The organism is Paenibacillus sp. BR1-192 (assembly GCF_029542445.1).
Classification (GTDB): Bacteria; Bacillota; Bacilli; order Paenibacillales; family Paenibacillaceae; genus Paenibacillus_AQ; species Paenibacillus_AQ lautus_A.
The window spans coordinates 2,248,357-2,709,729 of sequence record NZ_CP120718.1; the positions used below are offsets into that span (position 1 = coordinate 2,248,357).

At 51.9% G+C, this 461,373-nt stretch carries 452 protein-coding genes, 6 tRNA genes, 18 pseudogenes, 1 riboswitch and 1 other annotated feature (2 of these 478 cut by a window edge); of the genes and pseudogenes, 398 read left to right on the forward strand and 78 right to left on the reverse strand.

The features are described 5' to 3' along the window. The 33 genes and pseudogenes from P0X86_RS09665 to P0X86_RS09830 all read left to right on the forward strand — a co-directional run. On the forward strand, positions 1–460 hold the 3' end of the coding sequence (locus P0X86_RS09665) for an ABC transporter permease (protein ID WP_277748378.1). It extends 491 nt beyond the left edge of the window; 460 of the gene's 951 nt are visible here — the last part of the coding sequence; the start codon falls outside the window, past its left edge; it ends in the stop codon at positions 458–460. A gap of 13 nt (positions 461–473) precedes the next feature. After that, positions 474–1,469: an ABC transporter ATP-binding protein gene (locus P0X86_RS09670; protein ID WP_009590828.1), complete on the forward strand. Its 996-nt coding sequence runs from the start codon at positions 474–476 to the stop codon at positions 1,467–1,469. Further along, on the forward strand, positions 1,466–2,404 hold the full coding sequence (locus tag P0X86_RS09675) for an ABC transporter ATP-binding protein (protein WP_009590843.1): 939 nt from the start codon (positions 1,466–1,468) through the stop codon (positions 2,402–2,404). The genes P0X86_RS09670 and P0X86_RS09675 overlap by 4 nt, the downstream gene beginning before the upstream one ends. 188 nt (positions 2,405–2,592) lie before the next feature. Further along, the gene (bshC, locus tag P0X86_RS09680; RefSeq protein ID WP_277748379.1) at positions 2,593–4,224 is read left to right on the forward strand and encodes a bacillithiol biosynthesis cysteine-adding enzyme BshC; all 1,632 of its coding nucleotides are present in this window, start codon (positions 2,593–2,595) and stop codon (positions 4,222–4,224) included. Positions 4,225–4,264: 40 nt separating this feature from the next. Next, the gene (locus P0X86_RS09685) at positions 4,265–5,533 is read left to right on the forward strand and encodes an adenosylhomocysteinase (RefSeq protein WP_096773067.1); all 1,269 of its coding nucleotides are present in this window, start codon (positions 4,265–4,267) and stop codon (positions 5,531–5,533) included. A gap of 207 nt (positions 5,534–5,740) precedes the next feature. After that, positions 5,741–6,178 (forward strand): division/cell wall cluster transcriptional repressor MraZ, encoded by a 438-nt coding sequence (gene mraZ, locus P0X86_RS09690; protein WP_009590832.1) that lies wholly within the window; start codon positions 5,741–5,743, stop codon positions 6,176–6,178. Between the two features lie 79 nt (positions 6,179–6,257). After that, a pseudogene (gene rsmH / locus P0X86_RS09695) lies at positions 6,258–7,210 on the forward strand (16S rRNA (cytosine(1402)-N(4))-methyltransferase RsmH). A 33-nt stretch (positions 7,211–7,243) separates the two neighbouring features. Beyond that, positions 7,244–7,657 carry a cell division protein FtsL gene (locus P0X86_RS09700; protein WP_192569216.1) on the forward strand — a complete coding sequence of 138 codons (414 nt, stop codon included), beginning with the start codon at positions 7,244–7,246 and terminating at the stop codon, positions 7,655–7,657. 18 nt (positions 7,658–7,675) lie between these two features. Further along, positions 7,676–9,981, forward strand: a pseudogene (locus tag P0X86_RS33290) (penicillin-binding transpeptidase domain-containing protein). An 86-nt stretch (positions 9,982–10,067) separates the two neighbouring features. Further along, positions 10,068–12,011, forward strand: coding sequence for a stage V sporulation protein D (locus tag P0X86_RS09715; RefSeq protein WP_015734232.1), 1,944 nt, complete (start codon positions 10,068–10,070; stop codon positions 12,009–12,011). 61 nt (positions 12,012–12,072) lie between these two features. Continuing rightward, entirely contained in the window at positions 12,073–13,557 is a 1,485-nt protein-coding gene (locus P0X86_RS09720; protein WP_096773070.1) for a UDP-N-acetylmuramoyl-L-alanyl-D-glutamate--2,6-diaminopimelate ligase, read from the forward strand. Further along, the gene (locus P0X86_RS09725) at positions 13,557–14,978 is read left to right on the forward strand and encodes a UDP-N-acetylmuramoyl-tripeptide--D-alanyl-D-alanine ligase (RefSeq protein ID WP_277748380.1); all 1,422 of its coding nucleotides are present in this window, start codon (positions 13,557–13,559) and stop codon (positions 14,976–14,978) included. Before P0X86_RS09720 ends, P0X86_RS09725 begins: the two co-directional genes overlap by 1 nt. A 4-nt stretch (positions 14,979–14,982) precedes the next feature. Further along, positions 14,983–15,948 (forward strand): phospho-N-acetylmuramoyl-pentapeptide-transferase, encoded by a 966-nt coding sequence (gene mraY / locus P0X86_RS09730; RefSeq protein ID WP_009590845.1) that lies wholly within the window; start codon positions 14,983–14,985, stop codon positions 15,946–15,948. 3 nt (positions 15,949–15,951) lie between these two features. Beyond that, positions 15,952–17,384: pseudogene (gene murD, locus P0X86_RS09735) on the forward strand (UDP-N-acetylmuramoyl-L-alanine--D-glutamate ligase). A 49-nt stretch (positions 17,385–17,433) separates the two neighbouring features. Next, a pseudogene (spoVE, locus tag P0X86_RS09740) lies at positions 17,434–18,530 on the forward strand (stage V sporulation protein E). Between the two features lie 5 nt (positions 18,531–18,535). Continuing rightward, a complete protein-coding gene (gene murG / locus P0X86_RS09745; protein WP_009589637.1) occupies positions 18,536–19,645 on the forward strand; it encodes an undecaprenyldiphospho-muramoylpentapeptide beta-N-acetylglucosaminyltransferase in 1,110 nt (369 codons plus the stop codon). Between the two features lie 157 nt (positions 19,646–19,802). Then, complete coding sequence (murB, locus tag P0X86_RS09750) at positions 19,803–20,708, forward strand: UDP-N-acetylmuramate dehydrogenase (RefSeq protein ID WP_015734237.1); 906 nt, start codon at positions 19,803–19,805, stop codon at positions 20,706–20,708. A gap of 16 nt (positions 20,709–20,724) precedes the next feature. Further along, a complete protein-coding gene (murA, locus tag P0X86_RS09755) occupies positions 20,725–22,008 on the forward strand; it encodes a UDP-N-acetylglucosamine 1-carboxyvinyltransferase (protein WP_009589613.1) in 1,284 nt (427 codons plus the stop codon). A 58-nt stretch (positions 22,009–22,066) separates the two neighbouring features. Further along, positions 22,067–22,822, forward strand: a complete 756-nt coding sequence (locus tag P0X86_RS09760; protein WP_277748381.1) for a cell division protein FtsQ/DivIB — start codon at positions 22,067–22,069, stop codon at positions 22,820–22,822. Between the two features lie 215 nt (positions 22,823–23,037). Continuing rightward, positions 23,038–24,321 carry a cell division protein FtsA gene (ftsA, locus tag P0X86_RS09765; protein WP_009589690.1) on the forward strand — a complete coding sequence of 428 codons (1,284 nt, stop codon included), beginning with the start codon at positions 23,038–23,040 and terminating at the stop codon, positions 24,319–24,321. A 57-nt stretch (positions 24,322–24,378) separates the two neighbouring features. After that, positions 24,379–25,506, forward strand: a complete 1,128-nt coding sequence (ftsZ, locus tag P0X86_RS09770) for a cell division protein FtsZ (RefSeq protein WP_009589569.1) — start codon at positions 24,379–24,381, stop codon at positions 25,504–25,506. A gap of 388 nt (positions 25,507–25,894) precedes the next feature. Then, a complete protein-coding gene (gene spoIIGA, locus P0X86_RS09775) occupies positions 25,895–26,908 on the forward strand; it encodes a sigma-E processing peptidase SpoIIGA (RefSeq protein WP_228469002.1) in 1,014 nt (337 codons plus the stop codon). 169 nt (positions 26,909–27,077) lie between these two features. Then, positions 27,078–27,800: an RNA polymerase sporulation sigma factor SigE gene (gene sigE / locus P0X86_RS09780; protein WP_009589674.1), complete on the forward strand. Its 723-nt coding sequence runs from the start codon at positions 27,078–27,080 to the stop codon at positions 27,798–27,800. Between the two features lie 77 nt (positions 27,801–27,877). Continuing rightward, entirely contained in the window at positions 27,878–28,660 is a 783-nt protein-coding gene (gene sigG, locus P0X86_RS09785) for an RNA polymerase sporulation sigma factor SigG (RefSeq protein WP_006209087.1), read from the forward strand. A gap of 163 nt (positions 28,661–28,823) precedes the next feature. Beyond that, positions 28,824–29,156: a YlmC/YmxH family sporulation protein gene (locus P0X86_RS09790; RefSeq protein ID WP_009589579.1), complete on the forward strand. Its 333-nt coding sequence runs from the start codon at positions 28,824–28,826 to the stop codon at positions 29,154–29,156. A gap of 67 nt (positions 29,157–29,223) precedes the next feature. Next, positions 29,224–30,078, forward strand: coding sequence for a peptidoglycan editing factor PgeF (gene pgeF / locus P0X86_RS09795; RefSeq protein WP_277748382.1), 855 nt, complete (start codon positions 29,224–29,226; stop codon positions 30,076–30,078). A gap of 8 nt (positions 30,079–30,086) precedes the next feature. Then, a complete protein-coding gene (locus P0X86_RS09800) occupies positions 30,087–30,776 on the forward strand; it encodes a YggS family pyridoxal phosphate-dependent enzyme (protein ID WP_041621955.1) in 690 nt (229 codons plus the stop codon). Positions 30,777–30,778: 2 nt separating this feature from the next. Further along, complete coding sequence (locus P0X86_RS09805; protein WP_009589651.1) at positions 30,779–31,225, forward strand: cell division protein SepF; 447 nt, start codon at positions 30,779–30,781, stop codon at positions 31,223–31,225. 8 nt (positions 31,226–31,233) lie between these two features. Then, positions 31,234–31,503, forward strand: a complete 270-nt coding sequence (locus P0X86_RS09810; protein ID WP_009589590.1) for a YggT family protein — start codon at positions 31,234–31,236, stop codon at positions 31,501–31,503. A gap of 11 nt (positions 31,504–31,514) precedes the next feature. Then, a complete protein-coding gene (locus P0X86_RS09815; RefSeq protein ID WP_096773077.1) occupies positions 31,515–32,300 on the forward strand; it encodes a YlmH family RNA-binding protein in 786 nt (261 codons plus the stop codon). Positions 32,301–32,471: 171 nt separating this feature from the next. Further along, positions 32,472–32,966 (forward strand): DivIVA domain-containing protein, encoded by a 495-nt coding sequence (locus tag P0X86_RS09820; RefSeq protein WP_090913079.1) that lies wholly within the window; start codon positions 32,472–32,474, stop codon positions 32,964–32,966. Between the two features lie 778 nt (positions 32,967–33,744). Next, positions 33,745–36,834 (forward strand): isoleucine--tRNA ligase, encoded by a 3,090-nt coding sequence (gene ileS, locus P0X86_RS09825; RefSeq protein ID WP_277748383.1) that lies wholly within the window; start codon positions 33,745–33,747, stop codon positions 36,832–36,834. Positions 36,835–37,064: 230 nt separating this feature from the next. After that, positions 37,065–37,415, forward strand: coding sequence for a DUF5665 domain-containing protein (locus tag P0X86_RS09830; RefSeq protein WP_015734246.1), 351 nt, complete (start codon positions 37,065–37,067; stop codon positions 37,413–37,415). A 59-nt stretch (positions 37,416–37,474) separates the two neighbouring features. Here the strand turns inward: P0X86_RS09830 and P0X86_RS09835 are convergent, their stop codons facing one another. Further along, complete coding sequence (locus tag P0X86_RS09835; protein ID WP_277748384.1) at positions 37,475–38,215, reverse strand: TraR/DksA C4-type zinc finger protein; 741 nt, start codon at positions 38,213–38,215, stop codon at positions 37,475–37,477. 212 nt (positions 38,216–38,427) lie between these two features. On the opposite strand from P0X86_RS09835, the gene lspA reads away from it, so the two are divergent. The 24 genes and pseudogenes from lspA to P0X86_RS09950 all read left to right on the forward strand — a co-directional run bounded on the left by lspA (position 38,428) and on the right by P0X86_RS09950 (position 59,853). Continuing rightward, on the forward strand, positions 38,428–38,928 hold the full coding sequence (gene lspA / locus P0X86_RS09840) for a signal peptidase II (protein ID WP_277748385.1): 501 nt from the start codon (positions 38,428–38,430) through the stop codon (positions 38,926–38,928). Beyond that, the gene (locus P0X86_RS09845) at positions 38,928–39,899 is read left to right on the forward strand and encodes an RluA family pseudouridine synthase (protein WP_277749022.1); all 972 of its coding nucleotides are present in this window, start codon (positions 38,928–38,930) and stop codon (positions 39,897–39,899) included. The genes lspA and P0X86_RS09845 overlap by 1 nt, the downstream gene beginning before the upstream one ends. Before the next feature lie 150 nt (positions 39,900–40,049). Next, on the forward strand, positions 40,050–40,205 hold the full coding sequence (locus P0X86_RS09850; RefSeq protein WP_192569208.1) for a hypothetical protein: 156 nt from the start codon (positions 40,050–40,052) through the stop codon (positions 40,203–40,205). Positions 40,206–40,348: 143 nt separating this feature from the next. Next, positions 40,349–42,310, forward strand: coding sequence for a ribosomal protection-like ABC-F family protein (gene abc-f / locus P0X86_RS09855; RefSeq protein ID WP_277748386.1), 1,962 nt, complete (start codon positions 40,349–40,351; stop codon positions 42,308–42,310). 151 nt (positions 42,311–42,461) lie between these two features. Beyond that, on the forward strand, positions 42,462–43,715 hold the full coding sequence (locus P0X86_RS09860; protein ID WP_277748387.1) for an LL-diaminopimelate aminotransferase: 1,254 nt from the start codon (positions 42,462–42,464) through the stop codon (positions 43,713–43,715). A 318-nt stretch (positions 43,716–44,033) separates the two neighbouring features. Beyond that, positions 44,034–44,594, forward strand: coding sequence for a bifunctional pyr operon transcriptional regulator/uracil phosphoribosyltransferase PyrR (gene pyrR / locus P0X86_RS09865; protein WP_096773084.1), 561 nt, complete (start codon positions 44,034–44,036; stop codon positions 44,592–44,594). Further along, a complete protein-coding gene (locus P0X86_RS09870; protein WP_277749023.1) occupies positions 44,594–45,505 on the forward strand; it encodes an aspartate carbamoyltransferase catalytic subunit in 912 nt (303 codons plus the stop codon). Before pyrR ends, P0X86_RS09870 begins: the two co-directional genes overlap by 1 nt. A gap of 122 nt (positions 45,506–45,627) precedes the next feature. Beyond that, complete coding sequence (locus tag P0X86_RS09875) at positions 45,628–46,929, forward strand: dihydroorotase (protein ID WP_277748388.1); 1,302 nt, start codon at positions 45,628–45,630, stop codon at positions 46,927–46,929. Positions 46,930–46,989: 60 nt separating this feature from the next. Beyond that, the gene (gene carA / locus P0X86_RS09880) at positions 46,990–48,126 is read left to right on the forward strand and encodes a glutamine-hydrolyzing carbamoyl-phosphate synthase small subunit (RefSeq protein ID WP_009589632.1); all 1,137 of its coding nucleotides are present in this window, start codon (positions 46,990–46,992) and stop codon (positions 48,124–48,126) included. A gap of 1 nt (position 48,127) precedes the next feature. Next, positions 48,128–51,334 (forward strand): carbamoyl-phosphate synthase large subunit, encoded by a 3,207-nt coding sequence (gene carB, locus P0X86_RS09885; RefSeq protein WP_096773087.1) that lies wholly within the window; start codon positions 48,128–48,130, stop codon positions 51,332–51,334. A gap of 21 nt (positions 51,335–51,355) precedes the next feature. Then, a complete protein-coding gene (gene pyrF / locus P0X86_RS09890) occupies positions 51,356–52,093 on the forward strand; it encodes an orotidine-5'-phosphate decarboxylase (RefSeq protein WP_277748389.1) in 738 nt (245 codons plus the stop codon). After that, positions 52,090–52,731, forward strand: a complete 642-nt coding sequence (pyrE, locus tag P0X86_RS09895; RefSeq protein WP_192569205.1) for an orotate phosphoribosyltransferase — start codon at positions 52,090–52,092, stop codon at positions 52,729–52,731. Before pyrF ends, pyrE begins: the two co-directional genes overlap by 4 nt. A gap of 190 nt (positions 52,732–52,921) precedes the next feature. After that, positions 52,922–53,506, forward strand: a complete 585-nt coding sequence (locus P0X86_RS09900) for a TetR/AcrR family transcriptional regulator (RefSeq protein WP_213577486.1) — start codon at positions 52,922–52,924, stop codon at positions 53,504–53,506. Between the two features lie 217 nt (positions 53,507–53,723). Continuing rightward, positions 53,724–54,509 (forward strand): hypothetical protein, encoded by a 786-nt coding sequence (locus tag P0X86_RS09905; RefSeq protein WP_277748390.1) that lies wholly within the window; start codon positions 53,724–53,726, stop codon positions 54,507–54,509. 72 nt (positions 54,510–54,581) lie between these two features. Beyond that, complete coding sequence (locus P0X86_RS09910) at positions 54,582–55,655, forward strand: WXG100 family type VII secretion target (RefSeq protein WP_277748391.1); 1,074 nt, start codon at positions 54,582–54,584, stop codon at positions 55,653–55,655. A gap of 14 nt (positions 55,656–55,669) precedes the next feature. Then, the gene (locus tag P0X86_RS09915; protein ID WP_277748392.1) at positions 55,670–56,437 is read left to right on the forward strand and encodes a hypothetical protein; all 768 of its coding nucleotides are present in this window, start codon (positions 55,670–55,672) and stop codon (positions 56,435–56,437) included. Beyond that, complete coding sequence (locus tag P0X86_RS09920; protein WP_009589601.1) at positions 56,437–56,712, forward strand: DUF4176 domain-containing protein; 276 nt, start codon at positions 56,437–56,439, stop codon at positions 56,710–56,712. Before P0X86_RS09915 ends, P0X86_RS09920 begins: the two co-directional genes overlap by 1 nt. 37 nt (positions 56,713–56,749) lie before the next feature. Then, positions 56,750–57,022, forward strand: coding sequence for a WXG100 family type VII secretion target (locus tag P0X86_RS09925; protein ID WP_277748393.1), 273 nt, complete (start codon positions 56,750–56,752; stop codon positions 57,020–57,022). A 182-nt stretch (positions 57,023–57,204) separates the two neighbouring features. Continuing rightward, a complete protein-coding gene (locus P0X86_RS09930) occupies positions 57,205–57,369 on the forward strand; it encodes a hypothetical protein (RefSeq protein ID WP_009589607.1) in 165 nt (54 codons plus the stop codon). Between the two features lie 82 nt (positions 57,370–57,451). Continuing rightward, positions 57,452–57,528: transfer RNA gene (locus P0X86_RS09935), tRNA-Met, on the forward strand. A 55-nt stretch (positions 57,529–57,583) separates the two neighbouring features. Continuing rightward, positions 57,584–57,657, forward strand: a tRNA-Ile gene (locus P0X86_RS09940). Between the two features lie 180 nt (positions 57,658–57,837). Beyond that, positions 57,838–58,547: pseudogene (locus P0X86_RS09945) on the forward strand (DUF421 domain-containing protein). Between the two features lie 229 nt (positions 58,548–58,776). After that, on the forward strand, positions 58,777–58,881 hold the full coding sequence (locus P0X86_RS33295; protein WP_374705851.1) for a YjcZ family sporulation protein: 105 nt from the start codon (positions 58,777–58,779) through the stop codon (positions 58,879–58,881). Positions 58,882–59,265: 384 nt separating this feature from the next. Continuing rightward, entirely contained in the window at positions 59,266–59,853 is a 588-nt protein-coding gene (locus P0X86_RS09950; RefSeq protein ID WP_192569200.1) for a hypothetical protein, read from the forward strand. Between the two features lie 110 nt (positions 59,854–59,963). Here the strand turns inward: P0X86_RS09950 and P0X86_RS09955 are convergent, their stop codons facing one another. Then, a complete protein-coding gene (locus P0X86_RS09955) occupies positions 59,964–61,574 on the reverse strand; it encodes a GMC family oxidoreductase (protein WP_277748394.1) in 1,611 nt (536 codons plus the stop codon). A 261-nt stretch (positions 61,575–61,835) separates the two neighbouring features. On the opposite strand from P0X86_RS09955, the gene P0X86_RS09960 reads away from it, so the two are divergent. Further along, positions 61,836–62,024, forward strand: coding sequence for a hypothetical protein (locus P0X86_RS09960; protein ID WP_228468767.1), 189 nt, complete (start codon positions 61,836–61,838; stop codon positions 62,022–62,024). Between the two features lie 98 nt (positions 62,025–62,122). Here P0X86_RS09960 and P0X86_RS09965 read toward each other — a convergent pair whose 3' ends face one another. The 3 genes from P0X86_RS09965 to P0X86_RS09975 all read right to left on the reverse strand — a co-directional run bounded on the left by P0X86_RS09965 (position 62,123) and on the right by P0X86_RS09975 (position 64,991). Then, complete coding sequence (locus tag P0X86_RS09965; protein ID WP_192569198.1) at positions 62,123–63,328, reverse strand: MFS transporter; 1,206 nt, start codon at positions 63,326–63,328, stop codon at positions 62,123–62,125. Positions 63,329–63,429: 101 nt separating this feature from the next. Then, on the reverse strand, positions 63,430–64,029 hold the full coding sequence (locus P0X86_RS09970; protein ID WP_277748396.1) for a TetR/AcrR family transcriptional regulator: 600 nt from the start codon (positions 64,027–64,029) through the stop codon (positions 63,430–63,432). A 191-nt stretch (positions 64,030–64,220) separates the two neighbouring features. Then, on the reverse strand, positions 64,221–64,991 hold the full coding sequence (locus P0X86_RS09975; RefSeq protein WP_015734267.1) for a polysaccharide deacetylase family protein: 771 nt from the start codon (positions 64,989–64,991) through the stop codon (positions 64,221–64,223). A 404-nt stretch (positions 64,992–65,395) separates the two neighbouring features. Between P0X86_RS09975 and P0X86_RS09980 the strand changes: the two genes are divergently transcribed. From P0X86_RS09980 to P0X86_RS09990, 3 genes are all read left to right on the forward strand, one after another. Beyond that, positions 65,396–65,481: transfer RNA gene (locus tag P0X86_RS09980), tRNA-Leu, on the forward strand. A gap of 200 nt (positions 65,482–65,681) precedes the next feature. Then, positions 65,682–66,368: a uracil-DNA glycosylase gene (locus P0X86_RS09985; RefSeq protein ID WP_277748397.1), complete on the forward strand. Its 687-nt coding sequence runs from the start codon at positions 65,682–65,684 to the stop codon at positions 66,366–66,368. Between the two features lie 19 nt (positions 66,369–66,387). Then, on the forward strand, positions 66,388–66,783 hold the full coding sequence (locus P0X86_RS09990) for a hypothetical protein (RefSeq protein ID WP_096773096.1): 396 nt from the start codon (positions 66,388–66,390) through the stop codon (positions 66,781–66,783). A gap of 75 nt (positions 66,784–66,858) precedes the next feature. On the opposite strand, the gene P0X86_RS09995 is transcribed toward P0X86_RS09990, so the two are convergent. Next, the gene (locus P0X86_RS09995) at positions 66,859–67,935 is read right to left on the reverse strand and encodes an AI-2E family transporter (protein ID WP_277748398.1); all 1,077 of its coding nucleotides are present in this window, start codon (positions 67,933–67,935) and stop codon (positions 66,859–66,861) included. A gap of 101 nt (positions 67,936–68,036) precedes the next feature. After that, positions 68,037–68,375 carry a L,D-transpeptidase gene (locus tag P0X86_RS10000; protein WP_036671045.1) on the reverse strand — a complete coding sequence of 113 codons (339 nt, stop codon included), beginning with the start codon at positions 68,373–68,375 and terminating at the stop codon, positions 68,037–68,039. Between the two features lie 183 nt (positions 68,376–68,558). Between P0X86_RS10000 and P0X86_RS10005 the strand changes: the two genes are divergently transcribed. The 11 genes from P0X86_RS10005 to P0X86_RS10055 all read left to right on the forward strand — a co-directional run bounded on the left by P0X86_RS10005 (position 68,559) and on the right by P0X86_RS10055 (position 90,239). Next, positions 68,559–70,382 (forward strand): sensor histidine kinase, encoded by a 1,824-nt coding sequence (locus P0X86_RS10005; protein ID WP_277748399.1) that lies wholly within the window; start codon positions 68,559–68,561, stop codon positions 70,380–70,382. Then, positions 70,375–71,886, forward strand: a complete 1,512-nt coding sequence (locus tag P0X86_RS10010; RefSeq protein WP_277748400.1) for a response regulator transcription factor — start codon at positions 70,375–70,377, stop codon at positions 71,884–71,886. Before P0X86_RS10005 ends, P0X86_RS10010 begins: the two co-directional genes overlap by 8 nt. A 127-nt stretch (positions 71,887–72,013) precedes the next feature. After that, positions 72,014–73,492, forward strand: coding sequence for an ABC transporter substrate-binding protein (locus P0X86_RS10015; protein ID WP_015734274.1), 1,479 nt, complete (start codon positions 72,014–72,016; stop codon positions 73,490–73,492). Positions 73,493–73,632: 140 nt separating this feature from the next. Further along, on the forward strand, positions 73,633–74,562 hold the full coding sequence (locus P0X86_RS10020; RefSeq protein WP_175320733.1) for an ABC transporter permease: 930 nt from the start codon (positions 73,633–73,635) through the stop codon (positions 74,560–74,562). 52 nt (positions 74,563–74,614) lie between these two features. Then, a complete protein-coding gene (locus P0X86_RS10025) occupies positions 74,615–75,511 on the forward strand; it encodes a carbohydrate ABC transporter permease (protein ID WP_036666173.1) in 897 nt (298 codons plus the stop codon). Positions 75,512–75,537: 26 nt separating this feature from the next. After that, positions 75,538–77,835: a glycoside hydrolase family 3 N-terminal domain-containing protein gene (locus tag P0X86_RS10030; protein WP_277748401.1), complete on the forward strand. Its 2,298-nt coding sequence runs from the start codon at positions 75,538–75,540 to the stop codon at positions 77,833–77,835. Between the two features lie 3 nt (positions 77,836–77,838). Beyond that, entirely contained in the window at positions 77,839–80,952 is a 3,114-nt protein-coding gene (locus tag P0X86_RS10035; RefSeq protein WP_277748402.1) for an alpha-mannosidase, read from the forward strand. Between the two features lie 21 nt (positions 80,953–80,973). Beyond that, a complete protein-coding gene (locus tag P0X86_RS10040) occupies positions 80,974–82,293 on the forward strand; it encodes a glycoside hydrolase family 125 protein (RefSeq protein ID WP_015734277.1) in 1,320 nt (439 codons plus the stop codon). After that, complete coding sequence (locus P0X86_RS10045; protein WP_277748403.1) at positions 82,290–85,430, forward strand: alpha-amylase family protein; 3,141 nt, start codon at positions 82,290–82,292, stop codon at positions 85,428–85,430. Before P0X86_RS10040 ends, P0X86_RS10045 begins: the two co-directional genes overlap by 4 nt. A gap of 21 nt (positions 85,431–85,451) precedes the next feature. Beyond that, positions 85,452–88,187 carry an alpha-mannosidase gene (locus P0X86_RS10050; RefSeq protein WP_277748404.1) on the forward strand — a complete coding sequence of 912 codons (2,736 nt, stop codon included), beginning with the start codon at positions 85,452–85,454 and terminating at the stop codon, positions 88,185–88,187. Between the two features lie 135 nt (positions 88,188–88,322). After that, the gene (locus P0X86_RS10055) at positions 88,323–90,239 is read left to right on the forward strand and encodes a beta-N-acetylhexosaminidase (protein ID WP_277748405.1); all 1,917 of its coding nucleotides are present in this window, start codon (positions 88,323–88,325) and stop codon (positions 90,237–90,239) included. A gap of 68 nt (positions 90,240–90,307) precedes the next feature. On the opposite strand, the gene P0X86_RS10060 is transcribed toward P0X86_RS10055, so the two are convergent. Then, the gene (locus P0X86_RS10060; protein ID WP_015734281.1) at positions 90,308–90,469 is read right to left on the reverse strand and encodes a hypothetical protein; all 162 of its coding nucleotides are present in this window, start codon (positions 90,467–90,469) and stop codon (positions 90,308–90,310) included. Positions 90,470–90,557: 88 nt separating this feature from the next. Between P0X86_RS10060 and P0X86_RS10065 the strand changes: the two genes are divergently transcribed. Then, positions 90,558–90,941, forward strand: a complete 384-nt coding sequence (locus P0X86_RS10065) for a VOC family protein (RefSeq protein ID WP_277748406.1) — start codon at positions 90,558–90,560, stop codon at positions 90,939–90,941. Between the two features lie 59 nt (positions 90,942–91,000). Here P0X86_RS10065 and P0X86_RS10070 read toward each other — a convergent pair whose 3' ends face one another. Further along, entirely contained in the window at positions 91,001–91,507 is a 507-nt protein-coding gene (locus P0X86_RS10070; RefSeq protein ID WP_347177552.1) for a L,D-transpeptidase, read from the reverse strand. A 304-nt stretch (positions 91,508–91,811) separates the two neighbouring features. Here P0X86_RS10070 and P0X86_RS10075 point away from each other — a divergent pair, with 304 nt between their 5' ends. The 10 genes from P0X86_RS10075 to P0X86_RS10120 all read left to right on the forward strand — a co-directional run bounded on the left by P0X86_RS10075 (position 91,812) and on the right by P0X86_RS10120 (position 98,728). Beyond that, positions 91,812–92,438 (forward strand): TetR/AcrR family transcriptional regulator, encoded by a 627-nt coding sequence (locus P0X86_RS10075; RefSeq protein WP_277748407.1) that lies wholly within the window; start codon positions 91,812–91,814, stop codon positions 92,436–92,438. A gap of 22 nt (positions 92,439–92,460) precedes the next feature. Continuing rightward, on the forward strand, positions 92,461–93,000 hold the full coding sequence (locus P0X86_RS10080; RefSeq protein WP_277748408.1) for a GNAT family N-acetyltransferase: 540 nt from the start codon (positions 92,461–92,463) through the stop codon (positions 92,998–93,000). A gap of 64 nt (positions 93,001–93,064) precedes the next feature. Continuing rightward, on the forward strand, positions 93,065–93,850 hold the full coding sequence (locus P0X86_RS10085; protein WP_277748409.1) for an ABC transporter ATP-binding protein: 786 nt from the start codon (positions 93,065–93,067) through the stop codon (positions 93,848–93,850). Between the two features lies 1 nt (position 93,851). Continuing rightward, complete coding sequence (locus tag P0X86_RS10090; RefSeq protein WP_277748410.1) at positions 93,852–95,483, forward strand: hypothetical protein; 1,632 nt, start codon at positions 93,852–93,854, stop codon at positions 95,481–95,483. Positions 95,484–96,264: 781 nt separating this feature from the next. After that, positions 96,265–96,942, forward strand: coding sequence for a hypothetical protein (locus P0X86_RS10095; RefSeq protein ID WP_119849230.1), 678 nt, complete (start codon positions 96,265–96,267; stop codon positions 96,940–96,942). Next, entirely contained in the window at positions 96,884–97,426 is a 543-nt protein-coding gene (locus P0X86_RS10100) for an accessory gene regulator ArgB-like protein (RefSeq protein WP_051425425.1), read from the forward strand. Before P0X86_RS10095 ends, P0X86_RS10100 begins: the two co-directional genes overlap by 59 nt. Next, positions 97,410–97,550: a cyclic lactone autoinducer peptide gene (locus tag P0X86_RS10105; protein WP_009589655.1), complete on the forward strand. Its 141-nt coding sequence runs from the start codon at positions 97,410–97,412 to the stop codon at positions 97,548–97,550. The genes P0X86_RS10100 and P0X86_RS10105 overlap by 17 nt, the downstream gene beginning before the upstream one ends. Before the next feature lie 285 nt (positions 97,551–97,835). Further along, complete coding sequence (locus tag P0X86_RS10110; RefSeq protein ID WP_277748411.1) at positions 97,836–98,042, forward strand: hypothetical protein; 207 nt, start codon at positions 97,836–97,838, stop codon at positions 98,040–98,042. Next, a complete protein-coding gene (locus tag P0X86_RS10115; RefSeq protein WP_015734291.1) occupies positions 98,032–98,295 on the forward strand; it encodes a helix-turn-helix domain-containing protein in 264 nt (87 codons plus the stop codon). Before P0X86_RS10110 ends, P0X86_RS10115 begins: the two co-directional genes overlap by 11 nt. A 19-nt stretch (positions 98,296–98,314) precedes the next feature. Next, positions 98,315–98,728, forward strand: a complete 414-nt coding sequence (locus P0X86_RS10120) for a hypothetical protein (RefSeq protein ID WP_251493733.1) — start codon at positions 98,315–98,317, stop codon at positions 98,726–98,728. Positions 98,729–98,884: 156 nt separating this feature from the next. On the opposite strand, the gene P0X86_RS10125 is transcribed toward P0X86_RS10120, so the two are convergent. Then, positions 98,885–98,986 carry a YjcZ family sporulation protein gene (locus tag P0X86_RS10125; protein WP_096773114.1) on the reverse strand — a complete coding sequence of 34 codons (102 nt, stop codon included), beginning with the start codon at positions 98,984–98,986 and terminating at the stop codon, positions 98,885–98,887. A 535-nt stretch (positions 98,987–99,521) separates the two neighbouring features. Here P0X86_RS10125 and P0X86_RS10130 point away from each other — a divergent pair. Next, positions 99,522–99,629, forward strand: a complete 108-nt coding sequence (locus tag P0X86_RS10130; RefSeq protein ID WP_192569185.1) for a sporulation protein YjcZ — start codon at positions 99,522–99,524, stop codon at positions 99,627–99,629. A 62-nt stretch (positions 99,630–99,691) separates the two neighbouring features. On the opposite strand, the gene P0X86_RS10135 is transcribed toward P0X86_RS10130, so the two are convergent. Next, positions 99,692–99,994 carry an ATP-dependent DNA ligase gene (locus P0X86_RS10135; protein WP_347177553.1) on the reverse strand — a complete coding sequence of 101 codons (303 nt, stop codon included), beginning with the start codon at positions 99,992–99,994 and terminating at the stop codon, positions 99,692–99,694. Between the two features lie 300 nt (positions 99,995–100,294). Here P0X86_RS10135 and P0X86_RS10140 point away from each other — a divergent pair, with 300 nt between their 5' ends. Then, on the forward strand, positions 100,295–100,591 hold the full coding sequence (locus tag P0X86_RS10140; protein WP_041621959.1) for a hypothetical protein: 297 nt from the start codon (positions 100,295–100,297) through the stop codon (positions 100,589–100,591). A gap of 122 nt (positions 100,592–100,713) precedes the next feature. Further along, positions 100,714–100,841, forward strand: a pseudogene (locus tag P0X86_RS10145) (YolD-like family protein); the annotation flags it as partial. A gap of 348 nt (positions 100,842–101,189) precedes the next feature. On the opposite strand, the gene P0X86_RS10150 reads toward P0X86_RS10145, so the two are convergent. Genes P0X86_RS10150 through P0X86_RS10160 form a run of 3 tightly spaced genes read right to left on the reverse strand, consistent with a single transcriptional unit; the run spans position 101,190 to position 103,311 of the window. Further along, positions 101,190–102,485 carry a tyrosine-type recombinase/integrase gene (locus P0X86_RS10150; protein ID WP_277748412.1) on the reverse strand — a complete coding sequence of 432 codons (1,296 nt, stop codon included), beginning with the start codon at positions 102,483–102,485 and terminating at the stop codon, positions 101,190–101,192. Continuing rightward, positions 102,404–102,907, reverse strand: coding sequence for an ImmA/IrrE family metallo-endopeptidase (locus P0X86_RS10155; RefSeq protein WP_277748413.1), 504 nt, complete (start codon positions 102,905–102,907; stop codon positions 102,404–102,406). The genes P0X86_RS10150 and P0X86_RS10155 overlap by 82 nt, the downstream gene beginning before the upstream one ends. A gap of 23 nt (positions 102,908–102,930) precedes the next feature. Then, positions 102,931–103,311, reverse strand: a complete 381-nt coding sequence (locus P0X86_RS10160; protein ID WP_277748414.1) for a helix-turn-helix domain-containing protein — start codon at positions 103,309–103,311, stop codon at positions 102,931–102,933. A gap of 101 nt (positions 103,312–103,412) precedes the next feature. On the opposite strand from P0X86_RS10160, the gene P0X86_RS10165 reads away from it, so the two are divergent. The 3 genes from P0X86_RS10165 (at position 103,413) to P0X86_RS10175 (ending at position 104,442) form a co-directional block, all read left to right on the forward strand. Further along, a complete protein-coding gene (locus P0X86_RS10165) occupies positions 103,413–103,634 on the forward strand; it encodes a helix-turn-helix transcriptional regulator (RefSeq protein ID WP_277748415.1) in 222 nt (73 codons plus the stop codon). Between the two features lie 139 nt (positions 103,635–103,773). Continuing rightward, positions 103,774–104,100 carry a helix-turn-helix domain-containing protein gene (locus P0X86_RS10170; RefSeq protein ID WP_277748416.1) on the forward strand — a complete coding sequence of 109 codons (327 nt, stop codon included), beginning with the start codon at positions 103,774–103,776 and terminating at the stop codon, positions 104,098–104,100. A gap of 180 nt (positions 104,101–104,280) precedes the next feature. Then, positions 104,281–104,442, forward strand: coding sequence for a hypothetical protein (locus P0X86_RS10175; protein ID WP_277748417.1), 162 nt, complete (start codon positions 104,281–104,283; stop codon positions 104,440–104,442). Here the strand turns inward: P0X86_RS10175 and P0X86_RS10180 are convergent. Then, positions 104,439–104,696 carry an MJ0042-type zinc finger domain-containing protein gene (locus tag P0X86_RS10180; protein ID WP_277748418.1) on the reverse strand — a complete coding sequence of 86 codons (258 nt, stop codon included), beginning with the start codon at positions 104,694–104,696 and terminating at the stop codon, positions 104,439–104,441. The two genes, P0X86_RS10175 and P0X86_RS10180, sit on opposite strands and share 4 nt — an antisense overlap. Positions 104,697–104,805: 109 nt before the next feature. On the opposite strand from P0X86_RS10180, the gene P0X86_RS10185 reads away from it, so the two are divergent. The 23 genes from P0X86_RS10185 to P0X86_RS10295 all read left to right on the forward strand — a co-directional run bounded on the left by P0X86_RS10185 (position 104,806) and on the right by P0X86_RS10295 (position 120,700). Next, positions 104,806–104,943: a hypothetical protein gene (locus P0X86_RS10185; protein WP_277748419.1), complete on the forward strand. Its 138-nt coding sequence runs from the start codon at positions 104,806–104,808 to the stop codon at positions 104,941–104,943. Positions 104,944–105,027: 84 nt separating this feature from the next. Then, positions 105,028–105,738 (forward strand): hypothetical protein, encoded by a 711-nt coding sequence (locus P0X86_RS10190; protein ID WP_277748420.1) that lies wholly within the window; start codon positions 105,028–105,030, stop codon positions 105,736–105,738. 42 nt (positions 105,739–105,780) lie between these two features. Next, positions 105,781–106,152: a replication terminator protein gene (locus tag P0X86_RS10195; protein ID WP_277748421.1), complete on the forward strand. Its 372-nt coding sequence runs from the start codon at positions 105,781–105,783 to the stop codon at positions 106,150–106,152. A 32-nt stretch (positions 106,153–106,184) separates the two neighbouring features. Continuing rightward, positions 106,185–106,895, forward strand: a complete 711-nt coding sequence (locus P0X86_RS10200) for a hypothetical protein (RefSeq protein WP_277748422.1) — start codon at positions 106,185–106,187, stop codon at positions 106,893–106,895. 71 nt (positions 106,896–106,966) lie between these two features. Further along, positions 106,967–108,274, forward strand: coding sequence for an AAA family ATPase (locus P0X86_RS10205; protein WP_277748423.1), 1,308 nt, complete (start codon positions 106,967–106,969; stop codon positions 108,272–108,274). Continuing rightward, a complete protein-coding gene (locus P0X86_RS10210) occupies positions 108,274–109,398 on the forward strand; it encodes an AAA family ATPase (RefSeq protein ID WP_277748424.1) in 1,125 nt (374 codons plus the stop codon). Before P0X86_RS10205 ends, P0X86_RS10210 begins: the two co-directional genes overlap by 1 nt. A 20-nt stretch (positions 109,399–109,418) precedes the next feature. Further along, on the forward strand, positions 109,419–110,006 hold the full coding sequence (locus P0X86_RS10215; RefSeq protein WP_277748425.1) for a hypothetical protein: 588 nt from the start codon (positions 109,419–109,421) through the stop codon (positions 110,004–110,006). A 15-nt stretch (positions 110,007–110,021) separates the two neighbouring features. Continuing rightward, entirely contained in the window at positions 110,022–111,602 is a 1,581-nt protein-coding gene (locus P0X86_RS10220; RefSeq protein WP_277748426.1) for a DEAD/DEAH box helicase, read from the forward strand. A 299-nt stretch (positions 111,603–111,901) separates the two neighbouring features. Further along, the gene (locus tag P0X86_RS10225; RefSeq protein ID WP_277748427.1) at positions 111,902–112,426 is read left to right on the forward strand and encodes a hypothetical protein; all 525 of its coding nucleotides are present in this window, start codon (positions 111,902–111,904) and stop codon (positions 112,424–112,426) included. 13 nt (positions 112,427–112,439) lie between these two features. Then, entirely contained in the window at positions 112,440–113,081 is a 642-nt protein-coding gene (locus P0X86_RS10230; protein WP_277748428.1) for a hypothetical protein, read from the forward strand. Positions 113,082–113,085: 4 nt separating this feature from the next. After that, positions 113,086–115,014 (forward strand): DNA cytosine methyltransferase, encoded by a 1,929-nt coding sequence (locus tag P0X86_RS10235; protein WP_277748429.1) that lies wholly within the window; start codon positions 113,086–113,088, stop codon positions 115,012–115,014. Between the two features lie 11 nt (positions 115,015–115,025). Beyond that, positions 115,026–117,287 (forward strand): AAA family ATPase, encoded by a 2,262-nt coding sequence (locus P0X86_RS10240; RefSeq protein ID WP_277748430.1) that lies wholly within the window; start codon positions 115,026–115,028, stop codon positions 117,285–117,287. A gap of 330 nt (positions 117,288–117,617) precedes the next feature. Then, positions 117,618–117,884, forward strand: a complete 267-nt coding sequence (locus tag P0X86_RS10245; RefSeq protein WP_277748431.1) for a hypothetical protein — start codon at positions 117,618–117,620, stop codon at positions 117,882–117,884. Next, positions 117,874–118,275, forward strand: a complete 402-nt coding sequence (locus P0X86_RS10250) for a RusA family crossover junction endodeoxyribonuclease (RefSeq protein WP_277748432.1) — start codon at positions 117,874–117,876, stop codon at positions 118,273–118,275. The genes P0X86_RS10245 and P0X86_RS10250 overlap by 11 nt, the downstream gene beginning before the upstream one ends. 3 nt (positions 118,276–118,278) lie before the next feature. Beyond that, complete coding sequence (locus tag P0X86_RS10255; RefSeq protein ID WP_277748433.1) at positions 118,279–118,530, forward strand: hypothetical protein; 252 nt, start codon at positions 118,279–118,281, stop codon at positions 118,528–118,530. Then, entirely contained in the window at positions 118,505–118,789 is a 285-nt protein-coding gene (locus P0X86_RS10260) for a DNA-entry nuclease (protein ID WP_277748434.1), read from the forward strand. Before P0X86_RS10255 ends, P0X86_RS10260 begins: the two co-directional genes overlap by 26 nt. Continuing rightward, positions 118,782–118,910: a hypothetical protein gene (locus P0X86_RS10265; protein WP_277748435.1), complete on the forward strand. Its 129-nt coding sequence runs from the start codon at positions 118,782–118,784 to the stop codon at positions 118,908–118,910. The genes P0X86_RS10260 and P0X86_RS10265 overlap by 8 nt, the downstream gene beginning before the upstream one ends. A 5-nt stretch (positions 118,911–118,915) precedes the next feature. Continuing rightward, positions 118,916–119,281 (forward strand): hypothetical protein, encoded by a 366-nt coding sequence (locus tag P0X86_RS10270; RefSeq protein ID WP_277748436.1) that lies wholly within the window; start codon positions 118,916–118,918, stop codon positions 119,279–119,281. A gap of 19 nt (positions 119,282–119,300) precedes the next feature. Then, positions 119,301–119,486: a DUF6877 family protein gene (locus tag P0X86_RS10275; RefSeq protein WP_277748437.1), complete on the forward strand. Its 186-nt coding sequence runs from the start codon at positions 119,301–119,303 to the stop codon at positions 119,484–119,486. Next, the gene (locus tag P0X86_RS10280) at positions 119,483–120,094 is read left to right on the forward strand and encodes a DUF1492 domain-containing protein (RefSeq protein WP_277748438.1); all 612 of its coding nucleotides are present in this window, start codon (positions 119,483–119,485) and stop codon (positions 120,092–120,094) included. Before P0X86_RS10275 ends, P0X86_RS10280 begins: the two co-directional genes overlap by 4 nt. Positions 120,095–120,239: 145 nt before the next feature. Beyond that, positions 120,240–120,328: transfer RNA gene (locus tag P0X86_RS10285), tRNA-OTHER, on the forward strand. Between the two features lie 6 nt (positions 120,329–120,334). Continuing rightward, positions 120,335–120,407: transfer RNA gene (locus tag P0X86_RS10290), tRNA-Pro, on the forward strand. Beyond that, on the forward strand, positions 120,383–120,700 hold the full coding sequence (locus P0X86_RS10295) for an Acb2/Tad1 domain-containing protein (protein WP_277748439.1): 318 nt from the start codon (positions 120,383–120,385) through the stop codon (positions 120,698–120,700). The genes P0X86_RS10290 and P0X86_RS10295 overlap by 25 nt, the downstream gene beginning before the upstream one ends. 24 nt (positions 120,701–120,724) lie before the next feature. On the opposite strand, the gene P0X86_RS10300 is transcribed toward P0X86_RS10295, so the two are convergent. Continuing rightward, positions 120,725–120,949 carry a DNA-binding protein gene (locus P0X86_RS10300; protein ID WP_277748440.1) on the reverse strand — a complete coding sequence of 75 codons (225 nt, stop codon included), beginning with the start codon at positions 120,947–120,949 and terminating at the stop codon, positions 120,725–120,727. Positions 120,950–121,417: 468 nt separating this feature from the next. Here P0X86_RS10300 and P0X86_RS10305 point away from each other — a divergent pair, with 468 nt between their 5' ends. From P0X86_RS10305 to P0X86_RS10480, 36 genes are all read left to right on the forward strand, one after another. Further along, positions 121,418–121,579, forward strand: coding sequence for a hypothetical protein (locus P0X86_RS10305; RefSeq protein ID WP_277748441.1), 162 nt, complete (start codon positions 121,418–121,420; stop codon positions 121,577–121,579). A gap of 275 nt (positions 121,580–121,854) precedes the next feature. Continuing rightward, the gene (gene terS, locus P0X86_RS10310; RefSeq protein WP_277748442.1) at positions 121,855–122,565 is read left to right on the forward strand and encodes a phage terminase small subunit; all 711 of its coding nucleotides are present in this window, start codon (positions 121,855–121,857) and stop codon (positions 122,563–122,565) included. 5 nt (positions 122,566–122,570) lie between these two features. After that, entirely contained in the window at positions 122,571–123,842 is a 1,272-nt protein-coding gene (locus P0X86_RS10315; RefSeq protein WP_277749025.1) for a PBSX family phage terminase large subunit, read from the forward strand. A 17-nt stretch (positions 123,843–123,859) separates the two neighbouring features. Continuing rightward, positions 123,860–125,362, forward strand: coding sequence for a phage portal protein (locus P0X86_RS10320; protein ID WP_277748443.1), 1,503 nt, complete (start codon positions 123,860–123,862; stop codon positions 125,360–125,362). Further along, complete coding sequence (locus P0X86_RS10325) at positions 125,328–125,546, forward strand: hypothetical protein (protein ID WP_277748444.1); 219 nt, start codon at positions 125,328–125,330, stop codon at positions 125,544–125,546. The genes P0X86_RS10320 and P0X86_RS10325 overlap by 35 nt, the downstream gene beginning before the upstream one ends. Positions 125,547–125,663: 117 nt before the next feature. Further along, positions 125,664–126,599 (forward strand): minor capsid protein, encoded by a 936-nt coding sequence (locus P0X86_RS10330; protein WP_277748445.1) that lies wholly within the window; start codon positions 125,664–125,666, stop codon positions 126,597–126,599. Continuing rightward, positions 126,596–126,796: a hypothetical protein gene (locus P0X86_RS10335; protein ID WP_277748446.1), complete on the forward strand. Its 201-nt coding sequence runs from the start codon at positions 126,596–126,598 to the stop codon at positions 126,794–126,796. Before P0X86_RS10330 ends, P0X86_RS10335 begins: the two co-directional genes overlap by 4 nt. A gap of 110 nt (positions 126,797–126,906) precedes the next feature. Beyond that, positions 126,907–127,533 (forward strand): phage scaffolding protein, encoded by a 627-nt coding sequence (locus tag P0X86_RS10340; RefSeq protein ID WP_277748447.1) that lies wholly within the window; start codon positions 126,907–126,909, stop codon positions 127,531–127,533. Between the two features lie 30 nt (positions 127,534–127,563). Then, the gene (locus P0X86_RS10345; protein WP_277748448.1) at positions 127,564–127,896 is read left to right on the forward strand and encodes a hypothetical protein; all 333 of its coding nucleotides are present in this window, start codon (positions 127,564–127,566) and stop codon (positions 127,894–127,896) included. Between the two features lie 22 nt (positions 127,897–127,918). Next, positions 127,919–128,938 carry a major capsid protein gene (locus tag P0X86_RS10350; protein ID WP_277748449.1) on the forward strand — a complete coding sequence of 340 codons (1,020 nt, stop codon included), beginning with the start codon at positions 127,919–127,921 and terminating at the stop codon, positions 128,936–128,938. 46 nt (positions 128,939–128,984) lie between these two features. Next, positions 128,985–129,293, forward strand: coding sequence for a Rho termination factor N-terminal domain-containing protein (locus P0X86_RS10355; protein ID WP_277748450.1), 309 nt, complete (start codon positions 128,985–128,987; stop codon positions 129,291–129,293). Positions 129,294–129,296: 3 nt separating this feature from the next. Beyond that, complete coding sequence (locus tag P0X86_RS10360) at positions 129,297–129,788, forward strand: hypothetical protein (protein ID WP_277748451.1); 492 nt, start codon at positions 129,297–129,299, stop codon at positions 129,786–129,788. A gap of 12 nt (positions 129,789–129,800) precedes the next feature. Then, positions 129,801–130,181 (forward strand): DNA-packaging protein, encoded by a 381-nt coding sequence (locus tag P0X86_RS10365; RefSeq protein WP_277748452.1) that lies wholly within the window; start codon positions 129,801–129,803, stop codon positions 130,179–130,181. 1 nt (position 130,182) lies between these two features. Then, the gene (locus P0X86_RS10370; protein ID WP_277748453.1) at positions 130,183–130,575 is read left to right on the forward strand and encodes an ABC transporter ATP-binding protein; all 393 of its coding nucleotides are present in this window, start codon (positions 130,183–130,185) and stop codon (positions 130,573–130,575) included. Continuing rightward, entirely contained in the window at positions 130,575–131,018 is a 444-nt protein-coding gene (locus P0X86_RS10375; protein ID WP_277748454.1) for an HK97 gp10 family phage protein, read from the forward strand. Before P0X86_RS10370 ends, P0X86_RS10375 begins: the two co-directional genes overlap by 1 nt. 3 nt (positions 131,019–131,021) lie before the next feature. After that, the gene (locus P0X86_RS10380) at positions 131,022–131,450 is read left to right on the forward strand and encodes a phage tail terminator family protein (protein WP_277748455.1); all 429 of its coding nucleotides are present in this window, start codon (positions 131,022–131,024) and stop codon (positions 131,448–131,450) included. After that, complete coding sequence (locus P0X86_RS10385) at positions 131,447–131,635, forward strand: hypothetical protein (protein ID WP_277748456.1); 189 nt, start codon at positions 131,447–131,449, stop codon at positions 131,633–131,635. Before P0X86_RS10380 ends, P0X86_RS10385 begins: the two co-directional genes overlap by 4 nt. A gap of 26 nt (positions 131,636–131,661) precedes the next feature. After that, positions 131,662–132,960 carry a phage tail sheath family protein gene (locus tag P0X86_RS10390; protein WP_277748457.1) on the forward strand — a complete coding sequence of 433 codons (1,299 nt, stop codon included), beginning with the start codon at positions 131,662–131,664 and terminating at the stop codon, positions 132,958–132,960. Positions 132,961–132,973: 13 nt separating this feature from the next. Beyond that, positions 132,974–133,435, forward strand: coding sequence for a phage tail tube protein (locus P0X86_RS10395; RefSeq protein ID WP_277748458.1), 462 nt, complete (start codon positions 132,974–132,976; stop codon positions 133,433–133,435). 47 nt (positions 133,436–133,482) lie between these two features. Then, on the forward strand, positions 133,483–133,905 hold the full coding sequence (locus tag P0X86_RS10400) for a phage tail assembly chaperone (protein ID WP_277748459.1): 423 nt from the start codon (positions 133,483–133,485) through the stop codon (positions 133,903–133,905). Positions 133,906–134,147: 242 nt separating this feature from the next. Continuing rightward, positions 134,148–134,510, forward strand: a complete 363-nt coding sequence (locus tag P0X86_RS10405; protein ID WP_277748460.1) for a hypothetical protein — start codon at positions 134,148–134,150, stop codon at positions 134,508–134,510. 59 nt (positions 134,511–134,569) lie between these two features. Then, positions 134,570–136,615, forward strand: a complete 2,046-nt coding sequence (locus P0X86_RS10410) for a phage tail tape measure protein (protein ID WP_277748461.1) — start codon at positions 134,570–134,572, stop codon at positions 136,613–136,615. After that, entirely contained in the window at positions 136,615–137,295 is a 681-nt protein-coding gene (locus tag P0X86_RS10415) for a LysM peptidoglycan-binding domain-containing protein (RefSeq protein ID WP_277748462.1), read from the forward strand. The genes P0X86_RS10410 and P0X86_RS10415 overlap by 1 nt, the downstream gene beginning before the upstream one ends. A 4-nt stretch (positions 137,296–137,299) precedes the next feature. Further along, a complete protein-coding gene (locus tag P0X86_RS10420; RefSeq protein WP_277748463.1) occupies positions 137,300–138,265 on the forward strand; it encodes an XkdQ/YqbQ family protein in 966 nt (321 codons plus the stop codon). Positions 138,266–138,267: 2 nt separating this feature from the next. After that, positions 138,268–138,606 carry a DUF2577 domain-containing protein gene (locus P0X86_RS10425; RefSeq protein ID WP_277748464.1) on the forward strand — a complete coding sequence of 113 codons (339 nt, stop codon included), beginning with the start codon at positions 138,268–138,270 and terminating at the stop codon, positions 138,604–138,606. Then, the gene (locus P0X86_RS10430; RefSeq protein WP_277748465.1) at positions 138,603–139,004 is read left to right on the forward strand and encodes a DUF2634 domain-containing protein; all 402 of its coding nucleotides are present in this window, start codon (positions 138,603–138,605) and stop codon (positions 139,002–139,004) included. The genes P0X86_RS10425 and P0X86_RS10430 overlap by 4 nt, the downstream gene beginning before the upstream one ends. A 2-nt stretch (positions 139,005–139,006) precedes the next feature. Continuing rightward, a complete protein-coding gene (locus P0X86_RS10435) occupies positions 139,007–140,065 on the forward strand; it encodes a baseplate J/gp47 family protein (protein ID WP_277748466.1) in 1,059 nt (352 codons plus the stop codon). Next, positions 140,062–140,610, forward strand: a complete 549-nt coding sequence (locus P0X86_RS10440) for a putative phage tail protein (protein ID WP_277748467.1) — start codon at positions 140,062–140,064, stop codon at positions 140,608–140,610. Before P0X86_RS10435 ends, P0X86_RS10440 begins: the two co-directional genes overlap by 4 nt. A gap of 9 nt (positions 140,611–140,619) precedes the next feature. Then, a complete protein-coding gene (locus P0X86_RS10445; protein WP_277748468.1) occupies positions 140,620–141,831 on the forward strand; it encodes a hypothetical protein in 1,212 nt (403 codons plus the stop codon). Positions 141,832–141,842: 11 nt separating this feature from the next. Next, a complete protein-coding gene (locus P0X86_RS10450) occupies positions 141,843–142,286 on the forward strand; it encodes a hypothetical protein (RefSeq protein WP_277748469.1) in 444 nt (147 codons plus the stop codon). Continuing rightward, positions 142,287–142,427: an XkdX family protein gene (locus tag P0X86_RS10455; protein ID WP_277748470.1), complete on the forward strand. Its 141-nt coding sequence runs from the start codon at positions 142,287–142,289 to the stop codon at positions 142,425–142,427. Positions 142,428–142,507: 80 nt separating this feature from the next. Beyond that, positions 142,508–142,798: a hypothetical protein gene (locus tag P0X86_RS10460; protein WP_277748471.1), complete on the forward strand. Its 291-nt coding sequence runs from the start codon at positions 142,508–142,510 to the stop codon at positions 142,796–142,798. Positions 142,799–142,815: 17 nt separating this feature from the next. Then, positions 142,816–143,091: a phage holin family protein gene (locus P0X86_RS10465; RefSeq protein WP_277748472.1), complete on the forward strand. Its 276-nt coding sequence runs from the start codon at positions 142,816–142,818 to the stop codon at positions 143,089–143,091. After that, entirely contained in the window at positions 143,084–143,806 is a 723-nt protein-coding gene (locus P0X86_RS10470; protein WP_277748473.1) for a glycoside hydrolase family 73 protein, read from the forward strand. Before P0X86_RS10465 ends, P0X86_RS10470 begins: the two co-directional genes overlap by 8 nt. Before the next feature lie 281 nt (positions 143,807–144,087). Then, positions 144,088–144,783, forward strand: a complete 696-nt coding sequence (locus tag P0X86_RS10475) for a Panacea domain-containing protein (RefSeq protein ID WP_277748474.1) — start codon at positions 144,088–144,090, stop codon at positions 144,781–144,783. Between the two features lie 29 nt (positions 144,784–144,812). Then, a complete protein-coding gene (locus P0X86_RS10480; RefSeq protein WP_277748475.1) occupies positions 144,813–145,187 on the forward strand; it encodes a hypothetical protein in 375 nt (124 codons plus the stop codon). A 62-nt stretch (positions 145,188–145,249) separates the two neighbouring features. Here the strand turns inward: P0X86_RS10480 and P0X86_RS10485 are convergent, their stop codons facing one another. Both P0X86_RS10485 and P0X86_RS10490 read right to left on the reverse strand, forming a co-directional pair. Continuing rightward, the gene (locus tag P0X86_RS10485) at positions 145,250–145,651 is read right to left on the reverse strand and encodes a hypothetical protein (RefSeq protein ID WP_277748476.1); all 402 of its coding nucleotides are present in this window, start codon (positions 145,649–145,651) and stop codon (positions 145,250–145,252) included. A gap of 82 nt (positions 145,652–145,733) precedes the next feature. Continuing rightward, positions 145,734–146,141, reverse strand: a complete 408-nt coding sequence (locus P0X86_RS10490) for a YhjD family protein (RefSeq protein WP_277748477.1) — start codon at positions 146,139–146,141, stop codon at positions 145,734–145,736. A gap of 767 nt (positions 146,142–146,908) precedes the next feature. Here P0X86_RS10490 and P0X86_RS10495 point away from each other — a divergent pair. Then, positions 146,909–147,163: a hypothetical protein gene (locus tag P0X86_RS10495; RefSeq protein WP_277748478.1), complete on the forward strand. Its 255-nt coding sequence runs from the start codon at positions 146,909–146,911 to the stop codon at positions 147,161–147,163. A gap of 164 nt (positions 147,164–147,327) precedes the next feature. Here P0X86_RS10495 and P0X86_RS10500 read toward each other — a convergent pair. Then, positions 147,328–147,400, reverse strand: a tRNA-Val gene (locus tag P0X86_RS10500). 135 nt (positions 147,401–147,535) lie between these two features. Here P0X86_RS10500 and P0X86_RS10505 point away from each other — a divergent pair. Then, positions 147,536–147,799: a hypothetical protein gene (locus P0X86_RS10505; RefSeq protein ID WP_192569184.1), complete on the forward strand. Its 264-nt coding sequence runs from the start codon at positions 147,536–147,538 to the stop codon at positions 147,797–147,799. A 354-nt stretch (positions 147,800–148,153) separates the two neighbouring features. Beyond that, a complete protein-coding gene (locus P0X86_RS10510; protein ID WP_015734297.1) occupies positions 148,154–148,597 on the forward strand; it encodes a GNAT family N-acetyltransferase in 444 nt (147 codons plus the stop codon). Positions 148,598–148,693: 96 nt separating this feature from the next. Here P0X86_RS10510 and P0X86_RS10515 read toward each other — a convergent pair whose 3' ends face one another. Beyond that, positions 148,694–148,924 carry a DUF3892 domain-containing protein gene (locus tag P0X86_RS10515; RefSeq protein ID WP_015734298.1) on the reverse strand — a complete coding sequence of 77 codons (231 nt, stop codon included), beginning with the start codon at positions 148,922–148,924 and terminating at the stop codon, positions 148,694–148,696. A gap of 66 nt (positions 148,925–148,990) precedes the next feature. Next, positions 148,991–149,728, reverse strand: coding sequence for an MBL fold metallo-hydrolase (locus P0X86_RS10520; RefSeq protein ID WP_277748479.1), 738 nt, complete (start codon positions 149,726–149,728; stop codon positions 148,991–148,993). 251 nt (positions 149,729–149,979) lie between these two features. Here P0X86_RS10520 and P0X86_RS10525 point away from each other — a divergent pair, with 251 nt between their 5' ends. After that, positions 149,980–150,534, forward strand: a complete 555-nt coding sequence (locus P0X86_RS10525) for a copper amine oxidase (protein ID WP_015734300.1) — start codon at positions 149,980–149,982, stop codon at positions 150,532–150,534. Between the two features lie 94 nt (positions 150,535–150,628). Then, entirely contained in the window at positions 150,629–150,952 is a 324-nt protein-coding gene (locus P0X86_RS10530) for a DUF1292 domain-containing protein (RefSeq protein WP_009589641.1), read from the forward strand. A gap of 60 nt (positions 150,953–151,012) precedes the next feature. On the opposite strand, the gene P0X86_RS10535 is transcribed toward P0X86_RS10530, so the two are convergent. Then, positions 151,013–152,488, reverse strand: a complete 1,476-nt coding sequence (locus P0X86_RS10535; RefSeq protein WP_096773119.1) for an aminotransferase class I/II-fold pyridoxal phosphate-dependent enzyme — start codon at positions 152,486–152,488, stop codon at positions 151,013–151,015. Positions 152,489–152,863: 375 nt separating this feature from the next. After that, on the reverse strand, positions 152,864–153,487 hold the full coding sequence (locus tag P0X86_RS10540; RefSeq protein WP_096773120.1) for a DUF1054 domain-containing protein: 624 nt from the start codon (positions 153,485–153,487) through the stop codon (positions 152,864–152,866). 267 nt (positions 153,488–153,754) lie between these two features. Between P0X86_RS10540 and P0X86_RS10545 the strand changes: the two genes are divergently transcribed. Further along, positions 153,755–154,351 (forward strand): hypothetical protein, encoded by a 597-nt coding sequence (locus tag P0X86_RS10545; protein WP_015734302.1) that lies wholly within the window; start codon positions 153,755–153,757, stop codon positions 154,349–154,351. 192 nt (positions 154,352–154,543) lie between these two features. Then, positions 154,544–155,953, forward strand: a complete 1,410-nt coding sequence (gene gndA / locus P0X86_RS10550; RefSeq protein ID WP_277748480.1) for an NADP-dependent phosphogluconate dehydrogenase — start codon at positions 154,544–154,546, stop codon at positions 155,951–155,953. Between the two features lie 46 nt (positions 155,954–155,999). Here the strand turns inward: gndA and P0X86_RS10555 are convergent, their stop codons facing one another. Continuing rightward, a complete protein-coding gene (locus P0X86_RS10555) occupies positions 156,000–156,392 on the reverse strand; it encodes a hypothetical protein (protein WP_192569182.1) in 393 nt (130 codons plus the stop codon). 190 nt (positions 156,393–156,582) lie between these two features. On the opposite strand from P0X86_RS10555, the gene P0X86_RS10560 reads away from it, so the two are divergent. Beyond that, positions 156,583–157,101, forward strand: coding sequence for a shikimate kinase (locus P0X86_RS10560; protein WP_015734304.1), 519 nt, complete (start codon positions 156,583–156,585; stop codon positions 157,099–157,101). Positions 157,102–157,237: 136 nt separating this feature from the next. On the opposite strand, the gene P0X86_RS10565 is transcribed toward P0X86_RS10560, so the two are convergent. Beyond that, positions 157,238–157,546, reverse strand: a complete 309-nt coding sequence (locus tag P0X86_RS10565; RefSeq protein WP_175320732.1) for a rhodanese-like domain-containing protein — start codon at positions 157,544–157,546, stop codon at positions 157,238–157,240. 165 nt (positions 157,547–157,711) lie between these two features. On the opposite strand from P0X86_RS10565, the gene aroA reads away from it, so the two are divergent. From aroA to ptsP, 4 genes are all read left to right on the forward strand, one after another. Beyond that, positions 157,712–159,004 (forward strand): 3-phosphoshikimate 1-carboxyvinyltransferase, encoded by a 1,293-nt coding sequence (gene aroA / locus P0X86_RS10570; protein ID WP_096773122.1) that lies wholly within the window; start codon positions 157,712–157,714, stop codon positions 159,002–159,004. A gap of 52 nt (positions 159,005–159,056) precedes the next feature. Next, on the forward strand, positions 159,057–159,479 hold the full coding sequence (locus P0X86_RS10575) for a CoA-binding protein (RefSeq protein ID WP_096773123.1): 423 nt from the start codon (positions 159,057–159,059) through the stop codon (positions 159,477–159,479). Between the two features lie 189 nt (positions 159,480–159,668). Beyond that, a complete protein-coding gene (locus tag P0X86_RS10580) occupies positions 159,669–161,552 on the forward strand; it encodes a glucose PTS transporter subunit IIA (RefSeq protein ID WP_036665939.1) in 1,884 nt (627 codons plus the stop codon). Then, positions 161,549–163,312: a phosphoenolpyruvate--protein phosphotransferase gene (gene ptsP / locus P0X86_RS10585; protein ID WP_192569181.1), complete on the forward strand. Its 1,764-nt coding sequence runs from the start codon at positions 161,549–161,551 to the stop codon at positions 163,310–163,312. The genes P0X86_RS10580 and ptsP overlap by 4 nt, the downstream gene beginning before the upstream one ends. A gap of 143 nt (positions 163,313–163,455) precedes the next feature. Here the strand turns inward: ptsP and P0X86_RS10590 are convergent, their stop codons facing one another. Continuing rightward, complete coding sequence (locus P0X86_RS10590) at positions 163,456–163,989, reverse strand: type 1 glutamine amidotransferase domain-containing protein (protein ID WP_036665937.1); 534 nt, start codon at positions 163,987–163,989, stop codon at positions 163,456–163,458. A 221-nt stretch (positions 163,990–164,210) separates the two neighbouring features. Between P0X86_RS10590 and P0X86_RS10595 the strand changes: the two genes are divergently transcribed. The 4 genes from P0X86_RS10595 to P0X86_RS10610 all read left to right on the forward strand — a co-directional run bounded on the left by P0X86_RS10595 (position 164,211) and on the right by P0X86_RS10610 (position 167,078). After that, a complete protein-coding gene (locus P0X86_RS10595; RefSeq protein ID WP_277748481.1) occupies positions 164,211–164,711 on the forward strand; it encodes a hypothetical protein in 501 nt (166 codons plus the stop codon). Positions 164,712–164,806: 95 nt separating this feature from the next. Then, positions 164,807–165,154: a bacillithiol system redox-active protein YtxJ gene (ytxJ, locus tag P0X86_RS10600; protein ID WP_277748482.1), complete on the forward strand. Its 348-nt coding sequence runs from the start codon at positions 164,807–164,809 to the stop codon at positions 165,152–165,154. 93 nt (positions 165,155–165,247) lie between these two features. Beyond that, the gene (ccpA, locus tag P0X86_RS10605; RefSeq protein WP_015734310.1) at positions 165,248–166,258 is read left to right on the forward strand and encodes a catabolite control protein A; all 1,011 of its coding nucleotides are present in this window, start codon (positions 165,248–165,250) and stop codon (positions 166,256–166,258) included. A 118-nt stretch (positions 166,259–166,376) separates the two neighbouring features. Beyond that, positions 166,377–167,078, forward strand: coding sequence for a 5'-methylthioadenosine/adenosylhomocysteine nucleosidase (locus tag P0X86_RS10610; RefSeq protein WP_277748483.1), 702 nt, complete (start codon positions 166,377–166,379; stop codon positions 167,076–167,078). Positions 167,079–167,183: 105 nt separating this feature from the next. On the opposite strand, the gene P0X86_RS10615 is transcribed toward P0X86_RS10610, so the two are convergent. Beyond that, the gene (locus P0X86_RS10615) at positions 167,184–167,816 is read right to left on the reverse strand and encodes a GNAT family N-acetyltransferase (protein WP_009589652.1); all 633 of its coding nucleotides are present in this window, start codon (positions 167,814–167,816) and stop codon (positions 167,184–167,186) included. Positions 167,817–168,102: 286 nt separating this feature from the next. Here P0X86_RS10615 and acsA point away from each other — a divergent pair, with 286 nt between their 5' ends. After that, positions 168,103–169,827, forward strand: a complete 1,725-nt coding sequence (gene acsA, locus P0X86_RS10620; protein WP_096773127.1) for an acetate--CoA ligase — start codon at positions 168,103–168,105, stop codon at positions 169,825–169,827. 154 nt (positions 169,828–169,981) lie between these two features. Here the strand turns inward: acsA and P0X86_RS10625 are convergent, their stop codons facing one another. Together P0X86_RS10625 and rpsD are read right to left on the reverse strand one after the other, a co-directional pair. After that, entirely contained in the window at positions 169,982–173,089 is a 3,108-nt protein-coding gene (locus tag P0X86_RS10625) for a transglycosylase domain-containing protein (protein ID WP_277748484.1), read from the reverse strand. A gap of 264 nt (positions 173,090–173,353) precedes the next feature. Beyond that, complete coding sequence (gene rpsD, locus P0X86_RS10630; protein ID WP_009589567.1) at positions 173,354–173,956, reverse strand: 30S ribosomal protein S4; 603 nt, start codon at positions 173,954–173,956, stop codon at positions 173,354–173,356. A gap of 525 nt (positions 173,957–174,481) precedes the next feature. Between rpsD and P0X86_RS10635 the strand changes: the two genes are divergently transcribed. The 5 genes from P0X86_RS10635 (at position 174,482) to P0X86_RS10655 (ending at position 179,421) form a co-directional block, all read left to right on the forward strand. Beyond that, positions 174,482–176,473: a sensor domain-containing diguanylate cyclase gene (locus tag P0X86_RS10635; protein ID WP_213577526.1), complete on the forward strand. Its 1,992-nt coding sequence runs from the start codon at positions 174,482–174,484 to the stop codon at positions 176,471–176,473. A 102-nt stretch (positions 176,474–176,575) separates the two neighbouring features. Further along, on the forward strand, positions 176,576–177,403 hold the full coding sequence (locus P0X86_RS10640) for a hypothetical protein (RefSeq protein ID WP_096773130.1): 828 nt from the start codon (positions 176,576–176,578) through the stop codon (positions 177,401–177,403). 123 nt (positions 177,404–177,526) lie between these two features. Next, complete coding sequence (locus tag P0X86_RS10645; protein ID WP_192569172.1) at positions 177,527–178,642, forward strand: aminopeptidase; 1,116 nt, start codon at positions 177,527–177,529, stop codon at positions 178,640–178,642. Positions 178,643–178,737: 95 nt separating this feature from the next. Then, a complete protein-coding gene (locus P0X86_RS10650) occupies positions 178,738–178,983 on the forward strand; it encodes an HPr family phosphocarrier protein (protein WP_009589671.1) in 246 nt (81 codons plus the stop codon). A gap of 150 nt (positions 178,984–179,133) precedes the next feature. After that, positions 179,134–179,421, forward strand: coding sequence for an Fpa/YlaN family protein (locus tag P0X86_RS10655; protein WP_009589686.1), 288 nt, complete (start codon positions 179,134–179,136; stop codon positions 179,419–179,421). Between the two features lie 114 nt (positions 179,422–179,535). Here P0X86_RS10655 and cax read toward each other — a convergent pair whose 3' ends face one another. Then, positions 179,536–180,609, reverse strand: a complete 1,074-nt coding sequence (gene cax / locus P0X86_RS10660; protein ID WP_015734317.1) for a calcium/proton exchanger — start codon at positions 180,607–180,609, stop codon at positions 179,536–179,538. A 187-nt stretch (positions 180,610–180,796) separates the two neighbouring features. Between cax and P0X86_RS10665 the strand changes: the two genes are divergently transcribed. After that, complete coding sequence (locus P0X86_RS10665; RefSeq protein WP_009589611.1) at positions 180,797–181,183, forward strand: Asp23/Gls24 family envelope stress response protein; 387 nt, start codon at positions 180,797–180,799, stop codon at positions 181,181–181,183. Positions 181,184–181,238: 55 nt separating this feature from the next. Here P0X86_RS10665 and ftsW read toward each other — a convergent pair whose 3' ends face one another. After that, positions 181,239–182,456 (reverse strand): putative lipid II flippase FtsW, encoded by a 1,218-nt coding sequence (gene ftsW / locus P0X86_RS10670; RefSeq protein ID WP_009589615.1) that lies wholly within the window; start codon positions 182,454–182,456, stop codon positions 181,239–181,241. An 11-nt stretch (positions 182,457–182,467) separates the two neighbouring features. Beyond that, the gene (locus tag P0X86_RS10675; RefSeq protein ID WP_009589628.1) at positions 182,468–182,815 is read right to left on the reverse strand and encodes a YugN family protein; all 348 of its coding nucleotides are present in this window, start codon (positions 182,813–182,815) and stop codon (positions 182,468–182,470) included. A 252-nt stretch (positions 182,816–183,067) separates the two neighbouring features. Between P0X86_RS10675 and P0X86_RS10680 the strand changes: the two genes are divergently transcribed. The 9 genes from P0X86_RS10680 (at position 183,068) to P0X86_RS10720 (ending at position 192,044) form a co-directional block, all read left to right on the forward strand. Beyond that, positions 183,068–183,577 carry an NUDIX hydrolase gene (locus P0X86_RS10680; RefSeq protein ID WP_036665923.1) on the forward strand — a complete coding sequence of 170 codons (510 nt, stop codon included), beginning with the start codon at positions 183,068–183,070 and terminating at the stop codon, positions 183,575–183,577. Between the two features lie 24 nt (positions 183,578–183,601). Continuing rightward, positions 183,602–184,780: a M20 family metallopeptidase gene (locus P0X86_RS10685; protein WP_213579784.1), complete on the forward strand. Its 1,179-nt coding sequence runs from the start codon at positions 183,602–183,604 to the stop codon at positions 184,778–184,780. Between the two features lie 88 nt (positions 184,781–184,868). Beyond that, positions 184,869–186,698: a DNA repair helicase XPB gene (locus tag P0X86_RS10690; protein WP_277748485.1), complete on the forward strand. Its 1,830-nt coding sequence runs from the start codon at positions 184,869–184,871 to the stop codon at positions 186,696–186,698. Continuing rightward, positions 186,695–188,413, forward strand: coding sequence for a helicase-associated domain-containing protein (locus P0X86_RS10695; protein ID WP_277748486.1), 1,719 nt, complete (start codon positions 186,695–186,697; stop codon positions 188,411–188,413). The genes P0X86_RS10690 and P0X86_RS10695 overlap by 4 nt, the downstream gene beginning before the upstream one ends. A 103-nt stretch (positions 188,414–188,516) precedes the next feature. Next, positions 188,517–188,954, forward strand: coding sequence for a YlbF/YmcA family competence regulator (locus tag P0X86_RS10700; protein ID WP_015734322.1), 438 nt, complete (start codon positions 188,517–188,519; stop codon positions 188,952–188,954). A 47-nt stretch (positions 188,955–189,001) separates the two neighbouring features. Next, a complete protein-coding gene (locus tag P0X86_RS10705) occupies positions 189,002–189,265 on the forward strand; it encodes a YlbG family protein (protein ID WP_006209210.1) in 264 nt (87 codons plus the stop codon). 419 nt (positions 189,266–189,684) lie between these two features. Next, on the forward strand, positions 189,685–190,122 hold the full coding sequence (locus tag P0X86_RS10710; RefSeq protein ID WP_009589660.1) for a hypothetical protein: 438 nt from the start codon (positions 189,685–189,687) through the stop codon (positions 190,120–190,122). A gap of 116 nt (positions 190,123–190,238) precedes the next feature. Continuing rightward, entirely contained in the window at positions 190,239–191,135 is an 897-nt protein-coding gene (locus P0X86_RS10715; protein ID WP_015734323.1) for a selenium metabolism-associated LysR family transcriptional regulator, read from the forward strand. 42 nt (positions 191,136–191,177) lie between these two features. Next, the gene (locus P0X86_RS10720) at positions 191,178–192,044 is read left to right on the forward strand and encodes a PHP domain-containing protein (protein WP_096773134.1); all 867 of its coding nucleotides are present in this window, start codon (positions 191,178–191,180) and stop codon (positions 192,042–192,044) included. 106 nt (positions 192,045–192,150) lie between these two features. Here P0X86_RS10720 and P0X86_RS10725 read toward each other — a convergent pair. After that, positions 192,151–193,916 (reverse strand): annotated as a pseudogene (locus P0X86_RS10725) (Rqc2 family fibronectin-binding protein). Between the two features lie 184 nt (positions 193,917–194,100). On the opposite strand from P0X86_RS10725, the gene P0X86_RS10730 reads away from it, so the two are divergent. From P0X86_RS10730 to spoVM, 18 genes and pseudogenes are all read left to right on the forward strand, one after another. Continuing rightward, on the forward strand, positions 194,101–196,896 hold the full coding sequence (locus P0X86_RS10730) for a calcium-translocating P-type ATPase, SERCA-type (protein ID WP_277748487.1): 2,796 nt from the start codon (positions 194,101–194,103) through the stop codon (positions 196,894–196,896). Positions 196,897–196,972: 76 nt separating this feature from the next. Continuing rightward, positions 196,973–197,809 carry a diaminopimelate epimerase gene (gene dapF / locus P0X86_RS10735; protein ID WP_036666168.1) on the forward strand — a complete coding sequence of 279 codons (837 nt, stop codon included), beginning with the start codon at positions 196,973–196,975 and terminating at the stop codon, positions 197,807–197,809. A gap of 182 nt (positions 197,810–197,991) precedes the next feature. After that, positions 197,992–199,863, forward strand: coding sequence for a bifunctional homocysteine S-methyltransferase/methylenetetrahydrofolate reductase (locus tag P0X86_RS10740; RefSeq protein ID WP_277748488.1), 1,872 nt, complete (start codon positions 197,992–197,994; stop codon positions 199,861–199,863). A gap of 38 nt (positions 199,864–199,901) precedes the next feature. Beyond that, positions 199,902–200,789, forward strand: a complete 888-nt coding sequence (locus P0X86_RS10745; RefSeq protein ID WP_096773136.1) for a YicC/YloC family endoribonuclease — start codon at positions 199,902–199,904, stop codon at positions 200,787–200,789. 53 nt (positions 200,790–200,842) lie between these two features. Next, the gene (gene remA, locus P0X86_RS10750) at positions 200,843–201,103 is read left to right on the forward strand and encodes an extracellular matrix/biofilm regulator RemA (protein ID WP_006209218.1); all 261 of its coding nucleotides are present in this window, start codon (positions 200,843–200,845) and stop codon (positions 201,101–201,103) included. Positions 201,104–201,116: 13 nt separating this feature from the next. Continuing rightward, complete coding sequence (gene gmk / locus P0X86_RS10755) at positions 201,117–201,689, forward strand: guanylate kinase (protein ID WP_009592584.1); 573 nt, start codon at positions 201,117–201,119, stop codon at positions 201,687–201,689. 57 nt (positions 201,690–201,746) lie between these two features. After that, positions 201,747–201,947 carry a DNA-directed RNA polymerase subunit omega gene (rpoZ, locus tag P0X86_RS10760; RefSeq protein WP_009592612.1) on the forward strand — a complete coding sequence of 67 codons (201 nt, stop codon included), beginning with the start codon at positions 201,747–201,749 and terminating at the stop codon, positions 201,945–201,947. Between the two features lie 124 nt (positions 201,948–202,071). Continuing rightward, complete coding sequence (coaBC, locus tag P0X86_RS10765) at positions 202,072–203,325, forward strand: bifunctional phosphopantothenoylcysteine decarboxylase/phosphopantothenate--cysteine ligase CoaBC (protein WP_277748489.1); 1,254 nt, start codon at positions 202,072–202,074, stop codon at positions 203,323–203,325. Continuing rightward, on the forward strand, positions 203,325–205,853 hold the full coding sequence (gene priA, locus P0X86_RS10770; protein ID WP_119849190.1) for a primosomal protein N': 2,529 nt from the start codon (positions 203,325–203,327) through the stop codon (positions 205,851–205,853). Before coaBC ends, priA begins: the two co-directional genes overlap by 1 nt. 43 nt (positions 205,854–205,896) lie before the next feature. Beyond that, positions 205,897–206,391, forward strand: a complete 495-nt coding sequence (def, locus tag P0X86_RS10775) for a peptide deformylase (RefSeq protein ID WP_015734332.1) — start codon at positions 205,897–205,899, stop codon at positions 206,389–206,391. After that, entirely contained in the window at positions 206,388–207,329 is a 942-nt protein-coding gene (gene fmt, locus P0X86_RS10780) for a methionyl-tRNA formyltransferase (protein ID WP_119849189.1), read from the forward strand. Before def ends, fmt begins: the two co-directional genes overlap by 4 nt. Next, positions 207,326–208,708 (forward strand): 16S rRNA (cytosine(967)-C(5))-methyltransferase RsmB, encoded by a 1,383-nt coding sequence (gene rsmB / locus P0X86_RS10785; protein ID WP_277748490.1) that lies wholly within the window; start codon positions 207,326–207,328, stop codon positions 208,706–208,708. The genes fmt and rsmB overlap by 4 nt, the downstream gene beginning before the upstream one ends. Positions 208,709–208,888: 180 nt before the next feature. Next, positions 208,889–209,929, forward strand: coding sequence for a dual-specificity RNA methyltransferase RlmN (gene rlmN, locus P0X86_RS10790; RefSeq protein WP_009592630.1), 1,041 nt, complete (start codon positions 208,889–208,891; stop codon positions 209,927–209,929). A gap of 6 nt (positions 209,930–209,935) precedes the next feature. Then, positions 209,936–210,712, forward strand: coding sequence for a Stp1/IreP family PP2C-type Ser/Thr phosphatase (locus P0X86_RS10795; RefSeq protein ID WP_119849187.1), 777 nt, complete (start codon positions 209,936–209,938; stop codon positions 210,710–210,712). Beyond that, positions 210,709–212,848, forward strand: a pseudogene (pknB, locus tag P0X86_RS10800) (Stk1 family PASTA domain-containing Ser/Thr kinase). The gene P0X86_RS10795 and the pseudogene pknB overlap by 4 nt, the downstream one beginning before the upstream one ends. Positions 212,849–212,899: 51 nt before the next feature. Beyond that, entirely contained in the window at positions 212,900–213,808 is a 909-nt protein-coding gene (rsgA, locus tag P0X86_RS10805; protein WP_277748491.1) for a ribosome small subunit-dependent GTPase A, read from the forward strand. A 3-nt stretch (positions 213,809–213,811) separates the two neighbouring features. Next, a complete protein-coding gene (gene rpe / locus P0X86_RS10810) occupies positions 213,812–214,471 on the forward strand; it encodes a ribulose-phosphate 3-epimerase (RefSeq protein WP_277748492.1) in 660 nt (219 codons plus the stop codon). A 161-nt stretch (positions 214,472–214,632) separates the two neighbouring features. Further along, positions 214,633–214,713 carry a stage V sporulation protein SpoVM gene (gene spoVM, locus P0X86_RS10815; RefSeq protein ID WP_034273235.1) on the forward strand — a complete coding sequence of 27 codons (81 nt, stop codon included), beginning with the start codon at positions 214,633–214,635 and terminating at the stop codon, positions 214,711–214,713. A 441-nt stretch (positions 214,714–215,154) separates the two neighbouring features. Here the strand turns inward: spoVM and rpmB are convergent, their stop codons facing one another. Continuing rightward, positions 215,155–215,343 (reverse strand): 50S ribosomal protein L28, encoded by a 189-nt coding sequence (rpmB, locus tag P0X86_RS10820; RefSeq protein ID WP_006209230.1) that lies wholly within the window; start codon positions 215,341–215,343, stop codon positions 215,155–215,157. A 366-nt stretch (positions 215,344–215,709) separates the two neighbouring features. Between rpmB and P0X86_RS10825 the strand changes: the two genes are divergently transcribed. The 4 genes from P0X86_RS10825 to P0X86_RS10840 all read left to right on the forward strand — a co-directional run bounded on the left by P0X86_RS10825 (position 215,710) and on the right by P0X86_RS10840 (position 220,942). Then, the gene (locus tag P0X86_RS10825) at positions 215,710–217,488 is read left to right on the forward strand and encodes a DAK2 domain-containing protein (protein WP_277748493.1); all 1,779 of its coding nucleotides are present in this window, start codon (positions 215,710–215,712) and stop codon (positions 217,486–217,488) included. 156 nt (positions 217,489–217,644) lie between these two features. Continuing rightward, entirely contained in the window at positions 217,645–218,502 is an 858-nt protein-coding gene (locus P0X86_RS10830; protein ID WP_119849182.1) for a DegV family protein, read from the forward strand. Between the two features lie 14 nt (positions 218,503–218,516). Continuing rightward, positions 218,517–220,568, forward strand: coding sequence for an ATP-dependent DNA helicase RecG (gene recG / locus P0X86_RS10835; protein ID WP_009592585.1), 2,052 nt, complete (start codon positions 218,517–218,519; stop codon positions 220,566–220,568). Positions 220,569–220,654: 86 nt separating this feature from the next. Further along, positions 220,655–220,942, forward strand: coding sequence for a stage VI sporulation protein F (locus P0X86_RS10840; protein WP_119849180.1), 288 nt, complete (start codon positions 220,655–220,657; stop codon positions 220,940–220,942). Between the two features lie 231 nt (positions 220,943–221,173). Here P0X86_RS10840 and P0X86_RS10845 read toward each other — a convergent pair. Continuing rightward, positions 221,174–221,882: pseudogene (locus tag P0X86_RS10845) on the reverse strand (SOS response-associated peptidase). A gap of 181 nt (positions 221,883–222,063) precedes the next feature. Here P0X86_RS10845 and P0X86_RS10850 point away from each other — a divergent pair. Then, positions 222,064–223,365 carry an NCS2 family permease gene (locus P0X86_RS10850; RefSeq protein ID WP_277748494.1) on the forward strand — a complete coding sequence of 434 codons (1,302 nt, stop codon included), beginning with the start codon at positions 222,064–222,066 and terminating at the stop codon, positions 223,363–223,365. Positions 223,366–223,545: 180 nt separating this feature from the next. On the opposite strand, the gene P0X86_RS10855 is transcribed toward P0X86_RS10850, so the two are convergent. From P0X86_RS10855 to P0X86_RS10870, 4 genes are all read right to left on the reverse strand, one after another. Beyond that, entirely contained in the window at positions 223,546–224,166 is a 621-nt protein-coding gene (locus P0X86_RS10855) for a putative glycolipid-binding domain-containing protein (RefSeq protein WP_277748495.1), read from the reverse strand. Positions 224,167–224,307: 141 nt separating this feature from the next. Beyond that, positions 224,308–224,640 carry a YolD-like family protein gene (locus tag P0X86_RS10860; RefSeq protein WP_096773147.1) on the reverse strand — a complete coding sequence of 111 codons (333 nt, stop codon included), beginning with the start codon at positions 224,638–224,640 and terminating at the stop codon, positions 224,308–224,310. Beyond that, positions 224,637–225,902, reverse strand: a complete 1,266-nt coding sequence (locus P0X86_RS10865) for a DNA polymerase IV (RefSeq protein ID WP_096773148.1) — start codon at positions 225,900–225,902, stop codon at positions 224,637–224,639. The genes P0X86_RS10860 and P0X86_RS10865 overlap by 4 nt, the downstream gene beginning before the upstream one ends. Before the next feature lie 11 nt (positions 225,903–225,913). Beyond that, complete coding sequence (locus tag P0X86_RS10870) at positions 225,914–226,276, reverse strand: YhjD family protein (protein ID WP_096773149.1); 363 nt, start codon at positions 226,274–226,276, stop codon at positions 225,914–225,916. 191 nt (positions 226,277–226,467) lie between these two features. Here P0X86_RS10870 and P0X86_RS10875 point away from each other — a divergent pair, with 191 nt between their 5' ends. From P0X86_RS10875 to P0X86_RS10895, 5 genes are all read left to right on the forward strand, one after another. Beyond that, on the forward strand, positions 226,468–228,057 hold the full coding sequence (locus P0X86_RS10875) for a sensor domain-containing diguanylate cyclase (protein ID WP_277748496.1): 1,590 nt from the start codon (positions 226,468–226,470) through the stop codon (positions 228,055–228,057). A 166-nt stretch (positions 228,058–228,223) separates the two neighbouring features. After that, positions 228,224–228,538, forward strand: a complete 315-nt coding sequence (locus tag P0X86_RS10880) for an ArsR/SmtB family transcription factor (protein ID WP_096773151.1) — start codon at positions 228,224–228,226, stop codon at positions 228,536–228,538. 58 nt (positions 228,539–228,596) lie between these two features. Then, complete coding sequence (locus P0X86_RS10885; RefSeq protein WP_277748497.1) at positions 228,597–230,000, forward strand: FAD-dependent oxidoreductase; 1,404 nt, start codon at positions 228,597–228,599, stop codon at positions 229,998–230,000. A 108-nt stretch (positions 230,001–230,108) separates the two neighbouring features. Next, entirely contained in the window at positions 230,109–230,432 is a 324-nt protein-coding gene (locus P0X86_RS10890; protein WP_192572551.1) for an ArsR/SmtB family transcription factor, read from the forward strand. 125 nt (positions 230,433–230,557) lie between these two features. Continuing rightward, entirely contained in the window at positions 230,558–231,853 is a 1,296-nt protein-coding gene (locus tag P0X86_RS10895) for an arsenic transporter (RefSeq protein WP_186326405.1), read from the forward strand. 109 nt (positions 231,854–231,962) lie between these two features. On the opposite strand, the gene pdxR is transcribed toward P0X86_RS10895, so the two are convergent. Beyond that, a complete protein-coding gene (pdxR, locus tag P0X86_RS10900; protein ID WP_277748498.1) occupies positions 231,963–233,399 on the reverse strand; it encodes a MocR-like pyridoxine biosynthesis transcription factor PdxR in 1,437 nt (478 codons plus the stop codon). A gap of 292 nt (positions 233,400–233,691) precedes the next feature. Between pdxR and rpmG the strand changes: the two genes are divergently transcribed. From rpmG to P0X86_RS10970, 14 genes and pseudogenes are all read left to right on the forward strand, one after another. Next, positions 233,692–233,841 (forward strand): 50S ribosomal protein L33, encoded by a 150-nt coding sequence (gene rpmG / locus P0X86_RS10905; protein ID WP_277748499.1) that lies wholly within the window; start codon positions 233,692–233,694, stop codon positions 233,839–233,841. Between the two features lie 112 nt (positions 233,842–233,953). Then, complete coding sequence (locus P0X86_RS10910) at positions 233,954–234,427, forward strand: hypothetical protein (RefSeq protein WP_277748500.1); 474 nt, start codon at positions 233,954–233,956, stop codon at positions 234,425–234,427. A 195-nt stretch (positions 234,428–234,622) separates the two neighbouring features. Beyond that, entirely contained in the window at positions 234,623–235,516 is an 894-nt protein-coding gene (locus tag P0X86_RS10915; protein ID WP_277748501.1) for an alpha/beta hydrolase fold domain-containing protein, read from the forward strand. A 555-nt stretch (positions 235,517–236,071) separates the two neighbouring features. Further along, the gene (locus P0X86_RS10920) at positions 236,072–237,046 is read left to right on the forward strand and encodes a Gfo/Idh/MocA family protein (RefSeq protein ID WP_277748502.1); all 975 of its coding nucleotides are present in this window, start codon (positions 236,072–236,074) and stop codon (positions 237,044–237,046) included. A 258-nt stretch (positions 237,047–237,304) separates the two neighbouring features. Further along, positions 237,305–240,759 (forward strand): annotated as a pseudogene (locus P0X86_RS10925) (molybdopterin-dependent oxidoreductase). After that, a complete protein-coding gene (gene narH / locus P0X86_RS10930; protein ID WP_096773160.1) occupies positions 240,749–242,284 on the forward strand; it encodes a nitrate reductase subunit beta in 1,536 nt (511 codons plus the stop codon). The pseudogene P0X86_RS10925 and the gene narH overlap by 11 nt, the downstream one beginning before the upstream one ends. Continuing rightward, positions 242,277–242,855 carry a nitrate reductase molybdenum cofactor assembly chaperone gene (gene narJ, locus P0X86_RS10935; RefSeq protein ID WP_096773161.1) on the forward strand — a complete coding sequence of 193 codons (579 nt, stop codon included), beginning with the start codon at positions 242,277–242,279 and terminating at the stop codon, positions 242,853–242,855. The genes narH and narJ overlap by 8 nt, the downstream gene beginning before the upstream one ends. Then, on the forward strand, positions 242,842–243,534 hold the full coding sequence (gene narI / locus P0X86_RS10940; protein ID WP_096773162.1) for a respiratory nitrate reductase subunit gamma: 693 nt from the start codon (positions 242,842–242,844) through the stop codon (positions 243,532–243,534). Before narJ ends, narI begins: the two co-directional genes overlap by 14 nt. A 52-nt stretch (positions 243,535–243,586) precedes the next feature. Then, positions 243,587–244,051 (forward strand): GAF domain-containing protein, encoded by a 465-nt coding sequence (locus tag P0X86_RS10945; RefSeq protein WP_015734361.1) that lies wholly within the window; start codon positions 243,587–243,589, stop codon positions 244,049–244,051. Next, the gene (locus P0X86_RS10950; RefSeq protein WP_277748503.1) at positions 244,048–245,127 is read left to right on the forward strand and encodes a sensor histidine kinase; all 1,080 of its coding nucleotides are present in this window, start codon (positions 244,048–244,050) and stop codon (positions 245,125–245,127) included. The genes P0X86_RS10945 and P0X86_RS10950 overlap by 4 nt, the downstream gene beginning before the upstream one ends. Then, the gene (locus tag P0X86_RS10955; protein ID WP_277748504.1) at positions 245,124–245,771 is read left to right on the forward strand and encodes a response regulator transcription factor; all 648 of its coding nucleotides are present in this window, start codon (positions 245,124–245,126) and stop codon (positions 245,769–245,771) included. Before P0X86_RS10950 ends, P0X86_RS10955 begins: the two co-directional genes overlap by 4 nt. A gap of 154 nt (positions 245,772–245,925) precedes the next feature. Beyond that, positions 245,926–247,440 (forward strand): nitrate/nitrite transporter, encoded by a 1,515-nt coding sequence (locus P0X86_RS10960; RefSeq protein ID WP_277748505.1) that lies wholly within the window; start codon positions 245,926–245,928, stop codon positions 247,438–247,440. 52 nt (positions 247,441–247,492) lie between these two features. Beyond that, positions 247,493–248,218, forward strand: coding sequence for a YwiC-like family protein (locus tag P0X86_RS10965; protein ID WP_277748506.1), 726 nt, complete (start codon positions 247,493–247,495; stop codon positions 248,216–248,218). Between the two features lie 122 nt (positions 248,219–248,340). Next, a complete protein-coding gene (locus P0X86_RS10970; protein ID WP_009592569.1) occupies positions 248,341–248,577 on the forward strand; it encodes a DUF6953 family protein in 237 nt (78 codons plus the stop codon). Positions 248,578–249,209: 632 nt separating this feature from the next. Here P0X86_RS10970 and P0X86_RS10975 read toward each other — a convergent pair. The 4 genes from P0X86_RS10975 to P0X86_RS10990 form a co-directional block, all read right to left on the reverse strand. Beyond that, positions 249,210–251,705, reverse strand: a complete 2,496-nt coding sequence (locus tag P0X86_RS10975) for a glycoside hydrolase family 38 N-terminal domain-containing protein (protein WP_277748507.1) — start codon at positions 251,703–251,705, stop codon at positions 249,210–249,212. A gap of 13 nt (positions 251,706–251,718) precedes the next feature. Further along, a complete protein-coding gene (locus P0X86_RS10980) occupies positions 251,719–252,732 on the reverse strand; it encodes an ROK family protein (protein WP_277748508.1) in 1,014 nt (337 codons plus the stop codon). After that, entirely contained in the window at positions 252,729–254,600 is a 1,872-nt protein-coding gene (locus tag P0X86_RS10985; RefSeq protein ID WP_277748509.1) for a class I mannose-6-phosphate isomerase, read from the reverse strand. Before P0X86_RS10985 ends, P0X86_RS10980 begins: the two co-directional genes overlap by 4 nt. Before the next feature lie 125 nt (positions 254,601–254,725). Next, complete coding sequence (locus P0X86_RS10990) at positions 254,726–255,535, reverse strand: AraC family transcriptional regulator (protein ID WP_277748510.1); 810 nt, start codon at positions 255,533–255,535, stop codon at positions 254,726–254,728. Between the two features lie 328 nt (positions 255,536–255,863). On the opposite strand from P0X86_RS10990, the gene P0X86_RS10995 reads away from it, so the two are divergent. Next, a complete protein-coding gene (locus tag P0X86_RS10995; protein WP_015734370.1) occupies positions 255,864–256,454 on the forward strand; it encodes a YdhK family protein in 591 nt (196 codons plus the stop codon). A 74-nt stretch (positions 256,455–256,528) separates the two neighbouring features. Here P0X86_RS10995 and P0X86_RS11000 read toward each other — a convergent pair whose 3' ends face one another. The 6 genes from P0X86_RS11000 to P0X86_RS11025 all read right to left on the reverse strand — a co-directional run bounded on the left by P0X86_RS11000 (position 256,529) and on the right by P0X86_RS11025 (position 263,480). Continuing rightward, positions 256,529–257,434 carry a TIGR01777 family oxidoreductase gene (locus tag P0X86_RS11000; protein ID WP_096773169.1) on the reverse strand — a complete coding sequence of 302 codons (906 nt, stop codon included), beginning with the start codon at positions 257,432–257,434 and terminating at the stop codon, positions 256,529–256,531. 313 nt (positions 257,435–257,747) lie between these two features. Beyond that, entirely contained in the window at positions 257,748–258,938 is a 1,191-nt protein-coding gene (locus P0X86_RS11005) for an ornithine--oxo-acid transaminase (protein WP_277748511.1), read from the reverse strand. Between the two features lie 104 nt (positions 258,939–259,042). Beyond that, positions 259,043–259,948: an arginase gene (gene rocF / locus P0X86_RS11010; RefSeq protein ID WP_096773171.1), complete on the reverse strand. Its 906-nt coding sequence runs from the start codon at positions 259,946–259,948 to the stop codon at positions 259,043–259,045. Positions 259,949–260,184: 236 nt separating this feature from the next. After that, positions 260,185–261,546, reverse strand: a complete 1,362-nt coding sequence (locus tag P0X86_RS11015; RefSeq protein WP_277748512.1) for an ABC transporter substrate-binding protein — start codon at positions 261,544–261,546, stop codon at positions 260,185–260,187. Between the two features lie 132 nt (positions 261,547–261,678). Beyond that, complete coding sequence (locus tag P0X86_RS11020; RefSeq protein WP_009592559.1) at positions 261,679–262,503, reverse strand: carbohydrate ABC transporter permease; 825 nt, start codon at positions 262,501–262,503, stop codon at positions 261,679–261,681. Next, positions 262,500–263,480: a carbohydrate ABC transporter permease gene (locus tag P0X86_RS11025; protein WP_096773173.1), complete on the reverse strand. Its 981-nt coding sequence runs from the start codon at positions 263,478–263,480 to the stop codon at positions 262,500–262,502. The genes P0X86_RS11020 and P0X86_RS11025 overlap by 4 nt, the downstream gene beginning before the upstream one ends. A gap of 234 nt (positions 263,481–263,714) precedes the next feature. On the opposite strand from P0X86_RS11025, the gene P0X86_RS11030 reads away from it, so the two are divergent. The 7 genes and pseudogenes from P0X86_RS11030 to P0X86_RS11060 all read left to right on the forward strand — a co-directional run bounded on the left by P0X86_RS11030 (position 263,715) and on the right by P0X86_RS11060 (position 270,670). Next, on the forward strand, positions 263,715–264,698 hold the full coding sequence (locus P0X86_RS11030; protein WP_192572536.1) for a LacI family DNA-binding transcriptional regulator: 984 nt from the start codon (positions 263,715–263,717) through the stop codon (positions 264,696–264,698). Then, positions 264,698–265,577: pseudogene (gene rbsK, locus P0X86_RS11035) on the forward strand (ribokinase). The gene P0X86_RS11030 and the pseudogene rbsK overlap by 1 nt, the downstream one beginning before the upstream one ends. A 2-nt stretch (positions 265,578–265,579) precedes the next feature. After that, the gene (gene rbsD / locus P0X86_RS11040) at positions 265,580–265,978 is read left to right on the forward strand and encodes a D-ribose pyranase (RefSeq protein WP_096773175.1); all 399 of its coding nucleotides are present in this window, start codon (positions 265,580–265,582) and stop codon (positions 265,976–265,978) included. Positions 265,979–265,993: 15 nt separating this feature from the next. Beyond that, positions 265,994–267,475, forward strand: coding sequence for a sugar ABC transporter ATP-binding protein (locus P0X86_RS11045; protein WP_192572534.1), 1,482 nt, complete (start codon positions 265,994–265,996; stop codon positions 267,473–267,475). Position 267,476: 1 nt separating this feature from the next. Then, entirely contained in the window at positions 267,477–268,445 is a 969-nt protein-coding gene (gene rbsC, locus P0X86_RS11050) for a ribose ABC transporter permease RbsC (protein WP_119849141.1), read from the forward strand. A 15-nt stretch (positions 268,446–268,460) separates the two neighbouring features. Beyond that, on the forward strand, positions 268,461–269,378 hold the full coding sequence (gene rbsB / locus P0X86_RS11055; RefSeq protein ID WP_096773177.1) for a ribose ABC transporter substrate-binding protein RbsB: 918 nt from the start codon (positions 268,461–268,463) through the stop codon (positions 269,376–269,378). A gap of 215 nt (positions 269,379–269,593) precedes the next feature. Beyond that, entirely contained in the window at positions 269,594–270,670 is a 1,077-nt protein-coding gene (locus tag P0X86_RS11060; protein WP_096773178.1) for a Gfo/Idh/MocA family protein, read from the forward strand. Positions 270,671–270,813: 143 nt separating this feature from the next. On the opposite strand, the gene P0X86_RS11065 is transcribed toward P0X86_RS11060, so the two are convergent. The 3 genes from P0X86_RS11065 to P0X86_RS11075 are packed head-to-tail and all read right to left on the reverse strand — an operon-like array spanning position 270,814 to position 274,171. Beyond that, positions 270,814–272,436 carry a response regulator gene (locus P0X86_RS11065; RefSeq protein ID WP_277748513.1) on the reverse strand — a complete coding sequence of 541 codons (1,623 nt, stop codon included), beginning with the start codon at positions 272,434–272,436 and terminating at the stop codon, positions 270,814–270,816. Then, positions 272,433–272,786: a sensor histidine kinase gene (locus P0X86_RS11070; protein ID WP_277748514.1), complete on the reverse strand. Its 354-nt coding sequence runs from the start codon at positions 272,784–272,786 to the stop codon at positions 272,433–272,435. Before P0X86_RS11070 ends, P0X86_RS11065 begins: the two co-directional genes overlap by 4 nt. Next, a complete protein-coding gene (locus tag P0X86_RS11075) occupies positions 272,756–274,171 on the reverse strand; it encodes a sensor histidine kinase (protein ID WP_277748515.1) in 1,416 nt (471 codons plus the stop codon). The genes P0X86_RS11070 and P0X86_RS11075 overlap by 31 nt, the downstream gene beginning before the upstream one ends. A gap of 315 nt (positions 274,172–274,486) precedes the next feature. Between P0X86_RS11075 and P0X86_RS11080 the strand changes: the two genes are divergently transcribed. The 5 genes and pseudogenes from P0X86_RS11080 (at position 274,487) to P0X86_RS11100 (ending at position 280,042) form a co-directional block, all read left to right on the forward strand. Then, entirely contained in the window at positions 274,487–275,416 is a 930-nt protein-coding gene (locus tag P0X86_RS11080; RefSeq protein WP_096773181.1) for an ABC transporter permease, read from the forward strand. 20 nt (positions 275,417–275,436) lie between these two features. Further along, on the forward strand, positions 275,437–276,357 hold the full coding sequence (locus P0X86_RS11085) for a carbohydrate ABC transporter permease (protein WP_277748516.1): 921 nt from the start codon (positions 275,437–275,439) through the stop codon (positions 276,355–276,357). 45 nt (positions 276,358–276,402) lie between these two features. Then, a pseudogene (locus P0X86_RS11090) lies at positions 276,403–278,023 on the forward strand (extracellular solute-binding protein). Between the two features lie 167 nt (positions 278,024–278,190). Then, on the forward strand, positions 278,191–278,925 hold the full coding sequence (locus P0X86_RS11095) for a ThuA domain-containing protein (RefSeq protein ID WP_096773184.1): 735 nt from the start codon (positions 278,191–278,193) through the stop codon (positions 278,923–278,925). A 31-nt stretch (positions 278,926–278,956) separates the two neighbouring features. Further along, the gene (locus tag P0X86_RS11100) at positions 278,957–280,042 is read left to right on the forward strand and encodes a Gfo/Idh/MocA family protein (protein ID WP_277748517.1); all 1,086 of its coding nucleotides are present in this window, start codon (positions 278,957–278,959) and stop codon (positions 280,040–280,042) included. On the opposite strand, the gene P0X86_RS11105 is transcribed toward P0X86_RS11100, so the two are convergent. From P0X86_RS11105 to P0X86_RS11115, 3 genes are all read right to left on the reverse strand, one after another. Next, on the reverse strand, positions 280,037–281,011 hold the full coding sequence (locus P0X86_RS11105) for a hypothetical protein (protein ID WP_192572529.1): 975 nt from the start codon (positions 281,009–281,011) through the stop codon (positions 280,037–280,039). The two genes, P0X86_RS11100 and P0X86_RS11105, sit on opposite strands and share 6 nt — an antisense overlap. Positions 281,012–281,260: 249 nt before the next feature. Further along, positions 281,261–281,827, reverse strand: a complete 567-nt coding sequence (locus P0X86_RS11110; RefSeq protein ID WP_277748518.1) for a redoxin domain-containing protein — start codon at positions 281,825–281,827, stop codon at positions 281,261–281,263. Between the two features lie 88 nt (positions 281,828–281,915). Then, positions 281,916–282,584, reverse strand: coding sequence for a Crp/Fnr family transcriptional regulator (locus P0X86_RS11115; RefSeq protein ID WP_277748519.1), 669 nt, complete (start codon positions 282,582–282,584; stop codon positions 281,916–281,918). 184 nt (positions 282,585–282,768) lie between these two features. Here P0X86_RS11115 and P0X86_RS11120 point away from each other — a divergent pair, with 184 nt between their 5' ends. The 3 genes from P0X86_RS11120 to P0X86_RS11130 all read left to right on the forward strand — a co-directional run bounded on the left by P0X86_RS11120 (position 282,769) and on the right by P0X86_RS11130 (position 285,756). After that, the gene (locus P0X86_RS11120; RefSeq protein WP_277749026.1) at positions 282,769–284,409 is read left to right on the forward strand and encodes a cobyric acid synthase; all 1,641 of its coding nucleotides are present in this window, start codon (positions 282,769–282,771) and stop codon (positions 284,407–284,409) included. Positions 284,410–284,614: 205 nt separating this feature from the next. After that, on the forward strand, positions 284,615–285,493 hold the full coding sequence (locus tag P0X86_RS11125; RefSeq protein ID WP_277748520.1) for a hypothetical protein: 879 nt from the start codon (positions 284,615–284,617) through the stop codon (positions 285,491–285,493). 23 nt (positions 285,494–285,516) lie between these two features. Next, positions 285,517–285,756: a glutaredoxin family protein gene (locus P0X86_RS11130; RefSeq protein WP_036665795.1), complete on the forward strand. Its 240-nt coding sequence runs from the start codon at positions 285,517–285,519 to the stop codon at positions 285,754–285,756. Between the two features lie 177 nt (positions 285,757–285,933). On the opposite strand, the gene P0X86_RS11135 is transcribed toward P0X86_RS11130, so the two are convergent. After that, positions 285,934–286,872, reverse strand: a complete 939-nt coding sequence (locus tag P0X86_RS11135; protein WP_277748521.1) for an NAD(P)-dependent oxidoreductase — start codon at positions 286,870–286,872, stop codon at positions 285,934–285,936. Positions 286,873–287,202: 330 nt separating this feature from the next. Here P0X86_RS11135 and P0X86_RS11140 point away from each other — a divergent pair, with 330 nt between their 5' ends. From P0X86_RS11140 to P0X86_RS11165, 6 genes are read left to right on the forward strand one after another with little or no spacing between them, the layout of a single operon-like run. Beyond that, the gene (locus tag P0X86_RS11140; RefSeq protein ID WP_015734394.1) at positions 287,203–287,418 is read left to right on the forward strand and encodes a hypothetical protein; all 216 of its coding nucleotides are present in this window, start codon (positions 287,203–287,205) and stop codon (positions 287,416–287,418) included. A 24-nt stretch (positions 287,419–287,442) separates the two neighbouring features. Then, positions 287,443–288,117, forward strand: coding sequence for a hypothetical protein (locus P0X86_RS11145; RefSeq protein WP_009592614.1), 675 nt, complete (start codon positions 287,443–287,445; stop codon positions 288,115–288,117). Then, a complete protein-coding gene (locus P0X86_RS11150) occupies positions 288,114–289,313 on the forward strand; it encodes a glutathionylspermidine synthase family protein (RefSeq protein ID WP_277748522.1) in 1,200 nt (399 codons plus the stop codon). Before P0X86_RS11145 ends, P0X86_RS11150 begins: the two co-directional genes overlap by 4 nt. After that, on the forward strand, positions 289,314–289,988 hold the full coding sequence (locus P0X86_RS11155) for a hypothetical protein (RefSeq protein WP_096773193.1): 675 nt from the start codon (positions 289,314–289,316) through the stop codon (positions 289,986–289,988). It abuts the gene before it with no gap. Continuing rightward, a complete protein-coding gene (locus P0X86_RS11160; RefSeq protein ID WP_009592598.1) occupies positions 289,985–290,377 on the forward strand; it encodes a DUF350 domain-containing protein in 393 nt (130 codons plus the stop codon). The genes P0X86_RS11155 and P0X86_RS11160 overlap by 4 nt, the downstream gene beginning before the upstream one ends. 34 nt (positions 290,378–290,411) lie before the next feature. Then, positions 290,412–291,434, forward strand: coding sequence for a potassium channel family protein (locus P0X86_RS11165; protein WP_277748523.1), 1,023 nt, complete (start codon positions 290,412–290,414; stop codon positions 291,432–291,434). A 331-nt stretch (positions 291,435–291,765) separates the two neighbouring features. Here the strand turns inward: P0X86_RS11165 and P0X86_RS11170 are convergent, their stop codons facing one another. Continuing rightward, positions 291,766–292,722: a GntR family transcriptional regulator gene (locus P0X86_RS11170; protein WP_277748524.1), complete on the reverse strand. Its 957-nt coding sequence runs from the start codon at positions 292,720–292,722 to the stop codon at positions 291,766–291,768. A 147-nt stretch (positions 292,723–292,869) separates the two neighbouring features. Here P0X86_RS11170 and P0X86_RS11175 point away from each other — a divergent pair. The 12 genes and pseudogenes from P0X86_RS11175 to P0X86_RS11230 all read left to right on the forward strand — a co-directional run bounded on the left by P0X86_RS11175 (position 292,870) and on the right by P0X86_RS11230 (position 310,401). Further along, positions 292,870–293,390 (forward strand): annotated as a pseudogene (locus P0X86_RS11175) (HPP family protein). A 771-nt stretch (positions 293,391–294,161) separates the two neighbouring features. Beyond that, positions 294,162–296,420, forward strand: coding sequence for a hypothetical protein (locus P0X86_RS11180; protein ID WP_277748526.1), 2,259 nt, complete (start codon positions 294,162–294,164; stop codon positions 296,418–296,420). An 18-nt stretch (positions 296,421–296,438) separates the two neighbouring features. Continuing rightward, the gene (locus P0X86_RS11185; RefSeq protein ID WP_015734402.1) at positions 296,439–297,632 is read left to right on the forward strand and encodes a HEAT repeat domain-containing protein; all 1,194 of its coding nucleotides are present in this window, start codon (positions 296,439–296,441) and stop codon (positions 297,630–297,632) included. Positions 297,633–297,675: 43 nt separating this feature from the next. Next, positions 297,676–299,043 (forward strand): glycosyltransferase family 2 protein, encoded by a 1,368-nt coding sequence (locus P0X86_RS11190; RefSeq protein WP_176502381.1) that lies wholly within the window; start codon positions 297,676–297,678, stop codon positions 299,041–299,043. A 58-nt stretch (positions 299,044–299,101) separates the two neighbouring features. Next, entirely contained in the window at positions 299,102–299,908 is an 807-nt protein-coding gene (locus P0X86_RS11195) for a response regulator transcription factor (RefSeq protein ID WP_096773198.1), read from the forward strand. Positions 299,909–300,082: 174 nt separating this feature from the next. Continuing rightward, on the forward strand, positions 300,083–301,444 hold the full coding sequence (locus P0X86_RS11200; RefSeq protein ID WP_015734405.1) for a nucleotide sugar dehydrogenase: 1,362 nt from the start codon (positions 300,083–300,085) through the stop codon (positions 301,442–301,444). Beyond that, positions 301,444–302,370, forward strand: a complete 927-nt coding sequence (locus tag P0X86_RS11205; RefSeq protein ID WP_096773199.1) for a hypothetical protein — start codon at positions 301,444–301,446, stop codon at positions 302,368–302,370. The genes P0X86_RS11200 and P0X86_RS11205 overlap by 1 nt, the downstream gene beginning before the upstream one ends. A 421-nt stretch (positions 302,371–302,791) precedes the next feature. Next, positions 302,792–304,279, forward strand: a complete 1,488-nt coding sequence (locus tag P0X86_RS11210) for a polysaccharide deacetylase family protein (protein ID WP_192572523.1) — start codon at positions 302,792–302,794, stop codon at positions 304,277–304,279. Between the two features lies 1 nt (position 304,280). Next, positions 304,281–305,594: a nucleotide sugar dehydrogenase gene (locus tag P0X86_RS11215; RefSeq protein WP_277748527.1), complete on the forward strand. Its 1,314-nt coding sequence runs from the start codon at positions 304,281–304,283 to the stop codon at positions 305,592–305,594. Positions 305,595–305,614: 20 nt separating this feature from the next. Then, positions 305,615–307,486: a glycosyltransferase family 2 protein gene (locus P0X86_RS11220; protein WP_277748528.1), complete on the forward strand. Its 1,872-nt coding sequence runs from the start codon at positions 305,615–305,617 to the stop codon at positions 307,484–307,486. Between the two features lie 44 nt (positions 307,487–307,530). Beyond that, positions 307,531–309,288 carry a polysaccharide deacetylase family protein gene (locus P0X86_RS11225; protein WP_277748529.1) on the forward strand — a complete coding sequence of 586 codons (1,758 nt, stop codon included), beginning with the start codon at positions 307,531–307,533 and terminating at the stop codon, positions 309,286–309,288. A 27-nt stretch (positions 309,289–309,315) separates the two neighbouring features. Then, positions 309,316–310,401 (forward strand): glycosyl hydrolase family 18 protein, encoded by a 1,086-nt coding sequence (locus P0X86_RS11230; protein ID WP_277748530.1) that lies wholly within the window; start codon positions 309,316–309,318, stop codon positions 310,399–310,401. A 125-nt stretch (positions 310,402–310,526) separates the two neighbouring features. On the opposite strand, the gene P0X86_RS11235 is transcribed toward P0X86_RS11230, so the two are convergent. From P0X86_RS11235 to P0X86_RS11240, 3 genes are read right to left on the reverse strand one after another with little or no spacing between them, the layout of a single operon-like run. Beyond that, positions 310,527–312,041, reverse strand: a complete 1,515-nt coding sequence (locus P0X86_RS11235) for a YhgE/Pip family protein (protein ID WP_481858281.1) — start codon at positions 312,039–312,041, stop codon at positions 310,527–310,529. Then, positions 312,038–312,673 carry a YhgE/Pip domain-containing protein gene (locus P0X86_RS33300; protein ID WP_481858282.1) on the reverse strand — a complete coding sequence of 212 codons (636 nt, stop codon included), beginning with the start codon at positions 312,671–312,673 and terminating at the stop codon, positions 312,038–312,040. The genes P0X86_RS11235 and P0X86_RS33300 overlap by 4 nt, the downstream gene beginning before the upstream one ends. A gap of 29 nt (positions 312,674–312,702) precedes the next feature. Further along, the gene (locus P0X86_RS11240; RefSeq protein ID WP_015734413.1) at positions 312,703–313,089 is read right to left on the reverse strand and encodes a YhjD family protein; all 387 of its coding nucleotides are present in this window, start codon (positions 313,087–313,089) and stop codon (positions 312,703–312,705) included. 181 nt (positions 313,090–313,270) lie between these two features. Here P0X86_RS11240 and P0X86_RS11245 point away from each other — a divergent pair, with 181 nt between their 5' ends. Beyond that, entirely contained in the window at positions 313,271–313,780 is a 510-nt protein-coding gene (locus P0X86_RS11245) for a Crp/Fnr family transcriptional regulator (protein ID WP_096773206.1), read from the forward strand. A gap of 199 nt (positions 313,781–313,979) precedes the next feature. Here P0X86_RS11245 and hmpA read toward each other — a convergent pair whose 3' ends face one another. Further along, a complete protein-coding gene (hmpA, locus tag P0X86_RS11250) occupies positions 313,980–315,185 on the reverse strand; it encodes an NO-inducible flavohemoprotein (RefSeq protein ID WP_277748531.1) in 1,206 nt (401 codons plus the stop codon). Between the two features lie 490 nt (positions 315,186–315,675). Here hmpA and P0X86_RS11255 point away from each other — a divergent pair, with 490 nt between their 5' ends. Beyond that, complete coding sequence (locus P0X86_RS11255) at positions 315,676–316,368, forward strand: YitT family protein (protein ID WP_009592920.1); 693 nt, start codon at positions 315,676–315,678, stop codon at positions 316,366–316,368. Between the two features lie 65 nt (positions 316,369–316,433). Here P0X86_RS11255 and P0X86_RS11260 read toward each other — a convergent pair whose 3' ends face one another. The 3 genes from P0X86_RS11260 to P0X86_RS11270 form a co-directional block, all read right to left on the reverse strand. Then, positions 316,434–316,616, reverse strand: coding sequence for a DUF2188 domain-containing protein (locus tag P0X86_RS11260; protein WP_015734417.1), 183 nt, complete (start codon positions 316,614–316,616; stop codon positions 316,434–316,436). A gap of 133 nt (positions 316,617–316,749) precedes the next feature. Next, positions 316,750–317,715, reverse strand: a complete 966-nt coding sequence (gene msrA, locus P0X86_RS11265) for a peptide-methionine (S)-S-oxide reductase MsrA (RefSeq protein WP_096773208.1) — start codon at positions 317,713–317,715, stop codon at positions 316,750–316,752. A gap of 93 nt (positions 317,716–317,808) precedes the next feature. Continuing rightward, entirely contained in the window at positions 317,809–318,420 is a 612-nt protein-coding gene (locus P0X86_RS11270) for a TVP38/TMEM64 family protein (RefSeq protein ID WP_015734419.1), read from the reverse strand. Between the two features lie 517 nt (positions 318,421–318,937). On the opposite strand from P0X86_RS11270, the gene P0X86_RS11275 reads away from it, so the two are divergent. Together P0X86_RS11275 and P0X86_RS11280 are read left to right on the forward strand one after the other, a co-directional pair. Then, complete coding sequence (locus tag P0X86_RS11275) at positions 318,938–319,639, forward strand: TerC family protein (RefSeq protein WP_096773507.1); 702 nt, start codon at positions 318,938–318,940, stop codon at positions 319,637–319,639. A gap of 94 nt (positions 319,640–319,733) precedes the next feature. Then, positions 319,734–320,048, forward strand: coding sequence for a hypothetical protein (locus tag P0X86_RS11280; protein WP_009592829.1), 315 nt, complete (start codon positions 319,734–319,736; stop codon positions 320,046–320,048). A 98-nt stretch (positions 320,049–320,146) separates the two neighbouring features. Here P0X86_RS11280 and P0X86_RS11285 read toward each other — a convergent pair whose 3' ends face one another. Then, positions 320,147–320,965, reverse strand: coding sequence for an AraC family transcriptional regulator (locus P0X86_RS11285; RefSeq protein ID WP_090911011.1), 819 nt, complete (start codon positions 320,963–320,965; stop codon positions 320,147–320,149). 140 nt (positions 320,966–321,105) lie between these two features. Here P0X86_RS11285 and P0X86_RS11290 point away from each other — a divergent pair, with 140 nt between their 5' ends. The 10 genes from P0X86_RS11290 (at position 321,106) to P0X86_RS11335 (ending at position 331,281) form a co-directional block, all read left to right on the forward strand. Further along, entirely contained in the window at positions 321,106–322,206 is a 1,101-nt protein-coding gene (locus P0X86_RS11290) for a Gfo/Idh/MocA family protein (RefSeq protein WP_009592824.1), read from the forward strand. 170 nt (positions 322,207–322,376) lie between these two features. Continuing rightward, positions 322,377–323,462 (forward strand): Gfo/Idh/MocA family protein, encoded by a 1,086-nt coding sequence (locus P0X86_RS11295; RefSeq protein ID WP_015734422.1) that lies wholly within the window; start codon positions 322,377–322,379, stop codon positions 323,460–323,462. Positions 323,463–323,508: 46 nt separating this feature from the next. Further along, positions 323,509–324,477 carry a sugar phosphate isomerase/epimerase family protein gene (locus P0X86_RS11300; protein WP_009592834.1) on the forward strand — a complete coding sequence of 323 codons (969 nt, stop codon included), beginning with the start codon at positions 323,509–323,511 and terminating at the stop codon, positions 324,475–324,477. A gap of 43 nt (positions 324,478–324,520) precedes the next feature. Then, positions 324,521–325,243 (forward strand): ThuA domain-containing protein, encoded by a 723-nt coding sequence (locus P0X86_RS11305; protein WP_277748532.1) that lies wholly within the window; start codon positions 324,521–324,523, stop codon positions 325,241–325,243. Between the two features lie 176 nt (positions 325,244–325,419). Then, a complete protein-coding gene (locus P0X86_RS11310; RefSeq protein WP_192572515.1) occupies positions 325,420–326,082 on the forward strand; it encodes a uracil-DNA glycosylase in 663 nt (220 codons plus the stop codon). Positions 326,083–326,236: 154 nt separating this feature from the next. After that, positions 326,237–326,557 (forward strand): winged helix-turn-helix transcriptional regulator, encoded by a 321-nt coding sequence (locus tag P0X86_RS11315; protein ID WP_009592832.1) that lies wholly within the window; start codon positions 326,237–326,239, stop codon positions 326,555–326,557. 182 nt (positions 326,558–326,739) lie between these two features. Next, complete coding sequence (locus P0X86_RS11320) at positions 326,740–327,417, forward strand: hypothetical protein (RefSeq protein WP_277748533.1); 678 nt, start codon at positions 326,740–326,742, stop codon at positions 327,415–327,417. Between the two features lie 178 nt (positions 327,418–327,595). Then, positions 327,596–330,034, forward strand: a complete 2,439-nt coding sequence (gene nirB / locus P0X86_RS11325; RefSeq protein WP_277748534.1) for a nitrite reductase large subunit NirB — start codon at positions 327,596–327,598, stop codon at positions 330,032–330,034. A 93-nt stretch (positions 330,035–330,127) separates the two neighbouring features. Then, complete coding sequence (gene nirD / locus P0X86_RS11330) at positions 330,128–330,445, forward strand: nitrite reductase small subunit NirD (RefSeq protein ID WP_009595012.1); 318 nt, start codon at positions 330,128–330,130, stop codon at positions 330,443–330,445. A 47-nt stretch (positions 330,446–330,492) separates the two neighbouring features. Further along, positions 330,493–331,281 (forward strand): formate/nitrite transporter family protein, encoded by a 789-nt coding sequence (locus P0X86_RS11335; RefSeq protein ID WP_096773213.1) that lies wholly within the window; start codon positions 330,493–330,495, stop codon positions 331,279–331,281. 382 nt (positions 331,282–331,663) lie between these two features. Here the strand turns inward: P0X86_RS11335 and P0X86_RS11340 are convergent, their stop codons facing one another. Beyond that, positions 331,664–331,822 (reverse strand): hypothetical protein, encoded by a 159-nt coding sequence (locus P0X86_RS11340; RefSeq protein WP_009595014.1) that lies wholly within the window; start codon positions 331,820–331,822, stop codon positions 331,664–331,666. Between the two features lie 90 nt (positions 331,823–331,912). Continuing rightward, positions 331,913–332,638 (reverse strand): Crp/Fnr family transcriptional regulator, encoded by a 726-nt coding sequence (locus tag P0X86_RS11345; RefSeq protein ID WP_277748535.1) that lies wholly within the window; start codon positions 332,636–332,638, stop codon positions 331,913–331,915. Positions 332,639–332,913: 275 nt separating this feature from the next. Here P0X86_RS11345 and adhE point away from each other — a divergent pair, with 275 nt between their 5' ends. The 20 genes from adhE (at position 332,914) to P0X86_RS11445 (ending at position 359,937) form a co-directional block, all read left to right on the forward strand. Then, positions 332,914–335,526 (forward strand): bifunctional acetaldehyde-CoA/alcohol dehydrogenase, encoded by a 2,613-nt coding sequence (gene adhE, locus P0X86_RS11350; RefSeq protein ID WP_192572511.1) that lies wholly within the window; start codon positions 332,914–332,916, stop codon positions 335,524–335,526. 319 nt (positions 335,527–335,845) lie between these two features. Beyond that, positions 335,846–338,092 (forward strand): formate C-acetyltransferase, encoded by a 2,247-nt coding sequence (pflB, locus tag P0X86_RS11355; RefSeq protein WP_192572510.1) that lies wholly within the window; start codon positions 335,846–335,848, stop codon positions 338,090–338,092. A gap of 43 nt (positions 338,093–338,135) precedes the next feature. Beyond that, positions 338,136–338,861 carry a pyruvate formate-lyase-activating protein gene (gene pflA, locus P0X86_RS11360; protein WP_277748536.1) on the forward strand — a complete coding sequence of 242 codons (726 nt, stop codon included), beginning with the start codon at positions 338,136–338,138 and terminating at the stop codon, positions 338,859–338,861. A gap of 223 nt (positions 338,862–339,084) precedes the next feature. Further along, the gene (locus P0X86_RS11365) at positions 339,085–340,443 is read left to right on the forward strand and encodes an ABC transporter substrate-binding protein (protein ID WP_277748537.1); all 1,359 of its coding nucleotides are present in this window, start codon (positions 339,085–339,087) and stop codon (positions 340,441–340,443) included. A gap of 92 nt (positions 340,444–340,535) precedes the next feature. After that, complete coding sequence (locus tag P0X86_RS11370; RefSeq protein ID WP_015734432.1) at positions 340,536–341,420, forward strand: carbohydrate ABC transporter permease; 885 nt, start codon at positions 340,536–340,538, stop codon at positions 341,418–341,420. Next, positions 341,420–342,247: a carbohydrate ABC transporter permease gene (locus P0X86_RS11375; protein WP_015734433.1), complete on the forward strand. Its 828-nt coding sequence runs from the start codon at positions 341,420–341,422 to the stop codon at positions 342,245–342,247. Before P0X86_RS11370 ends, P0X86_RS11375 begins: the two co-directional genes overlap by 1 nt. 22 nt (positions 342,248–342,269) lie before the next feature. Beyond that, positions 342,270–344,126, forward strand: coding sequence for a cache domain-containing sensor histidine kinase (locus P0X86_RS11380; RefSeq protein WP_090910995.1), 1,857 nt, complete (start codon positions 342,270–342,272; stop codon positions 344,124–344,126). Next, positions 344,104–344,889 (forward strand): response regulator transcription factor, encoded by a 786-nt coding sequence (locus tag P0X86_RS11385; protein ID WP_015734435.1) that lies wholly within the window; start codon positions 344,104–344,106, stop codon positions 344,887–344,889. The genes P0X86_RS11380 and P0X86_RS11385 overlap by 23 nt, the downstream gene beginning before the upstream one ends. A 96-nt stretch (positions 344,890–344,985) precedes the next feature. Then, positions 344,986–346,626 carry a glycoside hydrolase family 3 protein gene (locus tag P0X86_RS11390; protein WP_096773218.1) on the forward strand — a complete coding sequence of 547 codons (1,641 nt, stop codon included), beginning with the start codon at positions 344,986–344,988 and terminating at the stop codon, positions 346,624–346,626. Between the two features lie 155 nt (positions 346,627–346,781). Next, positions 346,782–349,514, forward strand: a complete 2,733-nt coding sequence (locus tag P0X86_RS11395) for a copper amine oxidase N-terminal domain-containing protein (RefSeq protein WP_277748538.1) — start codon at positions 346,782–346,784, stop codon at positions 349,512–349,514. A 233-nt stretch (positions 349,515–349,747) separates the two neighbouring features. Next, positions 349,748–350,218, forward strand: a complete 471-nt coding sequence (locus P0X86_RS11400; protein ID WP_009595022.1) for a Fur family transcriptional regulator — start codon at positions 349,748–349,750, stop codon at positions 350,216–350,218. Beyond that, the gene (yidD, locus tag P0X86_RS11405) at positions 350,215–350,472 is read left to right on the forward strand and encodes a membrane protein insertion efficiency factor YidD (protein ID WP_096773220.1); all 258 of its coding nucleotides are present in this window, start codon (positions 350,215–350,217) and stop codon (positions 350,470–350,472) included. The genes P0X86_RS11400 and yidD overlap by 4 nt, the downstream gene beginning before the upstream one ends. Positions 350,473–350,936: 464 nt before the next feature. Next, positions 350,937–352,925, forward strand: coding sequence for a methionine--tRNA ligase (gene metG / locus P0X86_RS11410; protein ID WP_096773221.1), 1,989 nt, complete (start codon positions 350,937–350,939; stop codon positions 352,923–352,925). A gap of 214 nt (positions 352,926–353,139) precedes the next feature. After that, on the forward strand, positions 353,140–354,231 hold the full coding sequence (locus P0X86_RS11415) for a metal ABC transporter solute-binding protein, Zn/Mn family (RefSeq protein ID WP_096773222.1): 1,092 nt from the start codon (positions 353,140–353,142) through the stop codon (positions 354,229–354,231). A gap of 101 nt (positions 354,232–354,332) precedes the next feature. Further along, on the forward strand, positions 354,333–355,082 hold the full coding sequence (locus P0X86_RS11420; RefSeq protein ID WP_036665754.1) for a metal ABC transporter ATP-binding protein: 750 nt from the start codon (positions 354,333–354,335) through the stop codon (positions 355,080–355,082). A 20-nt stretch (positions 355,083–355,102) separates the two neighbouring features. Next, positions 355,103–355,933, forward strand: coding sequence for a metal ABC transporter permease (locus P0X86_RS11425; RefSeq protein WP_175495141.1), 831 nt, complete (start codon positions 355,103–355,105; stop codon positions 355,931–355,933). Positions 355,934–355,950: 17 nt separating this feature from the next. Beyond that, a complete protein-coding gene (locus tag P0X86_RS11430; RefSeq protein WP_009591263.1) occupies positions 355,951–356,664 on the forward strand; it encodes a cytochrome c biogenesis CcdA family protein in 714 nt (237 codons plus the stop codon). Between the two features lie 171 nt (positions 356,665–356,835). After that, positions 356,836–357,261 carry a transcriptional regulator MntR gene (gene mntR, locus P0X86_RS11435; protein WP_009591262.1) on the forward strand — a complete coding sequence of 142 codons (426 nt, stop codon included), beginning with the start codon at positions 356,836–356,838 and terminating at the stop codon, positions 357,259–357,261. Positions 357,262–357,377: 116 nt separating this feature from the next. Next, positions 357,378–358,934 carry a family 10 glycosylhydrolase gene (locus P0X86_RS11440; protein WP_096773223.1) on the forward strand — a complete coding sequence of 519 codons (1,557 nt, stop codon included), beginning with the start codon at positions 357,378–357,380 and terminating at the stop codon, positions 358,932–358,934. 79 nt (positions 358,935–359,013) lie between these two features. Next, on the forward strand, positions 359,014–359,937 hold the full coding sequence (locus P0X86_RS11445; protein WP_015734444.1) for a patatin-like phospholipase family protein: 924 nt from the start codon (positions 359,014–359,016) through the stop codon (positions 359,935–359,937). Between the two features lie 49 nt (positions 359,938–359,986). Here the strand turns inward: P0X86_RS11445 and P0X86_RS11450 are convergent, their stop codons facing one another. Both P0X86_RS11450 and P0X86_RS11455 read right to left on the reverse strand, forming a co-directional pair. After that, the gene (locus tag P0X86_RS11450) at positions 359,987–360,322 is read right to left on the reverse strand and encodes a hypothetical protein (protein ID WP_009591231.1); all 336 of its coding nucleotides are present in this window, start codon (positions 360,320–360,322) and stop codon (positions 359,987–359,989) included. Between the two features lie 6 nt (positions 360,323–360,328). Next, positions 360,329–361,321, reverse strand: coding sequence for a DUF1385 domain-containing protein (locus P0X86_RS11455; RefSeq protein ID WP_009591233.1), 993 nt, complete (start codon positions 361,319–361,321; stop codon positions 360,329–360,331). A gap of 167 nt (positions 361,322–361,488) precedes the next feature. Between P0X86_RS11455 and P0X86_RS11460 the strand changes: the two genes are divergently transcribed. The 31 genes and pseudogenes from P0X86_RS11460 (at position 361,489) to spo0A (ending at position 387,728) form a co-directional block, all read left to right on the forward strand. After that, positions 361,489–361,986, forward strand: a complete 498-nt coding sequence (locus P0X86_RS11460; protein ID WP_096773508.1) for a YqhR family membrane protein — start codon at positions 361,489–361,491, stop codon at positions 361,984–361,986. Positions 361,987–362,063: 77 nt separating this feature from the next. After that, positions 362,064–362,510 (forward strand): type II 3-dehydroquinate dehydratase, encoded by a 447-nt coding sequence (gene aroQ, locus P0X86_RS11465; RefSeq protein WP_009591244.1) that lies wholly within the window; start codon positions 362,064–362,066, stop codon positions 362,508–362,510. 39 nt (positions 362,511–362,549) lie between these two features. Further along, the gene (locus P0X86_RS11470; protein WP_277748539.1) at positions 362,550–363,620 is read left to right on the forward strand and encodes a M24 family metallopeptidase; all 1,071 of its coding nucleotides are present in this window, start codon (positions 362,550–362,552) and stop codon (positions 363,618–363,620) included. Positions 363,621–363,710: 90 nt separating this feature from the next. After that, positions 363,711–364,268 (forward strand): elongation factor P, encoded by a 558-nt coding sequence (gene efp, locus P0X86_RS11475; RefSeq protein ID WP_009591242.1) that lies wholly within the window; start codon positions 363,711–363,713, stop codon positions 364,266–364,268. Positions 364,269–364,507: 239 nt separating this feature from the next. Further along, on the forward strand, positions 364,508–365,761 hold the full coding sequence (locus tag P0X86_RS11480) for an aspartate kinase (RefSeq protein WP_015734447.1): 1,254 nt from the start codon (positions 364,508–364,510) through the stop codon (positions 365,759–365,761). A 194-nt stretch (positions 365,762–365,955) separates the two neighbouring features. Next, positions 365,956–366,222, forward strand: coding sequence for a YqhV family protein (locus P0X86_RS11485; protein WP_015734448.1), 267 nt, complete (start codon positions 365,956–365,958; stop codon positions 366,220–366,222). Positions 366,223–366,320: 98 nt separating this feature from the next. Further along, positions 366,321–367,319 carry a stage III sporulation protein AA gene (gene spoIIIAA, locus P0X86_RS11490; protein WP_096773227.1) on the forward strand — a complete coding sequence of 333 codons (999 nt, stop codon included), beginning with the start codon at positions 366,321–366,323 and terminating at the stop codon, positions 367,317–367,319. Then, entirely contained in the window at positions 367,312–367,830 is a 519-nt protein-coding gene (gene spoIIIAB / locus P0X86_RS11495) for a stage III sporulation protein SpoIIIAB (protein WP_096773228.1), read from the forward strand. The genes spoIIIAA and spoIIIAB overlap by 8 nt, the downstream gene beginning before the upstream one ends. A 16-nt stretch (positions 367,831–367,846) precedes the next feature. After that, entirely contained in the window at positions 367,847–368,050 is a 204-nt protein-coding gene (gene spoIIIAC / locus P0X86_RS11500; RefSeq protein ID WP_007129715.1) for a stage III sporulation protein AC, read from the forward strand. A gap of 10 nt (positions 368,051–368,060) precedes the next feature. Next, positions 368,061–368,450 (forward strand): stage III sporulation protein AD, encoded by a 390-nt coding sequence (spoIIIAD, locus tag P0X86_RS11505; RefSeq protein WP_009591272.1) that lies wholly within the window; start codon positions 368,061–368,063, stop codon positions 368,448–368,450. Positions 368,451–368,465: 15 nt separating this feature from the next. Then, positions 368,466–369,674 carry a stage III sporulation protein AE gene (spoIIIAE, locus tag P0X86_RS11510; protein WP_277748540.1) on the forward strand — a complete coding sequence of 403 codons (1,209 nt, stop codon included), beginning with the start codon at positions 368,466–368,468 and terminating at the stop codon, positions 369,672–369,674. A 41-nt stretch (positions 369,675–369,715) separates the two neighbouring features. After that, entirely contained in the window at positions 369,716–370,435 is a 720-nt protein-coding gene (gene spoIIIAF / locus P0X86_RS11515; protein WP_277748541.1) for a stage III sporulation protein AF, read from the forward strand. Positions 370,436–370,449: 14 nt separating this feature from the next. Then, a pseudogene (spoIIIAG, locus tag P0X86_RS11520) lies at positions 370,450–371,090 on the forward strand (stage III sporulation protein AG). Between the two features lie 69 nt (positions 371,091–371,159). Further along, complete coding sequence (locus tag P0X86_RS11525) at positions 371,160–372,023, forward strand: SpoIIIAH-like family protein (protein ID WP_096773232.1); 864 nt, start codon at positions 371,160–371,162, stop codon at positions 372,021–372,023. 169 nt (positions 372,024–372,192) lie between these two features. Continuing rightward, positions 372,193–372,696, forward strand: a complete 504-nt coding sequence (accB, locus tag P0X86_RS11530; protein WP_009591273.1) for an acetyl-CoA carboxylase biotin carboxyl carrier protein — start codon at positions 372,193–372,195, stop codon at positions 372,694–372,696. Between the two features lie 54 nt (positions 372,697–372,750). Beyond that, positions 372,751–374,094, forward strand: coding sequence for an acetyl-CoA carboxylase biotin carboxylase subunit (gene accC / locus P0X86_RS11535; protein WP_015734455.1), 1,344 nt, complete (start codon positions 372,751–372,753; stop codon positions 374,092–374,094). A 118-nt stretch (positions 374,095–374,212) separates the two neighbouring features. After that, positions 374,213–374,626, forward strand: a complete 414-nt coding sequence (locus P0X86_RS11540) for an Asp23/Gls24 family envelope stress response protein (protein WP_009591235.1) — start codon at positions 374,213–374,215, stop codon at positions 374,624–374,626. 70 nt (positions 374,627–374,696) lie between these two features. Further along, positions 374,697–375,236 carry an alkaline shock response membrane anchor protein AmaP gene (gene amaP, locus P0X86_RS11545; protein WP_277748542.1) on the forward strand — a complete coding sequence of 180 codons (540 nt, stop codon included), beginning with the start codon at positions 374,697–374,699 and terminating at the stop codon, positions 375,234–375,236. A 15-nt stretch (positions 375,237–375,251) separates the two neighbouring features. Continuing rightward, positions 375,252–375,485: a DUF2273 domain-containing protein gene (locus tag P0X86_RS11550; protein WP_009591264.1), complete on the forward strand. Its 234-nt coding sequence runs from the start codon at positions 375,252–375,254 to the stop codon at positions 375,483–375,485. Between the two features lie 175 nt (positions 375,486–375,660). Beyond that, entirely contained in the window at positions 375,661–376,119 is a 459-nt protein-coding gene (gene nusB / locus P0X86_RS11555) for a transcription antitermination factor NusB (RefSeq protein WP_277748543.1), read from the forward strand. 66 nt (positions 376,120–376,185) lie between these two features. After that, the gene (gene folD, locus P0X86_RS11560; protein WP_277748544.1) at positions 376,186–377,046 is read left to right on the forward strand and encodes a bifunctional methylenetetrahydrofolate dehydrogenase/methenyltetrahydrofolate cyclohydrolase FolD; all 861 of its coding nucleotides are present in this window, start codon (positions 376,186–376,188) and stop codon (positions 377,044–377,046) included. 1 nt (position 377,047) lies between these two features. Then, positions 377,048–378,418 carry an exodeoxyribonuclease VII large subunit gene (xseA, locus tag P0X86_RS11565; RefSeq protein ID WP_277748545.1) on the forward strand — a complete coding sequence of 457 codons (1,371 nt, stop codon included), beginning with the start codon at positions 377,048–377,050 and terminating at the stop codon, positions 378,416–378,418. Continuing rightward, positions 378,408–378,668 (forward strand): exodeoxyribonuclease VII small subunit, encoded by a 261-nt coding sequence (gene xseB / locus P0X86_RS11570; protein ID WP_009591232.1) that lies wholly within the window; start codon positions 378,408–378,410, stop codon positions 378,666–378,668. Before xseA ends, xseB begins: the two co-directional genes overlap by 11 nt. Further along, positions 378,643–379,566 (forward strand): polyprenyl synthetase family protein, encoded by a 924-nt coding sequence (locus P0X86_RS11575; protein ID WP_277748546.1) that lies wholly within the window; start codon positions 378,643–378,645, stop codon positions 379,564–379,566. Before xseB ends, P0X86_RS11575 begins: the two co-directional genes overlap by 26 nt. 108 nt (positions 379,567–379,674) lie before the next feature. Then, on the forward strand, positions 379,675–381,582 hold the full coding sequence (dxs, locus tag P0X86_RS11580) for a 1-deoxy-D-xylulose-5-phosphate synthase (RefSeq protein ID WP_192572497.1): 1,908 nt from the start codon (positions 379,675–379,677) through the stop codon (positions 381,580–381,582). A gap of 19 nt (positions 381,583–381,601) precedes the next feature. Next, entirely contained in the window at positions 381,602–382,474 is an 873-nt protein-coding gene (locus P0X86_RS11585; protein WP_277748547.1) for a TlyA family RNA methyltransferase, read from the forward strand. A 68-nt stretch (positions 382,475–382,542) separates the two neighbouring features. Then, entirely contained in the window at positions 382,543–383,034 is a 492-nt protein-coding gene (locus tag P0X86_RS11590) for a hypothetical protein (protein ID WP_015734461.1), read from the forward strand. 17 nt (positions 383,035–383,051) lie between these two features. Next, entirely contained in the window at positions 383,052–383,501 is a 450-nt protein-coding gene (gene ahrC / locus P0X86_RS11595) for a transcriptional regulator AhrC/ArgR (protein WP_015734462.1), read from the forward strand. Positions 383,502–383,554: 53 nt separating this feature from the next. Next, positions 383,555–385,294, forward strand: a complete 1,740-nt coding sequence (gene recN, locus P0X86_RS11600) for a DNA repair protein RecN (protein ID WP_277748548.1) — start codon at positions 383,555–383,557, stop codon at positions 385,292–385,294. 100 nt (positions 385,295–385,394) lie between these two features. Beyond that, positions 385,395–386,729 (forward strand): SpoIVB peptidase, encoded by a 1,335-nt coding sequence (spoIVB, locus tag P0X86_RS11605; protein WP_015734464.1) that lies wholly within the window; start codon positions 385,395–385,397, stop codon positions 386,727–386,729. A 195-nt stretch (positions 386,730–386,924) separates the two neighbouring features. After that, entirely contained in the window at positions 386,925–387,728 is an 804-nt protein-coding gene (gene spo0A / locus P0X86_RS11610) for a sporulation transcription factor Spo0A (protein ID WP_009591253.1), read from the forward strand. A gap of 253 nt (positions 387,729–387,981) precedes the next feature. On the opposite strand, the gene P0X86_RS11615 is transcribed toward spo0A, so the two are convergent. After that, a complete protein-coding gene (locus tag P0X86_RS11615; RefSeq protein WP_015734465.1) occupies positions 387,982–388,884 on the reverse strand; it encodes an ArsR/SmtB family transcription factor in 903 nt (300 codons plus the stop codon). Between the two features lie 275 nt (positions 388,885–389,159). Between P0X86_RS11615 and P0X86_RS11620 the strand changes: the two genes are divergently transcribed. From P0X86_RS11620 to P0X86_RS11645, 6 genes are all read left to right on the forward strand, one after another. Further along, a complete protein-coding gene (locus P0X86_RS11620) occupies positions 389,160–390,401 on the forward strand; it encodes an extracellular solute-binding protein (RefSeq protein WP_277748549.1) in 1,242 nt (413 codons plus the stop codon). Positions 390,402–390,482: 81 nt separating this feature from the next. Continuing rightward, on the forward strand, positions 390,483–391,358 hold the full coding sequence (locus P0X86_RS11625; RefSeq protein WP_096773238.1) for a carbohydrate ABC transporter permease: 876 nt from the start codon (positions 390,483–390,485) through the stop codon (positions 391,356–391,358). 54 nt (positions 391,359–391,412) lie between these two features. Then, positions 391,413–392,324, forward strand: coding sequence for a carbohydrate ABC transporter permease (locus P0X86_RS11630; RefSeq protein ID WP_277748550.1), 912 nt, complete (start codon positions 391,413–391,415; stop codon positions 392,322–392,324). A 78-nt stretch (positions 392,325–392,402) separates the two neighbouring features. After that, on the forward strand, positions 392,403–393,377 hold the full coding sequence (locus P0X86_RS11635; RefSeq protein WP_277748551.1) for a glycoside hydrolase family 43 protein: 975 nt from the start codon (positions 392,403–392,405) through the stop codon (positions 393,375–393,377). A 204-nt stretch (positions 393,378–393,581) separates the two neighbouring features. Beyond that, positions 393,582–394,469 (forward strand): NAD-dependent epimerase/dehydratase family protein, encoded by an 888-nt coding sequence (locus P0X86_RS11640; protein ID WP_096773241.1) that lies wholly within the window; start codon positions 393,582–393,584, stop codon positions 394,467–394,469. 68 nt (positions 394,470–394,537) lie between these two features. After that, a complete protein-coding gene (locus P0X86_RS11645) occupies positions 394,538–394,750 on the forward strand; it encodes a hypothetical protein (protein ID WP_213577719.1) in 213 nt (70 codons plus the stop codon). Between the two features lie 64 nt (positions 394,751–394,814). Here P0X86_RS11645 and P0X86_RS11650 read toward each other — a convergent pair whose 3' ends face one another. Continuing rightward, positions 394,815–395,120 (reverse strand): DUF2627 domain-containing protein, encoded by a 306-nt coding sequence (locus P0X86_RS11650; protein ID WP_009595214.1) that lies wholly within the window; start codon positions 395,118–395,120, stop codon positions 394,815–394,817. Between the two features lie 157 nt (positions 395,121–395,277). Between P0X86_RS11650 and lpdA the strand changes: the two genes are divergently transcribed. The 5 genes from lpdA to lipB all read left to right on the forward strand — a co-directional run bounded on the left by lpdA (position 395,278) and on the right by lipB (position 401,123). Further along, complete coding sequence (gene lpdA / locus P0X86_RS11655) at positions 395,278–396,699, forward strand: dihydrolipoyl dehydrogenase (RefSeq protein WP_277748552.1); 1,422 nt, start codon at positions 395,278–395,280, stop codon at positions 396,697–396,699. 174 nt (positions 396,700–396,873) lie between these two features. Further along, on the forward strand, positions 396,874–397,902 hold the full coding sequence (locus P0X86_RS11660; RefSeq protein ID WP_096773244.1) for a thiamine pyrophosphate-dependent dehydrogenase E1 component subunit alpha: 1,029 nt from the start codon (positions 396,874–396,876) through the stop codon (positions 397,900–397,902). Positions 397,903–397,905: 3 nt separating this feature from the next. Continuing rightward, positions 397,906–398,892, forward strand: coding sequence for an alpha-ketoacid dehydrogenase subunit beta (locus P0X86_RS11665; protein WP_015734474.1), 987 nt, complete (start codon positions 397,906–397,908; stop codon positions 398,890–398,892). Positions 398,893–398,910: 18 nt separating this feature from the next. Further along, the gene (locus tag P0X86_RS11670; protein ID WP_096773245.1) at positions 398,911–400,317 is read left to right on the forward strand and encodes a dihydrolipoamide acetyltransferase family protein; all 1,407 of its coding nucleotides are present in this window, start codon (positions 398,911–398,913) and stop codon (positions 400,315–400,317) included. Between the two features lie 125 nt (positions 400,318–400,442). After that, positions 400,443–401,123: a lipoyl(octanoyl) transferase LipB gene (gene lipB / locus P0X86_RS11675; RefSeq protein WP_277748553.1), complete on the forward strand. Its 681-nt coding sequence runs from the start codon at positions 400,443–400,445 to the stop codon at positions 401,121–401,123. A gap of 31 nt (positions 401,124–401,154) precedes the next feature. Here lipB and prli42 read toward each other — a convergent pair whose 3' ends face one another. Beyond that, positions 401,155–401,256 carry a stressosome-associated protein Prli42 gene (gene prli42, locus P0X86_RS11680; protein WP_015734477.1) on the reverse strand — a complete coding sequence of 34 codons (102 nt, stop codon included), beginning with the start codon at positions 401,254–401,256 and terminating at the stop codon, positions 401,155–401,157. 113 nt (positions 401,257–401,369) lie between these two features. Here prli42 and P0X86_RS11685 point away from each other — a divergent pair, with 113 nt between their 5' ends. After that, a complete protein-coding gene (locus tag P0X86_RS11685; protein ID WP_090910956.1) occupies positions 401,370–402,500 on the forward strand; it encodes a tripeptidase T in 1,131 nt (376 codons plus the stop codon). Between the two features lie 67 nt (positions 402,501–402,567). Here the strand turns inward: P0X86_RS11685 and P0X86_RS11690 are convergent, their stop codons facing one another. Continuing rightward, entirely contained in the window at positions 402,568–403,779 is a 1,212-nt protein-coding gene (locus tag P0X86_RS11690) for a tetratricopeptide repeat protein (RefSeq protein WP_277748554.1), read from the reverse strand. Between the two features lie 99 nt (positions 403,780–403,878). Beyond that, complete coding sequence (mciZ, locus tag P0X86_RS11695; protein ID WP_096773248.1) at positions 403,879–404,043, reverse strand: Z-ring formation inhibitor MciZ; 165 nt, start codon at positions 404,041–404,043, stop codon at positions 403,879–403,881. 94 nt (positions 404,044–404,137) lie between these two features. Here mciZ and P0X86_RS11700 point away from each other — a divergent pair, with 94 nt between their 5' ends. The 16 genes from P0X86_RS11700 to P0X86_RS11775 all read left to right on the forward strand — a co-directional run bounded on the left by P0X86_RS11700 (position 404,138) and on the right by P0X86_RS11775 (position 417,762). After that, positions 404,138–404,719 (forward strand): NUDIX domain-containing protein, encoded by a 582-nt coding sequence (locus P0X86_RS11700; protein ID WP_009595101.1) that lies wholly within the window; start codon positions 404,138–404,140, stop codon positions 404,717–404,719. Position 404,720: 1 nt separating this feature from the next. Further along, positions 404,721–405,935, forward strand: a complete 1,215-nt coding sequence (locus P0X86_RS11705) for an endonuclease Q family protein (RefSeq protein WP_277748555.1) — start codon at positions 404,721–404,723, stop codon at positions 405,933–405,935. A gap of 89 nt (positions 405,936–406,024) precedes the next feature. Then, positions 406,025–406,648, forward strand: coding sequence for a stage II sporulation protein M (gene spoIIM / locus P0X86_RS11710; protein WP_096773250.1), 624 nt, complete (start codon positions 406,025–406,027; stop codon positions 406,646–406,648). A gap of 109 nt (positions 406,649–406,757) precedes the next feature. Then, positions 406,758–407,222, forward strand: coding sequence for a ferric iron uptake transcriptional regulator (gene fur, locus P0X86_RS11715; protein ID WP_006209405.1), 465 nt, complete (start codon positions 406,758–406,760; stop codon positions 407,220–407,222). A 340-nt stretch (positions 407,223–407,562) separates the two neighbouring features. Next, positions 407,563–407,796: a YqzK family protein gene (locus P0X86_RS11720; RefSeq protein ID WP_009595237.1), complete on the forward strand. Its 234-nt coding sequence runs from the start codon at positions 407,563–407,565 to the stop codon at positions 407,794–407,796. 40 nt (positions 407,797–407,836) lie between these two features. Further along, entirely contained in the window at positions 407,837–408,721 is an 885-nt protein-coding gene (locus P0X86_RS11725; RefSeq protein WP_145035528.1) for a site-specific tyrosine recombinase, read from the forward strand. Positions 408,722–408,779: 58 nt separating this feature from the next. Then, positions 408,780–409,604: a purine-nucleoside phosphorylase gene (locus P0X86_RS11730; RefSeq protein WP_192572488.1), complete on the forward strand. Its 825-nt coding sequence runs from the start codon at positions 408,780–408,782 to the stop codon at positions 409,602–409,604. 192 nt (positions 409,605–409,796) lie between these two features. Further along, complete coding sequence (locus tag P0X86_RS11735; RefSeq protein ID WP_096773253.1) at positions 409,797–410,987, forward strand: D-alanyl-D-alanine carboxypeptidase family protein; 1,191 nt, start codon at positions 409,797–409,799, stop codon at positions 410,985–410,987. Positions 410,988–411,078: 91 nt separating this feature from the next. Beyond that, positions 411,079–411,432: an anti-sigma F factor antagonist gene (gene spoIIAA, locus P0X86_RS11740; protein ID WP_009595152.1), complete on the forward strand. Its 354-nt coding sequence runs from the start codon at positions 411,079–411,081 to the stop codon at positions 411,430–411,432. Next, positions 411,429–411,887, forward strand: a complete 459-nt coding sequence (gene spoIIAB, locus P0X86_RS11745; protein ID WP_090910947.1) for an anti-sigma F factor — start codon at positions 411,429–411,431, stop codon at positions 411,885–411,887. The genes spoIIAA and spoIIAB overlap by 4 nt, the downstream gene beginning before the upstream one ends. Positions 411,888–411,898: 11 nt before the next feature. Then, positions 411,899–412,654, forward strand: a complete 756-nt coding sequence (sigF, locus tag P0X86_RS11750) for an RNA polymerase sporulation sigma factor SigF (RefSeq protein WP_009595135.1) — start codon at positions 411,899–411,901, stop codon at positions 412,652–412,654. Positions 412,655–412,948: 294 nt separating this feature from the next. Further along, a complete protein-coding gene (locus P0X86_RS11755) occupies positions 412,949–413,593 on the forward strand; it encodes a stage V sporulation protein AA (protein WP_015734486.1) in 645 nt (214 codons plus the stop codon). Further along, positions 413,590–414,018, forward strand: a complete 429-nt coding sequence (locus tag P0X86_RS11760; protein ID WP_192572487.1) for a stage V sporulation protein AB — start codon at positions 413,590–413,592, stop codon at positions 414,016–414,018. Before P0X86_RS11755 ends, P0X86_RS11760 begins: the two co-directional genes overlap by 4 nt. 23 nt (positions 414,019–414,041) lie before the next feature. Further along, on the forward strand, positions 414,042–415,676 hold the full coding sequence (locus tag P0X86_RS11765; RefSeq protein ID WP_192572486.1) for a spore germination protein: 1,635 nt from the start codon (positions 414,042–414,044) through the stop codon (positions 415,674–415,676). Positions 415,677–415,794: 118 nt separating this feature from the next. Further along, positions 415,795–417,126, forward strand: coding sequence for a diaminopimelate decarboxylase (gene lysA, locus P0X86_RS11770; protein WP_192572485.1), 1,332 nt, complete (start codon positions 415,795–415,797; stop codon positions 417,124–417,126). A 204-nt stretch (positions 417,127–417,330) separates the two neighbouring features. Beyond that, entirely contained in the window at positions 417,331–417,762 is a 432-nt protein-coding gene (locus P0X86_RS11775; RefSeq protein ID WP_009595227.1) for a peptidylprolyl isomerase, read from the forward strand. Between the two features lie 75 nt (positions 417,763–417,837). Here the strand turns inward: P0X86_RS11775 and P0X86_RS11780 are convergent, their stop codons facing one another. Beyond that, the gene (locus tag P0X86_RS11780) at positions 417,838–418,239 is read right to left on the reverse strand and encodes an acyl-CoA thioesterase (protein ID WP_192572484.1); all 402 of its coding nucleotides are present in this window, start codon (positions 418,237–418,239) and stop codon (positions 417,838–417,840) included. A gap of 200 nt (positions 418,240–418,439) precedes the next feature. Beyond that, positions 418,440–418,623: riboswitch (FMN riboswitch) on the forward strand. Between the two features lie 267 nt (positions 418,624–418,890). Between P0X86_RS11780 and ribD the strand changes: the two genes are divergently transcribed. The 18 genes and pseudogenes from ribD (at position 418,891) to P0X86_RS11870 (ending at position 435,072) form a co-directional block, all read left to right on the forward strand. Next, positions 418,891–419,991 carry a bifunctional diaminohydroxyphosphoribosylaminopyrimidine deaminase/5-amino-6-(5-phosphoribosylamino)uracil reductase RibD gene (gene ribD / locus P0X86_RS11785; RefSeq protein ID WP_096773257.1) on the forward strand — a complete coding sequence of 367 codons (1,101 nt, stop codon included), beginning with the start codon at positions 418,891–418,893 and terminating at the stop codon, positions 419,989–419,991. A 23-nt stretch (positions 419,992–420,014) separates the two neighbouring features. Further along, positions 420,015–420,684: pseudogene (gene ribE, locus P0X86_RS11790) on the forward strand (riboflavin synthase). A 50-nt stretch (positions 420,685–420,734) separates the two neighbouring features. Then, complete coding sequence (locus P0X86_RS11795) at positions 420,735–421,973, forward strand: bifunctional 3,4-dihydroxy-2-butanone-4-phosphate synthase/GTP cyclohydrolase II (protein ID WP_213577744.1); 1,239 nt, start codon at positions 420,735–420,737, stop codon at positions 421,971–421,973. Between the two features lie 258 nt (positions 421,974–422,231). Further along, complete coding sequence (gene ribH / locus P0X86_RS11800) at positions 422,232–422,699, forward strand: 6,7-dimethyl-8-ribityllumazine synthase (protein ID WP_009595158.1); 468 nt, start codon at positions 422,232–422,234, stop codon at positions 422,697–422,699. A 65-nt stretch (positions 422,700–422,764) separates the two neighbouring features. After that, positions 422,765–423,556 (forward strand): segregation and condensation protein A, encoded by a 792-nt coding sequence (locus P0X86_RS11805; RefSeq protein ID WP_096773259.1) that lies wholly within the window; start codon positions 422,765–422,767, stop codon positions 423,554–423,556. Then, positions 423,525–424,130 (forward strand): SMC-Scp complex subunit ScpB, encoded by a 606-nt coding sequence (gene scpB / locus P0X86_RS11810; protein ID WP_015734495.1) that lies wholly within the window; start codon positions 423,525–423,527, stop codon positions 424,128–424,130. The genes P0X86_RS11805 and scpB overlap by 32 nt, the downstream gene beginning before the upstream one ends. A 193-nt stretch (positions 424,131–424,323) precedes the next feature. Continuing rightward, positions 424,324–425,004, forward strand: a complete 681-nt coding sequence (locus P0X86_RS11815) for a DUF2953 domain-containing protein (protein WP_277748556.1) — start codon at positions 424,324–424,326, stop codon at positions 425,002–425,004. Further along, positions 424,977–425,426 (forward strand): GerW family sporulation protein, encoded by a 450-nt coding sequence (gene ytfJ / locus P0X86_RS11820; RefSeq protein ID WP_009595256.1) that lies wholly within the window; start codon positions 424,977–424,979, stop codon positions 425,424–425,426. Before P0X86_RS11815 ends, ytfJ begins: the two co-directional genes overlap by 28 nt. 119 nt (positions 425,427–425,545) lie before the next feature. Further along, positions 425,546–426,730, forward strand: a complete 1,185-nt coding sequence (locus P0X86_RS11825; protein ID WP_096773261.1) for a D-alanyl-D-alanine carboxypeptidase family protein — start codon at positions 425,546–425,548, stop codon at positions 426,728–426,730. Positions 426,731–426,789: 59 nt separating this feature from the next. Beyond that, positions 426,790–427,422 carry a nucleoside recognition domain-containing protein gene (locus tag P0X86_RS11830; protein ID WP_096773262.1) on the forward strand — a complete coding sequence of 211 codons (633 nt, stop codon included), beginning with the start codon at positions 426,790–426,792 and terminating at the stop codon, positions 427,420–427,422. A 6-nt stretch (positions 427,423–427,428) separates the two neighbouring features. Beyond that, a pseudogene (locus P0X86_RS11835) lies at positions 427,429–427,963 on the forward strand (spore maturation protein). A 148-nt stretch (positions 427,964–428,111) separates the two neighbouring features. After that, positions 428,112–428,450, forward strand: coding sequence for an N-acetylmuramoyl-L-alanine amidase (locus P0X86_RS11840; protein ID WP_192572480.1), 339 nt, complete (start codon positions 428,112–428,114; stop codon positions 428,448–428,450). 21 nt (positions 428,451–428,471) lie between these two features. Next, positions 428,472–429,227, forward strand: coding sequence for a pseudouridine synthase (locus P0X86_RS11845; RefSeq protein ID WP_277748557.1), 756 nt, complete (start codon positions 428,472–428,474; stop codon positions 429,225–429,227). A 125-nt stretch (positions 429,228–429,352) separates the two neighbouring features. Then, positions 429,353–429,880 carry a redoxin domain-containing protein gene (locus tag P0X86_RS11850; RefSeq protein ID WP_009595122.1) on the forward strand — a complete coding sequence of 176 codons (528 nt, stop codon included), beginning with the start codon at positions 429,353–429,355 and terminating at the stop codon, positions 429,878–429,880. Continuing rightward, positions 429,877–431,580 carry a cytochrome c biogenesis protein ResB gene (resB, locus tag P0X86_RS11855; RefSeq protein ID WP_192572479.1) on the forward strand — a complete coding sequence of 568 codons (1,704 nt, stop codon included), beginning with the start codon at positions 429,877–429,879 and terminating at the stop codon, positions 431,578–431,580. The genes P0X86_RS11850 and resB overlap by 4 nt, the downstream gene beginning before the upstream one ends. After that, a complete protein-coding gene (gene ccsB / locus P0X86_RS11860) occupies positions 431,567–432,820 on the forward strand; it encodes a c-type cytochrome biogenesis protein CcsB (protein ID WP_213577752.1) in 1,254 nt (417 codons plus the stop codon). The genes resB and ccsB overlap by 14 nt, the downstream gene beginning before the upstream one ends. Before the next feature lie 100 nt (positions 432,821–432,920). Next, positions 432,921–433,637, forward strand: coding sequence for a response regulator transcription factor (locus P0X86_RS11865; RefSeq protein WP_036665717.1), 717 nt, complete (start codon positions 432,921–432,923; stop codon positions 433,635–433,637). Position 433,638: 1 nt separating this feature from the next. Beyond that, positions 433,639–435,072 (forward strand): annotated as a pseudogene (locus P0X86_RS11870) (ATP-binding protein). A 112-nt stretch (positions 435,073–435,184) separates the two neighbouring features. Here P0X86_RS11870 and serA read toward each other — a convergent pair. Then, on the reverse strand, positions 435,185–436,777 hold the full coding sequence (gene serA, locus P0X86_RS11875; RefSeq protein ID WP_009595252.1) for a phosphoglycerate dehydrogenase: 1,593 nt from the start codon (positions 436,775–436,777) through the stop codon (positions 435,185–435,187). Between the two features lie 192 nt (positions 436,778–436,969). Next, positions 436,970–437,200: a binding site (T-box leader), on the reverse strand. 225 nt (positions 437,201–437,425) lie between these two features. On the opposite strand from serA, the gene P0X86_RS11880 reads away from it, so the two are divergent. Genes P0X86_RS11880 through P0X86_RS11890 form a run of 3 tightly spaced genes read left to right on the forward strand, consistent with a single transcriptional unit; the run spans position 437,426 to position 439,237 of the window. Then, entirely contained in the window at positions 437,426–438,025 is a 600-nt protein-coding gene (locus P0X86_RS11880) for a CPBP family intramembrane glutamic endopeptidase (RefSeq protein ID WP_015734505.1), read from the forward strand. Then, a complete protein-coding gene (locus tag P0X86_RS11885) occupies positions 438,012–438,422 on the forward strand; it encodes a hypothetical protein (RefSeq protein WP_096773267.1) in 411 nt (136 codons plus the stop codon). Before P0X86_RS11880 ends, P0X86_RS11885 begins: the two co-directional genes overlap by 14 nt. Next, positions 438,419–439,237 carry a metallophosphoesterase gene (locus P0X86_RS11890; protein ID WP_277748558.1) on the forward strand — a complete coding sequence of 273 codons (819 nt, stop codon included), beginning with the start codon at positions 438,419–438,421 and terminating at the stop codon, positions 439,235–439,237. The genes P0X86_RS11885 and P0X86_RS11890 overlap by 4 nt, the downstream gene beginning before the upstream one ends. Positions 439,238–439,289: 52 nt before the next feature. Here the strand turns inward: P0X86_RS11890 and P0X86_RS11895 are convergent, their stop codons facing one another. Beyond that, positions 439,290–440,216 carry a polysaccharide deacetylase family protein gene (locus P0X86_RS11895; RefSeq protein WP_277748559.1) on the reverse strand — a complete coding sequence of 309 codons (927 nt, stop codon included), beginning with the start codon at positions 440,214–440,216 and terminating at the stop codon, positions 439,290–439,292. A 93-nt stretch (positions 440,217–440,309) separates the two neighbouring features. Here P0X86_RS11895 and P0X86_RS11900 point away from each other — a divergent pair, with 93 nt between their 5' ends. The 28 genes and pseudogenes from P0X86_RS11900 to P0X86_RS12035 all read left to right on the forward strand — a co-directional run. Then, positions 440,310–440,681 carry a hypothetical protein gene (locus tag P0X86_RS11900; protein ID WP_213577763.1) on the forward strand — a complete coding sequence of 124 codons (372 nt, stop codon included), beginning with the start codon at positions 440,310–440,312 and terminating at the stop codon, positions 440,679–440,681. A 201-nt stretch (positions 440,682–440,882) separates the two neighbouring features. Next, complete coding sequence (locus P0X86_RS11905) at positions 440,883–441,494, forward strand: genetic competence negative regulator (RefSeq protein ID WP_009595249.1); 612 nt, start codon at positions 440,883–440,885, stop codon at positions 441,492–441,494. Positions 441,495–441,551: 57 nt separating this feature from the next. Further along, entirely contained in the window at positions 441,552–442,247 is a 696-nt protein-coding gene (gene prsW, locus P0X86_RS11910) for a glutamic-type intramembrane protease PrsW (RefSeq protein ID WP_090911039.1), read from the forward strand. A gap of 72 nt (positions 442,248–442,319) precedes the next feature. Beyond that, the gene (locus tag P0X86_RS11915) at positions 442,320–442,466 is read left to right on the forward strand and encodes a hypothetical protein (RefSeq protein WP_009595221.1); all 147 of its coding nucleotides are present in this window, start codon (positions 442,320–442,322) and stop codon (positions 442,464–442,466) included. A gap of 89 nt (positions 442,467–442,555) precedes the next feature. Then, positions 442,556–443,905 carry a germination protein YpeB gene (ypeB, locus tag P0X86_RS11920; RefSeq protein ID WP_096773271.1) on the forward strand — a complete coding sequence of 450 codons (1,350 nt, stop codon included), beginning with the start codon at positions 442,556–442,558 and terminating at the stop codon, positions 443,903–443,905. Positions 443,906–444,117: 212 nt separating this feature from the next. Beyond that, positions 444,118–444,780: a flagellar brake protein gene (locus tag P0X86_RS11925; protein ID WP_015734514.1), complete on the forward strand. Its 663-nt coding sequence runs from the start codon at positions 444,118–444,120 to the stop codon at positions 444,778–444,780. Between the two features lie 122 nt (positions 444,781–444,902). Continuing rightward, positions 444,903–445,133: a DUF5359 family protein gene (locus P0X86_RS11930; protein ID WP_255250448.1), complete on the forward strand. Its 231-nt coding sequence runs from the start codon at positions 444,903–444,905 to the stop codon at positions 445,131–445,133. Positions 445,134–445,309: 176 nt separating this feature from the next. Continuing rightward, entirely contained in the window at positions 445,310–445,990 is a 681-nt protein-coding gene (gene cmk / locus P0X86_RS11935; RefSeq protein ID WP_015734516.1) for a (d)CMP kinase, read from the forward strand. Between the two features lie 21 nt (positions 445,991–446,011). Then, the gene (locus P0X86_RS11940; protein ID WP_096773273.1) at positions 446,012–446,602 is read left to right on the forward strand and encodes a lysophospholipid acyltransferase family protein; all 591 of its coding nucleotides are present in this window, start codon (positions 446,012–446,014) and stop codon (positions 446,600–446,602) included. A 120-nt stretch (positions 446,603–446,722) separates the two neighbouring features. Then, positions 446,723–447,940, forward strand: a complete 1,218-nt coding sequence (rpsA, locus tag P0X86_RS11945) for a 30S ribosomal protein S1 (RefSeq protein WP_015734518.1) — start codon at positions 446,723–446,725, stop codon at positions 447,938–447,940. A 211-nt stretch (positions 447,941–448,151) separates the two neighbouring features. After that, positions 448,152–449,474: a ribosome biogenesis GTPase Der gene (gene der / locus P0X86_RS11950; protein WP_009595099.1), complete on the forward strand. Its 1,323-nt coding sequence runs from the start codon at positions 448,152–448,154 to the stop codon at positions 449,472–449,474. Positions 449,475–449,485: 11 nt separating this feature from the next. Beyond that, entirely contained in the window at positions 449,486–450,112 is a 627-nt protein-coding gene (plsY, locus tag P0X86_RS11955; RefSeq protein WP_009595194.1) for a glycerol-3-phosphate 1-O-acyltransferase PlsY, read from the forward strand. Next, the gene (locus P0X86_RS11960; RefSeq protein WP_015734520.1) at positions 450,105–451,145 is read left to right on the forward strand and encodes an NAD(P)H-dependent glycerol-3-phosphate dehydrogenase; all 1,041 of its coding nucleotides are present in this window, start codon (positions 450,105–450,107) and stop codon (positions 451,143–451,145) included. Before plsY ends, P0X86_RS11960 begins: the two co-directional genes overlap by 8 nt. A 63-nt stretch (positions 451,146–451,208) precedes the next feature. After that, entirely contained in the window at positions 451,209–451,484 is a 276-nt protein-coding gene (locus P0X86_RS11965) for a stage VI sporulation protein F (RefSeq protein WP_009595189.1), read from the forward strand. A gap of 145 nt (positions 451,485–451,629) precedes the next feature. Next, on the forward strand, positions 451,630–451,809 hold the full coding sequence (locus tag P0X86_RS11970; RefSeq protein ID WP_006209457.1) for a DUF2768 family protein: 180 nt from the start codon (positions 451,630–451,632) through the stop codon (positions 451,807–451,809). A gap of 43 nt (positions 451,810–451,852) precedes the next feature. Beyond that, positions 451,853–452,107 carry a hypothetical protein gene (locus P0X86_RS11975; protein WP_277748560.1) on the forward strand — a complete coding sequence of 85 codons (255 nt, stop codon included), beginning with the start codon at positions 451,853–451,855 and terminating at the stop codon, positions 452,105–452,107. 50 nt (positions 452,108–452,157) lie between these two features. Then, a complete protein-coding gene (locus tag P0X86_RS11980) occupies positions 452,158–452,442 on the forward strand; it encodes a hypothetical protein (protein ID WP_277748561.1) in 285 nt (94 codons plus the stop codon). Positions 452,443–452,502: 60 nt separating this feature from the next. Then, positions 452,503–452,862 carry a 2Fe-2S iron-sulfur cluster-binding protein gene (locus tag P0X86_RS11985; RefSeq protein ID WP_277748562.1) on the forward strand — a complete coding sequence of 120 codons (360 nt, stop codon included), beginning with the start codon at positions 452,503–452,505 and terminating at the stop codon, positions 452,860–452,862. A 24-nt stretch (positions 452,863–452,886) separates the two neighbouring features. Beyond that, on the forward strand, positions 452,887–453,639 hold the full coding sequence (locus P0X86_RS11990; protein ID WP_277749027.1) for a hypothetical protein: 753 nt from the start codon (positions 452,887–452,889) through the stop codon (positions 453,637–453,639). 605 nt (positions 453,640–454,244) lie between these two features. Further along, positions 454,245–455,722: pseudogene (gene spoIVA / locus P0X86_RS11995) on the forward strand (stage IV sporulation protein A). Between the two features lie 259 nt (positions 455,723–455,981). Further along, positions 455,982–456,254: an HU family DNA-binding protein gene (locus P0X86_RS12000; protein ID WP_006209463.1), complete on the forward strand. Its 273-nt coding sequence runs from the start codon at positions 455,982–455,984 to the stop codon at positions 456,252–456,254. An 86-nt stretch (positions 456,255–456,340) separates the two neighbouring features. Further along, entirely contained in the window at positions 456,341–456,565 is a 225-nt protein-coding gene (gene mtrB, locus P0X86_RS12005; RefSeq protein WP_009595134.1) for a trp RNA-binding attenuation protein MtrB, read from the forward strand. Positions 456,566–456,742: 177 nt separating this feature from the next. Continuing rightward, positions 456,743–457,321: a DoxX family membrane protein gene (locus P0X86_RS12010; RefSeq protein WP_277748563.1), complete on the forward strand. Its 579-nt coding sequence runs from the start codon at positions 456,743–456,745 to the stop codon at positions 457,319–457,321. Between the two features lie 121 nt (positions 457,322–457,442). Further along, complete coding sequence (locus tag P0X86_RS12015; protein ID WP_096773278.1) at positions 457,443–458,405, forward strand: prenyltransferase; 963 nt, start codon at positions 457,443–457,445, stop codon at positions 458,403–458,405. A gap of 112 nt (positions 458,406–458,517) precedes the next feature. Further along, entirely contained in the window at positions 458,518–459,069 is a 552-nt protein-coding gene (locus tag P0X86_RS12020) for a hypothetical protein (protein ID WP_277748564.1), read from the forward strand. Between the two features lie 103 nt (positions 459,070–459,172). Continuing rightward, a complete protein-coding gene (locus tag P0X86_RS12025) occupies positions 459,173–460,033 on the forward strand; it encodes a heptaprenyl diphosphate synthase component 1 (protein ID WP_015734527.1) in 861 nt (286 codons plus the stop codon). Between the two features lie 9 nt (positions 460,034–460,042). Further along, positions 460,043–460,801 (forward strand): demethylmenaquinone methyltransferase, encoded by a 759-nt coding sequence (locus P0X86_RS12030; RefSeq protein WP_096773280.1) that lies wholly within the window; start codon positions 460,043–460,045, stop codon positions 460,799–460,801. Continuing rightward, positions 460,794–461,373: the 5' portion of a UbiA-like polyprenyltransferase gene (locus tag P0X86_RS12035; RefSeq protein ID WP_009595147.1), read on the forward strand. The gene runs 293 nt beyond the window's last position; only the first 580 of its 873 coding nucleotides appear in the window; its start codon is at positions 460,794–460,796; its stop codon lies off the right edge, out of view. Before P0X86_RS12030 ends, P0X86_RS12035 begins: the two co-directional genes overlap by 8 nt.

Sequence of the window (461,373 nt, forward strand, 5' to 3'; positions counted from 1 at the left end):
CGTTACGATCTTGCTGTTGGTTGTATTCGAGCCAAGTTTAGGCACGATCATACTCGCCTTAACCATCACGGGGTGGATTAACATGTCCTGGATCGTGCGGGGCGAGATCATGCAGCTGAAGAGCAGAGAGTATGTGCTCGCTTCACGCTCGATGGGTGCGGGAACTGCCCGCCTGCTGTTCCGGCATTTGATTCCGAATGCGATGGGCCCGATCATCGTTACCTTGACCTTGTCGGTTCCAAGCGCAATCTTTGCCGAGGCTTTCCTGAGTTTCCTTGGTCTTGGCGTTCAAGCACCGGTTGCATCATGGGGCTCCATGATTAATGATGCCTTGTCCGGATGGATGTATTATCCATGGCGGATGTTGTTCCCTGCTCTATTTATCAGCTTGACGATGTTGGCATTTAACATTTTCGGTGATGGATTGCGTGACGCGCTGGATCCGAAATTGAAAAAATAGGAGGTGGGAAGGTATGGAACCGATCTTGCAGGTGAAGGACCTCAACGTATCGTTTCGTGTTCGCGGCGGTGAAGTAAAGGCAGTCCGCGGCATGAATTTTGAAGTCGGCAAGGGGGAGACGGTTGCCATCGTCGGTGAGTCCGGAAGCGGTAAAAGTGTTACCGCCCAGACCATTATGCGATTGATTCCGTCCCCGCCCTCAGAAATAAAAAAAGGAGAGGTCATTTTCCAAGGACAAGACCTTCTCAAAAAAACGAACAAACAGATGGAAGCGATTCGCGGCAAGGATATCGGGATGATCTTCCAGGATCCGATGACTTCGCTCAATCCAACCATTAAAATAGGAAAACAAATCACGGAAGTGCTGGTCAAGCACCAAGGGATGTCATTCTCGGAAGCCAAGAAACATGCCATCGAAATGCTGAAGCTGGTGGGCATCAAAAACGCGGAAGAGCGCTTCAACCAGTATCCGCATGAATTCTCCGGCGGTATGCGCCAGCGCGCGATGATCGCGATCGCCCTTGCATGTAAGCCGACCCTGCTGATCGCGGATGAACCGACGACTGCCCTTGACGTTACCATTCAGGCGCAGATTATGGACGTGATGAAGGAAATGCAGGAGCGCTTGGGCACATCCATCATTCTGATCACCCATGATCTCGGCGTTGTTGCCGGCATGTGCGACCGCGTGATCGTCATGTATGCGGGCGAAGTGGTGGAAACGGGGACGAAATGGGAGATTTTCAAAAATCCGCAGCATCCTTATACCAAAGGCTTGCTTCGTTCCATGCCGCGCCTGGATCAGAAGAAGGACGAGCCGCTGATTCCGATCATCGGTACGCCTCCCGATCTCATTAAGCCGCCGGTGGGCTGCCCGTTTGCCGCTCGCTGTGATGAGGCTATGCGAATTTGCGAACGGGTCGACCCGGGCGCAACGGAATTCAGCGACACGCACATCGCGCGCTGCTGGAATCTGCACCCGATGGCGAAGGAGGCGCAGGGCTCATGAAGGATAACCATTTGATTGAGGTAAAAGGCCTGAAGAAGTATTTCAACGTTGGCAAAGGTCAAGTGCTTAAGGCGGTTGACGACCTGAATTTCTTCATTCGCGAAGGCGAAACGCTTGGTATGGTGGGTGAGTCCGGCTGCGGCAAGTCAACCGCAGGACGGACGATTCTTCGCCTCTATGAACCTACGGCCGGGAGCGTTAATTTTAACGGAACGGACATTTACAAGCTGTCCCCTGGCAAGATGAAGGCGATGCGCCGCGATATGCAGATGATTTTCCAGGATCCGTATGCCTCGCTGAATCCAAGATTCACGGTGTCGGACATTATCGGCGAAGCCTTGGATATTCACGGAATGGCAGGCAGCCGCGCCGAACGCAAGAAGCGGATTGAGGAGCTGCTGGATATGGTCGGCTTGAACAGCGACCACGCGACGCGTTACCCTCACGAATTCTCGGGCGGTCAGCGTCAACGGATCGGGATTGCCCGCGCCCTTGCGGTAAACCCTAAATTCATCATTTGTGACGAGCCGATCTCGGCGCTTGACGTTTCGATTCAGGCGCAGGTTGTCAATTTGTTGAAAGATCTGCAGGATCGGCTTGGTTTGACTTATCTCTTCATTGCGCATGACCTGTCCATGGTTAAGCATATCAGCGACCGGGTAGCGGTGATGTATTTGGGCAAAATGGTGGAGCTGGCAGACAGCGAGGAACTGTATGCGAACCCGATCCATCCGTACACGAAAACCCTGCTGTCCGCGATTCCGATTCCGGATCCTGAAATTGAGGCAAACAAAAAGCGCCTCAAGCTGGAAGACGATTCGCAGGGGCCGATTTCGGCAGCCAAAGGCGAAGACGGAACGGTTCAGCTGGACGTGAAGGATTCGGAGCTGGTCGAAGTGTCCAAAGGACACTGGGTTGCCAAAGCCTACGCTTAAGTCATCCATACCTTCTAATAGAAAGCTGCTTCAAGAATAGCCGCTGGCATCGTGCCGGCGGCTATTCTTTTCCTTTGACGCACAATGCCAACATTCGGTACAATCAAGAAAGGCAAAAAATAAAGAAACAAATTTACCTGCATGCACAATCTAGATTTGGTTGCGACGTAGAATAGGAGGCATACCTCATGAATATCGTTCCGGAACCATTATCCCTCGCTTCGCGTCTCGCCCATGATTATATTCACCATTTCGACCGGGTAAGCGGGTTCTACGGTGAAGATCACCGCGGCGAGCACGGCTATGCCGAGCGGGTACAATGGCTGGATCTTTCGGAAGACAAACGAATTCAGCGCAAGTCGCTGGCAGCATGTCTTCGGACGTATAACCAGAAACACAATGATCACCCCGCCGTACATAAATCACTTCAACTGCTGGAACAGCCCGGAACTGTTACCATGGTTGGTGGACAGCAAAGCGGTTTGTTTACCGGCCCCCTGCTTGTCATATATAAAGCCATCACCGTGATTCAGGCTGCCCGCGAAGCGGAGGAACGCTTGAATCGTCCCGTTGTGCCTGTATTTTGGATCGCCGGAGAGGACCATGACTGGGATGAGGTCAATCACACGTATTTCCTGACTCCGGATCAGCAGCTGTCCAAAATCAAGCTGGATGCCAAGGACGGGCTCAGGACATCGGTGAGTTATACCGATGTTCCTGAAGAGGACTGGTCGATGATGCTGGCAGAGCTTCAGACGCAGCTGGCGGACAGCGAATACAAGGCAGACCTGCTGAAGCTTGCGTCTCAATCGTTTGACGGCTCGGCCGGATTAAGCGAGGCATTCGCTAAACTCATCGGCTGCATGTTCGGCAAATATGGACTGATCCTCCTGGATTCCGCAGACCCGGGACTTCGGGCGCTGGAAGTGCCCATATTCGAATCGCTGATTACCCGCAACGAAACACTGGGACTTTCGTACCAGCAGGCTGCAAGGGATATCGACGGACTGGGCTACGAGGTCCAGGCCGACGTATCCGAGAACGGGGCCAATCTGTTCTACTTGCATGAAGGCAGACGCCTGCTGCTGTACCGGGAAGGAGGCGTGTTCTCCGACCGCAAGGGCATCGTTTCTCTCACGGAGGAAGAATTGCTTCGGGATTTGCATCAGTTTCCTGAGCGCTTCAGCAATAACGTGCTGACCCGGCCGATCATGCAGGACTCGCTGCTCCCCGTGCTGGGGACGATACTCGGTCCCGGCGAAATCTCTTACTGGGCGATTACGCGCTATGCATTTGCCGATATGGGCTTGCAGATGCCGCTAATCATCCCGAGAATGTCTTTCTCCATTGTGGACGGCGCCGTCCACAAGCTGATGGAGAAATACGGATTGTCCTTCGAGGATGTTCAGCTTCGCTTGTCCGAGAAGCGCGAGGCTTGGCTGGCAAGCAAGGACGAACTGAATCTGGAGGAACGCTTCAGCGAAACCCGGAAACAATTCGAAACATTATACCAACCTTTAATAGAAGATCTTGGCAAAATGCAGAGCGGACTGTTAAAATTAGGTCTAACCAATAAGGATAAAATATTGGAGCAAATGGATTACCTGTTAAGTAAATCCCGGAATGCCCTGGAACAGCAGCATGAGGCCGCCTTGGCGCAGTGGAAGCGCATCGAGCAGACGCTGCTCCCGGAAGGGAAGCCTCAGGAGCGGGTATACAACATACTGGAATACATGAATCGTTACGGATTGAATCTGGTGGATCGCCTGATGGAAATCCCATACGATGCTTCGGGCATGCACCGCGTCGTTTACGTATAATGATCAGGAATTCAAACATCAGATCCTAGGAGGCTGTTAAATGAGCTCATCATCAATACAAACCAGCAATATTGCCGACCTGAAACTGGCGCCGGAAGGTCATCTCAAAATTGATTGGGTGCAGGCGCACATGCCGGTATTGAACCGGGTACGCGAACAATTCGAGAAAGAACAACCATTCAAAGGCTTGAAAGTGGCCATCTCGCTGCATCTGGAAGCGAAGACCGCGTATCTGGCGAAGGTCATCCAAGCCGGCGGAGCCGAAGTGACGATTACCGGCAGCAATCCGCTGTCTACGCAGGATGATGTATGCGCGGCTTTGGTGGAAGACGGAATCACGGTGTTTGCCAAGTACAACCCGGATCCGGAGGAATACAAGCAGCACCTCATCTCGACGCTGGAAACGAGACCGGATCTGATCATCGACGATGGCGGAGATCTCGTAACGATCCTTCACTCCGAGCGCACGGATCTGCTAGAAGGAGTGCGAGGCGGCGCCGAAGAGACAACGACGGGCATTCTGCGCCTGAAATCGCTGGAGAAAGAGGGCGCTCTGAAATTCCCGATGGTTGCAGTGAATGACGCGTACTGCAAATACTTATTCGATAACCGTTACGGTACGGGGCAATCGGTCTGGGACGGAATTAACCGAACGACCAACCTGGTGGTTGCAGGCAAAACGGTCGTTGTCGTCGGCTATGGCTGGTGCGGCAAAGGCGTGGCGATGCGCGCCAAGGGTCTCGGCGCCAACGTCATCGTGACCGAGATTGATCCGATCAAGGCGGTTGAGGCTTACATGGACGGCTTCCACGTTATGCCGATGCGCGAAGCGGCTAAACGGGGAGACTTTTTCGTAACCGTCACGGGCAACCGCGACGTCATTAGCGGAGAAGACTTTGATGTCATGAAGGATGGCGCCATTTTGTCCAATGCCGGGCACTTCGATGTGGAAGTCAACAAACCGGATCTGTCGGAGCGATCCCAATCGGTTCGGACGGTTCGCCGCAATATCGAAGAATACCATTTGAAGGACGGCCGTAAGATCTATTTGCTTGCAGAAGGCCGTTTGGTGAATCTGGCGGCAGGGGACGGACATCCGGCAGAAATCATGGATATGACGTTTGCGCTTCAGGCCTTGTCGCTCAAACACGTGAATGATCAGTACCAGAGCATCGGCAACCGCGTCGTGAATGTTCCGTACGAGCTGGATCAACAGGTTGCATTATATAAACTGGAAAGTCTAGGTATCCATATCGACAGCCTGAGCGCTGAGCAGAAATCCTACTTGGACAGCTGGGCCCAGCATTAAACCGCAGCAGCTTCAGATCATTTGCAGACCTCCTTTCCATCCCCCGACGGGATGAAAGGAGGTTTTTTGCGCGGTTGTTCTGAGAGAAAGTTCCAAAAAAACAAATGCAGCTCAGAAGGGATTTGATTCTTGACGCCGAATCTATTATCCTAAAGTGGTGGAAAGTGGTGCAAAGTGGGGAATCGGGGTTAAGGAGTGGAATGCCTGATGTTTATGGGGGAGTTTCAGCATAGCATCGACGATAAGGGGAGAATCATCATCCCCGCTAAATTTCGCGACCTCCTGGGCACCTCGTTTATCGTAACCCGCGGATTGGACAATTGCCTCTTTGTATACCCCAAAGATGAATGGGCCATCATGGAGCAGAAGCTCAAATCCCTACCGCTCATGAAGTCGGATGCACGCGCATTCACCCGGTTTTTTTTCTCCGGAGCGACGGAATGTGAATGGGATAAACAGGGAAGGGTAAATTTGCCGGGCAATTTGCGCGAGTTCGCCAAGCTCGAGAAGGAATGCGTCGTCATCGGCGTATCGAGCCGCGTGGAGATCTGGAGCAAGGAGCAATGGCAGAATTACTATCAGCAGTCGGAGGAAGCGTTCAACGACATTGCTGAGAAGCTGGTAGACTTTGATTTTGACTTATGACCAGCTAGGAAAATCCCGTAATCGAAATGGACAAGTTACACTAAAAATCATGTAAGAGACACAATGGAGGGCTGCAGCTTTGTTCCATCACATCACAGTGCTTAAGCAAGAAGCGACAGAAGGGCTGCGCATCAAACCAGACGGTATATATGTTGACTGTACGCTCGGGGGGCGGGGCACAGCTCGCTCATTGCTTCCCAACTAAGTTCGGAAGGCCGGTTGATCGCTTTGGATCAGGACGACTGGGCATTGAATAACGCCCGGGAGGCCATGAAGCCTTATGCGGACCGGATCACCCTCGTTAAGACCAATTTTCGCGATTTGGAGGAGGTGCTCCGACGCGAAGTGGGGGCTGGCGAGAACGGGCAGCCGCAAGTTGACGGTATACTGTTCGATTTGGGCGTATCTTCTCCGCAATTTGATGAAGGGGAGAGAGGGTTTAGCTACAATCATGATGCCCCGCTGGATATGCGGATGGATCAATCCGCCGAGCTAACAGCAGCCGAGATTGTAAACGAATGGCCGGAACAGGAAATCGCGCGGATATTGTACCAATACGGCGAAGAGAAGTTTTCAAGGCGGATTGCCAAGGTCATCGTTGAAAGAAGGGCACAGAGTCCTATTCAGACAACCGGAGAGCTTGTCGAAATGATTAAGGAAGGGATACCGGCCGCGGCTCGAAGAACGGGCGGCCACCCGGCGAAGCGAAGCTTTCAAGCATTTCGCATCGCGGTAAACGATGAGCTGGGCGCTTTCGAGGATGCGCTTCATCAAGCCGTAAGATGTCTAGCACCGGGAGGAAGGGTCTCTGTTATTACCTTCCACTCGCTCGAAGACCGGATATGCAAGCAGATTTTTAACAGTTACATTCCCAAGTGCACGTGCCCTCCAGACTTTCCGATGTGCGTATGCGGAGGCGGCCAAGGCGATCTGAAGCTGGTAAACCGTAAACCGCTTATCCCGTCGGCGGAAGAAATTGAGAGTAATCCAAGGGCGCGTTCGGCGAAGCTGCGGATTGCGGAGAAACTGTAGAAACATCAAATCCCTGAAGAAGGAGAATCAGCCATGGCTTACACGCGCGGCAATTTAGCCGTACAGGAGAGACAGAAGGAAACGCAGCAGTCCGCTTATCTCGAGAAGACCAAAGTCGTTAAACGTCGTTCCCAGCTTCCGCAAAAAGAAAAGCTGCTGTATTTGTTGTCCGTGGTGTTCGTGGTTGCCGTCATGGGCGTCATCGGCATGAGTCATGTTCATTCCTATGACTTGAACCGGCAGATCCAGGCGACGGAGAATGAGATACTTAAAGCTAAACGAAACATCAGTCAACTTCAGGTAGAGAAGCAGACGCTGGAGATGCAGGTATTGGACAAGGCGAAAGAGCTCGGTTATGTGCCGATTGAGGACGATAACATGATCCATCTATCACCTGTCTCGGGAGCAACCGGGACACAGGATTCAGACTCGGGACAAAATGATTGAAGTGTGAGGTTTTGACCGATGATAAAAAAAATCAAACTGCGTACCGTGCTAATAGGGGGATGTATAACCCTCTTTTTTGCTTTATTGATTGGTCGGGTATTTTGGCTGCAGGTGATCGATAACGACTTCTGGAAGGAACAAGCCTTAGCGAAATGGTCCAGAACCCAGGACTTGCCGGCATCCCGCGGTACGATCATGGACCGGGACGGCGACATCCTGGCCATGGACGCCCCCGCCTTCACGGTCATAGTAAACCCTGCGGTCATCCAGGCTAACGGCCTGGAGGATGAGGTCGTTAAAGGGCTGCACGAAACCCTCGGCAAGGATGAGGATAAGCTTCGCGAAATGGTTCAAGCCAAAGGCAAGGACGGGGAATACCTCAAGGGCGTGGAAGTCCGCAACGAAGGATGGAAGATCAGCCAAGAGAAGATGGAAGAGGTTAAAGCGTTCAGCCAAAGCTTGAATGATAAATTGAAGGCCGCAGGCAAAGTCCCCGATTCGGGCATCGGCTTTCAACGCGAGCAGAAACGCTTCTATCCCAAAGAGACATTGGCCGCGCATATGCTGGGTTACACCGATCGTCAAGGACAGGGGATCGGAGGCATTGAGCAGTTTTATGACGAGATGCTGAAGGGGACCGACGGATTCGCTTCTTACAAGAGCGACAAGAAGGGAGTCAAGCTGCCCAGCGAGGATGATTTATACCAGCCTGCAATAAATGGGAAAAATTTAGTACTGACGACCGACGATACAATCCAGTATTATATCGAGGAAGCGATGCGCGACACGTATAACCAATATAAACCAATCAGCATGACGGTGATCGCGGCGGATCCGAACACGATGGAAATACTGGGGATGGCCAACATGCCGACTTTTGATCCCAATACATATTCGAAGTGGAATCAAAAGAATTTTATCAACCATGCCGTGCGGTCCATCTATGAGCCGGGATCGACCTTCAAAATTGTAACCCTGGCCAGCGCAGTGCAGGAAAAGCTGTTTAACCCGGGTGATATCTATCAATCCGGATCCATCAGGGCGGGGGAAGAACCCACCGGGACATTAACAGCGTAGGGTGGGGCCCGATCACCTACCTGGACGGCGTGAAAAAGTCGAGTAACGTTGCTTTTGTTAAACTCGGATACGAGATGCTCGGCAAGGAGCGGTTTACCAATTATATTCGGGAATTCGGTTTTACCGAGAAAACGAATATTGACCTGCCGGGGGAAATTCTCGGTACCTTGAACATGACCTATGATTCCGATATTTCAACCATGACCTACGGTTACGCCGTATCCGTAACGCCTATACAACAGATTGCGGCCATTTCCGCCGTTGCCAACGGCGGCAAGCTCATGGAGCCGCATATGGTGAAGGAGATCGAGGACCCCAACACGGGCGAGGTTCAGAAAATCGAGCCGAAAGTCGTGCGCCAGGTCATATCTCCCGAAGCCGCAAGAGAAACAGGGACTTACCTTGAGCAGGTCGTAGCCGACCAATTAAACGGCACAGGCAAGCTTGCGTATATCGACGGATACCGCGTTGCGGGCAAAACCGGTACCGCCATTAAATCCGGCGGCGGATATAAAGACCGTTCGAAACAGGTGGTTTCGTTCATCGGGTACGCACCCGTCGAAAACCCGAAGATTGCCGTGCTGGTTATTATCGACGAACCGAACGTGGAGAAGGGCGGCGGAACGCTGGCGGCACCGATTTTCAAAGAAATCGTCTCCAAGACATTGAATTATTGGGGCGTTCCCAAATCGACTGAAACTCAGGACAAAGAAAAATCGAATACGGGAACGGCGCCGAAGGATTCCCTTAAAGCACCGGACTTTACGGGAATGAAGCTCAGCGAAGTAAAGGCCAAGCTGTTGAAGGACGGAGTTGCGTTTGAGACATTGGGCAATGGAAGCACCGTGAAGGAGCAGTATCCGCCCGCAAATGCGACCATCAGCGTTGGACAGCGCATCTATCTTCTTACAGAGGACAGCCCATCGATGAAAATCCCGAATTTAGAAGGAGAATCGCTTAGGGACGCCATGGAGGTGCTCACCTTGATGAAAGTAAAGGTGAACGTTCAGGGCGAGGGTTTCGTTTCATCGCAATTGGAAGCCAAAGAGAATGGCCAGCGGATCGTGCAATTAACGCTGAAATCGGCTCAAGAGCTGATAACGGGGAGCAGCAGTACCGATGAAACCTCCTCCGATAGCAACGAAAATGCGAACGGGGAAGAAACCGGCGACAAAGAGACGGAAGGAACCCCCGATAACGAAGCAGATGCAAACGACCCTGGACAAGGCGATACAGAAGGGGAATAGCTTGTTCTAACCCGGGTTTGTCCCGAATACTCATGTGAAGAACGCATATCATGAGCTTTCGGGTTCAAACAGGGAGGGAAGCTTAGGTGAAAGTATCCAAGGTATCGCAGCGGAGAAGGCTGCTCTGGAGCCTGCTGCTGCTGCTCCTGCTGTTCTCTGCGCTGATCATCAGACTGGCCTATGTGCAGATCGGGAAAGGCGCGGAGCTGTCGGCGAAGGCGGAGGACCTCTGGCGCCGCGACATTCCGTTCGCCGCACAGCGTGGCGAAATTCTGGACCGTAACGGAACCGCATTGGTTACGAATATAACGACACCGACCATTTGGGCGATTCCTGTACAAATCAAAGATCCGGACCATACAGCCGAGACGTTGGCCGGGCTGATCAGCATGGACAAGGCCGATATCAAGAAGATCATTACGAAACGTTCGAGGTTGGAACGGATAAATCCCGGTGGACGAAAAATTACGATGGAGCTGGCTCAGGAAATTCGTGATTTGAAGCTGCCGGGTATCGTTGTTGCTGAGGATAACAAACGGTATTATCCCTACGGCGATCTCGCGGCCCATATTTTGGGGTTTACGGGAGCCTACAGCCAGGGACTCACCGGCCTGGAAGCCATGCATGACGACAAGCTGAAGGGCTTCGAAGGCGGCATATCCTATTTGTCCGATGCCGGCGGAAGAATCATGCCGGGCTCCTCGGAGAAATACGTAGAGCCCCGCGACGGTCTGAATCTGGAGCTGACGATCGATAAATCGATCCAGTCCATCATGGAGCGGGAGCTTGACCAGGCCATGGTGAAGTACCAGGCGAATGGAGCATGGTCGATTGCCATGAATCCGAAGACGGGCGAGATTTTGGCGATGGCCAGCAGGCCGGGGTACTCCCCTGCCAACTATCAGGAATTTTCAGCGGAGACATACAATCGCAACTTGCCGATCTGGATGACCTATGAGCCGGGCTCGACGTTCAAGATTATTACGCTTGCCGCTGCCCTCGAAGAGGACAAGGTCGATCTGAAGAACGACCATTTCTTCGACAGCGGGGCGGTAGAGGTCGGCGGAGCCAGGCTGCGCTGCTGGAAGAAAGGCGGCCATGGCAGTCAAACCTTCATGGAGGTTGTGCAGAACTCCTGCAACCCGGGCTTTGTGGCATTGGGCCAGAAGCTGGGCAAGGAAAGCCTGTTCCAGTATATCCGGGATTTCGGCTTCGGAGCGAAGACGGGCATCGATTTGAACGGGGAAGAGAACGGCATTCTGTTCAAGCTCGATAACGTTGGCCCTGTGGAGCTGGCCACAACGGCGTTTGGCCAAGGCGTATCGGTTACGCCGATCCAGCAGGTTGCGGCCGTGTCCGCCGCCATTAACGGCGGTAAGCTGTTCAAGCCGCACGTCGCCAAGGCTTGGGTCAATCCGGAGACGGGCGAGACGGTTGAGGAGATCAAACCGGAGCTCGTCAGACAAGTAATTTCGGAGGAAACCTCCAAGCAAGTGCGCGAGGCACTCGAAAGCGTCGTCGCCAAAGGAACCGGACGTCCGGCCTTCATCGACGGTTATCGTGTGGGAGGGAAGACCGGTACCGCCCAGAAGGTGATTAACGGCCGCTACTCGTCAACCGAGCATATCGTCTCCTTCATCGGATTCGCGCCAGCCGATGATCCGGAAATCGTGGTGTACACGGCGGTGGATAACCCGAAAGGCATACAGTTCGGCGGCGTCGTGGCAGCCCCGATCGTGCAGAATATCCTGGAGGATGCGCTGCACTATATGAACGTTCCGCCGCGCAAAGACCAGCTTGCCCGCGAATACAAGTACGGCGAGACACCGACCGTGACCGTACCGAACCTGGTCGGTGCAACCGTTCAGGATCTGTATGAGGACTTGAATATGAACTTCATGCTGGCCAAGTCCGGAACCGGCAATACGGTGATTTCCCAGGCGCCGAAGCCGGGAAGCCGGGTGGAGCGAGGGTCCACCATTCGGATTTACATGGGTGAAGACCCGGGGGAATCCAAGCACGAACACTAAGGCATCATCCGGTCGGCAAGCGAAGGGCGGATGATGCAGATATATAGAGAGAGGGATAACAATGAACTTAAAGCAATTATCATCCGTATTGGCCGCTGCTGTTATCGAGGGATCCGGAGATGTTGAAATTACGGGGATAGAAACAGACTCCAGACAAGTAAAACCGGGGGATTTGTTCATTTGCCTGCCGGGCCATACGGTGGATGGACACCAGTTTGCAGCCCAGGCCGCCGACAAAGGCGCCGCGGCGCTGGTCGTTGAACGCAAGCTGGAGGTTGACCTCCCGCAGGTCATCGTGAAAGACAGCCGCTTCGCGATGGCGGGTTTGGCGAATGCCTTTTATCATCAGCCGAGCTCCCGCATGAAGATGATCGGCGTAACCGGTACGAACGGCAAGACAACGACAACGTATTTGATCGAGACGATCATGAACGATTTCGGGTTGAAAACCGGATTGATCGGCACGATTCAGATGAAATACGGCGGCCAGTCCTTCCCGATGCCGAGAACGACGCCCGAGGCGCTGGAGCTTCAGCGTTACTTGAACGATATGGCCAATGCAGGCACCGAGTGCTGCGTGATGGAGGTATCCTCGCATGCGCTCGAACAGGGGCGCGTGAAGGGAACGGATTTCCGGACGGCCATCTTCACGAACCTGACCCAGGACCATCTGGACTATCATCACACGATGGAAGAATACCGCGGCGCAAAAGGGTTATTTTTCTCCCGGCTGGGCAACGCTTTTGCCAAGGATGAATCCGCGCGCAAATATGCCGTCCTGAATGCGGATGACGATGCTTCGGCATATTTCGCCAAGCAGACCGCGGCGGAAGTGATTACCTACGGTTTGGGTGAAGATGCGGATGTGCGGGCGAGCAATATATCGATCACCGCACAAGGCACTTCGTTCCATGTGGATACGTTCCGCGGCAGTGCGGACATTTCGATTCGAATGGTAGGGAAATTCAACGTGTATAACGCCATGGCTGCGATCGCGGCAGCGCTCCTGGAAGGTGTGCCGCTCGAAGATATCAAGAACAGCCTGGAGTCCGTGCCCGGAGTCGATGGCCGCGTAGAGGTCGTGGATGAAGGCCAGCCGTATGCCGTGATCGTGGATTATGCCCATACGCCGGACGGACTTGAAAATGTGCTCCGCACCGTCAATGAATTCGCGGAAGGCCGGGTGCTCACCGTTTTCGGCTGCGGGGGCGACCGGGACCGGACCAAACGGCCGATCATGGGTAAAATCGCTGCGAAATACAGCGATGTTGTATTGGTAACTTCCGATAATCCCCGTACCGAGGATCCGGAGTTGATATTGAAGGATATCGAGGCCGGATTGGTTGAGGACGGTGTGGCAACCGAAAGCTACAAGCTCATCGTCGATCGCCGGAAAGCGATCGAAAAGGCTATTGAAATGGCAAGCCCGGGCGATGTAGTATTGATTGCGGGGAAAGGTCATGAGACCTATCAGCTGATTGCGGGCGAAGTGCTTGATTTTGACGACCGCATCGTAGCCAAAGACGCGATAAGGGGCAGACAATAGTGATCCATAAATCATTAAAGAGCATCGCCGACATGTGCGGCGGAACGCTCTCACGTAACCAAGATGACAACATCATCATTCAAGGAGTCGGTACCGACTCCCGAACCATACAGCCGGGCAACCTGTTTGTTCCGATTGTCGGCGAGAAGTTTGACGGGCATGAATTCGTGGAGAGCGTGCTCGCCGGCGGAGCCGGCGCGGCATTCTGGCAGAGGGATCATCAGCCGGTTCCCGCCGACCTTCCGCTCATTTTCGTGGAGGATACATTAAAGGCCCTCCAGTCGCTTGCGGCGGCCTATTTGTCCGAGAGCAGAGCCAAGGTGGTGGGCATAACCGGCAGCAACGGCAAAACCACCGTGAAGGACATGGTGTCGGCACTGCTTGAAACCACGTATAACGTTCACAAAACGCAAGGCAATTATAATAATCATATCGGGCTTCCGTTAACCGTACTGGCAATGAAGGAAGGCACCGACATTATCGTGCTTGAGATGGGTATGAGCGGACGACATGAGATCGAGCTGCTCTCGAATATAGCCCGCCCGGATTTAACCGTGATCACCAATGTCGGGGAAGCGCATTTGCTGCAGCTCGGTTCCCGGGAAGAAATCGCACGGGCCAAGCTTGAAATTATCAGCGGCATGAAGCCCGGCGGTTTGCTGATCTATCATGGGGACGAACCGCTGATCCGTCAGGTGCTTGCTGAAGAGGCAACGGTGAAGCCGGAGGGGCTGCGTACGTTTACGTTCGGAAATCAAGATACCAATGACGATTATCCGACGGGACTCATGTTCCATGCCAGAGGAATCATTTTTACTTCGAGCCGGCATGCAGGCGAAGGCTTCAGCCTGCCGCTCCTCGGCCGCCACAATGTGGTAAACGCCCTGGCAGCCATGGCCGTGGCGACCCATCTGGGCATCGGCGATGAAGCCATTCGCAGCGGGTTCGCCCATCTGAAGCTGTCGAGCATGCGGATCGAAGCCGTAGAGACCGCGTTCGGGGTAACCGTGCTGAACGATGCCTACAATTCCAGCCCGACGGCGGTGAAGGCGGCTGTAGACGTGCTTGGCGATATGAAGGGTTACCGCCGCCGGATCGCCGTGCTCGGGGACATGCTGGAACTTGGTCAGCGGGAAGAGTCATTCCATGCCGAAATCGGAGAGTATTTATCTCCGGACAATGCGGATCTGGTATTCACCTACGGTCCGTTGTCTCTTCATACGGCGAATAATGCGAAAGCCCGCTTCCCGGAAGGGGCCGTGCTTTCTTTTACGGATAAAGAAAAGCTGATCGAAGCCCTGCTGGAGCAGGTTACGGAGAAGGATATCGTATTGGTGAAAGCCTCGCGCGGCATGAGGCTGGAGCACGTGGTTGATGCCTTGAAGGCACTGCCGGGCAGCAACAACGGAGTGAGGGGGTGAGCTGATGGACTTTCAATTGCTGTTATTGACAATCGGTGTAGCGTTTGTGCTTGCGGTGATATCGGCTCCGCTGCTCATTCCGCTGCTGCGGCGTATGAAGTTCGGCCAGCAGGTCAGGAACGACGGTCCGCAGAGCCACTTGAAAAAAGCCGGGACGCCAACGATGGGCGGCGTCGTCATTCTTTTAGCTTTTACGCTGACTTATATTAAATTTTCGCCTGTCGATACCGATTTCTACGTGCTGATCGTAGCCACGCTCGGTTTCGGTTTGATCGGCTTTCTTGACGATTACATCAAGATCGTGTTTCGCAGATCATTAGGACTTACGGCCCGGCAGAAGCTGTTTGGACAGCTTCTGTTTTCCGGTATTATGTGCTGGCTGTTGATTTCCAACGGCCACAGCACGGCAATCAGCGTACCGGGCATGGATTGGTCCTTTGATTGGGGCCCATGGTTCTATTATCCGTTCATCGTGGTCATGATGCTTGCAATCAGCAACGCGGTCAATTTCACCGACGGATTGGACGGCCTGCTGTCCGGCGTCAGCGCGATTGCCTTTGGCGCCTATGCCATCGTCGCGATCCAGTCCACCTCGTTCGCGGCGGCGTTCTGCGCGGCTGCCATGATCGGCGCGGTGCTCGGGTTTCTGGTATTTAACGCTCATCCCGCGAAGGTGTTCATGGGTGATACGGGTTCTTTAGGCATCGGCGGTGCCATCGGCGCCATTGCCATCGTAACCAAGAGCGAGCTGCTGTTCCTGATCATTGGAGGGGTCTTCGTCATCGAGATGCTATCTGTTGTGCTTCAGGTGATCTCCTTCAAAACCCGGGGCAAACGAATATTCAAAATGAGCCCGATCCACCACCATTACGAATTGTCCGGGTGGTCGGAGTGGCGCGTTGTTTTTACATTTTGGGCCGTGGGACTGGTACTTGCGGGACTCGGACTCTATATCAACAAGGGGTTGTAACATATGAAGCAGCTAGATGTTTATCGGGATAAGCATATCGTCGTGTTGGGTCTTGCCAAAAGCGGAGTGCAGGTGGCCAAGGTGCTGCATCAAGCCGGCGCCTCCGTCATCGTGAATGATCGAAAGGAAAGAGAACAGTGTCCTGAAGCCTCGGAGCTCGAGGCTTTGGGTATTTCTGTTATTTGCGGCGGGCATCCCGATGACCTCATTCATCCCGGCGTGGCGCTCCTTGTCAAAAACCCGGGAATTCCGTATTCGGTCCCGCCTGTCCAAAAAGCGATCGAGCTTGAAATTCCGATCGTGACCGAAGTCGAAATCGCCTATCACCTCTGTGAAGCTCCCATAATCGGCATCACGGGCTCGAACGGCAAAACAACCACGACGACTTGGGTGGGCCAGCTGCTGGAAAACGCCGGCCTTTCTCCGATCGTTGCCGGCAATATCGGCACGCCCCTATCCGAGGCTGCAGCGACAGCCACCGAACATGACTGGATGGTCGTGGAGCTGAGCAGTTTTCAACTAAAAGGAACGGAGGCGTTCCGGCCGCGCATTGCCTGTCTCCTCAACGTGACGGAAACGCATCTGGATTATCATGGCGGAATGGATGATTATGTGGCATCCAAAGCCAAGCTGTTTGCCAACCAGACTTCGGAGGATACCGCTGTGCTCAATTGGGATGATCCCGTGTGCAGAAACCTTGTCCCGTATATCAAGGCGCACATCGTGCCTTTTTCGATGAGCGAGAGCCTTCGTGAAGGGGTTCACATCACGCCGCCATATGCTCCCGGTGCCCAGGATTCGGACGACGACGATCAGGGGCGCAGAATCATTTATACAGACGGCGAAGGGTTTACCCATGAGATCATCCGTGTGGAGAACATCGGACTGCCGGGAAGATTCAATGTGGGGAACGCAATGGCGGCCTGTGCCATCGCCATAGCGGCGGGCGTTGCCCCCGATAAGCTGGAGGAAGCTTTGTCCAGCTTCCGCGGCGTTGAGCACCGCCTGGAATTTGTGGCGGAGCTTCAAGGCGTATCCTATTACAACAATTCCAAGGCAACCAACTCCAAGGCGACGCACATGGCTTTGACCTCGTTCAAGGAACCTGTCGTTTTGATCGCGGGGGGCTTGACCGGGGATCGGATTACGAGGAGCTGATTCCATCCATGCAAGGGCGGGTGAAAGCGGTCGTGCTTCTTGGCGAAACCAGGGAGAAAATCGCGAACGCTGCCGCCAAGGCCGGATTAAAGGACATCATCCTCGTCGATAATGGGGAGGACGCCGCATCGACATTGACCTCGGCTGTCCGGAAGGCTGCCGGGCTGGCGGAGAGCGGAGACATCGTTCTCCTGTCCCCCGCGTGCGCGAGCTGGGACATGTTTCCTTCCTATGAGACGCGAGGACGCATTTTTAAAGAGGCGGTGCATAACCTTTAAGTAGGGGGGTGGAAAAGCCCCTACTAAGGATGTACGAGGTGGCCTTTCCATGAACAAGAACCGCCAGGCGCCCGATCTGTGGCTGCTTATCTGTATTTTGGCCCTGCTGGCCATCGGAATCGTCATGGTATACAGTGCAGGCTCCGTCCTCGCTTTTCATGACTATGGCGATAAGTTTTATTTTGTGAAGCGTCAGCTGTTTTTTGCCTGTCTGGGGCTTGCTGCCATGTACTTCACATCGAGGATCGATTTTCGGGTTTGGAAGAAATACAGCAAGATTGCGCTGCTGGTCTGCTTTTTTTTGCTGATTATCGTACTAATTCCAGGCATCGGCGTTGTTCGCGGCGGAGCCAGAAGCTGGCTCGGCATCAGCTCGTTCGGCATTCAGCCCTCCGAGTTCATGAAGCTGGGCATGATTCTGTTTCTATCGCGCTGGCTTAGCAAGCAAGACTATGATATTACATCATTTACCAGGGGCTGATGCCGCCGCTAGGTTTGATCGGACTGGCATTCGGGCTGATCATGCTCCAGCCTGATTTGGGTACGGGGGCCGTTATGCTCGGTGCTGCGATGATGATCGTATTTACGGCAGGAGCACGGATGAAGCATCTGGGCTTTCTCGCTTTAGGCGGGATAGCCGGATTCATAGGCTTGATTCTGACAGCGCCCTACCGGCTGAAGCGGATAACCGGCTTTCTCGATCCATGGTCCGATCCGCTCGGCGCAGGCTACCAGATCATCCAATCCCTCTATGCGATAGGGCCGGGCGGACTCGGCGGACTCGGACTAGGCATGAGCCGTCAGAAGTACGCTTATGTGCCCGAACCGCAGACTGATTTTATTTTTTCGATCCTGGCCGAAGAGCTGGGGTTCATCGGCGGCTTGATTGTACTGCTCTTGTTCGCCGCCTTGGTGTGGCGGGGCATGAGGGTGGCCATGACGGTCACCGACGGCTTTGGCAGTCTGCTGGCCGTAGGGATCGTAGGCATGGTCGCCATCCAGGTCGTCATCAATATCGGCGTCGTTATCGGTTTGATGCCGGTGACAGGGATTACGCTGCCGCTCATCAGTTACGGAGGCAGCTCGCTGACGCTGATGCTGACGGCGCTCGGCATTCTATTAAATATTTCCCGTTATGCGAGGTGAAGGGTATGCGTGTCGTTTTGACCGGCGGCGGAACGGGGGGGCATATTTACCCCGCCGTTGCCATAGCAAGACAATGTGAGAAGGAAGATCCGAAGACGGAGTTTTTATATATCGGAGGCGAACGAGGCCTCGAAAGCAAGCTGGTGCCCCAAGAGAAGCTGCCGTTCGAGAGCATCGATATCACGGGGTTCCGGCGCAAGCTGTCGATGGACAACGTGAAAACGATCATGCGTTTTTTCAAAGGCGTGAAGCGATCGAAGGCCCTTCTGAAGGAGTTTAAGCCCGACGTCGTGATCGGGACGGGCGGATATGTGTGCGGCCCTGTCGTTTACGCCGCCGCCAAGCTGGGAATACCGACCATGATTCATGAGCAGAACGCGATTCCGGGCCTGACCAACCAATTCCTCAGCCGATATGCGGATACGGTTGCGGTCAGTTTTGAAGGAACGGAGTCTTCTTTTCCTAAAGCCAAAAGAACGGTATATACAGGAAATCCACGTGCGACAACGGTTTTATCCGCCAATCGTGAACGTGGATTTGCTACGCTCGGCATTCCGGTGGACAGCCAGGTCGTTCTGATCGTCGGCGGAAGCCGGGGAGCCAAGGCGATCAATAACGCGATGATCGGGATGGCGCCGTTCATTCACAAGCTGCCGAACGTCCATTTTGTATTTGTTACGGGCGATACGTATTTCGAGAATACGCGGGAATCCATTCGGTCCCAGCTCGGCACCATGCCGAATCATCTTCATATTTTGCCCTATATTCATAATATGCCGGAAGTGCTTGCGGCTACTTCGCTGATCGTAAACCGTGCGGGAGCCTCATTCCTGGCGGAAATTACATCGCTTGGCATCCCATCCGTCCTTATACCATCACCGAACGTCACCAATAACCACCAGGAGGCGAATGCGAGGCAATTGGAGGAAGCGGGGGCATCCAGCATGATTTTGGAAAAGGACTTGACGGCTGAATCGCTGTTCCGAAAGCTTGAGGAGATCATGACCAACCGCTCTGCAAGAGAGTTGATGTCTGCGGCTTCGAAAGAGCTCGGCAAACCGGACTCGGCGGCCGTCATAACCCAAGAAATCCGCCGGTTAACCGGCAAACGCTAAAACGGCTGGGCGATTGTCACACACCTATGGAGCCTGACATAAGATACTCTATAATCGTGACACACCCATGAGGCCGGCATTACTGACAGCGGCCATCTCTTCATCCAGTTGAAGGAATGGCCTTTTGGTTTTGAAAGTCAAGGGAGGTTTATTTAAAATGCAGCAGTGGAAATCGCTACTATCAGAGGCCAATGTCGGAGCAGTGTTATGGAATGAACCGCTGGCAAAATATACGACATGGAAAATAGGCGGACCAGCCGATTGCCTGATTGTTCCTGAGAACAAGGAACAGCTCAAGGAACTGGTCACTCTTCTCCATGCCCATCACATACCTTGGACACAGCTGGGCCGCGGTTCAAACATGCTGGTTGCCGATAAAGGAATTCGGGGAGCGGTCATCAAGCTGGGCCAGGGTTTTGAGGAGCTTCGTTTTGACGGAGAGACGGTAACTGCAGGCGGCAGTCTGTCTTTTGTCAAACTTAGTGTTCTGGCCGGAAAACAAGGATTATCCGGGCTCGAATTTGCCGGAGGCATTCCTGGATCGGTCGGAGGGGCCGTCTACATGAATGCGGGTGCCCATGGGTCTGATGTGTCACGCATATTCAAGTCCGCTGACATTGTACTGGAAACAGGGGAATTGGTTACGTATGCTGCGAAAGATATGGCGTTTGATTACCGACACTCCATTCTGCATGAACGAAAAGGGATTGTGACTGAAGCGGTATTTGAGCTCCGTCAAGGAGACCGCAAGGAGATTACAGCCGTTATGGCCTCCTATAAGGACCGTCGCCGGCGTACGCAGCCACTCCAATCCGCAACGGCAGGCAGCGTATTTCGAAACCCGCCCGGCGACCATGCGGCGAGGTTGATCGAGGCTGCCGGTCTCAAGGGCCTGCGGATCGGAGGCGCGGAAGTTTCTTTACAGCATGCCAATTTCATCGAGAACACCGGTCAAGCGACAGCAGAGGACGTGCTCGCTTTGATGGAACGCATCAAGGAAACCATATCGGAGAAGAACGGAATTCAAATGGTGCCTGAGGTGTACGTTCTGGGCGAGCGGTAAACTCGGAGGTGATACATTGGACAAATTGGTGATTGAGGGCGGAAGGCCCCTATCAGGAACCATACGTATCCATGGAGCAAAAAATGCAGCTTTACCTATTCTAGCAGCAAGTCTTCTTGCAGAAGGGACTGTAAGATTAAGCAATGTCCCGCATCTGCTGGATATTGAAGTGATGCTCAGCATTCTCGGCCGTCTCGGCTCCAAATGCAAGCATGAGCTGGAGACGGTGACCGTGGATACCTCGTCGGCCAATTCGTTTCATGTCCCGGAAGATTTAATGAAGCAGATGCGATCCTCCATCTTTTTGATGGGACCTCTGCTGGCCCGTTTTGGCGAAGTGACGATCTACCAGCCCGGAGGCTGCGCGATCGGAGAACGCAAGATCGACCTCCATCTTAAAGGATTGCAGGCGCTTGGTGCGGAAATCGAGGAGAGCAACGATAAGATCCATTGCAGGGCCAGCCGTTTGATCGGAACCGATATTCATCTGGATTTTGCCAGCGTAGGGGCGACGGAGAATATCATGATGGCAGCTGCAACGGCGCTCGGCACGACGGTGCTCACCAATGCCGCGAGAGAGCCTGAAATTCAGGACCTTCAGCATTTCCTGAACAAAATGGGAGCGAACATTATCGGGGCAGGAACGGATACCATAACGATCCATGGCGTGGAGCGCCTGGAGCCTTGCGAGTATGAGATCATTCCGGACCGGATCGTAGCCGGAACTGTCATGATCGCAGCAGCGGTTACCCGCGGCAGCGTAACGCTTACAAAGACCAATCCGTCCCATTTAACTTCCCTTATACATGTGCTTAAGCGCGCCGGTGTTCAAACCAGTATATGCAATGATATAATAAATATAAGCTGCATGAGCCGTCCTAAAGCTGTGGAACGAATCGTGACTTCGCCGTATCCTTCTTTCCCGACTGATTTGCAATCCCAGGTCATGGTCTTGCTGTCCTTGGCGGACGGGTTTAGCGTGATGAAAGAGACGGTATTCGAAGGACGGTTCAAGCATGTGGAGGAACTCTCCCGCATGGGGGCGGACATTTCCACGGATCTGAACTATGCGTTCATACGCGGCGTTCAGAGAATTTACGGAGCCACCGTGGAAGCAACCGATCTTCGGGCTGGAGCGGCGCTCGTCATTGCCGGTTTGGCCGCGCAGGGAACGACCGTGGTGGAGCAAGTTCACCATATTGATCGCGGTTATGATCGTATTGAAAACATGTTCCAAGGTTTAGGCGCACGGATCTATCGTCAGTCCCCGGTGCCAAAGCCGCTTGATTTAGCCAATTGAGGTCCTGAGCATCCCCTCCAGGAGGAGGGGATAACAGGTCTTTATGGAGAGAGTGGATATGTCCAAGACACATATGCCTGTCCTGAAGCAGGACAAGCCCAAACCGAAAACGGCCAAAAAAATCATATGGATTCTTTTGCTGCTGTTTGCAGCTCTGCTGACGATCCTGTTTTTCCGGTCGTCGGTCAGCCAAGTTACCGAGATTCATTTTACAGGTAATACGTTTAATACAAATGAGCAGCTTACCAAGCAAAGCGGACTCCACATCGGAGACCAGTACTTTGGCGTCGACCCCGCACTCGTGCAGGAGCGCCTGATGAAGCTGGGCACGATTAAGACGGCCGAAGTGGTCAAGAGCTTCCCCGGCGAAGTCAGTATTGTGGTGACGGAACATCCTACGGTTGCCTATGAGCTGTCCGACAGCGGCGAGCTCCAAGCGATTCTGTCGAACGGTACCTCGGTTCCCGTCACGGCAAGCGGCATTGCCGTGGAGAAGCCGATTCTGACCAATTGGGATGCAAACGACCCCAACAAGGCCAAGCTCAGCAAAGTACTTGCCGAGATTCCGGGCAGCCTGACTTCGGACATTTCGGAGATCATGCCATCGCCAACGTTATCTTTTCCGGATCGGATCAAGATGTATACGCGTTCCAAATTCGAGGTCATTACTTCGGTTTCCTTGCTCCGTGACAAGGTAGAGTACTTGAATCAGGTTACCGAAATAGAGCGGCCGGGCGTGATTACGATGCTGGAAGCCGATTCTTACGTGCCGTTTGAAGAAGAAGTTGGAGAAGACGCCGAGGAAGGGCAATAAACCCCTACTCAGGCATAGGAATAAATGGTACAATTGAAAGTATTGACAACTTGTTTCGGCTCTTCTTTTTTGAATGACTTTTACGGCCTGTTATAGCAAATGTTGGCAGTAAAAAAAATGTTGAAAAAAGAGGGAAAGACCCGCGAGTGTTGAATAAGTAGAAATGTATTCTTTATAATCAAAATTAATTTGCTAAAAACAGGAGGTGCCAGGGCTTGAGCAACAATGACATCATTGTTAGTTTGGACATCGGTACATCCAAAGTTCGTGCTATTATTGGGGAAGTTAATAATGGAACCTTTAATATTATTGGAGTTGGATCTGCCGACTCGGAGGGAATTCGCAAAGGTGCAATTGTAGATATCGACCAGACCGTACAATCCATTCGCAGCGCTGTTGATCATGCGGAGCGTATGGTCGGTATTCAAATATCCGAAGTTTATGTCGGCATATCTGGAAATCATATCGGACTTCAATCCAGCCACGGCGTCGTGGCAGTATCGAACGAGGATCGCGAAATTGGTGAAGAGGACATTGACCGCGTGCTGAAGGCAGCGGAAGTCGTTGCGCTTCCTCCCGATCGTGAAATTATCGATGTGGTTGCTAAACAGTTTGTAGTTGACGGTTTGGAAGGAATCTCTGATCCGCGAGGAATGATCGGCGTAAGGCTGGAAGTGGAAGCGACGATTATAACTGGCGCCAAAACGGCAATACATAACCTGTTACGCTGCGTGGAGAAATCAGGTCTGAAAGTGAAGGATCTGGTGCTGATTCCGCTTGGTGCGGGACAGCTGGCCTTGTCCAAGGACGAGAAAACGATGGGGTCCGTGCTGGTCGACGTCGGAGCGGGCTCAACCACGTTGGCTGTGTTCGAGGGAGGCAGCATTGCCGCAACCTCCACGCTTCCGGTAGGCGGGGATTTCGTGACGAATGATATCGCATACGGCCTGCGAACGCTGACGGATCAAGCAGAGAAGGTTAAACTGAAGTACGGGTGCGCGCTGATCGAGAGTGCCGCACACGAAGTAACGTTCAAGGTAACGAGAATTGGAAGCAATGTGGACAAGGAGTTCACTCAAGAGGATCTGGCAGCTATCATAGAACCTCGCGTTCAGGAAATATTCCAATTAGTGCGCCAAGAAATCAAGCGCTTGGGTTACAGTGAGCTTCCTGGTGGTTATATACTTACTGGGGGCACTATGTCCATGCCTGGTGTGCTGCAGGTGGCACAAAATGAGCTGGCGACTTCCGTACGGATTGCGGTTCCCGATTTTATCGGTGTTCGTGATCCGGGATACTGCAGCGGAGTCGGCATCCTCCATAATGCAATCCGGAACGTACGCGTACGGAATACAGGAGGAAGCAACAACAGCAGCGGAAATAGCAAGAAACCGGTGAACCGCGCTAAGCAGCAAAATCCTGTCGCAGCAACTCAGGAGACCAGCCAGAAGCCGGGATTTATTGAACGCCTGAAAAAGATGTTCAGCGAGTTTATATAGCGGATTCATTCGACTGTGGACGTGCCATCCACGCACATTGAGGGGGAGATGGATTAGATGTTGGAATTTGATTTTGAAATGGAGAGCTTAGCTCAAATAAAAGTAATCGGAGTAGGCGGCGGCGGAAGCAACGCCGTTAACCGAATGATTGAAAATGGTGTGCAGGGCGTTGAATTCATTACGGTCAATACGGATGCTCAGGCACTCCACCTTGCAAAATCCGAACATAAACTGCAAATCGGGGACAAGCTCACTCGCGGTCTTGGTGCCGGCGCCAATCCTGACGTAGGCAAGAAGGCTGCGGAAGAATCCCGTGATTTGATCATGAACACCCTGAAGGGTGCCGATATGGTATTCGTTACAGCCGGTATGGGTGGCGGTACAGGTACTGGAGCTGCGCCTGTCATCGCTGAAATTGCTAAGGAGTGCGGGGCATTAACGGTTGGGGTTGTCACTCGTCCGTTTACGTTCGAAGGACGCAAGCGTGCTTCCCAAGCGGAGCTTGGCATCGAAGCATTGAAAGAGAAAGTGGATACACTCATCGTCATTCCGAATGATCGCTTGCTGGAGATCGTGGATAAGAAGACACCGATGCTGGAAGCGTTCCGAGAAGCAGATAACGTATTGCGTCAAGCCGTTCAGGGCATTTCTGATCTGATCCAAGTGCCGGGTCTGATCAACCTTGACTTTGCCGACGTGAAAACGATCATGACAGAACGCGGCTCGGCTTTGATGGGTATTGGACTGGCTACTGGTGAAAACCGTGCCTCCGAGGCTGCCCGCAAGGCGATCATGAGCCCGCTGCTTGAAACCTCAATCGAAGGTGCCCGCGGTGTGATCATGAATATTACGGGAGGAACCAATCTTTCCTTGTATGAAGTGAATGAAGCGGCCGAGATTGTAACATCTGCTTCCGATCCGGAAGTAAACATGATCTTCGGTGCGATCATTGAGGAAAGCATGAAGGATGAAATCAAGGTCACGGTTATCGCTACCGGCTTTGAGAGCAAGCCTTCTCCAATCCCGCCGGGACGTCGTCCTGCAATGCCGCAAGGGGAACAACAGCAACAACAGCAGCCGGAAACGGACAAGAGTAATGTGAATCTGAAGCCGTTTGGCAATCAGAGCAATGATCAGCTTGATATTCCTACTTTTCTTCGCAATCGTACCCGTAATAATGATTAATAACGGTAAGCCTGTGCTTCGTCATCATGATGAAGACAGGCTTATTTTTATATCCAAGCCTCGTCATCTTCCTTTTATTTCATTTACAAGGCCAACAGCTGATGCTGTCACACTTTCACGAATGAAAGCCCAATCAGCAATTACTGGGGAAATTACGGATATTCCCCGAGCCTTCCCGCCAAGATAGAGATCGCCGATAACGCTAAGAGGCTGCTCTTGGTACAGGTCTCTAAAAACTGCCCTTCATCGACAAAAAAAGTCCGAAATCCGCCCACAGGTTTAGACAGACTTTGAATTCTATTCTTCTTATACTAGTAACATCTCCCTTAGCCCAGAATTCAACAGAAGGATAACGGTAGAGGATTCTTCGACTAGGCAGGTGAACAACCTGGTTGTTTATATTGATCTCATATTTTTGGCAAACCTCGTCATTGACGCCGTTTTGCTGGCTTTGACCGCCTGGATGCGGAGAGTGAAGCCAACATGGTGGAGGCTTGCATTATCCTCTGTGATCGGCGCTCTGTATGTCGTCATGATGTTTGTCCCGCAATTGTCGTTTTTGTTTACCTTTCTCATCAAGTTTGGATTATCGTTGATCATGCTGTGGGTGGCTTTCGGTTTTGTGAGCTTGCAGAGTTATCTTCGGAATTTGGGAGCTTTTTACATGGTGAATTTTGCAGCTGCCGGAGGCATTATCGGTTTTCATTACTTGGTCCAAAATTCGGGAGAGTTGTTCAGCGGGATATGGTATACGACATCGGGCGGGCTATCCTTTGAATTGAAGGTGGGATTCTGGTTTGCGTGCATTACCTTTTTTGTAGTTGTATTCGCGTTTAAAGCCGTTCAGACCACGAAACGAAAAACCGAGAACCGGGAAGCCTTGTTGGGAGAAGTGTCCGTATGGATCGGCAGCGCCAAAATAGGCTGCGTGGGTCTGCTTGATACTGGTAACCAATTGAGCGATCCCTTGACGCGCACGCCGGTTATGGTGATGGAAGCAGAACTATGGGAAGCCTACCTGCCCCAGGGATGGAGCAAACAGCTGATGGAGGGGGAACCGGACAAATTAATCATGGGGCTGGCGGCAGAGGAATTCGAATGGCAGGACCGCCTGCGGCTTGTTCCGTATCGCGGCGTCAACCGGGGGGCTGCATTTATGCTTGCGCTGAAGCCTGACATGGTGCGAGTCGAGCTGGGGGGATTTGAATACGCGGCATCCAAGGTGCTGATTGGTCTTGACGGCGGGACGCTTTCGGGAGACAGGGCATACAGGGCCATCATCCATCCGGCGTTGACGGAAGGTGAGGGGACGCCGAAGAATGCACAACCTGCCATAACGGGCGATTCTCAGAATCATGAGGCGACCGGTCTGAAATCAGGCGAAGCCAAGACTGCAGGATAATGACAGGTGAAGCCATTTTCATAGTGTTCGAGTCTGTGACCCAACGTTCGAGCGATGGATAAGTCTTTGAAAATCTTCATGAAAATCCATCCTTTCCGGATTAGGAGCCTAAAGATGATCTTTATGAAGTCAGTTAAACCTTCGGGAAAACGCATTAGGAGGATAAGAGATGCCCGTTAAATGGAGATTAGCATTGCAGCTACAGTATTACCGCGTACTTTTTATGCTGGGTTTGAAGAGTCAGGAAATCTACTATATCGGAGGAAGCGAGGCGCTTCCGCCTCCGCTAACGAAAGAGGAAGAGGAGTTCTTGCTCAAAAAGCTGCCTACCGGCGATGCGGCCACCCGGGCCATGCTGATCGAACGTAATCTGCGTCTGGTCGTTTATATCGCCCGCAAATTCGAGAACACCGGCATTAACATCGAAGATTTGGTATCGATCGGTGCCATCGGTTTAATTAAGGCGGTGAATACGTTTGACCCCGAGAAAAAAATCAAGCTGGCCACGTATGCCTCGCGCTGCATTGAAAACGAAATTTTGATGTACCTGCGCCGGAATAACAAAACGCGAAGCGAGGTCTCGTTCGACGAGCCGCTGAATATCGATTGGGACGGCAATGAATTGCTCCTGTCCGACGTATTGGGCACCGAGAACGACACCATCTACCGCAACATCGAGGAGCAGGTCGACCGGAAGCTGCTGCAAAAAGCACTCGATAAATTGAGCGACCGGGAACGCATGATTATGGAGCTTCGTTTCGGCCTGCAGGACGGGGAAGAAAAGACGCAAAAAGACGTGGCAGACCTGCTTGGAATCTCGCAATCCTACATTTCCCGATTGGAGAAGAGAATCATTAAACGGCTCCGCAAAGAATTCAACAAGATGGTGTAACTGGAAATCGCAAGGAATAAAATAACCCCCCTCGGAGATAATGTACAGTAATGTTTCTCCTTGGGAGGTTAGTCATCATGACGCGAAACAAAGTTGAAATTTGTGGTGTGGATACGTCAAAACTGCCTGTTCTGACGAACGTGGAAATGAGGGAGCTGTTTCATAATCTGCAGCAGAACAATGAACGGTCGGCCCGAGAAAAATTGGTGAACGGCAACCTGAGACTGGTGCTCAGCGTCATCCAAAGGTTTAACAATCGGGGAGAGTTCGTTGATGATCTGTTTCAGGTAGGCTGCATCGGATTGATGAAGGCCATCGACAATTTTGATTTATCGCAAAATGTTAAATTTTCCACTTATGCCGTACCGATGATTATCGGAGAAATACGTCGATATTTAAGGGACAATAACCCGATTCGCGTCTCCCGATCACTGCGCGATATTGCCTACAAGGCACTTCAGGTCCGGGATCAGCTGACCAATGCGAATTCGCGCGAACCAACGATTTTTGAAATTTCCGAAGCGCTGAATGTGCCCAAGGAAGACGTTGTTTTTGCACTCGATGCCATTCAAGATCCCGTTTCGCTGTTTGAGCCGATTTATCATGACGGTGGCGATCCGATATATGTGATGGATCAAATCAGTGATGACAAGAACAAGGATGTGTCCTGGATTGAGGAAATCGCTCTCCGGGAAGCGATGCACAAGCTCGGGCAGCGCGAAAAAATGATTCTGTCCATGCGGTTTTACGAAGGCAAAACCCAGATGGAAGTTGCCGATGAAATCGGTATCTCCCAAGCCCAAGTGTCGCGCTTGGAGAAGTCGGCGATCAAGCAGATGCAAAAGCACGTCAAAACTTAAGAAGCCCAGCAATCAAACGAACAGACAACGATCCCGTTTATGGGGTCGTTTTTTTCGTTTTAAATAAGCTATTTTACCCAAGCGGATCATATATTGAACAGAGGGATGCGGATTGAACAGGGATGGACGGATAACCTTCAAATACATCTAAGGTGTGATGCTCATGATACCTGATAATCAAATGGTGGGGAAAAAGATGAAAATTTCCGATTTTCAAACAAAGGATGTTATTAATATCATCGACGGCAAGCGGCTTGGGCAAATCAGCGATTTGGAGCTGGATTTGCGGCAGGGCCGGATTGAAGCGATCGTGGTGCCGAGCTACGGCAAATTCATGGGGCTGTTCGGCGGCGGAAGCGATCTGATCATACCGTGGCGGAATATCGTCAAGATCGGCTCGGACGTGGTCCTTGTCAAAATGGAGGAACTGCGGAGAACGCCGGATGATCAGGAACCGGTGGAGTATCTGGATCGTCCTGACCGTCGATCCTTCTAACCAAACGGCGGGTTCATATGTCTCCGGCGTATGTTTTCTGTTACACTGGTCATAGAGGTGAATGTTCATGGAACCGTTTGTTAGTCAAGATCGGCAGACACCGAGTCTGTTTGTGCTCGAAAAATGGGAAGGGAAGTCAGCGGCCGCACTTACGGCCGGGTTCACGGGCCGGCATGGCGGCGTGAGCCGGATACCCTATGACAGTTTGAATTTGGCCTTTCATGTCGGAGACGAGCCGGGCGACATTGTCGAGAATCGGAAGCGGGTCGCCGCAGCGCTTGGCTTTTCTCTCGAAGACTGGACGTGCGGCGAGCAGGTGCACGGCATCCGGATTGGCGTCGTTCATGATAAGGACAGGGGCAGAGGGAGCTTGGACCGGGCCTCGGCCTATCAAGATACGGACGGGCTTGTAACCGATGTTCCCGGCGTGTTGCTGACTTCCTTCTACGCCGACTGCGTGCCGCTGTATTTCTGGGACCCGGTCACGGGCGCCGTCGGTCTGGCCCACGCGGGCTGGAAAGGAACCGTTGGCGGCATAGCCGAACAAATGGTGGTCAGGATGTCTGCGGAATACGGAAGCTTGCCTCGGAACCTCCATGCAGCCATCGGTCCGTCGATCGGCGAATGCTGTTACGAGGTGGACGATCGGGTCATGGAGCGTGTCCGCGAACTCGGAATCGAAGGATTCTCAGGCGATAAAGTTACAAATTCAGCTTTTTATATCGACAAGGGACACGGGAAATACATGCTGAACTTGAAAGAAATAAACAGACACATTATGATTAAAGCAGGAATATTGGCGGAACATATCGAATGTACATCATGGTGTACAAGCTGCAATCACGATCGGTTCTTCTCCTATCGCAAAGATGGAGGGACTACGGGTCGGATGGCGAGTTGGATCGGGATGAGAAAGAGGTGAGTCGTCCCTTGAGTTTGAAGGAACGTATCGATCAAGTGGAACAGCGAATAACGGAGGCTTGCGCAAGAAGCGGCAGGGACCGGAATGATGTGAATATGATTGCGGTCACGAAATATGTCTCCTTGGATATGACGGCTTCGGTACTGGATCACGGACTTTTGCATATCGGCGAGAACCGCTGGCAGGATGCCCAGGCGAAGTGGAATGCACTCGGCAACCGCGGCACATGGCATTTCATCGGCCATCTTCAGACCAATAAGGTCCGGGATGTCATTGATAAATTTCAATATATTCATTCGCTCGACCGCTTGTCTTTGGCCCATGAGCTGGAGAAGCGGGCGGCTGCGCTGAATCTGCAGGTATCCGCCTTGATGCAGGTCAATATCTCGGGTGAGGAATCCAAGTACGGCTTGCCTCCCGAGCAAGCAGCCGAGTTTTTGAAGGAAATCAACAGTCTTTCGCACGTAAAGGTAACCGGACTCATGACCATGGCTCCATACGAATCGTCGGCGGAGCAGACGCGTCCTGTATTTCGTGGTTTAAGACAACTAAGAGATGAGCTGAACGAGCAGGCGCTTACGGCGGAGCCATTGACCGAATTGTCCATGGGCATGTCCAATGACTTTGAAGTTGCCATAGAGGAAGGGGCGACCTGGGTGCGTCTCGGCTCAATTTTAGTAGGGAAAGAGGAGGATTGACGATGGGCGTGATGAACCGGTTTATGAATTTCTTGGGACTGCAAGAGGAAGAAGAAGTTGTGGAACGCGAGGTTCTGGCCTCGCAGGAAGAGCCGGTGGAGGCAACGCCGTTTGATCATCGGAAAAACCAAAAGAGCGGCAATATCGTTAGCATTCATTCGCAGAAGAACGTTAAGGTTGTATTAGTCGAGCCTCGTTCATATGATGAAGCACAGGAGATTGCAGATCATCTGCGGTCATTCCGAACGGTTGTGGTCAACCTTCAGCGCGTGAGGAATGATCAGGCGCTGCGCATTATCGATTTTCTTAGCGGAACCGTTTATGCGCTTAGCGGCGGAATCTCGAAGGTGGGCGGGAACATCTTCCTATGCACGCCGGATACCGTTGAGATCCAAGGTTCGATCTCGGAGATTCTAGCAGACGAGCATGAATATAACAGAATGAGGTGATTTAGGCTTTGACCTACGAAATTATTAGCGTTGTTAGCACGCTATTCCGTATTTACTTCTACATGATTTTGGTTTATGTCTTGATGTCCTGGCTTCCGAATGTGAGGGAAAGCTTTGTCGGGGAGCTGCTTGGCAAGCTGGTAGAGCCATATCTGGCGCCTTTCCGCCGGTTCATTCCGCCGATTATGGGCATGATCGATATTTCCCCGATTATCGCGCTGTTCGTGCTGCAGCTGGCAGAGCGCGGCGTATACGCCATTCTCGGATATATCCTGTAGCAGGTGAATGAATGATGAAACTGGACATCTACGATCATTTTCACAAGGACGAACGGGAATTTGTGGACCGGGCTTGGGAATGGGTGGTCAATGCCGGACAATATCATGAAACCAAGCTGACGGATTTCCTGGATCCCAGGCAGCGGTTCATTCTGGAATCGCTCGTGAATCGTCATCCGGACGTGCATGCCGTGTTTGATGGCGGACATGCTGATGCCGAACGCGTGCGGGCGATGATTGCTCCGGATTACCGGGCGCTTGAGGGCGAGGATCTGAAGATGAAGGTGCTCAGCATCTCTTCCGGAGATCAGAAGTTTCTGGAGCTGGAGCATGGCGATTATATGGGGTCGATACTGGGTCTGGGCATTAAGAGATCCAAGATCGGTGATATCCATGTACTTGCGGACGGCTGCCATGCGGTCGTTGCCGACGATATCAGCGCCTTCCTGCATCTGAATCTCAGCCAGGTCCACCGGGTGCATGTCATGACGGATCTGCTGCCGCTGGACAAGCTTCAGGTGGCCCGCACGAATTTCGAGGCGATGGACATTACGGTATCTTCCATGAGACTGGACGGAATCGCCAGCGATGCCTACCGAATCAGCCGCACAAAAATCGTCGTGCCGATCAAGGCCGGCCGGTGCCGCGTCAACTGGAAAGTGGAAGAGGATCCCTCCACGAATTTAAAAGAAGGCGATGTCGTCTCCATCCAAGGATTTGGACGTTTTAAAGTACTGGAGACGGGCGGCCTGACGAAAAAAGGGCGGTACCGTATCAAGGTTGGGAAATATGCTTGACCTTTGAAGGAATTGCCGTTTTTTTGTCGAAACCATACAGGGAACATTCAAAATGACAATGGATTTGCCGATAAATCGTAAATGACCGCTATTGTCTTCACGGACGGGTGGTTTGGCTAACACAGCGGACGGACCGTCCTGTAAGGCCCATATATTTAGGAGGTGCACACCATGCCATTGACACCGCTTGATATACATAACAAGGAATTCGCCCGTCGAATTCGCGGTTATGATGAGGACGAGGTCAACGAGTTTTTGGATCAGATTATTAAGGATTATGAAAGTGTGATCCGGGAGAATAAAGAATTAGGCAACCAGCTGATGGCGATGCAAGAAAGACTGGATCATTTCTCGAATATTGAGGAAACCTTATCGAAGACCATCATTGTCGCCCAGGAGGCGGCGGATGAGCTGAAGAACAACGCGAAGAAGGAAGCTCAGCTGATCATTAAGGAATCCGAGAAGAATGCGGACCGGATCATTAACGATGCGCTCGGGAAATCCCGCAAAATCGCGCTGGAGGTTGAAGAGCTGAAGAAGCAGGCCTCCATCTACCGCACCCGTTTCCGCTCCTTGGTAGAGGCTCAGCTGGAGCTTCTGAAGCAGGAAGGCTGGGAGACGCTGGAGAACCGCGAACCGAGTCTGGAGCCGAAAGAGGTATACTAGGCGGGTATCCGGTTGACTTTTTCCGCGAAGTCGTCTATAACTAATAACATATTGTTGATTCATACCGTAATTCGTTGATGGGAATAGTACGCGAAGGATCTGTCCCCCAGAGAGCCGGCAGTTGCTGAAAGCCCGGCGTTCAGGCCTAGCAGAAGATCATCCCGGAGAAGTGAAGCTGAAGCGCTGTGACCGCGTGCGTAAGCTAAGCCGTCTGCCGAACGTTATATCGGACCTTGCCTTACGAACAGGCATGGACATTGAGGTGTCGTTTGAGCAGGCTTCCATTAGAAGTCGGCCGGGCGAAATTAGGGTGGTAACGCGAGAACAGGTTCTCGTCCCTTGGGGGACGGGGCCTTTTTTATGTTCACAGAACATTTACGAAAAAGGGCGAGTTCAAAAAGATCGGTTTTCAGCACCGAAGCCTATGCTTCCGCTGTGCGTTTTTTCAAAACGCTTCAGTAGGATGAAGCTAGGGAGTGAGGAGCGGAGCGTACGTAGTTTGTACGTGAGCATCTGAAATGTTTCCGCAGGAAACATACTTCGAAAGCATCTGCTTAGGCCCGGCTGAATTCAAGATTCGATGCCGAATTGCTTCTTGATTCACTTCGTGTTAGATATAGAATTTATGAGTTATCAGTGGAACTGATGAAATTCTATATCGCAAGAAAACCTACCTATGCATCGCGGTCGCTCATCTTTGAAGTGGCCTCGATAGAGGTTTTCTTATCAAAATCGGACTTTTTGAACAACCTCGAAAAAGGGCGAAAGGAAGATCTGCATGAACAGAGTAGACGTCAAGGAGAAGGCGCGGGCAAGAGAGCTGCGCATCTTGAACAAATGGAACGAGGAGAACACGTTCAAGAAATCAATCGAGCTGCGGGCCGGCAAGCCGAATTATGTATTTTACGAAGGTCCGCCGACCGCGAACGGCGCGCCTCATATCGGTCACGTGCTCGGCCGCGTCATCAAGGATTTTGTAGGCCGCTACCAGACGATGAAGGGCTATCATGTCGTTCGTAAAGCGGGCTGGGATACGCACGGGCTTCCGGTTGAGCTGGGCGTAGAGAAGCAGCTGGGCATCTCCGGCAAGCAGGAAATCGAGAATTATGGCGTGGAGGCTTTTATCAAAAAGTGTAAAGCCAGCGTATTTGAATATGAGCATAAATGGCGCGAGCTGACCGAAGCGATTGCGTATTGGACCGATCTGGATCATCCGTACATCACGCTTGAGAACAACTACATCGAGAGCGTATGGAACATTTTGGCGACGATTCATGACAAGGGCCTTCTGTACCGCGGCCACCGCGTAAGCCCGTACTGCCCTTGCTGTCAGACGACACTGAGCTCCCACGAAGTGGCACAGGGGTATGAGGATGTTAAAGACCTGAGCGCAACGGCGAAGTTTAAGCTGCATGACAGCGGAGAGTATGTGCTGGCATGGACGACGACGCCTTGGACGCTGCCATCCCACGTGGCACTGGCTGTTAATCCGGATATGGATTACGCCCGCGTCGAGCAGGAGGACGGCATCTATATCGTGGCTAAAAATCTGGTAGAGGATGTCATGAAGGGCGACTTCACCGTTCTATCGACGCTGAAAGGCTCCGAGCTGGTCGGCAAGACTTACGACCCTCCGTTCCCGTATGTAAAAGCGGAAAAAGCGAACCTCATCGTCGGCGCATCCTTTGTTACCGATGCAAGCGGTACGGGGATTGTGCACATGGCTCCTGCGCACGGCGAAGACGACTACCGCGTATGCCGCGAGAATGGCATCAGCTTCGTGAGCGTCGTGAACGGCCACGGCCGTTATACCGATGAAGTGACGGATTTTGCCGGACGCTTCGTCAAGGATTGCGATCTGGACATCGTGAAGGCATTGTCCGAAAAAGGACTTCTGTACAGCAAGGAGAAATACGAGCACAGTTACCCATTCTGCTGGCGCTGTAAATCCCCGCTGCTCTATTATGCGATGGAGAGCTGGTTTATCGAAACGACGGCGGTTAAGGATCAGCTGATCGCCAACAACAACGAGGTGACCTGGTATCCGGGCCATGTACGCGAGGGACGCTTCGGCAAATTCCTTGAAGACCTGGTCGACTGGAATATCAGCCGGAACCGTTACTGGGGAACGCCGCTTAACGTATGGGTCTGCGATTCTTGCGAAGGGCAGTTCTCGCCGCACAGCATTGCGGAGCTTCGGACCAACGCCGTAGGCGAGGTAGCGGAGGATCTGGAGCTGCACAAGCCTTATGTGGATGAAGTGAAAGTGAAATGCCCGCATTGTGAAGGCGGCGTAATGGAGCGAACCTCGGAAGTTATCGACGTATGGTTTGACAGCGGATCGATGCCGTATGCGCAATACCATTATCCATTCGAGGACAAGGAGAAGTTCGAACAGCAGTATCCCGCCGATATGATCTGCGAAGGGATCGACCAGACGCGCGGATGGTTCTACAGCTTGCTCGCCGTATCGACCCTCTTCACCGGTAAAGCGCCTTATAAAGCGGTCATGGCCACGGGCCATATTCTCGATGAGAACGGACAGAAGATGTCCAAATCCAAGGGCAACGTCATCGATCCTTGGGAAATCATCGAGGAGTACGGCACGGATGCGTTCCGTTGGGCGCTGCTCGCCGACAGTGCGCCATGGAACAGCAAACGTTTCTCGAAAGGAATCGTCGGCGAAGCCAAATCCAAGGTTGTGGACACGCTGGTGAACACCCATGCGTTCCTGACATTGTATGCCGGCATCGACGGCTATGATCCGAAGGAGCATGACTTCAAGGGATCGGACCACAAGCTGGACCGCTGGATTCTCTCCCGCTTGAACAGCTTGATTCAAGTGGTTGACAAGGGATTGGCCGTCAATGATTTCCTTAACGCGGCCAAGGCGATCGAAGCTTATGTGGATGAGCTGAGCAACTGGTATATCCGTCGTTCGCGCGATCGTTTCTGGGGCAGCGGACTCGGTGAAGATAAGCTGGCCGCTTACGGGACGCTTACGCACGTGCTGTTGACGCTATCCAAGCTGATGGCACCATTCACGCCGATGCTGTCCGAAGATATCTTCGTCAACCTGGGCGGCGGCGAGAGCGTGCATCTGGCCGACTTCCCGCAAGCCGACGAAGCGTTGATCGACAAAGCGCTCGAGCAGGACATGGAGACGGCAAGACAGATCGTAGAGCTTGCGCGGAACGTCCGCAACGAGACAGGAATCAAGACGCGTCAGCCGCTGTCCAACCTCATCGTATCCATGGATCGCGAGTTCGATCTCGCGGGGTATGAAGACATCATCAAGGACGAGATCAACGTCAAAGCGATTGAGGTGGAGACCAGCGACAGCGGATTCGTTGATTTCACGCTGAAAATGAACCTGAAGGTCGCAGGCAAGAAATACGGTAAAAATATCGGCTTCCTGCAAGGTTTCCTAAAGGGAATGAGCAGTGACGAGACCCGCAAGGTGGTCCAATCGGGCGGCGTGAACGTAACTTCACCGGAAGGCGAAGAATTGCAGATCACGTCCGAAGAGCTTCTGGTAGAGAAGAAGGCGAAGGAAGGCTTTGCATCCGCTTCGGGTTACGGGTTAACCGTTGCGCTCAATACGGATATCACGCCGGAGCTGGAGCAGGAAGGCTGGGTTCGCGAAGTGGTGCGTGCCGTGCAGGATACGCGCAAGAAGCTGGACCTCCCGATCGAGAAGCGGGTGAACTTGACTCTCGATACGGATGATGAGCTTCAAGCTGCGATCACGGCATTTGAAGATGTGCTGCGAGAAAACGTACTGGTTAACGATTTGCAATACGGACAAAGCGAAGGCATGGAGCGGGTTGAGCTTGGCGGCAAAACCATTGGCATCCATATCGCCTGAGAATCGTTGATATTATTAAACCACCGCCATGAAATGGCGGTGGTTTTTTGCTGTCCCCAATAAGCACCGGCTTTGTTCGGAGGACTCCGTGCGAATGAGATGCTTCCAACAGATGCATAATAATCAGCGAATTCTCATGCATGTTATGTATGGTTTCAAGCAGGAAGAAAGCGGATCCTGATCTGTTTCTTCCAGAGTCTGCCTAGTATAGTGGCAAGGGGGCGGTGAATATGGCAGAGAAGCCGGAAAATGCGTTATCAACCGAAAAGAATAAATCGCTTGTGGAAGCAGAGCGGGACCAATTGGGCGCCATACACCGCATGACCACGGACATCGCGCAGCAGCTGGAGAAGGCCCGGATCGCGGAATACACCCAGTTGTTGAACCGCCCCTGGAAATTGATATGGACCAATCTGCTGGCCGGGTCGGCACGCGGCGTGGGAATCGCGATCGGGTTTACTTTTTTTGCGGCAACCATCATATATGCCCTTCAGGCCCTTGGCGCGCTGAATTTGCCTATTATCGGCGATTACATCGCGGATATTGTCCGGATTGTCCAGCGGCAGCTTGAACTGACGTAATGGATTATGTAATGCCCGGCAGCCGCTGCAAGTCATATGCTGCCGGGTAAGACGCTTAATCAGCTGAATGATTCATCATCCGGGTCGCCATTGGGGTCAAGGAGATAACTTCCTTCGCCCCGGTTTAGGTAATCGACATATTGGGGACTGCGTACGATAAACACTTCCGAGCCATCGATATTGGTGGCAACGAAGTTTTCGTACACCTCCACGAACCCGCCTTGATCGTCGCCATTCTCGATATCCATTTCGTTATAGCTGTCCATTTCGTTTCCTTCCGCCAAAGCCGGGGAATTGGAGTTCCCCCAGCTCTCAACGATCTGCCAGGCGTCCTCGCCGTCAAATGCAGCATATTCGTGCTCATCCATACTGGATTTTCCGAAAGCGGGAGCTAGAACGTCCTCCTCGACCGGACGGTCGCGGGACACGCGCTCCCGAGGCGTATGTTCTACGCAATATTGCGTATCCGGGATAATCTCCAATCGCTCGTACGGAATGGGCTGGCCGCAGGTAAGGCACACGCCGTAACGGCCATGATGAATGGCTTCCAGCGAAAAAATAACCCGCTGCAGCTCCTGATCCACCCTGTCCTGAAGCGCGAGGTCTTTTCCTCTTTCAAACACTTCGGTTCCCACATCGCCAGGGTGATTATCAATATGGGACAGTTCGCCGGTCATATCTCGCTCCGATTCTCCCAGCCCGTGTTGGTCGTTATTGACCATGCGCCGTTCAAGTTCAACCTTTCGATCCATCAGCTTTTGTTGCAAATTATGAAGTTGCTCCTGAGTGAGATGCGACATGTCAGGCTCCTTTCATGGTCCCGAAGTTGACCTTCTTGGTTCATAGGTATAGAGTGCACCCATCGATAAGGTTTTACTGACGGAAAATGTTCTCGCCGCTGGACAGGAATGGACGGTTTCTGAGCCGCTGTGCTACAATAAGACGAGTTACGGACCGATCAGCGAAGATGTTCGCCTGATTGGAGAAGACAAGAACGGAGTGACATAAACAAGTGGTATATTATTTGATTGCATTTGTTTTATTTCTTATCGATCAGGGAACCAAGTACTTGATTGCTACCAAGCTCGAGCTTTATGAACAGATACCGGTCATCGGGGATTTCTTCCTGATCACGTCCAGTCGGAACCGGGGAGCCGCGTTCGGCATACTCCAGGACCAGTTATGGTTCTTCATCATTGTGACACTAATCGTTGTGGGCGGAATCGTCTGGTACCTGCGGAAGGTATCAAAAGAAGGACGCAAGCTTCTGCCGACCGCGCTTGCGCTTGTACTTGGAGGGGCACTCGGAAACTTCATCGATCGATTGATAATGGGCGAGGTCGTCGATTTCCTGCAGTTTAATTTTGGCAGCTACACCTTCCCGATCTTCAATATTGCCGATTCTTGCATCGTGATCGGCGTGGGATTGATCATATTGGACACGCTTCTGGAAGGAAGACGCGAGAAGATGCAGACAACAAGTGAAGTTTCAGGCACAGAAGGGACTGAATGATGGTGCAAGACGGTAAGGATACAGATACGGATTGGACAGATGAGAACGGTCAGGAAACGGAAGCCATCGAATGGACGGTGGATGCCGACGCTGCCAAAACCCGTATCGATAAATACATAACGGAAAATCTTGGGGAAGATGTGTCGCGTTCCCAAGTGCAGTTATGGATTGCGGACGGACATGTGAGCGTGAACGATGGCCCAATCAAGTCGAATTACAAAGTGAGTCAGGGTGACCGCATCGTGCTGAAGGTTCCCGAGCCATCGGCCGTCGAGATCATTCCCGAGGACATCCCGCTTGAGATCGCGTTTGAAGACGGGGACGTGATTGTCGTAAACAAGCCGAGAGGAATGGTTGTCCATCCGGCTCCGGGACATTCGTCCGGCACGCTAGTGAATGCATTGATGTTTCACTGCAAGGATTTATCGGGAATCAATGGAGAGCTTCGCCCCGGCATCGTCCATCGGATCGATAAGGATACTACGGGCCTGATCATGGCCGCGAAGAATGATAAAGCCCATGCTTCGCTGGCCGCCCAGTTGAAGGAGCACAGCGTGAACCGCCGTTATTTGGCGTTGGTGCACGGCAATATCAGCCATGATCAGGGAACCATTGACGCACCGATCGGCCGGGACGCCCAGGATCGCAAACTGTATACCGTCACGGACCGGAACAGCAAACATGCGGTGACGCATTTTACCGTAGTGGAACGGTTCGGAGATTACAGTCTCCTCGAGCTGAAGCTGGAGACGGGTCGTACCCATCAAATTCGCGTGCACATGAAATATATCGGGCATCCTCTCGTAGGGGATCCCGTTTACGGCAAGAGCAAGGGGATCAAATTGAACGGACAAGCGCTTCATGCGGCCGTATTGGGTTTTGTCCATCCTTCGACCGGGGAATATAAGGAGTTTTCGGCACCGATGCCGAGCGATATGAATGAGCTGTTGACGATTTTAAGGGGCCGCTAGCGGTCCCTTTTCGCATGTATAAGCATGGGTCCCACAAAGGTTTAGAGTAAGCATCAAAGCATGGGCTCCACTTTGCTGGGCTATTTGTCTTGCCTTCCAAACCATGGATATGGTATAGTGACGATAACTTTGATGAAGGAGGTGAGCAGGATGAATATCGAGATGGTTAACAACCGTATTAGCCAGCTGCCTATCGCTATGGCTGGCATTGTTCATGCATTTCCCTACAACGGGAGAGGTCTGTCCAATTTTAATGATACGGTTTGTACCATCGCGAGAAGTCACCTGCCTGCCTGCACGGATTAAGCCGATTTAAGGCTTACGATTCTTAAGGGTCCGCGGAGCTTGCTCTGTGGACCCTTTTTGCGTTTGCAGTCCGGTTCTTCTCCCTAATTCATGCGCTCGAACAGAGTTTTGGTATTGTTCGCAGCATACAGGAGGAACCAAGAATGAATATGATCAATGTACAGAAACTGACGCAATACCACGGGGTCCAGCTGGTATTGGACGGGATATCGTTTGAAATACAGGAAGGCGAGAAGGTAGCGCTTATCGGCAGAAACGGAAGCGGCAAGTCCACGCTGATGCGCCTGCTTGCCGGATTGGATCAGCCGAACGAAGGGCAGCTTGCCATCAAGAAGGATACGGTAATCGGGTATGTGGAGCAGATACCGAGCCATATGGATTCCTGGACGGTGCTGGATGTACTGTCCCATGGGTTGATTCACTTGAAGGAATACCGCACGGAAATGACGGAACTGGAGAAGAGAATGAGTGATCCGGGCATCGCCGGGAATGCTGAGCTGCTTGATCGTGTGCTGCGTCGTTACTCGGCGCTCCAGGAACGGTTTGAAGCGGAAGGCGGTTATGAGCTGGAAGCCAGCATCGACAAAATCGCTACCGGGCTGCAAATACCCAAGAGCGAGTACGGACTGGCATTCGGCTCGTTGTCGGGAGGAGAGCAAACCCGCGTCGTGCTGGCATCGCAGCTGATCGTACAGCCGGATCTGCTCCTGCTTGATGAACCGACGAATCATCTGGATTTGGCTCGCACGGAATGGCTGGAGGAATTTTTGCGCGAATATCCGGGTACCTGCGTCATTATTTCTCACGACAGGTATTTTCTCGATCGGGTGGTGACCAAGACGATAGAGCTCGAGGACGGAGAGGCTTTCTCTGCCCAGGGTGGTTATACCGCATTCATGAAAGACAAGGAAGAACGGCTGCTGCAGCAGTTCGCCGATTACCAGGAGCAGCAGAAAGTGATCAAGAAGATGAAGGAATCCATCAAGCAGCTGGAGGAATTCGGCCGGATCGGCGGCAACGAGAAATTTTTTAGGCGGGCGGCTTCCATGCGGCGAGCGCTGGAACGGATGGAGAAGGTCAAGCGACCCGTGCTGGATCGAAGACAGGCCGATTTCGAGCTTCATCCTCAGGATCGTTCCGGCCGCCGCGTGGCATACTTTGAACAAGTTGAGGTTCGCTATGGGAATCAGGCGGTGCTGGGAGGGGCTTCCGGTCTTATCGAATTCGGCGAAAAAATTGCGCTGATGGGTCCGAACGGCAGCGGAAAAACGACGCTGTTCAAAGTGCTGGTGGGCGAGCTTATGCCCGACTCCGGATCCCTTGAATGGGGCGCGCGAGTCGACGTGGGATATCTGGCCCAGCAGGAGGAGCCGAAAAATCCGAAGGAAACGGTGCTCCAATATTTTCGGGAGAACGCCGGGGTTGAAGAGGGAGAGGCCCGGGGGATTTTGGCAAGATATCTGTTCTATGGCGCGGCCGTGTTCCGATCGGTGGGCCAACTGTCAGGCGGTGAATGGACACGATTGAGGCTGGCGCTCCTAATCCATCAAAAGCCGAACCTGCTGCTCCTGGATGAACCTACGAACCATCTGGATATTGCTTCCCGGGAGGCCTTGGAGGATGCGCTGCAGGGGTATCAGGGGACCGTTCTTGCCATTTCCCACGACCGTTATTTCGTAAACCAAGTGTCAGGCAAGGTGTGGGATTTGAACCAAGGGACGCTGACCGTCTTTCATGGAAATTATGATGATTTCCGGGCCAAGAAAGACCAGCTTGAAGCCGCATTGCAGTCAAGAGAACTCTCAGCTGGTACGAATGCCGTTTCTTTACCAAGGGGGACGCCGCCGTCCAAAGCCAACGAAAAGCCCGGCCAGAAATTCGAACGCAACCATCCTGATCGCTCTGCCGCGGAAAGATCCAAATGGCTGGAAGAGGAGATCGCCCGTTTGGAGACCCGCATCCGGCAGCTGGACGGTTGGCTTGAAACGGAAGGCTCGATAAGCGGCAATTCGGACATGTCGCTGCTCGAAGAGCGTTGGAACGAGCGGGAGTCGCTGGCAGCAAGCCGCGACGAGCTCCTAGCGGAATGGCTGGAGCTGTCTTAACCGACTTCGTGCAGGGAGGCCATGGTGTGTATCAGCTCCGACTCAACCTAAAAAGTACAAATCATCTGATATATAATGCATGGCTCCAGTCGTGATTTTCCTGCATATTTAGGATGTGTAACAAAGCTAGAGTAGGAGATGAATACAAATCATGAGCATGGATAAATATCAGGAAACGTACATTCAACAGAGCTTTGCCGATCGGATTGGCGGTGCTAATTACGGTAAAGATACGGCCATTTATAAATTCGAGAAGATCAAGAGAGCAAAGGCGGCTGCGAAGCAGGAGCATCCTGATACCGAATTGATCGATATGGGTGTTGGCGAGCCGGATGAGATGGCGGATGCAGGCATCGTGGCAAAGCTGGCGGAAGAGGCGGCGAAGCGGGAAAACCGCGGATATGCGGATAACGGGATTCCGGAGTTCAAGGAAGCGGCTGTTCGCTATTTGAGCAATGTATTCGGCGTCGAAGGCATCGATGCGTCCACGGAAGTGCTGCACTCCATCGGCTCCAAGCCGGCGCTGGCCATGCTGCCGTCCTGCTTCATCAACCCGGGCGACATCACGATCATGACGGTTCCCGGATATCCTGTGCTCGGAACGCATACCAAGTATTTAGGCGGCGAAGTCTACAATGTGGAGCTGAAAAAAGAGAATGTATTTCTGCCGGATCTCGGCTCGATCCCCGAGGACATTGCCCGCCGTGCCAAATTGCTCTACCTGAACTATCCGAACAACCCGACGGGGGCCAGCGCAACGGCCGAATTTTTCGCGGAGGTTGTCGAGTGGGCCCGCAAATATGGCGTGGTGGTTGTTCATGACGCACCTTATGCTGCGCTCACTTACGATGGTTTGAAGCCGCTGAGCTTCCTGTCCGTTCCTGGAGCGAAGGATGTCGGCGTGGAGCTTCACTCCCTGTCCAAATCCTACAACATGACGGGGTGGCGCATTGGCTTCATCGCCGGCAACCCGCTGGTGGTTAAAGCGTTTGGCGACGTGAAGGACAACAACGATTCCGGACAATTCATCGCCATCCAAAAGGCTGCCGCTTACGGTCTGGATCATCCGGAAATTACGGAGAAGATCGCCGAGAAGTATTCCCGCCGCCACAACATGCTGGTCGACGTGCTGAACGGACTCGGTTTTACGGCGGAGAAGCCCAAAGGCTCCTTCTTCCTGTATGTGGAGGCTCCGAAAGGCGTCAAAGGCGGACGCCGTTTTGAATCCGGGGAAGACTTCTCCCAGTACCTGATTCGCGAGAAATTGATCTCCACCGTTCCTTGGGATGATGCAGGACACTTCGTTCGTTTCTCCGTTACCTTCATTGCCGACGGCGAGGAGGAAGAGAAACGCGTCATTTCCGAAATTCGCAGAAGACTCAGCGATGTGGAATTCGAGTTTTAAATTCAAGGCTATGAACATGCTTGGAACGCGACAACGTTCGACATGATTGCTGTTGACATCTCTTGTAGGGTCTGTCATAATGGGATCAATCGAATAGCACCTTTAAATCAGTCCCGTGAGGCTGGCAAGGTAACGTGAACCGAGGTTCATTAACAGGAGGCATGGCTCTGTCTGCGGATAGATGCTGCGCTTTCCACACCATCTCTATGAGATCAACTCCTTGTCCAGCCGGGCAAGGAGTTTTTTTGTGTGGAATGAATCCACGGATCGTCAGGAACGATAAAGGGCTAATCAAACGTTTAGAAGGAGGACAAGAGGATGAGCAACGAACAGCATGTGATTATGGACGAGACGGCCATCCGCCGCGCGCTAACGAGAATTGCCCATGAAATATTGGAAAAAAATAAAGGGATCGAGGATTGCGTATTGGTCGGGATTCGCACGCGCGGGGTGTTTCTGGCCCAGAGAATCGCGGAGCGAATGAACGAGATCGAAGGTACTCCGATTCCTTGGGGAGAGATCGACGTGACCTCTTACCGCGATGACCGGGACAGCAATGGAGCCGCTGCGGAACGGGGTGAGGGAGCGAAGCACAGCCTAGCGCACCTGAACATCCATGACAAGAAGGTTATTTTGTTTGATGACGTGCTGTACACCGGCCGGACGATTCGGGCAGCAATGGACGCCCTGATGGACTGCGGACGGCCTAGAATGATACAGCTTGCGGTTTTGGCAGACCGGGGGCATCGCGAGCTGCCGATCCGGCCGGATTATATCGGAAAGAACGTTCCTACCTCCAAACAAGAGGAAATTACGGTGGCATTAACCGAAATCGACGGCAAGGACGAAGTGACCATTAGCCAAAGAGAGGAACGATAATCATGACAACAGCCATTTCATTGAAAGAACGCAGCCTCTTAGGTTTGAAGGATATTAGCAGAGACGAAATCGGATCCATCCTGAATCGGGCAGCATATTGGGAAGCGCAGTCCGAGAAAGTGGTGCCGGTACTTCAATCGAAATTTGCGGTTAATATGTTCTTCGAGAACAGCACCAGAACGAGATTCTCGTTTGAAATGGCTGAGAAAAGACTCGGTGCCGAGGTCATGAACTTTGCGGCGGCAGCATCCAGCGTCGAGAAGGGCGAGTCGATCTACGATACCGTCAGAACGCTGGAATCCATGGGAATCGACGCGGGCGTCATCCGGCTGAAGCCAGCCGGCGTGCTGCAGGAGCTGGCGGAGCGGATCTCGATTCCGCTGGTCAATGCGGGCGACGGCAACAATGAGCATCCCACGCAGGCGCTGCTTGATCTATACACGATGAAGAAAAGCTTCGGCGAGCTTAAGGGATTAACGGTGTCCATCATCGGGGACATCAAGCACAGCCGGGTTGCTCGTTCGGATCTGTGGGCCCTGCAGAAGTTCGGAGCCCATGTGCAGTTCTGCGCGCCGGAAACGATGCAGGCTCCGGAGCTGGCTCAGTATGCGCCTTACGTATCGATGGAAAAGGCGCTCAAGGCCGATGTGGTGATGATGCTGAGAGTACAGCTGGAACGCCATAACGAAGGGGTGTTCAAATCCAGCGCGGAGTACCGGGAGCAGTACGGCTTGACGGAAGAGCGGGCGGCCAAGCTGTCGGGGCACACCATGATTATGCATCCGGCACCGGTGAACCGCAACGTTGAAATCGACGACGCGGTCGTGGAAAGCCCGAGATCGATGATATTCAAGCAGATGGCGAACGGAGTGCCCATTCGCATGGCGGTCATGGAACGGGCGATGGTCTGATTCGAACATGCGGAATACGGTTTACAGAATGAATAAATATTAATAATTATACACAAACATGAATTTTTATTATACAATATACAAAGAAGCGAACGGTGCTTCTGCTGCGGAGGGGAACCAAGATGCAAATGCAAGTGATAAAGAATGCCAAAGTGATCAATGAACAAGGACAGCTCGAAGATAAACATATCGTCATTGCAGACGGATTGATTCAGTCGGTTGCGAGCGATATCGCAGCCTTGCCGGAACCGGGCGATCACGTTCAGATCATCGATGCCGAGGGCAAGCTGGTCACGCCGGGATTCATCGATATGCATGTGCACTTGAGAGAGCCGGGTTATGAGCACAAGGAAACCATCGAGAGCGGCAGCCGCTCGGCAGTCAAAGGCGGTTTCACCACCATCGCCTGCATGCCGAACACAAGACCGGTGACCGATACGCCAGAAACGGTGAAGCTCGTGCTGGATAAGGCCAGCGAGGCGAATCTTGCGAAGGTGCTGCCATATGCAGCCATTACGAAGAACGAGCTGGGCCGCGAACTGACGGACTTTGAGGCCTTGAAGGCCGCGGGTGCGATCGGATTTACGGACGACGGCGTCGGTGTGCAGAACGCACAGATGATGAAAGATGCCATGAATAAAGCGAAAGCGCTGGGCATGCCGGTCATTGCGCACTGCGAGGATGACTCGCTGGTAAAAGGAGCTTGCGTGACCGAGGGCAAATTCGCTCAGCAGCACGGCCTGAAAGGAATACCGAACGAGTCGGAAGCGATCCATGTCGGGCGCGACATTCTGCTGACCGAAGCCACCGGCGTGCATTACCATGTATGCCATGTGAGCACGGAGCAGTCCGTAAGATTGATCCGCCAGGCAAAAGCGATCGGCATCTCGGTAACGGCCGAGGTATGCCCGCATCATCTGGTTCTCTCCGACGAAGACATTCCCGGCCTTGATGCAAACTGGAAGATGAACCCGCCGCTGCGCACACCGCGTGATGTGGAGGCTTGTATAGAAGGTCTGCTGGATGGAACGCTTGATATGATCGTAACGGATCATGCACCGCATAGCGCGGAAGAGAAAGCAAAAGGCATGGAGCTGGCTCCCTTCGGCATCGTGGGATTCGAAACGGCGTTCCCGCTGCTCTACACCAAGTTTGTCGCCACGGGAAAATGGGATCTCGCCCTGCTCGTAAAACGGATGACAAGCGATCCGGCAAGAGTATTCGGTCTTGCAACGGGTGTGCTGGAAGCCGGTAAAGCAGCGGACCTGACCATGATCGATCTCAAAGCGGAGAAAGAAGTGAACCCGGAAGAGTTCGCAACAAAAGGCCGCAACACGCCATTTACAGGCTGGAAGCTGAAAGGCTGGCCCGTGATGACTTGGGTGGACGGCGAAGTGAAATGGTCCGAACAAAACGGATTCTAAGTAACAAATAGGCAAAAGACTTATAAAATAAATTACACATAGATGACAGGAGTGATCGGGATGCAGGCAAGATTGTTACTGGAGGACGGAACGCTGTTCAGCGGAAAATCCTTCGGCGCGGATGCTGAAATGACCGGAGAGGTTGTTTTCAATACAGGGATTACAGGATATCAAGAGGTGCTGAGCGACCCGTCCTACTGCGGACAGATCGTAACCATGACGTACCCTTTGATCGGCAACTACGGCATCACGCGGGATGACTTTGAATCCATTCGGCCGTTCGTTCACGGATTCGTCGTTCGTCGTCATGAGCCTGTTCCCAGCAACTGGCGTGCAGAATACAGCGTTGACAGCCTGTTGAAGGAATACGGAATTCCGGGGATCAGCGAGATCGATACGCGGATGTTAACCCGTATCATCCGTCATTACGGTACGATGAAGGGCATTCTGACCACTTCCAACAAACCGGTGGAAGAGCTTAAGGAGATGCTCGGGGATACGACGATCGCTGAACTCCGCAACCAGGTGGCAAAAACCTCAACGCCGCAAATGTTTACGAGTCCAGGTTCAAAGGAACGGATCGTTCTGGTCGACTTCGGTGCAAAAAGCGGGATTCTGCGCGAATTGACGTCCCGCGGGTGTGACGTCATGGTCGTTCCGCATGACACGACGGCCGATGAAATCCGCAGACTTCACCCGGACGGCATTCAGTTGTCCAACGGCCCTGGGGACCCGAAAGACGTGCCTTACGCCGTCAACATGGTCAAAGAACTGCTCGGCGAATATCCGATCTTCGGCATCTGCCTTGGCCACCAATTGTTTGCGCTGGCTGCGGGCGCGGACACCGAGAAGCTGAAATTCGGACACCGCGGCGGAAACCATCCGGTAAAAGAGCTTGCCAGCGGGCGCTGCTACATCACTTCCCAAAACCACGGATACACCGTAAACGAAGAATCCGTCAAAGGGACGGATCTGGAAGTTACGCATATCAACAACAACGATAAAACGATCGAAGGCTTGAAGCACTCGAAATTCCCGGCCTTCTCGGTGCAATACCATCCTGAAGCTGCCCCTGGTCCGCACGACAGCAGCTATCTGTTCGATCAATTCCTTGAAATGATAAGAGACCATAAACAGAATGAAATCCGGAAACCGCGCCAGGCGGTTCTGGCCGCAGCCGTGAAAGGAGCTCAATAATATGCCTAAACATGATACATTGAAAAAAATTCTCGTCATCGGCTCCGGTCCGATCGTCATCGGGCAAGCAGCGGAATTCGACTACGCTGGAACCCAAGCCTGCCAGGCACTGAAAGAAGAAGGCATGGAGGTCGTGCTGATCAACAGTAACCCGGCGACCATCATGACCGACACCAACATGGCGGATAAAGTATATATCGAGCCGATCACGCTGGACTTCGTTACCCAGATCATCCGTCAAGAGCGTCCGGACGGACTGCTCCCGACGCTTGGAGGACAAACGGGACTGAACATGGCGGTTGAGCTTGCCCGCGCCGGAATTCTGGAGCAGGAAAACGTCAAACTGCTCGGAACGCAGCTGGAATCGATCGAAAAAGCCGAAGACCGCGACTTGTTCCGCGAGCTGATGCGCGAATTGGATCAGCCCGTGCCGGAGAGCACGATCGTAACGACCCTGGAAGAGGCGCTAGAGTTCGCGAATGAGATCGGTTATCCGGTGATCGTGCGTCCGGCCTACACGCTTGGCGGCACCGGCGGCGGCATTTGCGCAACCGAAGAGGAGCTGCGCGAAACGGTCAGCTCCGGACTGCGCTACAGCCCGATCACGCAGTGCCTGATCGAGAAGAGCATTGCGGGAATGAAAGAAGTCGAGTACGAGGTTATGCGCGACGCCAACGATAACTGCATCGTGGTATGTAACATGGAGAACTTCGATCCGGTCGGCGTTCATACCGGCGACAGCATCGTCGTGGCGCCAAGCCAAACGCTGTCTGACCGCGAATATCAAATGCTCAGATCCGCATCGCTGAAAATCATCCGCGCCCTGAACATCGAAGGCGGATGCAACGTGCAGTTCGCGCTGGATCCGAACAGCTATCAATATTACGTCATCGAGGTAAACCCACGGGTCAGCCGCTCATCCGCGCTGGCTTCCAAAGCAACGGGCTACCCGATCGCGAAGATGGCAGCAAAAATCGCGATGGGTTACACCCTGGACGAGATCGTTAACCCGGTAACGGGCCAGACGTATGCTTGCTTCGAGCCTACGCTGGATTACATCGTCAGCAAAATTCCGCGCTGGCCGTTCGACAAGTTCATCCATGCCAACCGGAAGCTGGGCACCCAGATGAAGGCAACCGGCGAAGTGATGGCAATCGGCCGCACCTTCGAAGAATCGATCCATAAAGCGGTCCGCTCCCTGGAAATCGGCGTGCACCGTCTATACCTGAAAGGCGCAAACGAGCTGAGCGATGAAGTGCTCCAGCAGCGCCTGATCAAAGCGGACGATGAGCGGATGTTCCTGATCGCGGAAGCGTTCCGCCGGGGCTATGATCTGCAGCAGATTCAGGACCTGACGAAGATCGACTGGTGGTTCCTGGACAAAATCGAACGCCTGATCAAGTATGAAGACCATATTCGCAGCGAAGCGTCGCTGACTTACGAAACGCTGTACGAAGCGAAGCGTCTCGGCTTTACGGATCGTGCCATCGCCGAGCTCCGCGCAGAAGGCAAGGCCAGCACGCACACGACCGAGGAGTCGATCGGATTCCTCCGCCGCGAGCACGGATTGCGTCCGGTTTACAAAATGGTGGATACCTGCGCAGCGGAGTTTGAAGCAACGACGCCGTACTACTACTCCACCTACGAAACGGAGAATGAAGTCATCGAATCCGCGAAGGAGAAAGTCATCGTGCTCGGTTCCGGTCCGATCCGGATCGGTCAAGGGATCGAATTCGACTACTCCACGGTGCATGCCGTATGGGCCATCCAGAAGGCGGGATATGAAGCGGTTATCATCAACAACAACCCGGAGACCGTATCCACCGACTTTAATACGTCGGACCGTCTCTACTTCGAACCTCTGTTCTTCGAAGATGTCATGAATGTCATCGAGCAGGAGAAGCCGATCGGCGTCATCGTGCAGTTCGGCGGGCAGACGGCGATCAACCTCGCGGAGCCGCTCAGCAAAGCGGGCGTGAAGATTCTGGGCACAAGCCTGGAGAGCATTGACGAAGCCGAGGACCGCAAGAAATTCGAAGCGCTTCTGTCCCGATTGGAGATCGCCCAGCCGAAAGGTAAAACCGTAACGTCGGTCGATGATGCCGTAGAAACGGCACAATCGCTGGGCTACCCCGTGCTCGTAAGACCTTCGTATGTACTGGGTGGACGCGCCATGGAGATTGTATACTCCGACAGCGAGCTTCTGAGCTACATGAAAGAGGCGGTTAAGATCAACCCGGATCACCCGGTTCTGATCGACCGTTACATGCTGGGCAAAGAAGTGGAGGTAGACGCGATCTGCGATGGCGAGACCGTGCTGATTCCGGGCATTATGGAGCATGTAGAGCGCGCAGGGGTTCACTCCGGCGACTCGATTGCGGTATATCCGCCACAATACTTGTCCCAGGACCTGAAGGACAAGATTGTCGAAATTACGATCAAGATTGCCAAAGAGCTTAATACACGCGGACTTGTCAACATCCAGTTCGTCATCTATAAAAACGAAGTGTACGTAATCGAAGTGAATCCGCGTTCTTCCCGGACGGTGCCGTTCCTGAGCAAGGTGACGGGCATTCCGATGGCGAACCTGGCTACGCAGGCCATTATGGGCGGCAAGCTGAAGGATCTCGGATACGAGGAAGGCATGTGGCCGGAAAGCGAGCATGTATCGGTTAAAGTGCCGGTCTTCTCCTTCGCGAAGCTTCGCCGCGTGGAGCCGACCCTCGGACCTGAAATGAAATCGACCGGCGAGGTTATGGGCCGCGACGTGAAGTATGCCAAGGCACTGTACAAAGGCCTCATCGGTGCAGGCATGAAGATTCCTTCAACGGGCGCGATCATCGCCACCATAGCGGATAAAGACAAAGCCGAAGCGGCTGCGCTGCTGAAGGGCTTCCATAAGCTGGGGTATAAAATCATCGCAACCGGCGGTACGGCGGCAGCGCTCAAAGAAGCGGGTCTTGACGTGACGACCATCAACAAGCTGTCCGAAGGCACGCCGAACATTCTCGATATGATCCGCACAGGCGAAGCGAACTTTGTCTTCAACACATTGACCAAAGGCAAAACGCCGCAGCGCGACGGATTCCGAATCCGCCGTGAAGCGGTAGAGAATGGCGTTGTATGCATGACCTCGCTCGATACGGTTCGCGAGCTTCTGACGATGCTGGAGACCATCAACTTCTCCTCTGAAGCGATGCCGGTTTAAAATCGAGAAGGAGGGGTACAGATGAACGCCAGCTACAATGAAATGGCGGGCCGCCTGATGGTGGCCCTGGATTACCCGGATGCCGAGCTTGCACAAGCATTGGTACGTCAGCTGGAGGGCATCCCGTGTTATATGAAGGTCGGCATGCAGCTGTTCTATGCGGCCGGTCCTGACTTTGTGAAAGAATTGAAAGCGAAAGGCTATTCCGTGTTCCTGGATGTAAAGATGCATGATATTCCGAATACGGTCAAAGGCGGCTCGCACAGCGTAACGCGGCTGGGCGTGGACATGTTTAATGTCCATGCCTGCGGCGGCGCGCTCATGATGCAGGCGGCAAAAGCCGGGGCGGAAGCCGCAGTGGCGGACACCCCGGGTCTTGCCATGCCTACGATCATTGCGGTAACGCAGTTGACCAGCACGAATCAGGATGTCATGAATAACGAAATCGGCATTCCCGGCCAGGTGGAGGATACCGTCGTGCGTTATGCTGAGTTGGCCCGGCAGTCGGGACTTCACGGCGTCGTGGCATCCTCCCTGGAAGTGGAAGCCATTCGATCCGCCTGCGGCAAGGATTTCAAAACCGTCATTCCGGGTATCCGCCCTGCCGGTGCGGATATCGGTGACCAAGCGCGGGTGCTTACACCTGGGGAAGCGATCCGCAAGGGAAGTCATTACCTGGTTGTCGGCCGCCCGATCACCGAGTCCCATAACCCGAGACAAGCTGCAGAACAGATTATTGAGGAGATGATTCAAGCATGAGTAACATCGCGAATATTCCGCATCAGATCGCATCTTATTTGCTTAAGATCGAGGCCGTTTCCCTAAGACCTCATCAGCCGTTTACATGGACGTCGGGCATCAAGTCACCGATCTACTGCGACAATCGCCTGACCATGTCCTATCCCGACATTCGCGATTACATTGCTGAATCGTTCGCGGCCGTCATTCGGGAGCAGTATCCGGAAGCCGAGGCCATTGCCGGAACGGCCACCGCAGGGATCCCGCACGCGGCCTTCGTATCCCAGAAGATGAACCTGCCGATGTCCTATATTCGGGACAAAGCCAAAGGCCACGGCAAGGAAAACCTGATCGAAGGTTTGATCAAGCCCGGCCAGAAGGTCGTTGTCATCGAGGATCTGATCTCCACGGGTGGCAGCTCCCTGAAGGCGGCGCAAGCGGTCAAGGACGCAGGAGCAGAGCCGCTCGCGGTGCTCGCCATATTCAGCTATCAGTTGGATAAAGCGGTACAAGCCTTCGCCGAAGCGGGAATTCCGCTGCAGAGCCTGTCCAATTACGGTGCACTCATTGATGTAGCGTTATCGGAGAACCGGATTCAAGCAGAGGACGTGGAGCTCCTACAATCCTGGAGATCGAATCCAACCTCCTTTGGCGTATAGATATTCTTCATCCTCAGGCCGCCGTCTCTGTGAACTGACACAGAGGCGGCTTTTTTTGGTTCCCTGAAACAAGATAACGTAATATCGGCCGCGGGTTGACAGTCGAAGGACGGATCGTTACATTAGGACTGTAAGCGGCTGATTTAGCCATAGACATCCTGAAGCCGAATAGAAGGGATCTAATCTACCGATGAACGCAAAAAAAGAAGCGGTGCTTGAGGCCGGAAAGCGGTTGTTTCTGGAGCATGGGATTGTGAAAACCAGCATGGAGCAGATTGCCGAAGCTGTCCCCGTTTCCAAGATGACGATTTATAACTATTATCAGAGCAAAGAGGGCTTACTGGATCATGTGGTGGATCGCATGGTCGAGGAGATGATGGCGATCTATCGCGGGATCATGGAGCAGGCCAAAGATCCGCTGGAGGCCTTAACCGTGTTCTACAGGGATCAGGAGAAGTTTTCGGGGCTCGTCTCGCAGCAATTTGTGTCGGATCTGGCCAAGTTTCCGGAACAGATGGACAAGCTGCTTCAGTTCAATCAGAAATACGTTGTCCCGGAATTCGAAATGCTGATTTTTAAAGGTCAGCAGCTCGGACAGATCCGCAAAGACATTTCCCCGCAGGTACTGGTCGCGTTTTTGACTTTTATCAATGAATTTACGGCGCGAACGGAATGGTACCATGGTCTGGGCAGCCTGAATGCGGTCAGCGAACAACTGATGACGATTCTATATCACGGCATTATCCGGAAGGATGAGCCGCTTAATCCAACATAACCGCTCAAACATTCCAGAGGTGATTGCCAAAGCCCGGGAATGTTTTTTTATATTTTGCAGCTTGGTGGTTTGGGAGCCGTCTGATTTGGGTATATGTTCCTATAAATTTAGGGCCAGGATTTGGTAGAGGGGAAGGATACGTCTCACCTATAATAGTAATGATAACTTCGAAAACAAACACAAAATAGGCGGGACTGACCGTAAGGAGGAGAGATCTTTGGAAATTCCGTCCAGGATCCAACTGACCGGCAAGCAATTCTTTGTATTAACCGGCATTGTCGGTGCGCGGGCTGTCATCGGGTTGGAGGACCCTTTTCGCGGAACGCTCACGGAAGAGATGCCTGTTGAAGTAGCCAAGATTGAGCAGGAACTGCTGGAGAAGGGTTTGATTCAAACGGCCGATAACGAGCCGGTTCTTGTGCAGGAGCTCCTGGAATACATAGAAGTATGCAGCCGGACCTTGTTAACGATTCATATGAGGGTGGCCGGTTCGGAGGAAACGTCGAAGGAGTGCTTCATTTATTACAGTTCCGGCCTTGTCGTGAAGGCGGATATCGAAATCGATCCAGGCGGTGAAAGGCTTTATGTGCTGGAAGAGCTCGGAACCCCTTCGGAGGCTTGGCTGAAGATCATCGGTTACCTGCAGCTGGAGGACCGAAAAAATCGCGATACAGGCTCACTGGCCTTGCCTAAGGGCTGGTTCCAGCAATGGATGAACGCCGAGCAAGGGGAGCAGGAGCCTCGGAAGCACCTGCTTGCTCAAGGCTATCCGGAATCGGTCGTTAATGACTTGGCTGATTGCGTCAGCCATCCGGAGAGATATGCCACCTTCACGGCATATTATTGTCCGGATCTCAACTGCCGGATTCAGGGAATCGAGCTGTTACGGGGAGCGCAATCCAATTGGCTGATTCGCAACGAAGGCGAACAGGACCAAATATGGGGCGCTACGGTAACCGAGATCATCCGGGAACTCGGCGCGGTCATCGAGCGTATTAAGTGAGAGATGTTGCATCCTGATCCCGCATACTGTAATTTTTGCCTTCTCGATCAATGACATGGAGGATTGTTAGCTATGACCAAAATACGTGTGGTACCTGAAATGCTGAACCAGCAGGGCGCAGCGGTATCTGATATTGCACGGGAAGTCCAAGCGCTTCAGGAGCGGATGCAGCAGCGCATCCAGAGCATGTCCTGGGAATCGCGCCATCGCGCCCAGGTAGAGCAGCGCCTTGCGCAATGCCGGGCCGCGTGCCAGTCGGTCGTAGGCCGTCTGGAGCAGAATCGCGGCCAGCTCGTGAAGAAAGCGGGGGATTTTTCGCAGACCGACCAATCGCTCGGGAGCAATCTGAATTTCGGCAAACAATCGGTCGCCCAGGTGAGTCCGCATCTGCTGCTTCAGGCAAGTATGGCACAGAACGGAAATAAGAAGACGGATCCGCCCGTGACGGCGGCGGGCGTCGAATTCAATGCGCTCGCGCCATTCGGCGGCACGGCGGATCAATGGAAGGGCAATCCGCTTGCGGCCGCAGGGGTATTGTTCGGAACGGTAACCGCATCGGGCACGATGTACAAATACTGGGATATGTACCGGAACGGCTTCGGCGTATGGCTTGAAAAAGACAAGCGCGGCAACATGCGTGCCAATGTGACGAACGGCATGCTTGCCAATATCCGCAAGAAATCCTATGCCGAGTACAATTGGCGGAATCACCCCCGAATTCCGAAATACGTCCTGCCCGGCGCAGCCGTGAAGGACTCGCTCAGCTGGAAGGGCGGCAAGCTTGGTTATGCCGGCATCGCCATGCAAACGGTGGGAAATCTGGTCACGAATATCAATGAAAACAAGAGCGGGGCGAAAATAGCCGGAGACGCCGTCGTCGACGTGGGTGTCGGCGTGGGAACCGTGGTCGCTTCCGCGGCGGCTGGCGCTAAAGCCGGCGCGCTGATCGGGACGGCGGTGGGCGGTCCGATCGGCACCCTGGCGGGTGCGGCCATCGGCTTCGGCGTGTCGGTCGGCGCTTCCTACGTCATGGACGGCATCAAGTTCGCGGATTTTGACGGGGACGGGAAGAAAGATACCGTAACCGAAGGATTGAAAATGGGGGCGGAGAAGATAGGTTCTACGATAGCCGGATGGTTCAAATAAAGGGAGTGTCATAGATGAGCACGAAGATTTCAGAGGAAGAACAGTTTCATTTCCGGTTAATCCCCGCCGAGCAAATTCGGGGCGGCATCGTATGTTTTTTATTCATTATGCTCATCCCCGTGCTGGTCACGCTGGCGGCGCCGATGATGTCGGTAAATTTTTATGCGGCTGCGGCAGTGTGGGCGGCCATGCTGCTGTGGGGAATTGGCCTGAGCGTAAATCCGTACCGGTCTGAGGTCGGTTTTGTGCTGTACTTGGGGATTTACGGATTGGCGTTGGCGGTCACTTGCCAGCTGGCTATCTTGAAAATGATGTATGACATGGCCGGTGTCGAATCGATCGGATATGGACTTAGCTCGATCGCGGTGATGCTCCTGCTGCTCGTTGCGTTTTATGTTCTGCATGCAAGAGCGCTGCGGCAAGGGACGTACCAGTCCATGGAACGCAAAGGCGGCATCGGCAAAGCAGGCAAAGCGGCCTTGCTGTTGGCAGGCATCGGTTACACAGGGTATTACGTCGTGGTTGCCGTTACCGGGGACCTTGGCGGATTCGTCATGGGCATGGCGGCTTTTTCCGTCCTGTTGATTCTCGGCCTGTACCTGGCCGTTGTGTTCATCCCTCGATATCGGTTCATCCAGAACAATATGGAAAAGCTGAGGGCTCATTATCCCGTATTGGGATTGCCGAAGGAGCAGCGGAATGCCGCGTTTCTGAACAAAATGAATCAGGGCCGCACGCCGGCGGCACCGCATCGTCAGAGTAAGAAAAGGAGAGGATCGTAATGACGCAACAACAGCAGCTGCTGCCCAACGGATCGATCGTCATTTTGAAGGAAGGCGAGAAAAAGCTGGTGATCTATGGACGCAAGCAAATTTTGGCGCTTGAGCAGCCGCAATTGTTCGACTATCTGGCTTGTCCGTATCCGGAAGGGTATGTCAGCCCGGAGTTTGCTTACGTGTTTAACCATGAGGATATCCAAGAGATTATTTTTACGGGTTACCAGGACGAAGAGGAAGAACAATTTCAGGCCGTACTGGCTGAGACGAAGGCTACTTAGCTTGCCAGGGATTAAGGGAGGAGCGTGAGGCGGATCTATGTCAGGACGTATAGAGGTATCGCCCGAGGAGCTGCGCCGCGCGGCGGCAGACATTCGCAGCGGGAGTGACTACGGCGGGGAATTGATCGCGAGGTTGACCCAGGTCATTGAAACGCTGAATGCCGAATGGGAAGGCGTTTCCCAGCAGCGTTTTCGCACAGAGGCCGAGGAGACGAAGGCGCAGCTGATGAATTTCATCCAGATGATGCATTCGATGGAGCAGGAGCTGATGAGCATCGCTGCCCGGTTTGCAGAGGCCGACGGCCAATAAGCGAATGGGTTATAACCCAAGACAACAATCAGCATATACGTATCCCGGCACGGTATACGGCATGGCTGATTGTTTTTATTATGGGGAGGGACGGAGAACTTCGGGGGACGGCGTTTTTTTTGTGGAAGTTTGGACATAATATGACAGCATTACATTATCATTTCGGTAAGGAGCCGCATAGGATGAACTGGGTATATTACGGAAAGCTCTATACAACCAAATTTCAGGCTGGGTGCTTCGCTAAACGTCTGGAGCAGGATGGCTGGCTGTTCGGGTATCATGATCCGCGGATGGTAGAGGTTTATCGTTCCAAGAAGGGGCGTTATGGCGTGCGATTCCTGCCTTGAGGAAATTCCATTAAAACAGCACTTGACTTGATGCAGGGGAATGGTGTATATTTATTCTTGTCGCTGTTTGATACAGCATTGACGCGGGGTGGAGCAGTTCGGTAGCTCGTCGGGCTCATAACCCGAAGGCCGCAGGTTCAAATCCTGCCCCCGCAACCAATTTTTAAACGATGTATGTATGACGTCCTTATGTTTATGTGTACATGTATGTTCAGGGCCCTTAGCTCAGTTGGTTAGAGCGGTCGGCTCATAACCGACTGGTCGGGGGTTCGAGTCCCTCAGGGCCCACTTTATGAAAACCCTTGCGATGCAAGGGTTTTTTGCTGTTTATAGGACGGCTTAGACCGAACGATATGAGATTTTACGATAAGGTGAGATTGCTGCTGAAGGCATCTAAGCTTATCGGTTTATTTTTAGAAAAATTGCCCATACATAAGATATACGGTAGAAAGGAGTGTATGGGTCTTCATGCTAGAGCACATGATTATTTTACTTCGTAGTATATCAGCATTCGTTATTTTGTTGATTATTACGCGGTTTTTGGGCAAACAAACGTTGTCTAACATGAATTTTCATGAATTTGTTACGGCCGTGATATTAGGTGCAATTGCTGCGAACTTTGCTTTCAATGAAAAAATGGAAGTCATACACCTGCTAATCTCGCTTGCCGTATTTACATTTACATCATATTTTTTATCAAAGATCGTGGTGAAGAATCGTAAATTCCGCATGTGGGCTGAAGGGACGCCGAGCGTAGTTATAGAAGTGGCAAGATCCTGGAAGAGAATCTAAGGAAAAATAAGTTAACCTTAGATACGATCAATCAAATGTTGCGGCAAAAGGATATATTTGACATCTCGGAAGTGGAGTACGGCGTATTAGAGATCAATGGAAAGATATCTGTAATGAAGAAAAAGGAATACCAGAATGTAACTTTAAAAGATATGAAAAAGGGCTTGAAAGGGAATCAGCAGTTTCCGATTGAGCTTATCATGGATGGACAACTATTAGAAAATAATCTAAAAATCAATGATCTATCCCCAGAGTGGATTAAAGAAAAATTAAAAGTCCGGAACAAAGAAATTGCAGATGTTTTTTATGCAGTGAAAGGAACCGACGGTCAGCTGTACATCGATCTTTATCGGGATAAAATACAGCATCCCGTTGATGTAGAGTAACGACGCATCACATACAGCCGGAATCTATATAATAGGAGAAGCTAAAACCCTTGCGATGCAAGGGTTTTTTTGCTGTTTATAGGACGGTTTGGCAGACGCCTGAAGACACTGAAAGTATGGGGAATACCCTTAACATTAGCACAATCTGATCATGATTGCCGAAATGTCCAGACTAAGACCGTCTATGTACATAAACTGTACCATTCCACAAAGCAAGGAGGTTAAATCGGTGAGCTGCGAAAAAGGTGGTTACAACGGATACGGTAATCCAGTAGGAACTGTTCTGGTTTTATTTATTCTCTTGGTTATTATCTTGGGAACGTTTTGGATTTAATGAAGCTCCTTAATGAAGCATTCATTGATTTAATTTAATTCATGAAATTACGATACTGCACCCATGTGGTATCCCCAATTACGATAAACGGGGACGGCAACTTTCCGTCCCCGTTTTTAGCATTTTCATTGTACATAAACTGAACATTAAACAACGACACCGTAGAGATCAGTGTGGTCGTCTTAGGAACTGAAAAAAATGTGACAAAGGCCAACAGGTCATAAACGGTATAAGATTATGGTTCATACGCTGGGTGCTATAAGCCGGAGGATATTTTCATTTGAGAAAATTGAGTGATTTTGACTAATCTATTGTCCATATCCATTAATTCAATGGACTCATATATATGTTAAGGATTTCGTTGATAAAAAGGAGGAAGCACAAATGCACAGAAGCACAGTATCAGGAAAGGCAAAAAATACGGTCAAACAACTGCAAACGCCTAGAAGACATAGCGGAATATGGGCGGGTAGCGTTGCAAAGGCAATGAGAACGGTGATTGCCGCACAGAGATCATTGAGTGCACAAAATCCGGTTGTTATTAGTCAACGAACCAGAAGAATAAGTACGAATCGAAATTGGGTAAATGCACTTGAAATCGAGCGAAATCCGGCGTGGGTAGCGCCGCAAGCCGGTGAATCGTACGTTTGGGGAAGAAATGACCCTAACGGTCCTGCTGCTGTGGTCGCCAGAAGATTTACGATTAGAGACGATATTGAGAGAGCTAGCTTATTCCTGTCCGTGGATAACTTTGCCATCGTTTTAATCAATGGACGGTCGGTCGTTATCGACAACCCGCAGGGCAACGTTTCATTCTTTAACCCGGGAAGAACTTTTAATATCAGACGCTTCCTTCGGAGAGGTACAAACGATATCGTGATCGCCGCTTTTAACTTCCCGTCAAATGCAAACAGAAGCGGAGATAATCCAGCTGGTGTCCTTGCCCGTATCGAGATTGAACTAGAAGATTAGTCCGGTAGTAGCTCAAAGTATCCACCGGCTGAGTAGCGGCCCGTCGAGCGCGGCATTGAGCTGCTTTCGCGATATTAGCATTCCATCATAACGGAAGCGAGGGGAAGTTATCATTCTTCCCCCGATTCCGGATGTGGTCGTTGCTTTTTTTTGCGTTTACTTAATTGCTTTGCGATGGTGTAGCCGATAAGATATGCAGCAGAAGAGGTGTTTCCGTCGACTGTATATGGAACTAAGGACGCATCGGCAACGATCAAATCTTGAACCCCGTGTACCTTTCCTTTACGGTTAACGACTCCTCCTGCGGATAAAGGAGCCATCCGCAGAAATCCTTGCTGATGGTGATTGTGATCGAAATTTTCCTTAATAAATTCTTCAAGCCTGTCATCGTCATCGATAATATCAAATGTAGGGGATAAGAGACGATATGAAGAATCAATCTGTTCCAACTCTATGGCAATATCTTTGATATACGTTCTATAAATTCTTTTTATCGCCTCCATGTCGTCTGGATTTGAAAGAAATCCCTCATCTGCCAATACGATATTCAGCGGATCTTTGCTTTGTATGCGGATCGTCCCATTGCTCTTGGGTCGCAAGTACAGAATCGCTATGGTCAATTCTCCATCGGATCCAATGCCAACGAATTGAACAGCCCGCTCATCCGGATCGATGCCAGATGGATCTGGCAAGAAAGCTCCTCCCGTATACAGTGCGTTGGGGTCTAAGGGAGGGAGGGGACGATCTTGTGAATTGGTAGCAAATACTGCGAAATTTAACGTATGGTTTTTTAACCTTTGCCCTACGTTTGGATTGTCGAAGATGACAGGGATTCCAGCCTTTTTCAGCATTTTGGCGGGTCCGATTCCTGACAACATCAACAACTGAGGGCTGTTGATCCCCGCCGAAATAATAACCTTTTTGCGGGAATACGCATAGCAGCACTTGCCATCCTTCAAATATTCAACGCCAATGGCCCGCTTACCGGAGAAAAGAATACGGAGAACCGTTGTTCGAAACTTCACAGTTAGTTTTCTGTTATTCACTCCCCGACCAGTTCCCGTCATAATATCGCGAGACAGGAAGGCTGTGGAGGAGCTCTCCCTACGGCCATCAGGCTGTTGGTATAATTGCCAACGGGTGAACGGTCCCATGGGAGTATTCGGATCATTATAGTCAAGAATGGTCGGATAACCTGTTGCCCGCTCGATCGCAGTTGTCAGCTTGTGAGCCATCGGCGTTGGAGTTTCGGGTGCTTGCCGGATGTTAATTCTTCCTCGATACCCGTGTGCATTGATATCTGTGGTTTCTCCGTTATAATTCTCCAATGATTTGAAACGTCGAATCGCTTTCTCGGGTGACCAGAGAGGTCCAAGCAGCCGTTCCCACTTTCGGAGCACGGCGGATGTCGGTCTAACATATTGTTCTCCGTTGATTGAAGAACCGCCTCCCGAGAGTCGACCTGTTGTCCATTCGAATGCGCGTTCATCAAGTTCCTCTTGGGGGATGCCTTCTCCCTGCCAAAAGTAATTCGGAAAGAAACTTTCTTCCAATTCAAGGGCAAAGGCTGAATCCTTAATCGGTTTGTCTTTGTCATGGTTTCCGCCCGATTCTAAAACAAGCACGGAGGTTCGCATGTCGTCAGTAAGGGTCTTTGCAATCACGGCCCCAGCCGGACCTGTGCCTACAACGATGTAATCATAAGTTGATTTTTTCTCCATTAAAGCACTCCTTTTGGAAATGAACTAATTCAGAATATTAATTTGCTCTGACAACTGTGCTTAACTCTGCAATATGATCATGATTCAAGTAAGGCTCAAATCCAGAGAAGCCTAAAAGATCCATCAGAAGACCCGATCAGCGAGATTTGTAATCGGGAACAACTTACGGTACATTTTAATGGAGTCGTTAGGGACATGTACTTCCAAACGCCGAGGCTGGCGGGATGCAGCTCATTTTCGTACATAGGATGGGGGATCAAGGTGTCAGAGTGGGTATTGAATCAGTCCTGGGGATTGCCCGTGTTGCTTGCCTTCTTAGTGATCGTATTCGTATTCGAGTCAAGGAAGGCTTTTAAGGCATATCAGGAAAAAAGACGTTTTGAACTGGGATGGGCCCTATTGTTTGCGCTTGTGGCTTTATTGGCGATTATTGTCCTGGTGGCTTATTAATACATAACAACGAAACCTAAAGACCCTGCCGGAAGTTTCCGGCAGGGTCTTGTTCTGTCATTGTCTAAGACGAGAGAGTATGTTGTTTCAGCGTATGATTACCGCTCATTCGTGACAGCTTCCGTAGCAGCCCAGGCTCTGCCGGCACGCATGGCCAAGAAAAAGCAGAGGATGAGGACGATCGATGCAGAGATGTATGGGAAGTTGATGTCCAAATCAAACAGATAACCTGCGACAAGGGGCCCCGCAATGTTCCCCAGACTGGTATAAGCCGAGTTCAGGCCGGCGACGTAGCCTTGCTGATCCTTTGCCAGCTTGGACATTTGCGTGCCGATGGCAGGACGCAGGATGTCGATCGACAGGAAGACAAGGAACGTCACAAGGAAGATTAGCCAATATTTATGCACAAACAGCGTTAACAGAATGCAGATTCCCGCTGTGAGCAAGCTGAGCGTAATGACCCTTTTCTCGCCGAACCGGTTCAGGATCCAGCCGAATATCGTTGCCTGCACGACAGCGCCCGCAATGGAGCCAAACGTAATGATCATGGCGATATCTTTAGGGGTGAATCCGAATTTATGATCCACGAACAGGCCGAACACCGTTTCATAATTGGCAAGACCGAACGACAGAACAAATACGATGATCAGACTAAGGAAATACGGCTCCCTGAACGAACGGACCAGCTGGACTGCCAGGCTCTCCTGTTTCCGTCCCAGCACGGTAGGGGCTTCTTGCTTGGCGGATGATTCCGGAAGCAGCAGCAGCGTCACCAGAGCGGCAATGCCCCCGGCTACGGCTGCGGCGTAGAAAGGAACACGAATGCCAAACTCGGCAATGAAACCCCCGATGCCGGGTCCGATAATGAAGCCTGTCGTAATCGCTGCATTAATGAATCCCATCCCCCGGGCACGTTCCTCATTGGAAGTGACGTCTGCCGTATAGGCCATGACGGCGGGCATGATGAGGGCGGCGCCGATGCCGCCCAGCATTCTTGCCGCGAACAGCAGCGTCGGCGTGCTGGCAGCTCCGAATAACCATTCCGATATGGCGAATACAATCATGCCGGAGATGATGATTTTTTTGCGGCCCATGGTATCGGACAATCTCCCCGCAAGCGGCGAGAATAGCAGCTGCGTTAATGAAAAGGCGGCAACGAGCATGCCCACCGTGCTTCCGCTGATATGCAGCTCCGTCATATAGGTTGGCATAATGGGGATGACAAGCCCGATGCCGGTGAAAACTAAGAATATATTGAACATGAGGAGCAGAATGGCTCCATTGTTTCGCAATAGTAATGACATGATGATTCCTCCAAAGATAAACAACGATTTAATGATGGTGTACGGTTTTCTATACTGAACGTTCGGTTTATAATAGAGCATAAAAAAAGAGAACGGGGCGTTTACGATTTCTTTTCGATGCCGTGCAGGAATACTTGAATGGCCGTATGATAAAGGGCAAGCGGATTTTTTGCCTTCGTAATGCGGGACATCTGGCTTAAGCCCACGATGAGGCTTTCAAAAATGAGGGAGAGCTGCTCCACGTTATGATTCTCAAACTCCCCTTGATCAATCCCTTGCTGCAGCAACTTCTGATTGAATTCCAGGTGGCTTCGGATAATCCGGACGATTCGCTGCTCTACTTCCTCGGACACGTCTCCATTGTTGTTCATGAATTCGTCCAGAGCTTTGGAGAAAGGGTGGTTCAGATCATCAAACACCAGTTGGTCGGCAATTCCGTACAATTTATCAACGGTTGTGGTGTATTGCTGCTCCTTACTGCTCCATTTCTGTTCCCACTCGAGGTCCCATTCCTCGATCAAATACAGAAACAGCCCTTCCTTGCTTTTGAAGTGATAATAGATATTCCCTTTGCTGCTGCCGGTGGCTTCGACGATTTCCTCGATCGACGTTGATTTGTATCCCTTCTGCATAAATAGCGCCTTGGCGGCTTCGGCAATGCGTCGCTTGGTATCCTCGGTTTGCTGTTGTTTTTTGTTCACGCATGCACCCCCTTATCCCCTAGGCTATCGTCAAAATTGTATATACTGAACGTTCGTTCTGTATCTTAACAAATGGGTTTAAAATATTCAAGAGAAAATTCTATCCGGCGCTCCGGGATCGAAGCCTGTCCTAAAAAAATAACCGTTACCTCCAAAAGGCAGCGGTCATTGTCTTACATGCGAACGGCTTATTAATGGTTGACTTCGATGAACTTGCGTGATTTCTCATGGTAGGACATCAGCTCGGATACGGTAACAAATGAATAACCTCTTTTTTGCAGCTCCGGCAAAATCACCTTGAGGGCTTCAACCGTCTGCGTACTGCTGGGTACAAAATCGTGCATAAGAACGATGTCGCCGTTACGGGCGTTATCCAGAACCTTTCGGACGATGCGGTTGACCCCGGGCTTTCGCCAGTCGAGGGTATCCTGGTGCCATGACCACAATACGGTCAGCATGCCCAAATCCTTGCTCGTACTCACAATGGCTTCATTATAGCTGCCCCCTGGCGGGCGGAACAGTACGGTCTTCATGCCGGTGGCTTGATAGATCGCATCCTGCGTTTGATTCAGTTCACTTGATAACTTCGTGACGTTAATATTGTGAAAGGGCGGATGCGTATAGGAGTGGTTGCCGATTTCATGTCCTTCCTGCAGTTCCCGCGCGACGATGTCGGGGTGTTTCTCCACCCGGCTGCCTACAACGAAGAAGGTGGCTTTAGCGTCATACCGCTTTAACAGATCCAGAATTTGAACGGTATTATGCTCGTCCGGGCCGTCGTCAAAAGTGAGGGCGATCACCTTGTTCTGCGTGGGCACTTCCCACACGATCTCGCCGCGCTCCTCATAATAATCTCTGCCTTTGGAGGCGGAAGGCACGTGCTCCGCATGCACATGGCCGGGATAACCAAGAATCAGCGCAAGGGCAAGCAATGAGAAGGCTGAGCATGTTCGTTTTTTCATGTCGATGGGTTTCCTTTTCTTCTGTTGTTCTAGTCTCCGCATGTAAGCACGCGAGCTTCATTTAGGATGCACGGTAACCGAGAAATTATTCTATAGGAAGCTCCAGCGGGGAAAGCAAGCGCGCCGATTGCGAAGGAGGCCCTTGATTTGCTGTCGGTACTTACAAGCAGAGCGATGGCGCTAGTTCATCGAGATGAATGCTTGGCCCGGGGTGATGCGAAAAATTATGAGTTTCATATATTGACATCATATGGTTGTACATGGTATTATCGATTTTGTCGCTAAGACGAAATGTGCACACCTAGATTTCGGGATGATCTCGCAAAATATTGCGAATTCCACGCGTACCTTCGGGCTTTTCAAGTGAACGTGAACGACGCTAGGAACATGCGCGGATACAATATGCCGGGGTGGCGGAATTGGCAGACGCACAGGACTTAAAATCCTGCGGTAGGTGACTACCGTACGGGTTCGACCCCCGTCCTCGGCATTATAACAGCGTCTGGTATGATGCAAAATAAGTCGGCCCCCGTATGGGTGCCGGCTTATTTTTTAAATCGACGCAAATTCATCAGCGGGCGTTGTTCCTGCGGACCGAAGCGGAAGATGCCGCGTCCCGATTAAAGTGATCGCATTTCTTTTATGATTCCATGCTGACCTGCGTGAGGAGGAGGGAGAGGAGACATGCGGATGTTTAACAATGATTGGGACCTTATCCTGCAGGGAGAAGTGGATAAGCCTTATTTTCAAGCTTTGATGGAACGGGTGGATGAAGAGTACCGGCGCAGTACGGTGTATCCTCCCAAGGAAGATATATTTCGGGCTCTGCAGCAAACATCGTACCAATCGACGAAGGTCGTTATTTTGGGACAAGACCCTTATCACGGTCGCCGGCAGGCGCAGGGACTGAGTTTCTCCGTCTCGCCCGGGGTTGCGATTCCTCCGTCTTTACGCAATATACATAAGGAGCTTTCATCGGATCTGGGGATTTCCCCTCCGAATCATGGGTCTTTGCAATCATGGGCGGACCAGGGAGTTCTGCTGCTCAATGCCGTGCTGACGGTTCGCGAGGGCGAGCCGAACTCGCATAAAGGCATCGGGTGGGAGACCTTCACCGATAAGGTCATCGCGAAACTGAATGAACGTGAAAGGCCCATGGTGTTTATATTATGGGGCAGTTATGCACAGAAGAAAGGTTCCTTCATAGACCGAAGCCGTCACAAGGTGCTTGAGTCCAGTCATCCGAGCCCGTTTGCAGCGCACAAAGGATTCTTCGGCAGCCGTCCATTTTCAGCATCGAATGCTTTTTTAATGCAAGAGGGTATGGATCCGGTGAATTGGGACATCCCGAACACGCCGGACGATGGAGATGAATAATCCGCGAGAGGTGACCTTCATGAAGCATTGGATCGGTCGTCATGTTGTCATTCAGCGTCTAGACGGGGCGAAAAGCACGGTTGAAGGTGTGCTGAAAGGGTGGGATCCCGTTCAGGAGAAAGTGATTCTAGGCCCGGGCGAGCTTATCATTCCGTTTCGAGCCATTCATAGAATTATGCCGAGGAACTCCTACCCGGCCCTGAACTCCATCGGTTATGTCGTGAGTCATACCATTCAATTCGATAATGCCGTTTATTTTGGATCCTGCGTCATGGTATGGAGGGGCAACCAGCTGGTGTCTTCCCAGGCCATCCTGACATCTCACGATGAGGATACCGTCACACTGTCGAATGGCATGATATTGCGTAAGGACGAGCATGATTTCGTGGTTCGATCCCTGCGCGGCAATGCGTGATTCTTTTAAAATAAAGGATGTCCCACCAGCCAGCGCAAAGTTGGCGGGGACATCCTTTTTTGCTGTGAGGCGCCATCATGCGTCCTCTACTTTTTCGGCGAGGAACAGCTCGTAAATTCGCACCGCGATAATTTTGATGATCATGTAGGCCGGAATGGCCAGCAGGATGCCGAGCAGTCCGAAGAAGTCGCCGCCTACAAGAATAAGGACAACCGTAGTCAGCGGGTGAATATCCAGCTGTTTCCCGTAGATAACGGGCGTCAGGATATTATCTTGAATCTGCTGGGCGATGACAATGACCACGACGGACCATATCGCGATGGAGGGCGATTCGATAAATCCGATGATGACGACAGGAACGGTCGCCAGCAGCGCACCGATGTACGGGATGAAATTCAAGAAGAAGGAGATCACCGTCAAGAGCAGGGAATAGGGCAGTCCGATAATCAAAAATCCGATATAGATCATGACGCTAAGTATAAGATTCAGGATCACTTTGCCGATAATAAAATTGCTGAGTGCCGTATCGATCTCGCCCAGCACCTCCTGGCCGTCGCGGCGGTATCGTCTGGGCAGGACGCTGAGCAGTCTTGGCGGGAGCTTGCTGCCTTCCTTCAGCATGTAATACAAAATGATTGGAATCGTAGCGATAATGACAATGACGCCGGATACAACGGAAATCAGGTTATTGATGGAATTGCTGATCCAGGTGATGATCCGGTTCATGTATTCCGTTAGGGAGGTAGACAATTCGGATTCCGTTGGTACATAGCGGGACCAGAATTGATTCTGTTGAAGCTGGTCGATCTGCTCCTCCACGCCCTCAACCAGGAAGGGGGCGTTGCTGATGAAGTTTTCGATCTGTTCACGGAGCGTCGGCCATACGACGATGCCAAAGATCGCGCAGAGACCGGCAAACACGAAATACAGCATCAGGACGCCGATGGATCGTTTGATTTTGCGTCGCTCCAGGTAGTCCACGATCGGCCTAAGCAGATAATAGAAGAAGCCGGCCATGGCTACCGGAACGATCAGCATGTTGAACATGGAGACGATGGGGCGAAACAAAAAGCTGATTTCGGCTCCTAGGTAGATGATTAAGAGCAGTGCGATTATGCCAAAGCATGTCCTGAAATATTTGCTCTGCATCATGGGCAATCCCTCCATAACAACGAATAGGTAAAATACACGGGTACCATGTAACATTTGTATTTAACCACTTTGGAGGGAGTTGAAATCACCAGTTTATGTTATTAGTTTCGTATGGTGACCCTGGTATGGATGGGCACGAGGGAAGCAAGCTCCACCACGTCCTCGTTATACATCCGAATGCAGCCATGGGAAACGGAGCGGCCGATGGATGAAGGGTCATTCGTGCCATGGATGCCGTAGTGGGGTTTGGACAACCCTAACCAGTAAGCCCCGAAAGGACCGCCGGGATTCGGTTGTTTGTTGACGATGGTGTAATTGCCGGGCGGCGATTGCGTAGCCATTTTGCCGATGGCAACCGGGAACGTGCGTACCACGATGTTGCCGTCGAGCAGGTGCAGCTGAAAGTCGGACAAATCGACAATAATGCGGTATTGAGGCATGATCATCCATCTCCTTCAAGATTCATGCTATGAAACAGGGGGGAGATTGGCCCCAAAATGGTCTAAAATAGGCAAATTACACCTTCATAACTTGGTAGAAATTTCATCCGTTGAGGACGGTTGGCCGATGTTATATTTAATATGTTAAGCAGTTACAACGTTTACACCAGGAAGGGGAAGCCGATGTCTCCCGCAAGGCTATATCTAAAATATATTAAAAATAATATGTTTACCAAAATGCTGCTGTTAATCGCCCTGATTGCGGTAGTTACCATCGTCACCTTATCGTTTCTTATGTATTACTTCTTGTTTCAATCGGCCGTCCGCAGCGAGCTGGACATCCAGCGGAGCGCGGTGGAGCGGGTGGAACGACACCTGAATCAAAAATACGAGAATGCCCAGTCCTATGTGAACGACTTATACCGCAACAGTTCTTTGGGCATTGACACCTCCTATTTCCTCATGAACTCGTTCAACGAGTATATGGCCAAGCGAATGAATCGGATCGCGGGCGGGGGGCAGTCCAATTCGGACAGCGTAGTCGCTTATTTCAAGCAGAGGCTTGACGATGATCCGGATATAGAGAACATCATGCTGTACAGCGCGGAGAAGCAGTATGTCTACGTGTACAAGCAGGGCAGCATGACAAGGCTGTATCAGGCGAATGCCACGCATTCCTACATTCCCGACGTGATGGCGCTCGAAAGCCAGAGCGTCACATTGCCGAATCTATGGATACGCAAGCTGGCCGGAGACGTGACATTGCCGTTGTTCTCGATCCGAAGCCCGATTAATGATATGACCACTTACAAAAATCTGGGACAGCTGCTTATTTTGTATCGAACGGAAGCGCTGGATGCCGTGCTGAACAACAGCGACGATTCCCTGAAGGGCTCCGTTCTGGTGTTGTCGGGCGACGGCCGCGTGATGTTTGACTCCTCCGGCAAATATTACGGCGAGAAGTATCCGTATGCCGACCAGCTGCTGAATTCCAAGGAAACCGTGACCCTCGATGAGGAATCCTATATTACAACGGCAGCCCATAATCAGGCAGGCTATACGGTGGTGGGCATCACGCCCAAGCGCGAAATCGCGGAATCGTTCCATGGCTTGCAGAGCACCATTATCATTGCGGCCCTGCTATGCATCGTGATTGCGGTGTCCATCCCTTCCCTGATGATCGTCAATTACTCCAGAAGGACCGATAACATTATTCGTTTTATGCGCAAGGTCGAGAAGGGAGAGTTCGTGGCCCGGATGCAGGATACCAAGGACGATCAGCTGGGGCAAATCGCAGGCAGCTTCAATGAAATGCTGGATGAGCTTTCCCGTTACATCGATAAGGTGTATAAAGCGGAGATTAACCAGAAGAACGCGGAGCTGTCTGCGCTGCAGGCTAGAATCAACCCGCATTTTTTATACAACACGCTCGAAGTGATTCGAATGAGGGCTCTCTCGCAGGGGGCGCAGGACGTCGGCGATATGATCTACAGCTTGTCGATGCTCTTCAAGAATATCGTTCAGCATAAGTCCCACTACACGCTGAAGGATGAGCTGGAGGCGTGCAGGCTTTATCTGGAGCTGTTTCGCATTCGCTATAAGGACAAGTATATTTACAAAATGCACTGCGACGATCAAATCAAGCATGTGCCGATGATCAAAATGTCGCTGCAGCCGCTGATTGAGAATTATATCGTTCATGGCCTTCGCAGCGATCAGGACGATAACTGGCTGACCGTCAACGCGACGCAGGAGGATGACGAGGTCCATATCGAGATCAAGGACAACGGGAAAGGGATCCCGCCGCAGCGGCTCGAGGACATCAAATCCCGGCTGGATGTGGCCGAGTCGAGCGGAGAATCGTTTGGTCTGCGGAGCGTGAATGAGCGATTAAAGCTGACATATGGAAGTTCGTACGGAATGGACATCCAGAGCGAGCCGGCTAACGGAACGACGGTGACAGTGAAATTTCCGGTGACAGAGAGGAAGCTGAATAACGATGTATAAGGTATTTATCGTGGACGATGAGCCGTTCATTATAGAGGGATTGGTTGATGTCGTGGATTGGTCGAAGTATGGCATCGAGGTGGTCGGTCATGCGGAGAACGGCCGTCAGGCACTGGAGATGATGGCGGTCGTTCCGGTCGACATTCTTATAACGGATATATCGATGCCCGTGATGACGGGGCTTGAACTGATCGAGGGCGCACGCAAATTAAACCGTAATCTGAAGGTGATTATCCTGAGCGGTTTCGACGACTTTGCCTATTTGAAGGAAGGCATGCGGCTCGGGATCGAGAATTATCTGCTCAAGCCGATCAACCTCAAGGAACTGGAAGAAACGATTGCAAGCACAACGGATAAAATGAACAAATCCAGAAGGGAAATGAGACTGGACGAGTATGACATCAATATTTTGCGGAGCAACATCCTGTATCGCTGGATCACCGACCGGATCGAGCCGGAGGAGCTGGAGGAGCGGGCGACCCTTCTGGGGTTGAATCTCAATTTGCCCTATGTTATGGCATCTATCCTGAGAGCGGACTTCACGCCGCTGGAGAACTGCCTGTATCAATTAATGGACCAGGAGCCGGGCGTTCTGTATTTCCGGGACAACGACGGCGATCATGTGGTCATCTTCATGATGAAAGATCCGGATACGGAAAAAGCGAGGGCAATCCGCCTGCTGCAGCAGGTGCGGGAGCAGTGCTATGAAGAAGAGCTGAGCATTTCGCTCGGCAGCGTGGAGAGCCTCGGCGGGAATTACAAGGACAGTTATCTCCATGCCAAGGAAGCCCAGGAATACTATCTGGTTCTGGAGCAGCCCTCCTACGTGGATTATGTTGATGTTCAGGCCAAAAAGGGAGAAGCGGCGGAATCCTATTCGGTACAGTGGCCCGATTATGCCAAAGGCATCGCCGGAAGGGACAAGCAGGTGCTGTTCGATCTGATCGACAGCGATTTTGACCGGCTTCGCCACACCCAGGGAATGAACCCGACGACCTTGAAGAGCATCGCGGTCGAAATGGTCATTCGCCTGAAACTGGAGCTGAACGATATCCAGTATACGGCCGCCCCTGATTTCGTGAAAAACACCATTACCGATATTATGGATTCCGTATCGATCGACGATCTGATCAAAGCGGTGAAGGATGGGGTTGGCGGGCTGGTCGATTCGCTCAACAATGACGTGAAGAGCCCTGTCATCCAGCAGATTCTGAATCATATCCAGCACCATTACAACGAGGATTTGTCGCTGAAGGTGCTGGGAGCTAACTATCATATCCATCCGGTCTATCTGGGTCATCTGTTCCATAAAGAGACGGGAGAAAACTTCACGGAGTACATTAACCGGTACCGGATTGAGCGGGCCAAGGAGCTGCTTCGGAACTCTTCGACAAAAGTGCAGGATATCGCAAAAAATGTCGGTTATTGGGAAACCGGTTATTTCTATAAACAGTTCAAAAAATTCGTCGGCGTATCGCCGAGGGATTTTAGAGGAATGCTCTGATTGATAGAATCAGAGTTTTTTTCTTTATTTTCACCATAATACCTTTAATTTTTCGCCTATGTGAAACTGCTTTCATGGGATAACCTTATATGTGTAGAGACACAAGGATTCAAAAGGGAGGATAAACATGAGTAAATCGAAAAAGAAATGGCTCCTGCCGCTAACGCTTTTATTGTCCGCGTCCATGCTGTTGTCTGCATGCGGAGGCAATAAAGAAGAGAGTGCAGGAAACGGCGGGGGAACTGCCGAGAAACCGGTTGAGCTGATCTGGTACACCATCGGAACACCTCAAAAGGATGTTGACAAGGTTGAGGCAGAAATCAATAAATACACTGCTGAGAAGATTGGTGTAACCGTTGACATGAAAATGATCGACTTCGGGGATTACAACCAGAAGATGCAGGTTATGGCAGCTTCCGGCGAACCGATGGATATCCTGTTCACGAGCTCATGGGCGTTCGATTATGTGCAGAACGCACGTAAAGGCGCATTCATGGAATTGGACGAGCTGATCGAAAGCCATGGAAAAGGCATTAAAGAAGCAATCGATCCGGCGTTCCTGGAAGGTTCCAAGGTTGACGGACACAACTATGCGATTCCGGCCAACAAAGAACTTCCTGCTCAAGAAGCATGGCGCTTTAACAAAACATTGCTCGATAAATACAATCTCGATATTTCGAACGTAAAATCGATGGAAAGCTTGGAGCCGCTGCTTAAAACGATCAAGGAAAACGAACCGAACGTCGTTCCTTTGGCCATCAGCAAAGACTTCGGACCATTGCTTCCATTTGACTACATCATCGAAAAAATGCCAATGGCCGTATACCTGGACGACAAGGAAGAACTGAAAGTCGTGAACTTCCTCGAAATGCCGGAAACGATGGACATGCTTAAGTTGATGAACAAGTACTACAAAGCGGGATACATCTCCCCAGAAGCTGCAACAACAACTTCGACGCAAGATCTGATGACATCCGGCAACTGGTTCACGGACCGTGCGGCTACACAGCCATTCGCGGACAACCTGTGGAGCCAAAGCTACGGCTATCCTGTCGTATCTACTCCTGCCGGCGATGCAAACATCTTTAACTGGTCGGTTATGGGTTCGATGCAAGCGATTTCCGCAAACTCGAAATACCCTGAGAAAGCAATGGAGTTCCTGAACCTGCTGAACACCGACGTATATCTTCGTAACTTGGTTGACTCCGGTATCGAAGGCGTGCACTACAAGAAGCTTAGCGAGAACGTAATGGAAAACTTGCCAGAATCGAAAAACTACGACATGCCTACTTTTGCGCTCGGCAATGTCATGCTGACTTACTTGAATCCTGAAGATCCTGAGAACAAATGGGAAGAGTTCAAGAAGTTTAACGAGTCCGGCCAGCCTGCTCCGCTTCTCGGTTTCAACTTCGATCCAACCAAAGTATCCACAGAACTCGCTGCTGTCAACAACGTAAAAGAAGAGTTCTGGGCGCCGCTGATGACAGGTACCGTCAATCCTGAAGAGTTCCTGCCAAAAGCGAATGAAAAGCTGAAAGCTGCTGGTCTGGATAAGATCATCGCTGAAGCACAAAGCCAAATTGATGCTTGGAAAGCAAGCAAGTAATAACAATGCATGAAGCGGCCTGCCTGCCTTAAGGGGCAGCAGATGCCGCTGCAGCATGAACAAGGACGGGGCGGCGGATGTTCACCGCCCTTCTTTTGTTCATTTCATGCACATCACGAGGAGGGGTAAGCGTGAGAGCAATCGGACAGTTTTTCAAAAATATTATGACGAATAAGGCCATGCTGTTCATGGTTTTGCCGGGGACCCTGTGGTTTCTCTTATTCTCATATTTGCCCATGTTCGGGACCATTATTGCATTTAAGGAATACCGCTTTAGCCGAGACGGGTTCTGGGCAAGTATCGTTAATAGTGAATGGGTAGGATTCCAGAACTTTAAATTCCTGTTCAGTACCAACGATGCTTACATCATTACGCGCAACACCGTTCTTTATAATTTCGTGTTCATCATATTAGGTCTCATTCTATCCGTAGCGCTGGCTATCGTATTGTCTGAAATCGTGAACAAGAAATTGGCGAAAGTCTATCAAACCGGCATGTTTCTGCCGTACTTCCTGTCCTGGGTTATCGTAGGTTACTTCGCATTCAGTTTCCTGAGCATGGACAAAGGGATGCTGAATCAGATTCTGGGCTGGTTCGGCATGGAGCCGGTTCAGTGGTATTCCGAAGCCAAGTATTGGCCGATATTCCTGACGTTGATCAGTTTGTGGAAATCCGTAGGTTATAACAGCGTCGTCTACCTGGCGGCGATCATGGGGATCGACAAATCCTTGTACGAGGCGGCGATGATTGACGGAGCGAACAAATGGCAGCAGATTAAAGCCATCACGCTTCCGATGCTGAAACCGCTGATGACCATTTTGACTCTTCTTGCGATCGGTAAAATCTTCTACGCTGACTTTGGTCTCTTCTATCAAGTGCCAAGGGATTCGGGAACCTTGTATTCCGTAACGAACGTCATTGATACCTATGTATATCGCGGTCTGAAAACAACGGGCGAGATCGGCATGAGTACTGCTGCGGGTCTGTACCAGTCGGTTGTCGGATTTATCCTGGTTATGGTATCCAACTATATCGTTCGTAAATACGACAAGGATAACGCATTGTTCTAATCGATCAATCATCAAGAAGGGGGTATGTGATGTGTTCAAATCGAAAAGCAAGATGAAAGATTTCCATCAGCTTTCATCCGGGTGGAATGTCGTATTCAACCTGATTGCCGGTATTTTCTCGTTCCTGTGTGTATTTCCGTTCCTGTTCGTTATGATCATCTCATTTACAGACGAAGGCTCACTGGCCCGAAACGGATACCAAATCTGGCCGGAGAAATGGAGTCTTGAAGCTTACAAGTACGTATTCCAGACAGGCGACACGCTTCTTCGTTCTTACGGCGTAACGATCTTCGTCACGGTCGTAGGTACGCTGCTCAGTCTGTTTATCATTTCGCTTTATGCTTATGCCATCTCCCGCAAAGGGTTCAGATACCGGAACTTCTTCTCGTTCTTCGCATTTTTCACGATGCTGTTCAACGGGGGCCTGGTGCCGACTTATATCGTAGCAACGCAATTGCTAGGCCTGAAAGATTCCATCTGGGCTTTGATTCTGCCTTTGGCGCTCAATGCCTTCTATATCATGATTCTGCGTACGTTCTACAGCACCAGCGTGCCGGACGCCATCATCGAATCCGGTAAAATCGACGGTGCGAGCGAGTTTAAGATTTTCTACAAGCTGGTATTGCCGCTATCCCTGCCGGGTCTGGCTACCATCGGTTTATTCAGCACACTTGGGTATTGGAACGATTGGTTCAACGCATTGCTCTACATCGACGATCCGAACCTGGTTCCGCTGCAATCCATGCTCATGCGGATCGAAACCAGCATGCAGTTCATCCTGCAGAACTCGCAGAACTCATCCCTTAGCATGGCCGCTCTTCAGAGCATGCCGCAGGATACTTCGCGGATGGCGATGGTCGTTCTGGCAACCGGACCGATTATTCTGGCATATCCGTTCTTCCAGCGCTACTTCATTCAAGGTCTGACCATCGGCGCGGTTAAAGAATAAATTCTTCAAGTACCGGAGGGTATAAGATGACTTATAAAGATCCCCGTAAACCCATTGCGGAAAGAGTGGAACATCTGCTTGGCCTGATGAACCTGGAGGAAAAGGTGGGGCAGTTGATCCAGCCGTTCGGCTGGAAGACCTATGAGGTGAATGAAGGTCAGATTACATTAACGGATTCATTTAAAGAGCAAGTTAAAAATGGCGGCGTCGGATCCCTTTACGGGACCCTTCGCGCCGATCCATGGACCGGTGTAACACTTGAGACCGGTCTTTCTCCGCGTGAAGGAGCGGAAGCCGTCAATCACATCCAGCGGTACGCCGTTGAGCAGTCTCGACTTGGCATTCCGATCCTGATCGGGGAAGAATGCTCGCATGGTCACATGGCCATCGGCGGCACGGTCTTTCCGGTGCCGTTGTCCATCGGGAGCACGTGGAACGTGGATTTATACCGCGACATGTGCCGAGCCGTCGCGCTGGAAACACGCAGCCAGGGCGGCGCGGTCACCTATTCGCCGGTGCTCGACGTCGTGCGCGATCCAAGATGGGGGCGTACCGAGGAATGCTTCGGTGAAGACCCGTACCTGATCAGCGAATATGCGGTCGCATCGGTGGAAGGCCTTCAGGGCGAGTCTCTGGACAGCCCGAGCAGCGTTGCGGCGACCTTGAAGCATTTCGTTGGCTATGGCAGCTCGGAAGGCGGGAGAAATGCCGGACCCGTGCACATGGGCACGCGTGAGCTGATGGAAGTGGACATGCTGCCGTTCAAGAAGGCCGTGGAAGCGGGAGCGGCCTCCATTATGCCCGCCTATAACGAGATTGACGGCGTGCCATGCACCGTCAATACGGAGCTGCTTGACGGCATTCTCCGCAAGGAGTGGGGTTTTGACGGCATGGTAATCACCGACTGCGGCGCCATCGATATGCTGGCCAGCGGCCATGATACCGCCGAAGACGGAATGGATGCCGCTGTGCAGGCCATCCGCGCCGGCATCGATATGGAGATGTCTGGCGAGATGTTCGGCAAGCATCTGCAGAAGGCTGTCGAGTCGAACAAGCTGGAGGTCTCCGTATTGGACGAGGCCGTACGCCGTGTATTGACGTTGAAATTCAAGCTCGGATTGTTCGAGAATCCTTACGTGGATCCCCAGACAGCCGAGAACGTGATCGGCAGCGAGCAGCATGTCGGACTTGCCAGGCAGCTTGCGGCCGAAGGCATCGTTCTCCTTAAGAACGAAGCAAAGGCTCTGCCGTTATCCAAGGAAGGCGGCGTGATTGCCGTCATTGGACCTAATGCCGATCAGGGATACAATCAGCTTGGAGACTACACCTCTCCTCAGCCGCCGGCAGCCGTGACCACCGTGCTTGGCGGAATCCGCGCGAAACTGGGAGAAGATGCGCAGCGCGTATTGTACGCTCCGGGATGCCGCATTAAGGACGACTCCAGGGAGGGCTTTGAATTCGCATTGACTTGTGCGAAACAGGCCGATACCGTGGTTATGGTGCTTGGCGGTTCCAGCGCCCGCGATTTTGGCGAAGGCACGATTGATTTGCGCACAGGGGCCTCGAAGGTCACGGACGATGCTTTAAGCGACATGGATTGCGGCGAAGGCATTGACCGGATGACGCTGCAGCTATCCGGCGTTCAATTGGAATTGGCGCAGGAGATCCATAAGCTTGGCAAGCGGATGATCGTGGTGTACATCAACGGCCGTCCGATCGCGGAGCCGTGGATCGACGAGCATGCCGATGCGATTCTGGAAGCATGGTATCCTGGACAGGAAGGCGGACATGCGGTAGCGGACATTTTGTTCGGGGACGTGAATCCGTCCGGCAAGCTGACCATGTCGATACCGAAGCATGTCGGGCAGCTGCCGGTTTACTATAACGGCAAGCGGTCGCGCGGTAAGCGTTACCTTGAAGAGGATTCCCAGCCGCGTTATCCGTTCGGATACGGGCTTAGCTATACCGAATTCAGTTATTCGGATATTCAAATGACTCCGGAAGTGATCGGAACGGACGGTACGGCGGTTGTTTCCGTGAACGTTACAAATAGCGGTGACTGTGAAGGGTCCGAGGTTGTACAATTATACGTAAGCGATGCCGCCAGCAAATATACGAGACCCGCCCGTGAACTGAAGGGCTTCCAGAAAATTTCCCTGCAGCCCGGAGAGCGGCGCAAGGTGGAATTCACTATCGGTCCGGAACAGCTTCAATATATCGGTCAAGATTACCGGCAGGTGGTTGAACCCGGGCTGTTCCGTGTTATGCTAGGCAGGCATGTGAACGATACGCTTAGTGCAGATCTGACCGTACAGGAGGATTAATCAATGGAACGTATTCGACGCTTTATACGCGAACTGTCGGAGCGGCAGTGGCTCGAATCGACGGAGCTTCGAGATTGGGACATTACCCGGTCCGCTTACATGGTTCCGGGCGTGTACGAAGAGACGGCCCCTTATCCGGAGGGGCAGAACTTCAACAGGTTTCCGAGCACGCAGGGGACAACCTATTTCTTTCGGAGGAATCTTGAGTTACCCCCGCAATGGGCAGATGGAGCGATCGGGCTCGTGTTTCAATCCGGGGGCGAGGGGCTGCTGCGCATTAATGGCGCGTCTTATCAGGGATTGGACCGGAATCATACTTTCGTTACGCTGGATCCGAAGCGGATCGGAATGAACATGGAGTTGGAGATCGAATTGTTCGATCCGATTCCGGAGCCGGTCGACCCGCTGAATCAGCAGGCTGTCATTCAGCCACCGATTACCCGCGTACAAAGTTTGCTTGTCCTCGTAAACGTGCCTGTCCAGAGCCTGATGTACACCGCTACCGTGATCCGGGATTCGCTTATCCTGCTGCCGGATACGGATATGCGGCGCATCCGCATGATGGAGGCGCTGTATCAGGCCATGGATCGCTTCGTAGGCTTGAATGACGCTGCCATTCGGGATGGTGCCGAGGTAACCGCGATTGAGCATGATCTGAAACAGTCGGTCGCAGCCATAGGCGGCCATGCCGAAGGCACCGAGCATATGGTGGGCCAGTCCCATATCGACATCGCCTGGCTGTGGCCCGTTCGGGAAACCGTACGAAAAACAAGCCGCACCTTCTCCACGATGGATGCGCTGATGAACGAATATCCCGAATTCAAGTACGCGCAGAGTCAGCCGCTGCTGTACCAATTCCTGAAGGATCACGATCCCGAGCTGTACGAGAGAGTGAAAGCCAGAATCAAGGAAGGGCGCTGGGAGCTGGTCGGCGGGATGTGGGTCGAACCGGACCTGAACATTCCGAGCGGGGAATCCCTCATGCGTCAAATGCTGTACGGGCAGCGCTTCTATCAAGAAGAGTTCGGCCTGACATCGCAAATCGAATGGCTGCCGGATACGTTCGGATACTGTGCATCCCTGCCTCAAATCTTGAAGCATGGCGGCATTCGTTATTTCATGACAACCAAGCTTGGCTGGAACGATACGAATGTGTTCCCATACGATCTATTCCATTGGGTCGGGATCGATGGAACGCCGATGCTCTCCTATCTGAACCATGGCGTGAACGAGAACACGCTGCCGAAGGACGTTCACGAGCATTGGCAGTCGTACCGTCAAAAGGCCGTTCATCCGGAGCAGATGCTGCTGTATGGACACGGCGACGGCGGCGGAGGCGTAACTCGCGAGATGCTGGAATACATCAACCGGGCCGAGCTGATGGTCGGTCAGCCTGCCAGCAAGTACAGCACGGCTGCCGAGTTTTTTGACGGGATCGACGCGGCTCAGCCGAAACTGCCGAAATGGCGCGGGGATTTATACCTGGAGCTTCATCGCGGCACCTATACGACGCATGCACGAAACAAGCGCCATAACCGGAAAGCGGAAATCCTGTTCCGCGAGGCGGAGCTATGGAACTCGGTGGCTTTCCCGTCGATGGACAACGAGAAGAAGCAGGGCATCGTCAGCGAGCTGCATGACGGCTGGAAGCTGATTTTGCTGAATCAATTCCACGATATTATTCCGGGTTCTGCGATAACGGAATCTTACGTGACCTCCGAGAAGGAATACGCAGAGGTATTCCAAAAAGGAAATCGTAGCCTGGATCTCGGGCTTCAGGTATTGGCGGACCAGGCCGATACAGAAGGGGAAGGCGTTCCGTATGTTATCTTCAACGGACTTGGATGGAGAAGGGACGCCGTCATCCCGCTAGAAGCAGAGCATGGTCTTACACCGTACGATTCGGATGGCGCGCCGCTGCCATTCGATGCCTTATCCGGAGAGAACGGCGAAACCTCGCAGCGCTTGAACGTTCATGTTCAAGGCATCCCGGCTTTGGGATACACGACCATCTGGTTGAAGCCTTCGGTAGGAAACGGAAAGGCAGCGGAGAAGTCTACTACAGTGTTCGCAGATTCTTGGGAAACGGATTTCTATAAGGTCAGCTTTAACGAGCGCGGCGAAATCACGAGCCTGTGGGATAAAGAAGCACATCGGGAAGTAATCAAGCCGGGCGAAGCCGCGAATCGTTTCCACTTCTTCCATGACCGTCCGACGCTGTGGGATGCGTGGGATATCGATACCCGCTACGAGGAGCAACCCGCCGGCGATGCCGAGCTGATCGAGAAGAAGCTGGTGTCTGCGGGCGAAGTCCAGGATGTGCTGCGTTTCCGCTGGCGCATTCATCAGTCGGAGATCACGCAGGATATGATTTTTTATCATCATGACCGACGGATCGACTTCAAGACGTTTGTCAGCTGGAACGAATCGCATAAATTGTTGAAAGTCGGTTTCCCGATCGGCGTCGTTGCCGAGAAGGCCACCTACGAGATTCCGTTCGGAACCATTGAGAGACCGACCCATCGCAATACGAGCTGGGAGCAGGCGCAGTATGAAGTCTGCGGACACCGCTTCGCGGATGTGTCGGAGCATGGATACGGCGTCAGCCTGATCAACGACTGCAAATACGGATATGACGTTCAGGACAGCACGATCCGGCTGTCGCTGCTGCGCGCGCCGAAATGGCCGGATGTCACGGCGGATTTGGGAGAGCATGAGTTCACGTATTCCCTCTATCCGCATAACGGAGACTGGAGAAGCGCCGGAATCGTCCGCAAAGCAGCCGAGCTTAATCATGATCTGCCATGGGTGAGAACAGGTTCGAAGAAGGGTTCGCAGCCTGCCGTGCATTCGTTTATTCCGTTCGAGAGCGATCACGTTATCCTGGATACCGTTAAGCCGGCAGAAGACGGCACGGGGTACGTCCTTCGGATGTATGAGTCCGCGGGCGGCCGGGATGCGGCAACTGTGAGCTGGCCTTATCCTTGCGAAAGGGTCCATCTATCCAACGCCTTGGAAGAAGAACTCGAACAACTGGATATCGCGGAAGGAAGGTTAACCCTTCAATTCCTGCCGTACGAGATCAAAACCATCAAATTGACCACACAACATACTTAGTCAAAGGAGCCAGAACAAATCATGGAACAATTCAGACTCCCCAAAATACCAATGCCGGAGCTAGAGCTGCCGCAATCCATTCAGGCGGTTTTGCAAGAGGCCGAAGAAAAGCTGGCGCACCGTCCCAAGCTGCTTCAGCTGTTCAAGAACACGTTCCCGAACACGCTGGAAACGACCACCAAATTGATGGAGGATGGCACGACGTTTGTGATCACCGGCGATATTCCGGCCATGTGGCTGCGCGATTCGGTAGAGCAAGTGATCCATTACATTCCGTTTGCCAAGAACGATCCGCAGCTTCAGCGGATTTTAAGCGGATTGATCAAACGCCATTTTCAATATATTCATATCGATCCTTATGCCAATGCCTTCAATGAATCGGCCAACGACTGGCACTGGAACACGACCGACGAAACGGACATGTCGCCATGGGTATGGGAGCGCAAATTCGAAATCGATTCGCTGTGCTTCTCCGTTCGCCTGGCCTACCTGTACTGGAAGGAAACCGGCCTGACGGATGTGTTCGACGCCAACTTTAAGTCGGCTATGATCAAAATCATCGAGCTGTTTAAAACCGAACAGCACCATTTCGAGAAATCGCCTTACCGTTTCACGCGGGATAACGGAATTCCAACCGACTCCTTGCGCAACAACGGTCTCGGCATGCCTGTGAATTATACGGGCATGATCTGGTCGGGCTTCCGTTCAAGCGACGATGCCTGTGATTTCCACTACAACATTCCGGGGAACATGTTTGCCGTTGTGGCCCTTCGTCAAATGCAGGAATTCGCGGAATGGGTGTTCCGTGACATGAAACTGCTGGATGAACTGAAACGACTTGAAGCCGACGTGGATCACGGAATTCAGTTGTACGGCATCTATCGTCATCCGGAGTTCGGTCCGATCTACGCCTATGAAACGGACGGTTACGGAAATTACTGCCTGATGGATGATGCGGGCACTCCAGGATTGATGTCCATTCCTTATCTGGGATATTGCTCAGCAGACGATCCTATCTACCAGAACACCAGACGGTTCGCGCTCAGCAAAGAAAATCCTTTCTACTACGAGGGGACCGTTGCCAAAGGCATCGGCAGTCCGCACACGCCGCCGGATTATATCTGGCATATGGCCTTGTCGATGCAGGGGATTACGGCGCAGACGGCAGAAGAGAAGCTGGAGATGATTGCGCTGCTGGAAGCGACCGATGCCGATACCGGCTTCATGCATGAAGGGTTCCATGCCGACGATCCGAAAGTCTTCACCAGATCGTGGTTTGCCTGGTCCAACAGCCTGTTCTCGCAATTGGTGTATCAGGCGATGAAAGCAGGGATTCTATGAGCGGGCGCTTGATTGTATTCTATGATCCGTCCTTTCCGGCAGCAGAAGCTGCCGGTTTGCCGGCTAGCGCCGCGGCTCTGAATGCATTCGATGCGGTGTGCGGCGCCGAGGACCTCGCTGAAGCGCTGGCATCTTCAGGCGGACAAGGTGCAAGCTTTGTCAATTTGCATGCGCCTTATTTTCCGAAATCCGCCTGGAGAGCGATTCTGGACTTTCTGAGAAACGGCGGCGGCTTGGTCAGCGTTGGCGGCGCACCCTTCAAGCGTCCTGTCCGCAAAGAGGACGGCGCTTGGGTGGTGGAGCACGAACAGACGGCGTATCACCAGCAGCTTCATATTCATGAGGTGCTGCCTGTGGACAGCGGGCGTGTCGATCATTTGATTGCAAGCGACGTTATACCGCTGATGGAGGGCAGCCGGGAACGGTTAACCGTCAGCGATACGTGGAATTTGGTTCCGCATGTCACCAAGAGCAGTGATCTGCCTCATCAAATGGGATCGGCCGGGCCGATGGATACCCGGATTTACCCGCTCCTTAAGGGAAGCACGGCGAACGGGAGAGAGGTCGCCGCTCCGGTTGTTTTATGGGAAAATGTCGGCGGACCTTTCTTGGGCGGACGCTGGCTGTTTGTGAATCAGCCACTCACCGCTTCCTTCTGGGAACAGGATGGAGGAGCAGAGGTACACCGCTGGGCGGCATTCTGCGCGAAGGGGATTACCGAGCTGTGGATCAAGCCGAATTATGCGACCTACGAGTCCGGCGAGCGCGCGATTCTGACCCTGCAGGCCCAAAGGCTTGGCCGGAACCTGCCGGTTCATGAGCCGCAGAGCTGGACGTTCCGCATCTCTGTCAAGCGAGACGGGGATGAATCTTCCGAATGGAATCACACCGTTACCGTCGACGTGACCGGGCAATTTCATGTACAGCGCATCCCGGTTGCGCTCGATATCAAGCCGGGAGCTTATCGCGTGGTGTGCGAAGCCGAAGCGCCGGACGGAGAAATCCGCAGGCTGAGACAAGGCTTCTGGGGAGCCGATCCGCAGCTGCTGCAAGCAGGCTCGCCCGTAACCTGCAACCGGGATTACTTCATCAAGGACGGCCGTCCGCTGCCGGTTGTCGGCATGACGTACATGACGTCCGATGTCGCGCGTAAATTCCTGTTCCTTCCGAATACGGATGTATGGGATCGCGATATGGCGCAAATGCGGGGTGCCGGCATCAACTGGATCCGCACCGGCATTTGGACCGCTTATCGCAATATTATGCAGGTGGACGGGCATGCATCCGAGGAGGTTATGCGTTCGATTGACGCCTTCCTGTTAACGGCGAAGAAGCATGATCTGCAGGTAACGTTTACCTTCTTCTCCTTCACGCCGGAGACATGGGAAGGCCAGAATCCTTACCTCGATCCGCGAAGCGTGGAAGCGCAGAAGCGTTTCATACGTTCCATCGTGACAAGGCACAAAGACACGAAGAATGTGGACTGGGACCTGATCAACGAGCCTTCCATGTTCGATCCGCCGCAAATTTTCTCGGACGGTCCGCGTTCGGCGAAGGATCCGTTCGAGCGGCAGGCTTATGTCGATTGGCTGAAGAAGCGTCACGGCTCGATTGAGCGTTTACAGGAACGCTGGAACATGACAACCGATCAGCTGCCGGGTTTTGACTCCGTGGTACCTCCGGAGCCTCAAGCCATAAATTTTGACGTTCAAGACATGCACCAGGGGAAAAAGGGCGGGCAATGGCTCGATTATGTATTGTTCTCCATGGATATGCATAACCGCTGGGCCAAGGAATTATATGAAGATATCAAAGCGGTGTGCCCGGATCATATGGTGACCGTCGGACAAGACGAGGCGCTTGGCGCACAGCGTCCATCCCCGTTCTTTTATGCCGAAGCCGTGGACTATACGACGGTTCACTCCTGGTGGTTCAACGACTATTTGATCTGGGACGGCATCTTTGCCAAAACCCCGGATAAACCGAACCTGATTCAGGAAACGGGCATTATGTACGTGGAAACACCGGACGGCCGGGCGAAGCGGAGCGAAGCCGAGCTTCGGAACCTGCTGGAGCGCAAGTATGCTTACGCTTTCTCTACCGGTGGCGCAGGAGCCATTCATTGGATCTGGAACACGAACTTCTACATGGATAATGCCAATGAATCGCATATCGGAGCTGTCCGCGCCGATGGCACGGAGAAACCGGAAGCGGACGTATCCTATGATTTCGGCGCCTTCATGGAAGGCATCCGGGATTTGTTTGCAGGCCGGAAGCTTGAAGAGACCGCGGTCATCTTCCCTTATTCCAACGATTTCTCCAACCGGAAGCTTGCGTTTGAAGCGACGACGAAGGCGACGCGCGCGCTTGCTTACGAGCTGAACGTGCCGTTCCGTGCCGTTGGGGAATATGATTTAAGCTCGCTGCGCAGCAATCCGGCAAAATTCATCATTCTGCCGAGCGCCCACAATGTGGATGACCAGGCGTTTGCCGAATTGATAACGATCGTGGAGGAAACGGGAGCCACGCTGCTCCTGACCGGTCCGATCGGTCTGGATGCTTACTGGCATCCGGTTGATCGCATGACCGCAGAGCTGGGCGAGCGCAAGCTGGCAAATGTGCGCCGGGAAGAAAGCTTGCGCTTAGGGGACCGTGCATGGCCCGTTTCATATGGGCACCGCAAGATTGCCGAGCTGAGCAAAGAAATTCCGGCAGGCAGCGGGGCTAAACCGGCAGACGCAGCCGGCGACTCGATCGTGGACGTGAAGCTTGGGGCAGGACGTCTGCTCTGGAGCCCGCTTCCGGTAGAACTGAACGACCGGATCGACGCCATTTCGGCTTTGTACCGGCACGCATTGGAGCTGTCCGCAGCCGACACGGGGCTGATTTGGAATCAAGGCGGAGAACATTCGGGCGTATACGGACGCAAAGTAACGTTTGAAGAAGGAGCGCTCTTCGTCTTCGGCTCAGAGCAATCGTGGGATGCGAACGTCGAGGTGAAGGATCCTTCAACCGGCCTTACCTATTCATTCGTGCTTGAGGCGGATCGCTCGGTCTTGTTCGCAGTGGATGCGAGCGGCGACCTGTTATCGGTGTACCGTCCGGATGAAGTCGAAATCACCGTATCGAAAGGCTAACATAAGGGGGACTAAGTAGAGATGGACCAATCCAGAAAGGCACATATCATTTCTCATACTCACTGGGACCGCGAGTGGTATTTGCCGTACGAAAAGCACCATGTGCGGTTAATCGAGCTGATGGACAGCTTGCTTGAGACGATGGAAAAGGACTCGGAATACCGCAGCTTTTTCCTTGATGGCCAGACGATTATTATCGAAGATTATTTACAGGTAAGACCTGAGAAAAAAGAACAGCTGGAGAAGCTGATCACGGACGGCCGCATCATCATCGGTCCTTGGTACATCCTGCAGGATGCTTACCTGACGAGCAGCGAGGCCAACGTGAGAAATATGCAGATCGGGCACCAGGATGCGAAGCGGTACGGCACGGTTGCCAAAATCGGTTATTTCCCGGATACGTTTGGACTTACGGGCCAAATCCCGCAGCTGATGCTCCAGTCCGGCATCGATAACGCCTTCTTCGGGCGGGGCGTGAAGCCGACGGGCTTTAACAATACCGTCTCCGACAGCGGCTATGAATCTTCGTTCTCCGAGCTGATGTGGGAAGGTCCGGACGGCTCCAAGGTGCTGGGCATCCTGTTTGCCAACTGGTACAGCAACGGCAACGAAGTTCCCGTGGATGAAGCCGAGGCGAAGACGTTCTGGGACCGCAAGCTGGCGGATGCCGAGAAGTACGCTTCCACGCCTGAGCTGCTGTACATGAACGGTTGCGACCATCAGCCGATTCAGACTGATCTTCCGGAAGGCATTCGTACAGCGAAGAAGCTGTATCCGGATACGGAGTTTATCCACTCCAATTTCGACGATTACTTGAAAGCGGTCCGCGAGAAGCTGCCGCAGGATCTTTCCTCCGTCAAAGGAGAGCTCCGCAGCCAGCGCACCGATGGATGGGGAACGCTCGTGAACACCGCTTCTGCGCGCGTATACCTGAAGCAGATGAACCAGCGCGGCCAGACTCTGCTGGAAAAAGTGGCCGAGCCGCTGGCATCCTACGCCAGCCTGCTTGGCAAGGAGTATCCGCATCATCTGTTCACCTATGCGTGGAAGACGCTGATGCAGAATCATCCGCATGACAGCATCTGCGGCTGCAGCGTGGACGAAGTTCACCGCGAGATGGTCACCCGCTTCGAGAAAAGCGCCCACGTGGCGGAAAATATCGTGGACGACAGCGTGCGCGTCATCGCGGATGCGGTGGACACGACCGGATTCGAGCAATGGGGCACCGACCCGCTGCCGCTGGTCGTATTCAATACGACCGGATGGGAACGCAGCGGTACGGTCAGCATCGAGCTGGACGCGAAACGCCTCTATTTCCGGGAAGGCTATTCGCTTGAGGAAACCAGCCGCCGGATGAAGGAAGTCGACTTGTCCGGCCGCGTGCTGGTTAACGCTGAAGGTCAGACCGTGCCTTGCACCGTAGAGGACCTCGGACTTCAGTTCGGGTACGATCTGCCGGACGACCGTTTCCGCCAGCCGTACATGTGCCGCCGCGTGAGACTGACTTTCGAGGCAAGCGAAATTCCTGCCATGGGCTTGACTGCCTATGCTTGGGTGAAGAGCGAAGTGAAGCCTGCCGAGACGGGATCCCTGATCAGCCAGTCGAACGTGTTGGAAAACGACCTGATCAAGGTCGAAATCCAAGCGGACGGTTCCTTCTTCCTGACGGATAAAAAGAACGGACAAGTATACCGCGATCTTGGCGTTTATGAAAATACCGGAGACATCGGTAACGAATATATGTACAAACAGCCGGACGGCGAAATTCCATTGACAACCAAAGGATTGACCGCCGAAATTACGGTTCTGGAAGACACGCCTTACCGGGCATCCGTTGAAATCGTTCATAACTGGTCCATTCCGGCTATGGCGGACAGCAAGCTGGATGAAGAGCAGCATGAGCTTGTGTATTATCCGAACCGCAAAGCGCAAAGAGCAAGCGAGATGGTGCCGATGCGCATCCGTACCGTGGTCAGCTTGAACCGCAGCGGCAAAGGCGTGGAGATCGAAGCCACGTTGGATAATCAGGCGAAGGATCATCGGGTGCGTGCTTTGTTCCCGACCGATTTGGAGGCATCTTCCCATTACGTGGATTCCATGTTCGAAGTGGCGAAACGGGACAATGAACCGGCTGCCGAATGGGAGAACCCGAGCTACACGGCTCATCAACAGGCCTTCGTGGACGTTACGGCGGCTGCGGCAGGACTGACGGTGGCCAACCAGGGCTTAAACGAGTACGAAGTCCTGCGGGACGGTCGGAATACGATTGCCGTTACGCTGCTTCGCTCCGTAGGCGAGCTCGGCGATTGGGGTTACTTCCCGACGCCTGAAGCCCAGTGCATCGGCGTTCATACGGTACGTATGGAGGTCATTCCGCATCAAGGCAACGGCATCGCTTCCGGTGCTTATGCCGAGGCTTACCAGTTCCAGATTCCATGGACGGCTGCCCAGACCGGCGTTCATACCGGGCAGGTGGCTTCCACGTCTGCGCCGCTGGCATGGAGCCGCGAAGAGCTTGCATTCTCTTCCCTGAAAGTGAATCCGAACACAGGGGACTTGATGCTGCGCTGGTTCAATATGGCAGGCACAGATGCTGAGCTTGCGTTGACATCTTCCTTGCCGTCCCAGGGCGTGTATAAGAGCAATATTCTGGAGGAAGAGGGAGCGGTTCAAAGCTTTGACAATCACGGAAGCTTTACGCTGCCGGTGAAACCTTATGAGATCTTGACGCTGGGCGTTAAAGTTTCAGCCGAGTAAGTTTCGATCAAATATACGCCGGGCATGGTGATCCATCCCGGCTAGCAAAAGCCCGATTCCGAAATGACAGGGATCGGGCTTTGCTGTCTTGCAATGTGATAGGCATCATCTCAAAAACAGAATGGAGGTATGGAGATGAAGATTTATTTTGATAACCTGCCGGAGAAGCTGCTTGAAGGGGTTGGCGAGCTCTCGGACATATTGGATATCCGCATTACGGAGGGAGAGGGCCTAAAGATTCGGGTCATTCAGGCTCCAGGACCGATCCAGGCATCATTAAAGGATGGGCAGGGGACGATCCGATACCAGGAGAAGATTCATTTTTTTCGTGCCTTAGGGGTGTTTCTGGAGCAGGCGAGGGAGCGTGACCGGTTCGAGCTGACCGAGGAGCCCAGGTTTGACTTCAACGGCACGATGCTTGACGTTTCGCGCAATGGCGTGCTTAAGGTTCAGGTGATCAAGCAGTTTATCCGCTATATGGCTTTGATGGGGCTGAACGGGCTGATGATGTATACCGAGGATACGTACGAGATGAAAGAGCAGCCGTATTTCGGTTATATGCGCGGCCGGTACACGGCTTCGGAAATGAAGGAATGCGACGATTACGCGGACCTGTTCGGCATCGAGATGATCCCCTGCATCCAGACTTTGGGGCATCTGCAGCAAGCGCTGAAATGGGGCTATGCCGCGGATTTGAAGGATCATGCGGATATTTTGCTTGCAGGCGAGCCGAAGACGTATGCTTTCATCGAACAGATGATCGCCGCCGCATCCGGGATGTTCCGTTCCAAGCGGATTCACATCGGGATGGACGAGGCGTTTCAGGTCGGCCTTGGCAAGTATTTAAAATTGAACGGCGCTCAGGACCGGTTTCAGGTTATGAATGACCATGTCAGCCGGGTGCTTGCCATTACCGAGCGTCTCGGACTCCGGCCGATGATCTGGAGCGACATGTATTTTAATTTGCTGGCCAACGATTATCAAGGTTCGCTGTACAATCTGGATGCGGATTTTTCCGACGATAATATGAGCCGCATCCCCCAAGGCGTCCAATTCGTGTATTGGGATTACGGACGTAGGGATGAACAGGGGTATGAGCGGCTGTATGAGAAGCATATGAAGCTGGGCTCCAAGCCGATTTTTGCCGGCGGCATTCATATGTGGAACAGCATCAGCCCGAACAACGGCAAGACCTGGATGACCAGCCATCCTGCCCTGCGCGCCGCCAAAAGGAAAGGGATCCGCGAAGTCATCGCCACCGCCTGGGGGGATAACGGAAACGAAACCAATCACCTGGTCATCCTGGCGGGCCTCCAGCTGTTTGCCGAGCATGGGTACGGAGACGATATCAGCGACGAGCTTCTGGCAAGAAGGCTTGCGGCTTGCACGGGCATCGATTTGTTCGGATCGCTGAACGCGCTGAAATATATGGATGAGGTTCCCGGCGTGTCGGAGGGAAATCACTGGATGGCCAATCCTTCGAAGTATTTGTTGTGGCAGGATCCTTTGCTGGGGCTGCTGGACAAGCATGTGGAGGGGAAAGCGGATTCCGTGCTGCCTGGACATTACGCCGAGCTGGAGCAGAGATGGCGGGAATGCAAGGAACAGTACCCGGCACCGTTTAACCGCCTGTTTGATTTTTATGAAAAATTGGCCTCGGTCCTCGTTATCAAGAGCAACCTGGGCCTTACGTTGAAAAGGCTTTACGACACACGAAACAAAGACCGTCTTGCTGAGTTTGCTTCCGCAGCGGATTCCCCGTTAAACGACCTGAAGCGGCGCATCGAGGCATTGCGTTTATCGCACAGGGGACTGTGGATGAGCACGTATAAGCCATTTGGCTGGGAGGTGCTGGATCTCCGCTACGGCGGGCTGCTCGCGCGAATCTCCTCTACGCGGGACCGCCTTGCGGATTATGTGGAAGGCGTAGTCGACGAAATCGAGGAGTTGGAAGCCGACCGGATGCTTTTCGATCAGAATGGTCTAACCGACAGACCGCTGGAGGTTAATGTAACCTATCAGGCGGCCGTGACGGCGTCCTGCTTCATCTAATGAAAAAGCTGCTCTTCCAAGGTCACTGTAGACGCTTGGAGGGCAGCCTTTTTTCTAAGGGGCTTGGGTTATGGCTTCTCCCCTTGTGTTTGTTCTTTCTCGTAGGCAATCAGCGTAATCTCTTTGCCGGTCAGCTCGGCAATTTTGGTTTCGGCGTCTTCAATTGCCTTCAAAGTGCCTTCATTTCCGTTGAGCGCAGCGATTTTGTATTCATCCGAATGGATATCCATGGTGAACTCCCCCTTTGGCTGGTTAATTCATGTTATATAATGATAAGGTATCCTTTACAATACAGTTACATACCTGGGGGTGGGATTCATGATTCAATTTGAAGGACTGCACCATGTGAGCTTGGCGGTGCGCGACTTGGAGAAGGCGAAGTTTTTTTACTCGGACGTTCTCAAGTTTCGGGAGCTGCCGCGCCCGCCGTTTGATTCCAAAGGGGTCTGGTATGCCGTCGGGGGCCAGCAGCTCCATCTGCTGGAGCATCCCGTCAGCGATACGCTGCGGGAGCGGGGCATCGATACAACGGACGGACATTTCTCGGTATGGGTGAAGAGCTACCGGGAAACCAAGGAATGGCTGGACCGGATGAACGTCGAGTATGTAGCCAAACCCGACAGCGTTGCAGGCTTCGCCCAGATATTCGTGCTCGATCCGGACCGCAACATTATTGAATTCGGAGCCGAGTACGGCTCGTAAAACGTTAAATCTAAAAAGCCAAACACTTGTGCAGTGTTTGGCTTTTTCATGGTCGCGCCTTATTTTTGGATGAGGACGGGGGTGTTCATTTTTACCTTGTCGTAGAGCCATCGCACGTCCTTGTTGTGCATCCGGATACAACCCGCGGATACGTACTTTCCGATCGAATTCGCGTTGTTGTTGCCGTGGATGGCATAAGCGTAACTGGTTCGGCCGTTCACTTTCACATTAATGCCGAGCCAGCGGTCCCCAAGCGGGTTGCGGGGATCTCCTCCCTTGATGCCTTCCTTGTAGTACGGTCTGTTCTTCACTTTTTCGTGGATTTTGAACAGTCCTTCCGGCGTATAGGAGGGTTTTTTGCCGGTGGCCACGGGGAATGTTTTTATGACCTTGCCTTTTTCGTAATACGTCAGCTTGTTGGTGGATTTGTCAATGACGATAAACTGTGCGTACTTGGTGTACTTACTGTCCAGCTTCTGTCCTGCTGCCGCACCTTGGGTAACGGAGGGGAGAAAGAATGCGAGCAGTAAGGCGAAGACCAGTATGCGGCCGATGCCCTTAATGATGTCCGATCACCTCTTTTCGTTCTCCCCCATATATATGCGGGGATTCGCGAATGTTGACGGAAATGTGCAGCTGCCGGAAATAGAACAAGTTGTTTTCAAAGATCAAGCGACAGGGGCATAATGGGACATTCCATCTAAAAAACGATAGTGTCATGGCTGCGCTCAACTTGTCCTTTTATGGGACTTTGCTGTAAGGGGTCAGCGTAAATTACTGGATGGTATTTGAAAACGACATGAGTGTCGTTTATAATATGGCATGAAAAACGATACCAGTGTCAGTTTAAGGTCGAAGGTGGGGAGGATTATGTGTCCAAGGGTCAGCGACGAATACAAGCAGCAGAAAAAGCTTGAAATCTTGAGGGCAGCCAGGCGCGTCTTTATTAGGAAGGGTTATACCCGCACCGTGATGCAGGACATCATGGAGGAAGCCGGCATATCCCGCGGCGCCGTGTACGCGTATTTTGGCAATGTGGAGCATGTTTTTTTGGAGGTTCTGCGTTATGACGATCAGGAGGCGCTCCGTTTTTTTGAACCGGATTCGCCACATTCGATATGGAAGCAATTGTTGGACTGGATCAAGAAACAGCAGGAGGACATCTCGCTGATCCATCACTCGCTTGTACTCGCCAGGGCGGAATATTTCCTGTCTTCCTCTTATGATCATGCGAAGCAAGGAGATCCCTATATTACCGAGCGCTATCAGATTACGGTAGAGGCTCTGTGCGGGGTCATCCGGAAGGGGGAGGAGCAAGAGGAGTTTCGGCCGCGTCTGGAACCTGAAGCCATCGCACGGTACATGATCTCGTTTCTCAACGGACTCATGCTGGATACCTTCCAGCTTGGGGCTGGGGTGACTTGCGTGCCGGAGCAGCTGGAGTCTTTCCTCTACTCTCTCGGCGAAATGCTAAATCCGATAACCATTGAATCATGATGACAGAAAGGGGCTTATAGCAATGCTGTTTGATTCTGCTAGATTGTCTTGTCGAAAAATGACCATGGATGACGCGGAGCTGTATCATACCTGGCGCAATGACCTGGAAGTGATGCAATCCACCAGTCCCAGCTTGGATACTTACCAAATGGAGGAGACCAGGGACTTCGTTCAGCATGTGATCCTCGGCACTCCGTCCTCGAAGAGCTATCTGATCCAGGCGAAGGAATCAGGCCAACCGATCGGCATCATGTCGTTGGTCGGCATCGATTTCAAGAATCGCAATGCGGAGTGCATCATCGACATCGGCGATAAGAATTATTGGGGCAGGGGATACGGCTCGGAAGCGATGAAGCTGCTGCTGGATTATGCCTTTTTGGAGCTGAATCTGCACCGGGTAAGCCTGCGGGTGTTCTCCTTTAACCATAAAGCGATCAAGCTGTATGAAAAAATAGGCTTCGTCCACGAAGGCAGCTCCAGACAGAGCTTGTACCGGAACGGTGCCTGGCATGACATTGTGCACATGGGGCTTTTGCAGAGCGAGTATACCACCAACGGTTGATTTTCCCGCGCTTCCATAATAAGGTAGGTATGAGACGACAAAAGAGGGAATGGGAGAATCAATCATGTCCGAAAATGAAGTGTTATCGATTGAAGACCTGCGCATGAAATATGATAACCGTTATGTATTGAACGGGATCGATCTGAAGGTCAACCGCGGCGAGATGATAGGATATATCGGTCCGAACGGGGCGGGAAAGAGCACGACGGTTAAAATTATGCTTGGGCTGGTTGAAGGGTATACGGGAACGGTCCGCATATTCGGCCAGGATATTTCCGACGGGAATATCGATTATAAACGGAGAATCGGGTATGTGCCCGAGGTGGCGGAATTATACGATCAGTTAACGGCCGCGGTATATCTGACTTTTATTGGCGAATTGTACGGACTTACATACGATGCTGCGGATTATAAGGCCAAACATTTGATGGACTGCTTTGACTTGGAAAAGGCTTACCATGCTCGGATCGCCACGTTTTCAAAAGGAATGCGGCAAAAGGTGCTGCTGATCTCGAGTCTCCTGCATGATCCGGATCTCTTGTTCCTTGATGAGCCCTTAAGCGGGCTGGATGCAAACAGCGTGATGGTGGTCAAGGAGGTGCTGGCGCAGCTGTCGGCACAGGGCAAGACGATTTTTTATTCCTCGCATATTATGGACGTTGTCGAGAAAATCAGCAGCCGGATCGTTCTGCTCGCAGACAGCCGGGTGGTGGCGGACGGAACGTTCAAAGAGCTGCAGCAGCATTCCCATGAAGGGTCGCTGGAAGAGGTGTTCAATCAGCTGACGGGCTTCAATGACCATGCCAGCATCGCGGAGCGGTTCGTATCGATCGTTCGGGAGGGGAGCTGATATGGCGGGCCCGGAAGTTTCATTTCGAATGCTGAAGCTGCTGGATCGGTTTCAAGGGGTTATCTCGAGAATGGGCGTCGACTATGAAACACTGCGGCGGATCCTGCATGTCAAGCTGCTGATGGACTCGAGGCGGGCACCCGTCATATTATCTTCAAACAGCCGGAAGGCTGAAGAGCAGGACAAAAACCTGTTTGTCAGTTCCCTCTGGCTGTATGGCTTAATCGGGCTTGTCCTGACGCCGTTTGTGTTCTGGAGCGATCCGGAATATCTGATGCCGATGAGCATCCTGTCCGCCATCCTCATGTTCCTGATCATGACCTCCATGATTTCGGATTTCTCATCCGTGCTTTTGGATGTGCGCGACCGCAGCATTCTGATGACGAAACCGATCGACGGCCGCACGGTCGGCGTGGCAAGATCAATTCATGCCGGTATTTATTTGCTTCTGCTGACCGGAGCGCTTTCGGCTGCTTCACTTGCCGTGGGGCTGTTTAAGCATGGCGTGCTGTTCTTTCTCATCTGCATCCTTGAGCTTATTCTCATGAATATGCTCATACTGGTGGGCACCTCCATGATATATCTGGTGCTGCTGAAATATTGGGACGGAGAGAAACTGAAGGATCTGATCAATTATGTACAGATTGGGCTTTCCGCCACGCTGGCCATCGGCTATCAGTTCGTGATCCGTTCATTTGATTTGATTGATTTCAATTTGGTATTTACGCCGGCCTGGTGGCAGGTCCTGCTTCCGCCCGTATGGTTTGCGGCCCCATTTGAATGGATGTTCGGCGAGGGGAGCGGGTGGCTGATTGTCCTATCCTTACTGGCCGTGTTCGTTCCGGTTCTGCTCATGGTGGCGTACCTTCGTTATATTCCATCCTTCGAGCAGTATCTGGAAAAGCTGGCGCACAGCGAAGCGGGAAAAGGGCGGGAGCGCGGTCGGTTTGACAGGTTTTTGGCCAAAATCGTATGCCGGTCCCGCACGGAACAGGCATGTTTCCGGTTATCTGCCAGCATGTTGAAGAACGAGAGAGAATTCAAGCTGAAGGTGTATCCTACGCTCGGGTTGTCCGTTCTGCTGCCCTACTTGTTCTTTTTCTCCACGATCCGTAATTCCTCCCTGGCGGAAATCGGCAGGGGATCGTCGTACTATGTGCTGCACGTCATGCTTATCATGATTGTAACCGTCGTGATGATGTTGAAATTCTCCGGTAAACCCAAGGCCTTCTGGCTGTTTGGGGCGGCCCCGCTGCCAAGCATGAGTCCCTTATATCAAGGAGCTTTAAAGGCCTTTGCCATAAAAATGTTCCTGCCGTTGTTCACTGTGAATGCGGTCGTATTCCTGATCATATTCGGTATTCGGATCCTACCGGACGTTCTCATCATTCTTCTTACCGGCTTGGTGCTGATTCCTGTGTCGGCCAAGGCGATGCTTCGCCATCCGCCGTTCTCCCAAGCGTTTAATATGGCTCAGCAAAAAGACGGCTGGTGGGTGCTGGTGTTCATTATCGTTGTCGGCGGGTTATGCGGCTTGCACTATTTTAGTAGCACGGTTACCTACGGTATATCGGCCTATATCGTCGTGCTGCTGGCTGCCAATGGTTTGGCTTGGACCAGACTGTATAAGTGACTGCTTTACTCATACACAAAAACATTCCGGCTAACAAGGCGCATCCCTTTGAAAGGTTGGGGACGAGAACGGAATAAAAGGGGAGGGGCATCCGGCGGATGCCTCTTCTTGGAATGCAGATTAGTTGATCCTAACTTAATATCTAATTGTGTAAGGTTTATGTCAGAACAAAATAAATTCTGTCGTTCCTTAATGGTTGAACAGGAACGTAGGTTCGTATATAATAGAGTTATATCTAGTTATCTCCTTTTATAAACTCTACACTTCATAGATCCATGATGGATTCCCCCACATATGTATTTAATTACCTGTTGTTATGCCTACATGGCCTTATATAATCGACTTAGATGATGATGTCAGGATGTTACGCATCGTGCGACACGAGTTTATTCTGGCTTAGTCATGTTCATAAGGTCGTGGATTCTTGATCATTGATGCTCGTTTTTTGTTTTGCGGATTGAACGTTGCAGTGGTTTGCTTCGTCTTGGCGTTATAAGTTCCGGGCCGTTGTGCTTGGTAATTGTATACCAGCCGGAGCTATTGACGCTGTTCGATGTTATTGCATTTTTCATCAGAGCTTCCAGACATATAAGAAATGGCAGGCGCCATCGGAATTGACCTCAAGAACATGCATCATTCAGGGACGACTCGATAGAATCTGAAGGCTGAAGATATACGTTTCTTAGAGACGTTATAACCATTCAGCTCAGCCAGGATGAATCGGGAAGTGGCGTTGTACACATTAAACCATTTCTTTACGGTGTAGGGAGGAAATCTTTGAATGGAAGCTATTTGGTTTATGGTGTTTTCGACTTTTGAAACACTGGCGATTTATTCACTGATCATGACATTGCTTAGATTTAAAACAACGGAGTACATATGGCAAGCCCTGCTGGTTATGATCCTTGCCAATCTACAGAGTTACATCATGCGGAATGAACTCTCGCTCGATTTTCTTGCCCCGCTTATTACGGTAATGATCTTTGTGTTCTTGTTCTCGGCCATCATTAAAATTCCAGTCATTTGGTCGGCGATTTGCACCATTATAGGCTACATGTTCTACGCGTTGATTCAAACCGCCTATTTGACTACGGTGTTCGGATCGATCAATGCCATTCAGACCGATCCTGCCAAAGGTTACATCCTTCAAGTTCTGTCAGGAGCGACGGGACTGCTGATATCCTGGTTGATGTACAGGTTCGGTATCGGGTTTAAGTACGACCTGGAGAAGCTGCGCATTAAATTTGAACATATTCTGTTGATCGCTTTAATTATCGTAGTGCTGATATTAATTGCCATTCTGTTTTACCTCAACCGCCTGTGGCTGCATCTTCTCTTCTTTGGAATCACATTTGGAATCTTCTTGTATTATGCCATCAATACAGAGGAGCGGGAGTCTTATGATCATAGAAGGACTGTCAGAGCGGATAGCGGAGAGGATCAAACGTCAGGTTCCTGATCATCCGTCCTCCGTTCCTGTTTTGAAGCACGCGCTCGCCATTCTATTCAACGTGATGTTCATTGTCGTATTCACGCTGCTGATTTCGATCTTCTCGGGTAACGTGAGAGAGGCGGTCATAGCCTTGACGGGCTTCGCAATACTGAGGCAATTCTCGGGAGGGTATCACCTTAAGACGGGGGCCGGCTGTATTGCGTTCACGACAGCACTGTTTACCTTGGTGACTTTCGTTGATATGGGGATTGCAGCTGTGCTCGTTATGAATGCGCTTAGTCTGTTGCTGGTTATGCTGTTTGCTCCCAGCCGAATCGAGAGACAATCCCGGATACCGAGCAAGCATTACTCTAAGCTCCGCTTGATTAGCTGCTTCATCGTGATGTTCAATTTTGTCCTTCAGTCCCCAACATTGGCTGTCATATTTTTAATCCAGGCTATTAGTTTATTACGCTGGAAAGGAGGACAAGCTCATGTTATGGATCCATAAGATTCGTCATCGTTTTTTTTCGTTCATCGCATCTGCACTGACGTTGGTAGCCGTATTTGTCGTTAATACTGCAAGTCCCGTATTTGTGTATAGCGGAGAGACGCCGGAAGAACTTTTGAAATAAATCTTGATCCAATTGATACGGGGACTGGGGTACACCAAATTTGTGGTAAGTTCATGGTTGTTGAATGAGATATGGGTCGTAGTAGCCGGTGCCGGTTGGCGCCGGTTTTTATTATGACTTAGGAAGCTACAGCTGAGTCCTTAACGGTCGGTTCCATCGATGCTCCAATGATTGCGAGTTTGTTAGTAATGGATGCCAAGCCGATTAGGGTAAAATTAACATTGATAAAAGAACGAGTGTTCGCATATAATACAAACAAATGTTCTTATCAGAGGTGAGTGCATCATGTTTGAGAAATACCTGGAGCAAACCTTAGAAATCATATACGAAGACCGTAAGGGCAACATTACCCAGCGCAAAATACAGATACACAGCATTAAGGATCAGCGGATTCGGGCAACGTGCCTGGAGACGGGAAAGCCCCGGGTATTCAATGAAAACAACATCCTGTCCTGGAGGCCCCAGAAAGGAAGAGGTTCGCATGCTTCCTGATCTGGAACGAAAACTGCTCCGAATTTTGATCAACTATCCGGCCCATCGCAGCCGTGTCCCAACCTTACGGTTACTTAAGTACCTAACGGGACGTAAACCGAACGAAATTATGGAGGGCATAGCTTCATTGGAGGAACAAGGCTATATTATGTTTAAGAACAAGCGGGAATTGCAGAGCCTGATTGTGCTGAAAGAAGAGGCACAGCCCGTTCAAAGAGTGGAAAGAGCTGCGGATTACTGGACGACACATTGAGTCGGCAGGAGGTATAGAGATGCCTGTGCTTAGAGATTGCACGGATGAGGGGACACGAGCCGAATTTCATTTTATATCTCGTATCCCTGGAAAGTACGAAGGATGCCAAATCAACTTTAAATTTTATGATTCCAACCGATTCATCTATGATTTGAATTTCGGTTGGACGAATCTAACGATTCGTAATTATATTACAGTAACTACGGAATTTCCGTTGGACACACTGAATGGATTCAAATTAGATGGATTATATATGTCATTCGAAAAACATCTCTATCAATTAAGCTGGAGAAGAAGCCAATCAGAAGGTATTTATGAGTTGGGCTTTTTTGGGTCTGATCAAGACTTCACGCTTACGGCTGATATAGACTCTGTCAGAAAGTTTGGTTCTCAATTTAAGTTGGAATGGGATCAAGCACCGATATTCGATTGATTTTTTTGCGTCTTAGGTAAGGACAAAAGACGGGGACTTGGCCCTCTTTAGTTTCCCCCATCGTCCCCCGAGACTCGCTGAATGGTTTTTTTATGAAATGGGCTGTCCCGCAGCCATTTTCATGGCTTTTGGAACAGCTTCTGTTTTCATTAGTTTTTAGATCCAAAAACCTGCTGCCAAAATGATAACGAGAAGAATGTACAGAACCAAGACAAAAGCAGCACTACGGCCATAGCCATACCCGGCATCAGCGCTCATGGTTATTCCTCCTTTGTTTAGAGTCATATTATTAATATGTGGTCACTTATGTATAAGCTTGGGTGATTAACTAAGTGTTTAGCCTAATTTTCAAGCCTATCTCGATTGCTGCTTGGGTGAAGTTTTTAACGTGAGGGAGTTGTTGCAGCCCCTATGTATTTTTGGATGATGTACATATGAAAATGATTAGCAAAGTGGCATTTCTGTGAATATACATGAGAGTGTAGCCCGCCAACTACAACTCAGGTTTCCTTCTTTAAAAAAAGAAGCTGTCCCGCAGTCATTTTTATGGCTTTTGTGACAGCTTCCTCTTTTTGTACGGCGTCATATGCTCCATTTTCCGTCCCCATTGACGGGAAGGAGAAAAAACTCGGGTAACACACAACCCGTGATATCCATGTGATCAGCGCCGCATCGGTAAAAAGAACCTCGCTGGCTTAGGCTGGCGTTTTTTTTTGTTAATAAGAATATTGGCCCTAGCATTGCTTGAGTTTTTGAATACTTTGTATCGAGATCGTTGAAAGGAGGAGTCCTCATGGGTGAAGTTGGTTACGAAGGTGGATACGGCGGTAAAAACTCAGTCGGAGCAGTTCTTGTTCTCTTTATCTTGTTGGTCATCATTTTAGGTTCTTTCTGGGTTTAATACTCCCCCGGATGACAAAGACCCTACGTGATTTGAACAGTTGTATTTATGTGAGAGGATCCCTACCGGCTTAGGCTATCGGGGGTCCTTTTTCTTTGTCTTCTATCGGTGAAGTAGCCGTTATACTGCAGCACGTCGAAATTGACGAATGTAGACGGCAGAGTTCCGGCTAAAGCTGTAATTTTATCCGTCTTCTTCGCCTGGATTCGTGTCATAACCGCTTTAAAATCCGAGTTGCCAGTCGCGGGATCAACGCACGCGATTTCGCCGTCCAATACGATGTCATGCGGAAATATAGCGTTGGCTATCTCAGGATATTGGCGAGAACAGTCGTTGTTATGGCGCGCGTATGCGAGTCTGAGAATGGAGCGGGCGCTGTAGCAAGTAACATCGGTTCAATAAACATAGAAATACCTCTTAACCTGAATTATAGCGCTTGGCTATGTAATAAAGAGGCGAGAAGTAATGGTAGGATTAATGTCATGTCATCTATTCTATAAATAGCCCGGACAAATGCGACAATTGACAAAGATAAATCCGGAATAAAATATACATAATTATACCATTTAATGGTCCTTAAACACTATATACTCCAATAATATCCAAATGATACAATTGTTAAGGGTTATGTAAATTAACTTTTATAAATATTTGGAGGTGTTAGCGTGGTTAGAATGGGGAAAAAATTTGTAATATTCTCTTCTATCATTGCTGCTTTTATGACTGTAGCAGCGCCAGTATCTGCAAGTCCTATCTCACAGACAGAATCTGAGATAACGCCTCAATATTGTAACCCATGTAAAGTAAAAGCGGGTTATATGTATCCAAAAAGTCAGTATAGCAGAGACTATTTCACGCCATTACATTACATTACAGTTGATGGAGTGGAGTACTTTTTTTGGTACATAGATGATGATAAATCTACAGCAACACATTGGTATACTGTTTGGAAAGAAGAATAACGAAAAAACCTTGGGGTTTAAATAACCTCAAGGTTTTTTTGTATACATAATAAGGCTGGGATGTAACGAAATTGCGTAAATGTTTTAACATCACGTTTCGTCTAAGATCGGGGACACTATAAATGACAACGACACGTAAAAAGCTTGAAGGCAACGTCTTTGGGAATCCAGCCGGATGATGCTTCCTGAACATAAAGAAACTATCATCCGCCGGCAGCTGGAAGAGGGAAGGAAGATTAAACCGGTTCTTTTTATCTTTCTTTATATAAAGAAGGCGTTACCCTTGAACAAATTATTATAATAGTAGAAATGAGGTCAAATAAGACCAAAAAGCGGGCTTAAAAGTAGTGTCTAACTGACTCTGTCCCCCAATTCGTCCCCAAAAAGTGAAATTCAGATAGACAACCATTAGAAGAAAAGAAAAAAGCCCTTGCTGCGCAAGGGCTCCTTGTGATGATCTGTAGTGGGCTCGAACCACTGACCCCTACCCTGTCAAGGAAGCTTGCGTAACTGTATTGAATTGTATCAAACCCCGAGAAGCCCGTCATATAAAGGTTTTGCGTATAACACTTTGTTTTGAATAGTCTCTATTTCTGTCCTATTGTCTCATGTTGGACCCCAACGGGACCCCAATGGACCCCAGATTAGATTCTGTCTTCCGTGAAAATTTATCGAATTTACCAGCAGTTCTTTGTTTTACTTTTTTCGTTACATGCACGTAAATATCTGATGTAGTAGAAAGCCGCGCATGCCCAATTCGTCTTTGTATTGCGATTAATATTGAGTCGAAATTAGTTTCATCTTCATCTTCTAATAACAAAGTCCCCATGCTATGTCTTAAGCCGTGGAACTTAATATATCGTATATCATGGCGTTTACAAAAACGTTCCCACCAACGGGATGGATGTTTATAATAATAGGGCTGCCCCTTGCCATTGTGGAAAACAAACTGGCGTTCTTCTCCTAACCATTTTGTACCAAGATGTTTTTTCTCTAAGATCCATTCCCTATAGTATGTTTTCAATTCGTCTATATACCAATCTGGCATATCAATAGTCCTATATGATGCTGTTGACTTTGGGGCCTTCTCAACAGCTTTCCCATCTTTGGTTAACGGGATATTGTTATCAATTTCAATGTATCCATCTTCAAAATTAACAAACTGCCATTCAAGAGCTATCAGCTCTCCGCGCCGGCATCCGCCAATCATTGATCCGAGAATTAGCAACCTCCATTTTCTGCTTTCTTTATATAACGCATCAACAACTAACTGTGCTTCTTTTTCATCATAGAACTGAGGATTTTTGCGCTGTTCTAACATTTTTGTTTTAGCATCTTTCTCTTTTGGTTTAGATAGTCCGTCCATAGGATTTTCTTTTATAACGTTCCACTCATCCGCCCGAGCAAAGATGTTTTTAAGAACTCTAAAAATATAACCTATAGTGCTGACGTCGAGAGGATCATCACGTCCATCTAAGCGAGATCCGGGTTTTTCTAAATCATTGAGAAAAGTCACGATTTTCATTGCATTGATTTGGTCAATACGCATATGTCCGAATGCCGGAATGATTCTTGACTTAATGTGTACTTCGTAAATTTCTAATGTTGTCGGGGAAAGATTTTTAGGATTAGAAGCGTACTTCTCTCTCCATTCGTTTACAAAATCAGAAAATTTCATTTTGCTTGCGTCAATATATGCCCCGGCTTCAACTTCAATTTTGAATTTCAACCACTCTTCATTAAGGTATTGATCAAGCTTTTTTTTCGATTTTAAAATAGCAGGATCCTCAACGGTCACTGTTTTTCTTTTTCTTATTTTTTTTCCGTTCGGCCCTTTGCCAAGGCTGATAGTAAGCCGCCACGAGTTTTCCCCTCTAGGTTCATAGTCTGCCATTTTATCAGCGCCCCCCCTATATAATCTTTCATTTCGTAAGGTATGCCTTTTCTGGCAAGCAATGATGCAACTGTGTCATTCTCATCTAAAGTAACCCCATGAAGAAGTAGCTTTACTGCAAATTCATTGGCTTGCCTTTCTAATTTACCTGGTAGGAAAAATGAATGTTTGTCCACAAAAAATTGACCTACACCTTTGTGGATTACAGCGTGAGCTAGTTCGTGAGCGCACACGAATCTTTTCCATTCATCTGATAGATCTTTATGTATACAGATATAACGGCGCCTAAGTACTTTGTAGTAAAAACCTCTGGTGTCATCGCCTAAATCCTCAAAACTGATGTTAATATTTAACTCACGCGCTATGGTAAAAGGGCAGTTTGTTTTGTGCCTCTTCACTAGTTTGGTTGTAATATCTTTCATAGATGATAATACCTCCAGAGGTTTTACTCAGTCGGCTTCCTTTTATTTTTCTTTTTAGCGTCCCAAAACATGGCCTCCATAACCCTTTTAATTTTCTCTTTGTCATTGTCAGATATCGGAACTCCGTCAAACATCACTTCGGCATTATCTTCCAACATATTTTTAAAATCACGTTTATCCTTGTAAGTCGCCCATTCAGGGGTAGGGGTATCAACACCAATAATGTAATCCGATGATACTTTGTGTAATGCAGCAAGTTTGGCTATCATCTCAATGTCTGGCTTTGCTATGTTGTTTTCCCATGAGTTATACCTGGCTCTTTTCACACCAAGTGCTTCTGCAAGCTGATCTTGGGTCAATCCTTTCTTATTTCTAAGCTGCGTTAGTCTGTCTCCGATTTTCATAATTCAGCCTCCTGAAAATTAATGATAAAAAAAATATCAAAACGGGTTGACGATAATTAAATTATCAAATATAATCAGAAGTACACAAAGGAGGTGCTAGTGTGAAGAGAGCAAAAAGAGAACTTTTTAGAAAGTGTCGTAAATCTAAAGGCTCTCAGTCTTTAGTTGCTTCTGAACTTGGAATATCAACGGTTTACGTTCGAATGATTGAGAATGGAACCTATACTCCTGGCAGGGATTTGATGTTCAAGTTCTCAAATTACTTTGGTGAACCAGTCGAAAAATTATTCCCGGATTTCTTTGATAATCTTAGTCTTGTTTAAGTGTGCCCAAAGCGATAATTTTATTATCTGTTTTGTATTATAATTGATAATAATATTATCGTCAACTAGCGATAGGATTATTCTGGAAATATTTTTTTGACATGGATGATAATTTAATTATCAAAAGTAGGTGAACAACATGATCGGAGAAAAAGCTGCTACCGAGTTCTTGGAAGCCATCGCTGAAAGAGTGGCAGAGAAGCTGCTTCCGACGATTATCGAACAACTAAAAACTGAGTCAAATAGCAGGCCAGATATAACTATGGATGTGAATGAAGCCGCTCCATATATCGGGATATCCCCAGAAATGCTTTATAAGCTCTGCGCTAATAAACGAATACCTCATATACCTCTTAGTTCTACTGGAAGGGGTAGGCCGAAATTATTGTTTAGTTCAGCATCGATAGATCTCTGGAAAAAAGAACAGGAAAAGATGCATTACAAAAAGGAGGGCCAAAGTGATTAAACGTTTAAATCTCGCTGTAGAAAACGAAGTCGTGGATTACTGTGCTAATGAGAAATGCGGTAAGGAAATTCTTCTCGGGCAACCGGTGACAAAAATAGGCCATGAGCTGGTTTGCTCAGGGAGATGTCTGGTCGATAAACTCGGCGTGGTAACGGTGATTGCTGGGAGGGAGGTGAGGACGTGACTCAATTAAATAATGAACAAAAATCAATTAAAACGGATGTCAGTGCGACGTTGGATTTTGATACTACACCTTTAACTACGAAACTTGATGAAATAGAAAACCAACTTGATCGCATATTGACCAAGTTGGAAAAAGTTAACGAATTACGGGGCGTTTAAAACTTCTTGAATGTTTTTTCTAAATCTTTAAAGGCTTTGTTGAACTCATGAAGTGACTCATTTCCGTCTTCTAAACTTTTCTTTGCTGTTTGATCATGCTCGATTCTAATTTCCTGGTTGCAGCCAGGACAAATGACAGAATTACCTTCTTCCAAAACATCTTGGAATTTAACTTTAAAAGTAGTGTTGCAAGAAGGGCATTCCATATCAATATCCGCATCACCAAACAGTGAGCTAATCGTTAAATCACGCATAGATTCACCTCCCTTCATTGGTAAGTCTGAACAACAACCAATATTCGACAGAGGGAGTCAAAAGTCCTATCAGAATGGATGGAGAATTGAAAGGAGGTGAAACAGGAAGGTGAACAAGAGACTAAGGATCCTGACTTGTGGGAATCTGCAGCAGTTGATCGAAACGACGAAGTCTGCACAGCTCCGGGAGATCTACCGCCGGCAATATGTCAGCCTGGCATCAAGAATGAAAAAAAATGCAGCTTGAACGGCGTAGGACCCGTCAAACTGCAAATCAAACAATCAGCATATTAAGGTCAGTGTAACACCGGCCGAGAGGAGAATCAAGCATATGGGATGCGATATCCATCTGTTCGTAGAGAAAAGAAATGCAGACACAGGCAAATGGGAAGCAGTCAAAGGAGTAAATGAACCGGAAATCGAGGGAATCAGAAGGGTTATTGAAGGCTGCAAAAAGCGCGGCGCATTTGATTCTGTTGACTATTGGGAAAGTCGTCTGGCAGAACTGCAAAATGGAACAACAGATTATATTTGGGAAGGCCGTCATTACCTTCTGTTTGAAGTGCTGGCAGGTGTTCGAGCCAAACATGATTTGATGCCGGTATCAGACCCTAAGGCTTTACCAGATGATATGTCCTCGGAAGTCCGTGATTCTGCCGAATATTGGAATGGTGACGGTCATAATCACTCTTGGCTGACAATTGCGGAACTAAATGCTTATAACTGGGATCAGGTAATTTCCCGTGAAGGCTGGGTTAACGTACCACAATTCAAAGAATTCCAGGAGAAGGGATCCCCATCTGGATGGTGTGGTGGTGTAGGCGGCGGAGGTGTTCGTCACGTAACTAACCGCGAAATGAAGGAAGGAATAGAAAATGGTTTCTTATTTGGGGATCCTCGCGATTATTACACTTTGGTCCAGTGGAAAGAACCTCTGAGGGAAGCCCTCGGTACATGGTGTGAGTGGTCGCTGTCGAAGTTGAATGAGCTGGCCGGAGATGATCTGGAAAGCGCTCGTATCGTCTTCTGGTTCGATAATTAGTGTTAGTTAAAAACAAATTTTTCATATAGGAGGAGTATCAAAATGAGTAAGAGTGCAAAAATCACACTGGAATCCTTGGCAAACGGCGGCGTTGTCGAACGTTTCGAGCAGGAACTGGAAAAGGTATTCGCTAATATTGGGGATCCCAATACCAACGCAAAAGCCACCCGGAAAATCAGTCTAGCGCTGACAATCAAGCCTGATGACAAACGGGAGGTTGCGGAAGTTACGATCCAGGCGACAACCACGTCGGCCCCGTCCAAGGAGCTGATGACCACCATCATTATGGACCGTGACAATGACGGGAAAGTGGTCGGTGCTGAGCTCAAGTCCAGCATGCAGGGCCAGACCTACATGGACGATGAAGGCGACGTCCGCGATGACACCGGTCATAAGATCAAGAGAATCTATTAATCCATAAAACAAAATCTTAGGAGGAATTATCTATGTTAAATCGTAATGCATTGGAATATCTCTCGGAGCATGGACAAATGGAAGTCATTGAAGTCAATGGGCAGCATTATGCAACTCGACAGCTTTACAAAGTGCTTGAACCAACGCCGGCGCCGCTCGTTGTGCGTAACCTGTCCGGATTGGTGGATTACCTGAAATCTGAATTTGATAAGGAAGCTCCACTTTTGGTCCACGTCGTCAGCCCTACTGAAGTGACAGTCATTTCATCGTATAACAACGATTACGCGCGTCGAGAAATTATTAGGGCGGAAGCATTACTGCCCAATTATCGATTTGATTTTTTCTACGATGCTGAGGATTTCATCATCAAGCTGTTGTCTGGATTCGTGGATATTGGAGACCGCTCGAAGCTTCTGAAAGTCGTCGGCAACATCAAGGAAGAGAACGTACGCCAAGTGGGAGACGACGGTGTTTCGCAATCTGTGGTAGCCAAGACCGGGGTCGCAACTGTGGAGGATGTGAAGGTCCCTAACCCAGTGATTCTGGCTCCGTACCGTACATTTGTCGAAGTGGATCAGCCCGAGAGTGCTTTTGTATTCCGGATGAAGAACGGACCGCTGGCGGCCTTGTTTGAGGCTGATGGAGGAGCATGGAGAAACTCGGCTATCGAGGCAGTTTCCTCATACCTCGCGGAAGAACTGTTTGACCTGATTGAGGCCGAACAAGTAGTCGTTATCGCATAAGTTTCTAATCAAATCACGAGCGGTCTGCACGCCGCTCTTTCCTAAATCTAAGAGACGAAAGAAGGGTGCACATGGTTACAATCAGCAAATTGGAAATCGAAAACGTCAAACGGGTCAAAGCGGTGAAAATTGAGCCGAGCTCAGCCGGTCTAACGATTGTCGGTGGAAAGAATCGTCAAGGGAAAACGAGCATTCTGGACGCCCTCGCCTGGGGATTGGGCGGGAATAAGTATCGACCGTCCCAAGCAAACCGGGAAGGGTCCACAATACCACCATATTTGCATATCGTTCTTTCCAACGGTCTGATCGTCGAGCGCAAGGGTAAGAACAGCGATTTAAAGGTCATCGACCCGAACGGCCAGAAAGGCGGCCAGCAGCTCCTTGATAGCTTCGTTGAAGAATTGGCGATTGACTTACCTAAGTTTATGAATGCGTCCAATAAGGAGAAAGCGAACATCCTACTTCAAATAATCGGCGTGGGCAGCAAGTTGCACGAGCTTGAGGTGAAGGAACAGGAAGTTTACAACCGCCGTCACGCCATCGGTCAGATTGCCGATCAAAAAGTCAAGTATGCCAAGGAACAACCGTTCTACCCGGACGCGCCGAAGGAACTGGTGTCAGCCAGCGAGTTGATCCGGCAACAGCAGGAGCTCCTGGCGAAGAACGGGGAGAACCAGCGCAAGCGGCAGCGGCTGGCACAGATTCAGGCAGCACATTTCAGCCAGAAGGAAGAGGTTGAGCGGTTGAAGAGACTACTTGATGATGCCATCTTGAAATCTCAACAACTTGAAGCAGACTTGGCCATCGCTCAGAAGGACGCGATCGATCTAGTCGATGAATCAACTTCGGAGCTTGAAGCCAACATCCAGCAGATCGATGAGATCAACCGGAAGGTAAGGGCGAATCTGGACAAAGACAAGGCTGAGACGGATGCCGGCGAATATCGCCAACAGTACGAGCAACTGACTTCAGAAATCAATGAGATCCGCAAGCATAAGACGGATCTGCTGACGAATGCAAACCTACCTTTGCCGGGATTATCTGTGGAGGATGGTGAACTGATTTACAAGGGACAGAAATGGGATAACATGAGCGGCGCGGATCAACTGATGGTAGCCACGTCGATTGTACGGAAACTGAAACCTGATTGCGGATTTATCCTATTAGACAAATTGGAACAGATGGATTTAGAAACGTTGAAAGAATTCGGCCAGTGGCTGGAACAGGAAGGACTCCAAGCCATTGCGACTCGAGTCAGCACCGGAGAAGAATGCTCCATCATCATCGAAGACGGTTACGTTGCAGGGGAGGAGCAGGCTACAGCGCCGCAGCCGACACCGCCAGCAGAACCCAAAACATGGAAAGCAGGTGAGTTCTGATGTTTGAAGTAATCAGTGGCACTGTTCAGACAGCCCAAAAAGTAGTTCTTTATGGGCCGGAGGGAATCGGAAAATCATCACTTGCTGCCCAATTCCCTAATCCTGTTTTTATCGACACGGAGGGATCAACCAAGCAACTGAACGTTCAGCGTCTGCAGAAGCCATCCAGTTGGGAAATGCTCAAGCAGCAAGTGCAATGGGTGAAACAGCAGGGGCCAGCTCGATTCGGCACGCTGATCATCGATACAGTAGATTGGGCCGAAATGCTTTGCGTCGAAAGCGTCTGTGCTACTCACAACAAAAACGGTGTTGAAGACTTTGGATTTGGCAAGGGATATATCTATGTTGCTGAGGAAATCGGGCGTTTTCTTAATCTGCTCAGTGATGTAGTCGAGGCTGGCATCCACGTAGTGTTGACTGCGCATGCGCAAATCACCAAATTCGAACAACCAGATGAGATGGGCGCCTATGATCGCTATCAATTGAAGCTCGGGCAAAAGACGGGATCAAGAACAGCACCTCTCGTTAAGGAATGGGCTGACATCGTGTTGTTCATCAATTATAAGACCTACAGTATTGCAACCGACGACAAAGGGAAAAAACACAAAGCACAGGGCGGTACAAGAACTATGTATACCACGCATCATCCTGCATGGGACGCAAAAAATCGCCACGGCCTGCCGGATGAATTGCCGCTCGATTATGGACGAATTGCTCATATCTTTAGCCAGCCTACTTCGGCAGTGGCTTCACAACAAACGCCAGCGATTCAAACGCAGCCGACACACGCCGCAGCATCCCAGCCGACACAACAACAGCCAGCAGCAACATCGATACCTGAGCAGGCTCCGGTGGTGCAAACTCAGCAACCAGATAAGCCGACAAACCCAACACAACAGCCGGAACTGAATCCAAATATACCGCGATCTCTTTATGATCTGATGGTTCAACATGGAGTGCAAGAATATGAAATACAGGCCGTTGTGAGTCAGAAGGGCTATTACCCGCAAGATACACCAATTACGAATTATGATCCTGGCTTTATTGAGGGTGTCCTGGTAGCAGCGTGGCAGCAGGTTTACGGCATGGTCCAAGAAACAAGAAATCAAATTCCATTTTCATAAGACATTAGGAGGAATTATACATGAGTCAAAACGTGGAAAGAGAATTAGGCTGGGAAGACGAGATTCAAAAGGATGGTGGGGAGTTCACCATTCTTCCTGCAGGGGACTACGATTTTACGGTTGCAAAGTTTGAGCGTGGACGATTTCCGGGCAGCGAAAAGATGCCGGCTTGCAATCAGGCAAAATTGGAATTGACGGTGCATTCACCTGAACATGGCGACGTGGTTGTTTTCCATAACTTATTCTTGCACACCAAAACTGAAGGGCTGTTGTCCAATTTCTTCGCTGGGATTGGCCAGAAGAAAAAGGGTGAGCCGCTGCGCATGAACTGGAATGCGGTCGTGGGAGCCCGCGGACGATTGAAACTAGAAATCAACAAGTTCAAAGGTCGGGATGGTGAGGAGAAAACGAATAATCAGGTGAAGACATTCTACTCCTACGAAGACCTATACGGGGGGCAACAGTCCCAACAGTCTCAGCAGCCCCAATACAATCAACAACCGCAATATAACCAACAAACGCAATATAATCAGCAGTCCCAGCAACAAGCGCCATTCCCTGGGGCTTCCCAACAACAATCTGGCGGTTTCACGCCAGGCCAGTTTTAGGAGGTAACCAAACCCATGGAACTACGTGATTATCAACAGGCTGCAAGGGAATCCATCCAAGAAGAATGGGTCAAAGGCATCAAGAGGACGCTTCTGGTGCTTCCTACAGGCTGCGGAAAGACGATCGTATTTAGCAAGGTAATTGAGGACCGGGTGACCCTGGGCGAGCGTGTGCTCGTCCTGGCCCACCGGGGCGAGCTGTTGGATCAGGCAGCCGACAAGCTGGAGAAGTCAACCGGATTGAAATGCGCGACGGAGAAAGCCGAGCAGACCTCGATCGGCAGCTGGTACCGGGTCGTTGTCGGCAGCATCCAGACCCTTATGAGGGATAAAAGGCTGCGGCAATTCGCTGCAAATTATTTTGATACCATTATCATCGACGAGGCCCACCATTGTATATCAGACAGCTACCAGCGCGTGCTCCAGTATTTCGAAGGGGCGAACGTTCTCGGCGTGACTGCCACACCGGATCGGGGCGATATGCGTAACCTGGGCTCCTACTTTGAAAGCCTTGCCTATGAATATACACTACCCAAAGCGATCAAGGAGGGATATCTAAGCCCAATCAAGGCGATGACGATTCCCTTAAGGCTTGACCTATCAGCGGTTGGACAGCAGGCCGGAGACTTCAAAAGCAGTGACTTGGGTACGGCATTAGACCCATATCTGGAATCAATCGCTGCTGAGATGTGGAAGGTCGCCAAAGATCGAAAAATTGTTGTCTTTCTCCCTTTGGTTAAGACCAGTCAGAAATTCACCGGCATTCTAAATTCCATAGGCTTTCGTGCCGCGGAAGTCAACGGGGATTCACAGGACCGGGCAGAAGTGCTAGAGGATTTTGATAAAGGTAAATACAACGTTTTGTGCAACTCCATGTTACTTACGGAGGGCTGGGACTGTCCCAGCGTCGATTGTGTCGTTGTCCTGCGGCCGACAAAAGTACGTTCTCTATATTCACAGATGGTTGGGCGAGGTACCCGGCTTCATCCTGGAAAAGAAGAATTATTGCTACTGGACTTCTTATGGCATACGGAACGGCATGAACTTTGCCATCCTGCCCATTTGATTGCAGAGAATGAGGAAGTAGCCAAAGCCATGACCAAGCAGATTGAGGAAGCCGGCATCGCGTTGGATCTCGAGACAGTCGAGAAACAGGCTGCCGAAGATGTCATAGCTCAGCGTGAGGAAGCCCTGGCAAAGCAGCTTGAAGAAATGAAGCGACGGAAACGCAAACTCGTGGATCCGCTGCAGTTCGAAATGAGTATACAGGCGGAAGACCTCTCCAGCTATGTGCCGTCGTTCGGATGGGAGATGGCTCCACCAAGTGACTCGCAGATCAAGACGTTGGAGAAGCTTGGCATCATGCCGGATGAAATCGACAATGCCGGCAAAGCAACAAAGTTATTGGAGCGATTGGATAAGCGACGTTCCGAGGGACTAACCACACCAAAGCAGATCCGCTTTCTGGAACAGAGAGGATTCGAGCATGTGGGAACCTGGCCGTTTGAGTCGGCCAAACGACTGATCGACCGGATCGCTGGCAACGGATGGCGTGTTCCGGATGGTATTAATCCGAAAGAGTATCGCGGCGAATAACGGCCCTTTTCGGCCATGAAACCGAACATATGATCCTGAATTTTCGAGAATCATGCTTTTAAGGGGGAGGATACAGGTGTTTTCCTCAGAGATCAAAGCCGGAAAGACGTATGTCGGAAAGGGTGGTGCCATGAGAAAGGTTACTGCCACCCCGTCTGGATGGGATGGAAAGGATTTTTACGATGACGTGCACTTCATCATCATTAAGGGTAAACGACCAGGAACGGAATCAGTGTTATCAAGAAAACAGTTCGCGCATTGGGCATTAGGTCCGGTTGTAGTAAAGGAGGCGTAGAACCATGAAAGTATACGACTATTACATTGCGCCAGCCGAATATGATCAGGCCACCAAAAACGGAGTGTCCAGGGAGCTTGTAAATCATCGAGTGCGAGGACTTGGATGGGATAAGGAGCGAGCGATAACCAAACCTCCATTAAAAAGGTTTGATCATCGAAAGTGGCTAGATCTTGCCGTTAAAAATGGAATTTCTAAAAAGCTGTATTTCAAAAGAGTTTATCGTGGTTGGTCGCATCAAGACGCAGCAACAAAACCGATTATGACACCCAAGGAAATAGTAAAAAAACTGAATCACCATAGATACACAGTCTACGATCCTGAAGACATCCAGGAAGCCGCTCTTAACGGAATCGCATATGAGACATTTCGTCAAAGGGTCAAGATTTGCGGTTGGACAGTCCAGGAAGCGAAGACAAGACCGATTTACACACCTACAGAACGCGCATCCAAAGGAGCGAGTGCTGTCAGAAGAAAGTACGGCGATATATTCGCACTCGTCTATCAAAGAACACCTAAATTAAAGTGAAGGGGTAAATCAAATGTCAATTAATATGAATGTTCAAACCGAAAAGGCTCGAGGAACACTCATCATCGAGGATGCTACGGAGGCCAATAAATCGGATGTTATCAGAGGATTCTTCAACCTAATGGGATCCGGGAAGGAACATGTGCAGGGGATAACTCATTCCCCTGACATCCTTATTCAAGGAACGACAAAGGTATTGGAAGAGAAAGAAGCGATCATCCCAGAAAAAAATCATAATAATGCTGAAATACTTAACATTCCGCGCTTAGAGGAGAGAGCAGCGCCGACCAAAACCGAACCATTGATCAAAAAGCCTGATCTGATTAATTCGACAAGAACACTCAGCCCGACGATTGGTGAAATGTTGGGGGTAGCTCCTCCGCAAGATGTTCCAGAAGAGGAACCGGAATGGTATAAGACCGGGATCAAATACAAGGAAGGCGTTCCACACTACAAACTCCGGTACTGGTGCAAAAACCCAGAATGCAAGGATAGATCCAACGACTATATCAAGGAAGACCAGGAAACGGTCTGCTGCCGGAGATGTGGGGAGAAATTGCTTGTGCGGCAAGCGGCTGACAAACATTTGAAACGTGATGGATGGGGGAACTTCTTTATCGCTGACAAGCTGGCTACTGATTCATGGAGGGATTGAACACATGGCAGTAACGCAAGAACTCATCGTTGATAACTTCGCCGGCGGCGGGGGAGCCTCTACTGGCATTGAACTTGCAACCGGCCGGAGTGTAGATATAGCGATAAACCACGATCCGGCAGCGATCGCCATGCACCGAGCTAACCATCCTGAGACAGAACACTATTGTGAGTCTGTGTGGGATGTCGATCCCCGGGAAGTCACTGGCGGGCGCCCGGTAGGATTGGTTTGGTTAAGTCCGGACTGCAAACACTTCAGCAAAGCCAAGGGCGGCAAGCCGGTCGAAAAAGGAATCCGAGGGCTCGCTTGGGTAGCCGTTCGATGGGCAGCGACAGTCCGGCCACGGGTTATCATGCTGGAGAATGTTGAGGAGTTCAAAACCTGGGGGCCGCTTATTCCGATGCGTGACCGGGCAACAGGAAGGTTGCTGAAGAAAATTCCCTCCAAGGTTGAGGGCGAGGAGGATCAGGTTGGTCCGGCAGCAATGGGGGAAGTTGTTCCAATTGATCGGCGCATTTACATGCCTGATCCCAATCGAAAGGGGCACACATTCAATCATTTCGTGAATTCTCTTAGGCAGCATGGGTACGAAGTTGAATGGCGCGAGTTGCGGGCATGTGATTATGGAGCCCCGACGATCCGCAAGCGTCTGTTTCTTGTAGCTCGGCGGGATGGTCGCCCCATTGTCTGGCCGGAGCCGACCCACGGCGCGCCCGATAGCCCAGAAGTGCTTGCAGGCAAACGGAAACCGTGGCGTACTGCAGCGGAGATCATCGACTGGTCGATTCCGTGTCCAAGTATCTTTGAACGGAAGAAACCGCTGGCTGAGAATACAGAACGGCGAATAGCGAGAGGACTGCAACGATTCATTTTGGAAAATCCTAATCCGTTTTTTGCTCCATTCGTGATCAAAGTCAATCATCACGGCATGGATTTCCGCGGACAGTCAATAGACGAACCACTCCAGACCGTGACAGCAAAGAACGGCTGGGGAAGCGTAACTCCATACATCGCCCGGATCGGCCAAACCGGATTTGGAGAAGACCGACTGCAATATAAGGCCGAAGATCCACTGACAACCGTAACTACCAAGGCAGAGCACCTGCTTGTAAGCCCGACGCTTATCGAAATTGGATATGGCGAAGGACCAGGCCAAGCGCCTAGGGTGCCGGGTCTTCATAAGCCTCTTGGCACGGTCGTCTCCGGCGGGAGAAAACACGCACTTGTAGCAGCATTTCTGGCTAAGCATTACGGTGGCAATTACACTGGGCCAGGAACAGGACTGGGGGAACCGCTCTCAACGGTGACCTCAGTCGATCATAACGCGTTGGTAACGGCGCATGTCGTCCGGCATTTTGGTGAGTCAATAGGTAGCTCGGCAGACTCCCCTCTCGGCACGGTGACAGCTGGAGGCGGTGGAAAGTCTGGCATTGTTACATCACATCTGGTCAAGCTGCGGGGTACCTGTCAAGACGGACAGCCAGCCTCGGAGCCGATGCCGACGATCACCGCCGGCGGGATGCACGTCGGGGAGGTTCGAGCCTTCCTGCTCAAATACTATGGCAGCGCCGACAACGGCCAGCAGCTGGATGAACCGCTGCACACGGTCACCACAAAGGACCGCTTTGGTTTGGTCACGATCCACGGCGTGGACTATCAGATCATTGATATCGGCATGCGGATGTTGGAGCCGCACGAGTTGTTTGCGGCGCAGGGCTTCCCATCCAATTACATCATCGCCGTGGACGCAGACGGGAAGAAATACTCCAAAAGCGCACAGGTAGCCCGCTGCGGCAACGCCGTACCGCCACCGTTCGCAGAAGCACTGGTCCGGGCCAACCTGCCGGAGTTGTGCACGGGATCCGGAAGTGCTTTGACATTGGAGCGATACAAGGAAGCAGTCGGTGCCGGACAGTTGGAATTCAGTTTATAGGAGAAATCATAATGGAACATAAACTCGATCTCATTGCATTGTTGGAATACATCGATCCCTCTTTCTTGAGTTACCAGGAATGGGTCAACGTGGGCATGGCTCTAAAATATGAAGGATATACAGCCAGTGATTGGGACGATTGGAGTAGACGGGACGGCGGCAGATACCACCCCGGCGAATGCTTCAAGAAATGGACATCATTCGAAGGGTCAGGCAATCCGGTCACCGGCGCAACGATCACGCAGCTGGCGAAGGATAACGGCTGGGTGCCGCGGTCGGCCGATCGGGAAGATCGAGAGTTGGGATGGGATGATGAGATTTCCGGCGGCGATTACGTCGTCGTTGATAAGAATTGGATTGAAGGCAAAGAGATTCACGAACCTGCGGTCTGGAATCCTGTCCAGCAGCTAACCACTTATCTTGAGACGCTATTTGAGGCATCCGAGCAGGTCGGGTATGTCGTAGACACTTGGCAGAACGATGAAGGTAAGTATTTACCAACAAAGGGAGCCTGGGACCGGACGGCCGGCGAGCTGATTCAAGGACTAAATAAATGCAACGGCGATATCGGATCTGTCTTTGGTGATTATGACCCGGCTGCCGGTGCTTGGATACGTTTCAATCCGCTGGATGGCAAAGGCGTCAAAAACGAGAACGTCTCGGAGTTTCGATATGCACTCGTCGAGTCAGATACGATGGCCGTCGAGAAGCAAAATGCCATCATGCGCGAGTTGGAGCTGCCGATCGCCGTCATGGTCTACAGCGGAGGCAAGAGCCTGCACGCCATCGTCAAGGTGGATGCGGCCAGCTATGACGAATACCGGAAGCGTGTCGATTACCTGTACAACGTCTGCAAGAAGAACGGGCTGAACATCGACAATCAAAATCGAAATCCTTCCAGGCTGTCCCGCATGCCGGGCGTCGAACGTAATGGCAAAAAGCAATTCATCGTAGATACGAATATTGGTAAAGCGAGCTGGGCGGAATGGCACGAATGGATTGAGGGCGTCAACGATGATCTGCCGGATCCGGAGAGCCTGACGGATTTCTGGGATAACATGCCGGTCTTGGCTCCACCGTTGATCCATGGCGTGTTGCGGCAGGGGCATAAGATGTTGATCGCCGGGCCGTCGAAAGCCGGCAAAAGCTTTGCATTGATCGGACTTACAACCGCCATAGCCGAAGGAGACGAGTGGTTAGGGTGGCAGTGCACACAAGGGAAGGTCCTGTATGTGAATCTAGAGCTTGATCGGCCTTCCTGCTTACATCGATTTAAAGACGTGTACCAGGCGAAGGGATTGGTTCCGAAAAATATCGGTAACATTGACATCTGGAACCTGCGCGGTAAGTCGGTACCGATGGATAAACTCGCTCCTAAGCTGATCCGGCGTGCGGCCAAGAAGAATTATATCGCGGTCATAATTGACCCGATCTATAAGGTTCTGACAGGCGATGAGAATAGCGCTGACCAGATGGCACACTTCACAAACCAATTTGACAAGATCGCAACGGAATTAGGCTGCAGCGTCATTTACTGCCATCATCACTCCAAAGGGTCACAGGGCGGCAAGAAGTCCATGGACCGGGCAAGCGGCAGCGGTGTGTTCGCACGGGATCCGGATGCGCTTATCGACCTTGTGGAACTTGAGGTAACGGAGGCGCTGCGAAGCCAAGAAGAGAACAAGGCTATTTGCAACATGTATCAGCGCCTCTTTGAACAGCACAACCCGGCGTACCTGCAGGAGCATGTCTCCCAGGACGATCAACTCAGCGCCAAGGCCATGGAGGACCACGCTAAGCGCGCGATTCCGCAGGTCATGGCAAACATCAAACCGGAGATCGATCGCGTCATCAAGGCCGTCCGGGGGAATTCTGCATGGCGTGTGGAAGGGACGCTGCGGGAATATGCCAAGTTTGAGCCGGTAAACATGTGGTTCCAGTACCCGATCCATAAGGTGGACGATGTTGGCAGCTTGAAAGACATTGATCCAGAAGGCGATTCTGCACAGCCGCCATGGAAGAAGGCTGCAGATAAACGGAAGGATAAGGCAAAAGAGGAGAGACGGACCAAAGCTGAAGAGTTTGAGGATGTCGTGAACAACTGTAATTTTGGGGAACCGCCGACCGTACTGGATGTCATCGCATGGTATGGGCAAACAGGAAAAGAGGTTGCTGAGCGTACCGTGAGAGACTGGATCAGAAAATACGGATACAAAATCGATCGTTCACTTGGCTTTCGGATTGTCAAAAAGGAAGACTCTGAAGATGAATGAATTGCGGCGGCGACCATTAATTTTATGGTGGTTGCAATCCGCAAAAAGTTGCGGGGATACCATGATTTTATGATTGCCGCAATTTGCGAGCACCATGGTCGCCGCAACTTCAAAAATCCGCGAAAACTTGCGGGGAATCCCTATATATTATAACGCGTATATAACGCGCGCCCGTAGTAGTATGTTTAAGACTTAAATCATGATTATGTAAGTCTATAAGACTGGAGAGGGAATTTACGTAATGGGGGAGGGAGTGTTCGCTTCCGCTCCCTCCTCCCCTGTAACATTCCCGCCCCCTTACAAGTCTTCCGCGCGAGAGGAGAAAAAAAGATGACGAAAAAATATGATAACAAATATTGGGAAACGGAAACCCCTGAAACGATAGAATTCGGAAACGGAAATTTTATGCGGTGTTATGACATCGCCGGCAAGCTCCAGTTCGGTACCAAGTTCAAAAATAAAGCCGGAGAGGAAGTATACCAAGTCAAGTATGTCCTGGATCGGGATGCGCTGTTCTCTGACGATGAAGCTGCCAGCTACTTGCGGGGGACGATCGACGACTGGGAAGAGCTGATGGAGCAACGCGATGATGACTGAATTCTTCATGCCGATGATCCCACCGACAGCAACGCACCAAGAGAAGAAGGTGACGGTCGTCAGCGGTAAACCCGTATTCTACGAGCCGGACGATCTGAAGGCAGCTCGTGCAAAGCTAATGGCTCACTTGGGGCAGCATGTGCCGGCGAAGAAGTACAAGGGGGCGCTGCGAGTCATTGTGAAATGGCTGTTCCCGATTAAAGACGGCAGCAAGCATTACGACGGCGAGTGGAAAACCACGAAGCCGGACACGCACAACCTGAATAAGCTGCCGTTTGATATCATGACGGAACTAGGTTACTGGACGGATGACGCTATCGTGGCAAGCGAGATCATTGAGAAGTTCTGGGCCGACCGGCCAGGCATTTACGTCAGGATCGAGGAGCTGTAGGCGATGGATTACAAAGCGTTTTTCTGGGATATGTTCCAGTGGACCCAGCAGGTGAACGACGCCGCGACTCGATACGGCATGCACAGTCCGGAATTCTGGAAATGGGTCGCTGATTCCGCCGGAGAAATCTGCAGGAAGTACGAGGAGAACCGGCTGGCGATTAAACAAATGATGATGTTGGTCGAGTGGCTGGAAGAGGTGTACGAAAAGAATTCGGGGAGGAATGTCAGTGATACAGGTAGAACCACAAACTGATGGGATTGTCTATGATCGATTTAACCGGATGCTCTATCACCCTGAGTTTCACTTCAACCATGGAAAAACATTTAGCGGCGAAGAACTGGAGTACCTTTGCAAGTTTTATGGTCTTGATGATGTCCGGACGCTTGCCTTTGCCCTTGGCCGAACAGAGCACACGATCCGTGTGAAATATGATCGATTAAGACGGGAAGGTCTTGTCGATATGTACCGCCAAAGATATCAGAGAAGGTTGGAGGCGGAGTGCATTGTTTGAAATTGATCCCTATTTTCAGGATACCCCTTGGGATTTGATATACGGCGATGACGGCGAGCTGATCGGCGAGATCTATGTGATCTTGCCGGATCCAAAGCCAAATAAATGTGATGGCAGGTGATTCGAATGAAAACTGAAAAAGTAGACAAGAAGCAGCTTCACAAGTTGTTCCTTGCAGGTAAGCCAGTAAAAGAAATTGCCCTTGAGCTCGGCAGCACATCGGGATCCATACGAACGATGATTTACCATGAACGTTTGCGGAATCCGCTAGATTGGCCGCAACGGGTCAATTACCCGGACAAACCGGAAATGCCGGTTATGATGATGCACAGCTACGAGTGCGCAGAATGCGCGGTTATGTTCACGGTAGAAGATGATGAGGATGTAGATCATTCCGTTACCGTTTGCCCGATCTGCCATAGCGATGAGGTGGAGGATAGAGGCTACGGCAAGTTTGTTACTACTTCTGGAACATTGAAACGTAATGCGTAAATGAGAGGGCGTCGAAGACATGACAAATCCGAACCCAATGGACGAAATACTGAAAATATCATCCCGGCTGCCTACGGTGGTCCTGGAGGACATCAACAAGAGAATAGGCGACTGGCTGGCGATGGGTGGTCAGTATACGGATCCATATATCGAGCAACAGCTGAGTTTTGCAAGAAGATTTGTGGAGGAGAGTGAGCAGGCATGACAACAGACCATCAAGTGATCGAGCAGCTTTCCCAGTACCGGCAGAAGAAAGCCCGCATACAGGCACTCTCGACATATAGCGTAGGATCCGGCATAACGGTGTCCCGGCTGAACGAGGATGACCAGCTGCAGGAACTGCACCGGAGGTTGCGAGGGCTGCCATCGTACATGTACCTCTCAGCGCGAGAACAGGAGCTAGAATCGATCGCACATGCCTATTTAGGGGGTAAGTACCCATCAGGCATTAAAATGCAAAAGAGAGCCGTTTCCGTGGATGTCATGGACGATGGGGATCAGAAACTGCTTCGCGAACTCCGTGGAAAGATTCAGAAGGTGATTGAGGCAAGAGGTTACGAGCTCCGTGATGGCATAGACCAGATCATTGAGCGCTTGACAGAACTTCAAGACCTACAGACCGAGATAGATCGGATTGATTTTCTTTTAACAACGCTGGAAGCGTATCGGCCGAATGATGCAGAGCTGCTTAGACTCGTACATGTGGAAGGTAAAGAAATTGATGATGTTTGTACAGAGATAAGTGTCTCAAGGCGTACATTCTGGCGAAAGCTATCCGAGGCTGAAAAGGAGTACACTTTTTTGGCACAATAATGGCATAACTATGGCGCTAAATTGGCGCACGTATGTTCTTGTTTTACCTGTCAAGCCCTGTTAAAATGATATTGTGCCCTTTATGTAAGGAGACGGTCGGCAATGGACCAAACGAGCCGTTAGGTGGCCGTCTCTTTTTAATTTCACCGACATAGCTCGACGGTAAGAGCGCTGCGGGGCCCCTGTCAAAACAGAGAGCAGAGGATCCAGGTTCAAATCCTGGGGTCGGTGCCATCATTTCCGGATGTAGTGTAGCTGGGTAGCACGCTTGCCTTGGGAGTAAGTAGTGTGGGTTCAAATCCTGCCGTTCGGATTATTCAAATCTTTTCAACCTCCGCACTTGCCGTCTCGGATCGAGGCGGCCCTTTTATTATTATCCCGAGAGGAATGATCGATATGAACGAACAAATCGAGAACAATTTCAAATACCACGCCCCGACGCCAGGACAACCGGAGATCTATCAGCAAATCCGAGAGAAGGCAAAGGAACTGGCTTATCTGATCGATGAATTGGTTCCTGGCAGCCGCGAGAAGTCGCTTGCCTTGACGAACCTGGAACAGTCGGTATTCTGGGCGAATGCGGCCGTTGCTAGACACGATAAATAAAAAAAGACCCGCCATATAGACGGGTCATTTACGGTTATACTTGGCTACTTCATCTTTGAGGTTCATAACCTCAGACCTCCAGAATAAGCGTTCCCGGTTCGTCTCTTTGACCGGTACGAGTCTTTCCCGCTTAACGAAGGAATGGAGGTTCTGACGAGTGCAGCCCAGGATCTCAATAGCTTCAGCGGTACTGATGAGCTCTTGAGCTATCCAGGCAGTCAGATGTTCTTTGGTTTCAAATTCAAGCATAATGTCACCACTTTGCAATAAGGATGGCTATGGCTGTCAGGCTTATCAAAATCGATAATACGCTGATAATCATCGTTGCTTTATTCATCTTGGAGACGTTCATACGATCAGCTCCTTTGTGGTATAATCGAGTTAAGAAGAACGACACCTTATATTTCACCCACCCATTCAGGAAGCCCTTTGCAGGGCCTCCCTTCCGGGTTGTCTGATTAACGTACCAGCGTGGTGATGAGGGTGATGATCGAACCCATCAAACTTATGATTGCCGTCATAAGTAAGATTTTAGCCGTTCGTTCATCTCGTCGTTCTTCTTTTCTCGTTTTTGACATCTTGTTCACCTCCTTTCTAACTATATTATACCATTTTATATTTACGTACGTCAATAACTATTTTCTATTTAAGTCGCTTTCTTAGCGGCTTTTTTCTTTTTGGATTAAAGCAGAAAAGGAAAAAATGGAGGGTGCAAAAATGAATACAGCTGAATGGGATCAAATGATGATGGCGTTTTGTGATGTGGCAAAAATGATGGCTAAGTATCGCGATGAGCTGTTAGCACAAGGTTTTTCGAGAGATGAGGCATTACGGCTTGTTGTCGAATATCAGAAACAAGCTTTGGGACCTAAAAAGTGAGTCTCGGCAAAGGTGAACAGGAAAGAGGTGAAAGATATGGTTATCGATCTGGAAGTCGTGGCGAGTGAAATCCTTGAGGTGTTAAGTCGAAACAAAATCACATACAGTCACATGGATGATGTGTTTGAGCGTACAAGGGAGATAGCGCACTCCAATGTTATTGATCATCCTTTCAGAATCTCTACAAATGCTGATCCTTCATAGCAGAGCACCTTAACGGGTGCTTTTTTCTTTGTTACAAAACCAACACAACGCCGGGGGTGGTGATCGTGTAAATGGCGGAATTGCATAAGCTGGCCGAGCAGGATTATCTGTCAGGCATGAAATATCAAGAGATTGCTGACAAACATAGCGTCTCGATTAACACCGTCAAGAGTTGGAAACAACGGCATGGCTGGTCTCGTGAAAAGGGTGCACACAAACCAAAAAGGGTGCACACAAACAAAGGCGGCGCGCCCAAGGGCAATAAGAACGCGGTAGGGAACCGCGGCGGCCCAGGCGGCCCTCCAGGCAACGATAAGGCCGTCACGCATGGATTCTTCCAGAAGTATCTGCCGGCGGAGTCCCTGGAGATCATGGAGCAGCTGCAGACGAAGGAGCCGCTGGACATCGTTTGGGATAACATCATGATCCAGTACACGGCGATCATCCGGGCTCAGCAGATTATGTACGTTAAGGATCGGGATGACGTCACGACGACCAGGATCGAGGAGAAGACCGGCAACGTCAGCGGTGAACGTTGGGAGGTTCAGCAGGCTTGGGATAAGCAGGCCACATTCCTACAGGCTCAGAGCCGGGCCATGGCTACACTTCAAAGCCTAATCAAGCAATATGACGAGCTGATGAAAACCGAGCTGGTCACCAAAGAGCAGGAGCTGAGGATCTCCAAACTGAAAGGCGAGGTTGCTTTGCTTGACCAAAAAGCCGCCAAAGATGACGACAAGCCAATCCAGATTGTCATTACCCGAAAGGGTGAGCGATCATGACAGCCATGGTGGAGAAGGAAGTCAATCCTCATTTTGAGGATTTTTTATTTGACTGGACCCATAAGTTTTACTTCTTGGTCGGAGGCTATGGATCATCTAAGAGTTATCACGCTGGGTTGAAGCTCATCCTAAAGCTGCTGAATGAGAAGCGCACGGCATTGGTTGTCCGGGAGGTATATGATACACTTCGGGATTCCACATACGCCCTGCTCTCTGAGATCATTGTCGATCTCGGCCTGGAAGGTAAGGTCCGAACGGTTGTATCGCCGATGCAGATCCGCTTCCCGAATGGCAGCAAGATCATTTTCAAAGGGATGGATAAGCCGGAAAAACTGAAGTCCATTCATAACGTATCCATCGTCTGGATTGAGGAATGCAGCGAGGTCAAATACGAAGGCTTCAAGGAATTGCTTGGCCGTCTCCGGCACCCGACGTTGCAGTTGCACATGATCCTGAGCACCAACCCGGTCAGCACGGCCAATTGGTGCTATAAACACTTCTTCAAGGACTCCAAGGCCAAGGTGACGGTCCTGGACGACGAGGAGCTGTATCGTGACCGAATCAAGGTGGTCAATGGCACGTACTATCATCATTCCGTAGCTGATGATAACCTGTTTCTCCCTGAAAGCTATATTGAACAGTTGGAGGATATGGAGAAGTATGATCCGGATCTGCACCGTATTGCCCGGAGGGGCCGCTTTGGCGTCAACGGTGTGCGTGTGCTGCCTCAATTCGAGGTGCGGCCACATGACGAGGTGATGGAAGCGATTCGGGCTATCCGTTCGCCGATCCGACGCGCCGGTATGGACTTCGGTTTCGAATCCTCTTACAATGCCTTGATACGTCTGGCCGTGGACCATAACGAGAAGATCCTGTATATCCATTGGGAGTATTACAAGAATCAAATGACCGATGACCGTACAGCTGAGGATCTGGCCGAGTTTCAAGGGACCGGGGAAGTCATCCGGGCAGATTCCGCGGAGCCGAAAACGATCAAGTATTTCCGGCAAATGGGCTTTGCTATGCGGCCGGCGAAGAAATTTCAGGGCTCGCGGCTGCAGTATACGAAGAAGGTCAAACGTTTCAAAAAAATCATATGCTCGGACCGATGCGTGAACACGATCGACGAGCTGAAAGATTTGACTTACGCCGTGGACAAGAACGGGGAGATCATCGAAGACGATTTCAGCATCGACCCCCATACGTTCTCGGCTATTTGGTATGCCCTGGATGATTACGAGGTTTCAGACCTGAAAGGGAATTTCAGTTTTGAGTAAGAGAGGAGGTAAACGACATGGTTTTTTCATTGTTTGGTCCAGATGAGCAAGAAGAGATTAAACAAATCATCATCCGGGGCGCTGAGGCTAGGGCTTCACGGGAAGAGATCATCCAGATCGAAACCAGTGAATGGAAGGGCACCGACAAACGAAAGTGGATGGAGATCGGCGAACGTTATTATCGAGTGAAAAACGATATCCTGGACCGAGAACGTACCGAAATCGGCGAGGACGGACGAAGAGTGAAGACCGATATTTTAGCCGATAACCGTATCGCCCACGGTTTCGCCCGGAAGCTCGTAGACCAAAAGGTGGGTTACCTTCTCGGTAAGCCGCTGAGTATATCCACGGAAAAAGAGGATTACGCCAAAGCCTGGTCAGCGTTTTTTGATAGCAGCATGTACAGGCGATTGCAATCAACGGGTAGAACGTCAGTAAACCAAGGGATTGCCTGGTGGTTCGTGCACTACGATGAACAAGGGGCGCTGTCCTTCCGGCTGATGGATAGCCTGGAGATCATCCCATTGTGGCGTGACAAGGCACATACGATCCTGGACGCAATCATCCGAGATTATGAGGTCATCACCTATGAAGGTTTGAAACGGAAGAACGTCCGTAAAGTTGAATGGTGGGATACAACCGGAGTGTACCGGTATGTCGATGACGGGACCGGGTTGATTCCTGATGTTGAGGCCGGTGATGTCGGTTCTCACTTCACCATGGTGGCCGGGCAAGAAGAAAAGCCGCTGAACTGGGAACGGATTCCCTTCATCCCGTGGAAATACAATGAGGCTGAGCAGCCGCTTGCTGAAATCATCCAATCGCTGATTGATGATTATGACCGTAACAAGTCCGATAACTCGAATAATCTGGAGGATCTACCGGATAGCATGTATGTGGTAAAAGGCTATGGTGGGACGCCGGCAGGCGAGATCCGCAAAAACATGTCACGGTATCGCATCATCAAAATTGACGATCCTGATGGTCATTCTGGAGTGGATACCCTTAGCCTGGATATTAATACCGAGGCGTACAAGACCCACATCGAACAGACTCGCAAGGACATTTACGAGTTTGGCCGGGGCGTCGATACACAAGCCAGCAACTTCGGGAGCGCGCCGTCGGGCATTGCCCTGCGATTCCTCTATTCTGATCTGGATTTGGACGCGAGCCTAATGGAAACCGAGTTCCAGGCCTCTCTCGAGCAGCTGCGGTGGTTTATTGATACGCATCTGTACAATACAACAAGCGTGGATTACAGTGCCGAGAAGGTCGAATTCACCTTCAACCGAGATATGCCGATCGACGAATCTGCCATTATTGCAGCGATCAAGAACAGTGTGGGCATATTGTCCGATGAAACCCTTGTTGCTCAGCATCCTTGGGTCAAAGATGTTCAGGCCGAAATTGATCGAATCGAGAAGCAAAAAGAAGAGGCGCTACAACGTATGTCAGATGCCTACAAAGGGTTAGGAGGTGGTCCGGATGCTAGAACCGAAGACGATCCAGCTGGTGAATGAGCTCATTCAGGGGATGACACGGTTTAGTATCAAATCGTATCAATCGAATACGCCAGTGGATTCGGATGATATCAGCTCTTTGGCCGAGCTCGTCGCGGCGATAAACGTCCCCCCGGATCCGCCGCTTGATCAATCGCCGGTAATCGGTTTCCCGCGGCCAGCCCTGGTAGGTGAAGAGGAATGAAGTCATCGGCCTATTGGCAAAAACGCGGTGAACAAATCGCTGAGACCCAGCATCGTAAAGCCGATCAGTATGCACAGCGCCGTCTAAAGGGTGAATACGCTCGGGCGATGGCCGAGATTGAAAAAGGAAATCGACGTCTTTTACTCGCGTTTCGCTATGAATAACGGCACGATGTCCTATGCTGATGCCCAGAAGATACTCAATGGCAATGAACTGAAGGATTTCCATATGGGTGTTGAACGGTTTATCGAGCTTGCCAAAGATAACCCGGACGGGCAATGGACCAAGATGCTGAATAACGCATCTTACAAGGTTCGTGTGTCCCGCCTGCAGGCGCTTCAGATTCAAATGCAGGGCGTTATCCAGAACCTGAGCATGGCAGAGGATAAAGGGCTTTCCGGACTGTTATCCGATGTCTATACGGACAGCTATTACCGAACCATATTCGAAGTTCAGAAGGGAATCGGCTTCGGCGGTTCGTTCGCAAGGATTGACCTGGATACCTTGGAAACCGTGATAAAAAACCCGTGGATCGGTTCGAACTTCTCGCAACGGATCTGGGGAGATAATAACCGACTTGTGCAGCGACTCATCACGGAGTTTAGCCAGGCCCTCATACGAGGCGAAGGAGCTCGCCAGTCTGCCCATATCTTAGCTGACAGAATGAATGTAGGATACCGGGCGGCGGAACGGCTCGTAAGGACGGAGACCAGTCATATTCAAAACGAGGCGGCATTCAGTGGATACAAGGCGAGCGGCGTCGTAAAGAAATATGAGTTCCTATCCACGCTGGACCGGAAAACTAGTCCGATCTGCCGTGAGATGGATAACAAAGTGTTTACGCTGGCTGAAAAGGCAGTCGGGGTCAACTTTCCGCCGCTGCATCCCTATTGTCGTTCCACCGTTGTGCCGTTCTTCGATGATGAAATAGACCCGGTTGAAAGACTGGCTCGGGGAAGTGACGGGGAGGTATACAAGGTCCCTGACAATATGACGTATGGGCAATGGTACAAACAATATGTTGAAGGTAAAGAAGGAGGCGGAGGCAAGTGATTAAAACGGTGATTACAACTGAACGTTTTGAAAATGGCGAGCTCATCGAGCGGACTGTCGAAGAAACGTCCGATGACAAGCCGGTCGGCATCACGAATGTTCATGTTTCCGTGTCGGTTCCCGATAGTGCTGACGTGAATCAGATCGTGGATAGCATCACACGAAAGTTGGAAGAGGCTGTTAAACACGATAAGTAAGAGCTTGCCCTGTCGTACGGCGTAAAACTAGGCATACTCGCGGTCGGAGTATATCGACCGGCTCCCTTAGCTGGAGAGCAGCTATAAAAATCTATGGAGGCTGATGATCAATGGAATGGCTCAGAGAATTATTGAAAGCAGAAGGAATGGACGACGCTAAGATTGAGGTCATTATTGGCAATGTGAACAAGGAGCTGCCGAAGCACTTTGTGCCGAAGTCTCAATACAGCGATGTCGTCGATGCCCGCAAGAAGGCAGAGAAGGAAGTGACGGATCGAGATAAGCAGCTGGAGGAGTTGAAGAAGTCCAGCGGCGATGCGGATGCATTGAAGCAGCAGATCCAAAAGCTCCAGGATGACAACAAGACGGCCAAGGAGAAATACGAGGCTGAGGCCACAGCATTAAAGCGTAACACGGCCGTCAAGCTGGCGCTTGCTGGCAAGGTCCATGACCCGGACATCGTTCTCGGACAACTGGACACATCGAAAATCGAATTGGACGACAATGGAAACGTCAAAGCTGGCCTGGACGACCAGATCAAAGCCCTGCAAACGAGCAAGGCTTTTTTGTTTGTCCCAGAAGACAAAGGCAACCAGTTCCAATTCCGCGGTACCCATCCGCCGGAAGGCGGCGGTGCTGGAGGCGGTGGCGGCAAGTCTAGCGTCGGAGCCGACTTCGCAAAGGCTGCAAACGAAAGCGGCAAAGCACCAACAAATGCAAACAATCCCTGGGATTAATCCGGGGATCAATCGAAAGGAGACAAAATCATGCCTTATGTAAAAGATTACGGGAAAGTCGAGCAGATCAACTTCTTGGCAAGTGCCAAGTACATCGCGTACACCTATCAGATTGACGATACCGGCGTAACGCCAGACGCGCAGGGCCGCAAGATCGTGCCGGCAGGATCCGCATATCCGGCCAATGACGCTACTGCCTTCGGCATTACATTGACGGATACGGATGTGACGGAGGGCCCTGCACCGGGTTCCGTGTTGGTGGACGCTTGGATCCTGGAAGCGCGGTTGCCTGTCACCCTGACGACCGAAGCCAAAACGGCACTGGCCGCGAAGTCGAATATCAAATTTAAAGTGGTTGTTTAATTTCGAAGGAGGATGAAATCTTATGCCAAGCATCTTGGAACTTTTTAATCAACGAGAAATTCTGAACTATTTGCAAAACCGGCAGTACCCGGCCTTTACCGGGGAATTGCTGTTCCCGGAAGTCAAGCGTGAGTCCCTGGAATTTGACATGATCAAAGGAGCTCGTCGAATTCCTGTTATCGCCTCGATTCATAATTTTGATACCGAAGCCGAGATCGGCAGCCGGGAAGCAAGCCGTAAAGCGTTGGAATTGGCGCTGATCAAGCGGAAACTTCCACTCAAAGAGAAGGAAATTATCGCACTTGAGAATCCGCGGACGCCAGCTGAACAGCAATACCTGATGCGGGAAGTATATAACGATATCGATACCTTGGTTACTGGCGTACGGGCCCGTGCAGAGGCCATGCGGATGGAAGCTGCTGCAAATGGTACGGTAACACTCAACGAGAACAACCTGAGCGCTACCATCGATTACGGCGTGCCTGCTGAACATAAAGAGGTGTTATCCGGAACCGACCTGTGGACGAACCCAGACAGCGATCCGATCACCCAAATGCAGGACTGGTATTCCACGCTGGGAACAAAGCCAAAGCGCGTGTTGACGTCCAGCGCGGCCCTGATGGCGCTGCTGCGTCATCCGAAAGTAATCGGTGCGCTGTTTGGTAATAACGCTGCTCGTGTGGCTACAAGGCTGGATCTTAACGCGTTCTTGAGTCAGTTGGAGCTGCCGACCATCGCAACGAATGACGACGTATACCGTAAGCAAAACGCAGACGGTTCCTATACGCAGCATCGTTACTTCCCGCAGAATAAATTCGTCATGTTGCCGGAAGGGCCGCTCGGCGAAACGATCTACGGGCCTACGGCGGAGGAGATCCGGTTGACCCGTGACCCTTCGATCCAGACGCAAATGATCGGTAATGTCCTGGCGATGGTATACGAGGAAAACCTGGATCCTGTTTCGACCTGGACCAAAGCAGTAGCCACCGCGCTCCCTAGCTTCCCAGCTGCAGACGAGGTATTCCAAGCACAAGTAATCTAATAAAGGGGCCGTTATGGCCCTCTTATCATTTATGGAGGTGTAAGACATGATCGTTAAAGTCAAAAAGATCCCGGTAAGGCATAACGGTACACGATATCTGGCGAATCAGAAGTTTGAGATCAGCCAGGAGGACCATAAGAAAATTCAGAAGTTTGTTGAAGTCGTCAAAGAGGAGCCCCCAGCGGATGATACCAATAAGGGACAGGATCCAAACAGCCCGCAGGGGCCGAAGAAGATCGAGGAAATGACCGTCCCTGAATTGAAGGATTTCGCGGAGGAAATGGAGATCGACCTGGGAGACGCAACGAAGAAGGATGATATCATCCAACGCATTCAGAAGGCTATGGAGGCGTAAGCCATGCTAATGGAGTATTGGGATAACCAAAAACAGGAACGGGTAACCGTCTCGACGGATAATCCTCTTCCGATGAGTGGAGGCGGAGGCGGTGGTGTGCCGGCTGATGGATCCATTACGACAAACATGATCCAGGACGGAGCCGTAACAAGCGAGAAGCTCGCTGCGAACGCGGTATCTGCTTCTAAGATATCGGATGCCTCTGTTGTTGGCAGAAACGTCCTGACGGCCGCTGATGCCGCAGGCGCCCGCTCAGCGATCGGGGCCGGTACCAGCAATCAGAACCTATCGGCGCTTACATCTGCAGAAGCGACAACCGGAACGGCTACTACAGCAAGAGCCATTACCGCTGCAGTGCTGGCCGGTGCAATTAATGAGCGAACCAAGAATAAGGCGGCCATCGCTGCTTTGTCACCAATAACGGACCCGGCTGCCGCCGATGCGGAGGCAGTTGCAACGCTGCTCAACCAAGTGATTGCAGCCCTTCAAGCGTAGGAGGTTTTTGTCATGATAACAGAATCAGACGTATGGCCGCTTGTTAAAGCTCGCTTGGGCTTAACAGATGACGCGCACAAGACCCTTGCGGAATTGTATATTGCTGAGGTGGGCCAACGGATCCGGCATTATATCAATCAACAGCGGATTCCCGATGGATTGTTACTTACATGGGCGGCTATGGTTTCGGCTGTCCTTGCTGAGGACCAAGGAGAATTGCTTTACCCACCACCGGCGCCGGTTGAGGTCCCAGAGGTGTCGATCGGTGACACATCCGTTAAATCTTCCACGGTCACGCCGGCTGCCCCTCCAAAACCTAACGTCAGTCTGTTGGATAAGGTGGTCTTAGATTATCGAGTGGATCTCAATCATTACCGAAAACTGAGGTGGTAGCGTGATCGATTACGTTAAGTACCGCGCCGCAATTGAACAGACGTATGAGGATCGAACCACGATCTATCGGCATGCCAAAGTGAAGGACCAGGTCACCAAGGAAACAAAACTCGAGCCGGTACCCTTCATTACGGATCAGCCATGCCGCCTATCGCAAAAGGCATTAGGTCAGAACAATCAGAGCGAAGCGCAGAACGATATCAGTTGCGAGACTAAGCTATTTATAGCCCCTGAGATGGAGATCAAACAAGGCGACATGCTGGAGGTTACCCGCGGCCGATTCACAGATTTCGGGTGGGAGCCCATCGCCCCTGCTCGAAAATACACCGCGGGCGAGCCGTTTATGTATCCGACCCACCAGGAGATTAGTCTCCAGCGCAAGGAGTGGGCGTAATGGCGAGATGGGGAAGTTATGACTTCTCGGATTTTGAGAAAATGGCAAAGTCGTTCAAAAAGGCATTGGATGAACGGGTTATCGATCGTTTCATCGAAGACTTTCTGCTTGAGATGGCCTATCGAGCGAACCGGAAAATCAAGAAGCGTACACCAGTCGGTGTGGATACTGAATCTCCCGGCAACCTGAGACGGAACTGGAAAGTGAGCCGTGTTGAAAGAGTGGGAAGGTCGTTCCAGGTCGATAACTACAACGACACATACTATGCCATTTTCGTTGAATACGGACACCGGACCGGTAAGGACCTGACCAAATGGGTAGAAGGTCAGTTCATGATGACCATCAGCATGCAGGAAATCGAGAGGGAACTTCCCCGATATCTTGAAAGGCGAATGGCTGAATTGCTGAACAACATCATGAACGGCCGGCCTGCAAGGAGGTAGCGCATGCTGCAGGTTAATTTTAATGATGTCAGATATGCCGTTCATGCTGCTTTAGATGCGGCTTTCCCCGACGTTGAAATCATGGGGGAAGAAATCAAACAGGGGTTAACGCCACCCTGTTTTTTTGTGCGCTTCTTAGAGCCTGAGCATATGCATTTAATCGGCAGAAGGTACATGCGGTACCACCCCATGGTGATCCGGTACTATGCCGTAGATCAGACGAATGCATCCATGTACAGCATGGCTGAAGATCTAACCCGCATATTGGAACGGATATCGATCTCGGGCGCACTCACAAAGGGAACCGGGATAAGATTTGAAATTGTGGATGGGGTGCTCCATTTTTTTGTGGAGTACAACTTCCACGTCATGAAGCCCAAAGACCCGGCTGTGAAGATGGAACGAATAGAACAGGAGGGACGCTTAAAATGAGCAACAGAGAGAATAAAGCTCAGCCGCAACCAGCGCCGCGCTACACGAAAGAACAGATCGTGAGCTCTAAACGGTTTACCACGTCAGAAAAGGACATCCTGACGGGTCTGCTTGCGGCTGACAAGATGTATACGCTGGAAGAAGCACAGGGAACCATTGAATCCTTCAAAAGGAAAGAGGTGTAATCATGGCTGGAGGTACTTGGACCACAATGAATAAGCCGTTACCGGGACTTTACATTAATACGGAGTCATCCGGTCAATCCGTAGGCACTGTTGGAGAGAGAGGCATTGTCGCCTACCCTGCTCCGTTGCCGTGGGGTGCTGATTTGATCGTCATTGATAGCAGCTCATATTTTGATGATGCGCTCAGGCTATTAGGGTTTCATCCTGACGATGCACGTATCCGGCACATTACAGCCGCTACGACTCACGCTCGCCGGGTACTGCTCTATCGATTAGGAGGAGACGGTCAAAAGGCAACGGCTACAAGCGGAGCCCTGACAGCGACAGCCAAATATGCTGGGCTCAGGGGAAATGACCTGAAGATCATTGTGCAGAACAATATTGATGACAATACGAAATTCGATGTTTATACGTATCTTGAAGGCGAGCAGCTGGATACACAAACCGTAGCCGATGTTACGGAATTGAAAGACAACGACTTTGTTACCTTTAGCGGTACAGGGGCTCCTGATGTAACAGCTGGAGTTAATCTTACAGGTGGATCGGCGGGCACAGGCACAGCCGGTGAAATCAGCAACGCCTTGTCCCGGTTCGAAGCTGAAGAGTTCAACGTGATCGGTATACCTATCGATGAGACTACCGTGAAGCAGTTGGTAACCGCTTGGGTGAAACGCCTTCGGGAGGATGAGGGAAAGAAAATCACGGCTGTTGTTGTCAATTACCCCCAAGCCGATTACGAAGGTATCACGAGCTTGCGAAACGGGATCATCACGGAAGATGGGCTTCAGGTTGAGCCGATCTATTTGCTGTGGGAAATTGCCGCGATGGAAGCCGCCGCCAACCTGAATGAATCGCTGACGTATCAGACGATCCCAGGAGCCGTAGACGCCTGGCCGAAACTGACGACAGCCGAAACCATTACAGCCGTAACCAACGGGGAATTGGTCATTAGCTCCGGTAATGGTCGAGCCTACATTCAACAGGATATTAACACATTCACATCATTCACTCCGAAGAAAGCCAGGGAGCGCAGCAAGAACCGAATTGTTCGGGTTCTGGACGGGATTGCAAATGACGCCAAACGTATCTTTGAGACCTACTATATCGGAAAAGTGGATAACAATGCGGATGGACGGGCGCTGCTGAGAAAAGAGATTGTTACCTATTTGGATCGATTGCAAGAGATTGCTGCAATCCAAAACTTTGACGCTCAGACCGATATCACAGTCCTTCCAGGCAAAGATGCCGATGCTGTGTTTGTGGACCTATCGGTTCAACCAGTGGATAGTATCGAAAAAATTTACATGCGCATTCGTGTGCGCTAAGGAGGTTTAAGGTATGCCGGATTTTTTGAGAGCCCAGGACACCATCTCCGGGCAGGAAGGCAGAGCCTACGCTACCATTGACAGCCGAGTTCATGAAATGTTCTACATTAAAACGCTGGAGGCGTCCGTAGAAAAGAATAAGGCGGAGGTGCGGACCCTTGGCCGTCGTGGAGTGCAGCACAAAGCGACCGGCTGGGTTGGCTCTGGTACCATGACGATTTACTACGTAACGTCCCTTTTTCGTCAATTAATGTACGATTACATTAAGACAGGAAAAGATGTCTTTTTTGATGTCACCGTCACCAACGAGGATCCGTCGTCTTCCATTGGTGCCCAGACCGTCACCATTAAAGGGGTGAACCTGGACAGCGTCATCATGGCATCGTTGGATACAGAGTCGGAGGCGCTGGAGGAAGAAGTCAGCTTTACGTTTGATGACGTTGATCTGGGCCAGTCGTTCCAGGAGCCAGTCTAAGATCCTATTGAACTTAAAATATCCCTGAATAGAAAAGGAGAATGACCATGTCTGATATGTCTATGTTTTTTGCAGCTAACGCTGCTTTGGAGGTAACGGAGGATTTCGTGGTTTCGGAGCGTTTCAAAGATGCGGACGGTAAGCCTGTCGCCTGGAAGCTGCGCAGTATCACGGAAGAAAAAAATACCGAGATCCGCAAGGCGGCCACACGCAAGACCAAAGGGAAGAATGGAGTTTACATTCCCGAACTGGATCCGAATGATTACGTCGCACGGGTTACGACCAGTTGCGTCGTTTTCCCTGATCTCCAAAATGCGGATCTGCAAAAATCCTACAGCGTAACAGGAGCTGAAGCGCTTCTGCGTAAAATGCTTTTGCCAGGCGAATACGCGGCATTAACCGAACGAGCTCAGGCTATGAACGGCTTTGACCGCGACGTGAACGAGCTGGTAGACGAGGTAAAAAACTAATCAAAGAGGGCGATGGTGACGCGAATTATGCGTACTACGCCCTCCACGAGTTGCACATCCTTCCTCACGAGCTCATGGCGCTGCCGGTCCGGGAACGGGCCGCCATCTATGCCATGATTTCTGTCCGGATAGAGAAGGAACGGGAAGAGGCCAAAAAGCTCAAAGGTAAAAAGCGGTAGACCCCAGCCTGAAATATTTGGTAGAATAGTTGGGAAATATGACCTATTCAGGGGGACGAAATTGTGAAAAAGTCATTGGGTTTATTTGCACTACTATTGCTGCTATTGGTTGCTGTTGTGGGATGTGGATCCGCGGGGTCGGAGAACAAAGATCTGACGCTTGAGAAATTTATTAAGGCTTATCAAGACGCAGGCATCGAGGTGGATCCGGAGGAGAAACCAAAGCTTCAAAGCACAGAAGCGATTGACGGAGTGATCTTCTATGTCGATAAGCAAAAGGTAGCCATCTATGAATATGAATCTTCTAAAGATATAGAAGGCGAACTAGCAATTTATGATGTAATGAAGGATTGGCCTAGAAACGGCCTATTCATATTAGAAACAAAAAATGATAAGGCATCTGAAATATTCAAAAATGTAAAATGATTTACAGACGCTCTCCTTTGTGAGGGCGTCTTTTATTTTGGCAGGAAGGAGGTAGGTTCATGACCACAGTCTCCTCAACATTGAAGATGTATGATGCCATGTCTGGTCCATTAAAAAGTGTCATGAGTTCCATGAACATGGTGATCCGGACGATGGAGCAAATGCAGCGGACGACGAGCCGGAACCACAACATCGACCGCCAGCTGGCCGCGGCTAAAAGTCAGATTGCGGCAGCTGAGAGCCAGATCAACAATGCGATCGAGGACTCCACAAGGCAACAGAATCGATTTAATGACGCGGTACGGCAAAGCCGGAAGGAATCCAGCCGATTAGCCAGTACGATAAAAGGAATTGCTGCATCGTATCTCACGTTTCAAGGAATCCAGCAGCTCGGTGGGGCAACGATCGGCGGGGCGATGAAGCAACAGGAGATGGTAAACACCTTTACCTCTCGGTCCGGTAATGATGCCTTAGGTAAGGCAATTTATGACCAGACGGTTCAGCAGGCCCTCAAGTACGGTCAAGATGTTGATGCGAGCTTGCTCGGGAGCATGTCTTTTATGAGTGCGACGATGGATCCCAAGCAGTTAACGGAAATAAATAAACTGTCAATGCGTCTTGCGAAGCTGAATCCGACAGAAGGGCTTGAAGGGGCGGCATTCTCGTTGAAAGAATTGCTGAGCGGCGACTATACGTCCATCTCCGAACGCTTTAACATTAGCCGGAGCATGCTCAAGGACAGCGAGGCGCGACTGGCTGGGATGAGAGGCGACGTTGACGGATTTATCAAGGGAATGGATAAGATGCTGGATCAGCAGAATCTGACCGAAGAAGCCTTTGAGAAGATGCTGGACTCTCCTGCAGCCAAGTGGAATCGAGCCATACAAACATTCAAGTTTAACATGGCGACTGCAGGCAAGGATGGATTACAGTCTCTAGCCCCTCTGTTCGACAAAATCAATGCCGGCTTTGACTCAGGACAATATCAATCCACTTTTGATATGTTGTCATGGGGCATACAGGTTGCAGTACAGTCATTCATGTGGTTTCTGGATACAGCGACACAAGTGTTCACGTTCATGCGGGACAACTGGCCGTTACTTCAACCGATTGTGTACGGTTTGATTGGAGCGCTTGGATCGTTGGCTTTGATCATGGCTGTAAACAAGGTTGCTATGATAGTCGGTGCCGTTGCTACCGGTATCCAGACAGCGGCATTATTTATTCAAGCTGCTGCGGTTAACGGTTTGAAATTTGCGTGGGCCGGATTGAATACGGTGATGAAAGCAAATGTTTATATTCTGATCATCACGAGTATTATCGCATTGATTACTTGGCTCTATAACCTGTGGAGAACAAATGATCAGTTTGCCGCTGGCTTTATGCGTGCCTGGAATGCGATCTTAAACTTCTTTGACCAAATACCTGTATTCTTCCTGAGGATTGGAGTCGGTATATCGAATGCTTTCCATGAAGCAAAGGTCGAATCATTAAAAGCTATCGATTCACTTGTTAATGGAGCTATAGACAAGTTGAATAACATGATTGCAAAGCTCAATGAACTAAGATTTGTTTCGATTGACTTCATCGACGGCGTCACATTTTCTGCAGAAGCTCAGATCCAAGCTGAGGCAGCTCGCCAAGCAGGTGAAGCCAAAATTGCTGCAGCCGAGCAGAAGGCGGCGGGGAAAGCGGCAGAACGAGAGGCCAAGGTCGAAAAGTGGCTAAACGATCGCGCGGCTAAACGGGCAAAAGAGCAAGCAGAAGCAGAGAAGAAGCAGAAAGGTGCAGGTAGTGTCGGAGATTATAAGGTGCCAGCTTCGGCAATGGCCGCGGCGGCCGAAACTCCGAAGGTTGATAAGGTCGGGAAGGTTGGTCAGGTCGATAAGATCAAAGGGAAGGTAGATATCAGCAGCGAGGACCTGAAGATTATGCGGGATATTGCCGAGATGAAGAATATTCAAAACTTCGTCACCCTAAAGCCTACCGTATCGTTGAAGACGGGCAATATCAACAACAGCGGTGATCTAGACTCTATCGTGACAAAACTGACAACTCGACTTGAGGATGAGGTCGCAGCCAGCGCCAAAGGGGTGTATAACTGATGGCTGAATATAGCATTGAGTTGAGCTTCAATAACCGGGAGGTCGTGTTCGAGATCCCTGTGCTTCCGGAGGAAATTGAGATCGAGGGTGAAGGTGAAGGGGAGGAGCACAACGTCGCTGGCCTTGGCTGGATCAACGCGATCGATGCGCCAAAGCTCAAAGAGATCTCTTTCAGCAGCATATTCCCTGCCGACATGGAGAATGCGATCCAATCCAAAGGCTTTGACGCTCCTGCTGATTATATCCGCCGAATTGAAGACTGGATGACCAAGAAGAAGCCGATCAGGTTTATCTATATCAGCCAGGGCCTGAAGATCAACATCCCGGTATCCATCGAGGAGTTTAACTATAAGGAGGTCGGCGGCGCCCCCGGGGATTTTGAGTATACATTAACCCTCAAGGAATATGTGTTTTACTCAACCAAAAAGGTCACGATCGCAAAGACGACCGCGGCCTCCGCCGGCAAGAAAAAGCAAGCCGCGGCCAAGAAGCCGGACCGGCCGGATGAGCGCGCCAAGCCTAAGACGGTGAAGATCAAAAGCGGAGATTCGCTATGGACGATCGCGAAGACCCATCTTGGAGACGGCAGCCGGTACAAGGAGTTAATGAAACTGAACAATATCACGGAGGCCCAGGCCAAGAAGTTGAAAGTCGGTACCGTGATTAAGCTGCCGGGGTGATGCTATGAAAATCGTGATTGATAACAAGGACGGGAACGTCTGGGACGTATCGAATGTGGTTAAAGATATCAGATACTCTACTTCACGAATCGGGAAGGCTTCCTCATTGGAGTTCACCCTGGTTGACAGCGGCATTTACCAGGATAAGAAATTCAATTATCAAAACGGGGATATCGTTCAGTTTACCGACGGCACAAACAAGGTGTTCATGGGCTACATCTTCAGATTCGAAATGGGGCTGAATGGAGAGGCGAAGGTCCTGGCGTATGATCAGCTGCGGTATCTTAACGCGAATCATACCTATGTCTTGACCAACGTAACTGCAACCCAGATCATTCAGCGGATCGCCAAGGACTTCGGCCTGAAGACCGGGAAGCTGGCTGATACCAAGTACAAGATCCCTAACTTCCTGCAGGATAATCAAACCCTGATGGATATGATTTGTTGGGCCCTGGATACAACGCTGATTAAGTACAGTTCCAATTTCGTGTTTTACGACGATTTCGGGCAGCTGACTTTAGAAAACATTACTCAGATGAGGTACGGCTTTGTCATAGGCGAAGGGAGCCTGATGACGGATTTTACCTATTCGAAATCCATCGACGAGGATACCTATAACCACATCGTGTTGTATCGGGATAATGAGAAGTCTGGCAAACGGGAGACCTTCAAGATCGAAGACAGCAGCCGGATTAAAAAATGGGGTAAGCTGCAGCTATATCAAAGCGTGGACGAGGATATGACCAAGGCCCAGATTAACGATCTCCTGACCCGGCTAATCACGGCCAAGAATCGGGAAACCCGCAAGATGAAGATCGAGGCAATCGGCGATCTCCGGCTGCGGGCAGGGATGTATGTCAATATCCAGGTCGCGCGCTTCGGGATCAATAAATTTTTCTTGGTCGATGAGTGCATGCATAGCATATCGGGAGCGCAGCACACGATGACCCTTGACTTGAGGATGGTGTAAGTATGCTGGATATCATTAAAAAGGCAGCAATAAACGCGATGGATGCAAGCAATCCAGTCGCCGTGCAAATAGGATCAGTCGTATCGATAAGCCCCTTGGAGATTAGCCTGGATCAACGGCTGACGCTCCCAGAGGCTTTTTTAATTGTGCCGGAGTCTTTGACCCGCTATGAGATCGACTTGAGCCACGTTCACAAGCTTTCTGGTTCTCCCGATACAGAGAAAGCTTTGACGGATAAAATCGTCATACGTGAGGGGCTGGCCGTGGGTGACGCTGTGATTCTGCTTCGGGTCCAAGGTGGTCAGAAATATGTTGTACTCGATAAGGCGGTGAGCGAATGATCCCACAAAGCGATATTGAAATGACAGACGAGGAACTGGAGCCGGTCACGCTCCCGAGCCGGACCTATCGGTTCGACCGAGTGAACGGCCGGATCAGCAGCCAAACCGTGGACGGGATCGAGGCCGTCAAGCAGACCGTCTTTAAAATCCTTTCGACTCAGCGCTTTGAACATCTCATTTACTCCGGAAACTACGGAAACGAGATGAAGCTGGGCGAAGTCCGAGGGCGTGCCGTATTTGAAAGCGAGGTTGAGCGCTGGGTAACGGAAGCGCTGACCCAGGACGACCGGATATCCAGCGTGACCGGATTTAGTTTTGAGTATGGTATGGACTCGGCCTTAGTCCGGTTCACGGTGGATACGGAATTTGGATCCTATCAAGAAGAGCAGGAGGTGTGACGGTGTACGAGGATCAGACATTTGAAAACATCCTGGAGCGCATGCTGGACCGGGTACCGGACGGGATCGATAAGCGCGAGGGGAGTATAATCTATGATGCCCTGGCGCCGGCCGCTGCCGAGCTCGCACAAGCTTATGTCGAGTTGGACATTAACGCGAATCTACGCTTTCCCGATACGGCCAGCGGTGAATACCTGGACCGCTCCATCGCCTGGTCGGGTGTCAAACGAAAGCTGGCCAGCAAGGCGTGGCTCCGCGGCGTGTTTTATTCCGGATCCGGCGAGTTGCTAGACATCCCTATCGGCAGCCGCTTCAGCCTGGGCGAGCTGAACTATGTCGCCGTTGAACGGATGTCTGAAGGAAACTATCGGATGGAATGTGAGACGGCCGGATCCGAAGGGAATCGCCACTTCGGCGCACTCATCCCGATCGATTACATCACGGATTTGGGGCGCGGTGAGCTGACGGAGCTTCTGGTCGCCGGCGAGGACACCGAAGAGGATGAGGTCCTGTATGAGCGGTACCAGGAGAAGGTATCCCGGCCGATCACGTCCGGCAATAGGTTCCAATATGAGTTATGGGCCCGGGAAATCACTGGCGTTGGCCGGGCACGGGCATTTCCACTATGGAACGGCCCCGGAACGGTGAAAGTTGTTTTGCTGGACAATGACATGCGCGCGCCAGCCGCTCCGATCGTGGAGGCTGTCCAGGAGTACATTGACCCGACACAGGACGGTATGGGGGAGGGGGCTGCGCCGATCGGTTCCGTGACTACGGTTGTCGGGGCAACGGAGATCCCGATCAACATTTCGGTCAAAGTGACCCTGGCTACCGGTGCAACCGTGGAAGAGGTCAAGGAGCAGCTGGAGCGTGGTGCTGCGGAGTATTTCCGAGACTTGGCCTTTACGGATCCACTTATACGGTACACGCGTATCCAGGGCATCATCCTTGGGATCCCGCCTGTCATCGATTACTCGGACCTGCTGGTAAATGGTGGAGCGATGAATATAGAAATCGGCATGGATGATGTCGCGGTCCTCGGGACGGTGACGGTATCATGAGTGGATCCGACCGTTTAAAGAGCTACTTGCCGGCTTACTATGACGGAGTGCTGGAGATGGAGCAGCTGATGGGTACGGAAGGGCCGGAGGTGGATCTGCTCGCTTCACGGATCGAGGAGCTGCTAAATCAATCCTATCCGGAATCCGCGACCTGGGCGATTAGCCGATATGAAAAGGACCTCCAGATCACGGCCGAAGCCAGGAAGCCCATCGAGCAGCGGCGCTCGGTGGTTATCTCGAAGATGCGCGGCCATGGTAATGTGTCCGGCAGCCTGATCAAGAACGTAGCGCAGGCATACGACGGCGGCGAGGTGGACGTATCGGTTACGCCGGCAGATTACAAGATTACGATTACCTTCATTGATACGCTCGGGATCCCGCCGAACCTGGACGACTTGAAGAACGCTCTGAACGATATCAAGCCAGCGCATCTTACCCTGGAATATGAATTCCGGTTCCTACTGGTCCGAGATATTCATAACGTCATGACGTTCAATCAGCTTAAACAAACGCCATTTAGCAAGATGGCCTTTAGAAGAAAGTGAGGTAATAGTATGCCAATCCAGACACCGAATTTGGATCTATACAAAGTAAACGGCGAGACGGATGGAAACGACACGTTTAACGTTGATGTGGTATTAAACGATAACTGGGATAAAATTGACGCGGCTGTTGGAGACGTTGGGACTGAAATCGAAGGTTTAAAGCAATCTGGCGTTGACGGTAAAAACCGATTGGAAACCGCCATCATCGCCAAGGAAGGGACGGTTTCCAAACAAGGGCAGGTTGCGACATTCGAAGAACTTGATAATGGCATTCACTCAATTCCTACAGGCACAGATACAAGTGATGCTACAGCGATTGCAGCAGATATTCTATCAAACAAAACAGCCTATGGACCTAACGGGAAGATTACAGGAACAATCCCCGTCCTTACTGGTAATAGAACAGCTACAGGCGTTGCGAAATGGCCTGATGGAGCATTAGCTGTATATCCAGAAAAGGGATATCAAAAAGGTGGGGCCGGTGACGGTGAAATCAAGGTGACACCCGCACAGTTACAAGCTGCCGAAGCCGCACTTCGTTCCGATAACATCAAGAGTGGCACAAGCATTTTCGGTGTGTCTGGGAAAAACACTGTCGTAGATACGGCGGATGCAGTTTTAGATCCTCAGTATCTGCTCGTTGGTCAATCAGGTTATGACGATGGCGTAAAAAAAGCCGGTCAGATGCCGAACAGGAGCGCCGAAAACCATCACATGCCAGGACTTGAGGCTACAGTGTGGGCCGGGGATCGATTCTTTATTCGGCCCCCAGGTGGATTTTATACGGGGGAAAGCTGGGTAACAACGCTGGTTCCGGGACTCACTGCCGCGAATTTGCGGAAAGATGTGAACGTGGCGGGCTTGATTGGTACTTTAGTCGAGGGTAGGAAATTCATACAAGGGTCCGTTACCCCGAACGCCAACGGTTACTATGTGATCCCTGTCAATGGGTTTACACCTACCTTTGGGTTTATGTGGCAGGGAAACGCGACCGGAGATAATGCCATAAACTCTTTATATATGGGTACTATGCCAAAAAACCCCGATGGTTCGCCTAACCTATCAGCCGAATCAGGACCAGCCCTTGTTCTCTCGGAAAATGTACCCACCCATATTTCCTATGGTTTTACTCAACCAAACAACGTTTTTTTCCCCGGTAGTGTCTTTCTTCGCACAGGTGGTAAATTCGTAGGCACTGCTAAATACATTTTGTTTGAATAAGGAGGCACCCCATGATTCAAGTAGGACGCATGATCTTTTACGACAAAGGCACCGGGCAAGTCTTAGTCACCGCTCCTTCTCAGGAAGGGTCATATGTCTATGAAAACCCGGAGGACCTAATACCACTATACCCGGAGCTTAAGGATAGAGACCGAAGCAGCTTCGATATTATCCAATTGGAGTACGGTCAATATGACGAAGATTTCAGCAGAGCTACAAAGTGGGAAGTTGACCGTTCCACCCTATCACTAGTGTTTCGATATCACGACCCAAACAACCCGGAAGTACCTCAGCCGCTCAGAAAGCCATTAACTGAAGAGGTAGATGAACTTAATTCAACTATCGGAACATTGTTAATGGAAAGCGCCAACGACAAGGCAACGATTGCATCCCTTGAGGATACAGTGGGTACTCTGCTCTTCGAGGTGGCTGCCCTGAAGGGAGGTGCAGAATAAATGTGGTATACGATCGTCAAACGCTATTACGACAATCAGCATCCTTTATACAATGATGACAGTTTAAAGACCTTTGTTGTAGCAAAGATGATCACTCCAGAAGAATACAAGCAAATCACAAACGTTGATTATGCAGCATAGCGCGCCGTAAGGCGTATTTTTTATGCCCCTGGGTGGTCCGGGGGCTTTTCTTTATTCAAAAATAGATAGGGGGAAGAAGGGTGGACTGGACCGTGCTCACAGCAATCATTTCTGTCACAGCAGCCATCAGCGGCATTGTGCTCGGCTGGGTCGGCAAGACGAAGGCCTTTAAAGCGGAGGTTGTACAGGAAGCCACGGCGGACGCGTCGCTGCATACCGATGTCTCTTACATCAAGCGTGGTATCGATGACATTAAGGTGGATGTCCGTATCCAAGGGCAGCGAATGGACGGATTTTCTGAACGACTTACAAGAGTTGAAGAATCTGCAAAACAAGCGAATAAACGCCTGGACCGGCTGGAAGAAAATTAATAGGAGGATGAATGTATATGGAATGGAGCATGATTTTTGAGTATATCAATCCTGAGTTGATCGTGGTTGTCATTGCTTGCTGGATTATTGGTTACGTGTTCAAGCAAACGCCGTTTATCCCTGATTGGTTCATTGTTTATTTGGTCGGTGTAGTTGCTATTGTATTTGTCTGCCTGATTCAGGGATTCACGGTCCAAGCGATCATTCAAGGGATCCTGTGCGGTGCCGTGGCGGTATTCGGTCACCAGGCCGTAAAGCAGACAGCCAAGGCAGCAGGTGGATCCAATGATTAATAAACAGGCATTTGTCCAGAAAATCGCCCTATTCGCAATTGCCGACATGAAAAGTACCTTTATCCCGGCTTCGTTGATCATAGCCCAGGCTGCGCTTGAAAGTGCCTGGGGAACATCAGGCCTTACCAAGAAAGGGAATAACCTATTTGGTATCAAAGGCAAGGGGCCTGCCGGTAGCTGCACGATGCAAACTACGGAATTCGTGAATGGAAAGCTGATCAAAGTAGACGCCGCCTTCCGTGCCTATAACAATTGGGGCGAGTCCATCGCCGACCATACCAAGCTGATCCTGAACGGGGTCAGCTGGGACCGAAACAAATACAAGAAGGTTATCGGAGTGGACGGGAGGACGGCCGCGAGGGAGATTCAGGAGGCGGGTTATGCGACGGATCCGAAGTATGCGGATAAGCTGATCGCCATTATGGATGAGTACAACCTGTATCAATACGATGTCGTGAAAGGAGGATCAGAGCCAGTGAAGGAAGCAAAAGAGCGTGATATTAATGTGGTCAGTCCGTGGGCAGCTCCTGCCTGGGGAGAGATGCAGAAGAACGGTTATGTGGACGGCAGACGGCCAGGTGCGCCGGTCACGCGGGAGGAGCAGGTGGTCATGATGTATCGACTGCGGAAGAACTTCCTTAAATTGATCGGAGGCAATACCGACCGGATCGCGGAGCTGGAGAAGCAGCTGCAGGCAATTGAATCTGAAAAGTGAGTCTATAGGGGATGTATAAATCGTTGTTGAGCGGCCATACTCATAACGAGTAATGTTTCTCCCCAATGAGCATTGCTCATCTCCACTTACTATGAGGGTAACGGAGAGAACCCCTGGGTGTAGGCCTTGGGGTTCTTATTTTGTATACTTTTTTAATTACAAACCGATATTAATCTCATGGCACATAATAAACTGTTTACATCCGTGAACATCGGTTAACAAACTGTATATACTTCTGTATTAAGTTATGTCATAATGTAAGGGACGGGAGATAAGCGAACATGTGTTCCAAAAAAGAATCATTATTTGAGAATGGAGGTGTATTTAAATTGAGTTCTGTAGATGTCGCTAAATGGTTCATCTTCAACAACGATGATTTCACGTATGAATCATGGGACAGCAAAATTAAACTCCAAAAGCTACTCTTCTATTCTCAAGCAATGCATTTGGCTGTAACTGAAGAACCATTATTCACGGAAAAATTCGAAGCTTGGAAGTTTGGTCCTGTTGAGCGCGAAGTGTATATAAAAACACAGCACGAAGGTCTCATGCATGCTGTTCGTGTTAGAGGGATAGATGTTTCGGATAAAATGGAACGTGAGCAGCTGCTAATTCTTAAAACGATTAATTTCATTTACGGGCAAAAAACAAGCCATGAATTAGTTGACTTAACTCATGCAGAAGAACCATGGAAGTCGCTTGAGGACCGAGCAATGAACATGGAAAATCCGATAATAACTCTTGACTCAATAGCTAGGTACTACAAGCCCTTAAAGGAAGTTTTTGAGGCGCATAGAGATTTTGACTTCGATGCGCATGTAGTAGAGCGAATTAATGGAAATAGATTTATATACAACATTAAAGAAACAAACCTTACCGATAAAGACATGGGGGAACTTTGGGAGTTCGCTCTTGAAGAGTCAGGCGGGACATTTCATGTCTATAAGGATGAAGAGGGAGAATTGGTGGTATATTAATTATGAATTATTGCTGTGGATCAATATTCATGAGAAAAGGCATTGTATTTAAAGACGGGGGCTATGATACAAGGAAATTCGGCCACCCAACTGTCACGACATTCGATTTGGGGTTCGATGATGATCATGCTTACTTCTTGACAACCTCAAGCCAAATTGAAATTTATCCTTCGAAAGAGGATGAATATTATATGGCAAGTCCTACAAGGGAAGGGTTAAAGAAACCATCCCTAATTAATCTGAAATTCATCTATAAAGTACCACACGGATTTCAGCGGGAAACAGGTTGTTTGCCACCTCGTCAGTTTTATGAAATGATCAAAAAATTTGTGGAGTATCAATCAAGGGTCCCCGATGAGTATTTTAGAGAAATTTACCCAAAGGTTTCCGGCTATCTTAGATAATCATAAATCGGTAAATCGTATCAAAGCAGAACCCCACGAGGCATAAGCCAGTGGGGTTCTTTTTATTTGGAAATTTTCATTTTTAGGGCTTTAAATAAGACATCAATCAGTTCGTTGCGCCCAACTTTGAAAAACTGATCTTCATATACAACGAGCCATCCGCTTCCCCAACTGCGAACCTCAATGTTCGTTTCGAATGAAAGAAGGTCCAGTAGCTGCCCTACATCAAGCAATGGGAAGCATGTATCCCAATCATCTGTTTTTCCGCCCTCGTACACAAGGAAAAAGCTATTGCCCTCTGATCTGACCTCAGTAATTGTATGGACTTCATCAGTCGAAAAGTCGTAAAAGCTTTCTCCTGGTTCCGGATCTCCCCATAGTATGGATTCATGGAAATTCTCTAATTCCTTTTCCGTGAGTGTTTTGATATCCTCAACTGTTAACTGGTGTTTAATGAAATTCAAATAAGTAGCCCCCTCAAAAAAAGCTGGATTTCCATACTTCTTCTACAAAGGATCGGAGTATCCTGTTGATCACTCCGTAAATTTAATATCCCATTGTGATTCCATCTCCTAATTCCTTCTCATAACTGCTTATATCTAATCCAAGATACTTACGCATATAGATTGTCGCCTCGGCTGCTATGAACTCCCAGAGCAGTTCCATCTCCGATTGATATCCACGACATTTAAACTTAGCCAATATCCCGTATTTAGTGTTGTGCTGCTCATATACTTTGAGCCCCTTCAACCAGAAGTATTTCTTAATATCCCGGAATTCAGCTTGGGCATTATTAATTGCAAGCTTGATCGTATCGACATACGGTTCAGGTGACTTGAGGTTCTGTTCAATATATCGGCAGTCTCGCTCAAATGCTGCAATGATCAAGGGTAATAGTATGTATCGCTTTACATAAAGACGGTCGTCATCTGAAATAGCTTCCAAGTAGCTCATGCGTAGTCACCCCTAATTAAAAGGAACATATGTTCTATAATACTCGTGCGCAGTTGTGAATACAAGCCTTGATAAGAACTTATGTTCGTAGTAATATAATTCCAATACTACTGCAGAGGTGGAACACGATGGAAACTTACTCATTCATATTCGAAGTAGTTGCGAATACTATTGAAGTTAAGAAGATAATTTCCAGACACGAGACTAAAATGAAGTCTCCTTGTTATGTCCATTTGATAACGGATGCTGGGGAAAGAAAATATTATGCGGAGAAAAGCAATTTGGCTTTAAGAGATGCAGGGTGGATTGTCATAGAAAAAACGAGTTAAGAGAGGTTCAACAGTAATATTTTACCAATTGAGTAATAGAGGAAATAGAGGTACAATTTACCTAAGTTCCGAACAATTTGTTCGGAAGCATCCGGGGAGGGGCGGAAAATCATTCCGCTTCTTGCTCGACAAATTCGTATATATCCGTAATTTCGCAATTGAAAATTAACATAGCTACATATATATCTTCTGGCAGCATTGTTCTTTCATTTGCGCAAAAATAGGAAATCATACGAGAAGATCGGCCAGATATATTAGCATAGTGCTCATGAGTCCAGCCTCGATCATGTATCAAATTGCCGAGCAAGCACCTCCCGCGGGAGATGTTTTTCAACCTACATACTTACTCCTTTCCCAGGGACGGTGATTCAAAGGTAAATTATAACACGGCGAAACACAGGTGCAAACTAGATATACAGTTGAGGGGGTTGTCAATCAATGTTGGAGGAATGGCTGTCAATTGCTGAAGAGAGAAAATTAAATGAAGCAGTGGAATCGTGTGAGAGTCATACGGATGATTTATATCGAGAATTAGTTGAACATTTAGAGGAAATTAAAGAGAAGAAGCCTGAATTATCAGAGGTGGCTAATAGTATAGAAAACTTATTCATTATAAAAACCCGTAGAGACGTTAACTACATTTTTCCGGCAGCTATTCAGGTTGGGATCCAAATCGGCAAACGCATAAAGTAAGAAAAACAGCCCAGTAATTAATATCTGGGCTGTTTTTTTGTGAGAAGACAAATGGAATTAATTAAATCGACTGGACCCCAATGGGACCCCAATTACTTAAAAAACTCCTTGTGTAGACAAAAGAGAAAACCCCTGACGCCAATGGCATCAAGGGTTTTCGGTTATGATCTGTAGTGGGCTCGAACCACTGACCCCTACCCTGTCAAGATAGTGCTCTCCCAGCTGAGCTAACAGATCATGAAATATTTAAAAAGGTAATTCATATATTACCAGCAGACAAGGCGGCTGTCAATGGTTTTCTCGTTATAAAATACCACGTTCCGGTTCAGACTAAATACAGCGTGATTTTGCCAATGAAGGAGCGTGAATGGCATGACAGGTGGGAAATCCCATCGTATCAAGCGAGCAGGACTGGTGTTCTCGTTATTGGCGGTATCTATTGCGGGCGGCGGCTGCAGTGTCCCGGAAAGAACATCGGTGCAATTGGAGCCGCTGCATGCCCCTGCAGCGCCCGTGATGCTGGATGTGTACGGGCGCTCTGTTGATCAGGACGTATATTCCAAGCAGGGAAGCGGGGCGCTGGAGCCGGTATCCCCGATGGATGCGGCGGACACGTTAAGGGATCTCCATCCATAAAGAGCTCCAGGAACGACATTATGCTTAACGCGGGCCAACCATCATGATGATCTCTGATCGAACCGTGAGCAGAACAAACCGCCGGCTGGCAGGCTGGCGGCTTGTTGTAAGACGGCCGATGCTATTCCTCATCCCATTTGCGGGAATAACCTTTTTTGATCGTCCAGAAGGTGGGATAGATGATCAGGGCAGCAATGACCACAGCCCAAAATATCGTGGCTCCCATGCTCATAAAGGCAATGCTCCTTTCGTGAAGACCTTAGCTTCTACTACTATACAGGAAAACGAATATTTTGTATAATATCTCGACCTGCGATATCACGAGGAAATGATTCTACATAAAGAGGTGTTGAAATGGCAGCAGAAATCATCAATGTATCAACGGAAGAGCAGTTGCAGCAGGCGCTGGATATCCGAAAGGATGTGTTTGTCCTAGAACAGAAGGTGCCGATCGATTTGGAGATCGATGATTACGACCGCCTGGAATCGGATGCACACCATGTCTTGATCAAGTCGGAGGGGCAGTACGCCGCAACCGGGCGTATTACCTATTACAATAAGGATTCCGCCAAAATGCAGCGGATCGCGGTGCGGAAGCCGTTCCGTTCCAAAGGGATTGGCCGTGTGCTGATGATGGCGCTGGAAGCGCAGGCTCGCGAACTAAAGCTGCAATATTCCGTGCTCGATGCACAGGTGCAGGCAGAGGCTTTTTACCGCAAGCTCGGGTATGAGACGATTTCGGACGAGCCGTTTGATGATGCAGGCATTCCCCATGTTCGCATGAAAAAGGAATTGTAGGCCTCTAACCAAACCAAATAAGATGCCGGTCATTCCGCATCGTTCCCAAAAAAAGAAAAGACCTCGAGCATCGCCTCGAGGTCTTTTGCGCATGAATTAGAACGTCGGCAAATTGTCCAGGTTGTTGCTTGGATCGCCATCCGCATTGGAACGAAGATGTTCGTCTCCATCACGTCCACGGAATACGTTCAGGTTCTTGATTTCCTTATTCTTGGCCATCTGTTGGGCCGTTTTGTAGTCCACGACGCTGCCGTTATCCAGCTTTAGTTCGATGATGTCGCCATCACCATTTTTACGTACGCCTACTACTTCTTGTTGTTGATCCATATGAATCGCCTCCCGGCCTTATCATTCCCGGGAACCCTCGCAAACTATGCATTGACGCATATTGAACTACAATTCGTATACCCGCTGCTGCTCCACGAATTCCATGTTTCCGGTCTTGCCGATGAAAGCTTCGACCTCATCGCTGTAATGCATCAGATAGGTGCGCTCCTGAATTTCTTGAGGCAGGCTGAGCAGTTCATCGAGTGTCGTGTGCACCTCGCCCGGGCCCTGCAGCTGGCATTCATGCAGAATCACTTCGCAATCCCGTTCATTTACCAATTGCTTCAGCAGGATGGGGTCGAATACCATGTCCGCGCTGTAAAAAATCCGATCGTTCAAATAAAGCGAATAGCTGTCTTTGCCCGGAATATGCTGCGTATGAATCAGCTCCACCGAGATTCCGGATGAAATAGCGGCCTTCAAGCCCGGTTTCAAAGGATGCACGTCAAATACATCCTGTAGGGAAGAGATATGTCCCTGCTGGTATAAGCCGCCCTTGAGTGTATGTTCCCATATCGGTTCCACCAGCGCTTCAGCAATATAGAGCGGGAGTTTGCGATTGTATTTCATCTTCATAATAAACGCAAGCTCCTCCAAACCGCCAACATGGTCGGCATGAATATGCGTGATGAGCACGGCGTCCACATCGTTAAACGTCTTGTTCATCTGATGCAGCGCCAAAGGTGCGGTGATTCCGCAGTCGATGAGCAGCGTGAAATTTCCGTCATGTATCAGTGCGTTATTGTTATAGTAGTTCTTGGCAAACGCACTGCCGGTGCCAAGCATTTGCAATGTCAGTGTCAATGGATGAAACCTCCTGATGAAATGATGTATAGTCCAAGTATGCTTATGTGTATTTTAACGAATTTCTAATGTGTTTACACGGAGTATATGCTCGAAACGGAGCCGTAATGCTGCAAAAATCGTGATAAGATCAAGCCTTGAACCACGAGAAAAAAATTTTACCACAAAGTGCAAAATTGTCCGCAACTTGTTTTTTGACATGTAGTATACACATATAACAACAAGAAGAGCCAATGGAGGGAACGTATGAAATGAAGTGGAAAAAAGTGATGGCATGTATGCTAGTGCTCTCTTTAATGGGTGGCAGCACCCTTTTGTTTGCGGATTCCGTCAATGAGCGTGTTCGGGTTTGGCTGAACGGGCGCGAATTGAAGGATGGCGGATATTTGATTGATGGCAAAACCTATGTGCCGGTCCGAGAATTTGACGGGGCTGTGGACTGGAATTCGGCGAATGGACAAGTCCAGGTCGTCAAGCCGAATGTGCATATTTTTCTCTTTAAAGGAGATACTGTATTCGGCAACGTAAACAAAGGCAAGCTGAAATTCAATGTATTTAGCCAGGTAGACAGCTTAAACAACAATATTCATGCCGTGAAAGTAGCGATTGAGGATCCTTCGGGCAATATCAAGGACATCCAGTCCCAGGAAGTGAAGGACCGCAAGGATAACTTCTGGTTCCGAACCTATGATTTCACATACGATTTCAAAACGGCCGGAAAATACTCGGTAGGCTTTTATGTAAAAGTCAAATCGGATGACGGGTTTGTGAAAGTTGCGGAGAAAGTGATTACCGCCCTAAATTGATGGGTCCATCGCCGCTTGGCAAAAATTGACCTGAAGAAGCTATCCGTGATACGATACGAAAGTATGATAATTTAACCGAAGTGAGGTTTTTTCAATGAGCGAACACAAACATGAACACGGAGATGCTTGCGGCTGCGGTCACGATCATGACCACGACCACGAGCATGAAGAGTTTGTGCTGACATTGACGGATGAAGAAGGAAAAGAAGTAGAGATGGTTCTCGTGGAGACATTTGATGTCGGCGAGAAGCTTTACGCGCTTTTGCTTGAACGCGAGAATCCGGAAGCGGACGGCGTCATTCTACGTATGGAAGAAGAGAACGAGGAAATGGTTCTTTACAATATTGAGGACGAAGACGAATGGAATGAAGTAGAGGCGGTTTACAACGAACTGGTCGCTGCTGCAAACCAGGAGTAACACTCCCTAACGAAAAACCCGATGCGAACCACTCGCACCGGGTTTTTTGTATTTGCTGCCTTAGAATATAGGATCCGTTTCCACGATGACTTTCACGTTCTGAATGCTGCGGTCCTCAGGACCTTTGACAGGCAGGCCGACCTCGACATGATCGGTAATGTAATCGATGTTTTCCTGGGAAATCACTTCGCCCGGAAGCAAAATCGGAATTCCCGGCGGGTAGACATAGATGAATTCGGCAATAATGCGTCCGGCCGATTCCTTGAACGGCACGACCTCCGTATCCCCATAAAACGCATCGCGGGGAATGAGCGACAGCTGCGGAATTTCCGGCGTTTTCACGACCAGCTCATTAATTTCGTTCACGTGCATGTACTGGTCCGAAAGCTCTCGGAGCGCCGTCAGCAGAATATCGATCGTCTCCCGGTTGTCCCCCGGTGTAATGAGGCACAAAATGTTGTACATATCGCTGAGCTCCACTTCAATATTGTAGTGGTCCCGCAGCCAGTTCTCGGTTTCATATCCCGTAATGCCAAGATGGCGTACATGAACGGTCAACTTGGTCGGATCATAGGAGTATGTTGCTTCTCCGCCCAGTATTTCCTTCCCGAAGCAGTACAGGCCTTCGATTTTGTTGACTTCGTTTCGTGCATATTGCGCCAATTCAATCGTCCTTGCAGCCATTTCCCGTCCATGCAGCGCCAGGCTCCGGCGAGAAGTATCCAGCGATGCCAGCAGGATGTAGGAGGTCGACGTTGTGGTCAGCATACTGATGATGGTCTGCACGCGGTAAGGATTGATGTATCCGTTCTTGGTGTTCACGTTCAGCACGGAGCTTTGGGTCATCGATCCGCCGAGTTTATGAACGCTGGTCGCAGCCATATCGGCACCGGCTTCCATTGCCGACATCGGAAGTTCTTCATGAAAATGGATCAGAACCCCGTGCGCTTCGTCCACAAGCACGGGAACATTGTAACTGTGGGCCAAATCGACGATTTCCTTCAGGTTAGCGCTCACCCCGAAGTACGTCGGATTGATGACCAGTACGGCTTTGACGTCAGGGTGACGCTTTAGCGCTTTCCGTACGGAGCTGATCGTGATCCCGTGATCGATCCCCACATTGGAATCCTGGGCAGGCGATACGAACACAGGCTTGGCACCGGTAAAGATGATGGCGGAAAGCACGGATTTATGAACGTTGCGCGGTACGATGATTTTATCGCCGGGGGAGCATACCGACATGATCATGGTCATGATCGCTCCGCTTGTCCCTTGGACACTGAAGTAAGTGTGGTCGGCACCGAATGCGTCGGCGGCCAGCTTCTGGGCTTCTTCAATGACGCCTGTAGGCTGATGCAAATCATCCAGCGGCGCAATATTGATCAAATCTATAGAAAAGGCGTTATCCCCTATAAATTCCCTGAATTCGGCATCGGTGCCGAGGCCCTTCTTATGTCCCGGAATGTGAAATTGCACGGGGTTTTTGGCCGCGTGTTCTTTAAGCGCGGTGAAGAGCGGTGTACGACTGTGGTCCATGGACGTTGTCACAACCTTTCCTTATGTTTATTTTCTTATGATTTGTCGATTTCTGTTTTTATATAAACAAAATTGAGTATAGCAAAATAGGGGGGAATGCAAGAAGAATGACCGGCTTTTTTTGCACGGACCGGCAGCGCTTCATACTTTGGACATATTAAGGGGGAGGGATGCGTTCTTCATCGTTCCTTCATTAAAATATCATCCATAAGATAAACGTCAATCGACGTACTTTCTCAGAAGACAGACCGCTGGTTAAAGAAAGTTTTTCTTGCGATTATAGAATTGTTCAGCTTCGCTGAAAATTTATAAATTCTATAATCTAAAAAAAAGAGCTGCATCCGCAGCCCATTTTCGTAAATATCTCACGCCAGTTTAAAACGCCATTTTATAAAGCGGCAGCAGCGTCTCAAACGTCTCCTGCACTTTTTGCACCAGCTCGTCCCCTTCAAGCTTGACGGCTTCCTCGCGCGGAATGCGCAGTCCGCACATGACCTCGGCTTTTTTCACCTGTTTCAGCTTCTCAATGAGGCGAACGAAATCCTCCTCGCTCATATCCTGGTGAGGGGTGCCTGCCGGATTCATATGATCCATGGACCAATAGAAATGTTTAGGCAGCGCCTTCGCTGTTTTCTTGAGCTTGGCTTCCAGGTTGCCGGCAAACACGGTTTTGTTGGGGCTTTCGTAAATAATCGCGAAGATAACAAACAGATGGGTTCCGAACATGCCCACCTCAAAATGAGGCAGCGCTTTGTAGCCCCGTTTGCTGGCCGCCCATGCGACCCAGGTGTCAATCGGGGGATTAACGGTTCGTCTTGCATGCTTGGCCACATGCACAAACATCTCTTCCCCGGCCAGCGCGGACACATAGGGGGCAAGCTCGGCCCCCAGCGTCTCAAGCTTGGGTCTTACCCGTTCAATGAGAACCTCCATACGGGCTTCGAGCCCTGGAACGGAGAATACGTCGAAATCCTGATCTTTAAATCCGGTAACCGTCATGAATGTGATGGCCTCCCTGTTGTTTATGATGAACACTTACTAAACTCCGCTTTTGGATAACCCATTATACCATAAGCCGAGTGGACGTCAGGCATGGCCCAGGAAAGTTTCACCGTATTTTCATGCGGGTTAAAAATAGTCAATAAACCAAGTTACCGTTACATAAGATGGAGTATAAGATATAGATAAGACAACATCAAAAGCAGCCATGGGGGAAATCTTCACCGTCGTTTTTCAGATCGGTAGTAAACCGGAGGAGGGAGTGCCGTGAATAAGAGCGAGGAAGTGGAGTATTGCAACCTGGAGCTCCGGTTTGATCGCCGGCATATCCAGGACCTAATCAAGGAATTGATCCAGGAAGGATATTCGCTTTACTGGAGCGAGAATGAAACGCAGTTTGTCATTTCGATCCGAACCGGACGCAAGCTGGTAAAGCTGCGGTTTCAACGGACAGGAAGCGGTTTTAAGCTGGTAGGCGATTATATGATCCGCGATCCCAAGCTTGCGGAATGGATGGAGAAATTGATCGAGAATACCCGTGGCCACGCTGTCGTCAAACGTTTCAAGGACCGGCAGATATTGATCGAGAATATTCTGTTTGGCGAGGTTATAAGGCTGGTGGAAATATCCGGTTACCGGCAGCGTGTGCTGTTTCAGAAGGGGACGCCGATGACGGAGCAGGAAATGGTGCGGTTGTTCGAATCGGATGAGGGGGAACAGCGGCTCCTTCTGTCCAGGCTGGAAACCGATGATGAGCTTGAGAAGCTCCATGCCGCCCTTCAAGAGGGGAATCAGGACAAAATCGCGGCCTGCAAGCAAAGACTCCGCGAGCTTTCCTTAGAGCTGATGAGGCTGGAGTGGTAATTCACTTCATCGAACGATGCAAGAGTAAAGCACGAACAACACTCCGAAACCGAAGGGGTGTTTTCGCGCGTGTTCTCATTTTGTGACAGGGGTTCACTTGTCAAATGAAAAACGTTAATATAAGATTATTGCAAATCATCTCGTAGGGATGGGTTGTTTAAAAATATATTGGAGCAAAGGATGGAGAACCAGATGTCAAAACAACAAATCGGTGTGATTGGCCTTGCTGTAATGGGAAAAAACCTGGCCCTGAACATCGAAAGCAAAGGCTTCACCGTTTCCGTATATAACCGCTCTCCGCAAAAAACGGAAGATATGCTGAAGGAAACCGAAGGCAAGCAAGTGAAGGGAACGTTCTCGATCGAAGAATTCGTGGATTCCCTTGAAACTCCTCGCAAAATCCTGATCATGGTACAGGCAGGACAAGCTACGGACGCTACGATTGAACAGCTGATTCCTCATTTGGACCAAGGCGATATCATCATCGACGGCGGTAACGCTTATTTCCCTGATACGCAGCGCCGCAGCAAAGAGTTGGCTGAAAAAGGCTTTAACTTTATCGGTGCAGGTGTTTCCGGCGGCGAAGAAGGCGCATTGAAAGGCCCATCGATCATGCCAGGCGGACAGGAAAGTGCCTATAAGCTGGTTGAGCCTATTCTGACAGCCATTTCCGCGAAGGTTAACGAAGAGCCTTGCTGTACATATATCGGACCGGACGGTGCCGGCCATTATGTAAAAATGGTTCACAACGGTATCGAATATGGCGATATGCAGCTCATTTGCGAAGCGTATCAATTGCTGAAAGACGTACTCGGCCTCGATGCGAAGGATCTTCACGGAATCTTCACGGAGTGGAACCAAGGCGAACTCGACAGCTACCTGATCGAGATCACGGCTGACATTTTCTCCAAATACGACGAAGAAACCGGCAAGCCGATGGTTGACGTCATCCTGGATACGGCGGGTCAAAAAGGAACGGGCAAATGGACAAGCCAAAGCTCCCTGGATCTGGGCGTGCCGCTTTCCATGATCACCGAATCCGTATTCTCCCGTTTCCTCTCCGCGATGAAAGAAGAGCGCGTTGCGGCAAGCAAAATCCTGAATGGTCCAAAAACGCCTGCATTTGACGGCGACAAAGCCGAGTTCATCGAAAATGTGCGCAAAGCGCTGTTTGCGAGCAAGATCGTATCCTACGCTCAAGGCTTCGCACAGCTTCGCGTAGCGTCCGATGAATACGGCTGGAACCTGCAATACGGCAATCTCGCTAAAATCTGGCGCGGCGGCTGCATTATCCGTTCCCGCTTCCTGCAGAACATCACCGATGCGTATGAGAACAATCCGGAGCTTAAGAACCTGCTGCTGGATCCGTTCTTTACCGATATAATCGAATCCTATCAAGATGCATGGCGTAAAGTTGTAGCTTCCGCGGTTTCCTTGGGCATTCCGGTGCCTGGATTCTCCAGCGCGCTTGCATACTACGACAGCTACCGTACGGCGAACCTGCCAGCGAACCTGCTGCAGGCTCAGCGCGACTACTTCGGAGCGCACACCTTTAAACGCGTTGACAAAGAAGGAACCTTCCACTACAACTGGATGGAGTAATCCTGCTCTTTTATCGGCAGCGTGAATTCGACTCTTCCCGGATGGACTAATTCTGCTCTCTTGCAGCAGTATGGATATCGTCCTCAGGGATCGAGGGCATCGATTCAAACGTGCGGGCTTTAGTAGGGGAGATAGCCTCCGCCAGCTCGGGAAGCCCGTGCATGGCTTCTAAGAGACAGGTGCGGATGTCGCCGTTCTTTGTGTGAAAGTGGTTTCCGCTTCCGAGCAAGAGCAGCGCGGCTTCGCAATAACTGTTGAAATTTTGCAGCAACCGTGGCTTTGAAAGATCTTGCAGCGCAGGATCCTTCAGAGCCACTTTTTTTTGGACAAAATGAAGCACCCACATCACGTCCTCGCGGCACAGCGGGTAGGATGGATCGAGCATCCGGCGGATCCGCTTGGCCGAGGAAGAGAGTCCGGTTGGATGAAATGGCACCATGGGTTCATTCCTTTCTTCTAATCTTGCATTCTTGTAACAGTGTATGATGCTTGGGAACAAGATAGACTCCATAAATAGGGGCTTGGCTTGAGGCAATTGGATTACAATTTAGAGAGTCGGGTCCATTGTCGAAAGATTTGGGGCTGTGGTATGATATGAACAACCTTTACAGTGAAGCAGCGAATGGGGTGTGAAATTGGATAAGCTGGGTAGAAACATCATTCTGATCGGGATGATGGGTACGGGCAAGTCAACCGTGGGGCGCCTCGTGGCAGACTCGCTCGGCTACAACTTGATAGATCTGGATGCGGAAATTGAGAGAATGGAAGGCAGAACGATTTCCGAGATGTTTGAAACGGAGGGAGAGCCGTATTTCCGCGAGGCTGAATCCGCTGCATTGCGCAGCGTTTTGCTCCGGGATGGAATCGTCCTGGCATCCGGCGGCGGAGCCGTCCTTCGTTCCGACAATTGCGACGTAATGAAACGCGGGGGCTGGGTCGTTGCCCTCACAGCGGATGCCGCCAGCATCGTGGAACGCGTACGGGGCGATGCCAACCGGCCGCTGCTTGCGGGCGATGTGGAAGAGAGGGTTCGGCGCATCCTCGATGAGCGAAAGGACAAATACCGGTTTGCGGACGTGATGGTGGATACGGTTGGCCGATCCGCGGATGAAGTGGCGGCTGACATTTTAACGCATTACCGCGGCTAAGATGATAAGCGGACCCGGCTTGGCATGGAGATGGATAAGACCTGAGGGTTTAAACAAGGGAGCTTGCGAGCAGGATTCAAGCACAAGCAAAAAAAGGCGGGGATCATGTTCATCCCGCACCTTCTTTACGGCTTGCCTATACTTCATCGTCATGCCACTGCAGCATGCCGCCCTTCATGTTGATCACGTTGTTCAAGCCCTGGTGATTGAGAAATTCGCATACGTGTTGACTGCGTCCGCCGCTCCGGCAGATAAAGACAACCTCTTGGTCGCGCGGAATTTCGTCCAGGCGGTTCGGAATCTCGCCCATCGGGATATGCTTGGCACCGCTGATCATCCCGGCGGCAACCTCTTCATCCTCGCGGACATCAATCATGTACACCTGTTCGCCGTTTTGAAGCCGGCTTCTAAGCTCCGAAGTTTCCATTTGAGGGATCGGTTTCATCATATAGACCTCTTTTCTTAGCATAAATGAGTAAGATCGCAAACGATCTGATTTTCCAGTTCACATGAACTATGATAACCAAGCGGTTCTTTCCCTGTCAATTTATCCTAGGGAGATTGTAATGCTGGTAATCGCAACACTATATACAAGGGAGAGATACATACGATGGATGTTATCGTCAGGCCTACGCCTATATTAAAAGGGGAGATCGGAGCGCTGTCCTCCAAAAACTATACCACCCGTTACCTGCTTGTGGCTGCCCTAGCGGAAGGAACGAGCACGATTTATTATCCTGCCCACAGCGAGGATAGCGACGCGATGAGACGCTGTATCCGGGATCTCGGAGCCGTGATCGAGGAGGACGAGGAAAAAGCCGTGATTACGGGCTTTGGCAAATCGCCGCGGGATGTGAAGGAGCTGAACGTTGGCAACGCCGGTGCCGTCCTGCGCTTCTTGATGGGCGTAACGGCATTGTCTAAAGAGGTTACCTTCGTCAATGCGTACCCGGAATCACTGGGCAAGCGTCCTCATGACGATCTCATTGAGACCCTTGGCCAATTGGGCGTGGAAGTGGAGCATAACGATGGCAGGCTGCCCATCACCATTCGCGGCGGCCAACCGAAGGGCGGCAAACTCACCGTTTCAGGCGAAGTAAGCTCGCAGTATTTAAGCGCCCTGTTGTTCTTGACTCCATTGCTTGCCGAAGACAGCGAGATCACCGTTACCGGAGATCTGAAATCCAAGGTCGTGATCGGTCAGACCCTGGAAGTGCTGGAGCAGGCCGGCATTACGATTCACGCAGCGGACGACTATACGTTCTTCCGGGTTCCCGGAGGGCAATCCTACGAAGCCAAGACCTATACGGTTCAAGGCGATTATCCGGGGTCTGCTGCCGTGCTGGCGGCTGCCGCGGTTACGCAGTCCGATGTAACGATCCGCAATCTGTCGGAGGACAGCAAGCAGGGCGAGCGCGCCATTATCGACGTTCTTCGAATGATGGAGGTTCCGCTCACGCATGAGAACGGAAATGTCCATGTGCAGGGCAACCGCACCCTGAAGGCGCTCCAATTCGACGGAGACGCGGCGACGGACGCGGTGCTCGCGATGGTGGCGGCAGCCGTGTTTGCCGAAGGAACCTCCCGGTTCTACAACGTGGAGAATCTCCGTTACAAGGAATGCGACCGGATTACGGATTATTTGACCGAACTGCGTAAAGCAGGAGCCAACGTGGAGGAGCGCCAGGCCGAGATTATCGTTCATGGCCGTCCGGACGGCGTCGAAGGCGGGGTTGAGATCAATGCCCATTACGATCACCGGGTGATCATGGCCCTCACGGTGGTCGGGCTGCGCGCAGGACAGCCGATCCGGATCAAGGACGCCCACCATGTAGCCAAGTCGTACCCGCAATATTTTGATCACATGAAGGCGCTTGGCGCCGATGTAGAATGGGTAAAATAGAGGAATAGGACAAGATTCTCATCGATAAGGAACGGAAAGGTGGTCATGAACCATGGCATTTGAAAATCCTACGCGCGAAGAAATCGCGGATATTTTACGAAATGCGGGCAATATCGCTGTCGTTGGCCTGTCCGATCGGCCGGACCGCACATCCCATATGGTTTCTGCCGCGATGCAGCAACGCGGATACCGGATCATCCCGGTAAACCCTGGTGCAACCGAAATCCTCGGCGAGAAAAGTTATCCTTCCCTGAAGGACATTCCCGAGCCGATCCATATCGTCAATGTGTTCCGGCGCAGCGAATACTGCGCCGATGTAGCACGGGAAGCCGCCGAGATCGGTGCGAAGGTGCTCTGGCTGCAGCAGGGAATCATCAGTGAGGAGGCGGCGGCCATCGCCGAAAGCAGCGGCATGATCGCGATTATGGACCGCTGCATCAAGGTCGAGGATTCCATCGCATTGGGCGGCCGTTAAACTTCAAAGCGCATTTCGGAAGAATAGGCAAGTCTTGCGTAGAAAACAGCCGGTGGCAGACTGGACATGGTCCGGTTCTGTCGCCGTTCTGTTTGCAGGGCTTGCTTTTGCTGTGGGCATTTGCCCTTAATTCTTTTTGACAAAAACAGGCGCAGCGCTTACCATCAAGGATAGAAAGGAGGGCTCGCCTTGAATTGGTTGGGATCGTTGCAACAGCTGGGCAGAGCAGTCATGCTCCCTACAATGGCGCTTCCGGCGGCAGCTCTCCTGCTTAGCGTGGGGAGTTTGCCATGGTCGGCGTGGGGCTTCGGAACCTTGGGCGAAATCGCTCAGGCAGCGGGGCACGGGGTGTTTTATTACATGCCGTATTTATTTGCCATTGGCGTCGCATGGGGACTCTCGAATCAGGGAGGTCCCGCCGGACTCGCCGCCCTTGCCGGCATGTTCATCTATGATCAGGTCATATCCCGTCTGGGAGACGGGAGCGTACAGCCCTCGACCTTGATCGGCATTATATTTGGGGTAATGTCCGGTTACGTGTATAACCGGTTCAAACATATTAAGCTTCCCGAAGCCATACAGTTTTTTGGAGGCTCCAGATTTGTACTGCTGTTCATGGGATTGTTCTCAACGATATTCGCTTGGATCATGCTGGGGACAGCACCCCTTGTGCAGCGCGGGTTAGATGCTTTTTATGATCTGACCGTACATATGGGAGCTTTCGGTTTGTTTCTATACGGAATTTTGTACCGCGTACTCACGGCCTTCGGTCTGCATCATTTGTTAAACAATGTGTATTGGTTTCAGTTGGGCTCCTACGAGACGGAGGATGGTACCGTCGTGCAGGGGGATCTGCCCCGGTTCTTCGCGGGGGATCCCACGGCCGGCGACTTCATGGCCGGTTTGTTCCCGATCATGATGTTTGCCCTGCCGGCGATCGCGTTTGCCATTATCCAGGAAGCGCGTGAAGATCTGAAGCCGAAAGTGAAAAAGACGTTTATGCGGTCCGCGCTTGTCTGTTTTTTGACCGGGGTTTCGGAGCAGATCGAGTTCGCGTTTTTATTTGCGTCTCCATATCTGTATGTGCTCCACGCCTTGATGGCCGGTTTCGCGATGGTCCTTACCTATGCATTTGACATCCATCACGGTTTTTCGTACTCGGCCGGATTCATCGATTACGTGCTCAACTTCCATTTATCGCAGAACGCCTGGATCATCATACCGATCGGGGCCGTGTACGGCATCGTCTACTATTTTCTGTTCCGCTGGGCGATACGCACCTTCGAAATCCCCACGCCGGGGCGCGAGGAGGGCTCGGCGCTGGAAGGCCGGGCAGGCGATATTCCCTATCAGGCGCCGCTCATTCTGGAGGCGCTTGGAGGCAAAGACAACATCGTTCAGGTGCAGTCCTGCATGACGCGTCTGCGATTGACCGTGTACAATGATCGTCAGATTGATTCTGACGCACTGAAATTGCTCGGTTCAGCCGGCATTATCAAGCTGGGCGGAGGGAACGTGCAAGTGGTGTTCGGGACGTATTCCGAGCTCATCCGCGAAGAGATAAACAAGCTGATGCAGCAGGATTTGCCGCGCGTTCTGTTCAGCGCGCCCGTACAGGGACGCATGCTTCCGATTGACGAAGTGCCGGATGATATTTTTGCCGCGAAGCTGGTCGGCAACGGCGTCGCCTTCATACCGGAAAAAGGAGAGCTTGTATCACCGGTATACGGCACGGTCATGCACGTGTATCCGACGATGCATGCCATCGGGATTTCAACGCCGGAAGGGCTTGAGGTATTGATTCATATCGGGATCGACACTTCCCAGCTGAAAGGACCGTTTACGGCTGTGGTCAGCGAAGGGGATACCGTTGAACCGGGGCAACTGCTGGTCAAGTTCGATTTGGCGTATTTAAAGACACATGCCGCATCGCTGGCCACGCCAATGGTAATCACCAATCCCGATAAAGTAAGATCCTGGAGCTATGCTCCGTTCAAGACCGTGAAGAGAGGACAGTCATCTGTCATGTCCGTCGTATTAAATGAGAGTAATGCTGGGGGTAGAGAATCATGATACAAGGCATTGGCGCAGCAACAGGCGTAGCTATCGGTAAGGCTTTCGTACTGCCGCATTGGGAGCTGGATCTTCCGGATTCCGAAATGGACGCTGTCGATTTAGCCAAAGAGTTCGAGCGCTTATATGAAGGCATACGAACCTCCAAGAATGAAATTGAATACATCAAGAACGAATTCAAGGAAATGGTGGGGCACGAGGAGTCGCAGATTTTTGACGCGCATCTGGCCATACTGGAGGATCCCGTGTTCATGAACGAAATTCAAGGGATCATCGAGCGCCAGTACAAGGCTGCCGAGGTGGCGGTAAAAGAGGCGATCGATCATTTCGTATCCATGTTCGATCTGCTGGACGACGAGTATATGAAGGAGCGGGCGCTTGATATTAAGGATGTCGGCAATCGGCTGCTGAAGCATCTTCTTGGTGCTCCCGAAGTGAAGCTCCCGGCCGATACGCAGCCTTACATTTTGGTTGCGAAGGAGCTCTCCCCGTCGCAGCTCGTTCACCTGAACCCTTCCCACGTTCTTGGTATCGTGACGATGACCGGCGGCAAGACCTCTCATTCGGCGATCATGGCCCGCGCGCTGGGTATACCGCTTGTTTCGGGGATCGAGAACAAGCTGGATAAACCGATCCAGACCGGACAGCAGTTGGTGGTGGACGGAGATGAGGGGTTGCTCTATTTGGAGCCTGACACGCTCATCGTGGAGCGGTATGAAGGCATCCGGGACCAGCAGCGGAAAAAGAAAGAGCAGCTGCAGCTCCTGGCAGCCGTTGATGCGGTAACCAAGGACGGAACATACTTTAACCTGGCCGCGAACATGAATTCCGTTAAGGAAATGGAGATTGCGCTGAAGAACGGCGCGCAGGGAGTCGGATTGTTCCGAACGGAATTTTTGTATATGGACCGGCACAACTTCCCGACGGAGGAAGAGCAGTTCGAAGTGTATAAACTGGTTGCGGAGAACGCAGGCCAGGCGTCCGTCGTGATTCGTACGCTGGATATTGGCGGCGATAAGCAGCTGGATTATTTCGCGCTTCCGGAAGAAGAAAACCCCTTCCTCGGGTACCGCGCCATCCGCATCAGCTTGGACCGAACCGAACCGTTCCAGACCCAGCTTACCGCGATACTGAGAGCCAGCGCATACGGCAACGTCAAAATCATGTATCCGATGATTTCATCGGTAGAAGAAGTCAAGCAGGCCAATGCCGTGCTGCGGCGTGCCATGGCCGATTTGGACCGACGCGGCATCGCCTATGATCCGAACATAAAGGTCGGCATCATGATCGAGGTGCCTGCAGCGGTCACGATCTCGGATTTGCTGGCAGAAGAGGCCGATTTCTTCAGCATCGGGACCAATGACCTGGTTCAGTATGTTCTGGCCGTGGACCGGATGAACGAGCAGATCGCGCATATGTATCATCCGTTTCATCCTGCCATTTTGCGCATGCTCCGGACGACGGTGGAGGCTGCCCATGGGGCAGGGATTCCGGTCAGCGTGTGCGGAGAACTGGCCGGAGACGAAAGAGCGATTCCGCTTTGGCTTGAGCTCGGGGTTAAGGATTTGAGCATGTCTCCGCAATCCCTGCTCCGCGTGAAGCATCGCATTTTGAATACGAATGCGGCAGAAGCGAAAGGAGAGGCGGCGGCTTGCTTCAAGCTGCGTACCAGCTCCGCTGTCGAAGAACGTCTTAGCGCTTTTGCCGAACGGAGCAGTTATCTGAACGGAACCAACGGGACGGACAGCACGGCGTCTTAACCGTTAAGATAGGGATCATCGACTTTTTCCAGGCTTCTTTTTTTAAAGGACAAGCTATATGAGCATAAAAAAACAGCCGCCTATCTCACCAGGGAGCCCTGGTGACAAAGGCGGCTGTTTCTGTACATGGGGGTAAGGAGCAATTATTTGCCTTGCTGCGCCAGCGCATCGCAGAAGGCTTTGCCGTATGGCGGAAGATCCGGAGGCCGGCGTGCGGAAATAATATGTCCGTCGGTCACAACCGCCTCATCCTTCCAGATCGCACCGGCATTTTCCATATCGTCGCGGATTCCCGGCGTGGAAGTAACGGTAACTCCGTCCAGGATTTTGGCGGAGATCAGCACCCATCCTGCATGGCAGATCTGTCCGATCGGCTTCTGGTCCTCATTCATTTCTTTCACCAGTTGCAGCACTTTATCATATCGGCGCAGCTTGTCCGGCGCCCAGCCGCCCGGTACGAGTATTCCGTCATAATCCTTGCTGTTCAGCTCTTCAAACGAATACTCGGCCTGAGCCGGTACGCCATATTTGCCGGTGTAAGTTTTACCCTTTTCCAGCCCGGCGAGATGGACTTCCGCCCCTTCCTCGCGGACCCGGTAAACGGGATACCATAGCTCCAAATCCTCGAATTCTTCATCTACAAGCGCTATAACCTTTTTTCCAGTCAATCGCATCATTGGCCTAGCTCCTTTCTCAAAAATCTTGTTAAAACCGTAACGCTGCGCATTCGGTCCTTTAAGACTGTATTCATTGTAACAAATATGGGGAGGAGTTTCATGGAAGCGTCCGAAGAAGGAACATTTGAAAACATTTCTGGTAAATAAAGCATTATCACAAATTTGCAGGATTCTCTGGTATGATAGTCGAATAGAACTAATTCAGGTGACAGATTTGTGACATGGGACTGTTGGTTTTAGATTACTTGATAGGATTTGGGGTGGGCATTTTGTTCAAAACCTGCAACTGCGGACAAAGTATGAAATTGGAATTAAGAAAGCTGATTCATGAAAGAAAAACTCGGATATGTGATGTTCCTGTTTATGCCTGTCAGGCCTGCAGGAAGTATGAGCTTCTGCCTCTTATTAAACCGGATTTGCTTCGCTATCTCGCATCGATTAACAATGAGACCGAGCGAATACGCGTTTCGTTCGCAGATGTCAATGAAGCCGCATATGTTCTTCGTGAAGTGTTCCGTACATACGATGATGATTCGTCGGCAGAATGGCAGGCGCGCTGCATGGAAGTGTTTGACGAGCGCATTAATATGCTGTTGGATCTATTTCGTTATGCCCAGAGCCTGGCCGACGGCGACTGGATGAGACAAATTGAGGGGCGTCTCGAGCAATTAAGCACCATAAAATCTCTCATTCCTGAAAATTCGAGCAATTATGCAAGATAATTTTCAGAAAATTTTCGTGGTTGTTGGATTTTTCACGCACTTTTTGTTAGGATAGAGGATAGGAACTTCAATACAATGAAGGGAATGTATATCCTATGGCGACGTTGACGAAAATGACTAGTATAGAAGAGCTGCGCAGCACGCTGGAATCTTCCGATCGGAAGCACTTGCTTTTGTTCAAACATAGTACCAGATGCCCAATTAGTGCCGGAGCCTACAGGGAAGTGCAAGCTTACCTTGAGGACCAGCCGAACGAGCGGATCGACTATGTGTGGATCGATGTCATTGCGGACCGACCGGTGTCGAGCCAGGCTGCCGAAACTCTGAACATCCAACACGAATCGCCGCAAGTTATACTTGTGAAAGAAGGAGCGCCAGTCTGGCATACATCCCATTCCCATATTACGGCTGAAGCGCTGAAAGCTCAATTGGACGGCATATGATGCCGTGTCGTTGCACAAAGCAGTAATTTGTCGTATCATAAATTCAATTGGTATTGAACGAATGAAAATCTATTGGCAATGGAGAGAAGGAATTTGACGGTAACCATTTACGATGTTGCGCGCGAAGCAGGCGTTTCCATGGCGACGGTATCCCGGGTTGTAAACAATAACCCGAACGTTAAGCCTCAGACCCGGAAAAAAGTATACGAAGCGATTGAACGTTTAGGGTATCGTCCGAATGCGGTAGCCAGAGGCCTGGCCAGCAAGAAGACCACAACCGTCGGCGTTGTGATCCCTGACATTTCAAACTCGATCTTTGCGGAGATTGCCCGTGGTATTGAGGATATTGCTAACATGTATCACTATAATATAATTTTGTGTAATGCCGACAAACGTAAGGAAAAGGAAATCCGCGTAATCAACACCTTGCTCGAGAAGCAAGTGGACGGGCTGTTGTTTATGGGTGGAACGGTGACGGACGAGCATATCCAGGCGTTCCAGACATCGGCTGTGCCGATTGTTCTCTGTGCGACCAGCGATGAGAGAGGTTCTTATCCTTCGGTCGACATCGATCATGAACAGGCTGCGTTTGATGCGGTCAACACACTGATTCGGCACGGACACCGCGAGATCGCTATGATCAGCGGCACGCTGCAGGATCCGGCAAACGGCTATGCTCGTTTCCAAGGCTACAAAAAAGCGCTGGAAGCGGCAGGCATCGAGTATCAAGAGGATTTGGTGCGGATCGGTAACTATCGTTATGAGTCCGGCGTGGAAGCGATGAAGTACTTCCTGGGCCTCAAGAAGAAACCAACCGCTATATTTGCCGCTACCGACGAGATGGCGATTGGCGCTATTCATAGCATTCAGGATGAAGGCTATAAAGTGCCGGATGACTTCTCGATCATCAGCGTAGACAATATCCGGATGGCTTCGATGGTACGACCACAGCTGACAACGGTGGCCCAACCGATGTATGATCTGGGAGCCGTAGCGATGCGTTTGCTTACCAAGCTGATGAAGAAGGAAAATGTGGAGAATCCTCGCGTGATTCTGCCGCATGAAACGATTCTTCGCCTCTCGGTCAGCCATGTGAACGAATAGGCTGCTTGAAACCAAGCGTTTAGATGAACAAGATGGATTCGAGAAAAGCTCCTGGTTTTAAGGGGCTTTTTTCTGGTTGGATTTTTTATGCGCTCTTATAATCAGGAGGGATATCGACATGACAACACAGGTGATCGGCCTTATCGGGGCGATGGACGAAGAAGTGGAGCTGCTGCTCGGTCAACTGGAGAATAAAGAAACAACCGTTAAGGCAGGAGTTACCTATGCATCGGGAACGATCCATGGCAAGCAGGTCGTCGTATGCAAGAGCGGGGTGGGCAAGGTCAATGCAGCGGTCACCACGCAGATCTTGATCGACTTCTTCGGCGTTTCCAAAATATTGTTTACCGGCGTAGCGGGCGCGCTGCATCCGGAGCTCAACATTGGCGATATCGTGATCTCCTCCTCATGCATGCAGCATGATATGGACGTGACGCCGTTAGGCTATGCGCGCGGGGTCATCCCGTATCAGGAGCTGTCCGATTTTCCCGCAGACGCCTCTTTGATCCAACTGGCGGAGGAGGCCTGCAAAGAGCAGGCGGTGAATCATTACATCGTAGGGAAGGTTCTGTCCGGGGACCAGTTCATTGCCAGCCGCGATACGGTGCAGACGCTCTACGAGGAATTGAACGGGGCTTGCGCGGAAATGGAAGGCTCTGCCGTTGCCCAGGTATGTTACATGAACGGCGTGCCTTATGTGGTGATCCGATCCATGTCGGATAAGGCCGACGGTTCTGCGCATGTCAACTTCCCCGAGTTTACAGTAAAAGCCTCCAAGCGTTCTCATGAAATCGTGAACTATATGCTGGGCAAACTCTAGCAGCAAATGATAGGAAGCGCTCGTTATGCTTAATCCGGCATGAGCGAAAGATACACAAACTCCCCTGAGCAAAGCCCAGGGGAGTTTGTTTTATTGAGAATCGAATTAATACATAAACCGCTGTCTGAAACGGATCCGGTCGAATTGTTCTTGCGATGAAAGCGGCACGTGCCGTCCGATTCTGACCATGAGGCAGTTGGCGGGATGGGAGCAGATTTCCGGATCGTCGGTTGCGTACCATTCCATATCCACGACTTTCATTAAGCGCTCCATCATTTTGCGATAATCCCACACGTTAAGTCCGCTGCCTTTTAGGTCCCAATGCCAGTAGTATTCGGTTGTAAACACGATGTAGCGCTCCATCTGGCCTTCCTCGAATGCGGTTTTGATCATCCGCTGCCCAAGGCCTAGGGAACGGTAGTCTTTCGCAACCTCGATGGCACCAAGCTCGATCAAATCTTCCATATTGCCCTCAGACCAGCGTTCCTGCTCATCCGGGTGATGAAACGTTACGTATCCTACGATCATATCTCGGTCTCTCGTGATGATGATTCTGCCTTCGGGCAGGCCTGCAATTTCCACCAAAGCCTCATGCTGCTCCGCAGGACGACGAAAAGCCTTGAGATCAGGGTGCATGGTCAGTTCGGATAGCTGCTCGGGAGGTACAGGTCCTTCGATGATCAGGCGGCGGTCTTCAGGGAACAAAACATGAGACTGGTATACCTTGCAGTGTTCCATCCGTTACGCTCCTTTCAATTCCATACCCTACTTATAGCAAAAAAATAAAAAAATGAAAAGCAATGACAGGCAAACAAAAGCTATGATATAATCTTTTCGACATAAAACCTTCACAATTGTATCGTACTTAACGATATGTTTCCTTGCGAATTCCAAGGGTTAATGACTCGATGACTGTGACAACGTGATAACCCGCCGCAATGTGTAAAATGTATGTTTCATTCAATCATTTTGTAAGCGCTGTCCACTATGAGGAGACCGATTTGAGAATGAGGAGGATGTTATCATGAATCAAACGCATAGCGAAATATTGCCAAGTGAAGTATCACATTCCAATATGAAGAGTTACGAGCAGGCACGCTCCGAATTTTCATGGGACGAAATCGAGAGACATTTTACTTGGTATGAGACGGGTAAAGTAAACATGGCGTACGAGGCAATCGACCGTCATGTAGCGGAGGGACGAGGAGACAAGGTAGCACTCTTGTACAGTGACGCCGCCCGCGAGGAGACTCTTACTTTTGCGCAATTGAAAGAGAAATCCGACAAGTTCGGCAATGTGCTGCGCAAATATGGCGTGAACAAAGGCGATCGGGTATTTATCTTTATGCCGCGCGGCCCAGAGCTCTATGCCGGTTTGCTTGGTATTTTGAAGGTTGGTGCCGTGGTAGGCCCATTGTTCGAGGCGTTCATGGAGACGGCGGTAAAGGATCGCTTGGAGGATAGCGGAGCGGTTGCGCTGATTACGACGCCTGCGCTGTTGTCACGGGTGAAACGGGATGAGCTGCCCGAACTGAAGCATATTTTTGTCGTTGGCGAAGTGGAAGAAGAGGATCCGCGCCTAGTAAACTACCACAAGGAAGTTGAAGCCGCATCCAGCGAGCTGGAGATTGAATGGCTCGAGCGGGAAGACGGCTTGATCATGCACTATACATCAGGCTCAACCGGGAAACCGAAGGGCGTGTATCACGTGCAGAACGCGATGGTGCAGCATTATTATACAGGCAAGGTTGTTCTGGATTTAAGGGAAGACGATATATATTGGTGTACGGCGGACCCGGGTTGGGTAACCGGTACGTCATACGGTATTTTTGCGCCATGGTTGAACGGCGTGACCAATGTCATTCGCGGAGGCCGCTTTAGCCCGCAGGACTGGTACAGCACATTGGTAAACAACAAAGTAACGGTATGGTACAGCGCTCCGACTGCCTTCCGGATGTTGATGGGGGCAGGTTCCGATCTCATCGACCAATATGATTTGAGCCATGTACGGCACGTGCTGTCCGTTGGCGAGCCGCTCAACCCCGAGGTGGTGCGTTGGGGACACAAGGCTTACAAGCAGCGTATCCACGATACATGGTGGATGACGGAGACCGGAGGACAGCTGATCTGTAACTATCCGGGGATGGCGATCAAGCCGGGATCCATGGGGCGCCCGTTGCCGGGCATTACGGCGGCGATCCTGGACGATCACGGGAAAGAAGTTGCTCCATACACGATGGGGAACCTGGCCATCAAGACGCCTTGGCCGTCCATGATGAGAACCATCTGGAATAACGAAGCGAAGTATCAAGAGTATTTCCGTATTCCGGGCTGGTACATTTCCGGCGACTCGGCCTATATGGACGAGGATGGATACTTCTGGTTCCAGGGCAGAATCGACGATGTGATCAATTCGTCCGGGGAGCGAATCGGGCCATTCGAGGTGGAGAGCAAGCTCGTTGAGCATCCGGCCGTAGCCGAAGCCGGCGTTATCGGTAAGCCTGATGTAACACGCGGCGAGATCATTAAGGCCTTTATCTCCCTGCGTGAGGGCTATACGCCTTCTCAGGAGCTCAAGGATGAAATCTATCGTTTCGTGAAGGAAGGCCTTTCCGCCCATGCCGCCCCGCGTGAAATCGAGTTTAAGGATAAACTTCCGAAGACGCGCTCCGGTAAGATCATGCGGCGCGTATTGAAAGCCTGGGAACTGGATCTGCCGACTGGCGATCTATCCACGATCGAAGATTAATAAGCAGATCATAACAGAGCTGGCATGAAGATGGCTAACCGCCATGTTCATGGCCGGCTCTTTTTTTATTTCAGAGCGTTGTCTCCAGTTAAAAATAAAACCAGCCCATCCACAGAGTAATGTCTGTAGAAGGGCTGGTTTTTACGTAAACGATCTATTTCTTCTCAAAATATACGGCTGGCGAAGCTGCAGATTCACCAATCGGATTGACGGCGGTAATTCTAAAGGTGCCGCCAATCGGGTTGCCCGAGGTGTAGTAGAACTCCGTGCTCTTGCTGGAGCCGAGAATCTGGTAGTTCCCGTCACTGTTCGGGCTGATATAGATATTGTAGACCATGACCTCTTCTTCCGGAGCGTTTCCGCTCCAAGTGGCCTGGAAACCCTCCGGTGTAGCTGTGAGTGTCGGCTGGCCAGGTGCAGACGGTACGGTCGTCGCGCCTTCATTCCCAAGTCCGGGATCGATACCGGGCTCTTCCTCGGCGAGGCCGTCATCAGGCTGATCGATGGTGTCATCCGGGTTCGTTTCGGTGTCGCCCGGTAATGGGAATCCAGGTGCTGTGCCGCCCACAATAGCGCTTGGCTCAGACGTCTTGCCGGCTACGTCAACGGCGACGACGTAATAGGTCGTAAATACACCGTCAGCTCCAAGACCTGAGAAGACAAGGCTCTCGTCGCCAAGAATGACCTGACCTTGATGTGTGTACGGGCTGCCGTTCACGGACTTAAAGAGCCGGTATCCGACAACATCAGGCGATCCGCTGGCATTAAAGCTGATGGAGCCGCTGCCCACCGAATAGTGTACGTTTTTCGGTGGAGTAGGGGCCTTGCCGTCGTCCGTTCTTGGGTCGACCTTGCTTGGCATTCCTTTTTTCGCGTCTTGCGGAAGATAGGATTCCAGCGATTTCTTTTCACCTTTCATAACCTTCAAGGCGTTCTGGAGTTCCACAATCAGCTCGTCAATCGGCTTTTCGCGCTTGATTACGATTTGTTCTCTCAACATATCCAAAGGCGTTGCTTCCTGTGGAATATAATTTACGCCCCGATAGGTAATGTATTTTGCTTTGGCGATGCCGTCATCGCTTTCGGTAGGCACGAACTTCGCGTTGAACAGATCCGTTACGAATTTGTCCGTTAAGGAAGTCGGCAGCTTGCCGCTGTAAGCGGAGACCGTCTTGGACGTTATGCCTTCAGGCTTCTCGAACGATTTGGTTGGGAACAGCTCCGGCTTCACGTCCGTCGCTTCGTTCATGATTCTGGCCCAGATGGCCTGGGCGTGCTTGCGCTGGTCGCCAACAAGCGTATTTTTTTGCTCCTTGTATCCGACCCATACGCCAAGCGTAACATCGGGCGAGTATCCCATGAACCAAACATCCCCGTAGTTCTGGGTGGAGCCGGTTTTACCCACGACGGGAACCTCATTGAATTTCTTGTACGTATCCCGGACCTTGCTGGCGGTACCGTTCGTAATGACGGTACGCAGCATATCCGTCATGAGGTACGCTGTCTGCTCGGAGAATACCTGCTCCGGCTTTACTTCGTGTTTATAAACAATATTGCCTTTGGAGTCCACGATTTTCTCGATCATGAATGCATCCGTGAATTTGCCTTGATTGCCGATGGAACTGTAGGCGTTCGTCAGCTCTTCCACGGTCACGCCGTAATGCAATCCGCCCAGTACGCCGGTTGAAGCATTATAATCGTCTTCCTCCAAGGTAGTGATGCCCAGCTTCTTGGAAAACTCCCAGGCCTTCTCAATGCCGACCGTGTTGTTAAACAGCTTGAGTGCCACCGTATTGGTCGAATCGTTCAGCGCCTGTCTTGCCGTCATCAATCCTCTGTACCCGGTGTACGAGTTTTTAGGGATATGGAATACTTTGCTGTAGTCCTTTAAGATGATCGGTGAATCGTCCACCACGCTGGCAGGCTGAATCGCCCCCGTATCAAGTGCCGGTAAGTAGGCGGCAATAGGTTTCATGGCAGATCCGGGCTGCCGTTTCATTTGCGTAGCATAATTCATTTGTTCCGTGTTGAAGTCCCTGCCCTCAATCATACCGAGAATGGCGCCGGTTTTGTTGTCGATCATCATCGCGGCGGTTTGCTCCATTCCTTTTTCGGCGCTGTCAGGCAAGTAGTTGCTGTCATCCTCAGCAATGGAACGCATGGTCTTGTAGAGCGTCCGGTCGATGGTGGTGTACACACGGTAACCGCCGGTGCTCAGCTGAGCACGGGAAGCGTCCATCAGATCGGAGTTCGCTTGCGTGCCTTTTGCGTTCTCTTCAGCTTCCTGGCTTAGCTGCATCAGAATGTTCGATGCTTGACGTTCGACTTCCATCATGAGATAAGGATAAGTCACATAGGCTTTCTGCGTCCGAGGAGCCAGCGATTTTTTGATATCGAATGCTTTGGCCTCATCGTATTCGGCTTGCGTTATTTTACCTTCTTCCAGCATGCTTGCCAGCACGCGGTGCTGGCGGTTTATGGCCCGGTTGAACGATTTCTCATCAAATTCTCCTTTGCCGTTGAAGGCCGAGTAGGAGGATGGCAGCTGCGGAAGACCTGCCAAGTATGCAGCTTGGGCCACATTCAGATCATTCAGATTGTTGATGTTGAATATTCCTCTTGCCGCTGCCTTGATCCCGAACAGCTGATATCCGCTCGAGCCGTTGCCGTATGGAACCTTGTTCAAGTAGGCCGTCAAAATCTGGTCTTTACTTAAGAAGCGCTCCATCCGCATGGCCAGCAGCATTTCTTTTACCTTACGGTTATCCGTTTTGTCACGACTTAAAAAAGTAAGCCTGGCCAGCTGCTGCGTCAATGTGCTGCCGCCGGTTTGAACCGGCTCATTCAACACGCGCTCCTTCACGGCGCGAGCGGTACCTTTTATGTCAACACCCTTATGTGTATAAAAACGGTTGTCTTCTATGGATACGACGGCATCTTTAACAAGCTGGGGAATCTCCTTGAACTCCACAGGTCGTCTGTCTTCTTCGGTTCTAAGCTGTCCGATCGGTGAGCCATCCGCGAAGTAGGCAAAGCCCGTTATGGCATTATCGTTCACCGTGTTCTCAATGAGCGCACGCGATCGTACCGGCTCATTCTCGACAATAGAGGTTACATAACCGGCTACGGCTCCTCCGGCGAACAAAACGCCCATCAGACCTACCACAAAGAGCCATCCGATGACGGATCCCAGCACCCGCAGAAAGGACCGTTTTCGCGGTTTTTTCTGTTGTTCAGGCTCTTGTTTTTTCTCCTCAACCATGAATGTATACTCCTCCTTTTAACGCACCTATTATAGCATAAATCGAAGGTTTTGAATCATGTGTACCTATATAGGGTGTCCTTTTTTGAGGAAGAATGACTTTTTTGGGAAGGGTGCAATGCATATGCCGCCAAGTTCATACGGGAAAAAAGCTTTGAAGGCCCCTGGTTTAAGGCGGAGCCTTTTGATTCGAAGAAAAAGCCGCGCTCGACAAAAAAAACCTGAAGGCCGGGGCCTTCAGGTTTTTTGGGTTCCGAATGAATCTTAACGGTTGTAGAACTCGACGATTTGTTTCTCGTCGATGTCTTGGGAAAGCTCGGAACGTTCTGGAAGACGGATGTATTTCCCTTCCATTGCTGCTTCATCAAACTCGAGGTAAGCTGGAAGATGCACGCGGTTAGCCAAAGCTTCCTTGATGGAAGAGAGGCTGCGGCTTCTTTCACGAAGGCCGATTACATCGCCAGTGCTTACAGCGTAAGAAGCGATATCGACTTTCTTGCCGTTCACAGTCACGTGACCGTGAGCTACCAATTGACGAGCGCCCGCACGGGAGTTGCTGAAGCCAAGACGGTAAACCAGGTTGTCCAGACGGCTCTCAAGCAGGAACATGAAGTTCTCACCCGCGATACCTTTCATGCTGGTAGCTTTGTTAAACAGGGTGCGGAATTGCTTCTCGCCCAAGCCGTACATGTGACGCAGCTTTTGCTTTTCTTGAAGCTGCATACCGTAGTTGCTTACTTTTCTCCGTTGGTTAGGACCATGCTGACCTGGAGGGAAAGGGCGTTTTGCCAATTCTTTACCTGTACCGCTCAGGGAGATTCCCAGACGACGGCTTAATTTAAATTTAGGACCGGTGTAACGTGCCATGTTATATAGACTCCTTTTTAATTAAAGTTTCATTAGGGCTCTATTTGCGCCGTATTTGTTTGCTCTATCCGTCATCTTCCGGAAGATCTGCCAGGAAAGTTCAGCCGCTGTCCTGTCAGTAACAAATAACGTGAGGGTGACACAACCCGCCCAAATTCATCGAATGCATTGCATTCTTACTCAACAATAAATATTATATGAAGTAATGATATAAAGTCAAGTTCAACCTGCAACTTACTATAACTTGGTTTTTGTCTAATTTTGTCGATAGGACCATGGACCTAAAATTATTGTGAAAAACGCATAAATTCTGATGCAAAAATGGGTAGAAAAGAGTAATATGATATTGGAATAAGTAGTAGCAATTATCTAGTTACATATCGTAGTGTTTTTTGGTTATTATCATTCCCCAACATGTTGAACAGCCGGGTTGCCGCCATGCGGCAGCCGAATGGATCCTTACATTATGAATCGGAACGCCAGTCTTGGATAGGCCTTTTATAATGGTGCAAAGGAGCGCCCAATATGTCAGAAGAACAACGGAAAGTGTATGAAAGCTCTCCCGGTTCTGCGGTCATGTTCAATGATGCCGGGCCAATTCCTGGAAACGAGCCTCGTCTATGGCTTCAGGGCTTGGATATTACACCTCATGATTTCCCTTATATTCAGCCTCTCATATCAGACAGCTATCTGGAGTGGCTAAGAGAAAGCGCTGGCACGCAGGCGATGCGGAAATTCAGCTGGGCCCTTCTTTCTCATGAGGGAGCTTGGCTGACAGGGGCACCCGAACTAACGGAATACGTTCATGCAAGCGAGGATGAGACGCTGGCGCATACGCTCCGTTCGAAAGAAGCCGCCCAAGGCATGGGCAAGGGTTCGCTTGAGGGAAGGGTGCTGTGCGCTGTCCCGCTGTTCACGCGCGTCCATGGCGATTTTTTTGCGGTGATGGTCAGCGTTGCCTCGGGGAGGATGGAGCCGGAGCAGTCGCTCATGCTGACGGAAACTTACGCATTGCTGTTCCGTTCCTGCTTCTACCGCCAGATGGAGTACATCTTTGCGGATGACCTGGAGAAGGTCCACCGCCAAGCCGAACGTGAAGTGCAGAGGCGTTCCATCTTGTTTCAGTACGTGAAGCGGATGCATGTGCAGATCAATGTGGACAGCGTGCTGGTGGAGGCTATTGATAGCGTCCTGGCCCTGTATCCCAAGGCGAAAGTCGAATTATTCATGTCACAGGACCATGAAAGCGTTCATCCGCTCGTGCGTCCGCTGCTGCTCCATCATTGGCAGGAAGAGGTTTATGTTCGCACCTTTATGGAAGGTTCCCTGACGATTCATGAGCATGAAGAACCCGACACGCTGGTGGAGATCGGGATTCCCATGGGAGGCAAGCAGGGCGTCTATGGGGTGCTTCACGTTGAAGTGGACAAGTCGGAACTGCCCGATATGGATCTGGAGCTGCTGGGGATGATGGCCGATGCCGCAGGCACCGCCTTCGAGAACGCCAAACTGTACGAGCAATCCAACCTGATGATTCATGAGCTCCGCATGATTAATGAGCTGACCCAGCGGCTGAACAAAAGCTTGCATTTGGCGGAGATATTTCAATTCGCCAATCATGAGCTGCTCAAGATCCTTGAGGCGGATTACTGCTGCATTCTGATCCATAATGAGGAGCTTGGCGGTCTAGAGGTGGTATCCTGCAACGCCGAGTGGCTGGCCAAGGAGGTCTTCGAGAAGGACTACGGCCTGGGGGGCCTCGTCTATCATTCAAAGGAGCCGCTCATTCTGTCAGACTATCAGGAAGAGCGTCCGGCAGAATCCAGGCTGATGGAGAGCACGCGGTCCAGCTCGATGATTGCTACTCCGCTAATGGTTAACGGCGAGGTGAGGGGCGTCGTCCTGCTCACCCATGCGAAGCGGCATTATTTCTCGTACGACAGCTATCGGCTGCTTCAAGCCTTGACAAGCCATATCGGCTTGGCGATCGGGAATGCCTTCCTGCATGCGGAAGTGAGAAGAATGGCTAACCGGGATATGCTGACCGAACTGTACGCCAGACATTATCTGGATGAAATAATCCATGAATGCCAGAACCGTGATTTTTGCGGCTCGCTCATCGTGGTGGACATCGACGAATTCAAGCAGGTCAACGACACGTTCGGACACCAGCGTGGCGACAAGATTCTGAAGCAGGTCAGCAGCATCGTAAAAACAACCATACGTCACAGCGATATTCCGGCACGTTGGGGCGGTGAGGAGCTTGCGGTGTATTTGCCGGGACTCGGCATTCAGCAGGCGGTGCAGGTGGCCGAACGGATTCGCTTACGGGTGGCCGAAGAGACCGATCCGCGCGTAACGGTGTCCTGCGGGATTTCAGAGTGGAACTGGACCAATGACAAGATCAGCGTGGAGTCGCTCTTCTATCGGGCGGATATGGCGCTCTACGAAGCCAAGAACGGCGGCCGCAACCGGATCGTCGTGGAGAGGGCCGAAGCCGAGATCGGAATGGATTAGATACCCTGCAGCTAAGAGAGGCTGCAGGGTTTTTTCTGTGATCTGCATAATGTAAGGGGCCGCGGATAGCCTAATAGCAAGATCAACGAGAGGCTGATGATTATGCGAAACAGAAGGTTACGAAGCGTCATCGCATTGATGGTATTCATTTTTGGCTTAACCGGATGCGCCTGGCAGGATCAGCTGACTGCCGAAGAAGCGTTTAACCGTGCTTTGTCGGGGCTGTCCGGCATCGATAATTTCTCTTTTCGAGGAGAAACGGCGATTCGGAGCGGAGAAACAGGACCGTTTGAGGAAAGCCTGGCGTTTGAAGGGAATCTGCGGCATCATTCCGACCTGACCTTATCTTCAAAAGAGAGAAGCACCGTCATAAAGAATGACAAGATGTCCGCCGAGTCGGCATATAAATCGAATGAACTTACCGTGACGCTCAAGCGAAAGGATGGCAAGTGGAGCACGCTCTCGTCGGAGCATGCCGGGGGAATGTGGATGAACCGGTTAAATCCGCTGGAATTGCTGGAGTACATGGGCAAGTCGGAGAAGACCGTAACCCGGGAACTGGGGGCCGCAAGAGGAACGAAGGTGCTGCGTGTCGAGTTGTCGCCCGAGGCGGCTGCCCATATGGTGCAGGAGTCGCTGGATGATCAGATGAAGGCGTTGGCTGAGCGGATTGAACGCAAAGACGACCCGTTATATAGCGACGATCCGAAGGTTCGCAAGCGGCTGAAGGAAATCTGGGAAAGGGACTACCATGAAATGAAAAACATGCTGAATGAGGCGGATGCCGTTTCGGTCTGTCATGTAACCATTAACAGAAAAAGCCAGCTGCCTACCAAGATGACCATGGAGCGCAGGTTATCCTTTGTGGACGAACAAGGCAAAACACGTACCGAAACACTGCTGTCGGATGTTACGTTTACCGGTTATTGAGCCATTAAAAATTTTTTCACGATGAGCGCTGACGCGAGGCTGCCCGGCGTGCTACAATAATATAAATTTACCGCTGTTCAATTTATACAATAGGGAACAGTCATCATAAGGAGGATAAGACATATGCGTGATCCCAGAATTCAAAAATTGGCTCAGAATCTCGTGAACTACTCCGTGGATATGCAGCCAGGGGAAAATGTGCTCATCGAAATGATCGGATCCGAGCGCGATCTGCTGAATGCCATTATCGAGGAGGTCTCGAAGGGAGGCGGCCGCCCGTTCGTGCAATTGACGGATCGTACGGTCCAGCGAGCGATGTTGAAGAACGCAAATAAGGAGCAGCTTGAGCTGTGGGCAGAGCTGGATCTTGAACGCATGAAAAAAATGGATTGTTACATCGGCATCCGCGCAGGCGAGAACGTCAACGATATGGCTGACGTGCCCGAAGAGAACATGAAGCTGTACAATGCCCTTTACTCGCATCCCGTACATAGCGAAGAGCGCGTGAAGCGCACCAAATGGGTGGTTCTCCGTTACCCGAACGCCAGCATGGCGCAGCTTGCCAACACCAGCACGGAGGCCTTTGAGGATTTCTACTTCGATGTGTGCAATCTGGATTACTCCAAAATGGACCGCGCCCAGGATCCTTTGGCCGAGCTGATGAGGAATACCGACAAGGTTCGCATCGTGGGACCGGGAACGGACCTCAGCTTCTCGATCAAAAACATCGGCGCGGAAAAGTGCTCCGGCCAGAAGAACATTCCGGATGGCGAGGTGTACACCGCGCCCGTTCGTGACTCGGTTAACGGGACGATCGCTTACAACACACCGACTCTTTACAATGGAGTCACCTTCGAAAATATTAAATTCCGCTTTGAAAACGGGAAAATCGTCGAAGCAACAGGGAGCGACACGAAGCGGCTGAACGAGATCCTGGATTCGGATGAGGGTGCGCGGTACATCGGCGAATTTGCCATTGGCTTCAACCCGTACATTTTGACACCGATGAAGGATATTCTCTTCGATGAGAAAATTGCAGGAAGCCTGCATTTTACGCCAGGCCAAGCATATGATGTAACAGACAACGGCAACCGATCCTCCATTCACTGGGATCTCGTTTTGATCCAGCGTCCGGAGTACGGCGGCGGGGAAATCTACTTTGATGATCGTCTAATCCGCAAGGATGGCATATTCGTTATTCCAGAACTGGAAGCATTAAATCCGGAAAATCTTAAATAGATTGGAAAAAATGTTGCATAAGAAAACGGATTCAATGTATCATGAAGGTGCAGTGATGAGCTTTATTCAGATCCTAAAGTTACGGAGGGATTCGTATGTCCAATAACAATCAATCTATCGTAGAAATTTCGCAAACAGCCAGCCAGTTCACATCCTCCATCGTTTTGCAGGCGGAGAACAAGTACATTGATGTTAAGAGCATCCTGGGTCTGTTCACAACGCTTGTCAACAGCCAAAGCTATGAACTGCATGTACATGGTCCTGATGCCGATGAAGCTAAAAAAGCAATGATCGACGTATTCACCAAGCATGGCTTGAACGTATCCGTCGTGGCTGAATAACATTCGCCAAAAACACCCTTTCAATCCATGGAAGGGTGTTTTTTCGTAGAGAAGGGGTCTATTTTGTTCAGGTCCTTGTATTGAGAAACGATTTCGACTAATATTAAAGATAGTAACTGTGCTGTGATTTTTGACATAGGGGGGAAGATCATGACTTCATCTGATTTACAGGAACAGCTGAATCTCAAAGCGATCAGTCTTCTTCATGAAGATGCAGATAAAATCCTAAAGCTTATTGAAGTACAGATGGAGAATCTGGCGACCCGTTATTGCCCTCTCTATGAGGAAGTGCTGGATACCCAAATGTACGGTTTTTCAAAAGAGGTTGATTTCGCGGTGCGGGCCGGGCTTCTTCCGGAAAGTACGGGAAAGCAGCTGATCAGCAAGCTTGAACGCAATCTGGCGGTCCTGTACGAAGCCATGAATCAATCCAAATAGCCTGTACTCGTACAGGCGCATACATAGAGAAACGCATGTCGCGCTCCCGCGACATGCGTTTTTTTCTAGCTTTTCGATTAGATTTGAATCCGTGGCAATCACCGCTTCCAAGGTTTATACGAGGAAGAAGGAGACGCCCAGTATGACGTATACGGCGAGCAGCAGCAGGCCTTCATACCAGTTGGAGGCGCCGTCCTGCGTAATGGACCTGGCTATGAATACGGCGACGCCGATGGCGACCAGCTCCAGCGTGGTGAAGACGAGATCCATCGTATCCCCAAGGAAGAAGCTGATGAACACAAGCACGGGAGCAACGAACAGGGCGATCTGCAGGCTGCTGCCGACGGCAATTTCTACGGCCGCGCCGATTTTGTTCTTCATCGCAAGCATGATGGCAGCACTATGCTCTGCGGCGTTCCCGATAATCGCTACCAGGAAGGCCCCGATGAACAGCTCGCTGAGGCCATATTCGTGACTGATGGGCTCAAGCACCCCGACAAGCCATTCGCTGACAAACGCAACCATCACGGTGGCGATGACAAGGTACAGAATCGAGCGCTTCTTGGACCAAGTGGGACCGTGTTCGTGCGGGAGCGCATCCTGGTCGTGGTCGTCGCTGACATCCGCCAAATAATTTTTATGGGTGATCATCGAGAATCCAAGCCATGCGATGTAGGCCACGATCAGAATTCCCGCCACAATGAGGCTGAGCGTCTTGGTTTCACCCTCCGTAATGGAATGGGTATTCAGAAAGACCGCAGGGATGAACAGGGCGATAATGGCCAGCGTCATCAAGGATCCGTTCAGACCAGCCAGCGTCACATTGTATTTCTGGATTTTAAATTTGAGGCCCCCGGCAAACAGGCTGAGCCCGAGGACGAGCAGCAGGTTGCCGATAATGGAGCCGGTGATGCTGGCTTTCACCATGTCGTACAAACCTTCCTTAATCAGCAGGATGGCGATGATCAGCTCTGCCGCGTTGCCGAAGGTAGCGTTCAGGAATCCCCCGAGCCGTTGGCCGGCGTAATGCGCGACGCTTTCCGTTGCTTTGCCGAGAAAACCGGCGACAAAAATAACCGCGATGGCAGACAGAATGAATTGGAGCGTGAAGTTCCAATTCGCAAAATGTCCCAGCGCACTAAGCAAAAAGGTAAAGATCAGAAGCGCGGGATTGAGCCATTTCTTCATAACCGACACCTACCTTATGGTTTATGTACTGATGAGTACTTGCGAGCGAAAACGACGATTCTCGTATCGCTTTTTACAATATACCCAAATCTTTCGAAAAATTATCGTTCTTTTCAGAAGCGAGCATTTGCTTTTTAGGCCCGTTACCATTTACAATAACGGATAATGAGGTGAAGGAGGAAATGGCATGACGGAACAACTTCAACTGGATAACGGTTTGATTCGAATATCGGATGATGTCGTCTCGAAAATTGCCGGATTGGCTGCCTTGGAAACCCCAGGTATTGCAGCCATGTCCGGTGGATTGTCCGAGGGCTGGGCGAAGCGGCTGAGCGGCAAAAATGTGCAAAAGGGTGTTACGGTAGAAGTAGGGCAGCTGGAGGCAGCGATCGACCTGCGGATTATCGTGCTTTACGAGACGCCTATACATGAAGTGTGCCGCATGCTTCAACAGAATGTCCGCGAAGCTGTCGAGAGCATGACAGGGCTTCGCGTGGTTGAGGTCAACGTGAAGGTCGAAGGTGTAGCTTTCAAAGACGACGAAATCGACGATATTCAGCTTCGAGCCAAATAGGACGAACCTTGGGGGATCAGCCCCCGCTAATGATGAAAAAAATGAACAAAAAAGACTACACGGTTGCCCGGTAGTCTTTTTTAATTACGGATTTAACCTGCTCCTCTTTCATCGGACGGTTGCTGTCCCTGGATATGCTAAGCACGATGCCCATGCTGAGCATCATGACCAGCAGCGAGGAACCGCCGTAACTGATGAACGGGAGGGTAACGCCCGTAATCGGAATGGTATTGGTCACCCCGCCGATGTTGATGAAGGCCTGAATGGCGATAAGTCCCATGATGCCGACGCCGGTCAAGGTTCCGAACGGATCCGAGCAGCGAAGCGACACGATGATCCCCCGCAGGATGAAGTATAAATAGAGCAGCAGGAATATCGCGGTTCCGATAAAACCGAATTCTTCGCCGATGACCGAGAAGATGAAATCGTTGTAAGGATTCGGCAGATAATGCAGCTTCTGCACGCTCTCCCCGTAACCCGCTCCGGTAACGCCGCCCTGGCCGATGGCAATCAGCGATTGGACCAGATTGTAGCCCGTGTCCGATTCGTCATGGAACGGGTCCATGAATGCCTCGATTCGTCCCATCTTGTAGTTCTTGGAGGCCTGCTCCTGATCTCCGCCGGAGTTGAAGAGCGATCCGACGCCGAGCGTGAGCACCAGGCCAAGCGCAACAAGCGAGATACAGCCGAGAATATGCTTAAGGCTGGCGCCCCCCGCATAGATCAACAGCCCGCTGGTAGCCACGAGGATGAAGCAGGAGCCCAGGTCGGGCTGAAGCATGATCAGGCCCGCTACGATCCCTACAATAATGAGTACGGGGAAGAAACCGCCCTTCCATTGACGGATTCGTTCCCCTTTTTTGGTGATCAGCGCTGCCAGATAGACGATGGTCGCGATTTTGGCCAGTTCGGTCGGCTGGATGCCGAATTTCCCCAAATTAAACCAGCTTGTGGCGCCGTTGGTTGCGGAACCGATAATCACCACAAGAATCAGCAGCATCAAGGTTAGAAAAAACACCGGTATGAATAGCTTCTTGTATTTCTTATAGTTGATGTTCATGGCCACAAACATGACAAACGTGCCCAGAACCGCAAACGCGGCTTGCCGCTTCGTGAAGTGCAGCGGATCGTTATTGAATTTTTCATTGAAAACGGCCAAGCTGGAGCTGGAACTGAACACCATGATCAGTCCGAATCCCACCAACAGCAAGGTAAGGATCAGCAGTTGGAAATCAGGCGTCCCTCTCTTCGGCTGAGGTTTGGTCGTATTCATCGTGTTCGACCTTACGCTTCCAGAAGAGCTTTGAGCTCTTGAAGCTTCTTGGTGGCCACATTCATGACAGGCTGCGGAGCCATGGATTCATACTCGAGACCGTGCGGGAACGTGGCTTTGCCAAGGTATACCGCTTCGATTTTGAGGATGGTGTCGGGTTTCTCCAGCTTGCCTTCAACAGCGCGGGTGTTAATGCGCAGGAAGTATTCAGCCTGATTTTTTTTATCTTCGATTTTCAAGTCGTATGTAGCGCGGTAGTATTCCCACTGCCAACGAATGAAGCCTACTTTCTCGGCACATTCATCGAGGTAAGCTAAATCGCTGTGCAATCCGTCCAAGCCTGTATTTTCGAAAATCATGTGGTCGTAACCCCCTTAATAGTCCTTGCAAAGTTCTTTAATATGATAGTATGTTTCAAGAACTTGTGCAAGCCTGTACCGCCCGTCACGCTTCAATTGAGACCATTTATCCAGATAAGATTTTGATAACGGCAAGCATTCTTCTTTTCTGTTAAAATAAATGCAAGTGAAAACGCTGTGAAATGTACGCTTTCCATCCCGGTGGTTATATATTCATAGGACTTCAATTCAAGCGAAGGGTGGATACGGCCTATGAACCGCGTCGTTTACCGCACGGAGTATTATGCAGTGGAAGAAAACGGGCAGAAGGAAATCGTCGTGATCGACCGGATTCCGGATTCGGCAGCGGTTGTGGCCGTCCATCAAGGGTGCCTGCTACTGGTATGCCAGCATCGGGAAGCGGTGAATGAGATCACCTGGGAGCTTCCCGGCGGAACGGTGAAGCCCGGCGAGGAACGCGCGCTTGCCGTTAAGCGGGAGCTTGAGGAAGAGGCAGGCGTGCAGTGCAAGGACCTGTCCTACATGGGCAGTGCTTATCCGATGGCTTCTCTGGCCAACCGAAACGTTTATTTTTATTTCACCGACGATTTGAAGGTGTCCGGGAGCCGGGAGTCGAATCAAGAGGAAGACGAAGACGTTAGAGCGGTGTGGGTCCCGCTCAGGGATGTATATCGCAAGATCAAGGAGGGCGGCCGGATGGATGCCATGGTTGGGCACGGACTGCTGCTGAGCAAACTCCACGGCTTTCTTGCGATCGATTGAGCCGCCAATAGCGGGGGAAGGATGATGAACTTGATGAAGGAAGCATTTTGGGATCAATGGTATCCACGGATGGTGGAGTGGCGGCGTCATTTACATATGCACCCGGAGCTTTCGTTCCAGGAGAAGGAAACTTCGGCATTTATAGCAGCCCGGCTGCAGGAACTCGGTCTTGCGGTCAAGACCGGTGTTGGCGGGCATGGAGTTATAGGGACATTAAAAGGGGATAAACCCGGCAGGACGGTTGTGCTGCGGTCCGACATGGATGCGCTGCCGATCGAGGACGGCAAGAGCTGCGAATACAAATCCAGGGTGCAGGGAGTGATGCACGCTTGCGGGCATGACGGGCATGCCTCCATGCTGCTTGGAGCCGCCGCATATTACAGCACGTTCCCGGAAGAAATTCAGGGGGAGATTCGTTTTATGTTCCAGCCGGCGGAGGAAGTATGCCCCGGCGGCGCGGTGGAGATGATCAAGGACGGGGCGCTCGATGGGGCCGACGTCGTCTACGGTCTGCACCTGTGGACGCCGTTACCTGTAGGCACCGCAGCGAGCGCGCCGGGTCCGCTGATGGCGGCGGCGGATGAGTTTTTCATTGACATTACGGGGCGCGGGGGGCATGGCGGCATGCCGCATGTGACGGCCGATGCCCTGGTTGCGGGGGCTGCGCTTGTCATGCAGCTTCAAACCATCGTAAGCCGCACCGTGGATCCGCTGCAGCCTGCCGTCGTTACGGTAGGGACAATGCAGGCCGGAACGGCGCAAAACGTCATAGCCTCCTCCTGCCGGATCACGGGGACGGTTCGCACGTTTGACGAACCTACCCGGGCGTTGATCCGGGAGCGGATCGAGCATATGACCCGGACGGTTTCCGAAACCTACGGCACAAAGGCGGCGGTTCGATATCTCGTCGGCTACCCACCCGTGGTGAACGATGAAGCGGAAACCGCACGATTTTTCCGTACGGCACCCCGAGTGTTCGATGCGGATCAGGTCACCGTCTCGCCCAAACTGATGCCGGCGGAGGATTTCGCTTATTACTTGAAGGAAATTCCGGGCTGCTTCATTTTCGTTGGAGCCGGCAACCCCGACAAAGGGGCGATTTATCCGCATCATCATCCAATGTTCGACTTTGATGAAGATGCGATGCGCTACGGGGCGAAGCTGCTGGTCGAGATGGTGTCAAGCTATCAGAACGGGGAATAGACTTTCACAAAATCGCAATCTTCGCGCATGAACGCTCGTTATTTGGAAATCCTAATGATCATAGGGGAAGTTCAGATCCAGGACATGGATGTGGACTTCTTTTTTTAAGTTGTCACGAGGAGGAATAAGGGTGCACAACAAGCCTTGCATCGTCCAGCGCGATCGGACCATACTTCTTGAAACCGCCCATGCGGATGCGGAGGCTGCGCGCGAGCAGCTAGCCCAATATGCCGATTTGATCAAAAGTCCCGCGTCTTTTCATACATATCGCTTGACCCCTTTATCTTTATGGAACGCCGCTGCAGGGGGCATGTCGGCTGAAGCCATTTGCTCGAGCCTTCAGTCGTTGTCGCGTTGGGACGTGCCGGCCGCCCTGCTGGAAGAGGTTCGCCAGCTCGTTGGGCGTTACGGGCAGCTGTCGCTGCTCCCGCATCCAACGCTTGAACGTGCATTGCTGTTATCCAGCAATGAGGAAGCCCTGATGCAGGAGCTGACGTCCCATCGCTCCTTGAGGGAAATCGGCGTCAGGTTGATTTCGCCGAAGGAAGCAGAGGTGCCTTCGGACCGCCGCGGCGTGTTAAAGCAGGAGATGACCCGGCTCGGCTATCCTGTGCTGGACCACGCGGGATATATGGACGGGCAATACCTGAACATTCTTTGGCGGGGAGAAAAATCGGGCAGCGAGCGCCTTCAAGATTCGAACGGCGGATCCAACGATCAGCGCTTCGAGCTTCGCGACTATCAGCAGAAGGCTGCCGAATCCTTCAGGGATATTGGCGGCGAAGGCGGCAACGGTGTGCTGGTCCTGCCATGCGGGGCCGGGAAAACGGTCATTGGCATCGCCGCCATGCGCGAGCTGCAATGCGAGACGCTGATCCTCACTTCCAATACCACGTCGGTAAGGCAGTGGATCGCCGAGCTGATGCAGAAAACGACGCTGTCCGTGGATGAAATCGGCGAATACTCCGGTCAGCGCAAACAGGTCAGGCCGGTGACGGTCGCTACCTACCACATCTTGACCCACCGGCAGGGCAAGGGGGAGGAGCAGCAGCATATGAAGCTGTTTAATGAACGGCGCTGGGGCTTGATCATTTATGACGAGGTTCATCTTCTTCCCGCACCGGTATTCCGCGCGACGGCCGACATCCAGGCGACCCGCAGGCTTGGCCTGACCGCCACTTTGGTTCGCGAGGATGGAAGGGAGAGCGACGTGTTCTCCCTGATCGGTCCCAAACGATATGAAATGCCGTGGAAAAGGTTGGAGGCACAAGGGTGGATTGCTTCGGTGACCTGCACGGAGATTAAGGTGCCGCTGCCAGACGAGATCAGAGAAGCCTGCGAGGCGGCTGGCAAAAGGGAGCAATATCGGCTGGCTGCCGAGAATCCCTCCAAACTTGATGTGATTCGGCAGCTCGTGGATGTCCACAAGGATGCGCAGACGCTCATCATTGGACAATACCTGGATCAGCTCCATGCCATTTCCAGGGAGCTGCAGGCCCCGCTCATCACGGGACAAATGACCCAGGATCAGCGCAACGAATGGTATAACGCATTCAGGGAAGGAAACGTTCGCGTGCTTGTCGTATCGAAAGTGGCAAACTTCGCGGTCGATCTGCCCGATGCTTCCGTAGCGATCGAGGTTTCGGGCAGCTACGGCTCGCGGCAGGAGGAAGCGCAGCGGCTTGGGCGTTTGCTGCGGCCGAAGTCAGGGGAGAATCGGGCTTATTTTTATGCATTGGTAACGGAGGACAGCCGGGAGGAGATCTTTGCGATCCGGCGACAGCTGTTTCTGATTGAGCAGGGGTACGAATATCACGCGATACATGCAAAGCAGCCGGCGGCTTTCCTGGATCTGATCGCGATGCGAAATCCCCGTTCTTATCAGCATCCCGACGGGAAGGAGGTCTCGTGGAGATGACGAGGCAGCAGGACATGGCGGACACGATGAGCCTGGAACGGCTCCTTCCGAAGGAGCGATCGGTCCTCCACCATATCTGGCGCCGCTTTGCCGGGCAGGGTTTCGATGACGACAAGCTGCGCTCATTGCGATTTCCCCGCTTGAGCGGCGTCGAGGCGCAGCTTGCCTTCATCTCCTTGAGACAACAAGGATGGGTGCGAGCGGTCAAGAGAGGTTGGGGCGAGAGGCTGTATTTCATTCCTTTTGACAAGCTGCAGATCCTCCAAGAAGGCTGTGGTCCTGTGGAGGCACTTGAAACAGGCTCCATGCCTCCCGCATCCGTGAGGCTTCAGCAGGAGGCAAGAAGCGGCATAGCGATCGATATGTTCAATGTTCTCGTATATATGGCCAAGAACCGCGTATCGTTGACCGCTAAAGGGATTTTGCATAAGAAATGTATTCAGAAACTGGGGGGCGAGATCGCCTTAACGCCATACGATGTCGAAGGGCTCGCCCTTCACTATGATCATGCGGATGCGTACCCTCCACATGTCGCGATGGTGTTGGATCTGCTGTTTACGTTTGAGCTGGTCGTTGCAGAGCAGGGGGAACTGAAGCTGAACCGTACCGCATTGCGGCGTTGGCTTATGCTCTCCCGGGAAGCGATGGACCGGTCCGTCCTTCTTCACATGATGGAACGCTACATTCCGAACTCGGCCGAGTTTCAACATTGGACTTGGCGGATATGTCACTCGTCGCTGTCCGGCGGGGTGTGGTACCGCGCCTGGCAGATGCCCGCTGCAGTCTCTGAGCCTTTGGAAGGAGGTGCATCCACCGGAAAAGAATTATTGCCGGAGGAAGCCGCTTCATGGCTCCGGTTATTAACCGGCTGCGGTTACACCGATTTGGGCATCGATGACGATGGTCAGTTCCTGTTCCGCTGGCGTGTGGCCCCCTCCTCCTTGCTGGATGGAAGCGAAGGGGCCGATACCGGATCATCGGGTCTGTTCATTCAGCCGGATTTTGACATTTTGATACCGCCCAATGTGCCAAATTCCGTTAAGTTTCAAGCTGCTTGCTGCACGGAGCGGATTTTGGATGATGTGATGACGGTCTATCGCCTGACAAGGGATTCGGTGATGCAGGCGGCAAAAGCCGGAATGGAGCCGGAGGGAATCGCGGCCTTTTTCTCGAAACATGCAGCCGCCGGAATGCCGGAGAACGTGCAAGCTGCTTTATACCAATGGGGCAAGGAGATGGACAGGGCAGGCCTGAACGAGTCGCTGCGCTATGAAGAGGCTCCTCCGGAAGAGGATACGGAACTTGCGGGTACTGATGGAAATGACCGTTACCCTATGCAGTGGGGGACTCGCAGCCGTCCCTCCTGCGGATTGATCCGCCCGGCACGAAGCGAGCTTGCACTTGAACCTGATGACACCCTGCCGGATCCATCGTCGGTCATTCCCGATTTGAACCGGATTCCTGTCATGTGGACACGGGATTGGCGCTCTTACCACGGCTCGACGGCCAAACAAATGATGGAGCAGGCGCTGGAGCTGTCGGCCAAATTGGAGATTGCCGTCGATGGGAGCCGCATGGAATTCATTCCATTTCAAATCCTGCGTCAGCCGTGGAAAATTTCGGGTGCGTTATACGATCCGGATTCGGATAAGACGGGAGCCATCGTGGAGTTAGGCGAAGGGGAATGGAGGGAAATGCGGCTTGTGATTCCGTAAAAGCGTTTGAATTCCCCCTTCTTAAGATACGAGCGTTATGCTATGATGAAAGAGTCCACGATCAACACGCGGGCCAAATTTAATAGAAAAGCGGGATGAGTTCATGAGCGTATCGGAAATAAACACGGTCGATATGGCCGAGGTGCTCACCTATGCCTACGAAATAGGCGACATGATTAATGCTTCCGTCGAAGTGGCGGATTATCTATATTGGAAGCAGGCAGTTGAGAATGACCCCATGATTCAGGCTTTGGTCAGAAAGCTTGACTCGAAGAAGGAGTTGTTTGAAGAGACGCAGCGGTTCGGCCACTTTCACCCGAATTACCATTCGGCCAAGGATGAAGTGGCCGCGGTGGAAGCGGAACTGGAGGCTTTTGAGCCCGTAGCCCGGTTCAAGCAGGCGGAGAAGAATCTGGACGATCTGCTGCATTCCATGTCGGAAAGGATTGCTTTTTCGGTTTCGGAGAGCATCAAGGTTCCCGGCAATGACCCTCTTCCGAAGAAGGGGTGCGGCAGCGGAGGAGCCTGCTCGTGCGGATAACGGGCATACATTAGAGATAGAGACGAAAGTGAGGCGAGGAGCTTAGGATGTTGGCTGAACGGACGGGTTTTATTATATGGGTCAGCGATGTTAAGGCAGCAAGGAATTTGGAGAAATACGGCAGCGTCCATTATATATCGCGCCGCATGCATTACGTTGTCATGTACGTCAACGCTGACCGTGCCGAAGAGACAATGAAGAACATCCGGAGATTGTCCTACGTTCGTAAGATCGAGCGCTCCTACCGGAACGAGATTAAGACAGAGTACAGCAGCAAGGGGCCGGATAAAGCCAAGTTTTACGGTCCCTAGCAGGATGTGCCTGCCCGAGAATCTGTGCAAATCGCATATCGCGTATCTTGTAAGAATACGAGAAAAGCGTAAAGCGGCCCCTCTGGGGCCGCTTTTTTTAAAGCCTTGGAAAGTATTAGCCTCGCATGTCGCGCATGAACTTCCAAAGATTATTTCGATTTGCGGCGATAGATTGGCATAAATCGGAAGGCCATTTGATAAAATAGTATAAGTAAGGTACAATTTACATTTTAATGGGACCCATCATTCCATCCGGATTTGCACCTCCCGCACCAGGATGCAATTAGAGCTATTTCTAAATTTTCGGTGATTGTTCACAAGAAGCGAGGTTTCAATCTTGTGAATGACAGTGGAATGATGTAATATGTTGGGTATATATACATAGATACAAAGACCCATTTGGTGGAGAGTGATATTCCATGCGCGACAAAGGGACTGAGCGGTGGAGCACCTATGAGCCGTTTTATATTACGTTAAATGATAAAAAGGTAGCCGATATCGTGATTACCAATCATGCAAAGAGCCGTTATACGGACCGGGTGGAAGGCCATGACACCTCCCACGAGGAAATCGGGACTTGGATGTGGGAGTGCTTGAAGCAGGACCGGATCGTGCCGTATTACCGCAACGAACAGGATGTCTATCTGATCGACGACGACCTGGTGGTTGTGGCCGAGTTCTCGGAGCTGGAGCACGAACGCGATCTGATCGGCAACCCACTGCATCGGATGATCATTGTAACATTTTTGGGGCGTATGTCCGAAACCATTGAGCTTCGGGACCTGAAGTCTTATTACTCATGGCTTCGTCATTCGCGCCGCATGACGCTGATCAAGAACAGCCGCAAGCGTAAATAAAGAAATAAAGTCATGAAATGGCATGCGAGCGTAAGCGCGGATGTCTTTTTTTGTATGCGCTGCCGCGATCCGTTACAATATAAAACAAGAGCGGCAGCGAGAGGGGAACCGAAACGATGAATTTTCACCAGCTACATATCTTTTACACGGTGGCCGAGCGCGGAAGTTTTTCCGCTGCTGCGCAAGCGCTTCATATGAGCCAGCCGGCCGTGACGATGCAGGTGCAGGCGCTGGAGGAGTACTTTGGGACAAAGCTGCTCATCCGTTCCACCAAGCGCATGGAGTTATCCGAGGCCGGGAGGACGCTGCTCCCCTTTGCCCGCAGGAGCCTGGAGCTGTCGCAGGCCACGGACGCGGCCATGGCGGCGTTCTCGAACAAACTTCAGGGAAGGCTGCAGCTCGGGGCAAGCCTGACGATCGGGGAGTATGTGCTGCCGCGATTGCTGGGGCCCTTCGGCCGGGAATACCCGGACATATCGATAATGCTCAAAGTGATGAACACTACGCAGATTCTCGAGGAAATCGCAAGCCATCAACTGAACTTCGGACTGATCGAGGCTCCGGTGGAACATCCGGACATGGTGCTGGATGCGGTCATGGAGGATGAACTGAAACTGATTGTTCCTTCCAGCCATCCTTTAGCGCAAAGGGAGGATGCGATATATTTGAAGGATGTGCTGACGTATCCGTTTGTGCTGCGCGAGAAAGGTTCCGGCACCAGGAAGGTCATGGAGGACGTGCTGCTGGAGCGGGGGCACGATCCCGAGAGCATCCAGACGGTGATGGAGCTGGGGAGCACGGGAGCGGTCAAATCGGCGGTAGAGGAAGGACTCGGCATCACGATGCTGTCAACCTCTACGGTTAAGCACGAGACGGCGCTCGGGTTAGTCAAAATGATCGATATCGCGGATGCGTCATTTAAACGGAATTTCTATTCCATTCATTTGCGGTCGGCGCTCTTGCCGATGTCGGCGATGACGTTTTTGGCCTATTTAAGAGAGCGACGGCGTTAATGCAAGCATACCCGTATATACAACGAAAGGAGATTGAACGCCATGGATAAACTCGCATCTCGAAAGGGCTGCGATCTTCATTCGCACACCCAGGCTTCGGATGGAATGAATACGCCTTCGGAGAACGTGCAGCTTGCCTATGAGCGTGGACTGGGGGCTTTGGCCATTACGGATCATGATACCGTAGCCGGCATCGAGGAAGCGCTGCAAGCGGGAGAGCGCTTGAACATCATCGTGGTCCCCGGCGTAGAAATCAGCACCATGGCAGGCGGGACGGATATTCACGTTCTGGGCTATTACGTCGATCACCGGGACCCCGTGTTTCTGGAGCGGCTGGCAGCGCTTCGCCGCACGAGGGAGAAGCGCAATGAGAAGATCTTGGCTAAGCTTCGCGAGCTTGGCATCGAGCTTACGATGAAGGAAGTCATTGCGGTATTGGGGCGGCCGCTGGAGCCCGATGAGAGCATCGGACGCCCGCATATTGCGGATGCGCTGGTCCATAAAGGACATGCCCTGGATCTGCGGGATGCCTTCGACCGGTATCTCGCCCAGGGTGCTGCTGCCTATGTACCGCAGCCGCGGATCCATCCCAAGGAAGCCTGCGAATGGATCCGTGAAGCCGGCGGCGTGCCGGTGCTTGCGCACCCCGGGCTCTACGGCGATGATGCGTTGGTCAGAACGGTCATTGAGGAGTCAGGGTTCAAGGGGATCGAAGTCTATCATTCGGACCATGGGGTATCGGAGGAGGAACGTTACTTGGCGATGGCCGAGGAGTACGGCTTCATCGTGACCGCCGGATCGGATTACCATGGACAGAGGCAAGGCCAGGTATTCCATGGGGATATCGGCAGCCGCCAGGTATCCACCCAGGTGCTGGACCGGCTTCAACAGGCGCGGGCAAGAACCTAAGACGGACGGAACGGTAAGAAAAACGGGTACCTCGGATGGTCATTTTGACCTTCCGGGGTACCCGTTTTTTTGGCTGAATGAAGACTATCCGCGTCTTCCGTTCATTTTAATTGCGATTGTTTTTTACCGAATTGGGCATGGCCTTGATCAGCTGCTCGTCCGGCGTCACGAACAGCGTTTTCTGATTGTCGTAGATGACGAAGCCGGGCTTGGCTCCATTCGGCTTGCGGACGTGGCGAATGAGCGTATAGTCGACGGGCACGCTGCTGGATTCTTTGGCCTGACTGTAATAAGCCGCCAGCTGCGCCGCTTCCTGGAGCGTCGCGTCCCCGTACTCGCTGCTGCGGATGACCACATGGGAACCCGGGATATCCTTTGTGTGCAGCCATGTGTCGTTTGAGGAAGCGAGACGGTTGGTCACGTATTCGTTTTGAAGGTTGTTTTTGCCCACATAGAGCTCGACGCCTTCGGATGAAGTATAGACATGCAGCGTCGGCTTGTCGTTTTTCTTCTTTTTTCTTCGTTTTGCGGCTGCGGTCTCTTAAATATCCCTGCTGGACCAATTCGTCCCTGATTTCATCGATGTCGTTCAGGGAAGCATGCGACAGCTGCTGCAGAAGATTCTCGATATAGTTGATCTCTTCGCGGGTTTTGATTAACTGTTCGTTGATGACCGCGAGGCTGTTCTTGTACTTGTTGTACTTTTTGAAATATCGCTGGGCATTGTCCGATGGGGTCAGGAGCGGATCCAGCGGTATGGTGACGGTCGCCTGCTCTTCATCGTAGAAGTTGATCAGCTGGACTTCGCGGTCGCCCTTCTGAATCTGATGGAGCGAGGCGAAGAGAAGCTCGCCAAAAATCCGGTACCGATCGGCATCGCCGGCTTCCTCCAAATCTTTGTTCAGATTATCCAGCTTCTTGATGTTTTTGGTCCGTTCATTCTGCAAGGAATCGGAGGAGATCGCTGACCTTCTGTTTAACCGTGTCCCGCTGTGCCTTATCCCCGTAATAATCCTCCATGCATTGGCTGACCGATTCGTAGGTTCTGGTCTCGTCCGCAAGCAATGTCAGCGGTATGACGGAGAACACCGATTTGCCCTTGGGATTGACACCTGTAACAGACGTATATTGATGGCTGCGGACTTGCCCCATCACCTCATCGAATGCACGCCACAGGCTGCCGCAATCTTTATCTTTTTCCCCTTCGTTTCCCCCCGGATGGCCTTCTCCTGCACGGTGGGCTATTTCCTGCGCTGCCAGCGGGCTTAGGCCGCTGAATTCGCCGACCAGCCATGAGACCGCCGACTCCTCGTTCACCAGACAGGACTCCCGGAAAGCTTCCTGCTCGGTTTCGAGCGGATTCCGCTTATGCTGCTCCGGCGGATTCGTGTAGGAAAATCCCGGCATGACCACGCGGTAGCTGCTGATGGCGGGCGTCACATGGTTGATGCCGTCCAGTATGGTATCACTCGCGGGATCAAGCAGAATGATGTTGCTGTGTCTGCCCATCAGCTCCACGATGATTTTCTTGGAGGAAACATCCCCGAGCTCGTCGCGCTGGCGAATCGTCATATGGATGATCCGCTCCATGCCCACCTGCTGGATGTCCTCGATGATGCCGCTCTCGCAATGCTTGCGCAGAATCATGCAAAACATCGGCGCTTCGGCCGGATTGAGAAACGTTTCCTGCGTCAGATGCACCCTGGGATACGTGGGGTTTGCGGAGAGCAGCAGTTTGGCGTTTCCTTGCTGGGTGCGTATGTGAAACACGATGTCCCGATCGTTCGGTTGATATATTTTATTGATTCGTGCGCCCCGGCAGGCTTGAAGCTCATGCACGATCGCGCGCGTGACAATGCCGTCTAGTGCCATCCTTCATTCTCCTATCTGTCTGTTACCCTTCCTAATCGTACTTCTCTATGATGCCATATTTCCCTTAAAAACTTAAGGCCCCTTCTGTGATAATTCAGGACCTGTCCGAATACATTTACGTAGAAAGGGTGGAAAAGCTGTCATCCGCCGGAACTTGCAAAACCAACCGGGAGGGAAAGGAAGCATGGAACAAAAGCAATGGCACCAGATGGACACGGATGAATTGCAGCAAGTACTGCAGATGCATCCGGAGCACGGCCTCACGGAAGAGGAAGCCGGGGAGAGACGAAAAAAAAGTGGCTACAACGAGCTCTCCGAGGGCGTTAAAATTTCTCCATTTGTTCTGTTCTTGAATCAATTTAAGGATTTCATGATGCTGGTGCTTCTTGGGGCCACCCTGGTATCCGGCCTGCTGGGCGAGTATCTGGATGCCGTCACGATCGTGGCCATCATCCTGATCAACGGGATCCTTGGTTTCATCCAGGAATTCAAGGCGGAGCGGTCGCTTCGGGCCTTGAAGCAGCTGTCCGCGCCGACCTCCAAGGTCATCCGGGACGGCAAGGTGGTGCAGCTAACGGCCAGAGAACTCGTACCTGGCGATGTCATTCTCGTCGAGAGCGGAGACCGTATCCCGGCCGACGTTCGCTGGCTCGAGATCAACAGCTGCAGCGTCGAGGAGTCCGCCTTGACCGGCGAGTCCCTGCCGGTAAATAAGCATGCCGAGCCGATCCACGATGCGGAAGTTCCGCTGGGCGACCGGAAGAACATCGGGTTCATGGGAACGATGGTGGCCCGCGGCACGGGTAAAGGCGTTGTCATCCGGACCGGAATGGATACGGAGATGGGCAAAATCGCCGATTTGATCCAAAACACGGAATCCCAGGAGACGCCGCTGCAGCATCGCCTGGAGCAGCTGGGCAAAATTCTGATCGCCGTGTCGTTGGGGCTGACGGTCTTGGTCGTAGTCGCAGGCATTCTGCATGGACAGCCTGCAGCAGGGATGTTCTTCGCAGGGGTCAGCCTTGCCGTAGCGGCCATTCCCGAAGGGCTGCCGGCCATCGTCACGATTGCGCTATCCCTCGGCGTGCAGCGCATGATCAAGCGCAAAGCGATCGTGCGCAAGCTGCCATCCGTGGAGACGCTGGGCTGCGCATCGGTGATCTGTTCGGATAAAACGGGGACGCTCACGCAGAATAAAATGACCGTGACCCAGGTTTGGCTGGGAGGACGTACGCTGGAAGTGACCGGGCACGGGTATGACCCGACGGGTCAGATCCTCCACAGAGGCAAGCCTGTCGAGCTGAGATCCGATCAGGGGCTTCGCAGACTGCTGCAAATCAGCGGGCTGTGCAACAATGCGGAGATCTATGAGAATGTGCAGGAGGAAGCCCGGAGCAAGCGCAAGGGCAAGGAGGAGCCGGCGGCAGCTGCTTGGGAGTTAAAAGGGGACCCGACAGAAGGAGCGCTGCTGACGCTGTCGTCCAAAATGGGATTGACGAAGGGCAGCCTGAACTCTATCTACCAAAGAGACAAAGAGTTTCCTTTCGATTCGGAGCGGAAGCTGATGTCCGTCATCGTCAGTCATCAGGGCGGACGCTTGCTCTGCACGAAGGGCGCACCGGACGTCCTGCTGGACGCCTGTGCTTATATCATGTGGGACGGGAACGTCGTGCCGCTGACCTCCACGCTCCGTCAGAAGGTGCTGGCCGCCAATGAAGGCATGGCTTCCAACGCGCTGCGCGTGCTTGGTTTGGCTTACCGGGATTTGCGTTCCTATGATAAGCCGGAAACGGAGAAAGAGGCCGAGAGCCAGCTTATCTTTGTGGGGCTGGCCGGAATGATCGATCCGCCGCGCCGTGAAGTGCGCGACGCGATTGCGACGTGCCGCCGCGCCGGAATCAAGACCGTCATGATCACGGGCGACCATCGGACAACGGCGGAAGCGATCGCGGCCCAGCTCGGGATCCTGCCAAGGAACGGTCTGTCGCTATCGGGACAGGAGTTATCCCGAATGGACGACAAGGAGCTGGATGCAAGGGTGGATCAAACCTTCGTTTATGCCCGCGTCTCTCCCGAGCACAAGCTTCGCATCGTGAAATCGCTCCAGCGGAAGGGGCATGTGGTTGCCATGACGGGGGATGGCGTGAACGATGCACCGGCCATCAAAGCCTCGGATATCGGGATTGCCATGGGCATTACCGGCACGGACGTAACGAAGGAAGCGTCGTCGCTGGTGCTCAGTGACGATAATTTCTCCACGATTGTTTCGGCGATTGAGGAGGGGCGGAGCATTTATGAAAATATCCGCAAATTCATCCGCTATTTGCTGGCCTCCAATGTCGGCGAGATCCTGACGATGTTTTTTGCGATGATGATGGGACTGCCGCTTCCGCTCGTTCCGATCCAGATTCTGTGGGTAAACCTGGTCACCGACGGGCTCCCGGCCATGGCGCTCGGGGTGGACCAGCCGGAGAAGGATCTGATGGAGCACAAGCCGCGGGGGGCCAAGGAAAATATTTTCGCCAGACGCCTAGGCTGGAAAATCATCAGCCGCGGCATCTTGATCGGCTTGTGCACGCTCGGCGCATTTTGGGTCACGCTGCGCATCGCGCCGAATGATCCGGCGCAGCTGGCCAAGGCGCAGTCCGTTGCCTTTGCTACCCTCGTCATGGCCCAGCTGATCCATGTGTTCGACTGCCGCAGCTCGCGCTCGATTTTCCATCGGAACCCGCTTCAGAACAAAGCTTTGGTTCTGGCCGTGCTGTCCTCGGTATTGCTGATGCTCGGCGTCATGTACATCGAGGCGTTCCAGCCGATCTTCAAGACGGTTCCGCTTGGCCTGAAAGAGTGGGCATTGACACTCGTCGCCGCCGGCATTCCTACCTTCCTGATGGGGGCCGGAAGCGTGTGGGGCGGCAGACGGAACCGCAACCGGAACCGCCGCGGCATGATGACGAAGAGTGCAAATATTTCGGCGTAAAATGAATGGATAGCCCATCACCTCTGCGATATGCTAAGCACGAGCGTAGCAATTGCAGAGGAGATGGGTTTTTATGATGGAATTTACGAAAATGCATGGATTGGGCAACGACTTCGTTGTCGTATACGGCGAACGGGAACTTCCATCCGATGCATCCGAATTGGCCGTGAAGCTGTGCAACCGCTTCTTCGGCATCGGTGCTGACGGACTTGTATATATTTTGCCTTCCGCGAAGGCTGATTTCATGATGCGGATTATGAATTCGGACGGTTCCGAAGCGGAGCAGTGCGGCAACGCCATCCGCTGCGTCGCGAAGTATGTGTACGATCACGGCCATATCGACCGCGAGGAGATTACCATAGAAACCATCGGAGCCGGCGTGCAGCAGGTGCGTCTTACGGTGCAGGACGGTCAAGTAAGCAGCGTAAGGGTCGATATGGGCGAACCGGTCCTGAACGGACTTAGCGTGCCGACCTTGGTCGATCTCAATCCGGTGGTGAATCATCCCGTTGAAGTGGACGGCCGGGAATTCCGATTCACTGCCGTTTCCATGGGCAATCCGCACTGCGTCATTTATGTGGACGATGCGGTGAACTTTGATCTCGGCGTATGGGGGCCTAAGCTTGAGGTGCACCCGCTCTTCCCGAGAAAGATCAACGTGGAGTTTGCAACGGTGAATTCACGCGGTCAAGTGGACATGCGGGTATGGGAGCGCGGCGCGGGACCGACCCTGGCCTGCGGCACCGGCGCCTGCGCGACGCTGGTATCCTCCGTGCTGAACGGTGCCACAGACCGCAGCGCGACGATCTCGCTTAAGGGCGGGGATCTGTTCATCGAGTGGGATGAGCTTGACAACCATGTGTACATGACGGGACCGGCCGAGGTTGTATATAAAGGGAAGTTGGCAATTTAGGGCATGCGCTGGCCGCTTCTCTTCCTCCGGCAGTTGAAAAAAACAGTAGGTTCATAAGTTTGTCCTGCAGGGACGGACACGGTAGGGAGGCCTTCGAAAGGCCTCCCTTTTGTCTCTTTATCTTTGCAGAGGTTTTATGATACATTAGTTGAAAATAAACGTCGGGTGGAGGAGAAAACGCGATGAAACCGAATCTTCGGCAGGCATGGGAGAATCAGGTACTGGTCGGTGACGGCGCGATGGGTACTTATTTATATCAAAAAGGATTTCCTGTAGGCATTTCATATGAAGAACTGAATTTAACCTCTCCGGAGGTCATCGGGAACGTTCATCGCCAGTATGTTGAGGCTGGTGCACAGGTCATCGAGACCAACACGTTCTCAGCCAATTATGACAAGCTGTCCAAATACGGCTTGGAGGCGAGGGTAGGAGAGATCAACCGCGCAGGCGTGAGAATTGCGCGTGAAGCCGCCGGCGATCAAGGATATGTGGTGGGAGCGGTCGGCTCCATTCGGGCAGGCAAAAGAAGCAATATTTCCACGAGCGAGCTCAAGCGTTACTTCGAAGAGCAGCTGTCCGTACTCATCTCCGAAGGCGTTGACGGCATCCTGCTCGAGACGTTCTACGACGTGGATGAAATGCAATTGGCTTTGGCGCAGGCACGGATGCTGAGCGACCTGCCGGTGATCTGCCAGTTCGCGGTGGAGGATATTGCCCGCACGCTGGACGGCTTCACGATGCCGGATGCATACCGCATATTGAGCCATGAAGGCGCGGACGTGATCGGGTTTAACTGCCGGACGGGGCCGAACGGCATCATGCGCGCGCTGGAAACCCTGAACGGCATCATGAATCTTCCGGCTTCGGTCTACCCGAATGCGGGAATCGCCGATTATGTGGACGGAGAATACCGGTATGGCGCGAGTCCCGAGTATTTCGGGAAAACGGCCCTGGAGTTTGCGGATCGCGGCGCCCGCATTATCGGCGGCTGCTGCGGGACGACGCCGGAGCATATCGCGGAAATTTCCTCGGCGCTATCCGGCTACGTTCCTTCGCCGCTCCCTGCCGTCGAAGAGGCGGAGATCAACCGGATCGTGATTCACGAAACCGCCCAGGAGCAATTCTACGAGCGCAGCGGTGAGCCGACGATTGTCGATATCGTAAAGGAACGGCATACGGTTATCGTGGAGCTGGACCCTCCGAGGGATTTGGATATCACCAAGTTCATGAAAGGCGCGGAAGCTTTGAAAAAAGCGGGAGCCGATGCGCTGACCCTTGCGGATAACTCGCTGGCCGTAACCCGCATGAGCAACATGGCTCTCGGACATCTGGTACAAGCACGCACGGGACTGCGGCCGCTGATCCACATTGCTTGCCGCGACCGGAACCTGATCGGGACGCAGTCGCACATGATGGGCTTCGACGCGCTCGGCATCGACCATGTGCTTGCGGTGACGGGGGATCCGGCCCGCTTTGGGGATTTGCCGGATTCCAGCTCGGTTTACGACATGACCTCGTTTGAAATCATTCGGATGATCAAGCAGTTGAACGACGGCATTGCTTTCTCCGGAAAGCCGCTGAAGCAAAAAGCCAAATTCGTTGTCGGGGCAGCGTTCAATCCGAATGTAAAGCATCTGGATAAAGCGGTTGCCCGCTTGGAGAAGAAGATTGCTTCGGGCGCCGATTACGTCATGACGCAGCCCGTTTACGATCCCGAGTTAATGGTTAGGCTTCGGGAAGCGACGGCGCATCTGGATATTCCGATCTTCATCGGCATCATGCCGCTGGCAAGCGGGCGCAATGCCGAGTATTTGCACAATGAGGTGCCGGGCATTCAGCTGTCGGACGAAGTCCGCAGCCGCATGGCGGGACTTGAAGGCGAAGCGGGCCGGGCGATGGGCGTCAAGATCGGCAAGGAGCTGCTGGATGTTGCGACAGAGCATTTTAACGGCATCTATTTGATGACGCCGTTTATGTTCTATGAAATGAGCGTACAATTAATGGAGTACGTCTGGGAGAAATCGGGCCGCCGATTGACCCCCTTGTTTCATTAATAATTATCAATTACAATAGTGTAATGGATGTGATTCCGATGTCATTGAGCATGACCGGATATGGGCAATCCGTTGTCGATTTTCAAGGCTACAGTATCTCTTTCGAAGTGAAGTCAGTCAATCACCGGTACTGCGAGATCGTCTTTCGCATGCCCCGTGAATGGGCACTCTTCGAGGATTCGCTTCGACGGGCGGTACAGAGCCGGATCGGACGCGGACGGATTGATGTTTATATTAACAAGGAAAACAACGGCGAGTCTCAGGGTGCCGTGCTGAACCATGCCATGGTTCAAGCGTATTTACAGGCAGCCGAGGATTTGAAGTCATACGGAATCACGGGAGATCTGGCGGTGCGGGATATTTTGACGCTGCCAGATGTTCTTGTTACTCCGAGCGGACTTTCCATGGATGAAGCGCAGCAGGGGTTATGGAATGATGCGCTTCTTCAAGGTCTGGAACAAGCGCTTGAGGGTCTGGTCCAGATGCGCAGCAGGGAAGGCGCTTTTCTCGCGAAGGATATCGGGCAGAGGCTTGACCGCTTGCAGCAGCTGCACCGGGAGATGACCGAGCTTGCTCCGGAGGTTCCGGCCGAATACCGGAAGCGCCTGCGGCAGCGCATTGAATCTCTTGATGACGGATCGCTTGCTGTTGATGAACATATATTCGGAATGGAAGTCGCTCTGTTTGCTGAACGTTCCAATGTGGACGAGGAGTTGATTCGACTTCACAGCCATTTGGAACAATGCAGGGAGCTGCTTCTTCAGAAAAGCCCTGTAGGCCGTAAACTGGATTTTCTGATTCAGGAAATGAACAGAGAAGTCAATACGATTGGATCGAAAGCCAATCATCTGACTCTGGTAAACCGTGTTGTCGAAATGAAAGCGGAACTGGAGAAGATTCGTGAACAAGCCGCCAATGTGGAATAACCGCAGTTTCATCGGCAAGTAAGAGTCAAATGTATAGGGGGAGCAACCGCACTATGGCAATCAAACTTATTAATATTGGCTTCGGAAACATCGTATCGGCCAATCGGATCATCTCAATCGTGAGTCCTGAATCGGCTCCGATCAAGAGGATCATTCAAGAAGCACGGGACCGTCATATGCTGATTGATGCTACATATGGCCGAAGGACGCGGGCTGTTATCATTACCGATAGCGACCACGTGATTTTATCGGCCGTACAGCCGGAAACGGTGGCTCACCGTCTGTCCAGCAAAGATGACGACAACGACGAATAAGATGAGGAGTACTATGTCTAAAGGATTATTGATTGTATTGTCCGGTCCTTCCGGGGTTGGAAAGGGAACCGTCTGTACGGCACTTCGCAGCCGGGTTCCGGAACTGGTGTATTCGGTGTCGGCTACGACGCGTTCGCCGCGGCTCGGCGAGGTAAACGGCGTAAACTATTTTTTCAAAAGCCGGGAACAATTCATGGATATGATTGAGAACGACCAGCTTCTCGAATATGCGGAATACGTCGGGAACTATTATGGAACCCCGCGTGATTTTGTGGAAGAAACATTAGCCACCGGCAAGGATATTATACTGGAGATCGAAGTGCAGGGCGCGCTGAAGGTCAAGGAGAAGTTTCCGGACGGTATCTTTGTGTTTCTGATGCCGCCGTCGCTGGACGAACTGAAAGATCGGATCCAGGGCCGGGGGACTGAGAGTCAGGCTACGATCGACCACCGCATGTCCGTAGCTGTTGACGAAATCAATCTGCTGCAGCATTATGATTATGCCGTAGTGAACGATGAAATCAATCTTGCTTGCGAGAGAATACAATCTATCATTATAGCCGAACATTGTAAGGTGAGAAAGTAAGCTGTTTTTCATAGACGGCGTAAACTTTCAAGTAAATAAAGAAGAGGTGCTTCGACTGTGTTATATCCATCCATTGATGAAATGATGAATAAAGTGGACAGTAAATATTCTCTTGTGGTTGCGGCTTCCCGCCGTGCACGCCAATTGCGAGAAGGAGAAGTCAGCGAGTTGAAACATCCGAAATCCCATAAGTTCGTCGGTGTCGCTCTGGAAGAAATCTATGGCGATTACGTGAAGATCGAGCGTGGAGAGGACTAAGGCTTTTTTTCAACATTCGAATACCATGCGTTAGCGCGCGAAAATGTGACAACCGAAAGGTTGTTATTTTTTTGAGAAGATATGAAAGTACAGCCTTCATACAAATGGAAAGCGGGGGATTGTCATGTTGAACGGAAAAGTCGTCGTACTTGGCGTTACAGGTGGCATTGCCGCGTATAAAGCAGCGACTTTATGCAGCAGGCTTGTCCAGAGGGGAGCGGATGTGCATGTCATCATGACGGAATCCGCCAAGCAGTTCATTCCGGAATTAACGCTGCAGACGCTGACCAAAAACCCGGTTTATAGCGATACTTTTGACGAAAGGGACCCCTCGGTCGTCTCGCATATCCACTTGGCTGACCTGGCCGATCTGGTGCTGATTGCTCCGGCGACGGCCAACGTCATCGGCAAAATGGCACATGGCCTGGCGGATGACATGCTGACCACGACGCTGCTTGCGACTACGGCTCCTGTCATGATCTCGCCGGCGATGAACGTGCATATGTACACGCATCCGGCCGTCATGGCCAATATGGAGACGCTGGTTTCCCGTGGGGTGTCCATGATCGAACCCGGAGAGGGACTTCTGGCATGCGGATACGTCGGAAAGGGACGGATGGAGGAGCCTGATACGATCGTGGATGTGGTTGAACGGTTTTTCCAAGGGCGCGCAGCCGAGTCCGCGGCATCGAATCAGGACATGGAAAGCGGCTCGACAGGCATATTGCACGGCAAAAAGGTGGTTGTCACGGCCGGCGGTACGATCGAGCGCATTGATCCGGTACGTTATATCACGAATGATTCCTCCGGAAAAATGGGGTTTGCGATTGCTAAAGCCGCCAAGCAGCTGGGAGCGGACGTCCACCTCATTGCGGCTCATACCGATGAAGCCCCGCCTGAGGGGATTCGTGCGGAGAGAGTGGAGTCGGCCCAGGACATGTACGAAGCGGTGCAGCGCGTGTTCGATACGAGCGATATCGTGGTTAAGGCGGCGGCGGTCGCCGATTATCGTCCTGCGGAGGCAGCGACGTCAAAGATCAAGAAGCGCGGGGATACGATGACGCTCGATCTTGTCAAGACAACGGATATCCTGGAAAGCCTGGGACGCCAAAAGACCTCTCAGTTCTTGATCGGATTTGCCGCCGAGACGGATACGGTGGAGCAGTTCGCCAGGGAAAAGCTGAAACGCAAAAATTGCGACCTGATCGTTGCCAATGATGTGACGCAGGAAGGCGCCGGCTTTGGCACGGACACAAACAGCGTTCATATATTCGATGCAGAAGGGCTGGTCCTGCAGCTGCCCGTGATGTCCAAGGAGGAAGTGGCCCTAAGGCTGTTAACGCTGGCGGCCGAACGGTTGACCGGGAGGTTATCCTGATGGAAATGGCGCGCGTGATTGTGGACGTGCCGTCCAAGGATACGGACCGTCCATTTGATTATCTGATTCCGGAGGAGCTCCGGCCATGGGTCGAGGTAGGCAGCCGGGTCGGCGTGCCGTTCGGTCACCGCACGCTTCAGGGATTCGTGATTTCGCTGCATCCCCGGCCCGAGATGGATACGGCCAAAATGAAGCCGATTCAGGAAGTCCTCGATGTGATGCCGCCGCTCTCGCCGGAGCTGATCGAGCTTGGAGAATGGATGAAAGAGCGGTATGCCTGCCGTTATATATCCGCTCTTCAATCGATGCTGCCAACGGCGCTGAAGGGAAAAGCCGAGCGGTATATTTCCCTTGGCGAGCCGGATGCGGGCCTGTCGGATGAAAGCGGCGGATTATTCGCGCTCCTGCCGGAAAGCGAACTGGAGCAGGAGATCATCCGGTTTGTCAGTCAGCGAGGCGAGGTGTCGCTCCAGCAGTTAACGCGAGCGTTTCCGGATGCGGCAGCCACGGTAAAAGCGCTGATCGGCCGGGGGCGGTTAAGCGAATTCCAGCAAATCAAGGACAAACTGCAGAAAAAAACGATGAAAGCGGTAGAGCTTGCCGTTTCGAGCGAGGAAGCGCATGCGGTGTTGGCTTCGTTTCCGGCTAAGGCTCAGCGGCAGAAGGAAGTGCTTCAATATATCGTGGAGATGGAGGACTTCCTGCCGATATCGCAGAAGGATCTGCTGCAGACCCTCGGCGTCACCGCAGGCACCGTGAAGGCGCTGGCTGACAAGGGACTGATTACCCTTGAGGATGTCGAAGTGTTCCGCGACCCGTACCGGGGGCGGCATTTTACGCCCAGCGCCCCGCTGGCGCTCACGCCGGAGCAGCAGGCGGTGTACCGTAGCATCGTGCGCAAGCTGGATGAACGCAAGCATGGCGCGTTTCTCCTGCACGGGGTAACGGGCAGCGGCAAGACGGAAATCTACCTGCAGACCATTCAGCGCTGCCTGGATCAGGAGCGTCAGGCGATTGTCCTGGTGCCCGAAATATCGCTCACGCCCCAAATGGTGGAGCGGTTCAAAGCCCGCTTCGGCGACCGCGTGGCCGTCATGCACAGCCGTCTTTCGGATGGTGAGCGCTACGATGAATGGCGCAAAATCAGGGAAGGCCGGGCCTCGGTTGTCGTGGGAGCGCGATCGGCGGTGTTTGCGCCGTTTGACCGACTTGGCCTTATTATTATGGATGAAGAGCACGAAAGTTCATATAAGCAGGAAGAAACGCCGAAGTACCATGCCAGGGACGTGGCGATTCACCGTGCCTCGCTGACAGGCGCAGCCGTCATTCTGGGCTCGGCGACGCCTTCGCTTGAAAGCTACCATGCGGCGAGATCGCAGGCTCAGGATGATTTTGCGCCGCATTTGCTGGAGATGCCAAGCCGTGCGCTGGGCAACCAGCTGCCGGCCGTTCAGGTCGTGGATATGCGGGAGGAGCTCCGGGAAGGGAATCGCTCCATGTTCAGCCGCTCCCTGCATGCCGCGATTTCGGCGCGGCTGGAACGCGGAGAACAGACGGTGCTGCTGCTGAATCGGCGAGGGTACTCCACCTTCGTGATGTGCCGGAGCTGCGGATATGTGGCAGGCTGTCCGGAATGCGACATTTCGCTGACCTATCATCAGAAATCGAACAATCTGCGCTGCCATTATTGCGGATACGCCGCACAGGCGCCGGAGGTATGCCCGGATTGCGGGAGCGAGCATATACGCTATTTCGGTACGGGCACGCAGCGTGTCGAGGAAGAATTGGCCAAGCTGTTTCCCGGCATTCGCGTCATTCGGATGGATGTGGACACGACGACCGAGAAGGGCTCCCACGAGAAGCTGCTGAAGCAGTTTCGGGATAAAAAGGCCGACGTGCTGCTTGGAACCCAAATGGTGGCCAAAGGCCTGGATTTCCCGGATGTCACTCTGGTCGGCGTCATTACGGCCGATTCGGCGCTGAACCTCCCCGACTTCCGGGCGGCCGAGAAGACGTTTCAGCTGCTGACCCAGGTGGCCGGAAGAGCAGGACGCCATCAGCTGCCGGGTGAAGTGGTCATCCAATCCTACACGCCCGAGCATTATTCGATTATTCATGCAAGCAGCCATGATTATTTATCCTTCGTCAAGGATGAGCTGAAGCACCGCAAAGCGCTCCATTATCCGCCGTACTGCAGGCTGATCCTGGTGACGCTTTCGCATGAACAGCTGCCGCTGCTCGTACGGTTGGCAGAGAATTTTGCCGCCGCCATCAAAAGCGAATCCGACCGCCGGGGATGGTTCGGAAGTCTGGACCGGTTCGACGCAAGCGCGCTCGATATCCTGGGTCCGGTGGCTTCCCCCATTCCACGGTTAAAAAATAGATACAGATTTCAATGTATGATAAAATGGCGGGGAACGATGGATGCTGTCTCGCTGGTGCGATCGGTTGCCGAGAAGCTACAGGATTCGGCGCGGGACGGCAAGCTCCAAATCAGTATTGACGTTGATCCGCAAATGTTAATGTAATAGCGCATATAATGATGAAAAGCACAAGGATGGTGTCGTAGACATGGCAATTCGTATTATCGTTAAAGAACCGGATGAGGTTCTTCATAAAAAGGCAAAGGAAGTTACCAAAATTACGCCGAACGTTCAAAAGCTCCTGGACGATATGGCCGATACCATGTACGATGCGGAAGGCGTCGGGCTGGCCGCGCCGCAGGTCGGCATACTGAAGCGCCTGATCGTTATCGATGCGGGCGACGAGCACGGCTTGATCAAGATGATCAATCCGGAGATCGTGGAGAGCGAGGGCGAGCAATTCGGGCCGGAAGGCTGCCTGAGTATTCCAGGATGGAACGGGGATGTTCGACGTGCGGAGAAAGTAACGGTTAAGGGGCTTGACCGCGAAGGCAATGAGCTGGTCATTACGGGTACAGGGCTGCTTGCGCGAGCATTTCAGCATGAAATCGATCATTTGAACGGGGTGCTGTTTACGGAAATCGCCGACCGGGTGTATGAGTATGTTCCGGAACAGCCGAGAAATGAGTTGGAGAACCGATGAATATCGTATTTATGGGCACCCCCGCCTTTGCAGTACCCAGTCTGGAAATGCTGATTGCCGAAGGTTACACGATAGCCGCCGTCGTTACGCAGCCTGACCGTCCGCAGGGGCGCAAAAAAGTGCTGACCCCGACGCCGGTCAAGGAAGCCGCCCTTCGTCACGGCATCCCTGTCCTGCAGCCGCAGCGACTGCGGAATCCGGAAGCCGTGGCCGAATTGGCCGTATATAAACCCGATCTGATCGTCACGGCCGCGTACGGCCAAATTCTGCCGAAATCGGTGCTGGATATGCCAGCGCTTGGCTGCCTGAACGTCCACGGCTCGCTGCTCCCCGCTTATCGGGGAGGAGCGCCGATTCAGCGGAGCATCATCAATGGAGAGTCCGTCACAGGCATCACGCTGATGTATATGGCGGAGGGACTCGACACCGGGGACATGATCGCCCGCACCGAGGTTCCTATTGAAGACGACGATACGGCTGGAACCATGTTCGAGAAGCTGAGCCAAGCCGGCGCGGAGCTGCTGCGGCGAGAGCTGCCGCGGCTCGTGAAGGGCAAGGTGGAGGCCGAGCCTCAGGATGATTCGAAGGCAACGTATGCTCCGAATCTGACCCGGGATGACGAGAAGATCGACTGGAGCCGCACTTCCCGGGAAATCTACGATCAGATTCGCGGCCTGGTTCCTTATTCCGGCGGGTTCACGCTGTGGAACGGCGAAGTGTTTAAAGTATGGGCAGCGGCTAAGCCGGACAGCGCCCAGAAGCCATCTGGCGATGCGCAGCCCGGGACGGTGCTTGAGCTGCAGGAGAAAGGGATCGTCGTGAAAACAGGGGACGGTACGCTGACGCTGCTTACGGTTCAGCCCAGCGGCAAGAAGGCAATGGATGCGGCGCAATTCGTCCGCGGGACGAGCCTGACGGCCGGGACGGTGCTGTCGTGAGCGGAAACCGCAGCCCGAAGGGACGCCTGGACTCTCCCCGGGAGCTGGCGATGAATGTATTGACTCAGGTTGAGCAGGAGGGGGCGTACAGCAATCTCCTGCTCAACTCCGCTCTACAGAAGTCCTCGCTTGCCAAAAGCGACGCGGGACTAGCCACGGAGCTGATCTATGGCACGATCTCGCGGCTGAACACGCTTGATTATTTTTTGGACAAGTTTGTCAACAAAGGGGTGCGGAAGCTTCAGCCGTGGGTAAGGGCGCTGCTTCGCATCAGCCTTTATCAGATCGTGTACCTGGACCGGATCCCGGACCATGCGGTTGTCAGCGAGGCCGTTAATCTGGCGAAGCGCCGCGGGCATCAAGGGATCTCCGGCATGGTGAACGGGGTGCTTCGGAACATTCTGCGTCAGAAGGAAACCTTGGCCATTCCGGAGGATATGACGGACGCCCAGCGCATCTCCCTTATGCATTCCCATCCGCAGTGGCTGGTGGAGCGCTGGATTTCCCAGTACGGCACGGAGGCGGCAGAAGCGATCTGTGCCGCAAACAATGAACCGCCGGCTGTCAGCGTGAGGGTGAACACCACGATGATCAGCCGTGACGACATGCTGAAATTAATGGGCAGCCATGGCCTGGATGCTTCCCCATCGTCGGTTAGTCCCTACGGGATTGTCGTTAAGGGAGCGGGCAATATGGCCTTGACCGATTGGTATCGTGACGGGATGATCTCCGTCCAGGACGAAAGCTCGATGCTCGTGGCCGAGGCCGTTCAGCCCGAGCCGGGCATGCGCGTGCTCGATTGCTGCGCGGCCCCGGGCGGAAAGAGCGCCCATATGGGCGAGCTGATGAAGGACGAGGGCAGCATCGTCGCCAACGATATTCATGCCCATAAAGGGAAGCTGATATCGGATCAGGCGGGCCGTTTGGGACTGGACAGCATTTCGATCGTGACGGGGGACGCGCTGGATTTGGCAGACCGCTTCGAGCCTGCGTCTTTTGACCGAATTTTGCTGGATGCTCCCTGCTCGGGTCTTGGCGTGATCCGGCGCAAGCCGGATCTGAAGTGGGGCAAGTCCCAGGAGGACATCCATGAGATTGCGGCGCTGCAGCTCAGGCTGCTGGAGTCGGTCTCGACCTTGCTGCGTCCCGGAGGGATCTTGGTATACAGCACGTGCACGATTGAACCGATGGAGAATGAAGGCGTGGTATCTGCTTTTCTGGAAGGCCATTCCGAATTTGCCATTGCTGAAGATGGCCTTGGAGCCTTAAGCCGGTTGGCCGAGAATTCGCTTGCGAGAGGCGGCGGCATTCAAATCCTGCCCCAGCACTATCACAGCGACGGCTTCTACATTGCAAGACTCGGCAGACGTTCCTTTTAAGGGCGCTGCCGCCATGACTATAGTCGTATCCCGCCTATGCCGGCGGGTTTTCCTCTTTTACCGTCTCTTTTATTTATGTTAGAATAGGAAGAATGAAAAAAGAGATGCATATGAATGAAATAGGGAGCGTTCGGAAGAATGCTGGCCGGACATCCTTTAAACTAGACAGGTGTGGTGAGAATGAAACCTTTTATATATGATTATTCACTGGAAGAGCTTCAAGCATGGGCTCAAGAGAACGGGGAGCCCGCGTTTCGGGGAACCCAGATTTATGACTGGCTTTACGTGAAGCGGGTGAACGACTTCGCGGAAATGACGAATCTGTCCAAGGAGCTTCGGGCCAAGCTGGAGCAGGAATTCAGCTTCGTGACCCTGACGGAAATCACCAAGCTGGAATCCAAGGACGGAACGGTCAAGTTTCTGTTCGGCCTTCACGATGACCATGCCATCGAGACCGTCATCATGCGGCATAACTACGGCAACAGCATCTGCGTTACGACGCAGGTCGGCTGCCGTATCGGATGTACGTTCTGCGCATCCACGCTGGGCGGCTTGAAGCGAAACCTGACCTCCGGCGAAATCGTTGCCCAGGTGGTTCAGGCACAGAAGATCCTCGATAAAACGGGAGAACGCGTCAGCAGCATCGTAATCATGGGTTCAGGCGAACCGTTTGAGAACTATGAGGCGACCATGAAATTCCTGCGCACGATGATCCATGAAAAAGGATTGAATATCGGCCAGCGCCACATTACCGTATCGACGAGCGGCATTGTGCCTAACATTTATAAATTCACCGAAGAGGACACCCAGATTAATCTGGCCATCTCCATCCATGCGCCGAACGATAAGCTGCGCTCCAAGCTGATGCCCGTGAACCGCCGGTTCCCGTTTGACGACGTGATTGAATCGCTTCGTTATTACCAGGCTAAAACCGGACGCCGCATTACCTTTGAATACGCCTTGATCGGCGGAGTGAATGATCAGGTGGAGCATGCCGAAGAGCTTGCGGATGTCATTAAGGATATGAACTGCTTCGTCAATCTGATTCCGGTTAATCATGTGCCGGAACGGAAATATGTTCGCACATCGCGTAACGATATTTTCAAATTTCAACGTGCGTTAGCAGACAAGGGGGTCAATGTGACCATCCGTCGTGAACAAGGCCATGATATCGCTGCCGCTTGCGGCCAGCTGCGGGCCAAGCATATGGAGTTGAGGTGAGAAGATTTGATCAAGACGGTTCATGTAAGCCATGTGGGACGCGTTCGTCCTGTTAATGAAGATTCGGTATTTGTTAGCACATTGGAGCATGGCTATACCTTGGGTGTGGTTGCCGACGGCATGGGAGGCCACCTTGCGGGTGACACCGCCAGCAGGCTTGCGGTGGATACCGTGGCCGCGGATTTGTCCTCTTTGGAGCCGGACATGTCCATGGACGGCGTTCGGGCAGCGCTTGGCGATGCCATATTGCACGCCAATGCAGTTATCTATCAGGAAGCTTCGGCAGATGAGCGGCTTCACAATATGGGCACGACGATCGTAGCGGTGCTGCTGCGAGGCTCCGAAGGTTATATCGGGCATATCGGGGACAGCCGGGCTTACAAAGTCGTTCCCGGACAAGTCATTCGGCTCACGGATGATCACACATTGGTTAATGAGCTTTTTAAGAGTGGTCAGATTACGGAAGATCAACTGGAAACCCATCCCCGGAAAAACGTATTAAGCCGGGCACTTGGAACGGATGTGGACGTGACGGTTGAGCTTACGCCGGTTACGCTCGGGGAAGGCGAAGTGCTGCTGCTATGCAGCGACGGACTCAGCAACCGGGTCAGCCGCGAGCTGATCGGACAAATTTCCGGCTCACTTGACCTTCCTCTGGAAGAAAGAGCGGATCGCCTGCTTCAACTGGCACTTCTCGCTGGCGGTGAGGACAACATCACAGTCGCAATGTTTGAACATCAAGAAGAGGTTGTCGGGCAACGTATAAAGGGGTGGGATTCATGATCGGACATGAATTGGCTGGTCGTTATAAAATTATTGAACGCATCGGCGGCGGCGGCATGGCGCTGGTCTACAAGGCTCAGGATATTTTGCTGAACCGGAACGTAGCGATCAAAGTGCTGCGCCAGCAGTTTGTGCACGACGAGGAATTTATTCGCCGTTTCCGGCGTGAGGCACAATCGGCGGCTTCATTGTCGCATTCCAACGTGGTCAGCATCTACGATGTGGGCCAAGAGGAAGATGTGCATTACATCGTCATGGAATATATCGAAGGTCAGAATTTGAATGAAATCATAAAAGAACGGGCGCCGCTTCAGGTTGAAGAAGCCGTGCGGATTGCAACCCAGATCTGCGATGCATTGGGGCATGCCCATCATAACCAGATTATTCACCGCGATATTAAACCGCATAACATTCTGATTGGCCGTAACGGGAGGGTCAAAGTAACCGACTTTGGCATTGCCAGAGCGGTCACGTCGACAACCATTACGCAAACAGGCTCCGTCGTGGGTTCTGTGCATTATTTCTCGCCGGAGCACGCCAAGGGCGTCGTGACAGGCGAGAAATCGGATTTATACTCACTTGGTATCGTGTTATATCAAATGCTCACGGCCCGTCTTCCTTTTCTGGGCGAGAGCCCGATCAGCGTTGCGCTGAAGCATCTGCAAGGAAGAATTCGACGAGCCTAGGGAAGTGAACCCGCTCATTCCTCAAAGCGTGGAGAACATTATCCTGAAGTCCATGCGCAAAAATCCGGAGGAGCGTTACCAGTCCGCGGAAGAAATGATGGACGACCTCGAGACGTGTTTGATGCCGATGCGCCTCAATGAGCCGAAGATGGAGTTCGAGGACGATGCCGATTCCACCTTGGTCATGCCGGCGCTCAAAACGATGCAGCGCAGCAGCCAGCATCACCATGACCAAGATGACGACTCGGAAGATGAGGAGTTTGAGGAAAAGCCGACCGGCAAGCCGAAGAAAAAGTGGGTCAAGCCGACCATTATTATCGGCTCTGTGCTCCTATTCCTCGGCCTTATGTTAGGCGTCGTCATGTATGTGAACAATATGCTGGAGGTGCCGGAGGTTAAGGTGCCGCAAGTGGTAGGCATGACGGAGGAGGAAGCGATCCGCGAGCTTGAGGCCCAAGGTTTGACGGTGAATGAGGAAGTCATTCGCGAATATAAACCGAATGTGGATGAAGGCATCGTGTTTGCACAGGATAAGGAAGCGGAGACCATGCTCAAAAAGGGTTCACCGGTTCAATTGTCGGTTGGGGATGCGAAGCCGCTTGATAAAATGCCGGATCTTACGGGTAAGACGTTTCAACAGGCAGTTGAGATCCTGAAGAGCTTGGGCGTTAAAGAAACCGCCATTAAGCAGTCGTCTGAAAACAATGATACTGTACCAGCCGATCAGATATTTGATCAGAGCCCTTCCGCCGATTCCGATATTGATCCCGAACAGGTGGAGGTCCGGGTCACGATCAGCAAAGGCAAGCAAACGGTCAATATGCCGAGCTTGATCGGAATGGACAAAGACAAAGCGGTCGTTACTATCGAATCCTTCGGTCTTAAGGTTGGAGCGATAAAGGAAAAATCCAGCTTCGAAGTGAAGAAGGGCGAGGTCATGGAACAATGGCCGTATGAGCCTAATGAACCTGTAGCGCCTAACTCCGAAATCACGCTGTTCGTCAGCTCCGGCTATCCTTCGGACGCGCTTGAGTATAATTACAGCGTACCGGTGTCGCCGAGCGCCGAAGGTCAAGAAAGCAAAATCCGGGTGGTCTTCAGCGATGCGCTGGGAGACAACCAGGAAGCCGTGAACAAGACCATTACGACTTCCGAAATGGTACCCGTTAAACTGCTGCTTGCTCCCGACAAACATGCGACGGTCATGATATTCCGCGACGGCCGCCAGGTGGATACGTACAGCGTAAGCTACACCGACGTCAAGAACGGAACCGTGCCGCAGCCGACCTTTGAGCAGCCGCCTGTCGAGCCTGATGTACCAGTGGACACCAACCCGGATGAGGGAAATGGCGAGGACGGCTCGAACGAGGAAGACGATGCGGCTTATCACTGGGACAACGGCAGCGAAGGAAAAGGCAAGGGCCGTGGCAAAGGCAACGACAATGATTAGAAACAAGTCATGAGAACACTAAATTTCAACAAGAAAGGTGAGGCCTATTATATGCTAGAGGGACTGATCGTGAAGGCACTAAGCGGATATTACTATGTCAAACCACTGCAGGATGGCAACATTATATCCGGGGAGGACCCAGCGGTTCAATGCAGAGCCCGCGGCATTTTCAAGAAGAAAGGCATCTCTCCGCTCGTTGGAGATCATGTAATGTACTCATTGACTGAGAATGGGGAGGGGACCGTGGATGAAATACTTCCACGGTCTTCCCAATTAATTCGCCCGCCTGTCGCGAACGTCGACTTGGCGGTGCTGTTGTTTTCGGTCAAGGAACCGGATCTGAGCCTGCATCTGCTGGACAAGTTCCTGGTACATATTGAGCATTCGGGCCTTGAGGCGTTGATCTGCCTGACGAAGCAAGACCTGGCAGACGACTCGGACGATGTATTGGAGCAGGTCAAGCGCCAATACGAAGATATCGGGTATGAAGTGCTTATTACCAGCTCCTTGCAAGGCATCGGTACCGAAGACGTGAAGGACCGCCTGGCCGGTCGAATCAGCGTATTCTCCGGTCAATCCGGCGTCGGCAAGTCGTCCCTGCTCAATGCGTTGATGCCGGGCCTCTCGCTGGAGACCAGCGAAATCAGCCTGCGCCTTGGCCGCGGCCGGCATACGACGCGCCATGTGGAGCTAATCGAGCTTGATAACGGAGGTTATGTTGCCGATACGCCCGGCTTTAGCCAGCTGGATTTTCTGGAGCTGGGCGTCGAGGAGCTGTCCACCTGTTTCAAGGAGTTTGCTCCTTATGCGGCTGAATGCAAATTCAGAGGCTGCAGTCACATGCAGGAGCCTGGCTGCCGGGTGATTCAAGCCAAAGAGGATGGGAACATCCTGGCAAGCCGTTATGAGCATTACGTGGAGTTTTATGCAGAGATGAAAGACAAGAAGCGGAGGTACTGAATCATGATAAAAATTGCGCCATCCATATTATCAGCGGACTTTGCCAAGCTGGGGCAGGAAATTAAGGAAGCCGAAGCGAGCGGGGCCGACTGGATTCATGTGGACGTCATGGACGGACATTTCGTGCCAAATATTACCCTGGGCCCGCCGATCGTTCAAGCGATCAGACCGCATACCGGCCTGACGCTCGACGTGCATCTGATGATCGAACAGCCGGAGCTGTATATTGCGGACTTCGTTAAGGCGGGAGCCGACTTGATCACGGTTCATGCCGAGACCTGCCCGCATCTTCACCGCGTCATCCATCTCATTAAAGAGCATGGCGTGAAAGCCGGCGTCGCGATCAATCCGGCTACGCCTGCCCATGTCCTTCAGGAAGTGCTTCCTGACGTGGATTTGGTGCTGGTAATGACCGTGAATCCCGGCTTCGGAGGACAAGCATTTATCGAACGGACCGTAAGCAAGATTGCGCAGCTGCGAGAATGGATTTCAAACTCCGACAATCCGAATATCCATATTGAAGTGGATGGCGGCATTACGGCGGAGACGGCGCCGCTCGTGGTGGAAGCGGGGGCGGATGTCCTGGTTGCGGGCAGCGCGGTCTTCGGCAAGCCGGATCGGGCGGCGGCCATCGCCCAAATCCGAGACAGCGTAACATCTTAACCTCAGAACGTGAGCACGGGATGCATAGGGCGGGGGATTCCCGCATAAATATGGTTACATGAGCTGGGTTCTCATGTAGCCTTTTTTGTCTGTGTTCACATCTAAGGGCTTGGTGCATAACATAATCTAGGAAGGCATGAGAATGATGGGGAGGGTGAGACATGAAATTCTATACGTTCAAGCTGCCGAAGTTTTTGGGAGGTTTTGTGAAGGCCATCTTAAATACGTTTCACAAGAGCTGACAGCTTGTCCCGGCGTAACAAAACCTCCGCCTGGGACCGACGCCGCCAGCCGGTTTACGGGGGATGAGGCAAGAGAAGAACACACCGATAGAGCGCATGGAGGACATACCGCATCTTGCATGCGGAAGTTTTTCTTGCGGTATAAGAAAGCCAATGCGCGCAAGCCTCGGCCGCTTTCTTGTATCATAAGAAGAGTGTCTAGCGACGTACTTATCGAAGACAGACCGCGTTCGACCGGAAGTTTTTCTTGCGATATAAGAAAGCGGAAGTTCGGCTCTTTCATTTCTTATATCTAAATAAAAAAAGCACCTGTTATCTGCTCAGGGTGCTTTTTGTTTAGGTGAAGAATATGTATCTAAACGCAAGAAAAACTTCCTTGTCCCGGATCGCCCACAAATGGTGCCTGGAGATTTAGAAGTTTTTCTTCATATAACGAGATGATTATACGCGAGTCACTTTACCGGATTTCAAAGCGCGAGTGCTGACGTATACACGTTTTGGCTTGCCATCCACCAAAATGCGAACCTTTTGAACGTTGACACCCCAAGAACGCTTGTTGTGGTTGTTAGCGTGAGAAACATGGTTACCACTGCTTGGTTTCTTGCCTGTTACATAACATTTGCGAGCCATTCATTACACCTCCTTGTTCCTAACCCTGCATGAAACAATACTTAAATATAATATCACAGTAAAAATTGCTCCGTCAACTGTCCTAAAAACATTTATTTCTCTTTCTCATTATAGTACAATGTTGATTAGTCCATAATATTTCCGAAGATCTGTATATTGTGGGCCGGTCGGCATGTTTCGAGGTGGTTTGGAGCTGCCGAATGACGTAGAGGACGAGAGGGCAGCCCATCAAGATGGTATGATCCATTTTATCATGCAAGTCTATTATTTACTGGTTGGGCATTTCGTCAGCTATAAGCTATGAAATAGATATGAAATTTACGACAAGAAGTGTTATGGGTATCAAGCCAGGAAGGGGAATTCTCATTGAGTAAGCGTTCTTTGAATGGAACAGAATTTACCGCGATGGTCCTTGCCGGAGCGGAGCAGCTGCAGCAGCATGCAGAACACGTCAATTCCCTGAATGTGTTCCCGGTGCCGGACGGCGACACGGGGACCAACATGAATTTGACGATGACGGCAGGCGTAGCAGAACTGAAGAGTAAGTACTCGGAGTCCGTCGGGCATAGTGCCGGAGTGCTGTCCAAGGGGCTTCTGATGGGAGCCAGAGGGAACTCGGGGGTGATCCTGTCCCAGTTGTTCCGTGGTTTCAGCCGGTATGCGGCACCTTATACAGAACTTAATTCTCATCAATTCGCCGCAGCGCTGCAGACAGGCGTGGAAGCTGCGTATAAAGCTGTCGTAAAGCCTGTGGAAGGCACCATCCTGACCGTAGCCAAAGAAGCGGCCAAGCATGCCGTTTATTTCTCGCGCCGCAGCAACGATATCGTGGAGCTGATGGAGCAGGTGCTGGCCAAAGCCAAAGAAACGCTGTCCCAGACGCCGGATATGCTTCCCGTGCTGAAGCAGGTTGGCGTTGTGGACTCGGGCGGGCAAGGCCTGGTGTACATCTACGAAGGTTTCTTGCAAGCGTTGAAAAAAGACGGCGCGTCCGGATCCTTCGCTTCTGCGGAAGGACAAGCAGAACAGAGCAGCGCGGCACCGGCCTATCATGCGGTCCCTGATTTCTCGGCGGTTCAAGCTCCGGCTTCGGCCCAGTCCCGACTGTCCACGGAGGACATTGAATTTTTATACGACATGGAATTCTTTATTAACAGGCAGCTTGGAGAGGGAACGAGTGCGGACTTTGATGAAGATAAGTTCCGGAAAGCGCTTGCAGTGAACGGTGATTCCATCATTGTCATTGCCGATGACGAGACGATCAAAGTGCATGTCCATTCCAAGGCGCCGGGCGAAGTGTTGAATTTGGCCCTCATGTATGGAGAGATTACCCAGATCCACATCTTGAATATGCGCGAGCAGCATCGCGACTTGCTGACAACGGGAATGGATATCGCGCCGATGCCCGAGCTGTTTGCGGATATTCCGGCAGAGACCGTGACGCCGGAAGCACCGGCTGTTCCTCCGGCAGACGAGATCGCGCCGTACGGGTTCATTGCGGTTTCGTCAGGGGAAGGCATTTCCGATATATTCAAGAGCCTGGGCGTCGACGTCGTTCTCTCCGGGGGGCAGACGATGAACCCGAGCACCGAGGATTTTGTCAATGCGATTTCCTCGATCTCGGCCCAGCAGATTTATATTCTGCCAAACAACTCCAACATCGTGCTTGCTGCCCAGCAGGCCAGAGAGCTTCTGGAAGGCGAGCGCAGCGTAACGGTCATTCCGAGCAAGACGATCCCGCAGGGGATCGCGGCCGCATTTGCTTTCCAGGAAGACGAGAATGCGGATATGAATACCGACAACATGCTGGATGCCATCACTCGCGTGCAATCGGGGCAGGTGACTTATGCCGTGCGGGACACAACCATTGATGATCTCGAGATTAAGGCCGGCCAGTTCATCGGTATCCGCAATTCCAACATCGTGGCCGCGAACGAGGATCTGATTACGACTTCCCAGGATTTGCTGGGGAAAATGCTGGAGTCCGGCGATGAAATCGTGACGCTGCTTACCGGAGCGGACGCTACCGAAGAGTCGACCAACGCGCTCACAGAGTGGCTCGGCGAGCAGTATCCTAACGCGGAGATTGAGGTGCACTACGGCGGACAGCCGATCTATTCCTATCTGTTCTCCGTGGAGTCTTGATATAAGAGATAGGAGGGTATCCTCTTCGGAGACTTCCGTACCCTATCTCGGTAGAAAAACTTACGCTGCATGCGTCTGTCTTCGGAGAAATTACGTCGATAGAGTTTTTTCATAACGCTTTGACATTATGCAGGGTGCATTTTAGGAGGGGTTCCGGTGAATAAGACCGTTATTGTGACAGACAGCACAGCGGATATTCCGGCAGACCTGGCGAAGCAACACAACATTCATATTGTGCCGCTGAGACTCATGTTCGGGGAAGATACGTATTTGGACGGAGTGGAAATCACGCCGGGAGAGTTCTACCAAAAGCTGGTGCAATCGCCTCAGCTTCCGACGACCTCCCAGCCTTCGCCCGCAGATTTTGTGGCTGTGTATGAGTCCATTCTGGAGCAGCATCCAGGCTGCTCCATTGTGTCCATTCACATCTCATCCGGCCTGAGCGGAACGTATCAGTCCGCATTGCTAGCAACCTCTCTTATCGAAGGAGAAGCGGATATTACCGTATGGGATTCCAAATCGGCCTCCTACGGTTTCGGGTTATTCGTGGTTCATGCAGCGAAGCTCGCGCAAGAAGGGGCCGCTGTTTCGGATATTCTTTCATCGCTCGAGGACCTTCGTTCCAAGCGCCGCCTCTACTTCTTGGTAGACACGCTGGAATATTTGCAGAAGGGCGGACGAATCGGCAAGGCGTCGGCCGTGCTCGGTACGCTGCTTAACATTAAGCCGATTTTGTCCATTGACGGCGAAGGGATTATCTTTCCGGTAGACAAGGTCCGGGGCCGGAAGAAAGCGACAGCCAAAATCATTGAGCTGTTTCAACAGGATCTATCCGGCGTGAAAAATATTAAAGTGGCTGTGGGTCATACAGCTGACCCTGCTCAGGTTGAGGATTTTCTGCAGCAGCTGTCCGCTGTGTTCACGATCGAGGAAACCGTGTTCTCCGAGATCGGTCCGGTTATCGGTACGCACGTCGGACCGGGAACCATTGCAGCATATATATGGCCTGCTTAAGTGAGGTAGATGATATGAGTCTCAAACTCGATCAAATATCCGTCAGACAGATCAACGGCGTGAGCGCCCTGAAAGAGGGGGAGCTTCACGCCTTTGGCGTCTCTACGGTCAAGGATCTTTTGGAGTATTACCCTTTCCGGTACGAGGATTACCGGCTTCGGTCCTTAAGCGAAGTCAAGGACGGGGACAAAATCACCATTCAAGCCAAGATTGCGAGCGTGCCGGTTCTGCAGCGTTACGGGCGAAAATCCCGATTAACCTGCAAAATGCTGGCCGAAAACTGGATGTTCACGGCAACTTGGTTTAACCGGCATTTTCTGAAGGACCAGCTTACGGCTGGGCGGGAGATCGTGCTGACGGGCAAGTGGGACCAGCGCAGAATGCAGCTTACGGTGTCCGAATCCGAATTTCCGGATAAAGGTGCTTTCCGCAGCGGAACGCTGCAGCCGGTGTATTCCATCGGGGGAAAGATTACGCAATCGTGGATCCGAAAAACGATGGGACAGGCATTGGAGCAATACGGGGAGATGATTCCCGAGATTTTGCCGCAATCCCTGCTTAGGAAATATGATCTGATGCCCCGCAAAGCGGCGATTATGACGATTCATCAGCCTGTGGACTCCAGGGAAGGTCAGGAAGGGCGGCGCCGCATGGTGTACGAGGAGCTCTTCCTGTTCCAGTTGAAAATGCAGGCATTCCGGGCACTGAACCGGGGACGGATGGACGGGGTGGTGCATACGGCCGACAATGCAACCATCCGGGAGTTCGTCCGCAGCTTCCCGTTTGAGCTTACCGATGCGCAGAAGAAGGTGGAGCTGGAGATTTTGCATGATATGCGTTCCCCTTACTGCATGAATCGTTTGCTGCAAGGGGATGTCGGCTCGGGTAAAACGATTGTTGCCGCCATCGCCTTGTTTACGACGGTCCGCTCGGGTTTCCAAGGCGCATTGATGGTGCCGACGGAGATTCTTGCCGAACAGCATATGCGTTCCCTGCAGAAGCTGTTTGAACCCTTCGGCATTACGGTCGGTCTGCTGACAGGCAGCGTAACGGGGAAGAAGCGGAAGGACCTGCTGGCTTCCTTGCAGATGGGGCTGACGGACATCGTTGTGGGCACCCATGCCCTTATTCAGGATGACGTCTACTTCCGGGAGCTGGGGCTCGTCGTGACGGACGAGCAGCACCGCTTCGGCGTGAATCAGCGAAGCGTTCTAAGGCGTAAAGGGTATAACCCGGACGTGCTCACGATGACGGCGACGCCGATCCCGCGGACGCTGGCGATTACCGCCTTCGGCGACATGGACGTATCCACGCTTTCGGAGCGTCCGAAAGGGCGCATTCCCATTACGACCTATTGGGTCAAACATGAACTGATGGACCGCGTGCTCGGATTTATTTCCCGGGAAGTAAATCAGGGACGTCAGGCATATCTGATCGCCCCGTTGATTGAGGAATCGGACAAGCTGGACGTCCAGAATGCGATTGACCTGCATGTCCAGATGCAGCAGGCGTTCCCCGCATATTCCGTTGGACTTCTGCATGGCCGCATGACGCCGGCCGAGAAGGATGAGGTCATGCGCCAATTCTACAGCAATGAGGTTCAGCTGCTGATATCCACGACGGTTGTTGAGGTTGGCGTTGACGTGCCGAACGCAACCCTGATGATCATTATGGACGCCGATCGCTTCGGTCTGTCTCAGCTGCACCAGCTTCGGGGCCGGGTAGGCCGTGGACAGCATGCATCCTATTGTGTCCTGGTGGCTGATCCGAAGTCGGAAGTGGGTCAGGAGCGGATGCAGGTCATGACGGAAACCGAAGACGGCTTCGAGGTATCCCGGCGGGATCTGGAGCTACGGGGACCTGGCGACTTCTTCGGTACGAAGCAGAGCGGGCTGCCGGAGTTCCGGCTGGCCGACATGGTCGCTGATTTCAAGGTAGTCGAAGAGGCACGGGGCGACGCGGCGGCTCTCGTTAGCGACAGCTCCTTCTGGACGTCGCCGGAATATGAGCCGCTGCGCGACTTTTTGCAGCAGGAGAAAATCTTCCAGGGCGATATCATGGATTAATGGCATGAATCTGTTGGCACAATGGACAGACCTTCGTCATATACTCAAAAAGGGTAGCAGCATTTATGACTGGAGGTGCTTCAACATTGAGTTATCAGCAATACGGCATTAGTCCGCAGCTGGTGGAGCGTATCAAGCTAAAAATGAAAAACCCGGCCATCAAGGAAAGAATCAAGGGACTGACCCAGGGCTTGACCAAAGCGGATCTTCAAAATAGCGCAAAAGTACATCAATTGATCCGGACGGCCAGCGGCATCTTGAATGAAAAGCTGAGCTCCGCCCAGGAGCAGCAAATGGTTCAATTCGTGCTTGCACAGCGCATCGATCCGAACAACACCTTCCATTTGATCAAGCTGTGGGGAATGTTTCGTTAACAACTGGATGACATCAAGGAATGACAAGCATAGAAGAAGCCCCTCTCGGGAGTGTTTTCTCCTTATGAGCAGGGGCTTTTGATGTGGCTCGAGCAGGGAAGAGGCTATTTCAGGCGGATTCCCGTTGGCAGGAGTCCCTCGCTATTTAGGGTCGTCTAACCGGCAGCAGCAAAGCCGGCGTGCTGCGAAAAGCGCGGCAGTTGAAGAGAAATCCCAACCTTTTCGGAATCTCTAGCTGCCCGTAATGGAGCGGATGCAATCTTCCGTGTCGTTCTTGACGGAGTTTACGGTTGTGCTTACCGGCACGGCCTGCATTTCCTCCGCGGGATAGGGTCTCAACAGCTCTTTGAGCGATTGCAGATGGGAAGGGTGGTTCCCATGGGTATGGGAGGAGTGCTGCCGTTCAAGCCAGAGCGCTTCGTCAGCGGGTCTTAGAATGACCGGCATCCGGTTATGGATCGGCTCCATGAGCCTGTTGGGCTCGGTCGTAATGACGGTACAGGTGCTCAGCTTCTCGCCCCTTGGGGTGATCCAGGTATCGTACAGGCCGGCCATGCTGAATATTTCGCCGTTCTTCAATCCGATGCGAAAGGGCTGCTTGCCATTGCCGTTTTTCTGCCATTCGTAAAAACCGTCTGCAAGGAATCAGGCATCTTTTCCGATAAAAGGGCATCCTATAGGCAGGCTTGTCTTCCAGCGTTTCACTGCGGGCATTGATCATTTTGGCACCGCCCGATGGATCCTTGGCCCAGGAAGGGACAAGCCCCCATTGCAGCTGCCCGATCCGGTTGGTGCTCCCGTCATGGATAATGGCCGTGACCATCTGCGTAGGCGCGATGTTGTACCTGGGAACGTGAAAGGGAGAGACCGATTCGGGATCAATGAGATACCTGGTCATCAGCTCTTCCCAAGTAACGGTGAGCGTAAAACGTCCGCACATCGTTTCAAGGCCTCCTCTCATTTGAGCCTTTAGATCAGAGCATCGACTTATGCTGGCGTTCCCGACGGGATGGCCATATAAGGATGACGGCTCGTTTGTGTTGAGTATATCAAATATTGCACAACTTACCAAAAGGGTCCGGCGCTCAGCCGGGCCGAGCATCATGAATGGAGGATTTTTCGTGTTTGATTTAAAAGCTAACGGCACCTCGGTCAAGACCGAGGTTGTTGCCGGGACCACGACATTTTTTACGATGGCTTATGTGACCGTGGTGAATCCGCTGATACTGTCGCAAGCGGGCGTGCCGTTTGAACAAAGCTTCACGGCTACGATTATTGCCGCCGTCATCGGTACGCTGCTCATGGGGCTCGTAGCCCGCTACCCGATTGCCGTGGCGCCGGGGATGGGGCTGAATGCTTATTTTACGTATTCCGTTGTCCAAGGGCATGCCGGACTTGGTTATATTGAAGCCTTTTCCGCCGTTTTTATCGCCGGTATTCTGTTTCTGCTGTTATCGATGACTTCCCTGCGGCGCAGGTTAATTGAGATGATCCCGGCGAACCTGAAGCATGCGATCACGGTCGGGATCGGCCTGTTCATTGCTTTTATCGGTCTGCGGATGAGCGGCATTATCACCGCGCATCCGGATAATCTGGTAGCGCTCGGCGATTTGCACCAGCCATCGGTCGTGCTCGCCTTGGTGGGCTTGGCGGTTACGCTCGTGCTGCTGTCCCGCGATGTGAAGGGCGCCTTGTTCATCGGCATGATCATCACCGGAATTATCGCTTATTTTGCCGATATGCTGTCCTTTACCGGCGGGATTATGTCCGTTCCCACGCTGCCGGAAGGCATTCTGGTATGGAACCCCATTACGGCGGCCTCGGATGTGATCAGGCACGGGCTCTATGCCGTGGTGTTCTCGTTCCTGCTTGTAACGCTGTTCGATACCACGGGCACGGTCGTTGGCGTGGCAGAGCAGGCGGGGCTGATGAAGGATAACAAGCTGCCCCGCGCGGAACGTGCCATGTTCTCCGATTCGGTGGCAACCGTGGCCGGTTCCATGGTCGGCACAAGCCCGACCACGGCGTATATCGAATCCGCAGCCGGTGTCGGCGCAGGCGGCCGCACAGGCTTAACCTCGGTGGTCGTTGCCGGGCTGTTCGTGGTTGCGGCCTTCTTTAGCCCGCTGATCGGGGCGGTGGCCGGATTGTCCGCCATCACGGCACCTTCGCTTATCGTGGTGGGCTGTCTGATGCTGAGCAACGTTCAGCACATCCGGTGGAATGATTTTGATGAAGCGTTCCCTGCGTTTCTCGTGATTTTGACCATGCCGCTTACGTCCAGCATCGCAACTGGGATTGCGCTCGGTTTTATTTCATACCCGCTCATGAAAATCGTGAAGGGCAAGTGGAAGGCGGTTCACCCGCTGATGTATATTTTTGCCGTGCTGTTCGTGCTGCAGCTCGTTTTTGTTCCGCATTGATAAGGAGCGCGGAAATCCCCTGCAAGGTCTTTAGAGCAGACCCGGCAGGGGATTTTTTGGCATGGCGGACGACCGTATGGCGGGTAGATCCCTTGTTGCGGATCAGGCGACGTTATAACGGTTTCCCGGCTGACGCTGCCGCAGCAAGGGGGAACACTGACAGCCAGGGATGGACGGGGCTCAGCGAGTCCGGCTCCATACGTCCGCGTACGTTGTGACAAGGCCGTGGTCGTCAACCCCCAAATCGGCTTGATACGCTCCGTGGTTGCTCTCGTAACGGTAGGCGCATTCGCCCGTCCGCGTGTATCGTTGGGGGAGGGGAGCGACGGTTAGACTCGGGAATTGAATCCATACGGCCGTCATGGTTGCGCTCTCCCCGGGCTCCAGCTGCAGGCGGCGGATCGGGAGCGTGTTGGTGGACGGGGTGATCCCGAGATCGATGTCGGTCATGCCGGCAAAGGCCGTGAGCTCGGTATCGCCGTTCCACCAGCGGCCCTCATCATCCCGTTCCAGGTGAAGGGACTGTTCTTCCGTGCCGCTTGAGAGCGTAATCCGGACTTTCCGGGTCTCCCAGCAGCTTGTGGTTTCGACCTCGTAGGAACAGTGGAGAGTCCGGCCTTCCAGGCTGGCTACGACCGTTCCGGTGAGCGTAAATCCATCGTGATGCCGATAGAGCCGGCCATGCTCCAGCGAAGGAAGATCGTGCCGGTTCCATAGCAGCGATTGCAGAAGCTGGCCGGAGCTTGCGTTTTTTTGTCCGATGGACTGCAGGTCTTGTTCAGCGTGCATATTGTTGTTCAAACGTGATCCCATCCTTGATCCATAATGTAACGAATTGGCCGTATCCCCTGGCTCCGATGATCCGAGAGGGCAGCAGGCAGGGGATCCGGCATGGGCAAGACGGCGGCGCGGCCAAGGCGCGGATATGGATGCCCGCGGCAGTCAATCACACGTCTCCGCCGTTTCAACCTCCAGTATATCTACCAGATTAATCCAAGTATCCCCGACAAGCAACCGCTCGTTCAGGGTATTGATTCGGGAGATCCTTCCGTTTACCGCGTAATTTCCGTACTCCCCGTATACTTGCAGCTGTATGGTTTCCTTGCTCCGGTAAGCCGTGCTGATCTTTTCTATAATCCACTGCATCTGCTGCTCATCCAGAAGAGGGTGGGCCTGCTTATGCTTCTCGCCCTGCTTCTCCAAAATGGCGTCGCGATGCTCAAACAGCATCATGCGGCTGGATTCCCATAGACCGTTTCCCGTTAGTTTTTTCATTTGTAGTGTCCTCCGATCTTGGCGTTCAGAAATTTCAGCTGGCTGGTTTTGGTTAGCGATGAGCCGAAGTAAACGGAGGAGGGACCATATTGGTTGTTGATATCGTCCATGGTATGTTCCAAATACATGAGCCGCTCCCGGTCGCCGAAGAGAGACAGCTGGTAAACGGCGTCACTCTGCAGTTCTCCGAGGGAGACCCAGATTTTGCGGACAGGGCCGCCGTCCCAGTGCTTGCGGAACAGCTCCTTGGCAGCCGCATACACTTCGCGGGACAGATGCGTCGGCTCGGCAATCTTCATTTGGCGGGAGAACCCCACCGGCCGGTCGAAATCGGCGCCCTGGGCGCCGGCGTGGACCACGTTGCCCATGTAGCCTTTGGCCCGCGCCCGCTGGCAGATGAGCATGGAGAGCTCGTTCAGCACGACATCGATGTCCTGCTGGTCGTGATAATCGACGGGAAGCGTGGTCTGCCGGCCGATTCCTTTTTGCCCGTCGAATGCATCGGGCGTCACCGGGGAATCATCATAACCATTGGCGGTTCGCCACAGCACTTCGCTCCAGATGTCGCAGTTTTTTTTCATGTAGCGCTTCATTTTGAATTTGAGATCGGGAAGCGGCGTATGGGCCAGCTCCCCGATGGTCTGGATGCCGAGCCGTGCCAGATGCTTCGTGGTCCGCGAGCCCACGCCGAACATTTTATGGGTGGGGCAGGCCCAGAGCGCGTCCATGGTGGCCTCGTTCAGCTCAAAGATGCCGTCCTCGTTCTTCTTGGCGAAATTGTCGCAGGCCAGCTTGGCAAGAACCTTGTTGCGTCCGATGCCGACTCGGGTATAGACGCCGGTCTCGCGCCGCACCCGCATCTGAATATGCCGGGCGAGCTCCTTCGGCGTGCAGCCAAAGTGCGCCAAGCTTGCCGTCACATCGATGAATTGCTCATCAATGCTGAACGGCTCCACGAGATCGGAATACGATTCGAGAATGCTCATGATCTGCAAGGATACCCGGATATAGGCGCTCATGCGCGGTTTCATCACGACCAGATCGGGGCATTTCTGCTGGGCCTGCCACAGGGGCTCCGCCGTGGTGACCCCGTAATCCTTCGCAAGCGGGCATGCCGCGAGAATGATGCCGCTTCGCCGGGAAGGGTCGCCGGAGACGACCAGGGGTCTGTTTTGGTATGCGGGATTCGCCGCTTTTTCAACAGAGGCATAAAAGGACTGGCAGTCCGCCAGAAAAACGACGCGCTGCTTGCGTTTATGCATGATGATTCCTCCTATTCGAGACGAATGTGAAATGTTTCAGCCAGACGCATTTGAATATCGGCCCTCACAAAATCCCACATCAGCTCCATGTCATGCTGGTAGCCGCGACATCGGTAGCGGATGGTGACGGAATGCTTCTGGCGCCGGGTTTCCAGAATGGCGATGCCGCGTGCGCGGCAGCTTCTCTTGAGCTCGGCGAGCTTCGCGAACGTAATCTTCTGAATGGTCTGCAGATGGAGCACGTAATAGTCGCTTATGCCGGTATGCTTCATGCTGCGGATATCCCGTTCCAGCACGTCCAGCAAAATCGGCAGAATGACGCAGTCCTTGACGGACAGCAGCTCTTCCTCGGTTTGCAGCGGAGACGCAGACATGCCTGATGCCTCCTCATCGTTCTTCATATGCTCCTCACTATTATATAACGAACATACGTTCGTTATGCAACTGGTAAATACAGAGCATGATGCGGCATTCCCTATATGGACTCCAAAACGTTTGTGAAGTAATATGAAAAGATCGTGTATTCATCCGGAAAAAATTTCATAAGAGTAGGGGTACAGCCTCCATGAACATACCCAAACGACGCCTCAAAATCAGTCTTGCGATGGTCATGCCTGCATTGGTTTCATTATCCATCCTGATGACGATGTCGATCATGGTCTACATCCAGTATAAAAACGAGAAACGATCCCTGTACGACACGACCATGTCGCTGAATTTATCATCCGCGCAAAAAATGGCGGTTACCATAGAAGCGCTTTTCTCGGGGATGCGCCAAAGTCTGCGCGCCGCCGCAAGCAACCCGGCCATTGAGGCAAGAGCGGCATCCGACGAGGAGGAGCTGCAGGTCATTTTTGATCTTATGCTCCAGAGCAGCCCTTACTTCAATTCCGTATTTTGGGCCGACGAAAGGGGGAGCATTCGGGTTGTTTCTCCTGCGGGGAATCAGGTAAACCATGCCCGATTAATAACGGAGGGGGCCATTCAAGCATTAAACGAGAGAACATCCTATCTTTCGGTACCGTATAGGAGTCCGACCGGCCGCTGGATCGTGTTTGCGAGCGAGCCGATTTTTGACGGATCCGGCAAGTACTGCGGCATGATAGCAGGCACGATTTATCTGGAAGAAAACAATATATTGCATCGGATCCTCGGATCCGGTGCGGGAAATGAAGAGGACTCCTATTCCTATATCGTGGATTCCGGCGGGAAGGTGCTCTATCATCTGGAGGAAAGCCGGGTCGGGGAGGACGTGAGTTCTAACGTGGTCGTGAGACGGCTCATGGATGGCGAGAGCGGCATGCAACGCGTGACGAATACGCAGGGCGACGATTACTTGACGGGTTATGCCAGCGTGGCGATGAATGGCTGGGGGATCGTCATGCAGACGTCGGTAAGCTCCATCCTGGCCGATGTCAATGGAAATTTGCAGGACCAGCTGAGAAGCATGCTGTTTCCCATCGCGCTCATGCTGTTCATTGCCGTATATACGGCCGCAAGAATTGCCGCCCCGTTTACCCGGCTCTATAAATTAACGAAATCGGTAGCAGCCGGCCAAACGGTGTCTTCCCAGGAATTCCGGCCGCATTGGAACCGGGAAGCCGACCAGTTGAACCGGATCATGGGAGCCGCTGCGGAAACGATGGCCAAGCAGACCCAGTCGCTGCAGCAGGAGGCGATCACGGATCCATTGACGGGGCTGTCCAATCGCCGGGAGCTGGAACGCTGTCTTGAGTCTTGGGATGCGCTCGGGGAGCCGTATGCCGTTATTCTCCTGGACATCGACCATTTCAAAGCGATAAACGATACATACGGCCATCAAACCGGCGATCAGATCCTGAAGCTCGTGGCAGCCGTCATGGTGGATTGCGCTCCCGCGGATGCGGTATGCTCCCGCTTTGGCGGGGAAGAGTTCGTCATTCTTCTTCGCGAACGCAGCCTGGATACGGCATACCGTATGGCCGAACGGATACGCAGGGCGATCCTGATTTCCCCGACCCCTTATTCCGGAACGCTCACCGTATCGATCGGCGTATCGCTGTATCCGGAGCACGGGGGAAACCGGGAGGATGTATTTCAAGCGGCGGATATGGCGTTGTACCGGGCGAAGGGGGAAGGACGCAACCGCACGGTGGCGGCTGGATTATCGGCATGAGAGACATCCTGGCCGCTTTGGTGAACCGGATATCTTTTTTTGTATATCGGGGTGTGATTCCGAGCACACTCCTATACAAATCAAAAAAATGGATGCTTGACGTGCTGCGGATCGCTTGCTACAATCATCACATCAAAATAATTTGATGGGAAAATGAGGTGACAACATGAAGGTCTCTACCATACATAACGACGTATTGAGCTTGTACGAACAGAAATTCAAAGCATTATCCGATAAGAATCGCTTGAGAATCATATATGAGTTAAATCAACGAGGTAAAGTATGTGTATGTGACCTGACGGACATGCTGGACCTCCCTCAATCGAAACTGTCTTACCATCTGAAAATGCTGCTCGATGCAAATATTATTTTGATGGAACGCATCGGAAAATGGAATTACTATGAGCTTAACGATGAGGAAGTCAAAGCGCTGTTATCCGAAAAGCTTTGCTGCGTTTTTTATCCGAATTCAAAGGCATAATTTTTTTAACCGATATATCAAAAAAAATTGATGGATTTGAAAAAAGGAGGATTTCCGTATGAAAAACATTGAGTTTAAGGTAACCTCATCTTCTTGTTGCACACCCCGAGTACCGTCAAACACCAAGGATACCGTCAAGGAGGAGCATGCTTCCTATAACGATAGCCTGCCCGTGGCGATAATCGGAGCCGGACCGATCGGGTTGGCAGCAGCAGCGCACCTAGCGGAGAGAGGACAAAATTTCATCCTTTTTGAAGCCGGATCCAGCATTGGCCACAACATCCTTCAATGGGGGCATGTACGACTATTCTCGCCATGGCAGTACAACATCGATAAAGCCGCCGAGCGTCTTTTGCGCAAACAAGGATGGAAGCCTCCTGTATTAACGGAACTGCCATTCGGTCAAGAGATTGTCCATCAATATTTAAAACCTTTAGCACAGTTGCCTGAACTGGAGCCCAATATCATGTTGAATTCCAGAGTGGTCTCCATATCGAAAAAGAATATGGATAAAATGAAATCGGCTCATCGCGAAGCTGCACCCTTCGTGCTTTATGTTGATGCAAATAACGCCACGCAGCGTTTTGAAGCTAGGGCCGTGATCGATGCGTCCGGAACCTGGGGACATCCGAATCCGCTGCATGCTGACGGAATATGGACGCGGGAAGAACGTGATTTGAAAGATCATATTTATTACGGGATTCCAGATTTATCAGCAGAACAAAGGCAGAAATACGCGGGGAAACGCATTGCAGTGGTAGGAGGCGGACACTCGGCGATCAACACTTTATTGGATCTGGCCCAGCTCAAAGAAACGGATTCGAATACGGAAGTGATTTGGGTGATGCGAAAGAAATCGGTGGAAGAAGCCTATGGCGGGGAAGAGAATGATCAACTCGAGGCTCGTGGAGCGCTTGGAAGCCGCATTCACCAGTTGATAGATGCAGGCCAAATCCAAGTGGTTACTCCATTGATGATTGAGGGGCTTTCCCAAAAAGACGGGAGGATCGGCATCAAGGGGACTGCCAATGGCGAAGCCAAGGAAATACAAGGAATCGATGAAGTGATCGTAAATACGGGGAGCCGACCTGATTTTACATTTCTGAGCGAGATCAGGCTTAGCATGGATCCGGCCACGGAGAGCGTTGAGGCGCTGGCTCCGTTAATTGATCCGAATGTACACAGCTGCGGCACCGTAAGACCTCATGGGGAGAAAGAACTTCGTCATTTCGATAAAAACTTTTATCTTGTCGGGATGAAGAGTTATGGCCGGGCTCCGACTTTCCTCATGGCTACAGGGTATGAGCAGGTCAGATCCATTGCAGCCTATTTGGACGGCGATCTGGAGGCGGCGTTAAAGGTTGAGCTGGAGCTGCCGGAGACCGGCGTATGCGGCGTTAGCAGTGGACCAAATGCCAACGATTGCTGTCTGCCAACCTCATCTGCTTCGGGCTGCAAATAAATCGCTTATACGATTGAAATCAGGCACACTTTCCATTAACATATAAGCATTTACTTATATGAGACAGAATCGTCATTTTATTTTGCCGGAGGAAAGGGATGAATCTTAATGGAGCCCATGAACGAAATAGCCGAGAAACTCAAATTGCTTGGGGATAAAACAAGGCTTACGATGTTGACGCTCCTTAAGGAAAGAGAATGGTGCGTTTGCGAGTTCGTGGATATTTTCGATATGTCGCAGCCGGCGATCAGCCAGCATCTGAGAAAGCTGAAGTCTCAGGGAATCGTCAATGAAGCCAGGCGAGGGCAATGGGTTTATTATTCATTGAATGTGGATGACATGCCGTATATCCAAGCCGTATTAAATGAGATGCCAGGCTCGCAAGAAGTATTGTCATCCATGAATAAGGAGGTTAACTGTACTTGTAACTAACCGAGAGTCAGCCGGCATTCGCATAAAGTAGAATTGTTGTTCATTATATAAGGATATAGTTATATATTGATTCACCGTGAAACATAATTGTATTCCGGCTCAACACGTCATTGGAGGTTTGTACATTGGTTTCTGTTGTCCTGGCCAGCATCATTTTTATTGTCACTTTAATTTTTGTCATTTGGCAGCCTAAAAATCTATCCATTGGATGGTCGGCTTGCGGAGGCGCTTTGCTGGCGCTTCTCGTTGGAGTCGTGGACTTCCAGGATGTGTGGGACGTCACCCGGATCGTATGGAACGCAACGCTCGCCTTTGTTGCAATCATCATTATTTCGTTGATATTGGATAAAATCGGGTTATTCGAATGGGCTGCGCTGCACATGGCCAATGCCGCCCGGGGAAACGGCATCCGGATGTTTGTGTACGTCTCCTTGCTTGGAGCGGTTGTTTCCGCATTCTTCGCGAATGACGGAGCGGCGCTCATCTTGACACCGATCGTACTTGCCATGGTACGGGCGCTGAATTTCGATGAACGAAAGGTATTTCCGTTTATTATCGCAAGCGGCTTTATTGCGGACACCACCTCGCTACCGCTTGTCGTCAGCAATCTGGTGAACATCGTATCTGCCGATTTCTTCGGCATCACGTTCATCGAATACGCTAGTCGCATGCTGGTTCCGAATCTGTTTTCTTTGGCAGCTAGCGTTCTGGTGCTTTACTTGTTTTTCCGCAAAAGCATCCCGCGGAATTATGACGGTACCCAGCTGAAGCAGCCATCCACGGCAATTCAGGATCCTGCCATGTTCCGTTTATCATGGATCGTATTGAGCATGCTGCTGATCGGTTACTTTGTGTGTGAATTTGCAGGTATACCCGTATCGATCGTCGCCGGCGTTATCGCGATATTGTTCCTGCTGATGGCGAGAAAAAGTCCGGCTGTGCAAACCAAGGAAGTGCTTAAAGGGGCGCCATGGGCGATCGTGTTTTTCTCGATCGGCATGTATGTCGTCGTATATGGCTTGCGCAATGCAGGCCTTACGGATCTTCTGGCCGGCGTCATACAGAGCGCAGCGGATCAAGGGTTGTTTGCCGCTACCATGGCCATGGGTTTTATTGCCGCCATGATTTCGTCCATTATGAACAATTTGCCGACGGTGATGATCGATGCACTCGCTATCGATGCAACCCATACGTCGGCAGCCATTAAAGAGGCCTTAATTTATGCGAACGTGATCGGTTCCGATTTAGGTCCCAAAATTACGCCGATCGGCTCGCTGGCAACCTTGCTTTGGCTGCATGTCCTTTCTGCCAAGGGCGTGAAGATCAGCTGGGGAACCTATTTCAAAACAGGGATCATATTGACCATCCCGACGTTATTCATAACCCTCTTGGGTTTATATATCTGGTTGACCCTATTGTAAATGATCAAAATAAGAGGAGAGGGCAAAAGAAAGCATGAAAAAAGGTTAGCTTTCCGAAAGCTAACCTTTTTCCTGCTAAAGGGCAGGGGGCACCGCTCCCGGTGCTGCCCTATTGAATGGCGGCGTGCAGGGCTTGGGCGAACTTGGAGATTCCGGAAGGGATATCCTCGGCCCTGGCACGGGCGTAAGTGAATCGCACATATCCGGAAGCCGAACCGTACACGCTTCCCGGCGCGAAAATAACGCCTTTTTGAATGGCGGCCTCCAGCAGCTTGCTGTCATTCACTTCCGGCACGATCTTGCACCAGAGATGCAGGCCGCCCTTCGGCACATGGAAATGAATCAGGCCTTGCAGCTCTTTCTGCAGGGCCTCGATCAGTAAATCCCGCTTGTACAGCAAGCTCGCTCGCAGCCTGTCCAGGTGGGGAGCAAAATAGGAAGAGTCGATAAACTGGACGGCAAGGCTTTGGGGAACCACGCTCAGCCCGAAATCCATCTGCTGCCTGGCGTCTGCGAGCCGCTCCACAATGGAATTCGGGGCGACCATCCAGCCTACGCGAAGGCCGGACGCGGCTATTTTCGAGAGTGACCCGATGTAAAGCACCGACCCGATGGAATCCACGGATTTCAAAGGAGCCGGCGGCGGGCACTGGTAGGCGGTCAAACTGAAGGGATCGTCCTCCACGATGGGAAGTCCAAGTTCACTGGCTGCATCCAGCAGCTGCGACCTTCGCTCCTGAGCCATGACGGTGCCGGTCGGATTCTGAAAATTCGGATTAATGAAGATCATCTTGATCCGGTGTTTCTTGTACAGGGAGCGGATGTCCTCCGGCCGCACCCCTCGTTCATCGACAGGGAGTCTGAACAGGCGAAGGCCGGCCGATTGAAACATCGGCAGCGAATAGCAGTACGACGGATCTTCAATGGCCACCGCATCGCCTGGCGACAACAAGCACTGCGTAATGAGATACAGCGACTGCTGAGACCCCGACGTGATCAATATGGAGGATTCGGTGGTCTGGATCCCCCGGTATTTTTTCAGATACGTAACCAAAGCCTGCCGGAGCGGACCATATCCCTGCGGGTTGTCATATCCGAAATAGGACGTGTTCGATTTTTGACTCATTAACGTATTCATTTCTTGGATCGGCGCCAAATCGCCGGCAAGCTCTCCGCTGGCAAAATCGATCAATGAGGGATCATGCGCCAGCGCTTCCCTAATCCGGCGAAGAAAAGGGAGATTCGGCAGGAAATTCCCTCCCTCCGCATAGCGGCGCCAGTTCGGCGTATGCTTGGGCGTGGCTCCCCATTTGGAGTTGCTGACCCGCGTTCCGCTTCCGGAACGGCTCTCTATGATTCCAAGCGCCCGAAGCTCCGAGTAAGCCAGAACCACGGTGCTTCGATTAACCCCTAACTGCTCCGCAAGCTTTCGTTCGGATGGGAGTAAGCTGCCCGGTGGAAACTCACCATAAGATATTCTTTGCTCCAGATCATCGGCAATTTGCTGATATAGAGGTCGTGTGCTGCTACGATCCGGCTTCCACACCTTCCTCATCCTTTCGTGACATATTCAGGCGGTTTCTGTCTGTAACCTTAATCATATCATTTAGCCTAAATAAAGGCTTTTCATAATTTCATCATTACGATGACAAATCTTGAGCGATCCCTTCAATATGGACGGGATATCGGACTGCGAGTTGGACGGGCAACATGACCGACTTCCCGAAATGCGGCTGTAAGTTGCTCCGATTTCTTGACAAAACATAAAAACGGGAATAAAGTATATTTTAATTAATCGTAATTATTACGATTAAAACAAAAGACAGGAGGTGCTGAATATGCGAGTGACCATAACATTGGCATGCACGGAAACGGGGGACCGTAACTATACAACGACCAAAAATAAACGAAATCACCCGGAGCGGATGGAAATGCGCAAATATTGTCCGCGTTTGAAGCGGGTGACGCTGCATCGGGAAACCCGTTAGCGCATGCTTTAACGCAAGCCGGACCAGCCGTCCGGCTTATTTGACTTCAAACGAAATGGGACTACACTAAAAGTAACAGCAAGAGACCATGTCAATGAGGGGGATGGACGGGATGGACCAGGAACGACAGGATTCCGGCGGAGAGATGCTCCTGAGCGCACATACCCCGGAACAGTGGAGACGGAGAAGGCAGGAGCTAAACGAGTGGATCAACAGACGCAAGGTACGCAAACAGCCCAAACGCACGCGGTTGTTCGGCAATGCCCCTGTCGACGAGCAATTGTATCCGATATTGATGTCGCTGCAGCAGGCGGGCTTGGAGACCGAGTTTTCCTGCGCGGGCGTAAGCCCTCTCGATGAGCCCGTGGATCATTCCCTGTACGCCTACCTAACCTTTTTCGCAAAGGGTCCAGCGGAGCGGTTTGCTGACATACTTATCGAAAATATGAAGCATCGCGCTCTGATTACTTATGAGCCAGCCCGTCATCGCTATGACGTATCGTCGTTTTTTATCGGACATAACCGGTCCTTCTGCCTTCTTCTGCAGCGCAGCGCGGATCAATTACTGAGCGATTCAGCCCGGTAGAATGCGGGGCTTTACATAGGGTATCATCGTTTAGCCGGCTCAGAGCCTTGAGCAGCTTAGTCTCGGACTACCCCATTGGTTAACGCTTCTGTATCAATTGCCACAGCGGCCGTGCCGCGTGCGGTGATATATTGAAGCAGAACATGCACCAGCCTGCCCTATATCGATAACGTCCAGCAAAGGGGAGAAAACCATATGCCGAGTAAAGAGAGTACGGCTGTAAAAGAGCAGCTGACCGCCGAGGGATTTCATCATAAATGGGAACATGCCGGAACGATTCGGCAGTATATCGAAACATTGCCTCCATATCCTGCGTTGTCCGAGGAACAGGAAGGATTTGAGACCCGCCGTTTCCATAGCGGATCGGGCGTAAGCATGAATTATTATGTATCGCATGGCACGAAGGAACGGGGGACCGTCGTTTATTTGCACGGCGGAGCCTATATCGAAGAGATTCTGCCGCCCCACTTCGCGTTTGCCAGGCAGTGGACGAAACGAACCGGTTTCACCGTCATCCTACCCAATTACCCCACCGTTCCGGCTGCCGATGCGAAAACGCTGACGGGGCTGATGCGCGAGTTTTATGTGCACGTATGCGCCCAGGCCGGGAGCCCGGTACTTCTTATGGGCGATTCGGCCGGCGGCGCGCTGGCTCTCGACATGGCCCAGTCGGTCAAGGAGACGCCGCTGCAGGCACAGGGGCTGATTCTGATCTCGCCATGGGTGGATGCAGCCACGGACAATCCGCAGATATCCGCGCTCGGCATCCCGCAGCGCGACGTCTTTCTCCAGCCGGTCGGGCTCGGAGCGGTAGGAAGGATGTATGCAGGAGGCCTTCCGATGGACCATCCTGCGGTCAGTCCTCTGTTTGGCGAGATGGGAAGCCTTCCCCGCACGGTCATTCTCGCAGGAACCGACGATTCCCTGCTGCCGGACGCTCGCCTGCTGCGCGATAAGATGGCCCGGGAAGGCGTCGATACCGAGTACTGGGAATACGAGAACATGATGCATGTGTGGCCCCTGTTTCCGATGCCTGAAGCCGATGAGGCACTGGAACGGCTGCATCAATGGACGGCGCGCGAAGGTTGAAAGCCGAAATGGAGGGTGACCCGCCATCCAATTGGATGGTCACAACTGTCGCTCAATTGGATGGTGTGCATCGGCCGATTGTTCATTATAATGAGGCAGAAACGACCATTTCATGATGATATAGGTTGATCCTGAAGCCTCAGGTTCTATAATAGATTGTATATAATGAATAATCGAATGGGGTTGTTTGTGGTTGGTTATGTATATTATCGTCATCGCGCTGGCATTAATTGGAGGAATATCAACGCTTCTAGTAGGATTATCTCAGGAGAATAAGAAGGCAAACCCGAACTATGAGCGGAAAACGAGAACCAATCTCACGAAGCTGCTCATCATTTATCTTGTTTCGTTAATAGCGTTTATTGTGATATGGATGATTTTCAGATAGGCTGAGTCCGCTCCCGGTCCATGACCGAAGAGCGGGCTTTTTTTATTCAAATAAAGGAATTGAGGACAAGGCCGACGAAACATGATGCTTGCCGGGCTTTTCCGGTACTATGATAATGAAGAAGAGCAGGGCATCGTCTCTGATGGAAGGGGAGGTTTTAGGATCAGATGGCATTCAACATAGGAATGATCGGTACAGGCTGGTTCAGCAGAGTGCATGCAGATATTGTGTCCAACATGGACGGAGTGAACGTTGCCGCCTTTGTCGGGACAAGTCAGGAGAAAGCGGAACAAGCGGTGCGGGGCTATGCCGGGGCCAAGGCGTACAGCAACGTTGAGCAGATGCTGGATGCAACCAAGCCCGATGCGGTTTATATCTGCGTTCCGCCGTTTGCGCACGGAGAGATCGAAGCCCAGGTGGCGGAGCGGGGCATTCCTTTTCTGGTCGAGAAGCCGCTGGGCACGAACCTGGATGCGCCACGGCAGATTCTGCATGAGGTGAAGAAGGCCGGTTTAATTACGTCTGCAGGGTATCATTTCCGTTATACGGATGCGGCCATCAAGGCCGCCGAGCTGCTGGAAGGCCGGAAGATCGGGATGGCGCTTGGCTACTGGTTGGGAGACATGCCGCAGGTGTACTGGTGGAGACAGCAGGAAGGCTCGGGAGGGCAATTCATTGAGCAAACCACCCATATGGTTGACCTCCTTCGCTGTCTGCTGGGCGAAGCGGATGAAGTGTATGCGGCTTTTGCCCATCGAGCGATGAAGGATGTTCATGAGGGGGTAACGGTACACGACGTGGGCACTGCGACGCTGAAATTAAAATCCGGCGCCGTGGCAACGATCTCCAATACCTGCATGCTGCCGGAGTCGGATCGGGCTGGCTTGGATATTTATACGGAGCAGGGGATCATCGGCATTCAATCCGATAAACTCATCGTCAAGGAAAAAGGAAGAACGACGGAATACCGCAATGCGGTTAATCCGTATCTTCGGGAGAACGAAGCGTTCATCCATGCGGTTCGCACCGGCGATGCCTCCGGAATCTTATCCTCCTACGAGGATGCGTTTAAAACCATGGAGATTACCTTTGCTGCTTTGCAGTCGGCCGAAACGGGGGTCCCGGTGAAGATCGGGGAATGATCCTAAACATCCAGCGGTCGCAACAGAATCCCAAGGTGTCCCGCAAGATCATCAGATCTTGCGGGACACTTTTTTTCGTTTCGCAAGACGATCCGTGCTCGGATCGCCGCCTGACGTTAACCAAGGGAATTCTCGAAGGAATATAGGAGTTTCCCTAATAGGAACCGAGGGTGAGGCCGCTCATAATGAAGCTATACGAAGAACGGCACATTGATTCCCCAATCATTGTCATTCAAGCAGAAGGAGTTGAAGTGTCCTATGAGACGAAAGTCGGGGCTGAAGTTCTTCAAGAGAATGGAAAGCTACTCTGGCAATTGGTCCGTTCTGGAGGAAAAAAGCAGGGAATGGGAGGATATGTACCGCAAGCGCTGGTCGCACGACAAAGTGGTGCGGACCACTCACGGCGTGAACTGTACAGGCTCCTGCAGCTGGAAAGTGTTCGTAAAGAACGGGATCATCACCTGGGAAAACCAGCAGATCGATTATCCGTCCTGCGGGCCGGATATGCCGGAATTCGAACCGCGGGGATGTCCGCGCGGGGCGTCATTCTCCTGGTATGAATACAGTCCGCTGCGGGTGAAATACCCTTACATGCGCGGCCGGCTGTGGCATATGTGGAAAGAGGCATTGAACGAGCACGGCGATCCGATCGCCGCTTGGGCCAGCATCGTCGAAGATCCGGCGAAATCCAAATCCTATAAACAAGCACGGGGAAAGGGCGGTCACGTTCGTGTATCTTGGCAGGAAGCCACGAAGCTGATCGCCGCCCAGTTAATCTATACGATCCGCAAGTACGGCCCGGACCGCATCGCCGGCTTCACGCCGATTCCGGCGATGTCCATGATCAGCTACGCTTCGGGGGCAAGGTTCATCTCCCTGCTGGGCGGCGAAATGCTCAGTTTTTACGACTGGTATGCCGACCTGCCGCCGGCTTCCCCGCAAATTTGGGGAGAGCAGACCGACGTGCCGGAATCGAGCGACTGGTACAATGCGGGCTACCTGATCATGTGGGGCTCGAACGTGCCGTTAACGCGTACGCCGGACGCCCATTTCATGACGGAAGTGCGATACAAAGGGACCAAGGTCGTGTCGGTCGCGCCGGACTATGCCGAGAATGTCAAATTCGCCGACAACTGGCTGGCCCCGAACCCCGGGACCGATGCGGCGATTGCACAGGCCATGACGCATGTCATTTTGAAGGAGTTCTATCATGAGCGTCAGGAGCCGATGTTCCTGAATTATGCGAAACAATATACGGATATGCCTTTCCTGATTCTCCTGGATGAGTTTGAGGGGGGTACAAGGCCGGCCGCTTCCTGCGGGCAAGCGATTTGGGCGATGCCTCGCAGCATGCCGAGTGGAAGCCGGTGATTATCGACGAGAACACGAATGATATCATCGTTCCGAACGGTACGATGGGCCAGCGCTGGGAGCAGGACAAGAAATGGAACCTGATTCTGGAACGCGAAGACGGGTCGGTCATTGCACCGGCGCTTTCCGTGGAGTCCCAGGGAGCGGAGCGGCAGACGATCCTTTTCCCGTTCTTTGATAACCGGGCCAACGGCACCTTCAAACGCCAAATTCCGGCGAAGAAAATTCAGCTGGCCGACGGAACCGAGCGTCTCGCCGCCACGGTATACGATCTGATGCTGAGCCAATATGGGATAGGGCAAGCGGAGAGCGGGCTTGCGGCTTCGGGATATGAAGATGCCGAATTCGACTACACCCCGGCCTGGCAGGAGAAATGCCGTCCGATCGAGGGCTGGTCCACGGTTGCCTTCGCCAAAGACTGGCAGGGACCGCCGCGGCAGCAAAATGCCACTTCGTTCTTCTATTTTGCGACCGACCAGTGGAAATACGAAGAAATGGGGGCCGATTCCCTGAAATCGCCGACGGGCGGGGAGATCCGGTACCGGCATCCGGCAGATTACAACGTTCTTGCCGCCAGGCTCGGCTGGCTTCCGTCCTATCCGCAATTCAACAAGAACAGCCTGACGTTTGCCCAGGAAGCGGCGCTGCAGGGGAAAACGAGCAATGAAGACATCGTGAAGCACACGCTTGAACAAATCGTGTCAGGGGATACCAAATTTGCGGCCGAAGATCCGGGTGCGCCGGAAAACTTCCCGCGATCGCTGTTCGTATGGCGCTCGAACCTGATCTCAAGCTCGGCCAAAGGGCAGGAATACTTCATGAAGCATTTGCTTGGCGCTTCGGACAGCCTGCTCTCGACGCCGAACGAAGAGGATAAGCCGGAGGAAATGGTGTGGCGCGAGGACGTGGAAGGCAAGCTGGATCTGCTGGTCGCGCTCGATTTCCGGATGACCTCGACGCCGATGTATGCCGATGTGGTGCTGCCGGCAGCGACCTGGTACGAGAAAACCGACTTATCCTCCACCGACATGCATCCCTTCGTCCATCCGTTCAACCCGGCGGTGGATCCGCTCTGGGAATCGCGTTCGGACTGGGATATTTACAGAACGATCGCTGAAGTCTTCTCGGACATGGCCAAAACGCATCTGCCCGGCGTATACAAGGATATTGTGACAAGCCCGCTGGCCCATGACTCGGCAAGCGAGATCGCCCAGCCGTACGGTGAGGTGAAGGATTGGCGCAAGGGCGAGATCGAAGCGGTTCCGGGCAAAACGATGCCGAACCTGACGGTGGTCGAACGCGATTATACGAAAATTTACGATAAATATGTGACGCTCGGGCCAAATCTGGCCACAGGCAAAGTCGGGGCGCACGGCGTCAGCTTCTCGGTCGCCGAGGAGTATGAAGAGCTGAAGCGCTTGAACGGAACTTATTATGACGACTCCATCAAAAATGGCCTGCCGAAGCTTCATACCGCAAGACATGCGGCGGATGCCATTCTGAATCTGTCTTCGGCTACGAATGGAAGAGTAGCGCAGCGGGCATGGGAAGCGGCGGAGCAGGATACCGGCGTGCAGCTGAAGGATATTTCCGCGGACCGCGCGGCGGAGCGCATCACGTTCCAGAGCATCACGGCCCAGCCGCGGGAAGTCATTCCGACGCCGGTGTTCAGCGGCTCGAACAAAATGGGAAGAAGATACTCGCCGTTCACGACGAACATCGAGCGGCTCGTGCCGTTCCGCACGCTGACCGGCAGGCAGCATTTTTATATCGACCACGAAATCTTCCTGCAGTTCGGCGAAGCGCTGCCGGTGTATAAACCGACGCTTCCGCCGATGGTGTTCGGCCCGCGCGACAAGCAGATTACCGGGGGCAAGGATACGCTGGTGCTCCGCTATTTGACGCCGCACGGCAAATGGAACATTCACAGCACGTATCAGGATAACCTGCACATGCTGACGCTGTTCCGCGGCGGCCCGACGGTATGGATCAACAATGACGACGCGGCGGCAAACGACATCCAGGACAACGACTGGCTGGAAGTATACAACCGCAACGGGGTCGTCACCGCCCGCGCCGTCGTCAGCCACCGGATGCCGAAAGGCACGATGTACATGTATCACGCGCAGGACAAACACATCAACGTGCCGGGCTCGGAAATCACGAAGGATCGCGGCGGCAGCCACAACGCGCCGACGAGAATCCATGTGAAGCCGACCCAGATGGTCGGGGGCTACGCCCAGCTCAGCTATGGATTCAACTACTACGGACCGATCGGCAACCAGCGGGATGTGTACGTGGCTGTCCGCAAAATGAAAGAGGTGGATTGGCTTGAAGATTAAAGCGCAGGTCGCCATGGTCATGAATCTGGATAAATGCATCGGCTGCCATACGTGCAGCGTCACCTGCAAGAGCACCTGGACGAACCGTCCGGGCGCGGAGTACATGTGGTTCAACAACGTGGAAACGAAGCCGGGCGTCGGCTACCCGATCCGCTGGGAAGACCAGGAGAAATACAAGGGAGGCTGGACGCTGAAAAAGGGCAAGCTGCAGCTGAAATCCGGCAGCAAGCTGTCCAAAATCGCGCTCGGCAAAATTTTCTACAATCCGGATATGCCGGAAATGAAAGATTACTATGAGCCCTGGACGTATAACTATGAACATCTGACGAATGCCGGGGAGAAGAAACATCAGCCGGTGGCCCGTCCGAAATCGGCGGTGACCGGCGAAACGATGAATCTGGAATGGGGCCCGAACTGGGAAGACGATCTGGCGGGCGCCCACGTGACCGGTCCGAAGGATCCGAATATCGAAAAGATCGAGGAAGAGATCAAATTCAACTTTGAGCAGGCGTTCATGATGTATTTGCCCCGCCTGTGCGAGCACTGCCTGAATCCAAGCTGCGTGGCGTCCTGTCCGTCGGGTGCGATGTACAAGCGGGACGAGGACGGCATCGTGCTGGTGGACCAGGAGGCCTGCCGCGGCTGGCGGTACTGCATGACCGGCTGTCCTTACAAAAAGGTGTACTTCAACTGGAAAACGAACAAGGCCGAGAAATGCACCTTCTGTTTCCCGAGAATCGAAGCAGGGCTGCCAACGGTATGCTCCGAAACCTGCACAGGCCGTATCCGTTACTTGGGCGTGCTGCTCTATGACGCGGACCGCGTACAGGAAGCAGCCTCCACGCCGGATGAGAAGGATCTGTATCAGGCGCAATGCAGCCTGTTCCTTGATCCGCATGATCCGGCGGTGATCGAGCAGGCGCGCAAAGACGGACTGTCCGAGGAATGGATCGAGGCGGCCCAAAACTCCCCGGTCTATAAGCTCGCGATCGAATACAAGCTGGCCTTCCCGCTTCATCCGGAGTACCGGACGCTGCCGATGGTATGGTACGTGCCGCCGCTCAGCCCGATCATGAACTATTTTGAAGGCAGGGATTCCATCGAGAATCCGGACATGATTTTCCCGGCGATCGAGGAGATGCGCACGCCGATCCAGTACCTCGCGAATCTGCTCACGGCAGGCGACACGGTCACGGTGAAGGAAGCCCTGCAAAGAATGGCGATGATGCGTTCTTATATGCGCGCACAATCGTCGGGGGCCGAGTTTGATGAGACTCGTCTGGCACGGGTCGGCCTGACTGCCCATCAAATGAAGCAGATGTACCGGCTTCTTGCCATCGCGAAATACGATGACCGGTTCGTTGTTCCGACTTCCCATAAAGAAAGCCATATGGATGTCTACCGTTCCCAGGGCTCTGAAGGATTCGGCGCGAGCTGCGGCGGCTGCGGTCCGGAAGGTCTGCAGGGCAAAACCGGCAAGGAGCTGTACGAAGAAAATTTCTATGGAGGGATCTGGCGTGATTAATCTCGGAAAGCTGCATGATTGTAAACATGTTTTCGGTTTTTTTGCTCAGCAGCTCACGTATCCGGAAAAGCTGGATTTCCATCCGTCCGTCATGGAGGAGCTGCTTGACTCCGCCGATCCGGCCTATGAATCCGTCAGAACGTATTGGACGATCATGCATGAATACAGCATGGAGGAGATTGAAGAGCTGTATGTCCAGACCTTCGACTTTCAGGCGAAATCCACATTGTATATGACCTATTACAAATTCGAGGACGGCCGGGAACGCGGGCAGATGCTCGCCAGGCTTAAGGAGACGTATGAGATGTTTGGCCTTGGCATCGAAGGCTCGGAATTGTCGGATTATCTTCCGCTGATGTGCGAGTTTTTGTACGCGGCGCCCTGGCAGGGCCGCGAGAAGGAAGCCGCGGAGAGCCTGAATTTGATGATGGCCGTCATGGAAGACGGCACCTATCATCTGCTGAAAGCCTTGGAGAAGTATAACAGCCCGTATGCTTATCTCGTTCAAGGGCTTCGCGGCACGTTCAAGGCGTGTCTCAGTCAGGAGGCTGCCGCTCATGAACATGATTGATCAATTTTTGTGGGTCATTTTCCCCTATGTATGCATCGTTGTATTTATCGTCGGTCATATTTACCGTTATCGTACGGACCAGTTTAACTGGACGGCAAAATCCAGCGAGTTTATCGAGAAAAAACATCTCAAGCTGGGCAGCCTCATGTTCCATCTTGGCATCATTCCGGTTATCGGGGGACACGTGGCCGGCCTGGCCATCCCCCAATCCTGGATGGAGTCGTTCGGCGTCAGCGACCATATGTACCATATCGGCGCGGTGTATATCGGAAGCGCGTTCGGCTTTTTAACGCTGGGGGGCATGATCTTGTTGACCGCCAGACGGTTTGCCATCCGAAATGTCCGAAAACTCAGCACCGCTTCCGATATGGTGGTCAATGTCCTCCTGCTGTTTATCGTCTTCATGGGGATGTACAGCACGCTGGTCACAAACGCGGTGCAGCCGGAATTCAATTATCGGGAAACGGTCTCGGTCTGGTTCCGCGGACTGTTTATGTTCCGACCGGAGGCTTCGCTGATGGAGGATGTGCCGCTGTCGTTCAAAATTCACATTCTTTCGGGATTTGGTATTTTCGGTTTGTGGCCGTTTACCCGTCTGGTCCATGTGTGGAGTGTTCCGTTGAATTATGTGGGCAGAAGATATATCCTGTATAGAAAGCACCGCAAATTTGAGTCGTAGGACGAGAGAAGGCTTCTTTAGCCTTCTTTTCTACGTCAGAGGAGTAATGGGGATGAAGAATCAGCCGATCTATGATTACCAACGTGAAATGGATAAGCTTCGGACCCGGTTTCATTTCGATTTCGTGTCCATGGCATTGGTGCAGCCGGCTGAAGACCGATTTGTATTGACCTGGCAGTATGCCTCGGGAAACATCAACGAGAGGTACAAGCGCATCGTGCTGCATTCCGGCAAGGGCATCGCCGGCATGGTGTTTAAGACCGGGAAACCGATGCTGATCCCGAATGTGAATGCGGATATTGAATCAAGGGACTTGTATAATTATCCGATTATCGTTGCAGAGCAGCTGAAGAGCCTCGGTGCCATACCGCTGTGGGAAGGCACGCGCGTCATGGGGGTTTTGCTTGTGGGATATCGTAAGGAGAACATGCTGGATCACAAGGCCTTTGCGTCTTTTCAGGAAGGTATAGGAACGGAATTTGGCGCTTTTTATGCCAAGGAGGTATCACGGCCGTGATTCAAATGACGGATGAGCATCTGAGCGAATTGCTGAGAAACATGTATCAGAACAGCATGGAAGCCATTTTTTTTATGGACGAGGACGGCAGCGTGGTCGCGATGAATCCGGCTGCGGAGAATATCCTTGACATTGAGGTGATCGAGAGGATGCACTCCGGACAGGACGGGTCCTTCTGCCAGACCTGCGAAGGGTACACCGACGAACAGGATCTCATCTCCTGCTCCAAATGCTATCTGGATTATCCGGATGGAGAATTCTCGTCGTTCCAAGTCTATCTGAAGACGCGGTCCGAAGGAATTGTTCCTTATGCGGCCAGTTACCATACCATCGATGAAGCCCGCGGCATCCGGGTGATGATGCTCCTCGATCTGACGAAGCAGCAGAAAACGCAGGAAATGCTGCAGCGGACGAATATGCTGAAATACGTCATCAAGGCACAGGAGGACGAGCGCAAGCGGATCTCGCGCGAGCTGCACGATAGCGTGGCTCAGGAGCTCTTAAGCTCGCTGGTCGACCTGCGCGTCGTTAAATATATGAATGTGGGCGAGGATGTGCTCAAGAAGCTGCACGAGACCGAGGCGTCTTTAACGAGGCTGCTGGATGATATCCGGCATTTGTCGGTCGAGCTCCGGCCCGCTTCCCTCGATGATTTGGGGCTGGAGGCTGCCTTCCGCTCCCATTTCAAATGGATCGGGAAGAATTACGGCATGCTGGTTGAATTCTCTGCCGAATTGGCGGCGGCCCGCTATGGCAGCGAGATTGAAACGGTGGTGTACCGGGTTTGCCAGGAAGCGGTGTTAAATGCCTTGAAATATTCGGGAACGGACGAGGTTCATGTCCGATTATGCGAGGAGAACGGCTGCCTTCAGTTAACCGTCCGGGACGATGGCGCCGGATTTAACATGATCATTGACGAAGCCAAGGGAACCGGACTCGGGCTGTACGGAATGCGCGAACGCGCTGAGCTCGTCGGTGGCCAGTTTACTTTGGTTTCCGCTCCCGGCGAGGGGACGACGGTTCAGCTGAAGATCCCGCTTACGAGCAGCGGCAAGGCGGAGGTGAGGGGAACATGAAAATTGTGATCGCGGATGATCATGCCGTGGTCCGCAGCGGATTTTCCATGATTCTGAATTACCAAGAGGATATGGAGGTCGTCGCGACGGCGGCAGACGGCATCGAGGCATACGCCATGGTGGCCAAGCACCGGCCGCAGGTGCTGTTGATGGATTTAAGCATGCCTCCCGGCGAGAGCGGATTGATTGCCACAGGCAAGATCAGCAGCGAATTTCCGGAAACGAAAATTTTGATCCTGACCATGTATGACGATGACGATTACCTGTTCCATGTTTTGAAGAACGGGGCTTCGGGTTACGTGCTCAAAAATGCGCCGGATGATGAATTGATTTCGGCCATCCGCATGGTCCATAAGGGAGGAACCTACATCCACCCCCAGATGGCCACGTCCCTGGTCCGGGAATTTATCAAGAAAGACAGCGAGAGCGCGGAGCAGGATCCGTTCAACAGTCTGTCCCAACGGGAGATTGAAATCCTGCCGCTGATCGCGAAGGGCTATGGCAACAAGGAAATCGCGGAAAAACTATTTGTATCGGTCAAAACGGTGGAAGCGCACAAGGCCAAAATCATGGAAAAGCTGAAATTGAAGAGCCGCCCGGAGTTAGTGGAATATGCGCTGAAGAAAAAACTGCTGGATTTTTAATTATGGCGCATAAGCAGGGTGATTGCGGTAAGGAATAGGGAAGTTCCCCGGAGAGATTCAGGGAACTTCCCTATTCGCATTGTGAATAGGTGCACGTACAATAGGAGCTGGGGATCAATATGCCATTCATTACGCTTTGGAAAAGGTGATGGGAATGATCAAAAAGCTGCAGCTTCCGCTGCAAACAATGAATCTGGTGCTTGGTTTTATGGTATGGGTCATCATCTCCGCGCTCCTGCCGTTCATAAGAGAAGATATCGCCATTCCGGCAGACCGGATCGCCATTCTGACGGCCATTCCGGTGGTCCTGGGCTCGGTTCTGCGGATACCGCTCGGCTATTACGCCAACGTGGTCGGAGCACGAATTGTTTTTATATCCAGCTTCATCCTGCTGCTGTTTCCGGTCTATTTTATCAGCTCGGCTTCATCCTTTACGCATCTGGTCATCGGCGGCTTGTTCCTTGGGATCGGTGGGGCCGTGTTCTCGGTGGGCGTGACCTCATTGCCGAAATACTATGCAAAAGAGAAGCTGGGACTGGTCAATGGGATCTACGGGATGGGCAACATCGGTACAGCCATTACGACGTTTGCCGCACCGGTCATCGCAACGGGGATCGGATGGTCAAAAACCGTCCAGCTGTATTTGATCCTGCTGCTGATATTTGCATTATTCAATGTTTTTTTAGGCGACCGCAAAGAAATCAAGGTGAAAACACCGGTCATGGAACAGATCAAGGGTGTATATAAGAATGAAAAACTGTGGTTTTTCTCGCTTTTTTATTTCATTACCTTTGGTTCGTTCGTAGCCTTTACGGTGTACTTGCCGAACTTCCTGGTTTCTCATTTTGAGCTGGCCAAGGTGGATGCCGGGATGCGGACGGCCGGGTTCATCATGATCGCGACTTTTTTGCGTCCCGTCGGCGGCTGGCTTGCAGATCGATTTAAACCGCTGTTCTTATTAATGGGCGTATTCCTGGGGCTGACGGCTGCGGCTATCCTGTTGGCATTCTCCCCGTCCATCGGCTTGTATACGGCCGGCTGCTTAACCATAGCCGTTGGTGCGGGTCTCGGGAACGGGGTCATTTTCAAACTCGTGCCCCTTTATTTCAACAAGCAGGCCGGCATCGTGAATGGCATCGTGTCCATGATGGGCGGTCTTGGCGGTTTCTTTCCGCCGCTGATGCTTTCCTTTATCCATTCGGTTACGGGGCAGTATTCCATCGGCTTCATGGCTTTGTCGCAGGTTGCGCTTGCGAGCTTCGTCGTTGTGGTATGGATGTACTACCAGGACAAACTTGCCGTGCAATCCGAGGTGTTTAACTCCACCGGCCAAGGGATTCTGGTAACGGATCCAGGCGGAAGGATCAGTGCCGTCAATCCGGCATTCACGAAGTTAACGGGATACTCGGAGGAGGAAGTGCTCGGCAAAAATCCGAGCGTGCTGAAGTCCGGGAGGCAATCGCCGGCGTTTTATCGCGCGATGTGGTCTGAGATTATGGAACGCGGAAGCTGGCAGGGGGAGATTTGGAACCGCAGGAAAAACGGGGAGGAATATTTGGAACTGTTGACCATTAATGCCGTAAGGGACGAATCCGGCGACATCATTCATTATGTGGGTACCTTTAGCGATATTACATACCATTCGTCCGGCAATGCTTCGAGCGGCTGACTAGAGATGAATCGTTGTCGGTGCGAGCTGATGGATGGAGAGGGAGAGAGGCATGAAAAAGACGAGGATTGTGATTCCTCGGGAGCATGGAGGCTGGGCCATGGTCTCTGTACCTTATTTCATCGGGATGGTGGCTGCCAAGCCGGCCCTTCTGCACCTTCCGCTGTTTTTGGCGTGGTTGTTTTTATATATGGCGTCCTATCCGTTTCTGCAATCCTTAAAGACCCCGGCCAAACGCAAAACCTGGATATCCTGGGGGACCGTTTATGCTCTTGTTGCCGCCGTGTTTCTGGTTCCGGTACTTGTTCTCAAGCCGTCGATGCTCTGGTTTGCGCCGGTCCTCCTCGTGCTGATCATGGTTAATGTCTGGCATGTCCTCCGCAAAGCGGAGCGTGCGCTGCTGAACGATATTTGTGCGATCCTGCTGTTCTGTACCGGAGGCGCCGCTGCATACATGCTGGGAGGAGGAGGTTTCGATCAGCTGCTAGCCGCCGTTGTTTCTCTGAATTTCCTATATTTCACGGGAACCGTATTCTTTGTCAAATCCGTATTTCGGGAGCGGAAAAACAGGCGCTGGACGGCATATGCCATCATGTATCATTCGGTGATGCTGATTCTGCCGATATTCCTCGGGCATCCGTGGATGTGCCTGCCGTTCTTGTTTCCGTTTGTGAAGACACTGCGGTATGCCGGAAAAATAATGAAACCGATGAAGGTCGGCATGATCGAGATTGCGGGTTCCATCCAGTTTTTATTGCTGTCATGGATCTTGATGTAACCTGCTTTCGCTATCGCGACGGCGAAATTGCACAGCTGCCTTCGGTCGGCTTCCATGCGAATCGACTCTGTCGTCCATTCTGTTATAATAAGGGAATGGAAACAGAAGGGAAGAATGCAAATATGGCATATACAGCACAGCAGGTGGCCGAATGGATGGTGGAGGAAATCCGGTTTACGGGCAATTTGTATCAGACGGAAGCCATCCGTTATGTACGCGAGAACTTCGGGGAAGAATTTGTCTTCGTGAACGAGAATGGAAATGCTTCGCTGTCCAAGGACGTGAAGAAGGCCTTCCGCAAACTGCATGGCGGCCGGATTGCCTGGGATCGCGACGGATTCATGTGGGCATGGACGTAATCCCGCTATAACCGAATAATCAAAAGACAGGAGAGGCCGGATCGGCAGGCCACATCCTTATATTAATGAGAACGAGGGTGCCCCATAAGATCTTAGATCTGGCGGGATGCTCTCTTTTTCTGTTAGGAGGCGCTCCGAGTACGAATCGTTCCTCCCATCGCTGTTGCCCCCAAATTTCTTGGAACGGTTCTAAGCAAGGATGAAATTCGGGGACAAAGGCGACCGCTCTCGCTTGTCCGGAATCGTTTCGTCCTCTCCGGTACGTTGTGCAGATCCCTCACTTTAATTAGCATACGAAAAAAACCGTCTCTTGGTAAAATGAAAGTGTTACCTATCATTTACGAAAGAAACGGTTGGAACACTATTTTGTCGACGGTACCAAGATCGAAGCCAATGCCAACCGCTATACGTTCGTCTGTGGTAAAGCGGTTGTCAAGCACAAGATGCCGGGATGGCTTTCACTTGCCGATAATCTGCTCAAGGCGGCCACGAACCGAAAAGCAAGAAATGGCGGTGCAAGGATAATATCCTGAGCACCGTCATTACTTCATTTGACACATTTTTTAATCTGACGAACCGTTCGTCAAGTGAACAACCCTACTTATTTATGGGGCAGCTGTTCTCATCATGAATCAATGGATCCGATGGATCGTGAATTGTCCGGTCGAGGCGTGCAGCGTCTTCGCCGTTTGCTGGGGGTCCAGCTGGCGATGGCGTTCTACCGCATAGCGGAACTCGTAGAAGCCGCCGAGCGTAGCCTTGAAATTGGTCTCCCAGTAGTTCGTCAATATCCAGGCATACGTGGAAGGACGGCTGTCCGCCGGCTGCATGGTGTGAAGCTGGCGCGGCCCGTGCTCCAGCGTTCCGAGCTGTACGAGCGGCGTGTCTGTCATGGACAGGGTCAACGCTTCCCGGTCTTTAGCCGAGTGCCAGAAGATTCCCTCCTGCACGCTGGTGTAATCGAGGCAGCTTCCAGGAATTTGATCCTTCCAAGGCCGGACATGGCATCCGGCTTTTTCGGCGTATAACTCGGCTTCCGTCCCCAGCGAGAACGGCAGGGCCACATAGACATTTTCCGGCAGCCAAACGCTGTCCTTGTGGAAGCGGACGGACACCTCGACACGAGGCTGGTTGGCAAACATCTTGATGTGGAGGGCATAGTAGCTGAGTCCCTTCACGTCGAACACCAGCTCGACCAGGGCAAACAGCGGTCCGTTGTCCAGCACGGTCGCCCGGGTTAAGCGCCCGGCATCCCGCTGGACGTTGGTGCCCTTCCGGTTGCGTCCCATGCGGCGGCGGGTCGAGCATATTTCGGATGGATTAAACTCATCCTGTGCCGGCGTAACCTCGTAGACAGGAGTGAATGCCCCGTGCTCGCGTTCGCCGTCCAGCAGGTCCGCCGAGCGTGTCTTATCGATCCAGGCCGTAATGCCATTGTTCATTTCCCATTCGATCCGGAAGAAGTTGGATTCGAGCGAACTCTTGCCCGCCACGATCGGATAGGGAGTCAAGGGCTGGGTCCAGATGTCGGCGATGCCTTCGCATGCGATCGGTTCGGTATTCCGCGCGGTCGCCATATTCCCGGAAGCAGCGAGAACATCTGACGATTCGTGCGCATGAATAAACAATATCCGGGACTCTCCCGCTTCAAGCGTGAGCTCCGTAACGAGTGCCCCCGTATGTGTCAATTGGTACGGTAGAGGCTTCCCGGTCGTTTCGTCGATGAGCTCGAACCTTTTCTTCAGAATTACGTGTTCCCAGCCATCCAGCGGTATGGCAACCTGCAGCGTAGCTGCGGCCGGTTCCGTGTTGATCACCTCGTAGCGTAAGGAACGATGGGGGGCAAGCAGTGCGCCCTGACGGGCAAGGAGCGCTTGGTCCAGCGCCCGGTAAGCCAGCTTGCTGGCTTCCGCCGCATAGGCTTGCTTTCGCACCTCCAGCATCTGCACCTGCGGATGCCAAGGCTCATACACGGAGGAATGGTAGCCCCAGGTATGCTCGGCGTACATGGTCAGCGCCTGCGAGGCCTCCTCGATCTCGGCGAGGCTCGCCGCTGCATGGCCCGGATCGAGACGCTTGACTTTGCGAAGCGTGCGCTGGGCATCCCGGTAAATCTGGGTATGCATCGCCGTGGAGGCGACCCCATCGGTCCACCAGTCCGGCCAATCCCCGCGGTGCACCGGAAGCGCGGACAGATCCTCCTGCTTCAAGACGGCAAAAAATTCGGAGAGCGTGGCCATTTTAATGGTGATTTGGTCGCCGAATTGTTCATTCCATGCGCTTATCCATTCCGCAATGTCGGCATTCGGGGACGCATTGTCCGTACCCAGGCCGGAGACCATGACGGGAACGAAGGAATACGGGTAGGACTCCTGCTCAAGATTCCATAAATACCGGTTAATCCGCAGGGCAGCAATGTCGTTGTGCCGCTCCTCGGGCTCCATCAGATTATGCTGAAGCTCATCCTTGATGATGTATTTGCCGAGTGCGTCAGGGCAGAACCCGAGCTCGTTGCCGAACATGTAATGCTCGCCGTTCCATACGAGCAGCCTGCCGCCGCTGTGGCTTTCCCACCAGAACGGGGTTTGTTTGCGGCCCAGCGGATACATGCCGTGGTGCGTATGGATGCAGGAAAACAGATGCTCGATGTTATTTTGCAGCAGGCTATCCGCATAACCCCAGCTGTACCCGTTGATGTCGGCGGTCATGGCGCTGTCGATCCGATGTCCGAAAGTGTTTGCATACCTTTGCGCCTTGCCGTGATTGCGCAGAAGGAGGTCGAAGTCCGGAAGCTCCGTCATGTTGAGATAGGTTCCGGACAGTTCGATATCACCGCGGATTACCGCTTGCTGAAAAGCCTCCTTTTCTTCCGTTGTGGCCGATTCGAGGAATTTCTCAACCGCCCAGAATGTTTCGCAAGTCCAGCGGAACGATTTCCATTCCGGACGTTCTCCGCGGTGTGCGGCATCCGTGATGCCCAGAGCCTGGCGGATAAAATCGACATGGTACTGCTCGATCCGTTCCTGGCGCTCGGTGTAGCCGATATCCGTGTGAGAATGATGGATGGCATAGATCGTCCAGGGACGGGCGGGTTTATGGCTTCCTTGGCGTGATATGTTCTTGTTCATATGATAGGACCTCCTAATGATAATATGGAGCGGATCGTTCGCCCGCCGTATCGTCAAACAGCTTATCAATGCCGTAAAACACCGCGGACGTACCGTCCTCGAGACAGTCGATTGGAACGCTGTGCGTACTACCCAAGGCCAGCTGCATATCCCTTTCCCATAAGGGCAGGCTGCCCGAGATCTGTCCTCCCAGCACCAAGCGGTCCGGCCGGAATCCGGATAGGTAGGGCCGCAGCATGCCTCCCAGATTGCTGCCGTATTCCCGGAATAATTCGCGGGCCTGCCCATTACCTCGCGTTGCCGCTTCCGCCAGATCGGCTACGTCGATTCCGTCCGTCAGGAGTCCCCGCTCCGAGGCCATCCTCAGAATGCCTCTTCTCCCGAAATAGCTGTCCACGATGTGGTCCCGGTAAGGCTCCGCATACAGCATGCCGCTGCCAGGGATACCGTCTTTGCCGGCTACGATCCGGCCATTCTCCACGAAGGCCGAACCGAGGCCCGTACCGAGCGTCAGGCATACGAGACGTTCCGCCCTGAACCGGATGGAGGCGCCCAGCCCGAACATGAAGGCGTCGTTCCCGAACCGGATGTCGGCAGCGGTCAAACGATTCATCATGGCACCCGGAAAGGATGGTTTGAGGCTCTGGAACTTCGAACGGAGCAGATCCCGAACCGACAGTTTGTACAGCCCATCATATTTGCCGATGCCTTGAAGAAGGGCAACGCCTTTTGCGTAATCGAAGGGCCCCGGAAAGGCAAAGCCGATCCGGATCGAATCGCGATAGTCCACCGGCCGGAAGGCCGAGGCGTAAAAGCGTAACAAATCATGGCAGGCGCCGGCGAAGCTGGCGATCGCTTCCTCCGCCGTTCCTTGCGATGCCGAAGGCCGGATGAGGAACGAGCCGGGGACAAGCTGCCCGTTCACGAGCAGCGCCCCCTTCAAAGCGGTTCCCCCGGCATCAAGCGTTATGGTGATGGGGGCAGGGGGAGACGGGCTTCCCGGATCGTCCCAATCAGGGCGGTTCATGAAAACGCTCCGCTTGCCGCTCTCCGGGAAGGCGGAAGCAGCGGGAGATTCCATTCCGGGTTGACCCTGGCCGCAATCAAAATGCATGGGGATCCGGACAGGTTCTCCAATCGGTATTCGCCTATACATGCCGGAACGATGTAGGATTCCGCATAGCCCCATTCAACGGCCCCACCCTCGTCCGCAGCCGGTACAAGGCGGACGCGGTCGCCTTCCACGAGATTGTACATAACGAACTCTCCTTGGGTATCCGCTTTCCACGCATCCTGCAAATTCAGCCTGCTGACCTGGAACAAAAGATCTTCCCGTTGTCCCAGCAGTTCCTCCGTGCTGCCGCCTTGACGGCTTACGACGGAAGGCCTAGCGATAAGCCCGTCCTCAACTGCCGGCGTATTCATGGCGTCATTGATATTGTGTCGCGCATGCTCAGGGTTCATCGGGCGTGGCTTGCCATCGGCGTCCAGCCGCAGATAATCATAAATCTTGAACGTAAACCACCAGGTGGTCGAGGAGATTTCCAGCACGAGATTATCCCTGCCGGAGCAGTGGACCGTACCCGGTGGAATAAGGTAGAGATCCCCTGTTTGCGAGCGGTACTCGTTAACGTAGTCGGAGAGCTCCAGCGGCTCTTCATGAAGATGGGCATTCTCGACGGCTTCAAGGAGCCGTCCGCCGGTGATCCCTTCCTTCAGTCCCAAATACACCTTGGCTCCCGGGACATTACGCATGATGTAGTACGACTCTTGCTGTGTCATATGTTCATTGAACTGCGCCTCTGCATATTCCTGCAGCGGATGCACCTGAAGCGACAGTTCGCCGCCCTGCATCGTATCCAGATAGTCAAACCGGATCGGAAAATAATCGCCGAACAGCTCGAAATTACGCGTTCCCATAATTTCCTGGGGGGCTGCCTCCATCAACAAAGTGAACGGAACCTCGAAGGTGACATTCTGCACACGCAGCAGCAGCGTGTTCTCGGGAGCGATGGGTTCAAAGCTCCAGGCGCAGTTCGGCCATTCTTCGGGAAGGCCGCACAATTCCTTAAGGTATTGCCCTCCCCATATCCCCGGGGCAAAAAACGGCTTGACCCGAAACGGCTGCCGGGCCGCTTGATGCAGCACGCTTGCCAATTTCGCTGCAGGCAGCCAGACAGGAGCTTCCGAACGATTCAAATCCATATAGTACGATTGGTTGACCGAATGCTGGACATGATGGTCCAGCCAGTCCCGGCGGTAAGTCTCCCAGACGGGCCATTCGAGAAACAGGCAGTTCTTGTAGGTCTCAACCTTATCGCTCGAGATGCCGAGGCCGAAGCTGCCCATACGCTCCGCATGGCGCCGCTGCTGGTTTTCGCGGGAGTAATCGGCGTAGAAGCGAAGATCGGGAGTTCTGCCTTCCAGCAGCGAGGCACCCGGGCCGTGCAGCACGTGAATGCCGCACATCGCGTCAAATTGCAGCGCGCTTTTTTGCAAGGCAGCCTTAGCGCCCGGCTGAAAATATTGAATAGGACGGACATCCGAGGCTTTATAGCCGAATGCCCGGTTATCGGTCAGATAAGGAGCCATCTCGGCCCGGAGCTCGGCTTCGGGTTTTACGTAATGGGACGTCGAATCGCTCGAGAAGGCGATGCCCTCTTGTTCGCAGGTTTGCTGAAGGTGGATCAGCAGTTTATCGAAATCGGCACCGTGCGTTCCGTCAAGCGTAATGTAGACGCCGCGCTTTTCGGGGGGATGAAGCTGCGATTTTTGTTTGTGGGTCGACATGATGAACGAGCACCAGGAGTCGATCCCCTGATTCATGAACAAGGGCTCGTGGCGAAAATCCACAGGATTGATCGGATGTGATTGAAAGGCAGTTGCAGGTTTCATGGATTGGATGTATCCTCCCTTCCGGAATGTCTGTTACGACTTCATTGTAGAAGGCAAGGGAGGATACGTCTTTATAAAAAGAGGAAGTGTTTTTGTACGATCAGGACATCGGCGGGCCTTGGGCGCTAAACCTCGGAGTCGTAGCGTCCTTCCGAAAACTGCGAGCGCCGGAAGCGGGCCGGGGTTACGCCAAGTTTGGACGTAAATACCCTGGTGAAGTAATGCACGGACTCGAATCCGCAGCAGACGGCAATCTCCTTGATCTGGCGATCCGTATGGAGGAGCATATGCTTTGCCTGCTGCACGCGCTGCTCCTGTACATAATGGACAAAGGATTGATGGCCGTATTTGCGAAACAGCCGGGTTAAATGACGGGTCGTGATGTGGAGATGGCCCGCCACGCGCTCCAGCGAGAGCGGTTCGTTGAGGTTGTCCTTGATAAACAGTTCGGCCTGATGAAACATGGAGGTTCCTTCATCGTTTGCTTCGGCGCCGGAAGACTCATGATGGAAGCCCGGGCCATGGACGGTCAGAAAGGATACTATCAGTGATGCGGCCAAACTGTTCAGCATTTGCGGCGGGTGCTGTTTGCCGGAACCCGTATGAAACAGCGATAACAGCGAAAGCCACAATAATCCGGACGCCTGCCGGGCACCTTCTGCAACCACCGGATTGCCTTGTTTGGCCAGCAACCGGAACGCGGCCGCATAAAACTCGCCGGTTGCCGTTTCTTCCGGTTCAAAGGCGACATAGCATAAGGCCAAGCCGTCCTTGCTTCTTATTTGATGCTGGACGCCCGGCCGTGAGAGAAACAGCGTGCCCGAATGGAGATGAAACTCTCTCTCGCCTTCGATATAGGTTCCGTTGCCTGTTAACACGTAACAAGCTTCAAAAAAAGAATGCTTGTGCTCCGTATTGTCGTAGTGGCGCGGCATGAACCCCCCAGTAATGGATCCTGATGCTCAGCTCCTGTTGTTCAATACGGCTCAAGGTACGATTTAATATGGAATTGGCCCGTTTGAATAACGGGATGAAAGCATCGTCATCGATTTGCATGGGAGATGGTTCTCCTTCGTTCATAAGGCAATGTCATCTGCCTTTAATATAGGTTGGATGTATCTTGGGTTGTCTCTCTATTATATATCACAAGATAAGATATAAAGAAAAAATGGGTATAGTGATGTAATGCATAGACAGCTACATAAGTTCTTCACAAGTCGCTGTTATGCTATGAATATTCACTATAAGAGAGGAGTTCGTCATATGTCAGCAAAAAAACGATTAAAGCCGCTTATTCTGGTTGCCTTCGCATCCCTCATCCTCGTGCTGGGCGCCTGCGGAAATACGGATGGCGCGAATCCGGATCAAGCGGAGAGCGTGGATACTACCGGCGGCATGGAAGGCATGGATCACGGCAGCATGAACCATTCCGGATCGGGCGAGGTTCCGGAAGGGTTGAAGACGGCGGACAATCCTGCCTATGCGGCCGGGACCCAAGCGATCATCGAATCCGACCACATGCCCGGGATGAAGGGGGCCCAAGCAACGATAGTCGGAGCTTACGATACGACGGTGTACACGATATCGTATACGCCGACGAACGGCGGGCCCGAAGTGAAGGATCATAAATGGGTCATTCATGAAGAGCTCAAGGATGCGGGCAAGGAGCCCCTGGAGCCGGGAGCGAAAGCCGTCGTGAATGCGGATCATATGGAGGGGATGAACGGTGCGACGGCCGTTATCGATTCCGCCGAGCAAACGACGGTCTATATGGTGGACTTCACGTCAACATCCGGAGAGGAAGTCAAGAACCACAAATGGGTCACGGAGAGTGAGTTATCTCCGGTCCAATAGCGTTCATCGAATAAAACAATCGCTCCCTTGAGATCAAGAGAGCGATTGTTTTTTTTATGCGCAAGGAGGGTGATTCAGCTTCCTTTGATCTGCTGCAAGGCGGCAGTCAATTCCGGATATTGGAACTTGAAGCCGTGGCGCTGGGCTTTGGCCGGAAGGATTCGCTGGCCCTTTAACAGAATAAGCGACATTTCGCCCAGGATGCCTTGGAGCATGAATGCAGGCAGGGGCAGCCAATGCGGACGGCGATAGACCTTGGAGACGCTCCGGCCAAATTCCTCGTTCGTGACCGCATGCGGGGAAGCGGCGTTCACGGCTCCGGAAATGTCTTCGTGCCGGATGCAATAATCGATTAATTCCACGATGTCGTCGATATGGATCCAGGAGAGCCATTGCTTGCCGCTGCCGATGTTGCCGCCGACCCCCAATTTATACGGAAGCAGCATTTTGGGGAGGGCACCGCCTTGATCGCCCAGAACGACGCTGATGCGCAGCTTGATTAACCGGTCGACCGGGATGCAATCGGCTGCCTGCTCCCATTGCTGCACAACCTCGGACGGGAAATCCATGATCGTGGCCGGACTGTCCTCATCAAACGCTTCAAACTCGGATGTGCCGTATATGGCCATTGCCGATGCTTGAAGAATGACCGGAGGTTTGTGCTCCAGGCGCTGCATCAGGTCCGCTACGGCAGTTACGGTTCGTTGCCGGGACTGAAGAATCCTCTTCTTGCCTGCTTGCGTCCAGCGCTGGCTCAGGGAGGAGCCGGCAAGGTTAACGAGTGCGTCCAAGCGCTCGAACCGCTCCGGATGGGATTTCATCTCATCCCAGGTTAAGTAGGATAATGACCCGTTCTGCTGCACAGCGGGGATCTCCGGCTTCGACCTGGTGACGATGATCATGTCATGTCCGTCGCGCAGCCAGCGCTTGCACAATGCTTGGCCAATGAAGCCGGTACCCCCGCAGATGGCTATTTTCATGAGTGAACCTCCTTGTTAAGTTATCATCAACCCCGATAAAACATGGCTGGGAATCATTACCCGTCATACGCTGAAGTGAGCCGAGAAGGGAATAACGATACGTTACTTGTCAGAATCGTAAATCCAATATTATACAACCCATTATACAGGAAATGCGGCATGGCACCGCTATATGATATTTCAGTCAACGCTTCAGCTTCTGCCTGGCTAGGAGCGGAAAGAAACCGCAAAAAACAGTTTGCCGCACCCCATGCCTTGGAGCCAGGGGGTGAACAAACTGTTTTTTGCGCAAGTGCAAGCCGGTATCGATTTATCACGCAAACGCCTGCCTTACGATCGCCGCCGCCTGGTCCAGTTCTGCTTTGGTGATGATGAGCGGAGGGGCGAAGCGGATAATGGCTTCATGGGTTTCTTTGCAGAGCAGGCCGAGATCTTTCAGTTTCTCGCAATAGGATCTGGCCGGGACCTTGAGCTCCATGCCGATGAATAGACCTCTGCCGCGCACCTCCTGGATATCGGGATGCGGGATTGAACGAAGCAGCCGGAGAAAATATTCGCCGAGCTCCAGGGAGCGAACCTCCAGCGCTTCCTCAATGAACACGTCCATGGAGGCGATGGCCACCGCGCACCCGAGCGGATTTCCGCCGAAGGTGGAGCCGTGGGAACCCGGCTCGAATACATCCAGAATATCCGCGTCCGCCGCCACGGCGGAGACGGGAAAGACGCCGCCGCCCAGCGCTTTTCCAAGAATGTACATATCCGGCTCGACGTCCTCCCAGTCGCAGGCAAAGCGTTTGCCCGTCCTGCCGAAGCCGGTCTGGATTTCGTCCGCTAGCATAAGGACGCTGTGCTGCCTGCACAGCTCCAGTGCCCCGCTCAGGTATCCGTTAGGCGGAATCACGATGCCGGATTCGCCTTGGATCGGCTCCACGAGAAAAGCAGCCGTATTCGGCGAAATCGCCTGCTCCAGCGCCTCAAGGTCGCCATAGGGAATGACTTTGAATCCCGGCGTAAACGGACCGAAGTCCTCGCGGTATTCGCGGGATGAGGAGAAGGAGGTAACCGTGATCGTACGGCCGTGGAAATTGCCCTCGCAGACGATGATTTCAGCCTGATCTGCCGGAATACCTTTCTTCCGGTAAGCATAGCGACGCGCTGCCTTAAGCGCGGTTTCAACCGCCTCGGCTCCCGTATTCATGGGAAGAATCATCCCTTTGCCGGTTAAAGCGGACAGCTTCTCGTAAAAGTCGCCTAGTTGATCATGATGAAATGCGCGCGAGGTCAGGGTCACCCGATCCGCCTGTTCCTTTAAGGCCCGGATGATGCGGGGATGACAATGACCTGCGTTAAGTGCCGAGTAGGCGCTTAACATATCGATATACCGTTTGCCGTCCGAATCCGTCACATGAATGCCTTCAGCTGAAGCGATGACGATGGGAAGAGGGTGGTAGTTTCTCGCGCCGTACCTTTCGGCTTTCTCGATATAAGGGTCGGGAGCGTCCATGGCGTAACCTCCTTGGGAGTCTAAAGAAACCGCAACGCGGAAAATAGAGCATGCCCGCGGAAGAGGCCTCTCATAATCAAGCGTGATGCCATGTCATGAAAATGTCATAAGATGCTTTCGCCCAGCATGGAGGCGATTAAACCGACAAGCAGCCGGGACGTCTTCTGCCCGCGGTCCAGCAGCGGGTTGTTCTCCACGAATTCGGCTGACGTCAGAATGCCGGATTCCGACAGCATCTCCATGGCCAGGTGCGCTTCCCGGTAGCTGAGCCCGCCTTGAACCGGCGTTCCTGTTCCCGGTGCGATCTTCGGATCGACACTGTCAATATCAAAGGAAAGATGAACGCCATCCGTTCCCGTTGACGATATGCGGATGGCTTCCTCCATGACCCGGAACATGCCCATGCGGTCGATATCCTGCATCGTGAAGCAGGCGATGCCTTCCCGGCGGATGAAGTCCCGCTCGCCCTGATCAAGTGAGCGCGCGCCGATGAGCACGACATGCTCCGGCTTAATGGTTGATTTAACGCCGCCGATCGAGGTTAGCCGCCGATCACCTTTTCCCAAGCTGACAGCCAGGGACATGCCATGGATATTGCCGGTCGGGGTAGTATCCGGCGTATTGAGATCGGAATGGGCATCGATCCAGATAACGCCCAAGTTGCGGTAATGCCGGGTAAGTCCGGCGAGCGTGCCGATGGCTATGCTATGGTCGCCGCCGAGCACAAGTGGGAAGGTGCCCGCTACTGCCAGGGCGGATACGCGTGCTGCCAGCTGCTCGTTCATCGTCACGACTTCTGTCAAATGTTTTAATCGGGGATGATGCGCTTCATCCTTGCGCTCGGGGAGCGCAGCAGGGTCATCGACCTGGTAAGTTACACCGAGCGCGTTAAGCTTGCGTTTCAGACCGGCTTCGAATATGGCGTCCGGTCCCTGTCCGGCGCCGCGGCGGGTAGCTCCCCGGTCGAAGGGCACCGGGATGATCGATACGGTGGACGGAAGATTGTTCATCACTTTGCTCACCTCCACTTTGTAACAGTGTATTCCGGAGCCGGGCTGAGTGACTTGGGCAAAGCCCTATACAAGCTGATCAAATATGGAAAGTTTTGGATCGAACAAAAAATACCCTTTATGCATGATTCACGGGGTGACCGCAGAGGGCCCCATGAGGCAGCATAAAGGGTGTTAATGAAATGACTGCAATTCGAATTAGGTTTTATCGCATGCTTACGCGGCATGCCCGACGTTTATTTTACCGTTTTATTATAGGTCTCGATCTTGGAGCTGATCTCCTGGGCAGCTTTATCCAATGCTTCCTGCGGTGTTTTCTGACCGTTCAGCACTTCCTCGATGGCCGTTTCCGTCAGCTGGCGGGCCTCAGGGAACACGCCCATGACAGCGCCCTGCGTTGCCAGGTTGGCGGTCGTTTGATGCAGTTGATCCACCGCCGTCTGGAATTGAGGATATTTCTCCAGGTTTTCTTTTACCAGGGATTCTTCGTAAGCTTTGGTCGTGACCGGGAAGTAACCCGTGTTGACATGCCAGTAGGCTTGGGTTTGCGGCTCGGCCAAATACTTCATGAATTCCCAGGCGGCCTGCTGCTCTTCTTCCGATTTGTTGTTCATCAGCCACAGGCTTGCACCGCCGATGATAACGCCGCCTTCGCCGCCGTCAGCCGGTTTGGGCAGGAAAGCCGTGCCGACTTCGAATTTGCCTTCCGCTGCGCTGACGATTCCCCGGAGCGAAGCCGTGGAGTCCAGCGTCATGGCGACTTGGCCGGCTGCAAAGGCTTTTTTGGTGTCATCCGTTTTACGTCCCAGGTTCAGCAGGACTTTATCGTCCAGCATTTGCTTCCACCATTCCAGCGTTTTCACGGCAGCGGCGTTGTTGACTTGCGAAGCGGTTGCCGGAGAAGTGCGGCCGTTGCCGTTGTTCAGCAGCTCAACGCCTTGGTTCGCAAGGAATTGCTCCATGAACCAGCCGTATATTGCGAAGGATGCGCCGGTTTGGCCGCCTTTCGTTAGCGCTTTAGCCGCTTTCGCTACCTCTTCGTAGGTTTTTGGAGGATTTTCCGGATCCAGACCTGCCGCTTTAAAGGCATCTTTGTTGTAGTAAAGGATCGGGTTGGAGGAGTTGAACGGCATCGAATACAATTTGTCGTCGAATGTATAATAATTTTTGATATTCGGTTCCAAGGAGGAAATGTCGTATGCTTCAGCATCCATGAAGTCTTGAACCGGACGGATCGCCTTGGTGTCCATCATGAAACGGCTGCCGATTTCGTACACCTGAATCATGGTCGGTCCGCTGTTCGATCCCAACGAAGCCTTCAGCTTGTTCAAGCTTTCATCGTACGTGCCTTGAAACACGCCCTCTACCTGAATATCCTGGTGGGCTGCGTTAAAATCGGAAATCAGCTTGTCCGCAACGGTTCCGAGCTCGCCGCTCATGGAATGCCACCAAACGACCTTAACAGGTTCCTTGGCAGGTTCGCTGCCGGCGGCAACGGTCGTTTCTCCGGCGGCTGGCGTATTGCTGCAAGCGGAGCTGATCAGCATGAAGCAGGAAAGCAGGAGCATCGCGAAGGACCTTTTACCATAACGTTTCATGATCGGTTAATCTCTCCCTTTTTGAAAATAAAGTATGGTTTGATCTATCAGAAATTGCGTGAGCCCGTTTGATATCGATAACCGGCACGCAAGGCTGATCCAATATGGTCTACTGGGTCGGCATCGTGGCCATTAGCCCTTCAAAGCACCTGCGGTGATGCCGCGCACAAGGGGTTTCAGCCCGAGCGCAAGCAGCAGCAGGGAAGGCAGCAGCAGCAGGAGCACGCCGGAGAGTATCAGATTCCATGAGTTCATCTCTTCGAACTGCAGCATGCCGATCCCGATTTGGACGGTTCGCATCTCGACCCGGTTGGTTGTCAGAAGCGGCCACAGGTACATGTTCCAATTATTCAGGAACGAGTAGACCCCCAGCGTGGCGATTCCGGGGATGGATAACGGCAACACCATGCTCAGGAAAACGCGGACATGTCCGCAGCCGTCCACGCGGGCCGCTTCAAACAGCTCCTTCGGCAGCTGCAGGAAGGTCTGCCTGAGCAGGAAGGTTCCGAAGGCCGTGGCCAGAAATGGAATGATGAGCCCTTGATAGGTGTCCAGCCAGTTCAGGCTTTTGACCGTCAAGTAATTCGGAATCATGATCACCTCCCACGGGATCATCATCGTCGCGAGAAAGAGGCTGAACAGCAGCGTTTTTCCCGGAAATCGCAGGAAGGCGAAAGCGTATGCTGCCAGACTTGCGGTCACGATCTGTCCGAGCATGATGGCAATGGAGACAACCAGGCTGTTTCCGATAAAGGTAAGGACAGGAATCGTATCGATCACCTTGGCGAAGTTGGACAGATTGACGGCTTCGGGAAGCAGAGGCGGCGGATAGACGGCCGATTCGGCCTCGCTCATCAGCGATGTCGACAAGGTATATAGGAGCGGGAAAAGAACGGCCAACGAACCGAGAAGCAGCGCGATGTAGATGAAGCTTTTGGGCATGAGACGCATGTTCATTGGTAATGCACCTTCTTCTCGACGAATTTAAATTGAAAGACGGTCAGCAGCAGAATGATGGCAAACAGGATGAGGGCCTGCGCGCTGCCGATGCCGAAGCGAAAATTGACGAAGGCATCCTGGTAGATGTTGAATACCATGACGTTGGTGCTGTTCATCGGACCGCCTTTGGTGAGGATGTTGATTTGCCCGAATGCTTGGAAGGCACCGATAACCGATACGACGGACGTGAAGAATAACGTAGGGGAGATTAGCGGCATCGTAATCCGGAAGAACGTTCTCAGCGGACCGGAGCCGTCAATCTTGGTGCTGTCATAGATATCCTCGGACACGCCCTGCATGCCGCTCAGCATCAGGATATAGTTGAATCCAAGATTCATCCAGACGGTCATAAGCGCGACGGAGATCATGGCCCATTTCGGATCGGTAAGCCATTGGACGGGCTGCGTGCCGAGCAGCGTCAGAAAATAATTCAGTATGCCTAAGGTCGGATGGTATAGAATCATCCAGATCATCGAGCCGGTACCGACGGACACGGCCATCGGAAGCGAGAAGATAAAGCGGAATATTTTCATGCCCTTGAGTTTGTTGTGCGTCAGGGCAGCCAGCAGAATCGCAGCCGCCATGCCGGTCGGAACCGTCAGCACGATGAACAGCAGGGTATTGCCAAAGCTTGTATAGAACATGTCGGAGGCCAGTATTTCCCTGAAGTTGTCGAATCCTACGAATTCCGCTACCCGGCCTTGCGGATCGGTCAGGAACAGGCTAAGATAAACCGACTTGAGCAGCGGGTAGAATAAGAACAGGCCGAATATGAGCAGCGAAGGCGCTAAACATGCATAAGCGAGCAGAATTTCTCTGCGCCTTGTTCTCTTGATCGAGACGGGTTTCGCCGCGGTTGATACCTCCGGCTCGTTGACGTTCGGCGATAGAGAGTGCCCCGGAGAAGGAAGCGTGAATTCTTTTTCCATCATCATGTTTTACCTCACTTTCCAGCTTGGCCTTACAGCCTTGAGTATAGGAGCCGGATGTAAAATCCAGTAAGGGGATTTGTAAGAATACCGTAATTTATTGCCGGACATGGCAGTTGCTGAAGGCCAGCTTGCCAGTGCCGGTACAAGAATATTCCATTCCCTAAAAGCTTGCACGTTGAAAAGAGATGTGATATCTTATACCTGTAACCGGTTACACATGAATGAGGTGATGACGGTATGGCAACGATCAAGGATGTGGCGAATCAGGCGGGCGTATCCGTAGCCACGGTTTCGCGGGTTTTAAATGGAAACGGTTACGTGCATGAGGACACCAGGTCCAAGGTGGAACAGAGCATTCGAGAGCTGAATTACACGCCGAATGAAGTGGCGCGTTCTTTATACAAGAGGAAATCCAAATTGATAGGACTTTTGCTTCCCGACATCATGAACCCTTATTTCCCGCAGCTTGCCCGCGGGGTAGAGGACGAGATGCAGGAGAATGATTACCGATTGATTTTCGGAAACAGCGACGAGAGCAAGAAGAAGGAAATGGAGTACATTCAGACGTTTGTCCAGAATAATGTGGTTGGCGTCATATCATCGACCAACGATCCGGATGCCGACATGTATACGGGACTGAACATTCCCGTCGTGTTTCTCGACCGCACCTCGTCGGACCGCCCTTCCGTGTACGCGGATGGCCGTCAGGGAGGAAGAATAGCGGCTGAGGAAATCGTACGGCGAGGGAGTAAAGCCATAACGGTAATTCAAGGTCCGGCGGATGTGCGGCCTGCACAGGAACGTTTTGAAGGAGCTGTCGAGGTTCTGGAGCAACAGGCGGCTGCGTACCAAGTGCTGAAGACGACATCGTTTTCTTTAACCGATGCCGAAGAATTCGCCCAGAAAGTGTTCAGCGAATATCCGGACACGGATGGCATAATCGCGAGTAACGATATTATGGCATCCGCCGTGGTGAAGGAAGCGTTTCGGCTGGGGAAAAGGGTGCCGGAAGACGTACAAATTATCGGATTTGACGATATTCTGCTCAGCAGGCTGCTGGCCCCGCCGCTGTCAACGATTCATCAGCCGGCGTACGAAATGGGCCGGGAAGCGGCCAGATTGCTTATCGGACTTATCGAAGGGCAGCGCATAGAGAAAAGCAATATCGAATTCTCGGTAGAATTCATAGAGCGGCAGACAACGAGAAAGGTGGAATCGTGATGGCAAAAATCGTGGTAATCGGAAGCGCGTCGATGGACTTGGTGGTGACCTCCGCCAAGCGCCCCGGCGCGGGAGAGACGGTGCTGGGCGACAGCTTTAAGACGGTGCCCGGAGGGAAGGGGAGCCAACCAGGCCGTCGCGGCGGCAAGGCTGGGTGCAGAGGTGACGATGGTTGGCTGCGTCGGTGACGATTCCTTCGGCGAAACGATTTTGAGCAATTTGCAGTCGAATGGTGTTCTTACGGATTATGTGGAACCGGTTACAGGTATGGAAAGTGGCACGGCGCACATCATTTTGGCAGAGGGAGACAACAGCATCGTGGTGGTGAAGGCTGCCAATGATCGGATCACTCCGGAATACGTAGATCAGGCGGAAAAGGCAATCCAGGCGGCGGATATCGTGTTGATTCAGCAGGAGATTCCGGAAGAAACGGTGGTGCACGTGAGTGCGATATGCGCCAAGTATCAGGTGCCATTGATGCTGAACCCCGCTCCTGCCCGTCCGGTGCCGAGCGTCGTTATAGAACGGGCGGCATACATTACGCCAAACGAACATGAAGCCGCTATCCTGTTTCATGACGAGCCGCTCGGCGACGTGCTGCGCCGGTATCCGAATAAACTCATCGTAACGGAAGGGAAAAAGGGCGTTCGTTATTTTGACGGTATGCAAGAGGTCGTGGTTCCGGGCTACAAGGTTGAAGCCGTGGATACGACGGGTGCCGGCGATACATTCAACGGCGCATTCGCCGTGGCGCTGGCCGAGGGCATGAGCCTGACCGACAGCCTCAGATTCGCGAACCGCGCCGCTTCCTTGTCGGTCATGAAGTTCGGAGCGCAGGGCGGAATGCCGTCGCGCCTCGAAGTGGAAGGGAGCCTTTGACCATGAAGAAGAACGGCATGCTGAACAGCCACATCGCGAAAGTGCTGGCGGATCTGGGGCACACCGATACCATCGTGGTCGGGGACGTTGGCCTTCCGGTTCCTCCAGGCGTTCCGAAGATCGACCTGGCGCTAACGCTGGGGACGCCGAGCTTTATGGAGGTGGTGGAGGCGATCGCCGACGATATGGTCGTTGAAAAAATCGTCATTGCTGAAGAAATGAAGCGGGAGAATAAGGAAACACTGCATGATATAGAGGAACAATTTCAGGATTGCGAGATCGAGGCTTGCACGCACGAGCAGTTCAAGGAACGGACTCGAAACGCCAAGGCGGTTATCCGTACAGGCGAAGCCAAGCCCTATGCGAACTGCATTTTGCAGGCCGGCGTTCATTTCGGTTAAAGAGGAGGAAGCACCATGAACATTCAGATGACGAATATCCATAAATCCTTTGGCACGAACCGGGTGCTGGCGGGCGTGGACTTTGATCTCCGGGAAGGAGAGGTTCATGCCCTGATGGGAGAGAACGGCGCGGGCAAATCGACGCTGATGAATATTTTAACCGGGCTTCACAGCCGGGATGAGGGCAAGATCTTGATCGACGGTCAGGAAACCTATTTTGCGAACCCGAAGGAAGCCGAAGAGAGAGGCGTTGCCTTCATCCACCAGGAGCTCAACATCTGGCCGGAGATGACGGTTCTGGATAACTTGTTTATCGGCAAGGAGATGACATCCGGCCTGGGATTCCTCAACATGAAACAAATGAAGGCGCTTGCGAAGGAACAGTTCGGCAAATTGGCGGTGACGATACCGTTGACGCAGGAGGCAGGGGAATGCTCCGTCGGCCAGCAGCAGATGATTGAGATCGCCAAAGCGCTCATGACCAAAGCGAAAGTCATCATTATGGACGAGCCCACGGCGGCACTGACCGAAAGGGAAATCGAGAAGCTGTTCGGCGTCATCCGCTCGTTGAAAAAGCAGGGCGTATCCATCGTTTACATTTCCCACCGCATGGAGGAGATCTTCACGATCTGCGACCGGATCACGGTCATGAGGGATGGCAAATCCGTGGACACCAAGCCGATTCCCGAAACCAACTTTGACGAAGTCGTCAAAAAGATGGTCGGCCGGGAGCTGACCGAGCGATATCCCGCGCGGCATCCGTCTCCGGGCGAACCGGTGCTGGAAGTGAAGAATATTACCGGCAAGGGCCGGTTCGAGAATGTGAGCTTCTCGGTCCGAGCGGGCGAGATCGTAGGCGTATCCGGTTTGATGGGCGCGGGGCGCACCGAGATGATGCGAGCGATCTTCGGGCTGGACCCGCTGGACAGCGGGGAAATCTGGGTGCGCGGCAAGAAGGTTCATATCAAGAAGCCGGATGATGCCGTGAAACACGGCATTGGATTCATAACGGAGGACCGCAAGGATGAAGGGCTGGTGCTGGATTTCTCGGTCCGTGAAAATATGGCGCTGCCCAACCTGTTCAGCTTCTCATCCAGAGGATTCATCTCCGGGAAGAAGGAGCAGGATTTCGTGGATACCTTGACGAAGCGGCTGCAGATCAAGACCCATTCATCCGAAACGCACGCCCGCAATCTGTCGGGGGGTAACCAGCAGAAGGTGGTTATCGCCAAATGGATCGGCATTGGGCCGAGCGTGCTCATCCTGGACGAGCCGACTCGCGGCGTGGACGTAGGAGCGAAGCGCGAAATTTACCAGCTGATGAATGAGCTGACCGAACGCGGCGTGGCGATTCTGATGGTTTCGTCGGAGCTGCCGGAGGTGCTCGGGATGAGCGACCGGATTCTCGTCGTTCACGAGGGTAAGATATCCGGTGAGCTGGACCGCGAACAAGCCACGCAGGAACACATCATGACTCTAGCTACAGGGGGACAGTAATATGACAACTATTAACGATGCCAAGGCGGAAAAAGGGTTCAAGGTCTCAGGTTTGACGCAAAAGCTCGGTCCGCTGCTCGGACTGATCATTCTGATCGTCATCGTTTCCGTCCTGAATCCAAGCTTCTTGGAACCGCTTAACATTCTGAACCTGCTGCGTCAGGTATCGATTAACGCATTGATTGCTTTCGGTATGACGTTTGTTATCTTGACGGGCGGCATTGACCTGTCGGTCGGTTCGATTCTCGCGCTCTCCAGCGCATTTGTCGCCAATATGATGGTGGCCGGGTTTGACCCGATTCTCTCGATCATCATCGGCGTTGCGCTTGGCGGCGTGATGGGCATGATCAACGGTCTCATGATCACCAAGGGGAAAATGGCGCCGTTTATCGCCACCTTGGCTACCATGACGATATTCCGGGGACTTACGCTGGTTTATACGAACGGTAATCCGATTACCGGGCTTGGCGACAGCCTTGTCTTCCAATTGTTCGGCCGAGGATACCTGCTGGGCATTCCCGTGCCGGCCATTACGATGATCATCACGTTTGCCGTGCTGTGGGTCATCCTGCATAAAACGTCGTTTGGCCGCAAAACGTATGCCATCGGCGGTAACGAAAAGGCATCGCTTGTATCCGGCATTAAGGTACCGCGCGTAAAGATTATGATTTATTCCCTGGCAGGGATGCTGTCCGCGCTGGCGGGCGCGATTCTGACCTCCCGTTTGAATTCCGCGCAGCCGACTGCGGGTACCTCCTATGAATTGGATGCCATCGCAGCCGTTGTGCTGGGCGGTACAAGCCTGACCGGCGGACGCGGCCGAATTGTCGGCACGCTGATCGGGGTGCTGATCATCGGAATTCTGAACAACGGGCTCAACCTGCTCGGCGTGAACTCATTCTATCAAATGGTTGTCAAAGGTGTCGTGATTGCGATTGCCGTACTGCTCGACCGCAAGAAATCGGCTTAAGGGGGAGAATGAACGATGAAAAAAACAACTTTGCTGCTCGTATCACTCATGCTGATCTTCATCACGGGCTGTTCCCTGGAGCCGCCGGAATGGGCGAAGCCCAAAGCCGGCGGGGACGTCAAAGACATCAAGATCGGTCTTTCCATCTCCACCTTGAATAATCCGTTCTTCGTCTCCTTGAAGGATGGCGTCGTCGCCGAAGCGGCGAAGCAGGGAATGGAGGTCGTTGTCGTTGACGCGCAGAACGACTCAGCCAAGCAGAGCAATGACGTCGACGACCTGATTCAGCAGGGCGTCAATGCACTGCTGATTAACCCGACGGATTCGTCCGCGATCTCGACCGTGGTTCAAACGGCGAACAGCCTGGGCATTCCGGTCATCACGCTGGACCGTTCGGCGGATCAAGGCGAGGTCGCTGCGCTGGTCGCCTCGGATAACGTGAAGGGCGGACAAATGGCGGCCGAATATATCGTGGAGCAGTTGGGCAAAGATACGAAGGTCATTGAACTCGAAGGCGTTCCGGGCGCTTCCGCGACCCGCGAACGGGGCAAGGGCTTCCATGATATCGCGGATGAGCAGCTGAACGTGGTCGCGAAGCAAGCGGCGGATTTTGACCGGACCAAAGGTCTTACCGTGACGGAAAATCTGCTGCAGGGCAATCCGGACGCCAAAGCGATATTTGCCCACAATGACGAAATGGCCCTGGGCGCAATCGAAGCGATTCAAAGCTCGGGCAAAGACATCATGGTCATCGGCTTTGACGGCAACGACGATGCGCTGAAGTCCATCGAAGCCGGCAATCTGACGGCAACGGTAGCCCAGCAGCCCGAACTGATCGGTCAGCTCGCCGTCGGCGCAGCCAAGGACGTGCTGCAGGGCAAAGAGGTGGAAGCGAATATCGCGGCACCGCTGAAGCTGGTCGTGAAGGAATAACTCGCGAAAATCAAGAAGCGTTGCCCTGCGATAGAAGCAGGGTAACGCTTTTTTTTGCCATCCTGCTCATTCCATTCCGGACTGCGATGTAACTCACAGCCTTGCGATGGCAGCAGGAATACAATATCGTAAAAGAGAACAGTTATTTCGCATATGATATTATAATGGTTGTGTATGCGTTTACTGCTTAGATGTAAAAAAGGAGCTATGTATCTATGACGACGGAAAAAAGAAAACAAGCGATCGTGATCGTGGGCTACGGCGGAATGGGCAGCTACCATGCCAAGCTGATTAAGGACAACGCGTTTCTTGAGGTGACCGGAACCTACGATATTCTGGAAGAGCGCAGGAAGGCGTCCCGGGAGGACGGGTATGCTGCCTACGAGAGTTATGAGCAGGTGTTGAACGATGCCGCGGTTGACGTGGTGCTCATTGCAACGCCGAACGACGTGCATAAGGAGCTGGCCCTTCAGGCGTTTGCGGCCGGCAAGCACGTCATCTGCGAGAAGCCGGTAACATTGTCCGTAAGCGACTTTAAGGACATGGTCTCCGCTGCCGATGCGGCCGGACGGGTGCTGATGGTCCACCAGAACCGCCGCTGGGACGAGGACTTCCTGACGATTAAGCAAATGTACAACGAAAAGACGATTGGCGATTTGTTCCGTATCGAATCCAGGGTGCACGGGGCGAACGGCATTCCGGGCGACTGGCGCCATCTGGAAGCCCACGGCGGCGGCATGCTGCTGGACTGGGGCGTGCATTTGCTGGACCAGATCCTGTTCATGGTGGACAGCCGGATGACCAGCCTGAGCAGCCGCTTGAGCTTTATTCTCGGCGATGAGGTGGATGACGGCTTTGAATCGGTCATCGAATTCGAGAACGGCGTATCGGTTCTGATCGAAGTGGGAACGACGAATTTCATTACGCTTCCACGCTGGTATGTCAAAGGAACCGAGGGAACCGGCATTATTGAGGACTGGTCGTTAAACGGAAGAGTCGTTACCCGGAATCAGGATGCCGCGAAAGTGGAGCCGAAGCCGATTCAAGCCGGGGTAGGCTTGACCAAAACGATGGCCCCTCCTTCCGAAGAAGCTACCATTACGGGTGCCCTGCCGGAGCCGTACCGTCAATCCAGCAGCTTCTTCGATAACTTTGCGGCCGTGACCCGGGGCGAGGCAGAACCGATCGTGAAGAACGAGGAAGTGCTGCGCGTCCTGAACCTGATCGAAGCGGTGTTTGAATCCGCCAGAACGGGCGAAACGCTGAAGGATTTCGACATTTACCCTGCGTAACCTGACGAAGGACAGCACTTATTGAAAGAATATCTAAAAAAAAGTACCGCGGCCGCTAAGCGATTGTGCTTGAGGCTGCGGTACTTTTTATGTTGACTTCGTCTACCTGCCAATTCTTCATGGATTGCCAGTGCATGCTGCGGTTATTTTGCGTGATCCACCTTCCCGCTGCCTCCGCCTTGCAGCACCCGCCTGTAGTCGCTGGGCGCCCAGCCCGTATCCTGCTTGAACAGCTTCGAGAAGTAGGAATAGTTGGCGTATCCGACCTTCGCCGCAATCTGATACACGGACAACGGAGTCGATTCCAACAGATGTTTGGCCGCCCGGATGCGGGCCTGAATGATATAAGTGCCTAAAGATACGCCCGTTTCTTTCTTAAAGACGCGGGCCAAATAATCCGGGTTCAGAAAGACGATTTCCGCCAGGGTCGTTCGCGTCAGCTCCTCTCCGTAATGGCACCCGATATAATGCTTGATTTCCTCCACCACGGTATGGGAATGGCCGGCGTAGGCTTGATATTCGGCTGCCGTGCGGACGAGATACGCCATGTATTTTTCCATGTCTTCAATCGAGTTTAACGACTGCAGAAATAACTGATCATTGGTTTTGCCGGTATACAGCTTATGAGCCTGGATCTCTTTGCCCTTCAGGTAGGAGTACACGAGCTGCACCATATCCAAGCGGAATAAACGCAGCACCGAAGCGCTGTGGACGCCGCTCTTGGCCAAATTCTGCAGGTACCGGCGAGTTTCTTCGAGAAAGGCGGCCGGGTTGTTTTCGGCAAGCAGCGCCTCCCAGTCTTGGAGCGGGGGAGGGGTATACGCGGCTTCTTGCAGCGAATGCCGTTCCAGAAACATGATCTGGTTGCGCTTCTTGATCATGTCCTCGTTCATTTGCAGCAGGTCCCGTATGGATTTGTTGATCCCCTCCAAAGCCGCCGAGACCGAGACGTTGCAGCACGCATCGCTCCGAAGGAACCGGTTGGCTTTCTCAATGAAGGACGTGCAGATGGATTCAATGACCGCGGTATCCGGAGGATGATTCCATTTCAGCATGACCATCCATTCGTAATCCCTATACTCCATGACGGTCTCGACCGTAAAGAGCGGATACTGGAACAATTCGGACAGCACGTTGAGAAACGCGTAATCAAACAGGTCCTTGTCTTCTTTGCCCAAGCTTTGATCATACGGAAAAATCGTGATCAGCAGGGGGAGAAACAAATCCGACATCGCATAGGACAGATTCTGCTCCGCGATATACCCGGCGATGGCCGCACGGTCCGACGAAGCTTTTTTTTCCTTGATCAGCTTGCTCCAGAAGTGCTCTTGCAGCTTTCTTTGGTTTTTCTTCCACAGCTGCCCGTCCTGTATCGCTTCCTGGTCGCTTTGCTGTTCCTTAGCTTTGTACACGGCCTTGGAGATGATGAGGCTGAGCTTATCGAATTCAATCGGCTTCAGGAAATAGTCGAAGCTTTGCAGCTCAATCGCTTTCTGCGCATAGTTGAAATCGGCGTAATTGGTCAGGAAAATCGTCTGTATGCCGTATTGTTCCTCGCGTATCCAGGCGAGAAGCTCCAGTCCGCTGCCCTGCGGCATTTCGATGTCGCAAATGAGGATCTGAACGGAATGACTCTGCAGAATCTCCCTTGCCTGCGCCACGCTGTATGCGGTATGGACTTGTTCGATCGAGAGTGCCTTCCAATCAATCTTCTTTTCCAGCGCGGCCACGACAAAATAATCGTCATCAACCAGCAATACATTCATCGAATGTCTCCTCTCCTTTCCTGCAATGGCTGGGGCAGCGTTAGTGCGACGCTGGCACCGCCGCCTTCCGGGTTCGAAAATTCCACCTGCGCCCGATGTTGGTAGAGCAGCTCCAGCCGCTGAAGGGTGTTCATGATCCCGATGTGTTTCCCTTCGCTTTGATCCAGCGGCTTGCCGTTTGCCAGCTTATCCAATACGTCTTCCGGAAAGCCGGGACCGGTATCGGAGATCCGGATGACCGCATAAGGCTTATCGTCCTCCACCCGCAAACAGACGGTCAGGCGAATTTGGAGCACCCGATCTCTGGATACGGCGTATTTCACCGCGTTTTCAATAAAGGTCTGGAGCACCAGGGGGGAATCGTGAGGCCGGCAAGCTCTTGTTCATGCCCGATATGATAAGAAAAGGCATCGCGGTAGCGGTGCTTCTGAATCTCCAGATAAATCCGGACGTGCTCGATTTCGTCCTCAAGCCGCACGAGGTTATCGCCGCTCTGAAAGATGTAACGAAAATATTTGGACGTGGACAGCGACATATATTCGATTTCCTTAAACATTTGCATTTGCGCCATGCTGTAGATGTTCGTCAGGCAGTTCAGGAAAAAATGGGGGTTGATCTGCAGCTTCATATAATCGAGCTGGATTCTTTGCTTCTCGAGCTCCTGCTCGTAAATATCGATTTTAAACTTCTTGATCTGTTCGATCAGGTGTTTGAATTGGGAGTTCACCTGCTCGAGCTCGATGATCTCGCTGCTCATGAAATCCAGATTTTCGCTATCCTCGTGGATGCGCCTTACGTTTTCCGAGAAATTCTGGATCGGCTTCAACACCTTCTTCTTGAAATACAGCATGACCACGCTGAGCGTGCAAGTGAGCAGCACGAACAGCAGCATAATAAGCAGCTGGGCGATCATGATGGTCTCGAACACGCCGAACTGGATGACCAGCTGCACGTTGAAGGAGGCATTCGAGAATCCCTCAGTGACCGTAGTCCGCGGCTGTGACAGGCTGAACAAGGAAGCCTTGGCTCCTTCGAGCGGCTTGGCCCCCGCCTCTCCGGCACCTGGGCTCGTAAGGGCGGCTCCTTGGGCATCCACCAGAGAGACGAACCCGTCCTCGCCCAAATCCAGTTCCTGGAGCGGCCGGACCAGATCGTCTGCGGAGATGAGGCAGATCAAGTAACGGTTGTGATAGGGCACGATGTTGATGACGTAGTGCGTGTCCTGCACAAGGATCGGGTTCCAGTTCGAGTAGAACGTTTCGTATACGTTTTTGGAATCCGTGAGGGAGACGATCTGTTCCTTTAGCTCCTGGAACTCCGTATACGATAGGGACATGGGGGCATAGTTCTGGAAGAAATCCTGATCTTTTAAATAGAAGAAGAAGTTGTATTCCTGGCCATAGTTTTTTTGAAGCTCATTAAACCGTTTATGCACTCTTTCGCTCGACTTAATGTAATCCACGTAATCGGTGCCGGGGGTATCCATGATTTTGACGCTTTCGTCGTTCGCGAGCGTCCAGCCCATATAATGGTTGATATACGAGAAGTCATGATTGATCTGCCGGATGTACAGATTCGCCGTATCCTGCAAATAGCGGGTGGATTGCTGCTTCACGATGAAGATGGAGGCGAAGCTGATCACCAGATCCACCACCAGGGCAAAGATCGAGATGAAGAGCATGATTTTCACATAGTGACGGATGGGATAAGGCTTGTTATTCAGTGCTTTAACCATAGGGATGCCGTGATTCCTTTCAGTTCGCCTATATTATGAAAGCGTTTTTATATCGGTAAGGATATTATAAATGGAAACGTCGAAAAAAACAGGAGCGAACGCTCGGGCATTATCCATAAAGTCCGGATAACACATCGTAAAGTCCGAATACCGGCATGTTTGAGCGGAGGACGCGGGGACGGCGGTGAAATGGACAAGGCAAAGGTCCGGATAGCGCATCATGAGGTCCAAATCATGCCGCCGGATCGCAGTATACTGAAATTGCTTACGTGACATACCGGATTCACGACGACGCGAACAGAAAGGGGAATCGATTTGAAAGCAGGCCAACTGAATAGAACCACACACCCAACCCTCGGGCGGATCGGAAAGAATTGGGGCCTGTATTTGCTGCTGCTGCCTGCGGTAGTGCTGGTTTTGTTGTTTTCTTACGTGCCGATGTACGGCATTTTGATCGCATTCAAGGACTACAGTCCCGCTCTCGGGATTATGGACAGCCCCTGGGCCGGCCTGAAGTATTTCGAGAAGTTTTTTAACTCCTATCAATTCTCGACCACCATAACGAATACGCTGGTCATCAGCTTATACAGCGTTGCGACGTTCCCGATTCCGATCATGCTGGCCTTGATGGTCAATCAAATGCGCCAGAATTGGTTCAAGCGCTTCTTCCAGACCGTAACCTACATGCCGCATTTTATATCGACGGTCGTGATGGTGGGACTCATGCTGATTCTGTTCTCGCCGGGCTCGGGATTGATCGGGAATATCTTCCGGCTCTTCGGTGCGGAAGCGCCGAATCTGATGGGATCGGCCGGCCTGTTCAGCAGCGTGTACGTATGGTCGGACGTGTGGCAGCATACGGGCTGGGACAGCATTATCTATATCGCGGCGTTGTCTGCGGTGAGCCCCAGCTTGTACGAGGCGGCCACCATGGACGGGGCAAGCAGATGGCAAAAAATCCGGTTCATCGACATCCCGATGCTGATGCCAACGGTCGTAACGCTGCTTATTTTGCGGATCGGGAGCTTGCTTGGCGTCGGCTTCGAGAAGGTTTATCTCATGCAAAACAGTCTCAATATTACCTCCAGCGAGGTCATCTCCACGTATGTGTACAAAATCGGGATGCTGAGCAGCCAATACAGCTTCTCGTCGGCCATCAATTTGTTTAATACGGTCATCAATTTTGTTCTGCTGATTCTGGTCAACCAGATTTCGAAAAAATACAGCGAAAACAGTTTGTGGTAACGCAAGAGAGGAAGGGTTCTATGGGCGTAGTGGAAGTAAGAGAGAAGACGGGGCCGCGGCAGAGGCATACCCGATCTTCCGACAGGGTGCTGGAAATCGGCCTGTATGTATTCGCCGTCTTGATGCTGATCGTGCTGATTTACCCGCTGTACTTCATCGTCATCGCTTCGTTCAGCGAGCCGGCGGCGGTCGCGAATGGACAGGTATGGCTGTGGCCTAAGGATTTTACGCTGGCAGGCTATCAAGAATTGCTGAAGCACTCTAATATATGGATTGGGTACCGAAATACGATTGTGTATACGATCGTGGGTACAGCCATCGGCCTGGTGGTTAACATATCCGCAGCTTACGCGCTGTCCCGCAAAGACCTCGTGGGCCGCAAGTATATATCGCTGCTCTTTATTTTTACGATGTTCTTTAACGGCGGCTTGATTCCGACCTTCATGACGATCCGCGATTTCCAGCTGTACGATACGTTTCTTGTCATGGTGCTGCCGTTCTCGGTTGCCGCCTTCAACATCATCGTGGCGCGGACCTTTTTCCAGAGCAGCATCCCGGAGGATTTATGGGAGGCGGCACAGCTGGATGGCTGCGGAAATCTCAGATATTTCGTGACCATCGTGATTCCGCTTTCGAAAGCGGTCATCTCGGTCATCGCCTTATGGACGGCCGTGGGTCATTGGAATTCTTATTTCAACGCCCTGATCTATTTAAAAGATTCGAATCTGTACCCGCTGCAGCTCATACTGCGCAATATTCTGGTCACCAACCAGATGCAGTCCGCCATGGGTACCGGGGAAGCCGCGGCCATTGCGCTGCGTCTGGCCAATATTATGCGTTATGCGGTCATTATCGTCGCCACGGTGCCGATCATGTGCATCTATCCGTTTGTGCAAAAGTATTTCAATCAGGGGGTGATGATCGGAGCCGTCAAGTCGTAACACCGCGATGGATTGATGAAAAATAAGTATTGGGGGAATGGTGGAATGGGAACAAACAATGCAAAAAGGAGACATCGCCTCAAGCTGGCTGCCGTCATCATATTGACCGCAATCCTGCTGTTGAACCTGGCGGGCTGCAGCGGCGGCAAGAAGGAGGACGCCAAGCCGGATGCCGAAGCCGCTTTTAACAAAGAAGGCCTGCCGATCGTGAATGAACCGATTACGCTGGACGTGCTGACCGTTCGCTGGGGCAACATGGGGGATACGTTCCTCCAGAACCAGTGGCTCAAGGATTTGGAGAAGGAAACCAACGTCAAAATCAATTGGCAGATCATGTCCTCCAATGATTGGGGCGAGCAAAAATCGATCATGCTGGCGAGCGGTACGCTGCCGGATATCATTTTCGGGGATATCGTATTCAGCGATTCCGATATCGTCAACAACCTGTCGTATTTCCGTCCGCTCGACGACTACATCGATCAATACATGCCGAACCTGAAGGCGGCGCTGGAAGAAACGCCCGAGATGAAAAAGATGAGCACCTTTCCGGACGGGAAAATCTATTCCTTGCCGGCGCGGCTGCCGTCAAGGCCGAAAGCATCGATCCAGCCGATCATCAACAAAGCCTGGCTGGATCAGCTCGGGCTGGACGTTCCGGACAACACGGACGAATTGTATAACGTATTCAAAGCGTTCAAAGAAGGGGATCCGAACGGCAACGGCAAGGCCGACGAAATTCCGGTCAGCGGATCGGGGAACATCAGCATCGATTTGCTGAATCCGTTCGGCATCACCGACATCAACGGAAACAGCATGATGGTCATCGATAACGAGCCCGTGTTCTATCCGGTGACGGAGAACTACAAAGAAGCGATCAAGTGGGCCCATAAGCTGTATGCCGAAGGCCCTCATAGACCAAGAGATCTTCACGCAGGACAGCACCATGTCCACGGCAAAACATCAGAACCCGGATGCGGCGCTGATCGGTTTCTCCAACCAATGGGTACCGGACGCGGTATTCGGAAAATGGAAGGATCAATACATCGCGATTCCATCCATTGCCGGTCCTGACGGAAAACGGTACCAGGGCGGCGAGCCTGAGGGCATGAGCCTGCGCAGAAACGAGTTTCTCATCACCACGTCGAACAAGCATCCGGAAATTTCGGCCCGCTGGGCGGATCAGTTCTACACCAATGAAGCAAGCATCCAGAATTTCTGGGGAGCCATCGGCACGGTGATTCAGAAGAACGACGACGGAACGTTTACGCTCATGAGTCCGCCGGAGGGAACGAGTGCGGATGCCTGGTACTGGGAGCAATCCGTAAGGGATTTCGGTCCCAAGTACGTAAGCCCGAGCTTCGAGAAAAACATCATACTGGATGAGACCACGGGCGACGGGTTGAAGCTGGTCATCGACAAGCTGGGCAGCGATTACGTGACGACGCCGTTCCCGAACGTCATGTACAGCGCCGAAGAATTCCAGGAGCTGCCTACGTTGACTACGGATATCGATGGCTTTGTCGGCACGACCCGCGCAAAATGGATATCCGAAGGCAACATCGATGCGGAATGGGACGCGTACGTCAAGAAGCTGAACGATATGGGACTGGAGCGGCTGGTACAGATCCGCAAGGAAGCTTATCAGCGGTATATCAGCGTCAAATAAGGATTGACGGCAATCGTCATGAGCTGCCCCGCAGATCGAAATGCTGCGGGGCAGCGTGATTTCGAACGGTGACGAAAGGCTTTATTCATACGATCAGCTTCAACGGAGAAACAATCCGAATTCGTAGTGATGAATGTACAACTATAAACCAACAGGAGGCAGCAATCATGGGAAACATCAAAGTCACGGTATGGAATGAATACCGGCATGAGAGACATAATGAACAGGTAGCCGGCATATATCCGAATGGGATTCATCGTGCGATAGCGGATCATCTCGAACAGGTGGAAGGTTTGGAAGCAGCCACCGCCGTACTGGATGAGCCGGATCACGGATTGACCGATGAGCGGTTGGCGAACACGGATGTACTGCTGTGGTGGGGCCATCTGGCACATGACGAGGTCCGCGACGACATCGTCGAGAAGGTTCGGCAGCGGGTGCTGGACGGCATGGGATTGATCGTGCTGCATTCCGGTCACGGCTCCAAAATCTTCTCCAGGCTCCTTGGCACGAACACCGGGATGCTGAAATGGCGCGACGACGGCGAGATCGAGCGTTTATGGGTCGTTGAACCGAGCCATCCGATTGCGCAGGGGCTGGGTGAATATATCGAGATTCCGCGGGAAGAAATGTATGGAGAGCGGTTCGAAATTCCGGCGCCGGATGAGCTTGTGTTCGTCTCCTGGTTTGAAGGCGGGGAAGTGTTCCGAAGCGGGTGTTGTTACAGGCGCGGCAGAGGGAAGCTGTTTTATTTCCGTCCGGGCCACGAAATGTTTCCGGTCTACCACCAGCCCGAAATTCTGCAGGTGATTACCAATGGCGTGTTCTGGGCCGCTCCAGTTGAAGGAGCTAAAACGGCTTACGGGCGGGTGGCGCCCATCGCTCCTGTCGCACAATCCTAATGAGAGACCTAATATGAGGAGTGTTCTAACGATGAATAAATTTCGAATCGGCTTAATCGGTTTGGGCGGGATGGCGCAGGAGCACATCCGCTGGATGAATGCAGAGAATGTCTATCAGTTTGTGGCCGTGAGCGACGTCAACGGGGAAGCGGTGGCCAGAGTGGGCGATCAGTTGGGGATCGAGGAAGGGAAACGCTATGCGGATTTCAAGGATTTAATTGATGATCCTGACGTCGATGCCGTCATTTCGGTCACGCCCAACAACGTGCACGCTGATATCATCAGCGCATGCTTGCAAGCCGGCAAGCCTTTTCTGGCGGAAAAACCATTCACGCGAGTCTTCGAAGAAGCCATCTCCTTGCTGGAGCTGTATGAGAAACAGCCCGTTCCCGCCATGATCGGATTTACGTACCGATATACGCCCGCATTTCGTTATGCCAGGGAACTTATCCGTACGGGCAAGCTGGGGACGATCCGTCATTTCTCCATTCAGTATTTGCAGGGGTTTGGCGTGCCGAACCAGCAGGTTCCCTACATGTGGAGATACAACAAAGCCATCACGGGGACGGGAACGCTGGGAGATCTCGGTTCGCATATGATTGATATGGCCCGTTTTCTGTTTGGAGAGTTCGAAGAAATCACGGCCCAGCTACATACCATCATCCCGGAACGCCGGGACCCGGTGACGGGAGCCATGGCCAAGATCGAGGTCGATGATTTTGCCAGCTTCCAGGCCCGGATGACCGATGATATTATGGGCGTATTCCAGACGTCACGCAATGCATTCGGTTCAGGCAATCAGCATGAAGTGTCCATTTATGGCGACCACGGCACGGTCCACGCGAGCACATTGGATCCGGAGCGGGTGGTGTGGATTCGCGAAGAAGAGCCCGGGCAGCTCGCCAGAACGGCAATGGAAGTGCCGCAGCATTGCAAAGTCAAGCAGTATGCCGATTTTTCCGCGATATTGCGGGGCGCGCCTGCCGACGGAGTGCCCGGGTTCATGGACGGATACCGGAATCAAGAGGTGCTGGATGCAGTCGTCAGGTCAAGCGAGACCAAAACTGTGGTTGAGCTGGGCAAATCCATCGGCCAACGGATTCAGAGTTTGTCATAACGTCTTGCCCATCCAAATATAGAGCGCCATCAAACTGAACAGAAACAGGCAGAAGTTAACGCCCACAAACAATCCGCGTTTAACGGGCGAGCGATGGAACTGAAAAGGGGTACGCAGTTCCCCCGTGCCTTCGATCAGGAACAGGATCAGCACCGTGTGAATGATCATATGGCCGATCACTTCTTTGTAACCGAATACAAGGCTTGTCATAATAAAAATGCCGGATACCAGCAGTGCCGTGAACCGGTTCATGATGCCTACGATGAATGCCCATGCCAGTCCGATTTCAACAAAAGCGCTAATCATGACAAAATGCTCAATGGTAAAACCGAAGGTAGGAAGTCCATAGCTGCCCATAACCGTGCAAGCGAGCTCGGGAATGGTCAGCTTTTCCATGGCAAGCCAAGCGAGGGACATGCCTGTGCATATATACAAGACCGGGGCTGCCGATCTTTTGATGGGAGTGCCGCACACAAACAGATAATAAACAATGCCGAGATAGAGCAAATAATCGATGGAATGAAACAGACCGTAGGATAAGGACGCCTGAATATAGAGCAGGAATAGGATGGCGCCGCTTACCGGCAAGGTGCGTTTATAGAGAAGGCACGCTGCGGCTGCGGATAGGCCGAGGATGATCCACATGGAATTGGTTCGGAATTCGGGGGCGAGGTACGAGCCGCTCAGAAGCTGCAGTATCAGCCCGATGGCCAGCCCAATACGCAGAATCACCTCGGTGTGGGGCCTAAGCCTGTGCAGCCATCCGTGGATTCGCACGACGGGCCGCATCTTTCCCAAGGGATCGTGCAATGCGCATGTGAGCAACAAGATCAGCAATGTAAACGCTAACCAAAACAGGAACGTCAGCGTAACGATACGGGGAAAGGGCAGAGGGACCCATTCGAAATTGTCCGTGAACCATTTGACATGAATATAGATGTTGCTAATCTTGGAGAAATGCATTACCATTCAATAAGTTCCTCCCTTAACCAACTCTAGTCACCTATCCAAGATAATACATATTTAACTAAAAAAGTATATTGTTGGATGAATATATCCCTGATAATGATAATATTATCCCTTAGCGAGCATACCTGGGCAGCGTCTGATTTTACAGGCATAACAAACAAGCCGATCCTACCGGATCGGCTTGTTTGTTATGGTCCTGTGTTAATTTTTTTTAATGCAGAATGCGACTTAAAGACTGGCCCAACCCGGCTAAGGAAGCTGTGTTTCGGCAACATAACGTTCAATGGTTTCATAAGGCAGATGATCGGTAATCAGACGACCGTAATGCGCGATTCGTACGATACCGCGCTCGTCGATCACAAATTCCGCCGGAATGCGGTTGAAATTCGAACCTTCCTCCGGCGTCAGCTTGAAGCCAGCCGCTTCAGCTTCGTCCGTGTACTCATGGACATTCGGCTGAGCTAAGGTCGCTCGTGTTTTATCTGCCGAGGTTTCGACTCCGTACAGGGTGTAGAGCTTCGCATTCGGATCGGCAATAAGAGGAAAAGGAGCATCCTGCTGACCAACATATCGGTGAAGAGCGGCTTCAGGCGATTCGAAGAAGCAAATGACATCGAGATGATACGGATCCTGCCACTGAGGATAACGTTGAATAAACTGATGCACCCGCAGATTGCATAAGGCACAGGCGGCGTTGCGGAAAAAAGCGAGGAGCACTTTACGTCCTCGGTAGGCTTCGAGTGAAACGATATTTCCATTCTGGTCTACACTTTGAAATAATGGGGCATATTCTCCGGATTGAAGCCAGTTGTTCATATGGATTTCCTCCTGAATTAACGGTATTTTATAGACGGGATGCCTATAACCAATGTACCAGGCGGAATTCCATGACTCTGTGACCAAGTCACATAGTGGGTTCTGTTAAACAACCGCGGTTCAGAATTTTCACCCAGCCTCGTCCCGTTTCCAGCCAACCGTTATTTTGGAAACGCCCCAGTGTACGGGAGACCACTTCTCTAACGGAACCGATTTCATCGGCAAGCTCTTGATGGGTGGTGTGCACCAGCGGATTATCATCCGAGGTGATGGCAAGCAGAGCCTTGGCCAGGCGCTGCTCAAGCGGCAAAGACTGCCTCTCCTGCAGGATGTCTGCCATTCGCAGCGTTCCTTCAAGCAGCCCGCCAAAAACAGCGCTTCGGATGGGTTCATAAACCTGCAGCCAGCGCAAAAAGCTGCTTTTCAGCACGTATAGCACCTCTACCTCTGACTCGGCAATGAGGGTGCCGGGATAGTCTCGCCCGCCGAGTCCACTGAGGACGAGGAGCGAACAAACTTCACCTGCGGATAGTTTGTTTAACACCGCTTCGTTGCCATTCTCGTTGATGATCGTGATACGGGCGGTTCCGCTGATCAGGAACATGCCGTACATCGCGGCATCCTCCCGATGAAAGATCCTTGATTTGGCTTTAAAATGTTTTGTAAAAGCCTTAGCTTCCATCCATTCTTCTGGCGGTACGGCTTTCAAATAAGGAAAGATGTCGGTTATCTGCTTATCATTCAGTTCAGGCTTCATGGTTGGTTTCCACCTTTCGGTCATCATGCACGCGCATGCGATACAACTATGTTATATAGTTAACATTTCAAGCTGTTAAAGTTCAAGGGGGTTTATCTGATTTCATGAGGTAGAACTCCTTCAACAAACGGTTTGCTATAATGATGTAAGTAAACGGCTTAAGTAAGGGAAAAGGGTGAAAATGATGAATGAAACAGAATACATAAGGGATACACCCGCGAAGATCGGGAAAGGACAAGGAGCGGTGCTTATGCTGCAGGGCACGGCTTCGGATGTTGGCAAGAGCATCGTAACGACCGCGCTGTGCCGTATTTTTCTGCAGGATGGTTATCGCACGGCTCCATACAAATCGCAAAATATGGCGCTTAACTCCTACGTGACGCTCGATGGCAAGGAGATCGGCAGAGCGCAGGGGGTGCAGGCCGAAGCCTGCGGCATAGCCGCAACAACGGACATGAATCCGATCCTGATCAAGCCGATTAAAGATATGCATTCCCAAATCGTGATCCACGGCGTGCCCGAAATGCAGATGAGCGCGATGGATTACCGGGCGCAGTTTCTGCCGAAGGCCAAGGGGATCGTCTTGGATGCGCTGGACCGGCTCCGGGAGAAGTACGATATCGTGGTCATGGAAGGCGCGGGAAGTCCGGCAGAGATCAATCTCAAGGATCGGGATATCGTGAACATGAATTTGGCTGGATGGGCGGATTCGCCTGTCATTCTGGTTGCGGATATCGACCGCGGTGGCGTGTTCGCCTCGATTGTAGGAACGCTCGAACTCCTGGAGCCCCATGAGGCGGCCAGGGTCAGAGGGTTTATCATCAACAAATTCCGCGGGGATTTGGCGCTGTTGAAGCCGGGACTGGACTGGCTTGAAGAACGGACAGGCATACCGGTGCTTGGCGTCCTTCCTTACATTCAGGACATGCGAATCGAGGCTGAGGATTCCGTAGTGCTGGATGAGCTTCAATATCAAAGACAGGAAAAACGCGACCTTGATATTGTCGTTATCCGGTATCCGCGCATTTCGAATTTTACGGATTTCGATGCGCTTCGCTGGGAGCAGGATGTCGTCGTTCGCTTCGTCCAATCGGTGGATGAGCTCGGCACGCCGGACGTCATCATTTTGCCCGGTACGAAGGATACGATCGGCGATTTGGGGTTCATCCGGGATCGGGGCCTGGCGGAGGCGATTTTAAGGTTGACGCAGACGCGGGATGTGCAGCTGGTTGGCATCTGCGGAGGATATCAAATGCTGGGCGAGCGGTTGTCGGATCCGCATGCGGTGGAAGGCAGCGCCCGGGAAGCGGCGGGACTTGGACTGCTGCCGATGCGGACAGCTTTTTCAAAACAAAAAAAGACCGTTCGCGTAAGAGGGGAATTATCACAGGACCATCCTTTGCAGTTCGTTTTATCGGATACGAAGGCTCATTCCGCAATAGGGGCCTACGAAATCCATATGGGCGTCACCGAAAGGAGCACGGAGCCTGGCGGATCAGAACACCGAACGTTGTTTTCGATTGAAGCAGATTCCGCGGATTCTTTGGAAGCCGGAGAAGATATTCAAGCACATCCTGAAGGTTTAGCCACCGCCGATGGACGCATCTGGGGGTGTTATCTGCACGGCTTGTTTGACAACGATGCCTTTCGCAGGTCCTGGCTGAACGGCATTCGTGTAAATAAGGGACTGGATGCCATTTGTGAAACGTTCCAAGCGGAAGAACGCAAACTCGCAGAATACGACCGTGTGGCGGACATCGTGCGGAATCATGTGGATATGGAGAAGATTTATGAAATCATCGGCTGTACGCACCGAAAGCCATAGGGAATAGATCCTTTAGTTTGGGCGATAGTGAAGAATAGGAGGATAACACCATGCGGCGGCATGGTGTTATTTGCGTGGAGAGCGCAAATGGATCAGGTGCTATTTTAGAAAAAAGTTGATTAATTATAGGATAGGGGGGTATACTAATTACAGAAGCGGATGATAAGTCATCTTACAGCATATCCAATGAATGGAGTGATAGCGCATGTTCAATAAGAAGGGTACTGTGCTAACCTTAACGAGCATACTTGCAATTGGATTAATGACATCATGCGATAATGCGAAGCAGGCCCCGGATACAGGCGGCCACGGCCACGGCGGGAACCATAATCAGGAAGCCGTAAATCCGGAAGAGAACGGGCACAGTGGCCACGGAGGCGGGCATGAGACGGCCTCGAACAACTACCAGGCTGAATTTACATGGAACGAACCGGCAAGCGCGGGCACCGAAACAGAGTTAACGATTCAGATTACGGACAACAACGGTGGACCCGTCCAGGAATTCGATGTCAATCATGAGAAGCTGCTGCATCTGATCATCGTGAATCGCGATTTGTCATTTTTCAACCATATCCATCCCGATTACAAGGAGAACGGCGAGTTTACCGTGAACACCACGTTTCCCGCCGGCGGCGAATATAAATTGATTGCGGATTTCGTGCCGAAGGGCGCTGGAGGGAGCACGCTCAGCGAATGGGTTCAGGTGGAGGGAGAAGAAGGAGAACCTTCGGCCATTGAGCCTGACTCCAGCCTGATCAAACAAGTCAACGGCAAGGAAATCGAACTGAGCCTGAGCAATGCCTTATCGAATGAAGAGGTCGTGCTCACCTATCATATTCAGGATGCGCAGACGAAGCAGGGAATCAGCAATCTGGAGCCTTACCTAGGCGCGGTCGGTCATGTTGTCATTCTGTCCGCAGACGCCGAGAAGTACATCCATGTGCATCCTCTTGACGAATCGAGCACCGGTCCCAAAGCGGAGTTTGCGACTACCTTTCCGCATAGCGGCATCTACAAAATCTGGGGACAATTTCAGCATCAAGGTGAAGTGATGACCGTGCCTTTTGTTGTTGAAATCAAATAATTTTTGTTTAAGGAGTGATCGACATGACAGAGCCATTGAAAATCTACACCATACCCACTTGCAGCGATTGCCATCATGCCAAGCGTTACTTCAAGGAGCAGCAGGTTCCGTACACGGAATATGATTGCACGCAGAATCCGGAATATCCGGAAGAAGTGAGACGTCTGACGGGAAAACAGATCGTGCCTACGATCGTTATCGGCGACAACGTATTTATCGGATTTGCCGATAACTTTCAGGAAATCAGGGAATTGATTAAATAAGCTAGGTTCATGGATATAAAAAAAATGAAGCATGGATCGGTCCTCGCCGGATGATCCATTCTTCTTTTGTATGGAGGATAAAGAATCGCTGCGCATGAGTTACCAAAGTTCGACGCAGGTCAGGTCGTACGTCGTCGCCAGTTCCTGCCGATGCCGATAATAGCTCTCTTCTTCCTGTTAAGACGATGGACGCTTACGGATCAGCTCAATCACGCTGGCGAAGTCGTCCCCGCCATAACCTTCCTCCACCCGTCGTTTCATCAGTTCGAAGATCGGCGCGAATGTTTCGGCGCTGACGCCTTGTACCCTGCTGACCTCCCCGATGGTGTCATGAGCGGCTTGCATCGCCAGACTCGCATCCTTGGCGGAATAATCTCCGGTATCGATCTGCTTCGCCATTTCCGGCATGGTGGAGATCATGGCTTGTAGAAACGGAATCAGCAGCGTTGTCGTGAAATCCGCTGCCTTCGTGCCTTCGGAACCCGCAAGCGCCACGGCATGGATGAAGCCGCCGAACATGCCGTACATGCCGCTTAGCAGTGCCAGGTCATTCAGTGGAGCGAGAGCAGGGTCGGAGCCTAAATAGTGACTAGTCCCTAAGCTTTCTAAGACCTGTTTATATGTTTCGTAAGCAGTTTGAGAACCGCTGTAGAGTATGACGGCATGAGGCGTGGCGATCAGGGAAGGCACGGCCATGATGCCGGCATCCAGATATTCGGCGCCGTGGGTCCTCATCCAGGTCCCCATCGTGCGGGCTTCTTCGGGAGTGCCGGTTGTCAGATTTACGACAACCTTGCCGGAAAGCTTCTCCCTCATGGGTTCAAGAATATGGCGGGCGGCATCATAATCAAGTACGCATACAATCAAGAGGGGACTGGCGGCGATGGCATCCGCGATGTCCGTAGTGCCGGAGGCACCCAAGCCTACAAGTTCAGCGGCTTTTTCAGGCGTGCGGTTCCAGACGGTGGTGACATATCCGTTGTTCACGAAGGTGCGGGCCAGTTTGGAGCCCATGGCGCCTAATCCGATCACGGTTACCGGACCAAGGATAGAGCCGTCCGCCTGCGCATCGTAAGGATGATTACCATTAGAAAATTTCTTTGGATTTGTATTCATCGGTATAACCCCTTTCTGGGTTTGGGATGATACCCATCCTAAAGTATGACACTAGTGATAATGTCAAGAGAGACGATGGTCATGAAAATGGATGCTACACCTTATAAAACGTAAATAATCAGGCATTGCGCGTCTAGAATGTTCGTTTTCAAGAGTTTTTTAATGGTAATTCGAAGGTGTAAATAATCAGTAGCGATGTTATTATATGGATTGTGTCTTTTTGCAGCAAATTTTTCGTCCAAGCGCCGATAGCCCATCATAGATTTTTGAAACGATTCCCAATATAATGCGTAACAATACTCACTGCTTTAAATGGAAGGGGTTGTCATCATGGATTATGGAATGAACGTTATTTTGTTTGAAAAAAGACCGGACGGTGAGCTGGTGCAGATTGAAGAGCGGGCATGGACGATGAACATGGTCGCTGCGCTGGAGCACGTGAATTATATCGTCGCGGGCGGCAGGGAATATGAAACGATCGAAGGCAGATTAAACGTGGACACGGGCAAACTGGAGCTTCTGCTCGTTCCGATGCGGAACGATTAATTCTGTCCGAAAGGAGACATCATCTTGAGTAATGAAAAAGACAAAAAAGACCAGCCCGCTTCCAAATGGCTGACGCCGGAAGGCAAACCGATTCGAGTCTTGTCAAGCTCGCTCGGCATCGCCTTGTTGGCGAATGCGTTTCTGGTGTCGGGCGCGGCAGCGAAGGATCTCGCTTCGGAAGCGGTTACCTCATCCGAAGAGCCGCAGCTGGTATCCTGGTCGACGGAAGAAGTAAAGAAGTATTTTGACAAGAACGTGGACTGGAACATCCCGTTCCCTAGCGCAGAAGAATTCGAGGAAGAGCCGGCGGAAGGAGCATCCGCAGGATCAGGCGGGGGAACGACGGTAATCAATAACTATGGCGGCTACAATTCCGGTTTCGGCTGGGATGATCTGCTGCTCTACCACATGCTGTTCAACAACGGCTCCTACTATTCCTCCAGCGGATGGTACAACAATCATCGCGGATATTACGCGAATAACGGCAAGCCTTACAAACCCCGCACGTATTCGAGCGGTACGTTCCAGAACAAACCGGTGGTGAACTCCAATGTCCGTCCCAAGACCTCAACGTCCTCTTCGGGAACGATAACGCGCCGCTCCACATCGTCCAAGTCCGGCGGCATTGGCGGCAATTCCAGCGGCTTCAGCTCCTCGGGTTCGAAATCCAGCTCCAGATCCGGCGGTTTTGGCGGATGAGCCGCGAAAGCGTGTTTACCGTTTCGGGACAGCCTGACCCCAATCGGGATGAGCGGGTATCGAAGCTCGCCGAGCTTGGCTTTACCTGGGCGAATCTGGAAGGGGAAGCCTACTGGATAGACCAAATCGTCACCATACGTCAAGAGACCTATCGCGAGCTGGAAGAAGCCGCTGCGGTACTGTGGGCGACGCTGGACAAAACCGTACGTTACGTCCATCGCAACCATCATATTTACAGCTTGATCGGCATTCCGCCGATTCTGTGGCAGATGCTGGACGAATGTCCGCTGCCGGAGGAAGGGTTGATCAGCCGGTATGCCAGATTTGACTTTGCGATTGCCCATGACGGCAGCATCAAGCTTCTGGAGCTGAATGCGGACACACCCACAGGGTATGTTGAGGCTTCCATTGCAACGCCGTGGATGTGCGCTCAGGCCGGCATCTATTCTCCCAATGAGCGGATGCAAGAGCTGGTGGCACAAGCGTGGGCGGCAGAGCGTCCGGATACGGCCGCATGCATTGCTTACGGCGAGCATCTGGAGGACTCCGGCACGATCGAAGCATTGGTCCGGCACAGCGGGCTGGATATCAAGCTGGTGGATTGTCTGGATCTATGGGTGGACGAAGGCATGCTGAAGGACGGCGAAGGCCGGGAGATTCACCGGATGTTTGCTCTTTATCCGAAGGAATGGATGTCCGTCGATGATGGCGGAGATGCGCTTGCTTATGCCATCGAGACGGGGCGACTCCAGCTGTTCAACTCGCCGCACAGCATTCTGCTGCAGTCCAAAGGCTTGCTGGCCGCCATGTGGGGCATGTATGAGCTGGGCCTATTGTTCGATGAGCAAGAACGTGAAGCGATCGTTAAATATATGCTGCCGACATACAACAAACCGGTGTTCTCCGGCAATTTCGTATCAAAGTCGATGTTCGGCCGAGAGGGTGGTTCTGTCAAACTGTACGACCAGACAGGACAACTCGAGGTAGAGGATCAGGACGGATATGATACTAGCGTCATGTTTCCGACGGTCTATCAGAGGAGGGCCGAGCTGGCTCGCGTCGAGACGGCGGAAGGGGAATTTCATTTGCTGACGGGGTTGTTCGTCCTTAATGGTATCCCATGCGGTTTGCTGGGACGGGCGGGCGGTTTGATTACGGGCAATTCGAGCCATTTTATCGCAATGGGAGTGAAATAAATGCAGTTGAAACAAGAGAAAAGGCAGCAAAGCGGTGCTCCGAAGGGAAAGAGGAAACCTCCGGTCGTCCTGGCGGTGCTTATCTTATCCCTTTTGGTTTTAGCGCTGAGCGCATGCTCCGGCGGCAGCTCCACCGTGTTCCATACCGGATCGGAGGAAGTATCTTCAACCTCTAGCCGCGTGCCTTGGGACTATCGCATCATTGAAGGGACCGTCGGCGATTTGATTGGCGGCGACATGACCGTCCTGCCGGATAACGAGCTCCTGCCTAACGATAACAACTATGCTACAGGCGACAAAATTTGGACGCTGCAATTCATGGACGCCGAGCTGACCACGGATGCGAATCAGCGCAACGATATCCGGTTATCGTCCTGGCAGACCATTAAGTCGTTCAAGGATAAAAAGACCGCGGAATCGGATTTGGCCAACCTGAAAGTGACCGTCAAAACCGACGTGAAGCTGGTTGGGGTATATAAAACAACGTACAAGAAAGACACCAGGCATTTTGCCGTCGTTGAGCTGCCGACGGGCAACCGGATCAAGCAGCCGATCGACGAGAAGCGTTATGCCGCAATGGAGAAGAAGGACACGGTTGATGTTGTATTGGAGGAAGTGCATGATTTCGCCGATTACGACTTGGCCTATGCAAAATTTCGGGGGTGGGCGGATTGACGGTCGTCATTAATATTGTTATAAGTGTGATCTGCATTATCGTGCTTCAATTGCTGGGCATGCTGATTTTCAGCTGGATGACCCGGTTTAACGACATGGAAGAGCTGAAGAAAGGCAATGTCGCGGTTGGTCTGGCATTCGGCGGCAAGTTTATGGCAACGGCCATTATTTTGGGCATATCGGCATATACGAATTCATCGATATGGCATATGATACTGTGGTTTGCCGTTGGATATGTATGCTTGATCGTTGCCTATTGGGTATTCGAGCTGGCGACGCCGGGTCTTCGAATTTCCGAGCACCTGCAAAAGGGCAACGTAGCGATCGGCATCCTGCTGGCGATGGTGTTCATCGGCACAGCCTTTGCGATCAGCAGCCTGATCATTTAGGCCGATTTGCACCCATGGGGAGAGGAGCAGGAGCGTGCACTTTTTTCTGAGATTATCTTTGAAAATGATGCGTCTGCGTAAAACAACGATCAGCGTGATCGTGGTGCTGTTTGTGGTGCTTTGCTCGACCCTGGCATTCCTGCTGGAGCCGGAAACGTTTCACCATTGGTTTAACGCCCTTTACTGGGTGCTTACCACGATGGCCACCGTTGGTTATGGCGATTATTATGCAGCTACCGTGCCGGGCAAGATATTAACGATATTCATCTATATCTTCGGTATCGGGCTGCTCAGTTTAGTGATCGGTAAAGTGATCGAATCGTTTGGAAGCATGCAGCGGCAGAGAGGAGCGGGCAGGTTGAACTTTAAGGGCAGCGGCCATGTCATCATTATCAATTGGAGCAAAAAAGCGATGTCCGCGATCGACGAGATTCTGTCGTATTCGCCGCAGTCCGAGATCGTGGTCATCGACGATTCCAGCCGGCATCCCGTGGAGCATCTCGAACAGGTGCATTTTGTAAGCGGCGATCCTGCATCGGATGACGTGCTGATGAGAGCCAACATTCTAGAGGCCAAATCGGCCATTGTCTTCGCGGACGCCCGGATCGACGAATCGGCGCTGGTGGACGGCAAGTCGCTCCTGATTGTTTCGAGCATCGAGCGGATAGCGCCGGACGTACATACCACGGTGGAGATCATGCAGGAGAAGCATGTGCAGAATTTCCGCCACAATCAAGTAAACGAGTTTGTCCTCTCGCACGATGCCGTTTCCCGATTGGCGGTGCGGGCAGCGCTGCAGGAAGGAAACTCGGATGTGCTGATGCAGCTGCTCAGCCGCCAGCACGGCGACGATATTTACGAAGTGGCATTAAACCCCGCATGGAAGACCTACGGGGATGCATTTCAGGATCTGCTGCGGCAAGGAGCGACGCTGATCTCCGATCGCAGTGACCTCAGCATCAACCGCAAGCTCGATTTGCCGATTCCGCGGGATGCGAGGCTGTATGTGGTTTCGGACGAAGCGACCATGAACCGGATTTCCGGTAAGCTTGTTTGAGGGGCTGCGAACATTTCATTAAAAGACCATGCTGTCTCACGTGAACGGGTGAGGCAGCATTTTTTATTGCGAAGCTGCCATTTACGAATTGACGTTTCGAAATCATATGTTAATCTGATTGTTCCAGGTGGTCGGTGTAAATCGACTGCTTGACCTGCTGGATTCTCGAAAATGAACTTGGGTCAGCGGTCGGATGTCATGGGTAACGGCAGCTGACTCCTCGTTTGAGGGCTGTCGGCAGCCAAAGTATGGGACATCCGTCGCGGATGCATGGACATATTCCAAAGTGAAACGCCCCTGTTTAAACAGTGGGCGTTTTTTCCTATGGGCTTCAGATCATGTCTCTTAGCAAGTTCACGCTGCTCTTCTCCAGTGCCATGGGAAACAGCTTCACCTTGCCGGGAGCTAACGATCGAACCTCTTCATATACGGCATCAGAGGCATACACCTGATCGGATTGCTCGATCCGCTGCAGCAGGTCTTCCCGATGATCCAGACCGGCCAGGCTGGCACGGACCCCATCGATACCGGCTTCTTGAACGCGGCCGGCCATCCACTGCGCACCTGCCTTCCCCAGGCAGACAAAACTGAGATGGCTGCCAGGTGTCAGCCGGGCAATATCAAGCAGGACCGACGTTTCCGCATTCGCGCCAATAACGAAAGCTTTTTTGTCGTATTTGCTGCACAGGGCTTTGACTTCGGAATCATGATTAAGCGTCGTGACAATGAGGCTCGAATAGTCGAACGCTTCGAGCAGCGCTTGTTCTCCCGCCAACAAATCCTCCAGAAACACCGTTTTGACTTCCGCGCCCGTAATTTCCTCAATCGCTTTCTGATAGAAGGGGAAATCATGCCCTTTACATTCGATGAACAGAATTCGCCGCTCTGCGTTCAGGACAGGCTCCTGCAGCAGCGTATAGGCAAGGGATGCGGCAAAGAACTCGCTCGCCGGGATATGAAGGGAGCCCAGCTCCTCCGTCGTTCGCTTTGCGAGCTCATGCATCAGCTTTCTGCGATTTCGAAGCTCTTCTACCTGAGGGTTGTTCAGAACCTGCGTTCCTTTGCCTTTATGCATGGAGACGATCCCCTCGTCCTTCAGCTGGTTGTACACCAGGTTTACGGTGTTGCGGTTCAGCCCGAGGTTGTCCGCGAGCGCGCCCGCCGGGGGCAGCATATCGAATGGTTCGATCTGTCCAATACCAATCAGCCACTTTAGCTGTTCCTTGACTTGCGTGCTTACATTCATGGGAGCGTGCGGGTCGACTCGAAGCATGAGCTTGTGCGCCATATCGAGACCTTCTTTCCTAGTCAACTAGTAATTTAACTTTACACAATAAACGGAAAGTATACAACAAAGGTATTGACATGTATAGTTTTAAATCGTTATTTTATATATAACTAAATAACTAGTTAATTATGAATATGGAGGGTTAATATGAAGGATCAAGCTGATTCTTATTTGCAGAAAATGAAAGGGGGGCTAGAAGTCCGTTGACCGTTCGTCCCATGAATCTCGCCGTTGGCTTTATCGGGGGTGCCGTTTCGATCGGCTTACTGGCCCTTCTCTCCTCGCTCGCAGGAAGTCCATGGATCATGGCGCCTTTTGGGGCGAGCTGCGTGCTGGCGTTTGCAGTCTGGGATGCGCCGTTATCACAACCAAGAAACCTGGTCGGAGGGCATCTTATTTCCACGCTTACGGGACTTGTCGCGCTGGAGGTCCTGGGTGACGGAATATGGGCCATGGCGATCGGGGTGGGAGCCGCGATCAGCCTGATGGGAATGACCAAGACGACCCATCCTCCCGCCGGCGCAGACCCCTTGGTCGTTATTATGGCTGGCAGCGGCTGGTCATTCCTGTTCACGCCTGTGCTCGTCGGATCGGTCATGATCGTGGTGGTGGCTCTGCTTGTCAATAATGCGGTAAAGGAACGAAGATATCCGACTTTTTGGTGGTGAAGGCAGTTTTTTCTTTGATGAATAAACGGTAATCATGGCAAGTTCTTCAATCTCATATCGTCAACAACAGACCCGGACCGACAATGGACCGGGTCTGATTTATGTTGTCGCACCGCAGATTTGAACATTAGCCAAACTAATTTATATAACGCAATGAGGGGAAATCCAAACCGAAATCCCGAAAAATAGGCGATACTTACCACTTGATCCTGGTTATCAAATCTATAGAATATTACACAATCCCGGTACAGGACTCTATTCTCATTTTGGATAAAAGGTTAATATTGCCAAACCTTTACAGAATGCGGTTCTCAGCCGTTTTTTTATACGACTTTGGTATCAAATTTGTCATAACTATGGATAATGATGTAAAAATGACCGGAACTTTAGCAATTTTTTTGCGTTTAACATTACGATTCGCGAAAATTTTCTGAAAATATTCGTAAATCTCGCTGTATCTCACGGATGGGATGAAGTCGTTCGGTTCCAGCCTTGTCAGGGCAAACGCACATTGGTTTCACACAACTAACATCAGGCTGTGAAGTTGTCAATGAACAGGCAGGAAGGAGCAGCGATTTGATTTATCGGGGGAAAATTATGGAAGAAGTTTGTTTTACTTCTTTTTGACTACTATCGAGATCGGAAAAGTTGGTAAAGAAGGAATATGGTATCGGGAGCGCATCGGCTATAGAATGACGAGTATGGCTCAGTCGTCATATGTCGGTGCAGCAACAAGCATGTCAAAGAAAGGGCAGGTGAGCAACGAAGACGATGAGCAGGCGAAAATGGTGGGTGGTCGCAGCATTTTGCACTATAGTGCTTCTCTGCGGTGCCGCTGTAATCTTAGGATATCTACGGCCGTCATTAAAAACGTATGCGGATGCGGACGGCGTGAAAATGAAATTCAAAACAGAGGGAACCTCCTTTCTGGTATATGAGGATGAAGAGGTTTGGAAAGAGGTTTTTGCCAAGGGCGTGAACCTGGGCGCAACCGTACCCGGGCACTTTCCCGGCGAGCTGCCGGCCACCGAGGAAGATTATCTGCGCTGGTTCAAACAGATCGATGATATGGGAGCAAACGTCATTAGGGTCTACACGGTGCATAATCCGGTCTTTTATTCCGCGCTGGTGAAATACAACCGGGATAAAGGCGATGATCCCCTGTACTTCATGCAGGGCATCTGGTCGCCGGAGGAGCAGCTAATCGAGCGTCGGGATGCGTATGACGAAGAAATCGTCCAAACGTTTAAAGCGGAGATCTCGAAGGCTGTCGCTGCAGTTTACGGGGATATCAACGTTGAGCCCAAGCATGGGCAGTCGAGCGGCAAGTATAAGGTCAATGCGGGCAAGTACCTCATGGCCTGGCATGTGGGTACGGAATGGGACCCAGCCATGGTTGATAACACCAACAAGGTACATAAGGGTGTCCCTCAGTATAAGGGGTCCTATTTCTCGGGGACGAAGGACGCAAGTCCCTTCGAGAATTGGCTGGCATCTTTATTGGACTACACGGCTGCCGAGGAGCAGAAGTACGGGTGGCAGCATCCGATGACATTTACCAATTGGGTCACGACGGATGTGCTTGAGCATCCGGGGGAACCGCTGTTTGAAGAAGACCTGGTGTCCGTCGATGCAAGGCATGTCGAACCGGTGAACTGGGATGCGGGATATTTTGCGGCATACCATGTGTACCCGTACTATCCGGATTTTTTCCGGACGGACAAAACATTGCAGACCCTTCCCGACGGGGACGGAGGCTACAACACGTACAAAGCCTATTTGCGAAAATTGAAGGCAGAGTTCGAGGATATGCCGATCATGGTTACCGAGTACGGCGTGCCTTCCTCCATCGGTATTTCCCACCACGGTCCTGGAGGGAAGGATCAAGGAGGACATGACGAGGCGGAGCAAGGCGAAGTAAATGTCTCGCTGACTCAGGATATTTACGACGAAGGCTATTCCGGAGCGATCTTGTTCATGTGGCAGGACGAATGGTTCAAGAAAACATGGAACACGATGCCTTTTGAAATACCGGCAGACCGCCGGGCATTCTGGTTGAATGTGCTGACCAACGAAAAGATGTTCGGCGTTCTGGCGATGCAGCCGGGTAAAGCGGAACAAATTACGATCGACGGGGATTTGACCGACTGGGATCAGGTTCCTGAAGGGGAAGTCAAAACCTGGTCCGGTACGGCTCCGGGCGTAAAAAACATGAAATTGACGCATGACGAGGCTTATCTGTATATCGGCATGGAGCTGGACGAAGCATTCGATCCCGAACGTTCGAAACTCTTCATCGGAGCAGACACCATCCCTGGCGGCGATATACCGAAGAAAGAGCTGGCGGGACGAACGCTCACCGGCGGGGCTTTGGAAACGTTGATTCAGGTAGGCCAAGAGGACGAATCCCAGGTAACCATAGCGCCATCTTACGATTTCCACAGCCGGCTGTACGGCAAAGAAGGCTATTGGATGCTGCCGGGAGAGGAAGCCAAGGGAACGAAGGACGATCCCGTCGTACCGGGCGGCTCGTTCCATTCCTGGAAGCTGGCCATCAGCCTGCTGATGAATCCGCCGGACACCCGGTTCTCCCATCCGTTCGTGGATGAGACGGTGGGAACGCTGAAACGGGGAACCAGCGATCCGGAATCTCCGGATTTCAACTCCCTTACGGCATGGCAGTATCAAGACCGCTTCGTCGAGATGAGGATTCCGTGGATGCTGCTAGGATTCGGAGATCCGAGTTCGCTGCAGGTGCTGGACTACAGTCCGCTTCAAGACAAGCGCACGTTCAGCACGACCACGGCTGACGGTATCCGGCTGGTTCCATGGATTACTGAAAGATCCAAGAACACCGGCAAACCAGCTTCAGGATCGGATCAGTCCATTAATTTGTCGGACATCGAGCCTTATACATGGGAGCTGTGGGAAGCAACCCAATACAGCGAACGCTTGAAGCAAAGCTATTACGATATGCAGGAAATATTCACGCGTCTCCCTGAAACGGGGCGGCAGCCAGATGCTAAATAAAAGGAGGAGCCATCGGAGATGTTTTCAAATTTAGAAATGGCATACGTCTTTGTCTATGTATGCCTCGGCCTGATTGCAGCCGGCATTATCCTGTTGTTCCAAATGAAGATCAAGCATAATGCCATACAAAGAGAAACGGAACGATTTACGGAAAAACACCATGATTACTTTGTGTATGTGCAGAGTCATCTGCATGATGATACCACGCTGGAGCTGCCGCCAGGCAAATTGACGTCGGCCGAACGCCGGGTCATCCAAGCCAAGTTTATGGAGTGGATCGAGCAATTCAAAGGCGACGCCAGAGAGAAGCTCCTGCGTTTGTGCCGGGACGCCGGGTTTGTGGAACAGGAAATTCGGGCATTATCCAGCATGAGGAAAGACCGCCGCATTGAAGCGGTCTACCGCCTCGGCGGGATGCGGGCGGAAGAGGCCGTTCCCCAGCTCCAGCAGCTGATGAACCGGACGAAATACGGTCCGATGACCATCATCATTGCGCGGGCAATTGCCAAGAGCGCGGTTTCGTCCCAGCAGATTCGGGAAATGTTGTCCAAGCTGCTGTCTTACGATAAAGCCATTCACCATATGGCTGCCGATATTTTGCTGGAGACCCGGCTGGATTCGGCCAGCCTCATGCGCAAGCTTCTGGACGATCCCGATCCAGGACTGGTCAAGGTTTCGCTTGTTGCCATGTGGGGACAGGCCATTCCGGCCGTCGTGCCGGCACTCGACCGATTGGTCGGATCCGAGGAGAAGGACGTGCGTGCCGAGGCCGTCAAGCTGTATCTTGGCTCGAACCCGGCCCTGAAGGATGACACTATTGTGGCACTCATGAATGATCATGAGTGGGAAGTGCGGGCGGCAGCGGCGAAAGCGCTCGGACGGCTTCATGCCGCAGGCAGCATTCCGCTCCTGGCTTCAGCCCTGAAGGACGAGAATTGGCATGTGCGGAACAACAGCGCGGAGAGTCTTGCCATGTTGGGAGAACAAGGCTTCGAGACCTTGTGCCAAGCCGCGCTTACAGGAGAAGGTCCAGCCAGGGAAACGGCCCTGTACCGGATCGAACGGATCATGTCCAACGAAGGCGAATACGAGCAAGTGGAGCAAATGGTGGCATTTAATAAAAGAAAACTGGTGTACGATCGTTATTTCGGCGTTCAAACGAACAAACGGATCGGCACGGTTGCAGGAGTAGGAGGAGATTACACTGCTTAGAGATATCCTGCTCACTTACGGGATGGTGGCGATTTATTACGTCATGATCGTTAGCGCGCTTTATTTTGTAATTCTGATGTTTTCTTTCAGAAATATTAAGGATATTTTCAGACGCGCGACGTATTCGAAATACAATACGCTTTCGGGCTCGGAACTGGTACCATCGGTATCCTTGCTGGTCCCGGCCTATAACGAAGAGCTGACGATCGCGGAGAATGTCCGCTGCCTCATGACGCTGAACTATCCAACCTACGAGGTCATCGTCATCAATGACGGATCCTCCGACGAAACGCTAAAGGTGCTGATTGAGGAGTATGGTTTGACACTGCTGCCCAATCCGGAGATCCGAGGCAACATCAGCACGAACAAGGTGCGGGGCATTTATTATAATCCGCAGTACCCGCAGCTATACCTCATCGACAAGGAGAACGGCGGTAAGGCGGATTCCTTGAACGCGGGCATCAACCTGTCCCGTTATCCGCTGATTTCTTCCATCGATGCGGATTCATTGCTGGAGAAGGATGCGCTGATCCGGATGGCCCGGATGTACATGGAGAATCCCGAGGAGACGGTGGCGATCGGCGGCGACGTCCGGATTGCCAATGGCTGCGTGATCGAGAACGGTGAGGTTAAGGACGTATCCTTGCCGCGCCGGATGTGGCCGATGTTTCAATCGATCGAATATTTGAAAGCTTTTCTGGGGGGCCGAATCGGGTGGAGCCATTTCAACGGGCTCATCATCGTCTCCGGGGCCTTCGGTTTGTTCCGGAAAGACTATGTCATTGCGGTTGGCGGCTATCGCGGCGGTTACCCCGGCGAAGATATGAACATCATTATCAAGCTGCACCGCTATATGCTGGAAAATAAAATCAAATACCGCGTTTCCTTTTGTCCGGAAGCGGTGTGCTGGACGCAGGCGCCGGACAGCTACAACATTTTGTCCAATCAGCGCAAGCGCTGGGGACGCGGAAACTTGAAGAACATGATCGAGAACCGGGATATGGTGTTCAATCCGAAATATAAAGTCATGGGCTTGTTGACAATGCCCTACAACGTTATTTTCGAAGCGCTAAACCCTTACTTCAGAATTACGGGCCTTCTGGCTCTGCTTGGATATGTTTTGCTGGATATGACAAATTGGCATGTGCTGGTCGTGTTCGGGCTCGTCAATTTTTTAAGCGGGTACCTGCTCAGTGTGGGAGCCCTCATCCTGGAGGAGATGGCCTTCCGCCGGTATACCAAATTGTCCGACTTGGTGAAAATGCTCCTCTTCTCGGCGCTCAAGTTTGTGGGTTACCATCAGCTTGGCGTGCTGTGGAGAGTACAGGGACATATTCAATATTTGCAAAACAACAATTCATGGGGCACCATGACCCGGCAGAGCTGGAAAGATAAGAACGAGGCGGCTTGACTTCAAGGCCCGGTTCAAATGCAGCATCAAAATATAAAGAGAGGTGGGACTTACTGTTATGTCTCAATCGGCAACATTGCAACGCGTGCAGGCCGTTGATTTTTACGGCCGCGTGGAGGAGGAAGTGAGAGAACATCCCAATGGAACAGCATTGCTGTTTCTGTACTGTGCTGGCAATCCGTCCGGGACGGAGGCTGAGCTGGCGGAGGTTCAGAGCTTTATGGACCAGCTGACCGGCGTAAACGGCGAGGTTCTGCACGACGCCAATACCGGCGTATCGGCTGTTACCCTGCCCGGCTACACGCTGGATGCCGCCCATTATCAGGCACTGCTCCTGAAGCAGCATCTGCAGGGCCGTTTCGAGCAAGCGGACCCGCGTATTACGCTTGCAGCGCTTACGGAAGCGCCGCCTCGGCAGACGTTGAAGCAGATGGCGGAAACCGCCAGGCTCAGCACCTCTTCGGATATTCATATATTTACGCAGGAGGAAGCGGACAGCGGCCAAAACCGCATTCTCATTGTGGACCAAGATGCCACGGTGAGGGAATTTTTACAGATTCGCTTGGCCATGCAGGGTTACGAAACGCTGGAAGCGGTGGATGGTTTGGAGGCACTGGAGCTCATCCCGAAATGGGAGCCGGATCTTGTCCTGACCGAGCTGAACCTGCATGGCATCGACGGCCTGCCGTTCATTCATCATATCCAGCAGCTGGACGTGAAGGAGCCGCCGAAAATTGTCGTGTTAACCGAGAAGCGGGTAGAGCAAACCATCAGCCAATGTTTCCAAAACGGGGTCGATGACTACGTAACCAAACCGTTCTCGCCGGTGGAGCTGGATGCCCGCATCCGACGCTGCCTTCATTAAACACATGGTTATTAAAGCTTTTAGTTAGATGAGATTCAGGATTGATACGTGATTAGTTGAGCTGAAGAGGTTCTTTAATCGCAAGGAAAGAGTTCAACAAACAAGTCTGTCTTTTGGCCGACGAACAAAAGAAATAGACGAATAGACTATACATCCGATGGAGGTTGAATACTTGTGAATGAGGAATATGAAACTTTATTGAGTGCCATTGAAAATAAGAAAGCTGTACTGGGTGTTGTGGGACTAGGTTATGTAGGTTTGCCGCTGGCTGTGGAAATGGTGAAACAAGGATTTACGGTCATCGGCATCGATCTGGATTCCGACAAAATCGACCGCATTTACCGCGGCGAGTCCTACATTACGGACATCTCGTCCGAAGAGCTTGCGGCATGCATGGAGACCGGACGCTTTAAGCCGACAACGGATTACAGCATGATCGCCGTCATTGACGCGGTCAGCATCTGCGTGCCGACGCCGCTCAGCGAGAATCAGGACCCGGATACTTCCTACATTACAATGGTAGTCGATCAGCTCAAACGCTTCATGAAGCCTAATCTGTTAATTACGCTGGAGAGCACGACGTATCCGGGAACCACGGAGGAACTGATTCAACAACCGATCGAGAAGCTCGGTTACAAGGTCGGCCAGAACTTCTATCTGTGCTTCTCGCCGGAGCGCGTCGATCCGTCCAACAGCCGCTTTAATACGCGGAACACGCCGAAGGTGATCGGCGGAACGACGGATGCCTGCCTGAAGCTGGGCGAAGCGCTGTACAAACAGTACGTGGAGACGGTTGTACCTGTCAGCAATCCGAAAGTTGCGGAAATGTCGAAGCTGCTGGAAAATACGTTCCGCAGCGTGAATATCGCCTTCGTCAACGAGATGGCGATGATGTGCGACCGTATGGGCATCGATGTATGGGAAGTGATCAATGCGGCGGCCACCAAGCCGTTCGGTTTCATGCCGTTCTATCCGGGGCCAGGCATCGGCGGCCACTGCATCCCGCTGGATCCCATGTACTTATCGTGGAAGGCCAAGGGCTTCCGCTTTTACAGCAAATTCATTGAGCTGGCACAATCCACCAATGACAACATGCCTTACTACGTGATCAACAAAACGGCGACGATTCTGAATGAATATGCCAAATCGATCAAACGCTCCAATATCCTGTTGTTAGGCATGGCCTACAAACCGGACATCAGCGATTTGCGCGAATCCCCGGGCCTCGAAGTTTACGAACAGTTCAAGGAGAACGGCGCTTATGTGGATTACTACGATCCGTATGCCAACAGTTTCGTGGATAAGCAAGGCGAAACGATTCGCAGCGTGGAGTATGATCTCGCGAAATTCAGCCGGTACGATTGCATCGTCCTCATTACGAACCACAGCAATCTGGATTATCATTCGATCGCATCGGCCGGCGTGCCGATCTTGGACACGCGGAATGCATTTAAAGCGTATGCCGAGCCTCATATTTACAAGATCGGCCATTCCGTTCAGCATGTGCCTGAGCCGGGCGAGGCTGTCTTGATCTGATGAAATGGACGAGAAGACTGAGGCATATCGATGCAAAAGCGAAGTGGATCATCTTGGCTGCCGGCATCTGTCTTTTGCTGCTGATCCTTTTTCTTCTTCCGTCAGGCAAGGTGAATCAAAACAAGGCTACCTGGCTGTGGGATGCAAGTCTGATCCGAAGTGAAACGGAGGAGATTGTAGCCTTTAGCGGCAGGGAAGGCATTACAACGATCTTTTTGCAAATTCAACAAGAGGTTACGGACGAGGAGTACCGCCATTTCGTGGCTGCGGCACATCGGCAGGGCATCAGCGTCCATGCTTTGAACGGCCACCCCGACTGGGCTTATGAGGAAGGCCGGCAAAAAGGGATGGACCTGCTGGCCTGGCTGGAAGAGTACAACCAGGCTTCCGCCCCCGAGGAGAAATTCGAGGGCGTGCAGTTCGATGTGGAGCCTTACGTGCTTCGCAGGTGGGATCGCGAACAGGAACGGGTGGTGGAAGAATGGAGCGCCAACACGGAAGTCTGGGTCCAGGAGGCCAAGCGTCAGGGTCTCCCGTTCAGTGCCGCGGTTCCGTTCTGGCTTGATTCGATACCTGGACCGAGCCGAGCGGATACCGATTCGTTCAGCCGCTGGATGATCCAAAATACGGATGCGATTGCCGTTATGGCATACCGCGACAGCGGGGAGCAGATGTATGAATTGTCCAAGGAGGAGCTGGAGCAGGCAGACGAACTCGGCAAATCCGTGTGGATCGGCATGGAGCTCGGGGATACGGACGAAGGCGAGCATTTGACCTTTTATTCCAAGAGCGAGCAGGAGATGGAGGACGAAGCCCTGCGCGCCGCCAAGCTTGGCAGCGACCATTCCTCCTTCGCGGGATTGGCCGTCCATCACTATCAGGCCTGGGTCCACAAACGAACCGCGATGGGCGGGGAAGAGCGGTGATATTGCCATAATGGCCTGTCGCCTCTGCTCCGTGTTACAAGGAAACAACTTCATATCATTCACTCATTCAACGTACCTCCGAAGGTCTCCAAGAGACTTTCGGGGGTATTTTTTTGTCCAAGGAAGGGAAGAGAAAATCGGGTCTGCGCGGTATTGTCTAGAAATTGTAGAGAACCGAATTCTATAATGGGTATCATTGAGCGGCAGGCAGAGGAACATGCCTTGAAACAAAGGGCAAATATTGACATAAGATGGACGACGATTTCTAAGCTCTTAAATTATTGATTTTTGAAAAAGGTGGAATTTTATGAATTTTTTCAAAAAAGCATAGCAATTACGTCAGGTTGGTGTTAAATTCTAATGGTTTGTTCAGGAGGGGCTCCACAATAAGCCCTGTTTGAAATGTTAAAGGAGTATTCGAATGAAGAGAGTTTCTAGTAGTAACCGAGTGTTTTGCATGCTTTCCCGAATGACCGCTTTGCTGGCGATCCTGGCGTTTTTGGGCGGCTGCGGTTTTTTTGGCGGTAAGGCAGCCTCCAGCGATGAAGCGGGAGGTCCGATAGCGCCTGCTCAAAAGGTGGAGCGGTATACGGGGGAGAAGAGCAGGGAAATTCCGTACGTGTATACGGCCAGGAAGGAATTGGCGCTTACCTTTAACGGCATGGGGGATAAAGCCACCATGACGGCACTGATCGATGAACTCGAAACGTACGGAATCAAGGCGACCTTCTTTCTTCCGGGCATCCGAGTGGCGGAGGAGCCGGACATTGCGGGGGCAATCTTGGCCGGAGGCCATGAAATAGAGAACAATACGCTCAATCAGCTGGATATGAACAAGCTGGATTACGACCAGATCTATAAGGAGATCAAGCTGGCAAACGACGTTATTGAACGGGAGACCGGCGCCCAGCCCCGCTATGTCCGGACGCGTTCGGGCGATTACCCGGAAGATGTGCCGCTGGCGGCAGCGCATCTTGGAATGAAGGCGGTTGTCAGCTATAACATCAATCCGAAGGACCGCGATATGCAGAGTGCCGAAGCCATCGGAGAATACGTGGCGAGGTTCGTCTCCAGAGGCGGGATCATCTCCATGAACACCGACGTCAATCCGGAAGTGGTCTCTTCTATAAAATACATTGCCAAGGCCGTGGACGATATCGGATATCGGCTGGTTACGCTGGATGAGCTGGTGCAGAACGGGGGCGAGCGAAAGCCGCTCGAGCAAATTCCGGGATATGACGCTGCCCGCATCAATCCGGATTATCAACGGGCGAAGTATGAGCTGGTATATCAAGTCGATACCGACAAAAAAGAAGTCGCCCTGACGTTTGACGATTTCGGAAGCGATAAAACGGTGACCCGCATACTCGATATTTTGGCCGAGCATGATGTCAAAGCGACCTTCTTCCTGAGGGCCAAAGGCGTGGAAAGCAATCCGAATTTGGCGCGGGCGATGGTGGAAGGCGGGCATGACGTGGCCAACCATTCCTACAGCCATCCCGTCGTTACATCGCTGACGCCCGAAGAGCTTCAGCAGGATGTCGTCAAGGCGCATCAGGTCATTACCGAAGCCATCCAGCAGCAGCCTGTCATGCTGTTTCGTCCGCCGACCGGCGTGGTCGACGATAAACGGGCCAAAGCGTTGGCGGCAGTCGGTTACCCGGTGATTGCCATGTACGACGTGACGACGCTGGATTGGGATATTTCCAATAGTGCCGACGATATTGTGAACGGGGTTATGACCAAGACGCAGCCGGGAAGCGTCATCTTGCTGCATATGCTGGATGACATTCATACCATTGAGGCGCTGCCGCGCGTGCTGGAAGGCCTCAAGGATAAAGGGTATACGTTTGTAAAAATGGCGGACATGATGCAGTTGCAGGACCAGGCCGCAATGGAGATGGAGTAAAATGGAATTATATGAAAACATGCTGGACCGCGTGGATAAATTGGCGGTCGTCGGACTGGGTTATGTCGGACTGCCGCTGGCGGTCGCGTTCTCGAAAAGGCTGGATGTCATCGGCTTTGATCTGAGCGAGGCGAAGGTGTCTCAGTATCGCAGCGGATTCGATGCTACCGGTGAGATCGGAGATGCCCTGCTTGCGGGCAGTGCGGCCGATTTCACCTCGGATCCGGACAAGCTGAAGGAGGCTCGCTGCTTTATCGTGGCCGTTCCGACACCCGTAAAAAGCGGCAATGTGCCGGACCTGAAATTCGTGCGGAATGCCAGCCGTTTGGTCGGCCGCGCCTTGACGCGGGGAGCGGTGGTTGTCTATGAGTCAACGGTCTATCCGGGCGTTACGGAGGAAGTCTGCATTCCGATTCTCGAAGAGGAGTCGGGCCTGAGGCTGGGCGAGGATTTCAAGGTGGGGTATTCCCCGGAACGGATTAACCCCGGAGACCAGGTCCACCGGCTGGAGACCATCGTGAAAATCGTGTCCGGCAATGATCCGGAGGCGCTGGAGACGGTTGCCAGACTGTATGAGCTGATTATCGAGGCAGGCGTTCACCGGGCGGAATCCATCCGGGTGGCGGAAGCGGCAAAGGTCATCGAGAATGCGCAGCGCGACATCAACATTGCCTTTATGAACGAGCTTTCGATGCTGTTCAACCAGATGGACATCGATACGAATGCCGTGCTGCGCGCAGCGGAAACGAAATGGAATTTCCTCCCGTTCCGCCCTGGCCTCGTCGGCGGGCATTGCATCGGAATCGACCCGTATTATCTGACGTATAAGGCCGAGGATACGGGGTATCATTCCAAGATTATTTTGGCAGGACGGCATATCAATGACGGAATGGGAAAATACGTCGCCCAGCACGTCATTAAACTTGCGATTCGCCAAGGGATAGATCTGATGAAGGCGAAGGTGGCCGTCATGGGCCTTTCGTTCAAGGAGGACTGCCGGGATATCCGCAATTCCAAGGTCATCGATATTATTCGGGAGCTGCAGGATTACGGGATCCAGCCGATGGTGGCGGACCCGCACGTAGACCCGAAGCAGGCTTATGAGGAATACGGCATCGAGCTGTCGGACATGAGCGAGCTGAGCGGAATCCAGATTGCGGTAGTGGCGGTCGCTCACCGGGAGTTCAAGCAGCTCGGGATTGCGGCATTCAAGGAGATGTTCAGTTCGGAACAGGCGAAGCTTCTGATCGACGTGAAGGGAGCTTATCCAAAAACCGAATGCGAAGCCCATGGCTTTCATTATTGGAGTTTGTAAGATAACGATGGGAGAAGGCAATGAGGATTATAAAAAGAAAGCAACCGAAGAGCACCAAGGAAGTGCTAACGCTTCCGCGCACCGACAGGCGGACACTTTCCTATGTGCCCGATCCGGAGCAGATCCGGATGAACGCGGACCGAAGAGGCAACCGGGCGCAGAAGCCCGGGGAGGATTTGTCCAGCTCTGAGTACGTCAACAAGCTGCGGATGCTCAGCCTGCGTTACGAGGCGGATTTTGAAGTTTTGCTTGTCCCGAACGGGAAAAAGAAAAAAGCCGGGATTAAGGGCGTGGCTGCCGATATTTCGGCCACGGGCCTTCTGCTCAGGCTGCCGAAAGCCTCTTCAAGCCTCGAAGTCGGCGACAAAGTGAAGGCGCGATTCCGCATCCCGCCGGGGGCTATGCCCGAGGGCTTCGAATCGAGCGTCAGAATCGATGCAGCCGTTGTCCGCAGGGCCCTGAATTCGACGGAAGCCGGCGAAGAGCATCTGCTTGCCTTGGAGTTCGAGAAACCGCTCACGGATTATTTTCAGCGCAAACGGTGGGGGTATTCCGTATATTCCGCCAGCGCATTGCTGTTCATGGCGGTGCTCTTCATCATGCTGATGCGGGCAGAGAGCATCATTTATTTCAAATACAACATGGTGCTGTATTTGTACAGCCTGATCGCGGCCCTGTTTCTGCTGACGCGCTACCTGTTCGGAGCGTTGTACCGCGATGTGCCGATCAATCCGGATTATACGCCGGGAGTTTCCATTATCATCCCCTGCTTCAATGAAGCGGAATGGATCAAACGCACGATACTCAGCTGCATGAATCAGGACTATCCCGTAGACAAGCTGGAGGTCATTGTGGTGGATGACCGATCGACGGACCAGTCGGTACAGCAGATCCAAGACATGATCGAGTTGATTCATTCCGAGGCGGAGCGTTACGCTACCCGGGAGCGCTTGTCCTATATGGTGCTGCCCGAGAATGCGGGCAAACGGGCCGCTCTGGTCAAAGGCGTCGAGATGGCCAAGCATGACCTGGTGGTCTTCGTGGATTCGGACAGCTTCCTGGATCCGACGGCGATTCGCCACCTCGTCCAGCCCTTTCAGGATCCTAAGATGGGCGGCGTTGCCGGACGGACGGACGTCGAGAACAAATATACCAATAACATGACGAAGCTGCAGACCGTCCGTTATTATATCGCCTTTCGGATCATGAAAGCTGCAGAGTCCTGGTTTGACAGCGTGACCTGCCTGTCGGGTCCGTTATCCTGCTATCGGAAAGAGCTGATCGTGCAGCATGCGGACGCTTGGCTGAACCAGAAGTTTCTGGGCAGGCCCGCCACCTTCGGAGACGACCGGAGCATGACGAACTTTATTTTGAAAACGCACCGGACCGCTTACCAGGATTCTGCCATTTGCTCGACGATCGTGCCTTCGCAGATGAAGGTGTTTCTGAAGCAGCAGATGCGGTGGAAGCGCTCCTGGCTGCGCGAATCGCTGCGGGCCGGAAGTTTCATATGGCGCAAAGAGCCGTTTATGGCGTTGTTTTTTTACATAGGCCTGATCGTGCCGATTGCCGCGCCTGTCGTGGTTGCCTACAACCTCATGTACGTGCCGATCGTTCACGGCATTTTCCCGGGGACCTTCCTGATGGGATTGCTGCTGATGGCGCTGCTGATGAGCCTGGCCCACCTGCTGTTCCGGAAGAGCAGACTTTGGGTGTTCGGCTTCGTATTCTGTCTCTTCTATGAATTCGTCCTGTTATGGCAGATGCCGGTGGCTTGGTTTACCTTCTGGAAATCGACGTGGGGGACCCGGGAAACGCCGCAGGATATCGAAGCCAGGGAGAAGAAGGAAGCCCGCAAGCGCAAAGGCAAAAAATTCGGATTACCGTTCTAATCGTGTCAAAGCGGTTGAAGTGAGGATTGAAGTGAGGATGACATATGGCTAAAAAACAAAAAACAGCCCTCAATGTTCGGCGAAAAAATCGCAGGAAAATCATCAAAGTAACGGCACAGGTCATTGTATTGGCCGTTGCAGCCGTCCTGTTGGCCAATGCGATTTTCGATTTTCGAACATATAAGGAGCCGGACAGATCCGCCTGGCGTCAGGATCAGGGCTTTATTGCCCTGTCCTATTTCGGGGTCGGCCGCACCGGGACGTCCAAGCTCGTATCCAAGGCCCAGCTGGATGCCCAGCTGAAGGCCTTATACGAACAGGGCTATACGACGATTTCGCAGCAGGATATCATCGATTATTACAGCCATGGCAAGAAGCTGCCCGACAAGGCGCTGTACCTGTCCTTTGAAGACGGGCGGAATGATTCCGCGCTGTTCGCGCAGCCGCTGCTTGAAAAATATAATTATAAGGCTACCTTTTTGTCCTATGCCAACAAAATGGGCAACAGCGAACGGAAATTTCTGCAGCCGACGGACATGCTGAAGATGACCCGCACCGGGTATTGGGAGCTTGGGACTAACGGCAACCGGCTGACCTATATCAATATTTTCGATGATGAGGGCCGTTATGTCGGCGTTAAAGACGAGCGCGAGCTGACGGTCAAATCCAACGTGGAATATTACAACCACTATTTGATGGATTTCATCCGCGACGAGAACATGATTCCGCTCGAGAACCGCGCCGAGATGGAAGAGCGGATCCGGGCCGACTATGCGGCAATGGACAAGGTTTACACGGAATCGCTCGGTTACGTTCCGCTCACGTATATGATCATGCATGCCAATGCGCTCGGCGGAGGAATGAATCAGCTTGTGGCGAATGCCAATTCGGATCAGATTCAGAAGCTGTTCGGGATGAATTTCAACCGGGAAGGCGTTGCCTTCAATTCGAAGGATAGCGATCTGTATAATCTGACCCGGGTCCAGCCCGCGCCGTATTGGTCTACCAATCACCTGTTAATGAAGCTGCATAAGGACCAAGGGCAGCCTATGCAGTTTGTACGGGGCGACACGGAGCAGGCTGACAAGTGGGAGCTGCTTGGCGGAGCGGCAGAATTTACGGATAACCGGATGGTGGTCACATCGCCCCCGTCCCAGGCAGGAACCGTGTATTTGAAGGGCAGCGGGGAGCAAGACGTCACCGTCTCGGCCAAAGCGCTCGGCAATGTGGTAGGACGGCAGTCGGTTTATGTCCGTTACGACCGAACGAAGGGTTCGTATCTCAGGCTTCTGCTGGAGAACAACCACGTGGTGGTGGAACAGAAGATAGCGGGCCAAGCTCCCGAGGAGCTGTTCACGTACGCCTTGCCGAAGGTGGCATGGGGCGAAGAGGATCTGCAATTCGATAAGGCTTCGGTCTATACAAAGGAGCAGACGCTGTCCGGAGACCGGGATGATGAGAATGAGTACCCTGTCAACATACTCGGAAATCGGTGGCTGGAGATTTCGGTGAAAGGCGATGCCCTGTCCGTGAGCGTTGATCGGCAGGTGCTTTTGGACCGGCAGCCTGTGGATGCATCGATCGGCGCAGGAGGCGTGGCGCTTGAATCGGAGTATCATGAGCAGAACGAAAAGGATGATATTTACGACGCCGTCTTTGAAGATGTCACGATTGTGTCGGAGCAACCGGGTGCCGAACGTAAGCTGCTGTTTACGAACAAGCCGTCCGGACTTGCCGGTGTCCTGACCGGCGTGCAGCGAAGCATGAATCGCGCGGTCGACTGGGCTGTCGAGACTTTCTAAAAATTGGGCGTAGGACGTGAACAACGAATGAAGAATCGCAGGAAGAAATGGGCGGCAGCTGCGGGGTTTGCCGTATTGTGTGCTGCCGTCTCCTTCTGGTGGTTGGAGGATCAAAAGAAGGAGCCATCGATGCTGCCCCAGCCGCTGCAGGCGCAAGTCAAGCTGTCTGCCTGGATTACGGATTGGCAGTGGGAGACGGGCATGACAGATTGGAAGCAGCTCGGTGATGGGCTTGAAGAAATCAAGCTGTTTGCAGCCTATTTCAATCATAAAGACGAGCTTTACTTGACGTCGGATTTTCGGGAGGCGCTGCCTGCGTTCCTGGAGGCGTCCAAGGAAGGGGAGCCGGCTCGCGGCGTCCTGACGATCGTCAACGATCGTTTCCATCCCGATGGAACGGCCAAACAGAAGGATCCGGAGCTGATATCCCGGCTCGTCGCTACTCCCGAAAGCCGCAGCCAACATATCAGGCAGATTCTGGACATGGCATCCCAGCACGGCTTCGACGGCGTGGAATTGGATTACGAGAAGGTCCGCAAGGAGGATGGGGCCAACCTCTCCGCGCTGTACGAGGAGCTGTATGAGCGTCTCCGGGCGGAAGGCCTCTCGCTTCGAATCGTGCTGGAGCCTGGCGTATCCCTGTCATCGCTTAAGCTGCCGGAGGGGCCGGATTATGTCCTGATGGCATACAACCTGTACGGGGGGCATAGCGGACCCGGACCGAAGGCGGATTATGCCATGATCAAGGAGCTGGGGGGCAAACTGCGGCAGCTGCCGGGAGACCATGCCATCGCGCTGTCGGTTGGCGGGTTTGACTGGGCGAAGAATGGCAAGGCGGTTTCTTTAACGGAGAAGCGTGCGGTAGAGCTGGCGCGTGCCAGCCCGGACGAACCGAAGCGGGATCCGGACAGCGGGGCCCTATACTTCGAGTACACGGACGACCAAGGCATCGGGCATACCGTATGGTATGCGGACGGAACGACCCTTGCCGGATGGATGAATGCGGCGGGGGAGGCGGGCATTTCGAAGATTGCGATCTGGCGGCTCGGCGAAATGGATGCCAATACGCTGCAGAAGTTGAGCGAAATTCGACATCAATCCCATCATGAATGATTTCGCATAACCCAAAAGGACACCCCGCGGCTTCAATAAGAAGTCGCTCGGGGTGTCCTTTCACGTATGGGAACATTCGGGGGGCAGTCCGCTCCTCATTCTGTCCGTCCCCATCGAAAGGGGAGTCAATGGATGAGCTTTGAAGCTTTCGCTTTGCGGATCAGCCCGCTGCTGGCCCGGTTGATCGGCTTCTTGAGCACGATCCCGATCACAAGCGCGATCGCCGCGAAGACCAGCATGAGCAGCATATCGCGGATGACGATATCCCACAGGATGCCGCCGACGGCTTCCCGCATCATGCTGATGGCATAGGTGAACGGCAAATACGGATGCAATGCCTGGAAGAACGGCGGCGTCATCTGGATCGGAAAGGTCCCGCCCGCGCCGGCCAGCTGCAGCACGAGCAGAACGATCGCCATCGCTTTTCCGACATTGCCGAACACGGACACCAGCGTATAGACGATCAGCATGAAAACGCAGCTGATCAGCAGCGCAAACAGAATGAACCAGCCGGGGTTCACCACGTAGGTACCCAGCAAATAAATATCGCCCAGGGTAACGAACAGCGCCTGGAACAGGGCAATGGTCAGAAAGGTGAGATAGCGTCCGAAGTAAACCTCGATGCTGCGGAAGCTTCTCTCCTCATCATGTACGTCAACGGAGAGCAGGGAAACGAGCAGCAGGGCGCCAACCCACAAGGACAAGGTCGTGAAGAAGGGCGACATCGCGGAGCCGTAGTTCGGGATGGGGTACAGGCGATTCTCTTCCAGCGTAACCGGCTCGGCAAAAAACTGGCTCTCGAGCTCGAAATTGTTTTGGAGAAGATCGATGATCTCTTGAATATCCCCTTCCGCTTCCATCTCGCGCAGCCGGTTGGCCAGCTGCGTAATCCGAAGCTCCGCCTCCGGCAGACGATTTTGGGCGAGCTGCACTTCTTGGCCTCCCACTTTGAGCCCTTTCCGTGCATCTTGAAGCAAACGCTGGATGTCGGGGACGCTGGCAAGCGCCTGGGTCAATTCCTGCTGAACGCGCTTGGCCGTACCTGCGCCCTTGGTGAAGGCCTTGCTTATCGCCGGGCCGATTTCGCTGTCGTACCGGCTTAGCAGCGCGTCGGTCAGCCCCGTAATGTCATCGGTCAGCTTCTTCAGCTTATCGATGGAATCCGCAGGAGCTTCCTCCCCCCGTTCCACCGCTTGGGCAATGGTTTGGAGCGCGGCTTGAGCCGAGGTCCATCGTGCCGCAATGTCCTCGAGCTTGGCCGCCGCGGAAGCCGCCGCCGGGGAGATCGAGCCCAGCCGCTTGAACAATTGCCCCAGCCTGGCCGCGGCTTGCGCTGCAGTCTGAGCGCGCTCCTTCGCAACGGTCAGGCGGCTGGCCAGCTCCTTCGGGTCGATGCCTTTTTGCCCTAGCGCGTCCAGCACTTGCGAAAGCGTTCCGGTGGCTGCACCCAGCACCTCCAAGTCCTGCCGCAGCGCAGGCTCCAGCGATTTCGAGGCCCCTGCGGCCTGATTCGCGAACTCCGCCAGCGCACCGGCCATTTCCTTGCCGTCCGTGGCAATCCCTTCAAGGCGGGGCAGAGCGGCATCGGCCTGCTGAACCAACCGGTTGGCCAGCTTGATATCCTGCTGGGCCGTGCTCACCGCCTCGTTGAGCTCGGGAAAGCTTTTTCGAGCCGGAACAGCAAGCTTCGTACTTTGTTGATCGCAGGGAGCTGGTTCTCGATCTCGATCCCGAGCGTGTTGAAAATCTCGAAGATGGTGCCGTTGGCGGTTTTGATGAAATTTTTGCTGACTTCCTCCACGACGGCAGATGCCCCCTGGGCCGTCACCTTGGGCGAAATGGCGTTGATTTTTTCGTTCGTGTAATAGAGGATCTGTGCCTTGACGGGCTCATTGGTCAGTACGGTGCCGATCCGGGCGGAGAAGTTCTCCGGAATGACGATAGCGGCATAATCGGTGCCGCGCCGCACCCCCTGTATCGCATTCTCGCTGTCCTCCGTAAACCGCCACCCCAGCTTCTCATTGTGATGCAGGGACTCCACGATTTCTTTGCCCAGGTTAATGGGCTGGTCGCGAAGGGTGGTGCCTTTATCCAGGTTGGCAACGGCAATGGATACACCTGAGGTTTGGCCGTAGGGATCCCAGGAAGCTTCGATGTTAAACCAGGCATATAGAGAAGGAAGGAGGGCAAGACCCCCGAGTATAACGGCTGCAGCCCAATTGCGGACGATTCTACGGATATCGGCAGAATATATATGGATAATATTCTTCATGAGCGCTCCTGTCTTGTACGTAGTTGGAGCTAGTATGCCGCCAAATCCGTGCCAAGATACGAAACGAGCCGCTCCTTTATCTCTTCCTTGAGAGAGGGCCGATCGCAGAGCAGGCTGCCTTCATACCCGCGGCACAGATAATGCACCTGCAGCCCTTCCTCGGGGGTACGGCCCTGGCTTTGAATCCGGATGCCGCGCCGCTTCATCTGCTGTTGAATGGACCAGGCGCGTGCCGAAATCCCTTTTTGGATATGCTGCAGATTTAAAATATAGATTTCGGCCATTTTGAGCTTGAGGGTCTTGAGGATTCCAATATCCCGTTCGAGAACAGACTGAAGCAGGTCATGCAGCAGATAATCTTTGATCAGGGCTTCGTCTTCGACCGAAGGCGGAGGAGGAGTGGAAGGTTTCATCATAAGAGACACATCCCCGGACATGAAAAAAATATAAGAACGCACGTTCTATTATATACATGGTATGCCATCCTTATTCGGCCTGCAACCATTAATTTCTGGCATTTGTGATCACCTCAGTGGATTCATGGCGGCATATCGTTTACACTCCTGATAACTGCATTTTTTCTGGAGGAGATTAACCATGATACTGCATAAAGGCGAAATATTGTTCCGGCAAGGGGATAGCGGGGATCATTTATATCACATTCGGAGCGGATTGTTTAAGGTGACCCGTCTGCATGCCAACGGCAATATGGTGCTTTTCAATATTTTATATCCCGGCGAAACGGTACCCCATCACTCGCTGATCAGCCCGAAGGAAACGCATGGAACCGCGATCGCGCTGATTCAGAGCGAAGTGGAGGTAATATCGGCTGAAACTTGGTATCGACAGCTGGAGGAGGATCCGCGAAAACCGCTCGAGGTTGCCAGATTGCTGCAGGAAAAGGTGAGGTTCATGCAGATGAGGCTGGATCACTTAACCGTGGGCGGGCCGGCGGAGCGGCTGGAGCTGCTGATTCAATGGCTGGATGAGTATTCCCAAGGGATACATTTGACCGAATATTTGACTCAGGAAGAGATCGGACAACTGATCGGGGTAAGGAGAGAAACGGTAAACCGGCTGCTGCGGGAGCACGGCAAGCACGTTTAGCCCATATCCCTTTGCCGACGCCTGAACGGGTTTATACACCGGTTTATAAAACCCTGTACGAGCATGCGCCGGACAAAGCAATGAGTCGATGCACCCTTCGCGGCTGATCGATGCCGCCGGAAGGCGCCAAACCAAAAAAGATGCCCCTTTTGCAGAAGAGGGGCATCTTTTTTGGTTTTGAGATACGGTTAACCTAATATTAACTTTCCAGCGTACCGGCCGGACCAAAGAATTCATAGTGGATCCGGTCAGCAGGCACCTCCATCGCTTTCAAATGGCCGTTCACGGCACCCATGAACGGAACCGGCCCGCAGAAATAGAAGTCGGCTTTCGGATCGACCGTTTTGCGAAGGAACTCCAGATCGATGTAGCCGGTTTGGTGGCAAGTGTCTTCCATTTCCGGCTGTTCATAAATGACGTACGTGCTTAGCTGCGGATGCTTCGAGGCGAGCTCATCGATATGCAGCTTCATTGCATGCTGACTGCCGCATTTGGCCGCATGGATAAAGGTTACTTTCCGTTCAGGCTGATTCAGCAGCACGGATTCCAGCATGGCCACCATCGGAGTCAAACCGACGCCGCCGCTGATCAAGGCAAGCGGAAGGTCGGAGTCCGTATCCAGCGTAAAGGTACCGGCCGGAGCCGTGACCTCGAGAACGGTCCCGACCTCTGCATGACGGTGCAGCCAGTTGGAGACGATGCCGGCAGGCTTTCCATCCAGCTCGTCTTCGCGTTTCACCGTAATTCTGTAGTAAGGATGTCCGGGTGCGGACGAGAGGCTGTAATGACGATTATGATAATAGGCTTCGCCCTCAGGTTTTACCCGGAGCGTGATGTATTGGCCGGGTAGATAATCGGAAATTTCCCCGCCGTCCTGCGGTACCAGATAAAAGGAAGTAATGACGGAGCTTTCCTCCACCTTCCGGTCAATGACGAAATTACGGTATCCGCTCCAGCCGCCGGCTTTGTTTGCGGCTTGCTGGTACATATCCGCCTCGATCCCGATAAAGACATCGGCAATGACGCCATAAGCTTCGGCCCAAGCCTCGATAATTTCGGGCGTCGCGGCATCGCCCAGCACATCCTTCATGGCGCCGAGCAGCGTTTCGCCGACGATCGGATAGTGCTCCGGCAAAATGTTTAATGCACGGTGCTTGTGTCCGATTTGTTTAACAACCGGGACGATGGCTTCAAGACGGTCGATATGGGCCGCGGCTGCGTATACGGCATTGGCCAGGGCAAAGGGCTGTTTGCCTTCTCTTTGATTCGCATGGTTGAATATGTTAAGAAGTTCCGGGTGATGATGAAACAATTTTTGGTAAAATGCGCTTGTGATTGCCGTGCCGTGGGTTTCCAGAACCGGCACGGTCGATTTAACGACCTCGATCGTACGTTGGCTTAACATGCAGACTCCCCCTTGATTCATATGATACTTAGTCGAGTTGGTGTTCCCTTTAAGTATAGACAGGCGATGGAGGGGCTCTTGTGATTAAGATCACATCGGATTCAGCGAATATGTGAACAATATTTTTACGCGCAGGAGGTTCTTAAAGCTGGAATTTTTACATATTCCATATAGAGATTCCAATTCATTCTAGCCAGCTGTTTAGCTTGTATGCCAACTGTGTTATAATAATGTTAGCACTCTAACTAAAACGAGAAAGGATCAGGATACCATGTGTCCCCGAAGGACGAATCCCCAAAGGACGATTTGGAAACGTTATGATCTCTCATACACATAGCTTCCTTTGTAGAGCGAAGTCGGACGTCTGAAGACAAGGACGGTCTCTACGAAAGGATGGGAACTATGGTTCGAAGGATGAACTCCTCCAGGTTGCCTCAAGGTAGAGATTGGCCTATGTCTGACCAATCTACTACGACAAGAGGGATCCTGTATGAGGAAAAGACAAAACACATTTATCACCATGTCGGCGATGTTGTTCGGAACGTTTTTAATGGCTTTTACGTATTATCACATTAATTTTCACAATCATTTGACCGAAGGCGGCTTTGTCGGCCTTGCGCTGCTTGGCAAATATGCGCTTGATATTCCGCCCGCATTGAGTATGGTCCTTATGGACATACCGGTACTGCTGATTGCCTTGTTCATCAAGGGTCGGAAATTCATATTCAATACCGTTGTTGCGGCGAGCATGTTTACCTTGTTCTACGCATTGATCGAGCGGTATTCCACGCTGGTTATCGATCTGAATCATAACTTGCTGGCAGCCGCGCTGCTGTCCGGATTATTGACGGGCTTTGGAGCCGGCATCGTGCTCCGCTATGGCGGGGCGACAGGCGGTGACGACGTAATCTCCGTACTGTTCAGCGAGTGGAGCGGGCTTAAGGTAGGGACGGTGTTTTTCCTGATGGATGCCGTAGTACTGCTATTATCGCTATTCTATATGCCATTGGTTGAAACCTTATATACTATATTAGCCGTATCGATTGCCGGGCAAGTGATCACCATCACAGTGACATACGGTACCGAGAAAGCGGAAAAGAAACCGGTTCGGAAGGCGGTCCGTGCCCCAAGCACTCCGGTTACTCCGAAAACAGCGCAGCATACCGTTAGCGGCCGTTCGTAATGCGGTCCCAATAAGAGAAGCTCACCCGCATGCAGGGTGAGCTTCTTTCATGTGCTTTAAATCGATTACTTCTCGTCCTTGGGGTGGTTCTCGTCCCACTCCTGTGCCTTGGCGGTGGCGATGGCGATGGCACGTCCCTCATCGTAGTTCTCCTCCAGCAAGGCATTGGCAATTTCCACGGCTTTATTCCTCACCCGGGGCTCCAGATTTTTCATGGATGGCGGATAATCATTTTTGCTCCAAGGCATGGTACGATCCCTCCAATTCAACTGTTCATGGCATGTACTGTATATTACCCCGTGCAACCAAATTGAATAAACGGGTTCAACCGCACAAAAAAATGCATTACCCCTGAGGGGCAATGCATTTGGACATTTGGATTTATTCGAACAGCTGCAAATACTCGCCGTAGCCTTCCCTCTGCATTTCTTCCTTCGGCACAAACCGGAGCGCAGCGGAATTGATGCAGTAACGGAGCCCGTTCGGTCCGGGCCCGTCGTCGAACACATGGCCGAGGTGAGAGTCGCCTTTTTTGCTTCGTACCTCGGTGCGGACCATCATGTGGGTAAGATCCATTTTTTCCTTGATGTTGTATTCGCGAATCGGACGGGTGAAGCTCGGCCATCCGCAGCCGGCGTCGTATTTGTCCGTAGAACTGAAGAGCGGCTCGCCGGACACGATATCGACGTAAATGCCTTCCCCATGATGGTCCCAATACTCATTGTGGAACGGGGGTTCGGTGGCGTTGTTCTGCGTCACTTCATATTGTATCGGCGTCAGGCGCTGCTTAAGCTCGGCGGTATCCACAGGCTCCGACCAGTGCTGCTCAATGAAATCCTCCCGTCCGGAGCCTTTGCGATAGCGTTTGTAATGGCTCGGATTTTTCTTGTGGTAATCCTGATGGTATTCCTCGGCTTCATAGAAGGTGCTCGCCGGGATGATCGGCGTCACGATCGGTCCGTCGAAACGTCCGCTGGCCGCCACGGCCTGCTTGGATTGCTCCGCAAGCACGCGCTGCTCCTCCGTATGGTAAAAAATAGCGGTGCGGTAGGATGTCCCGCGGTCATGGAATTGTCCGCCCTCATCCGTAGGATCGATTTGCTGCCAGAAAAGCTCGAGCAGCTTCTCATATGGGAAAACTTCCGGGTTATAGGTGATTTGAACGGCCTCATAATGGCCTGTGGTATCGGAGCATACCTCTTCATAGGTTGGATTTTCCTTGTGGCCGCCAGTATAACCGGAAACGACCTTCAGAATGCCCGGCAGCTCGTCAAAAGGAGAGACCATACACCAGAAGCAGCCTCCCGCAAAGGTAGCCAATTCGCTTGGGGTTGAACGATTATTCATATATTATCCCTCCATCGTTTGATAACAATATAAAATGTAAGTCTTATTGTTATTATAATCATTTTGGTCAAGGAAACCAAAATATTGCTCCGATTATGTCGTTCTCCCCTTATACCACCGGAAAGCGGCCATGAACAAAGCGGTTAGCAGCATAAGTCCTGCCGCAACAGCCGCGAAGATGACCGGATGATCGGCCAATCCGCTGCCAAGCCAGGCGTACAGGAGGATGGCTGGAATTTTGCCGATGGCGGAAGCGGCGGTGTACGTCCAGAATGGGATGGAGGCGACGCCGGCATATAGATTGACGGCCATTTGGGGTATCACGGGCAGCAGGCGGGCGAGCAGGATCGACTGAAAGGGGCGCCGTTCGACCGCGGTCGTAAACCTATGAATAGCCGTGTATTTCCCAAGCAGCCGTCTGCCGGACTCCTGGTATAAAGACCGCACAGCCGCATACAGGATGACGGCGGCGATCGTCGTTCCGAACCACGATATGGCTGCCGCCCAGACGGTGCCGTATGCATACCCGAGAATAGCGATGACCACTTTGTAGGGGGCAATGGGAAATAAGGCAAGCAGGGCTGCCAGCAGGATCATGAGGAAGAGCGGGGGATCGCTCTCCAGCCACTCCGTGATATCATGCCTGTATGAAAAAGCAAGTGCCAGTACTGCCGCATATAGGATGGGGATGATCCATCTCTTCATGTAGAATCCTCACTTTGCATCGTTGACCTGAATAGCACCATGATAGCAAAAAAACAGGCATGCTGCCCGTTTTTCGAAGACTCTCGCAATCGATACTATGGAAAAATTTGAATATACAAGCGATTTTTCGTATGTTATAATATGTCCAACCGAATAGTTCCCAAAGGGGAGTAGCTTCATAAGAAAACCTCTGTCGTGGCCTTATCAAGGATGAACAACCGCGACTTCAACGGTAGGTTTTCTTGCGATATAGAATCTCATGGGCTCTGCCGATGACTTATAAATTCTATATCGTAAGTAAAGTCGTCATTACGGGACTAACCATCCCCGGCTTTATTGGCAACGATGAGTTGTTTAGCGAGACCTTTGCCTGATTGTTTCATGATGAGGTGGAGGTCTATTTTTGCGCCCAAAAAACGCTGTAGACCCCATCGATGAAGGGAACAGCGTTTTTTTTTGGGTGGAGGACATCGGTAGGTGAAAGCCTAATCAGAACATGAAGAAAGGGTGGGGAATCATGGATTTGCTTTCGATGGAATTTTGGACCGCGCTGCTGTCGATTGTCCTCATTGACCTCGTGCTGGCAGGCGATAATGCTATCGTTATCGGTCTCGCCGCTCGCAATGTCCAGAAAGAGGACCAGAAGAAGGTCATCCTGTGGGGAACCGTCGGTGCGATCATCATACGGATCGTAGCCACGCTGCTCGTTGTCCAGCTCTTGATGATCCCCGGCTTGCGCTTGATCGGCGGCATCGCGCTGCTGTGGATCGCCTACAAGCTGCTGGTCGATGAGAAGCAGCATGAAATTTCCGCGGGCAACCAAATGTGGGCGGCTATCCGTACGATCATCATCGCGGATGCCATGATGGGACTGGATAACGTTCTTGCCGTAGCAGGCGCTGCCGGTGAAAGCTTCATGCTCGTTATTGTCGGACTTGCGATTTCCGTTCCGATCATGGTGTGGGGCAGTACCATTATCCTGAAGCTGACGGATCGCTTCCCGATTATCATCACGATCGGCGCTGCGGTGTTAGCCTGGACCGCATCGAAGATGGTGGTGGAAGAGCCGATGATTCACGGCTGGTTCGCAAATGGCGTCGTGAAGTACGGGTTTGAGGTTATCGTCATTGCCATCGTCATCGGCATCGGAACCTGGATGAAGAAGAAGAATGAGCACAAAGCGAAGAGCAGCCCGGTACAGGTAAAGATGGTCGACTAGTTTAAGACTTTGTCTGAACGGGAACCAAGCGGTATAATGTCTTCATGAACGAACAGAGCCCATAAAACCCTGTTCGCATGAGGAGGAGTAATGCATGGAATCTGCGGGGAAGTCCGTAGAAGAACGGATAGCGGAATCGTACCGTCAGGATGAGGATATGATGATCCTCGTATTTGCCCAATGGTGTGTGAATCACGGTCTGGATCCGGCTGAGCTGTACCGTAAAGCCTATCCGGATCAGCCGGACAATGAGCGGTTGACGCGCGTGCTTGAACTGACGGTGCCCAAAGAAGAGGCTGGGGAAATACCGGATCAGACCCTGCTTGGCGTCCTGTCGATGTTCGGTAATGAAGACTTGGCTATCGTTGTTGCCGAGGCAGCGGCCACCCTTGGTCCTGACAAGAAGTAACGGAATCATGGAATATCTTACATCCGATTCAAAGAAGGAGCGGGTCGATCAAGGAAAAACCTTGGTCGGCCCGCTTTTTTACCGTGGAAGTATGACCATTAATTGGAGGTTCGGCTGGACATGCGGAATTGCTTAGGCGAAACGCCGAATCGGGAACGGAAAACGCGGTGAAAATAAGTGTAGTTCGCAAAGCCGGAGGTTTCGGCGACATCCTCCAGGGAGAGGGGGCTGAAAACGATCCGTTCCTTTGCCATGCTCAGTCGCACGTCCATGGTGTACTGCATGATGGTGGTGCCGAATGCTTCCTTGAACAGATGGACTGCCCGGGAAACGCTGATGCCGACATGGGCGGCGACATCCTCCAGCTTGAACATGGAGGAGGCATTCTCCTCAATGTAGTTCTTCATGCGGTAGGCGAGATACGTCTTGGGGGTTGTTGACGGCTGCTCCGATAACAGGCGGTCCACCTCAAGGCACAGAATCCGCACGGTGTAATCCGAAATCTCGGGATAAGGATCCGATACGCGCCGCTGCTCGAGCAGAATTTGCCGAAACAGACTCAGGTAACGCTCCTCCAGCGGCACCCTGATTTTGGTCGGGCGTTTCTTGGAATTCCACCACGCGTCCGCCCAAGGCCCTTTGAAAAAAATATGATAATCGCCGCTTTCGATGGTCAATTCACCCAATGCGTTGTATTCGTCATCGATTCGAAGCTCATAAGGCTGTCCGGGCGTGAAGATCAACAGATCCCCTGCCTCGACGAGCGACAGCTTGCCGTCGATTTTGGCGCGGCATTTGCCGTCGGTCTGCCAACGCATCAAATAGGTGTCGAAACCGTCCGCCAGGGACATCTTGAAAGGTTTGCGATGAAATGAGAAATCCGCTGCTACGACTTGGTTGGAAAGATTTGAATCCATTGCTAAAGTCCCCTTTGAAGAATAAGAAAATAATGACCAGATTGTTCATGTTTTAATCATATTCTTCATTTTAAACGAAAGCATAAAAGAATACCATTGTACTAGTCCGAGCACATCTATTGGTTCAAGGAGTGACATCGATGAAAAAAATGAGAGCAGGTATAATTGGCTGCGGAACCATTAGCGGCGTATACTTCACGAACTTGAAAAACAGCCCTTGGGTTGAAATCGTGGCATGTGCCGATCTCATTCCGGACAACGCCAAAGCGAAAGCGGAAGAGTTCAACATCCCGAACGTATACACGGTTGAGGAGATGCTCGCACAGACGGATATTGAATTTATTATTAATTTGACCATTCCGGCCAGCCATGCCAATGTCGATATCGCCTCCCTGGAAGCAGGAAAGCATGTCTATAGTGAAAAACCGCTGGCCATAACCCTTGACGAAGCCCGCCGCGTTCTGAATATCGCGGATCAGAAGGGGCTTCGCGTCGGCTGCGCACCGGATACGTTCCTAGGCTCCGGGGTACAGACGGCCAAAGCGGCCATTGAATCCGGGCTGATCGGCAGACCTGTTGCCGCAACGGCGTTTATGATGGGGGCAGGACCGGAAGCATGGCATCCCAATCCCGAATTTTTTTACGCGTCGGGCGGAGGTCCAATGATGGACATGGGACCTTATTATGTGTCGGCCCTGGTAGAGCTGCTGGGTCCCGCAAGCCGGATCAGCGCATCCACAGGCATCCAGATCCCGGACCGTTCCGTCGGCTCCGGCCCGCTTCAAGGAAAGCCGATCACGGTTCAGACGCCGACGCATTTGGCAGGAACGCTGGATTTTGAGAACGGTGCCATTGCAACCATGATTACCAGTTTCGATATCTTTGGCGGGTCCAATCTGCCCTGGATCGAAATCTACGGCACGCAGGGCAGCCTGAGTCTCGGCGATCCGAACTACTTCAACGGGGAAGTGAAGCTGCGCAAGCACGGCTCCGAGGAATGGGAATTGCTTGAGCCCGCCTTCGAATGCGGGAAGAACGAGCGGGGTCTGGGCATCCATGATATGATCCAATCGATTCATGAGCAGAAGGACCATCGCGTAAGCGGGCGCTTGGCTTATCACGTGCTGGAGATCATGCAGTCCTTTCAGCAGTCTTCGCTGGAGGGCAGGCATATCGTTCTGCAAAGCACGTACCGTTATGGCAAACTTCCGGCACCTCAGCAGGCCGAATCGGCAGAATAGGGAACTGGAAGCCTGGTCCATATTCTTGTAAACTGGTTATGAACAACAGGCAAACCAGCTTCTGACGGATCTGGCAGGATGATGAGCTCTTGCCCGGCGATCCGCATGAAAGCGTTGCACTAATATTGGGACAGCTCCAATAAGATCAACAGTATGGGGAGGAAATGGACATGTCGAACACGTTGAAAATCGGAATTATCGGCTGCGGTGGAATCGCCAACGGCAAGCATATGCCGAGCTTGAAGAAGCAGGCGCAGGCTGAATTGGTCGCTTTTTGCGACATCGTGGAAGAGCGTGCGCAGAAGGCAGCAGCCGAATATGGGGTTGAAGGCGCTAAAGTGTACACGGATTTCAGGGAATTGCTGAAAGACGGCAGCATTGACGTCATCCATGTATGTACGCCGAACGATTCGCACTCCGAAATCACGGTAGCATCCCTGGAAGCCGGCAAGCACGTGATGTGCGAGAAGCCGATGGCAAAAACGGTTTCCGAAGCACAGGCCATGCTGGACGCCGCAAAGCGCACAGGCAAAAAACTGACCATCGGTTATAACAACCGTTTCCGGGACGACAGCATGTATTTGAAGGGGATCTGCGAGGAAGGCGAGCTGGGCGAGATCTACTACGGTAAAGCCTTGGCCATCCGCCGCCGTGCCGTTCCGACTTGGGGCGTATTCCTTGACGAGGAGAAGCAAGGCGGAGGTCCGTTGATCGATATCGGAACCCATGCGCTGGATTTGACCTTGTGGCTGATGGACAATTACAAGCCGAAAAGCGTGCTGGGATCCACGTTCCATAAATTGGGTCAGCGCGAGAATGCTGCGAATGCGTTCGGTCCGTGGGATCCGAAGGAATTCACGGTAGAGGATTCGGCATTCGGATTTATTACGATGGAGAACGGCGCTACGATCGTTCTGGAATCCAGCTGGGCGCTTAACGTCCTGGAGATCGGCGAAGCGAAAGCCGTTCTGGCGGGAACCGAAGGCGGAGCCGACATGAAAGACGGCTTGCGCATCAACGGCGAGAAAATGAGCAGACTGTATGAAACCAAAGTGGATCTGAACGCCGGCGGCGTAGCTTTCTATTCGGGCTCCAAGGAAAACGACTCGGACCGTGAAGCAAGAATGTGGCTTGAAGCGATTATAGAGGATAAGGATCCGGTCGTTAAGCCGGAGCAGGCGTTTGTGGTGACGCAAATCCTGGAAGCGATCTATGAATCGGCGAAGACGGGTAAAGCGGTTTATTTCGACAACTAAATCTTGCAATCAATATGATGACTAAGCCAAACCAGGAGGTTATACAATGAAATTAGGCGTATTTATGGTATTGCTGAGCGGACGTAAACTGGAGGATGCATTGGACTACGTGGCATCCAAGGGCCTTAAAGCAGTTGAAATCGGAACAGGCGGTTATCCCGGAAATGCACATTGCAACCCGGTCGAGCTGCTGGAGAATGAAACCGCGCTGAAAAACTTCAAAAACGCGGTGGAATCCCGCGGGCTGATCATTAGCGCACTGAGCTGCCACGGCAATCCGCTTCATCCGCAAAAGGCAATCGCTAAAGAATTCCATGACACATACGTAAAAACGGTGGAGCTTGCCGAAAAGCTTGAAGTACCTGTTGTCAACACATTCTCCGGCTGCCCAGGCGACCACGAGGATGCCAAATACCCGAACTGGCCGGTAGCGCCTTGGCCTAACGACTATCAAGAGATCCTGACTTGGCAGTGGGATAACAAGGTCATTCCTTATTGGACCGAGTGGGGTAAATTTGCGGCAGACCGCAATGTCAAAATCGGTTTGGAACTGCACGGCGGCTTCTCCGTTCACACGCCGGGCACGCTGCTCCGTTTGCGCGAAGCCGCAGGCGAAGTGATCGGTGCCAACCTGGATCCGAGCCACATGTGGTGGCAAGGGATTGACCCTGTTCAAGCGATTCAAATTTTGGGCCGCGAAGGAGCGATCCACCACTTCCATGCGAAGGATACTAGCATTGATCCGATTAACGTGAACAAACACGGTCTCACGGATATGCAGTCGTATGCGAACATGCTGGATCGTGCTTGGCAGTTCCGCAGCGTAGGTTACGGACACGATGTGAAGGAATGGGCGGATATGATGAGTGCTCTTCGCCTGGTTGGATATGACTATGTCGTGAGCATTGAACATGAAGACGGACTGATGTCCGTTGAAGAAGGCTTCTCCAAAGCGGTGCAAAACCTTCAGCAAGTGCTGATCGAAGAGCCGCTCGGAGAAATGTGGTGGGTCTAACAGCGTAGAGAATAACGAATAAGCAATTAGGGGGAACAGCAACATGCTTAACGTAACCATATGGAATGAATTCGTGCACGAGAAAATCCATGATGAGGTTCGGAGCGTTTATCCGACGGGCATTCACACAGCTTTGGCGGAGGGTCTGCAAAATCCGGATTTCATCATTAGAACGGCAACGCTTAACCAGCCGGAGCATGGATTGACGGACGATGTACTGGATTCAACCGATGTGCTGTTGTGGTGGGGGCATATGGCTCATGACCAGGTTAGTGACGAAATCGTAAGCAAGGTCGTAAAACGCGTGCAGGATGGTATGGGACTGATCGTTCTCCATTCCGGACATTTTTCCAAACCGTTCAAAGCTTTGATGGGCACGAGCTGCGATTTGAAGTGGCGCGAAGCAGGAGAACAGGAAATTATTTGGAGCGTGAATCCGACGCATCCGATTGCGGCGGGAATTACGGGACCGATCATCATCGAGCACGAGGAAATGTACGGGGAGTTCTTTGACATTCCGGCCCCCGATGAGCTGGTATTCGTCAGCAATTTCGAGGGCGGGGAAGTGTTCCGCAGCGGATGCACATTCAAACGCGGGCATGGGAACATTTTTTACTTCCGTCCAGGGCATGAGACCTATCCAACCTACTACAACCCCGAAGTGCTGAAAGTGATCTCCAATGCGATTAACTGGGCTCATTCCACGGCAGGCAAGCAAACGTTCGGCAACAGTCAGCCGGTTCGCGCGCTTCCCGTTTTAGTCTAAGCTATAAACAGCGCATTATCTTAATCATCAACGAACGAGCCGTTCAAGGTACAGTCCTTGTTCGGCTCGTTTTTTTGGTATGTTGGGGCTGCTTTTTCGAAATGTTTTTGCCGACTGGGGATAGAATATACGTGAATATGGGGTATTGTATGATATAGGAGAGGGGGGCTGTACACATGAACGAAGTACAAAGCGCACCTGTAGATCCCGCAATCATCGCCATATGCCGGGCCAGGCTCGTCCATCAACCCGTTGAGGGCTTCCTGCTCGGAAGGGGAGTCCGCTTTGCGAAAATCATGTTCATCGGGGAAGCGCCCGGAGCTCATGAAGTTTTGGAAGGCAAACCTTTCGTAGGGCAGGCCGGACAAGAGATGAACGCGTACCTGGAACGTCTGAAACTGACGCGGGACCAGGTATATATTACCAGTGCCATGCGAAGCAGGCCCTACAAAGATAAAGTGCTCGTGAGGCCTTCGGGCGAGAATGTCATCAGCCGATCGAATCGCACGCCGACCAAGGCGGAAATTTTGGCGCATGCGCCTTTGCTTGATGAAGAGATCCGATGGGTCCGCCCGGACATCCTGGCACCGATGGGAAATACGGCGCTGCACCGGTTAATCGGAAGCCATGAAACGGTGACGTCGCTGCACGGCAAGCTGATGGAGGGCCCGGTTCAGCAAGCGGCAGATCCGGAAAATCCCGGAGCAGGCTATGTTTTTTCACCGGAGACCTATAAGATATTCCCTCTGTTCCATCCAGCGGCGGTGCTGTATAATAGGAAATTATCCACTTTGATTGAGGACGATTTGGATATTTTGGCTCGGATATTAGGGGGATAAGCGCTGATTTTCTGGGAAAAAGGGGCTAGGAGGTTTTCAGCTTCTCGAAAATATGCTAAAATGAAACATACTTACAATTCGTAAGTTTTCTAGATTTTTGGGTAAGCTTATGAGTTTCTATAAACAAGGTGACTTCGTAAAGAGGTGAAGGGATATGGAAGTTACAAATGTTACGATGTGTCCCCGTTTCGAATCGGCCTTTTCTTTTCTGGGCAAACGGTGGAATGGCTTGATTATTCAAACGCTGATGAGCGGGCCTAAGCGCTTTAAGGATATTTCGAATTTGATTCCGTCCATGAGCGATAAAATGCTCTCCGAGCGGATGAAGGATTTGGAATGCGAAGGCATACTGATTCGTCATGTCTATCCGGAAACTCCGGTACGTATTGAATATGAACTGACTGAAAAAGGCAAAGCACTGCGTCCGGTGATGGAGCAAATTTCATCCTGGGCAGAACAATGGGTCGACAGATGAGTCATCTTAAGACTCCCGTTGACGATTAAACCCTGGCATGAGATATCCTCATTTCAGGGTTTTTTTTCTAACCAAAATGCTGATTTTTCGTTTCGTCCTGCAAAAATATCCGGACATGCACCAAGCTGACGCACCTTCTATATGATGTAATAATCCAGGCGGCATATCAAGGAGGCGAGCCCATGATCAAGCGAACGAATATCTCCCGGTTCCATTATGGACAAGAGGACATCTCAGAGCTTGAAAACGCTTCATTACAAGTGCTTCATATATTTGAGAAAACCAAGCGGGTGCTGAGCCAGTATGTACCGGAATCACTATGGTCGGCCGTGTGTGGAACAAGCCCAGACGCTGTAGCATCCCTTAGCCAAGACGGCACAGCTCGGGTCGACATGTTCCAGAAGTGGGTCAAGGCTCCCGGCGGATGGAAGTTCATTGGTTATGAAACCGAAACATTGAATTCGTCTTCCGAGCAAAATAAGGGACGGATGGGAAGATTCCTGCATATGATCATCTGGTCGCTCTACGAGAAAATCGTGATGCTGCATCCCTTCCTCGGCAGCGAAGCGTTCTTCGACGGGGAGGAGCTGGACGTGATCGCCCATTATTTTGTGCCTACGTATATTAGTGCCTTACCTTTGGTGCAGCAAGGAAAAGCCTATAAGACCATTCAGGCCGGCATCGTACTGTACCAGGAGCATATCGAGGCGCCTGCCGTCATCATGCAGTCGGAAGGAGGCCTTTTGGAGGGGAATTGGATGACCGGGGTGAACCTGGATGCGGGGGGATTTGCCGGAATTCGTCCCTATTTAAAAGTGCCCGGCGGCGAACGAGCCTATATGGAAGCCGAAATCATATAGCATGCGGCTTTTTAGGATAACCTTGTTCCAATCGGACAGGGTTATTTGGTATTTTTATTTAAATTTTAAAGATCAATGTGAAATAAATCACAAAAATATATGCCTTTACACGATATAATTTACTTGTAAGCAGTGGAATACACGAGCACAAGATCACGTGTTGGGGAGGAATCAAACGATGTCCAATATAAAGAGAGATAAGTTGGTTGTCATTGGCAACGGTATTGCAGGCATAAGCACGGTCGAGCAAATCATTAAATTGGGTGGGAAATTTGACATCACCGTCATTGGACAGGAGCCTCACCCGAACTACAATCGCATTATGCTGTCCTATGTGCTGGAAGGCAGCAAAACCTTGGACGACATTGTATTGAATGACTGGAAATGGTACGAGGACAATCAGATCACCCTGCATACGGGTGTGACCGTCACCGCCATCGACGGGGAGCGTAAGGTAGTGACGGCCGATAACGGATTGACGGTTCCTTATGACAAAGTGATTATAGCTACAGGTTCGAAACCTTTTATATTGCCTGTACCGGGCAGTGATAAAGAGGGAGTTATCGGATTTCGAAACATCGCCGACTGCACGCAGATGCTTCAAGCCGCCAAGGCATACAAGAAAGCGGCCGTCATCGGCGGAGGGCTGCTGGGTCTGGAAGCCGCTAAGGGATTGGTCAGCCTGGGCATGGAGGTGACGGTGGTTCATCTCATGCAGGATTTGATGGAGAGCCAGCTGGATTCCATGGCATCGGGGATGCTGCAAAGGGAGCTGGAGCGGCAGGGCATCCGGTTCTTATTAGGCAAACAAACCACGGAAATCATGGGCGATGAGAGGGTCACGGGGCTGCGGTTCAAAGGTGGGGATGAGCTTGAAGCGGAACTCGTGGTCATGGCCGTGGGGATCAGAGCGAACGTTGCTGCCGCCCAAGCGAGCGGTATCGAAGTGAACCGGGGAATCGTAGTCAACGATTATCTTCAGACCTCCTGGCCGGATGTGTATGCGGTCGGCGAATGCTGCGAGCATCGGGGGGCATGCTACGGCCTGGTTGCGCCGTTGTTCGAGCAGGGACAGGTTCTTGCCAAGCATCTCTGCGGCGTGGACGGCCAGCCTTACGAGGGCAGCATCGTATCGACGAAACTGAAAATCAGCGGCGTTGATGTATTCTCCGCAGGAGAATTCATGGAGCAGGCTGAGCACTCGGTGATCGTGGCAAAGGACGATTGGCGCAAGACTTATAAGAAAATCCTGCTGCGCGACAATATCATCGTCGGCGCGATATTGTTCGGGGATGTCAGCGATTCGGCCAGCCTTCAATCCATGATACGCAAAAAGACGGCCATGACCGAGGAGATCTATCATTCGATCATGGGCACCGAATGTGCAGGGAAAGGAACCGGCAAGGCCTTCTCGCTGGATAAGATGCCCGACGATGAAATCGTCTGCGGCTGCAACGGCGTAACCAAAAAGGCCATTGTGGATGCCGTGACGCTTCAAGGCCTCACGACGGTGGACGAAATCAAAGCTTGCACGGGAGCGACCCGTTCTTGCGGAGGCTGCAAGCCAGTCGTGGAGCAAATCCTTCAGAGCGTACTGGGCGACGGCTTTAAGACGGCAGGCAAACAAGGCATATGTCCGTGCACCACGCTCGACCGGGACGAAATCGTCGCCGAAATCAGCGCCAAGGGGCTGACTACGACGAAGGAAGTCATGCATGTTCTGAACTTCAGCAACCCTGAGGGCTGCTCGAAATGCCGTCCCGCCATCCATTATTATCTGGCGATGCTGAATCCGGTGACCCATCAGGAGGAGAGGGAGTCCCGCTTCGTCAACGAGCGGATGAACGCCAACATTCAGAAAGACGGCACTTACACGGTAGTGCCAAGAATGTACGGCGGCGTTACCACGCCGGAGGATTTGAAGAAAATTGCGGACGTATCGCTTAAGTACAATGTTAAGGTCGTTAAGGTAACCGGCGGACAGCGACTGGATCTGATCGGCGTGAAGAAGGAAGATCTGCCAAGCGTATGGGAAGAGCTGGATATGCCGTCCGGTTATGCTTATGCCAAATCGCTGCGGACCGTCAAGACCTGCGTAGGCTCCCAATTCTGCCGCTTCGGCACGCAGGATTCGATGGGCATGGGTGCATTCCTCGAGGAGAAATTCGAGCGGCTGGATTTTCCGGCGAAGTTTAAAATGGCGGTCAACGGATGTCCGCGAAATTGTGCCGAATCGTGCACGAAGGACATCGGGATCGTCGGCAATGACGGCGGATGGGAGATATTCGTCGGAGGCAACGGCGGAACGAAGGCGCGCCTGGCCGATTCGTTCTGTAAGGTGAAGACGGACGAGGAATTGATCGAGATCTGCGGCGCCTTGATGCAGTACTACCGTGAAACCGGCAAGTACCTCGAGAGAACGTCGGAATGGGTAGAGCGTCTGGGACTGGAACAAATCCGTGCGGCGGTCCTTGATGATGCTAAACAGCGTAAGGAGCTGGTGGAAAGAATTGAGCTGGCCCTGCAGCAAGTGGAAGATCCGTGGAAGAAAGTGCTGAACGACGATAAGCTGCGCAATACGCTGTTCCAGGACGCAAGACCGGTCGGCAGCAAGTAATCGAGGGGGAGATCGGTTCCCCCTCGGCTGCCGGATTATAGAGAGCTTATTGCTTGGATAGGAATCGAACAAGAGAAGTGGAGGCTGCGCATTATGGAAACCGGAACTTATATCACGGTAGGGAATGAACATGAATTTCTGTCGCAACTCGGAAGGGTGGTCCAAATCGGTGACCGGGAGATTGCCGTCTTCCGGACCTCGGATCATCAATGGTTTGCTTTGGAGAATAAAAGCCCGCATCCCAAAGGAGGTCCGTTAGCCGAAGCCATCGTATCCGGGCATTACATTTACGATCCGTTATACGATTGGAAGATCGAGCTTTCGACAGGGCTTGTGCAGGCTCCGGATAAGGGCCAAGTTCGGATATATCCGGTTCGCGCCGTGGACGGAAAGGTTGAGGTAGGTGTATAAGGCCGTAATAAGCAGCTTCAACAGACGAAACCAAGAGGTGGTAACCCATGTTTAACAATGATGTGGAAGCCGTCGTCAATGCCGCGGTTGCGAAAAAAGAGCAGATGAACAACAACTTGCTGCGTTACATGGTGTCGGCCATGCTAGCCGGCGCTTATGTCGGCATTGGGATCGTATTAATCTTTAAGCTGGGCGCGCCGCTGGCAGCCGCCGGTTCGCCTTTCCAGTCCCTCGTCATGGGAGCCGCATTCGGGATTGCGCTCACGTTGGTTGTGTTTGCCGGTTCAGAGCTGTTCACCGGAAATCATATGTTTTTTACGATAAGCACGTTATCCAAACGAACGACGATGGGGGACACGCTGAAAAACTGGGGCCTTGTGTTTATCGGCAATTTGGCGGGAGCGATCCTGCTCAGCTATCTGGTTTACGCTTCCGGCCTGTTCAAAGGGCTGCCGCCCGATCATCTCATCTTCACGGCTGCGGCCAAGAAAATGAACGATCCGTTCATGGAGCTGTTTTTTAGAGGCATATTATGTAACTGGCTTGTATGTCTGGCCCTGTGGATGGGGATTCGGGCCAAAGGAGAAACCACGAAACTGATTTTAATATGGTGGTGCCTGTTTGCCTTCATTGCGACAGGGTATGAGCATAGCGTAGCGAACATGTCGCTTCTGACGCTGGCGACGATATTGCCGGGACATCCCGAGACGGTATCCATCGGCGGCTGGATAAGCAACATGGTGCCGGTCACGCTGGGGAATATCATTGGCGGCGGGTTGTTTGTAGGCATGGCTTACTGGTTTATCTCTTCGGGAAAAGGGAACAAGCAAAAGTAAGCTGTGATAGGCGGTGAAACGGAGGAATTCCATCCTCCTAGTTCATTGTCAGAGAAAGTCCAACCTGGTGAATAAACAAAGAAACCGTTCTTGGTTAATGGTCTGTCATTCGTCCATTCGCCAAGCAACGGTTTCTTTTTTTGTAAAGACACAACCATTCCAAGAAATTTGGGACAAAGGCAATGGGAGGAACGATGCGCACACGGAACGTCCCCAAACAGAAATAGTGGGCTCCCCGTCAGATGTAATGTTCTTTTGGGAAATCCGCTTTTTTTGGATATGTCATCGCTGAAGGGAGCAGGAGGGCAACAGCATAAATAAGCTGTCCTCCTCAGTCATTGAACTGAAAGGACAGCCGTGAGAATCTTGCCTTCCAAATCGTTTACCGATGTTCCACCAGGTCGATCGCACCAAGCACCATATGAGCCAGTCCGAAGCCTAGAATACCGGTTGCAGCGAATTTATACCTGCTGCAAAGCAGAGCGGCACCCGAAGCAGAAACCACGGTTCCAAGAACTGCAGGAATCAAACCTTCACGCATGCTGAGCACTCCCTTTGATTTGGATTGGAAAGACAAGGCTTATTGTAAGCAGATGCCCATATATTATGCACCGAAGGGGCTTTAGGCGGATCAAATCCGGCAGATTTCGTTCGGACACAGCTCGCAGTGGCATATTTCCTGCAGCATCGGCAGATCTTTGATAACAATCATGCCGCCGGCATATTCGATGGCGTCCTTTTTGCGAAGATCGCTCAGCATCCGGTTCACGCTTTCACGGGTGGCCCCGATCATGTTCGAAAGATCGGTGTGGGTGATCTTTTTGTTGATGAGAATGCTGCCATCCTCTTGATGCTGCCCGTAGGTATTGCCCAGACGAATCAGCGTCGACGTTAATGCGCCGGGCTTGCCGTACATCATGAGATCACGGAATTTGGTCTGCGTGATGCGGTGGTGTATACCCATCCACTTCATGAAATCAATCGCGAAGTCGCAATGCTGGCAGATCAATAGCTCAAGGTCCTTGTGCTCGATGACCCCGACTACGCTGTCCTCAAGCACCTCTGCCGAAAAACTGTGGTTGTTGCTGAAGAATGGATCGGCTTGCCCGACCATGTCTCCTGGATGGTACATATATAGAATAAGCTCTTTGCCTTCATCCGTCGATTTGGTTAATTTAATTCTTCCTTGTTTAACGAAGTACAGCTTGTCGGCGAAGTCGCCTTCCCAGAACAAATGCGATCCTTCAGGGAGTACCCTTTCCTTCATGGTGACCAGCAGACGGTTGCGGTTTTGTTCCGAGAAGCACTGCGTGTTCCCTAAGTTTTCGATTTCCATTACATGGTCTACAGTTTTCATGGTGGTATCCCCTAACATCCTAAAATTTGATCTGTTTAATCTTTAAATACATTATAACGTGAAAACATTCACTTGTGGGGCGGAACAAGAGGGAAATCATGGCGAATTTTCAAACATTGTGATCTCTTTCACTTGAAAGAGGGAAAAGACAGGTATAAATCACACAGAAAAGATAAATTTTAATATTGTGAAATATTTCACATGATTTAAGGAGCGTCTGTGTTACGATCAAAGCGTAGACAAAAAAGAACATGAACCATGGGAGGATGAGAGATATGGCTGTGAGCAAAGGAACAACGGTTGAAGTGAAGGGACAAACGGCAGCAGAGTACATTCAAGGTCTGATCGACAAGGCGAATCGGGCAAAAGAAAAGTTTATGAAACTCGATCAGGAGCAAGTCGACGGAATTGTGCAGGCCATGGCCATGGCCGGACTTGAGAAGCACATGCAGCTGGCGAAAATGGCGGTTGAAGAAACGGGCCGCGGCGTGTATGAAGACAAAATCATCAAAAACCTGTTTGCCACGGAGTATATCCACAACAGCATCAAGTACGACAAAACGGTAGGTATCATCGAAGACAATGCCTATGACAGCTTCCAAAAAATTGCGGAGCCGATCGGGATCATCATGGGGATCACACCGGTAACCAATCCGACCTCGACCACCATATTCAAGGCGCTGATCTCCATCAAAACAAGAAACCCGATCATCTTCGGCTTCCATCCATCCGCGCAGGCATGCAGCAGGGAAGCCGCGCTCATCCTGCGGGACGCCGCCGTGAAACAAGGCGCTCCGGCCGACTGCATCCAGTGGATCGAGGCTCCTTCCATGGATAAAACCAATACGCTCATGAACCATCCTGACGTTGCCTGCATTCTGGCTACGGGGGGATCGGCGATGGTCAAAGCAGCATACAGCTGCGGCAAGCCAGCCCTCGGCGTAGGTCCCGGCAACGTGCCGTGCTTCATCGAGAAGAGCGCGGACCTCGATCAAGCGGTGAACGACTTGATTCTATCCAAGACGTTTGATAACGGCATGATCTGCGCATCCGAGCAAGCCGTCATTATAGAGGAGCCGATCTATCATACCGTGAAGAAAAAAATGATCGCCAGCGGCTGTTATTTCGTGAACAAGGAAGAGCTGGCGAAGCTGACTGCGCATGCCATGGTAGCGGATAAATGCGCCGTCAATCCTACCATCGTCGGACAGCCGGCAGCCAAGATTGCCGAGGCTTGCGGCTTTGAGGTACCGGAAAGCACCAAGATCCTGGTCGCCGAGCTGGAGGGAGTCGGTCCTGCTTATCCGTTGTCCGCCGAGAAGCTGAGCCCGGTGCTGGCCTGCTATAAAGTGAAAGATGCGGAAGAGGGCATCGCGCGCGCCGAAGAGATGGTAGCTTTTGGCGGCATGGGCCACTCATCGGTCATCCACTCGCACAATGAGGACGTCATCCTGAAATTTTCGGATCGTATGAAGACCTGCCGCATCCTGGTCAACCAGCCTTCCTCGCAAGGCGGCATCGGGGATATCTACAACACGAACCTGCCATCGCTGACGCTCGGCTGCGGTTCGTATGGCCGGAATTCCACGTCGTCGAACGTGACGGCCGTCAATCTCATCAACGTGAAAAGGGTGAACCGCAGAACCGTGAATATGCAGTGGTTTAAAGTGCCGGACAAAATTTACTTTGAAAAAGGCTCGACGCAGTATCTCGCCAAAATGCCTGACATCACCCGCGTCGCGATCGTAACCGACCCCATGATGGTGAAGCTGGGATATGTGGAGCGGGTAGAGCATTACCTGCGTCAGCGCAGACTGCCGGTAGCCATCGAGGTGTTCTCGGAAGTCGAGCCGGATCCATCGACAACGACCGTAGAACGGGGTACGGAGATGCTGGAACGGTTTCAGCCGGACTGCATCATCGCCCTCGGCGGCGGATCGCCTATGGATGCCGCAAAAGCGATGTGGCTGTTCTATGAATATCCGGATACGGATTTCAACAACCTGAAGCAAAAATTCATGGATATCCGAAAACGGGTCTATAAATATCCGAAGCTGGGACGAAAGGCGAAATTCGTAGCCATTCCGACAACGTCGGGAACGGGCTCGGAAGTAACTTCGTTTGCCGTCATCACGGACAAAGTGCAGGGAAATACCAAATACCCGCTGGCAGACTATGAGCTGACGCCGGACGTGGCGATCATCGATCCGGAATTCGTGTACACCTTGCCTAAAACGGCGGTGGCCGATACCGGCATGGACGTCCTGACGCATGCGATTGAAGCCTACGTATCGGTGATGGCCAGCGATTACACGGATGGGCTTGCCATCAAAGCCATACAGCTGGTGTTCCAGTATCTTGAGCAATCGGCGCTGACCGGCGACAAACTCGCCCGCGAGAAAATGCATAATGCTTCGACGCTTGCAGGCATGGCCTTTGCGAACGCGTTCCTGGGCATCAACCATAGTCTGGCGCATAAATGGGGCGGACAGTACCATACGGCGCACGGACGGACCAATGCCATACTGATGCCGCACGTCATTCGCTACAATGCCAAGAAGCCGACGAAATTCGCGGCATGGCCGAAGTACACCCACTTCGTGGCCGATGAAAGATATGCCGAGATCGCACGGATTCTTGGACTGCCGGCAAGAACGACGGAGGAGGGCGTAAACAGCCTGATCGCCGCCATCCGCGAGCTGAACAGCAAGCTCGGCATCGAGGAATCGTTCCAGCAGCTGGGCATCGATCCACAGGACTTCGAGAGAAACGTCGAGCATTTGGCGGACCGGGCTTTCGAAGATCAGTGCACGACCAGCAATCCGAAGCTGCCGCTGGTGACGGAGCTGGCAGAAGTATACCGCAACGCCTTCTATGGACGTTTCTAAACAGGAAAGGGACAGAAGGATGATACTAAATTCCATTATAAATGGTGGTAGAAGCCAGGGGAGCCCGGAATCAGAGTGATAAAAATCACGGATAACCACAACTTTGTGATTTTTATCACAGATGCTGCGGATCAACAGGACTACAATAAAGGTGTAGCAGAAAGCTGAATCTCAGATCTTTGATATAGAAGCTTGAAGGCACTTGGCGGGGCAGAGATGCCATTGATCGTGAAAATAATCACATTTAAGATCTGAGATAGATCAATGTGTGTCCCCGCCAGTCCCTGCAGGCTGCAGCATAATCTAGGAGGGATTCAATATGTCGGTGATTGAAAAAGAAGTTGGCTGGAAAGGTTTTAAATCAGGTAAATGGACCAAGCGCGTTGACGTTAATGATTTTATTGCAGAGAATATTACCCCTTATTATGGCTCTGATGATTTCTTGGCGGGACCTACGGACAACACCAAGGCACTGTGGGATATTGTATCGGATTTAACCAAGAAGGAGCGGGATAACGGCGGGGTTTTGGACGTGGATGTCCATACGCCTTCCACCATCACCTCCCACCGGCCCGGCTACTTGGATAAGGATAAAGAACAGATCGTCGGCGTGCAGACCGACGAGCCGTTCAAACGCTCGATTCAGCCTTTCGGGGGCATCCGGATGATGATTGATGCGTGTAACGCATACGGCTTCGAAATGCCGCAGGCGGTTGTGGATATCTTCAACGGCATCCGCAAAACGCATAACCAGGGCGTATTCGATGCCTATACTCCGGAGATGAGAGCAGCGCGCAAAGCCGGGATTATTACGGGTCTTCCCGATGCATACGGCCGCGGCCGCATCATCGGCGACTACCGCAGAGTATCGTTATACGGCGTGGACGCGCTGATCCAGGACAAACTGAGAGAACTCGGCGAGCTTGAAGTGGACGCCATGGACGAGCCGGTGATCCGTCTGCGTGAAGAGCTGTCCGAACAAATGCGCGCCCTCAAGGAACTGAAAGAAATGGCCGGCATGCACGGCTTTGACATTTCCAAACCTGCGAATACGGCGAAGGAAGCATTCCAATGGCTGTATTTCGGTTATTTGGCCGCGATCAAGGAGCAAAACGGCGCTGCCATGTCGCTTGGCCGGGTATCTTCTTTCCTCGATATTTATATCCAGCGGGATTTGGCTGAAGGCATCCTGACGGAAGAGAAAGCCCAGGAGCTGGTGGACCATTTTGTCATGAAGCTGCGGATCGTGAAGTTCCTGCGTACGCCGGATTACAACGAGCTGTTCAGCGGCGATCCGACGTGGGTGACCGAATCCATCGGCGGCATGTCGTTGAACGGTGAAACGAGAGTAACCAAGAACAGCTTCCGTTTCCTGCACACCTTGTACAATCTGGGACCTGCGCCGGAACCGAACTTGACGGTGCTGTGGTCGGAGAAGCTTCCGGAGGCCTTCAAAAAATACTGTTCGAAGGTATCGATCGAAACGAGCTCGATCCAATATGAGAATGACGATCTCATGCGTCCGATCTATGGGGACGATTACGGCATCGCCTGCTGCGTATCCGCCATGCGCATCGGGAAGCAGATGCAGTTCTTCGGAGCCAGAGCGAACCTGGCCAAAGCGCTGCTGTATGCAATCAACGGCGGGAAGGATGAGAAATCCGGCGCCCAGGTCGGACCGGAATATCCGGCGATCACCGCTGAGGTTCTGAGTTATGACGAGGTCATGAAGCGCTTCAAGCCGATGATGGAATGGCTCGCGAAGCTCTACATGAATACCCTCAACGTGATTCACTACATGCATGACAAATACAGCTACGAGCGGATTGAAATGGCGCTTCACGACCGCGATATCCTGCGGACGATGGCATGCGGCATAGCGGGCCTGTCCGTAGCAGCGGATTCGCTGAGCGCGATTAAATATGCGAAGGTGAAGCCGGTACGCAATGAGCAAGGGATTGCGGTGGATTTTGAAATCGAAGGCGATTTCCCGTGCTACGGCAACAACGACGACCGCGTGGACGGCATCGCCGTTGAACTGGTCGAGGCCTTCATGAGCATGATCCGCAAGCACAAAGCCTACCGCGATGCCATGCCGACCCAATCGGTGCTCACGATTACGTCGAACGTGGTATACGGCAAGAAGACAGGAACCACGCCGGATGGACGCAAAGCAGGCGAGCCGTTTGCGCCGGGCGCAAACCCGATGCACGGACGCGATAAGAAGGGAGCCCTCGCTTCGCTGACTTCCGTGGCCAAGCTGCCTTATGAGGATAGTCTGGACGGCATCTCGAATACGTTCTCGATCGTGCCGAAAGCCCTGGGCAAAGAAAGCGACATTCGGGTAAACAATCTGGTTGCCATGCTGGACGGCTACTTTGGCAGCAAGGCCCATCATTTGAACGTGAACGTGTTTGACCGTGAGCAGCTGATCGATGCGATGGAGCATCCGGAGAATTATCCGCAGTTAACCATCCGGGTATCCGGCTATGCGGTCAACTTCGTCAAACTGACGCGCGAACAGCAGCTCGATGTCATTAACCGTACCTTCCACGGATCGATGTAAGGATGGAAGACAACCATAGCGGATACAGAAAGGATGACGCGCCATGCTAAAAGGTCATGTACACTCCATAGAAACGTTCGGAACGGTGGACGGTCCGGGTATCCGCTTTGTGCTCTTCATGCAGGGCTGCCTCCTGAAGTGTCAATACTGCCACAACCCGGATACCTGGGGACTTCATGAAGGACATGAAATGACGGTGGATGACGTCCTCCGAGAGATTGAGCCTTATCTGAGCTACTACCGGTCATCGGGTGGAGGACTCACCGTTTCGGGCGGTGAGCCGACGCTGCAGTATCCTTTTGTCACGGAGCTGTTCAAGGAAGTGAAGCGCCGCTGGAATTTGCATACGACCCTGGACAGCAACGGGTATAACGAGCCGGATAAAATATCGGAATTGCTGGAGCATACCGACTTGGTCCTCCTTGATCTGAAGCATATCAACGACGAGAAGCACATCAAGCTGACAGGCAAGTCCAATGAAAGGACGCTGAAGACCGCCCGCTGGCTGTCCGACCATGGTCGGAACATGTGGATCCGGCACGTCTACGTGCCGGGCATCCATGACAGCGAGGACGATTTGGTGGCGCTCGGTCAATTCATCCGCACGCTGCGCGGCGTGGAGAAGTTCGAGATCCTGCCATACCATCAGATGGGCGTGTACAAATGGAAGGAGCTCGGTATGGCCTATCCGTTGGAGGGCGTACCTTCACCGTCCGAGGAAGATGTCGCACGCGCCTACCGGTTGATTGGCGAAATTTCCGAGAAATAGCCGTCGGTTCTGAACTCATTTTAGTTGTATAATATTAAACACAATATGTTATCATTAATAACAATAACCTTTCCTCTTAATGGAAGGGTTATTGTTTTTTGTAGAGGATATTATCCCTTGGATAGAAAAATATCGACCTATCGTAAAGTGGAATCGCTTTCTATAATGAAGATGTAAGGAAAGCGCCTATCAATATACAAACACTTCGGGAGGGTCAAAGACAATGAAGAAAAAGGGTCTGGCATTATTCATGTCGCTTTTGTTCGTCTCATCCACGCTTTTGTCTGCATGCGGCGGCGGTGACAAGGCGGCAGAAAAGCCGTCAGGCGGCTCGGAAGGAACGGTGAGCAATGAGCCGTTTGAAATCACCATTCGCCATACGCAAGTAGGCGAATCCAAGAAGTTCCGTCTCGCATTGCTGAACGATGTGGTCAGCAAAACCGAAGAAGCGGTGCCCGGGCTTAAAATCAAGCTGGACGCTGTAGACTCTGAAGTGAATCGTAAAGAGAAGCTGAGAGGCGAGATGGCTGCCGGCAAGCCGCCGGAAGTATTCGACGTATTCGGAAGCCCCGATGCAGGCGTATATTCCAAAGAAGGCTTGATGCTCGATTTGACCCCAATCTTGGATGAGCTCGGCATAAAGGACAAATTTACGACACTGGACCCGTTCACGCATGACGGCAAGATCTATGGTTTGCCGATCGGCGGTTCCATCGAAGGTATTTTCTATAACAAGGATTACTTCGCCCAGAAAGGTCTGAGCGTACCGAAAACGTTGGCGGAACTTGAGCAGATCGCCGAAGCCATCAAGGCCGACCGCAAAATTCCGTTCGCGCAATCTTCCAAGGATGCATGGATTCCGCTCATGACCACGAATAACCTGTGGAGTTATTATGCAGGAGCGGAGGTGACTTACGGCTTCAAGACCGGGGAAACCAAATGGACCGATCCGAAAGTCGTGGAAGGCGTGAAGAAACATCAGGAATGGGTGGAGAAAGGGTACTTCAAAAAAGGCGAGCTCGGCTTTGAATACGCGGACATGAGAAATCAAATCATCACCGGGGAAGCCGTCATGATGATGGACGGATCGTGGGCGAACTCCGTATTTAGAGATCCGGCGCAAGCGGGCGACATGGTCGGCAAGATCGGCTATTTCAATTTGCCTCCGGTGAATGAAGGCGACCCTGTCATCGTCATGCAGGACGCTAACAACGGATATGGCTTCTCGGCGGCGGTAGCAGAGGATCCTCGCAAGCTTCAAGCGGTTAAAGAATTCATCAAAAATATGTGGACGGATGAAATGCAGCTGCGCGGGCTCAAGGAAGACGGAGTACTGCCGGCGATGAAGATGGATCTGGAAACGATGAATTCCACGTCGGATGATCCGCTGATGCAGGACATTTTCAAAGGCGTCAGCGAAATCAACAAATCCTTCCCTGCCTTCGATGCGCTTGTCCAAGCCGACGTAAACACGGCGCTGAGCATGGGAATCCAGCAGGTGATCGGCGGCGAGCTCGATGCCGAGAAGATGCTGGAGAATGTTCAAGCAGCACAGGAAGCGGCTAATGCTTCAGAGGAATAACTAAAATTCCAGACGAAAGGGCACCACCCGCTAAAGGCATATGGGGGTGCCCTTTCGCCTAAACAACATCAGACATCAATACGGAGGTTACCATGAACAGAGCGCTGAGAAATCCTCTGATTTACATCGTTTTTGTGCTGCCGGCATTCTTGCTGTTTCTGGCTTTTTTCATATATCCCATCTTCACTGCGTTTGACAACAGCTTTACGAGCTGGAACGGCATCTCCAAAGACGTGAAGTACATCGGGCTCGATAACTATGTGACCGCCCTGAATGACGATGCCTTCTGGAAGGCGGTCCGAAACAATGTCTATTTCATACTTTTTTCCTGCTTGATCCAGGTTCCGATCATCGTGGTTTTCTCCCTGCTTATCGCCAACGTCAAGCGTTTGAAGGGGCTGTATAAAACAGCGGTTTTCGCACCTTCCATCATGTCGACGGCTGTCATCGGCATTTTGTGGGGATTCATCTACAATCCGGACTTTGGCCTGATGAATGAGATGTTGGGATTGGTTGGCATCGAGCCGATCTACTGGCTGTCGGATCGCAAATGGGCCATGATCGCCATCTTGATTACGAACGCTTGGCAATGGACCGGCTTTTACATTGTGATGGTCCTTGCCGCAATTCTGTCCATTCCCAAGGAGCTTGACGAAGCTGCGGCGATTGACGGAGCGACAGGCGTCCAAAGGGCTACCAAAATCACGCTTCCACTAATAATGCCTATTATCTCCGTTGTGATCATGCTTTCGATTGCGGGAGCCATGAAAGCCGCGGACATTATCCTGGTTATGACCAAGGGCGGGCCGGCCGGCTCCACCGACGTTATGGCAACATATATGATTCGATACGCGATTACGAGTTTCAAGCATGGCTTCGGCAATTCGATCGCCGTGTTGATTTTCCTCTTCACGATTATCGTAACGGTGCTCTACCAGGTGCTGATCGCCAGACGCAACGAAAGGATTGAATACTGATGAGGGCACTAAAGAAACTGATTCCGCACATTTTCCTGATGGCTTATTTGCTCGTCATCCTGTATCCGTTCCTGTTCGTCCTGTTCTCATCCGTGAAGGTGGATAACCAGTCCATTGCAACGAACCCGTTTGGATTGCCAAGCACGTTGGTGTTTGATAACTACGTGAACGCTTGGGTGAGCGCCAAGATCAGCACGTATTTCTGGAACAGCTTATACATCGGCGTGCTGTCGGCCTGCTTATCGATCCTGTTTGCGGCAATGCTGGCTTTTGCCGTGACGCGGATGAGATACAACCGGATCAGCGCGATCATCTTTCAATGTATTTTGATCGGGATGCTGATCCCGAATAACTCCCTCTTGCTGCCGATTTATGGCATCATGAGGCAGCTGGATATTCTGAATACGCATATGGCCCTGATTCTGCCCTATGTTGCCAATGCCATCCCGTTTTCTGTGATTATTCTGGCCGCCTTCATGCGGTCGCTGCCCGGTGAAATCGAGGAAGCCGCGGTCATAGACGGATTGAGGTCCGGAGGCTTGTTTGCTAGAATTATCTTACCTCTGACCGTTCCGGCTATCGTTACCGTGTTCATCATCAATTTCCTGGGTAACTGGAACGAATTCTTGCTTGCTAACTACTTCCTATCGAATGATGAACTGAGAACGTTGCCTGTCGGAATGGTCGGTTTCAGGGACGCTTACAATATGAACTACGCCCAGATGTCGGCGGGGATCGTATTCAGCGTGCTGCCGGTCCTTATCATCTATGCCGTTCTGCAAGAGAAAATCATTGAAGGCGTCACCGCAGGAAGCGTCAAGGGGTAATACGAGGAGCAGGAGCATGCGTATGAATTTGCGGAACAAACTATTCACGGCCTTTTTGGGGCTCATTATTATTCCGTTATTTGTGCTGGGCCTATTTACATTCTTTATTACCTACAACTCGATCGAGGAAAAGTACAGCCAGCAAGCCGAATATTCGCTAAAAGCGATCAGCTACAGCATTTTGAACGTGTTTAAGGAGATGGAGTACGTCACGGATAACGGGATTGCCACCTCCGTCTTCGCAATGGCGCTGAATGCCAAGGATCCTGATGCGCAGAACCTGATTAAGGAATCCAATGCGGACCAGCTGAAATTGAACGACAGGCAGCGAAGCTTTCGCAATCTCCTCTATAATCACCCTGCCATCAGTTATGCGTTTCTATATCATTTCAACAAAGAATCAGCGCCCATTCCGATATTCAGTAAAGAGGATTTCAGGACGCTTCCTTATGAGCAGTTTAAGAACAGTCCCTTGTATGAAGAGGTTGTGAAGCTGAACGGGATTCCCAAATGGCTGGCTCCGCACGAATTTCCGGAACTGACGGGGGCGGATCCGGTGTTTACCCAGATCAGGCTGATAAAAGACGTCACGACGCTCCGCAAGCTGGGAATTCTCGTCGTCCAGATCAAGAGATGGGAGTTCGAGGAAATTTTCCGCAATCTGACGCTCCCTAACAACCTGCAGAACACCTCATTCATGCTGGTCAACAATGAAGGCTTCATTCTGTTTGACCCGCAGAACGGCATGGATGGTCAAAATATCAGTCAATACATGAAGCGTGACGTTGAGTTTAAGCAAGGCTATCAAAGCTTTAAAGCCAAGTTTAACGGCAAAGAAAATATTGTTTCCATTTATCATCTGAACGATTATGGCTGGAATATCGTCTCGGTGACCGATTGGAACTCGCTGTCGCAAGAGGTAACTTCCTTTGCCAAATGGTTTTTTGTCATCATGGGGATCTGTCTGGTTACCGCGATTGTGTTCAACCGCCTGTTCATGAACCGGATTACCGGCACGATTGCCGTCATCGTGCGGTTTATGCGCCGCGTGGAGGATGGGGATTTGAATGCAAGAGTGGAAGAGAAGGGCGAGGATGAGCTTCTGCTGCTGTCGAAAGGGTTCAACAATTTGATGAACCGGATCAACAATCTGTTCGCGCAGATCAAGAAGGAGCAAAGGCAGAAGACCGATGCGGAAATGCGTGTGCTGCAAGCACAGATCAAGCCGCACTTCCTGTTTAACACGTTGGAGTCGATCAATGTCCTTGCGGTCCAGAATGAAGGGCGCAAGGTCAGCGAGATGGTGTACCGGCTTGCCAGCATATTGCGGATCAGCATACAGGACAAGGAAGAAATTACGCTGGATGAAGAAATCAAGCATCTTCAAAGTTATCTTGAAATTCAAAAGTTTCGGTTCGAGGATCTGTTCGAATACGAAATCGACGTGCCGAAAGAGCTTATGCACAGCCGCATTCTGAAGCTGACGCTGCAGCCCCTGGTGGAGAACAGCATCCAGCATGGCTTTGAGGGAATTTCCTATACGGGATGGATACGCATCTCTGCTTGGAAGGAGCTCGGCAATGTCGTAATCCGGGTGGAGGACAACGGACTCGGCATGACCTCTGAGCAGTTGTCCATGTTCGAGTATATGGTGTCCGAGGATGGCGTATCCGAGCAGACGACGATGCAGAACCTGAAAGTAAACCAGGAACGGCGGGGACTTGGACTGCGAAGCGTGGCCGATCGGCTTAGAATTCAATACGGTCCTTATTATGGGCTGTTCATATGCTCCAGCCGCCCCGGCGGCACCGTTATACAATGCGTCATACCCAATTATGACAGGGGGGAAGGGCAGCATGCTGAAGGCATTATTGGTTGATGATGAGGCTCCCATCCTGAACAATCTCAGCAAGGTTCTGCCTTGGGAAGAGATGGGCATGAAGGTGGTCGGACTTGCCCGCAGCGGGATGGAAGCACTTGAAGTAGCGGATCAGTATAACCCGGATTTGATTCTGTGCGATATCCGGATGCCCGTCATGGACGGGCTGACCTTCATTACGAAGATCCGGGAGAAAGGAAGCCGGGCGGAAATCTTTTTGCTGACGGGTTATCAGGAATTTGAATATGCCCGTGAAGCGATCAAGCTGGGGGTTAAGGATTATATCAGCAAGCCGATTCATTACGGGGAGCTTGAGATGAAGATTCGGGAGATCGGGGAGGAAATCCGCAAGAAGAGGGCGAAAGAAAAGTATTACAATACCGTTTCGCTGATCGACGAGGCTCCGAACCCCGAAGCCGTTAAGAAAACGCCCGAACAATTGGTATCGTCCGCCCTGGAGTACATCAACACCCACATGGGACAGGATTTGGGGATCGAGGAGCTTTCGGAGCATCTGGGCATCAGCTCCAGTTATTTCTGCTTGCTGTTCAAGAATCATGTCGGACTTACCTTCGTGGAGTATTTGACGAGACAGCGGATGGAGGCGGCCAAATTCCTGTTAGTGAACAGCGACAAGAACATTGCACAGATCGGTTCCTTTGTCGGTTATCATGAGCGGCGGTATTTTACCAAGGTATTTCAAAAGGCTACCGGCATGACGCCATCCGAATTCCGGGAAATGTCCGGAGAGCCGAGTCTCTGAGTCTTTGATGGGACGGAAGCAGGCAGATAATCATCAGGACTTCTACTTCCGACTTGCGGGCGTCCTCTAAATTGATAGAAAGTAGGTTTGGAATCAATGAAATGGACGGCAGCAGATTTAACGCTAGAGCAAAAGGTAGGACAAATGTTTATATGCGGCTTCAACGCATTGACGCCGAATGAGCATGCCAACATACTGATCGAACAATTTCAGGTGGGGGGCATCTGCTACTTCCGCCGGAACGTGAAGACGTTGCCTCAACTTGCCGAGCTGTCGGCATCCCTGCAGCAGCTCGCTTCGGGCAGCCAACCGTTTCCGCTTCTGATCTCGATTGATCAGGAGGGCGGCATGGTCGCGCGAATCGATCATGAAGGCATCAGCCGAATTCCGGGCAATATGGCGCTTGGAGCAGCGGGCAGCGCAGAGGATGCCTACAGGGTGGCGCAAATCGGGGCGCGCGAATTGCGTTCGCTCGGCGTGAACATGAACTTCGCGCCTTGCCTCGACGTCAACAACAATCCGCGCAACCCGGTTATCGGCGTGCGCTCCTTCGGCGAAGATCCCCATGCCGTTGCCGAGCTCGGGACTGCGGCGATTAAGGGTTATCAGGAAGAAGGGGTGTCCGCTACAGCCAAGCACTTCCCGGGGCATGGCGACACCAGCGTCGATTCCCACCTGGGGCGGGCATCCGTACCGCATGATTTGGAACGGCTCCGCAGCGTTGAACTGTTCCCATTCGCACAAGCGATCAAGGACGGCGTCGATGCCATCATGACGGCTCACGTCAGTTTCCCGGCCATTGAGCCGAGTGATCTGCCTGCAACGCTTTCTCATGCTGTATTAACGGGGCTGCTGAGGGAGGAAATGGGCTTCGAAGGTTTGATCGTGACGGATTGCCTCGAGATGCATGCGATCTCCAAGGAGTACGGCATTCCGGAAGGTGCGATCCGCGCGATCGAAGCAGGTGCGGACTGCGTGCTGGTCAGCCATACGCTGTCGGAGCAGACGGCAGCGATTACGGCGGTCATCGAGGCTGTCCGCGGCGGGAGACTCCCGGTAGAGCTGATCGACAAAGCCGTTGATCGGATTTTGGCGCTCAAACAACGTAATGCGAAACTCGCTGAAGAGCTTCCCGTCCACCCGATTGGCGAGGTTGCCGAAGAGACCAAACAGCTGCTTGCTCAAATCGCAGGCAGGGGAATCACGCTGGTAAAAGACGAAGGGCAGCTGCCTCTTAAGCCGGAGCAGGCGGTTGCCGTAATCTGGCCGGAGCTGCTTCAGGCGACCCAGGTCGACGAAGCATGGAGCAAGAGCTACACGCTAGGGGATGCCCTGAGAAGTTACGGCGTGCAGGCGGACGATCTGCGCGTCGGGACGGATATGTCCGACGAAGAGGTAGAGCAGGCCGTTAAAGCCGCGGAAGGATATAAGCAGATCGTGGTGGCTACGTACACCTCCGAGAGCCGTCTTCCGCAAGGTCAGCAGAAGCTTGTAAGCAGGCTGAGCGAGCTTGAGGATGTGACGCTCGTTATCGTCGCAACCCGCAATCCGTACGATATCAATGATCTTCCGCCAGTTCCCGCATATTTGTGCAGCTACGAGAATACGCCTTACTACATGAATGCCGCCGCGGGTGTATTGGTTGGCAAAGTCAGGCCTGAGGGTAAGCTTCCGGTAGGGATCAGCAAGACCTATCCTCTCGGCTGGACCGGTAATCAGGACTATGTCAATAATTAAATAATGGTTGCCCAAACCGGAGTCTTCCTGCCTAGGAATGCTCCGGTTTTCCTATTTTCCAGCCATTTCTGAGCAACTTTTCGGGAAAGTCGGCGTCTAATAGTATGTCCAATAGAGGCAGACAGACTATACTGAGAGTTTTAAAGGAGTAGAGAATGAATTTCAAACGAATCTCGATGATTACAGTCCTTGCCGCGGCCCAAGTATCCATGGCATTTCCCGTGGCAGCTGAATCACCGGATGTTACAGCTCCGGCGCTAAACGGGCAACCGGCGCTGCAGTCCCCGGTGGAAGGACAAGGCCAGGCAAACAGAGAACAACAGACGGACTTGCAGCAAGCGGAGGAAACGCCGGCAACGCCAACAGAAACACCTTCCGATTCAATCGAAGGCACGACCAGCGATCCGAATGCCACACCTTCTGAACCCAATGAACAGCAGGAGGACTCGGCAAGCGATCCTTCCGATAATGAAGTATCTGAGAACGAAGAGGGAAGCCCGGCCGAAAGCAAGCCCGAAGCCGGCAATACCAATGCAGCCGCTAACGAACTGGTGCTGCTGATGAACAGCAATGTGATGTACCATAACGGCAAGCAGTACAAAGCGGGACAGCCGATGGCCGTGAAGCAAGGGGTATCCTATGTCGCCATTCGCGCCATGGTGGAGCGCGCAGGACTTAAGCTGTCTTACGATAATAAGACGAAGGAAACCATTATCATTAAGGATGGCAATGAGCTCCGATTCACGACAGGAAGCAGCAATTATAAAGTCAACGGACAGGTGCGTCCGATGAAAGGCCCTGCCTACCAGAGCAACAACGTGTTTATGGTACCGCTGACCGCGATCACGCAAGCGCTTGATATTCCATACAAGGTGAACCAGCCGGAGAAGAAAGTGATTCTCGATCTGTCCGGAATGGGCAGCGGCAGCAACAGCGGCGAACAGCCGGGGGGCAGCAGCGGCGGCGGATCCGGCAGCGAGGTTCCGAACATACCGAACCTCGGTCCGAATGACCTGATCCTGATGATGAACAGCAACAAGATGTATCAGAACGGAAAAGCGTATACCGCCGGACAGCCTATGGCAGTCAAGAATGGCGTATCCTATGTCGCGATTCGATCCCTCGTCGACCGTGTCGGCCTGAGACTGACCTATGACGGCAAGACAAAGGAAACGATTATTATCCGAGGTAACGATGAGCTGCGCTTTAAGACGAACAGCAGCGTATACACGGTGAACGGCGTTCGAAAATCGATGAAGGGACCGGCTTACCAGTCCAATAATACGTTTATGGTGCCGCTGACCAGCATCACGCAAGCGCTGGACATCACCTACCGGGTCGACCAGCCGAACAAGCGGATCATCCTGAGCCTGAGCTCCAAGCCGGTGGCATCCTTTACGGTGCAGCCTGGTGAAGTCTTTGCCGGACAAACCAAGGTAACGTACAAGACGAATGCCTATTCGCCGACAGGCCTGGCTATCGTAGACGAGCATTGGGAAGGCCGGGAAGATGTGTTTGACGAGCCTGGCGTGCATACGGTTTCCTATTCGGTACAGGACGCCAGCGGGGAGTGGAGCGATCCGTATATTTTGAGCATTCATGTATCCGCACCGAATACGCCGCCTGTGGCCATGTTCGACACGGATAAACAGCAATACAAGATCGGCGAGAAAATTACGTACATTAACATGAGTTATGACAGCGATCCCGGCGATGAAATTACGTTTAAGTGGGAAAACAACGACCAGGCTTTCTTTACGGCAGGGCCGCATAAAGTGCTGTTGATCGTGACCGATAAGCATGGGGCGACCAGCTCATACGAAAAAATCATCAACGTAACAAGCGAAGTGTTGTATACGCGCGATCAATTCAATCAATTATTTACGGGCATCGGCGACAAATACACGTTTGACGGATCGGCCGTGCCGACATGGAATCTGATGCCGATTACGAGAAGCTCCGAGCCGTACCTGTTGATTCGCAGCAACTCTCCGGAAACCGTCTATCAGGAAGGTATCGTATATCGCGAGATCGGCAATGCCAGCACGCGCTTCATGATTCACCACTTGAATGCAACCGGGAAGAACATGAAGATGTATGTCGTAGCGACCAACATCAACACGATGACGGCGCGTCTGACCACCGAGTATACCGGTTTGGGCGGTCCGATCAACATTCCGACTGCTACGGGGAAAGCGGCTGTGCAGCGCTATCTCGAGTCCATGCAGTCAGCGGATGCATTCAAGACGATTTCGCTCGCCCCTGGCGAAAGCCGGATCATCCTGCAAGATTTGAGCGCGCAAACAATGAAGAATCAGCAGGTGCTGTCCATGTTTGCCGACCTGTATTCGGATTCGCCGATTCGATATGATGTCATCATGATCGATGAAGCCAAGGATCCGATCCAGAAGCTTCCATACCTGAAGCTTCACCCGGCCGATGGCATTCATAACCGGGGAACCTACCCGGACTCGACCCGAATCATTGAATCCTATGATTTGGTAGGCAACACGCCTACGCGTCTTGCGATTGGTGATAAGACAAACGATCCGAACCTGGAAGGGTATGACGGCATTAACGGTTCATATCAATCCAACGCCGGTAACTTCGGCGTTCTGTACAAAATCAAGCTGCACCGCGTAGCACCCAATACGCTGATCACGCTGAATCCGCGCGGAGGCAAATACATGGGCGCGATGATGGTGAACGGAAACATCATTCAGACGCCGAACACCAGCGGTGGTGCGGTATCTGCACCGAATGAAGCCGCCGTTCTCTATCGTACGGGAAATTACGAGCAGACGGTGGAAATTCTGTTTACGGCAGCACCGGGAAGCAGCCTGCCGATCAACATTCTGCTCCAGCCGCTGCCGCAAGTGAAGAACTAATCCTATTTATTCATAACAACAAGCGGACAGCCCATCAGCCGAAACACGGCCCGGGCTGTCCTTTTTTGTTGGTTTATGCCGAGGGAGGGGCAGGTTTATGCCGTCCGTTAGCCTTTCAAGCTCCTGGCTGCTTGGCAGGCGGTTTGCCTGTTCACAACCGCTTTCATTGACGCTGTCATTTTTTTCAGGCATTATAAGGAGAGAGTATCTTCAAGTAGAGGAGGTTATTGCGTATGCTTACGACGGAACAGATCATCGACGCCATGTCGGAACATGGGCTGCGCATTACCGATCAGCGCAAGACGCTTGCCAAATTGTTTGGGGAACATCCTGGATATTTGACGGCCAAGGATGTATACGAATATATGGGCCGGAAGTACAGCGGTTTGAGCTTTGATACGGTATACCGGAATCTTCGGGTATTGTACGAGCTTGGCGTATTGGAGCAAGTCGTGTTCGAGGAAGGCGTCAAGTTCCGGGGACGCTGCAGCGAAGAACACCATCATCATCACATGATCTGCCTGCAGTGCCAGAAGACCTATCCGATTACCTTCTGCCCGATGCAGCTGACCGATGCACCGGACGATTTCCAGGTGGTCCAGCATAAATTCGAAGTGTTCGGATACTGCCGGGATTGCGGCAAGGACAATAACGATAAGGAAACTTCGCAGGCCGGTGGAGGAAATCGGGACAGCCGGGCATGAGCACGGCGCGCAGGGTAGTGAAGGTGCCGATACACTTCTATCGGAAATTCATTTCTCCTCTGAAACCGGCGACTTGCCGCTTCTATCCAACCTGCTCGGCATATGCCTTGGAAGCGATTGAGGTGCATGGTGCGCTGAAGGGCTCCTGGCTGGCTGCTAAGCGGATCGCGAGATGTCATCCGTTTCATCCTGGAGGCATCGATTTGGTCCCGCCGCGCAAGGATAAGATGTCGTCTTCATTGACAGAGGAATAGCGATTTTTTTGGGGTATCATATGGATGATAACCGAAAGCATGCCGCCCGCAGCCAGGGGGATGCCTTGGATCGATGCACACCTTGACACGCTGCGGCTCGTTTGATTAAAATGTAAGAAATTATAGGTATATCCGAGGAAGAGATAAGTACGAAAAGCTTGCCTTGAACAGAGAGCCGGAGGAGCTGGAAACCGGTCTTGGCGAATTTCGGAAAATGGTCTTGGAGGATCCGTTTTTGAGCGCTGCAGCCAGTGGCTGCCGTAAAGAAGCGGCGTGAGCCAGCGTTAATGGACGCCGTATGACGGCAGATGAGCCTGTTGCCCGCAAGGGTACGGGGAATTTGGGTGGTAACACGTGAGAATAACTCTCGTCCCATAGGGGCGGGGGTTTTTTGCTGTTTACTGCTGGTTTTCCTAAGGAATCGCTTGATGCGACAATCAATTTTACGGTAAAGGAAGGTTACAATGGCAGACAAAAAGACGTTTTATATTACGACGCCGATCTATTATCCGAGCGACAAGCTGCATATCGGACATGCTTACACAACGGTGGCCGGCGACGCCATGGCCCGCTACAAACGGCTTCGCGGATACGATGTCCGTTATTTGACGGGGACCGATGAGCACGGGCAGAAGATCGAACGCAAAGCGGCAGAGGCCGGAAAAACCCCGCAGCAGTTCGTTGACGACATCGTGGCAGGCATCAAGGATCTGTGGAAAAAGCTGGACATATCGAACGAAGACTTCATTCGTACCACGGAGAAGCGCCACACCACGGTGGTGCAGGAAGTATTCGAACGTCTGCTGAAGCAGGACGACATCTACAAGGGCGAATACGAAGGGTGGTACTGTACGCCTTGCGAGTCGTTCTTCCTGGAACGTCAGCTGGTCAACGGCAATTGTCCGGACTGCGGCCGGCCGGTGGAGCTCGTGAAGGAGGAGAGCTACTTCTTCCGCATGAGCAAGTATGTGGACCGCCTGCTTCAGTATTACGAGGAGAATCCGGATTTCATTCAGCCGGTATCCCGCAAGAACGAGATGATCAACAACTTCATTAAACCGGGTCTTGAGGATCTGGCTGTGTCCCGTACAACCTATGAGTGGGGGGTTAAGGTCAAGAGCGATCCGAAACATGTCATCTACGTGTGGATCGATGCACTCCTGAACTACATCACGGCACTCGGTTACGGTACGGAGGACACCAGCCTGTATGACAAATACTGGCCGGCGGACGTTCACCTGATGAGCAAGGAAATCGTGCGTTTCCATACGATCTATTGGCCGATCATCTTGATGGCGCTCGATGTGCCGCTTCCGAAAAAAGTGTTTGCCCACGGCTGGCTGCTCATGAAGGACGGCAAAATGTCCAAATCCAAAGGGAATGTGGTCGACCCGGTCACGATGATCGACCGGTATGGTCTCGACGCGCTTCGTTATTACTTGCTGCGCGAAGTTCCGTTCGGGGCGGACGGCACGTTTACGCCGGAAAGCTTCGTAGAGCGGGTGAACTCCGACCTCGCCAATGATTTGGGCAACCTGCTGAACCGCACCGTGGCCATGGTCGATAAATACTTCGGCGGGGAGGTTCCGGCTTTCTCGGCAGGCGTAACGCCTTTTGATGCCGCGATCGAGGAAGCGGCCAAGTCCGTTTATGACAAAGTCGAAACCGCCATGGAGAATATGGAGTTCTCGGTTGCGCTGACGGCGATCAGCCAGTTTGTCAGCCGCAGCAACAAATACATCGATGAGACCCAGCCGTGGACGCTGGCCAAAGACGAGAGCAAACGGCATGAGCTTGCTTCCGTTATGAGCCATTTGGTCGAGACGCTGCGGATTGCATCGATCCTGCTGCAGCCGTTCCTGACCCGCACGCCGAAGAAAATGTGGGAACAGCTCGGCTTGGCGGAAGGGGAATTGACAACTTGGGAAAGCGGACGCCAGCTCGGAGCGATACCGGCTGGTACGAAGCTTCAAAAGGGCGAGCCGATCTTCCCTCGCTTGGATGCGGAGCTGGAAGTGGCCTACATCGCTGAAGCGATGACTGGCGGCAAGAAGGCAGCCGAGGAAGAGCCGACGGGTTCGGCGGCAGCTTCGTCCGCCGATAGCGGAGCGGAGCCTGTGGAGCTCAAAGAGGAAATCGGCATCGAGGATTTCGCCAAGGTTGAGCTGCGCGTAGCACAGGTCATCGCCGCCGAGCCTGTCAAGAAAGCGGACAAGCTGCTGAAGCTGCAGCTGGATCTCGGGTTTGAGCAGCGGCAGGTGGTGTCCGGCATTGCGAAGTTCTATACGCCGGAGGAATTGGTGGGACGCAAAGTGATTTGCGTGACAAACCTGAAGCCGGTGAAGCTTAGAGGCGAAATGTCGCAAGGCATGATTTTGGCCGCTTCCTACGGGGATCAGCTCACGCTGGCAACCGTGCCGGAGGGCATGCCAAACGGCGCCATCGTGAAATAAATGACGCCTGCGTTGAATTAAGTTGGATCAGACGGTGTACCCTGTTAAGGGTACGCCGTTATTTTTTTCCTCTAATACGCGGGGTACCTGAGTTCTATATGAAAAACTAATAGTAACTTTTACGATTTGGTTGACAATCACGTCGAACTGCTCTTATAATCTTTTTAGTAAAGTTTACGATTAGTTGAGCGGAGCGAATGTGGGGGAGATGAACATGAACAAGAGAAAGAGCAAGAACAAACTGAACGGCTGGACCTGGAGCGTAACTTCGATGTTGCTGGCGATGCTCATCCTGTCGGGCTGCGGAAGCAAATCCGGCGGAAGCATTGTTGAAGGCAAGGTTAACGTCATTACGACCTTCTATCCAATATATGAATTTACGAAGGAAATCGGCGGAGACGAGGTCAATGTCGTGAATCTTCTGCCAACGGGCGTGGAACCTCATGATTGGACGCCGCGGAGCCAGGATATCGTCAATACCTCCAAGGCTCAGCTGTTTCTTTATAATGGTGCAGGGCTGGAAGGCTGGGCGCCTGGATTCTTAAAGGGTCTCGATAAAGATACGCAAGTGAAACCAGTCATCGTTTCCCAAGGGATCCAACTGATCGACGCCGTGGGGGATGATGGCCACGGGCATGGTGAAGCAGCCCATGAAGAGGAACACGACCACAGTCATGGAGAAGGCGCTGAAGCGCACGACCACAGCCATGAGGAAGGCACCGAAGAAGATCATGCAGGCCATGATCACGAGGAAGAGGCAGCCGAGACGAACACGGATACCCATCATACGGATCCGCATACTTGGGTAAGCCCGAAATCCGCGCTGGTCATGGCAGAAAATATCAAGAACAGCCTGGTCGAGGTCGATCCGGAACATAAGGACGGCTATGAACAGCGCTATGAAGCGTTAAAAGAGAAGCTGGTCAAACTGGATAACGACTTTGCGAGCGAGCTGTCCAAACTGCCGAAAAAAGATATCGTCGTATCCCACCAGGCATTCGGTTATCTATGCCGGGACTACGGTTTGACGCAGCATGCGATTATGGGACTGTCGCCAGACGCCGAGCCGAGAGCGCAGGATATCGTGAACCTGACTAAGACGGTGAAAGAGAAGGAAGTGAAATATATTTTCTTCGAAGAACTCGTATCGGATAAACTGGCCAAAACGCTGGCCAATGAAGCGGGCGTGGAAACCTTGGTGCTGAATCCGGTGGAGGGGCTGACCAAGGAGCAGGCAAGCAGCGGCGAGAATTATTTCACGCTGATGGAGAAAAATTTGCAAAATCTAACGAAGGCTTTACAATAAGGAAGAAGGGGGATCATATCCCCCTCTTCTTTCGTGTTATGAACGTATACGGACTCGTATATTTATTATAGAGAGACTACAGAGAGAAAGGCGGCCTGTTTATGGAGCCGGCAGCGCAGGATTGCCACCAACCTATCGTACAAATCAAGGATGTATCCTTTCATTACCGGGATCAACAGGTGATCAAGGATCTTAATTTCACCATAAAAGAGCGGGACTTCGTTGGCATCGTCGGATCTAACGGCGCGGGTAAAACCACCCTGCTCCGCATGATCGTCGGCTTGCTTCCCGCCGCGGAAGGGACCATTGAACTGTTCGGCCAGCCGATCCGTAAATTCCAGGACTGGGAGCGAATAGGTTATGTTCCGCAAAAAAATGCGTTCAACCCGCTATTCCCTGCCACCGTGCGCGAAGTCGTCATGTCCGGTCTATATAATCGAAAAAAAATGTTTCGCCGTTTGAGCCGCCTGGACCATCAGAAATGCGAGGACGCGCTGGAAGTGATGCGCATTCAGGATATTGCCGATAAACGGATCGGCGCCTTGTCCGGAGGCCAGCAGCAGCGCGTATTCCTTGCTCGCGCGCTGATCAATCGTCCGGATCTGCTTATACTGGACGAGCCGACAATCGGCATTGATGCGGAGACCCAAGCCGGATTCTTTGAATTGATCACCCATATGCATGCCCATCACCATATGACGTTCCTGATGGTCACCCATGATTTGGACATGGTCAAAGACTACCTGGGCGAATCGCCGGTATCGCAAAACGGAAAGATTCAGTTTTTCGTCCGGCATTCCCATGAAATCGAAAACTGCGCGGAAGTGGACTTGCAGCATTCGCTCGTATAATCATAGAAACAAACTTATGGATGCAGGAGAAGGAGACGTTGTCATTGCTTGATATTTTGCTTAGCGATTTTTTCCAGCGGGCGCTGATCGGTGGGGTTCTGATCGGGATTACGGCCCCGCTTATCGGAATATTCCTCGTGCTGCGCAGGCTGTCGATGATCGGCGATACGTTGTCGCACGTCACGATAGCGGGCGTGGCACTCGGATTTTTGATCGAAGTCTACCCGCTTGCCGCAGGATTGGTATTTGCGGTGCTGGCCTCTTTTGCGATTGAGAAGCTGAGAAAGGCCTACAAAAGTTATGCCGAGCTGTCCATCGCCATTATTATGTCGGGCGGCGTTGCGCTGGCCTCGCTGTTTTTCACGCTGGGAATGGGCTATAATACGGATGTCATGAGTTATTTGTTCGGAAGCATCTATACGCTGGATTCCACGGATATTTATATGGTAGGCGGCGTTACCGTCGTTGTCATTGCGGTAGTGGTAATGTTCTTCAAGGAATTTTTCCTGCTCAGCTTCGAGGAGGATGCGGCCAGCGTCAGCGGCCTGCCCGTCAAATGGATGAACATGATCATTACGGTGCTGACGGCGCTTGTCGTAAGCACCGCCATCAAGATTGTGGGCGCGCTTCTGGTCTCCGCATTGCTGACCATTCCGGTAGCGATCAGTTTATTGCTGGCGAGAAGCTTCCGAAGCTCCATCGTATTATCGGTGATCATCTCCGAAATTGCCGTTATCGGGGGACTGATGCTTGCCGGCGTATTTAATTTGGCACCCGGCGCCACCATCGTGCTGCTGCTGATCAGCCTGCTCATCATTACGCTTGTCGGCAAAAAGGGCTTTACGACATAAGGGGGTTCTAAAATCAAATGGCTGATATTAATATCGGCATCGCGTTTGCGGCCGGTTTCGCTTCATTTATATCTCCATGCTGCCTGCCGCTGTACCCGTCCTATTTATCCATTATTACAGGCATGTCGGTCAATGACTTAAAGAACGAACAGAACCGCAAGGAGGTCCGTTTCCGGACCATGACGCACACACTCGCGTTCATCCTTGGGTTTTCTGCTGTTTATTACACTCTCGGTTGGGGGGCAGGCCTGTTCGGGGAGTTTTTCACGGAATACCAGGATCTGATTCGACAGTTATCCGCGCTGCTGATCATCGTGATGGGACTTATGCTTATCGGCATTTTCCAGCCTAAGTTTCTCATGAAGGACCGGAAATTCAATTTTAAATCCAAACCGACCGGATACATAGGAACATTTCTATTTGGTATCGGCTTCGCCGCAGGCTGGTCGCCTTGCGTAGGACCGATTTTGACGGCGATCATCGCGCTTGCAGCTTCCGATCCGGGAACGTGGTTCCCGCTGATCACTTCATATTCGCTCGGGTTTGCGGTGCCGTTTTTCATCCTGGCCTTTTTCATCGGCTCCACCCGCTGGATTCTTAAATATTCAAGCACGCTGATGAAGGTCGGCGGCGTCTTGATGATTCTGATGGGGGTTCTGCTCTTCACGGATCAAATGTACAAGATTACGATTTGGCTGCAAGGCATTACGCCGGAATGGCTTAAATTCTAATGGCGTTGGGTAAGGCTGGTTCAATTTATAGGTCCATATTGACATAGGCCCATATTGACATGAGGATTGGACCAGGACTTGCCAAGGGGTCTCAAAAACATGTATCATTACTAATGCAGGTAAAACAGTTTTATGGCACGGGTTATGTAATTATAGAAAAGAGGGAATAAGATGCCGACACCTAGCATGGAGGATTATTTGGAGCGCATCTACAAGTTGATCGACGAAAAAGGATATGCGCGCGTTTCGGATATTGCCGAAGGCTTGGAGGTTCACCCCTCATCCGTCACGAAAATGATTCAAAAGCTGGACAAAGACGAATATTTGATCTATGAAAAATATCGTGGTTTGGTTCTGACCAGCAAGGGCAAAAAAATGGGCAAGCGGCTCATGGAACGTCATCATTTGCTTGAGGAATTCCTTGAGATGATCGGTGTACAGGATGAAAACATTTACAGGGACGTTGAAGGAATCGAGCATCACTTGAGCTGGGATTCCATTACGAGAATTGAGACGCTTGTGGAATATTTCAAGCGTGATGAGAATCGACTTCAGGATTTGCGTGACGTTCATAACGAATTAGTCAACGAATCGTAATGTGGCATCTGTCCGCTTGTGACAGATGCTTTTTTAAACTGAACCGTCATATTTACATGGTTATAGTAATAGGTTAGATTACCTGCAAATTTCATATTTTCGGAGGATTAATAGAAATGAAGCTTCGTAGATGGTTGTTGGTGCTGATCATGCTGTTATTGTGTCTCCCGTCGGTGGTCCCAACCGCGCAAGCGAAGGCGGCTCGTATCAGCATTCAGCTGGACGGTGTAAACCTGAACAGTGACGTATCTCCTTACATATTGCCGAAGGTTAACGTAACCATGGTTCCTACGCGGATCATCAGTGAAGGACTTGGCGCTTCGGTCGCTTGGAATCAGAAGTCGAAGACGGTAACAATCGGAAAGGACGGTTCGAGCCTGCAATTGACATCCGGCAAAAAAACCGCCCTCGTGAATGGATCATCGGTAGCACTGGATGCTTCCGTTGAAATCAAGAACGGCCGGGTCATGGTTCCGCTGCGTTTCATCAGCGAGAATCTGGGCGTTCAAGTGGAGTGGAATCAGGCGGCACAGCGCATCTCGCTGTCCACAGGCTCGGTCGTCGTTCCTCCGCCGGTATCAACCGGGGATGAAGTCAGAGGGGCCTGGATATCCACCGTGTTCAATCTGGACTGGCCGAAAACGAAGACCAGCGCGGAACAGCAGCAAGCCTCTTACATCGCCTTGCTGGATTCGCTCCAGGATGTCGGCATCAATACCGTGTACGTGCAGGTACGTCCGGCCGGTGATGCATTGTATCCTTCCACCATGGTACCGTGGTCGAAGGTGTTGACGGGCATTCAAGGTGCCGATCCGGGTTACGACCCGGTTGCTTTCATGGTAGAGGAAACGCACAAACGGAATATGGAATTTCACGCTTGGTTTAATCCATTCCGGGCGAACACCGATATTTTGACGGCATCGCTCCATCCGTCCCATGTTGCGCTAAGCCATCCGGATTGGATCGTGAATACAGGCAAGCAGCTGTACATCAACCCTGGGATTCCAGAAGCCAGGCAGCATATCATCGATACGATCATGGAGGTCGTTAACGGATACGATATTGACGGCATCCATCTGGACGACTACTTCTATCCGTCCAATACGGTCTTTAACGATGACGCGGCATACCGCGAGTTCAATAATGGGGCCTACGCCAATCTGGCGGATTGGCGCCGCGGAAATATCAATGCCTTTGTCCAATCGCTCGGAGAGAGCATTCATCGCGTGAAACCGGACGTCGAATACGGAATCAGCCCTTTCGGCGTATGGCGTAACCAGTCCGTGGATAAGACGGGATCGGATACGAAGGCCGGTGTAACGGCGTATGACAGCATGTATGCCGATGTGCGGACCTGGATCCAGAACGGCTGGATCGATTACGTTGCACCGCAGATCTACTGGAGCATGAGTAACCCGGCAGCCGACTATGATAAGCTGGTGGACTGGTGGGCCGGCGAAGTACAAGGAACCGGCGTAGATCTTCTGATCGGCCATGCCCCCTACAAACTGGGAACCAGCGAAATCGGCTGGCAGAGCGCATCGGAAATCATCAATCAATTGAAGTACAATCAAAACCATGCCGAAGTGAAAGGCAGCATTTTCTTTAGAGCAGAGAATATTTTAAGCAATCCGTTAGGCATTAAAGATCAATTGCAATCATATTATAGATAAATCTGCACGTCCTATAGGTATGAAACATCCCCCGCGCTCATACATAGTCATTAGACCATGTGAGGCGGGGGATTTTTATATGCAGATCAATGCGGTTTTTGAAGGCGGGGGGGTCAAGGGCATCTCGCTTGCCGGGGCTGTCAAGGCGGCGGAGAATGCCGGCATGGTATTCAGCCGCGTTGCCGGAACGTCCTCGGGCTCCATCGTGGCATCCGTGCTGGCAGCTGGTTACCGTGCTGACGAAATCAAGCGCATTATCGAGGAAACGCCCTTTCATTCGTTTCTCCAGAGGGCACCCATTTTTAATACAAAGTTTATCGGTCCTGCCTTGCGGGTCTTGATTAAGAAAGGGCTCTATTCCGGAGAAGCTCTGGAGAATTGGATAAGGGAAATCCTGCTGGCCAAAGGGATATTTACCTTCTCGGACATCCCGGCAGGGAAGCTTTATATCGTGGCATCGGACATCACCAATGGCAGGCTGCTGGTGCTTCCGGATGATCTCCGCCAATACGGGATCAATCCTGCCACCTTTCCGGTAGCCAAGGCTGTGCGCATGAGCTGCAGCATCCCCTATTTTTTTGACCCCGTCATCCTGCGTTTGTTGGGCAGGGCCGCAAAAGGCAAATCGTTCGGCGAGCAATTTGTTTATATCGTGGATGGGGGACTGCTCAGCAACTTCCCCTTATGGCTCTTTGATCGCGAATCGAAGGGTGGGCCTAAGCCCCTGCCGGTGCTGGGCTTTCAGATGGTCGGGAAGAACAGCAACCTGCCTCATCTGATCGAAGGCCCGATCGGGATGTTAACCGCCATGTTCGAGACGATGCTCTCCGCACACGATGAACGTTATATCGAGCAGCAAAACCGAAATCGCACGATCAAAATTCCGACGCTCGGCATCGGCACCACCCATTTTAATCTGACCAAAGAGGAAAGCGAGAATTTATACAATTCCGGTCTGACGGCCGGCACGATGTTTTTCACCCGCTGGAATGCCGAACATTAAAAAAACCGTCCACCCGGCATATGCATGCGCGGGCGGGCGGTTTTTCCGGTTAATGGTATTTAGGAACATCATCGGATGGGTCGGATTTTCCTTTGTGCCCATCGATCACTTGAAACGGATACTGTTTACGTTTAGCCGTTGGGTTGCTTTTGCGTACGGTGCTGTTCTTAGCCGCCGCCAGTTTCGCGGCCGTCCGCTTGGAAGGCTTCACCTTGGGACGTTTGTTAAAACGGCGTGGCGGGAACTTGTAAAGCACATACACGACAGCAACAATAATTAGAGGAATCAATATTCTCATTCTTGATCCAGGGTCTAACAGGAATACCAGTAGCCCTATGGCGGCCAATGTTATCGCCGTCCAAAAAATGATCGCATGCCTTCTCATGGATTATCACCCTTTCGCGGGATCCAGCACACTTCCTGTCACAGATTGGTGAACTGTAACATTCTCGTATTGAGCATCTAACTCACGCATTCTGTTAAAGGATGCGATGGATACTTCAACTTGATCATCAGTAGGTTCCTTCGTCGTCAGAAGCTGCAGCCACAGACCGGGATATCCGAGGAAACGGAGTACCGGCAGGTCCCGCATGGCATTGGTCAATTTCAGGAATTCAAAGGAAACGCCAAGCACGACCGGAAGAAGCGCAATTCTTTGAATGACCCGCTGCGTCATGGTATCCCATGGCACCACCGAGTAGACAACAACGCCGAGCACAATGGTCAGCATCATGAAGCTGCTGCCGCAGCGATAATGCAGCCGCGTATATTTCTGAACGTTCTTCACCGTCAACTCTTCGCCGGCTTCGAATGCGCTGATGACTTTGTGTTCGGCGCCGTGGTACTGAAAGAGCCTTTTTATGACCGGTGTTTGGGAGATCGCCCATAGATACACGAGGAGCAGTATTAATTTAATAACGCCTTCAATCAGGTTATGCACGATATAGTGATCAAATGTATCGCCAAAAAAGAAATCCTCTACAAAAACAGGAACGAGTGTAAACAGCAGCTTGCCGAAAACAAAGGAAAGCACGCTGACGGCGGCCACACCGATAATCATGCTTAAACTCCAGCCGGAGTCTTCTTTCTCTTTCTGCTTCTCGCGTTCTTCGGGCTCCAGCGTATCGTCAGCATAAGCATCGGCAGAGTAATTCAAATGTTTGGAGCCTTTGATAGTAGAATCTATGAGACTGACGATGCCGCGAAGAAGCGGGATCTTCCGCAGCTTCCGAACCCATGCCTTGTCTTCGCGAGGCACCTCGAGAAACTTGATTTCATTATTTTTACGCCGCACGGCCGTCACATTCACATGCTTGCCGCCGAACATAACGCCTTCGATTACAGCTTGGCCTCCATAGCTGATCGGGGTTGACTTATCGGACAACCAGTTCACCCTCCCTGACATGTTATTCGTTCTATGAACTATTGTATCGAATTTTGAAAGTAATTTCTAGTTGGATTAGGGCAGGGGAAGCGGTGCATACTACTTTCAGAGATGAAATGGAGAAACAGCGGGGCTTTTCGATAACCGAAGAAGAGGAGAATCAATCCATGCATGAACATCAATTTCGTAAGCAGAACCAGATAACCAATCCGTTTACGTTTGCCCTGGAGCTAGGCTATTATGCCGGCCTGATCTGGGGGGGCGTGCTTTGGATCTTTTACTGGTTGAGATTCACGAAGGTCGTGCCCGGTTTTTTGCTGGAGCCATTCTTCAAACATGAATTCCTCAAGACCACAGCCGGGCAAATCGCAGGTTGGCTGTCTTTCATCGCCTTTTCCGTCATCGCTTCCCTCATTTATGTAACCCTGTTCAGGAAGCTGAAGGGCCCATGGCCCGGAATTGCTTACGGAATCGTGTGGTGGGCGGTTCTGTTTGTTGCGCTCAATCCCTGGCTACGGCTGACGGACCCAGTGAAGAAGCTGTCCTGGGATACAAACATTTCGGAGGTTTGTATTTTTATATTATGGGGCCTCTTTATCGGTTATACGATTGCGCAGGAATTCACCGACGAGAAACTGCGTGAACCGAAGAAGCTGACGGGTTAGCCAAGAAAAACTTCTCAACCCGATGCCGCCTATGGTAAAATAGCTTTTGGTTATTTGACGAAAAGGTGGGAAGCCCTATGAAATCCATATGGGTGATAAACGGACCGAACTTAAACCTGCTCGGCTTCCGGGAACCGGGCATTTATGGTTCGCTCAGCCTGCAGGCGATCGAAGATAATTTGCGTAAACAGGCGGATCTCGCCGGTATCGGTATTACCTTCTTTCAGTCTAATCATGAGGGTGCTATCATTGACCGTATTCATGAAGCGATCGGACAGGCTGACGGCATACTTCTTAATCCGGGAGCACTGACTCACTACAGCTACGCTGTGCGTGATGCCATCAGTTCTGCCCGCATTCCGACAGTGGAGGTTCATCTCTCGAACATTCACGCCAGAGAGGAATTTCGTCATACCTCCGTCATAGCGCCTGTGGCTGTCGGACAAATCGCGGGTTTTGGCGCGGCGAGTTACACATTGGGCTTGTCGGCTCTACTGCAAGTCCTGGTCGAGCAAGAAGGGTAGCTCCTATTTCGGGATAAGGGTGAGAGGAGAGTGGTTAGAATGAGTAACAAACGAGTGATTAAACTGCGCGAACAGCTTCAAGCCAAAGGTTTGACGGCTATGCTGGTTGCAAGCCCGATCAACCGCAGATATTTAACGGGCTTTACCGGTTCAGCCGGATATGTGCTGATCACACGCGATGAGGCCTATCTGTTGACGGATTTCCGCTATATGACGCAAGCACCGCAGCAAGCCGTCGGTTTTAAAGTGGTCGAGCACGGGCCGAAGGTAATGGAGACGGTCAAGGATCTGTTGTCTTCCGAAGGCATCGCATCGCTCGGATTCGAACAGGACCATGTTACATACGGCGTGTTTTCCGCATATTCGGAACAGCTCGCGCCCATCAGCCTGGTGCCGGTTTCGGGCCTTGTAGAAGATTTGCGTATATTCAAGGATGCCGAAGAGTTGAGCATTATGCAGCGGGCAGCGGATTTGGCTGATCAGACGTTCAGCCATGTCCTGACGATTCTGGCTGCCGGCAAAACGGAACGGGAAATCGATCTCGAGATGGAAATGTTCATGCGCAAGCATGGCGCAACCGCGTCTTCCTTCGACACGATCGTTGCTTCCGGCGAGCGTTCGGCGCTTCCTCACGGCGTAGCCAGCGAGCGGGTCATTCAAGGGAACGAATTCGTTACGTTTGATTTCGGCGCGCTGCTGGACGGGTACTGCTCCGATCTCACGAGAACCGTGGCGCTCGGCAGTCCTGATCCGAAGCTGAAGGAGATCTATGATATCGTGCTCGAAGCGCAGCTTCACGCACTGGATCATATTAAACCAGGCATGACGGGACGCGAAGCAGACGCTTTGGCTCGCGATATTATTTCGCGTTACGGATACGGGGAATATTTCGGCCACAGCACGGGGCACGGATTGGGCATGGAAGTTCATGAATCGCCGCGGCTGTCCAAGCTGAGCGATGACGTGCTGCAGCCCGGCATGGTCGTAACGGTGGAGCCGGGCATTTACCTGCCTGGTCTTGGCGGTGTCCGCATCGAAGATGATATCGTCATCACGGAAACGGGCATTCGCATACTGACAAGCTCGTCCAAAGATTACACCGTACTGTAAAAAGGGTTCAAAAAGCAGCCTTGTTGAGCTTATGCTTTAAGAAATTTGTGTACTATATTAAATAGACCGCATCCATAGGAGGGAATCTTAGTGATTTCAGTTAACGATTTTAAAACAGGTTTGACCGTAGAAGTAGATGGCGATATTTTCACCGTATTGGATTTCCAGCATGTTAAGCCGGGTAAAGGCGCCGCTTTCGTACGTTCCAAATTGAAAAACCTTCGCAACGGCAACACCGTGGAGAAGACGTTCCGTGCAGGCGAAACGATTGGCCGCGCCATCATCGACAACCGTGGCGTTCAGTATCTCTATGCCAGCGGTCAAGAGCATGTTTTCATGGACAACGAAACTTACGACCAGTTCAGCTTGACCAGCGAGCAGCTGGAATGGGAGCTTAACTTTCTGAGAGAGAACATGAACGTTAACATTATCAGCTACCAAGGCGAGATCCTCGGGATCAACCTGCCTAACAGCGTCGAGCTGAAGGTCGTTGAGACCGAGCCGGGTATCAAAGGCAACACGGCTACCGGCGCTACGAAGAACGCCAAAGTGGAAACCGGCCTCAATGTACAAGTACCGCTGTTCATTAACGAAGACGATGTGCTTCTGATCGATACACGCGAAGGTAAATACATTTCCCGTGCATAACATGCAATAAGCGGGACCCTTCAACGATGGACGGGGTGCCAATATCTTCTAAACCAACGCGACTCCTGTACGAATGTACGGGAGTTTTTTGCAATAAGCGGGCTCGGCGTCCTAAGTCTGTTTTCTTTTTGCCTTGAAAAGCCTTGACGGGGTGACTCACTTTCGTATTATACTGTTTTAAAGTGAGAAACCACCTGAGCACTGTTACATACCGATATTAGTGGGGAGTGAAAGAAGCATTGTCACTGTACGTCATGAAATTCGGAGGCAGCTCTGTAGGGGATACAGAACGCATGAAGCGCGTTGCCAGAAGAATTGTAGAGAAACAAGATGAAGGCCATCAATGTGTGGTCGTGGTGTCTGCCATGGGGGATACGACGGACGATTTGATTGACCAGGCAAAGCTGTTAAACGAGAATCCACCGGCACGGGAAATGGATATGCTGATGACCACGGGGGAGCAGATATCCATCTCGCTGCTATCCATGGCGATTCACGGTCTTGGACGCAAGGCAGTGTCCTTGACCGGCTGGCAGGCGGGATTCCGCACGGAAGCCGTCCATGGTAAAGCCCGCATTACAGATATAAAGCCTGAGCGCGTGCACAAAGCGCTTGGCGAAGGAAATGTCGTCATTGTCGCGGGATTCCAGGGCATGTCCGAAGACGGAGAGATTACAACGCTTGGACGCGGGGGCTCAGATACCACCGCGGTAGCTCTTGCGGCTGCCATTCAAGCGGATGTATGTGAAATATATACGGATGTGGACGGGATATACTCCACGGATCCGCGGGTAGTCAAATGCGCGCGGAAACTGAAGGAGATTTCCTATGACGAGATGCTCGAGCTTGCCAATCTTGGCGCGGCTGTTCTTCACCCGCGTGCGGTCGAGTATGCGAAGCATAATCAAGTCAAGCTTGTCGTCAGATCCAGCTTTAATCATAACGAGGGTACGGTTGTTAAGGAGGAAACAAGCATGGAACAAGGTGTGGTTGTCAGCGGAATTGCATTCGACAAGAATGTAGCGAGAATCAGTATTCTGGGCGTAGCCGATACGCCGGGCGTTCTGGCCCAAGTGTTCGGAGAGCTTGCAAAAGAATCGATTGACGTTGATATCATCGTGCAGAGCGGCGTTCAGAACGGCGAAGCGGACTTTTCCTTTACGGTGTCCCTGGCGGATCGGGAGCGTGCGTTGTCCGTGATCGAACACATTCGCGGCAAGCTGCCGTATCGCGACGTTACCTCGGAAGACCATCTTGTGAAAGTATCGATTGTCGGCGCGGGCATGGTCAGCCATCCCGGCGTGGCGGCACAAATGTTTGACGTGATCTCCCGGCAGGGGGTCAGCATCAAAATGGTCAGCACGTCCGAGATCAAAGTATCCTGCGTCATCGAGGGAAGCAATCTCGAAGGGGTCGTGCAGGCGCTTCATACCGCGTACGGACTGGATACGGATCAACAGGCTTCCGTAGGCGGACCGCAGGTTCGCCGATAACAGGATTCAACCGTCATCATCGATATTAATAGAGTTAATCCCGGTCATTTATGACCGGGATTTTTTGTGCTGTCCGAAAGATTCGAAGTTCCTTTCTATGAAATTGAAAAAATAGAGATAAAACGAGAGGGCCCCGCATATTTTTAATCATCACACATGTGAAGAAGGAAGAAGGAAGAGGGAGGATATATCGCATGCTGGACAAGTTTGTCGCAAGTATGGCAACGCTTCGGATTTTCTCGGGCAGCCTTGAGATCGTCGCGGCCATCATCATGCTGCGCCTGAACCAAGTCGATAAAGCGCTTGCCGTGAATTCGGCATTGGCGTTTACGGGTCCGCTCATTTTGATTTTGACCACAACCATCGGTCTGGTGGGAATGGCAGATAAATTGTCATGGGGGAAGATCGGCTGGATATTGTGCGGCGTCTCCTGTCTCTTATACGGGGTTTTAAAAAAATGATAGATTCGCTGCATATTTTTCAGGTACAAGCATACACATGGGATATGAAGTTCTCTTATTAGAAGATGATCACAAAGGACAACCTGGGGGAAATTGATATGACATTGAATTGGTTAGACCTGTTTCCCGAAACCGTAAAACGCATGCTGCTGAACCTATCGAAAGAGCTTCTCGAACATGTGGAGGAGGTACGGATCCGGGAAGAGCGTCCGCTGGAGATCAATTCGGCGGGCAAGCATCATTTCCTGGACAGGCGAGGCGGACTCACCTTGCGGCCTGAAGAAGCGTATAAGCCGACGCGTGAAGATACCCATAGGCTGCTGGACCTTATCAGCAATCATTCCCTCTACACCATGGAAGAAGAGCTGCGAAAGGGGTTTATCACCATACCAGGGGGCCATCGGGTCGGGCTTACGGGCCGGACGGTGCTGAGCGGCGGCAGGGTGGAGCACATCCGGGATATCAGCGGATTTAATGTCCGGATAGCCAAGGAAATACAGGGAGCGGCGGACGACATCCTTCCTCATCTGCTTGACCGGAAACGGAAAAGGGTGATGCACTCGCTGATCTTATCTCCGCCCCAGCAAGGCAAAACGACGCTGCTCAGAGACCTGGCTAGACAGATCAGCTACGGCAAGTGGGGAAACTCGTCCGTGCATTGGCCGGGTATGAAGGTGGGCATCATCGACGAGCGTTCCGAGATCGCGGGTTGTTTGCGCGGCGTACCCGGATTCGATGTCGGCCCTCGCACGGACGTAATGGATGGCTGTCCGAAAGCCGAAGGGATGATGATGATGATCCGTTCGATGTCTCCGGACGTGCTCATTGTGGACGAGATCGGCCGGCCGGAGGATGCGGAAGCGGTTATTGAGGCTTTGCATGCCGGCATCAGCGTGATTGCAACGGCGCATGGCTCATCCGTTCAGGACATGCGGGGCCGGCCCGCCCTCTCGGGACTTCTGGAGAACCGGATGTTTGAAATGTATGCGGTTCTTAACCGAGCGGGCGACCACCGATCATACAAGCTGTATGACGGAGGCCAGCGAACGCTTCAGACGGCTATCAGCGGCCAGCCGGGAGGTGATGCCTATGCTTAAACTGGTCGGGGCCGTGCTCGTACTGGGTGCAGGAACCTTAGCCGGATTCTACCAAGCCCAGCAATTCGCAGCAAGACCCAGACAGCTGCGAGAACTTATTCTCGCGCTTCAACGGCTGGAGACGGAAATCAGCTACGGCTTTACGCCGCTGCCCGACGCGCTGGAGCGAATCGGCGTTTCCCTTCGTGAACCGCTCAAATCCTTGTTGGCCACCGCAGCGCTTTACATGAGACCCGATTACGGGTTATCCGCACAAGACAGCATCCGCAAGGCGCTTGGCGAATATTGGAGACGAACCTCGATGAAAAGTGCCGAGCGTGAGGTGTTGGAACAGCTAAGCGGCGTACTTGGCACCAGTGACAGACAGGACCAGATCAAACATATCGCTCTGGCCGTGGGACAGCTCAAGCATGAAGAAGCAGCTGCAAGGGATGACCAGGTCAAATATGAAAAAATGAGCAAGAGTCTGGGACTGCTCATTGGAGCATTGATCGTCATATTGATCTTTTAGCGAGGTGCCAAGGGAAATGAACATTGAAGTGAACGCGATCTTCCAGATTGCCGGTATTGGCATCATCATTGCCATGATTCATACCGTCCTGAAACAGATGGGGAAAGAGGATATGGCGCATTGGGTGACCCTCATCGGGTTCGTGGTTGTATTGTTTATGGTCGTAAGGCTGCTAGACGATTTGCTGAAGGAAATCAAAAGTATTTTTCTATTCCAGTAGGTGGACATTTATGGAAATTATCCAGGTGGTAGGACTCGGCATCATCGCTACCGTGCTGATCTTGATTGTCAAGGAACAGAAACCGCTCTTTGCCTTTCTTCTCGCCGTGGCGACATCGCTCCTCATCTTCCTGTTCCTGATCGGAAAGATCGGTAATGTCATATCCATGCTGGAAGATCTGGCGGAGAATTCCGGCGTTCAGATCATCTATCTGAAGACGGTTCTGAAAATCATCGGAATCGCCTATATCGCGGAGATGGGGGCACAGATCGTTCGAGATGCCGGACAGGAATCGATCGCATCCAAAATAGAATTGGCGGGAAAAGTGCTCATATTGGTGCTCGCTGTACCGATTATCGGGATCATCATCGAGACGGTCCTGAAGCTCCTCCCGGCTTGAAAAAAGGTGGGGGACATGGTGACAGGAGCAACACTTCGAAGAGGCTTGGCCGTGTTTTGCCTACTCATCCCGATGCTGTTGCTGTCCGGATGGTTCTGCGGGACGATCGGTGCGACCGCAGCCGCCAATTCGGCCGATGAATGGGTCGAGCAGCAGACGCAGCAGCTGCCAACGGATCAGGTCGAGAAATACTGGGACCGGCTCATGAAGGATTACGGCGGGTTCTTCCCGGATGGCAGGACGCCCTCCCTGATGGATATGCTGCTGCCGGGCAGCGACGGGCTGAGCTTCAAAGGGGTTATGTCCGGTATCGGAAAATATCTGTGGCACGAGGTGCTCTATAACGGCAAGCTGCTGGCGACCATCGTCATGCTGAGCATTATGAGCTTGATTCTAGAGAACCTGCAGACGGCCTTCGAAAAAAGCACCGTGAGCCGGGTAGCCTATACGATCTGTTACATGGTTGTCCTGGTCATCGCGGTCAACAGCTTCAGCATCGCGATCGGATATGCGCGGGACGCCATCACCCAAATGATCGATTTCATGATGGCCATGCTTCCTTTGCTCTTTGCGCTGATGGCCTCGATGGGCAATGTCGTCACCGTCTCGGTGGCCCATCCGCTGGTCATATTCATGGTACATACGGTAGGCACGCTGATCAGCACGATTGTGTTCCCGCTTCTATTCTTCTCGGCTCTGCTGCATCTGGTTAGCTCCTTATCCGAAAAGTACAAGCTGACCCAGCTTGGGAATCTGCTGCGCGGGATCTCGATGGGCGTCCTGGGTGTGCTGCTTACCGTGTTCCTGGGAGTTATCTCCGTTCAAGGGCTGACCAGCTCGGTTACGGATGGCGTAACCATCCGGGCAGCCAAATACGTAACCGGCAATTTCGTTCCGGTAGTCGGCAAGATGTTCGCAGATGCGACGGATACCGTAATCTCGGCTTCGCTGCTAGTTAAGAACTCCATCGGGCTGGCGGGAGTCATCATCATTTTGTTCCTTTGCGCATTTCCTGCGATCAAGATCTTGACGCTTGCCTTGATATATAACGTCGCGGCGGCCGTCATGCAGCCGCTCGGCGATACCCCGATCGGCACCTGCCTCCAAACGATCGGTAAGACGATGCTGTACGTTTTCGCGGCCTTGGCCGCGGTGAGCTTGATGTTCTTTCTCGCCATAACGATACTGCTCACGGCTGCCAACATCACCGTCATGATGAGGTGAGGCAGATGATACGCGGCGCCAAAGCTTAGGAGGTATGACGAATGGACTGGCTTGGAGATTGGCTGAAAAGCGTCATCATGGTGGTTCTCTTTGCGGCCTTCGTTGATTTGATCCTGCCCGGGAAGGCGCTTGAACGCTACGCCAGGCTAGTCCTGAGCTTGTTGATACTGCTCACGCTGCTCAGTCCCATCATTACATTAATTACAGATCCGCCGGAGAACCAGCTGGCGATGGAACTGGAGCGGCAGGAGAAGGGGCTGCCGGAGGAAATTCAGCTGGAGCATATCATGGCCCAGGCCGAAAAGCTCAAGGATACGCAGCAGAGTCAAAGCCTGCAATGGGCTGGCAATGAATTAGCCAAGGTGATGAAAGAAGAGATCGCGGCTGAAACGGGGGAAGCCGTTCAAGAGGTCAAGGTGGTGCTGGCCGCGGTTGCCGGGCAGGGCAAGGAATATGCCGGCGCTGCGATACGCTCCGTTGACGTAAGGCTGGCTGGGGATGAGCCGGCGGATGCAGAAGTAGGGGAAGACGATAGAAGTCCCATCGGCGTAACGCCGGTGGATTCCGTTCAGGTGAACGTGGATTCCATGGCAGAGGAGAAGGATGGGAAGGCGGCAGTAAAAGAAAACGCAGAGGCAGTCAGCAAAGCTCAGGAAGCCAGAGCAGAACCGGTTCGGGACTACATTAGCCGCAGGTGGGATTTGGAGCCGGAGCTGATCACGATATATGCACCGGGGCAGGATCAGGATAACAAGCTGTAGCGGAGGTGAGGATGATGGGAAATTGGTTGAAGCGGTTGGAGCAGTGGCTTGGCGGAGGAGCCGGCGGTGCTAGGAAGATGCAGACCTTCAGGTGGCTGATCATTCTTGGCCTGATCGGCGTCGCGATCATGCTGTTCAACTCCTTCGTCAATGTCAAGAAGCTGGATCATGAGAATATCGGCCGCGAACCGCCGCCGGACACCGCCGCGGTCTCAACAACCCAGGGAGCTGCGAGCAGCAGCGGCGGCGGTGAATTCGAAAGCATCGAGCAGGATTTCGAAATGCGCACCAAGACCATGCTGGAACAGATCGTTGGCGTCGGGTCCGTGGATGTCATGGTGACCGTGGAATCTACGGAAGAACTGGTGGTGCAGCGAAATATGAAGGATACGCAGGAACTCACGGAAGAAACCGATGCCAACGGGGGAAACGCCATGTCACGAGTTACCAGCGCGACGGCCAGATCGTCACCTATGACTCTTCGGGCGAAGAGACGCCGATCGTCACCAAGAAGATCAAACCTCAGGTCCGCGGCGTGCTCGTCGTAGCCAAGGGGGCCGAGAATGAAGTCGTAAAGAGCTTGATCGTGGATGCGATCCAGCGGGGGCTGAACGTTCCATCTTATCGTATATCCGTTGTCCCTCGCAAACAGTAATAAACGAAGTCCTGCGGATGATCCGATCATTCGTGCCACAGGTTTTCAATTAAAGGAGGAAAAGTTCAAATGAATAACAAAAGACAAACCATATGGTTAGTATCCATGCTTAGTTTAATGGTCATCCTGTCCGCCTACTACTTGTTCACGGACGATTCGGGAACGAAAGCGCCGCCGGTTGCCGAGAGCACGCAGGTGGACGGTCAGAAGCCCGGCGCAGGACAGGAAGCCAATGGAACCGCAGGCGACGAGCTGGTTGTGAACGAAGTTCTCGAAGAAGGCACGGACGGAGATTCGGGAGCCAACGAGCAAGGGACCGGAACGACGGATACGGGCGTAACCGGCACGGAGGATCCTGCAGAGGCAACGCAAGGTGAGCAGGATGACCAAGGGAAAGCGGCCGGAGAAGCGGATAAGCCGCAAGAACCGGAAGTGAAGGAATCCACGGATGGAGCCGATAAATCCAAAGACGCCAGCAGCACCGGCAAGGACGAAGCAGAGACTTCCAAGGACACCAGCAGCACGAGCGGCGAAAAATCGGATAAAGAAGTGCTGGAGGAAGTGGCAGCGAACGCAACGTCTGCAATCGCACAGCTGGATTCCTATAAACTGGACCGCGCACAAAAAAATAATAAATTATACGATGAATTAATGACAAAAATCGACAACCATGAAAATAAACCGGAAGAAACAGCGCAAGCTACCCAGCAGCTGAAAGCGGCGGAAGCGAAAGAGGAAGTCATTCTCAGCATCGAGGAAACCCTGCAGCAGCAATTCGGCAACGCCGTAGTAAAGGAAGAGAGCGAGAAATATAATGTGGTCGTTCTGAGCGAGAAACTCGATGCCAAAGGCGCGGCGGACATCGTCAGTCTTGTGATGAAGGAATTGAAGGTTTCGCCTGATAAAGTAACCGTCCAATATGTTGCGCCATAAACTTGTCCGCAGATTTCAACATAAACCACGGATATACGATAAACCCGAAAGAGTCTAAGGATTGCCTTGGGCTCTTTCTATTTCGCTCGATTGTGATATAATACTCTAAGCTATTGACTGACTGTCCTAAGCAAGGGCTTCCAAGAAAGTGAAGGAGTGAACGTCGATCATGTTTAAATTAAACGAAATTAAGGAACTTATTAAGCTGGTGGATCAAACTTCCGTGCATGAACTGGAGATTGAGAGCGAAGGTACACGCTTATCCATTAAGAAACCCAATGCAGCCGAGGTCGTTAACAACTATCAGGCCGCGCCGCAAGCGTACATACCGGCTCAGCAAGTGATGGCACCGCAGATCGTACAGCCGAATACGGGGAATCAAGCTCCTGCAGCGGCACCTCAGCAGGATTCAGCGGAGGATAGCAACAGCTCATTACATAAAATCGTATCACCGATGGTAGGAACCTTCTACCGTTCCCCATCGCCTGAGGCTGGACCGTTTGTAAGCCCGGGGGACAAGGTGACGGAGAAATCGACGGTCTGCATCATCGAGGCCATGAAGCTGATGAATGAACTGGAAGCAGAGATCAAGGGCGAAATCGTTGAGGTTCTCGCGCAGAACGGTCAGCTTGTAGAATTCGGGCAGCCTCTGTTCCTGGTGAAGCCGGAGTAATATGGAGGGACTCGCCAAGAACGAGAGACGTATGAGTCCGAAGGAGGTTACTGCATGACATTTCAAAAAGTGCTTATCGCGAACCGCGGAGAGATAGCCGTCCGTATCATCCGGGCTTGCCGGGAGCTTGGCATCGCAACCGTTGCCGTATACTCGGAGCCGGACCGGGAATCTCTTCATGTTCGCTTGGCGGACGAGGCCTATTGCATCGGCCCTACATTATCGAAAGACAGCTATTTGAATTTCACCAATATTATGAGCGTGGCTACGCTGACCGAGTGTGACGCGATTCACCCCGGTTACGGCTTTTTGGCCGAGAACGCGGATTTCGCGGAGATCTGTGAATCCTGCAACATTACCTTTATCGGCCCTTCCGCTGACGCGATCAACCGCATGGGCGACAAGGCAGTGGCGAAGCAAACGATGAAGGATGCGGGGGTTCCGGTTATTCCCGGGTCCGACGGATTGGTCGAGGATCTGGACGAGGCCGTCATGCTCGCACGCGACATCGGTTACCCGGTCATTATCAAAGCGACCGCAGGCGGCGGAGGTAAGGGGATTCGAATCGCCGAGGATGAGGAATCGCTGATCAAACAGATTACGAACGCGCAGCAGGAAGCCCAGAAGGCTTTCGGCAATGCTGGCGTGTATCTTGAAAAATATCTAACCGGCATGAAGCACGTGGAGATTCAGATTATCGCCGATAAACACGGCAACGCCGTGCATCTCGGGGAGCGTGACTGTTCCGTGCAGCGCCGGAGACAGAAGCTGGTTGAAGAAGCTCCTTGTCCGGTGCTAAGTGAAGAGGTACGCAGCCGAATGGGTGAAGCCGCCGTTCGCGCGGCAAAAGCGGTAAACTACTCCGGTGCCGGCACGCTTGAATTTTTGCTGGGCCAGGACGGACAGTTCTACTTCATGGAGATGAACACGCGGATTCAGGTGGAGCATCCGGTAACGGAGATGGTAACCGGCGTGGACCTGATTCAGGAAATGATCTCCGTTGCTGAAGGCAACACGCTTTCCTTCAGTCAAGAGGATGTCGTCATTAACGGCTGGTCTATCGAGTGCCGGATCAATGCCGAGAATCCGGACAAGGGCTTCATGCCTGCACCGGGAACCATTCAATTCTATTTGCCTCCGGGCGGTCCTGGCGTGCGGGTGGACAGCGCGGCATATCCCGGGTACACGATTTCGCCTTATTACGATTCGATGATTGCCAAGCTCATTGTATGGGCGCCGACCCGCGATGAAGCGATCGCGAAGATGAAACGCGCTTTGGCTGAATTCGAGATTGAAGGGATCTATTCGACCATCCCGTTCCATCAGAAACTGCTGAAGCATCCTACCTTCTTGAAGGGCGACTTCGATATTAAGTTTTTGGAAGAAAATGAGATTTAAAACCTTTGGCCAAGTTTGTCATAAACTTGGCCAAATGGTATAGTATGAGTAATAAGAGCGCATGCGTTATGCAGTTCGGGTGCATCCGCTAACTTATTCTGAAAGGTGTGTTGAGACAATGGCGGAAACTTTGCCTACAGAATTTGAACGTACAGATATCGGTGAGATTCAGATTGCACCGGAAGTAATTGAAGTCATCGCCGGACTCGCTACGGTCGAGGTACGCGGTGTTGCGGGGATGAGCGGAGGCTTTGCAGGCGGCATTGCGGAGCTGCTCGGACGCAAGAATTTATCCAAGGGCGTTAAAGTTGAAGTCGGACAACGGGAAGCTGCCGTTGACGTATCCGTCATCGTGGAATATGGCCATCGTCTTCCGGAAGTTGCCGGGGAAATCCAGCGCAACGTGAAACGTTCGATTGAGAATATGACAGGGCTTACGGTGATTGAAGTCAATGTACATATTCATGACGTCCATTTCATGAAATCCGTGGAGAAGACGGAAGAATTGGATTTGGCTCAACGCGTCAAATAGAATAGTTTCAGGCTAGCCCTGGGCAGCGATGTCGAGGGTTTAATCTAATTTAAGGAGGCTGTGCTGAATCGTGGCCAAAATCATGGACAGACTTTTGCTGTTTATCTACAGCTTAAGTATCGGTGTTATATCCGTAGTTGCCATCCTCCTGTTGAGTGGCGCTGTTCCTTACGAATTAACGAATGTTCAGGAACAACGCCTTTTCTGGGCTGGAATTATCGTAGCTGCGGTTTTGTTTTTGCTGAGCATCCGTTTTTTCTACATCTCCGTCAGGCGCGATCGCTCGAACCTGAACTCCATCGATCAGCGAACGGAATTCGGCGATATCCAAATCTCCGTGGAGACGATCGAGAATCTCTGCTTGAAGGCGGCTTCGCGCGTCCGCGGAGTGAAGGATCTGAAATCGCGGATCAAGGTATCCCAGTCGGGTCTTGAAATTGCGATTCGCGCCGTGGTTGATGGCGAGGAATCCATTCCTACACTGACTACCGAAGTGCAGAAGCAGGTGCACGACTTCGTTGAAGATACAACAGGAATACCCGTATCATCCGTATCCGTATATATTGCTAACGTGGTTCAGGCACCAAGCTTCAAGAGCCGCGTGGAATAGAGGTGAGCTTCCCAGATGCCTTGGAAAGAAATATGGGAGAGTCACAGAGGAAGAATTGCCGGGGTGGCCGGCGGGCTTGTGTGCGGACTGATTTATTTATTATCCGGTTTTTGGGATATGCTGTTCTTTGCATTAGTGGTATTTATCGGCTATATTTTTGGCAAGCGCAAGGATCTGAACCAGGGCTCCATCTTCCACTTTCAGGAATGGGGACGTTGGCTTTCCGAGCGCTGGCGGCCGTTTAAATGAACCCTGTGATATGCTTTCTCCGGAAAAAATGCTGAGGACAGGTGTAGTGCGCCTTTTTTGCGGAGAGAGATATTCACAGGTTTTTTTTTGGCGTTTAATTGTTGTCAAGTCTTGACGGCAAATGGATCATACTAATTAGAAAAATGGATTCGGCAGGGTCCACAGGAGGAACATAATGAAAAGACGTGTAGCTAGAGAGATTGTCGTTCAGAGCCTTTACCAGATGGAGATGAACGAAGTCGACAGCATGGAAGCCGTGTCGATGCTGCTCTCCGAAGCGGCCGAAGAGAATGAGACCGAGCGGGTCATTGGCGATGAGGTTCAAATGAAGGAATATGTGCTGCAGCTGGTCAACGGAACATGGGAATCCAAGGATTCGATTGACGATCTCCTCGCTCATTATTTGAAAGGCTGGCAGGTAAGCCGTCTTTCCCGCGTGGATCGTCAAATCCTGCGACTGGCCGTGTACGAGCTGACTTATCGCGATGACGTGCCCGGGAAAGTGGCGGTTAACGAAGCGATCGAACTGTCCAAGCATTTCGGAACCGAGGAATCGGGCAAGTTCGTCAACGGCGTACTGGGCCGGATGATTCAAGAGCTGGATCAAGTCAAGGTGAAGCTGCGTCATTCCTAAATCTGCACGCATGTTCATGCCCAGCTCGAAACGTAATGATTCAATCATAATGGAGGAGAGATCAGGATGACAGAAGCAACGATTATTAGCGGAAAACAGATTTCGGAAGAAATTCGCAAGGGGATTGCGTTAGAAGTAGAACAATTGTCCAAGCAGAATGTTCGTCCTGGTTTGGCTGTTGTACTTGTAGGAGATGATCCGGCTTCGCATGTCTACGTTCGCAACAAGGAGAAAGCGTGCCACGATCTGGGCTTTTATTCCGAGGTGCATCGTCTGCCCGCGGATTCCAGCCAGAACGAAGTGCTCGCGCTTGTGGACAAGCTCAATGCCCAGGAATCCATCCATGGGATCCTGGTCCAGCTACCTTTGCCTAAACACATCGAGGAAAAGGCCGTCATCGATGCGATTGCGGTGGAGAAGGACGTGGATGGTTTCCACCCGGTTAATGTGGGTAACCTCGTAATAGGCGATGACAGTCTCCTGCCATGCACGCCGGCCGGCGTGATTGAAATGATCAAGCGGACAGGCATTGAGATTGCAGGCAAACATGCGGTCGTGATCGGGAGATCCAATATCGTCGGCAAACCGGTATCTCTTCTTCTTCAGCGCGAGAACGCGACCGTTACGATGTGCCACTCCAAAACGGGGAATATGGCGGAAATCGCCCGTCAAGCGGACATCCTGGTCGTGGCGATCGGCCGAGCGAACATGATTGATGCCAGCTACGTGAAACCCGGTGCCGTCGTTATCGATGTCGGCATGAACCGCCTGGAGAACGGAAAGCTTGCCGGGGACGTTGACTTTGAGAGCGTGAAGGCAGTGTCCGGCCCGATTACTCCGGTTCCCGGAGGCGTGGGACCGATGACCATCACGATGCTCATGCAGAATACACTGATAGCCGCCAAAAGGCTGAGTGGGCTGGCCTGACATGAAGACGGCCGATCCAGGACGAGTATTATCCGTTAAGGATTTAAACCGATATATTCGCATGAAGATGGAAGGCGACTCCAGGCTATCCGACGTATGGATCCGTGGCGAGATATCGAATTTTACCCATCATTCCAGCGGACATATGTATTTTACCTTAAAGGATGAAGGCAGCCGGATCCGTGCGATCATGTTTGCGACTCATAACCAGAGGCTGCCTTTTATCCCCAAGGAAGGGTCGCGAGTCATAGCGCGGGGCAATGTGTCGGTGTATGAACGGGATGGTCAGTACCAATTCTATGCCGTCCAAATGCAGCCGGACGGCATCGGCAGCTTGTACCTCGCTTATGAACAGCTGAAGTCGAAGCTGGAGGAAGAGGGCTTGTTTGCTGCCGATCGCAAGCGGCCGCTGCCGCGCTATCCCAAGACGATCGGCGTGATCACGTCGCCAACGGGGGCTGCCGTGCGGGATATCATGATTACGATCCGGAGGCGCTATCCTCAGGCGAACGCCATTTTGTATCCGGTGCTGGTTCAAGGCAAAGGGGCTGCGCCTTCGATCGTCAAGGCCATTCGGACGATGAACGACATGGCAGAGGCTGATGTGCTAATCGTTGGGCGCGGAGGCGGATCGCTGGAAGAACTCTGGGCGTTTAATGAAGAGATCGTTGCAAGGGCCATTTATCAATCCCATATTCCAATCGTTTCGGCCGTCGGGCACGAAACGGATTTTACGATCGCCGATTTTGTCGCGGATCTTCGAGCCGCCACGCCAACGGCCGCAGCGGAACTTGCGGTTCCGAGCAGCGCAGAACTGAGAGGGCAGCTTGCCCAAAGACAGCGCCAGCTGAATCAGGGGCTGCAGCAGCGCCTTCAGCGGAGCCGGGAACGTTTGATATCGCTTCAACGGTCCCCGGTCCTGGTACATCCCCGTCGGTATATGCTTCAGCATGCCGAACGGCTGGACATGCTGTCCCAGCGGCTGCAGGGCCACCTGAAATCCAGGCTTTCCCTGGTCCGCCAGCATCAAAAATCGCTGCACCAGGGCCTGATCCGATATAATCCGCGGACTCAAGCGGAGTTCGCCGCCAAAAGGAAAGAGCAGGCCGACCGGCAGTTAATGAATGCGATGCAGTCGATCATGAAGTCCAAGATGTCGCAGCTGCAAACCGAGATGCGTCATCTCGATGCGCTCAGCCCGCTGAAGATCATGTCGAGAGGATACAGTCTCGTGTATGACGAGAAAGAGCAAAAGCTTGTCAAATCGATAGAAGACGTGCAATTAGGTGATTTGGTGAACGTAAGGGTCAACGATGGACAGCTGCAATGTCAAGTGTGGGGAATGAAGGAGGATGAAGAGATTGGCGAATGAAACACTGGAGATCAGCTTCGAAGAAGCGATGGCTCAGCTGGAGACGATAGTTGAGCAGCTGGAAGACGGAGATGTGCCGCTTGAAAAAGCCATCGATTTATTTCAACAAGGCATGAAGCTGTCGCAGATGTGCAGCAAAAAGCTGGAGCAGGTCGAGCAGAAAATCGAAATGATCGTGGAAGAAGGCGGAGAATTGAAGCGGAAGCCATTCGGCGGGACGCTGGATGAGACAGGTGAACTGGGTGAATAACAGACTTACGATCCATCAATATATGAATGAAATTTGTGACAGGCTGGACAGCGAGTTCTCGAATCTTTTTCCGTCAGGCTGGAAAGTTCCTGAAACCCTTTCGCGGTCCATGTCGTATTCTTTAATGGCAGGCGGCAAGCGAATGCGTCCGCTGCTTGTCATTGCGGCATGCGAGGCGGGCGGCGGCAGCCGTGAAGCAGCCGTTCCGGTTGCCTGCGCGGTGGAAATGGTCCATACATATTCCCTTATCCACGATGATCTGCCGGCGATGGACGATGATGATTACCGCCGCGGCAAGCCGACGAATCATAAGGTGTTTGGCGAGGCCAGCGCCATTTTGGCGGGGGATGCCTTGCTCACGCATGCTTTTTACAGCGTCGTCCAGGCTGCCCGAAAGCATGGGGTTCCAGCAGAGCGCGTGCTGTCGATCGTGGAGGATCTTGCGGAGTATGCAGGTCCGCGGGGGATGGTAGGCGGTCAGGTGGCCGACATGGAGGGGGAGCAAGGGATCACGACGTTAGAGCAGCTTGAGTATATTCACCTGCACAAGACCAGTGATCTGATCATGTTCTCGCTGATGGCGGGCGGCCATGTTGCCGGGTGCTCCGACTCCCAGATCGAATCCTTGCGTACCTTCGGGCATCATATCGGCCTTGCTTTTCAGATTCAAGATGATATCCTGGATCTCGTCGGGGATGAGTCCAAGCTCGGGAAGCCAGTACAAAGCGATGTGAAGCAGGAAAAGGTGACCTATCCGTACTTCATCGGTTTGGACGCATCGAGGCATGAAGTCGAGCGACTGACGGCAGAAGCCAAGCGGGTCATTTCCGAAGGGAACTTCGCCGACCCTACAAGGCTGCTGGAGATCGCGGATTTCTTGATGGCCCGGGACCACTAAGCGCGCGCTACATGCAAACGGTTTTTTTGTGATATAATGTCTGTTAATGGCTGAATTACTATCGGCTTAGTAACGTAAACTTAATCAAGGAAAGCGGGGAGATTCTTCGTGCTTCTTCCAAATATCAAACAACCAGAACAACTTAAAAATCTATCGGTGGACGAACTCGAGGATTTAGCGGGACAAATCCGTCATTTTCTAATCGAAAAGCTGTCCGTTACCGGTGGCCATCTTGCACCGAATCTGGGAGTGGTTGAACTCACGCTGGCCTTGCACTATTGCTTTGACAGCCCTCGTGACAAGATGATTTTCGATGTGGGCCATCAAGCCTATGTACACAAGATCTTGACCGGACGGATGGATAAATTCGATACGCTCCGCAAATACAAAGGCTTGTGCGGCTTCGTCAAGCGGTCCGAGAGCGAGCATGATGTCTGGGAAGCCGGTCACAGCAGCACCTCGCTGTCTGCCGCAATGGGCATGGCCATGGCCCGGGATCTGAAAGGCGAAGACAATCGGGTTATCGCCATGATCGGGGACGGAGCCCTTACAGGCGGCATGGCGTTTGAAGCGCTAAACCATATCGGCCACGAGCAGAAGAAGCTCATGGTCATCCTGAATGACAATGAAATGTCGATCGCACCGAATGTCGGTGCTATGCATAACTACTTAAGCAAGATCCGTTCGGACCGTTTTTATCTTCGTGCCAAAGACGAAGTGGAGATGGTCTTGAAGAAAATCCCTGCCATCGGCGGCAAACTCGCGAAAACGGCAGAGAAGATGAAGGACAGCCTTAAATATATGATGGTTCCGGGTGTTTTATTCGAGGAACTTGGTTTTACGTATCTCGGGCCTGTGGACGGACATGATCTGAACAAACTGATCGATACATTGAAGCAGGCGGACAATGTGGATGGTCCCGTGCTGATCCATGCCGTAACTACCAAGGGCAAGGGATATCGTCCAGCCGAATCGGATTCGCATAAATGGCACGGAATCACCCCTTATAAGATTGAATCCGGCCAAGTGCTTAAGGCAGTAGGCAATCCGATGTACACGGAAGTGTTCGGACAGACTTTGGTCGAGCTGGGGGAACAGGATAAACGCATCGTCGCCGTTACGCCGGCGATGCCGGGCGGCTCGGGCCTGATCCCGTTCAGCAAGAAATTTCCGGACCGCATGATCGATGTCGGGATTGCCGAGCAGCACGCGGCAACGCTGTGCGCGGCTCTGGCCATGGAAGGCATGAAACCCGTGTTCGCGGTCTATTCCACGTTCATGCAGCGTGCGTACGACCAAATCGTGCATGATATTTGCCGCCATAACGCCAACGTGATGTTTGCGATTGACCGTGCCGGCTTTGTGGGTGCAGACGGCGAAACGCATCAAGGAGTATACGATGTGGCCTTCATGCGTCATATCCCGAATATCGTCATCATGATGCCAAAAGACGAGAATGAGCTTCGTCACATGATGAAGACGGCGCTTGATTATAATGAAGGACCGATTGCTTACCGTTACCCTCGGAACAATGTGCGCGGCGTTCCGATGGACACTGAGCTGGTGCCCATTCCAATCGGAACCTGGGAAGTCGTCCGTCCCGGCGAAGGGTATGCCATCCTGGCTTCGGGTCCGATGGTTCAGCTGGCCGAAGAAGCGGCGGAGCAGCTCAAACGGGAAGGCATTGCGGTAGAAGTCGTGAATGCCCGTTTCCTTAAACCGCTTGACGGAGATATGCTGGGGAATATGGCGAAGACGGGAACGTCGATGCTGGTTCTGGAGGAAACCTCGCAAGCAGGCAGTTTGGGGAGCGCGGTTCTGGAATATTTTGCAGAGCAGGGAATCCATGATGCGGTCGTATCCTTGATGGGGATCGAAGACCGGTTCATCGAGCATGGAAGCATTCCGCAGCAGCGGGAGGAAGTAGGTCTCACGCTGGAAGGGGTTTGCCAGGAAATCCGGAGCCTGAAGAATGCCCGGACCGCCGTACTCGGCAAAAGAAGTTTTATGTCTTAGTAACGATCGGGAGTATAATATGGATTCATCTCAGAAGGAACGAATTGATGTCCTGCTCGTGGAGCAGGGTTATTATGAGAGCCGCGAAAAAGCAAAAGCCGCGATTATGGCGGGTCTGGTCTATGCCGGAACCGAACGGATCGAGAAAGCCGGCATGAAAATTCCGAGGACGTCCGAATTGAAAGTCAAGGGCTCGGTTCATCCTTATGTCAGCCGAGGCGGACTAAAGCTGGAGAAAGCGATTCGTACGTTCGGCCTCGACATGAAGGGACGCACGATGCTGGATATCGGATCGTCGACAGGCGGTTTTACGGATTGCGCGCTCCAGCATGGGGCCAGTTATGTGTACGCGATCGACGTTGGTTATAACCAGCTGGATTGGTCGCTGCGTAACGATGAACGCGTATGCGTCATGGAGCGAACGAATTTTCGCTATATGACGCCGGAGGACCTGAACGGTCCTCTGCCTGATTTTGCGAGCATCGATGTTTCGTTTATATCGCTTCGCATTATACTGCCGCCTCTCAAGTTGCTGCTGGGTAAACCGGGAGATGTAGCCGCCCTGATCAAACCTCAATTCGAGGCGGGGCGGGAGAAGGTCGGTAAATCCGGGGTGGTTCGGGATCCGAAGGTCCATAAGGACGTTTTAACGCAGGTGCTGACTTTTGCGGACGGCTTTGGATTCAAGCTGAAAAACCTTACGTTCTCTCCGATAACGGGAGGGGAAGGAAATATTGAATTCCTGGCCCACTGGCGATTAGAGCCGGAGGCATCTGAAAGCTCGGAAGAACCGACTCAGGAAGATGGACAAACTTCTGTCCCATTGAGTCAATGGATTGACACCGTCGTTACGCAAGCGGCTCATACATTTACAGGAAACTCATCGAAATGATGGGTTTCTTTTGCTGAAAAAGAGGAATTTATGTTCTCATCCGCGAATACAAAATTCGAGGTGAGAGGATGAATGAGCGTTATGATTGGTTATTAATGATATTGCTTGGTGTCGTCATTGCCTTGCTTATCGGCTATAGGCTGAATCGTTGGCTGATGTCACCATCACCGGACCGGCTGCCGGGCATCCCGATCAATGAGCACATTCCAGATCACCCAGTCATTGGGATGCTTGAACAAGAAGGATATGATGTGGTTGGGGGTAAAGTAAAAATAAACTTGTCGTTTGAAACGGGACATAAGCCCATCTTAAGTCGGTTGTTTATAGATTACGTTGCATCCGACGACAGCGGCGAACTGTACATGGTGAAGCTGGCGCGGGAACGAATGCCGGTGGATTGGACAGGCTCCGGCATTCGCGATCGGTTGATGCCGTTTTTGCTGCTGTATCCCGAGTGTGCGGGCCTCCTCTACATCGACGTAAATGAGGGGACCATTAACCGTTTAAGCATGGATTGGACGGACGAAGAATGGATTGGTCATGATGAATACAACAGTTAATACTCAGGAGGCTCTTTATGAAGGGACAACGCCATATTAAAATCAGGGATATCATTACCCACCAGGATATTGAAACGCAGGATGAGCTTGTGGACGCATTGCGCGCGGAAGGCTTTCAGGTTACTCAGGCTACGATATCACGCGATATTAAAGAATTGCTGCTCATAAAAGTGCCTACGGATGACGGGCGATATAAATACTCCATGCCGACAGATCAGCGGTACAACCCTGTTCAGAAGCTCAAAAGAGCGCTCGTCGACAATTTTGTTTACATTGACCGAACCGGCAATCTTGTGGTCATGAAATGCTTGCCCGGAACAGCCAACTCGGTTGCCGTGCTGCTCGATAACATGGAATGGTCACAGATCATGGGGACCATCTGCGGGGATGACACGATCTTGCTGATTTGCCGTACGGAAGCAGACGGTGAACATGTGGTGTCCCAAATCAAAAATTTCATTTCCTAATCAGGTGTAGTGACATATCGATCATTTTTTTAGCAGTAGCGGAGGTGGTAAACATGTTAAACACGCTATCCATTCGGAACCTGGCTGTCGTAGAAAGCGTGGATGTGCACTTTTATCCCGGATTTCACGTCCTAACGGGGGAAACCGGGGCCGGTAAGTCCATCATCATTGATGCGCTGGGTTTAATTGCCGGCGGTCGCGGCTCGGCTGAGCTGATTCGGTACGGGTGCGACAAAGCGGAGATCGAGGCGTTGTTTGAGCTGCCTGCGGAGCATCCGGTATGGAGTACGCTCAAGAAGCTGGGGGTTGAAGCGGATCCGGAAGAGCACTTGCTTATTCGAAGAGAGCTGACGTCTCAAGGAAAAAGCACGTCGCGTATTAACGGACAGCTGCTGAACCTCAGCATGCTGCGCGAAGTCGGGGAAAAGCTGATTAATATCCATGGACAGCATGAGCATCAAAGCCTGCTGCGTTCAGAGCAGCATATGAGCCTGCTGGACACTTACGGGGATAAGACCATAGGGCCTGCCAAGTGCAAATACCAGGAGCTGTACGGCGAATTCAGCAAAGTGGAGAAAGAGCTAAAGGACCTGCAGGAAACCAGCCAGAAAGCATATCAAATGCTGGATATGTACCGTTTCCAGCTGGAGGAAATCGCGGCTGCCGGGCTGAAAACCGGCGAAGACGAGGCATTGTCCGAAGAAAGAACCAAACTCTCCCACAGCGAGAAGATGATGGATTCCGTAGCGGGAGCCTACGACCTGTTGTACGGATCATCGGGCCTTGAGTCCGTCAGCAGGGCTTTGTCCAGACTTGAGGATGTATCCGGATACGACGAGAAGGGATTAAAGCCGCTTGTCGAGCAGCTTCAATCCGCTTATTATCAGCTTGAGGATGCGGTCTTCCAGTTAAGGGATTATCGTGACGGCATCGAATTCAATCCCGAACGGCTCAATGAAATTGAGCTCCGTCTAGATATGATCTCCGGTTTGCGCCGAAAATATGGGGATAATGTGGAGCAAATTCTGGAATACTACGTGAGAATTCAGCAGGAAACCGATATGCTGGAGAATAAGGACGAATTTATTCAAGCGTTGGAACAGCGCCGTGACGAGTTGTTAAGCGTGCTGCTCGTAAGCGCGAAAGAGCTGAGTCATGCCCGCAAGCAATGCGCGCAAGACTTGGCTAGGCAAGTCGAGGGAGAACTGAAGGATCTTCAAATGGAACGCACCTCGCTGGAAGTCCGCCTGGAATTGCAGCTGGATCCGAACGGCTACGAGTATGAAGGCCAAAAAGTCCGGTTGACGAGACAAGGCATGGATACGGCGGAATTTCTCATCTCCGCGAATCCGGGCGAGCCGCTCCGTCCGCTTGCCAAAATTGCTTCGGGTGGGGAAATGTCCAGAATTATGCTGGCGATGAAGAGTATATTTGCCCGTCATGATCAAATACCGGTCTTAATCTTTGATGAAGTCGACACGGGTGTCAGCGGAAGGGCTGCCCAATCGATTGCCGAGAAGCTGTTTTTGCTGGCCAAAACCTGTCAGGTATTCTCCATTACGCATTTGCCGCAGGTGGCTTGCATGGCGGATCATCAATATTTAATCGAGAAGAAGCTTGAAGCCTCCAGAACGATGACGCAAGTAGAAAACCTGAATGAAGAAGGGCGTGTAAAAGAGCTTGCCCGGATGCTTGGCGGAGTCGAAATTACCGAAAAGACGCTTCATCATGCCCAAGAAATGCTCAATCTGGCGGCAGCGCAAAAGGCTTCCAGAAAGGCTTTGGGTCAATGATTGACAGTTATAAAACCATAAGGGCAGGGTAACTTAAAGGTACGCAATTGGCGACCACCTTTTCGTCAAGCGAAAGAAGAAAAAGGGAGCGTGACAGCCATTGAAGCCCAACCTCAGGAGAAAACTGCTCGGTTTCGTTCTTGCTTTCCTTCTTTGTTTCATTGGAACTGCTGATCCTGTCCAATCTTTTGCCTCATTGCCCGATGAACTGAGATTGATTACCGGTCAGCAGTCCCGACTTGATGTTGCCATGCCTGTGCAAGCCCTCGCTTCAGTTGATCGACCGGATGTCCTGCAGCTAAACGGCTCCCGGGAATCGAAACTTCAAGTATCGTTGAAACAGCCGCTGCAGCTCAATCCCCAGCAAAGCGGAAACGCAGAAGTGACCCTGAAATTATTCGGTACAATTCCTCTGAAGACTGTCCATGTCAAAGTGATGCCGGAACTTAAAGTCATACCGGGAGGCCAAACCATAGGCGTCAAGGTGAAATCCTCCGGTATACTGGTGGTCGGACATCATCTGGTACGGGTTCAAAACGGGGCCAAAGTGTCTCCCGGCGAAGCTGCCGGCCTAAAGCTTGGCGACCTGCTTACAACGATGGATGGAAAGCCGCTTAACGATGTCACGAAGGTTGCCGAGATCGTCGAGAAGGCCGGTAAAGCGAATCGGCCGCTGGACATATCCTTTAAACGGGACGGCAAGGTAATGAAAACTAAGCTGAGTCCCGCCTATGACCAAGAGGATCAAAGCTGGCGCCTTGGCCTGTATATCCGTGATTCCGCAGCAGGCGTAGGGACGCTTACCTTTTATGCGCCTCACCAGAAGGTCTACGGAGCGCTCGGTCATGTCATCACCGACATGAATACTCAGACCCCCATTGATGTTGGAAGCGGCCAGATCGTTCAATCCAACGTCACCTCGATTAGCCGTAGCGAAGAAGGCGAGCCCGGAGAGAAAAGGGCAACCTTCACCAAAGACGGCAAGATTTTAGGCAATGTCGAGCGCAATACCCATTTCGGCATTTTCGGTAAAATGAATCAGCTTCCGGATCACGGACTGTATCAGGAGCCGATTCCCGTTGCTTTTTCCCATGAGGTGAAGGAAGGTCCCGCTGAAATATTAACCGTCGTTGAAGGCCAGGAAGTCGAACGCTTTACGGTGGAGATCGTTCACGTCTCCAAACAGGACGCTCCAGCGACCAAAGGAATGGTGCTGCGCATTACCGATCCAAGGCTGCTTAAGAAAACCGGCGGGATCGTGCAGGGCATGAGCGGCAGTCCCATCGTTCAGGACGGCAAGCTGATTGGAGCGGTAACCCATGTGTTTGTAAACGACCCTAAGTCGGGATATGGGTGCTTTATCGAGTGGATGCTTCAAGATTCCGGCGTACTACAATCTACAGAATCAACACCTCAAAATCTTAAGGCAGGTTAATGCCTTGAGATTTTTTGTCGTAAAAGAACGAAATAGAGATTAATTTGAAACAAAATATTTAATTATAAATCAACTTCAAAAAAAAATAAAGAAAAATAATTTTCGACAGAAGGAATTTAAATAAGCATGTCGAAAACTTTATAAACAGAAAAATGTTCTAAAATAACAACTGATCTGATAAAGGAGGAGCACGAATTGCAAAAGATTGAGGTATTATTGGCAGACGACAACCGTGAATTTACAAACCTGCTCGGCGAATACATTTCGGATCAACAAGATATGGTGGTATCCGGAATCGCTTATAATGGCGAAGAAGTACTGAGCATGATTGAGGAATCCGGAAAAGTACCGGACGTACTGATCCTTGATATTATTATGCCTCATTTGGACGGGCTTGGGGTGCTCGAGCGTTTACGCGACATGAATCTGTCTCCGCAGCCGAAAGTCATTATGCTCACGGCGTTCGGTCAAGAGAATATTACGCAGCGCGCGGTGCAGTTGGGTGCTTCCTATTATATTTTAAAGCCGTTTGACATGGAGGTGCTCGCCAGCCGCATTCGACAGCTCGTGGGTTCGCCGAGCAGCATTTCCTCCGGCACTCCGTTTACAAGCATGAAATCCAATGTGGTTCCTATGGGCAAGGGCAAGAACTTGGACGCGAATATCACTTCCATTATCCATGAAATCGGCGTTCCGGCTCATATCAAGGGATATCAATATCTGCGCGAAGCCATTACCATGGTATACAACAATATCGAAATTCTTGGCGCGATTACCAAAACGCTGTATCCGGCCATCGCTGAGAAGTTCAAAACAACGCCATCCCGAGTGGAGCGGGCGATCCGGCATGCCATTGAAGTGGCTTGGACGCGCGGTAACATCGATTCCATCAGCCACTTGTTCGGCTACACCATTAACATCAGCAAATCGAAGCCGACCAACAGCGAGTTCATTGCCATGGTGGCAGACAAGCTTCGGATCGAGCATAAGGTCTCTTGAAAGGGTAAGGACTAAGAGGAAGGGATTTAGGGACATGGACGTTGCACACCTAAATGTCTACTTGAGCGATTTATTGAAATCACTCCTTTATTGGTTGCGGCTATCGTAACCTGTGAAGGAGTGATTTTATGTTTCAGGACGGAATTCATCAGGACAAACAAACCAGCCGGATCAGCGGCTGGTTTGTTTTTTTTACTAAGATTACATCACCACCCAGTAATCTCCTTCCGGTGCTGCCGTACCATCGATTTCCTCACAGATAATACATTTTGAACTGGATATCCTGGGCATGGTTTCCGAATTTCTTGCCGAATAACGTAGCGCCTCCAACATGCTTCGCGTCTTCCTTGACTTCGATACGAAAGGTCCAGCGATCACATGCCGAATTCAGGTCGTCCACGGAGACGGTTGAGAGAGGATCGCCATCGATATACGTGCCGTGGCTGGTAATCCGAATCGTTTTCAGCAGGCCGTATTGGTTGATGTTGTGCGGCCACCATTCAGGCGTATATTTCCCCCGCGTATCCGCAAAATCCCCTGGGCTCGTCCACGTGCCGAGCTCCATTCCGTTCAGGGAAAACGTAATGTCCGATGGCCACACATCATTGGAGAAAGGAAACTCGGACGATATCTCCAAACTGATTTCGAATTGCTGCAGCTTCTCATCCTTTTGCAGAAAGTTGGCGATGTTGTATTGGATGAACCCCTCGGTAAACCACAGGATTTCCGCATCCACGCGCTTGGGATCCATAAAGTACTTGGGTTCGTCAACCCGTCCGATGAACTCCTTCTCGGTAGCAAGGCCGCACGTAGGCTTCAGGTCATAGTCGGTGTAATGCCCGATCGGCACCGAGGCTTCATAAGAAGCAAAGGAATGGAAGATCTTTTTGGGGAAGTTGATTTCAATGTGATCCACCTTCAGGATCGAAATTTTCTGCTGCCCCGATTTTCCCGGCACCTTCTCTGTCCGGATAATGCCGGCATCTTCTAGTTTTTTAATATGCTTCGTCACGATCGGACTGCTGATTTGAAGCTCCTGCGCCAAATCTTTGATGTTCATTTTGTTTTTGGAGAGCAGCTGAATAATCTTGATGCGAACTTCGCTGGCCAAAGCCTCGTAAACCACAAGCGATGACTTGTCTATTTCCAATTGCATATGACCACTTCTTTCAACAAGTTTTTCAATTATTAACTAATATGCATCATAACACAGGCATTATTAACCTGTATATAAATCTTGGCATTTAAACACACATTTTTTCAACAATATAATTAACAAAAAAGTTAATCAAAAATAAAAATGATAACTAAGATTTATATATAAGTTATTGACACCGCTTTCAGCGCGAGTGTATACTGAACCAAAGTTAATCGTTTTCATGATTCTGGCCGGTGAATGATTAACCAAATGATTAGTAATAGGAGGAGAGTTTGTTGAAGAAAAAAATGGGGGTTTCACTGATACTTGCATTGTTAGCGGTAGCGGTACTGGGAGGTTGCGGAAACGGCGACAAGAACACCCTTACCTTCTGGACGCCATTGACGGGTGATGACGGGGCTTACATGGATCAGCTCGTTAAGGATTACAATGCCACCAATCCCGAGTATAAAGTGAAGCATGTCATCACTTCCGACATGTATACGAAGATATCCACCGTTATTAATTCCGGCAAAGGCGTTCCCGATCTTTCCATCATCCACGCGGACCGCGTTCCAAGCTTCGTTAAGCAGGGCGTGTTGGAGCCGATGACGGCAGTCATGCAAGCGCAGTCGGAATTGAAAGAGGACAATTATCTGCCGCAGGCCTGGGCAACCGGAAACGTGGAAGGCACCCAATATACGGTACCGCTTGATATCCACAGCAACGCGATGTACTACAACAAAAATCTGCTCAAGAAATACAATGTTGAAAGTTTCCTGGATGACGATGTCGTGACCATCGATGAAATGTTGTCGCTGCAAGGCAAGCTGGATGAGGGCGATTACGTGGTCAATGACGCGCTGTTGGGCTGGGTTGTGTTGGCTCAAATACAGAATCTGGGCGGAGACATCCAGCAAGACGGCAAGCCTGCAGTCAATACGGAAGCCATGAAGCAGGCATTTACGGAGATTAAGAAAATAGCCGACGCGGGTTTAATGACACCATTTGGCGAAGACGGCTACCTGATGTTCCAAGCTGGAAACGTTTTATTCTCCACAGACGGCACGTGGAGCTCGACGGCCCATGCCGCGGTTGACGGCCTTGACTTTGGCGTAACCAACATTTATTCGACGAGTGCGGATAAATATACAAACCGAGCATCCTCCCACCTGTTCTCCATGCTGAAGAACGAGAAGAGAACGGATGAAAAAGAGCAGGCCATCGGCCAATTCCTGGAGTTCATTCGCCAACACTCGATCGAGTGGGCAAAAGCGGGTCAGATCGTAGCGAGTAAACAAGTCATTGAGAGTCCGGACTACAATAACTATATTCAATCATTCTTCACGTCCAACGAAAAAGAAATTGAATCCTTGTACATTTACACTTACGAGTACTATCCATATGTTGCCGAGGCCGTAGATACATATGCAGCGGATATTGTACGGGGCAACGTCGATATCGACGAAACCCTGGCGACGATGCAGAAGTTCGTAGAGGATAAAATCGCAGAAGGCAACAGTGCCGCAAAGTAAATGAAGGCAGAGCCGATTGAAAAAAAGAAAAGCGTCCAAACCTCATGGCGCTTTTCTTTTCCAAAGGAGAAATGAAAGGGTATGAAAAAGAAGTCGCTGACACCTTATTTCTTTGTAGGTCCCCATCTGATTCTATTCATCGTGTTTATTCTATTACCGACCCTATACGGGATCTATGCTTCGTTTACGCAATGGAATCTGATCAATGACCCGGTATGGGTCGGCCTGGCCAACTATAAAACGATTCTGTTTGATGCGGAGTCCACCTTCTATACCCAATTTATGAACGGATTAAAAAATACGTTGATCTTCGTAGTTCTGAGCGTACCGATATTAATCGTTATCCCGTTAATGATCGCGGTGTCGCTCGAACACAAAAAAGTAAAAATGAAAAACGTCATTCAATCCATTCTCTATATTCCCGGATTAATTTCGATTTCCGCAGCGGCACTGATCTGGTCATTGATATTTAACAAGCAGCTTGGGATCACGAACAACGTCTTCGGCTCCGAAACGGTCTGGGCCGCCAACCAGCCTTATGCCTGGCTGATCATTATTGTCATTACGGTTTGGGGCGGAGTCGGTGGAAACATGATCATCTACCGGGCTTCCATCAGCGGAGTATCCAAGGATTTGTACGAGTCGGCCGAGATGGACGGAGCGGGGCCCGTCCGCAGATTTTCGAGCATTACGCTGCCCTCCATTCGTTTCCCGCTGATTTATACCTTTGTCATGACGACCGCCGGAGCTTTCAACGTATTCGGTCAGCCATTAATGATGACGGACGGAGGACCCAGACAGAGCACGACGGTATTGATGATGTATATTCGCCAGCTGGCCTTCGGCCACGGGGAATCCATTGCCGGCATGGCATCCGCGATGGCGGTGCTGCTCGGACTGGTCATTCTGGTCATTTCAGCCTTTCAATATTATGTGATGAACCGAAACGCGTCCTAGCGGCATATTCTGCTTGCAAACGACGGAAACGATAAAAGGTAGGTGTACTGTGCAATGTCGAACCCGGTAGTACATGAAGCGAACGCGGATACTAAGCTTGCCCGCTCCGGTCCGAAGAAGGCTTCAACCAACATTAGCGTGTCCAAATATATGGCTTATACATTCCTCATCCTGTTGTGCGTGATATGGGCGATTCCGGTCATCTTTGGCATTACCACATCGTTCCGGTCCCAGGCGGAGGTCGTATCCAGCGGTTTCAGTCTGCTGCCCGACAACTGGATATTCGATAATTATGTCAAGATCCTGCAAAATACGTCGACGGCCCCGATCCTGCGCTGGTTGATGAACTCCGTCTTTATCGCAACGATGCATACGCTGCTGGTGATCGTGGTCATTTCCATCACCGGCTACGGGTACTCCCGCATGAACTTTAAAGGAAGAGATACCTTGTTCTTTACTTTGCTGGGGATTTCCTTCTTTCCCGGAGTCGTGAACCTGATTCCGTCCTACAAAATCATAGATGCGCTGGGGTGGGTAAACACCTCATGGGCGATGATTATTCCAGGTTTGGCAGGCATGGGAAACATTTTCTTGGTCAGACAATTCATGATGGGCGTTCCCAAGGATCTGGACGAATCGGCACGCGTGGACGGCGCGGGTGACTTTAGAATCTATTATTCTATCATTTTGCCGCTGATGAAGCCTGTGTTGATTGTATGCGGCCTGTTTTCATTCACGGGTTCCTGGAATGATTTCCTCTGGCCGGTCATCGTGTATACCGACGTGGAGAAGATGCCGGTTACGGCAGGATTGCTGCTGCTGCAGGACATCTACGGCAATTATCGCATGATCGGACAATTGATGGGTTCCGCGATCCTGGCCATCATTCCGACGCTGCTGTTGTTCCTGTTTGCCCAGAAATATTTTGTGCAGTCGATCAACTTAAACGCGGGTATCAAAGGATAGTTTTTTGAAGAACGGAAATGAAGAGCAAGTAAACCGAAAGCTAACGAAGTCAAACTACAAGGTATAGGAGTCGTCACCATGACTGAATTATATATAAAAAATCCCCTGATCGAGCAGAGGGCAGATCCCTGGATCTTTAAACATAGCGATGGTTTTTATTACTTTACCGGTTCCGTGCCGGAATATGACCGGATCGAGCTTAGACGCTCGGAAACGATCCAAGGGCTTGCGGTTGCGGAAGGCATAACGATTTGGCGCAAGCATGATTCGGGTTTGATGAGCGCCAATATATGGGCGCCCGAGCTTCATCACATAGAGGGCAAATGGTACGTGTATTACGCAGCGGCCCATACGTCCGAAACGAGGGACGGGTTGTTTGATCACCGCATGTTCGTGCTGGAGAACGCTTCGGCGAACCCGCTGGAAGGGGAATGGGTGGAGAAGGGACAAGTGATCACGAAGTGGGAGTCTTTTGCACTGGACGCAACCACGTTCGAGCATAAGGGGCAACGATATTATGTATGGGCCCAGAAAGATCCGGCCATTCCGGGCAACTCGAATCTCTATATCTCCTTGATGGAAAATCCCTGGACCCTGACAGGGGAACAGGTTTGCATATCGGTTCCCGAATATGATTGGGAGAAGATCGGCTATCTGGTGAATGAAGGAGCCGCCGTCCTGAAGCGAAACGGCCGCATATTCATGACCTATTCGGCAAGCGCCACGGACCATAACTATGCGATGGGCCTGCTGACGGCCGATGAGGACAGCGATTTGCTGGATCCGGGCTCCTGGGTGAAGTCACCTTTACCCGTATTTACGACATCGGAAGCCAATGGCCAATACGGGCCGGGACACAACAGCTTCACGGTCTCCGAGGACGGCCTGCAGGACATCCTGGTTTACCATGCCCGTAGTTACAAGGAGATCGTGGGTGATCCGCTATATGATCCGAACCGCCATGCGCGCGTACAGATCATCCGGTGGAATGAAGACGGTACGCCGAATTTCGGTGTGCCGAGAGCGGATCATGCCATGATATCCGAGTCATGACCTTGAAACCGACCCAGCTTAAATGCTGGGTCGGTTTTTTTAAATTCCGAGGCGGGCAGCTGCATAATATTAAATAGGAGAAAAGAAGGAGTCTGCGATACGGATGGAGAAAAAAGGACAGGAAACCTGTTTGAATGGTTAAGGGTGTAGTAAGAATCGTTTTTATTAACGATATACTTATTTCCTGGTAGGGAGGAATTATAAATGGCAAAGATATTAGTATTGGGCGGAACCCGCTTTTTTGGCAAAAGGCTGGTTAACCGGCTGGTGGCTAACGGCGATGCCGTTACGATTTTGACGCGCGGACAACACCAGGATCCATTCGGGGGTGCCGTTTCGCGGCTTGCCGCGGATCGGAAAGATCCGGAAAGCTTAAAGCAGGCAGTGGGGAGCCAGGATTTTGATATCGTATATGATAATATATGTTATACGCCGGAAGAAGCGGGACAAGCAGCGGATTTATTTGCCGGACGTGTAGGACAATATGTGCTGACCTCCACGTTGTCGGTATATGATTTTGCGGATCATCCGGTGAGGGAAGAAGACTTTGATCCTTACAGATACCCGGTCATGATGAATGAAAGCAGGGACTACAGCTACAAGGAAGGCAAGCGCCAGGCGGAGGCGGTATTGTTCGGTCGCCATAACCTCAATGTAACCGCCGTCCGGCTGCCGATTGTGCTTGGACCGGATGATTACACGCGAAGGCTGCTTTTCCATATTGAACATGCTGCGAGCGGGGAAGCCATTGGTTTGCCGGATCCCGACGCGCAAATCTCGTTTGTGCATGCCGAAGAAGCGGCAGAATTTCTGGAGTGGGCAGGCCGAGTCCATTTGGAAGGCCCGGTTAATGCATGTTCGAGCGGCACGATTTCGGTACGGGAAATGATGGGCTTGATCCAGCAGGAAATCGGGAGGACGGCACCGCTCCAGTCATCGGCGGCACCGGATCACATGTCTCCGTTCGGCATTCCGGGTGATTGGACGATGGATCATGCCAAAGCCGCAGCCGCCGGCTTTAAATTTTGGGATTTGCACGATTGGATGCCGAAATTGATAGCGGAATTGTCCGCCGATTTGAAGGTTCGTTAATGATACGGACGTAGGAAGCATGGGGTTGAAGACGGAAAATAGGGAATTGCCCTGAAAGGAAGATCAGCATGAGCGACAAGATGGAAGCATGGAAAGAGCGTATACAGGAGGCGGAATCCAAGGGAGGTTTATCTCCGGATGCCCTGACGTTAATCCATGCGATGTATGAAGAAATCGAAGCTTTAACGAGACAGAATGTCAATCTGCGGCGAACCGCCCTAAAAGCAGCCTCCAAAGAAAATAGAATGTCGAGTAAATTGAAGGATGCCCTCATGGAATAACAAATTGGGCCAAAACAAACAAACACCGGGGAGCGCTCCCCGGTGTTTGTTTTGTATGGGTGAATCAGCTTTTGGACGGCGTTCCTGATTTTGTTGCCGGGCGCTTCTTTTTGAATCTCGGACCGACGTAATTCCGTTTGCGGTCGCGGAACAGAATCCAGCCGCCCAGGAAACCGATGCCGATGACGAACAGGGCCAGTCCGCCAAGAAAAGAAAGCCAACCGAAAGCGGGGTTCGCCACGTTGTCGTCCCCATGCACGGCAATATATAGAAAAACCGCATCCTTCATCATCAAGAAACCCTTCATTGCCATAAAACCCGGAATAACCAAAATCAAGATGGCAATAAAGCGGGAAATTAACATTTTCATAGAAGATTCCTTCCTGCGACTGATGTATTAAACTACCGTTTATCATACCTTTTTCATAAGGGGATGTCTATTTCGATTATGGATGACGATTTTGTAATCCGAAAAAAAGAGAGTACAATGAAAGTGTATAACTGGACTTATGATGGAGGTGCCGTTTGTGGCTATAACATGTGATGTAGCAATTCTTGGCGGAGGTACCGGTGGATATGTTGCAGCCATCCGTGCAGCCCAGCTCGGTAAAAATGTGGTTATCATCGAGCAGGACAAATTGGGAGGGACCTGCTTGCACCGCGGGTGCATTCCGAGCAAAGCATTGCTTCGAAGCGCCGAGCTTTATGTAGAAATGAAGGATAGCGAGAGCTATGGAATCGAGACGGACGGAGTCCGTCTATCGTTTAACAAAGTGCAGAAACGGAAGGACGGCATTGTGGAGAAGCTGCACCAGGGCGTCCAATATTTGATGCGTAAAAATAAAATCACCGTCGTGCAGGGCAAAGGGAGAGTTATCGGCCCGTCCATTTTCTCTCCGCGCAGCGGGGCCGTAGCGGTTGAGCTTCCGGATGGCGAGATGGAAACCGTGGTTCCCACCCACCTGATCATTGCGACCGGATCGCGTCCGCGTCACTTACCGGGATTAGAGCCTGACGGCATACATATATTGACTAGCGACCATGCGCTTCAGCTGGATGAGCTTCCCTCATCCATGATTATCGTGGGGGGCGGCGTAATCGGCGTGGAATGGGCCTCGATGCTGAATGATTTCGGAGTTCAGGTCACGATTGTGGAAGCTTCATCCCATTTGCTGCCTTCGGAGGATGAGGAGATCGGACGCGAGCTGTCGAAGATGCTCAGCGCCAGGGGCGTAGAGGTTATCACGAACATCAAGCTATTAACCGACAGCTGTGAGATCCGGAATCAAAGCGTGTCCATCGCGATCGAGCATAAGGATGACACAAGAACGTTGTCAGCGGACAAGCTGCTGCTCTCTGTCGGAAGAGTGGGCAATACCGAGAATATCGGACTTGAGAATACCGATGTTCGCGTGGAGAACGGCATCATTGCCGTGAACGGGAATATGCAGACAACGGAGCCCCATATTTACGCGATCGGCGATTGCATCGGGGGTCTTCAGCTCGCGCATGCGGCCAGCCATGAAGGGATTGCTGCCGTGAACCATCTGGCAGGCGAGAAGACGGAGGCCTACCGCAGCGAATGGATCCCGCGCTGTATTTACACCCGTCATGAGGTAGCCAGCGTCGGGCTGACGGAGAAGCAGGCGAAAGAACGCGGACATGAGATCAAGATCGGCAGATTCCCGTTTTCGGCGATCGGCAAATCTTTGATCCACGGAACAAAGGAAGGTTTCGTAAAAGTCATTGCCGATCAGAAGACGCAGGATATTCTGGGCGTGCATATGATCGGTCCGCATGTAACCGAGCTCATTGGCGAAGCGGCTCTTGCACAAGTGCTGGATGCGACCCCATGGGAAGTCGGCACGGCGGTCCACGCCCATCCGTCATTATCCGAAATCATCGGCGAAGCGATGCTTGCCGTGGATGGACGAGCGATCGGTTTGTAGGAATGAGGATATTCTTTTGTGGAATCCCTCATTTCTTTTTGCCGAGAAAGGGATTATAATATCATTAAGCCAAGTCTTAGTACCAGGTTTTAATACTTGATCTAATATGCCTCAAACTCAGGTTGCGAGGCGGATCAAGCCTGAAGTCATGGCTCACATAAAGGAGGGATCTCCATGAAAGAACATGAAACGGTTACGGCAAACAACAATAGGCATGAGCAGCTTGGACTGACCGACGGACAAGTGCTGGACATGTACAAATATATGGTGCTGGCGCGAAAATTCGATGAGCGCAATCTGCTGCTGCAGCGTGCGGGCAAAATTAATTTTCACGTTTCCGGAATCGGGCAGGAGGCATGTCAGGTTGCTGCTGCTTTTGCCCTCGACCGGGAGAAGGATTATTTTCTACCTTATTACCGCGACTACGGATTCGTATTGGCGGTTGGCATGACGCCTCGCGAATTAATGCTGTCGGCTTTTGCCAAGGCCGAGGATCCGAACAGCGGCGGACGGCAGATGCCGGGCCACTTCGGCAGTAAACGCCTGCGGATCGTGACCGGCTCCAGCCCTGTAACGACCCAGGTTCCGCATGCCGTGGGCATCGCGCTTGCCGCGAAGATGCAGAAGAAGGATTTTGTATCGTTTGTTACGTTTGGCGAAGGCTCGAGCAATCAGGGCGATTTCCATGAAGGCTGCAACTTTGCCGGCGTTCATAAGCTCCCCGTCATTATCATGTGCGAGAATAACCAATACGCCATTTCGGTTCCGCTTCATAAACAGATTAGCGGAAAGGTCAGCGACCGCGCGCTCGGGTACGGTTTTCCGGGTGTTCGAGTGGACGGCAACGACGCTCTTGAAGTTTACGCGGCCGTGAAGGAAGCGCGGGAACGCGCGATCCGAGGGGAAGGACCAACGTTGATCGAATCCATGATGTACCGTTTGTCTCCGCATTCCACATCGGATAACGATTTGGCGTACCGGACCAAAGAAGAGGTTGAAGAGAACTGGAAGAAGGACGGCGTCGCCCGTTTCAAGAACTATTTGATCGACTGCGGGCTCTGGGACGAAACACGCGATCAGGATCTGATCGCGCAGTTAAACCTGGAGATCAAAGAAGCGACGGAATCTGCAGACTTGGCTCCGTTTCCGAAGCCTGAAGATACGCTTCTTCACGTATATGCCGATGCTGAAGGAGGCGCGTAAGAGATGGCGGTAATGGAATATATCGATGCAATACGCCTGGCCATGAAGGAAGAGATGGAGCGTGACGAGTCCGTATTCGTGTTAGGCGAGGACGTGGGCGTCAAAGGCGGCGTGTTTACTACCACCAAGGGCTTGATGGATCAATTCGGCGAAATGAGGGTGCTCGATACCCCGCTCGCGGAATCCGCGATTGCCGGCGTGGCTATTGGTGCAGCCATGTACGGCATGAAGCCGATTGCCGAGATGCAGTATTCGGACTTCATGTTCCCGGCAACCAACCAGATTATTAGCGAAGCGGCGAAAATCCGCTATCGTTCCAATAACGATTGGAGCTGCCCCGTCGTGATCCGCGCGCCGATCGGCGGCGGAATATTCGGGGGCTTGTATCATTCCCAGTGCCCGGAATCGGTGTTCTTCGGAACGCCGGGATTGAAAATCGTTGCGCCGTACTCGGCCTATGATGCAAAAGGGCTTCTGAAAGCGGCGATCCGCGACCCGGATCCGGTTCTGTTCTTCGAGAACAAGAAATGCTATAAGCTGATTACCGGCGATGTGCCGGACGACGATTACGTTGTCCCGATCGGCAAAGCGAACCTGCTGCGCGAAGGCTCGGATATTACGGTGATCAGCTACAGCCTGCCGCTGCATTTCGCCATGCAGGCAGCCGAAGAGCTTGAGAAGGAAGAAGGCATCAGCGCGCATGTGCTGGACCTGCGTACCATACAGCCGCTGGACCGGGACGCGATCATCGCCGCAGCCCGGGCTACGGGGAAAGTGCTGATCGTTCACGAGGATAACAAGACCGGCGGCGTTGGCGGGGAAGTATCCGCTATCATTGCAGAGCACTGCTTGTACGATTTGGATGCTCCGATCATGCGCCTGTGCGGTCCGGACGTGCCGGCTATGCCAATCAGTCCGCCGATGGAGAAATTCTTTATGCTTAACAAGGACAAAGTCAAAGAATCCATGCGTCAATTGGCGCTTTATTAAGAACAGGGAGTTGTGAGCATGTCCGAAAATCAGAAATTGACCGATGTTACGATGCCTCAGCTGGCAGAATCCCTTGTATCTGCGACCATTGCCAAGTGGCTGAAGAAGCCCGGGGATTCCATTGAGCAATATGAACCGATTTGTGAAGTGATTACCGATAAAGTCAATGCCGAGATTCCATCCACGCTGGACGGCGTCATGGGCGATATTCTTGCCCAGGAAGGCCAAACCGTCAATGTCGGCGATATTATTTGCCGGATCGCGGTCGCTTCGGGAGAAGGGACCGCGCCTTCGCCCCAACCGGCAGCAGCAGCTTCGGCGAATCCGCAGCAGGGTGCAGGCAGCGAGGAAGGCTCGATGCGTTTCCGATACTCGCCTGCCGTGCAGACGCTGGCCGCGGAACATCAGATCGATCTTTCGAAGGTGCAGGGATCTGGCATGGGCGGAAGAATAACCCGTAAGGACGTATTGGCTTATATCGAAAAAGGGGGAGCAGCCCAAGGCCAAGGCGCTCCTGCCGGATCGGCGTCTTTCCCTAGCGCGCAAGCGCAAAGAGAAGCAGTGCAGCCGAGCGGGTCTTCGCCGTTTCAAGGGCTGCAGCATCAGACGCCTGCAGAACCGTCGCCTCCTCTGGGCACAGCCATTCCGGATGTGCGCCATTCGGGGCTGCATTTAACGGAATCGCCGAAAATTCCGACCATTGAAGTGGAGGGCATGGAAGGCGGAAGATCGGAATACTTCATTGATGTAACGCCGATGCGGAATGCCATTGCCCGAAACATGCGACAAAGCGTTACGGAAATACCGCATGCCTGGACGATGATCGAAGTCGACGTGACCAACATCGTGCTGCTGCGCAATCAATTGAAGGATGAGTTCAAACGCAAGGAAGGGGTTAATTTAACCTACCTGGCCTTTTTGCTGAAAGCCGTAGTGAACGCCATTAAAGATTATCCGATCATGAATTCGTTCTGGGCCGTGGATAAAATCGTGGTGAAGCGCGATATCAATCTGTCCTTGGCCGTCGGAACGGAGGATTCCGTGCTGACGCCGGTCATCCACCGTGCCGATCAGAAGAATATCGCGGGCCTTGCGAGAGAGATCGAGGATCTAGCGCGCAAGACACGTGAAGGCAAGCTGAAGCTGGACGATATGCAGGGCGGTACCTTTACGGTTAACAATACGGGGTCCTTCGGCTCGATTCTGTCCTATCCGATCATCAATTATCCGCAGGCTGCGATTCTGACATTTGAATCCATCGTGAAAAAGCCGGTGGTCATCAATGACATGATCGCGGTTCGTTCCATGGCAAACCTGTGTTTGTCCCTGGATCATCGGATTTTGGACGGGGTGATCTGCGGGCGATTCCTCCAGCGCGTCAAAGACAATCTGGAAGGCTACACCCTGGATACGAAGCTCTATTAATCAACGTCTGCTAGCATGATCTGCGGACTGATTCCTCGGAAGAGGTTCGCAGACGTTATTCATATCAAGTCAATCGAAGGGGATTCATCGGTTGGCGGGAACTCTATGAAAGAAGGCGTTAGCACATGAACAAACCGTTAGAAGTATCGTATACGCCGATTGTGGATTACGGCATGGCTTGGGAGCTTCAAAAAAATCATGTTTCCGCCATCGATCAGGGAGAGCGTCACGAGAGTCTGATGCTCCTCCAACATCCTCCGACCTATACGATGGGGTCACAGCGGCATCCGGAGCACCTGCTGCTTAGCAAAGAGGAGTTGGAGAAACAGGGCATCGGCCTGTTTGAAATCGATCGCGGCGGAGATATTACATATCATGGTCCCGGACAGCTTGTCGGGTATCCGCTGTTGCTGCTGGATGGCGGCAAGAATTTGAACCTCCACGGGTTTCTGCGCGACGTGGAGCAGGTCATCATCGATTACTTGGCATCATACGACATCATCGCCGGCCGAAAACCCGAGTACACCGGTGTATGGGTAGGGGATTCGAAGATCTGCGCCATCGGCGTGAAATTCAACAAATGCCGCCGGCATCGCGGGTTTGTGACAAGCCATGGCTTTGCGTTTAACATTAAATCCGGGATCGCGGATGCGGGATTCTCGGGCATTATTCCATGCGGCATACAGGAATTCGGCGTAACTTCTCTGGAGGATTGCACGGGGCGGAAGTTCGAGGTAGAGGAAGTAGCCCGGGAGATCGTGCCTTACTTCACCCGGGTATTTCCGTATGAGGCTCACTGGCTGTAATAACTTCGCTGCCTAGCGTAGCGTATTGGCGTTAGCGAAGGAACAAAGGCTCGAGGATAACCAGAAGCGTTGATCCGACCATGGCAATCAGCATGAGATAGATCACAATTCGAAACCACTTTTTACGTTGCATTGTGTAACTCCTTTAGAATAAGTTTAATGATGAACATACATGCAGCAGCATCATTTAGTTTAGATATGGATATACAGACATTGTATCGTATCTGCGAAAGAGAGGGAAGTCCAGTGATCTCAGAAGAGCGTATCATTCAAGAGTTTATGGAACTGGTTCAAGTGGATAGCGAAACCAAACATGAAGAAGAGATCTCGAAAGTTCTCCAGCATAAATTTTCAGGTCTCGGCTTCGAAATCATAGAAGACGATGCCAAGGAAAAGACGGGGCACGGAGCAGGCAATCTGATTATTACCTGGAAAGCGGACGAGGCGGCCCAGCATGCGCCTAAGCTGCTTTTTACCTGCCATATGGATACCGTAACACCCGGGAAAGGCATCAAACCGACTCTAGGCGATGACGGTTGGATCCGAAGCGACGGAACGACCATCCTCGGGGCGGACGACAAAGCCGGCATCGCCGCTTTGCTGGAAGGCATTCGGGTCATTCAGGAAAATAACATTCCGCACGGGCAAGTCCAGTTTGTCATTACGGTAGGCGAAGAATCAGGGCTGGTCGGAGCGCGGGCGTTGAATCCCGATGTTTTGGATGCGGATATCGGCTTTGCGCTGGACTCCAACGGGGAGTTAGGTTCGATCGCGGTTGCCGCCCCGACCCAGGCGAAGATCAAAATGATCATTAAAGGCAAGTCTGCCCATGCCGGCGTAAATCCGGAGGACGGCATCAGTGCCATTCAAGTCGCGTCCAAAGCCATTGCCAAAATGAAGCTCGGACGCATCGATAAGGAGACCACGGCTAACATCGGCAAATTCCAGGGCGGAGGCGCTACGAATATCGTGTGCGACTTTGTTCAGATCGATGCCGAAGCACGCAGCATCGTTCAGGAAAAGGTCGATAAGCAAGTGAACGATATGCGTGAAGCGCTCGAAACCACGGTTCGTGAATACAATGCCAATTGCGAGTTCATTAGCGAGATCGTTTATCCGGCCTTCAGTTTCAATGAGCATGACGAGGTCGTCCAGCTTGCGCAGCGAGCCATCGGCGGATTGGGTTTGCCGACCCGTACGTTCCGGTCCGGCGGCGGCAGTGACGCCAATATTTTTAACGGCCTCGGCATTCCAACCGTCAATCTGGCGATTGGATATCAAGACATTCATACCACGCAGGAGCGCATTCAAGCTTCTGATTTGGTAAAGGCTGCGCAGATCGTGGTTGGAATTATCCAGGAAACGGCCAAAGCGTAGTCGATGATGAGGATCAAATAAAGCCCGTTGCGGATGCTCGATGTCCGCTGCGGGCTTTTTGATTCAGCTAATTCAGGAATGACATCGTCGGGGAGGTCTCCACCCTTTTTTGGGCAGGCGTCCAGGTGGTATGCCAGTTCGTGCTCTCGACAACATGCAATGCGGCATTAATGTTGTCGAGGTATAACTCGATTTCCTTCCTTGCCGATGCAGAGGAATAGCTCTCCTCAAGACGGGCGGAAAGGGAGATCAACGCGGACTGCAAATAACAAGCGGCTTCGCCGAAGCGAGCCTCCGTATGCCCGGGAGAAGCGAGTCTGAGCTGCTCAAGCATGGATGCGGCCTCGTCATAATTACCCAGATCATACAAATGCTCAGCCGCTATGAAACATACCTTGAAGCTGTAGCTGTCTTGATCCTGGAGAGGCAGCGCTTCCAATTGATGCAACTTTGAAATTGCCTGTCCCTTGTAGCCTTCCTCATAAAGAAAACAGATAAGAGCATAATAAGCACGTTCGCCGCTATCGGCAAGCAGATGTTCGGCGATGGAGATCATGTTGAGCGATATGGCGGTGCGAGCTAATTCCAAAGCCTCCGACATGGCGATGAATCGGTCAGGCAGTGAATGTTGGACGCTCCACTCGCAGAGCTGCCGGATTCGGCTTAGCTGAGCCATCTCGGATCCTTGCGGACGCGGCAGTTCCCGCGGCTCACGGGTGGAATCCCGAAGGTAACTGTCTATGAACTGCATGGCTTCAGAGGTTTGACCCGTCATGATGAGGCAAGTCACGTACATGATACAGGTATCGGAATATAAACTTCCCTGCTCAGCAAAGCAGCGGGAGGCAAACGGGTAAGCCCCGATATAATATAAAGACCTGCCAACCATGATATTGGATGCCGGAAAGCTGCTTGTTTCGTCCAAAAGCCGTTCGCATATGGTTTGATCCGGGACTCCTTGCAGAAGCAGGAGTGCGGCCCATTGATTCAGCGCCTCTTGGGCGTGGGCACCGGAATGAAGCGCGACGGTTCTGAAAGCCTCCTCGGCCTTGCCGTAGGAACGCATTCGCATGCTTAATAGCCCGTACTCAAGCCAGCTTAAATCGACTTCCTTCCATCCCGAGCTCGTCGTATCGGTTGTTGCGGATTGTGCAGCATCCTTGAAGCTTTTCAGAGCCTTTTCAAGATACCCGCGTTTTTTGTACCATTTTCCGCGCTCATATTCAGTTGAAGGTGGATTTGTAATCGGATCGGTTTCAATAATAGGTAGTTGTCGCATGTCGAAGCCTCCCAATGATATATAACACCCTAATAGGCGAAAAGGTCATGGTCCGTATTCGAAAAAAATAGAAAAAAGTCGAAAAACAGGTCTAAGGAACTAATTTTTCGATCTATTTTCGTAAATATTTTTAGAAGACTTAGAAATAATATCCATAATCATCGTTTCCGATCCCCATTGCTGCTGCCATTGCTTCAGCATAATCCGGATCTGCCAGGCCTGTCCTACCAAATGTATCGAATGGTCACCTTTGTAGCTTTTCATGGGCGGCTTCCTTCTTTCTTGGAAATTTTGATATAATACACCTTATGCACTAGCATGGTCCGCCATGCCGTTTTTAAACAAAGGAGGTCATTTTGTGAGCGATATCGGCAGTAAGACCCGTGAAGCATCGGATAAATTGCTGGAAGAAACCACCTTGTCCACCCAATCTATTTTTGAAGGGAAAATCATATCGCTGCAGGTCGATACGGTGACACTGCCCGATGGGCAGACGGCAACCCGTGAGGTTGTCAGGCATCCCGGCGCCGTAGCGGTGCTTGCGTTAAAAGACGATAAAATGCTGGCCGTCAATCAATTTCGTCAGCCTCTTGGGCGCTGTGAGGTTGAAATCCCTGCCGGCAAGCTGGAGCGGGGGGAAGATCCGCTTGAAGCGGCCAAGCGTGAACTGCAGGAGGAAACCGGTTATACGTGCGGCTCGATCCGAAAACTGCATTCCTTCTATACATCTCCGGGGTTTGCCGATGAGATCATTCACTTGTACCTGGCAGAGGATCTGGTCGGAGGCGACATGAACCCCGATGAGGACGAGTTCATAGAGATGATGGAAATCTCGCTGGAAGAGGCGTACTCCCTTATCCAAGAGGAGAGAATCAGCGATGCCAAGACCATTCTCGCCGTCTATGCTTGGAATATGTACAGCTTGACGGGCAAGATCTGATATGCAGCATCCTGATGAGAACGTCTCGGCCGGGAAGCTTCAGTCCTATTACTGCGACATGCATATTCATATCGGTCGCACAAGCAGCGGACAAGCTGTGAAAATAAGCGCAAGCAACAACCTGACCTTTGAAAATATAGCCGTCGAAGCTTCGGAGCGGAAAGGCATTCAGATGATCGGCATCATCGATTGCCATTCTCCTTCGGTGCAGGAAGACATTCTGCAGTGTTTGGACAGCGGCGTCATGCAGGAGATCGACGGGGGCGGAATTGCGTATCGGGATACGGTAATCCTGCTTGGCAGCGAGATTGAAATACGTGAAAGCGGCCGAGGCGCGGCCCATGTGCTGGTTTATTTTCCCGACCTGGGCACGATGCGGGAGTTTACCGGCTGGATGGCGGGATATATGAAAAACGTCCAGCTGAGTTCCCAGCGCATCTATGTCAGTCCGCTGGAGCTGCAGCAAGAGATTACGGCACGCGGCGGGCTGCTGATACCCGCTCATGTCTTTACGCCTCATAAGGGGCTTTACGGCAGCATGGCTGACCGTATGAGCGAGGTGTTCGATCTGAACGGGATCGCGGGCATCGAACTTGGACTCAGCGCCGATTCCTCGATGGCAGGACGGATTAGCGAGCTGGATGCCTATTCCTTTTTGACCAATTCGGATGCGCATTCCCTCGGGAAGATCGGCAGGGAATACAACCGGATCGACATGGCCAAGCCTTCATTCGCAGAATTTCGGCAGGCGCTTCAGGCTAGCAACGGGAGGAGAATCAGTGCGAACTATGGGCTGAATCCCAGACTGGGAAAATACCATCGTACCTACTGCGTGGGATGCGACAGCATTCTGGATGAAGGGAGCGACATTCATGATTTGGTGCGATGCCCGTACTGTGGCAGTACCAAGCTGGTTCAAGGGGTGTTCGACCGAATTTTGAACATCGCTGACCGTACGGAGCCCGTGGTGCCGGAGAGCCGACCTTCGTATCACTACCAGGTTCCGCTAGAGTTCATCCCGGGTCTAGGGAAGTCCTCCATGTCGAAGCTGCTTGACGCCTTCGGCACCGAAATGAATATCCTTCATCAAGCTACGGAAGCGGAGCTGGCGGCCGTTGCCGGCGAGGGACTCGCGGCAAGCATCGTGATGGCCCGGAATGGGACGCTGCCCTTATCGGCTGGCGGCGGAGGCTCTTACGGGAAGGTGCTCCGGTAAATCGGGTCAACTCTTTCAACCAAGCAGGTCATACAAAGCTGACGATTGTCATAGAGTAGAGTAGAGACACAGAAAGGAGACTCTATTCTATGCAATCATTCCGCCAAGCCTTTAAGGATCAGACGATGCTCTATGTGTTTGTAGGCGTCTTGTTTTTAGTGGGCGTGCTGTTTGGAGCGTTGATGGTCAATGCGCTTTCATTGGAGCAGCAGCAGGATATGGCCCGCTATTTAAACCACTTTTTTGTTAACGTGCAGGACGGTGGAGAATCCATGAGTCAGTCTTCTTACTGGAGCATCGCAGCCCTGCATCTGAAATGGATCGGTTTGATATGGATTCTGGGATTGTCCGTCATCGGGCTCCCGGGAATATTGATATTGGATTTTCTAAAAGGGGTTCTCATCGGGTTTACGGTTGGTTATCTGGTGGGACAGTATTCATGGAAAGGTCTGCTGTTCGCCTTGGTCTCGATTGCGCCGCAAAATTTGCTTATCATACCGGTGCTTATGATGTGCAGCGTAGCTGCCATCACCTTCTCGCTCTACATTATCAGGGACCGATTTATCATGAATCGCGGAGGCAGCATGATGAAGCCTTTTGCTTCGTATGCCATGCTGACATTTTTCATGGTCATGCTGACGCTCGGGGTCGCTTCCTTTGAAACCTGGGTAACCCCCGCCATGATGCGCTGGGTTACGCCCATGTTGCTATAATCCGCGAATTTTTCCATAAAGCAAAACCGTTTGACTTTGTTTGTCAAATCCCCCTATAATGAAGGAAGTGAACAATAACGTGCAGTGATTTCCAAGGGGGAGGGAAACGATGGAAGCGCGGATCGACAAAATTAAGCAGCAGCTACAATCCCAAGGATACAAATTAACGCCCCAACGGGAAGCCACGGTAAGCGTATTGTTGGAAAATGAAGACGACCACCTTAGCGCAGAGGATGTATTTATGCTCGTGAAAGAGAAGGCTCCGGAGATCGGTCTGGCAACCGTGTACCGTACCCTAGAGCTGCTCAGTGAGCTTCATGTTGTAGAGAAGATAAATTTTGGCGATGGTGTCGCCCGTTACGACTTGCGGACGGATACTTCGAAACATCACCATCATCATTTGATATGTACTCAATGTGGAAGCATGGATGAAATACGCGAGGATTGGCTCGGTCCGTTGGAAGAGCGGTTAGAGCGAGAATTCAACTTTACCGTTCATGACCATCGGCTTGATTTCCATGGCATATGCTACCGTTGCAAAGAGAAGGGCAAGAATGACCAGGACAAATCCTAATTTTATATCTTTCAACAAACCGCAGTGATGATCATCACGGCAGCCCTCTACGGCGGTAAGCCGGGAGGGCTTTTTAGATAATTAACTATATTAGGCGGTTCATGCACGCTTATCGTATCGTTCACTTTTAAGCACAAATTATACTTTTACATCATCCAAGTACGTCGATTAGACGTTTTTTTTATTCTTCAGAATAACCGCCGGGCCCAATGGCTGATCGGAGATAAGAGGGATGCCGTCATAATCCTGCAGCTTGTATCATAGGCTTTACGTGAAATGATACCTGCAATACCCGCTTTCAATTGAGCGATCGATGCCATGTGAAAGAGAGGCGCTGCCAGTGATTATATCTATTCGAAAAATAGGCTCACTGATCCGTTTTATTTCGATGTTTGCCGTGTTGACCATGTTTTTTTACTTCGTGCTGGGATGGGTAGGCGATTGGCTAACGCCAGTGGATCCTTACCGTGCGCCTTCGGGACAAGCGGTAAAGGCTTTTCAGCCGGAGAGCACCATGGACTCCCGTTATTCGCCGGCCGAGCGTCTCCGGTTGTATTACTGGTACGGAGAGTGATCGTGCTTGCAAAGGGCCGCGGGAATAGGAGCAAAAGATCATGAAACCATATCTGGACGAATATGTACAATACCTGGAGGACGAGAAGGGACTGTCCCGAAGCACGATAGCATCGTATCGGGCCGACCTTCAAGGATTCCTAGCATTTGCAGCTGAAAGGGAGGTCACCCATCCGCGGGAGGTGAATCGAACGCTGCTCGGGCTGTATGTGGGAAGGTTGAGGCAGCAGGGGAAGGCGGCATCGAGCCTGCTTCGATGCACGGCTTCCCTGCGTTCCTTTTTTCAGTATTTGGTGCGTCAAGCCGTTATTGTACAGGATCCGACTCAGCTGCTGGATAATCCGAAACCGGAACGGAAGCCGCCGAAGTCGCTAACCGTGGAGCAGGTGGACAAGCTGCTGTCGGCTCCGGATTCCGGTACCCCGCAGGGCGCCAGGGACAAAGCGATGCTTGAGCTGCTGTACGCTTCGGGCATCAAGGTCTCGGAATTGGTGAATCTGTCCATCCATGACATCCATTTGGAGATGCGCTTTTTACGCTGCGCGGTTTCCGGTGGGAAGGAGCGTATTCTGCCGATCACCCCCATTGCAGCCGAGAGCGTTGCATTTTATGTGCGAGATATGCGGGACAAGCTGATGCGGGATGCCGGGGAAGACGCGTTATTCCTGAATTCGCTGGGAACGCGCTTGACACGGCAGGGTTTTTGGAAAATTATTAAAAAGTATGGCAAGCTTGCCGATATTGACGAGGACATCACGCCGCATACCCTTCGGCATTCGTTTGCTATGCATTTGCTGGGGAACGGCGCGGACTTGCGTTCGGTTCAGGAGATGCTGGGACACTCGGCATTGTCCACAACCGGCATGTATCAATCTGCCAAGAAAAGCATGAAGGAAGTATACGATCATTATCATCCGAGATCATAGGGCGGACTTACCGGCTCTGGAATCTACAATTTATCATCAGAATAGGAGAGGTATGAATATGAGTTCAGTCCATCAGCAAAGCATTAAGGAAGCAGCAGCATACATACGAGGGCAGAATGGCGTCCAGCCCGAGGTCGGCCTGATTTTGGGTTCGGGGCTCGGCGTGTTGGCGGAATTGATTGAGAATCCGGTTTCGATCGCTTACACGGACATTCCTCATTTTCCCTTATCGACGGTGGAAGGACATGAAGGCGAACTGCTGCTGGGCACGATCCACGACCGGCCTGTCGTCCTGATGAAGGGCCGCTTCCACATGTACGAAGGCTACGGCCCGGAAGTGACGGCTTTTCCGGTACGCGTCATGAAGGAGCTTGGCGTAAAGAGCCTGCTTGTTACCAATGCGGCCGGCGGCATCAACACGTCCTTCGAGCCGGGCGACCTCATGCTGATCTCCGATCATCTGAACATGACAGGAACCAACCCGTTAATCGGGCCTAACGATCCGGCGCTTGGCGTACGCTTTCCGGACATGTCCCAGGCTTACAGCCGTCAACTTCGCCAATTGGCAAAAGAAGTCGCCGTGGGTCAGGGCATCGTGCTGAGAGAAGGCGTTTACGCAGGTTTGCTGGGACCGACTTATGAAACGCCGGCCGAGATTGTCATGCTGCGCACGCTCGGTGCGGACGCGGTAGGCATGTCCACCGTGTCCGAGGTCATTGTAGCAAGGCATGCGGGGCTTGAGGTGCTGGGCATCTCCTGCATCAGCAACATGGCTGCGGGCATACTGGATCAGCCGCTATCCCATGACGAAGTGATGGAAACAGCGGAGAAGGTCCGTGAGAAATTCCTGGCGCTCGTTATGGCCATCATTCCCAAGATGTAATGGTTGTTAGCATGAGGCTGGGCTTTTCGCAGATTTACATCTGCAAGAAGCCCAGCCTCTTTGTTATGTCCTTTTAGAGAATGGCAACAATTTTCCGTAAAATACTGGAATAATTTGTTTTCAACCTGACGACAATGAATAGCAGACCCGCGTACAGCGGGATGCCATTACGAATGTCAGGAGGGGACGGAAGTGAAAAAAGCGTTAATCGCTGGATTTCTGGTTCTAGCCGTGGGATTATCCAGTGCAGCTGTACCAAGTTATGCGGAAGAAAATAGCAAACCCGGCGGAGGATCATCTCAAGAGGAGCTGGCGCCAAGTGCCCGTTCCGCTATATTGCTGGATGCGGATACCGGAACCATTATTTACGAGAAAAACAGCCATGATAAGCTGCCTCCGGCCAGCATCACCAAGGTAATGACGATGCTGCTTACGATGGAAGCCATCGATGAAGGACAATTGAAGTGGACCGATAAGGTGCGCACCAGCGAATATGCGGCATCCATGGGCGGATCCCAGATTTTTCTTGAGCCCGGCGAGGAAATGACCGTGGACGAGATGCTCAAAGGCATTGCCATGGCATCGGGCAATGATGCTTCCGTTGCGATGGCGGAGAAGATTGCCGGCTCGGAAGAAGGCTTCGTGAAAATGATGAACGAGAAAGCGGCGGAGCTCGGAATGAAAGATACGCATTTCGTGAACTGCAACGGACTTCCTGCAGAGAATCATTATACATCGGCCCATGACATAGCGGTCATGAGCAGGGAATTGCTGAAATACGACCAGATCACCAAATATACCGGCGCTTATCAGGATTACTTGCGCAAAGATTCGGAGAAACCCTTCTGGCTGGTCAATACGAACAAGCTGGTGCGGTTCTACACGGGCGCGGACGGATTGAAAACCGGGTATACGTCCGAAGCCAAGTTCTGTTTATCGGCAACGGCCAAACGGGACGGGCTGCGCGCTGTAGCGGTTGTCATGGGGGCTCCGGACACCAAGACGCGGAACAATGAAGTGTCGCGCATGTTTGATTATGCCTTTTCCCAATACACGATGCACTCCATCTATAAGCCTGGCGAAGTGCTCGGTATCGTGAAGGTGCAAAAGGGCAACGTGCCCGAGATCTCGATTCAAGCGGAAAAAGACTACAGCGTGCTTGTCAAGAAAGGCGTAAAGAATCCGGACATCCGTCATGAGATTCAGTTGGATCCGAACGTGAAGGCACCGGTAGCCGCAGGACAAGTCATCGGCAAGCTGTCTGTCTATCAGGGGGAACAGCTCGTGAAGGAGTTCGAGCTGACGTCGCCTGTCGAGGTGGAAAAGGCAGGATTCTGGAAGCTGTTCAAACGGACAACCGGCAAGTTGTTTCATGTAGATTAATGGGAGTTTTCTTCTAGTTTTGTCGTGATGCAGGAATGTCTTTTTCGAATGTAGAAATCCTTGTTCATGTCAGGGAGGAGAGTGAACAAACATGAATCTGCATGTTGATATGGAGCATCACAGGCATGTTCTGATCGTCCGTCTGTCCGGCGAGCTGGATCATCATACGGCCGATCATGTCCGGATGCAGCTGGATGAAGCCATTCAGAGACGTCAAACAGAGCACTTGGTGCTGAGCTTAAAAGACTTGGATTTTATGGACAGCTCAGGGCTGGGAGTCATTCTGGGACGCTATAAATTCATCAAGCAAAAGGGCGGAAAGATGGCGGTGTGCGATGTCAAGCCGCAGGTTTACCGCTTGCTTGACATGTCGGGGCTGTTCAAAATCATGCCGATATACGAGAACGAGGGCACGGCACTCTCGGGTCTGGAGGTAGTGTCATGAGTGAAGGAAGAGCACAGCATAATTTTATGTCGCTGCAGTTTGCCGCTAAGTCGGAAAACGAATCCTTTGCCCGTGTCGCCGTGGCTGCATTCATCTCCCAGATGGATCCCAACATGGATGAGCTGAACGATCTGAAAACGGTGGTTTCCGAGGCCGTCACGAACAGCATCATCCATGGTTACGACAGCGACCCGGAAGGGGTCGTCAAGATTGAAGCCTCGATTGACGGGGATATGATCACGCTGCGCATCGAAGATTCCGGCCACGGGATCGAAGATTTGGAGATGGCGAAGCAGCCGCTGTATACCTCGAAGCCGGAGCTGGAACGATCCGGCATGGGATTCACCATCATGGAAAATTTCATGGACGAATTCGAAGTGGTCAGCGAACCAGGCAGCGGTACGTCGATCAAAATGAAAAAGAGGATCGAATCTAAGAAAGCTTTATATAATTAGGGGTTGGACAAATGGATGCCGATGTGAAGAAAACTTCGCAGACTTATTTGGACGACGCGGAGGTCAAACGACTCATTGCACTTAGCCAAAGCGGGGATAATGTCGCCCGGGACACGCTCGTCAACTGTAATATTCGTCTTGTCTGGTCTGTCGTTCAACGGTTTATGAACCGGGGGTATGAGCCGGATGATCTGTTTCAGATCGGCTGTATCGGTCTCCTCAAATCCGTGGACAAGTTCGATCTCAGTTATGACGTAAAGTTCTCTACCTATGCCGTACCGATGATTATCGGTGAAATTCAGCGTTTCTTAAGGGACGACGGGACTCTGAAGGTCAGCCGTTCGCTTAAGGAGATGGCCAACAAAGTCAGGAAGAAGCGGGACGAGCTGTCCAAGCAGCTCGATCGTCTTCCCACGGTGAAAGAGGTTGCCGAAGAGCTGGGGGTAACGCCCGAGGAAGTGGTGTTTGCCCAGGAGGCGAACAAACCGCCAACCTCGATTCATGAGACCGTATTTGAAAATGACGGGGATCCCATCACGCTAATGGATCAGATTGCCGATGATTCGCAGGAACGATGGTTTGACAAGCTGGCCTTGAACGAAGCGATAGGGGGCTTGACCGAACGGGAGCGGCTCATTGTATATCTAAGGTACTACCGGGATCAGACGCAGTCGGAAGTTGCCACCCGGCTGGGTATATCCCAGGTGCAGGTATCGCGGCTCGAGAAAAAAATATTGCAGAGCATTCGAAACGAGATCGCGCAGTAGCGGGATCTATACCGTATCCTAAAGCCTGCACAAAGAAAGCGCCGTCCTTCTGGGACGGCGCTTTCTTGCGGAAATAAGACTTAGCCACTTCAGCGTCTTCCACCTTTATCTCACTTGACGAACTTTCCCTAAAGAGGGCCTGTCTTCTAAGTGAGATGTCGATGGTTGATTAGCTTGTTTTTGTGTATAACGGCCCTGGCCGGTCCGGCGATTAAAGAAAGTATGGTAAATCCGAGTAGAAACGATGGCAATTTCCCATACTAACGGTAATTTAGCAGTAAAGGAGTGTTTCGGATGAAGGTTAATCCCACTCCGACGGTGTTTCTGCAGCTGCGGAGCCGAATACGGCTGCCGAGAGACCAGACCGTCAAACTAGGTGATGTCGCCTTCATAGTCTGTGAGCCCGAATGGGAGAAACGGCTCAGAGCCCTGCCGTTGACTCAGCCGAAGGATATCGACGGCAACCGTCTTGTCATGGATCTGATTCAAATCATTCCGAAGATACAAGGGTTGATTCCGGGCGCCCATATTGAACCGATGGGTAACCATCATACCCTGGTGGAGCTTGTCGGCCCGGACAGCAAACGATCCCGACTTTGGTTCCCGCTTATTTGGCTGCTCTTGTTTTTCGGTTCTGCGCTCACCATCATGAACTTTCATGCAGACGTCAACATGCTTGAGGTCCAGATCCGGATTGTCGAAATGGTGACGGGAAAACGAGATGAGCATCCCTATTTGTTCCAGATCGCTTACTCTCTGGGGCTCGGATTCGGCATGACGGTGTTCTTCAATCATTTGTTCAAGAAAAAATGGAATGAAGAACCGACCCCGCTGGAGGTGGAAATGTACCTCTATCAGGAAAATCTGGATCAGTTCGTGGTTGCCGAGGAATACCGGAAAATGAACGCCAGTGCCGATACGACGGGGGAAAAACCATGATGTTGTCCATTCTGCAAGGGGTATTTACCTGTGTTCTCGGCGTTGCCGGAGGCATCGCCGTCGGCGGCGGCGTGATTGCGCTCATCATCGTGCTGGACATCATACCGAGATTGTCCCAGTTGACGGCGACTTACAGCCGGGTGCATTGGTACGAAGGAGCATTGATAACGGGATCCTTCATTGGCACGGTGGCCGATTTCTGGAGATGGTCCGTTCCTTTGGGACCGGTCGTGAGTACCATAATCGGACTGATGTGCGGAATATTTATCGGCATGCTGGCAGCCGCACTGACGGAAGTATTGAATGTCTTGCCGATTCTGGCCAAGCGGCTCCGGCTGAAGGGGTATCTGTTTGGTCTTCTGATGGCCATGGTGGCAGGCAAGGTAGCGGGTTCCCTGTTCGACTGGTTTGTTTACAGCAAGTGACAGTTATGGCTAGGAGGTAGGTTATGGACGAGAAAACAACGCATGGCGGCGAACTGGAGGCCGGGATTCCGATCATTCCTCCATCGGAGATCAAAGCGCTGGAGGAAGAAGCGCTGAAGGAGAAGAGGGAGGCGGAAACCTCCGACAGCACCAAGGAATCCGTTATTTATTGGCAGCAAACGGACGATGTTCCCGCGAAGCTGAGCGTACTGAAAGAAACGCTTAAGGAAGTGATCGGCCTTGGTGTTTCGTTTGACGTGGTATTCCGCGAGATGAACTTTGCCGGCAGAAATGCGGGGCTTCTCTTTCTAAACGGGTTCACCAACGATGTCGTGGTGACGGAAATTTTGACAAGATTGACGTACCTGACGCCAGACGACGTTAACAACCACGCGCTTTCCGAAATCATGAACCGCTATATTCCCCATGTACAGGTGGAGCGGGACACCAGGCTCAGCAAGGTGATTGACGAGGTTCTGTCAGGCCTATGCGCGCTGTTCATCGAGGATGCGCATTCCGCCATCATCCTGGACACCCGGAAATATCCCGTACGGGGACTCGAAGAGCCGGCTGTCGAACGCGTTGTTCGAGGCGCCAGGGACGGGTTTACGGAGACGCTGGTGACGAACGTTAACCTCGTGCGGAGACGGGTTCGTGATCCGGGACTGCATGTGGAGATCATCAAGGTGGGAAGGCGTACGAGAACGGACGTCAGTTTGGTCTTCATCGATGACGTAGCCGACCGTACCCAGGTAGAAGCCATCCGGAAGAAAATCCAGGAAATCGATTTGGAGGGGCTCCCTCTTGGCGACAAGCAGCTGGAGGAAGCGATTGTAAACAAGGGCTGGCACCCCTATCCGCTGGTCCGTTATTCGGAGCGTCCGGACGTGGTCTCTTCCCATCTGCTGGAAGGTCGGATCGTCATTATGGTGGATACTTCGCCGAGTGTGATGATCATGCCGACCACCTTCCTGGATCTCTGTCAGCATGCGGAAGAGAATCGCCAGACCCCGTTTATGGGGACCTATCTTCGCTGGATACGATTTATAGGCATTTTTGCTTCCATGTTCCTGCTCCCTTTGTGGATGCTGCTGGTTGTACATCCTGAATTGAAGCCGCCGGGACTCGATATCATCGGTCCGCAGGAGAATGCGAAAATCCCCATTATTCTGCAGTTTCTGATCGTGGAATTCGGCGTGGATTTGCTCCGTTTGGCCGCGGTTCATACACCGACGCCGCTCGCATCGGCAATGGGCTTGATCGCTGCGATTTTGATCGGCGATATTGCCGTTAAAACCGGATTGTTTGTCAACGAGGTTGTCTTGTATATGGCGGTTGCCTCCATAGGGATGTTTGCGACTCCAAGCTATGAGCTGGGGCTGGCGAACCGGATGGTCAGGCTGGTCCTGCTGCTTGTCACAGCCTTGTTCGGGGTGAAGGGTTTTGTCATCGGGACGACGCTTCTAATTCTGCTTCTGACGACCCACCGTTCCTATAACTCGTCTTATTTATGGCCGTTTATACCATTTAGTGCAAAAGCGATGGGCGAAATTTTATTCCGCAAACCGCTGCTTCTGTCAAGAAGACGCCCGGCTCTCAACAAAACGCGTGACAACACGAAAATGGGCCCGGAAATGAATCCGAGGGGCGAGCACTAACAATAACACAAATGTTGTGTTGAAAAATCCATTTTGATTACCTTCCGTTGTCTGCTATACTGTGAACAATTATTCGATTACCCTATTTTTGAAACAATGGATCGGAGGAATTGTAAGCATGTTTTTACACGGTACAAGCAAGATTAACGATCAGGGGCATTTGGAAATCGGCGGGTGTGACACATCCGATTTGAAAGCTCAATATGGAACACCACTATATATCGTAGACGAGCAGTCGGTTCGCAACCGCTGCCGGGAATACATCGAGGCCTTTAAGGCTTCCGGTTTGAAGTTCCAAGTCGCGTATGCAAGCAAGGCGTTCTGCGTTATGGCCATGTGCCGATTGGCCGACGAGGAAGGCATGTCGCTCGACGTTGTTTCCGACGGAGAGCTGTACACGGCGCTTCAGGCCGGATTCCCGGCGGATCGGATTCATTTCCACGGAAATAATAAGACGCCGGAAGAGATCGAGATGGCGCTGGATGCCGAAATCGGCTGTTTCGTTGTCGATAACGTGATCGAACTGCATATGCTGCAGGCCATCGCTGCCGAGAAGAACCGCAAGGTCAACATTTTGCTTCGCGTGACACCGGGCGTCGAGGCGCATACGCATGAATATATCTCGACAGGACAAACCGATTCCAAGTTCGGCTTTGATATCGGCAACGGCTCTGCGTACGAAGCGGTGCAGCTTGCGGAAGCACAGGCGAATATTCATCTCATGGGCATTCATTCCCACATCGGTTCCCAGATTTTTGAGGTGGAAGGCTTCCAGATGGCTGTTCAGCGCGTAGCTGAATTTGCAGCTTCCGTAAAAGAAGACCTGGGCGTCGTGTTCAAGGTCGTGAACCTGGGCGGCGGATTCGGTATCCGCTACGTGGATGGAGATACGCCGCTTCAAGTATCCCAATATGTAAAAGCGATTACGGATGCGGTAAAGAACCATTTTGCGGGCCTTGGTTCCGAGCTTCCTGAAATTTGGGTGGAACCGGGTCGGAGCATCGTCGGTGACGCAGGTACCACGCTCTACACGGTGGGAACCAGCAAGGATATTCCCGGAGTGCGCAAATATGTTGCCGTCGACGGCGGCATGACGGACAATCCGCGTCCGGCGCTCTACGAGTCGAAATACGAAGCGCTGCTTGCAAACCGGGCTAAAGAAGAGCCGGAAGAAACGGTATCCATTGCCGGCAAGTGCTGCGAGAGCGGAGACATGCTGATTTGGGACCTGGAGCTTCCGAAGGTTGAAACGGGCGATCTGCTGGCGGTGTCCTGCACGGGCGCATACAACTATTCCATGGCCAGCAACTACAACCGGATCCGCAAGCCTGCGGTCGTATTCGTGAAGGATGGGCAAAGCAACCTGGTCGTTCGCCGCGAATCGCTTGCCGATATCATCAGCAACGATGTCGTGCCGGCGGGTGTAACAAAAGAAACCGTTACGAGTTGATAAGACGCCAATGTCTCTGGATAGGAAGAGCCCGCCATAGCCTTCGGCTGCGGTCAGGGCTCTTCGTCCTGCCTTCCGTTGGATATCATCGCGAGGACGGGGACAAGTTCGTTTTGCTTCGAAGCTCAATTCATAGTAAACTATAACTTGCATTGTAAAAAAATCGATAAAAGCGTTTGAGATAACGGAAGGAGATACACACATATGGCAAAAAAAGCGAAGATCACCTTGGAAAACGGCAAAGAGGTTGTGCTCGACCTGTTCGAGAACGATGCACCGAACACGGTAGCTAATTTTGAGAAATTGGCCAACTCCGGCTTCTATAACGGTCTGGTATTTCACCGCGTAATTCCTGGATTCGTCGCTCAAGGCGGATGTCCGCAGGGAACGGGGACCGGCGGACCGGGTTATACCATTAATTGCGAGATCAATCCTAACAAGCACGAGCGCGGAAGCTTGGCCATGGCGCATGCCGGCCGGAACACCGGCGGAAGTCAGTTCTACGTGTGCTACGAGCCGCAGCCTCATTTGGACGGACAACATACCGTATTTGGCAAAGTCGTTGAAGGCATGGAGTATGTGGATGCATTCAAAGGCCGCGACAAAATGGAAAAAGTAGAAGTGTACGAAGCATAATACATTCAGCTTCATGCAAAAACAGGCTCACCCTCAGAGGTGAGCCTGTTTTTTATGGCCGCGGCAAAGGGCGGATTACGCAGGGGCTGGGAACAATCGGCGGAGTTCTTCGGGGACGGGCCGGCTTTTACGTGAGGTTACATCCATCGCCACGCTGGTAACGATGGCATCCGCGCAAAGCTCATGCTGTTCGTTGTATATCCGCTGGGCCATGACGTAACTCGTGCGGCCCATGGATTCGGGTTCCGTCACGACGGTCAGCCGTTCGCCTTGGCCGCACTCCTTGCGGTAATTGATATTAATATTGACGGTGACGGTCTGGACCCCGAGCCGTTTCAGCACATCATACCGCAGATCTCCCGCTTCGTACCATTCCTCCCGACCCCACTCCAGGTATTCGAGGTATTTTGCATTGTTTACATGTCCGTTGACGTCGATCTCCGTGGGACGGACGATAATGTCCAGCGAAGTTTTCATCGTGGCTCGCTCCTTTTCAACTGCTACTTATCTCCTTGCTACCCTACTTAACTGTTCTCCCTTCGGGAAGCATTCTCCTTCAAAAGTCCATGCTAATGACAGCATTAAAGTTATGTGCTTTAAAAAAGTTAGTTGATTTTTCTTGCAATTTTCAAAAGGGGGTGATAAGATTCTTCATAAGATCAAACAATTTCATAGGTTTAATCCTTCGGGGCAGGGTGAAATTCCCTACCGGCGGTGATGAACGCAGTTATTGAGCTTATCGAAGCAGAGTGCTGCGTCTTAGTCCGTGACCCGGATATGAATGTGACGTTACACATCGTATGCGGTGGACCTGGTGCAAATCCGGGACCGACAGTATAGTCTGGATGGGAGAAGGAGTGAGAGACACATAAGCAGCACATGTTATTGTGTCTTTGCGCACAGCGTGACATGCGTTATGTGCAGGTTTTCACATGCGATTCAAAGCTGTGACGGCGTTTTTTTGGTGTCGCCTGTTACGGATTTGGGTCGCTTGTTATACTCGAAATCTGCATTCATGACGGTTATTTATCGTGTCAATGATTAACTTCCATCAAGCCCTGTTAAGGATTCTTCGGAATCTTTGGCCGGGCTTTTTTGTATGAACGTTGGGAAAGGGGCATGTTTAGCATGGATATCGTCAACGATGAATTCTATATGTCACTTGCGCTGGATCTGGCTGAACGTGCGCAGGGCCAAACCGGGATCAACCCGGTAGTCGGCTGCGTCGTCGTTAAGGACGGCGCTCTCGCCGGGGTGGGCACGCATTTGGAACGCGGAACGCCGCATGCCGAGGTTCATGCCCTGAATATGGCCGGGCCGAAAGCGGCAGGCAGTACCGTGTACGTGACATTGGAGCCCTGCAGTCACTACGGCGCTACGCCGCCTTGCAGCGAGAGGCTTATCGCCGAGGGCGTTCGGCGGGTGGTTGTGGCCTGCGAGGACCCGAATCCCCTCGTGGCGGGCAGAGGGATTCAGATGCTGCGCGCAGCGGGAATCGAGGTTGAAACGGGTATCCTTAAAGATCGCGCTCTTCGCCTGAACGAAGCTTTTATTAAATTCATTACGACGGGCCGGCCCTTCGTGACGTTAAAGACGGCGAGCACGCTGGACGGCAAGATCGCATCGAAAACCGGGGACAGCAAGTGGATCTCCAATGAAAAATCCCGGGAGCTTGTGCATACGCTGCGCCATCGCCATCAAGGCATCATGGTCGGCGTGTCTACGGTTATCGCGGATAACCCGAGCCTGACGACCCGGCTTGGCGTTGAGGGGCTCCACCCGGTCAGGATCATCGTGGATTCGAGCCTGAGGATACCGCTCGACAGCCATGTCGTGTCAGACGGATTGGCGCCCACCTGGATCTTGACGACGGAGCAGGCGGATGTTACGAAGCGGTCCGAGTTGGAAGAGCTTGGTGCTCAGGTCATCCCCTGCGGACCTGGACCGCGGGTGGATCTAAAGGGAGCGCTGCTGCAACTGGGACAAAAGGGGGTCGCCTCGATATTGCTGGAAGGCGGCGGTACGCTTAATGGCTCGATGCTGGAGCAGAAGCTGGTGGACCGGCTCATCCAGTTTATCGCCCCCAAAATCATCGGCGGGTATGATGCGCCGGGAAATTACATGTTCAGCGGTTATGAACAGATGAACCAAGCGATTTCGCTGACAGGACTTGAGACCGAAAGACTGGGCGACAATATCTACGTCACCGGCATTCCGGTCTGGAAATAAGGAGCGAGAAAGGAGGGAAGCCTGTGTTTACTGGATTGGTCGAGGAGATCGGCGAGATGCGGCGTATCGGGCGCCAAGGGGAGGCCATGCTGCTGAGCATTTCCGCTAACCGGATTATGGACGATCTGAAGCTGGGCGACAGCGTATCCGTAAATGGCGTCTGCTTGACGGCTACAGCGATCGACAAGGGCGTATTTACGGTTGACGTTATGCCGGAAACCTATAGAAACACGAATCTCAAGGAGCTGCAGCCGGGCGGGAAGGTTAATTTGGAACGGGCGATGGCAGCCGGAGGGGAGATTCGGAGGCCATATCGTTCAGGGACACGTGGATGGCATCGGCGTCATTCGGAGCGTAAAGTCCGATCAGAACGCAGTGGTATACGAGATTTCGCCCGCGAATGGGGACGTATTCAAATATATCATTCCGAAAGGCTCGGTCACGCTGGATGGAATCAGCTTGACCGTTGTCAAAACGACGGATTCCTCCTTTACGGTGTCCATCATTCCCCATACGCTGGCGGAGACGGTGCTCGCTTATAAAAAAGCGGGCGACACGATTAATATCGAATGCGACATTTTGGGGAAATATGTAGATCACCTGCTGCATTACGGTTCGGAAGGCGCAGGAAGCAGAAGCGGCACGAAATCGGGGATCAGCAGGGATTACCTGGCAGAGCATGGCTTTGCCTAAGCCGTTTCTTGCATATAGAGATATCTCCATGAGAAGAAGGAGGAATAGGGATGGATGAGCGCTTTTCATTTCATACGATCGAAGAGGCGTTATCAGATTTGAAGGAAGGCAAGGTCGTCATCGTTGTTGACGACGAGGACCGCGAGAATGAAGGCGATTTTATCGCATTAGCGGATAAAGCTACCCCCGAGGTCATCAATTTCATGATCACCGAAGGCCGCGGGCTGGTCTGTTTGCCAATGACGCAGACTAGGGCTCAGGAACTCGATCTCAAACCGATGGTGACGCAAAACACGGACTATCATGGAACGGCCTTTACGGTCTCCATTGACCATAAGGACACCACGACGGGCATATCCGCCTATGAACGTTCCATAACCGTCAGCGGCATCTTGGATCCAAATGCATCGGCCGCCGATTTTCGAAGACCGGGCCATATGTTTCCGCTGATTGCCAAAGACGGCGGCGTTCTTCGCCGGGCAGGACATACGGAGGCTGCTGTCGATCTAGCCCGCCTGAGCGGCTCCTATCCGGCAGGCGTCATCTGCGAGGTGATCAAGGAAGACGGCACGATGGCAAGGCTTCCAGACCTGGTGGAGATCGCGAAAAAGCATGATCTGAAGCTGATCAGCATCAAGGATCTGATCCATTACCGCAACGAAAAAGAAAAGCTCGTACAGCGCGAGGTGGCCGTGCGGATGCCCACCGACTACGGCGTGTTTCAGGCCGTAGCCTATACCAATGACGTGGACAACAAAGAGCATGTCGCATTGGTAAAAGGGGAGATCGACCCGAGCGAGCCGGTTCTCGTCCGCGTGCATTCCGAGTGCCTGACAGGGGATGTGTTCCACTCCCATCGCTGCGACTGCGGTCCGCAATTCGAGGCGGCCCTCCGCCAGATCGATGAAGCAGGCAGAGGCGTGCTTCTCTATATGCGCCAGGAGGGACGGGGCATCGGCTTGATCAACAAGCTGAAAGCCTATAAGCTGCAGGAAGAAGGGCTCGACACCGTGGATGCGAACCTGAAGCTAGGCTTTGCGGCGGATCTGCGCGATTACGGCATCGGAGCCCAGATCCTGAAGGATTTGGGGGTAAGGAAGATCCGCCTGCTGACAAACAATCCGCGTAAAATCAAGGGTCTCGAAGGTTACGGCCTGGAGGTCGTGGAACGGGTCCCGATTCAAATGCCGGAGAACGAGGATAATACGGGCTACCTGCACACCAAGCAAGCGAAGCTCGGTCATATGCTGAAGTTCAATGATATCGAGCAGAACGAGAGTGCTAACTAATCACCAACCAATAAAAGGTCCATCATGGAGGAGGTTTGCCTCATGGAATGACCCAGCGAAGAGGGCGGAATGCTGCTGGAGAAGCGGCAGCGGTCGCCTTTAATTCCTGATTTCCACCTTGAATAAATAGTTCATGAAATCGGGAGTTAACAGCGATCGGAAGCAGCAGCCGTCAGCGCAGCGGGCAATAACATCGATGTCATCCCAAATCCATGTTTGACCTTATATAAACTCCAACCCGAAAGGAAGTCATCCAACATGGCAACAATATTTGAAGGTCATTTAGTATCCGAAGGTTTGAAATACGGCATCGTAGTAGGTCGTTTCAACGAATTCATCACCAGCAAGCTGCTTGGCGGCGCACTGGACGCCTTGAAGCGTCACGGCGCACAGGACAACGAAATCGACGTTGCTTGGGTGCCGGGGGCGTTTGAAATTCCGCTCATCGCCCAAAAGATGGCAGAAAGCGGCAAATACGATGCGATCATCACCCTGGGAACCGTCATTCGCGGCTCCACCACGCACTATGATTATGTGTGCAACGAAGTGGCCAAGGGGGTGTCCGCCATTAACCTGAAGACCGGCGTACCAACGATTTTCGGCGTCGTCACGACGGAGAACATTGAACAGGCCGTCGAACGCGCGGGAACGAAGGCAGGCAATAAAGGCTGGGATTCCGCCATGGCGGCCATTGAAATGGCGAACTTGACGAAAAGCCTAAAATAGTGCTTATTTAATGTAGTGCTCTTTTTATAGGGCACTGCATTTTATTTTTGGCGGGAGGATTCACCGTGACCGTATTATACAAGCTGGAAACGTTTGAAGGACCGCTCGATCTGCTGCTGCACTTGATTGATAAAGCGGAAATCGACATCCAGGATATTCCCGTCAGCGAGATTACCGAACAATACATGGCCTATTTGCACAACATGCAGGAGCTGGAGCTGGAAATTACGAGCGAATTTCTGGTGATGGCTGCAACGCTGCTGTCTATAAAGAGCAAGCTATTGCTTCCGAAGCCTCCGGTTATCGAAATGGACGAGTTCGATTTTTTTGAAGAGGATGACATGGATCCGAGAGCGGAACTCATCGCGAAGCTGATCGAATACCGCAAGTACAAAGGAATCGCCCGACATCTGCATGAGAAGGAATGGGAACGCAGCATGATTTACTCCAAGGAAGCGGAGGACCTGACTCCTTACATGCCGGAAGTGGAAGAGAACCCGGTGCAGGGATTACATATCTCGGATTTGATCGCAGCTTTTCAAAAAGCGTTAAGAAAAGCCGTCAAACGGACATCGTATGCCCGTATCCAGCGGGATGAAATATCGGTTAAGGACCGGATCCGGCAGGTGATGGACGCTCTGGAGCAGGTCGGGCCGGGAGGTCGGATTCTGTTCTCCAAGCTGCTGCACGAGGAGATGGAGCGCCATGAAATCGTGGTGACCTTTCTGGCTATCTTGGAGCTGATGAAGATGAAGCAAATCCTGTGCTACCAAGAGAAATTGTTTGAAGATATCGTCATGGAGTGGAGAGGGGAAGAACGCATTGATGGATTATCCGAAGCTGAAATCGATTATTGAGGGGCTTCTGTTCTTGGCGGGAGAAGAGGGCTTGTCGGTAAAGCAAATTGCTGAAATCACCGAGCAATCGGATGGCCTCGTTGGCGAAGCGCTGGAGGATATGAAGGAAGAATGGGAGCGATATGAACGGGGAATTCAGATCGTGCAGATTGCGGGTAGCTACAAAATTGCGACGCTGGCCGAGCACGCCCCGTATTTCGAACGTCTGGCGTATTCGCCTTCCCGCTCCTCATTGTCGCAAGCCGCGCTCGAGACGCTTTCCATCGTGGCCTATCGGCAGCCGATTACGCGGGTGGAGATTGAAGACATTCGCGGCGTCAAGTCCGAAAGAGCCATCCATACGCTGGTAAGCAAAGGGTTGATCGAAGAAGTCGGACGCGCGGAGGCGATTGGCAGACCGATTCTGTATGGAACGACCAAATCGTTTCTGGATTATTTCGGACTTGCGAACATCAAGGATTTGCCGGAGCCGTCGCAATTCGAGGATAACGATTCATTGGAAGAGGAAACCCAGCTGCTGTTCGACAAGCTTGACGGACAACAGCTTACGTTTGATGATGTGGAGGAAAGCTAGCCATCATATATTGTATAATGCTTCATTTGAGAAATGGGCCCTGAGCGTGGATAATCCGCGTCCGGGACCTTTTTTGTCGTTCCGGCATAGATGAAAGCAGAGGATCGGAGCAGTTTCGCATCATTTGGAGACCCTTTTGCCATACTAAGCCAAGCGGATTACATTTTACTAAGTTCGTTTTGGGGGTTACTTCGTGAGGATATGGATCTTTCTTGCGGTCGGTCTGGTCGTTCTCCTTATCGTATTGCTGATCGTTGTGCTAAGCTCGAAGGTCACGATAAAGCTGGATGTGGTTCTAAGAAAAAATGAATATAAAGTATTGGCGGAAATGAAAATGCTCTTTGGATGGATCACGCGCAAATACGAAGTTCCCTTTCATTTGGCCAACGGGGGCATTGAGTATAAAAAAGAGACCGTTCCCGTGGACGAGGGGACTGAGCTCGGTTCCAAAGAAGACAAAGAAACTTCAAGACGAACCATACGATACAGGGACTATGTGCGGGTTTTGCTGACTACGAAGGGATTTAAAAAGTGGGCAAGGCAAACGATGGCGGCCGTTCATCTCATGGATGTGAGCTGGTCAACCCGGATTGCCTTGGAGCATGCGGCCGATACCGCGGTTGCAACCGGATTGCTTCATGCTGTTAAGCATACCATTATGGGTTGGATGTCGTACCGGCTGATTATGGATGAGCTGCCGGAAATCCAGGTGGTACCGGTCTTTAACGGTCCGCCGCAAATTTCCACAGAGCTTTGCTGCATAGCGAAAATCTCCTGCGGAAAAGCTATGTATGCTGGACTGGTACTTATAGTTCGCGTGTTAAAGGTGAAAGGAGGAGTTAGATCATGGCAGAACACCCTATTCAAGGCTTGATGCAAACGGCTATGGAGAACATCAAGGGAATGGTGGACGTGAATACGATCGTAGGCGACCCCGTGAATACACCTGACGGCAGCGTCATTTTGCCAATCAGTAAGGTGGCGTTTGGTTTCGCAGCGGGCGGGAGCGACTACAACGTTGAAGCAGGCGGCACACACCATAATACCGCTAACGGGACGCATACCGACCATAATGCCCTTCCTTTTGGCGGCGGCAGCGGCGGCGGCGTGTCCATCCGGCCCATAGCTTTCCTGGTCGTGGGTAAAGAAGGCGTGCACATCGTTCCGCTGGACAACCAGACACATCTGTTTGAACGGATTATCGATGCGACCCCGTATTTACTTGATCAAATCCAGTCGATGTTTCAATCGGGAAGCAATGCCGCAGGCAGCACGACGCCTCCCCCGGCATACTGATTGAAGCGGGCAGATCCCTTTCGTTCATAACGGAAGGGATTTTTGCTGCAATGAAATGGACATACCTTCAGCGAGGACGACATATACTTGTACAAGATTTCTGAACACCGGAGGATAAAATGATGAAAATGAAATGGACGAACCGCAAGTCTATGTTATCCATGTTGATCGCCATATGCTGCTTGCTGGTTACGGCTGTCCCTGTACACGCAGATCACGAGCAAGGCCCGTCCAATCATGCACAGGCAGCTGCGCTGATTGACGTGACGTCCGGGAGAATGCTGTACAGCAAGAACGGGGACGAGCGTTTAAGAATCGCCAGCTTGACCAAGATTATGACCGCCATCGTGGCCATTGAACACGGCAAGCTGGATGATCGCGTCAAAGTCTCCAAGAATGCTTTTGCCAAAGAGGGCTCCTCGATCTTCCTGAGGCTTGGAGAGGAGATGACCCTTGAGAATCTGCTGTACGGCTTGATGCTGCGCTCCGGCAACGATGCCGCCACGGCCATTGCGGAGCATGTCGGCGGTACGGAAGAAGGCTTTGTGTTATTGATGAACGAGAAGGCCGCCTCGCTCGGCATGACGAATTCGCATTTTATGAATCCGCATGGACTGGATCACGACGAGCATTACTCGTCAGCGCATGACGTAGCCAAACTGACGGCATATGCCCTCAAGAATCCGGTCTTTAGCGAGATCGTCAAAACCCCTACCAAGAAAGCGCCCAACCCGAATGAAGCGTGGGACTACAAATGGGACAACAAAAACAAAATGCTGCGCTTCTACGAAGGGGCGGACGGCGTCAAAACGGGTTACACCAAAAAAGCATTCCGCTGCCTGGTGAGCTCCGCTACTCGTAACGGCCAGCAAATCGCAGCGGTAACGCTGAATGACGGCAACGATTGGAACGACCATTCCAACATGCTGGATTACGGCTTTGCTCATTTTCCACTGAAAAAGGTCACGGAAAAGGGACAGAAAATCCAGGGCTATCCGCTCGTCACGGGCAGTTCCTTCACTTATGCGTTCGCGCATGATGAGGAAGCGCGCCTGGTGAAGAGACTGGTCCTGCATAAAGCAAGCACGCCCGACTTGTCTTTTGGGCTGCGGGGGCATATTGAGCTGCTGCTCGATAATGTCAGCATCGGCAAGGTTCCGGTCTACGCGGAAGGAAGCAAACTTCCTGAAGTCCCTGAGGCCTTGCAAAAGTCCAGGAGCGCTCTGGGACCTGTCGGTTCCTTGTCGCTTTGGCAGTCTGCAGGAGAAGTGCTTCGGCATCTGTTCAGGGGCGCACATAACTAGCCTTCGCTAAAGAATCGTGTATTCTCTTAACAGCGGGGCAGCAAAACGGGGGCGAAGAGATGATCAATTTGATTTGGATGGGGATGCTTGTGATCGGGTTTGGTTTTGCGGCCGTCAACGGGAACATCGACAGCGTCACGAAAGCCGCATTCGACGGAGCCCAAACGGGCGTTACCGTCTCCTTCGGTCTTATCAGCATACTGGTATTCTGGCTTGGCATGATGCGGCTCGCAGAGGACGCGGGTCTGCTGAAAAAAGTGGCCAGGCTGCTGGGGCCGGTTGTCCGCTTCCTGTTCCCGGATGTACCGAAAAACCATCCCGCAATGGGATACATATTGTCCAATATGAGCGCGAATTTGTTCGGTCTGGGCAATGCGGCGACTCCGATGGGAATCAAAGCGATGCAGGAGCTTCAGAAATTGAATCCGGATAAGGAAACGGCGTCTGCCGCGATGTGCACGCTCCTGGCGTTAAACACGGCCAGCATTACGCTGATACCGACAACGCTAATCGCGATCCGGCTTAATTATGAATCTGCCAATCCTTCGGAAATCGTCGGAACCACGCTATTGGCCACTGCGATTGCGACGGCCGCAGCTATTATCGCCGACCGTTGGTATCGCAGACGAACGATGCGCCGCCAGAAGCCGCCCGGAATCGGTACAGGCCTGAACCCGGACGTGAAGGGGTGATGAGTCTTGCTGTCTTGGATTAATATCGTTTCCGCCTGGTCAATACCCATTATTATCGCATTTATTCCTCTTTATGCTTATACGCGCAAAGTGCCCGTATACGAATCGTTTGTGGACGGAGCCAAGGACGGCTTCTCCACGGCGATCGGAATCATTCCGCATTTGGTCGGCATGATGGTAGCCATAAGCGTATTCCGCTCTTCCGGCGCCCTGGAGTTTTTTGTCGGTTGGACGGGCCCTTTTTCTGCAATCGCTCGGCGTACCGAGCGAGATACTGCCTTTGGGAATATTACGGCCGCTGACAGGTACGGGCTCCCTCGCTTACACAACGGAGCTGATCCGCGCATACGGACCGGATTCGATGATCGGCCGAATCGCTTCGACCATACAGGGAAGCACGGACACAACCTTGTACGTGTTGACCGTCTATTTTGGCGCCGTGGGCATCCGCAATGGCCGCTATGCGTTGAAGGTCGGACTGTTCTCCGATTTGGTCGGGTTTATTGCGGCGATTGCCGTTTGCTTGCTGGTGTTCGGTTAATTGATTTCACGGACGACTGTCAGAAAGCCAAAAGCAAGGCATATAGTAAGAAGGTGCGTTTTTTCAATGTAACAGGACGTATGCCTATACCCTTGATTCCGCCATGTCATATACTGCTGCAATCACAATTTGTAGTAGGGGTGATGGAATGGAAATCGAGGGTTTTGTTATTCATCATACGGTGTGCGCGCAGGAACCGCGGAACTGGGATTTTAAGATCCATCCGGACGGCTCCGTGTCCGCTGCTTCCGTGCTGGTCCAACCGGGACAGATCCACATCTGTCTGGAAGGCGACTTCAATGCCAGCTACGAGTCGATGACGCTGGACCAGAAAACGCAGCTGTTTACCGCCAGCAAAATCATTTTGGAGCTGTCCAGACTCCATGATATTTCCCCCCTGTACCTATTTCCCCACTCCGACTCCTGCCCAGGGGCACATTTTCCATGGAACGCGCTTGTGATTTATCCTGTCGATGGTTATCATTAGGAATGAGGTGACCTAACGAACATGGAGAGATTACAGAAAATTATGGCACAGGCCGGAGTCGCTTCCCGCCGCAAGTGCGAGGAATTGATTCTTGAGGGCAAGGTGCAGGTAAACGGGGAGACCGTTACCGAGCTCGGCACGAAGGCCGATCCAGCCCAGGATATCATTACGGTTTCAGGCAAACCGATTAAGAATGAGAAAAAGGTATATGTCATGCTGAATAAGCCGAAGGGAGTCATTACAAGCGCTTCTGATCCCGAAGGCCGTAAAATTGTATCGGATTATCTCAAAGGCATTAAAGAGCGGGTATACCCGATTGGACGTTTGGACTACGATACGGAGGGGCTTTTGCTCCTGACCAACGACGGGGAGTTTGCCAATCTGCTCAGCCACCCCAAATACCATGTGCCCAAGACTTATTTGGCTACCGTGAAAGGGGTGCCCCACGGCACCGAGCTGGACAAGCTTCGACAAGGGATTATGCTGGAGGACGGAATGACGTCTCCTGCGGAAGTGGAATATAAGGACGTGGATCCGGACAATAAACAATCCGTTATTTCGATCACGATTCATGAAGGCCGCAACCGTCAAGTGAGAAGAATGTTCGAAGCGATTTCCCATCCGGTATTGAGATTGAAGCGGATATCTTACGGGGATCTGCTGCTGCAAAATTTAAAGCGGGGCTTGTACCGCCATTTGACGGCGGACGAAATCAACCAGCTCCTGCAAATGGCGAAAACCGCAAAGCCGGGCGGGAAACCGAAGAAAAAACGTTAAACCCGACACATAATATTCAAAATGGCGAGCGGCGTTTATGACAAATTTCGTTATAATTGTTCATAGGATGTTCACACCCGTAGTATGCGATATGATGAATGTCATAGAAAGGAAGCTGCTGCTTTATGGGCAAATCTAAGAAAAGCGTACAGATTGTTATTCTGCTTGCCATCATCCTGATCGGAGTGTACGCCGTTGCAACCGTTGTATTCGGCTCTGATGAGGTTCCCAAAGTAGGGCAAAAGGCAGCGGATTTCGAACTTCTAGGCATGGATGGCAACGTACATACCATGAGTGAATACGAAGGCAAGGCCAGGGTTATTAATTTCTGGGGCACCTACTGTCCGCCGTGCGTTCGGGAAATGCCGGCACTTCAAGCCCAGTGGGAAAAATGGAGCAGCCAGGGCGTTGAGATCATCGGAATCAATGTGGGCGAAAACAAAATGACCGTGGAGAATTTTGTTGCTCAAACCGGCGTGAAATTCCCCATCCTGATGGATCCCAAGCGGAATGCTGTTGCCAGCTTCGGAGTTGGGCCGATGCCAACCACCTTTTTTGTTACGGCCTCCGGCAAGATTGACCATATTCGCATAGGCGAACTGGATTTGAACACCCTTGACAAACAAATTGAACAGTTGGTGAATGCGAAATGAGTCAAGGTTCCAAGCCTTTGATCCAGAATACGAAGTGTGATTGTGGACACCAGAATCCAACGGGGACGGTCCTCTGCGAGGCTTGCGGCAAGCCGCTGACCGAGGAAGCGGAGGCCCAGCCGATTCTGGAAATGCGGTATGACGGCGTTGCCCGTCGATCGCAGAAAGAAAATCCCGGTATTATCGATCGGGTATGGAATTTCTTCTCTTCGGTAAAAGTAGCAATATATCTCATATTGCTAACCTTGATCGGCTCCTCGCTGGGGACCATCTTTCCGCAGGAGAGCACATTCCTTAACATTGACCCCTCTGTCTACTACAAAGAGGAGTACGGACAGCTGGGGCATATTTATTACTTGCTCGGGCTGTCACATACATATACGTCTTGGTGGTTCGTTCTGCTGCTCGTCATGATCGGCGCATCGCTTGTCATTTGCAGTCTTGACCGTGTCCTGCCGCTCTACAAAGCGCTCAGCAGACAACGGATACCGAAGCATATGTCCTTCCTTACCCGGCAGAAGGTGGTATACCAAGGACAAGTCCAAGTGGACGGGGCCGACTGGGTTGAACGGATTAAACCGGTCATTAAGAAAAAGGGCTATCGCGTTCGAACGGACGGCGGAACGCTTCTGGCTGAGAAGCAACGGTTCAGCCGCTGGGGCCCCTATGTTCTTCACATCGGCCTGATTATCTTCCTTCTTGCTGTTTTGGGACGGAACCTGCCGGGACTGCATATGGACGAGCATATGGCCTTTCCTCAGGATGAGCCGGTGCACATCAAGAACACCAGCTACTATTTATTGAACGACGGCTTTAAGGTTGAATTCTATACCGAAGACGATATGCCTGAAGAATTCAAAGGCAAGAACAAGGTGCTGCCGAAGGAATTCCAAACCCAGGCCATCCTGTATATGTGCGAGGCCAATTGCGACGATCTCGATAAAGAGCCTCAGCTCGTGGAATTGACGCGCCATAACATCGAGGTGAACCATCCGCTCAATTACAAAGGGTTAAAGGCTTATCAATTCGATTATGATCTGACCCCGATTCTCCGTACGGTTTCGCCGGTGCTGATTGACAGCAAGAGCGGTAAGGAATACGGCAAAATCACGCTGTCCATCAACGATCCCCAAAGAGAGTATAAGGCAGGGGAATATACGTTAACGCTTACACAGTCCTTCACCGATTTTGGGCTGGGCGATAACGGCAAGCCGGTCAACCTGTCACCTAACCCGAATGCGCCTGCATTCTTATTTCTGATTAAGGGACCTGATCTGCCGAAGGAAGGCGTTCAGTACTTCTACTTCCCTAAACAGATCGATAAGGAACGCTTCAATCAGGAAGCGATCAATGCGCAGCTGGCGGGTGGCGAGGCACTCGTAAAACTGGATGTGCTCAGCATGGACGATGTGGACTTTTCGGAATCGACGACTTATCTGAATATTCGTGTGGATAAAGCCATGCCGTTCATTTGGGTTGGTTGTTTCATTGGTATGATCGGCCTGGTCATGGGCTTTTATTTCACCCATCGCCGGATCTGGCTGCGTATTGATAACGGAACGCTGACGCTGGGCGCGCATACGAACAAGAACTGGTTTGGACTTCGCAAGGAGATCTCCGGAATCCTCAAGCAAATGAATATCGAAGTCGATGAAAAGTCATTGGAGAATAACAGGGGGACTAAGCATGAATCTAATTGATTTCAGCGGCGACGCATTTATCGTTGCCTTTACCTTATACTGCGTGGCATTTATCATGTACGCACTTGCCGTCATGGGACGCCGGTTCCGCAAACGCGACCCGGAAGCCCATTTGGCGAAGTGGGGCAAGATCGCATTTGTTACGACAACGATCGGTTTGATCGGACACTTGCTGTACTTCTTTACTAGATGGGCGGGCTCGGGGCATGTGCCGGTCAGCAATATGTATGAGTTCATGTCCTTCTTGTCGATGGCAATCATGATTGCCTTCCTCGTACTTTATTTTATCTACAAAAAATCGCTTCTCGGATTGTTTGCACTGCCGCTGGCAATCCTGATCATGGCCTATGCCGCCGTGTTCCCGCAGCAGGTGCAGCCGCTCATTCCTTCGCTTCAGTCCTATTGGCTGGGTATCCACGTTACATTGGCGGCACTGGGGGATGCGTTTTTTGCGGTCGGCTTTATTGCCGGCTTGATGCATCTGCTCCGGACCGTTGACTTTGGCGGAACGGACAAGGGCTCGCGCAGGGAACAGCGCTGGCTTGAGCTCGTCATGTTTGCCATCGTGGTGCTGCTCGGATTTATTTTGTCGGTGTACAGCTTCCGTGCAGGCGGTTACCAGGCGGAGTTTAACCAGACATTGGTTGACCCGAAGACAGAAAATAGTACAATAGTAAAAGTGGAATATAACATGCCTCCGCTAATCGCGCCTTACCAGAGCGAGACCGAGAGCATGCAGTCCTTCTTGGGCATGAAATCCCCGCTCATGGAAGCTCCGTCCTGGATGCACGGCGTGAATGCAGGACGTAAGCTGAACACGGTGGTATGGTCGCTGGTCACCGGATTGATCCTTTACGGATTGCTCCGCCTGATCCTGCGCAAACCGCTGGCTAAGTTCATTCAGCCCGCACTCCATCGACTGGATCCGGATGATCTGGACGAAATCAGTTATCGAGCCATCGCGATCGGCTTCCCTGTATTTACGCTTGGCGGTCTCATCTTCGCCATGATCTGGGCAGAGATCGCATGGGGCCGGTTCTGGGGCTGGGATCCGAAGGAAGTATGGGCGCTTATTACTTGGTTGTTCTACAGCGTGTACCTTCATCTCCGGCTATCGCGCGGCTGGCAGGGCAAATATTCGTCCTGGCTGTCCGTTATCGGCTTTATCGTGGTCATGTTCACGCTGGTCGGCGTCAACTTGATTATCGCGGGTCTGCATTCCTATGCAGGCACCGACTAATGGCAATTGAATAGATGTGAATTAACAATCAGAAGGGCCCTTTCTTAATCAAGAGGGCCACTTCTGATTTTCCCTATAAAAACGAAGGAGTTGGCTGCCAATGTCTGAGCACGGAAATCGCATTCTTGTTGTTGATGATGAGGAACGGATTCGCCGTTTGTTGAAAATGTATCTGGAGAAGGAAGGATATGAAATCGAGGAGGCGGAGGATGGGGAGACCGCTCTTCGCAAAGCAAGCTCGGAGGATTACGGGCTCGTTATTCTGGATGTCATGCTGCCCGGCATGGACGGCGTTGAAGTATGCACCCGCCTTCGTCAGGTAAAGTCTACGCCGATCCTGATGCTGACCGCCAAAGGCGAGGAGATTAACCGGGTCCAGGGATTCGAGGTGGGCGCCGACGATTATGTGGTGAAACCGTTCAGTCCTCGCGAGGTGATCTATCGCGTTAAAGCCATATTGCGCCGTTCGTCCGCCACGGCTTATCTGAGCAAGGAGCCGAATCCAAGCAACAGCATCGTATTCCCTCATTTGATCATTGAACACGATGCCCACCGCGTGACGGCCGGCGGGCATGAGATCAGCCTGACGCCGAAGGAGTACGAACTTCTGCACTATTTGGCCTCGTCCCCGGACAAAGTGTTCTCGCGGGAAGAGCTGCTGAAGGATGTTTGGAATTACGAGTTTTTTGGCGATCTTCGCACGGTCGATACCCATGTGAAGCGTCTGCGCGAAAAATTGAATAAGGTATCCACGGAGTCCGCAGCGATGATTACGACCGTATGGGGAGTAGGCTACAAGCTGGAGGTACCGAAGTAACGTGAGTTTTTGGAGATCACTTGTCGGCAAGCTGTGGATTACGATAACCTGTTTGGTCGCGTGCGTACTGCTGACGCTCGGTTTATTCTTGCTCCCTTATATCGATACGACCTTCGCGAATTCGGATGCCATCAAGCGTTTATTTACTTATGTGGCCATTATCGGCTTTTCGATGACCACCTTTTTCGGGTTGTTCCTGCTGACGAAAATTACGCAGCCCATGCAGCAGCTCATTGAGGCAGCCAACGATATCCGTAAAGGGAAATACGGCACGCGGTTGAACCTTGTGACGAGTGATGAGATCGGCGAGCTGGCCAATACGTTTAACCATATGGCAGCGGAGCTGGAGACGAACATCCGCAATTTGAACCACGAGAAGGAGCACCTGTCCAGCGTGCTGAGAAGCATGAGCGACGCCGTGATTACGTTTGACAATCACGGGCAGGTCATCCTGGTGAACCCGCCGGGATTGGAAATCATGAAGACCTGGAAAGGGCTGCAAGTGGGACGATGAGCTTCAGGGCGGAGGCTGGGCGGCCGATGTCATGCCAAAACCGCTCAGCGAGTTATATTACGCCACCGTCAACGAAGGCAAGGACCAAAGCGCCGATCTGCATGTGAAGCAGGGAATCTGGTCAGCCCATATGGCCCCCTTGTATTCGGATGACGTGATCCGCGGAGCCGTCGTGGTGTTAAGGGACATAACCGAACAGGTTACATTAGAAAAAATGCGGACGGACTTCATTGCCAATGTGTCGCACGAAATACGGACGCCGCTGTCCATGATGCAGGGTTACAGCGAAGCGCTCCTGGACGGCATGGCAGCTTCACCCGAAGAGAGCAGGGAGCTTATACAGGTCATTCATGAGGAATCCCTGCGGATGGGGCGTCTGGTGAAGGATCTGCTTGATTTGACGCGCATGGAGGCAGGGCATGCCGAGTTATCCCTGCGGGAGATGGATGCAGGCGAATTGTGCGAGCGGGTATTCCGTAAATTTGCGGTTCGTGCCAAAGAGCGGGATATCGATCTTCAGCTGAACAAGCTCCATTCGAATCTTCGGCTCGAAGCGGCGGATGAAGACAAGCTTGAACAGGTGCTGACCAATTTGCTGGATAACGCTTTCCGTCATACGCCTTCAGGCAAGAAAATTCAAATTACGGCAGACCGGATCGCCTTATCGAACACGGAGGCGCTCCAGGTGAAGGTTTGCGACCAGGGAGTCGGCATTCCGCCGGAAGACCTGCCTTTTGTATTCGAACGATTCTACAAGGCCGATAAGGCGCGTGTGCGGGGGAGACGGTGGGAACCGGCATTGGCCTTGCCATCGTGAAAAATATCGTGACCGCGCACCACGGAACGATCAACGCGACAAGCGAAGTGGGGAAAGGCACCGTGTTTACGATGACGATCCCGACAAAAGCGGCAGAATCCTAGGGAATGCCCGCGCAAAAGACAAAACACGCTCGCAAGGAGCGTGTTTTTTTGTTGAAATAAAGGGGTTAATCTTGTTCTACGTGGAACAATGATTAACCCCTTGGATTAAAGCTTAGCCTAGCGCGATTTGCTGCGCTGTGTTGAGTTCCGACAAGCCGGTAAGCTTGATCAGAACGTCCTTAGGAACGTCTTTATCCACCGTCAGCAGCATGATGGCCTCGCCGCCGATCACTTTACGTCCCACCTGCATGGAGGCGATGTTGACATCGTTCTCGCCGAGCAGGGTTCCGACACGTCCGATAATGCCCGGTTTATCGTTGTGGGAGATCAGAATCAGATGGCCTTCCGGTGAGATATCGACAGGGAATTTATCCAGACGTACGATTCGTTCGCCGTATCCCAGAAGAAGCGTACCCGCAACGATTCGTTCCAGGCCGTTTTGCGTTTTCAGCGTAACGGTAACGAGATTGGTGAAGTCTTTGGTTTTTGGCGTCTGCGACACAACGACATGCAAATCGCGGCTCTTCGCCAAATGCATGGAGTTGACAATGTTCACTTCGCTTCCGAGGTGGCGTTCCAGCACGCCCTTAACGATGTAGCGGGTCAGGGCCTGCGTATCGACTTCAGCCAGCTCGCCTGCATAGTCGACGTGAATCTCCTTTACCGCGTGTGCGGTGATCTGGGCCGCTACACTGCCCAATTTCTCGCCGAGCGAGAAGTAAGGCTGCAGCTTGTTCATGACGCTTGCGGCTACAAGCGGGAAGTTGACCGCATTCTTAAACGGTTCGTTGCGCAGGATATGCAGCACTTGCTCGGAAACGTCGATCGCAACGTTCTCCTGGGCTTCAACAGTGGATGCACCCAGATGCGGAGTGACGATAACCTTCGGATGGTTAAGGAACGGATGATCGCTTTCAGGCGGCTCATGTTCGAATACGTCAAATGCGGCTCCGGCTACAATGCCTTCATCGATGGCTTCCACGAGCGCGCGCTCGTCAATGATGCCGCCACGGGCACAGTTCACGATGCGCATGCCGCGTTTCATGACCTCGAATTGCGGTCTGGCGATCATGTGGCGCGTCTCCGGCGTAAGCGGAGTATGAACCGTGATGAAGTCTGCGTTCCGGATAATGTTATCCACGGAGGAAAGCTTCACGCCCAGTTTATCCGCACGTTCTTCCGTCAGGAACGGATCGAAGGCCAGAATGTTCATGCCGAAAGCCTTGGCGCGTTTAGCCACCTCGCTGCCGATCCGTCCCATGCCCATAACGCCCAGCGTTTTGTTGCGAAGCTCTACGCCGAGGAAGGATTTGCGATCCCAGGTTCCGCCTACCGTTTTGGCATAAGCTTGAGGGATGTGGCGGGCGAGGGCAATCATCATAGCAAACGTATGCTCTGCCGTCGTAATCGTGTTGCCGTCAGGTGCATTGATGACAACGATCCCGCGCTTTGTTGCCGCTTCAAGATCAATGTTGTCCACGCCTACGCCGGCACGGCCAACCACCTTGAGATTGGTTCCTGCATTCATGATGCGTTCTGTAACGCGCGTCTGACTCCGAACGAGGAGTCCGTCGTATTCACCGATAATGGCAGTGAGCTCGTCTTCGTTAAGCCCGGTTTTTTTGTCTACCTGCACATCGGCGGCGTCCATTAACTGCTGGATCCCCAAATCGCTGATCGGATCCGATACCAATACTTTAAACATGGTTTCTCTTCCTCCTTAAAATCCACTATAAAATGCGGTACTGCAATATTGAATAAGGATTACGCTTAGCGCGCGCTCCGTTATACACCAGAGATTCCGATAAAGCTGCAAGAGGTCTATACAGGTTTGACGCGGTGTCGTGGCAAAGAGACAGGAACATAAAAAACTCTCAATCCGCATACTACCTCCGTAGTAAGGGACGAGAGTTATTCGTGGTGCCACCCTTATTCGCTGCCAAGATGCGGCAGCCTCAAGCGGTCTGTTCAGACCATGATTGGTAACGGATATCATCCGATTTGCGCCTACTCCAAGTTTCAGCGAAATATCTCAGGAACGCTCAAGAATACTTTACGCCACCGATTTGCACCAACCATCGGCTCTCTGAGGACGTTACGGTTTCTTTTTTTCCGTCATCGGTTTTCACAGATTAATTTTTTCATAATGTATCATGGCTCTAACATTGTGTCAATAGGTGTTTATTTAGGCTAACCGCCTAGGAGCAGGGGAAGAAACGAGGGATAGCCTTGAATGTCATGCCGTTAATTTGCTATGATGCATATGCCCGCCTATGATTAAATTATACTAATATTACTGTGGTTGTACACGAAGATATCTTAAAAATCAAGATGAAAGACAGGCCCATCTTCTATGAAAAAATTTAAAATACGCGTTAAAAGAATCGAAGCCCACCAGTTGAACGATCGGCTGCTGCTCATCAATCTGTATCTTACGCAAGCGTTGACGCTTATCGTCGGTTTGATCTGGATTTTGTTTCAGAACCGGAATCCGTTCGGATTATTTGTTTTTCCGAAGGAAATCGAGTTTGTTTATTGGGGTCTGGGACTTGCTGCAGCGATGCTGGCAGTCGACTTTGTATTGTCCCGGTTTGTGTCGGAGGATAGCATGGACGACGGCGGGATCAATGAAATGCTGTTCAGGAAAAGGCCGGTTTGGCATATATTCGTTATCGCCCTGATCGTGTCCATCTGCGAGGAATTATTGTTTCGCGGAGCGATACAGCATGCGTTCGGACCGTATTGGACAAGCATCTTGTTCGCGCTGATCCATGTCCGATATTTAAAGCATTGGCTGCCGACTGGATGGGTTTTCTTGAGCAGTTACGGTCTGGGCTACGTCTATATACAAACGGGTACCATTTGGGCGCCAATTCTGTGCCATTTTCTGATAGATTTCATATCGGGAATGTTGATACGGTTTCGGAGGAAAGAGGAACATGAACGAGCTTAGCAGAATGCAACGACATCAGGGCCGAAATAAAGGCCGGAAGAACAAGTCATCGGCTCAATCCGAAAAAAGAGCGGCGGAAAAGCCGCTGCAGGCAGGAGGGAATCGGAGTCGATCTAAATCCCAAGCTCCCGCAAGCACTGCGGTACCGAAGCCGCGGGGCGGCAGCGCGGCGGATGGATTAAGCCGGTCCAGATCGACAAGGTCAAACCAGAATCCGATAGAGGAAGAGGTTTCGGCGCCTAAACGAACGAATACATATTCCTCCTATCGCGTAAGAATGAGCAAGTGGTTTGTGAACTCATTAATTGTCATCTTCATATTGTTAATGGTAGGTCTTCTGTGGTGGGGACTTATCGGAGCGCCTCCATTAAGGGAATTGTTAAAGGAGATATTATGAGTGTGTTGATGTGGATAGCGGGTGCTGCGGCACTCGGTGCAGGCGCAATCGGCTGGATGAGGGCTGAAGCCCAGGGCTATAGGCTGCGTGAAGAGGAAGTGGTATCCGAGCGTATTCCGCGGTCGTTTGACGGGTTACGGATGCTGTTCATCACCGACATACATCGCAGACAACTGTCTGAAGAGAAGCTATTATCCAATATATCATCGGTGGATTGCGTGCTCCTGGGCGGAGATATTACCGAAAAAGGGGTGCCCTTTGAGCGGTTGAGACATAACATGTCGGTTTTGGCCCGCCTCGCCCCCGTGTATGCCGTACTGGGAAATCACGACCTGTATGCAGGCAAGGACGCCGTTCGCAAGGTATTGCGGGATAGCGGGGTCATTCTGCTGAATGACAAGACCGTCAAGTTGAAGCGGGATGACGAGTGCCTTGTCCTTAGCGGAGTTAGGCAGCCGGCAAGCAGGAAACATCCGTATACGAAATTCCGGGGAAATGCTGCGGAGGACCAGTATCACATCATTCTGGTGCACGATCCGATATGGCTCAAAGGCAAGGAAGAAACGCACGGGGATCTCCTGCTGGCAGGACATACCCATGGAGGACAGATTGTGCTGCCGATTGCCGGAGCGGTTCGTCTGGAGCGTTTTTACAAGAATTTTAAATCCGGTTGGTATACGCTGCCGAGGAAGGCAGGAGAGCCTATCCACTCCTCCAGGCTGCTGATCAGCCGGGGGTTCGGCACTTCCCATATTCCGCTGCGCTTGAAATGTCCGGCGGAATATCATGTGATTACATTACGCAAAAAACCTTAATTCGATCGTCGGATGTTTGACGGCAGAATTAAGGTTTTTCCGGTTTTTCGGGTTATCTTATTTTAGGCTCGATCCATTGCGGATCCACGAATCCATACCCTTTGGCCTCGAGCTTGGTCAGCAAAGTGTCCAGAGCGTCGGCAGTCCACGGAAGCTCATGCATCAGAATATTGCTGCCGGGATGAAGCTGCTCGAGCACGTTGCTCACAACGGCATCGGGTTTGTTTTTGTTTTTGCTTTCCCAATCCAGGGAACCGTTGGACCAAGTCATAAACAGCAGGTCATGCTCCAGCGCGACTTCCTTGACGGTATCTCCGCCGGAGCCGAACGGAGGCCGGAAAAACTTCGGTTCCGCTCCCGTCGCTTCCTTAACGATCTTCTGGACGTCCCCGATCTGTTTCTCGACCTTCTGTTTGCTTTCCTTTTTCAGGTCGATATGATCCCAGGAATGATTGCCGATGACTTGACCGCGGTCATGGATCAGCTTCAGCAGTTCGGGATGCTCCTTCGCGCGGTATCCGTTCACGAAGAAAATGGCTTTGGCTTCATGCTTGTCGAGCGTATCGATCATGCGGTTGATCATTTTTTCATCCTTGGGACCGTCGTCAAAAGTGAGCAGCACCACCTTTTCGGGTACGGATTCATCGTTTGGTACGATTCGGTACACCTTATTCATGTGGTATTTCGGTTCGGACGGAGCCTCGGCTTCCGGATCCTTGACGGACTCTTCGGACGGGTCCGGAGAACCCGGGGATTTACTCGAGCTCGCGCTGGACGGGGCTTCAAGCTTGTCCTGTTCGGCCGAAGGATCGGTGTTTTCTTTCGGAGGGGACACCTGCCCGGCGGATTCGTTTTGCTGCGTCGTCTGGGTATTACCGCCTTCCATAGCCGCGCCTTGCTTCTGAGCGGCGCCGTTGCTGCCGCATGCACTGAGCATCAGGCAGCAGGCCAACAGAAGGACTGTTCGTGTTCTAACCATGATTCCATCTCACTTTCCTGTATTTATGTAGCATGAGTTCCTGGCGGTGCGAGAACAATAAACTCGAGTTTATCATAGAAGGAGGTATCATTTGTGAAGACTTCGTCATTTCTATATGGTGTCATTATCGGAGCCGTTGCATCCCGTATGATTTCCCGGAAAAACGGCATGTTCTTCTCCTCGATGATGAAAGACGCGAATCTTGGCCGGTTTGCGAATACCGCGATGAGTAAAATTCAAGGCAACAAGAGCCAGTTTAGCGGCTCCAGCCGAGAAAGCGTGTCTCCCAGTCCAGGCCGACATGATTCCACTCATTCCAATGGAACTGCAGGGGTACAGGCATCGACTCATTCGAAGGCTGCCAACCTGAAGCAGGTCAAGGATTTCATCCGAAACAACCCTGATGTGAAGACCGAAGTCGAACAGATTTTGAAAGAGACCCACACCGTCATACCGGGTTTGTAAACGGCATCAACCTTTTTGAATCATTCTCGGGGAACGGCCTCACGAATCCCTGTGAATGATTCTTTTTTCTTCAGCTACATATTTACGTGCATTTGTGGGTATTAAATGATAAAATCAATTATATAAAACCATTTTTATCACGTCATAATCCAGACATCATAATTTGTTATAAACTTTTGTTTACGTAAGGAGGATCCTGTCATGAAAATAGAGCGTTTGAGTCAAGATAAGATACGGATTTTCCTCACGTTTGACGATCTGAGTGAGCGTGGGATCCAGAAGGAAGAGATGTGGCAGGAAATACCGAAAGTTTATGACCTGTTTACGGAGATGATGGATCAGGCATACAGTGAACTCGGATTTGATGCCACCGGACCTCTTGCCGTTGAGGTGTTTGCACTGCCTGCCCAAGGCATGGTGGTTATTGTGACGAGAGGGAAATACGATCATCATTTCGGCGGCTTGTCCGAAGAAGATATGCCGGACGAGATTTATGAAATGGAAGTAACGCTGGATCAAAGTGATACCATCGTCTATGTTTTTCAGGATTTTGAAGTGCTCATTGAAGCATCGCATATGTTGAAGGACCTTGTAGGCGGAGCGGGCAAGCTCTATCACTATATGGATAAATGGTTTTTGTACTTCGAGCCCGAGGAATTGGATAGCGAGAAGCTGCCGGCTATAATCGCGATGCTGGCCGAGTTCGGCGAATCCTCTTCGGTAACGGAGGCTATGCTGGAGGAATACGGGAAGAAAGTGATGCCTCAGCAAGCGGTTGAGGTAATCTGTACACACTTCCAGCGTCAGCATTAATCAATGTGGGCGTGCGTGCCGGACTTCAGGCCCGCAACTAACGGAAGGGGAATTTCAGTGCTGGTGTTCTCGATCATTGCGTCAGCTTTGGCGCCGGGACTCGCATTGCTCACGTATTTTTACCTGAAGGACAGGTATGATCAAGAACCCCTGCACATGGTGATCAAAGTGTTCATGCTAGGGGTTCTGATCGTTTTCCCGGTCATGATTTTGCAGCGGGGAATGATACTATGGCTTGGCGACAATCCGGTAGTCAACTCACTGTTCGTTTCGGCGGGCGTTGAGGAATTTTTAAAATGGTTCGTGATGTATCATATTATTTTTAACCATACGGAATTTGACGAACCTTATGACGGCATACTATATGCAGTGGCAATATCGCTGGGATTTGCTACGGTAGAGAATTTACTTTACGCTTGGTACAGCCAGGCAGCCTTCGGCCCGATGTTCATGCGGGCGCTGCTGCCCGTTTCGGGTCACGCAATGTTTGGCGTTATCATGGGATACTACATGGGACATGCGAGGTTCACGGAAGGGAAACGAAGAAGATTCTTCCTCGTGCTGTCCATGGTTCTGCCTTGGATGTGGCATGGTCTTTATGACCTGATTCTGAATTTGCTGACCCACACATGGGTATGGTTTATCGTTCCGCTAATGGTTCTGCTGTGGTATGGCGGCATGGGCAAAATCTCCAGAGCGAACAACCGCTCTCCTTTCCGCTTCATTAACCGGGAGGAAGAGGTTAATACGTAACAAATCAGGGCACACTTCATTCTATAGACCTTGGCTGACAGCCAGGGAATCATAGAAAGGGAGGTGCCTTTTTTGCGTGTAAAAGTGAAAATTCTTTGCAAGGATTGCGGTGAGCGATTCGTATTGCGCGGAAAGAAGGAGCAGGGCCGGATCGAAACCGGATTTAAGCAGTGCCTGTGCAACAACCGGGATCACTTCGATATTGAGGAAGATTTCTAATTGATGAAGGAATGATCCAGGGATGCATAAGACTTCTTTCTTCTAGTCAAACTAACGGCAGTGAGTAGAAGAAAGGAGACTATCGCATCATGTACAAACGATTAAGCGCTATTCTGTTTCCTGTAGCCACCATATTATTGATCGGGGCTCTGGTTTGGGGATATCAAGAAAATAAAGAAAAGAACGCCATATTGATTAACGCCGAGAACCAGTACCAACGGGCTTTCCATGACTTGTCGTACAATATGGACAGGATTCATGCCGAGCTCGGCAATACGCTTGCGGTCAGCTCGACTTCCCAAGGGATGCACCGGAAGGGTCTGATGAATGTATGGCGCCTGACCAGCCAGGCGCAGAACGAAATCAGCCAACTGCCGCTAACGCTGCTTCCGTTCAACAAAACCGAAGAGTTCCTGTCCCGGATATCGAATTTTGCTTACAAAACGGGCGTGCGCGATTTAACGAAGGAACCGCTTAGCGAGAATGAGGTCAAAACGTTGAAATCGTTATACGCCAACTCCGGCGAAATCACGAAGGATTTGCAGCATGTGCAGAACAAGGTCATCGCTAACAGTCTGCGCTGGATGGACGTAGAAACGGCCTTGGCTACGAATAAAGTCGAAGATAACTCGATTATTGACGGATTCAAAACGGTGGATAAAAAAGTAGAGGCTTACCCTGAGCTTGATTGGGGACCATCGGTAAGCAGCATTTACGACAGACGTTCCGTGAAGCAGCTGGCAGGCATGCCGGTCTCGGAGGAGGATGTGAAGCGCAAAGCGCTGAAATTCTCCGACACGGGCAATCAAGCCAACGTACAAGTGACGAAGAACGGTAGCGGTACCGAGTGGGTATCCTACACGGCCAAAGTCAAACACCCGAAAGGCCATATGCTCAGCATGGATTTCACCGAAAAAGGCGGCCAGCTGATCTCCTACACGGATGAACGGAATGTCGGCGCCAAGAGAGCATCCGTTCAGGATGCCATCGACAAAGCCCAGCAATTCCTGACGAAAAAAGGCTATTCCGACATGACGGTCGTATCGGCCGACCAATACGATAACCTGGCCAACTTCTCTTTTGTGCGCGAAGAAGACGGCGTGCTGATATATCCTGAGAAAATCACCGTGCGCTCCGCCATGGATAACGGCGAGGTCATCGGATTTCAGGCGAGCGACTTTGTTTACGAGCACCAGGTGAAGCGCGATATCCCGCAGCCGAAGCTCAGCCTCGCCGAAGCGGAGAAGGTTTTGAACCCTGAATTCAAGGTGCTCTACCACCGCAAGGCCTTAATCAAAAACGACCGTTCCGAAGATGTGCTGTGTTATGAGTTCGGCGGACGCATCAACGGCTCCCAGTACCGGATTTACATTAATGCGGATACGGGCCTGGAGGAAACGGTCGAGGTCGTTAAGGATGCGCAGGCAGGAATTAAATAGCCGTTTCTTGATGCCATATAAGCCGGTTCAGGCGATTTCCTGAATCGGCTTTTTGCTTACCGGAGAACTGCTGCAGAGCAGCCAGTATAGTGTCTAAGGAATACATCTGTATCCCGGGGAAAGACATGAATCGACCGGATTCGAAGATTTTATCCCATGGTCCCGCTCATCCCGTGATATAATGGAAAATAATGATTATGATGAATTAGTGGGTGAGCGCATTGTATCCAAAGATCAACGACGTCCTCTATATCCAGTTGGATACGGGGGATGAGAAGGAAGCCAGCATTGTTTACAAATCCCGCATTTCCGACATGGATGACGAATCGATGTATATGGAGGTTCCGCTTCAGGAAGGAACGGGGAGGCTGAAGAAGCTGTATATTGGGGACGAGCTTTCCGCTTATTTTTTGACGGAGGGCGGAGTCAAGAACTTCTTCAATTCCTATGTCCTGAGTCACCATGAAGACGTTATACGCCTGGTTCGCATCAAAAAGCCGGAGCCGGATCAGATCACGAAGGTGCAGAGAAGGAGCTTTCTGAGGGTACAAGCCGAGCTCGAGTTAGCGGTGATGGCCAAAGACGGCACGCGGTTGCTGACCAAAACCGATGATGTCGGCGGAGGAGGGGTATCCTTTTACCTGGAACCCGACAAATCGTTTGCGGAAGGGAGCTTATTAAGCTGCTGGATCCTTATTCCGTTCAAGAACGGATCGGTGGAGCATGTCCCTTTTGAAGGCGAAGTTGTCAGGGTCAAGCAGCTGCCAGGCAATCGAAGCATCGTCATGCTGAAGTTTAATCAGATCGTAGATATGGAGCGTCAGAAGCTGATCCGTTATTGCTTTGAGCGCCAGTTTGATTTTCGCAACCGTTGATGCATAAAATGGACAAGCCGGTGGCACACTAGCGGAAAATTTTGTGTCGGAAGGACCGTGTGCTTATGTCCCAGTCATCTAACGATCAAAATCAGCTGCGGCGAAAAACTAGGCAGGATCCCATGTCCGACGATAAAGGACAAGCTCTTCATGACCGATACGGTCAAGTACTGCTTAAGCTGCTGATAGGGCTCGCATTCGCTTTGGTGATCGTCCAGCTGCTATTGCATTATGAACCAAGCCGGCCCTACCTTTCGCCGATTCAGCAGATGGAGGGCGTTCCCGTTAATGAGCCAAATGTAAACGATTGGATGGGAGAAAACACCCCTTCTCTTTTGCATCGCTCTAGCTAGTGTGGTATAATTTTCACGTCGCAGGCGGGCGCCTGCTTTTTTCTTGAAATATGAGATCGTACCTTGTTTATCTCGGACTTTCTTGTATATTTTCACTAGAGGAACGGTGATCCCGTCCCTGATCGGATGGTAAGCCCTTTCGATTTCGAGGTATATGTTTGAGGAGGAATGCCCCGTTGGTTATGCAGGGGACAGGTTATCGCGACAGAATTAATATTGCCATCGACGGTCCGGCAGGCGCGGGCAAAAGCACGGTAGCGCGTATGGTAGCCAGCAGGCTGCAGTACATCTACGTGGATACCGGCGCCATGTACAGGGCAGTCACCTGGTTCATGCTGAACCAAGGGATTTCTCCGGAAAATCCCGAAAAAGTGCTTCAACATGCACAAAACATGGTGATTGAATTAAAACCGCATGAAAATGGTCAAATGGTTTGGCTGAACGGGGAAGACGTCACGCCATATATTCGTTCACATCAGGTTAGTGCAGTGGTATCCCAATATGCACGAATCGAAGGTTTGCGAATAAAGCTTGTCCGTTTACAGCAGCAAATGGCACTGGATAAGGGCGTTGTCATGGATGGACGCGACATCGGCACGACGGTTTTGCCGGATGCTGAAGTGAAGATTTTCATGACGGCCAGTGTCAAGGAACGTGCGCTCCGCCGCTTCCATGAGTTAAGTGATGAAGGCATAACGCTGGAACAATTGGAAAGAGATATCGCAGAACGCGACAGGCTGGACCAGGAACGTGAAGTGTCCCCGCTCCGATGCGCAGAGGATGCCATCATACTGGATACGACGCATATGGATATCAATCAGGTTGTCGAAGCGATTCTTTCATATTGCGAAACTTAATGGGGATGGGGAGAAATAGGCATGATTTACGTTTTTTGCAGAGCGGTGGTCCGCGGTTTGTTCGCTATTCTCTACAGATTCGAATCTGTCGGCGTACATAACATACCTTCGGAAGGCGGCGTGCTAATCTGCAGCAATCACATTAGCGTACGAGATCCGATTTCTGTCGGCATCCACGTCAAGCGCCAAGTGAAGTTCATGGCCAAAGCCGAGCTGTTCAACATTCCGGTGTTCGGATGGCTGGTTCGTCAGCTTGGGGCCTTTCCGGTTAAGCGCGGGGGCGTAAGTAAAGATTCCATCAAAACCGCTCTTACGATCTTGCGTTCGGGCGAGATTATGGGAATCTTCCCTGAAGGCACGCGCAATTCGGATGCAACCGCGGCGAAACGTGGCGCGGCAAGCTTCGCTCTCCGCAGTGGGGCAACGGTCGTACCGGCTGCCATCATTGGAGACTACAAGCCGTTCCGAAAGGTAAAAATCATCTACGGCGCACCCGTGGATCTGTCCCGGTTCGAAGGTGACAAGTCACCGGAGGCACTGGATGGGGCAACCGAATTGATCATGGCCAAGATTCACGAAATGCGAGCCAGCGGCAAACCAACCGAGAACTGATTTATTCGCTCCATGCATAAAAAGCATGGGAAGGTTGGAAAGATACTACAGCAATTATGTTTTGAACTTCGCGAATGCGAGTTTAAATAAATGGGGTTTGAATTGAGGAGGTTATTTGACATGTCGGAAGAAACAAGAAATCAAGAGGCTGCTGAAAACCAAGAGCAGCTGGACCAAATCGTATCCTTGAAAAAAGGGGACACCGTGAAAGGGACGATCGTCAAACTGGAGGACAACCAAGCTTACGTAAGCATTGGATATAAATATGACGGCGTAATTCCTGTTCGCGAACTGTCTTCTGTACAGCTTGATAATGCATCGGATGCGGTTCAGGTTGGCCAAGAGGTAGAGTGCAAGGTCGTTAGCATCAACGACGACAAGGAAAGCCTGGTTCTTTCCAAGCGCGCGATCGACACCGAGAATTCTTGGGATGAGCTTGAGAAGCATTTTGCGGATCAGGACGTATTCGAAGTAACGGTGGCCGACGTGGTTAAAGGCGGACTTGTAGCCGATGTCGGCGCACGCGGCTTTATTCCTGCTTCCATGGTCGAGCGTCATTTCGTTGAAGACTTCAGCGACTACAAAGGCCGCACGCTTCGCGTAAAAGTGAAAGAGCTGGACCGCGAGAACAACAAAGTGATTCTTTCCCAGAAGGACGTTCTGGAAGAAGAGTTCGAAGCGAACAAACAAAAAGTGATGTCCGAGCTTCAAGACGGACAAGTGCTGGAAGGCACCGTGCAACGCCTCACGCAATTCGGCGCATTCGTTGACGTTGGCGGCGTGGACGGTTTGGTTCACGTATCCGAGATCGCTTGGAGCCATGTTGACAAGCCATCCGATGTATTGTCCGAAGGCGATCAAGTGCGCGTGAAAGTGCTGAAAGTGGATCCTGAAAAAGGCAAAATCAGCCTCAGCATCAAAGCGGCTGCTCCGGGTCCTTGGGAAACAGCTGGCGAGCAATTCAACACGGGCGACATCGTAACGGGCGTCGTAAAACGTCTGGTTACTTTCGGAGCTTTCGTTGAATTGGCACCAGGCGTAGAAGGTTTGGTTCATATCTCCCAAATCTCCCACAAGCATATCGGTACTCCGCAAGAAGTACTGAAGGAAGGCCAAGAAGTTCAGGTTAAAGTACTTGACATCAACACTTCCGAGCAGCGTATCAGCCTGAGCATCAAAGAAACCGAAGAAGCGCCAGCTCAAGCTCCGCGAGCTGAAAAACCGTCCAAAGGTCCTAAAATCGACCTGAAAGACAACCCGAACGTTTCTTTGAACAACCAAGGCATGAGCGTTACGCTTGGCGAGCGTTTCGGCGATAAGCTGAGCAAATTCAAGTAAGCCCGGGAACAGTTTTGTTCGGTCTATTGACCTATCATAACGAAGTCGGCGAACCCAGAAATCTGGGTTCGCCATTTGTTTTTTTAGGGGACGAACGTTTACGGATGTTGTAACATGGGGTAGAGCATAATAGAAATGCAGATGAAAGGTTAGCCAATTGTAACGTTTTTTGCTATGATGATAATCGTAAGAATTGACAGGAGGAGTGACTATGGCAAGACCCGTAGTGGCTATCGTCGGAAGGCCTAACGTCGGTAAATCCACCATATTTAACCGATTGATCGGCGACAGATTAGCCATCGTTGAAGATAAACCGGGGATTACCCGTGACCGGATTTACGGCAGTGCCGAATGGAACGGTAAAGCGTTCAGTGTCATCGATACAGGCGGTATCGAAATCGACGGCGATGACATGATTTTGAAATCCATACGCATGCAAGCCGAGCTTGCGATTGAAGAAGCGGATGTCATCGTATTTATGTGCGATGCGAAGACGGGGGTTACCCAATCGGACGAGGAAGTTGCACAGATTCTGTTCCGTTCCGGTAAACCTGTCATACTCAGCGTAAACAAAGTGGATAATTTGAAGCGCGCTGATGATATCTATGAGTTCTATTCCCTCGGATTTGGCGATCCTGTCGGGATATCAGGCAGCCACGGCACAGGGATCGGCGACCTCTTGGACGTTGTCGTCGAGAACCTGCCGGAACTGGAAGACGACGAATATGACGAGGATGTTATTCGTGTCGCCTTGATCGGCAGACCGAATGTGGGTAAATCTTCTCTCGTCAATGCCATTCTGGGAGAAGAGCGCGTCATTGTCAGTGACGTTGCGGGCACGACCCGCGATGCGATCGATACGCCATTCGAGAAAGACGGGCAGCGGTATGTCCTCATCGATACGGCAGGCATGCGCAAACGCGGAAAAGTGTATGAAACCACCGAGAAATACAGCGTCATGCGTGCCATGCGGGCCATCGAGCGGGCGGATGTCGTTCTCGTGCTCATCAACGGGGAAGAAGGCATTATCGAGCAGGACAAGCATATCGCCGGTTATGCTTATGAGGCCGGTAAAGCGTCTTTATTTGTCGTCAACAAATGGGATATGGTCGAGAAAGACGACAAGACGATGCAGCAGTTCGAGAAAAAGATCCGGGACCATTTCCTGTTCATGACCTATGCGCCGGTCGTATTCTTGTCGGCCAAGACGAAGCAGCGCCTGCAGAAGCTGCTCCCTGTCGTTAAACATGTGGCCGATCAGCATTCCCTTCGCGTGCAGACGCATTTGCTTAACGATGTCATATCCGATGCGATTGCGATCAACCCGCCTCCAACGGATAAGGGAAGAAGATTGCGCATTAACTATTCAACACAGGTGGCGGTCAAGCCGCCGACCATGGTCGTATTCGTCAACGATCCGGAATTGATGCACTTCTCATATGAGCGTTACCTTGAGAACAAGATTCGGGCCGCTTTTGACTTTGAAGGTACACCCATCAGGATATTTACTCGAAGAAAGTCTGATGAGAGTTAGGGGAGAATAGCTTGATTCTGGAGATCGTAGCGATTGTAGTTTGTTATTTACTTGGTTCGGTAAGCTTTAGCGTACTGCTTGCCAAAATCCTGAAAGGGATCGACATTCGTCAGCATGGCAGCGGGAACGCCGGGGCAACCAATACCCTTCGCGTCCTGGGAAAAGGACCTGCCATTCTGGTATTGGCTTTGGATGTAATTAAGGGCATCGCTGCGGTTTGGATCGGACGATGGCTCGGGGGAGACAATGCGTGGCTGCCGGGGTTATGCGGCATTGCCGCCATCATCGGTCATAATTGGCCTCTTTACTTCCGCTTTCGAGGCGGCAAAGGAATTGCAACCGCCATTGGGGTGCTTGCTACGCTCTGCTTCATTCCAGCGCTTATAGCAGGCATTATCGCCATTCTATCCATTGTTTTTACCCGTTATGTATCTTTGGGTTCCCTTATTTTTGTAGTGCTTACCCCTGTTTTCCTCTTGATCGCGGATTATTCCTGGCCGATCTTTTGGACAAGCTTGATCATATGCGTATTCGCCTTCTGGCGTCATCGCTCGAACATCGTGAAGCTTGTACAGGGACGTGAAAACAAGCTTGGTTCCGGAAAAGGAAAGGACAAAGGAGGGAAGCGCGTTGTCTGACAAAGTCGCTGTTCTGGTGGCAGGCAGTTGGGGAACCGCTTTGGCAAGTGTTCTCGCTTCGAATGATCTGGATGTTGTCGTCTGGACGAGAACGGAGGAACAGACCCGTGAAATTAACGAACTGCATACCAACAACCGTTATTTGCCCGGGGTGGAGTTATCTTCGAACATTCGCGCCACGACCGATATGGAAGAGGCGGTCTCTTCGGCTGCTGCCGTAGTTATCGTTGCACCATCGTCCGCGATGCGGGAGGTTTCGGGCCAGCTGAAGCAGTATTGGAGCGAAGATATGCTGGTGATTCACGCAACCAAAGGATTCGAGATTGAATCCCTGAAGCGGATGTCGACCGTCATATCCGAAGAGCTGGGCTGCGAGGAAGGCCGCGTAGTCGTACTATCAGGACCCAGCCATGCGGAGGAAGTGGTGAGACGCTGCCCTACAACGGTCGTTGTGGCATCCTTGGACGCCAAGGCCGCCGCCGCCGCCCAGGATCTGTTTATGAACACGTATTTCAGAGTGTACACGAACCGGGATATGATCGGCGTGGAATTGGCCGGAGCGCTGAAAAATATTATCGCTTTGGGCGCCGGCATGTCCGACGGATTGGGCTTCGGCGACAACGCCAAGGCAGCGCTTATTACGAGGGGATTGGCAGAAATTTTGCGAATCGGCATGGAGATGGGTGCGAATCCGCTGACGTTTGCCGGGCTTGCCGGGATCGGCGACCTCGTGGTTACCGCTACGAGCCAGCACAGCCGGAACTGGCGTGCAGGCTCGATGCTTGGGCAGGGCAAGAAGCTTGATGAGGTTCTCGCATCCATGGGGATGGTGGTGGAAGGAATACGCACGACCAAAGCCGCGCATGCCATTTCCGAGAAATACGGGGTGCAGATGCCGATTGCCGACCAGCTGTACCATGTGTTGTTTAAAGACCGGAATCCCCGCGTCGCCGTGGAAGCCTTAATGGGTCGGGACCCCAAGACCGAGATGGAAATGATGCCGCTCGAGACTTGGGAGCAATGGCACACCTAGCTTATTCACCATTCCGAGGATTGACTCATATATTGATGTGAGGATGTCGGAGGAGGGGTGGAAATGAGCAAAAGCTTTCACAAGGATGTACTGAATGCGATTAACAAGAAAAGCGGTAAGAAAATTTCTTCAGGGGCTGTCAATAAGCTGGCTAGCACGGTTAAGCCGTCTACTATGCAAAATGAAGCCCAGCTCCGCCAGCTGATCAAGCAGGTATCTGCTATGGCGAACATACCTGTCAGCGAGGACACGATTCAGGAAATTGTCGGAGCGGTGAAGAAGAGCGGCATGAATCCGAGCAATATGGAAGCCTTGATGAAAATGATGATGAACAAATAAGATATGCTGATCATGAACAAAAGACGCATCCTTTGCGGGAATGCGGCTTTTGTTCTTTTTTTTCGCCATACTCAGGGTGAGGCACTATCATTTTCGTGATATAATAGGTTGAATAATTTGAAGAGAGATTGGAGAGTTTCGTGACATGGATCCGATGCAAAAGATGTGGCTGTCCCTTGTCGCATTATTGATTATGGCGCTGTCCGTCATCGTGGTTACGCTTGCGCGAAGCAAGACCAAAGGTTTTCTGCGCGGCACGCTATCGTTTGTGGCCTTTATGATGATGATTTTCGGTTTTATTATCGGACTGGCTTCCATCATTTAATATGGGAAGCCGCTTCCGGGATGATACGGTAAAGGGGTGCAGCATGACGCTGAATGATCTGCCGGAATTGGAGAAGGCGTTAGCTACCGCCATTCACAAACTGAATCAGGCTCCTGTCGCTTGGCTGCTGGGTGGAAGCTGCTGCTTGCTCCTTCAGGGCGTAGAATTAGGCAAGCCGCCGAGGGATATCGATATTTACGCCGATGCAGGGGGATTCAGCCGCTGCATGAGACGCTGGCCCTTCTGGCAGCAGACGCTCCCCGGCTGGATCAGGAAGGGATATATTCTTCCATTCTGAGCCACTATGAATTAGAGAAAGTCCCGATTGAACTTGTAGGCGGATTTGAAGTGAATTCGGAGGGTTCCTCCTATCGCGTTGAAATCGATCAATTGCTCTATCCTGCAGCGCCAGCGCGCCACATACGGGACGTCACGGTACGGCTGATGCCGTTATCCCACGAACTGGTGTTTAATGTGCTTCGAGACAGACCGGATCGTTACGATGCCATTGCGGAGACGATGTTGAGGGATATGAACCAACATTTGCCGCTGCTTCAGCGGTTGTTAAGCCGAAATCGGTTGAGCGAGGAACATCGGATGGTATTGAAGCGATTAATCGGACTACAGCCATAGCACGGTAATCGAACCGGCAGCATGGAAGAGCGGGTACATAAGAAAAGGAGCGGTTTGCCGTTGGAGTACGAGGTATTATTTCTGCCGGATCAGAAGAAGGTCAGGGTTCGTCCGAACACGAATGTGCTGGATGCCTCGCGTCGTGCCGGTGTACGCATTCCGACCCGTTGCGGAGGCAAAGCAGGCTGTCTGATGTGCAAGATCCTGGTACCGGATGAGGAACGCGGACATTGCTCTGCTCCTGAGACCAAGGAAATCAGGAAGCTGGGAACGTCGATGATGGAACAAGGCTACCGGTTATCCTGCCAGACGAGGATTACGAGCCATTTGAAGGTGATAATCCCTGAGGATCCCCTTAAAGCCGCGATACGCAAGCAGTTGGAGGCAGCGAGGAACCGGGTGTCCGATGACTTTATTTAAAGCGAAGGATGATGTTAGTTGAGTATGAACACTTGGATGACCCAAGCGGCTGGCCGTACGAAGCGGATGTCTGCCGTCTTAGTCCTGGTGCTGTTTCCAATGTTGCTGACAGGTTGTCTATATCCTGACGAGAGGCTGCAGGAGAACAAGGTTTCCTATAGGGAAAGTGTCAAACGGATTCAGTCGGCCGTGGACGATTTTTATCAAGAGCAAGGAATTCTGCCGATCATTACGGCAGGCGCGGAAATTCCGAAGTATGAGAAATACCGGGTCGATTTGGATCAGCTGAAGGGCCGAGGATATATCGACCAAATTCCGGATACGGCTTTCGAGAAAGGCGGCAGCGGTTATTTTCTCATTATTAATGAGGAAACCGAACCGACCGTGAAGGTCATGGACTTAACAACGGCTCAGAAGGTGAATGACGTTCAGCGAGCCGTGAATCTGTACAAAATGGCGAATGACAACGCCCTTCCGGCAGGGGAAGCCCTCTACCCGGGTTATACGGCGGTGGATTTGTCGAAAACCGAGGCCAAATCCCTTAAGTTAATGAGTGTATACTCGGGCCAGGAAATGCCTTTTATGATGGATGAAGAGGGCACGGTGTACGCCGATTATGCCTTTGATATTATGCAGGCTATCCAGAAAAACGGCTCCGAGCCCAAAGAAGGAGAGGATTTACGGGTGTTTCTGGAGAAGGAATCCTATTATGTACCCGTAAAATCCGTACCCTATGCATGGAAGGACGGGCAGCCTGTGGCTCAGCCCCTATCCTAAACCCGTACCCGCCGATATCGGCGGGTATTTTTTTGGTCCCGCCTGGTTGCCGGTTTCTGCCTGAAGAATGAGGTACGGCAGCCATAAGGCGGGTCTACTTTTTTATCCTCGAGTCTCTTCTTAGATCGTTTTTTCGAATAGGGCTGAATCTCTTTGGAATATCTAGTAAAGTCCGCGCATATTCATAATCTGAAAGAGTAGTGCGGGCAAGAGCCGGTTGCCCACATCATGAGGCACTAGAAAGCGTCTGAATGGCGTGACAGCGCGAAGACAGACCGTGCCCCGAGCGGTGGTTTTTCTTGCGGTATTCGATTGCGTGTCTGGCAGTTGCAGGCATATTCGATATCTTAAAAAAAACTGGACGGACTTTAAGGGGCAACCGTCATATTTTTGAACCCGGTACATATGATGTTACTAGTCCAAATGCATGTACGAGTTACGCCGCTTTGCCGTTTCCATCCAAACTCATGGAATACCGGCGGCGGGATGCTGGCGACATTGTAAAGGCTGCTCATCTGTTGCAATGGCTTTGGCTATGAGTGGAACACGAAGCGGATGCTCTTAAAGCATTTTTCCTTCGGAGTAATTTGAGGAGGGGATCTCTTTTGGAAAAAGTGGACATTTTTAAGGACATTGCCGAACGGACCGGAGGGGACATTTACTTAGGTGTTGTCGGTGCCGTCCGTACGGGAAAATCAACTTTCATCAAGCGGTTTATGGAGACGGTTGTTCTCCCGAACATTACGAACGAGGCGGATCGAGTAAGAGCTGTCGATGAGCTGCCTCAAAGTGCTGCAGGAAAACGATCATGACGACCGAGCCGAAATTCGTGCCGAACAACGCGGTACAAATCAAGGTTACGGATGGCCTTGAGGTCAACGTAAGATTGGTCGATTGTGTTGGTTATGCCGTTGAAGGCGCCAAGGGTTACGAGGACGAGAATGGCCCGAGAATGATCTCGACGCCATGGTTCGAAGAGCCGATTCCGTTCCAGGAAGCGGCCGAAATCGGAACCCGCAAAGTCATTCAGGAGCACTCCACGCTTGGCGTCGTTGTCACGACGGACGGAAGCATTGCGGAGATCCCGCGAAGCTCTTATGTTGAGGCCGAGGAGCGCGTCATCGAGGAACTGAAGGAAGTCGGCAAGCCGTTTGTTGTTGTCATTAACTCGACGCGTCCCCGCAGCGAAGAAGCCCTTCAGCTGCGCAATGAGCTGGCAGAGAAATACGACATTCCGGTCATGACGCTGAGTGCGGCCACCATGACCGATGATGACGTGACCGGTGTGCTTCGTGAGGTATTGTATGAGTTCCCGGTGCATGAAGTGAATGTCAATCTGCCTAGCTGGGTTATGGTGCTTAACGAGAACCACTGGCTCCGCAGCAACTATGAAAACTCGGTGAGAGATACCGTGAAAGATATCCGCCGTCTGCGTGACGTGGATCGTGTGGTTAGCCAGTTCATGGAATATGATTTCATCAACCACGCCGGACTCAGCGGCATGAATATGGGTCAGGGCGTTGCCGAGATCGACCTCTTCGCGCCTGACGAACTGTATGACCGGATCTTGATGGAGGTCGTGGGTGTCGAGATCCGAGGCAAGGATCATCTGCTGCAGCTGATGCAGGAGTTCTCCCATGCCAAACGGGAATACGACCGCTTCGCCGAAGCGCTTGAGATGGTCAAAACGACGGGGTACGGCATCGCCGCTCCTTCCCTGGCCGAGATGGCGCTTGATGAGCCTGAGCTCATCCGTCAAGGCACCCGCTTCGGGGTAAGATTGAAAGCGACCGCGCCATCCATTCATATGATTCGGGTGGACGTGGAATCCGAGTTCTCGCCGATCATCGGCACGGAGAAGCAGAGCGAGGAGCTTGTGCGCTACCTGATGCAGGACTTCGAGAACGATCCGATCAAAATTTGGGAATCCGACATATTCGGACGCTCGCTGCACTCGATCGTCCGTGAAGGAATCCAAGGAAAAATCGCGATGATGCCGGACAATGCCAGATACAAATTGCAGGAAACCTTGGGTCGCATCATTAACGAAGGCTCCGGCGGTTTGATCGCAATCATTCTTTAAGTGGGCGCCGAAAAGGTGTTGAAAATGCAGTCGCTAACGGGTCAAAAGTCCCGATTAGCGGCTGTTTTTCATGTTTTCTTTGACCCAGCAAAGCAAAACGCTTGAAATTATGAGATGGCTGTATTACTATAAATTTGTTCCGCGTCATGCATTCTAAACGCGAGATAGGGGTAAAATACCCGATTGCACGTATAATTTGCGGTAAAACGGAAACAGTGAATAGCAAGTGGAGCACATTCCTTGTTAGGGAGGTGAAAGAATGAATAAATCGGATCTGATTACACAAGTAGCTGAATCTACTGAGCTTTCCAAGAAAGATGCAACAAAAGCGGTTGATGCCGTTTTCGATGCAATCTCCGAAGCATTGCAAAGTGGAGACAAGGTACAACTGGTCGGTTTTGGCAACTTCGAGGTTCGCGAGCGTTCCGCACGGAAAGGCCGCAACCCGCAAACAGGTGAAGAAATCGAAATCCCTGCGAGCAAAATTCCTGCATTTAAACCTGGTAAAGCGCTCAAAGACGGAATCAAATAAAGATTTCTACATATTACCTAAGAGCACAGGTCGTGAATTCGTTCACGGCCTTTTCTTTTTAGGCTTACGGCGAGGAGGCCTGGAAAATGGAGAACGTTCAGAACGGCGATTATTTTATTGTCAAAGCACTGGACCATGGCGTGCAGGTAATCGGTCTTACCCGCGGTCAGGATACCCGCTTTCATCATACCGAGAAGCTGGACAAAGGCGAAGTCATCATCGCCCAGTTCACGGATCATACGTCCGCGGTGAAAATACGCGGCAAAGCCGAGATCATGACCAAGCATGGGAAGATCGAATCCGGCATCTGAGGAAAATCATCATATAGAAAAAGCCCCGCCATTTCGGTGGGGCTTTTTTGTATTTCGAGTTTATTCGCGCGGAATGTGTGTTAACAAATTGTTAAAGGCACTTGCCGCTTTGTCGAACAATGGATATACTAGCGGGAATGGAATGAATAAAAATGCGAAAGGATGATTGCAGAAATCATGGCGAAACAATACAGAGACGGACAGTATATTGTGGTCCCTGAAAATCCGGTATCCATGTATTTGTTCAACAGTACGCGCTCGGCGTGGATATGGCTGCTGGTCAGGCTGTATCTCGGTTACGCGTGGTTAACGTCGGGCTTGAAAAAACTGACGGCCGAAGCCTGGACAGGAAGCGAAGCCGGAGCGGCCATTAAGGGCTTTGTCGGCGGCGCGCTGGCAAAAGCGGAAGAAGGAAAGGACGTAACCGGATGGTATGCTTCTTTCCTAGAGGGGTTTGTGCTTCCCAATGCCAAGCTGTTTGCCTATATGGTGGCCTTCGGCGAGGTACTGGTAGGACTCGGGCTGATTTTGGGCCTGCTGACCGGTATTGCCGCGTTTTTCGGCGGATTAATGAATGCCAGCTTTTTATTCGCGGGCACGGTAAGCTCCAATCCGTTGTTGTTTATTTTGGCGACATGGCTGGTGCTGGCCTGGAAAGTCGCGGGCTGGTACGGCTTGGACCGCTGGGCGCTGCCGCTGCTGGGTACGCCTTGGAGCCGCAAGCGCAAGGATAAGGATATTCCGGAACAAGTTTGATCCTGCCCAAAAGTAACATTCGTCACTTTCATCACGCGTTTGTCAAGTACAATTCGAACAGACCGCGGCCATGAAATCCTTTAATCTGAAATCAGATCAATATGGATAAAGGATGATGGTCATGGGAATCCGTGCTTTTTTTAAACTGGTGGAAATTCAGACGAAGGTTGCCAGCATGATCCCGTTCCTGTTCGGAACCTTGTATGCGCTGTTTCGTTTTCAGCAGTTCAATGGGTATCATTTTGCCCTGATGCTCGCATCATTGCTGTCGTTTGATATGGCAACAACGGCGATCAATAATTATTACGATTACAAAAAAGCGATTAAAAAGAACGGCTTCGGTTACGAGCAGCATAATGCCATCGTACGTTATAACCTGAAAGAGCCGGCGGTTGTGTCCGTCATCGCTCTGCTGCTGCTGACGGCCGTCGGATCCGGCATAGCGCTGTTCCTGTCCACGGGCTGGTTAATTCTGCTGCTTGGCGGAATGTCCTTCGCCGTTGGGATATTATATTCGTTCGGACCGATTCCGATTTCGCGGATGCCGCTAGGCGAGCTGTTCTCCGGATTGTTCATGGGGTTTGTCATCATCTTCATCTCGGCTTGGATCCATGCTGAGGGCAGCCATCTGGCGGTTATGGATATTCAAGGGAGCGTCCTCTCCCTTCAGGTGAACCTGCCCGAAGTGCTGCTGCTGCTGGTCGTGTCATTGCCGGCCATTCTCGGGATTGCCAACATCATGCTGGCCAATAACATCTGCGACATGGATGAGGATTTAGAGAACAGACGGTATACGCTGCCGGTATATATCGGCTTCAAGCATTCGCTGAGACTGTTCCGGGTTCTATACTGCCTTGCTTATCTGGACTTGGCGGCTCTTCTTCTGATGAAGGTGCACCCTGTGCTGGTTCTGCTGGTGTTCGTCACCATTGTCCCGGTATATAAAAAAGGAGCCGCATTCACCGCACATCCATCCAAAGAGAAAACCTTCGTGATCGCGGTGCAAAATTTCGTGGTCATGAATTTGGCCAGGATCGCGGCGCTGGCTGTGGCCGTGACATTGACCTCGCTTTCGCTTTTCTAACCGAATCCCGTTCGTTTTACCAGAAGCAGGCATAGCCTGCTTTTTTTCTTTATACAATGAGGTATGGACTTCAGAGGAGCGGAAGAAACTAGGAACAGAGGAGGTTTCGGTCATGAAGCATTGGCAATCCGTACAAGCGGTACTCTTGCCTGCGGCGATTGCATTCATCCTGCTTGGCCTGTTGATGGGGCTCCAATCGCAAGCTCGTTATAAGGTCGGCGCTGTACCCGCGGCGGTGCCTTATCACAGCCGCGAATTAAGCGATGCCAGCTTAGTGGATTCCCTGATGAGTCTACCTCTGAATCTGCAGATAAGCCGGGCGGACTATGAAGAAGGCGCTTTGACGCTGGATATCAAATTGAGCGATGCCACGGAGACGGCCTCCGAGGTTTACGAGGACATCGCCAGCATTATGTCCTATTCGTTCGATGGCACGGATAATGTGAGGCAGCTGTATCTCAGGGTGGTTGCCATCGATCGCTGGGGAGGAAAACGGTATATGCTGCTGGCCTCGAATATGAACAGGGAAGCATGGGATTCACGCTATGCGGAAGTCCTAACCCAGTTGGAGAACGAGGATGTGCCGCCTTCCGTCGCTGCTGCCCTGAACCTGACCTTTACGAATCTTTGGCCAAAGCAGTTCAGCGGCCCTGGAAAGGGGTAAAATAGTAGATGACAGGGCATGTACGTGCCCTGAACATGTGTTATAATAGATTGGATTGTGGGCTCAATTGGACAAAAGAACATCAAGTGCACGGAGGCTGAGAATGAAACCGTATCGCGTACCAGAACTGGCAGAGAAATATATAAACTATGATATGATTCAGAACCACACGGAACTTCCGGGTTTTCCGGATGCCCGTGTTCATTTGTTATACATATTTTTAATGGATTCGGGACGGAATATTGCCGGACACGAAGAATTGTACGCGCTGGTTACCTCACTGGTTCAGGTGGGACTCGATACGCATGAAAGCATCGACGTTACGGAAGGCAATCAAGGAGAGGCAATGATGCGATCCCGGCAGCTGAAAGTGCTCGCAGGGGATTACTTCAGCAGCCGTTTTTATCAGCTCCTGGCCCTGAAGGGCGAAATTGCCGTCATCTCGCTTCTGAGCAAAGCGGTTAGCGAAGTGAACGTGATGAAGATGAGATTATACGGCAAAATGAAAAAAAACCTGCTGCCTTCTGAAGAATATCTACAGCTAACGGTACAGCTGAATATGCAGCTGTTTCTTTCTTTTACTCCGCTGCTTGAGGTGTCCGTGCAAGAAACATGGGAGAAGCTGCTCAAGGAAATTACGGAATGTGAAACGCTTGTGCAGGAGATGGAACGCTGTGCGACGCCTGACATCGGCAGATGCGGCTACGCGTACTGGCATCTGATCGAGTCGGGAAGCGACGAGGAACGGAAAATGCTGGTGGGCAGAAAAACGGATATGAAGGATTGGCGGAAGCTGATTCTGAAGCATAAGGCTTCGGAGAAGCTGTTGGACAAGCTCCGGGAATCCGTCAGCGCCGTACAGCAGCTGCTGGGAGGCCGCGTGGGCGAGAGCCCGTACGCCGGTGTGCTGGACCCGTTTCTGAAACGGCTCAGCACATATCGGTCCGTCGTAAGTGAAGGGTAGGGGGATGCAGTGGATAATCAAACAACCAAGTTAGACGCAATCAAGCATGACGGCAAAAATCCGAAAGAGCAGTACGTCCATTCCGTCTTCGAAAGCATATCGGGCAAATACGACCTGATGAACGACATTCTCAGCTTTCGAAGACATAAAGCCTGGCGCAAGTATACGATGAAAAAGATGAACATGCGCCATGGCGATACGGCCATCGACCTATGCTGCGGAACTTGCGACTGGACGATTAGCATGGCCCAGGCAAGTGAATCCGGACACATAGTCGGACTCGACTTCAGTGAGGGGATGCTGAACGTCGGCCGGGAGAAGGTTGCCAAGCATGGACTCGAACCACAGATCGAGCTGGTTCAGGGAAACGCCATGAGCCTGCCGTTCGAAGATAACCAATTCGATTACGCGACGATCGGTTTCGGTCTTCGCAATGTGCCGGATTACATGCAGGTTCTGCATGAGATGAAACGCGTGGTTAAGCCCGGCGGGATGGTGGTATGTCTCGAACTGTCCAAGCCGACTTGGCAGCCGTTCAAAGGCATTTATTATTTTTATTTCCAACAAGTGCTGCCTCGGATGGGGAAACTGGTAGCCAAGCGTTATGAGCAGTATAAATGGCTGCCCGAATCGCTGGCTTTGTTCCCGGGACGAGAGGAGTTAGCCGAAGCTTTCCGTCAGACCGGACTTCAACAGGTTCAGGCCTTTCCCTTGACTGGTGGCATAGCAGCCTTACATATTGGGATCAAGGAGAATCTGGATGTTTAAGAAAATAGGAACTTATCTTGAAATGATTAAAGTGGAGCATACGCTGTTTGCTCTGCCTTTCGCTTTTATGGGGGCGATTCTAGGATCGGCCGTCGTGTTTGACCGATTACCGTCCTGGGGAGATATCGGCTGGATCTTTCTTGCCATGTTCGGTGCACGAAGCGCAGCTTTCGGACTCAACCGGCTCACCGACCAACATATCGATGCCAAGAACCCCCGCACGGCTAATCGCGCCATTCCGGCAGGCCTGCTGAAGCCGCTGGAGGTCATTATATTTATTATTCTGTCTTTCGCCGTGTTTTTCTGGGCTACTTACATGCTGGACCCGTTTGCTTTCCGTTTGCTGCCTATCGCTATTTTCATGCTTATCATTTATTCCTTTACCAAACGGTTCACATGGCTTTGCCATCTGGTGCTCGGGCTTACAACGGCGCTTGCACCGCTGGGCGGATGGGTTGCGGTAACCGGTCAAATCGACTGGAAGGCGATGGTGTTTTATATCGCGCTTGCGTTTTGGACAGGCGGATTTGATATCGTTTATGCATGCCAAGACGAGAAGTTTGATGCAAAAG

Coding starts and splice junctions, on each gene's coding strand:
- P0X86_RS10445 (WP_277748468.1), top strand. CDS start 140,620: ATGCCAATCCAGACACCGAATTTGGATCTATACAAAGTAAACGGCGAG.
- P0X86_RS10380 (WP_277748455.1), top strand. CDS start 131,022: ATGCTGCAGGTTAATTTTAATGATGTCAGATATGCCGTTCATGCTGCT.
- P0X86_RS10890 (WP_192572551.1), top strand. CDS start 230,109: ATGGAGCCCATGAACGAAATAGCCGAGAAACTCAAATTGCTTGGGGAT.
- fur (WP_006209405.1), top strand. CDS start 406,758: ATGGAAGCGCGGATCGACAAAATTAAGCAGCAGCTACAATCCCAAGGA.
- P0X86_RS10640 (WP_096773130.1), top strand. CDS start 176,576: ATGCGAAACAGAAGGTTACGAAGCGTCATCGCATTGATGGTATTCATT.
- P0X86_RS10495 (WP_277748478.1), top strand. CDS start 146,909: ATGTTGGAGGAATGGCTGTCAATTGCTGAAGAGAGAAAATTAAATGAA.
- msrA (WP_096773208.1), bottom strand. CDS start 317,715: ATGAATAATCGTTCAACCCCAAGCGAATTGGCTACCTTTGCGGGAGGC.
- P0X86_RS11000 (WP_096773169.1), bottom strand. CDS start 257,434: ATGAAAATAGCCATCTGCGGGGGTACCGGCTTCATTGGCCAAGCATTG.
- P0X86_RS10110 (WP_277748411.1), top strand. CDS start 97,836: ATGTTTGAGAAATACCTGGAGCAAACCTTAGAAATCATATACGAAGAC.
- P0X86_RS10245 (WP_277748431.1), top strand. CDS start 117,618: ATGACGAAAAAATATGATAACAAATATTGGGAAACGGAAACCCCTGAA.
- P0X86_RS10320 (WP_277748443.1), top strand. CDS start 123,860: ATGGTTTTTTCATTGTTTGGTCCAGATGAGCAAGAAGAGATTAAACAA.
- P0X86_RS10975 (WP_277748507.1), bottom strand. CDS start 251,705: ATGAACAAGAACATATCACGCCAAGGAAGCCATAAACCCGCCCGTCCC.
- P0X86_RS10650 (WP_009589671.1), top strand. CDS start 178,738: ATGTCCAATAACAATCAATCTATCGTAGAAATTTCGCAAACAGCCAGC.
- P0X86_RS11775 (WP_009595227.1), top strand. CDS start 417,331: ATGGCAAAAAAAGCGAAGATCACCTTGGAAAACGGCAAAGAGGTTGTG.
- terS (WP_277748442.1), top strand. CDS start 121,855: ATGGCGGAATTGCATAAGCTGGCCGAGCAGGATTATCTGTCAGGCATG.
- P0X86_RS09910 (WP_277748391.1), top strand. CDS start 54,582: ATGACCAAAATACGTGTGGTACCTGAAATGCTGAACCAGCAGGGCGCA.
- P0X86_RS10220 (WP_277748426.1), top strand. CDS start 110,022: ATGGAACTACGTGATTATCAACAGGCTGCAAGGGAATCCATCCAAGAA.
- P0X86_RS11690 (WP_277748554.1), bottom strand. CDS start 403,779: ATGCGACAACTACCTATTATTGAAACCGATCCGATTACAAATCCACCT.
- P0X86_RS10875 (WP_277748496.1), top strand. CDS start 226,468: ATGAACATACCCAAACGACGCCTCAAAATCAGTCTTGCGATGGTCATG.
- P0X86_RS10490 (WP_277748477.1), bottom strand. CDS start 146,141: ATGAGCTACTTGGAAGCTATTTCAGATGACGACCGTCTTTATGTAAAG.
- P0X86_RS10115 (WP_015734291.1), top strand. CDS start 98,032: ATGCTTCCTGATCTGGAACGAAAACTGCTCCGAATTTTGATCAACTAT.
- P0X86_RS11725 (WP_145035528.1), top strand. CDS start 407,837: ATGAAACCATATCTGGACGAATATGTACAATACCTGGAGGACGAGAAG.
- P0X86_RS11195 (WP_096773198.1), top strand. CDS start 299,102: ATGTCTCAATCGGCAACATTGCAACGCGTGCAGGCCGTTGATTTTTAC.
- folD (WP_277748544.1), top strand. CDS start 376,186: ATGACAGAAGCAACGATTATTAGCGGAAAACAGATTTCGGAAGAAATT.
- metG (WP_096773221.1), top strand. CDS start 350,937: ATGGCAGACAAAAAGACGTTTTATATTACGACGCCGATCTATTATCCG.
- lysA (WP_192572485.1), top strand. CDS start 415,795: ATGTTTTTACACGGTACAAGCAAGATTAACGATCAGGGGCATTTGGAA.
- P0X86_RS11990 (WP_277749027.1), top strand. CDS start 452,887: ATGAACACTTGGATGACCCAAGCGGCTGGCCGTACGAAGCGGATGTCT.
- P0X86_RS11705 (WP_277748555.1), top strand. CDS start 404,721: ATGCAGCATCCTGATGAGAACGTCTCGGCCGGGAAGCTTCAGTCCTAT.
- narI (WP_096773162.1), top strand. CDS start 242,842: ATGAACATGATTGATCAATTTTTGTGGGTCATTTTCCCCTATGTATGC.
- P0X86_RS10965 (WP_277748506.1), top strand. CDS start 247,493: ATGAAAAAGACGAGGATTGTGATTCCTCGGGAGCATGGAGGCTGGGCC.
- P0X86_RS09835 (WP_277748384.1), bottom strand. CDS start 38,215: ATGTCGCATCTCACTCAGGAGCAACTTCATAATTTGCAACAAAAGCTG.
- P0X86_RS11315 (WP_009592832.1), top strand. CDS start 326,237: ATGGAAGTTACAAATGTTACGATGTGTCCCCGTTTCGAATCGGCCTTT.
- P0X86_RS11370 (WP_015734432.1), top strand. CDS start 340,536: ATGAACAGAGCGCTGAGAAATCCTCTGATTTACATCGTTTTTGTGCTG.
- P0X86_RS11765 (WP_192572486.1), top strand. CDS start 414,042: ATGGACGAGAAAACAACGCATGGCGGCGAACTGGAGGCCGGGATTCCG.
- ftsW (WP_009589615.1), bottom strand. CDS start 182,456: ATGAATACGACCAAACCTCAGCCGAAGAGAGGGACGCCTGATTTCCAA.
- P0X86_RS11575 (WP_277748546.1), top strand. CDS start 378,643: ATGAGACAGGTGAACTGGGTGAATAACAGACTTACGATCCATCAATAT.
- nirD (WP_009595012.1), top strand. CDS start 330,128: ATGGAAACCGGAACTTATATCACGGTAGGGAATGAACATGAATTTCTG.
- P0X86_RS11260 (WP_015734417.1), bottom strand. CDS start 316,616: ATGCCTTGGAGCAAAAATGATTATCCGCCATCCATGAAAAATCTGGAG.
- P0X86_RS11485 (WP_015734448.1), top strand. CDS start 365,956: ATGCTGGACAAGTTTGTCGCAAGTATGGCAACGCTTCGGATTTTCTCG.
- accC (WP_015734455.1), top strand. CDS start 372,751: ATGACATTTCAAAAAGTGCTTATCGCGAACCGCGGAGAGATAGCCGTC.
- P0X86_RS10990 (WP_277748510.1), bottom strand. CDS start 255,535: ATGCCGCGCCACTACGACAATACGGAGCACAAGCATTCTTTTTTTGAA.
- P0X86_RS11280 (WP_009592829.1), top strand. CDS start 319,734: ATGGAATCTGCGGGGAAGTCCGTAGAAGAACGGATAGCGGAATCGTAC.
- P0X86_RS10075 (WP_277748407.1), top strand. CDS start 91,812: ATGTGTCCAAGGGTCAGCGACGAATACAAGCAGCAGAAAAAGCTTGAA.
- ribH (WP_009595158.1), top strand. CDS start 422,232: ATGGCAACAATATTTGAAGGTCATTTAGTATCCGAAGGTTTGAAATAC.
- P0X86_RS10865 (WP_096773148.1), bottom strand. CDS start 225,902: ATGCATAAACGCAAGCAGCGCGTCGTTTTTCTGGCGGACTGCCAGTCC.
- P0X86_RS10575 (WP_096773123.1), top strand. CDS start 159,057: ATGGCATTTGAAAATCCTACGCGCGAAGAAATCGCGGATATTTTACGA.
- cax (WP_015734317.1), bottom strand. CDS start 180,609: ATGAAGAAATGGCTCAATCCCGCGCTTCTGATCTTTACCTTTTTGCTT.
- P0X86_RS10885 (WP_277748497.1), top strand. CDS start 228,597: ATGAAAAACATTGAGTTTAAGGTAACCTCATCTTCTTGTTGCACACCC.
- P0X86_RS10995 (WP_015734370.1), top strand. CDS start 255,864: ATGTCAGCAAAAAAACGATTAAAGCCGCTTATTCTGGTTGCCTTCGCA.
- P0X86_RS10065 (WP_277748406.1), top strand. CDS start 90,558: ATGATTCAATTTGAAGGACTGCACCATGTGAGCTTGGCGGTGCGCGAC.
- P0X86_RS10230 (WP_277748428.1), top strand. CDS start 112,440: ATGTCAATTAATATGAATGTTCAAACCGAAAAGGCTCGAGGAACACTC.
- P0X86_RS11060 (WP_096773178.1), top strand. CDS start 269,594: ATGACGACGGAAAAAAGAAAACAAGCGATCGTGATCGTGGGCTACGGC.
- P0X86_RS10240 (WP_277748430.1), top strand. CDS start 115,026: ATGGAACATAAACTCGATCTCATTGCATTGTTGGAATACATCGATCCC.
- P0X86_RS10430 (WP_277748465.1), top strand. CDS start 138,603: ATGATCCCACAAAGCGATATTGAAATGACAGACGAGGAACTGGAGCCG.
- accB (WP_009591273.1), top strand. CDS start 372,193: ATGTTTAAATTAAACGAAATTAAGGAACTTATTAAGCTGGTGGATCAA.
- P0X86_RS11760 (WP_192572487.1), top strand. CDS start 413,590: ATGATGTTGTCCATTCTGCAAGGGGTATTTACCTGTGTTCTCGGCGTT.
- P0X86_RS11615 (WP_015734465.1), bottom strand. CDS start 388,884: ATGCAATTGGAAATAGACAAGTCATCGCTTGTGGTTTACGAGGCTTTG.
- P0X86_RS11230 (WP_277748530.1), top strand. CDS start 309,316: ATGAAGAATCGCAGGAAGAAATGGGCGGCAGCTGCGGGGTTTGCCGTA.
- P0X86_RS11420 (WP_036665754.1), top strand. CDS start 354,333: ATGGAGCCGGCAGCGCAGGATTGCCACCAACCTATCGTACAAATCAAG.
- bshC (WP_277748379.1), top strand. CDS start 2,593: ATGAATATCGTTCCGGAACCATTATCCCTCGCTTCGCGTCTCGCCCAT.
- P0X86_RS10300 (WP_277748440.1), bottom strand. CDS start 120,949: ATGCTTGAATTTGAAACCAAAGAACATCTGACTGCCTGGATAGCTCAA.
- P0X86_RS10280 (WP_277748438.1), top strand. CDS start 119,483: ATGACAACAGACCATCAAGTGATCGAGCAGCTTTCCCAGTACCGGCAG.
- P0X86_RS11185 (WP_015734402.1), top strand. CDS start 296,439: ATGTTTTCAAATTTAGAAATGGCATACGTCTTTGTCTATGTATGCCTC.
- P0X86_RS10375 (WP_277748454.1), top strand. CDS start 130,575: ATGGCGAGATGGGGAAGTTATGACTTCTCGGATTTTGAGAAAATGGCA.
- abc-f (WP_277748386.1), top strand. CDS start 40,349: ATGAATATGATCAATGTACAGAAACTGACGCAATACCACGGGGTCCAG.
- P0X86_RS11085 (WP_277748516.1), top strand. CDS start 275,437: ATGGGCGTAGTGGAAGTAAGAGAGAAGACGGGGCCGCGGCAGAGGCAT.
- spoIIAB (WP_090910947.1), top strand. CDS start 411,429: ATGAGTGAAGGAAGAGCACAGCATAATTTTATGTCGCTGCAGTTTGCC.
- P0X86_RS10555 (WP_192569182.1), bottom strand. CDS start 156,392: ATGGTGCCATTTCATCCAACCGGACTCTCTTCCTCGGCCAAGCGGATC.
- ypeB (WP_096773271.1), top strand. CDS start 442,556: ATGTACAAACGATTAAGCGCTATTCTGTTTCCTGTAGCCACCATATTA.
- P0X86_RS10360 (WP_277748451.1), top strand. CDS start 129,297: ATGCTAATGGAGTATTGGGATAACCAAAAACAGGAACGGGTAACCGTC.
- P0X86_RS10095 (WP_119849230.1), top strand. CDS start 96,265: ATGGAAGCTATTTGGTTTATGGTGTTTTCGACTTTTGAAACACTGGCG.
- P0X86_RS10860 (WP_096773147.1), bottom strand. CDS start 224,640: ATGAAAAAACTAACGGGAAACGGTCTATGGGAATCCAGCCGCATGATG.
- P0X86_RS11395 (WP_277748538.1), top strand. CDS start 346,782: ATGAATTTCAAACGAATCTCGATGATTACAGTCCTTGCCGCGGCCCAA.
- P0X86_RS10530 (WP_009589641.1), top strand. CDS start 150,629: ATGAGCGAACACAAACATGAACACGGAGATGCTTGCGGCTGCGGTCAC.
- P0X86_RS10470 (WP_277748473.1), top strand. CDS start 143,084: ATGATTAATAAACAGGCATTTGTCCAGAAAATCGCCCTATTCGCAATT.
- P0X86_RS10400 (WP_277748459.1), top strand. CDS start 133,483: ATGTCTGATATGTCTATGTTTTTTGCAGCTAACGCTGCTTTGGAGGTA.
- P0X86_RS11225 (WP_277748529.1), top strand. CDS start 307,531: ATGGCTAAAAAACAAAAAACAGCCCTCAATGTTCGGCGAAAAAATCGC.
- P0X86_RS09925 (WP_277748393.1), top strand. CDS start 56,750: ATGTCAGGACGTATAGAGGTATCGCCCGAGGAGCTGCGCCGCGCGGCG.
- P0X86_RS11135 (WP_277748521.1), bottom strand. CDS start 286,872: ATGAATACAAATCCAAAGAAATTTTCTAATGGTAATCATCCTTACGAT.
- P0X86_RS10970 (WP_009592569.1), top strand. CDS start 248,341: ATGGCATATACAGCACAGCAGGTGGCCGAATGGATGGTGGAGGAAATC.
- rbsC (WP_119849141.1), top strand. CDS start 267,477: ATGACAACTATTAACGATGCCAAGGCGGAAAAAGGGTTCAAGGTCTCA.
- P0X86_RS10730 (WP_277748487.1), top strand. CDS start 194,101: ATGGAACAAAAGCAATGGCACCAGATGGACACGGATGAATTGCAGCAA.
- P0X86_RS10720 (WP_096773134.1), top strand. CDS start 191,178: ATGGATAAACTCGCATCTCGAAAGGGCTGCGATCTTCATTCGCACACC.
- ahrC (WP_015734462.1), top strand. CDS start 383,052: ATGAAGGGACAACGCCATATTAAAATCAGGGATATCATTACCCACCAG.
- P0X86_RS11295 (WP_015734422.1), top strand. CDS start 322,377: ATGTCGAACACGTTGAAAATCGGAATTATCGGCTGCGGTGGAATCGCC.
- P0X86_RS10275 (WP_277748437.1), top strand. CDS start 119,301: ATGACAAATCCGAACCCAATGGACGAAATACTGAAAATATCATCCCGG.
- P0X86_RS10030 (WP_277748401.1), top strand. CDS start 75,538: ATGACTTATAAAGATCCCCGTAAACCCATTGCGGAAAGAGTGGAACAT.
- P0X86_RS11905 (WP_009595249.1), top strand. CDS start 440,883: ATGAAAATAGAGCGTTTGAGTCAAGATAAGATACGGATTTTCCTCACG.
- P0X86_RS11865 (WP_036665717.1), top strand. CDS start 432,921: ATGTCTGAGCACGGAAATCGCATTCTTGTTGTTGATGATGAGGAACGG.
- P0X86_RS10475 (WP_277748474.1), top strand. CDS start 144,088: ATGTGTTCCAAAAAAGAATCATTATTTGAGAATGGAGGTGTATTTAAA.
- P0X86_RS10205 (WP_277748423.1), top strand. CDS start 106,967: ATGGTTACAATCAGCAAATTGGAAATCGAAAACGTCAAACGGGTCAAA.
- P0X86_RS09990 (WP_096773096.1), top strand. CDS start 66,388: ATGAAGCATTGGATCGGTCGTCATGTTGTCATTCAGCGTCTAGACGGG.
- P0X86_RS10505 (WP_192569184.1), top strand. CDS start 147,536: ATGACAGGTGGGAAATCCCATCGTATCAAGCGAGCAGGACTGGTGTTC.
- P0X86_RS11170 (WP_277748524.1), bottom strand. CDS start 292,722: ATGGCGCACAAGCTCATGCTTCGAGTCGACCCGCACGCTCCCATGAAT.
- P0X86_RS11290 (WP_009592824.1), top strand. CDS start 321,106: ATGAAAAAAATGAGAGCAGGTATAATTGGCTGCGGAACCATTAGCGGC.
- P0X86_RS09920 (WP_009589601.1), top strand. CDS start 56,437: ATGACGCAACAACAGCAGCTGCTGCCCAACGGATCGATCGTCATTTTG.
- P0X86_RS10255 (WP_277748433.1), top strand. CDS start 118,279: ATGGATTACAAAGCGTTTTTCTGGGATATGTTCCAGTGGACCCAGCAG.
- P0X86_RS10920 (WP_277748502.1), top strand. CDS start 236,072: ATGGCATTCAACATAGGAATGATCGGTACAGGCTGGTTCAGCAGAGTG.
- P0X86_RS11075 (WP_277748515.1), bottom strand. CDS start 274,171: ATGGTTAAAGCACTGAATAACAAGCCTTATCCCATCCGTCACTATGTG.
- P0X86_RS11970 (WP_006209457.1), top strand. CDS start 451,630: ATGGATCCGATGCAAAAGATGTGGCTGTCCCTTGTCGCATTATTGATT.
- P0X86_RS11045 (WP_192572534.1), top strand. CDS start 265,994: ATGAACATTCAGATGACGAATATCCATAAATCCTTTGGCACGAACCGG.
- spoIIM (WP_096773250.1), top strand. CDS start 406,025: ATGCAATCATTCCGCCAAGCCTTTAAGGATCAGACGATGCTCTATGTG.
- P0X86_RS11625 (WP_096773238.1), top strand. CDS start 390,483: ATGAAAAAGAAGTCGCTGACACCTTATTTCTTTGTAGGTCCCCATCTG.
- P0X86_RS11440 (WP_096773223.1), top strand. CDS start 357,378: ATGAAGCTTCGTAGATGGTTGTTGGTGCTGATCATGCTGTTATTGTGT.
- P0X86_RS09930 (WP_009589607.1), top strand. CDS start 57,205: ATGAACTGGGTATATTACGGAAAGCTCTATACAACCAAATTTCAGGCT.
- P0X86_RS10055 (WP_277748405.1), top strand. CDS start 88,323: ATGAAGATTTATTTTGATAACCTGCCGGAGAAGCTGCTTGAAGGGGTT.
- spoVM (WP_034273235.1), top strand. CDS start 214,633: ATGAAATTCTATACGTTCAAGCTGCCGAAGTTTTTGGGAGGTTTTGTG.
- P0X86_RS10870 (WP_096773149.1), bottom strand. CDS start 226,276: ATGTCTGCGTCTCCGCTGCAAACCGAGGAAGAGCTGCTGTCCGTCAAG.
- P0X86_RS11880 (WP_015734505.1), top strand. CDS start 437,426: ATGAAAAAATTTAAAATACGCGTTAAAAGAATCGAAGCCCACCAGTTG.
- P0X86_RS11825 (WP_096773261.1), top strand. CDS start 425,546: ATGATGAAAATGAAATGGACGAACCGCAAGTCTATGTTATCCATGTTG.
- P0X86_RS11830 (WP_096773262.1), top strand. CDS start 426,790: ATGATCAATTTGATTTGGATGGGGATGCTTGTGATCGGGTTTGGTTTT.
- P0X86_RS11240 (WP_015734413.1), bottom strand. CDS start 313,089: ATGATGAAACCTTCCACTCCTCCTCCGCCTTCGGTCGAAGACGAAGCC.
- ytfJ (WP_009595256.1), top strand. CDS start 424,977: ATGGCAGAACACCCTATTCAAGGCTTGATGCAAACGGCTATGGAGAAC.
- P0X86_RS11020 (WP_009592559.1), bottom strand. CDS start 262,503: ATGAACATGCGTCTCATGCCCAAAAGCTTCATCTACATCGCGCTGCTT.
- ptsP (WP_192569181.1), top strand. CDS start 161,549: ATGATACAAGGCATTGGCGCAGCAACAGGCGTAGCTATCGGTAAGGCT.
- nirB (WP_277748534.1), top strand. CDS start 327,596: ATGTCCAATATAAAGAGAGATAAGTTGGTTGTCATTGGCAACGGTATT.
- P0X86_RS11415 (WP_096773222.1), top strand. CDS start 353,140: ATGAACAAGAGAAAGAGCAAGAACAAACTGAACGGCTGGACCTGGAGC.
- mntR (WP_009591262.1), top strand. CDS start 356,836: ATGCCGACACCTAGCATGGAGGATTATTTGGAGCGCATCTACAAGTTG.
- P0X86_RS11310 (WP_192572515.1), top strand. CDS start 325,420: ATGAACGAAGTACAAAGCGCACCTGTAGATCCCGCAATCATCGCCATA.
- gndA (WP_277748480.1), top strand. CDS start 154,544: ATGTCAAAACAACAAATCGGTGTGATTGGCCTTGCTGTAATGGGAAAA.
- rsgA (WP_277748491.1), top strand. CDS start 212,900: ATGCTAGAGGGACTGATCGTGAAGGCACTAAGCGGATATTACTATGTC.
- P0X86_RS10415 (WP_277748462.1), top strand. CDS start 136,615: ATGGCTGAATATAGCATTGAGTTGAGCTTCAATAACCGGGAGGTCGTG.
- der (WP_009595099.1), top strand. CDS start 448,152: ATGGCAAGACCCGTAGTGGCTATCGTCGGAAGGCCTAACGTCGGTAAA.
- P0X86_RS11380 (WP_090910995.1), top strand. CDS start 342,270: ATGAATTTGCGGAACAAACTATTCACGGCCTTTTTGGGGCTCATTATT.
- P0X86_RS11640 (WP_096773241.1), top strand. CDS start 393,582: ATGGCAAAGATATTAGTATTGGGCGGAACCCGCTTTTTTGGCAAAAGG.
- P0X86_RS11245 (WP_096773206.1), top strand. CDS start 313,271: ATGATACTGCATAAAGGCGAAATATTGTTCCGGCAAGGGGATAGCGGG.
- P0X86_RS11425 (WP_175495141.1), top strand. CDS start 355,103: ATGCAGGAGAAGGAGACGTTGTCATTGCTTGATATTTTGCTTAGCGAT.
- spoIIAA (WP_009595152.1), top strand. CDS start 411,079: ATGAATCTGCATGTTGATATGGAGCATCACAGGCATGTTCTGATCGTC.
- P0X86_RS09760 (WP_277748381.1), top strand. CDS start 22,067: ATGTCCAAGACACATATGCCTGTCCTGAAGCAGGACAAGCCCAAACCG.
- acsA (WP_096773127.1), top strand. CDS start 168,103: ATGAATCAAACGCATAGCGAAATATTGCCAAGTGAAGTATCACATTCC.
- P0X86_RS11005 (WP_277748511.1), bottom strand. CDS start 258,938: ATGGACGCTCCCGACCCTTATATCGAGAAAGCCGAAAGGTACGGCGCG.
- P0X86_RS11635 (WP_277748551.1), top strand. CDS start 392,403: ATGACTGAATTATATATAAAAAATCCCCTGATCGAGCAGAGGGCAGAT.
- spoIIIAE (WP_277748540.1), top strand. CDS start 368,466: ATGGTGACAGGAGCAACACTTCGAAGAGGCTTGGCCGTGTTTTGCCTA.
- P0X86_RS09670 (WP_009590828.1), top strand. CDS start 474: ATGGAACCGATCTTGCAGGTGAAGGACCTCAACGTATCGTTTCGTGTT.
- P0X86_RS10985 (WP_277748509.1), bottom strand. CDS start 254,600: ATGAAACCTGCAACTGCCTTTCAATCACATCCGATCAATCCTGTGGAT.
- P0X86_RS11365 (WP_277748537.1), top strand. CDS start 339,085: ATGAAGAAAAAGGGTCTGGCATTATTCATGTCGCTTTTGTTCGTCTCA.
- P0X86_RS11885 (WP_096773267.1), top strand. CDS start 438,012: ATGAACGAGCTTAGCAGAATGCAACGACATCAGGGCCGAAATAAAGGC.
- P0X86_RS11335 (WP_096773213.1), top strand. CDS start 330,493: ATGTTTAACAATGATGTGGAAGCCGTCGTCAATGCCGCGGTTGCGAAA.
- pyrR (WP_096773084.1), top strand. CDS start 44,034: ATGAGCAACGAACAGCATGTGATTATGGACGAGACGGCCATCCGCCGC.
- fmt (WP_119849189.1), top strand. CDS start 206,388: ATGAATATCGTATTTATGGGCACCCCCGCCTTTGCAGTACCCAGTCTG.
- P0X86_RS10980 (WP_277748508.1), bottom strand. CDS start 252,732: ATGAACCGCCCTGATTGGGACGATCCGGGAAGCCCGTCTCCCCCTGCC.
- P0X86_RS11780 (WP_192572484.1), bottom strand. CDS start 418,239: ATGAAAACTTCGCTGGACATTATCGTCCGTCCCACGGAGATCGACGTC.
- sigG (WP_006209087.1), top strand. CDS start 27,878: ATGACGCGAAACAAAGTTGAAATTTGTGGTGTGGATACGTCAAAACTG.
- P0X86_RS10955 (WP_277748504.1), top strand. CDS start 245,124: ATGAAAATTGTGATCGCGGATGATCATGCCGTGGTCCGCAGCGGATTT.
- P0X86_RS10665 (WP_009589611.1), top strand. CDS start 180,797: ATGACGGAACAACTTCAACTGGATAACGGTTTGATTCGAATATCGGAT.
- mtrB (WP_009595134.1), top strand. CDS start 456,341: ATGGAGAACGTTCAGAACGGCGATTATTTTATTGTCAAAGCACTGGAC.
- P0X86_RS10200 (WP_277748422.1), top strand. CDS start 106,185: ATGTTAAATCGTAATGCATTGGAATATCTCTCGGAGCATGGACAAATG.
- P0X86_RS11110 (WP_277748518.1), bottom strand. CDS start 281,827: ATGAACAACTGGCTTCAATCCGGAGAATATGCCCCATTATTTCAAAGT.
- P0X86_RS11650 (WP_009595214.1), bottom strand. CDS start 395,120: ATGAAAATGTTAATTTCCCGCTTTATTGCCATCTTGATTTTGGTTATT.
- P0X86_RS11270 (WP_015734419.1), bottom strand. CDS start 318,420: ATGAAGAGATGGATCATCCCCATCCTATATGCGGCAGTACTGGCACTT.
- P0X86_RS11140 (WP_015734394.1), top strand. CDS start 287,203: ATGGATTATGGAATGAACGTTATTTTGTTTGAAAAAAGACCGGACGGT.
- P0X86_RS11155 (WP_096773193.1), top strand. CDS start 289,314: ATGCAGTTGAAACAAGAGAAAAGGCAGCAAAGCGGTGCTCCGAAGGGA.
- aroA (WP_096773122.1), top strand. CDS start 157,712: ATGGATGTTATCGTCAGGCCTACGCCTATATTAAAAGGGGAGATCGGA.
- P0X86_RS10515 (WP_015734298.1), bottom strand. CDS start 148,924: ATGGATCAACAACAAGAAGTAGTAGGCGTACGTAAAAATGGTGATGGC.
- P0X86_RS11340 (WP_009595014.1), bottom strand. CDS start 331,822: ATGCGTGAAGGTTTGATTCCTGCAGTTCTTGGAACCGTGGTTTCTGCT.
- P0X86_RS10350 (WP_277748449.1), top strand. CDS start 127,919: ATGCCAAGCATCTTGGAACTTTTTAATCAACGAGAAATTCTGAACTAT.
- P0X86_RS11115 (WP_277748519.1), bottom strand. CDS start 282,584: ATGAAGCCTGAACTGAATGATAAGCAGATAACCGACATCTTTCCTTAT.
- resB (WP_192572479.1), top strand. CDS start 429,877: ATGAGTCAAGGTTCCAAGCCTTTGATCCAGAATACGAAGTGTGATTGT.
- P0X86_RS10365 (WP_277748452.1), top strand. CDS start 129,801: ATGATAACAGAATCAGACGTATGGCCGCTTGTTAAAGCTCGCTTGGGC.
- P0X86_RS09830 (WP_015734246.1), top strand. CDS start 37,065: ATGGCAGAGAAGCCGGAAAATGCGTTATCAACCGAAAAGAATAAATCG.
- P0X86_RS10215 (WP_277748425.1), top strand. CDS start 109,419: ATGAGTCAAAACGTGGAAAGAGAATTAGGCTGGGAAGACGAGATTCAA.
- P0X86_RS10385 (WP_277748456.1), top strand. CDS start 131,447: ATGAGCAACAGAGAGAATAAAGCTCAGCCGCAACCAGCGCCGCGCTAC.
- rbsB (WP_096773177.1), top strand. CDS start 268,461: ATGAAAAAAACAACTTTGCTGCTCGTATCACTCATGCTGATCTTCATC.
- P0X86_RS11100 (WP_277748517.1), top strand. CDS start 278,957: ATGAATAAATTTCGAATCGGCTTAATCGGTTTGGGCGGGATGGCGCAG.
- P0X86_RS11385 (WP_015734435.1), top strand. CDS start 344,104: ATGCTGAAGGCATTATTGGTTGATGATGAGGCTCCCATCCTGAACAAT.
- spoIIIAC (WP_007129715.1), top strand. CDS start 367,847: ATGAACATTGAAGTGAACGCGATCTTCCAGATTGCCGGTATTGGCATC.
- P0X86_RS10050 (WP_277748404.1), top strand. CDS start 85,452: ATGGACCAATCCAGAAAGGCACATATCATTTCTCATACTCACTGGGAC.
- P0X86_RS10625 (WP_277748484.1), bottom strand. CDS start 173,089: ATGGTTGAGGAGAAAAAACAAGAGCCTGAACAACAGAAAAAACCGCGA.
- P0X86_RS11180 (WP_277748526.1), top strand. CDS start 294,162: ATGAGCAGGCGAAAATGGTGGGTGGTCGCAGCATTTTGCACTATAGTG.
- rpmB (WP_006209230.1), bottom strand. CDS start 215,343: ATGGCTCGCAAATGTTATGTAACAGGCAAGAAACCAAGCAGTGGTAAC.
- P0X86_RS10595 (WP_277748481.1), top strand. CDS start 164,211: ATGGGACTGTTGGTTTTAGATTACTTGATAGGATTTGGGGTGGGCATT.
- P0X86_RS12010 (WP_277748563.1), top strand. CDS start 456,743: ATGGCGAAACAATACAGAGACGGACAGTATATTGTGGTCCCTGAAAAT.
- P0X86_RS11220 (WP_277748528.1), top strand. CDS start 305,615: ATGAGGATTATAAAAAGAAAGCAACCGAAGAGCACCAAGGAAGTGCTA.
- P0X86_RS12000 (WP_006209463.1), top strand. CDS start 455,982: ATGAATAAATCGGATCTGATTACACAAGTAGCTGAATCTACTGAGCTT.
- P0X86_RS10130 (WP_192569185.1), top strand. CDS start 99,522: ATGGGTGAAGTTGGTTACGAAGGTGGATACGGCGGTAAAAACTCAGTC.
- P0X86_RS11205 (WP_096773199.1), top strand. CDS start 301,444: ATGAAATGGACGAGAAGACTGAGGCATATCGATGCAAAAGCGAAGTGG.
- P0X86_RS10315 (WP_277749025.1), top strand. CDS start 122,571: ATGGTGGAGAAGGAAGTCAATCCTCATTTTGAGGATTTTTTATTTGAC.
- P0X86_RS11450 (WP_009591231.1), bottom strand. CDS start 360,322: ATGAGAAGGCATGCGATCATTTTTTGGACGGCGATAACATTGGCCGCC.
- P0X86_RS10120 (WP_251493733.1), top strand. CDS start 98,315: ATGCCTGTGCTTAGAGATTGCACGGATGAGGGGACACGAGCCGAATTT.
- P0X86_RS10565 (WP_175320732.1), bottom strand. CDS start 157,546: ATGAAACCGATCCCTCAAATGGAAACTTCGGAGCTTAGAAGCCGGCTT.
- P0X86_RS11665 (WP_015734474.1), top strand. CDS start 397,906: ATGGCGGTAATGGAATATATCGATGCAATACGCCTGGCCATGAAGGAA.
- def (WP_015734332.1), top strand. CDS start 205,897: ATGGCAATTCGTATTATCGTTAAAGAACCGGATGAGGTTCTTCATAAA.
- P0X86_RS10000 (WP_036671045.1), bottom strand. CDS start 68,375: ATGCCTCAATACCGCATTATTGTCGATTTGTCCGACTTTCAGCTGCAC.
- carA (WP_009589632.1), top strand. CDS start 46,990: ATGCAGGCAAGATTGTTACTGGAGGACGGAACGCTGTTCAGCGGAAAA.
- P0X86_RS11255 (WP_009592920.1), top strand. CDS start 315,676: ATGAGGAAAAGACAAAACACATTTATCACCATGTCGGCGATGTTGTTC.
- P0X86_RS10250 (WP_277748432.1), top strand. CDS start 117,874: ATGATGACTGAATTCTTCATGCCGATGATCCCACCGACAGCAACGCAC.
- P0X86_RS09860 (WP_277748387.1), top strand. CDS start 42,462: ATGAGCATGGATAAATATCAGGAAACGTACATTCAACAGAGCTTTGCC.
- P0X86_RS11305 (WP_277748532.1), top strand. CDS start 324,521: ATGCTTAACGTAACCATATGGAATGAATTCGTGCACGAGAAAATCCAT.
- P0X86_RS11190 (WP_176502381.1), top strand. CDS start 297,676: ATGATCGTTAGCGCGCTTTATTTTGTAATTCTGATGTTTTCTTTCAGA.
- sigF (WP_009595135.1), top strand. CDS start 411,899: ATGGATGCCGATGTGAAGAAAACTTCGCAGACTTATTTGGACGACGCG.
- P0X86_RS10440 (WP_277748467.1), top strand. CDS start 140,062: ATGAGTGGATCCGACCGTTTAAAGAGCTACTTGCCGGCTTACTATGAC.
- P0X86_RS11065 (WP_277748513.1), bottom strand. CDS start 272,436: ATGAATGTATTGCTGGTTGATGACGATTATTTTGTCGTGGCCGCGCTG.
- P0X86_RS10195 (WP_277748421.1), top strand. CDS start 105,781: ATGAGTAAGAGTGCAAAAATCACACTGGAATCCTTGGCAAACGGCGGC.
- P0X86_RS11030 (WP_192572536.1), top strand. CDS start 263,715: ATGGCAACGATCAAGGATGTGGCGAATCAGGCGGGCGTATCCGTAGCC.
- P0X86_RS11130 (WP_036665795.1), top strand. CDS start 285,517: ATGACAGAGCCATTGAAAATCTACACCATACCCACTTGCAGCGATTGC.
- P0X86_RS10945 (WP_015734361.1), top strand. CDS start 243,587: ATGAAGAATCAGCCGATCTATGATTACCAACGTGAAATGGATAAGCTT.
- adhE (WP_192572511.1), top strand. CDS start 332,914: ATGGCTGTGAGCAAAGGAACAACGGTTGAAGTGAAGGGACAAACGGCA.
- P0X86_RS11845 (WP_277748557.1), top strand. CDS start 428,472: ATGGAGAGATTACAGAAAATTATGGCACAGGCCGGAGTCGCTTCCCGC.
- P0X86_RS10525 (WP_015734300.1), top strand. CDS start 149,980: ATGAAGTGGAAAAAAGTGATGGCATGTATGCTAGTGCTCTCTTTAATG.
- P0X86_RS10180 (WP_277748418.1), bottom strand. CDS start 104,696: ATGCGTGATTTAACGATTAGCTCACTGTTTGGTGATGCGGATATTGAT.
- P0X86_RS10345 (WP_277748448.1), top strand. CDS start 127,564: ATGCCTTATGTAAAAGATTACGGGAAAGTCGAGCAGATCAACTTCTTG.
- P0X86_RS09675 (WP_009590843.1), top strand. CDS start 1,466: ATGAAGGATAACCATTTGATTGAGGTAAAAGGCCTGAAGAAGTATTTC.
- P0X86_RS10410 (WP_277748461.1), top strand. CDS start 134,570: ATGACCACAGTCTCCTCAACATTGAAGATGTATGATGCCATGTCTGGT.
- P0X86_RS11895 (WP_277748559.1), bottom strand. CDS start 440,216: ATGGTTAGAACACGAACAGTCCTTCTGTTGGCCTGCTGCCTGATGCTC.
- P0X86_RS09720 (WP_096773070.1), top strand. CDS start 12,073: ATGAACTTAAAGCAATTATCATCCGTATTGGCCGCTGCTGTTATCGAG.
- sigE (WP_009589674.1), top strand. CDS start 27,078: ATGCCCGTTAAATGGAGATTAGCATTGCAGCTACAGTATTACCGCGTA.
- P0X86_RS11460 (WP_096773508.1), top strand. CDS start 361,489: ATGCATGAACATCAATTTCGTAAGCAGAACCAGATAACCAATCCGTTT.
- P0X86_RS10190 (WP_277748420.1), top strand. CDS start 105,028: ATGGGATGCGATATCCATCTGTTCGTAGAGAAAAGAAATGCAGACACA.
- P0X86_RS10680 (WP_036665923.1), top strand. CDS start 183,068: ATGAACCGCGTCGTTTACCGCACGGAGTATTATGCAGTGGAAGAAAAC.
- P0X86_RS10325 (WP_277748444.1), top strand. CDS start 125,328: ATGCTAGAACCGAAGACGATCCAGCTGGTGAATGAGCTCATTCAGGGG.
- P0X86_RS10685 (WP_213579784.1), top strand. CDS start 183,602: ATGAACTTGATGAAGGAAGCATTTTGGGATCAATGGTATCCACGGATG.
- P0X86_RS10355 (WP_277748450.1), top strand. CDS start 128,985: ATGATCGTTAAAGTCAAAAAGATCCCGGTAAGGCATAACGGTACACGA.
- P0X86_RS11120 (WP_277749026.1), top strand. CDS start 282,769: ATGAATGAAACAGAATACATAAGGGATACACCCGCGAAGATCGGGAAA.
- P0X86_RS11210 (WP_192572523.1), top strand. CDS start 302,792: ATGAAGAGAGTTTCTAGTAGTAACCGAGTGTTTTGCATGCTTTCCCGA.
- P0X86_RS09955 (WP_277748394.1), bottom strand. CDS start 61,574: ATGGAGAAAAAATCAACTTATGATTACATCGTTGTAGGCACAGGTCCG.
- P0X86_RS11215 (WP_277748527.1), top strand. CDS start 304,281: ATGGAATTATATGAAAACATGCTGGACCGCGTGGATAAATTGGCGGTC.
- P0X86_RS09820 (WP_090913079.1), top strand. CDS start 32,472: ATGCCATTGACACCGCTTGATATACATAACAAGGAATTCGCCCGTCGA.
- P0X86_RS10910 (WP_277748500.1), top strand. CDS start 233,954: ATGGACCAGGAACGACAGGATTCCGGCGGAGAGATGCTCCTGAGCGCA.
- recG (WP_009592585.1), top strand. CDS start 218,517: ATGAGTCTCAAACTCGATCAAATATCCGTCAGACAGATCAACGGCGTG.
- P0X86_RS11400 (WP_009595022.1), top strand. CDS start 349,748: ATGCTTACGACGGAACAGATCATCGACGCCATGTCGGAACATGGGCTG.
- P0X86_RS11525 (WP_096773232.1), top strand. CDS start 371,160: ATGAATAACAAAAGACAAACCATATGGTTAGTATCCATGCTTAGTTTA.
- P0X86_RS10745 (WP_096773136.1), top strand. CDS start 199,902: ATGTCATTGAGCATGACCGGATATGGGCAATCCGTTGTCGATTTTCAA.
- P0X86_RS11320 (WP_277748533.1), top strand. CDS start 326,740: ATGATCAAGCGAACGAATATCTCCCGGTTCCATTATGGACAAGAGGAC.
- P0X86_RS10225 (WP_277748427.1), top strand. CDS start 111,902: ATGAAAGTATACGACTATTACATTGCGCCAGCCGAATATGATCAGGCC.
- P0X86_RS11095 (WP_096773184.1), top strand. CDS start 278,191: ATGGGAAACATCAAAGTCACGGTATGGAATGAATACCGGCATGAGAGA.
- pflB (WP_192572510.1), top strand. CDS start 335,846: ATGTCGGTGATTGAAAAAGAAGTTGGCTGGAAAGGTTTTAAATCAGGT.
- P0X86_RS11930 (WP_255250448.1), top strand. CDS start 444,903: ATGTCCGACGATAAAGGACAAGCTCTTCATGACCGATACGGTCAAGTA.
- P0X86_RS11645 (WP_213577719.1), top strand. CDS start 394,538: ATGAGCGACAAGATGGAAGCATGGAAAGAGCGTATACAGGAGGCGGAA.
- P0X86_RS11470 (WP_277748539.1), top strand. CDS start 362,550: ATGAGTAACAAACGAGTGATTAAACTGCGCGAACAGCTTCAAGCCAAA.
- mraZ (WP_009590832.1), top strand. CDS start 5,741: ATGTTTATGGGGGAGTTTCAGCATAGCATCGACGATAAGGGGAGAATC.
- P0X86_RS12020 (WP_277748564.1), top strand. CDS start 458,518: ATGAAGCATTGGCAATCCGTACAAGCGGTACTCTTGCCTGCGGCGATT.
- P0X86_RS11660 (WP_096773244.1), top strand. CDS start 396,874: ATGAAAGAACATGAAACGGTTACGGCAAACAACAATAGGCATGAGCAG.
- P0X86_RS12015 (WP_096773278.1), top strand. CDS start 457,443: ATGGGAATCCGTGCTTTTTTTAAACTGGTGGAAATTCAGACGAAGGTT.
- P0X86_RS09915 (WP_277748392.1), top strand. CDS start 55,670: ATGAGCACGAAGATTTCAGAGGAAGAACAGTTTCATTTCCGGTTAATC.
- P0X86_RS10270 (WP_277748436.1), top strand. CDS start 118,916: ATGAAAACTGAAAAAGTAGACAAGAAGCAGCTTCACAAGTTGTTCCTT.
- P0X86_RS09685 (WP_096773067.1), top strand. CDS start 4,265: ATGAGCTCATCATCAATACAAACCAGCAATATTGCCGACCTGAAACTG.
- P0X86_RS10100 (WP_051425425.1), top strand. CDS start 96,884: ATGATCATAGAAGGACTGTCAGAGCGGATAGCGGAGAGGATCAAACGT.
- P0X86_RS09815 (WP_096773077.1), top strand. CDS start 31,515: ATGATGAAACTGGACATCTACGATCATTTTCACAAGGACGAACGGGAA.
- P0X86_RS09900 (WP_213577486.1), top strand. CDS start 52,922: ATGAACGCAAAAAAAGAAGCGGTGCTTGAGGCCGGAAAGCGGTTGTTT.
- P0X86_RS09790 (WP_009589579.1), top strand. CDS start 28,824: ATGATACCTGATAATCAAATGGTGGGGAAAAAGATGAAAATTTCCGAT.
- P0X86_RS10235 (WP_277748429.1), top strand. CDS start 113,086: ATGGCAGTAACGCAAGAACTCATCGTTGATAACTTCGCCGGCGGCGGG.
- P0X86_RS10040 (WP_015734277.1), top strand. CDS start 80,974: ATGGAACAATTCAGACTCCCCAAAATACCAATGCCGGAGCTAGAGCTG.
- P0X86_RS10105 (WP_009589655.1), top strand. CDS start 97,410: ATGTTATGGATCCATAAGATTCGTCATCGTTTTTTTTCGTTCATCGCA.
- murB (WP_015734237.1), top strand. CDS start 19,803: ATGCAGCAGTGGAAATCGCTACTATCAGAGGCCAATGTCGGAGCAGTG.
- P0X86_RS10035 (WP_277748402.1), top strand. CDS start 77,839: ATGGAACGTATTCGACGCTTTATACGCGAACTGTCGGAGCGGCAGTGG.
- P0X86_RS10960 (WP_277748505.1), top strand. CDS start 245,926: ATGATCAAAAAGCTGCAGCTTCCGCTGCAAACAATGAATCTGGTGCTT.
- P0X86_RS11850 (WP_009595122.1), top strand. CDS start 429,353: ATGGGCAAATCTAAGAAAAGCGTACAGATTGTTATTCTGCTTGCCATC.
- P0X86_RS10080 (WP_277748408.1), top strand. CDS start 92,461: ATGCTGTTTGATTCTGCTAGATTGTCTTGTCGAAAAATGACCATGGAT.
- prli42 (WP_015734477.1), bottom strand. CDS start 401,256: ATGCAACGTAAAAAGTGGTTTCGAATTGTGATCTATCTCATGCTGATT.
- pyrF (WP_277748389.1), top strand. CDS start 51,356: ATGAACGCCAGCTACAATGAAATGGCGGGCCGCCTGATGGTGGCCCTG.
- P0X86_RS10450 (WP_277748469.1), top strand. CDS start 141,843: ATGATTCAAGTAGGACGCATGATCTTTTACGACAAAGGCACCGGGCAA.
- P0X86_RS10455 (WP_277748470.1), top strand. CDS start 142,287: ATGTGGTATACGATCGTCAAACGCTATTACGACAATCAGCATCCTTTA.
- P0X86_RS10015 (WP_015734274.1), top strand. CDS start 72,014: ATGAGTAAATCGAAAAAGAAATGGCTCCTGCCGCTAACGCTTTTATTG.
- P0X86_RS10510 (WP_015734297.1), top strand. CDS start 148,154: ATGGCAGCAGAAATCATCAATGTATCAACGGAAGAGCAGTTGCAGCAG.
- remA (WP_006209218.1), top strand. CDS start 200,843: ATGGCAATCAAACTTATTAATATTGGCTTCGGAAACATCGTATCGGCC.
- P0X86_RS10690 (WP_277748485.1), top strand. CDS start 184,869: ATGTGGACTTCTTTTTTTAAGTTGTCACGAGGAGGAATAAGGGTGCAC.
- P0X86_RS11430 (WP_009591263.1), top strand. CDS start 355,951: ATGGCTGATATTAATATCGGCATCGCGTTTGCGGCCGGTTTCGCTTCA.
- P0X86_RS11125 (WP_277748520.1), top strand. CDS start 284,615: ATGTTCAATAAGAAGGGTACTGTGCTAACCTTAACGAGCATACTTGCA.
- P0X86_RS10305 (WP_277748441.1), top strand. CDS start 121,418: ATGAATACAGCTGAATGGGATCAAATGATGATGGCGTTTTGTGATGTG.
- P0X86_RS11590 (WP_015734461.1), top strand. CDS start 382,543: ATGAATGAGCGTTATGATTGGTTATTAATGATATTGCTTGGTGTCGTC.
- P0X86_RS09995 (WP_277748398.1), bottom strand. CDS start 67,935: ATGATGCAGAGCAAATATTTCAGGACATGCTTTGGCATAATCGCACTG.
- P0X86_RS10005 (WP_277748399.1), top strand. CDS start 68,559: ATGTCTCCCGCAAGGCTATATCTAAAATATATTAAAAATAATATGTTT.
- P0X86_RS10160 (WP_277748414.1), bottom strand. CDS start 103,311: ATGAAAATCGGAGACAGACTAACGCAGCTTAGAAATAAGAAAGGATTG.
- gmk (WP_009592584.1), top strand. CDS start 201,117: ATGTCTAAAGGATTATTGATTGTATTGTCCGGTCCTTCCGGGGTTGGA.
- P0X86_RS11025 (WP_096773173.1), bottom strand. CDS start 263,480: ATGATGATGGAAAAAGAATTCACGCTTCCTTCTCCGGGGCACTCTCTA.
- P0X86_RS10880 (WP_096773151.1), top strand. CDS start 228,224: ATGAAGGTCTCTACCATACATAACGACGTATTGAGCTTGTACGAACAG.
- P0X86_RS11285 (WP_090911011.1), bottom strand. CDS start 320,965: ATGGATTCAAATCTTTCCAACCAAGTCGTAGCAGCGGATTTCTCATTT.
- scpB (WP_015734495.1), top strand. CDS start 423,525: ATGGATTATCCGAAGCTGAAATCGATTATTGAGGGGCTTCTGTTCTTG.
- P0X86_RS11105 (WP_192572529.1), bottom strand. CDS start 281,011: ATGGTAATGCATTTCTCCAAGATTAGCAACATCTATATTCATGTCAAA.
- P0X86_RS11795 (WP_213577744.1), top strand. CDS start 420,735: ATGGATGAGCGCTTTTCATTTCATACGATCGAAGAGGCGTTATCAGAT.
- P0X86_RS10710 (WP_009589660.1), top strand. CDS start 189,685: ATGCGCGACAAAGGGACTGAGCGGTGGAGCACCTATGAGCCGTTTTAT.
- dapF (WP_036666168.1), top strand. CDS start 196,973: ATGGAATTTACGAAAATGCATGGATTGGGCAACGACTTCGTTGTCGTA.
- P0X86_RS09850 (WP_192569208.1), top strand. CDS start 40,050: ATGAATATCGAGATGGTTAACAACCGTATTAGCCAGCTGCCTATCGCT.
- P0X86_RS10090 (WP_277748410.1), top strand. CDS start 93,852: ATGGCGGGCCCGGAAGTTTCATTTCGAATGCTGAAGCTGCTGGATCGG.
- P0X86_RS11965 (WP_009595189.1), top strand. CDS start 451,209: ATGAGCAAAAGCTTTCACAAGGATGTACTGAATGCGATTAACAAGAAA.
- lipB (WP_277748553.1), top strand. CDS start 400,443: ATGAACAAACCGTTAGAAGTATCGTATACGCCGATTGTGGATTACGGC.
- rpsD (WP_009589567.1), bottom strand. CDS start 173,956: ATGGCACGTTACACCGGTCCTAAATTTAAATTAAGCCGTCGTCTGGGA.
- P0X86_RS11015 (WP_277748512.1), bottom strand. CDS start 261,546: ATGAAACGTTATGGTAAAAGGTCCTTCGCGATGCTCCTGCTTTCCTGC.
- P0X86_RS10655 (WP_009589686.1), top strand. CDS start 179,134: ATGACTTCATCTGATTTACAGGAACAGCTGAATCTCAAAGCGATCAGT.
- nusB (WP_277748543.1), top strand. CDS start 375,661: ATGAAAAGACGTGTAGCTAGAGAGATTGTCGTTCAGAGCCTTTACCAG.
- rpsA (WP_015734518.1), top strand. CDS start 446,723: ATGTCGGAAGAAACAAGAAATCAAGAGGCTGCTGAAAACCAAGAGCAG.
- P0X86_RS11540 (WP_009591235.1), top strand. CDS start 374,213: ATGGCGGAAACTTTGCCTACAGAATTTGAACGTACAGATATCGGTGAG.
- P0X86_RS10085 (WP_277748409.1), top strand. CDS start 93,065: ATGTCCGAAAATGAAGTGTTATCGATTGAAGACCTGCGCATGAAATAT.
- ftsZ (WP_009589569.1), top strand. CDS start 24,379: ATGTTGGAATTTGATTTTGAAATGGAGAGCTTAGCTCAAATAAAAGTA.
- P0X86_RS11730 (WP_192572488.1), top strand. CDS start 408,780: ATGAGTTCAGTCCATCAGCAAAGCATTAAGGAAGCAGCAGCATACATA.
- P0X86_RS10010 (WP_277748400.1), top strand. CDS start 70,375: ATGTATAAGGTATTTATCGTGGACGATGAGCCGTTCATTATAGAGGGA.
- P0X86_RS09985 (WP_277748397.1), top strand. CDS start 65,682: ATGTTTAACAATGATTGGGACCTTATCCTGCAGGGAGAAGTGGATAAG.
- P0X86_RS10695 (WP_277748486.1), top strand. CDS start 186,695: ATGACGAGGCAGCAGGACATGGCGGACACGATGAGCCTGGAACGGCTC.
- spoIIIAB (WP_096773228.1), top strand. CDS start 367,312: ATGCTTAAACTGGTCGGGGCCGTGCTCGTACTGGGTGCAGGAACCTTA.
- P0X86_RS10425 (WP_277748464.1), top strand. CDS start 138,268: ATGCTGGATATCATTAAAAAGGCAGCAATAAACGCGATGGATGCAAGC.
- P0X86_RS11275 (WP_096773507.1), top strand. CDS start 318,938: ATGGATTTGCTTTCGATGGAATTTTGGACCGCGCTGCTGTCGATTGTC.
- spoIIIAA (WP_096773227.1), top strand. CDS start 366,321: ATGACATTGAATTGGTTAGACCTGTTTCCCGAAACCGTAAAACGCATG.
- murG (WP_009589637.1), top strand. CDS start 18,536: ATGCGTGTCGTTTTGACCGGCGGCGGAACGGGGGGGCATATTTACCCC.
- P0X86_RS10610 (WP_277748483.1), top strand. CDS start 166,377: ATGACAACACAGGTGATCGGCCTTATCGGGGCGATGGACGAAGAAGTG.
- P0X86_RS10465 (WP_277748472.1), top strand. CDS start 142,816: ATGGAATGGAGCATGATTTTTGAGTATATCAATCCTGAGTTGATCGTG.
- pflA (WP_277748536.1), top strand. CDS start 338,136: ATGCTAAAAGGTCATGTACACTCCATAGAAACGTTCGGAACGGTGGAC.
- P0X86_RS10540 (WP_096773120.1), bottom strand. CDS start 153,487: ATGACGGTTACCGGATTTAAAGATCAGGATTTCGACGTATTCTCCGTT.
- P0X86_RS11550 (WP_009591264.1), top strand. CDS start 375,252: ATGCCTTGGAAAGAAATATGGGAGAGTCACAGAGGAAGAATTGCCGGG.
- spoIIIAD (WP_009591272.1), top strand. CDS start 368,061: ATGGAAATTATCCAGGTGGTAGGACTCGGCATCATCGCTACCGTGCTG.
- P0X86_RS10340 (WP_277748447.1), top strand. CDS start 126,907: ATGGAATGGCTCAGAGAATTATTGAAAGCAGAAGGAATGGACGACGCT.
- P0X86_RS10210 (WP_277748424.1), top strand. CDS start 108,274: ATGTTTGAAGTAATCAGTGGCACTGTTCAGACAGCCCAAAAAGTAGTT.
- yidD (WP_096773220.1), top strand. CDS start 350,215: ATGAGCACGGCGCGCAGGGTAGTGAAGGTGCCGATACACTTCTATCGG.
- P0X86_RS10700 (WP_015734322.1), top strand. CDS start 188,517: ATGAGCGTATCGGAAATAAACACGGTCGATATGGCCGAGGTGCTCACC.
- P0X86_RS33300 (WP_481858282.1), bottom strand. CDS start 312,673: ATGAAGAATATTATCCATATATATTCTGCCGATATCCGTAGAATCGTC.
- P0X86_RS10395 (WP_277748458.1), top strand. CDS start 132,974: ATGCCGGATTTTTTGAGAGCCCAGGACACCATCTCCGGGCAGGAAGGC.
- ytxJ (WP_277748482.1), top strand. CDS start 164,807: ATGGCGACGTTGACGAAAATGACTAGTATAGAAGAGCTGCGCAGCACG.
- P0X86_RS11670 (WP_096773245.1), top strand. CDS start 398,911: ATGTCCGAAAATCAGAAATTGACCGATGTTACGATGCCTCAGCTGGCA.
- P0X86_RS10615 (WP_009589652.1), bottom strand. CDS start 167,816: ATGGAACACTGCAAGGTATACCAGTCTCATGTTTTGTTCCCTGAAGAC.
- P0X86_RS09805 (WP_009589651.1), top strand. CDS start 30,779: ATGGGCGTGATGAACCGGTTTATGAATTTCTTGGGACTGCAAGAGGAA.
- P0X86_RS10675 (WP_009589628.1), bottom strand. CDS start 182,815: ATGATTTTCGAAAATACAGGCTTGGACGGATTGCACAGCGATTTAGCT.
- P0X86_RS11375 (WP_015734433.1), top strand. CDS start 341,420: ATGAGGGCACTAAAGAAACTGATTCCGCACATTTTCCTGATGGCTTAT.
- rpe (WP_277748492.1), top strand. CDS start 213,812: ATGATAAAAATTGCGCCATCCATATTATCAGCGGACTTTGCCAAGCTG.
- aroQ (WP_009591244.1), top strand. CDS start 362,064: ATGAAATCCATATGGGTGATAAACGGACCGAACTTAAACCTGCTCGGC.
- P0X86_RS10635 (WP_213577526.1), top strand. CDS start 174,482: ATGTCAGAAGAACAACGGAAAGTGTATGAAAGCTCTCCCGGTTCTGCG.
- P0X86_RS10125 (WP_096773114.1), bottom strand. CDS start 98,986: ATGAGCGCTGATGCCGGGTATGGCTATGGCCGTAGTGCTGCTTTTGTC.
- mciZ (WP_096773248.1), bottom strand. CDS start 404,043: ATGAAAAGCTACAAAGGTGACCATTCGATACATTTGGTAGGACAGGCC.
- rpmG (WP_277748499.1), top strand. CDS start 233,692: ATGCGAGTGACCATAACATTGGCATGCACGGAAACGGGGGACCGTAAC.
- pgeF (WP_277748382.1), top strand. CDS start 29,224: ATGGAACCGTTTGTTAGTCAAGATCGGCAGACACCGAGTCTGTTTGTG.
- hmpA (WP_277748531.1), bottom strand. CDS start 315,185: ATGTTAAGCCAACGTACGATCGAGGTCGTTAAATCGACCGTGCCGGTT.
- P0X86_RS10045 (WP_277748403.1), top strand. CDS start 82,290: ATGAGCGGGCGCTTGATTGTATTCTATGATCCGTCCTTTCCGGCAGCA.
- P0X86_RS09700 (WP_192569216.1), top strand. CDS start 7,244: ATGGCTTACACGCGCGGCAATTTAGCCGTACAGGAGAGACAGAAGGAA.
- recN (WP_277748548.1), top strand. CDS start 383,555: ATGTTAAACACGCTATCCATTCGGAACCTGGCTGTCGTAGAAAGCGTG.
- P0X86_RS10390 (WP_277748457.1), top strand. CDS start 131,662: ATGAATAAGCCGTTACCGGGACTTTACATTAATACGGAGTCATCCGGT.
- xseA (WP_277748545.1), top strand. CDS start 377,048: ATGAAGACGGCCGATCCAGGACGAGTATTATCCGTTAAGGATTTAAAC.
- P0X86_RS10705 (WP_006209210.1), top strand. CDS start 189,002: ATGTTGGCTGAACGGACGGGTTTTATTATATGGGTCAGCGATGTTAAG.
- priA (WP_119849190.1), top strand. CDS start 203,325: ATGGAAATGGCGCGCGTGATTGTGGACGTGCCGTCCAAGGATACGGAC.
- spoIIIAF (WP_277748541.1), top strand. CDS start 369,716: ATGGACTGGCTTGGAGATTGGCTGAAAAGCGTCATCATGGTGGTTCTC.
- P0X86_RS11345 (WP_277748535.1), bottom strand. CDS start 332,638: ATGAAAACTGTAGACCATGTAATGGAAATCGAAAACTTAGGGAACACG.
- ileS (WP_277748383.1), top strand. CDS start 33,745: ATGAACAGAGTAGACGTCAAGGAGAAGGCGCGGGCAAGAGAGCTGCGC.
- P0X86_RS11150 (WP_277748522.1), top strand. CDS start 288,114: ATGAGCCGCGAAAGCGTGTTTACCGTTTCGGGACAGCCTGACCCCAAT.
- P0X86_RS10025 (WP_036666173.1), top strand. CDS start 74,615: ATGAAAGATTTCCATCAGCTTTCATCCGGGTGGAATGTCGTATTCAAC.
- P0X86_RS10645 (WP_192569172.1), top strand. CDS start 177,527: ATGCGTGATCCCAGAATTCAAAAATTGGCTCAGAATCTCGTGAACTAC.
- P0X86_RS10420 (WP_277748463.1), top strand. CDS start 137,300: ATGAAAATCGTGATTGATAACAAGGACGGGAACGTCTGGGACGTATCG.
- mraY (WP_009590845.1), top strand. CDS start 14,983: ATGGACTTTCAATTGCTGTTATTGACAATCGGTGTAGCGTTTGTGCTT.
- pyrE (WP_192569205.1), top strand. CDS start 52,090: ATGAGTAACATCGCGAATATTCCGCATCAGATCGCATCTTATTTGCTT.
- coaBC (WP_277748489.1), top strand. CDS start 202,072: ATGTTGAACGGAAAAGTCGTCGTACTTGGCGTTACAGGTGGCATTGCC.
- P0X86_RS10590 (WP_036665937.1), bottom strand. CDS start 163,989: ATGATGCGATTGACTGGAAAAAAGGTTATAGCGCTTGTAGATGAAGAA.
- P0X86_RS10060 (WP_015734281.1), bottom strand. CDS start 90,469: ATGGATATCCATTCGGATGAATACAAAATCGCTGCGCTCAACGGAAAT.
- P0X86_RS11890 (WP_277748558.1), top strand. CDS start 438,419: ATGAGTGTGTTGATGTGGATAGCGGGTGCTGCGGCACTCGGTGCAGGC.
- P0X86_RS11445 (WP_015734444.1), top strand. CDS start 359,014: ATGCAGATCAATGCGGTTTTTGAAGGCGGGGGGGTCAAGGGCATCTCG.
- P0X86_RS11630 (WP_277748550.1), top strand. CDS start 391,413: ATGTCGAACCCGGTAGTACATGAAGCGAACGCGGATACTAAGCTTGCC.
- P0X86_RS09950 (WP_192569200.1), top strand. CDS start 59,266: ATGCACAGAAGCACAGTATCAGGAAAGGCAAAAAATACGGTCAAACAA.
- carB (WP_096773087.1), top strand. CDS start 48,128: ATGCCTAAACATGATACATTGAAAAAAATTCTCGTCATCGGCTCCGGT.
- ribD (WP_096773257.1), top strand. CDS start 418,891: ATGGATATCGTCAACGATGAATTCTATATGTCACTTGCGCTGGATCTG.
- P0X86_RS11390 (WP_096773218.1), top strand. CDS start 344,986: ATGAAATGGACGGCAGCAGATTTAACGCTAGAGCAAAAGGTAGGACAA.
- P0X86_RS11585 (WP_277748547.1), top strand. CDS start 381,602: ATGGATTCATCTCAGAAGGAACGAATTGATGTCCTGCTCGTGGAGCAG.
- P0X86_RS11840 (WP_192572480.1), top strand. CDS start 428,112: ATGGAAATCGAGGGTTTTGTTATTCATCATACGGTGTGCGCGCAGGAA.
- P0X86_RS10915 (WP_277748501.1), top strand. CDS start 234,623: ATGCCGAGTAAAGAGAGTACGGCTGTAAAAGAGCAGCTGACCGCCGAG.
- rbsD (WP_096773175.1), top strand. CDS start 265,580: ATGAAGAAGAACGGCATGCTGAACAGCCACATCGCGAAAGTGCTGGCG.
- P0X86_RS10740 (WP_277748488.1), top strand. CDS start 197,992: ATGAAACCGAATCTTCGGCAGGCATGGGAGAATCAGGTACTGGTCGGT.
- P0X86_RS11940 (WP_096773273.1), top strand. CDS start 446,012: ATGATTTACGTTTTTTGCAGAGCGGTGGTCCGCGGTTTGTTCGCTATT.
- P0X86_RS10170 (WP_277748416.1), top strand. CDS start 103,774: ATGATCGGAGAAAAAGCTGCTACCGAGTTCTTGGAAGCCATCGCTGAA.
- rlmN (WP_009592630.1), top strand. CDS start 208,889: ATGAAACCTTTTATATATGATTATTCACTGGAAGAGCTTCAAGCATGG.
- P0X86_RS10480 (WP_277748475.1), top strand. CDS start 144,813: ATGAGAAAAGGCATTGTATTTAAAGACGGGGGCTATGATACAAGGAAA.
- P0X86_RS10535 (WP_096773119.1), bottom strand. CDS start 152,488: ATGGACCACAGTCGTACACCGCTCTTCACCGCGCTTAAAGAACACGCG.
- P0X86_RS11975 (WP_277748560.1), top strand. CDS start 451,853: ATGACGCTGAATGATCTGCCGGAATTGGAGAAGGCGTTAGCTACCGCC.
- P0X86_RS10715 (WP_015734323.1), top strand. CDS start 190,239: ATGAATTTTCACCAGCTACATATCTTTTACACGGTGGCCGAGCGCGGA.
- P0X86_RS11755 (WP_015734486.1), top strand. CDS start 412,949: ATGAAGGTTAATCCCACTCCGACGGTGTTTCTGCAGCTGCGGAGCCGA.
- serA (WP_009595252.1), bottom strand. CDS start 436,777: ATGTTTAAAGTATTGGTATCGGATCCGATCAGCGATTTGGGGATCCAG.
- P0X86_RS09875 (WP_277748388.1), top strand. CDS start 45,628: ATGCAAATGCAAGTGATAAAGAATGCCAAAGTGATCAATGAACAAGGA.
- P0X86_RS10150 (WP_277748412.1), bottom strand. CDS start 102,485: ATGGCAGACTATGAACCTAGAGGGGAAAACTCGTGGCGGCTTACTATC.
- P0X86_RS11300 (WP_009592834.1), top strand. CDS start 323,509: ATGAAATTAGGCGTATTTATGGTATTGCTGAGCGGACGTAAACTGGAG.
- P0X86_RS09975 (WP_015734267.1), bottom strand. CDS start 64,991: ATGAAAAAACGAACATGCTCAGCCTTCTCATTGCTTGCCCTTGCGCTG.
- ccsB (WP_213577752.1), top strand. CDS start 431,567: ATGAATCTAATTGATTTCAGCGGCGACGCATTTATCGTTGCCTTTACC.
- P0X86_RS09845 (WP_277749022.1), top strand. CDS start 38,928: ATGGTGCAAGACGGTAAGGATACAGATACGGATTGGACAGATGAGAAC.
- P0X86_RS10155 (WP_277748413.1), bottom strand. CDS start 102,907: ATGAAAGATATTACAACCAAACTAGTGAAGAGGCACAAAACAAACTGC.
- P0X86_RS12025 (WP_015734527.1), top strand. CDS start 459,173: ATGAAACCGTATCGCGTACCAGAACTGGCAGAGAAATATATAAACTAT.
- rocF (WP_096773171.1), bottom strand. CDS start 259,948: ATGAACAATCTTCCGTCCACCGTATCGATCATCCCGGTGCCCTTCGAC.
- P0X86_RS09965 (WP_192569198.1), bottom strand. CDS start 63,328: ATGTCATTACTATTGCGAAACAATGGAGCCATTCTGCTCCTCATGTTC.